Origin of the sequence: Tardiphaga sp. vice304 (assembly GCF_007018905.1) — a bacterium.
Taxonomy (GTDB): Bacteria; Pseudomonadota; Alphaproteobacteria; order Rhizobiales; family Xanthobacteraceae; genus Tardiphaga.
In genome coordinates this window covers 1897606-2357480 of record NZ_CP041402.1, presented here as the reverse complement: position 1 = coordinate 2357480, position 459875 = coordinate 1897606, and the positions used below count along the sequence as shown (strand labels likewise).

427 protein-coding genes, 2 tRNA genes, 1 other RNA gene, 10 pseudogenes and 1 riboswitch (2 of these 441 only partly in view) are annotated in these 459875 nt (G+C 62.9%); of the genes and pseudogenes, 207 read left to right on the top strand and 233 right to left on the bottom strand.

Annotated features, from left to right (window positions below; translation table 11 throughout):
• The 3 genes from hpaD to FNL56_RS11175 all read left to right on the top strand — a co-directional run.
• On the top strand, positions 1–875 hold the 3' portion of the coding sequence (gene hpaD / locus FNL56_RS11185) for a 3,4-dihydroxyphenylacetate 2,3-dioxygenase (protein ID WP_143581993.1). Its footprint begins 109 nt before the window's first position; 875 of the gene's 984 nt are visible here — the last part of the coding sequence; its start codon lies off the left edge, out of view; the stop codon is at positions 873–875.
• Between the two features lie 7 nt (positions 876–882).
• Positions 883–1749 carry a fumarylacetoacetate hydrolase family protein gene (locus FNL56_RS11180; RefSeq protein ID WP_143572780.1) on the top strand — a complete coding sequence of 289 codons (867 nt, stop codon included), beginning with the start codon at positions 883–885 and terminating at the stop codon, positions 1747–1749.
• Between the two features lie 191 nt (positions 1750–1940).
• Positions 1941–3569 (top strand): thiamine pyrophosphate-dependent enzyme, encoded by a 1629-nt coding sequence (locus FNL56_RS11175; RefSeq protein ID WP_143581992.1) that lies wholly within the window; start codon positions 1941–1943, stop codon positions 3567–3569.
• A gap of 121 nt (positions 3570–3690) precedes the next feature.
• Here FNL56_RS11175 and FNL56_RS11170 read toward each other — a convergent pair whose 3' ends face one another.
• The 6 genes from FNL56_RS11170 to FNL56_RS11145 all read right to left on the bottom strand — a co-directional run bounded on the left by FNL56_RS11170 (position 3691) and on the right by FNL56_RS11145 (position 10011).
• Entirely contained in the window at positions 3691–4917 is a 1227-nt protein-coding gene (locus FNL56_RS11170; protein WP_143581991.1) for an MFS transporter, read from the bottom strand.
• Positions 4918–5188: 271 nt separating this feature from the next.
• Positions 5189–5836, bottom strand: coding sequence for a DNA oxidative demethylase AlkB (gene alkB, locus FNL56_RS11165; RefSeq protein WP_143572777.1), 648 nt, complete (start codon positions 5834–5836; stop codon positions 5189–5191).
• A gap of 156 nt (positions 5837–5992) precedes the next feature.
• The gene (locus FNL56_RS11160) at positions 5993–6682 is read right to left on the bottom strand and encodes a DUF2848 domain-containing protein (protein ID WP_143572776.1); all 690 of its coding nucleotides are present in this window, start codon (positions 6680–6682) and stop codon (positions 5993–5995) included.
• Between the two features lie 270 nt (positions 6683–6952).
• Positions 6953–8299, bottom strand: a complete 1347-nt coding sequence (locus tag FNL56_RS11155; RefSeq protein ID WP_143572775.1) for an amidase — start codon at positions 8297–8299, stop codon at positions 6953–6955.
• 39 nt (positions 8300–8338) lie between these two features.
• Positions 8339–8671 carry an AtuA-related protein gene (locus FNL56_RS11150; RefSeq protein WP_143572774.1) on the bottom strand — a complete coding sequence of 111 codons (333 nt, stop codon included), beginning with the start codon at positions 8669–8671 and terminating at the stop codon, positions 8339–8341.
• Positions 8668–10011, bottom strand: coding sequence for an acyclic terpene utilization AtuA family protein (locus tag FNL56_RS11145; RefSeq protein ID WP_143572773.1), 1344 nt, complete (start codon positions 10009–10011; stop codon positions 8668–8670). The genes FNL56_RS11150 and FNL56_RS11145 overlap by 4 nt, the downstream gene beginning before the upstream one ends.
• Positions 10012–10216: 205 nt before the next feature.
• Here FNL56_RS11145 and FNL56_RS11140 point away from each other — a divergent pair, with 205 nt between their 5' ends.
• The 4 genes from FNL56_RS11140 (at position 10217) to FNL56_RS28610 (ending at position 13467) form a co-directional block, all read left to right on the top strand.
• Positions 10217–10630 (top strand): Zn-ribbon domain-containing OB-fold protein, encoded by a 414-nt coding sequence (locus FNL56_RS11140; RefSeq protein ID WP_143572772.1) that lies wholly within the window; start codon positions 10217–10219, stop codon positions 10628–10630.
• Positions 10631–10634: 4 nt separating this feature from the next.
• On the top strand, positions 10635–11774 hold the full coding sequence (locus tag FNL56_RS11135) for a thiolase C-terminal domain-containing protein (protein WP_143581990.1): 1140 nt from the start codon (positions 10635–10637) through the stop codon (positions 11772–11774).
• Between the two features lie 178 nt (positions 11775–11952).
• Complete coding sequence (locus FNL56_RS11130; RefSeq protein WP_143572770.1) at positions 11953–12879, top strand: SDR family oxidoreductase; 927 nt, start codon at positions 11953–11955, stop codon at positions 12877–12879.
• A 12-nt stretch (positions 12880–12891) separates the two neighbouring features.
• Positions 12892–13467: an MFS transporter gene (locus FNL56_RS28610; protein ID WP_368039354.1), complete on the top strand. Its 576-nt coding sequence runs from the start codon at positions 12892–12894 to the stop codon at positions 13465–13467.
• Between the two features lie 32 nt (positions 13468–13499).
• On the opposite strand, the gene ppc is transcribed toward FNL56_RS28610, so the two are convergent.
• Positions 13500–16295, bottom strand: coding sequence for a phosphoenolpyruvate carboxylase (gene ppc / locus FNL56_RS11120; RefSeq protein WP_143572769.1), 2796 nt, complete (start codon positions 16293–16295; stop codon positions 13500–13502).
• A 193-nt stretch (positions 16296–16488) separates the two neighbouring features.
• Positions 16489–18057 (bottom strand): annotated as a pseudogene (locus FNL56_RS28370) (phytoene desaturase family protein); the annotation flags it as partial.
• A 630-nt stretch (positions 18058–18687) separates the two neighbouring features.
• Here FNL56_RS28370 and FNL56_RS11110 point away from each other — a divergent pair.
• On the top strand, positions 18688–19308 hold the full coding sequence (locus FNL56_RS11110; RefSeq protein ID WP_143572767.1) for a TetR/AcrR family transcriptional regulator: 621 nt from the start codon (positions 18688–18690) through the stop codon (positions 19306–19308).
• A gap of 19 nt (positions 19309–19327) precedes the next feature.
• Here the strand turns inward: FNL56_RS11110 and FNL56_RS11105 are convergent, their stop codons facing one another.
• Complete coding sequence (locus FNL56_RS11105; protein WP_143572766.1) at positions 19328–20869, bottom strand: acyl-CoA synthetase; 1542 nt, start codon at positions 20867–20869, stop codon at positions 19328–19330.
• A 175-nt stretch (positions 20870–21044) separates the two neighbouring features.
• Complete coding sequence (locus FNL56_RS11100; RefSeq protein WP_143572765.1) at positions 21045–21854, bottom strand: crotonase/enoyl-CoA hydratase family protein; 810 nt, start codon at positions 21852–21854, stop codon at positions 21045–21047.
• A gap of 111 nt (positions 21855–21965) precedes the next feature.
• On the opposite strand from FNL56_RS11100, the gene FNL56_RS11095 reads away from it, so the two are divergent.
• The 3 genes from FNL56_RS11095 to FNL56_RS11085 all read left to right on the top strand — a co-directional run bounded on the left by FNL56_RS11095 (position 21966) and on the right by FNL56_RS11085 (position 26070).
• On the top strand, positions 21966–22838 hold the full coding sequence (locus FNL56_RS11095; RefSeq protein ID WP_143572764.1) for an SDR family oxidoreductase: 873 nt from the start codon (positions 21966–21968) through the stop codon (positions 22836–22838).
• A 304-nt stretch (positions 22839–23142) separates the two neighbouring features.
• On the top strand, positions 23143–24717 hold the full coding sequence (locus FNL56_RS11090; RefSeq protein WP_143572763.1) for a fatty acid--CoA ligase: 1575 nt from the start codon (positions 23143–23145) through the stop codon (positions 24715–24717).
• Positions 24718–25089: 372 nt separating this feature from the next.
• Positions 25090–26070 (top strand): alpha/beta hydrolase, encoded by a 981-nt coding sequence (locus FNL56_RS11085; protein WP_143576125.1) that lies wholly within the window; start codon positions 25090–25092, stop codon positions 26068–26070.
• Here FNL56_RS11085 and FNL56_RS11080 read toward each other — a convergent pair.
• The 3 genes from FNL56_RS11080 to FNL56_RS11070 all read right to left on the bottom strand — a co-directional run bounded on the left by FNL56_RS11080 (position 26027) and on the right by FNL56_RS11070 (position 28801).
• Complete coding sequence (locus FNL56_RS11080; protein WP_143572762.1) at positions 26027–26989, bottom strand: alpha/beta fold hydrolase; 963 nt, start codon at positions 26987–26989, stop codon at positions 26027–26029. The two genes, FNL56_RS11085 and FNL56_RS11080, sit on opposite strands and share 44 nt — an antisense overlap.
• Before the next feature lie 209 nt (positions 26990–27198).
• Entirely contained in the window at positions 27199–27450 is a 252-nt protein-coding gene (locus FNL56_RS11075) for a DUF6489 family protein (protein WP_143572761.1), read from the bottom strand.
• 97 nt (positions 27451–27547) lie between these two features.
• Positions 27548–28801 (bottom strand): FAD-dependent oxidoreductase, encoded by a 1254-nt coding sequence (locus tag FNL56_RS11070; protein ID WP_143572760.1) that lies wholly within the window; start codon positions 28799–28801, stop codon positions 27548–27550.
• A 233-nt stretch (positions 28802–29034) separates the two neighbouring features.
• Here FNL56_RS11070 and FNL56_RS11065 point away from each other — a divergent pair, with 233 nt between their 5' ends.
• The 5 genes from FNL56_RS11065 (at position 29035) to FNL56_RS11045 (ending at position 34857) form a co-directional block, all read left to right on the top strand.
• A complete protein-coding gene (locus tag FNL56_RS11065) occupies positions 29035–30636 on the top strand; it encodes an ABC transporter substrate-binding protein (RefSeq protein WP_143572759.1) in 1602 nt (533 codons plus the stop codon).
• A 142-nt stretch (positions 30637–30778) separates the two neighbouring features.
• Positions 30779–31759: an ABC transporter permease gene (locus tag FNL56_RS11060; RefSeq protein WP_143572758.1), complete on the top strand. Its 981-nt coding sequence runs from the start codon at positions 30779–30781 to the stop codon at positions 31757–31759.
• A 187-nt stretch (positions 31760–31946) separates the two neighbouring features.
• On the top strand, positions 31947–32894 hold the full coding sequence (locus FNL56_RS11055) for an ABC transporter permease (RefSeq protein WP_143572757.1): 948 nt from the start codon (positions 31947–31949) through the stop codon (positions 32892–32894).
• On the top strand, positions 32891–33880 hold the full coding sequence (locus tag FNL56_RS11050) for an ABC transporter ATP-binding protein (protein WP_143572756.1): 990 nt from the start codon (positions 32891–32893) through the stop codon (positions 33878–33880). Before FNL56_RS11055 ends, FNL56_RS11050 begins: the two co-directional genes overlap by 4 nt.
• Complete coding sequence (locus tag FNL56_RS11045; protein WP_143577823.1) at positions 33877–34857, top strand: ABC transporter ATP-binding protein; 981 nt, start codon at positions 33877–33879, stop codon at positions 34855–34857. Before FNL56_RS11050 ends, FNL56_RS11045 begins: the two co-directional genes overlap by 4 nt.
• 157 nt (positions 34858–35014) lie before the next feature.
• Here FNL56_RS11045 and recA read toward each other — a convergent pair whose 3' ends face one another.
• Entirely contained in the window at positions 35015–36112 is a 1098-nt protein-coding gene (recA, locus tag FNL56_RS11040; RefSeq protein WP_143572754.1) for a recombinase RecA, read from the bottom strand.
• A 287-nt stretch (positions 36113–36399) separates the two neighbouring features.
• Between recA and FNL56_RS11035 the strand changes: the two genes are divergently transcribed.
• A complete protein-coding gene (locus tag FNL56_RS11035; protein ID WP_143577822.1) occupies positions 36400–36615 on the top strand; it encodes a DUF6894 family protein in 216 nt (71 codons plus the stop codon).
• 193 nt (positions 36616–36808) lie between these two features.
• Positions 36809–37123, top strand: a complete 315-nt coding sequence (locus FNL56_RS11030) for a hypothetical protein (protein ID WP_143572752.1) — start codon at positions 36809–36811, stop codon at positions 37121–37123.
• A 33-nt stretch (positions 37124–37156) separates the two neighbouring features.
• Here FNL56_RS11030 and FNL56_RS11025 read toward each other — a convergent pair whose 3' ends face one another.
• The 3 genes from FNL56_RS11025 to FNL56_RS11015 all read right to left on the bottom strand — a co-directional run bounded on the left by FNL56_RS11025 (position 37157) and on the right by FNL56_RS11015 (position 39558).
• Positions 37157–37447 carry a hypothetical protein gene (locus FNL56_RS11025; protein ID WP_368039341.1) on the bottom strand — a complete coding sequence of 97 codons (291 nt, stop codon included), beginning with the start codon at positions 37445–37447 and terminating at the stop codon, positions 37157–37159.
• 136 nt (positions 37448–37583) lie between these two features.
• Entirely contained in the window at positions 37584–39146 is a 1563-nt protein-coding gene (locus FNL56_RS11020) for a caspase family protein (RefSeq protein ID WP_143577821.1), read from the bottom strand.
• A gap of 157 nt (positions 39147–39303) precedes the next feature.
• Positions 39304–39558 carry a hypothetical protein gene (locus FNL56_RS11015; RefSeq protein ID WP_441351282.1) on the bottom strand — a complete coding sequence of 85 codons (255 nt, stop codon included), beginning with the start codon at positions 39556–39558 and terminating at the stop codon, positions 39304–39306.
• Positions 39559–39775: 217 nt separating this feature from the next.
• Here FNL56_RS11015 and FNL56_RS11010 point away from each other — a divergent pair, with 217 nt between their 5' ends.
• Positions 39776–40924: a GNAT family N-acetyltransferase gene (locus FNL56_RS11010; RefSeq protein ID WP_246660991.1), complete on the top strand. Its 1149-nt coding sequence runs from the start codon at positions 39776–39778 to the stop codon at positions 40922–40924.
• Between the two features lie 115 nt (positions 40925–41039).
• Here the strand turns inward: FNL56_RS11010 and FNL56_RS11005 are convergent, their stop codons facing one another.
• Positions 41040–41705 (bottom strand): DsbA family oxidoreductase, encoded by a 666-nt coding sequence (locus tag FNL56_RS11005; protein WP_143572749.1) that lies wholly within the window; start codon positions 41703–41705, stop codon positions 41040–41042.
• Positions 41706–41928: 223 nt separating this feature from the next.
• Between FNL56_RS11005 and FNL56_RS11000 the strand changes: the two genes are divergently transcribed.
• A complete protein-coding gene (locus tag FNL56_RS11000; RefSeq protein ID WP_143572748.1) occupies positions 41929–42930 on the top strand; it encodes a Bug family tripartite tricarboxylate transporter substrate binding protein in 1002 nt (333 codons plus the stop codon).
• A 198-nt stretch (positions 42931–43128) separates the two neighbouring features.
• Positions 43129–43599 carry a DoxX family protein gene (locus tag FNL56_RS10995; RefSeq protein WP_143572747.1) on the top strand — a complete coding sequence of 157 codons (471 nt, stop codon included), beginning with the start codon at positions 43129–43131 and terminating at the stop codon, positions 43597–43599.
• A 73-nt stretch (positions 43600–43672) separates the two neighbouring features.
• Here FNL56_RS10995 and FNL56_RS10990 read toward each other — a convergent pair whose 3' ends face one another.
• The 4 genes from FNL56_RS10990 to FNL56_RS10980 all read right to left on the bottom strand — a co-directional run bounded on the left by FNL56_RS10990 (position 43673) and on the right by FNL56_RS10980 (position 45970).
• Positions 43673–44314 (bottom strand): SET domain-containing protein, encoded by a 642-nt coding sequence (locus tag FNL56_RS10990; protein ID WP_143572746.1) that lies wholly within the window; start codon positions 44312–44314, stop codon positions 43673–43675.
• 119 nt (positions 44315–44433) lie between these two features.
• The gene (locus FNL56_RS28365) at positions 44434–44784 is read right to left on the bottom strand and encodes a DUF6321 domain-containing protein (RefSeq protein WP_246660990.1); all 351 of its coding nucleotides are present in this window, start codon (positions 44782–44784) and stop codon (positions 44434–44436) included.
• Positions 44785–44803: 19 nt separating this feature from the next.
• On the bottom strand, positions 44804–45136 hold the full coding sequence (locus FNL56_RS28360; RefSeq protein WP_246661643.1) for a hypothetical protein: 333 nt from the start codon (positions 45134–45136) through the stop codon (positions 44804–44806).
• 75 nt (positions 45137–45211) lie between these two features.
• The gene (locus FNL56_RS10980; protein ID WP_143572744.1) at positions 45212–45970 is read right to left on the bottom strand and encodes a TetR/AcrR family transcriptional regulator; all 759 of its coding nucleotides are present in this window, start codon (positions 45968–45970) and stop codon (positions 45212–45214) included.
• Positions 45971–46079: 109 nt separating this feature from the next.
• Between FNL56_RS10980 and FNL56_RS10975 the strand changes: the two genes are divergently transcribed.
• A complete protein-coding gene (locus FNL56_RS10975) occupies positions 46080–46643 on the top strand; it encodes a hypothetical protein (protein ID WP_143572743.1) in 564 nt (187 codons plus the stop codon).
• A 20-nt stretch (positions 46644–46663) separates the two neighbouring features.
• Entirely contained in the window at positions 46664–47227 is a 564-nt protein-coding gene (locus tag FNL56_RS10970; protein ID WP_143577817.1) for a septation protein IspZ, read from the top strand.
• On the opposite strand, the gene FNL56_RS10965 is transcribed toward FNL56_RS10970, so the two are convergent.
• The 3 genes from FNL56_RS10965 to FNL56_RS10955 form a co-directional block, all read right to left on the bottom strand.
• On the bottom strand, positions 47228–47758 hold the full coding sequence (locus tag FNL56_RS10965; protein WP_143572741.1) for a DUF6886 family protein: 531 nt from the start codon (positions 47756–47758) through the stop codon (positions 47228–47230).
• 471 nt (positions 47759–48229) lie between these two features.
• Positions 48230–49882, bottom strand: coding sequence for a fumarate hydratase (locus FNL56_RS10960; RefSeq protein WP_143572740.1), 1653 nt, complete (start codon positions 49880–49882; stop codon positions 48230–48232).
• A 114-nt stretch (positions 49883–49996) separates the two neighbouring features.
• Positions 49997–50209: a hypothetical protein gene (locus FNL56_RS10955; RefSeq protein ID WP_246660931.1), complete on the bottom strand. Its 213-nt coding sequence runs from the start codon at positions 50207–50209 to the stop codon at positions 49997–49999.
• A 122-nt stretch (positions 50210–50331) separates the two neighbouring features.
• On the opposite strand from FNL56_RS10955, the gene FNL56_RS10950 reads away from it, so the two are divergent.
• On the top strand, positions 50332–50790 hold the full coding sequence (locus FNL56_RS10950; protein WP_143572738.1) for a hypothetical protein: 459 nt from the start codon (positions 50332–50334) through the stop codon (positions 50788–50790).
• A gap of 264 nt (positions 50791–51054) precedes the next feature.
• The gene (locus FNL56_RS27665) at positions 51055–51225 is read left to right on the top strand and encodes a hypothetical protein (RefSeq protein WP_168202903.1); all 171 of its coding nucleotides are present in this window, start codon (positions 51055–51057) and stop codon (positions 51223–51225) included.
• Positions 51226–51245: 20 nt separating this feature from the next.
• Here the strand turns inward: FNL56_RS27665 and FNL56_RS10945 are convergent, their stop codons facing one another.
• From FNL56_RS10945 to flgB, 10 genes are all read right to left on the bottom strand, one after another.
• A complete protein-coding gene (locus FNL56_RS10945; protein WP_143572737.1) occupies positions 51246–51950 on the bottom strand; it encodes a glutathione S-transferase in 705 nt (234 codons plus the stop codon).
• A gap of 106 nt (positions 51951–52056) precedes the next feature.
• The gene (locus FNL56_RS10940) at positions 52057–52740 is read right to left on the bottom strand and encodes a lectin (RefSeq protein WP_143572736.1); all 684 of its coding nucleotides are present in this window, start codon (positions 52738–52740) and stop codon (positions 52057–52059) included.
• A gap of 163 nt (positions 52741–52903) precedes the next feature.
• Positions 52904–53893 (bottom strand): Tim44 domain-containing protein, encoded by a 990-nt coding sequence (locus tag FNL56_RS10935; RefSeq protein WP_143572735.1) that lies wholly within the window; start codon positions 53891–53893, stop codon positions 52904–52906.
• 328 nt (positions 53894–54221) lie between these two features.
• Positions 54222–56774, bottom strand: a complete 2553-nt coding sequence (gene cckA / locus FNL56_RS10930; RefSeq protein ID WP_143572734.1) for a cell cycle histidine kinase CckA — start codon at positions 56772–56774, stop codon at positions 54222–54224.
• Positions 56775–57087: 313 nt separating this feature from the next.
• Positions 57088–58164, bottom strand: coding sequence for a flagellar biosynthesis protein FlhB (flhB, locus tag FNL56_RS10925; protein WP_143572733.1), 1077 nt, complete (start codon positions 58162–58164; stop codon positions 57088–57090).
• A gap of 14 nt (positions 58165–58178) precedes the next feature.
• Positions 58179–58949, bottom strand: coding sequence for a flagellar biosynthetic protein FliR (gene fliR / locus FNL56_RS10920; protein WP_143576122.1), 771 nt, complete (start codon positions 58947–58949; stop codon positions 58179–58181).
• A gap of 16 nt (positions 58950–58965) precedes the next feature.
• On the bottom strand, positions 58966–59229 hold the full coding sequence (fliQ, locus tag FNL56_RS10915; RefSeq protein ID WP_143572732.1) for a flagellar biosynthesis protein FliQ: 264 nt from the start codon (positions 59227–59229) through the stop codon (positions 58966–58968).
• 150 nt (positions 59230–59379) lie between these two features.
• On the bottom strand, positions 59380–59700 hold the full coding sequence (gene fliE / locus FNL56_RS10910; protein ID WP_143572731.1) for a flagellar hook-basal body complex protein FliE: 321 nt from the start codon (positions 59698–59700) through the stop codon (positions 59380–59382).
• Positions 59701–59716: 16 nt separating this feature from the next.
• Positions 59717–60145, bottom strand: coding sequence for a flagellar basal body rod protein FlgC (gene flgC / locus FNL56_RS10905; RefSeq protein ID WP_143572730.1), 429 nt, complete (start codon positions 60143–60145; stop codon positions 59717–59719).
• Positions 60146–60168: 23 nt separating this feature from the next.
• Positions 60169–60573, bottom strand: coding sequence for a flagellar basal body rod protein FlgB (gene flgB / locus FNL56_RS10900; protein WP_143577816.1), 405 nt, complete (start codon positions 60571–60573; stop codon positions 60169–60171).
• Between the two features lie 382 nt (positions 60574–60955).
• Here flgB and FNL56_RS10895 point away from each other — a divergent pair, with 382 nt between their 5' ends.
• Both FNL56_RS10895 and fliP read left to right on the top strand, forming a co-directional pair.
• The gene (locus FNL56_RS10895) at positions 60956–62104 is read left to right on the top strand and encodes a flagellar biosynthetic protein FliO (protein WP_143572728.1); all 1149 of its coding nucleotides are present in this window, start codon (positions 60956–60958) and stop codon (positions 62102–62104) included.
• The gene (fliP, locus tag FNL56_RS10890) at positions 62101–62853 is read left to right on the top strand and encodes a flagellar type III secretion system pore protein FliP (RefSeq protein ID WP_143572727.1); all 753 of its coding nucleotides are present in this window, start codon (positions 62101–62103) and stop codon (positions 62851–62853) included. The genes FNL56_RS10895 and fliP overlap by 4 nt, the downstream gene beginning before the upstream one ends.
• Before the next feature lie 165 nt (positions 62854–63018).
• Here fliP and FNL56_RS10885 read toward each other — a convergent pair whose 3' ends face one another.
• The 5 genes from FNL56_RS10885 to fliL form a co-directional block, all read right to left on the bottom strand.
• A complete protein-coding gene (locus FNL56_RS10885; protein WP_143581987.1) occupies positions 63019–66723 on the bottom strand; it encodes a tetratricopeptide repeat protein in 3705 nt (1234 codons plus the stop codon).
• 97 nt (positions 66724–66820) lie between these two features.
• Positions 66821–67591, bottom strand: coding sequence for a MotE family protein (locus FNL56_RS10880; protein ID WP_143572725.1), 771 nt, complete (start codon positions 67589–67591; stop codon positions 66821–66823).
• Positions 67588–68076 carry a DUF6468 domain-containing protein gene (locus tag FNL56_RS10875; protein ID WP_143572724.1) on the bottom strand — a complete coding sequence of 163 codons (489 nt, stop codon included), beginning with the start codon at positions 68074–68076 and terminating at the stop codon, positions 67588–67590. The genes FNL56_RS10880 and FNL56_RS10875 overlap by 4 nt, the downstream gene beginning before the upstream one ends.
• The gene (gene fliM, locus FNL56_RS10870) at positions 68073–69278 is read right to left on the bottom strand and encodes a flagellar motor switch protein FliM (RefSeq protein ID WP_143572723.1); all 1206 of its coding nucleotides are present in this window, start codon (positions 69276–69278) and stop codon (positions 68073–68075) included. The genes FNL56_RS10875 and fliM overlap by 4 nt, the downstream gene beginning before the upstream one ends.
• A gap of 18 nt (positions 69279–69296) precedes the next feature.
• Positions 69297–69773, bottom strand: a complete 477-nt coding sequence (fliL, locus tag FNL56_RS10865) for a flagellar basal body-associated protein FliL (RefSeq protein ID WP_143572722.1) — start codon at positions 69771–69773, stop codon at positions 69297–69299.
• Positions 69774–70130: 357 nt separating this feature from the next.
• On the opposite strand from fliL, the gene flgF reads away from it, so the two are divergent.
• From flgF to flgH, 4 genes are read left to right on the top strand one after another with little or no spacing between them, the layout of a single operon-like run.
• Entirely contained in the window at positions 70131–70898 is a 768-nt protein-coding gene (gene flgF, locus FNL56_RS10860; RefSeq protein ID WP_143572721.1) for a flagellar basal-body rod protein FlgF, read from the top strand.
• A gap of 12 nt (positions 70899–70910) precedes the next feature.
• Positions 70911–71699 (top strand): flagellar basal-body rod protein FlgG, encoded by a 789-nt coding sequence (flgG, locus tag FNL56_RS10855; protein WP_143572720.1) that lies wholly within the window; start codon positions 70911–70913, stop codon positions 71697–71699.
• Between the two features lie 11 nt (positions 71700–71710).
• A complete protein-coding gene (flgA, locus tag FNL56_RS10850; protein WP_143577814.1) occupies positions 71711–72778 on the top strand; it encodes a flagellar basal body P-ring formation chaperone FlgA in 1068 nt (355 codons plus the stop codon).
• A 5-nt stretch (positions 72779–72783) separates the two neighbouring features.
• The gene (gene flgH / locus FNL56_RS10845) at positions 72784–73533 is read left to right on the top strand and encodes a flagellar basal body L-ring protein FlgH (protein WP_143572718.1); all 750 of its coding nucleotides are present in this window, start codon (positions 72784–72786) and stop codon (positions 73531–73533) included.
• 302 nt (positions 73534–73835) lie between these two features.
• Here the strand turns inward: flgH and FNL56_RS10840 are convergent, their stop codons facing one another.
• The 10 genes from FNL56_RS10840 to FNL56_RS10795 form a co-directional block, all read right to left on the bottom strand.
• The gene (locus tag FNL56_RS10840; protein ID WP_143572717.1) at positions 73836–75359 is read right to left on the bottom strand and encodes a Do family serine endopeptidase; all 1524 of its coding nucleotides are present in this window, start codon (positions 75357–75359) and stop codon (positions 73836–73838) included.
• 194 nt (positions 75360–75553) lie between these two features.
• Positions 75554–75754, bottom strand: a complete 201-nt coding sequence (locus FNL56_RS10835) for a DUF2065 domain-containing protein (protein ID WP_143572716.1) — start codon at positions 75752–75754, stop codon at positions 75554–75556.
• A 139-nt stretch (positions 75755–75893) separates the two neighbouring features.
• Positions 75894–76784, bottom strand: coding sequence for a protease modulator HflC (gene hflC / locus FNL56_RS10830; protein WP_143572715.1), 891 nt, complete (start codon positions 76782–76784; stop codon positions 75894–75896).
• Positions 76781–77929, bottom strand: a complete 1149-nt coding sequence (gene hflK / locus FNL56_RS10825; RefSeq protein WP_143572714.1) for an FtsH protease activity modulator HflK — start codon at positions 77927–77929, stop codon at positions 76781–76783. Before hflK ends, hflC begins: the two co-directional genes overlap by 4 nt.
• A 149-nt stretch (positions 77930–78078) precedes the next feature.
• Complete coding sequence (locus FNL56_RS10820) at positions 78079–78594, bottom strand: dihydrofolate reductase (protein ID WP_143572713.1); 516 nt, start codon at positions 78592–78594, stop codon at positions 78079–78081.
• Positions 78591–79082 (bottom strand): GNAT family N-acetyltransferase, encoded by a 492-nt coding sequence (locus FNL56_RS10815; RefSeq protein WP_143572712.1) that lies wholly within the window; start codon positions 79080–79082, stop codon positions 78591–78593. The genes FNL56_RS10820 and FNL56_RS10815 overlap by 4 nt, the downstream gene beginning before the upstream one ends.
• Positions 79079–79873, bottom strand: a complete 795-nt coding sequence (locus tag FNL56_RS10810) for a thymidylate synthase (RefSeq protein ID WP_143572711.1) — start codon at positions 79871–79873, stop codon at positions 79079–79081. The genes FNL56_RS10815 and FNL56_RS10810 overlap by 4 nt, the downstream gene beginning before the upstream one ends.
• Positions 79874–80034: 161 nt before the next feature.
• Entirely contained in the window at positions 80035–81015 is a 981-nt protein-coding gene (locus FNL56_RS10805) for a tripartite tricarboxylate transporter substrate-binding protein (RefSeq protein ID WP_143572710.1), read from the bottom strand.
• A 111-nt stretch (positions 81016–81126) separates the two neighbouring features.
• The gene (locus tag FNL56_RS10800; RefSeq protein ID WP_143572709.1) at positions 81127–82692 is read right to left on the bottom strand and encodes a tripartite tricarboxylate transporter permease; all 1566 of its coding nucleotides are present in this window, start codon (positions 82690–82692) and stop codon (positions 81127–81129) included.
• Between the two features lie 7 nt (positions 82693–82699).
• Positions 82700–83200, bottom strand: coding sequence for a tripartite tricarboxylate transporter TctB family protein (locus tag FNL56_RS10795; protein ID WP_143572708.1), 501 nt, complete (start codon positions 83198–83200; stop codon positions 82700–82702).
• Positions 83201–83648: 448 nt separating this feature from the next.
• On the opposite strand from FNL56_RS10795, the gene FNL56_RS10790 reads away from it, so the two are divergent.
• The 4 genes from FNL56_RS10790 (at position 83649) to FNL56_RS10775 (ending at position 86408) form a co-directional block, all read left to right on the top strand.
• Positions 83649–84167 (top strand): SspB family protein, encoded by a 519-nt coding sequence (locus tag FNL56_RS10790; protein ID WP_143572707.1) that lies wholly within the window; start codon positions 83649–83651, stop codon positions 84165–84167.
• A 98-nt stretch (positions 84168–84265) separates the two neighbouring features.
• Positions 84266–85684, top strand: coding sequence for a class II fumarate hydratase (gene fumC / locus FNL56_RS10785; protein ID WP_168202902.1), 1419 nt, complete (start codon positions 84266–84268; stop codon positions 85682–85684).
• A gap of 281 nt (positions 85685–85965) precedes the next feature.
• The gene (locus FNL56_RS10780; protein ID WP_143572706.1) at positions 85966–86154 is read left to right on the top strand and encodes a DUF4169 family protein; all 189 of its coding nucleotides are present in this window, start codon (positions 85966–85968) and stop codon (positions 86152–86154) included.
• Complete coding sequence (locus tag FNL56_RS10775) at positions 86151–86408, top strand: ribbon-helix-helix domain-containing protein (protein WP_143572705.1); 258 nt, start codon at positions 86151–86153, stop codon at positions 86406–86408. Before FNL56_RS10780 ends, FNL56_RS10775 begins: the two co-directional genes overlap by 4 nt.
• A gap of 58 nt (positions 86409–86466) precedes the next feature.
• Here the strand turns inward: FNL56_RS10775 and FNL56_RS10770 are convergent, their stop codons facing one another.
• From FNL56_RS10770 to FNL56_RS10760, 3 genes are all read right to left on the bottom strand, one after another.
• The gene (locus FNL56_RS10770) at positions 86467–90111 is read right to left on the bottom strand and encodes an AsmA family protein (protein ID WP_143581986.1); all 3645 of its coding nucleotides are present in this window, start codon (positions 90109–90111) and stop codon (positions 86467–86469) included.
• Between the two features lie 116 nt (positions 90112–90227).
• A complete protein-coding gene (locus tag FNL56_RS10765; protein WP_143572703.1) occupies positions 90228–91541 on the bottom strand; it encodes an MFS transporter in 1314 nt (437 codons plus the stop codon).
• A gap of 138 nt (positions 91542–91679) precedes the next feature.
• Positions 91680–93095, bottom strand: a complete 1416-nt coding sequence (locus FNL56_RS10760) for an FAD-binding oxidoreductase (protein WP_210245493.1) — start codon at positions 93093–93095, stop codon at positions 91680–91682.
• 83 nt (positions 93096–93178) lie between these two features.
• Here FNL56_RS10760 and FNL56_RS10755 point away from each other — a divergent pair, with 83 nt between their 5' ends.
• A complete protein-coding gene (locus FNL56_RS10755) occupies positions 93179–93697 on the top strand; it encodes a thioesterase family protein (protein WP_246660930.1) in 519 nt (172 codons plus the stop codon).
• Between the two features lie 2 nt (positions 93698–93699).
• On the opposite strand, the gene FNL56_RS10750 is transcribed toward FNL56_RS10755, so the two are convergent.
• Positions 93700–93873 (bottom strand): DUF1328 domain-containing protein, encoded by a 174-nt coding sequence (locus tag FNL56_RS10750; RefSeq protein WP_143572701.1) that lies wholly within the window; start codon positions 93871–93873, stop codon positions 93700–93702.
• 259 nt (positions 93874–94132) lie between these two features.
• Here FNL56_RS10750 and FNL56_RS10745 point away from each other — a divergent pair, with 259 nt between their 5' ends.
• The 6 genes from FNL56_RS10745 (at position 94133) to FNL56_RS10720 (ending at position 99338) form a co-directional block, all read left to right on the top strand.
• Positions 94133–96658, top strand: coding sequence for an ATP-dependent helicase (locus tag FNL56_RS10745; RefSeq protein ID WP_143572700.1), 2526 nt, complete (start codon positions 94133–94135; stop codon positions 96656–96658).
• Positions 96659–96662: 4 nt separating this feature from the next.
• The gene (locus FNL56_RS10740) at positions 96663–96944 is read left to right on the top strand and encodes a type II toxin-antitoxin system HicB family antitoxin (protein ID WP_143572699.1); all 282 of its coding nucleotides are present in this window, start codon (positions 96663–96665) and stop codon (positions 96942–96944) included.
• Between the two features lie 72 nt (positions 96945–97016).
• Positions 97017–97211 (top strand): type II toxin-antitoxin system HicA family toxin, encoded by a 195-nt coding sequence (locus FNL56_RS10735; RefSeq protein ID WP_143572698.1) that lies wholly within the window; start codon positions 97017–97019, stop codon positions 97209–97211.
• Between the two features lie 9 nt (positions 97212–97220).
• The gene (locus FNL56_RS10730; RefSeq protein ID WP_143572697.1) at positions 97221–97514 is read left to right on the top strand and encodes a type II toxin-antitoxin system HicB family antitoxin; all 294 of its coding nucleotides are present in this window, start codon (positions 97221–97223) and stop codon (positions 97512–97514) included.
• Between the two features lie 139 nt (positions 97515–97653).
• Positions 97654–98574: an ABC transporter ATP-binding protein gene (locus FNL56_RS10725; protein WP_143572696.1), complete on the top strand. Its 921-nt coding sequence runs from the start codon at positions 97654–97656 to the stop codon at positions 98572–98574.
• Positions 98575–98576: 2 nt separating this feature from the next.
• Positions 98577–99338: an ABC transporter permease gene (locus FNL56_RS10720; RefSeq protein WP_143577811.1), complete on the top strand. Its 762-nt coding sequence runs from the start codon at positions 98577–98579 to the stop codon at positions 99336–99338.
• A gap of 60 nt (positions 99339–99398) precedes the next feature.
• Here FNL56_RS10720 and FNL56_RS10715 read toward each other — a convergent pair whose 3' ends face one another.
• Positions 99399–99737 (bottom strand): hypothetical protein, encoded by a 339-nt coding sequence (locus FNL56_RS10715; RefSeq protein WP_143572694.1) that lies wholly within the window; start codon positions 99735–99737, stop codon positions 99399–99401.
• A gap of 278 nt (positions 99738–100015) precedes the next feature.
• On the opposite strand from FNL56_RS10715, the gene FNL56_RS10710 reads away from it, so the two are divergent.
• Complete coding sequence (locus FNL56_RS10710) at positions 100016–100816, top strand: L,D-transpeptidase (protein ID WP_143572693.1); 801 nt, start codon at positions 100016–100018, stop codon at positions 100814–100816.
• Between the two features lie 228 nt (positions 100817–101044).
• Here the strand turns inward: FNL56_RS10710 and FNL56_RS10705 are convergent, their stop codons facing one another.
• The gene (locus tag FNL56_RS10705) at positions 101045–103297 is read right to left on the bottom strand and encodes a fused MFS/spermidine synthase (protein ID WP_143572692.1); all 2253 of its coding nucleotides are present in this window, start codon (positions 103295–103297) and stop codon (positions 101045–101047) included.
• A 195-nt stretch (positions 103298–103492) separates the two neighbouring features.
• Here FNL56_RS10705 and FNL56_RS10700 point away from each other — a divergent pair, with 195 nt between their 5' ends.
• The gene (locus FNL56_RS10700) at positions 103493–105124 is read left to right on the top strand and encodes a phytoene desaturase family protein (protein WP_143581985.1); all 1632 of its coding nucleotides are present in this window, start codon (positions 103493–103495) and stop codon (positions 105122–105124) included.
• A gap of 308 nt (positions 105125–105432) precedes the next feature.
• Positions 105433–106329 (top strand): 50S ribosomal protein L11 methyltransferase, encoded by an 897-nt coding sequence (locus FNL56_RS10695; protein WP_143572690.1) that lies wholly within the window; start codon positions 105433–105435, stop codon positions 106327–106329.
• Between the two features lie 5 nt (positions 106330–106334).
• On the opposite strand, the gene FNL56_RS10690 is transcribed toward FNL56_RS10695, so the two are convergent.
• Positions 106335–106514 (bottom strand): hypothetical protein, encoded by a 180-nt coding sequence (locus FNL56_RS10690; RefSeq protein ID WP_143572689.1) that lies wholly within the window; start codon positions 106512–106514, stop codon positions 106335–106337.
• A 188-nt stretch (positions 106515–106702) separates the two neighbouring features.
• On the opposite strand from FNL56_RS10690, the gene FNL56_RS10685 reads away from it, so the two are divergent.
• On the top strand, positions 106703–108544 hold the full coding sequence (locus FNL56_RS10685; RefSeq protein ID WP_143572688.1) for an aminopeptidase P family protein: 1842 nt from the start codon (positions 106703–106705) through the stop codon (positions 108542–108544).
• A 71-nt stretch (positions 108545–108615) separates the two neighbouring features.
• Entirely contained in the window at positions 108616–109836 is a 1221-nt protein-coding gene (locus tag FNL56_RS10680; protein WP_143576119.1) for a multidrug effflux MFS transporter, read from the top strand.
• 169 nt (positions 109837–110005) lie between these two features.
• On the opposite strand, the gene ligA is transcribed toward FNL56_RS10680, so the two are convergent.
• From ligA to FNL56_RS10635, 9 genes are all read right to left on the bottom strand, one after another.
• Complete coding sequence (ligA, locus tag FNL56_RS10675) at positions 110006–112159, bottom strand: NAD-dependent DNA ligase LigA (protein ID WP_143572687.1); 2154 nt, start codon at positions 112157–112159, stop codon at positions 110006–110008.
• Positions 112160–112230: 71 nt separating this feature from the next.
• Positions 112231–112515 carry a GIY-YIG nuclease family protein gene (locus tag FNL56_RS10670; RefSeq protein ID WP_143576118.1) on the bottom strand — a complete coding sequence of 95 codons (285 nt, stop codon included), beginning with the start codon at positions 112513–112515 and terminating at the stop codon, positions 112231–112233.
• Between the two features lie 95 nt (positions 112516–112610).
• Complete coding sequence (recN, locus tag FNL56_RS10665; RefSeq protein WP_143572686.1) at positions 112611–114281, bottom strand: DNA repair protein RecN; 1671 nt, start codon at positions 114279–114281, stop codon at positions 112611–112613.
• Between the two features lie 13 nt (positions 114282–114294).
• On the bottom strand, positions 114295–115176 hold the full coding sequence (locus FNL56_RS10660; RefSeq protein WP_143572685.1) for an outer membrane protein assembly factor BamD: 882 nt from the start codon (positions 115174–115176) through the stop codon (positions 114295–114297).
• Between the two features lie 228 nt (positions 115177–115404).
• The gene (gene lpxC / locus FNL56_RS10655; RefSeq protein WP_143572684.1) at positions 115405–116364 is read right to left on the bottom strand and encodes a UDP-3-O-acyl-N-acetylglucosamine deacetylase; all 960 of its coding nucleotides are present in this window, start codon (positions 116362–116364) and stop codon (positions 115405–115407) included.
• A 322-nt stretch (positions 116365–116686) separates the two neighbouring features.
• On the bottom strand, positions 116687–118453 hold the full coding sequence (gene ftsZ, locus FNL56_RS10650; protein ID WP_143572683.1) for a cell division protein FtsZ: 1767 nt from the start codon (positions 118451–118453) through the stop codon (positions 116687–116689).
• A 98-nt stretch (positions 118454–118551) separates the two neighbouring features.
• Positions 118552–119877 carry a cell division protein FtsA gene (ftsA, locus tag FNL56_RS10645; protein ID WP_143572682.1) on the bottom strand — a complete coding sequence of 442 codons (1326 nt, stop codon included), beginning with the start codon at positions 119875–119877 and terminating at the stop codon, positions 118552–118554.
• Entirely contained in the window at positions 119874–120878 is a 1005-nt protein-coding gene (locus FNL56_RS10640; protein ID WP_143572681.1) for a cell division protein FtsQ/DivIB, read from the bottom strand. The genes ftsA and FNL56_RS10640 overlap by 4 nt, the downstream gene beginning before the upstream one ends.
• A gap of 401 nt (positions 120879–121279) precedes the next feature.
• The gene (locus FNL56_RS10635; protein ID WP_143572680.1) at positions 121280–122296 is read right to left on the bottom strand and encodes a D-alanine--D-alanine ligase family protein; all 1017 of its coding nucleotides are present in this window, start codon (positions 122294–122296) and stop codon (positions 121280–121282) included.
• A 102-nt stretch (positions 122297–122398) separates the two neighbouring features.
• Here FNL56_RS10635 and FNL56_RS10630 point away from each other — a divergent pair, with 102 nt between their 5' ends.
• On the top strand, positions 122399–123214 hold the full coding sequence (locus FNL56_RS10630) for a bestrophin-like domain (RefSeq protein ID WP_143572679.1): 816 nt from the start codon (positions 122399–122401) through the stop codon (positions 123212–123214).
• Positions 123215–123359: 145 nt separating this feature from the next.
• Here the strand turns inward: FNL56_RS10630 and murB are convergent, their stop codons facing one another.
• The 12 genes from murB to rsmH form a co-directional block, all read right to left on the bottom strand.
• Positions 123360–124277 carry a UDP-N-acetylmuramate dehydrogenase gene (murB, locus tag FNL56_RS10625; RefSeq protein WP_143572678.1) on the bottom strand — a complete coding sequence of 306 codons (918 nt, stop codon included), beginning with the start codon at positions 124275–124277 and terminating at the stop codon, positions 123360–123362.
• 223 nt (positions 124278–124500) lie between these two features.
• Complete coding sequence (murC, locus tag FNL56_RS10615) at positions 124501–125904, bottom strand: UDP-N-acetylmuramate--L-alanine ligase (RefSeq protein ID WP_143572676.1); 1404 nt, start codon at positions 125902–125904, stop codon at positions 124501–124503.
• A 180-nt stretch (positions 125905–126084) separates the two neighbouring features.
• Positions 126085–127116 carry a phosphotransferase gene (locus tag FNL56_RS10610; protein ID WP_143581984.1) on the bottom strand — a complete coding sequence of 344 codons (1032 nt, stop codon included), beginning with the start codon at positions 127114–127116 and terminating at the stop codon, positions 126085–126087.
• Between the two features lie 122 nt (positions 127117–127238).
• Positions 127239–128339, bottom strand: coding sequence for an undecaprenyldiphospho-muramoylpentapeptide beta-N-acetylglucosaminyltransferase (gene murG, locus FNL56_RS10605; RefSeq protein WP_143572674.1), 1101 nt, complete (start codon positions 128337–128339; stop codon positions 127239–127241).
• A gap of 4 nt (positions 128340–128343) precedes the next feature.
• A complete protein-coding gene (gene ftsW / locus FNL56_RS10600; protein ID WP_143572673.1) occupies positions 128344–129495 on the bottom strand; it encodes a putative lipid II flippase FtsW in 1152 nt (383 codons plus the stop codon).
• Between the two features lie 165 nt (positions 129496–129660).
• A complete protein-coding gene (gene murD, locus FNL56_RS10595; RefSeq protein WP_143572672.1) occupies positions 129661–131058 on the bottom strand; it encodes a UDP-N-acetylmuramoyl-L-alanine--D-glutamate ligase in 1398 nt (465 codons plus the stop codon).
• Positions 131059–131249: 191 nt separating this feature from the next.
• Positions 131250–132332, bottom strand: coding sequence for a phospho-N-acetylmuramoyl-pentapeptide-transferase (mraY, locus tag FNL56_RS10590; RefSeq protein WP_143572671.1), 1083 nt, complete (start codon positions 132330–132332; stop codon positions 131250–131252).
• Positions 132333–132341: 9 nt separating this feature from the next.
• Positions 132342–133778: a UDP-N-acetylmuramoylalanyl-D-glutamyl-2,6-diaminopimelate--D-alanyl-D-alanine ligase gene (locus tag FNL56_RS10585; protein ID WP_143572670.1), complete on the bottom strand. Its 1437-nt coding sequence runs from the start codon at positions 133776–133778 to the stop codon at positions 132342–132344.
• A complete protein-coding gene (locus FNL56_RS10580; RefSeq protein WP_143572669.1) occupies positions 133775–135229 on the bottom strand; it encodes a UDP-N-acetylmuramoyl-L-alanyl-D-glutamate--2,6-diaminopimelate ligase in 1455 nt (484 codons plus the stop codon). The genes FNL56_RS10585 and FNL56_RS10580 overlap by 4 nt, the downstream gene beginning before the upstream one ends.
• Positions 135230–135318: 89 nt before the next feature.
• Positions 135319–137064 carry a peptidoglycan D,D-transpeptidase FtsI family protein gene (locus FNL56_RS10575; protein ID WP_143572668.1) on the bottom strand — a complete coding sequence of 582 codons (1746 nt, stop codon included), beginning with the start codon at positions 137062–137064 and terminating at the stop codon, positions 135319–135321.
• Entirely contained in the window at positions 137061–137441 is a 381-nt protein-coding gene (gene ftsL, locus FNL56_RS10570) for a cell division protein FtsL (RefSeq protein WP_143572667.1), read from the bottom strand. The genes FNL56_RS10575 and ftsL overlap by 4 nt, the downstream gene beginning before the upstream one ends.
• Before the next feature lie 2 nt (positions 137442–137443).
• The gene (gene rsmH, locus FNL56_RS10565) at positions 137444–138439 is read right to left on the bottom strand and encodes a 16S rRNA (cytosine(1402)-N(4))-methyltransferase RsmH (RefSeq protein ID WP_143572666.1); all 996 of its coding nucleotides are present in this window, start codon (positions 138437–138439) and stop codon (positions 137444–137446) included.
• Between the two features lie 486 nt (positions 138440–138925).
• Between rsmH and FNL56_RS10560 the strand changes: the two genes are divergently transcribed.
• Together FNL56_RS10560 and rnpB are read left to right on the top strand one after the other, a co-directional pair.
• Positions 138926–139756, top strand: coding sequence for an N-acetylmuramoyl-L-alanine amidase (locus tag FNL56_RS10560; RefSeq protein WP_143572665.1), 831 nt, complete (start codon positions 138926–138928; stop codon positions 139754–139756).
• A 32-nt stretch (positions 139757–139788) separates the two neighbouring features.
• Positions 139789–140228: RNase P RNA component class A (gene rnpB / locus FNL56_RS10555), an RNA gene on the top strand.
• A gap of 121 nt (positions 140229–140349) precedes the next feature.
• On the opposite strand, the gene FNL56_RS10550 is transcribed toward rnpB, so the two are convergent.
• A complete protein-coding gene (locus FNL56_RS10550) occupies positions 140350–141933 on the bottom strand; it encodes a DHA2 family efflux MFS transporter permease subunit (RefSeq protein ID WP_143577808.1) in 1584 nt (527 codons plus the stop codon).
• Between the two features lie 236 nt (positions 141934–142169).
• Positions 142170–143417 (bottom strand): HlyD family secretion protein, encoded by a 1248-nt coding sequence (locus tag FNL56_RS10545; RefSeq protein ID WP_143572663.1) that lies wholly within the window; start codon positions 143415–143417, stop codon positions 142170–142172.
• A gap of 177 nt (positions 143418–143594) precedes the next feature.
• Between FNL56_RS10545 and FNL56_RS10540 the strand changes: the two genes are divergently transcribed.
• Positions 143595–144233 (top strand): TetR/AcrR family transcriptional regulator, encoded by a 639-nt coding sequence (locus FNL56_RS10540; protein ID WP_143572662.1) that lies wholly within the window; start codon positions 143595–143597, stop codon positions 144231–144233.
• On the opposite strand, the gene FNL56_RS10535 is transcribed toward FNL56_RS10540, so the two are convergent.
• Positions 144234–145451 carry an extensin-like domain-containing protein gene (locus FNL56_RS10535; protein WP_143572661.1) on the bottom strand — a complete coding sequence of 406 codons (1218 nt, stop codon included), beginning with the start codon at positions 145449–145451 and terminating at the stop codon, positions 144234–144236.
• A 202-nt stretch (positions 145452–145653) separates the two neighbouring features.
• Between FNL56_RS10535 and FNL56_RS10530 the strand changes: the two genes are divergently transcribed.
• The 5 genes from FNL56_RS10530 to FNL56_RS10510 all read left to right on the top strand — a co-directional run bounded on the left by FNL56_RS10530 (position 145654) and on the right by FNL56_RS10510 (position 151139).
• Positions 145654–146667 carry an ABC transporter substrate-binding protein gene (locus FNL56_RS10530; protein ID WP_143572660.1) on the top strand — a complete coding sequence of 338 codons (1014 nt, stop codon included), beginning with the start codon at positions 145654–145656 and terminating at the stop codon, positions 146665–146667.
• A gap of 93 nt (positions 146668–146760) precedes the next feature.
• Positions 146761–147558, top strand: coding sequence for an ABC transporter ATP-binding protein (locus tag FNL56_RS10525; RefSeq protein ID WP_143572659.1), 798 nt, complete (start codon positions 146761–146763; stop codon positions 147556–147558).
• Positions 147559–147643: 85 nt separating this feature from the next.
• Complete coding sequence (locus FNL56_RS10520; protein ID WP_246660989.1) at positions 147644–148432, top strand: ABC transporter permease; 789 nt, start codon at positions 147644–147646, stop codon at positions 148430–148432.
• A 314-nt stretch (positions 148433–148746) separates the two neighbouring features.
• Positions 148747–149448, top strand: coding sequence for a L,D-transpeptidase (locus FNL56_RS10515; protein WP_143572657.1), 702 nt, complete (start codon positions 148747–148749; stop codon positions 149446–149448).
• 143 nt (positions 149449–149591) lie between these two features.
• Complete coding sequence (locus FNL56_RS10510; protein ID WP_143572656.1) at positions 149592–151139, top strand: DUF4403 family protein; 1548 nt, start codon at positions 149592–149594, stop codon at positions 151137–151139.
• Positions 151140–151289: 150 nt separating this feature from the next.
• Here the strand turns inward: FNL56_RS10510 and FNL56_RS10505 are convergent, their stop codons facing one another.
• Positions 151290–151829 (bottom strand): PRC-barrel domain-containing protein, encoded by a 540-nt coding sequence (locus FNL56_RS10505; RefSeq protein WP_143572655.1) that lies wholly within the window; start codon positions 151827–151829, stop codon positions 151290–151292.
• Between the two features lie 208 nt (positions 151830–152037).
• Positions 152038–152715 carry a hypothetical protein gene (locus FNL56_RS10500; protein WP_368039340.1) on the bottom strand — a complete coding sequence of 226 codons (678 nt, stop codon included), beginning with the start codon at positions 152713–152715 and terminating at the stop codon, positions 152038–152040.
• A 43-nt stretch (positions 152716–152758) separates the two neighbouring features.
• Between FNL56_RS10500 and FNL56_RS10495 the strand changes: the two genes are divergently transcribed.
• Positions 152759–153496 (top strand): response regulator, encoded by a 738-nt coding sequence (locus tag FNL56_RS10495; RefSeq protein WP_143572654.1) that lies wholly within the window; start codon positions 152759–152761, stop codon positions 153494–153496.
• A gap of 1 nt (position 153497) precedes the next feature.
• A complete protein-coding gene (locus FNL56_RS10490; protein WP_143572653.1) occupies positions 153498–154823 on the top strand; it encodes an ATP-binding protein in 1326 nt (441 codons plus the stop codon).
• Between the two features lie 3 nt (positions 154824–154826).
• Here the strand turns inward: FNL56_RS10490 and FNL56_RS10485 are convergent, their stop codons facing one another.
• Positions 154827–156377 (bottom strand): hypothetical protein, encoded by a 1551-nt coding sequence (locus FNL56_RS10485; protein ID WP_368039339.1) that lies wholly within the window; start codon positions 156375–156377, stop codon positions 154827–154829.
• 104 nt (positions 156378–156481) lie between these two features.
• On the opposite strand from FNL56_RS10485, the gene FNL56_RS10480 reads away from it, so the two are divergent.
• From FNL56_RS10480 to thiC, 6 genes are all read left to right on the top strand, one after another.
• Positions 156482–156964 carry a lytic transglycosylase domain-containing protein gene (locus FNL56_RS10480; RefSeq protein WP_143577806.1) on the top strand — a complete coding sequence of 161 codons (483 nt, stop codon included), beginning with the start codon at positions 156482–156484 and terminating at the stop codon, positions 156962–156964.
• A gap of 55 nt (positions 156965–157019) precedes the next feature.
• Positions 157020–157160: riboswitch (TPP riboswitch) on the top strand.
• On the top strand, positions 157148–158164 hold the full coding sequence (locus FNL56_RS10475; protein ID WP_143572651.1) for an FAD-dependent oxidoreductase: 1017 nt from the start codon (positions 157148–157150) through the stop codon (positions 158162–158164). (Overlaps the previous riboswitch by 13 nt.)
• The gene (thiS, locus tag FNL56_RS10470) at positions 158155–158352 is read left to right on the top strand and encodes a sulfur carrier protein ThiS (protein ID WP_143572650.1); all 198 of its coding nucleotides are present in this window, start codon (positions 158155–158157) and stop codon (positions 158350–158352) included. The genes FNL56_RS10475 and thiS overlap by 10 nt, the downstream gene beginning before the upstream one ends.
• A gap of 70 nt (positions 158353–158422) precedes the next feature.
• Positions 158423–159205, top strand: a complete 783-nt coding sequence (locus FNL56_RS10465) for a thiazole synthase (protein ID WP_143572649.1) — start codon at positions 158423–158425, stop codon at positions 159203–159205.
• Complete coding sequence (locus tag FNL56_RS10460; protein ID WP_143572648.1) at positions 159192–159803, top strand: thiamine phosphate synthase; 612 nt, start codon at positions 159192–159194, stop codon at positions 159801–159803. Before FNL56_RS10465 ends, FNL56_RS10460 begins: the two co-directional genes overlap by 14 nt.
• Positions 159804–159830: 27 nt before the next feature.
• Positions 159831–161759, top strand: a complete 1929-nt coding sequence (gene thiC, locus FNL56_RS10455) for a phosphomethylpyrimidine synthase ThiC (protein WP_143577805.1) — start codon at positions 159831–159833, stop codon at positions 161757–161759.
• A gap of 121 nt (positions 161760–161880) precedes the next feature.
• Here thiC and FNL56_RS10450 read toward each other — a convergent pair whose 3' ends face one another.
• The 4 genes from FNL56_RS10450 to FNL56_RS10435 form a co-directional block, all read right to left on the bottom strand.
• On the bottom strand, positions 161881–162342 hold the full coding sequence (locus FNL56_RS10450; protein ID WP_143581983.1) for a hypothetical protein: 462 nt from the start codon (positions 162340–162342) through the stop codon (positions 161881–161883).
• 459 nt (positions 162343–162801) lie between these two features.
• Positions 162802–163755, bottom strand: coding sequence for an IS110 family transposase (locus FNL56_RS10445; protein WP_143571863.1), 954 nt, complete (start codon positions 163753–163755; stop codon positions 162802–162804).
• 285 nt (positions 163756–164040) lie between these two features.
• Positions 164041–164526, bottom strand: coding sequence for a hypothetical protein (locus tag FNL56_RS10440; RefSeq protein ID WP_143572645.1), 486 nt, complete (start codon positions 164524–164526; stop codon positions 164041–164043).
• Positions 164527–165204 carry a hypothetical protein gene (locus FNL56_RS10435; RefSeq protein WP_143572644.1) on the bottom strand — a complete coding sequence of 226 codons (678 nt, stop codon included), beginning with the start codon at positions 165202–165204 and terminating at the stop codon, positions 164527–164529. It lies immediately after the preceding gene.
• Positions 165205–165408: 204 nt separating this feature from the next.
• On the opposite strand from FNL56_RS10435, the gene FNL56_RS10430 reads away from it, so the two are divergent.
• Positions 165409–166335 (top strand): YiiG family protein, encoded by a 927-nt coding sequence (locus FNL56_RS10430; RefSeq protein ID WP_143572643.1) that lies wholly within the window; start codon positions 165409–165411, stop codon positions 166333–166335.
• 81 nt (positions 166336–166416) lie between these two features.
• Here the strand turns inward: FNL56_RS10430 and FNL56_RS10425 are convergent, their stop codons facing one another.
• Together FNL56_RS10425 and FNL56_RS10420 are read right to left on the bottom strand one after the other, a co-directional pair.
• The gene (locus tag FNL56_RS10425) at positions 166417–166893 is read right to left on the bottom strand and encodes a hypothetical protein (protein WP_143572642.1); all 477 of its coding nucleotides are present in this window, start codon (positions 166891–166893) and stop codon (positions 166417–166419) included.
• A gap of 39 nt (positions 166894–166932) precedes the next feature.
• Complete coding sequence (locus FNL56_RS10420) at positions 166933–167514, bottom strand: TY-Chap domain-containing protein (protein ID WP_143572641.1); 582 nt, start codon at positions 167512–167514, stop codon at positions 166933–166935.
• Between the two features lie 54 nt (positions 167515–167568).
• Between FNL56_RS10420 and FNL56_RS10415 the strand changes: the two genes are divergently transcribed.
• Positions 167569–168069, top strand: a complete 501-nt coding sequence (locus FNL56_RS10415; RefSeq protein WP_246661659.1) for a YegJ family protein — start codon at positions 167569–167571, stop codon at positions 168067–168069.
• Positions 168070–168150: 81 nt separating this feature from the next.
• Here FNL56_RS10415 and FNL56_RS10410 read toward each other — a convergent pair whose 3' ends face one another.
• A complete protein-coding gene (locus tag FNL56_RS10410; protein WP_143577804.1) occupies positions 168151–169443 on the bottom strand; it encodes a flavin-dependent oxidoreductase in 1293 nt (430 codons plus the stop codon).
• A 229-nt stretch (positions 169444–169672) separates the two neighbouring features.
• On the opposite strand from FNL56_RS10410, the gene FNL56_RS10405 reads away from it, so the two are divergent.
• Together FNL56_RS10405 and FNL56_RS10400 are read left to right on the top strand one after the other, a co-directional pair.
• Positions 169673–169867, top strand: coding sequence for a hypothetical protein (locus FNL56_RS10405; protein ID WP_143572638.1), 195 nt, complete (start codon positions 169673–169675; stop codon positions 169865–169867).
• A 53-nt stretch (positions 169868–169920) separates the two neighbouring features.
• A complete protein-coding gene (locus tag FNL56_RS10400) occupies positions 169921–170430 on the top strand; it encodes a collagen-like protein (protein WP_246661528.1) in 510 nt (169 codons plus the stop codon).
• A gap of 3 nt (positions 170431–170433) precedes the next feature.
• On the opposite strand, the gene FNL56_RS10395 is transcribed toward FNL56_RS10400, so the two are convergent.
• The gene (locus tag FNL56_RS10395) at positions 170434–172308 is read right to left on the bottom strand and encodes a putative bifunctional diguanylate cyclase/phosphodiesterase (RefSeq protein ID WP_143577802.1); all 1875 of its coding nucleotides are present in this window, start codon (positions 172306–172308) and stop codon (positions 170434–170436) included.
• Positions 172309–172557: 249 nt separating this feature from the next.
• Between FNL56_RS10395 and FNL56_RS10390 the strand changes: the two genes are divergently transcribed.
• The 4 genes from FNL56_RS10390 (at position 172558) to FNL56_RS10375 (ending at position 174577) form a co-directional block, all read left to right on the top strand.
• Positions 172558–172803 (top strand): hypothetical protein, encoded by a 246-nt coding sequence (locus tag FNL56_RS10390; RefSeq protein ID WP_143572635.1) that lies wholly within the window; start codon positions 172558–172560, stop codon positions 172801–172803.
• A 12-nt stretch (positions 172804–172815) separates the two neighbouring features.
• The gene (locus FNL56_RS10385) at positions 172816–173259 is read left to right on the top strand and encodes a DoxX family protein (protein ID WP_143572634.1); all 444 of its coding nucleotides are present in this window, start codon (positions 172816–172818) and stop codon (positions 173257–173259) included.
• Between the two features lie 84 nt (positions 173260–173343).
• Positions 173344–173949, top strand: a complete 606-nt coding sequence (locus tag FNL56_RS10380; RefSeq protein WP_143577801.1) for an MSMEG_1061 family FMN-dependent PPOX-type flavoprotein — start codon at positions 173344–173346, stop codon at positions 173947–173949.
• Between the two features lie 85 nt (positions 173950–174034).
• Positions 174035–174577: a hypothetical protein gene (locus FNL56_RS10375; protein WP_246660928.1), complete on the top strand. Its 543-nt coding sequence runs from the start codon at positions 174035–174037 to the stop codon at positions 174575–174577.
• Positions 174578–174718: 141 nt separating this feature from the next.
• On the opposite strand, the gene bfr is transcribed toward FNL56_RS10375, so the two are convergent.
• Positions 174719–175204, bottom strand: coding sequence for a bacterioferritin (bfr, locus tag FNL56_RS10370; RefSeq protein ID WP_143572631.1), 486 nt, complete (start codon positions 175202–175204; stop codon positions 174719–174721).
• Positions 175205–175340: 136 nt separating this feature from the next.
• Entirely contained in the window at positions 175341–175661 is a 321-nt protein-coding gene (locus tag FNL56_RS10365) for a (2Fe-2S)-binding protein (protein ID WP_143572630.1), read from the bottom strand.
• A gap of 339 nt (positions 175662–176000) precedes the next feature.
• Between FNL56_RS10365 and FNL56_RS10360 the strand changes: the two genes are divergently transcribed.
• Positions 176001–176330 carry a hypothetical protein gene (locus FNL56_RS10360; protein WP_143572629.1) on the top strand — a complete coding sequence of 110 codons (330 nt, stop codon included), beginning with the start codon at positions 176001–176003 and terminating at the stop codon, positions 176328–176330.
• 208 nt (positions 176331–176538) lie between these two features.
• Positions 176539–176832: a hypothetical protein gene (locus FNL56_RS10355; protein WP_143572628.1), complete on the top strand. Its 294-nt coding sequence runs from the start codon at positions 176539–176541 to the stop codon at positions 176830–176832.
• A gap of 76 nt (positions 176833–176908) precedes the next feature.
• Here the strand turns inward: FNL56_RS10355 and FNL56_RS10350 are convergent, their stop codons facing one another.
• Entirely contained in the window at positions 176909–178102 is a 1194-nt protein-coding gene (locus tag FNL56_RS10350; RefSeq protein WP_246660927.1) for a lytic murein transglycosylase, read from the bottom strand.
• Positions 178103–178196: 94 nt separating this feature from the next.
• Between FNL56_RS10350 and FNL56_RS10345 the strand changes: the two genes are divergently transcribed.
• A complete protein-coding gene (locus FNL56_RS10345) occupies positions 178197–178496 on the top strand; it encodes a BrnT family toxin (RefSeq protein WP_143572626.1) in 300 nt (99 codons plus the stop codon).
• Entirely contained in the window at positions 178483–178740 is a 258-nt protein-coding gene (gene brnA / locus FNL56_RS10340; protein WP_143572625.1) for a type II toxin-antitoxin system BrnA family antitoxin, read from the top strand. The genes FNL56_RS10345 and brnA overlap by 14 nt, the downstream gene beginning before the upstream one ends.
• Positions 178741–178765: 25 nt before the next feature.
• Here brnA and FNL56_RS10335 read toward each other — a convergent pair whose 3' ends face one another.
• From FNL56_RS10335 to ettA, 3 genes are all read right to left on the bottom strand, one after another.
• Positions 178766–179383, bottom strand: a complete 618-nt coding sequence (locus FNL56_RS10335; RefSeq protein WP_143572624.1) for a TIGR00645 family protein — start codon at positions 179381–179383, stop codon at positions 178766–178768.
• 109 nt (positions 179384–179492) lie between these two features.
• Positions 179493–180263: a trans-aconitate 2-methyltransferase gene (tam, locus tag FNL56_RS10330; RefSeq protein WP_143572623.1), complete on the bottom strand. Its 771-nt coding sequence runs from the start codon at positions 180261–180263 to the stop codon at positions 179493–179495.
• Positions 180264–180524: 261 nt separating this feature from the next.
• The gene (ettA, locus tag FNL56_RS10325) at positions 180525–182174 is read right to left on the bottom strand and encodes an energy-dependent translational throttle protein EttA (protein WP_143572622.1); all 1650 of its coding nucleotides are present in this window, start codon (positions 182172–182174) and stop codon (positions 180525–180527) included.
• 220 nt (positions 182175–182394) lie between these two features.
• Here ettA and FNL56_RS10320 point away from each other — a divergent pair, with 220 nt between their 5' ends.
• On the top strand, positions 182395–182592 hold the full coding sequence (locus FNL56_RS10320) for a hypothetical protein (protein ID WP_143572621.1): 198 nt from the start codon (positions 182395–182397) through the stop codon (positions 182590–182592).
• A gap of 104 nt (positions 182593–182696) precedes the next feature.
• A complete protein-coding gene (locus FNL56_RS10315) occupies positions 182697–183656 on the top strand; it encodes a D-2-hydroxyacid dehydrogenase family protein (protein WP_143572620.1) in 960 nt (319 codons plus the stop codon).
• 67 nt (positions 183657–183723) lie between these two features.
• Here the strand turns inward: FNL56_RS10315 and FNL56_RS10310 are convergent, their stop codons facing one another.
• Positions 183724–184881, bottom strand: a complete 1158-nt coding sequence (locus FNL56_RS10310) for a L,D-transpeptidase (protein WP_168202899.1) — start codon at positions 184879–184881, stop codon at positions 183724–183726.
• A gap of 352 nt (positions 184882–185233) precedes the next feature.
• Here FNL56_RS10310 and FNL56_RS10305 point away from each other — a divergent pair, with 352 nt between their 5' ends.
• Positions 185234–185989 carry a hypothetical protein gene (locus tag FNL56_RS10305; protein ID WP_143572618.1) on the top strand — a complete coding sequence of 252 codons (756 nt, stop codon included), beginning with the start codon at positions 185234–185236 and terminating at the stop codon, positions 185987–185989.
• A 4-nt stretch (positions 185990–185993) separates the two neighbouring features.
• Here the strand turns inward: FNL56_RS10305 and sseA are convergent, their stop codons facing one another.
• The 3 genes from sseA to FNL56_RS10290 form a co-directional block, all read right to left on the bottom strand.
• Entirely contained in the window at positions 185994–186851 is an 858-nt protein-coding gene (gene sseA / locus FNL56_RS10300) for a 3-mercaptopyruvate sulfurtransferase (protein WP_143572617.1), read from the bottom strand.
• Positions 186852–186989: 138 nt separating this feature from the next.
• Entirely contained in the window at positions 186990–187403 is a 414-nt protein-coding gene (locus tag FNL56_RS10295; RefSeq protein WP_143572616.1) for a rhodanese-like domain-containing protein, read from the bottom strand.
• A complete protein-coding gene (locus FNL56_RS10290; protein WP_143572615.1) occupies positions 187400–188581 on the bottom strand; it encodes a vWA domain-containing protein in 1182 nt (393 codons plus the stop codon). Before FNL56_RS10290 ends, FNL56_RS10295 begins: the two co-directional genes overlap by 4 nt.
• A gap of 216 nt (positions 188582–188797) precedes the next feature.
• Here FNL56_RS10290 and FNL56_RS10285 point away from each other — a divergent pair, with 216 nt between their 5' ends.
• Both FNL56_RS10285 and FNL56_RS10280 read left to right on the top strand, forming a co-directional pair.
• On the top strand, positions 188798–189049 hold the full coding sequence (locus FNL56_RS10285; protein ID WP_143572614.1) for a GlsB/YeaQ/YmgE family stress response membrane protein: 252 nt from the start codon (positions 188798–188800) through the stop codon (positions 189047–189049).
• Positions 189050–189142: 93 nt separating this feature from the next.
• Complete coding sequence (locus tag FNL56_RS10280) at positions 189143–189985, top strand: AAA family ATPase (RefSeq protein WP_143572613.1); 843 nt, start codon at positions 189143–189145, stop codon at positions 189983–189985.
• Between the two features lie 631 nt (positions 189986–190616).
• On the opposite strand, the gene FNL56_RS10275 is transcribed toward FNL56_RS10280, so the two are convergent.
• The gene (locus FNL56_RS10275) at positions 190617–191315 is read right to left on the bottom strand and encodes a DUF1963 domain-containing protein (RefSeq protein ID WP_256365967.1); all 699 of its coding nucleotides are present in this window, start codon (positions 191313–191315) and stop codon (positions 190617–190619) included.
• Positions 191316–191467: 152 nt separating this feature from the next.
• Here FNL56_RS10275 and istA (FNL56_RS10270) point away from each other — a divergent pair, with 152 nt between their 5' ends.
• Positions 191468–192976, top strand: coding sequence for an IS21 family transposase (istA, locus tag FNL56_RS10270; RefSeq protein ID WP_143581760.1), 1509 nt, complete (start codon positions 191468–191470; stop codon positions 192974–192976).
• Positions 192973–193782 (top strand): IS21-like element helper ATPase IstB, encoded by an 810-nt coding sequence (gene istB / locus FNL56_RS10265; protein ID WP_143581761.1) that lies wholly within the window; start codon positions 192973–192975, stop codon positions 193780–193782. The genes istA (FNL56_RS10270) and istB (FNL56_RS10265) overlap by 4 nt, the downstream gene beginning before the upstream one ends.
• Positions 193783–193870: 88 nt before the next feature.
• Here the strand turns inward: istB (FNL56_RS10265) and FNL56_RS10260 are convergent, their stop codons facing one another.
• A complete protein-coding gene (locus FNL56_RS10260; protein WP_143581981.1) occupies positions 193871–194470 on the bottom strand; it encodes a DUF2019 domain-containing protein in 600 nt (199 codons plus the stop codon).
• A gap of 201 nt (positions 194471–194671) precedes the next feature.
• On the opposite strand from FNL56_RS10260, the gene FNL56_RS10255 reads away from it, so the two are divergent.
• Genes FNL56_RS10255 through FNL56_RS10245 form a run of 3 tightly spaced genes read left to right on the top strand, consistent with a single transcriptional unit; the run spans position 194672 to position 197475 of the window.
• Complete coding sequence (locus FNL56_RS10255) at positions 194672–195721, top strand: aromatic ring-hydroxylating dioxygenase subunit alpha (protein WP_143572611.1); 1050 nt, start codon at positions 194672–194674, stop codon at positions 195719–195721.
• Between the two features lie 4 nt (positions 195722–195725).
• Positions 195726–196481: a GntR family transcriptional regulator gene (locus tag FNL56_RS10250; RefSeq protein ID WP_143572610.1), complete on the top strand. Its 756-nt coding sequence runs from the start codon at positions 195726–195728 to the stop codon at positions 196479–196481.
• A 13-nt stretch (positions 196482–196494) separates the two neighbouring features.
• On the top strand, positions 196495–197475 hold the full coding sequence (locus tag FNL56_RS10245) for a PDR/VanB family oxidoreductase (protein ID WP_143581980.1): 981 nt from the start codon (positions 196495–196497) through the stop codon (positions 197473–197475).
• Positions 197476–197577: 102 nt separating this feature from the next.
• Here FNL56_RS10245 and FNL56_RS10240 read toward each other — a convergent pair whose 3' ends face one another.
• The 3 genes from FNL56_RS10240 to FNL56_RS10230 form a co-directional block, all read right to left on the bottom strand.
• Positions 197578–198162, bottom strand: a complete 585-nt coding sequence (locus FNL56_RS10240) for a GNAT family N-acetyltransferase (protein WP_143572608.1) — start codon at positions 198160–198162, stop codon at positions 197578–197580.
• A gap of 103 nt (positions 198163–198265) precedes the next feature.
• Positions 198266–199201 carry an SMP-30/gluconolactonase/LRE family protein gene (locus FNL56_RS10235; RefSeq protein ID WP_143577797.1) on the bottom strand — a complete coding sequence of 312 codons (936 nt, stop codon included), beginning with the start codon at positions 199199–199201 and terminating at the stop codon, positions 198266–198268.
• 252 nt (positions 199202–199453) lie between these two features.
• Complete coding sequence (locus FNL56_RS10230; RefSeq protein ID WP_143572606.1) at positions 199454–199792, bottom strand: hypothetical protein; 339 nt, start codon at positions 199790–199792, stop codon at positions 199454–199456.
• A 144-nt stretch (positions 199793–199936) separates the two neighbouring features.
• Between FNL56_RS10230 and FNL56_RS10225 the strand changes: the two genes are divergently transcribed.
• Positions 199937–200146 (top strand): hypothetical protein, encoded by a 210-nt coding sequence (locus tag FNL56_RS10225; protein ID WP_143572605.1) that lies wholly within the window; start codon positions 199937–199939, stop codon positions 200144–200146.
• Positions 200147–200375: 229 nt separating this feature from the next.
• Here the strand turns inward: FNL56_RS10225 and FNL56_RS10220 are convergent, their stop codons facing one another.
• Both FNL56_RS10220 and FNL56_RS10215 read right to left on the bottom strand, forming a co-directional pair.
• The gene (locus tag FNL56_RS10220) at positions 200376–201515 is read right to left on the bottom strand and encodes a hypothetical protein (protein ID WP_143577796.1); all 1140 of its coding nucleotides are present in this window, start codon (positions 201513–201515) and stop codon (positions 200376–200378) included.
• 289 nt (positions 201516–201804) lie between these two features.
• Positions 201805–202458, bottom strand: a complete 654-nt coding sequence (locus FNL56_RS10215) for a glutathione S-transferase family protein (RefSeq protein WP_143572603.1) — start codon at positions 202456–202458, stop codon at positions 201805–201807.
• Between the two features lie 149 nt (positions 202459–202607).
• Here FNL56_RS10215 and FNL56_RS10210 point away from each other — a divergent pair, with 149 nt between their 5' ends.
• The gene (locus tag FNL56_RS10210) at positions 202608–203831 is read left to right on the top strand and encodes a polyhydroxyalkanoate depolymerase (RefSeq protein WP_143572602.1); all 1224 of its coding nucleotides are present in this window, start codon (positions 202608–202610) and stop codon (positions 203829–203831) included.
• A gap of 273 nt (positions 203832–204104) precedes the next feature.
• Here the strand turns inward: FNL56_RS10210 and FNL56_RS10205 are convergent, their stop codons facing one another.
• Both FNL56_RS10205 and FNL56_RS10200 read right to left on the bottom strand, forming a co-directional pair.
• Positions 204105–205196: a helix-turn-helix transcriptional regulator gene (locus FNL56_RS10205; protein ID WP_143572601.1), complete on the bottom strand. Its 1092-nt coding sequence runs from the start codon at positions 205194–205196 to the stop codon at positions 204105–204107.
• A gap of 124 nt (positions 205197–205320) precedes the next feature.
• Positions 205321–206565: an MFS transporter gene (locus FNL56_RS10200; RefSeq protein ID WP_143581979.1), complete on the bottom strand. Its 1245-nt coding sequence runs from the start codon at positions 206563–206565 to the stop codon at positions 205321–205323.
• A gap of 62 nt (positions 206566–206627) precedes the next feature.
• On the opposite strand from FNL56_RS10200, the gene FNL56_RS10195 reads away from it, so the two are divergent.
• The 3 genes from FNL56_RS10195 (at position 206628) to FNL56_RS10185 (ending at position 208957) form a co-directional block, all read left to right on the top strand.
• Positions 206628–207431, top strand: coding sequence for an AraC family transcriptional regulator (locus FNL56_RS10195; RefSeq protein WP_246660926.1), 804 nt, complete (start codon positions 206628–206630; stop codon positions 207429–207431).
• A gap of 160 nt (positions 207432–207591) precedes the next feature.
• Positions 207592–207831 (top strand): pentapeptide MXKDX repeat protein, encoded by a 240-nt coding sequence (locus FNL56_RS10190; RefSeq protein ID WP_143572598.1) that lies wholly within the window; start codon positions 207592–207594, stop codon positions 207829–207831.
• Positions 207832–208063: 232 nt separating this feature from the next.
• Positions 208064–208957, top strand: coding sequence for an FG-GAP repeat domain-containing protein (locus tag FNL56_RS10185; protein ID WP_168202898.1), 894 nt, complete (start codon positions 208064–208066; stop codon positions 208955–208957).
• Positions 208958–208967: 10 nt separating this feature from the next.
• Here FNL56_RS10185 and FNL56_RS10180 read toward each other — a convergent pair whose 3' ends face one another.
• From FNL56_RS10180 to FNL56_RS10165, 4 genes are all read right to left on the bottom strand, one after another.
• Positions 208968–209438, bottom strand: a complete 471-nt coding sequence (locus FNL56_RS10180) for a RidA family protein (RefSeq protein ID WP_143572596.1) — start codon at positions 209436–209438, stop codon at positions 208968–208970.
• A gap of 34 nt (positions 209439–209472) precedes the next feature.
• Positions 209473–211137, bottom strand: coding sequence for an AMP-binding protein (locus FNL56_RS10175; RefSeq protein ID WP_143572595.1), 1665 nt, complete (start codon positions 211135–211137; stop codon positions 209473–209475).
• 162 nt (positions 211138–211299) lie between these two features.
• Positions 211300–212118 carry an alpha/beta hydrolase gene (locus FNL56_RS10170; RefSeq protein ID WP_143572594.1) on the bottom strand — a complete coding sequence of 273 codons (819 nt, stop codon included), beginning with the start codon at positions 212116–212118 and terminating at the stop codon, positions 211300–211302.
• A complete protein-coding gene (locus tag FNL56_RS10165; RefSeq protein ID WP_168202896.1) occupies positions 212115–212633 on the bottom strand; it encodes a MarR family winged helix-turn-helix transcriptional regulator in 519 nt (172 codons plus the stop codon). Before FNL56_RS10165 ends, FNL56_RS10170 begins: the two co-directional genes overlap by 4 nt.
• Positions 212634–212963: 330 nt before the next feature.
• Between FNL56_RS10165 and FNL56_RS10160 the strand changes: the two genes are divergently transcribed.
• The 6 genes from FNL56_RS10160 (at position 212964) to FNL56_RS10135 (ending at position 218220) form a co-directional block, all read left to right on the top strand.
• On the top strand, positions 212964–214136 hold the full coding sequence (locus FNL56_RS10160) for an ABC transporter substrate-binding protein (RefSeq protein WP_143572593.1): 1173 nt from the start codon (positions 212964–212966) through the stop codon (positions 214134–214136).
• A gap of 229 nt (positions 214137–214365) precedes the next feature.
• A complete protein-coding gene (locus tag FNL56_RS10155) occupies positions 214366–215286 on the top strand; it encodes a branched-chain amino acid ABC transporter permease (protein ID WP_143572592.1) in 921 nt (306 codons plus the stop codon).
• A gap of 5 nt (positions 215287–215291) precedes the next feature.
• Positions 215292–216278, top strand: coding sequence for a branched-chain amino acid ABC transporter permease (locus tag FNL56_RS10150; RefSeq protein ID WP_143572591.1), 987 nt, complete (start codon positions 215292–215294; stop codon positions 216276–216278).
• Entirely contained in the window at positions 216275–217027 is a 753-nt protein-coding gene (locus FNL56_RS10145; protein ID WP_143572590.1) for an ABC transporter ATP-binding protein, read from the top strand. The genes FNL56_RS10150 and FNL56_RS10145 overlap by 4 nt, the downstream gene beginning before the upstream one ends.
• A complete protein-coding gene (locus tag FNL56_RS10140; RefSeq protein WP_143572589.1) occupies positions 217027–217725 on the top strand; it encodes an ABC transporter ATP-binding protein in 699 nt (232 codons plus the stop codon). Before FNL56_RS10145 ends, FNL56_RS10140 begins: the two co-directional genes overlap by 1 nt.
• A gap of 39 nt (positions 217726–217764) precedes the next feature.
• Complete coding sequence (locus tag FNL56_RS10135; protein WP_143572588.1) at positions 217765–218220, top strand: cupin domain-containing protein; 456 nt, start codon at positions 217765–217767, stop codon at positions 218218–218220.
• A gap of 178 nt (positions 218221–218398) precedes the next feature.
• Here the strand turns inward: FNL56_RS10135 and FNL56_RS10130 are convergent, their stop codons facing one another.
• The 5 genes from FNL56_RS10130 to FNL56_RS10110 all read right to left on the bottom strand — a co-directional run bounded on the left by FNL56_RS10130 (position 218399) and on the right by FNL56_RS10110 (position 225058).
• Positions 218399–219649, bottom strand: a complete 1251-nt coding sequence (locus FNL56_RS10130; RefSeq protein ID WP_143572587.1) for a flavin-dependent oxidoreductase — start codon at positions 219647–219649, stop codon at positions 218399–218401.
• A 108-nt stretch (positions 219650–219757) separates the two neighbouring features.
• Positions 219758–222109, bottom strand: coding sequence for a bifunctional salicylyl-CoA 5-hydroxylase/oxidoreductase (locus tag FNL56_RS10125; RefSeq protein ID WP_143572586.1), 2352 nt, complete (start codon positions 222107–222109; stop codon positions 219758–219760).
• A gap of 193 nt (positions 222110–222302) precedes the next feature.
• Entirely contained in the window at positions 222303–223139 is an 837-nt protein-coding gene (locus FNL56_RS10120; RefSeq protein WP_143572585.1) for an enoyl-CoA hydratase family protein, read from the bottom strand.
• A gap of 29 nt (positions 223140–223168) precedes the next feature.
• Positions 223169–223930, bottom strand: coding sequence for an SDR family NAD(P)-dependent oxidoreductase (locus tag FNL56_RS10115; RefSeq protein ID WP_143572584.1), 762 nt, complete (start codon positions 223928–223930; stop codon positions 223169–223171).
• 99 nt (positions 223931–224029) lie between these two features.
• Positions 224030–225058, bottom strand: a complete 1029-nt coding sequence (locus tag FNL56_RS10110; protein ID WP_441351281.1) for an AraC family transcriptional regulator — start codon at positions 225056–225058, stop codon at positions 224030–224032.
• 260 nt (positions 225059–225318) lie between these two features.
• On the opposite strand from FNL56_RS10110, the gene FNL56_RS10105 reads away from it, so the two are divergent.
• Entirely contained in the window at positions 225319–225768 is a 450-nt protein-coding gene (locus FNL56_RS10105; RefSeq protein WP_143572583.1) for a cupin domain-containing protein, read from the top strand.
• A 109-nt stretch (positions 225769–225877) separates the two neighbouring features.
• Positions 225878–227380: a flavin-containing monooxygenase gene (locus FNL56_RS10100; protein ID WP_143581978.1), complete on the top strand. Its 1503-nt coding sequence runs from the start codon at positions 225878–225880 to the stop codon at positions 227378–227380.
• Positions 227381–227419: 39 nt separating this feature from the next.
• Here FNL56_RS10100 and FNL56_RS10095 read toward each other — a convergent pair whose 3' ends face one another.
• Entirely contained in the window at positions 227420–228592 is a 1173-nt protein-coding gene (locus tag FNL56_RS10095; RefSeq protein WP_143572581.1) for an acyl-CoA dehydrogenase family protein, read from the bottom strand.
• Positions 228593–228929: 337 nt separating this feature from the next.
• Between FNL56_RS10095 and FNL56_RS10090 the strand changes: the two genes are divergently transcribed.
• The 5 genes from FNL56_RS10090 (at position 228930) to FNL56_RS10070 (ending at position 234828) form a co-directional block, all read left to right on the top strand.
• Entirely contained in the window at positions 228930–229763 is an 834-nt protein-coding gene (locus FNL56_RS10090; RefSeq protein WP_246660924.1) for an alpha/beta fold hydrolase, read from the top strand.
• Positions 229760–231040, top strand: a complete 1281-nt coding sequence (locus FNL56_RS10085; protein ID WP_143572580.1) for an acyl-CoA dehydrogenase family protein — start codon at positions 229760–229762, stop codon at positions 231038–231040. The genes FNL56_RS10090 and FNL56_RS10085 overlap by 4 nt, the downstream gene beginning before the upstream one ends.
• 178 nt (positions 231041–231218) lie before the next feature.
• On the top strand, positions 231219–232757 hold the full coding sequence (locus FNL56_RS10080) for a class I adenylate-forming enzyme family protein (RefSeq protein WP_143572579.1): 1539 nt from the start codon (positions 231219–231221) through the stop codon (positions 232755–232757).
• On the top strand, positions 232754–233848 hold the full coding sequence (locus FNL56_RS10075; RefSeq protein ID WP_143572578.1) for an NAD/NADP-dependent octopine/nopaline dehydrogenase family protein: 1095 nt from the start codon (positions 232754–232756) through the stop codon (positions 233846–233848). The genes FNL56_RS10080 and FNL56_RS10075 overlap by 4 nt, the downstream gene beginning before the upstream one ends.
• On the top strand, positions 233845–234828 hold the full coding sequence (locus tag FNL56_RS10070) for a 3-hydroxybutyryl-CoA dehydrogenase (protein WP_143572577.1): 984 nt from the start codon (positions 233845–233847) through the stop codon (positions 234826–234828). The genes FNL56_RS10075 and FNL56_RS10070 overlap by 4 nt, the downstream gene beginning before the upstream one ends.
• 103 nt (positions 234829–234931) lie before the next feature.
• Here FNL56_RS10070 and FNL56_RS10065 read toward each other — a convergent pair whose 3' ends face one another.
• Positions 234932–235978 carry a peptidase M29 gene (locus FNL56_RS10065; RefSeq protein WP_143572576.1) on the bottom strand — a complete coding sequence of 349 codons (1047 nt, stop codon included), beginning with the start codon at positions 235976–235978 and terminating at the stop codon, positions 234932–234934.
• A 131-nt stretch (positions 235979–236109) separates the two neighbouring features.
• Between FNL56_RS10065 and FNL56_RS10060 the strand changes: the two genes are divergently transcribed.
• Positions 236110–237081, top strand: coding sequence for a flavin reductase (locus FNL56_RS10060; RefSeq protein ID WP_143572575.1), 972 nt, complete (start codon positions 236110–236112; stop codon positions 237079–237081).
• Positions 237082–237293: 212 nt separating this feature from the next.
• Here the strand turns inward: FNL56_RS10060 and FNL56_RS10055 are convergent, their stop codons facing one another.
• Positions 237294–238283, bottom strand: coding sequence for an ABC transporter substrate-binding protein (locus tag FNL56_RS10055; protein ID WP_143572574.1), 990 nt, complete (start codon positions 238281–238283; stop codon positions 237294–237296).
• Positions 238284–238449: 166 nt separating this feature from the next.
• Here FNL56_RS10055 and FNL56_RS10050 point away from each other — a divergent pair, with 166 nt between their 5' ends.
• The gene (locus FNL56_RS10050) at positions 238450–239805 is read left to right on the top strand and encodes a malonyl-CoA decarboxylase (RefSeq protein ID WP_143572573.1); all 1356 of its coding nucleotides are present in this window, start codon (positions 238450–238452) and stop codon (positions 239803–239805) included.
• A gap of 107 nt (positions 239806–239912) precedes the next feature.
• Positions 239913–240881: an amidohydrolase family protein gene (locus FNL56_RS10045; RefSeq protein ID WP_143572572.1), complete on the top strand. Its 969-nt coding sequence runs from the start codon at positions 239913–239915 to the stop codon at positions 240879–240881.
• Positions 240882–241054: 173 nt separating this feature from the next.
• On the opposite strand, the gene FNL56_RS10040 is transcribed toward FNL56_RS10045, so the two are convergent.
• The 9 genes from FNL56_RS10040 to FNL56_RS10000 all read right to left on the bottom strand — a co-directional run bounded on the left by FNL56_RS10040 (position 241055) and on the right by FNL56_RS10000 (position 248646).
• A complete protein-coding gene (locus FNL56_RS10040; protein ID WP_143572571.1) occupies positions 241055–241816 on the bottom strand; it encodes an ABC transporter permease in 762 nt (253 codons plus the stop codon).
• On the bottom strand, positions 241813–242598 hold the full coding sequence (locus FNL56_RS10035) for an ABC transporter permease (RefSeq protein WP_143577790.1): 786 nt from the start codon (positions 242596–242598) through the stop codon (positions 241813–241815). The genes FNL56_RS10040 and FNL56_RS10035 overlap by 4 nt, the downstream gene beginning before the upstream one ends.
• Entirely contained in the window at positions 242595–243446 is an 852-nt protein-coding gene (locus FNL56_RS10030; RefSeq protein WP_143572569.1) for an ABC transporter ATP-binding protein, read from the bottom strand. The genes FNL56_RS10035 and FNL56_RS10030 overlap by 4 nt, the downstream gene beginning before the upstream one ends.
• 278 nt (positions 243447–243724) lie before the next feature.
• On the bottom strand, positions 243725–243985 hold the full coding sequence (locus tag FNL56_RS10025) for a DUF3297 family protein (RefSeq protein WP_143572568.1): 261 nt from the start codon (positions 243983–243985) through the stop codon (positions 243725–243727).
• Positions 243982–244458, bottom strand: a complete 477-nt coding sequence (locus FNL56_RS10020; RefSeq protein ID WP_143572567.1) for a glutathione peroxidase — start codon at positions 244456–244458, stop codon at positions 243982–243984. The genes FNL56_RS10025 and FNL56_RS10020 overlap by 4 nt, the downstream gene beginning before the upstream one ends.
• An 11-nt stretch (positions 244459–244469) precedes the next feature.
• A complete protein-coding gene (locus FNL56_RS10015) occupies positions 244470–245873 on the bottom strand; it encodes an amidase family protein (RefSeq protein ID WP_143572566.1) in 1404 nt (467 codons plus the stop codon).
• A 295-nt stretch (positions 245874–246168) separates the two neighbouring features.
• Entirely contained in the window at positions 246169–246813 is a 645-nt protein-coding gene (locus FNL56_RS10010; protein ID WP_246660923.1) for a c-type cytochrome, read from the bottom strand.
• Positions 246814–246945: 132 nt separating this feature from the next.
• Positions 246946–248271, bottom strand: coding sequence for a PQQ-dependent sugar dehydrogenase (locus FNL56_RS10005; protein WP_143572565.1), 1326 nt, complete (start codon positions 248269–248271; stop codon positions 246946–246948).
• Between the two features lie 117 nt (positions 248272–248388).
• Positions 248389–248646, bottom strand: coding sequence for a DUF6894 family protein (locus tag FNL56_RS10000; RefSeq protein ID WP_143576111.1), 258 nt, complete (start codon positions 248644–248646; stop codon positions 248389–248391).
• Positions 248647–248849: 203 nt separating this feature from the next.
• Here FNL56_RS10000 and pqqA point away from each other — a divergent pair, with 203 nt between their 5' ends.
• From pqqA to FNL56_RS09935, 13 genes are all read left to right on the top strand, one after another.
• Positions 248850–248930, top strand: coding sequence for a pyrroloquinoline quinone precursor peptide PqqA (pqqA, locus tag FNL56_RS09995; protein ID WP_012029362.1), 81 nt, complete (start codon positions 248850–248852; stop codon positions 248928–248930).
• A 68-nt stretch (positions 248931–248998) separates the two neighbouring features.
• Positions 248999–249925: a pyrroloquinoline quinone biosynthesis protein PqqB gene (pqqB, locus tag FNL56_RS09990; protein WP_143572564.1), complete on the top strand. Its 927-nt coding sequence runs from the start codon at positions 248999–249001 to the stop codon at positions 249923–249925.
• Complete coding sequence (gene pqqC, locus FNL56_RS09985) at positions 249922–250686, top strand: pyrroloquinoline-quinone synthase PqqC (protein ID WP_143572563.1); 765 nt, start codon at positions 249922–249924, stop codon at positions 250684–250686. The genes pqqB and pqqC overlap by 4 nt, the downstream gene beginning before the upstream one ends.
• A gap of 7 nt (positions 250687–250693) precedes the next feature.
• Entirely contained in the window at positions 250694–251011 is a 318-nt protein-coding gene (pqqD, locus tag FNL56_RS09980) for a pyrroloquinoline quinone biosynthesis peptide chaperone PqqD (protein WP_143572562.1), read from the top strand.
• The gene (pqqE, locus tag FNL56_RS09975) at positions 251008–252213 is read left to right on the top strand and encodes a pyrroloquinoline quinone biosynthesis protein PqqE (RefSeq protein ID WP_143572561.1); all 1206 of its coding nucleotides are present in this window, start codon (positions 251008–251010) and stop codon (positions 252211–252213) included. Before pqqD ends, pqqE begins: the two co-directional genes overlap by 4 nt.
• A complete protein-coding gene (gene pip, locus FNL56_RS09970) occupies positions 252206–253192 on the top strand; it encodes a prolyl aminopeptidase (RefSeq protein WP_143577789.1) in 987 nt (328 codons plus the stop codon). The genes pqqE and pip overlap by 8 nt, the downstream gene beginning before the upstream one ends.
• A 3-nt stretch (positions 253193–253195) precedes the next feature.
• A complete protein-coding gene (locus FNL56_RS09965; protein WP_143572559.1) occupies positions 253196–253864 on the top strand; it encodes a DUF4286 family protein in 669 nt (222 codons plus the stop codon).
• A gap of 260 nt (positions 253865–254124) precedes the next feature.
• The gene (locus FNL56_RS09960; RefSeq protein WP_143581977.1) at positions 254125–257007 is read left to right on the top strand and encodes a bifunctional transaldolase/phosoglucose isomerase; all 2883 of its coding nucleotides are present in this window, start codon (positions 254125–254127) and stop codon (positions 257005–257007) included.
• A complete protein-coding gene (gene gnd, locus FNL56_RS09955; protein ID WP_143577788.1) occupies positions 256992–258023 on the top strand; it encodes a phosphogluconate dehydrogenase (NAD(+)-dependent, decarboxylating) in 1032 nt (343 codons plus the stop codon). Before FNL56_RS09960 ends, gnd begins: the two co-directional genes overlap by 16 nt.
• Positions 258023–259531, top strand: a complete 1509-nt coding sequence (gene zwf / locus FNL56_RS09950; RefSeq protein ID WP_143572556.1) for a glucose-6-phosphate dehydrogenase — start codon at positions 258023–258025, stop codon at positions 259529–259531. Before gnd ends, zwf begins: the two co-directional genes overlap by 1 nt.
• On the top strand, positions 259531–260274 hold the full coding sequence (gene pgl, locus FNL56_RS09945; protein ID WP_246660922.1) for a 6-phosphogluconolactonase: 744 nt from the start codon (positions 259531–259533) through the stop codon (positions 260272–260274). Before zwf ends, pgl begins: the two co-directional genes overlap by 1 nt.
• Positions 260267–260791: a gluconokinase gene (locus FNL56_RS09940; protein ID WP_246660921.1), complete on the top strand. Its 525-nt coding sequence runs from the start codon at positions 260267–260269 to the stop codon at positions 260789–260791. The genes pgl and FNL56_RS09940 overlap by 8 nt, the downstream gene beginning before the upstream one ends.
• Complete coding sequence (locus tag FNL56_RS09935; RefSeq protein ID WP_143572555.1) at positions 260788–261600, top strand: Cof-type HAD-IIB family hydrolase; 813 nt, start codon at positions 260788–260790, stop codon at positions 261598–261600. Before FNL56_RS09940 ends, FNL56_RS09935 begins: the two co-directional genes overlap by 4 nt.
• A 178-nt stretch (positions 261601–261778) precedes the next feature.
• Here FNL56_RS09935 and FNL56_RS09930 read toward each other — a convergent pair whose 3' ends face one another.
• Positions 261779–263581: a glycoside hydrolase family 15 protein gene (locus tag FNL56_RS09930; protein WP_143577787.1), complete on the bottom strand. Its 1803-nt coding sequence runs from the start codon at positions 263579–263581 to the stop codon at positions 261779–261781.
• Positions 263582–263583: 2 nt separating this feature from the next.
• The gene (malQ, locus tag FNL56_RS09925) at positions 263584–265533 is read right to left on the bottom strand and encodes a 4-alpha-glucanotransferase (RefSeq protein WP_143572553.1); all 1950 of its coding nucleotides are present in this window, start codon (positions 265531–265533) and stop codon (positions 263584–263586) included.
• 202 nt (positions 265534–265735) lie between these two features.
• Here malQ and FNL56_RS09920 point away from each other — a divergent pair, with 202 nt between their 5' ends.
• Genes FNL56_RS09920 through treY form a run of 6 tightly spaced genes read left to right on the top strand, consistent with a single transcriptional unit; the run spans position 265736 to position 279770 of the window.
• Entirely contained in the window at positions 265736–267685 is a 1950-nt protein-coding gene (locus FNL56_RS09920; RefSeq protein WP_143572552.1) for an alpha-1,4-glucan--maltose-1-phosphate maltosyltransferase, read from the top strand.
• An 11-nt stretch (positions 267686–267696) separates the two neighbouring features.
• Positions 267697–270993: a maltose alpha-D-glucosyltransferase gene (treS, locus tag FNL56_RS09915; RefSeq protein WP_143572551.1), complete on the top strand. Its 3297-nt coding sequence runs from the start codon at positions 267697–267699 to the stop codon at positions 270991–270993.
• Positions 270990–273137, top strand: coding sequence for a 1,4-alpha-glucan branching protein GlgB (gene glgB, locus FNL56_RS09910; protein WP_143572550.1), 2148 nt, complete (start codon positions 270990–270992; stop codon positions 273135–273137). The genes treS and glgB overlap by 4 nt, the downstream gene beginning before the upstream one ends.
• 2 nt (positions 273138–273139) lie before the next feature.
• Positions 273140–275218, top strand: coding sequence for a glycogen debranching protein GlgX (gene glgX, locus FNL56_RS09905; RefSeq protein ID WP_143572549.1), 2079 nt, complete (start codon positions 273140–273142; stop codon positions 275216–275218).
• The gene (gene treZ / locus FNL56_RS09900; protein WP_143572548.1) at positions 275215–276975 is read left to right on the top strand and encodes a malto-oligosyltrehalose trehalohydrolase; all 1761 of its coding nucleotides are present in this window, start codon (positions 275215–275217) and stop codon (positions 276973–276975) included. The genes glgX and treZ overlap by 4 nt, the downstream gene beginning before the upstream one ends.
• A gap of 2 nt (positions 276976–276977) precedes the next feature.
• Entirely contained in the window at positions 276978–279770 is a 2793-nt protein-coding gene (gene treY / locus FNL56_RS09895; RefSeq protein ID WP_143572547.1) for a malto-oligosyltrehalose synthase, read from the top strand.
• Positions 279771–279950: 180 nt separating this feature from the next.
• On the opposite strand, the gene FNL56_RS09890 is transcribed toward treY, so the two are convergent.
• On the bottom strand, positions 279951–280262 hold the full coding sequence (locus FNL56_RS09890; protein WP_143572546.1) for a polyhydroxyalkanoic acid system family protein: 312 nt from the start codon (positions 280260–280262) through the stop codon (positions 279951–279953).
• Between the two features lie 170 nt (positions 280263–280432).
• On the opposite strand from FNL56_RS09890, the gene FNL56_RS09885 reads away from it, so the two are divergent.
• Positions 280433–280597: a DUF3309 family protein gene (locus FNL56_RS09885; RefSeq protein WP_143572545.1), complete on the top strand. Its 165-nt coding sequence runs from the start codon at positions 280433–280435 to the stop codon at positions 280595–280597.
• A gap of 127 nt (positions 280598–280724) precedes the next feature.
• On the opposite strand, the gene ligD is transcribed toward FNL56_RS09885, so the two are convergent.
• A complete protein-coding gene (gene ligD, locus FNL56_RS09880) occupies positions 280725–283415 on the bottom strand; it encodes a DNA ligase D (protein WP_246661642.1) in 2691 nt (896 codons plus the stop codon).
• A gap of 140 nt (positions 283416–283555) precedes the next feature.
• Here ligD and ku point away from each other — a divergent pair, with 140 nt between their 5' ends.
• The 5 genes from ku (at position 283556) to dapA (ending at position 286720) form a co-directional block, all read left to right on the top strand.
• Positions 283556–284485 (top strand): non-homologous end joining protein Ku, encoded by a 930-nt coding sequence (ku, locus tag FNL56_RS09875; RefSeq protein WP_143572543.1) that lies wholly within the window; start codon positions 283556–283558, stop codon positions 284483–284485.
• Positions 284485–284736 carry a hypothetical protein gene (locus FNL56_RS09870; RefSeq protein WP_143572542.1) on the top strand — a complete coding sequence of 84 codons (252 nt, stop codon included), beginning with the start codon at positions 284485–284487 and terminating at the stop codon, positions 284734–284736. The genes ku and FNL56_RS09870 overlap by 1 nt, the downstream gene beginning before the upstream one ends.
• A gap of 295 nt (positions 284737–285031) precedes the next feature.
• Entirely contained in the window at positions 285032–285493 is a 462-nt protein-coding gene (locus FNL56_RS09865) for a hypothetical protein (protein WP_143572541.1), read from the top strand.
• A gap of 47 nt (positions 285494–285540) precedes the next feature.
• Entirely contained in the window at positions 285541–285816 is a 276-nt protein-coding gene (locus FNL56_RS09860) for a hypothetical protein (protein ID WP_143572540.1), read from the top strand.
• Positions 285817–285826: 10 nt separating this feature from the next.
• Entirely contained in the window at positions 285827–286720 is an 894-nt protein-coding gene (dapA, locus tag FNL56_RS09855) for a 4-hydroxy-tetrahydrodipicolinate synthase (RefSeq protein WP_143572539.1), read from the top strand.
• Positions 286721–286814: 94 nt separating this feature from the next.
• Here the strand turns inward: dapA and FNL56_RS09850 are convergent, their stop codons facing one another.
• The 4 genes and pseudogenes from FNL56_RS09850 to FNL56_RS09835 all read right to left on the bottom strand — a co-directional run bounded on the left by FNL56_RS09850 (position 286815) and on the right by FNL56_RS09835 (position 289555).
• The gene (locus FNL56_RS09850; protein WP_143572538.1) at positions 286815–287003 is read right to left on the bottom strand and encodes a hypothetical protein; all 189 of its coding nucleotides are present in this window, start codon (positions 287001–287003) and stop codon (positions 286815–286817) included.
• Complete coding sequence (locus FNL56_RS09845; protein WP_143572537.1) at positions 287000–287284, bottom strand: hypothetical protein; 285 nt, start codon at positions 287282–287284, stop codon at positions 287000–287002. The genes FNL56_RS09850 and FNL56_RS09845 overlap by 4 nt, the downstream gene beginning before the upstream one ends.
• A gap of 169 nt (positions 287285–287453) precedes the next feature.
• Positions 287454–289099 (bottom strand): annotated as a pseudogene (locus FNL56_RS09840) (OFA family MFS transporter).
• Between the two features lie 207 nt (positions 289100–289306).
• Positions 289307–289555: a sulfurtransferase TusA family protein gene (locus tag FNL56_RS09835; RefSeq protein ID WP_143572535.1), complete on the bottom strand. Its 249-nt coding sequence runs from the start codon at positions 289553–289555 to the stop codon at positions 289307–289309.
• Between the two features lie 70 nt (positions 289556–289625).
• Between FNL56_RS09835 and mobA the strand changes: the two genes are divergently transcribed.
• The gene (mobA, locus tag FNL56_RS09830) at positions 289626–290255 is read left to right on the top strand and encodes a molybdenum cofactor guanylyltransferase MobA (protein ID WP_143581975.1); all 630 of its coding nucleotides are present in this window, start codon (positions 289626–289628) and stop codon (positions 290253–290255) included.
• A gap of 26 nt (positions 290256–290281) precedes the next feature.
• Here mobA and FNL56_RS09825 read toward each other — a convergent pair whose 3' ends face one another.
• Positions 290282–290608, bottom strand: coding sequence for a hypothetical protein (locus FNL56_RS09825; protein WP_143572533.1), 327 nt, complete (start codon positions 290606–290608; stop codon positions 290282–290284).
• A gap of 730 nt (positions 290609–291338) precedes the next feature.
• Between FNL56_RS09825 and FNL56_RS09820 the strand changes: the two genes are divergently transcribed.
• The gene (locus FNL56_RS09820; RefSeq protein ID WP_143581974.1) at positions 291339–292547 is read left to right on the top strand and encodes an ABC transporter substrate-binding protein; all 1209 of its coding nucleotides are present in this window, start codon (positions 291339–291341) and stop codon (positions 292545–292547) included.
• A gap of 193 nt (positions 292548–292740) precedes the next feature.
• Here the strand turns inward: FNL56_RS09820 and FNL56_RS09815 are convergent, their stop codons facing one another.
• Entirely contained in the window at positions 292741–293700 is a 960-nt protein-coding gene (locus tag FNL56_RS09815; RefSeq protein ID WP_143572531.1) for a TAXI family TRAP transporter solute-binding subunit, read from the bottom strand.
• A 133-nt stretch (positions 293701–293833) separates the two neighbouring features.
• Between FNL56_RS09815 and FNL56_RS09810 the strand changes: the two genes are divergently transcribed.
• A complete protein-coding gene (locus FNL56_RS09810; RefSeq protein WP_168202895.1) occupies positions 293834–294796 on the top strand; it encodes a Bug family tripartite tricarboxylate transporter substrate binding protein in 963 nt (320 codons plus the stop codon).
• A gap of 45 nt (positions 294797–294841) precedes the next feature.
• Here the strand turns inward: FNL56_RS09810 and FNL56_RS28355 are convergent, their stop codons facing one another.
• Positions 294842–295051 carry a DUF1328 domain-containing protein gene (locus FNL56_RS28355; protein WP_143572529.1) on the bottom strand — a complete coding sequence of 70 codons (210 nt, stop codon included), beginning with the start codon at positions 295049–295051 and terminating at the stop codon, positions 294842–294844.
• A 126-nt stretch (positions 295052–295177) separates the two neighbouring features.
• On the opposite strand from FNL56_RS28355, the gene FNL56_RS09800 reads away from it, so the two are divergent.
• The 5 genes from FNL56_RS09800 (at position 295178) to FNL56_RS09780 (ending at position 300034) form a co-directional block, all read left to right on the top strand.
• A tRNA-Ile gene (locus FNL56_RS09800) sits at positions 295178–295253 on the top strand.
• Positions 295254–295405: 152 nt separating this feature from the next.
• Positions 295406–296521 carry a hypothetical protein gene (locus tag FNL56_RS09795; RefSeq protein ID WP_143581973.1) on the top strand — a complete coding sequence of 372 codons (1116 nt, stop codon included), beginning with the start codon at positions 295406–295408 and terminating at the stop codon, positions 296519–296521.
• A 54-nt stretch (positions 296522–296575) separates the two neighbouring features.
• Positions 296576–297079, top strand: a complete 504-nt coding sequence (locus FNL56_RS09790; protein WP_143581972.1) for a hypothetical protein — start codon at positions 296576–296578, stop codon at positions 297077–297079.
• 239 nt (positions 297080–297318) lie between these two features.
• Positions 297319–299637 carry an MHYT domain-containing protein gene (locus tag FNL56_RS09785; protein ID WP_143578859.1) on the top strand — a complete coding sequence of 773 codons (2319 nt, stop codon included), beginning with the start codon at positions 297319–297321 and terminating at the stop codon, positions 299635–299637.
• A gap of 49 nt (positions 299638–299686) precedes the next feature.
• Positions 299687–300034 carry a hypothetical protein gene (locus FNL56_RS09780; protein ID WP_143577782.1) on the top strand — a complete coding sequence of 116 codons (348 nt, stop codon included), beginning with the start codon at positions 299687–299689 and terminating at the stop codon, positions 300032–300034.
• 3660 nt (positions 300035–303694) lie between these two features.
• Here the strand turns inward: FNL56_RS09780 and FNL56_RS09775 are convergent.
• Positions 303695–304519 (bottom strand): IS5 family transposase, encoded by an 825-nt coding sequence (locus tag FNL56_RS09775; RefSeq protein ID WP_143577461.1) that lies wholly within the window; start codon positions 304517–304519, stop codon positions 303695–303697.
• A 120-nt stretch (positions 304520–304639) separates the two neighbouring features.
• The gene (locus tag FNL56_RS09770; protein ID WP_143578857.1) at positions 304640–305275 is read right to left on the bottom strand and encodes a recombinase family protein; all 636 of its coding nucleotides are present in this window, start codon (positions 305273–305275) and stop codon (positions 304640–304642) included.
• 423 nt (positions 305276–305698) lie between these two features.
• On the opposite strand from FNL56_RS09770, the gene FNL56_RS28810 reads away from it, so the two are divergent.
• The 6 genes from FNL56_RS28810 (at position 305699) to FNL56_RS09740 (ending at position 313885) form a co-directional block, all read left to right on the top strand.
• Positions 305699–305971 (top strand): CHAT domain-containing protein, encoded by a 273-nt coding sequence (locus FNL56_RS28810; RefSeq protein WP_143577780.1) that lies wholly within the window; start codon positions 305699–305701, stop codon positions 305969–305971.
• A 458-nt stretch (positions 305972–306429) separates the two neighbouring features.
• On the top strand, positions 306430–307938 hold the full coding sequence (gene istA / locus FNL56_RS09760) for an IS21 family transposase (RefSeq protein WP_143581971.1): 1509 nt from the start codon (positions 306430–306432) through the stop codon (positions 307936–307938).
• A complete protein-coding gene (gene istB, locus FNL56_RS09755; RefSeq protein WP_143577608.1) occupies positions 307935–308744 on the top strand; it encodes an IS21-like element helper ATPase IstB in 810 nt (269 codons plus the stop codon). The genes istA (FNL56_RS09760) and istB (FNL56_RS09755) overlap by 4 nt, the downstream gene beginning before the upstream one ends.
• Positions 308745–308937: 193 nt before the next feature.
• On the top strand, positions 308938–310584 hold the full coding sequence (locus tag FNL56_RS09750) for a sensor histidine kinase (RefSeq protein ID WP_143581970.1): 1647 nt from the start codon (positions 308938–308940) through the stop codon (positions 310582–310584).
• Positions 310585–311537: 953 nt separating this feature from the next.
• On the top strand, positions 311538–312617 hold the full coding sequence (locus tag FNL56_RS09745) for a hypothetical protein (RefSeq protein ID WP_143577778.1): 1080 nt from the start codon (positions 311538–311540) through the stop codon (positions 312615–312617).
• 72 nt (positions 312618–312689) lie between these two features.
• Positions 312690–313885, top strand: a protein-coding gene (locus tag FNL56_RS09740; RefSeq protein WP_441351235.1) for an IS3 family transposase whose coding sequence is annotated in 2 segments (ribosomal slippage) — positions 312690–312951 and positions 312951–313885 — 1197 coding nt in all. Because the reading frame shifts where the segments join, the coding sequence is not laid out codon by codon here.
• Positions 313886–314095: 210 nt separating this feature from the next.
• Here FNL56_RS09740 and FNL56_RS09735 read toward each other — a convergent pair.
• The gene (locus FNL56_RS09735; RefSeq protein WP_256365965.1) at positions 314096–315775 is read right to left on the bottom strand and encodes a DNA adenine methylase; all 1680 of its coding nucleotides are present in this window, start codon (positions 315773–315775) and stop codon (positions 314096–314098) included.
• Between the two features lie 99 nt (positions 315776–315874).
• On the opposite strand from FNL56_RS09735, the gene FNL56_RS09730 reads away from it, so the two are divergent.
• The 7 genes and pseudogenes from FNL56_RS09730 to FNL56_RS09700 all read left to right on the top strand — a co-directional run.
• Positions 315875–316366 carry a hypothetical protein gene (locus tag FNL56_RS09730; RefSeq protein WP_143581969.1) on the top strand — a complete coding sequence of 164 codons (492 nt, stop codon included), beginning with the start codon at positions 315875–315877 and terminating at the stop codon, positions 316364–316366.
• A 207-nt stretch (positions 316367–316573) separates the two neighbouring features.
• Complete coding sequence (locus tag FNL56_RS09725; protein WP_143577775.1) at positions 316574–317776, top strand: site-specific integrase; 1203 nt, start codon at positions 316574–316576, stop codon at positions 317774–317776.
• Positions 317777–318045: 269 nt separating this feature from the next.
• Positions 318046–318216: an Arm DNA-binding domain-containing protein gene (locus FNL56_RS28805; protein ID WP_368039338.1), complete on the top strand. Its 171-nt coding sequence runs from the start codon at positions 318046–318048 to the stop codon at positions 318214–318216.
• Positions 318217–318284: 68 nt separating this feature from the next.
• Positions 318285–319109, top strand: a complete 825-nt coding sequence (locus FNL56_RS09710) for an IS5 family transposase (RefSeq protein WP_143577461.1) — start codon at positions 318285–318287, stop codon at positions 319107–319109.
• Between the two features lie 42 nt (positions 319110–319151).
• Positions 319152–319556 (top strand): annotated as a pseudogene (locus FNL56_RS28990) (tyrosine-type recombinase/integrase); the annotation flags it as partial.
• A 48-nt stretch (positions 319557–319604) separates the two neighbouring features.
• On the top strand, positions 319605–320180 hold the full coding sequence (locus tag FNL56_RS28600; protein WP_256365971.1) for a site-specific integrase: 576 nt from the start codon (positions 319605–319607) through the stop codon (positions 320178–320180).
• 324 nt (positions 320181–320504) lie between these two features.
• Positions 320505–320798 (top strand): annotated as a pseudogene (locus FNL56_RS09700) (transposase); the annotation flags it as partial.
• A gap of 47 nt (positions 320799–320845) precedes the next feature.
• Here FNL56_RS09700 and FNL56_RS09695 read toward each other — a convergent pair.
• The 12 genes and pseudogenes from FNL56_RS09695 to FNL56_RS09640 all read right to left on the bottom strand — a co-directional run bounded on the left by FNL56_RS09695 (position 320846) and on the right by FNL56_RS09640 (position 329152).
• The gene (locus tag FNL56_RS09695) at positions 320846–321151 is read right to left on the bottom strand and encodes a hypothetical protein (RefSeq protein WP_143577773.1); all 306 of its coding nucleotides are present in this window, start codon (positions 321149–321151) and stop codon (positions 320846–320848) included.
• Positions 321148–322322, bottom strand: a pseudogene (locus FNL56_RS09690) (OpgC domain-containing protein). The gene FNL56_RS09695 and the pseudogene FNL56_RS09690 overlap by 4 nt, the downstream one beginning before the upstream one ends.
• A gap of 39 nt (positions 322323–322361) precedes the next feature.
• Positions 322362–322853 (bottom strand): DUF305 domain-containing protein, encoded by a 492-nt coding sequence (locus FNL56_RS09685; RefSeq protein WP_143578580.1) that lies wholly within the window; start codon positions 322851–322853, stop codon positions 322362–322364.
• A 66-nt stretch (positions 322854–322919) separates the two neighbouring features.
• Positions 322920–323257, bottom strand: a pseudogene (locus tag FNL56_RS09680) (four-helix bundle copper-binding protein).
• Between the two features lie 50 nt (positions 323258–323307).
• Complete coding sequence (copD, locus tag FNL56_RS09675; protein WP_143577771.1) at positions 323308–324237, bottom strand: copper homeostasis membrane protein CopD; 930 nt, start codon at positions 324235–324237, stop codon at positions 323308–323310.
• On the bottom strand, positions 324237–324605 hold the full coding sequence (gene copC / locus FNL56_RS09670) for a copper homeostasis periplasmic binding protein CopC (protein ID WP_143577770.1): 369 nt from the start codon (positions 324603–324605) through the stop codon (positions 324237–324239). Before copC ends, copD begins: the two co-directional genes overlap by 1 nt.
• A gap of 94 nt (positions 324606–324699) precedes the next feature.
• On the bottom strand, positions 324700–325002 hold the full coding sequence (locus FNL56_RS09665) for a copper-binding protein (protein ID WP_143577769.1): 303 nt from the start codon (positions 325000–325002) through the stop codon (positions 324700–324702).
• Between the two features lie 60 nt (positions 325003–325062).
• Complete coding sequence (locus FNL56_RS09660) at positions 325063–326445, bottom strand: multicopper oxidase family protein (RefSeq protein ID WP_143577768.1); 1383 nt, start codon at positions 326443–326445, stop codon at positions 325063–325065.
• Between the two features lie 14 nt (positions 326446–326459).
• Positions 326460–327926 carry a TolC family protein gene (locus FNL56_RS09655; RefSeq protein ID WP_143581967.1) on the bottom strand — a complete coding sequence of 489 codons (1467 nt, stop codon included), beginning with the start codon at positions 327924–327926 and terminating at the stop codon, positions 326460–326462.
• 8 nt (positions 327927–327934) lie between these two features.
• Positions 327935–328228, bottom strand: coding sequence for a hypothetical protein (locus FNL56_RS28350; RefSeq protein WP_143581829.1), 294 nt, complete (start codon positions 328226–328228; stop codon positions 327935–327937).
• Positions 328229–328304: 76 nt separating this feature from the next.
• A complete protein-coding gene (locus tag FNL56_RS09645) occupies positions 328305–328784 on the bottom strand; it encodes a hypothetical protein (protein ID WP_143581828.1) in 480 nt (159 codons plus the stop codon).
• Positions 328785–328876: 92 nt separating this feature from the next.
• Complete coding sequence (locus FNL56_RS09640; protein WP_143571943.1) at positions 328877–329152, bottom strand: metal-sensitive transcriptional regulator; 276 nt, start codon at positions 329150–329152, stop codon at positions 328877–328879.
• A 53-nt stretch (positions 329153–329205) separates the two neighbouring features.
• On the opposite strand from FNL56_RS09640, the gene FNL56_RS09635 reads away from it, so the two are divergent.
• Complete coding sequence (locus FNL56_RS09635) at positions 329206–329541, top strand: YHS domain-containing protein (RefSeq protein ID WP_143581966.1); 336 nt, start codon at positions 329206–329208, stop codon at positions 329539–329541.
• Positions 329542–329543: 2 nt separating this feature from the next.
• Here FNL56_RS09635 and FNL56_RS09630 read toward each other — a convergent pair whose 3' ends face one another.
• Positions 329544–330368, bottom strand: coding sequence for an IS5 family transposase (locus tag FNL56_RS09630; protein ID WP_143577461.1), 825 nt, complete (start codon positions 330366–330368; stop codon positions 329544–329546).
• A 68-nt stretch (positions 330369–330436) separates the two neighbouring features.
• Positions 330437–330910: a CHAD domain-containing protein gene (locus FNL56_RS09625; RefSeq protein ID WP_143581965.1), complete on the bottom strand. Its 474-nt coding sequence runs from the start codon at positions 330908–330910 to the stop codon at positions 330437–330439.
• A gap of 211 nt (positions 330911–331121) precedes the next feature.
• Between FNL56_RS09625 and FNL56_RS09620 the strand changes: the two genes are divergently transcribed.
• The 3 genes from FNL56_RS09620 (at position 331122) to FNL56_RS09610 (ending at position 333031) form a co-directional block, all read left to right on the top strand.
• Entirely contained in the window at positions 331122–331847 is a 726-nt protein-coding gene (locus FNL56_RS09620) for a Bax inhibitor-1/YccA family protein (protein ID WP_143577761.1), read from the top strand.
• A gap of 26 nt (positions 331848–331873) precedes the next feature.
• Positions 331874–332659, top strand: a complete 786-nt coding sequence (ppk2, locus tag FNL56_RS09615) for a polyphosphate kinase 2 (RefSeq protein ID WP_143577760.1) — start codon at positions 331874–331876, stop codon at positions 332657–332659.
• Positions 332660–332755: 96 nt separating this feature from the next.
• The gene (locus FNL56_RS09610; RefSeq protein ID WP_143577759.1) at positions 332756–333031 is read left to right on the top strand and encodes a hypothetical protein; all 276 of its coding nucleotides are present in this window, start codon (positions 332756–332758) and stop codon (positions 333029–333031) included.
• Between the two features lie 213 nt (positions 333032–333244).
• On the opposite strand, the pseudogene FNL56_RS09605 reads toward FNL56_RS09610, so the two are convergent.
• A pseudogene (locus tag FNL56_RS09605) lies at positions 333245–333876 on the bottom strand (IS5 family transposase); the annotation flags it as partial.
• A 344-nt stretch (positions 333877–334220) separates the two neighbouring features.
• Between FNL56_RS09605 and FNL56_RS09595 the strand changes: the two are divergent.
• The 4 genes from FNL56_RS09595 (at position 334221) to FNL56_RS09580 (ending at position 337426) form a co-directional block, all read left to right on the top strand.
• Positions 334221–334475, top strand: a complete 255-nt coding sequence (locus FNL56_RS09595; RefSeq protein ID WP_143581964.1) for a hypothetical protein — start codon at positions 334221–334223, stop codon at positions 334473–334475.
• 143 nt (positions 334476–334618) lie between these two features.
• Positions 334619–336127 (top strand): IS21 family transposase, encoded by a 1509-nt coding sequence (gene istA, locus FNL56_RS09590; RefSeq protein WP_143581963.1) that lies wholly within the window; start codon positions 334619–334621, stop codon positions 336125–336127.
• Positions 336124–336933 carry an IS21-like element helper ATPase IstB gene (istB, locus tag FNL56_RS09585; protein WP_143581761.1) on the top strand — a complete coding sequence of 270 codons (810 nt, stop codon included), beginning with the start codon at positions 336124–336126 and terminating at the stop codon, positions 336931–336933. The genes istA (FNL56_RS09590) and istB (FNL56_RS09585) overlap by 4 nt, the downstream gene beginning before the upstream one ends.
• A gap of 232 nt (positions 336934–337165) precedes the next feature.
• The gene (locus FNL56_RS09580; RefSeq protein WP_143581962.1) at positions 337166–337426 is read left to right on the top strand and encodes a hypothetical protein; all 261 of its coding nucleotides are present in this window, start codon (positions 337166–337168) and stop codon (positions 337424–337426) included.
• Between the two features lie 140 nt (positions 337427–337566).
• Here FNL56_RS09580 and FNL56_RS09575 read toward each other — a convergent pair whose 3' ends face one another.
• Both FNL56_RS09575 and FNL56_RS09570 read right to left on the bottom strand, forming a co-directional pair.
• Entirely contained in the window at positions 337567–337992 is a 426-nt protein-coding gene (locus FNL56_RS09575; protein ID WP_143577756.1) for a GFA family protein, read from the bottom strand.
• A 216-nt stretch (positions 337993–338208) separates the two neighbouring features.
• Positions 338209–339024 (bottom strand): class I SAM-dependent methyltransferase, encoded by an 816-nt coding sequence (locus tag FNL56_RS09570; RefSeq protein ID WP_143577755.1) that lies wholly within the window; start codon positions 339022–339024, stop codon positions 338209–338211.
• 226 nt (positions 339025–339250) lie between these two features.
• Between FNL56_RS09570 and FNL56_RS09565 the strand changes: the two genes are divergently transcribed.
• Both FNL56_RS09565 and FNL56_RS09560 read left to right on the top strand, forming a co-directional pair.
• Positions 339251–339874 (top strand): class I SAM-dependent methyltransferase, encoded by a 624-nt coding sequence (locus FNL56_RS09565; protein WP_143578578.1) that lies wholly within the window; start codon positions 339251–339253, stop codon positions 339872–339874.
• Between the two features lie 211 nt (positions 339875–340085).
• Positions 340086–340451 (top strand): rhodanese-like domain-containing protein, encoded by a 366-nt coding sequence (locus tag FNL56_RS09560; RefSeq protein ID WP_441351280.1) that lies wholly within the window; start codon positions 340086–340088, stop codon positions 340449–340451.
• A gap of 74 nt (positions 340452–340525) precedes the next feature.
• Here the strand turns inward: FNL56_RS09560 and FNL56_RS09555 are convergent, their stop codons facing one another.
• From FNL56_RS09555 to soxC, 11 genes are all read right to left on the bottom strand, one after another.
• Entirely contained in the window at positions 340526–341026 is a 501-nt protein-coding gene (locus FNL56_RS09555) for a GlcG/HbpS family heme-binding protein (RefSeq protein WP_168204708.1), read from the bottom strand.
• 8 nt (positions 341027–341034) lie between these two features.
• Positions 341035–341487: a DsrE family protein gene (locus FNL56_RS09550; RefSeq protein WP_143577753.1), complete on the bottom strand. Its 453-nt coding sequence runs from the start codon at positions 341485–341487 to the stop codon at positions 341035–341037.
• Between the two features lie 13 nt (positions 341488–341500).
• Positions 341501–341980, bottom strand: a complete 480-nt coding sequence (locus FNL56_RS09545) for a DsrE family protein (protein WP_441351279.1) — start codon at positions 341978–341980, stop codon at positions 341501–341503.
• Positions 341977–343725: a thiosulfohydrolase SoxB gene (soxB, locus tag FNL56_RS09540; protein ID WP_143581961.1), complete on the bottom strand. Its 1749-nt coding sequence runs from the start codon at positions 343723–343725 to the stop codon at positions 341977–341979. Before soxB ends, FNL56_RS09545 begins: the two co-directional genes overlap by 4 nt.
• A gap of 23 nt (positions 343726–343748) precedes the next feature.
• Positions 343749–344063 (bottom strand): hypothetical protein, encoded by a 315-nt coding sequence (locus FNL56_RS09535; protein ID WP_143577751.1) that lies wholly within the window; start codon positions 344061–344063, stop codon positions 343749–343751.
• A gap of 10 nt (positions 344064–344073) precedes the next feature.
• Positions 344074–344886: a sulfur oxidation c-type cytochrome SoxA gene (gene soxA / locus FNL56_RS09530; RefSeq protein ID WP_246661657.1), complete on the bottom strand. Its 813-nt coding sequence runs from the start codon at positions 344884–344886 to the stop codon at positions 344074–344076.
• A 62-nt stretch (positions 344887–344948) separates the two neighbouring features.
• Positions 344949–345260: a thiosulfate oxidation carrier complex protein SoxZ gene (gene soxZ, locus FNL56_RS09525; RefSeq protein WP_143577749.1), complete on the bottom strand. Its 312-nt coding sequence runs from the start codon at positions 345258–345260 to the stop codon at positions 344949–344951.
• An 11-nt stretch (positions 345261–345271) separates the two neighbouring features.
• A complete protein-coding gene (gene soxY / locus FNL56_RS09520) occupies positions 345272–345769 on the bottom strand; it encodes a thiosulfate oxidation carrier protein SoxY (RefSeq protein ID WP_143577748.1) in 498 nt (165 codons plus the stop codon).
• Positions 345770–345792: 23 nt separating this feature from the next.
• Positions 345793–346164, bottom strand: a complete 372-nt coding sequence (soxX, locus tag FNL56_RS09515; protein WP_143577747.1) for a sulfur oxidation c-type cytochrome SoxX — start codon at positions 346162–346164, stop codon at positions 345793–345795.
• Positions 346165–346184: 20 nt separating this feature from the next.
• Positions 346185–346856: a c-type cytochrome gene (locus FNL56_RS09510; RefSeq protein WP_143577746.1), complete on the bottom strand. Its 672-nt coding sequence runs from the start codon at positions 346854–346856 to the stop codon at positions 346185–346187.
• Positions 346840–348129 (bottom strand): sulfite dehydrogenase, encoded by a 1290-nt coding sequence (gene soxC / locus FNL56_RS09505; RefSeq protein WP_143577745.1) that lies wholly within the window; start codon positions 348127–348129, stop codon positions 346840–346842. Before soxC ends, FNL56_RS09510 begins: the two co-directional genes overlap by 17 nt.
• A 122-nt stretch (positions 348130–348251) precedes the next feature.
• Here soxC and FNL56_RS09500 point away from each other — a divergent pair, with 122 nt between their 5' ends.
• From FNL56_RS09500 to FNL56_RS09490, 3 genes are all read left to right on the top strand, one after another.
• Entirely contained in the window at positions 348252–348596 is a 345-nt protein-coding gene (locus FNL56_RS09500; protein ID WP_143577744.1) for an ArsR/SmtB family transcription factor, read from the top strand.
• Positions 348597–348619: 23 nt separating this feature from the next.
• On the top strand, positions 348620–349591 hold the full coding sequence (locus FNL56_RS09495) for an MBL fold metallo-hydrolase (RefSeq protein ID WP_143577743.1): 972 nt from the start codon (positions 348620–348622) through the stop codon (positions 349589–349591).
• A 143-nt stretch (positions 349592–349734) separates the two neighbouring features.
• Complete coding sequence (locus FNL56_RS09490) at positions 349735–350247, top strand: DsrE family protein (RefSeq protein ID WP_143577742.1); 513 nt, start codon at positions 349735–349737, stop codon at positions 350245–350247.
• A gap of 98 nt (positions 350248–350345) precedes the next feature.
• Here FNL56_RS09490 and FNL56_RS09485 read toward each other — a convergent pair whose 3' ends face one another.
• From FNL56_RS09485 to FNL56_RS09450, 8 genes and pseudogenes are all read right to left on the bottom strand, one after another.
• Positions 350346–351710: an ATP-binding protein gene (locus FNL56_RS09485; protein ID WP_143577741.1), complete on the bottom strand. Its 1365-nt coding sequence runs from the start codon at positions 351708–351710 to the stop codon at positions 350346–350348.
• Positions 351707–352369 carry a response regulator gene (locus tag FNL56_RS09480; protein WP_143577740.1) on the bottom strand — a complete coding sequence of 221 codons (663 nt, stop codon included), beginning with the start codon at positions 352367–352369 and terminating at the stop codon, positions 351707–351709. The genes FNL56_RS09485 and FNL56_RS09480 overlap by 4 nt, the downstream gene beginning before the upstream one ends.
• A gap of 105 nt (positions 352370–352474) precedes the next feature.
• A complete protein-coding gene (locus FNL56_RS09475; RefSeq protein WP_143581960.1) occupies positions 352475–353257 on the bottom strand; it encodes a sulfite exporter TauE/SafE family protein in 783 nt (260 codons plus the stop codon).
• Positions 353254–353688, bottom strand: a complete 435-nt coding sequence (locus FNL56_RS09470) for a DUF6691 family protein (protein WP_441351278.1) — start codon at positions 353686–353688, stop codon at positions 353254–353256. Before FNL56_RS09470 ends, FNL56_RS09475 begins: the two co-directional genes overlap by 4 nt.
• A gap of 2 nt (positions 353689–353690) precedes the next feature.
• Positions 353691–354113 (bottom strand): YeeE/YedE family protein, encoded by a 423-nt coding sequence (locus FNL56_RS09465; protein ID WP_143577737.1) that lies wholly within the window; start codon positions 354111–354113, stop codon positions 353691–353693.
• Positions 354114–354118: 5 nt separating this feature from the next.
• Entirely contained in the window at positions 354119–354544 is a 426-nt protein-coding gene (locus tag FNL56_RS09460; RefSeq protein WP_143577736.1) for an ArsR/SmtB family transcription factor, read from the bottom strand.
• Positions 354541–355392, bottom strand: a pseudogene (locus tag FNL56_RS09455) (MBL fold metallo-hydrolase); the annotation flags it as partial. The pseudogene FNL56_RS09455 and the gene FNL56_RS09460, both read right to left, overlap by 4 nt.
• A 35-nt stretch (positions 355393–355427) precedes the next feature.
• Complete coding sequence (locus FNL56_RS09450; protein ID WP_143581959.1) at positions 355428–356093, bottom strand: peroxiredoxin; 666 nt, start codon at positions 356091–356093, stop codon at positions 355428–355430.
• A gap of 218 nt (positions 356094–356311) precedes the next feature.
• Here FNL56_RS09450 and FNL56_RS09445 point away from each other — a divergent pair, with 218 nt between their 5' ends.
• Positions 356312–357571, top strand: a complete 1260-nt coding sequence (locus FNL56_RS09445; protein ID WP_210245492.1) for an NAD(P)/FAD-dependent oxidoreductase — start codon at positions 356312–356314, stop codon at positions 357569–357571.
• Positions 357572–358020: 449 nt separating this feature from the next.
• On the opposite strand, the gene istB (FNL56_RS09440) is transcribed toward FNL56_RS09445, so the two are convergent.
• Complete coding sequence (gene istB, locus FNL56_RS09440; RefSeq protein WP_143581712.1) at positions 358021–358830, bottom strand: IS21-like element helper ATPase IstB; 810 nt, start codon at positions 358828–358830, stop codon at positions 358021–358023.
• Complete coding sequence (gene istA / locus FNL56_RS09435; RefSeq protein WP_143581927.1) at positions 358827–360335, bottom strand: IS21 family transposase; 1509 nt, start codon at positions 360333–360335, stop codon at positions 358827–358829. The genes istB (FNL56_RS09440) and istA (FNL56_RS09435) overlap by 4 nt, the downstream gene beginning before the upstream one ends.
• A 316-nt stretch (positions 360336–360651) precedes the next feature.
• Here istA (FNL56_RS09435) and FNL56_RS28345 point away from each other — a divergent pair.
• Together FNL56_RS28345 and FNL56_RS27660 are read left to right on the top strand one after the other, a co-directional pair.
• A pseudogene (locus FNL56_RS28345) lies at positions 360652–360963 on the top strand (c-type cytochrome); the annotation flags it as partial.
• A gap of 37 nt (positions 360964–361000) precedes the next feature.
• Positions 361001–361159, top strand: a pseudogene (locus FNL56_RS27660) (transposase domain-containing protein); the annotation flags it as partial.
• Positions 361160–361391: 232 nt separating this feature from the next.
• Here FNL56_RS27660 and FNL56_RS28340 read toward each other — a convergent pair.
• Entirely contained in the window at positions 361392–361601 is a 210-nt protein-coding gene (locus FNL56_RS28340) for a GDCCVxC domain-containing (seleno)protein (RefSeq protein WP_143578574.1), read from the bottom strand.
• Positions 361602–361765: 164 nt separating this feature from the next.
• Between FNL56_RS28340 and dsbD the strand changes: the two genes are divergently transcribed.
• The 7 genes from dsbD (at position 361766) to FNL56_RS09390 (ending at position 367409) form a co-directional block, all read left to right on the top strand.
• Positions 361766–363574, top strand: a complete 1809-nt coding sequence (gene dsbD, locus FNL56_RS09420) for a protein-disulfide reductase DsbD (protein WP_143581957.1) — start codon at positions 361766–361768, stop codon at positions 363572–363574.
• Positions 363575–363597: 23 nt separating this feature from the next.
• On the top strand, positions 363598–364236 hold the full coding sequence (locus FNL56_RS09415) for a DsbA family protein (protein WP_143577730.1): 639 nt from the start codon (positions 363598–363600) through the stop codon (positions 364234–364236).
• A complete protein-coding gene (locus tag FNL56_RS09410; protein ID WP_143577729.1) occupies positions 364236–364919 on the top strand; it encodes a L,D-transpeptidase in 684 nt (227 codons plus the stop codon). The genes FNL56_RS09415 and FNL56_RS09410 overlap by 1 nt, the downstream gene beginning before the upstream one ends.
• Positions 364920–365016: 97 nt before the next feature.
• The gene (locus FNL56_RS09405; RefSeq protein ID WP_246661641.1) at positions 365017–365487 is read left to right on the top strand and encodes a methyltransferase family protein; all 471 of its coding nucleotides are present in this window, start codon (positions 365017–365019) and stop codon (positions 365485–365487) included.
• A 19-nt stretch (positions 365488–365506) separates the two neighbouring features.
• Entirely contained in the window at positions 365507–366010 is a 504-nt protein-coding gene (locus FNL56_RS09400) for a hypothetical protein (protein WP_143577727.1), read from the top strand.
• A 255-nt stretch (positions 366011–366265) separates the two neighbouring features.
• Positions 366266–366640, top strand: coding sequence for a hypothetical protein (locus FNL56_RS09395; RefSeq protein ID WP_143577726.1), 375 nt, complete (start codon positions 366266–366268; stop codon positions 366638–366640).
• Positions 366641–366824: 184 nt separating this feature from the next.
• Positions 366825–367409 (top strand): tyrosine-type recombinase/integrase, encoded by a 585-nt coding sequence (locus FNL56_RS09390; RefSeq protein ID WP_143577725.1) that lies wholly within the window; start codon positions 366825–366827, stop codon positions 367407–367409.
• 91 nt (positions 367410–367500) lie between these two features.
• Here the strand turns inward: FNL56_RS09390 and FNL56_RS28335 are convergent, their stop codons facing one another.
• The 3 genes from FNL56_RS28335 to FNL56_RS28985 form a co-directional block, all read right to left on the bottom strand.
• Positions 367501–368061 (bottom strand): hypothetical protein, encoded by a 561-nt coding sequence (locus FNL56_RS28335; RefSeq protein ID WP_246661640.1) that lies wholly within the window; start codon positions 368059–368061, stop codon positions 367501–367503.
• A gap of 44 nt (positions 368062–368105) precedes the next feature.
• On the bottom strand, positions 368106–368702 hold the full coding sequence (locus FNL56_RS09380) for a hypothetical protein (RefSeq protein ID WP_143577724.1): 597 nt from the start codon (positions 368700–368702) through the stop codon (positions 368106–368108).
• A 211-nt stretch (positions 368703–368913) separates the two neighbouring features.
• Positions 368914–369318 (bottom strand): 4-fold beta flower protein, encoded by a 405-nt coding sequence (locus tag FNL56_RS28985; protein ID WP_441351277.1) that lies wholly within the window; start codon positions 369316–369318, stop codon positions 368914–368916.
• 80 nt (positions 369319–369398) lie between these two features.
• Here FNL56_RS28985 and FNL56_RS09375 point away from each other — a divergent pair, with 80 nt between their 5' ends.
• A complete protein-coding gene (locus tag FNL56_RS09375; RefSeq protein WP_143577723.1) occupies positions 369399–369629 on the top strand; it encodes a hypothetical protein in 231 nt (76 codons plus the stop codon).
• A 104-nt stretch (positions 369630–369733) separates the two neighbouring features.
• Here FNL56_RS09375 and FNL56_RS09370 read toward each other — a convergent pair whose 3' ends face one another.
• Both FNL56_RS09370 and FNL56_RS09365 read right to left on the bottom strand, forming a co-directional pair.
• Positions 369734–370129 carry a hypothetical protein gene (locus tag FNL56_RS09370; protein WP_143577722.1) on the bottom strand — a complete coding sequence of 132 codons (396 nt, stop codon included), beginning with the start codon at positions 370127–370129 and terminating at the stop codon, positions 369734–369736.
• A gap of 229 nt (positions 370130–370358) precedes the next feature.
• The gene (locus FNL56_RS09365) at positions 370359–370781 is read right to left on the bottom strand and encodes a hypothetical protein (RefSeq protein WP_143577721.1); all 423 of its coding nucleotides are present in this window, start codon (positions 370779–370781) and stop codon (positions 370359–370361) included.
• A 451-nt stretch (positions 370782–371232) separates the two neighbouring features.
• On the opposite strand from FNL56_RS09365, the gene FNL56_RS09360 reads away from it, so the two are divergent.
• Positions 371233–372315 (top strand): IS5 family transposase, encoded by a 1083-nt coding sequence (locus FNL56_RS09360; protein ID WP_143577452.1) that lies wholly within the window; start codon positions 371233–371235, stop codon positions 372313–372315.
• Between the two features lie 418 nt (positions 372316–372733).
• Here the strand turns inward: FNL56_RS09360 and FNL56_RS09355 are convergent, their stop codons facing one another.
• The 4 genes from FNL56_RS09355 to FNL56_RS09340 all read right to left on the bottom strand — a co-directional run bounded on the left by FNL56_RS09355 (position 372734) and on the right by FNL56_RS09340 (position 375808).
• A complete protein-coding gene (locus FNL56_RS09355) occupies positions 372734–373804 on the bottom strand; it encodes a DNA primase family protein (protein ID WP_168204656.1) in 1071 nt (356 codons plus the stop codon).
• The gene (locus tag FNL56_RS09350) at positions 373798–374910 is read right to left on the bottom strand and encodes a bifunctional DNA primase/polymerase (protein ID WP_143581955.1); all 1113 of its coding nucleotides are present in this window, start codon (positions 374908–374910) and stop codon (positions 373798–373800) included. The genes FNL56_RS09355 and FNL56_RS09350 overlap by 7 nt, the downstream gene beginning before the upstream one ends.
• Positions 374907–375104 carry a helix-turn-helix transcriptional regulator gene (locus tag FNL56_RS09345; RefSeq protein WP_143577719.1) on the bottom strand — a complete coding sequence of 66 codons (198 nt, stop codon included), beginning with the start codon at positions 375102–375104 and terminating at the stop codon, positions 374907–374909. Before FNL56_RS09345 ends, FNL56_RS09350 begins: the two co-directional genes overlap by 4 nt.
• Before the next feature lie 86 nt (positions 375105–375190).
• Positions 375191–375808, bottom strand: coding sequence for a hypothetical protein (locus FNL56_RS09340; RefSeq protein WP_143577718.1), 618 nt, complete (start codon positions 375806–375808; stop codon positions 375191–375193).
• Between the two features lie 803 nt (positions 375809–376611).
• Between FNL56_RS09340 and FNL56_RS09335 the strand changes: the two genes are divergently transcribed.
• On the top strand, positions 376612–377811 hold the full coding sequence (locus FNL56_RS09335) for an IS256 family transposase (protein WP_143577346.1): 1200 nt from the start codon (positions 376612–376614) through the stop codon (positions 377809–377811).
• Positions 377812–378185: 374 nt separating this feature from the next.
• Here the strand turns inward: FNL56_RS09335 and FNL56_RS09330 are convergent, their stop codons facing one another.
• The 13 genes from FNL56_RS09330 to FNL56_RS09270 form a co-directional block, all read right to left on the bottom strand.
• Complete coding sequence (locus FNL56_RS09330) at positions 378186–380531, bottom strand: amidase family protein (protein ID WP_143581954.1); 2346 nt, start codon at positions 380529–380531, stop codon at positions 378186–378188.
• 186 nt (positions 380532–380717) lie between these two features.
• On the bottom strand, positions 380718–381419 hold the full coding sequence (locus tag FNL56_RS09325; RefSeq protein ID WP_143572522.1) for an ABC transporter ATP-binding protein: 702 nt from the start codon (positions 381417–381419) through the stop codon (positions 380718–380720).
• 3 nt (positions 381420–381422) lie between these two features.
• Positions 381423–382184: an ABC transporter ATP-binding protein gene (locus FNL56_RS09320; protein ID WP_143572521.1), complete on the bottom strand. Its 762-nt coding sequence runs from the start codon at positions 382182–382184 to the stop codon at positions 381423–381425.
• A complete protein-coding gene (locus tag FNL56_RS09315) occupies positions 382181–383167 on the bottom strand; it encodes a branched-chain amino acid ABC transporter permease (protein WP_143572520.1) in 987 nt (328 codons plus the stop codon). Before FNL56_RS09315 ends, FNL56_RS09320 begins: the two co-directional genes overlap by 4 nt.
• A gap of 13 nt (positions 383168–383180) precedes the next feature.
• Positions 383181–384065, bottom strand: a complete 885-nt coding sequence (locus FNL56_RS09310; RefSeq protein WP_143572519.1) for a branched-chain amino acid ABC transporter permease — start codon at positions 384063–384065, stop codon at positions 383181–383183.
• Positions 384066–384123: 58 nt separating this feature from the next.
• Positions 384124–385371 (bottom strand): ABC transporter substrate-binding protein, encoded by a 1248-nt coding sequence (locus FNL56_RS09305; RefSeq protein WP_143572518.1) that lies wholly within the window; start codon positions 385369–385371, stop codon positions 384124–384126.
• A 71-nt stretch (positions 385372–385442) separates the two neighbouring features.
• The gene (locus FNL56_RS09300; RefSeq protein WP_143577716.1) at positions 385443–387836 is read right to left on the bottom strand and encodes a xanthine dehydrogenase family protein molybdopterin-binding subunit; all 2394 of its coding nucleotides are present in this window, start codon (positions 387834–387836) and stop codon (positions 385443–385445) included.
• Positions 387833–388318, bottom strand: coding sequence for a (2Fe-2S)-binding protein (locus FNL56_RS09295; protein ID WP_143572516.1), 486 nt, complete (start codon positions 388316–388318; stop codon positions 387833–387835). Before FNL56_RS09295 ends, FNL56_RS09300 begins: the two co-directional genes overlap by 4 nt.
• Positions 388315–389196, bottom strand: coding sequence for an FAD binding domain-containing protein (locus FNL56_RS09290; RefSeq protein WP_143572515.1), 882 nt, complete (start codon positions 389194–389196; stop codon positions 388315–388317). Before FNL56_RS09290 ends, FNL56_RS09295 begins: the two co-directional genes overlap by 4 nt.
• A gap of 177 nt (positions 389197–389373) precedes the next feature.
• A complete protein-coding gene (locus FNL56_RS09285) occupies positions 389374–390045 on the bottom strand; it encodes a TetR/AcrR family transcriptional regulator (protein ID WP_143572514.1) in 672 nt (223 codons plus the stop codon).
• A 14-nt stretch (positions 390046–390059) separates the two neighbouring features.
• Complete coding sequence (locus FNL56_RS09280) at positions 390060–390596, bottom strand: flavin reductase family protein (protein WP_143572513.1); 537 nt, start codon at positions 390594–390596, stop codon at positions 390060–390062.
• 10 nt (positions 390597–390606) lie between these two features.
• A complete protein-coding gene (locus FNL56_RS09275) occupies positions 390607–391833 on the bottom strand; it encodes an acyl-CoA dehydrogenase family protein (protein WP_143572512.1) in 1227 nt (408 codons plus the stop codon).
• A gap of 18 nt (positions 391834–391851) precedes the next feature.
• Complete coding sequence (locus FNL56_RS09270) at positions 391852–392358, bottom strand: VOC family protein (protein WP_143572511.1); 507 nt, start codon at positions 392356–392358, stop codon at positions 391852–391854.
• Between the two features lie 247 nt (positions 392359–392605).
• On the opposite strand from FNL56_RS09270, the gene FNL56_RS09265 reads away from it, so the two are divergent.
• On the top strand, positions 392606–393436 hold the full coding sequence (locus FNL56_RS09265) for an alpha/beta hydrolase (RefSeq protein WP_168202893.1): 831 nt from the start codon (positions 392606–392608) through the stop codon (positions 393434–393436).
• A 6-nt stretch (positions 393437–393442) separates the two neighbouring features.
• On the opposite strand, the gene FNL56_RS09260 is transcribed toward FNL56_RS09265, so the two are convergent.
• From FNL56_RS09260 to FNL56_RS09250, 3 genes are all read right to left on the bottom strand, one after another.
• Positions 393443–394216 carry an SDR family NAD(P)-dependent oxidoreductase gene (locus FNL56_RS09260; RefSeq protein WP_143572509.1) on the bottom strand — a complete coding sequence of 258 codons (774 nt, stop codon included), beginning with the start codon at positions 394214–394216 and terminating at the stop codon, positions 393443–393445.
• Positions 394213–395520, bottom strand: a complete 1308-nt coding sequence (gene hisD, locus FNL56_RS09255) for a histidinol dehydrogenase (protein WP_143572508.1) — start codon at positions 395518–395520, stop codon at positions 394213–394215. The genes FNL56_RS09260 and hisD overlap by 4 nt, the downstream gene beginning before the upstream one ends.
• A gap of 109 nt (positions 395521–395629) precedes the next feature.
• Positions 395630–396049 (bottom strand): GlcG/HbpS family heme-binding protein, encoded by a 420-nt coding sequence (locus FNL56_RS09250; protein WP_143572507.1) that lies wholly within the window; start codon positions 396047–396049, stop codon positions 395630–395632.
• Between the two features lie 153 nt (positions 396050–396202).
• On the opposite strand from FNL56_RS09250, the gene FNL56_RS09245 reads away from it, so the two are divergent.
• On the top strand, positions 396203–397078 hold the full coding sequence (locus tag FNL56_RS09245; protein ID WP_143572506.1) for an NAD(P)-dependent oxidoreductase: 876 nt from the start codon (positions 396203–396205) through the stop codon (positions 397076–397078).
• A gap of 3 nt (positions 397079–397081) precedes the next feature.
• On the opposite strand, the gene FNL56_RS09240 is transcribed toward FNL56_RS09245, so the two are convergent.
• Positions 397082–398011 carry a LysR family transcriptional regulator gene (locus FNL56_RS09240; protein ID WP_143572505.1) on the bottom strand — a complete coding sequence of 310 codons (930 nt, stop codon included), beginning with the start codon at positions 398009–398011 and terminating at the stop codon, positions 397082–397084.
• 96 nt (positions 398012–398107) lie between these two features.
• Between FNL56_RS09240 and FNL56_RS09235 the strand changes: the two genes are divergently transcribed.
• The 11 genes from FNL56_RS09235 (at position 398108) to FNL56_RS09185 (ending at position 409318) form a co-directional block, all read left to right on the top strand.
• A complete protein-coding gene (locus tag FNL56_RS09235) occupies positions 398108–399214 on the top strand; it encodes an LLM class flavin-dependent oxidoreductase (protein ID WP_143572504.1) in 1107 nt (368 codons plus the stop codon).
• A 3-nt stretch (positions 399215–399217) separates the two neighbouring features.
• On the top strand, positions 399218–400093 hold the full coding sequence (locus FNL56_RS09230; protein WP_143577715.1) for a polysaccharide deacetylase family protein: 876 nt from the start codon (positions 399218–399220) through the stop codon (positions 400091–400093).
• 344 nt (positions 400094–400437) lie between these two features.
• Positions 400438–401304 (top strand): branched-chain amino acid ABC transporter permease, encoded by an 867-nt coding sequence (locus FNL56_RS09225; RefSeq protein WP_143572502.1) that lies wholly within the window; start codon positions 400438–400440, stop codon positions 401302–401304.
• On the top strand, positions 401301–402236 hold the full coding sequence (locus FNL56_RS09220; protein WP_143572501.1) for a branched-chain amino acid ABC transporter permease: 936 nt from the start codon (positions 401301–401303) through the stop codon (positions 402234–402236). The genes FNL56_RS09225 and FNL56_RS09220 overlap by 4 nt, the downstream gene beginning before the upstream one ends.
• Positions 402233–402979, top strand: coding sequence for an ABC transporter ATP-binding protein (locus tag FNL56_RS09215; RefSeq protein ID WP_143572500.1), 747 nt, complete (start codon positions 402233–402235; stop codon positions 402977–402979). Before FNL56_RS09220 ends, FNL56_RS09215 begins: the two co-directional genes overlap by 4 nt.
• A complete protein-coding gene (locus tag FNL56_RS09210) occupies positions 402969–403694 on the top strand; it encodes an ABC transporter ATP-binding protein (RefSeq protein WP_143572499.1) in 726 nt (241 codons plus the stop codon). Before FNL56_RS09215 ends, FNL56_RS09210 begins: the two co-directional genes overlap by 11 nt.
• A 20-nt stretch (positions 403695–403714) precedes the next feature.
• Positions 403715–404209, top strand: a complete 495-nt coding sequence (locus FNL56_RS09205) for a (2Fe-2S)-binding protein (RefSeq protein WP_246661639.1) — start codon at positions 403715–403717, stop codon at positions 404207–404209.
• Entirely contained in the window at positions 404206–406305 is a 2100-nt protein-coding gene (locus FNL56_RS09200) for a xanthine dehydrogenase family protein molybdopterin-binding subunit (RefSeq protein ID WP_143572497.1), read from the top strand. Before FNL56_RS09205 ends, FNL56_RS09200 begins: the two co-directional genes overlap by 4 nt.
• Before the next feature lie 13 nt (positions 406306–406318).
• On the top strand, positions 406319–407203 hold the full coding sequence (locus tag FNL56_RS09195; protein WP_143572496.1) for an NAD(P)-dependent oxidoreductase: 885 nt from the start codon (positions 406319–406321) through the stop codon (positions 407201–407203).
• Positions 407204–407227: 24 nt separating this feature from the next.
• A complete protein-coding gene (locus FNL56_RS09190) occupies positions 407228–408220 on the top strand; it encodes a Gfo/Idh/MocA family protein (RefSeq protein ID WP_143572495.1) in 993 nt (330 codons plus the stop codon).
• A gap of 30 nt (positions 408221–408250) precedes the next feature.
• A complete protein-coding gene (locus FNL56_RS09185) occupies positions 408251–409318 on the top strand; it encodes an amidohydrolase family protein (protein WP_143572494.1) in 1068 nt (355 codons plus the stop codon).
• A gap of 28 nt (positions 409319–409346) precedes the next feature.
• Here the strand turns inward: FNL56_RS09185 and FNL56_RS09180 are convergent, their stop codons facing one another.
• On the bottom strand, positions 409347–410075 hold the full coding sequence (locus tag FNL56_RS09180) for a TetR/AcrR family transcriptional regulator (RefSeq protein ID WP_143572493.1): 729 nt from the start codon (positions 410073–410075) through the stop codon (positions 409347–409349).
• A gap of 366 nt (positions 410076–410441) precedes the next feature.
• Positions 410442–411398: a cyclase family protein gene (locus tag FNL56_RS09175; RefSeq protein ID WP_246661638.1), complete on the bottom strand. Its 957-nt coding sequence runs from the start codon at positions 411396–411398 to the stop codon at positions 410442–410444.
• A gap of 198 nt (positions 411399–411596) precedes the next feature.
• On the opposite strand from FNL56_RS09175, the gene FNL56_RS27655 reads away from it, so the two are divergent.
• Positions 411597–411755 (top strand): hypothetical protein, encoded by a 159-nt coding sequence (locus FNL56_RS27655; RefSeq protein WP_168202892.1) that lies wholly within the window; start codon positions 411597–411599, stop codon positions 411753–411755.
• Between the two features lie 54 nt (positions 411756–411809).
• Here the strand turns inward: FNL56_RS27655 and FNL56_RS09170 are convergent, their stop codons facing one another.
• Complete coding sequence (locus tag FNL56_RS09170; RefSeq protein ID WP_143572492.1) at positions 411810–413054, bottom strand: ABC transporter substrate-binding protein; 1245 nt, start codon at positions 413052–413054, stop codon at positions 411810–411812.
• Positions 413055–413098: 44 nt separating this feature from the next.
• The gene (locus FNL56_RS09165; RefSeq protein WP_210245491.1) at positions 413099–414838 is read right to left on the bottom strand and encodes a CocE/NonD family hydrolase; all 1740 of its coding nucleotides are present in this window, start codon (positions 414836–414838) and stop codon (positions 413099–413101) included.
• A 135-nt stretch (positions 414839–414973) separates the two neighbouring features.
• On the opposite strand from FNL56_RS09165, the gene FNL56_RS09160 reads away from it, so the two are divergent.
• The 5 genes from FNL56_RS09160 to FNL56_RS09140 all read left to right on the top strand — a co-directional run bounded on the left by FNL56_RS09160 (position 414974) and on the right by FNL56_RS09140 (position 420650).
• Positions 414974–415049: transfer RNA gene (locus FNL56_RS09160), tRNA-Ile, on the top strand.
• 159 nt (positions 415050–415208) lie between these two features.
• Positions 415209–416324: a hypothetical protein gene (locus FNL56_RS09155; RefSeq protein ID WP_143581952.1), complete on the top strand. Its 1116-nt coding sequence runs from the start codon at positions 415209–415211 to the stop codon at positions 416322–416324.
• Complete coding sequence (locus tag FNL56_RS09150; RefSeq protein WP_143581951.1) at positions 416321–416881, top strand: hypothetical protein; 561 nt, start codon at positions 416321–416323, stop codon at positions 416879–416881. Before FNL56_RS09155 ends, FNL56_RS09150 begins: the two co-directional genes overlap by 4 nt.
• A gap of 430 nt (positions 416882–417311) precedes the next feature.
• Entirely contained in the window at positions 417312–417686 is a 375-nt protein-coding gene (locus FNL56_RS09145) for a hypothetical protein (RefSeq protein WP_143581950.1), read from the top strand.
• A gap of 633 nt (positions 417687–418319) precedes the next feature.
• Complete coding sequence (locus FNL56_RS09140) at positions 418320–420650, top strand: hypothetical protein (RefSeq protein ID WP_143581949.1); 2331 nt, start codon at positions 418320–418322, stop codon at positions 420648–420650.
• Between the two features lie 159 nt (positions 420651–420809).
• Here the strand turns inward: FNL56_RS09140 and FNL56_RS09135 are convergent, their stop codons facing one another.
• The 5 genes from FNL56_RS09135 to hsdR all read right to left on the bottom strand — a co-directional run bounded on the left by FNL56_RS09135 (position 420810) and on the right by hsdR (position 428592).
• Positions 420810–421352: a recombinase family protein gene (locus FNL56_RS09135; RefSeq protein ID WP_143581948.1), complete on the bottom strand. Its 543-nt coding sequence runs from the start codon at positions 421350–421352 to the stop codon at positions 420810–420812.
• A 130-nt stretch (positions 421353–421482) separates the two neighbouring features.
• A complete protein-coding gene (locus FNL56_RS09130; RefSeq protein ID WP_143581947.1) occupies positions 421483–422244 on the bottom strand; it encodes a S1 family peptidase in 762 nt (253 codons plus the stop codon).
• Positions 422245–422270: 26 nt separating this feature from the next.
• On the bottom strand, positions 422271–423506 hold the full coding sequence (locus tag FNL56_RS09125) for a restriction endonuclease subunit S (protein WP_168204655.1): 1236 nt from the start codon (positions 423504–423506) through the stop codon (positions 422271–422273).
• A gap of 104 nt (positions 423507–423610) precedes the next feature.
• Positions 423611–425077: a class I SAM-dependent DNA methyltransferase gene (locus FNL56_RS09120; RefSeq protein WP_143581945.1), complete on the bottom strand. Its 1467-nt coding sequence runs from the start codon at positions 425075–425077 to the stop codon at positions 423611–423613.
• Positions 425077–428592, bottom strand: coding sequence for a type I restriction-modification system endonuclease (gene hsdR / locus FNL56_RS09115; protein WP_143581944.1), 3516 nt, complete (start codon positions 428590–428592; stop codon positions 425077–425079). The genes FNL56_RS09120 and hsdR overlap by 1 nt, the downstream gene beginning before the upstream one ends.
• A 708-nt stretch (positions 428593–429300) precedes the next feature.
• Here hsdR and FNL56_RS09110 point away from each other — a divergent pair.
• The gene (locus FNL56_RS09110; protein ID WP_143581943.1) at positions 429301–430785 is read left to right on the top strand and encodes a hypothetical protein; all 1485 of its coding nucleotides are present in this window, start codon (positions 429301–429303) and stop codon (positions 430783–430785) included.
• Positions 430786–430869: 84 nt separating this feature from the next.
• On the opposite strand, the gene FNL56_RS09105 is transcribed toward FNL56_RS09110, so the two are convergent.
• Positions 430870–432615, bottom strand: a complete 1746-nt coding sequence (locus FNL56_RS09105) for a DNA adenine methylase (RefSeq protein ID WP_256365964.1) — start codon at positions 432613–432615, stop codon at positions 430870–430872.
• A 102-nt stretch (positions 432616–432717) separates the two neighbouring features.
• Here FNL56_RS09105 and FNL56_RS09100 point away from each other — a divergent pair, with 102 nt between their 5' ends.
• A complete protein-coding gene (locus FNL56_RS09100; protein ID WP_143581941.1) occupies positions 432718–433209 on the top strand; it encodes a hypothetical protein in 492 nt (163 codons plus the stop codon).
• A 207-nt stretch (positions 433210–433416) separates the two neighbouring features.
• Positions 433417–434619 (top strand): site-specific integrase, encoded by a 1203-nt coding sequence (locus FNL56_RS09095; protein WP_143581940.1) that lies wholly within the window; start codon positions 433417–433419, stop codon positions 434617–434619.
• A gap of 543 nt (positions 434620–435162) precedes the next feature.
• Here FNL56_RS09095 and FNL56_RS09085 read toward each other — a convergent pair.
• Positions 435163–437313 (bottom strand): methyl-accepting chemotaxis protein, encoded by a 2151-nt coding sequence (locus FNL56_RS09085; protein WP_143572491.1) that lies wholly within the window; start codon positions 437311–437313, stop codon positions 435163–435165.
• 387 nt (positions 437314–437700) lie between these two features.
• Between FNL56_RS09085 and FNL56_RS09080 the strand changes: the two genes are divergently transcribed.
• Entirely contained in the window at positions 437701–438648 is a 948-nt protein-coding gene (locus FNL56_RS09080) for an AraC family transcriptional regulator (RefSeq protein ID WP_143572490.1), read from the top strand.
• A gap of 698 nt (positions 438649–439346) precedes the next feature.
• Here the strand turns inward: FNL56_RS09080 and FNL56_RS27650 are convergent.
• From FNL56_RS27650 to FNL56_RS28980, 5 genes are all read right to left on the bottom strand, one after another.
• The gene (locus tag FNL56_RS27650; protein WP_168202891.1) at positions 439347–439484 is read right to left on the bottom strand and encodes a hypothetical protein; all 138 of its coding nucleotides are present in this window, start codon (positions 439482–439484) and stop codon (positions 439347–439349) included.
• A 347-nt stretch (positions 439485–439831) separates the two neighbouring features.
• The gene (locus FNL56_RS09075) at positions 439832–442057 is read right to left on the bottom strand and encodes a CHASE2 domain-containing protein (protein ID WP_143577712.1); all 2226 of its coding nucleotides are present in this window, start codon (positions 442055–442057) and stop codon (positions 439832–439834) included.
• Positions 442058–442074: 17 nt separating this feature from the next.
• Positions 442075–443379, bottom strand: coding sequence for an HlyD family type I secretion periplasmic adaptor subunit (locus FNL56_RS09070; protein ID WP_143572488.1), 1305 nt, complete (start codon positions 443377–443379; stop codon positions 442075–442077).
• Positions 443376–445133 carry a type I secretion system permease/ATPase gene (locus FNL56_RS09065; RefSeq protein ID WP_246660917.1) on the bottom strand — a complete coding sequence of 586 codons (1758 nt, stop codon included), beginning with the start codon at positions 445131–445133 and terminating at the stop codon, positions 443376–443378. Before FNL56_RS09065 ends, FNL56_RS09070 begins: the two co-directional genes overlap by 4 nt.
• Before the next feature lie 131 nt (positions 445134–445264).
• Positions 445265–448171, bottom strand: a complete 2907-nt coding sequence (locus FNL56_RS28980) for a cadherin-like domain-containing protein (protein ID WP_143572487.1) — start codon at positions 448169–448171, stop codon at positions 445265–445267.
• Between the two features lie 276 nt (positions 448172–448447).
• On the opposite strand from FNL56_RS28980, the gene FNL56_RS09055 reads away from it, so the two are divergent.
• Together FNL56_RS09055 and FNL56_RS09050 are read left to right on the top strand one after the other, a co-directional pair.
• Positions 448448–449386 (top strand): IS110 family transposase, encoded by a 939-nt coding sequence (locus FNL56_RS09055; RefSeq protein ID WP_143572486.1) that lies wholly within the window; start codon positions 448448–448450, stop codon positions 449384–449386.
• 196 nt (positions 449387–449582) lie between these two features.
• A complete protein-coding gene (locus FNL56_RS09050) occupies positions 449583–450317 on the top strand; it encodes a RibD family protein (protein WP_143572485.1) in 735 nt (244 codons plus the stop codon).
• Between the two features lie 21 nt (positions 450318–450338).
• On the opposite strand, the gene FNL56_RS09045 is transcribed toward FNL56_RS09050, so the two are convergent.
• Positions 450339–450581 carry a hypothetical protein gene (locus tag FNL56_RS09045; RefSeq protein ID WP_143572484.1) on the bottom strand — a complete coding sequence of 81 codons (243 nt, stop codon included), beginning with the start codon at positions 450579–450581 and terminating at the stop codon, positions 450339–450341.
• A 196-nt stretch (positions 450582–450777) separates the two neighbouring features.
• Here FNL56_RS09045 and FNL56_RS09040 point away from each other — a divergent pair, with 196 nt between their 5' ends.
• Positions 450778–451941, top strand: coding sequence for an FAD-dependent oxidoreductase (locus tag FNL56_RS09040; protein WP_143572483.1), 1164 nt, complete (start codon positions 450778–450780; stop codon positions 451939–451941).
• A 1-nt stretch (position 451942) separates the two neighbouring features.
• Here FNL56_RS09040 and FNL56_RS09035 read toward each other — a convergent pair whose 3' ends face one another.
• The gene (locus tag FNL56_RS09035; RefSeq protein WP_143578853.1) at positions 451943–453289 is read right to left on the bottom strand and encodes an MFS transporter; all 1347 of its coding nucleotides are present in this window, start codon (positions 453287–453289) and stop codon (positions 451943–451945) included.
• 102 nt (positions 453290–453391) lie between these two features.
• Between FNL56_RS09035 and flhA the strand changes: the two genes are divergently transcribed.
• Together flhA and FNL56_RS09025 are read left to right on the top strand one after the other, a co-directional pair.
• The gene (gene flhA, locus FNL56_RS09030) at positions 453392–455626 is read left to right on the top strand and encodes a flagellar biosynthesis protein FlhA (protein WP_143576105.1); all 2235 of its coding nucleotides are present in this window, start codon (positions 453392–453394) and stop codon (positions 455624–455626) included.
• 311 nt (positions 455627–455937) lie between these two features.
• Positions 455938–456138 (top strand): hypothetical protein, encoded by a 201-nt coding sequence (locus tag FNL56_RS09025; RefSeq protein WP_143572481.1) that lies wholly within the window; start codon positions 455938–455940, stop codon positions 456136–456138.
• A gap of 328 nt (positions 456139–456466) precedes the next feature.
• Here the strand turns inward: FNL56_RS09025 and FNL56_RS09020 are convergent, their stop codons facing one another.
• From FNL56_RS09020 to fliI, 4 genes are all read right to left on the bottom strand, one after another.
• A complete protein-coding gene (locus FNL56_RS09020; RefSeq protein ID WP_143581939.1) occupies positions 456467–457363 on the bottom strand; it encodes an anti-sigma factor in 897 nt (298 codons plus the stop codon).
• Positions 457363–457911, bottom strand: a complete 549-nt coding sequence (locus tag FNL56_RS09015) for a sigma-70 family RNA polymerase sigma factor (protein ID WP_143572479.1) — start codon at positions 457909–457911, stop codon at positions 457363–457365. The genes FNL56_RS09020 and FNL56_RS09015 overlap by 1 nt, the downstream gene beginning before the upstream one ends.
• A gap of 179 nt (positions 457912–458090) precedes the next feature.
• The gene (fliJ, locus tag FNL56_RS09010) at positions 458091–458510 is read right to left on the bottom strand and encodes a flagellar export protein FliJ (protein ID WP_143572478.1); all 420 of its coding nucleotides are present in this window, start codon (positions 458508–458510) and stop codon (positions 458091–458093) included.
• 109 nt (positions 458511–458619) lie between these two features.
• Positions 458620–459875, bottom strand: the 3' portion of a protein-coding gene (gene fliI, locus FNL56_RS09005) for a flagellar protein export ATPase FliI (protein ID WP_143572477.1). The gene runs 70 nt beyond the window's last position; 1256 of the gene's 1326 nt are visible here — the last part of the coding sequence; the start codon falls outside the window, past its right edge; it ends in the stop codon at positions 458620–458622.

Here is a 459875-nt window from a genome sequence, read left to right as displayed (position 1 = left end):
CCATCGGGCTGCACGTCGAGGACGCCGATGACGATACGGTGTACCTCCGCGGCTTCGAGGAGCATCAGCATCACTCGCTGGTGCTGCGCCAGGCGGCGACGCCGGCCTGCGCGCGGATCGGCTTTCGCGTCGGCAATGACGCCGATCTCGACAAGGCCGCTGCGTTCTTTGCCGCCAACGGCATGGTCTATGCCTTCGTCGAGCGCCCGCATCAGGGCCGCACGCTGCAGGCGACCGATCCGTTCGGCTACCGGATCGAACTGGTCGCGCAGATGGAGCGCCGCCCGTATCTGCTGCGGCGCTACGACCTCTACAAGGGCTGCCACCCGCAGCGGCTCGACCATTTCAACGTCTTCGCGGCCGAGCTGCAGGCCACCGTCGATTTCTACGCGCGGCTCGGCTTCCGGCTCACCGAATATGCCGAGGAAGACGGCGAGAACGGCCGCATCGCCGCGGCCTGGATGCACCGCAAGGGCAATGTGCATGATTTCGCGATCACCAACGGCATTGGCCCGCGGCTGCACCATTTCGCCTATTGGGTGCCGAACCCGATGAACATTCTGCACCTCTGCGACGTGATGGCGTCATCGGGCTATCTGAAAAACATGGAGCGCGGCCCCGGCCGCCACGGCATTTCAAACGCCTTCTTCCTCTATGTCCGAGACCCCGACGGCCACCGCCTCGAACTCTATTCCAGCGACTACCAGACGATGGATTTCGATCACGAGCCGTTGCGCTGGTCGCTGAAGGACCCGCGCCGCCAGACGCTGTGGGGGGCGCCCGCGCCGCGCTCGTGGTTCGAGCAGGGCTCGGTGTTCGCCGGCCAGGACGTGCGCCCGCCGCTGTTCACGGCGGATGTGACGATTGCGGATTGAACCTGACATGGCCCCTCGCCTCGCTACCTTCGCCGTCAACGGCGCGACAAAATACGGCGCCGTCACCGACAGCGGCATCGTCGATCTCTCGACGCGCTATGCCCAGGACTATCCGACGCTGCGCGAGGCGATCGAACATGGCGCGCTGCAGCGCCTCGCCGATGCCGCGGAAAACCAGCCAGCGGATTTTGCACTCGACGACGTCACCTTCCGGCCGCCGATCCCTCAGCCTGAAAAGATCATCTGCGTCGGCGTCAACTATCCCGACCGCAACGCCGAATACAAAGACGGCCAGGACGCGCCGAAATATCCCAGCCTGTTCCTGCGTACGGCGCGCTCCTTCGTCGGCCACAGGCAAAATTTGGTGCGGCCGCGCGCGTCACCGCAACTCGATTATGAGGGCGAGGTGGTGCTGGTGATCGGCAAACCCGGCCGCCACATCGCCGAGCGCGACGCGCTGGATCATATCGCCGCGCTGACCTTGTGCAACGAAGGCACCATCCGCGACTGGGTGCGGCACGCCAAATTCAACGTCACGCAGGGCAAGAATTTCGATTCCACCGGCAGCCTCGGGCCGTGGATCGTGCCCTATACGAACGAAGCGCAACTCGCCGACATCCGCCTGACCACGCATGTCAACGGCGAATTGCGCCAGGATGATCGCACGTCGCGGCTGATGTTCGACTTCCGCTATCTGCTGCACTACATCTCGACCTTCACCACGCTGGTGCCCGGCGACGTCATCGTCACAGGGACGCCGACCGGCGCCGGCGCCCGGTTCGATCCACCGCGTTACCTCGTGCCCGGCGATGTCATCGAGGTCGCCGCAGACGGCATCGGCACGCTGACGAACGGCGTGGTAGATGAAACCTGAGCTCGGTCCTTCACCTCTCTCCGTTGGGGAGAGGTCGATCGGCGAAGCCGGGCGGGTAAGGGCTCGGGACTATCGATGGCGCGCAGCCCCCTCACCCGGCCAGGCTTCGCTGCGCTTCGCCCGGCCGACCTCTCCCCAACGGGGAGAGGTGATCGAGCGTTGTTGAGAATTATATAAAGCAAGGATAGACCATGGGCATGAAGACCGGCGGCGAAGCCATTGTGGACGGGCTGCTCGCCCACGGCACGGATACCGTATTCGGCCTGCCGGGCGCGCAGATCTACGGGATGTTCGATGCCTTCGCGCAGGCAAAGCTGCGCGTCATCGGTGCGCGGCACGAACAGGCCTGCGGCTACATGGCGTTCGGCTATGCGCGCTCGACGGGTAAGCCCGGCGTGTTCGCCGTGGTGCCCGGCCCCGGTATCCTGAACGCGGGTGCGGCGATGCTCACTGCGTTCGGCTGCAACGAGCCGGTGCTGTGCCTGACCGGCCAGGTGCCATCAGCGTATCTGGGGAAAGGCCGTGGCCATCTGCACGAAATGCCGGACCAGCTCGCGACGTTGCGCAGCTTCGTGAAATGGGCCGACCGCATCGACACGCCCGCGGAAGCGCCGCTGAAAGTCTCGGCGGCATTCCACGAGATGATGTCGGGCCGGCGCGGGCCCGCCGCGCTGGAAATGCCGTGGGACGTCTTCACCCAACGCGCTGAGGTCGATGCGCCGATCCGGCTGGCGCCGGCGGAGCCGCCGGAGCCGGATCGCGAGTCGATCAAGCTTGCCGCCTCGCTGATTGCCGGCAGCAAGCGCCCGATGATCTTCGTCGGCCCCGGCGCGATCGAGGCGGCCGCCGAGATCCTCGAACTGGCCGAGCTGATCGACGCGCCCGTGGTCGCGTTCCGCTCCGGCCGCGGCATCGTCAGCAACGCGCATGAGCTCGGCCTGACCATGGCCGCGGCGTATAATCTGTGGCCGACCACCGACCTGATGATCGGCATCGGCACGCGGATGGAATTGCCGACCACGTTTCGCTGGCCGTTCCGCCCGAACGATCTGAAATCGGTCCGCATCGACATCGACCCCGTGGAGATGCAGCGCCTCACCGTGGACGCGCCGATCCTCGCCGACGCCCGCGCCGGCACGCGTGAGCTGCTGGCCGCGGTGCGCAAGGCCGGCTACGCGAAGTCCGCCGGCCGCCGCCAGGCGATCCGCGACGCCTCGGCGAAGGCGGCGCACGACATCCAGGTCGTGCAGCCGCAGATGTCCTATCTCACGATCCTGCGCGAGGTGCTCCCGGAGGATGCCATCGTCACCGACGAGCTGTCGCAGGTCGGCTTCGCCTCGTGGTTCGGCTTTCCGGTGTACCAGCCGCGCACCTTTATCACCTCCGGCTATCAGGGCACGCTGGGTTCCGGCTTCCCGACCGCGCTCGGCGCCAAGGTGGCGCATCCCGATCGCGCGGTGGTAGCGATCACCGGCGACGGCGGCTTCATGTTCGCGGTGCAGGAGCTCGCCACCGCCGTGCAGTACAAGATCGGCGTGGTGGTTCTGGTGTTCGACAACAATGCCTATGGCAATGTGCGACGCGACCAGTTGCAGGGTTTCGACGGCCGCATCGTCGGCTCCGATCTGGTCAATCCGGATTTCGTCAAACTTGCGGATTCCTTCGGCGTCGGTGCGACGCGCGTCAACTCACCCGAGGCGTTCCGCCCGGCGCTGGAAAAGGCGCTGGCGCATGGCGGGCCCTATCTGATCGCGATCGATGTGCCCCGCGATTCCGAGGTCAGCCCGTGGGCCTTCATCCATCCGCCGATGCCAAGCTAGGCTGTCATTCCGGGGCGCGAGCGCATCTTGCGCGAGCGAGCCCGGAACCTCGATTTGCTTTGAACATGTCGGGGTTCCGGGTTCGCGATCGCCTCGCGGCGTTCGCGCCCCGGAACGACAATTATAGGCGCTTCGACTGCAACCTCGACGCGGCCAATACCAGCAGCCCGGCGCCGGCGACCGACCAGCACGCCACCGGCGCCCAGTGCAGCAGCGGCGCGTAGTCCGGCAGCTTCTGCAGGCCACCGGCCACCGCCGCCATCCGCGCAAAGGTCGCCAGCGCCAGCGCGGAGAAGACCAGGCCGACCACCTTGCCCTCGGCGCCGGTCTCGCCGATGGCAAGGGCCGCGGCCACCGCCGACATCAGCATGCAGCCCCAGGCGGCGCCGGCGATAAATTGCGTGACGATCAGCACGTTGAGGCTGCCGGCGACTTCCGCACCGATCATGGCGGCGGCGCCGAGCAGGCCGGCCGCGCCCATCACCACCAGCCCGCCGCGCCGCTTCGTCACCACGCTGGCCGGAAACAGCGCGATGTTGAAGCCGATCCAGAACACCGGCAGCAGCCATTGCAGATCGCCGGGCCTAGCGAAGCGCAGGAAGAACGGCGCGCTGTTGATGCTGAAATGCAATTGGTAGCCGAGCGCCAGCAGCAGCATCGCGGCAATGAACAGCATCGGCACGCGGCGCAGCGCCTTGGCCGGCGGCAGCACGCAAGGCGCGGCGGCCTGCGCCGACACCAGCCCGCGCTCGACCCGCGTCAGCATCAGGGTCACCGCCAGCAGCACCGCGCTGGAGAGAATGAACGGCAGCCGCGCATCGCTGTCGCGCAGCACGACGCCGAGATAGGGCGACACCGCGCCGGCGATGCCGTAGCCGAGCATGGCGAGGGCGGCCAGAAACGGCCGCGACGGTTTTGCGGCATATTTGCCGAGCAGCGTCAGCGGCGGCGCGCGCAGCGTCGACGAGGTGATCGCCCACACCACGATCAGGCCGATCAGCGCGGCCTGCGCCGAGGGCCCCTGCCCCGCCACGAAGGGCAGTGCGACGAAGGCCGCGCAGGAGATCGCGGTGAGCAATCCCACGATCAGGCCGAGCCGGCCGACGACGCGCGAAATGCGATCGGCGAAAATGCCCATCGCGGTGTCGGTGACAGTGAAGATCAGCTGGTCGAGCATCAGGATGAAGATAACGGCGGACGGTACGATGCCCACGTCTGCCGCCAGCTTCGGCAGATAGATGACGTAGACCGTCCACAGCAGCGTGAAGACGAGCTGCAGCACCGCGAGATAGACGCCCGCGTGAGTGCGTGTCTGGATAGTTACATCGGCTTCGGCGAGGTCGGTCATGAGGCTGCTCCGGGGCGGAGCATAAAGTAGCAACGGCCAGGAAGGGAAGCCGTGCTTTCTTCTTCCTTCTCCCCCGCGCGAAGCAAAGCTTCGCTAGGTGGGAGAAGGTGGCCGCGCGCCAGCGCGGACGGATGAGGGGTAATGGCGCACTCGGCGACTGCCACACCCCCTCACCCGTCTCGAACCGCCCGTGCGAAGCGAAGCTTCGCTAGAGCGGTTCGATCCACCCTCTCCCACAAGGGGAGAGGGAAGTAAGAAGCCCTGCCGCCTGTTACTGCACTTTGCGAAATGTCAGGTTGATGCGCTGGGGGCCCATCACCGGATGGTCGCCGTCGGCGAGCGGCGCGATGCCGTGAAACGCCAGCCGCGCCGGGCCGCCCCACACGGCGATGTCGCCGTGCTCGAGGCGGAATTTCTGCGGTCTGTCGGCGCGCTGCAGGCCGCCAAACAGGAACGTCGCCGGCAGGCCGAGCGACACCGAGACGATCGGCGCTCCGAGATCGAGCTCGTCTCTGTCCTGGTGCAGCGACATTTTTGCGCCGGGTCTGTAGCGATTGATCAGGCAGGCCTGCGGCGCGAAGTTCTGAAAGCCGCCCTGCTCTGCCGCGCGCATCGCGAGATCGGCGAACGATGCCGGCATCGCCGGCCATGGCTTGCCGCTGTCCGGATCATGGGCGTCATAGCGATAGCCGCTTCGGTCGGTGACCCAGCCTTTGGCGCCGCAATTGGTCATCGCCACCGACATCGTGTGGCCGCCCGGCGTCACCATATGGCGGAACGGCGCCTGCTGCACGATCGCGCGCAGATCCGCGATCAGCGCGGCCTCGGTGTTGCGGAAGAAACCGTGCAGCAGCACGGCGCCGTCGGCGATGTCTTCGCGGGGGCGCGGGTTGGAGAGGGCAGCGAACAGATCGGACATGACAGCATTGTATTAGAAAACGACAATGCTGTCATTCCGGGGCGCGGGCGGCGTCAGCCGAGCGCGAGCCCGGAATCCCGAAATGTTCAAAACAGTTCGAGATTCCGGGTTCGCTCGCGCTGATGCGCTCGCGCCCCGGAACGACAGTGTTTTGCTTCAGCCCACCACCGGCAGCGTCACGATGTCGTAGCCCGAAGCGATCCTGCGCTTCAGCACGGGGTCCTCGATCTCGTAGTCGAACCGCGTCGCCGGCCGGATGCCGCCCTTGGCGGCAAAGGTGCCGCCGAACATCGCGGTGCCGTCGGGCAAGATCGTGCCGCCAAACCCCTTCTTGATCAGTTCGGCGACCGGCAGCATGCCACTCAGCGTGCCTTCCTGGTACAAGACGCGGGTGCCGTTGATTGTGGCGTAAGAGCGCAGGATGATCTGATCCCAGTGGTCTTCGAGTTCGGCGAGATCCCACACCGTGGCCGCGACCGGCTTGTCGCACATCTGCTTCGAGACGGTGATGTTATAGGTCTCGACCTTGCGGTCGGTATGGTCGGAGCCGACGCCGACATAGGTCTTCCCGCCGGCGGCGAAGAGGCAGAATTCGACTTCGCCGGAAGACTCCTCGCCGGTGCATTCGATCGCACCCGCGGTGGTGAAGCGGTTGGCCGAACAGCGATAATAGATCGGCGTCGAGGCCGGCGGCGCAATGCCGATGGCGGCGAGTTCGGCGATGTGGTGGTCGCGCGCGACCGGATCGCGACCAGTCCAGCCGGCGATCACGCCTTGCGAAATGGTGAGGCTCAACGGCGTCTGCGTGCCGCTTGCGTCCAGCGTGAACGCGATGGTCGTGGTCATGGAGATGGTCCTTTGCGTGCGAGATGAACGATCATCTCCGTTTGAATCAAATTGGCACCGCGGGATGCGGATCTCCACCCTCCCCTGGAGGGGGAGGGTCGGTGCCCAGCATGCGAAGCATGATGGGCACCGGGGTGGGGTGACAGCGTCAGCGGCTGACGCACGGCCGTTCCCCCATCGCACCGCCTTCACCCCACCCCGAGCGCGCCTGACGGCACGCTCGACCCTCCCCCTCCAGGGGAGGGTGAAGGAAGTGCCGTCGCGTAAGCATTACCCCTTGATGGCGTCTTCCATGCCGGCGGCGAGTTCGAAGATGCGGCGGTCGGTGCCGCCCAGGCCTGCCAGCATCAGGCCGACAGGGGCTTCGCCATCGCGGTGGATCGGCAGCGAGATGGCGCAGCCGTCGATCATGTTGATCAGCGTGCAATTGCGCAAGCTCATGATGTTGGCTTTCGCAAACACCTTGTCGTCCATCATGTCGTCGATGACGGGCGGCGTAATCGCGCAGGTCGGCAGCACCATGGCGTCATAGGGCGCCAGCCGCGTCGTGATGCGGGCGATCATCGAGCGCCGCGCCGGCAGCAGGTCGATGTAATCGGCGGCGGTGATGGCTTCGCCGCGCAGGATGCGGACCGAAACGCGGGGATCATAGACATCGCCCTTGGCAGCGATCAGATAGCGGTGCCAGGCATAGCTCTCCGCCGCGGTGAAGCCGCCCTTGACGCTCATCGGGCCGATGTCGAGGAATTCCGGCACCTCGATGCGCTCGATCGATGCGCCCTGCTCCTCCAGCTTCTTCAACGCCTTCGCAAAGGTCTCGGCGACGATCGGCTCCAGATCGTCCATCGCGATGGTGGTCGGCACCGCCAGCCGCATGCCCTTGATCGAACGCTTCGACAGCGGCCGGATCGGCTCGCCGGCCAGCACCGCATCCATCACGGCGCAGCAGGCGACGCTGCGCGCCAGCGGCCCGATGCTGTCGAGCGTGAACGACAGCGGCACCGCGCCGTCCAGCGGCACGCGGGCCTGCGTCGGCTTGAAGCCTACGATGCCGTTGAACGCCGCGGGAATCCGGCATGAGCCGCCGGTGTCGGTGCCGAGCGCGCCGTGCGCCATGCCGTCGACGACGGAGACCGCCGCGCCCGACGACGAACCGCCCGGGACGTGGCCGATCTCGCGCTGCCAGGCGCTCTTCGGCGTGCCGTAATGCGGATTGGTGCCGATGCCGGAATAGGCGAATTCGACCATGTTGGTGCGGCCGATCACCACGAAGCCGGCGGCGCGCAGCCGGGCCACCGCGGGCGCGTCGATCTCGGCCGGCGCCGAATCCTCCAGCGCGCGCGAGCCGGCGCGCGTCACTTGGCCCTTGATGTCGAACAGGTCCTTGATCGAGATCGGAATGCCAGCGAAGTCCGACGGCGCAGCACCTGCCTTGCGCAGACCGTCCATCGCGTCGGCCGCGGCGAGCGCCGCGTCGCGGTCGACATGGAGGAAGGTGCGCTCGCCTTCGCCCTTGGGATCGGCGATGGCGGTGAGGCAGGCCTCGACCAGTTGGCGGGAGGTGGTGCGGCCGGCGTCGAGGTCGGCGGCCAGGCTGGCGAGGGTCGGCTTCGTCATGTCGCAAAATCCTGTTTCAGGCCGGACCGACCCGGTCGGTCACGGCGCTGCATCGGTATCGCCGAAACCGCCCTCGATTTCCAGATCGAGCAGCGCGGAGCTCAGCGATTTGCCATGCGCATCAAGCGCCAGCGACCGCGTTACGCCGCCGCCAAGCGCCTGATCCATCACGAAATTCAGTGCCGCAAGGTTCGGCAGTTCGTAGCGAACCACCTCGCCTGCGACAATTCCACCGAACAGCGCTTTCACGCGTTCGGCCGTTACCTGCGAACATATCAGCGGATAAAACTTTGGATCAAAGGCAATTACGGAAATATTGGAGATGTTGCCCTTGTCGCCGGTGCGGGAGTGGGCGATGTCGCGCAGCTTCATGATGTCGCCTCCACGAACTGCACGCGCGACGTGGCCCGTTCGCGCGGCAGCAGCACCGAGGCCACCGCGACCACTTCGCGCGCCGATTTGGTGGCGCCGCCGCCGCCCGCCGGGCCGTTGGTATACAGCGTCTCGACCTCGTTGCCGATGCGAACCGCCTCGCGCAACGTTTCGGTGCGGCCGGTGACGCGGAGGCGGACCTCGTAGGGCTCGGCGCCGCCGGCCGACAGGCCGGGGCCATGCAGCGAATCGATGCCGATCAGGTCGAAGCGAGTCTCGCTGGTATCGACGCCGGTGAGCAGCAGGCGCTCGCGCACGATCTGCAGCGCCAGCCTTCCGCGCGCGACCGCATTCGGGCCGGCATAGGAAATCTGGCCCTCGCCGATAAAGCCGTCGAGATAGCCGACCGAGACTTTCAGCGTCTCCGGCCGCGCGGTGCCGCGGCCACCGCTGACGCGCACGCGGTCCGGACCGATCTCCTCGATCGCGACCTGCGAGAAATCCGCGATGACGTCAGGCTGGATATAGCGGCGGGGATCATGCACCTCGTAGAGCAATTGCTCCTTGCAGGTCGCCGCCGTCACCCGGCCACCGGAGCCTTCGACCTTGGTGATGACCAGCGAGCCATCCTCGCCGACCTCGCCGATCGGAAAGCCCAGCCGCGCCAGGCCGGGGACGTCCTTCACGCCAGGATCGGCGAAATAGCCGCCGGTGATCTGGCCGGCGCATTCCAGGAGATGGCCGGCGACGGTGCCCTGCCCGAGCAGATTCCAGTCGTCCATCGCCCAGTCGAAGGCGTGGATCATCGGCGCCAGAAACAGCGCCGGATCCGACGCGCGGCCGGTGATGACGACGTCGGCCCCCTCGCGCAGCGCCTGCGCCATCGGCGCCGCCCCGAGATAGGCATTGGCCGACAGCACGCGGTTGCCGAGTTGCTGCAGGGTGCCGTCGATTTCCATGAACGGCAGCTCGCTGTGCTGGCAGGCCTCGAACACGTCGTCGCCGATCACGGCTGCGACCTTCAGCGCCAGCCCGAGCGAGCGCGCGATCTGCGCGGTTTTCTGCGCGGCGGCGAGCGGGTTCGCCGCGCCCATATTGGTGACGAGCTTGATGCCCCTGGCCGCACAGATCGGCAGCACCGCGCGAAAACGGTCCTCCAGCAGCGGATCGTATCCGCCGTCGGGATCCTTCATCCGCGCCTGCTGCGCCAGTGCCACGGTACGCTCGCCCAGGCATTCGAACACCAGATAATCGATGTCGCCCTTGTCGGCGAGTTCGACCGCAGGCTCGATGCGATCGCCGGAATAGCCGGCGCCGGAGCCGATCCTTATGTGGCGCAAATCAGTCCCGCCATGTTCACTCCGTTGAATTTGCCGGCACGCTACCCCGTCAGGTTGCGGCAGCACAAGCCGCGCGCCGGCCGTTGCCCATTGCGCGGATACGGCCATGCAGCGGCGGCGCTGGACCGCTCGTGCCGGAACGTGGCATGTCGGGAGATCACGAGGCGGGCGCACGACCCGCGTGAGGGACACAGGAAACACCGAGATGACCGAGGCTGCACGCGCGCGCCCGAAACCGACCCCGGAGACCCAGCATTTCTGGGATGGCACGAAAGCCGGCGAACTCCGCCTGCAGCGCTGCGATGCCTGCGACAACGTCTATTTTCCACCGCGCCCGTTCTGCCCTGCCTGCGCCTCGCGCAAGGTCAGCACGTTCAAGGCATCCGGCCGCGGCAAGCTGTATTCCTACGTCATCAATCACCGGCCGGCCGCACCGGGCTTCACGCCGCCTTACGCGATCGCCGTCGTCGAGCTGGAAGAAGGCCCGCGGCTGATGAGCAACATCCTCGATTGCCCGCAGACGCCCGAGGCGCTGGTGCTCGACATGAAGCTCGAAGTCGCGTTCGAGAAGCTCGACGACGCCATCACGCTCGCGCAATTCCGCCCGGGCAAGGACTAGCATCATGCGCAGGAACGCAGTCGCCGTCGTCGGCGCCGCCGAAACCACCGAGCTCGGCGTCATCCCCAACATGTCGCAGCTGCAGTTGCACGCTGACGCCGCACTGAACGCCATCAGGGACGCCGGCCTGAAGCTGTCGGACATCGACGGCATCGCTACCGCGGTCGAGACGCCGCAGCAGATCGCACATTATCTCGGCATCACGCCCACCTGGGTCGACGGCACGTCGGTCGGCGGCTGCTCGTTCATGCTGCATGTCCGCCACGCGGCCGCAGCCATCGAAGCCGGTCTCTGCAACACCGTGCTGATAACGCACGCGGAAAGCGGCAAGTCGATGATTGGAAAGGCGCCGCGCTCGATTCCCGCCGACTCGTTGCAGGGCCAGTTCGAGGCGCCCTTTGGCGTGTACGGGCCGCCCAGCATGTTTCCGATTCCGGTGCTGCGCTACATGAAGACCCACGGCATCACGCATGAGCAGATCGCCTCGGTCGCCGTGTTCCAGCGCGAATGGGCGGCGAAAAATCCGCGCGCCATGATGAAGGCGCCGATCACGGTCGAGGACGTGCTGAACTCCAAGATGATCGCCTACCCGTTCCGCATCCTGCAATGCTGCCTGGTCACCGACGGCGGCGGCGCGCTGATCATGACGTCGGCGGAGCGCGCCAAAGACTTTCCGCATAAGCCCGTCTACATCCTCGGTACCGGCGAGAGCGTGGAGACTCCGATGGTCAGCCAGATGAAGACGTTCGATTCGTCGCGCGCTTTCACGGTGGCCGGGCCGACCGCGTTTCGCGAGGCCGGCATCAAGCACGGCGACGTCGATCATTTGATGATCTACGACGCCTTCGCGCATCTGCCTTTGTACGGCCTCGGCGACCTCGGCTTCATGCCGCATGAGGAGACCGGGGCATTCATCGCCGCAGGCAACACAAGGCCGGGTGGCAAGTTGCCGATGAACACCAATGGCGGCGGGCTCAGCTACATGCATTCCGGCATGTACGGCATGTATGCGCTGCAGGAAAGCGTGCGGCAGATGCGCGGCATCGCGCCGGCCCAGGTGCCGGGTGCGAAAATCTCGGTGTGCCACGGCGTCGGCGGCATGTTCGCGGCGTCGGGCACGGTGATCTTCACGAACGAGAAGTGACACTGTCGTCCCGGGGCGCAAACGCCGCGAGGCGATCGCGAACCTCAGCCACTCCAATTGGAGTGGCGGGGGACCTCGAAATGTTCATCGTCCCATGTCGGGGTCCCGGGTTCGCTCGAGCTGCGCTCTCGCGCCCCGGGACGACGATCAAGAACAACCCACCACCAAGGAAAACCAGATGGCCGACACCACCAAATCACTGCAGGATAAAGTCATCGTCGTCACCGGCGCCGGGCGCGGCATCGGGCGGGGCATCGCGCTGCTGTGCGCCGCCGAGGGCGCGAAAGTCGTCGTCAACGATCCCGGCGTCGGCACCGACGGGTCGGGCGGCGAAGGCGGCGCGCCGGCCGAGCAGGTCGTCGAGGAAATCCGCAAGGCCGGCGGCACTGCGGTCGCCAATTTCGAATCCGTCGCCGAGGCGATCCCGGCCAGCAAGATAATCCAGCAGGCGGTCGATACCTGGGGCCGCATCGACGGCGTGGTGAACAATGCCGGCATCCTGCGCGACGCGATCTTCCACAAGATGTCGATCGACGCCTTCGAGATGGTCATCAAAGTCCATCTGATGGGCTCGTTCTATACCTCGCACGCCGCCGCGCGTTATTTCCGCGAGCAGAACTCCGGCTCGTTCGTGCACTTCACCTCGACCTCCGGCCTGATCGGCAATTTCGGCCAGGCCAACTATTCCGCCGCCAAGCTCGGTATCGTCGGCCTGTCAAAGTCGATCGCGCTCGACATGCAGCGTTTCGGCGTCAACTCGAACTGCGTCTCGCCATTCGCCTGGAGCCGCATGATCGGCTCGATCCCGACCGAGACCGAGGAAGAGAAGGCGCGCGTCGAGCGCATGCAGCGCATGGGCCCGGAGAAGATCGCGCCCTTGGTGGCGTTCCTGCTGTCGGATGCGGCGAAGGAAGTGTCCGGCCAGATTTTTGCCGCGCGCATGAACGAGATCTTCCTGATGGGCCAGTCGCGTCCCTTGCGCTCGATCCACCGCGACGGCGGCTGGACCCCGCAGACCCTCGCCGAACACGGCATGCCGGCGCTGAAGTCGTCGTTCTACAAGCTGGACCGCTCGGCCGATATTTTCAGCTGGGATCCGGTGTAACAACACCCCACACTGTCGTTCCGGGGCGCGAGAGCGAAAGCTCGAGCGAACCCGGAACCTCGACATGTTCAAAACATCTCGGGATTCCGGGCCTGCCTCGGCCGCAAGACGACGCTGGTTGCGGCGCTGCTGACGATGGGCATCTCCACCGTGATCATCGGCCTGCTGCCGACCTATCACCAGATCGGCGTGGTGGCCCCCTTGCTGCTGGCGCTGTGCCGGTTCGGCCAGGGCTTTGGCCTCGGCGGCGAATGGGGCGGCGCGGTGCTATTGGCGACCGAGAATGCGCCTCCTGGCAAGCACAACTGGTACGCGATGTTTCCGCAACTCGGCGCGCCGGTCGGGCTGTTCCTGTCGTCCGGTGTGTTCTGGATCCTACTGCATTGCATCTCGCCGGAGGCGCTGCTGAGCTGGGGCTGGCGCATGCCAAAAGCCTTCCGCGGCGAGCGCTTGGCGATCCGCCCCAAGGACCGCGACGGCCACTACGGCGTGTTCTTCGGAAGCCGGCAAGTCGGCGAAATCGACTTGACCGACAGCAAAAGTGTCAGTGATGTATCCGAACAGGCGTCAGCTATGTCTCCGGGCTGAACAGCGGGGAGGGAGGCCACTGGCTGCGTCGCCTACCCGCTGTTCCTTAACCCCGCCGAGATCCCGTTGATCGTCAATTGGATCCCGCGCAGCACCTGCGGATCTTCCGCTTCGTTGCGATGCGCCTTGAGCAGTTCGACCTGGACGTGGTTGAGCGGGTCGAGATAGGGGAAGCGGTTGCGGATCGAGCGTTCCAGCAGCGGGTTGCTCTGCAGCAGGCGGTCCTGCTCCATGATGTCGAGCAGCGTCTCGATCGACAGATGCCACTCGCGGCGGATGCGACCGAAGATCGTTTCACGCAAGCTCACATCCGCGACCAGTTCGGCGTAGCGCGAGGCGATCGCGATCGAGCTCTTCGCCAGCACCATGTCCATGTTCGACAACAGCGTGCGGAAGAATGGCCATTCGCGGTGCATCTCCTGCAGGAACGCCATGCCCTTGTCAGGATGCTGCTTGAGCCAGGCCTCCACCGCGCTGCCGAAGCCGTACCAGCCCGGCAGCATCAGCCGGCATTGCGCCCAGCTAAACACCCAGGGAATCGCGCGCAGATCCTCGATCGCGCGGGTCTTCTTGCGCGACGCCGGACGGCTGCCGATGTTCAGCGTCGCGATCTCGGTGATGACGGTGGATTCCCAGAAGTAGTCGACGAAGCCGTCGGTCTCGTAGACGAGGTTGCGATAGGCGGAGAACGCCAGCGCCGAGATCTGCTCCATCGCCTCGAGATAGGCGTCCGATGGCGCGCTGTGCTTCGGCGCCAGCAGGCTCGCTTCCAGCGTCGCTGCCGCCAGCACTTCGAGATTGTTGCGGCCAACCTCGACGTTGGAATATTTGCTGAAGATGATCTCGCCCTGCTCGGTGATGCGGATCTGGCCGTCGACCGCGCCGCCCGGCTGCGCCAGGATCGCGTCATAGCTCGGCCCGCCGCCGCGGCCGACCGAGCCGCCGCGGCCGTGGAACAGCCGCAGCCGCACGTGGTGGCGCTCGAACACCTGCACGAGGCCGATCTCGGCCTTGTATAATTCCCAGCCCGAGGTGACGAAGCCGCCGTCCTTGTTGCTGTCAGAGTAGCCCAGCATTACTTCCTGTGTGCTGCCGCGGCTGTCGACCAGCCTGCGGTATTCATGCAGCGAGAACAACCGGTCCATGATCGCGGCGGAGGCCTGCAGATCCTCGATGGTCTCGAACAGCGGCACGATGTTGATGGCGCTGCGGCCCGAGGAATCGACCAGGCCGACCTCCTTCAGCAGCACCGCGACTTCCAGCATGTCGGAGACGCCCTTGCACATCGAGATGATGCACTGGGGGATCGCCGCGGCGCCGTACCGGTGGTGCACCTCCGCGGCTTCACGGAACAGCGCCAACTCGCCCACCGTCTCGTCGCTGTACTTCACGAACAGCGAGGTCAGCGGCCGCATGCTGCGCAGCTCGCCAAGCAGCAGCGCGATGCGGGCGTCCTCGCCGAGCGCCAGATAGGAGGTGCCGGGGATCGCGGTATCCAGCAGCTCGGCGATGGTGCGCTCGTGCACCGCAGAATTCTGCCGGATGTCGAGGCTGGCGAGATGGAAGCCGAAGCAGTCGACGGCGCGGCGCAGCTGGCGCAGCCGGCCGTGCGCGATGACACCGGATTTGTTGGCGAGCAGCGACTGCGCAAGGATGTCGAGATCGGCCTTGAATTCCTGTGCGCTGACGTAAGGCGCGGCGTCGCCGACCGGCGGTCGGTTGCTCTCAACGCCAAGCTCCAGCGCAGTTGCCGCCAGCCGCGCATAGATGCCGGACACCGCCAGCCGGTACGGTTCGCCGGCGCGGTGCGGCGACGTATCCGGCGAACGCTCCGCCAGCGCGCGGACGTCCGGCGAGACCTGGGCGAGGTGGGCGGCGATCGACAGTTCGGAACCGAGCTCATGCAGCTCGGCGAGATAGAACTGTACCGCCCGCGACGACTGCAGCGCCAGCGTGCCGCGCATCACTTCGGCGGTGACGAAGGGGTTGCCGTCGCGGTCGCCGCCGATCCACGAGCCCATCTTCAGGAACGAGCCGATCTCGGCAGCGTCGCCGTCCTCGGCCTGCAGCCGGTCTTCCAGCACGCCATGCAGCCGCGGCACCTCGCGCAGGAAGGTGTAGTCGTAGAACGACAGACCGTTGGTGACTTCGTCGAGCACGGTGAGCTTGGTCCGGCGCAGCAGGTTGGTCTGCCACAGCGTCAGCACCTCGCGGCGCAATTGCTCTTCGAGCGCCTCGATCTCCTCAGTGGTGAGCTGCATCCGCTCGCGGCGGTCGAGCAGAGCGGCGACCTGCATTTCACGGTCGATGGTGCTCTTGCGGCGGACCTCGGTGGGATGCGCCGTCAGGACCGGGCTGACCAGCGCGCGTCCGAAGAACTCGCGGAGCTGCTTCGCATCGATCCCGGCGTCGCGCGCACGTGCCAGGGCGCCGGCCAGCGACGCTGCGGCCAGCGGCGCATCGCCGGAGCGCTGCGCGCGCATGCGGCGGATGTTGTTCTGGTCCTCGGCGATATTGGCAAGGTGCGAGAAATAGCTGTAGGCACGGACGATACGAACCGTTTCCGGCGTCGACATGCCGTCGAGGATGGTTTCCAGTTCGCGCCGCGCCAGCCGGTCCTCGTCGCGGTGGAAGCGGATCGAGGTCTGGCGGATGCGTTCGACGAGGTCGAACACCGCCTCGCCCTCCTGGTCGCGCACCGTGTCGCCGAGAATGCGGCCGAGCAGCCGGATGTCGTCGCGCAGCCGCGCATCGGCCTCCTGCGAGACGATATCCTCGCCGCGGTTCGGCAGCGTCTCGGGATCGAGTGGCAGGATCATGGATGACATCGCAAACTCCCACGAAGTTGCCGGCCGCTGTTGGTCGCAAGTTTTCTGCGGCGGTGCAAGATCCGATGCAATCCGCGGGCCGCCCGGCTTCCGGCGACCCGTTGCCGGCTGATCTAGGCGGCGGCCACGCTTGTGCCTCGATCGCCGGCTTGGCCGGCTGCGCCGCGAGCAGGCCTTTGCACAAGGCCTCGGCGGCGCAGGCTCCCGAAATCACCACGGCCTCGATGCCCGGTCCATGCGTCGCCGCACCTGCCACCACGAGATTTCGCAGCGGCATCTTCACCGGCAGCCGCCCCGTCTTCCCGGTCACGCCGTAGATCGCACCAGCATTGGTCCAGGCATAGCGGTGATAGGTGGCAGGGCTGGATTCCGAACGATAGACGATGCGCGCATCGATATCGGGGATCACCGCGCGCACGCGGGCGATCAGGCGATCGCCCATCAACGTCTTGCGGGCGAGATAGTCCGGCGACTGGCGGAACGAGTCGAGCTGGTCCGCGGCGGTGCCATCGGGCGGAAACCACGAGCGCGCCTCGTCATGGCTGATCAGTTCGATGATTTCTACGACCGAATGTCCGGGCGGCGCGCAGTAGGGATCGACGGCGGACGGCACGACCATGCCCGCCATGCCGTCCGGCGTCACCACATGCACCACCGCCGGCAGGTGCAGCGACCCGCGCAGGCCGAGGGAGATGCCGATGGCGGAGCATGCCGGCAGCAAGGGACCGACCTGCGATTCGAGTGTCCGCGCGATTGACTGGTCGTCCAGCAGCCGGGTGACGGCCTCGCGGGCATCGGCGTTGCACACCACCGCTTTCGCGGCGATGCGCCGCGACCTGCCGCGGAAATCCTGCACCAGCAGGCCGGTCGCCGCCCCATCGGCTGTGGTGATCCTGACGACGGGCGTGCGCAGATGAACCCGGCCGCCGCGTTGCTCGATCGCGCGCGCGAGGCTTTCGGCCATCGCTCCGGAGCCGCCTTCCGGATAGTAGCCGCCGTTGAAGTAATAGCCGAAAATCGGGACCATGTCGGCGACCGTCGCCGTGGCGGTGTCGTCGGTGATGTAGCCGCCGAGCGCCGAGATCCATTCCCTGGCTCCGGCGTCCGTGACATGGCGCGCGACGAAGTCGTGCCACGGGCGTCTCATCCACGCCACTGCCAGCGGATGGGCCCTGGCAAAGCCGAGCAATGCGTCGGGATCGGCTGGCATGCCGGGAATGCCGCCGCGCGCGGCGCCCGTCGAATACATCGACGTGAACACGGTGAAAATATCCTCGAACAGCGCGGCAATGCCGGACGCCTCTGCCGGATATTGCTCGCCGATCATCTTCGCATAGAGGCGCCAGTCGCGCGGCACGTCGATGGTCTTGCCGTCCAGCACGTAGCGATGATCGAGACGCTTCCAGGCAACATCATTGGCGATGCCGAGACGCTCGAACACGGAGCGCACCGGGCCGCCCGGCTGCCAGCCGGAGACGTCGTGCACACCGGAGTCGAACCGGAACACCAGTTTGTCGTGGCTGGCCGCATCGCGTTCCCTAGCAACGCGCAGCCAGTTATGCGCGAAGCCGCCGGGCACGACATGCTGCTCGCAGACGATAACCTTCAGCCCGGAATCAGCCAACAGCGCGGCGGCGGTCAGGCCGCCGATGCCGGCGCCGATGATGGCCACGTCGCAAGTCTCGTCGTCCTCCGCCGCAGCAAGCGTCGCGCCGGCAAAATCCGGCGCCGGCCAGTTGTTGCGTTGGTCGCCTTTGGCCATCGCCGTCAAGGCGCGCCGCACCAGTATCTTTGGCAACAGGACCGACGCCACGCCGCCCGCCGCCACCGGCAGCCAGTGCGCCAGCGCCGGCATGCCGACAAAATTGGCCAGCGCCATCCAGCCGAACAGCACGGCCCACATCGCCGAGATCGTCATGTTGACGGACTTGAACAGCGGCGTGGCCGCCGCGCCCTCATATTCACCAGCGGAAAATTCGGCGGTCCAGGGCCGCCCGATCACCACGCTGGCGGTCGCGCCGATGCCGAGCGCCAACAGCAGCAGAGAGGTCGAATTCCCCATCAGTGTGGACAGACCGAGCGCCTGCCCCAGCGCCACCACCGCGAGCCCGATAATCGCCGCGATTTCGAACACCGGCGGTAGCTTGCCCCGGTGCCAAAGCGCGCTCCACGCCATCGCATAGGCGAGGCCCGCAACGGCACCGGCCAACGGCCATCCGAGCCAGATGCCGACGGCATAGATGGGAAGGGCCAGCAAAGCCGCATGCGCCAACAGAAAGGTCTTCATGGTCGATCTCCGGGTTGCCGATCGGCCTCAATATACATTGTAAATTTACATTGTAAATAACAGGAATCAGCGTATCAGGAGACCAGATGGTTTTCTGGAGGTGGGATGCCGCGGGCGCTTTCCCGATCGGAAGTCGACGACTTCAAGCAACGGCTATGCGCGGCGGCGGAGAATCTGATCCTGCGCCGTGGCGGGCCGGACTTCACCATGCGCGACCTCGCCGCCGAAGCCGGCTGCAGCCCGATGCTCCCCTACCGCTACTTCAAGGACAAGGTCGACATCATCGCCGCCGTTCGCGCCGCGGCGTTCCGGCGCTTTGCCGCCGAGCTCGAGGCGCCGCGTTCGGCGCCGGGCGACACCGTTGCGCATTCGCGCGCCGTCGGTGACGCCTATGTCGCCTTCGCCTTCGCCCATCCGCATCTCTATCGCCTGATGTTCGACATGGCGCCGGTGGAGCGCGGCCGATATCCGGAGCTCGATTCCGCCATCGAGCAGGCGCGCGGAACCATGACCCGCCATGTCGAAGATTTGGTCAGGGGCGGCTTCCTAACCGGCGAGCCGGAGATCATCGGGCATGTATTCTGGGCCAGCCTGCACGGGCTGATCGTCTTGCAGCTCGCGGGTCAACTCGCCGCCGAACCGGGTTTCGAGAAACTGCGGGCCGCCACCCTCGGCGCGCTGGTCAACGGGCTGCGGAGCGGCCTGCCCAAAGCCCCCGGCGTTTGAACGTCGCTACGGCAGCGCCTCAGATCGCCCGTCCCGCCTTCGCCCAATACGGATCGCGCAGACGGCGCTTGAATATCTTGCCGGAATCTTCGCGCGGCAAATTTGCCTGGATCACGATCAGCCGCGGCACCTTGTAGTCCGCCAGCGCCTTTTTCAGCTCGGCGCGGACCAAAGCCAGATCCAGCACCACGCCGGGCTGCGGCTCGATCACCGCCATCAGCGCCTCGCCGAATTCCTCGTCGGGCACGCCGAACACCGCGCAATCATGCACGCCGGCGACGGCGTGCAGCGCGGATTCGATTTCGGCGGGGTAGATGTTGACGCCGCCGGAGATCACCATGTCGCGCTTGCGGTCGCAGATGAAGACGTAGCCGTCTTCGTCGATATAGCCGACGTCGCCCGAGGTGATGAAGCCGTCGCGCTCGATCTCGCCGCGCTTGTCGGGCTTGTTGTGATAGGTGAAATCCGGATTGCCGGATATCCGCGAATAGATCTCGCCGATCTCGCCCTGCGGCAGTATATGGCCGTCATCGTCGAGGAAGCGCAGTTCGGCGCCATCAGCGATGCGGCCGACCGTGCCGGGCTTTTTCAGCGAATCCTCGGAGGTGGCGAAGGTCACCGCGCCGGATTCCGTCGAGCCGTAGAATTCGTGGATCACCGGGCCCCACCAGTCGATCATCGCGCGCTTGACGTCGGCCGGGCACGGGGCTGCGGCATGGATGACATGGCGCAGCGACGACATGTCGTATTTGCCGCGGGTGTGATGCGGCAGCTTCATCAGCCGGATGAACATGGTCGGCACCATGAACACCGTGTCGATCTGCTGCTCGTCGATGATGCGCAGAAATTCCTCCGGCTCGAAGCGCGGCATCAAGACCTGCGCGCCGCCGAGCCGGCCGGCGCGCAGCCCGAACGCATTTGGCGCGGAGTGATACAGCGGCCCCGGCAGCAGCGCGCGCGAACCAGGCTTGAGGCCATAGACGCGGGCGCGCATCGCGTCGGTCGATGCCGCCTGCTCCGGCGTCGGCGCGAAACGTCGGACACCCTTGGGGTGGCCGGTGGTGCCCGACGTGTAGATCATGTTGTGCGGCTGCGGCTGCTTCGGCCCGTCATACGGCGCCTGCTCTTGCAGCCACGTTTCCAGATCGATCGCGCCGTCGGGCGTGCCGGTGTGCGCCGGATCGATCTTGTAGTTCGCGAGAATTTCAGCCGGCAGCGCGACGCTGAGTGTGATGATGCCCTCGGGGATCGCCTCGCGCAGCTGGTGCAGCATGTCGGCATGGCCGATCAGGATGTTCGTGCCGGAGTCCTTGATGACGTAACTGATCTCCTCCGGCTTGAAGTGCCAGTTCACCGGCACCGCATAGGCGCCGAGCTGCATCACCGCATAGGCGGCTTCGAGAAACGCGATGTCGTTGCGCATCAATATGCAGACGCTGTCGCCGGGCTTGACGCCCTGCCGGTGCAGACCGCCGGCGATGCGCGCAGCGCGCTCGTTGATCGCATCGAACCCGCGCCGCCGCTCGCCTGACATGACGCCTTTGAAGAGATTGGAGGTCATGGACGTCTCCAGTTTGTTATTTTTGATACAGCCTCTCCCCGTCATTGCGAGGAGCCCTTGCGACGAAGCAATCCAGTCCTTGCCGAGTTTGTGGCTCTGGATTGCCGCGTCGCTTCGCAAGGGGAAAGCCAACTGGCTTTCCCTGACCTCGCAATGACGGCGGAGGGCGCAGCGTTCAGTCCACAAAGTTCGGCGCGCGCTTTTCGATATTGGCGCGGACGGCCTCGAGTTGGTTGGGCTGGCCCATCAGGGCGGCCTGCTCGACGGATTCGGCGAGCAATGCCGGGCCGGGATCGACGCAGAGATTGTTGAGCATGCGCTTGGCGGCGCGGATCGCGTCCGGGCTCTTGCCGGCGATGTCGCGCGCGGTCGCCATCGCTTCGGCATGCGGATCGTCGCAGATCCTTGTGGCGAGGCCGTAGCTGAGCGCTTCCTGCGCCGAGAACACGCGGCCGGTGTAGGTCAGCTCACGCAGGATATCGTCGCGCACGAGGGAGGCCAGGATCGGCGTGCCCGCCATGTCCGGCACCAGGCCCCATTTGATCTCCATGATCGACATCCGCGCATCCGGCGCCAGAAAACGCAGGTCGGCGCCGAGGGCGAGCTGGAAGCCGCCGCCGAGCGCCACGCCATGCACCGCCGCGATCACCGGCACCGGCAGTTGGCGAAAGCCCCACACCGCCTGCTGGGAATGATTGGCGAGGCCATGAGTGCGCGCCGCGAGGTCGCGCTTCGGCGCGCCTGGAATGCCCTCGCCGCCGTGCGCCTTCATGGCCGCGAAGCGCCCCATGTCGAGCCCGGCGCAGAACGCCCGGCCCTCGCCCGACAGCACCACCGCCCGCAGCCCCTTTTCCACGGCAAGCCGCGCCGAGGTCGCCACCAGCGCCTCGAACATCGCGACATCGAGCGCATTCATCTTGTCGGCGCGGTTCAGTCGGACGTCGGCGACGCCGTCCACCATCGATACGGTGACGCGATCTTGCATTGGGCGTTTCCTCCCCAGACTTGTTTTTATTCGCTTCACAGAAAAGCGTTGTCGGGATTTAGTCAATCGCCTAACTAACCCGGCAGCAACCTCTTAGAGCAGGACACTTCCATGTTCAATGCACAGCTTCTCGCAGGGCGAAACATTCTGGTGACGGGCGGCGGCACCGGCCTCGGCAAATCGATGGCGGCGCGCTTCCTCGAACTCGGCGCCGACGTGCATATCTGCGGCCGCCGCAAGAGCGTGTGCGACGAGACCGCCACCGAGTTGATGGCGGAGTATGGCGGCAAGGTCACCAGCCACGGCGTCAACATCGCGGATGCCGCCGCGGTCGATGCGATGATCGAGAGCATCTTTGCCGAGAAGCCGCTGACCGACCTGATCAACAATGCCGCCGGCAATTTCATCGCCCGCACCCAGGACCTCACGCCGCGCGGCTTCGACGCGGTGGCCAATATCGTGATGCACGGCACGTTCTACGTGACGCATGCGGTGGGCAAGCGCTGGATTGCCGGCAAGACGCCCGGCAACGTGGTGTCGATCACCGTGACGTGGGTGCGCAACGGCAGCCCCTATGTGGTGCCCTCGACCATGAGCAAGTCGGCGATCCACGCCATGACGATGTCGCTGGCGACCGAATGGGGCCGCTACGGCATCCGCCTCAACACGATTGCTCCCGGCGAGATCCCGACCGAGGGCATGAGCAAGCGCATCAAGCCCGGCGACGAGGCCGGCGCCCGTACCCGCGCGCAAAATCCGATGGGCCGGGTCGGCAAGATGGAGGAATTGCAGAACCTCGCGGTGTTCCTGATCTCCGGCGGCTGCGACTGGATCTCGGGCGAGACCATCGCGATGGACGGCGCGCAGGCGCTCGCGATGGGCGGCAATTTCTATCAGCTCCGCGAATGGTCCGACGCCGACTGGACCGCCGCGCGCGACAGCATCAAGGCGCAGAACGACAAGGACAAGGCGGCACGGGGGTAGCAGGCGGCCTTCGGTTTATAAAACCGCTGCGCTTCAGCCCCCTCACCCGCCCCGGCGTCGCTTCGCTCTGCCGGGTCGACCTCTCCCCGGCGGGGAGAGGTGAACGGCGCGTCATTGCACGAACAATCCTGATTGGTGCAACGACGCTCAACCACCTCTCCCCGGCGGGGAGAGGTCGGCGCGCGCAGCGCCGGGTGAGGGGGCAACGCGACGTCCTTGCCGCATCGCAGCACCTTTCTCACCTTGTCAGGTTGAACGGACCACCTCACACTCTCCCCAACTAATAAAACCAAGGGGGGAGACCATGTGCGTTTCACAAGCGGCGACGCTCGCCGATGTCATCCGGCTTCAGGCGAAGTTGCGGGGCCCGTCCACCGCGCTGGTGTTCGAGGGGCACCCGACTTCCTTCGCCACGCTGGATGAACATGCCAGCCGTGTGGCCAACGGGCTGATCGCGCAAGGCATCAAACCGCGCGAGCGCATCGCCTATCTCGGCAAGAACAGCGACGTCTTCCTCGAGCTGCTGCTCGGCGCGATCAAGGCGGGTGTGGTGATGGCGCCGGTGAACTGGCGGCTGGCCGCGCCCGAGATCGCCTTCATCATCCGTGACTGCCAGGCCCGGATGCTGTTCGTCGGCCCGGAATTCGTCGAGCAGGTGCGCGACCTCGTGCCGGAAATTCCCGATGTGCGCGTGGTCATGACCACCGAAGGCGGCGCCTCGGAATGGCCGGACTTCCGTAGCTGGCGCGACGCACAAAGCGACACCGACCCGATGACGCCGCTTGCGACCGATGACATCGCGATCCAGCTCTACACCTCGGGCACCACCGGCAAGCCGAAAGGCGCGATGCTGACGCACGATAATTTCCTGTCGCTGCTGCGCATCGCCGAAAACGACCCGCCGGACTGGAACCGGTGGACGGCGGACGACGTCTCGCTGGTGGCCATGCCGATGTTCCACATCGGCGGCATCGGCTGGGCGGTGTTCGGCCTGTACCACGGCGCCAAGGGCGTGATCGCGCGGGAGTTCGATCCCGGCAAGGTGCTCGACGATTTCGCGCAGCATGGCATTTCGAAACTGTTTTTGGTGCCGGCGGCGATGCAGTTCATCGTGCGGCAGCCGCGCGCCCGCGAGATGGATTTCTCGAAACTGCGCTACATCCTGTACGGCGCCTCGCCGATCCCCGCCGCGCTTCTGAGGGAATGCATCGAGGTGTTCGGCTGCGGCTTCGTGCAGATGTACGGCATGACCGAGACCACCGGCACCATCGTGGTGCTGGCGCCGGAGGACCATGTCGAGGGCCGCGCCTGCATGCGCGCCGCCGGCCGCGCGCTGCCCGGCGTCGAGATTGCGATCCTCGATGCCGACGGCCGACCCTTGCCGACAGGCGAGGTCGGTGAGATCGCGACGCGCTCGGGCTCCAACATGGCGGGCTACTGGAACCAGCCGGACGCCACCGCGCGCACGCTGGATGCCGACAACTGGCTGCGCACCGGCGACGCCGGCTATCTCGACGCTGACGGCTTTCTCTACATTCACGACCGCATCAAGGACATGATCATCTCCGGCGGCGAGAACATCTACCCCGCCGAAGTCGAGAGCGCGATCTGCGACCATCCCGATGTCGCCGAAGTCGCCGTCGTCGGCGTCCCGGACGAGACCTGGGGCGAGGCCGTCAAGGCGGTGGTGGTATTGAAGCCCGGCAAGAGCCTCAGCGCGCCCGAACTGATTGGCTTCACCAAAGAGCGCATCGCCGGTTTCAAGTCGCCGAAGTCGATCGACTTCATCGCCGCATTGCCGCGCAACGCATCCGGCAAGATCCTGCGGCGCCATCTGCGCGATCCCTATTGGGAAGGAAGGGAGCGGCAGGTGAACTAAACCAGCGGGCCTAAGGTTAGGTATGTTGAACGCTACAGATTATCCAATCTCCACGTCGTCCCCGCGAACGCGGGGACCCATACACGCCGAATTAAGACGGCGCGCGATCGAAGTAACTCGGCGAGAAGCCGCGCTTCGATTGTGAGGACAGAGGCTATGGGTCCCCGCGCCGCGCGCGCCGAAGGCGCGCTAGGCGGGGACGACCGGAGAGGACGGGGCGTCACCTCTTCGGTTCCAATGTCATAAAGCGCTGTCATAAACGCTGTCACAATTCGAAGTTAACAACACTCCGTTCACCGCTGCGGCGATAAGCGCGGGCGATGACGCGCTTGTCACTTTCGTTTTTCAGAAATCTCATGTCATATGTTTGACATGGCCCGCCCCTCCGCACATTCCCTCGCATCCACCGTCGCCTACCAGCCGCCCCGGCTGGTATCAGCCAATGGTATCGAGCTGTGCTACGACAGCTTCGGCGATAGCAGGGCCGAGCCGATGGTGATGATCATGGGGCTCGGCGCCCAGATGATCCACTGGGACGACGAGTTCTGCCGCGACATCGCAGCAAACGGCTTTCGCGTGATCCGCTTCGACAACCGCGACATCGGCCTGTCCAGCAAGATGGCGGGCGGCAAGCCGCTGACGATTTTCGAACTGGCAAAGCTGCGCTATTTCGGCCGGCCGGTCGCCGCGCCCTACAAGCTCTCGGACATGGCGGCCGACGTCGTCGGCCTGCTCGACGCGCTCGGCATCGAGGCCGCGCATGTCGTCGGCGCCTCGATGGGCGGCATGATCGCGCAGGAACTGGCGATCGAACATCCGCAGCGGGTGCGCTCGCTGGTCTCGATCATGTCGACCACCGGCCATCCGCGGCTGCCGCAGCCCGGCCGCGCCGTCGCTGTGCAATTGCTGCAGAAGCAGCCGACGAGCTATGAAGAATTCGTCGCGCGCTTCAAGCAGACCTGGCTGTTCCTGCGCGTCGGCAGCTTCCCGGAAGACGAGGCGCGCGATCTCGACCGCGCGCACCGCACCTATGCCCGCGGCCTCGAGCCCGACGGCGTCAGCCGGCAGTTGCGCGCCATCCTCGCCTCCGGCAGCCGCAAGGAACGGCTGGCGTCGGTGACCGCGCCGACTTTGGTGATCCACGGCAAGGTAGATCCCCTGGTCCACCCGGCCGGCGGTCGCGACACCGCCGCCTCGATCCCCGGCGCGAAGCTGCTGATGATCGACGGCATGGGCCACGCGCTGCCGATCTCGATGTGGAGAGAGGTGATCGACGCCATCGTCGACCACGCATACGGCGTGACGGGGTTCAGCCAAATCGCCGACGGCGCCAGGCGATCAGCAGCGCGCTGACCTCGTCGGGCTTTTCCTGCTGGGTCCAGTGGCCGCTGTCGCGGACCAGATGCTTCTCCAGATCCGGTACCAGCCTCTCCATGCCGTCGGCCATCGACGGCGGCAGCACGGCGTCGTGCTCGGCCATGATCATCAGAGCCGGCACACGCACGGTGTGGTCGAGATCGGCGGAATGCTCCCAGTTGCGCGTGATGTTGCGATACCAGTTGATGCCGCCGGTGAAGCCCGTTGCGGTATAGGTCTCGACGAACACCTGCTTCTCTTCGTCCGTGAGGATCGGCAGCCTTCGGTCCTTGGCCGCGTCATAGGCCTCGACCAGTTGCGGGAACGCCAGATTGGGCCTGGCCGCCGCGACGCCGGGCGCCAGCGGCATCGGCTTGCGCATGAACACCTCGAAGGTGGTTGCGACATTCTCCGCGAAGATCCGGTCCGGCTCCTGCGAGTCCTGGAACTGGACGACGTACATCGTGTCGCCAAATCGCTTGCGATAGATCGCGATTGGATCGACCGGTGCCCTTGCTAGATGCGGCGTGTTGATGCCGACCACGCCGGCGACGCGATCAGGGTAGCGCAACGGCATCTGCCAGACCACGAAGCCGCCCCAGTCATGGCCGACAAAGATCGCGCGGTCGATCTGCAGATGATCGAGCAGCCCGACGAGGTCGGCGATGAGATGTGCGATGTCGTAATCCTCGACATGCTCGGGCCGGTCGGTCGCGCCGAAGCCGCGCTGGTCCGGCGCGATGACACGAATGCCGGCCGCGGCCAGCGCCTTGATCTGGTGCCGCCAGGAGAACGCCAGCTCCGGCCAGCCGTGGCACAGCAACATCGGCGGCGTGTCACTGATCGGGCCGGAATCGTAATAGCCCATCCGGATGCCGTTGACCTCGGCGAAATGCAGCGGCGGCATGTCGATCATCGCGGGCTCCTCTTCACCCTCCCCTGGAGGGGGAGGGTGAAGTGCGCCGTCAGGCGCGCTCGGGGTGGGGTGACGGCGGTGCGATGGGGTGAAGAGCTTACGTCATCCTCTAACGCTGTCACCCCAGCCCGGTGCACAGCATGCTTCGCATGCGATGCACCGACCCTCCCCCTCCAGGGGAGGGTGAACGGCTCCGCCGTAAGCGCGAGCTACTTCTTCTCCGCGGGCCGCGTCCCCAGGGTCGCCATGTTGAGGAACAGCTCCTGGAACTTCTCACCCATCTTGGGATCGAAGGTGAACCAGCTCTGCATCAGCGATTCCGGGGAGAACTTGTCGACGTTGGCCATCATCTTCCCCTGCAACTGCTCCATCATCGCGGTCTGCATCGGCTGCACGTCGGGAAGGCCCAGGAACGCCCGCGCCTCTTCAGGCGTGCAGTCCATGACAACGGTTACTTTCATCGAACGCTCCTCAATCGACGCACACGCGCGGCGGCGCAGTATCGCCACGGTCGCAGCTCCGATGCAAGCCGAGCGGGTCGCGTGCGGTTGCGAAGGATCAGCCGAAGCGTTCGACGGCGAACGAACTGGGATCGGTGAACGGCGTGACGCCCGTCACCATGTCGGCCAGCAGACGCCCGCTGACCGGGCCCAGCGTCAGGCCGTGGTGCTGGTGGCCGAAATCGAACCACAGACCCTTGTGACGAGGCGCCCGCCCAATCACCGGCAGCATGTCCGGCAGGCACGGCCGCGATCCCATCCACGGCTTCGGCTCGATCTGTTCGCCGAGCGGAAACATTTTTCGCGCAATGGGGAGCGTGCGTTCGACCTGCACAGGCGTCGGCGGCGCGTCGCGGCGGGCGAATTCGGCGCCGGTGGTCAGCCGGATGCCGCGGTTCATCGGCGCCAGCAGGTAACCGTTGTCGGTGTCGAGCACCGGGTGATGCAGCACCGCATTGCCGGACGGCGAAAGATGGATGTGATAACCGCGCTTGGTCATCATCGGGATGGCATAGCCGAGCGGCCGGTAGACCTCGTCCGACCACGGACCCAGCGCCACCACCGCGTCGCGCGCGACCAGCGCGCCGCCGGGGCCCGCGACGCGCCAGCCGCCGTCGCCCTGCGTCAGGGTTCGCGCGTCGGCGGCGAGAAAACGGCCGCCCTTGCGGATGAACAGTTTGGCATAGGCCTTTGCCAGCGCGCCGGGATCGGGAATGAAGCCCGGCGTCGGCCAATGAATCGCGCCGGCAAAATCGCCGGACAGGTTGGGTTCCTTGTCGGCGATGGCAGCAGCGTTCAGTACGTGGCCCTCGATGCCGTAGTCGCGGTCGCGCGCCAGTTCGCCGAGGCTCTTCTCCATCGTCTTTTCGGAACGGAACAGCTTGATCCAGCCGGTGCGGCGCAGCAGTTCCGGCACGCCGGCTTCCTCGATCAGCGCCTGATGTTCCTGCAAACTGCGCTGGATCAGCGGCAGTGCAGCGAGCGCGCTGCGCAGCGATCCTTGCGGCGACGAATTGAGGAAATAGCGGACCATCCACGGCAGGAAGCCCGGCAGCGCGTCGAGGTGATAATGCACGTCGGGCGACCGGTTCATCGCGTATTTCAGGATCTGGCCGGCATCGCGCGGAAACATATAGGGGAATACCGAGGCGCATTCGATCAGCCCGGCATTGCCATAGCTGGTCTCTTCGCCGGCCCGCTCATTGCGATCGACCAGCACGACGTTGCGGCCGCGCGCCTGCAGATGCAGCGCCGCCGACACGCCCACCATGCCGGCGCCGAGCACCAGCACATCCGCCTTCAATTCCGTCATCCCTGCCCCGAACTGGTTGCTTCACGAACGTCCTAGCGCGACGTCGTGGCAGCACCGTGAAGCCACGTTGCATATCGCCCATGCGCTCCGTCGGCGAAGCAAGGATTGCGCCACGCTGCCCTGATTTGCGGCGGTGCACGCCGGTAAATGACGCTTGCGCGACGTACGAACTCTGCTGACAATGCAACCGAAGTGCGGCACACCACGCAAGCCGCCGCAGGAGAGCGTTTTCGATGTCCATTCGTCAGACGTGCGTCAAACTTGGTCTCGCCGCCTTCGCCCTGATTGTCGCAGCCGGCGCACCGGCGTCGGCGCAGACCTTGCGCTACGCCAACCAGGGCGACCTCAAATCGCTCGATCCCTATACGCTGCGCGAGACCACCACCATCGCGCATCACGGCCAGGTCTATGAAGGCCTGGTCAAGCGCGGCAAGAACCTCGAGATCATTCCCGGCCTCGCCGAGAGCTGGGAAACGCCGGAGCCGACGCGCTGGCGTTTCCACCTGCGCAAGAACGTGACCTTCGCCAATGGCGATCCTTTCACCGCCGACGACGTGATCTTCTCCGCCGACCGCGTCCGCGCCAAGGGATCGGATTTCCAGACCGTGGTGCCGGTCGACGCCAAGGCGGTCAAGATCGACGACCATACCGTCGATTTCGTGCTGACCTCGCCCAATCCCATTCTGACCTCGCAATGGGACGTGTGGTACATCATGGACAAGAAGTGGGCGGAGGCGAACAACGCCGTGATGCCCACGCCGGCAGCCGCGACCTCGCCGAGCTTCGCTGCGCTGAACGCCAACGGCACCGGGCCGTTCGTCATCGAAAGCCACCAGCCCGGCGTCAAGACCGTGTTCAAGGTCAACCCGAACTGGTGGGGCAAGCCGGAGCACAATCTGAAGGAAATCGTGTTCACGCCGATCTCCTCGGACGCAACCCGCGTCGCAGCGCTGCTGTCCGGCGAGGTCGACCTGATCGAGCCGGTGCCGGTGCAGGACATCGCCCGCGTCAACGGCTCAGCCAATGCCAGCGTTCTCGCCGGGCCGGAGCTGCGCACCATTTTCCTCGGCATGGACCAGATCCGCGACGAACTGCTGGTCTCCAACGTCAAGGGCAAGAACCCCTTCAAGGACATCAAAGTCCGCGAAGCCTTCTACAAGGCGATCGACATCGAACTGATCAAGACCCGCGTGATGCGCGGCCTGTCGACGCCGTCAGCGCTGATGATCGCGCCGCCTTTGTTCAAGCTGTCCGGCGATTTCACGCGGCCGAAGTACGACGCCGAGGGCGCCAAGAAACTGCTCGCCGAGGCCGGCTATCCCGACGGCTTCGAGCTCGGCATGGATTGCCCGAACGACCGGTACGTCAACGACGCCGCGATCTGCCAGGCGGTGGTCGGCATGCTGTCCCGGATCGGCGTCAAGGTGACGCTGAACGCCCAGCCCAAGGCGCTGTTCTTCGGCAAGATCTTCAAGTCGGGCGGCTACCAGACCTCGTTCTATTTGCTCGGCTGGACGCCCGGCACGCAGGATTCCCACAACGTGATGTTCGACATCATGGGCTGCCGCGACAATCCGGCGAGTTCGCGCGGCGCCACCAATGTCGCCGGCTACTGCAACAAGGAGTTCGACAAGCTCACCGACCAGGTGCTGCAGGAAACCGACACCGCCAAGCGCGACCTCCTGATCAAGGCCGGCTTCGAAATCGCCAGCAAGGACTTTGCCTACATCCCGTTGCACCAGCAGGCGCTGGCCTGGGGCGTGTCGAAGAAAATCAAGCTGGTGCAGCGCCCGGACAACCAGGTGCTGCCCTACTGGGCCGTGAAAACGGAATAGGCGTCGCTCCGATAATAGCAGCCGTCATTGCGAGGAGCGAAGCGACGCGGCAATCCAGAAGGCCACAAGCGAAGGAAGACTGGATTGCTTCGTCGCAAGGGCTCCTCGCAATGACGAAGAAAAGCGAAAGCGAAAGGAACCCATGCTCGCTTTCATCCTGCGCCGCGCGCTGCAGTCGATCGGGGTGATGATCGCCGTCGGAATCATCTCGTTTTCGATGTTCCGCTTTGCCGGCGACCCCGTGAACCAGATGGTCGCGCTCGACACCTCGCCGGCGCAGCGTGCCGAAATCCGCGCCTCGCTCGGGCTCGACGATCCCGTCGTCGTGCAGTTCGCGCGCTATTTCGGCAACGCCCTGCAGTTCAAGTTCGGCGTCTCCTACCAGTTTCGCCAGCCGGTGTCGTCGCTGCTGCAGGAGCGCATGCCAGCGACGCTGGAGCTGGCGACCTGCGCCACCGTCCTGGCAATGACGTTCGGCATTCTGATGGGCATCTACTCGGCGCTGCGCCGCGATTCGTTTCTCGCCAAGCTGATGCAGGCGGTGTCGCTGATCGGCATCTCGCTGCCGACCTTCCTGATCGGCATCCTGCTGATCTACCTGTTCGCCGTCACGCTCGGCTGGCTGCCGTCGTTCGGCCGCGGCGACGTCGTGAAGTTCCGCTGGTGGTCGACCGGTCTGTTAACCTTATCCGGGCTGAAGGCGCTGATCCTGCCGTCGATCACGCTCGGCCTGTTCCAGATGACCTTGATCATGCGGCTGGTGCGCGCCGAGATGCTCGAAGTGCTGCGCACCGACTACATCCGCTTCGCGCGCGCGCGCGGCCTCACCACGCGCGCGATCCATTTCGGCCACGCACTGAAAAACACGCTGGTGCCGGTGATCACCGTGGCCGGCCTGCAGTTCGGCTCGGTGATCGCGTTTGCGATCATCACCGAGACGGTATTCCAGTGGCCGGGCATGGGGCTCCTCTTCGTGCAGGCGGTACAGAATGTCGATATCCCGATCATGGCGGCGTATCTCCTGGTGGTGTCGCTGATCTTCGTCACCATCAATCTGATCGTCGATATTCTCTACACTATCGTCGATCCTCGGCTGCGGGCGAGCGTGGGGAGGACGGCATGAGGCGGATTCGGTCAACGACAAACTCCGTGTCGTCCCTGCGAAAGCAGGGACCCATACCCTCCGTCCCCTCAATTAAAACTCCGCCGCATACGCCGTGTAGCCACACGCCGACAGCGGCTATGGGTCCCCGCGCCGCGCGCGCCAAAGGCGCGCTAGGCGGGGACGACACGGGGGTAACGAGCGTCACATGACTGATCTCCCGGCAACTGCCCCCGCCCCCTCACCTTCCATGTTCGCCCGCGCGATCGACAGCGACATCTGGCATTCGTTCAAACAATCGCGCCTGACGATGGCCGCCGCCGTGATCGCGGGACTGCTGATCATGATGGCGCTGTTTGCGCCTCTCTTGTCCTCGCAGGACCCGTTCGATCCGCGCCAGCTCGAGCTGATCAATTCGCGGATCTCGCCGCTGTGGACGGCGGACGGCCAGCGGCCGTTCCTGTTCGGCACCGACGAGCAGGGCCGCGATATTTTCTCCGCGATCCTCTACGGCATGCGGATTTCGCTCGCCGTCGGCATTCTCGGCGTGGTGTTCGCCGCAGTGCTGGGCATCTCGCTCGGGCTGATCGCGGGGTATGTCGGCGGCTGGGTCGACAGCCTGATCATGCGCATCGCCGACGTGCAGCTCACCTTTCCGGCGATCCTGATCGCGCTCCTGATCGACGGCGTCGCCAAGTCGGTGTTCAATAATCGGCTGGACTCGATGGGCACGCTTATGGTGCTGGTGGTCGCGATCGGGCTGAGCTTCTGGGTACAATATGCCCGCACCGTGCGCGGCTCGGTGATGGTCGAGAAGAACCGCGACTATGTCGCCGCGGCGCAACTGATCGGGCTGCCGGCGCGAATCATCATGCTGCGCCATGTGCTGCCCAACACGATGGGGCCGATCCTGGTGATCGCGACCATCAACCTCGCGCTCGCCATCATCACCGAGGCGACGCTGTCGTTCCTGGGATCCGGCATGCCCGATACCATGCCGTCGCTGGGCACGCTGATCCGGATCGGCAACAACTATCTGTTCTCCGGCGAATGGTGGGTGATCGCCTTCCCCGGCCTCGCATTGGCGTCGCTGATCCTGTCGATCAACCTGTTGGGCGACTGGCTGCGCGACGCGCTGAATCCGAAGCTGCGATGACCGAACCCGTGCTCTCCGTCCGTCATCTGCGCGTCGAATTCGCCAGCCGCCGCGGCGTGTTGCGCGCCATCGACGGCGTGTCGTTCGATATCGCACGGGGCGAAGTGCTGGGCGTGGTCGGCGAATCCGGCGCCGGCAAGTCGGTGACCGGGCTCGCCGCCATCGGGCTGATCGATCCGCCCGGTCGCATCGCCGGTGGCGAGATTTATCTCGCCGGCCTGCGCATCGATAACCTCGCCCCGGAGGAAATGCGAAAGATTCGCGGCAAGCGGATCGGAATGATCTTCCAGGATCCGCTGACCAGCCTCAACCCGCTGTACCGGATCGGCGACCAGCTGGTCGAGACCATCCGCACGCATCTCAACCTGAACGAGACCGCCGCGCGAAAGCGCGCGATCGAGCTGCTCGCCGAGGTCGGCATTCCCGCGCCGGACAAGCGCATCGACGCTTTTCCTCACGAATTTTCCGGCGGCATGCGGCAGCGCGTGGTGATCGCGCTGGCGATCGCCGCCGAGCCCGAGCTGATCATCGCCGACGAACCGACCACCGCGCTCGACGTCTCCGTGCAGGCGCAGATCATCGCGCTGCTGCGACGGCTCGGCCGCGACCACGGCACGGCGGTGATGCTGGTGACCCATGACATGGGCGTGATCGCCGAAACCTCGGACCGCGTCGCGGTGATGTATTCCGGACGCATCGCCGAGATCGGACCGGTGCGCGACGTCGTGCAGAATCCGCTGCATCCCTATGCCAAGGGCCTTATGGGCGCGATCCCCACCCTGTCGGGCGATGCCTCGAAACGCCTGGTGCAGATCGATGGCGCGATGCCGCGGCTTTCCGCAATTCCCGATGGCTGCGCCTTCCACCCGCGCTGCACATTCGCTTTCGGCCGCTGCCGCATCGAGCGGCCGGAGCCGATCGCGGTGGGCAGCCAGCGCGTCGCCTGCCATCTCTACGACACGGCGAATGCGGGGGCGGTATCATGAGCGCGCTGGTGCAGGTCCGCGACCTCAAGCGCGCCTTCGACGTCTCCAAGCCGTGGCTCAACCGCGTGATCGAGGGCGCGCCAATGGAATTCTTGCGCGCGGTCGACGGCGTCTCGTTCGAGATCGCGCGCGGCGAGACCTTTGCGCTGGTCGGCGAATCCGGCTCCGGCAAGACCACGGTGGCGCGGATGGTCGTCGGCCTGCTGCCGCCATCCTCCGGCGACGTGCTGATCGACGGCGTCTCGATGAGCGATCCCGGACAGGCGGGCGCACGGCGCGCGCTGCGCCGACGCATCCAGATGATTTTTCAGGATCCCTATGCCAGCCTCAATCCGCGGATGCGGGTCGACGCCATCATCGCCGAGCCGATCCGTGCGTTCGAGCTGTTACGCGGCGAGCGCGAGATCCGCGGCCGGGTCGGCGAGTTGCTGACGCTGGTCGGGCTGCATCCCGATGACGGGGCGAAGTTTCCGCACCAGTTCTCCGGCGGCCAGCGCCAGCGCGTCGCGATCGCGAGGGCACTCGCATCCGAGGCGGACTTCATCGTCTGCGACGAGCCGACCTCGGCGCTCGACGTCTCGGTGCAGGCGCAGATACTGAACCTGATGCGCGACCTGCAGGACCGGTTCGGCCTGACCTATCTGTTCATCAGCCACAACCTTGCGGTGGTCCGCCACATGGCGAGCCGGATCGGCGTGATGTATCTCGGCCGTATCGTCGAGATCGCGGAGGGCCGCGAATTGTTCAGCCATCCGCGCATGCCGTACACGAAAATGCTGCTCGGCGCGGTGCCGGATCTGGCGATGTCCGGACGCCCCCGGATTGCGGTGACCGGCGAGATCCCCAATCCGATCGACCCGCCATCCGGCTGCGCGTTTCATCCGCGCTGCCCGGAAGTGTTCGCGCCGTGCCGCAATGTGGCGCCGGCGCTGATCGAAGGCGTGGCTTGCCATGCGGTGAACGGCGCCCCGAAGTAATGATGGCGCGGCTATCGATGCCAAAGCGCCAAGTCAAAGCTCCAAGTCGAAGCTCCAAAACGTCAACGCCCGGCACAAGGCCGGGCATGACGAACTCACAAACTAGTCGATGTGCTGACTGCACGAACGGAGCCGCTCGAAAGACGCTCCGCCAATATTACTCGTCTTCAGTGGGCTCTTCGCCCTCGGCGTCGCGCTCCGGCGAACCGGCCAGAATCTGTTCGGCAATCAGGCCGGAGTTCTGGCGGATCGAGGCTTCGATCTTGGCGGTCATATCCGGATTAGCCTTCAGGAAGGCTTTCGAATTCTCGCGGCCCTGGCCGAGACGCTGGCTGTCGTAAGAGAACCAGGCGCCGGACTTTTCGATGATGCCGGCCTTGACGCCGAGATCGAGGATCTCGCCCATCTTGGAGACACCTTCGCCATACATGATGTCGAATTCGACCTGCTTGAAGGGCGGCGCCAGCTTGTTCTTGACGACCTTGACGCGGGTCTGGTTACCGACCACCTCGTCGCGCTCTTTGATCGCGCCGATGCGGCGGATGTCGAGGCGGACCGAGGCGTAGAATTTCAGCGCATTACCGCCGGTGGTGGTTTCGGGCGAGCCATACATCACGCCGATCTTCATGCGGATCTGGTTGATGAAGATCACCATCGTATTCGACTTGTTGATCGAGGCGGTCAGCTTGCGCAGCGCCTGGCTCATCAAGCGGGCCTGCAGGCCGGGCAGCGCATCGCCCATCTCGCCTTCGAGCTCGGCGCGCGGCACCAGAGCGGCGACCGAATCGATCACCAGCACGTCGACCGCGCCGGAACGCACCAGCGTGTCGCAGATTTCCAGCGCCTGCTCGCCGGTATCGGGCTGCGAGATCAGCAACTCGTCAATGTTGACGCCGAGCTTGCGGGCATAGACCGGATCGAGCGCGTGTTCGGCGTCGATGAAGGCGCAGATGCCGCCCTTCTTCTGGCCTTCGGCGACCGTGTGCAGCGCCAAAGTGGTCTTGCCCGAGGATTCCGGCCCATAGATCTCGACCACCCGGCCGCGCGGCAGGCCGCCGACGCCGAGCGCGATGTCCAGACCGAGCGAGCCCGACGAGATCGTCTCGATATCCATCGAGCGATCATTCTTGCCGAGCTTCATCACCGAACCCTTGCCGAACTGGCGCTCGATCTGCGACAGCGCGGCCGACAGGGCCTTGGTCTTGTCCATGGAGGATCCTTCAACGATACGCAGGGCAGTCGGGGTCGAGGCCATCTCTAGCTCCTTATGAACGGGATTCGCGCGGCGGACAAACAATGGGGTCAGGCGATCTGTTGGAATAAACGTACACCATTCGTTCCATGTTCGCAATATGTTCTTGCGAAGAACGGCCTGATTTGATCTGTCGCAACCTGCCGCAGGCGACAGGCTTAATAAAAGCCATCCACCTGCCCCAATTCGACACATTTCTATCGACGGCTGAAATAAGTTCATCTAGCGGTATTGAAGTCCTTTCGGCAACCAAGAGTGCCAGAGGCGCTCCCTTGCACTTCGGGTTGCCCGTGCCCCTGTTTTATTTTCACCTCGTCGCCGCCCGAGCCACGGTCCTGGATGAGGACGGCATCCGCCTTGCCGACCGCGAGAAGGCGCTGGCCTATGCGCGGGACCTGATGGACGAACTGGCGCGTAGCGTAAAGACCACAGGCAGCGTCATCGTCGTCGAGAACGATGATGACGGCGAAATGTTCGAGGTGCCGCCGCTTGGCCCGTCCCATTGAGCCGGACCGCCAAAACTGTCCGGTGTTACGCGAGATGGCCGCGGCCGGGCTTAATCCGGTCGATGGCGCCCCGCCCGCCTCGGAGGCCGGGTAGCCGGCCGACGACCGCTCCACTTTCGCTCATGGTTGTGCCGGGCGGCATTTGTTGACGGCCTGTCCGCTTCTGTCACTCCCGCCAATTGTGAGAGCCTCGATGCATCCCGCCGCCAGATTGCAGTCCGACCGCCTGATCGCGGAATATCAGCGCTGGATGGCGGTGGCGGAAGACGAACGCTCGCCGGCGCCGGGCTGGTGGTGGGGACCGGCGATGGCGTGGTGGGAAATGCCGGCCGAGTTGCCCGGCGATCTCGCCAAGCGGCTCGGGCTGCCGGAGGGCGCCGCCCATGCGCAAGCCGCGCAACTGTTTCTCGATGCGCTGGCCGGCCAGAGCGCGCTGTCGTGGCCGGAGCAATTCCCGCGCCGCTATCGCCCGGCCTATCCGAACGACGCACCGGCCGAAGCCGGCTAGACTTCCGCGCCACGCGGCACGTTGAAAAACAGATCAGTTGGTGGCGGTGCCGGTCTTGCTGCGCTTGGCAGGTGGCGCGGTCTTCGGCGCGTCGTTGCGGACGGTGCCCCACGGGTCGGCATCGACCTTGGCGTTCGGAATCTTGCGCAGCGACTCGCGATAGGCCTTGTCGGCGATGGCGTCCTGTTCGCGCTCTTCCGGCGACTTGCTCTTCAGTTCCGGGATCAGATTGATGTTCGGCGCCTGCGCGAAGACAGGCACCGCGAACGGACCGGACAAGACGGCGAGCATCACCGCGGCGCGAAAGATGGTCATGGGGGTCATGCGAAGGCTCCAGCAGGTTTTGCCAGCTTATACCATTGCGCCCCCGCGCGCGCCAACCGCGCCACGGGGCTGGCAATGCCCGGACACAACTCGATCAGGGAGCGCCGGGGGGCGCGTCGCGCCGCTTCGGCCCTGATCAATAGCGCCCGCGGCCGCCGCTATTGCCGCTATAGCCGCCGCCGCCGCGGTTGAATCCGCCGCGGTACCCGTAACCGCCGATCGAAATGCCCGGCGACGGCGCATAGACCGGCGTGCGCCGGACCACCACCACCTCGTCGATCTCGCGCAGCCGCGGCGGGCTGCGATCGGCGCGCCGGTCGGGTTCGGCCTGCTTCTTTTTCTTCGGCTCAGGCTTCGGCAGAGCGGGCTTGCCCAGATTCGCCTTGATCGGCGCCACGCCCGGCGCGCCGCACGGGCAAGCCGGCGCCGCCAGCGCCACCGGGATCGGCTGCAAGCCGGTTGCTGCGACCGGTGTGGTGCGATTGCGGGTGCGATCCTCGAGCTTCTTCGCCGTCGGCGTCAGGTCGCTGTCGGGATATTTCGCGAGAAACGCCGCGTAGGATGACGCGGTGTTGGTAATCACCGCATTATTCCAGGCTACCATCTTGTAGTGCCGGTCCAGCCACTCGCGCGCCTGCGGGCCGAGCGGCGGCTGCGCATACAGCGCGACGAAGGCCTCATAGGCCTCGACCGACCCGTCGGCGACGATCAGCTCGTTGGCCTGCTCCACCTTCTTGCCCTGCAATTGGCGGCGCCATTCGTCGGCCGTGCGCTTCGCCGGCTTCGGCGCCGCCGCCATAGATTCGGAAGCTTTGGCTTCGGAAGCTTTCGCATCAGAAGCTTTGGCTTCGGTAATTTTCGGCTCCGCCGTTCTGCTGTCGGACGCCGTGCTGCTATCAGACGGCTTCGCATCCGCGACTGCTGCGGTCGCAACGCTGGAGCCGAAGAAACGAAAATCGCTGACCAGCGACGAACTTTCCCACGGCGTCTGCCGGCCTTCGGTGGCGAGGTTGACCGAGAGCCGCACCCGCTTGAAGGCGTCCTCGATCGCCAGGTTCGGCTCACGACCGGCTTTCAGCAGCGCGGCGGTATAGGGGCTGTTGCCGCCGCTGCCGTCCTCGGCTTCCGCGCCCGGCGAGGTCGAGAACGACAGCAGCGTGCCGGCAGTGCCGAGCTTGACGTCGACATGGGCGAGGCCGCGGCCGGTAGTCTTGTTGATGCCGGGGAACGGGTTGTTGCGGCAGGCATCGAGCAGGATGATGCGGGTCCTGGATGGCACCGATGTGAGGGTGTTGAGGATGTCGTTCAGCCGCACTGCCTGCAGCGGAATGTCGGCCTCGCGTTTCGGATCGACATCGACCGGCACCAGATAGTTCTCACCGTCGATCTGCAGCCCGTGGCCGGCGTAGAACACCAGCGACACCGTGTCCGGCCCCTTCTCGGCGACGGATGCGGCAAACGCGCCGATCCGCGCGCGCAATTCGTTCTGGCCGAGGTCGGAGGCCGATTGCACCTCGAAGCCGGCGTCGCCCAGCATCTGCGCCATCGCGCGGGCATCATTGACCGGATTGGGCAGCGGCGTCACCGCGCGGTAGGCGGATTGCCCGATCACCAGCGCGATCCGGTTTTCAGCCCCTGCCGGCGCGTTGATCAGGAGGGCCGCGGCAAGAAGCGCGGGGCGAAGCACAGAACGAACCATCGAGCGATCCTTCCAGGGCCATTGGCGGCCGGTGCAGTCACAGTCGCCGCAGCATCAGACCAGCATGTCCGGTCGCCAGCCATGCGACGGCCTGCCGCTGCCTGTATCGGTCGCGCCCGGCCCGCACCGGGTTCATACCGGCACGCAGTCTGCGTCGTTATTTTTTCTTCGCGACCGGCGCGGCCGGGGCCGGCGCCACTACGCCCCACGGATCGTATTTTTCCTTGGGCTCGGGAATCCGTTCGATCGCCGCCTTGTAGGCCTTTTCATCGACCTTCGGTTTGTCGTCGCCTTTCGGCGCCTCGCCACCGCCGCCGCCGCGCTTGCCCCCCATCTGCGCCGAGGCCGGCATCGCCAGGATAGTAGCGGCAACCGCGGCCACCGCCACCAGTCTGATCGTCACATGCTTCATCGCGTCGTCCTCCCACGCTGTTGATAGCGCGCCGTCCCGCCTTCTTTCCAGCCCCATGTGTTCGCCTTGCGACAAGCCGGCCGGCTGGCACGGTAAGCCCCGATTACCTATTTTGATCGAATTTCCCGCGACCGCCACCGAATGTCGGCCGATATCGGTTACCTTGCAAGGAGACACGGCGGGGACGGACGTGGTGCAGGACACGGAAACAGGTTCAATCGAGCAAGATACGAACGAAGCCGTTGGCCGGCGCCGCACGGCGCTGCCGGCGCTGACGGCGGTCGCGCCGGAGGCGTGGCGCGCGCTGGCGGCCCGCGCCATCGAGCCGAACGGCTATTATCTGCCGGACTGGGAGCTGGCGGTGAATGCCAGTGCCACCGGCCGCACCGGCGCCGCGGCGCTGGCGGCGTGGTCGGCTGCGGCGGCGCCTCGCCTGCTTGGCCTGCTGCCGGTAGTGTCGTTCTGGCGCGCCTTGCGGCTGCCGCTGCCCGCCCTGGTCAGCGCCTCGCCCTATGGCACCCTGACCACGCCGCTGCTCGACCGCACCGAGACCCGCGCGGCCGCGGGCGCCCTGCTCGACCGAGCACGCAACAGTGGCGCGCGCGCGCTGCTGCTGCGCGACGTCCCGCTGCACGGCGCGGCGATGGCTGCGCTGACCGCGGTGCTCGACGCGCAGGGCCTCGCGGCCCGCGTGCTGCAATCGGGCCAGCGCGCCTGCCTCGACGCGACGCAGGACGCCGACGACGTGCTGCGCGACGGGCTCGGCGCCAAGAAGCTGAAGGAATTGCGCCGCCAGCGCGCAAGGCTGGCCGACCAGGGCGAGGTCCGCTTCACGGTCGCGCGCGAACCGGCCGACATCGCCGTGGCGCTGGAGACCATTCTCGCGCTGGAGGCCGGCGGCTGGAAGGGCAAGCGCGGCACGGCGCTGGCGCAGGATGCCGGCGACAACGCCTTCATCCGCCGCGCCGTCCCGGCGCTGGCCGCCACCGGCCAGTGCGAGATCATCGCGCTGCACGCAGGCAACGTGCCGGTCGCGGCCGCGATCGTGCTGCGGCATCTCGACCGCGCGTTCTATTTCAAGATCGGCATCGACGAGCGTTTTGCGAAATTCTCGCCAGGCGTGCAGCTCACCCTCGACCTGACCCGCCATCTCTGCGCCGACCCCGCCATCGCCAGCGCCGATTCCACCGCAGCCCCCGGCCATCCGATGATCGACCCGATCTGGCGCGGCCGGCTGATGATCGGCGACGTGCTGATCCCGCTGCGCAAAGATGATCAAATGGCGGCGATGATGTTCACGGCGCTGAAGCTGCGGCAGTCGGCAACGGTCGGGTTGCGAAGTGTAGTACGCAAACTGCGCGGTTGATCCGTAGGGTGGGCAAAGGCGCGTTTGCGCCGTGCCCACCATTCCCCGCCGTGGCAGGCACACCCCGCCGCGCTTCGCGCGGCCGGGATTTTGCCCACCCTACTCCATCTCCGGATTACTCCGCAGCCTCGGCATTCACCTCAGCCGAGACCTGGCGGATGGCGCGCGCCAGTTGCTCCGCCGGCTGCGCGCCGGACACCGCATATTTGCCGGCGAACACATAGGTCGGCACGCCGGAAATGCCCTTGTCGGCGGCTTCCTTGGCATCGGCCGAAATGCGCGCGACGTCCTCATCGGTGGCGAGCCGGCGGCGGATGTCGTCGGCATCGAGGCCGACATCGGCCGCGGCCTGCACCAGCGTTTCGGTCCGGGTGAGATCGCCGCCATCGCGGAAATACAATTCCATCAGCCGCTGCTTGACCGCGGCGGACTTGCCGGACGGCTCCGCCCACAGGATCAGGCGATGGCAATCGACTGTGTTGGGCTGGCGCTTCACCTTCGCCGGTTGGTAGCTCAACCCCTCCTCGGAGGCCGCGGCGACGACGCGCTCCGCTATCCCCTTATAGGCGTCCACTGATCCAAACTTGGTCTCGAGATAGCTGTCGCGATCGATGCCCTCGGGCGGTATCCACGGATTGAGAAAGAACGGCCGCCAATGCACCTCGACCGGAATCTCCGCGGCCAGCGCCAGCGCATCCTCGATGCGCTTCTTGCCGATATAGCACCACGGGCACACCACGTCGGAGACGATGTCGATCTGCAGCGGCTTGATGGCACTCATGGCGGGCTCCTGTTCAAGCCCCACAGATAGGCCGCGAGCAAAGCACAGGCAAGGTCGCGCGGGAGGATCGCCATTCCGCAAAGCGGAACGTGCAATGCGGTGTATCCGCGCAGTGGCGGCGACGGCGGTATCAAATCCCGTCGCCGCTGGTAGGCTCCGCGCGCGAGATCAACTCGCAGGCGCAGGGTTAATCCTGCGACCTCCAACACGGCAGGAAGCGACAATGAGACACCTGGCATCGGTCACCGGACTGCGCGCGGCCATCGCGGCGGCGGTGATCACGTTCACCACCTCGATCGGCGGGACGGCCGTGGCGCAGTCCGCGGCGACCTATCCCGAGCGGCGCGTCACCTTCGTGGTGCCCTATGCCGCCGGCGGCGCCACCGACGTCGTCGCGCGGCTGCTGGCGAGCCGGCTGCAGGAGGCCTGGAAACAGACCATCGTGGTGGAGAACAAATCGGGCGCCGGCGGCGTGATCGGAAACGACTTCGTCGCCAAGGCGCCGGCCGATGGCTACACCGTGCTGGTCGCCATCACCCAGATCATCCAGGCGCCGAGCCTGATGTCGAGCCTGCCCTATGACGTGTTCAAGGATCTGGCGCCGGTCAGCCAGGTCGCGTTGTCGCCGATCGTGCTGACGATCCCGGACGCGCAGCCGATGAAATCCTTGAAGGACCTGATCGACCTCGCCAAGGCCAGCCCCGGCAAATATGCCTATGGCTCGTTCGGCAATGCGACCACCTCGCATCTTTATGGCGAATTGCTGAAGCAGACCGCCGCCATCGATATGAACCACGTGCCGTATCGCGGTTCGGCGCCGCTGCTGAACGATCTGCTCGGCAACCAGATCACCGCGGCCTTCGTCGATCTCACCACCGCCGGCCCGCAGCTCGCCGCCGGCAAGGTGCGGGCGCTCGCCGTGGGCGGCGAGACGCGCAAGAAAGTGCTGCCCGACGTGCCGACGCTGGCCGAACTCGGCTATCCCGGCTTCGAGGCGGAGGGCTGGATCGGCCTGTTCGTGCCGAAGGCGACGCCGAAGGATATCGTCACCAGATTGTCGGCTGAACTGGCCCGCATCATCGCGTCACCGGAAGGCATGGCCGGCTTGCAGGCGGTCAATCTGATCCCGGTCGGCGGCACCGCGGACAGCTTCGAGGCGACGTTGAAGCGCGATTTCGATCGTTGGGCGACGGTCGCCAGAACCGCCGGCGTCCGCGGCGAATGAACCCGGACGCTTGCGTATAGGCAGGCGCTCCGCGCCCGCCGCCCTGGTATCAAACTCGTCCGACACGCGCATCCCCGCGTTCACACGGTTTCGTGAAGGCGGGGGCTGATCGACCTTGTGGTGCATCAAAGCCGCTGTCCGACGCCGCCGTAGATGTGACGTACCGGGTACAGCTGAGCATCAACGGGGGACCAAACCATGTTCATCACCACCGACGACTTTCGCATCAAGGCGGAAAACTTCGACCTGACGAATGGCACCAACATCCTGCGGATCGCCTGCGGCGCGTTCCTGATCCCGCACGTCATGGGCAAGTTCGCTGCGGGCGGGCTCAGCGCCGGTGTCGTCGGCTTCTTCGCCAAGGCCGGATTTCATCCGCCGGAGGCCTGGGTGGCGCTCGCAGCCGCAGCGGAAATCGTGGCGGCCATCACGATGATCCTGGGCATCTGCACCCGCTTCGCCGCCCTTGGCAGCTTCGCACTGCTGCTGGTGACGGTCTATGCCCTGCACATGGTCAAGGGCTTCGGCTGGACCTGGAACACTGGCGGCTATGAATATCCGGTGTTCTGGGCGATCGCTTCGGGTGTGGTGGCACTGGAGGCGTGGAAGGTGACGTTGAAGCGGTCGTCGGCGACGCGGGCCCCGGTCGGCATGAAGCTCGCCGCCTGAGCTTCGTAAACTTGTCCCGGCTCTGCGGAGCGGCATCAACATGCCGCAACGCATCCGGGACAGTTTAGTGCGATCAGGCCTTGGACTTGCTGGCCTTCGCAGCCCCTGGCCTTGCCTTGGCGGTCTTCGCCGAAGCCTTCTTCGTTACAGTCTTCGTCTTTCCGGCGGCTTTGTTCTTCACAGCCTTGCTCTTCACAACCTTGGCCTTGCGCGCGAGCTTGGCTTTTTCCGCGAGCTTGTCCGCCTTGCGCAGCGCCTTGGCTTTCAACGCGGCCTTCTCGGCACGGGCCTCGGCCTTCTTCTTCGCACGCTTCTTCTCGCAGGCATCGCACTTGCAGCCGATCGGCTTTAGATAGGCCTTGAAGTACTCGGTACCGTAATCATAGTTGATCTCGTCGCCCGCCTCGATCTTCTTGATCGAGCGGATGATGACGCGCTTCTTGCGCGGATTGACGTCGGATTCGGCGTTCGGCTTGCAGGAATGATTGATGTAGCGCGCGACGTTCTTGCGCACCGAGCCGTCGATGGTCCAGCGGTCGTTCAACTGGAATAGATATTTGTTCTCGACCGCATCGTCCTTCTTCTTCTTCGAATCCAGCAATGGCCCGAAGTAGCGGATGATCTTGGCGCCCTTCTTGATCGGCTGCGTGGCGAACAGGCCGAGACCGGTTTTCGAGCGGCCGACGCGAAAAGGCTTGCTGGACAGATCTGGCATGTTGGGACACTGACGCTGAGGGACAAACGATATGGAAAGAGCTTTGTAGGGCGATTCCGGGGCGCCTGTCAGCCGCCCGTCTGCCTCTGGCGCAATCCTTCCCCAGCTTGCTGCGACGCTCAGGCCGACGCCTTGGCCTTGCGATAGCGTTTCAGCAGCTTCTCGCCCTTGCGGGCGATCTTGCGGGCCGCCTTCTCGGTCTTCGGCACCTTCTCGCCCCAGGCATGCGCCGAAAGCGCAAGCCGCGTCGGCTCTCCATTGGCATCGATCAAGGGCGGCAGCTTGGCGCGGCCGTAGAAGCGCACGGCCCACGATCCCTTGCGGCGCATCTCGGTCAGCGTCATCTCCGAGGCTTTCTTCGTCACGCCGGGCTTGAGATGCGAGCCGTCCTTCTTGGCGAAGGCCTTGCGGCCCGCCGCCGTCAAGCCGCCTTTCGGGTCTTTCCCGGCGGCGTCTTTTTTCTTCGCCATTTTGGCCTTGGCAATCTTTTTAGTGGTCGCTTTCTGGGCTGTTTTCCTGGCTACTTTCTTGGCTATTTTCTTGGCTGTTTTCTTGGCTGTTTTCTTGGCTGTTTTCTTGGCTGCTTTCTTGGCTGTTTTCTTGGCCGCCTTTTTGGCCGTCTTCTTCACGGTCTTCTTCACGGTCTTCTTCACGGTCTTCTTGGCCGACTTCTTTGATGCCTTCGCCATTTTCATATTGTCCACGAGATTGGGATAGGGCCTGCCGGCGCGCTTGGCGCTGGCCTTGGCAGCGGCTTTCTTCGCAGGGGAAAGATGCTTCGACGCCTTGCCGGCGCGCTTGCGCGGGTTCGAACGTTTCCACGGGGCTTTCTTGGCGGTTGCTTTCTTGGCCATGTCCGACAACGCCGAACTGCCGCGCGGGTTTCACACCTCAAGCTCAGGCCGGCTTGGCAACGGTGATCTTGAGCATCTCCACAAACAGCCTCTCAGCGTCGGTACCTTCCGGCAGCCGCCGCAGGATATCGTTGAGTCGGCCGTCCAGCATCAGCATGGTGAAGCCGTGCACCAGCGACCAGTTGCGCGCGATCTGGGCCGCTTGGTCCATTGTCAGGGCATCGGTGGCGACGTTGCCGGCGTGCTGGGCGCCGGACACCGTGGCCAGTGCGGTGAACGAGGCGTTGGCCGCCTCGCGCAGCGCCGGCCGCGTCATGTCGAGCCAGTCGGTGCGAAACATCAGCCGGTACATCCCCGGCCGCGTCCGGGCATAAGAGAGATAGGCCCGCGCCCGGGCCAGCGCGCTGTCCACCGGCGTGGCGCCGGTGGCCCCGGCCGCGGCCATGGTCGCGTTGAAATTGCGAAAGCCGATCGCGGCGAGTTCGCTGACCAAGCCGGACAGGTCGCCGAAATGATGCATCGGCGCGGCGTGCGAGACGCCGGCCTCCCGTGCCACGGCGCGCAGCGTCAGGCCGGGCAATCCATCGCGCTCCAACAGTTTCTCCGCCGCCATGAGCAGCGCGCCGCGCAAATCCCCGTGATGATAGGGCGACGCTGCGGCCTTCGCTTTGGCCTTTTCGAGCGCTGCGCGGACCAGTGCCTTGGGGTCAACGCCCTGTTTAAACGAAACTTTTTTCGCTCTTGGCGGGGCTGTGGATCTTGCGGTGCGGGTTTTGCGGGGTGGAACAGGCTTGTTGGTCATGCCGCATCATAGGCAGCCATGTTGACACTGTAAAGATTTGACTTGACGGCGAACCATGCCAAATCTAGAGCTATCTTTACAACGTAAAGATAGCCACAAGGAGGCGTCCATGGCCATGTTTCTGATCCTCGCCCCGTTTGGCGCCTTCAGCTTGCTGATGCTGGTGGCATCTACCACGATCAGCCTGTTCGTAGCCGCGGGCGTATCGCTCGGCATCGTCGGCTATGACATCATCCGCGGCGGCTCGATCAAGATCTTCGCGGTATGCTCGATGCTGGTGTTCGCGGCGATCGGCGGCTACGTCACCCTGCACAATGAACTCAGCCCGACTGCGGTACGCCTTGCAGTGGACGTCGGCGTGCTGGCGATCACGCTGCTATCTCTGGCGATCCGGCTGCCGTTCACGCTGCAATATGCCCGCGAAGCCGTCGATCCCGAGGTCACCCTGCTGCCCGGCTTCCTGCGCGCCAACTACATCATCACCTGGGCCTGGACCGCCGCCTGCGTGCTGATGCTGGTCGCCAACCTCTTGATGATCTACCTTCCGAGCCTGCCGATCTGGCTCGGCCTCGCCATCGCCTTTGCCGCACGAAACAGCGCGGTATATTTTACCCGCTGGTATCCGCACTATTGTCGCACCAGGCACGGCATCAAGGCGCCGCAGAAAAACTGATCCTCGCACGGAGCTCGATGATGAAAGACGTGTTCGCCAAACTCGGCCAGGACTTTCTCTCCACCATCGTTTTCCTGCTGCTATATTTGGCCTTCGGGGACGTGCTGATCGCCACCAGCGTGGCAATCGCCGCGGCCATCGCACTGGTGATCTACGCGCGCCTGAAGGGCGCGACGCTCGACGTCATGACCTATGCCAGCCTGGCGCTGGTCATCGTGCTCGGCGGCGCCACGATGCTGACGCATGATCCGCGCTTCGTGCTGGCGAAGCCTTCGATCGGGCATTTCGCAATTGGCTTCATCATGCTGCGCCGCGGCTGGATGCTGCGCTACATGCAGGCCATCGTTGCCCAGAACGCGCCCGACCTGATCGTGATCGCCGGCTATGTCTGGGCGGCGCTGATGTTCGCGATCGGGCTCGGCAATCTCGCGGTAGCGGCGACCGGAGATATGAAGCTGTGGGCATTTTATATCACAGTGGTGGCAATCGGCGCCAAGGTTCTCGCCTTCGTGGTGCAGTTTGTCATGCTCCGCGTTCTGATCAAGCGACGCATTCGGGCATCGGGCGTGGCTGCCGCGCAATAGCTAGTGCCCGGAGTTGTGCATCCGGATCGCGCTGACGTGCAACGACGTCGACCACAGCGGCTGCAAGGTCTGCAGCGACGGCAATATGCGCAACTCCACGCCGGCCTTTTCAAGTGCGCGTGGAATGTCGGTGATGCGATCGACATCCGTCGGCGTCACCGCCTCGCGCGAGACCCATAGGCCATCGGTGTCGCCGACCTGTTCGAAGCCGTCGGCCGGCAGGGTGTAGCGAAACAGCTTGGCGCGCGACAGCCGGTCGAACCAGCGCTTCTCGATATGCGCCACCATGCGGCACGAGGTGATGGCGTTGAAGGCCTGCCGGTCCGGCGGCGTGGTCGCCTCGGTCGGCCAGGCAAAGACCCGCGGGCACGCGCGCGGGAACAGATACATCGGCGCATGCCAGTCGTCGATCGCCCAGACCAGCGGACCGCTGAGCCACTCGCGGCCCTCGGGCTGCGGCGTCGCTACCTTCACCGGCCGCGGCGTGAAAACCGCGATGTTGCCGAGATCGCTGAAATGAAACAGTTGCATGCCCAGAGTTAAGAAGACCGGACGCCGAGCGTCAATGCGGCTGCAGCCGATCGCCAGCCAGGCTGACTGCAGGCCGGGCCCGGTGACTACAGATATTGATAGAACATGATGCCGTTGATGGCGCTGGCCGCGGCCAGAATGGTCACCAACAGAGCGTTCACCCTCAAAGCATCGAACATCGCGCAGTCCTGTTCGCGTGGCGTTGTGCCATTGAAACGAGCCGCGCTGAGTCTGCACCGGATTTCTTTTTGTCGCGGTGGCTTGTCGGATGGGAGAGAATCGAGTCCGGGCATCTCCTTCCCTCTCCCCTTGTGGGAGAGGGTGGATCGACCGCTCTAGCGAAGCTTCGCTTCGCACGGGCGGGCGAGACGGGTGAGGGGTGCCGCAAGCTCCGAGCCCAAGACCCCCTCATCCGTCACGGCCTTCGGCCGTGCCACCTTCTCCCACAAGGGGAGAAGGAAGAAGAAAGCCTCAGCCCAAATTCAATTCCTTGAAGAAGTCGTTGCCCTTGTCATCAATGATGATGAAGGCCGGGAAGTCCTCCACCTCGATGCGCCAGATCGCTTCCATGCCGAGCTCGGGATATTCCACCACCTCGACCTTCTTGATGCAGTGCTCGGCGAGATTCGCCGCCGCACCGCCGATCGAGCCGAGATAGAAGCCGCCATACTTCTTGCAGGCCTCGCGCACCGCAGGCGCGCGGTTGCCCTTGGCGACCATCACCATCGAGCCGCCAGCCGCCTGGAACTGGTCGACGAACGAATCCATGCGGCCTGCGGTGGTCGGGCCGAACGCGCCGGAGGCATAGCCTTCCGGCGTCTTGGCGGGGCCGGCGTAGTACACCGGATGGTTCTTGAAGTAGTCCGGCAGCGGTTCGCCCTTCTCCAGCCGCTCGCGCAATTTGGCATGCGCCGAATCGCGCGCCACGATCATGGTGCCGGTCAGCGACAGCCGCGTCTTGGTCGGATAGTTCGACAACGTGGCGAGAATGTCCTTCATCGGCTGGTTGAGGTCGATCTTGACGACATCGCCGCCCAGCGCCTCTTCCACCGCGGGCAGGTATTGCGCGGGGTTGTGCTCGAGTTCTTCGAGATAGACGCCGTCGCGGGTGATCTTGCCGAGCACCTGGCGATCGGCCGAACACGACACGCCGAGCCCGATCGGCAAGGACGCGCCATGGCGCGGCAGCCGGATCACGCGCACGTCGTGGCAGAAATACTTGCCGCCGAACTGCGCGCCGACGCCGGAGGCCTGCGTCATCTTGAGGATTTCCTGCTCCATCGCCAGGTCGCGGAAGGCATGGCCATCGGCCGAACCGGTGGTCGGCAGCGCGTCGAGATATCTAGCCGAGGCGAGCTTCACGGTCTTCATGCACAATTCGGCCGAGGTGCCGCCGATCACGATGGCGAGGTGATAGGGCGGGCACGCCGCGGTGCCGAGCGTCATCACCTTCTCTTTCAGAAACGCCAGCATGCGGTCGTGGGTCAGCACCGAGGGCGTCGCCTGGAACAGGAAGCTCTTGTTGGCGGAGCCGCCGCCCTTGGCCATGAACATGAACTTGTAAGCGTCATCGCCCTCGGCATAGATCTCGCACTGCGCCGGCATGTTGTTGGCGGTGTTCTTTTCCTCGAACATCGTCAAGGGTGCTACCTGCGAGTAGCGCAGGTTCCGGCGCAGATAGGCGTCGCGGGCGCCTTCGGCCAAGGCGGCCTCGTCGTCGCCATCGGTGAGGACGCGAAAACCCTTCTTGCCCATGATGATCGCCGTGCCGGTGTCCTGGCACATCGGCAGCACGCCGCCGGCGGCAATGTTCGCGTTCTTCAGGAAGTCGAAAGCGACGAACTTGTCGTTCGGCGAGGCCTCGGCGTCGTCGAGGATCTTGCGCAACTGGGCGAGATGGCCGGGCCGCAAATAGTGATTGATGTCGCCGAACGCGGCTTCCGACAGCATCTGCAGCGCCGCGCGCGACACCACCAGCATCTCGCGGCCGAGCACGGTCTCGACGCTGACGCCCTCGCTGGAAATCTTGCGATAGGGCGTGGTGTCGGGGCCGAGCGGAAACAGCGGCGTGTGCCGGTAGGGCGGCACGGGCATCGGGGTCGGGATGGCTATGGGAGCGTTCATGGCGAGGCCTCGGATGGACGGGAATTGCCGCCCTTGTAGGCGCTTTCAAGGGGGTTTTGAAGCGTTCAAAAGGAGGGGCTGGGGGCACAAAAGGCGCCTCATAGCGGACAATCGTTAATTCAGACGCCGCCTGACATGTTCGTTGAATTCGTCGAGGCTCACCGTCTCGGCATCGGTATCGGCGAGCCGTCGCCGGACCTCTTCCGCCTGCTCGGCCGAAAGCTGGTAGGCGCTGTCATCCTGCGCCTCCATCAGGCGCAGCATCGACGCGGCGTCTTCCTGGCGCTCGTCGGGCCAGGTCAGTACGCGGTCGAGAATGGCCTTCACCTGCTCTCTACTCATGGCTGAAACATAGCCCGGTCGGGGCGACTTGCAAAGACGCTCGCTGTTGGCCAGAGATAGCTGGCGCGGCATCCCCACCGGGGCTTTGCTATTGCCGGGGGGATTTCATGACTAGACTTTACGCACTCTTTCCACTCGTCGCCGCCGCCATCGTGATGGCCTCGCCGGCCCGCGCCGACCGCTGCGACGATCTCGCCCGCCAGCTCAAGGACCAGGTCGACGGGCTCAGCATCGGCCGCTCGGCGGCCAATGTGATCTATCTGGCACATCCCGCGGCGAAGCAGGTGCGGCTCGGCTGCGCCGGGCGAAACGTCAGCAACGAGTTTTATGCCGCCGCCGACAGCCGCAAGCCGTCGCCAGCCTTCATCAACATGATCGCCTCCGGCGCGGCTATCGTGTTCACGATCCCGAAGCCCGACACGCTGAAAGGCGCACAGCGCTGCTTCGGTCGGCTCGGCCTGCTGCGCGGCGAGGACGTCAAGCTGCGCTTCCGCCGCCTCGACATTCGCTGCACCCGCAGCAAGACCTCGACGAGCATCGCGATCTCCCGCGGCACTGACGGGTGAGATGGTGAAGGCAGGGTGGGCAAAGCCGCGGGCGCGCGAAGCGCGGAGCGGCGTGCCCACCACCGCAAGGCGTGATGGCGGTGGGCACGGCGCAAGAGCGCCTTTGCCCACCCTACGATCGCTACACTTTTAACTGAAACGCATCGCTGTCATTCACCACGCTGCGCGATCGCGCCGCAACCGCTCCAATTGTAGCGATCTGTTCATCACTTCCTTGCCGACGCCGCGGGCATGCTCAGGCAATTATCGACAAGGAGATTTCAGATGGACGTATCAAGTGTCGGCGCCGCATCGACCGTGGTGACCGCCAAGCCGGTCGAAGCGCCGCCCCCGCCGCCCAAGAACGACGATCAAAACGACAGCCGCGTCGCTCCGGCGCCACCGCGCGCCGCGCTGCCGCCCGGCCAGGGCACGCGGATCGATCTGCTGGTCTGATCCGCGCGCCGGATGCCGGATCACAGATCCAGCATCCGGTAGTGTCGGAAGATACCGTCCTCGTTGAACGGGATGCGGCGCTCGCTTGCGAGATAGGCCGCGATATTGCGCCGGGCCGCGACGTTGTCGCGCAAGGCGATCAGTTCAGGAATCTCGTTTTCGAATGCCGCCATCCGGTTCGGGAAAGCGTAGCGCAGACCTTCAACGATCTGGAACAGCGACAGATCGACATAGGTCAGTTTGCGCCCGGTGATCCAGGCGCCTTTGCTCGCTGCCAGCAGCTTCTCGAAATAGCCGAGATATTTCGCGACCCGTTCTTTCCAGAATTCTTCGGTGCGCTTGCGCGCCGGGACGCGCTGCTGTTCGAAATACAACGAGACACCGATCGGGTGATGGGTGTCGTGCACTTCAACGACGAAATCGGTGATGGTGAGCTGCAACTGGTGCAGCCACAATTGCCCCGCCTCGGACTTCGGCGCGAGGTCGAGGCGCGGTCCGAGATAATGCAGGATGTTGGCGGTCTGGGCGATGACGAGCCGGCCGGCCTTCAGGAACGGCGGCGCGAAGGGCGGCGTGGCGGCCGCTTGCATCATCTTGAACATCGCGTCGGTGCCGCCATCGCCGCGTGCGACGTCGACGTAATCCGCCCCGGCGTCCTCCAGCGCGAGCCGGACGAATTCGCCGCGGCCCTGGATGGTCGGCCAATAGTACAGATCATAGCGCATCGGCGGTCTCTCCTCGCGTGAGCCCGGAGCCTAGCCGAGTCGCTTCATGGCTGTCCCGGATGCGATGCGGCGCAACGCATCCGGGACAGGCGAACGCGTGCCGTCGTCAGTTGGCCGCGAAGCAATACAACAGGCCGTCGCCGCCGGTACTCTTGAGGTCGGCCTGCGAGCAGCCGCCATCGGGGCCGCGCGAGGGGTGCGACATGTTCCAGGACTTGGCCGGCGGCTCCTCGTTAAGGCCGATGCGGTCGGCATGGCCAACCATCGCGGCGCCCTGCACGCTGGATGTCCAGTTCTTGCAGGTGCGGTCTTCTCCGGGCGCGAAGGCGGTGCCGTCGGCCTGTGAGCCGGTCAGGATGTCATGGCGGTTCGGCGTGTCGCCGCGGCCGTTGATGATTTCGCCCTTTTCGCTGAGCGCGGTCTGCTTGGTGAGGTTGTTGGCGCCGTGCAGTTCGGCGACATCCTTGGCGATCACCACGCCCTTGGCGTTCTTCCATGGTCCCGTGCCGATGCGATCCTTGGCATTGATGGCCGGCATGCCGTCGGCCGCCTGGGTCGACAAATAAGCGCGCCAGGTCTTGGCACCGGCGCCCGCGGCCTGCGCCAGCGTCTGGCACTGGTTGTCGGCGCCGGCGAGTCCGCCGAGATTGCCGCCGTTACCGATGCTGGTGCTGGTGACGAAGAAGCTGGTGTCGGCGCCCTGTGCGAACGCGGGCTGCACAGCGAACGATAAAGTGAGGGCGCCGGCACACAGGCCGAGCCGGGAAAGCGTGCTGAACGAAGCGGGCATCATTTCCTCCAATGTTTCTGCGACGTTCTTGGCGAGCGTCGTCTCAACCTATCAACCCAATGCGACGCGAATTATTCCGGCTGGTCGCAACGACTTCCTAGTCCATACGAAAAAGGCGCCGCGGATAACCGCGACGCCTTTCTCAATTTTATATCGCAGAGGCTTACGCCTGCTGGATCGCCGACAGTTCCCAGTTCGAGCCCTTCGGCCGGACGAAGGTCCAGATTTCGGTGGCTTCGATCGGGGTTTCGCTGCCGGCCACGAGGCGCTGGGTGCCGCGCTCCAGCGTCTTGTCGACCAGCGCGAAGCGCATCGCGACGGAGGCGTAATCGGTCTCGCCTTCGCGCCAGGATTCGGACAGGTCGCCCTGCAGAAGCTTGACGTTCGACACCTTGTTGATGTCGTTCTTCGCCTTGTTCTCTTCGAGATCCTTGGTGAAGTACGAGACCATTTCCGGCGTCGCCAGCGTGTGCAGCTTGGCCACGTCCTCGTCCGACCAGGCCGCCTGAACGTCGCTCAGGAGCTTCTCGAAAGCTTCATAGTCGGCCGGCACGATTTCCAGCGGGGCGGCATTGGCGCCGATGCCGAAACCGGTCCCGGTGCGGGCGTAGGTCTGGGCATTCTGGCCCGGGCCGACGTCAGGACCATTGGCCGGACCGGCATAGGCCGACGCGGTCTGGTTGGCATTGCGACGCTGCCACCAGGACATCGCCAGGCGGACCACGATGATCACGAGGCCGACCTGCAGCAACAGGCCGATGATCGACGAAATACCGCCGAGGCCGGAGAACATCCCGCCTCCGAACAGCATGCCGAGCAGGCCGGCGCCAAGGAAGCCGGCGGCAAGGCCACCGAGCATGCCCATGCCCGGACGGTTGAAGAAGCCGCCCTTGGCGGCAGCACCTGCCGCAGCGGGGCCTGCCATCCCGGGCGAGCCCGGCTGGGTCATGGTGCGGTTGAACGGCTGCGCGGTATTCGGCGCGGTCGAGGTGCTGGGCGGCTGCGAAAAGGTGCGCGTGCCGCGCGAACCCGACGAGCCGCCGCCGCCGACGCGGGCGTCGGCAGCCGAGACTGCGAGCATCAACGGCATCGCCACCGACAGGACGACGGCCATCGTCTTGACGAGGCCGCGTGCACGGATGGTGAAATTCATATCTATTCCCTCAATCCCCGGCAGGGGGAAGCCTCGCTAACATGGTGAGTTCCGCCCAAAAAGGAAGCACTCATCGCGATGAATCAGTGCGGCCCTCGGTCGCGGGGATGTGACGTTTCGCGCGGGGGGAATACTGCGACGCAACGTCGATCAGCAGAGGGCGCTGTAACTCCCTCCCCCATGCGGGGAGGGGTTGGGGGTGGGGGTTGCCACAAGCGACGTCGCCCGCGGCCCCCCCCCTCCCCGACCCTCCCCGCAAGGGGGGAGGGGGCACATCTGCCGGCGCTCAGGCGGCTAAATTCGCAACTGCCTTTTGCGACCTCGCCAATCACCCCGGCCCCATCGTTTCCTTCACCTTGGCGATCAGCGCGCTCAGCGCGAAGGGCTTGGCCAGGAACGCGAACTGTTCGTTCTCCGGCAGGCTCTTTTCGAAGGCTTCCTCGGCGTAGCCGGAGACGAAGATGATCTTGAGATCCGGATTGCGTGCACGCATTTCCTTTAACAGCGTCGGGCCGTCCATCTCGGGCATGACCACGTCGGAGACCACGAGGTCCACCGCGCCGTTCTGCTCCTCCAGCACTTCCATCGCCTCGATGCCGTTGGAGGCCTCGACCACGGTATAGCCGCGCGAGCGCAGGCCGCGGGCGTTGAGCGAGCGCAGGCCCTCCTCGTCCTCGACCAGCAGGATGGTGCCCTGCCCGGTCAGGTCGGCGCGCGGCTTGGCCTCGGCTTCCTTGGCGGCGGCGATCGCGATCGCCGGATCGGGCGCGACTTCGAGTTCCTGGTGGTGGCGCGGCAGGAAGATCCGGAACGTCGTGCCCTTGCCGAGTTCGGAATCGACGTAAATGAAGCCGCCGGTCTGCTTGACGATGCCGTAGACCGTCGACAGGCCCAGGCCAGTGCCCTTGCCGACTTCCTTGGTCGAGAAGAACGGCTCGAAGATCTTTTCGACAATATCCGCGGGGATGCCGGTGCCGGTGTCGCTGACGTCGATGCGGACGTAATCGCCGGCCGGCATGCCCTTGTAGGACGAGCGCTCGACCTCCTCGGTCGGCACGTTGGCGGTGCGGATGGTGAGCGTGCCGCCGTCCAGCATGGCGTCGCGGGCGTTGACCGCGAGATTGACGATGACCTGCTCGAATTGCGAGACGTCGGCCTTCACCGGCCACAGGTCGCGGCCATGGACGACGCCGGGGAAGTTAACCTTCTCGCCGATCAGCCGGCGCAGCAGCATGGTGAGATCGGAGAGCGCGTCGCCGAGGTGCAAAACCTGTGGGCGCAGCGTCTGGCGTCGCGAGAACGCCAGCAGCTGGCGCACCAAAGTCGCCGCGCGCGTCGCGTTCTGCTTGATCTGCATGATGTCCTGGAACGACGGGTCGGTCGGCTTGTGCGCGTTCAGCAGGAAGTCGTTGGCCATCATGATGGCCGAGAGCACGTTGTTGAAGTCGTGGGCGATGCCGCCGGCGAGCTGGCCGACCATGTCCATCTTCTGCGACTGGTTGATCTGGTTTTCCAGCGTGCGGCGCTCGGTGGTCTCCAGCATGTAGACGATCGCGGCTTCGGTCTCGCGCTCGTCCTCCTCCACCGCAGTGACGAAGAACTGGCCCCAGCGCTCGCGCGCACCTTCCAGCAGCGCCTCGACCGGGGCGATGTCGCCCTGCCCTTCGGCGGCATGCGCAATCGCGGCGATCAGCAGCCCGCGGTCGCGGTCCGAGACGGCGGCGAGGATCGACTTGTTGACGGCGCCGGAGGCCGACAGGCTCTGCGCCAGCTTGGCGAAGCGCGCATTGCCGCGCACCACGGTGCCGGCGCGGTCGACGGTGGCGATGGCCATCGGCGTATGGTCGAAAAACCGCATGAAGCGCACTTCGGCGGCACGCTGCGGGTCGGAACGCTCGTCACGGGCGCGGCTGATGACAAGGGTACGCGACGCGCCGGGCACGCCGTCGGCGCCGAACGCCAGCTTGTGATAGAGCCGCACCGGCATGGTCTTGCCGCTGCGCATCCGCAGGTCGATGTCGAACACTTCGGTTTTGACTTCGCCGGGCACTGCGACGATCGAGGTCAGGAGCGAGGCGCCGTCGCCGGACACGATGTCCGTGAGCTTCAGCCCGCCGGAGCCGATTTCGGCGAGGTCATGGTCGAGCCAGTTCGCCAAAGTGGCGTTGACATAGACCAGTTCGCCCTTCGGATTGACCGAGAAGAAGCCGCACGGGGCGTGGTCGAGATATTCGATGGCGTGCTGCAATTCCTGGAAGACGTCTTCCTGGCGCTCACGGTCGCGGGTGATATCGGCGACCGACCATACGGTCGATTTCGCCTCGCGCTTGTTCAGGCCGAGCGGGCGGACCCGCATCCGCAGCCAGCGTCCGGGCGCACCGGCGGCGGTGGCGACGCGGACCTCTTCCTGCTGGCGCTTGCCCTCGCGCGCCGCCTTGAGCAGCCGGAACACCGCCTCGGAGACGTCGGGATTGCCGATGAACACCCGCTCGACCGGGCGGGCGTCCTGCACATTGGCCGCCCCCGTCAGCGCCAGATAGGCGGCATTGGCATAGACGACCTGACCGCGGATATCGGTCACTGCGATGCCATCGAAGGCGTGGTCGGTCACCGAGCGCATCACCGGATCGTCTGCCGAGCGGTCGGCGAAGCGCACGATGCCGGCGGCAAAGGCGAACAGCGTGAACAGCCCGATCATCGCCAGCAGCGCCAGAAGACCAAGAATATAGGGCTGCGCCTGGGTGCGGCCGAGCGTCATGAAGGTCACGGCGGAAGCGATGATCGCCGCGGCGATCACCAGCACCAGCACGATGCTGCCGCTGCGTCGCTGCGGCTCAGGGGTCGTCGAGATCTGGCGGTCGTGGTCGGTTTCGACGGTCATCGGACGGTTTGTCGCCTGTTTTCAACGGTGGCCGCGCGGGTTCGCGCGTCTCCTGAGTGCCCCAAACCGGCCGTCTTAGGCAAGCGGTTACGCGCCATGGCGCCTGGCGCTCCAACTTCCACGGCGGCACTCCGCTCACCTCTCCCGGCGGGAGAGGTCGGATTTGCGAGCAAAGCGAGCACATCCGGGTGAGGGGTTGGGGACCCATCGATGGCGCAAGGCCCCCTCACCCGGTCCGGCTTCGCCTCGCTCTGCCGGACCGACCTCTCCCCGCTGGGGAGAGGTGAAGGAAGCCGCCGCTCGCTCCTGCAGTTCACGTCCGGCGTCCGTCCAGGCCCCGTTTCAGCCCCATCACGTAGCCGATGATCTCGGCGACGGCGTGATAATGTTCCGTCGGAATTGCCTCGTCGATCTTCGTCGTGGCGTACAGCGCGCGCGCCAGCGGAACGTTCTCGACGATCGGGATGTCGTGCTTGCCCGCCACTTCGCGGATCTTCAGCGCCAGCGCATCGACACCCTTGGCGACGCAGATCGGCGCGGTCATGCCGCGCTCGTAGGACAAGGCCACCGCGTAATGCGTCGGGTTGGTGATGATCACGGAGGCCTTCGGCACCGCGGCCATCATCCGCTTCTTCATCATCTGATGCCGCAACTGGCGGATCTTGCCCTTGATGTGGGGGTCGCCTTCGGACTGCTTGTGCTCGTCCTTGACCTCCTGCAGCGACATCTTCTGCTTCTCGTACCAGCTGCGATACTGGAAGAAGAAGTCGCCGATCGCCACCGCGGTCAGCATCGCCACCACGGCGCCCATCACCTGCAGCGTCAGCGTCATGGAGGTTCCAAGCAGCACCGACGGATCGAAGTGGATCATCGCGTCGAGCCGGAAGCGCTCCGGCCACAGCACCGCGCACATCACCGCGCCGAGCGCGATCAGCTTGAAAAGGCCTTTCAGGAAGTTGGCGAGCGCCTGCTTGCCGAAGATCCGCGCAAAGCCGGCCGCCGGCGAGATCTTGCTGAATTTTGGTGTCAGCCCCTCGGCCGACCAGACGAAGCGATGCTGGATCAGATTGCCACCGACCGCCGCGATGACGAGAAACAGCATCGGCATGGCCATCGCCGAGAACACCGCGGAGCCCAGCGACTTGGCGAGCAGGATCAGGCCCGGCCCGTCGGTGCGGATCATCCAGGAATTGGCGATCAGGTTGCGCATCGGCAGTTGCAGCCCGCTGCCGATCGAGCTGCCGAACGACGACAGCACAAGGGTGGCACCGCCGATCAGGAACCAGGTGTTGACCTCCTGGCTCTTGGCGACGTCGCCGCGTTTATGGGCGTCGTCGAGCCGTTTTTGCGTAGGGTCCTGTGTTTTTTCTGCGTCGCTGTCATCGGACATGGTTCAGGTCCCGGTCAGGTTCTGGGCATCATCTGGTGCATCACACCGACGAAGTATTCCAGATAGGTCCCCATCATCGTCACCAGCACGGCTGCAAAAATCACGAAGCCGATCATGATGGAGAGCGGCACGCCGACGAAATACACCTGCATCTGCGGCATCAGCCGCGCCAGGATGCCGAGGCCGACGTTGAAGACGAGGCCGAACACCAGAAACGGCGCCGACAGCTGCGCGCCGATCTTGAACGCCGTCGCAAAGGCCGAGGTCGCCAACGAGGCGACATCGCCCGATGACATCAGCTCGCCCGGCGTGAAGATCTTGTAGCTCTCGTCGAGGGCGGCGATCACCAGATAGTGCGTATCGGTGGCGAACAGCAGCGTGATGCCGAGGATGGTGAGGAAATTGCCGATCAGCGCGCCCTGCTGACCCTGGGTCGGATCGACCGAGGTGACGAAGCCGAGCCCGAGCTGCTGGGCGATGATCGAGCCTGCGACCTGCAGCGCCGACAGCGTCACCCGCGCGGTGGCGCCAAGCACGATCCCGATCACGATCTCATGCACCATCAGCACCAGGAGCGGCGCGATCGAGCCCATGTCGACGTTGAAGGAATTGCGGTGCAGCGGCAGGATGATCAGGGTCAGCGCCAGCGCGATCGACAGCTTGATGCGTGTCGGGATATTGACCTCGCCGAGCCCGGGCAACAGCATCACCATCGCGCCGACGCGGGCAAACACCAGCATGAAGGCGGCGGCAAGGGCCGGCAATAGTGAGACATCGAGGCGCATGGGCCGGGACTGTGCATCAGCCACCCATGATTCGCGACGATATCCGCAACATATAGCTGTTCAGCGCGTCCGACATGAACGGTAAAGCCAGGATCAATGTGACGAAGATCGCCAGGATTTTCGGCACGAACACCAGGGTCTGTTCCTGGATCTGGGTCAGGGCCTGCACCAGCGACACCACGACACCGACCACCAGGCCGACCACCATCAGCGGCGCCGACACCACCACAATGGTCCAGATCGCATCGCGCGCGATATCGAGAGTTTCAGCGCCAGTCATTGGGGGTATCCGTTAGTTGCAGTAACTGTCGTTCCGGGGCGCGAGAGCGCAGCTCGAGCGAACCCGGAACCTCGGCATGGGACGATGAACATTTCGGGATTCCGGGTTCGCAACCGCCTGGCGGCGTTTGCGCCCCGGAATGACGAGTTATCAGATCGGCATCTTCATGATGTCTTCGTAGGACTGGATGACGCGGTCGCGCACCGAGACCAGGGTCGAGACGGCGACGTCGGTCTCCGCCACCGCGGTAACGACGTCCATCACATTGGCTTTGCCATTGGCCATCGCGATGGTCTGGCTGTCCGACTTGCGGCCGGCATCCATCACCGAGCCGATCGCGCCCTTCAGCATGTCGCCGAACGACTGGCCGCCCTCGGCGGCCTTGCCGATGCCGCCCCCGACGCCACCGCCGGATTCCATGATGCGCGAGAGACTTGCATAGGCGTTAGCCGCGACGGAGGGAGTTGCCATGATTCAGTTTTCCTGTTCAGGCCTTGAGAATATCGAGCGTGCGCTGGATCATCCGGCGCGTCGCGGTGATGATGTTGAGGTTGGCTTCATAGGACCGCTGCGCCTCGCGCATGTCGGTCATTTCGATCAGCGGATTGACGTTGGGATATTTGACGTTGCCCGCGGTATCGGCGGCGGGATTGCCGGGCTCGTATTTCATGCGGAACGCGGTGGTATCGGTCTTGACGCGGCCGAGCGTCACGACCCGGCTGTCGATCGCGCGGTCGAGCTCGGACGTAAAGGTCGGGATCTTGCGGCGATACGGATCGCCGGCGGCGCTCTGCGCGGTGGATTCGGCGTTGGCGATGTTTTCCGAGATCACGCGCATGCGGCCGGCCTGGGCGCGCAGGCCGGAGGCCGCAATGCCCATCGATCTCGTGAAGTCGCTGACGTTGTCGTCGGCCATGATGCGGTCTCCCTGCGGTTACGTCAGCGCTTGCCGATCGCGGTCTTCAAGAGGCCGAGGCTGCGGCTGTAGAGCGAGGTCACCGCCGCATAGTCTCCCGAATTGGACGAGCTCTTCATCATCTCGTCCTCGAGGTTGACGGCGTTGCCCGAGGGCCTTGTCTCGTAGGCGCCGCGGTTATTGGCGCCGTAGGCCGAGGTACCGGTCGGAATGATATTGGTACCGCTGGCCCGCATCATCGGCAGCGAGCCCATCGGACCGCCCGCCGCCATGCCGATCTTGTCGAATTTCGGTTGCACGAGGTCGCGCGGCCGGAAGCCCGGCGTGTCGGAATTGGAGACGTTGTCGGCCAGAACCTTCTGGCGCTCCTGGTGCCACTGCATCTTGCTGCGCAGCGCCGACAACATCGGCATGTCACTGATGGCCATCGGATGATCTCCGCTCCGGTCCGGACGTCGTGTCCTGAGCTAGGCAGAATTTGCCGCCAGCGTGGTTAACAGCGGGTTAATTTTCGCCGGCAGGTGTTACTGAAATGTAAATACCCCCTGCAAAACGAGGGCTTTCGGGGCGTGCTATAGCTTTTTCGCCCGAATTGGCCCGTTAACCATGAAAAGGTGCTGCACAGGCGCGCGACAGAAGTCGTTTTGGCTGCGGCGATTCATAGTTTATTATTGATCAACGGCAGGATTTGCCGTGGGGCGTTAACAGATAGAGCGCGCGGGAGCGCTGCATCCGGCATCGGCGGGTCGTTTTCGACCGGCTGAAGCAGGATTCATCCGCCGCGGCGGTGCTATTTGCTGGGGACTGAGCATGCAGACATCACCGTACACCTTCTTCTTTGCCTTCATCGCCGTTCTGGCGCTGATCGGGCTGGCGGCATGGCTGGTGCGGCGATTCGCAGGCAACCGTCTCGGTTCCAATGCCGCCCGCGGACGGATGCCCCGCCTCGCCGTGATCGATGCCGCCGCGGTGGATGGCCGTCGTCGCCTCGTGCTGGTGCGTCGCGACAATGTCGAGCATCTCCTGATGATCGGCGGCCCCACCGACATCGTCGTCGAGCCCAATATCATCCGCGCCATGCCCGGCCGCGAGCAGGCGCCGCCGCGCAGCAATGTCGGCAGTGAATTGTCGATGCGCAGCGCGCCGCTGGACGCCCCGAGCTGGGGCGACAACGAGACCGGCGCCGATCCCGAGCAGCCGATCGCCGAGCCCACGCCGCGTCCGAACCGGCCCTCTTTCATCGACGAACCGCGCCGTCCGCTGCCGGAGCGCCGCCCCGAGCCGGTCGCCAGCTTCACGCCGCCGGAACTGCCGAGCCGTCCCGAGCCTCGCCCCGAACCGCGGGTTGAGCCGCGCAGCGAACGCGAAGCTCGCCCGGAGCCGGCCCCCGCGCCAGCCCCGGCGCGCCCCGACAATATCCTGCCGCGCCGCGAATCCCTGATGCCGCGCAGCGAACCGATGATGCCGCGGCCGATGCGCGCCGAGCCGCCGATCCGCGTGGCCCCGCCCTTGCGCGCCGATCGCGCCGCGGCCCCCGTGCCGGCGCCTGCCCCGACGCCCGCCCCCGTCCCGGCGCCAGCCGCGGCTCCGACGCCGGAACCGGCGGTGGCAAGCGCGCCGGGATCGTCCGCGGACCAGAACCTCGCCGAGATGGCGCAGCGGCTGGAAGCCGCGCTGCGCCGTCCGGTCGCCGATTCCCGTTCCGAGCCGTTAGAGCCAAGAACCTTAGAGCCAAGAACCGGCGAGCCGCGCACCGCTGCACCGCCGGTGGCGCCGGAACAGCCCGCGGCCCGGCCGGCCCCGCGGTTCTCGAGCGAGCTGTCGATCGCCGCTTTGTCACGCAGCGACGCCCCGGCGGCCTCCGCAGCGCCCGCGGTGGCGCCGCCGGTCAAGACCGGCTTCGAGAATCTCGAAGACGAGATGGCCTCCCTGCTGGGACGGCCGAAGTCCAGTTCGTGAGATCGGCGTTCTCCCCGCGTAGAGTAACCTTCCTCCTGACAGTCCTGACCGCCGGATCGCTGATCGATCCGGCGCAGGCGCAGGACATCAGCATCAATCTCGGCGGCGGCGGCGGCGGCGTCACCGAGCGCGCGATCCAGATGATAGCGCTGCTCACGGTGCTGTCGATCGCGCCGTCGATCCTGATCATGATGACGTCGTTCACGCGCATCGTGGTGGTGCTGTCGCTGCTGCGCACAGCTTTGGGCACCGCGACCGCGCCGCCGAACTCGGTGATCATCGCACTCGCCATGTTCCTCACCGCCTTCGTGATGGGGCCGGTGCTGCAGAAATCCTACGACGACGGCATCAAGCCTTTGGTCGCCAACGAGATATCCGTCGAGCAGGCGATGCTCCGCGCTGCGGTGCCGCTGCGCGGCTTCATGATGAAGAACGTCCGCGAGAAGGACCTCAAGCTGTTCCAGGACCTGTCCGGCGAGCCGCTGCCGGCGACGCCCGACGACATGTCGCTGCGCATCATCGTGCCGGCCTTCATGATCTCCGAGCTGAAGCGCGCCTTCGAGATCGGCTTCCTGCTGTTCCTGCCGTTCCTGATCATCGACCTCGTGGTTGCTTCGGTCCTGATGTCGATGGGCATGATGATGCTGCCGCCGGCGGTGGTGTCGCTGCCGTTCAAGCTGATCTTCTTCGTGCTGGTCGACGGCTGGTCGCTGGTGGCAGGCAGTCTGGTGCAGAGTTACGCGCCGTAGCGAAGCTCACAACACCACCATCGCCATCTCCATCGCCGTCATCCTGAGGTGCTCGCCGACTTCGGCGAGCCTCGAAGGATGCGGAGGCGGGCGCCGGCGATTGTGGCGCATCCTTCGAGGCCATCGCTAGCGCGATGGCACCTCAGGATGACGTCGGAGTTGCTATCAGCGCTTCATCTCGATCTTGCGCACTTTGACGATCGCCGGCAGCGAACCGGTGGGTTCGGTGTCGGCCTGGGCGGGGATCACGCCCTTGGCGCCGGCTTCGGGGAAGCGCAGTTTCATCTCGCGCAGGAACCCGTCGAGCGTGTCGATGCTCGCCGCCATCTTGGCGATCGCCGCGAATTCCGAATTGCTGCCGGACGCCGGACTGCTCGCAGTATCGAACGCGACCTTGTCGGCGCCCGACGCCATCAAGGGTGCGAACTTGTCGCGGAAACGGGCGAGGCCGAGCGCGTCTTCGGCCAGCGCGTAGCCAACCACGGCGCGGATCACGTCGCTCTTTTCACCGGCGTTCAGCGGCGTGAAATCGCGCCAGCGGTCGCCATAGTACAGTTCGATCTGCTCGGAGGCTTCGCGCCAGCGCCGCGCCGACCAGTAGATGTCGGAGCGCAGCCGGATCGCTTCGCGGCCGGGAATGTTGCTGATGATATCGAGCGCCAGATCGCGGCGACCGACGTCGCCCTGCGCGCGCGCCTCCAGCAGCAGCCGCTGCTGGCGCAGTTCGCCGGCGAGGTCCGCGATCCGGGTCGTGCGAAGTGCTGCAATCGCGCGGTCCGGCTTGCGCGCCATCAGATAGACCATCGCCAGACGGGACGCGACCTGCGCGCGGGCCGCGCCCTCGAGGCGGTTGTCGACCTGGTATTGCAGCAGCTCGGCGGCCTGGTCGAGCAGGTCGACAGCCACCAGGCGATCGGCGAGCCGGCGGATCATCTCGTCGCCGCGCCGCCCGATCGGTGTCAGTTCGCGGTAATCATAAAACATCGCCAGCGCATCAACCGGCCGCAGGCTGTCGCCCTTGCCGCCGAGATAGATTTCCGAGAACAGCGCCTGCGCATCGTCCTGCACTTGGCGCGCCGCCTCGGAATTGGCCTGCCGCTCGGTGGCGCTGCGCGCCGCCGCCAGCGACTCATTAAAGCGGCCGAGCCCCGAATACATCCGCGACAGGATCTGCAGAACCTGAACTTCGAGTCCGTCGCCGCGCCACAACATCGCCAGCAGTTCGAATTCCTTCAGCGCATCCTCGTCGCTGACCTCGCGGCGCTTCTGCCGCAAAAGGATGTCGCGCAGCTTGGCCTCCGACGCCGCGTGGCGGTCCTTCGAGGCGATCGCCTGCTGGTATTTCGACAGCGCGTCCTTATCGCGGCCAAGCGCCTCGTCGAGCCAGCCTGCCAGGAACAACGCATGCGGCTTCAATTCCGGCGTCACCCCGACCGTCTCGAGCTCGGAGCCGCGCGCGGACGCGCCGGCATAGTCCTTGACCTCGAGCGAGGCGCGCAACGCCTGCGTCAGCGCGATGCGCTGCAAATCGGCCGGCAGCGACGACATCGCCAGCTCGGCGTTCTTGAACTTCTCCCGCGCCAGCACCCACTTTTCCTGCCGGGCGTAAGCCAGCGCCTTCCACAGCTCGGCATCGTAGCCCGGGCCGAGTACCGGATTGGCGACGTCCTTCAGGGTCTGTTCGGGCCGGCCCATCATCGTGCTGGCGACCGCGTGCACGATCAGCGCCACCGGGCTTTCCTGCCCGACTTTCATATCCGAGATCGCCAGATCGGCGACGCCCTTGGCTTCGTGATACATGCCGCGCGCCATGTAGAAGCGCGCCAGGTCCATCCGCGCGTCGGCGCGGCTGTTGGCGTCGGCGGCGGAGGCCGCCCGGATCAGCACGTCGAAGCGTTCCTTGAACGGCCCCTCCTGATCCTTCTGCCACTGCCCGACATCGAAGATCGGCCGCGCCACCGAGGACGCCCGCTGCGGCGCCGCGTCGGCGGCCGACAGCGTCAGACCGCCCGGCCGGCTCAGCGTCACCTTGTCGACCGCGGCTTCCACCGCGACCTCGTCGGAATTGAGCTGGATCGCGACACCGTGGATGGTTTCCAGCAGCGAGAATTCGACGAAGTCCTGCCGGCGAATGAAGCCGCGCGGCGGCGGCAGCGCGGTCACGACGGTCAGCGCGTCGCCGGCCTCGGGATCGACCAGAAGGTGCTTGAGGCCGGGCCGGCTGAGCGGCACCTGGACATTGCCATGGGCGGGATCGGCGATGTTGCGGATCGCCGACAGCGGCTGCGACGCCGTCTGCCTGGTATCGGCGAGCATCACCGACCAGCTCAAGCCCAGTCCCGCCGCATCGTCCGGCGTCAGCGACGCCAGTTGCGGACGGTTGAGACGGATCCGGATCGCCTGCCCTTTGTCGAGCTTGATGCTGCTGACATCGCCGACCACCGAACCGCCCTGGCGACGGATCGGCGACAGGTCGATCGGCTTTTGGGAATCGACTACCAGCCACAGCATGTCGCCACGCCGGAACAGCGCCGCCGGCGTCGGCGAGTTGAAACCGAAATCCATCCGCAGTCCGTCGCTGCTGCGCTTGACATCCACCGGCGTGCCGGGCTCGGCCGCGGCAGGGGGGGCCTCGGCAGTCACCACCGGCGTCATCGCCGGCGCCGCGGCAGCTGCAGGAGCCGCTTCCGCGACCGGTGCGGCAACCACAGCGCTCGGAGCAGGCGTTGTGACGCCTTCCTTCGCGGGCTCGGCCTTGGCCGGCTCGACCTTGGCAGCCTCGACCTTGGCCGGCTCCACTTTCGCCAGTTCGACTTTCGGCGGCGTCGCTTTAGCCGGTTCGACCTTGGGTAATTCGACCTTGGCGGCCTCTGCCGGCTTCGTTTCCCGCGTGACGGATTCGGAGGCTGGCGGCATGGTCTCGCCCGCGCGCGGCGGCGAAGCTTCTGTCACCGGCCGGGCTACGACCGGCGGCTTGGCCGCTTCCGGCTTGGCGACCGGCAGGCTGGCCAGCGGCGACGGCTTGTCGGGCTGCTGGAAGCCGATATCGACGATGTAGTTCTTGTCTTCGCGGAACGAGCGCACGTCGACATCGCCGATCAGGCCGATCTCAACCGCGGTGCGGTTGCCGTCCATCGCCTGCCCGATCGAGGCAATGTTCGGCGGCGCCGACAGTTTGGCGTCGGCCAGATCGAAGGTCAGGCCGGCATTGAAGTTCAGCGTCATCGTCTTGTCGCTGAGCGATGACGACATCCCGACGCCGGCCGGCAGTTCGAAAACGAAGCGCACGAAGGTCGGCTGCACCGAGGCGCGCACCCGGATCGCCGGCGTCTTCTTGCCTTCAGAGGCGGTGCGCTGCTGGCGCAAGGCGCGCTCGGCGATGCGCGCGCGCTCCGACAATTCCTTCACGACCTCCTGCGGCAGGCCGGGCGGCAGGCCCTTCCAGCTATCGGGCAACAGATCGATGAAGATGCGTTCGCCGGCGGCCATCGAATTGACGGTGACCTTGCGCGACAGCGCCAGCCGGATCGCCATGCCGTCGGGGTCGCGCCGCGCCGAGCCGATGTATTCGGGTGCGGCATCCGAAAGCGCCTCGACGGGGACATCGACCGGCCGCTTGAAACGAACGATGAGAACGGTGCCGGCCTGCGTGACTTCGGATTCGACGTCCTCGGCCAGCTTCAGCACGATGCGGGCATAGCCGCCCGCCACCGCCATCGAGGCCTCGCCGCGCACCGCTTGCGCCCGCGCCGGCGCGGCCACCCCGGCCAGGACCGCCGCCACCGCCAGCAGCAGACCCGCGCAACGCCGAACGGCCCGCGTCCAGGCGCCGGCGATCGTCCCATTTGCTGCGGCGGCGATGCCAGCCATATCCGGAAAGTCTTTCAGCCCGATGGTCGCAGAACGGGCCCCTGCCCGCTCTGCGGAATCTAGATTCTGCGGTTGAAGGAGTTGTTAACGATTTCCCTTAATTACGCTGCGGCATTGGCCGGCCCTCGATCTTCGGCAGTTCGGCGGTCGAGGCCGGTTTGTCGCCGCCATTGGCGCGCCGCGCCAGTTCGACGGTGAGACGCTCGGCGGCTTCCGGCTGCATCAGGCCGAGGATATCGGACATTTTGCGCGGCGCGATTTGCGAGGCGATCTCGAACAGCACCGGCATCTCCAGCCGGTCAAAAATCTTGGCGGCGTCCTTCGGCTTCATGCTCTCATACATCGTGATGATGCCCTTGAAGCGCGCGGAATCGGCCTCGCCCTTCTGGCCGGTCGCGGTCTTGATGCCGGCCTCGACGCCTTTCAACTCGTCGACACGGGACTCGATGCGCTTCTCGGCCGCCTTCAGCAGGCTCTCGCGGATATCGATCTCGCGCGCGCGCGTCTCCAGCTCCTGGCGGCGGGCCTGCAGCCGCTCCAGGATGGCGCGCTCCGAGGCCGACACCGGCGGCGGCGGCTCGGGCGGCGGCGACGCCGGCGCGATGGACGGCGCTGAAACGACCGGCTTGGGTTCTTCCTTCTTGGCGCTCACCGAGCCGGTGATGTCGCCATCGCCCGACTTGGCGGCCGGCGGCTTTCCGCCCGGAAAATTGAAGGTCTGCTGCGCCCAGGATTGTTTCTCGACCTTGGGCTGATACTCGAACACGTAGCCGCCATCGATCACCAGCCCGGCGATCTTCAGCACGGCAAGGCCGAAGATCGCAACGAGCAGGACCGGAAGCACGCGGATGTCGCGGAAAACTTTCATGCAGCGATGCCGTCAGGCCTCCGGCGCTCGGCGAAGGCCTGCGCGGCGGCGGCGTTGGCACGGGCGGCGGACATCTTCGGCACGACGGGCTGGTGCGGCGCGACCGGGGCCGGCGCGGCGACCTGTGCCGGCGCTTCAGCGGGCGCGTCGACGAACGGCCGCGCCGCGGACGCGATCCGCGACAGCCGGCGCACCACATTGTCGCTCTCGGCCAATTGCCCCTTGAGCTGCTCGGCCAGCGCCGTCGCCAAAGCGATCTGGCTGCCGAGATGTTCATTGACGTCGCGCACGGTATGTTTGAGGCCGCCGATCGCCCGTTCGGCGATTTCGGTGACGGTGATCAGCTCGCCGATGGTGGCTTTCAGCGACTGCTCGTCGGCCTTCAGCCGCTTCAGCCGGCTGTTCAGCAGCATGCAATAGCAGATGGTGAGAATGAGCAGAACGGCGACCAGGCTCTCGATCGCAATGCCTAACATGTGGTTCATTGGGCCTCCATCATCTTGGTCTGTTCATCAGCCTTCTCGAACATCGCGAAGGTCGTACTGGGCTTGCGTAGCTGCTTGGTGACGCGGATCGCGACGCGGTCGCCGACGCGGCCCATGCGGCCCTCGCTGAGGATGACGTCACCGCAGCGCACCGACACCAGCGCGTCGGCGCGCATGTCGAGCGGCAGCGTGTCGCCGACTTTCAGACTCATCAGTTGCTTCAGCGGAATTTCGGCCTCGTAGAGCACAGCATCGACCGAGATCTTGGCCTGCGCAATTTCCGTCGCCAGGTGACTTTCCCAGATCGGGTCACGGCCGAATTTCTCGCCCATGAACATCTGCATGAGCGTGGCGCGGATCGGCTCGATGGTCGCGTAGGGCAGCAGCAATTCAACATTGCCGCCGCGGTCTTCCATGTCGATGTGCAGCCGCACCAGAATGGCGGCATTGGCCGGGCGGCTGATGGCGGCAAAGCGCGGATTGGTCTCGAGCCGGTCGATCGAGAACGTCACCGGCGACAGCGGCCGGAACGCCTGCTCGGCGTCGGCCAGGATCACTTCGGTGAGGCGCTTGACCAGATTGGTCTCGATCGTGGTGTAGGGACGGCCCTCGATGCGCAAGGACGCCTCGCCGCGGCGGCCGCCGAGCAGCACGTCGATCATCGAATAGATCAGGCTGGAATCGACGGTGGCGAGACCGAAGTTTTCCCACTCTTCCGCCTTGAACACACACAGCACGGCCGGCAGCGGAATCGAATTCATGTAGTCGCCGAACCGCACCGAGGTAATGCGGTCGAGCGAGACCTCGACGTTGTCGGAGGTGAAATTGCGCAGGCTCGTCGTCATCAGCCGCACCAGGCGGTCGAACACGATTTCGAGCATCGGCAGACGCTCATACGACACCATCGCGGAATCGATGATGGCGCGGATGCCGGAATTCTCGTCGAGATGCACTTCACCGACGGAGAAACCGAGCAGATTGTCGATCTCCTCCTGCGACAGCACGCGCTCGCCGCCGGTATTCTTGCCGCCGCCGCCGACATCGCGACCGCCGTCCTCGACCATCGCGGCCCACTGCTCGGCCATGGTGCCGGTCAGTTCGTTTTCGGCAGCCGCCCTCGCCGCTTCTACCGGATCCTCGGAATCCAGCGAAGCTTCCCATTCGGCGGCAATCGCGTCCTGATCGACCTGTTCTTTAGACATCTGACCGATTCCAAACCCTCACTGAACGAGGATTTCCTTGAACAGCACGGCGCTGACCTCGCCCGGCGCGATCGCCGCGTTGACGCGCTTGGTCAGTTCTTCCTTGAGGCGAAACATGCCGACCGAGCCGTTGAGATCGGAGGCGCGCAGCTCGCGCAGATAGGTCTGGAACATGTCGCTGACGCGCGGCAGCGTCGGCTTGACCTGCTCGAGCTGCTTGGCGTCCTTCAGTTCAAGAACGATCTTGGCCTTGAGATATTGCACGCGCTCGCCGGGCTGGCCGGCGAGGTTCACGAGGATGTCCGGCACGTCGACGAAGGTCGGCAGCACCGGCTTCGGCGCCTCGACATGCTGTTCCTTCGGCGAACGCAGGAACATGAACCAGGCGCCGCCGCCAAGCACGGCGACCGCCACCACGGCGATGATGATCAGCTTGAGCTTGCTTTTCGGTTTCGGTTCGCCCGCGGCGCCGTCTTCCGATTCTTTGTCTGCCATCGCCTGCCCGTCCGGAAATAGGGGAAGAGCTCGATGCCGCCAGGCAGGCCCCAACGCGATACTGACTGCCAGCGCCCCAAGGCCCTGTTGGTTAAGAATTAGGTCGCAATGGTTAACGGTTCCTTTCGTTTATCGGCCGACTAGGAAAAATCTGCCGGGCCAACATGGTCAACAGAACCTTTCTGCCGCCCCCAAAGCCTCGTCCAAAACTACCAAGCCCCTGTAGTTTCGAAGAAATCCGACTTGGCACGGTCTTCGCAACTGTTTCTGCGAACCGCGGCTTGGGAGAGCTGTGCGGCTCATAGGATCCGCGGCCCGCCTGGGAGGGCGAACCGGGGATCGCAGGGGAGAACGACGATGGAGAATGTTAGTCTCATCGGACTTTCGCGGCAGATGACGCTGGAGCGCCAGCTCGATGTCGTCGCGAACAATGTCGCCAACGTGAACACCACCGGTTTCAAGGCCGACCGTTCGCTGTTCGAGGAATTTCTGCGCAGCAATGCGCGGGAGACGAATTTCATCGGCCGCGACCGCAACGTGTCGTTCGTGCAGGACCGAGCCACGCTGAAGGACCTGTCGCAGGGACCGATCGAGCAGACCAAGAACCCGCTCGACGTCGCGATCGACGGCGACGGCTTTCTGGTGGTGCAGACCCCGAACGGCCCGCGCTACACCCGCGACGGCAGCATGCAGATCAGCCAGACCGGCCAGTTGGTCACCAAGTCCGGCATCCCGGTGCTCGGCACCGGCGGCCCGATCACGTTCCAGCCGACCGATCACGACATCAACATCTCCGCCGACGGCACCGTCACCGTGCAGGAAGGCACCAACCGCACCGATTCAGTGCGCGGCAAGCTGCGCATGGTGTCGTTCGCGCAGGCGCAGAGCGCGCTGAAGAAGGAAGGCTCCAACCTGTTTTCCGCCGAAGGCGCGCCCCCGCTGCCCGCCACGACCTCGAAGCTCACCCAGGGCTTCGTCGAAAAATCCAACGTCAACTCCGTGATGGAAATGACCAGGATGATCGACGTCACCCGTGCTTACACGCAAATCTCGGCGATGCTGCAGCAGCAGACCGACATGCGCCGATCGGCGATCGAAAAACTCGCCGGCGATTCCGCGGCCTAAGGAAACACACCCATGCGCGCTCTTTACACTGCAGCGACCGGGATGGCGGCCCAGGAACTCAACGTCCAGGTCATCTCCAACAACATCGCGAACATGCGGACCACCGGCTACAAGAAGCAGGTCGCCTCGTTCCAGGATCTGGTCTACGACCACGTCCGTCGCGTCGGCGCGCAGGCCTCCGACCAGGGCACCATCATCCCGGTCGGCGTCGATATCGGCGGCGGCGTCAAGACCGTCGGCACGCCGCGGCTGATGACGCAGGGCACGCTGGCGGCGACCGGCGGCGATCTCGACATCGCGGTGCGCGGCGAAGGCTTCTTCAAGATCCAGATGACCGACGGCACCTTCACCTATACCCGCGACGGCTCGTTCACCACCGACCAGACCGGCCGCATCGTTACCGCGGCAGGCAATCCGGTGCAGCCGACTATCACGGTACCGGCCGCCTCCTCCGGCATGACGATCAGCGCTTCCGGCCAGGTGTCGGTGACCGTCGCGGGTTCGGCGACGCCGCAGGTGCTCGGCACCATCAGCCTGACGCGCTTCATCAACAAGGCCGGCCTGCAGCCGATCGGCGACAACCTGTTCACCGAAACCCCGGCCTCCGGCGCGCCGCAGGACGGCGTCGCCAATATCGACGGCTTCGGCGACCTGCAGCAGCGCAACCTCGAACAGGCCAACGTCGAAGTCGTCTCGGAAATCTCCGATCTGATCGCCGCGCAGCGCGCCTACGAGATGAACGCCAAGGTGATCAGCGCCGCCGACCAGATGCTGCAATCCACTTCCGCCATGTTCCGCTGAGGCAGATGATCATGACCTTCCGTTCACTCCTGCTCGCGACCACCCTGTTCGCGCTCGGCGCCCATGCGGCGCACAGCCAGAGCCGCGAAGACGTGCTGGCCCAGCCGGTGCTGCGCGCCAACGTCACCGTCGCCGGCGACCTGGTGCGGATCGGCGACGTCATCGACAACGCAGGTCCGGCCGCGGGAATCGCGATCTATCGCGCGCCGGATCTCGGCACGGTCGGCTCGCTGCCGGTGGCCAAGGTGATCGCGGCGCTGCGTGCCCATCAGGTGATCGGCGTCGATACCCGCGACCTCATGGACATCACCGTGACGCGGCTGTCGCGCAGCATCGAGGCCCGCGACATCGAGAACCAGGTGGCGCAGGCGCTGCAGCATCGCAACGGCCTCGGCGACGCCGCCAATCTGACGCTGACCTTCGACCGCGACGTGCAGACGCTGCAGCTCGATGCTGCCTCGTCCGGCGCGCTGGAGGCGGTCTCGACGCGGTTCGATGCACGCTCCGGCCGTTTCGATATCACCTTCTCGATCGGCAGCGACAGCGGTGCCGCCTCCAAGCTGCGCTTCACCGGCACCGCGGTCGAGACCGTCGAGGCCGCCGTGCTGGCGCGCGGCGTCGACAGCAAGGAAGTGCTGAAGGCGTCCGACGTCATCGTCGAGCGCCGTCCGAAATCCGAAGTCGGTATCGATGTCGCCAGCCGCGAGCGCGCGGTCGGCATGCAGGTCCGCCGCCAGTTGCGCGCCGGCCAGGCGCTGCGCATCGCCGATCTCGCCAAACCCGATCTGGTGACGCGCGACCAGGCGGTGACGCTGGTCTACGAATCCGCCGGGCTGTATCTCACCATCCGCGGCAAGGCGATCGAGAACGGCACCGAAGGCGACGTCGTCAGCGTCATCAATCTGCAGTCCAAGCGCACGGTGTCCGGCGTGGTGGTCGGCCGCGGCCAGGTCGCCGTCGCGGTCCCCGGCCCGCGGCTTCCCGCGCCCAGCGAGAAGCTCAACGACAAGATCTCCCAGGCCGCCGCCTCCGTCGCACTCGCTGCCAATGTTTCTGCTGCCACCCGTAACGCCGAGTAAAGTTGATGTTCCAGTATAATCGCGCCGTTCTGCTCGCCACCCTGCTGACCACGACCGTGCTGTTCAGCGGCTGCTCCTCGATCGAGCGGCTGTCGATGATCGGCGAACAGCCGAAACTGACCGCGATCGAGAATCCGGTGGCGCAGCCCGGCTACAAGCCGGTGCAGATGCCGATGCCGCAGCCGGAAGTGGCCTCGTACAATGCCAATTCGCTATGGCGATCGGGCTCGCGCGCCTTCTTCAAGGACCAGCGCGCGCGCCAGATCGGCGACATTCTGACCGTGACGGTGAACTTCACCGACAAGGCCAACATCGCCAACCAGACCCAGCACAGCCGCTCCAGCAAGGAGGATTCCGGGATCACCGATTTCGCCGGCTCCAAGCTGCTGTCGGGCTCGGCCGCCTCGGTGCTGCCGGGCCGGCTGCTCTCGGCCGACGGCACCTCGTCGAGCGACGGCAAGGGCTCGGTAGCACGCCAGGAGAACTTGCAGACCAGCGTCGCGGCCGTGGTCACCCAGCTTTTGCCGAACGGCAATCTGGTGGTCGAGGGCAAGCAGGAGATCCGCGTCAACTACGAGATCCGCGAATTGATCGTTGCCGGCATCGTGCGCCCCGAGGACATCCAGAGCGACAACACCATCGACAGCGCCAAGATCGCGCAGGCCCGCATCGCCTATGGCGGTCGCGGCCAGATCTCCGATGTCCAGCAGCCGCGCTACGGCCAGCAGGTCATGGACGTGCTGCTGCCGTTCTGATCCAGGCTTTCAGAGCTCCCCACTTCATCCAGCGCTCCCACGCCATGAAGTGTCCAACGCGGCCTTCCGTCAGCTCCCCTGACGGAAGGCCGTCGTCGTTTGGGGATGGATACTTCTATCGCTAGGCCGACGTGGCTTCCCCTGCCCCTTGCGGGGAGGGTCGGCCGAACGAGCGATGATGCGAGAGCATCATCGGGAGTGGAGGCCGGGGTGGGGGTGCCGCGGGCGACGGCGCTTGTGGCACCCCCACCCGACCGCGCTTCGCGCGGCCACCCTCCCCGCAAGGGGGAGGGTAAGAACCGCTACTGCACGCTCAGTGCTACAAAGCGCAATTCGCCTTCGCCGTTCGATACCAGCAGCAGCACCGACTTCTTGCCGTCCTTCTTCAAGGCATCGACGCGCTTCTTGACGTCGGCGGGGTTGCTCACCGCTTCCTGCGCGACCTCGACGATGACGTCGCCGGCGTTCAGGCGCTTCTCGGCGGCGTCCGAGCCAGAGTCGACCGAGGTCACGACCACGCCCTTGACGCTGTCCTTGATCTTGAACCTGGCGCGCATCTCCTTGCTGAGTCCGGTGAGATCGAGGCCCAGCGCCTTCTGCGTCGCCGGCTTTTCGGCTTCCGGCATCGACTTCACCGAGGCCGGCTGCGGCTTTTCGCCATCGTCGAGACGGCCGAGCGTGACCTGCTTGATAACTTCTTTACCCTTGCGGATGATCAGCACGTCGACCGCCTTGCCGACCGCGGTGTCGGCGACGATGCGCGAGAGGTCCTTCGGCTCCTTGACGTCCTTGCCGTCGAACTTGACGACGACGTCGCCGGGCTCGATGCCCGCCGGCTTCGCCGGGCCCTTGTCGTCGATGCCGGCAATCAGCGCGCCGCGTGCAGGCTTGATGCTAAGGCTCTCGGCGATCTCGTCGGTGACCTGCTGGATGCGGACGCCAAGCCAGCCGCGGCGCAGCTCGCCGAATTCGCGCAATTGCGCCACCACCTGCGACGCCGTCTTCGACGGCACCGCAAAGCCGATGCCGATCGAGCCGCCGGACGGCGAGATGATCAGCGTGTTGACGCCGATCACGTCGCCGTCGAGGTTGAACAGCGGGCCGCCGGAATTGCCGCGGTTGATCGAGGCGTCGGTCTGGATGTAGCTGTCATAGGGGCCGGAATTGATGTCGCGGTTGCGCGCCGAGACGATGCCGGCGGTGACCGTGCCGCCGAGCGAGAACGGGTTGCCGATCGCGATCACCCATTCGCCGAGACGAACCTTTTCGGAATCGCCGAACTTCACCGCGGTGACCGGCTTCACCGGGGTGAATTTGAGCACCGCCAGATCGGTCTTCTTGTCGACGCCGACCAGCGTCGCCTTGATCTTGGTGCCGTCATTCATGATGACGTTGATCTCGTCGGCGTCCGCAATGACGTGATTGTTGGTGACCACGACGCCGGAGGTGTCGACGATGAAGCCGGAGCCCAGCGAATTGGTCTTGCGCGGCTGCAGGCCGCCATTCTTGTCGCCGCCCGGCCCGCCGCGGCGGTTCTTGAAGAAGTCGTCGAAGAATTCCTCGAACGGCGATCCCGGCGGCAGTTGGGGCATCGCCCCGCGCGGGGTGTCACTGTTCTTGCTGTCGCCGCTCTTGTTGTTGGCTTCGACGGTCTGCGTGGTCGAGATGTTGACGACCGCGTCGATCACCTTTTCGGCGACGTCGGCGATGCCGTCCGGCCCCCGGGCGACGGCCGGTGCCGAGAAGGCGGCGACGGCGGTGCCGAGGCAGAGCGCCGTGAGCCACGGGCGCAGGCGGAGGCTCAAGGCGGGGGGCGCGATGGACATGGGACGAACGTCTCCTGAAGGATTCCGCGATTTGGCAGCCAGACTGCGCCCGAACATGGCTTTCGCGCAAGCGCAGGGACACGACGGCCCACCATCAACACCGCGGATTGCGGCGGAAAGCCGGCGCCTCAACGCACGGACCGCTATTCGGATTCACTATTTGCAGGATGACGGTATTGGAGGGGCGCCCGGGTCTAGCTGCGTACCAGCCAGATCAGGGCCAGCCCGCCGATCGCCGAGCCGATGCCGGCGATCCGCAGGATATTGTCGGGCGTCGCCAGCGCACTCTTCATCGCGCGACGCATCCAGCCGGGAAAAGCCAGGAACAGGATGCCTTCCAGCACGAACAGGATACCGATGCCGATGAGGAAGTCGGCGAACGCTATGGACCTCATCCGACTTCAACTCCCGAAACGTTCGCACCCTGAGCGCTTTTATGAAAATGGGGCGCGCCTTCGAAGAAGGCGCGCCCCATCCATAGATCAGAGCGGCAGCGAACGCAAAGTTGCCGCTGCCGCTTGACAGCCTAGTCTCTTACGGCCGCGCCGCCGCCGGCTTGCCGGCCGGATTGGCGAAGAAGCGGAAGAACTCCGAATCCGGCCGCAGCAGGAAGCGGGTGTCGTTGCTCTTCAACCCGTTCTCGTAGGCCGTCATGGAGCGGTAGAAGGCGAAGAACTCCGCATCCTTGCCGTAGGCCTCCGCGAACAGCCGGTTGCGCTCGCCGTCACCGGTACCGCGAACCTGCTCAGCCGTGGAGTTGGCATCGGCGATGATCACGGTGGCTTCGCGATCGGCCTTGGAACGGATTTCCTGCGCCTTCTGGCCGCCCTGCGCGCGGAACTCGGCCGCCTCGCGCTGACGCTCGGTCTGCATCCGCTGATAGACCGCCTGACTGTTCGACTCCGGCAGGTCGGCGCGGCGAATGCGGACATCGACCACCGAGATGCCGTAGCCGTCGGCCTCCTTGTCGAGCTGGTCGCGGATCCGGTTCATCAAGCCTTCGCGTTCGTCACGCACCACCTGAATGAACGTCACCTCGCCGAGCACACGACGCAGCGACGCGTTGAGCAGCGTGGTGAGCTGGATATTGGCAGCCTGGATCGAACCGATGCTCTGGTAGAAGCGCAGCGCGTTCTTGATGCGGTAGCGCGCGAACGCATCCACCACGAGACGCTTCTGGTCCGACGCGATCACTTCCTGCGCCGGATTTTCCAGATCGAGGATGCGCTTGTCGATCGAGATCACGGTGTCGATGAACGGCACCTTGAAGTTCAGACCGGGTTCGGTGACCACGCGGACCGGCTCACCGAGCCGGACCACCAGCACCTGTTCGGTCTGGCGCACCGTGAAGATCGAGCTGTAGCCGATGACAATCACGGCGAATAGCACGATCAGTGCGACGATACCTGAAATTCCGGTCTTCATCGGGTGCTCCCGCTCTGCTGTTGCGGCTGGCCAGATGTCGCCGGGGCCTGTCGCCGCGGCGACAGTTCGTTCAGGGGAAGAAAGGGCACGACGCCCTGCGCATTGGCGCCGCCGTCATAGACCAGCTTCTCGGCGCCGCCGAGAATCCGCTCCATGGTTTCCAGATAGATGCGCTGGCGGGTGACGTCCGGCGCCTTCTTGTATTCGTCGTAGACGCTCAGGAAGCGCGCGCTCTGGCCTTTGGCCTCGGCAATCGCCTGTTCCTTGTAACCTTCGGCAACCTGCAGGATCTGCGCCGCCCGGCCACGCGAATCGGGAACGACGCGGTTGGCATAGGTCTGGGCTTCGTTCTGCAGACGCTCGAGATCGGCGCGCGCCGCCTGGACGTCACGAAACGCATCGATGACCTGCGACGGCGGATCGACCTTCTGCATCTGCACCTGCTGCACCAGGATGCCGGCGCCGTAGCCGTCCAGCGTCTTCTGCATCAGTTCCTGCACGCCGGCTTCGGTGGTGGTGCGGGCGCCGGTCAGGATCGGCTGGATGTTGGCGCGGCCGACCACTTCGCGCATCGCGCTTTCGGCCACGGCCTTCACGGTGCCTTCCGGGTTCTGGATGTTGAACAAGAAGTTGCCGACGCCGTCCGGCTTGATGCGCCACAACACGGTAAAATCGACATCGACGATGTTTTCGTCGCCGGTCAGCATCAGGCTCTCTTCCGGCACGTCGCGCATGGTGCGGCCGCGACGCGTAGGATCGTCGATCAGCGACATGCCGATGCTCAGGGTCGAGACGCGCAGCGCCTTGGGCAACAGCACGGTCTCGATCGGATAGGGCAGATGGTAGTTCAGGCCGGGTTGCACGGTGCGGACATGCTTGCCGAAGCGCAGCACCACGCCGAGTTCTTCGGACTGCACGCGGAAGAAGCCGGACAGGCCCCAGATCGCCAAAGCGGCAGCGAGCACCAGGGCGATGCCCATACCGCTGACGAAGCCGCCGGGCAGCATCGACTGCAGCCGGTCCTGGCCGCGGCGCAGCAGGTCCTCGAGGTCAGGCGGTCTCGGACCCGCCGATTGCGGACCGGATCCCCATGGCCCCTTGGGACCAGAGCTCCACGGGCCTCCGCCTTGATTCTTCCACGGCATCAACAATCTCCTCTGCGCGAACCGGAAACCGGCCTCGCCACATCTGGATGGCTTTATAGGGGACAGGCCGGGTCGTTACAACGCGGCTGCTGGCCCACAGGAACTAAGCGCGAAGTCCTCAAAGTCAATGTTAATAGGGGTTATCGCGGTTAACGCGGGTCACGCCGACGATATGTCACATAGGAGAAATCGACGCTGTCCTCGCCTGCGGCAGGATGGCGGACACGGGCGGCCTCCTCCCAGATCGAGACATCGATCGGCGCGAAATAGGCATCTCCCGCGGGTTTGGCGTGCACCTCGGTGATTTCGAGCCGGTCGGCGGCGTCCATCCATTGCGCATAGATCTCGGCGCCGCCGATCACGGCGATCTCCGTGGCCGAACGCCGCAGCGCGTCGCCGGTGGCGAGCTCGCGCGCCGCGGTGAACGACGTGGTGACCACCGCGCCCGGCGCCTGGTAGTCTGGATTGCGGGTAACGACGATATTGGTCCGCCCCGGCAGCGGCCGGCGCGGCAATGATTCAAAGGTCTTGCGGCCCATCACGATCGGCTTGCCCATGGTCATCGCCTTCAGGCGCTGCATGTCGGACTTCAACCGCCACGGGATCGCATTGCCCTGCCCGATCACGCCGTTGTCGGCGACGGCGACGATGAGGGTGACGTTCATGACGCCTGCCCCCGCAGAGCCAGCTCCCGGAGCGCGTCACCGCTCAGTTTGCACGCCGTCCACTCATCCATCATTTTGGCCCCCATCGACATGTAGAATGCGATCGACGGCGCATTCCAGTTCAGCACCGACCATTCGAACTGCGTCCAGCCGTTGTCGATGCAGCGCTGCGCGAGCTTGACCATCATCGCTTTGCCGATGCCATGGCCACGATGCGCCGGTCGCACGAACAGATCCTCGAGGTGGATGCCGTGCCGTCCCCGAAACGAAGAGAAATTCAGGAACCAGAGCGTGAACCCGATCGGTTCGCCATCCCATTCGGCGATGTCGCAATAGACCTGCGGCTGCGGGCCGAACAGCGCCGCGACGACGGTAGCCTCGGTGGCATCGACCAGGTGCGACAGTTTTTGATACTCCGCCAGTTCGCACATGAAGCTGAAAACAAGCGCGCTGTCATGGTTCGTGGCCGCACGGATGTTCAGGCTCACACCGCCACCTCGGCCTTGATATGCGGATGCGGATCGTAGCCCTGCAGCGTGAAATCCTCATAGCGGAAGGCGAAGATGTCCTTCACCTCCGGATTGATCGTCATCACCGGCAGCGGTCGCGTCTGCCGGGTCAGTTGCAGTCGCGCCTGCTCCAGATGGTTGGAATACAGATGCGCGTCACCGAGCGTGTGGATGAAGTCGCCGGGCTTGAGACCCGTCACCTGCGCCACCATCATCGTCAGCAGCGCATAGGACGCGATGTTGAACGGCACGCCGAGAAACACATCCGCCGAGCGCTGGTACAGCTGGCACGACAGTTTGCCGTTCGCGACATAGAACTGGAACAGGCAGTGACACGGCGGCAGCGCCATCTTGTCGACGTCGGCGGGATTCCACGCCGTCACGATCAGCCGGCGGGAGTCCGGATTGCGCTTGATCATCTCGACCACATTGGCGATCTGGTCGATCGCGCGGCCGTCGGCGGCCGGCCAGGAGCGCCACTGCGAGCCATAGACCGGGCCAAGATCGCCATTGGCGTCCGCCCATTCGTCCCAGATCGAGACGCCATTGTCCTTGAGATATTTGATGTTGGTGTCGCCGGCGAGAAACCACAACAGCTCGTGGATGATTGCCTTCAGCGGCAGCCGCTTGGTGGTCAGCATCGGGAAGCCGGCCGCCAGGTTGAAGCGGGTCTGGTGGCCGAACACCGACAGCGTGCCGGTGCCGGTGCGGTCGTGTTTCTCGGCGCCGTCACTGAGGATGCGTTCGAGCAGGTCGTGATACTGGTTCATGGTCGCTTCTGCAGGCTGCGGGGTATCGAACCTAGCCCCCGGACCGGCCCGACGACATGTCGATTCCCGCTTATACCCGAAAAAACAGCGCGCCTGCGAACCCATGAAAAAAGGGCCGGACGTGTGTCCGGCCCCCTGAAAACGCTCGATATTCGAGCGGGTTACATCGCCGGCTTGAGCACGGCCGACCAGCGGGCCACTTCGGCCTTGACCAGTTCGGCTAGCGCCGCCTGGGTACGGCCTTCCTTCTTGGGAATGTCGGACCCGAGATCGAGCAGGCGCTTGCGGACGTTCTCGTCATCCAGCGCCTTGGCGGCCGCGGCATTGAGCTTGGCAACGATCTCGGGCGGCGTGCCCTTCGGCGCGAAGATCGCGTTCCAGGCCGAGACCTGGTACTTCGGCAGGCCGGCTTCGGTGGTGGTCGGCAGGTTCGGCAGCGATGCATTGCGATCGGGTGTGGCGATCGCATAGGCCTTGATGGTGCCACCATTGATCTGCGGCACGGCGTTGACGATCTGGTCGCACATGTAATCGACCTGGCCGCCGACCAGCGCGTTCATCGCCGGTCCGGTGCCGTTGAACGGCACGCCGGTCGGCTTGATCTCGAGCACCGAGCTCAGCAATTCGCAGGACGAATACGACACCGAGCCGACACCGGCATGCGCCATGTTCATCTTGTCGGTATTGGCCTTCACGTAGGCGACGAATTCCTTGAGGTCCTTGGCCGGGAAGTCCTTCTTGGCCAGGATCAGGATCGGCGTGCCGGCAAGCAATGCGACCGGCTCGAAATCCTTCTCGGGGTGATAGGCCAGCTTCGGATACAGCGGCACCGCGGCGGCATGGGTGCCCATGTGGCCGGTGATCAGCGTATAGCCATCCGGCGCGGCGCGCGCGGCGCGCGTGGTGGCCGTGGTGCCGCCGGCGCCGACGACGTTTTCAATGACGATGGTCTGGCCGAGCGTCTTGGCCATGTCGGCGGTGACGATACGGGCAATGATGTCGGTCGGGCCACCGGCGGCGAACGGCACGATCATCGTGATCGTACGGTTCGGGTAGTCCTGCGCGTGAGCAGCAGCGACGAGCGAGCCGAGGCCGGCAAGTGCGAGACCGGCGGTCGCCAGCGTGCGACGGAACATATTCATTGGTTTCTCCCAGAGTTTCTTAGCATCGCCAGGGCGACGCATTCGAAGCAACTGAATACCTCGCGCGGCCCGAAGTCCATTCGACTTCGGGCCGCGGCGCAACGCCGCAGGTTAGTTCTCGGACTCGACGAACACCTCATCGCGCTTCTTTCGTAGTGCGGGAAGCAAGGCCAGGATCAGCAGGAAGGCCGAGATCGCCATCAGGGTGGCCGACAGCGGACGGGTGAAGAACACCGTCGCATCGCCGCGGGAGATCAGCAGCGCACGACGCAGGTTTTCTTCCATCAGCGGCCCCAGCACCATGCCGAGCAGCAACGGCGCCGGCTCGAAATCATGCTTGATGAGCCAGTAGCCGACGAGGCCGAACACGCCTGCCAGCACGACGTCCATCGGCGCGTTGTTCACCGAATAGATGCCGATGCAGCAGAACACCACGATCGAAGGGAACATCAGCCGGTACGGCACCCGCAGCAGGCGGACCCAGATGCCCACCAGCGGCAGGTTGATGATCAGCAGCATCAGATTGCCGACCCACATCGAGGCGATCATGCCCCAGACCAGTTCCGGCTGCTTCTGCATCACCTGCGGACCCGGCACGATGCCGTGGATGGTCATCGCGCCGACCATCAGCGCCATCACGGCGTTGGGCGGGATGCCGAGCGTCAACAGCGGGATGAACGAGGTCTGCGCCGCAGCGTTGTTGGCGCTTTCCGGGGCCGCCACGCCTTCGATCGCGCCGCGACCGAACCGCGACGGGTCCTTCGCCAGCTTCTTTTCCAGCGTATAGGCAGCAAACGACGCGATCACCGCGCCGCCGCCCGGCAGGATGCCGAGGATCGAACCGAGCACCGTGCCGCGCAGAATTGCCGGATAAGAGTCCTTCATATCCTTCTTGGTGGGCATCAGGCCGGTGACCTTCTGCTGCACCAGTTCGCGGTCGCTCTCCCCGCCGGCATCCAGGTTGCGGATGATTTCCGCAAAGCCGAACAAGCCCATCGCCACGGTGGCGAAGCCGAGGCCATCTGCGAGTTCGGGGATGTTGAACGACATGCGCGACGCGCCGGTCTCGATGTCGGAACCGACCATCGACAGCAACAGGCCGAACACGATCATCGCGATCGCCTTCAGCACCGAGCCCTTGGCGAGCACGACGGCGAAGATCAGGCCGAGCACCATCAGCGAGAAGTATTCGGCAGGACCAAAGGCCAGCGCGAGCTTGGTCAGCGGCGCGCCAAGCACGGCGATCAGAACGGTGGCGACGCAACCGGCGAAGAACGAGCCGATCGCGGCAATCGCCAGCGCCGGGCCGGCGCGGCCCTGCTTGGCCATCTGGAAGCCGTCGAGCGCGGTCACCACGGAGCCCGCTTCACCCGGGATGTTGACCAGGATCGAGGTGGTGGAACCGCCATACTGCGCGCCGTAATAGATGCCGGCGAGCATGATCAGCGCACCGACCGGCGGCAGGCCGAAGGTGATCGGCAGCAGCATTGCCACCGTGGCGATGGTGCCGATGCCCGGCAATACGCCAACCAGCGTGCCGACCAGCGCGCCGATCAAGCAGAGCAGGATGTTCATGGGAATCGGAATCGACATGCCGCCGAGGAAGGGCGGCGCCCATTGCACGAACTGGAAGACGACGCCGAAGCCGAGGCCTAGATTGGAAAACAGATCACCCATGACGACCTCAGCGAATCATAAAGGACGGCAGCATCTGCAACGGCAGACCCAGCGCGTAGGGAAACAGGAGTGCGCAGAACGCGGTGAGGCAGACGCCGACGATGAAGGTTTCCTTCCACTGCGTTTCATGGGTGCCGAGCGCGGCAATCATGAAGGCGGCCATGGCGGAGAAGATCATGCCCATCGGCCGGATGCTGAAAGCGAAGGTCACAATCGCCAGCGAAACGAACAGCGGTCCGCGCCAAGCATAGACCGCCAACGAAGGACCTTCGGTGAAGATTCCGACCAGCACAATGCCGGCGCCCAAAGCCAGCAACAAGTAGCCGAACATCCGGGGCGCGGTGCCGGCGCCGAACGAGAAGCCATGCATGCCCTGCAGGTCACTTGAAGCCCAGAGGGCAAAGGCCGCGATCGCCATCAAGGCAAGGCCGCCAAAAAAATCCTGCGGTCCCCTGATCCAGTTTGGCAGGACGGACTGGTCCGGCCTGTGGCTCGGTACATCGCTCATTGGTACGTTCCTCTTACAGCGAGCTTGTTGCCCATGTCTTTTGGATAGCAGTTGCCCGCTCCCGACGGAGCCTGCCTACCTATTTTCGAAACAGAATGCCAGCTAAACCAATGGAAGGGTTGCGCTGCACACCAACAACGCGGCGGAAGCCGCCAATCTGCCGAGCCGCAGCCTCTTAAACGAGCACGGCAGCGTGGAATGCGGGCAGGCAATTCCCGGCTGTTGGGAACGGTAGCTGCGGCCAGCCCGTGCCCGGACGCCGGTGCCAGACGCCGCCACGGCCAAACCCGCTTTATCCGGCGTCGTTTCCCGCCTATATTGCGACAGCGGGCCGACTGGCCTGCTGACCTCGGACTCGTGACGGGGTAGTATCGAATAAACGGCGCGAGTCGGGCCCGGCATCGCCGCCACCCCGCGCTTGGCCTTACGAACGCGACGGGACAGACTGATGGCAACCGACCATATCCGATACGATGTGCTGGCGCGCGACGCGTTACGCGGCGTGCTGCGCCGCGTCCTGATCGACGCCGCCGAGCACGGCCTGCCCGGCGAACATCATTTCTTCATCACCTTCGTTTCCACCGCCGACGGCGTGAAACTGTCGCCGCGGCTGCTGGCGCAGTATCCGGAAGAGATGACCGTGATCCTGCAGCATCAATTCTGGGACCTGGTGGTCACCGAGGATCGTTTCGAGGTCGGCCTGTCCTTCAACGGCATTCCCGAGCGCCTGGTGGTGCCATTCAACTCTATCAAGAGCTTCTTCGACCCGTCGGTGCAATTCGGCCTGTCGTTCGAGCCGGCGGAGGCCGCAACCGACGCGAATAACGACGCCGAAACGCCGGCCGCCAGCGCGGCGTCGGCCCTTGCCGCGCCGGCCGCCGTGCCCGCGACTGCGTCGGAAGACGAACCGGCCAAGCCCAGCGAGGGCGCCGAAGTCGTCCGTCTGGATCGCTTCCGGAAAAAATAGCCGATCGCGTGATTCTTGAGATGGAACCGCTGACAAGCGGTTTCGTTCGTATGGGTGGTTCCGTGCGGCCACGCGCGCAACACCTGGATGTTCCATCTATGGCAAAAACGTCTAAGACCCCCGGTCGGTCCGCCACGCGCACCGAAACAGACAGCTTCGGTCCGATCGAGGTGGCTGCTGATTGCTACTGGGGCGCACAGACCGAGCGGTCACGGCAGAATTTCAAGATCGGCCATGATCGGATGCCGATGGGCATCATCCGTGCGCTTGGCATCGTCAAGCTTGCGGCGGCACAGACGAATCTCGAACTCGGCCTGCTCGACCCGAAACTAGCGAAAGCCATTGTCGCCGCCGCCCGCGAAGTCATCGACGGAAAGTTCGACGAACATTTTCCGCTAGTGGTGTGGCAGACCGGCTCCGGCACGCAGACCAACATGAATCTCAACGAGGTGATCGCAAACCGGGCCAGCGAGATGCTCGGCGGCACGCTTGGCAGCAAGAAGCCGGTTCATCCCAACGATCACGTCAACATGAGCCAGTCGTCGAACGACTCGTTCCCCACCGCGATGCATATCGCCGCCACCCAGCGCATCGTCGCCGACCTGATCCCTGCGCTTGGCGAACTACTCAGGGCTCTGCGAAAGAAAGAGAAGGCGTTCGCCAAGATCGTCAAGATCGGGCGCACCCACACCCAGGATGCGACCCCGCTGACGCTCGGCCAGGAATTCTCCGGCTATGCCGCGCAGGTCGAAAGCGGCATCGCGCGCCTGCGCACCGCGGTGAAAGAGCTGTATCCTCTGGCGCAGGGCGGCACGGCGGTCGGCACCGGTCTTAATTCAAAACCGCGCTTCGCCAAGATGTTCGCCAGGCACGCGGCGGCGGCGACCAAGCTGCCATTCACCAGCGCCCCCAACAAGTTCGAGGCGCTCGCCTCGAACGATGCCTACGTCTACGTGCACGGTGCGATCAACTCGGTTGCGACCGGCCTATTCAAGATTGCAAACGACATTCGTTTGCTGGGCTCCGGTCCGAGGTCGGGCCTTGGCGAGTTGATTTTGCCGGAGAACGAGCCGGGCTCCTCGATCATGCCGGGCAAGGTCAACCCGACCCAGTGCGAAGCCATGACGATGGTGTGCTGCCAGGTGTTCGGCAACCAGACGGCCATCGCCATGGCTGGCAGCCAGGGGCATTTCGAGCTCAACGTATACAAGCCCGTCATGGCGCATTGCATGATGCAGTCCATCCAGTTGATCGCAGACGTTGCGCGATCATTCACCGAACATTGTGTCGAGGGCATTCGCGCCGACGAGAAACGAATCCAGGATCTGATGGAGCGCTCATTGATGCTGGTCACAGCATTGGCCCCGAGGATTGGATACGACAACGCCGCCAAGGTCGCCAAGGTCGCACATGCGGGCGGAACCACGTTGAAAGAAGAAGCCGTGCGGCTGGGGTTCGTGACACCGGCCGAATTCGATCGACTGGTGCAACCGATCAAAATGATACACCCCGGATGAATACCGGTAACGGCTTATTGAGAGTGACCGTACGGAGAAGTAGCTATAAGTTGCAGGCCGTACTTGGCCGACTTCGTCGAGGTAGTTTTTTTTGGAGTTAGAGCAGAAGATAACATCGGCAAGCTTTGCACCTGATTACGATGTGCCAGGTAGGACCGATATGAAGGAGAATTTTTATAATGACTTTCGAAACTAAGTTTGTTTTTGAATCGTACCTCGAGCGGAAACAGCACCATCAAATTTCCGTTCCATCATTTCTTTTCTGAATGATGGGAGTGATCATGGGTGACCTGATCAATCTGAACAGATTTAAAAAACGTGCTGAACGTGATGATGCGGCACGGCAGGCCGAGATCAATCGTGCCCGATTTGGGCGTAGTAGAGCCGAACGAGTTTTAGAAGAGAAGCGCACAATCCGTGCAGAAAACATGCTGGATCAGCATCAGATAAATGGCGAGGACGCATCATGAAATCGCCGGTAGTTAAACGATCTATCGTCGTCGCAGGTCACAAGACCAGCGTCAGCCTCGAAGAAGCGTTCTGGAACGGCATGAAGGAGATATCGAATCTCCGTGACATGACGCTTTCGGAATTGGTCGGGGAGATCGACACCAACCGCCAGCAAGGCAACCTGTCGTCTGCGATCCGTCTGTTCGTGCTGGATTACTTCCGCACGCGCGCCGTCCCGCAGCAGCGCACGCACGATCTCAGCGCGTCGCTCTGACACGACGACCTTCTGCCTGCCCCTGTGGTGCAGGCATTCGTCTGGCGGCTTTAACTGGCTACAATGCCGGCCGCGCTGAACCCGATGCCGGCGGCGTGATCACCAGCGGGGGCGCAGGTCGCGGCTTCGGCACGGGGCGAGCAGCCCCCGGTGCCGGGCGGATCTCGATCGGCGCCGGCAATGGTGCGACTTGCGGACTCACCGAAGGCGCAACCGCCGCGCGCGGCGGCGAGGGCTTAGGGGGCCGGCGCAGATCGCGATCCGGCAGCAGTGCTTCCGGAATCGGCTGCGGGGTCGCAAGTTCTGGAACAGCTTGTGGAATTAGCTTTTGCTGCGGTGCAATCGCAGCCGGCAAGGCGGGTGCTTCGCCGCGCTCCAATTGATCGAGCCGCCGCGTTTCACGGTCGATCGCCCGCACCGCCAGCCACGACGACAGCGCAGCGACATCGACGGTGCGATCGAGCCGGTCGGGCGATCCGGTGGCGAAGACCTGAATCTCCGGACGAATGCTCGACGATCCCGTCGCCGTTGCGGTCAGGCTGACCCGCAGGTCGGCCTGGTCAGCCGCCATGTCAAAGCCCCCGGAGACGATGGCACGGGCGCCGTCGGCCTCGAGCGTAGTGGCGCTGACGCGCAGCCGGCCATCCTTGATGATGAACGGGATCTGCGCCGAGGTGACCGACAACGCACCGGCCGACAAGGCCGGGATGACCACGCGCCGCAGGCTTTCATCATTGGCGACCTCGCCGGCGTCGCTGCCGCGAATGGCGGCGTCGAACGCGCGGGGATCCAGGCCTGCAATTCGCGCACCATCGATGGTCAGCAATCCGTTGCCGGACAGCGCGCCCTCCAGCGCGGAGGCGCTGCGGCCTTGGCTCGCCAGCGTCATGCGCAGCGAAATGCGGCCGGCGGGCATTGCCAGCGACCGATAGCGCAACGCCGCACCATCGACATTGCTCAGCTCGATATGCGAGCTGACCGCGTAGCCGGCCGGCGTCGGCCGCGCGTCGAAATCCGCGACCAGATCGCCGCCACCGATCTTGCCCTTGATCGCGTCGAGCCCGGTCGCGGTGCCGTCGCTCTTCAGCACACCGCTGACCGGCCTGATCTCGCTGCCGCCGGGCAAGACGCCGCGCAGCGACTGGAAGGCGAGCTGGCCGCGCCAGCCCTGCAGCAGGCCCTGGCCGAGCGGCTCGGTGCTGTCGCGCCCGCGGGTGCCGATCGCCATTGCGAAAGCGGGCGCGAGGTCGATCGTGTCCATGCCGAGCTGGCCGTCGATGGCCTTCTCGCCCAACATCAGCACCACGCGACCGCGGATCCGCGAGCCCGCCACGCTGCTATCGATATCCTCCAGGCTGAGCTTGTCGGCAGCCAGTGTAGCGCGCGACGACAGCCTGACATTCTGTGCCAGGGCTGCGTCGGACGGCTTCACACCGAACAGCGGCGCCAGATTGCCGCGACGGATACTGAGCGTCACCGCACCCTTGGGCTGCTCGCCCCACGGCTCCGCCTCGCCGGCCACGTCGCCGTCGAACTCCGCACCCGCCAGTTTCGCCTTGATGCGCCAGGCTGCGCGCCAGATTCCCGTGGCCGATCCTTCGAAGCCGAGCGGCGCGTCGCCGGCAGCGATCGCGCGATCGAGGCCCAGCAAGCCCAGCAGCGACCTGCCCTGTCCCGACATTTGGGTATCGACGCTGACCTCGCTGCGCGACAGCGCCTCGAGATCGCCGCGGCGCAGCGCCGCCGCGTCCGGCGCAGCCGAGATCGTCGTGCTGCCCTTGATGTCGGGGGCATCGATGGTGAAGGTGGCGCGCGCGCGGCTGGCGCTGGCGCGCTGCGGATCCTTGCCGAGATCGAGCGCCAGACCGACGCCGACGGCGCCTGGTGCCGCCGCCATCGCATCGAGTCGCGCTGAAACCGCGGGAGCCAGCGGCGCGATCATGCCGCTGAGTTGGCCGAGCGACGCCGAGGTCGCCTTCAGCGCCAGTTGGCCGGTCGCCTGCTGACGATCGAATGCGCCGCTGCCGTCAAGCATCAGGCCGCTGGCCTCGCCGATACGCAAGCGCTCGAGCGCGATCGACGTCGCGCTATAGCCAAGCCTGGCCACGAAGGGCCGCATCGTCTGCCCGGCGGATATCGCACTGCCGATATCGAGCGACAGTTTTCCCGCGTCGGGCCATTCGGCCTGCGGGCCGCCCAGCGAACGGACCAGCGCCGCCGCCACATCGAGGTCGAGCCGGTCGGCCTTGAGGTCGGCATCGATCCGGGATTGGCCCGCTCTGCCGGAGTAAGCCACGCGGCCTTCGATCGTGCCGCCGTCGATCTCGGCCTTCAGCGCATCGATGGCAAAGCCATCCGCCACCGCGGTGACCTGACCGCGCAGCCGCAGCGGCTTCTGGTTGCGGTAGTTGACCTCGCTGCGGCCCTGCAGCCAGGCGGCCAGCGTGTCGGGATCGCTGGAATCGATGTTCACCGTGCTCTTGAAACCGACGGCGCCGGGCTGCGCCACCGCACCGCTCAGCACGACGCGGGTATTGCCGGGCGCGCGCAGGTCCAGCCTGTCGATGGACCACGACGCCGTGTCGCCGCGCAGATCGGCGCCGATGTTCTGGATGGGACGACCGCCAAGCATGAGCTGCTCGGCGCTGATCTCGATCTGCGTGGCCAGCGGCGCCGGCGGAACCAGAGCTAGCCATTTGCGCAAGCTCGGCACAAGCAGGATTTTCTCGTCGCTGCCGGATTCCCTGGCGAGCCAGCGATCGGCGTCGAACTGTTTCGTGGATAGCACGGCATGCAGCAAGGGCGAGGCGCCAAGGCGCCACTCGGCAATGCCCGCAAGCTTCAGTGCCGTCTCATCCGCACCAAAGCTCGCCTCGACCGTGTCGAAGCGCGCGAGCGCCGGATCGGCCTTGACCTTGGCCGCGACGCGCCACGGCGACGGGATCTTGTCGTCGGCATTCTTGATTTTGGGCCCGATCTGGCTCGCGAGAATCAGCGCGCCGTCGAAACGCGGCGCACGGCCGTCAAAGTTCAAAATGCCGTCGAGATCGATCGAGAACCGTCGTTCGCCGGGATCGACGTTGAGATGCACGCGGGTGCCAAAGCCATCGGCGGTGTCGCCCGACGACAGCCGGAACGGATAGCGCGCGCCCGACAGCGAAAAATTGCCCTCGCCGCGCAGCGCGCCGGCCGCCAGCGAGCGCACGTCGCCGCTGAAGGCGATGTCGTTGAGTTCGAGCGCGCTGCGGCTGGCGGCATCATGCAGCGCGACGCGTCCGGTCAGGCTGAGGCGATCGATCGCCAGCGCGCCGAGGTTGAACGGTCCGGTCGATTTCGGCAGCTCGAGCCGGCCCTGCGCGTCGAGGCCGAGATCGACCGCCGCGCCATTGATGGTGAGCTCGGTGGCGCGCCATTCGCCGCGCATCAGCGAGCTCAAATTGAATTCGACGTCGAGCCGCTCGGCGCGGATCTTTCCGGGATCATTGGCCCCGCCGACGGTGACGCCGCGCAGCCGCAACGACGGCGCCGGCAACAGCCGCGCGTCCAGCGTGCCGCCGACGCGGACGGGCGCGCCGACGACGCGCGACGCCTCCGCCTCGAACTGCGGACGAAACTGATTCCAGTCGATGAAATACGGCCCGATCAGAGCGGCAATCAGCGCCAGGATGACGGCCATCGCCAGGCCCAGCAGCGTGGTCTGCACGGCATCTCCCTCGAACATGTTCCGGCGCGATGCCGCCCGCCGGCCAGCCGGGCGCAATCCGAGCGAATGCACCGGAGTGGGCCAACTATAGAGCCAAGTGTGGCGAAGTCACAGCGTCAGGAGGCGTCGTGCGCCAGCGTCCTGGCGTCGCGCGCCCGGTGCAGCCGTCCGGCGACGGCGCGAACCTTGCCGGGCGCCGCCATCCAGATCGCCGCGGCAGCCAGGAGACTGACCGCCGCCCCGATTGCAAAGGCCAGCGTGTAGGTGCCGAAATGATCATGCAACGCACCGGTGACGTAAGGCCCCGCGGCGCCGCCGGCGAGGGCTGCCAGCGTCAGCGTGCCATAGATGCTGCCGAAATGCTCACCCTGGAAGATCTCCACGACGACCGCGCCCATGATCGACGTCACGCCGTAGCCGAGCAGGCCCTGCGAGATCACCATCACATAGACCAGCAGCAGGCTGGGCTGATATTGCAGGGCGATCAGAACCGCAAAGCAGATCGCAAAGCCGACGCCGCTGATGGTCCATATCCATTCGCGGCCGATGCGGTCCGACAGATGGCCGAGAAAGATCTGGCCGGGCACGCCGAACAGGCTGACCATGCCCAGCGCCCAGGCGGCGACGCCCGGCGTGAAGCCGATGTCGAGCAGGTACTTGGTCTGGTGCACCTGGACCGCGTACCAAGCATACAGCCCGCCGAAGAATCCGAGCGCCAGCCACCAGAACCGCGCGGTGCGCAGCGCGCGCCGCAGCGTCCAGTCGGTGCCGGCCCAGACCGGATCGACCACGCTGGAGAGCGGCTTCGCCGACGACGCGGTGGGCGCCGCGTCGCCATCCGGCAGCAGGCCGAGGTCCTGCGGGCGCTTGCGCAGCAACAGGTTGATCGGCACGAGCACGATCAGGACGGTGAGGCCGAGCGCCGTGCAGGCGCTGCGCCAGCCGGTCTGCTCGATCATCGACTGCACCCACGGCAGCAGCGTCACCGAACCTATGCCGACGCCGGCGAACGCCAGCCCGATCGCCAGGCCGCGCTTGCGGTTGAACCAGTTCGGCAAATACAGCGATTGGCCGGAATAGCCGAGGCAGATGCTGCCGGCGCCGACCAGCACGCCGATGGTGAGATACAGATGCCAGGGCTGCGTCGTCAGGGGCGCCAGCAGCAGGCCGGACGCCATCAGGCCGATGCCTAGTTCCATCACCACGCGCGGCCCGGCGCGATCCATCAGCTTGCCCATCAACGGGCTCATGATCGCCGAGACGAGGAAGCCGAACGAGAAGGCGCCGGCGGTCACGCCGCGGTCCCAGCCGAACTCGTTCAGGATCGGCGGAAACAACAGCGAGAAGGAGGTGCGGGCGTTCACGCCGATGGCCATGGTGACAAAGGTCACGGCGACGATGATCCAGCCGTAGAAGAACGGAAGCCGCATCTGGCGGGCCTTTTTGTTGGACGCGATGACGCGCCGGATTTTGGCGGATCACGCTAACGCGCAATCGGCCACACAATCAATTAGAGCGAAGAAAATTTATACAACTTGAAAATGTTTAACGGGAGTTAGCGTTGCGGCTCAAAATTGCGGCAAAATCTTCCCGGGGTTGAAAATGTTGTGCGGATCGAGCGCCTGCTTGATCGCGCGCATCGTCTCGAGCGCCTCAATGCCCAGCTCGGCCTTGAGATATTTCTGCTTACCCTGCCCGATGCCATGCTCGCCGGTGCAGGTGCCGCCCATCGCCTGGGCGCGCTCGACGAGGCGGTGCATGAAGGCTTCAGCGCGCGCGACCTCGTCGGCATCGTTGCGGTCGCAGACCATCGAGCAATGGAAGTTGCCGTCGCCGACGTGGCCGACGATCGGCGCGACGAGGTTCATCCGTGCCAGATCGGCCTCGGTCTCGGCGACGCATTCCGCCAGCCGCGAGATCGGCACGCAGACGTCGGTCGCGGCAACGTCGGAGCCCGGCCGCAGCGCCTTGACCGACCAGTAGGCGTCATGGCGGGCCTGCCAGAGCTTGGTGCGATCCTCGGGACGCGTCGTCCAGGTGAAAGCGCCGCTGCCGCATTCCAGCGCGATTTCGCGGAAATTCTTCGACTGCTCGGCGACCTCGGCCTCGCTGCCGTGGAATTCCAGCAGCAGCAGCGGCGTTTCCGGCAGGGTCAGCTTCGAATAGGCGTTGCAGCACTGCACCTGCGCGACGTTCAGCAACTCGATGCGCGCCACGGGAATGCCGGTCTGGATCGCCAGGATGGTGGCCTGGCAGGCGCCTTCCACGGTGGCGAACGAACAGGCCGCCGCGGCGATGGTCTCTGGAATGCCGCGCAGCTTGATGGTCAGCTCGGAGATGATGCCGAGCGTACCTTCGGCGCCGACGAACAGATGGGTCAGGTCGTAGCCGGTCGAGGATTTTTTCGCCCGCGTGCCGGTCTTGATGATCTCGCCGTCGGCGCGCACCACTTTCAGCGCCAGCACGTTGTCGCGCATGGTGCCGTAGCGCACCGCATTGGTTCCCGACGCCCGGGTCGAGGCCATGCCGCCCAGCGAGGCATCGGCGCCGGGATCGATCGGGAAGAACACGCCCTGGTCGCGCAAATGTTCGTTCAGCGCCTTGCGGGTCACGCCGGGCTGGATCACGCAATCGAGGTCCTCAGTGTGGACCTCGAGTATCTGGTTCATGTCGCGCAGGTCGATGCATATGCCGCCGGCGGGGGCGTTGACCTGGCCTTCCAGCGAAGTGCCGGTGCCGAACGGAATGATCGGGACGCGGTTGGCCGCGCAGATTCGCACGGCATCCTGGATATCGGCCGTGTTCTGCGGCAGCAGCACGGCGTCCGGCGGCTGGTTGGTGAGCCAGGTGGTGGTGTGGCCATGCTGCTCACGCACCGCCTGCGAGGTGATCAGCCGGTTGCCGAACCGGGCCGCCAGTGATTCAAGCACGTTCGCCAGCGCGGTCGGCTCTGGTCGTTTCAGGTTGGTGTTGGATGCAGCCACGTGAAATCCCTCCGGCACGCGGACCGTGGCAAAGGATGTATAACGGGTCAAGGGACGCCAATAGAATTGGGACGGAAATGCCGATGACGCTGACTGCCGATACCACCGACGACTTGCTGCAACAGCCGGTGCCGTTTTTGTCCTCGGTGATGGCCATCGAGCCGCAATGGATCGACTATAATGGCCATCTGAACATGGCCTATTACAACGTGCTGTTCGACCGGGCTATCGATCAGCTCTGGCTCAAGCTCGGGATCGGGCCGGACTATATGAAAGCCCGAAACAACTCGACCTTCACCGCCGAGTGTCACGTCCGCTACGTCCGGGAGCTTCATCTCGGCGATCCCGCGCAGGTCGCGATCTGGCTGGTCGCGGCCGATGACAAGCGCCTGCACACCTTCGAGGAGCTGCGCCACGCCGGCGATGGCTGGCTGTCGGCGACCTCGGAGAACATGACGCTGCATATGGATATGGACGCCCGCAAGGTAGCGCGGTTTCCCGCCGACATCCGCGCCCGCATCCAGTCGCTGGCGGACAGTCATCGCGCGGCAGCCCGACCGGACGGCCTCGGCCGCGCGATCGGGATGCCCGCACGAAACTAGCGTCAGGCGCGGTTGCGGCCGCGGACCAGGCCGACGACGGCCGAGATCAGGAACAGAATGAGGGCGATGAAGAAGATCGCCTTGGCGATTTCGATCGACGCGCCGGCAATACCTCCGAAGCCGAGAACGCCCGCAATCAGGGCAACGATGAGAAACGTAACGACCCAGCCGAACATGGCAAACCCCGGTTTGATGGCGCGGCGGGCGTGCCGCGCTTGATGCCGGGACAAGCCGATCGGGGAACCAAAGTTCCCGGATCTCGGTACCGGCCCGATCAAGGAAGCGAGAGCGAACACCGGCGCCGCACAGCTTCGCGCGACGCCACCCGGGGGATAAGTCTGTCGCCAGAGCCTTGCAGCTCCTATATGCGTCGTATCCTGCTATGACGCCCCCTTTTGAAGCTCCACGGTCGGCCGTGGAGGGAATCCGATTCGCATGACCGAGCCCCGCAAAGCGCCGAGCAACGACCTTCCCGCCTACCAGCCGGCGGCGGGCGGGATCGGTGCGCGAGCGCGCGCCCAGGCCGCGCCGGCGCAATATCTGGTCGGGCTCAATGCGGAGCAGCGCGACGCTGTGGAAACGCTGGAGGGCCCGGTGCTGGTGCTGGCCGGCGCGGGCACCGGCAAGACCAAGGTGCTGACCTCGCGCATCGCGCACATCCTCAGCATGGGCCGCGCCCGCCCATCCGAAATCCTGTCGGTGACCTTCACCAACAAGGCGGCGCGCGAGATGAAGCACCGGCTCAGCGCCATGCTCGGCCAGGCGGTCGAGGGCATGCCCTGGCTCGGCACCTTCCACTCGATCGGCGGCCGCATCCTGCGCACCCACGCCGAACTGGTGCAGCTCACCTCCAATTTCACCGTGCTCGACGTCGACGACCAGATCCGGCTGCTCAAGCAGCTCCTGGCCGCCGACAATATCGACGACAAGCGCTGGCCGGCGCGGATGCTGGCCGGATTGATCGACGGCTGGAAGAACCGCGGCCTGACGCCGTCGCAGGTGCCGTCCGGCGAGGCCGCGGTGTTCGGCAATGGCAAGGGTGGCAAGCTTTATGCCGCCTATCAGGACCGGCTCAAGACGCTGAACGCCGCCGACTTCGGCGACCTCTTGCTGGAATGCATCCGGCTGTTCCGCGAACATCCCGACGTGCTGCGCAGCTACCAGGCGCGGTTCAAGTACATTCTGGTCGACGAATATCAGGACACCAACGTTGCGCAATATCTGTGGCTGCGGCTGCTGTCGCAGACCGCCACGGCCGCGCAGAGCTCAGGCCTCTCCGCCATCTCTCCCCCGCGGGGAGAGGTGGCGAGCGCTGCCTTGGGAGAGGCGACGGAAGTGGCGGCACGCGTCCCGCGCAACATTTGTTGCGTCGGCGACGACGACCAGTCGATCTATGGCTGGCGCGGCGCGGAGGTCGACAATATCCTGCGCTTCGACCACGATTTCCCGGGCGCCAAGATCATCCGGCTGGAGCGCAACTATCGCTCGACCGGCCACATCCTCGCCGCCGCCTCGCATCTGATCGCGCATAATGAAGGCCGGCTCGGCAAGACGCTGCGCACCGAGGATGTCGATGGCGAGAAGGTCACCGTCACCGGCTCGTGGGATTCGGAAGAAGAAGCCCGCGCGATCGGCGAGGAGATCGAGCAGCTGCAGCGCGACGGCAACAAGCTCAACGACATCGCCATACTGGTGCGCGCCTCGTTCCAGATGCGCGAGTTCGAAGACCGCTTCGTCACCCTCGGCCTGCCCTACCGCGTGATCGGCGGCCCGCGCTTCTACGAGCGCGCCGAAATCCGTGATGCGCTCGCCTATCTGCGCGTGATCAACTCGCCGGCCGACGATCTCGCTTTCGAGCGGATCGTCAACACGCCGAAGCGCGGGCTCGGCGACGCCACCGTGCAGATGCTGCACGACGTCGCGCGCCGGCGGAAGATCCCGCTGTCCGAGGCGGCGCGCGCCGTGGTGGATACCGACGAGATGAAGCCGAAGGCGCGCGGGTCCTTGCGCGAGTTGATGCTCGGCTTCGAACGCTGGCGCAGCCGCCGCGACACCGTCAGCCATACCGAGCTTGCCGAGATCGTGCTCGACGAGAGCGGCTATACCGAGATGTGGCAGAAGGACAAATCCGCCGACGCCGCCGGCCGCCTCGAAAATCTCAAGGAGCTGGTGCGCTCGATGGAAGAGTTCGAGAACCTGCAGGGATTTCTCGAACACATCTCGCTGGTGATGGACCGCGACAACGGCGCCGACGACGACGCGGTGTCGATCATGACGCTGCATTCCGCCAAGGGGCTGGAATTCGACAACGTGTTTTTGCCGGGCTGGGAAGAAGGCCTGTTTCCGCACCAGCGCGCGCTCGACGACCAGGGCCGCGCCGGGCTCGAGGAAGAGCGGCGTCTCGCCCATGTCGGCATCACCCGCGCCCGCAAGCGCGCCAAACTGTACTTCGCCACCAACCGCCGCATTCACGGCACCTGGAACACGACGCTGCCGTCACGCTTCCTCGACGAACTGCCGGCCGATCATGTCGAGATCACCGAATCCAAAGGCGGCAACGGCTGGGGCGGCAACAGCGGCTACGGCCCGTCGCGGTTCGACAATGTCGAATCGTTCGGTTCAACCTATTCGACGCCGGGCTGGCAGCGCGCCCAGGCCAACCGCCGCGGCGGCAATAATGCCGGCCAGGCGGGCTCCGGCTATAATGACAGCCAGTCGCCCTTCTCGTCGCCGCGCCAGGACTCGCCGGGCGGTTATTCGAGCCGCAAGCCGATGACCATCGAAGGCGAGCTGATCGCAAAATCCACCGGCACCGAATCGGCGTTCACGCTCAAGGATCGCGTCTTCCACCAGAAGTTCGGCTACGGCGCGGTGATCAAGATCGATGGCAACAAGCTGACGATCGCTTTCGAAAAGGCCGGCGAGAAAAAGGTCGTCGACAGTTTCGTCGAGCGGGTGTGAGTGTATGCCGGTCTATATCGCATTGATCCAAAAAGACGCCGGCGGAATTTTTCGCGTTTCGTTTCCCGACCTTCCCGGCATCGTGACCGCAGGCGATAGCCTCGATGAAGCCATCGAGGAAGCCGAGGAGTCGCTCGAATACGCCGCCGGAGAGTGGACCAATCCGGACGGCTCACACACGCTGCCGACGCCACGTAGCATGGAGCAGTTGCAGGACGACCCGGTCTTCGTCGACGCGGCGGACGGCGGGACGGTCGTTGAGATCGATTACGAGGCGATCGACTAAGCCGGAGTTCGTTTGTCCGTGGGACTGGCAATTACAAGTTTCCGCCCTATAATTTTGGCGGAGACAGACGCTATGTTGAGAGACAGTCGGGATATCATCCCGCGTCTGCAGCGTGACGGTTTCGCACTGGTTAGCGTTAAGGGATCGCACCACAAGTTTAGGCATGCGGCCTCGAGCAGGACAGTGATCGTTCCGCACCCGAAACGGGATATACCGATCGGGACGGCGAGGGCGATTTACACACAGGCCGGATGGCAGCGGGATTAGGAGATAGCGATGACATACTACATCGCCCTTATTCATAAAGATAAGGACAGCTGTTATGGCGTATCCTTTCCCGATATTCCGGGTGTTACCACTGCGGCCGATACCTTCGAAGAAGCCATGGTGGAAGCGGCTGACGTTTTGAGCTTCGCCGCAGAAGACTGGACTAATCCTGACGGCACCACTGAGTTCAGAAAGCCGCGCAGCATCGAAGAACTGCGCCAGGATCCGGACTTCATCGACCTCTCGCAGGACGCGTTTATCGTGATGGTCGATTACTCTCCTCGCGCGCACGCCGCAGAATAGCTGCAAAATCGCCGCTCCTGCGATTGCGCTGCAGCATGGTCGTCCCCATGTACTCAATCCGCGTCCGGCGCGGCCCTCCGCGCCTCGTGGTGCTGGCTTGGCCCGACCGGCTTTCGCTTCAACGCAAGCATAATCCCCCATGCCCCCCATCATATCGATATCCAAACTCACCAAGAGCTATCCCGGCGGCTTCACCGCGCTGAAGGGCATCGACCTCGATATCAACCGCGGCGAGATCTTTGCGTTGCTGGGGCCGAACGGCGCCGGCAAGACGACGCTGATCAGCATCATCTGCGGCATCGCCAATGCCACCTCCGGCAAGGTGGTGATCGATGGTCACGACAATGTCACCGACTTCCGCGCCGCGCGCGAACTGATCGGGCTGGTGCCGCAGGAGCTGCACACCGACGCCTTCGAGACCGTCTGGGCGACAGTGAGCTTCAGCCGCGGCCTGTTCGGCAAGCCGAAGAACCCGGACCACATCGAGAAGGTGCTGAAAGACCTGTCGCTGTGGGACAAGAAGGACAACAAGATCGTCACGCTGTCGGGCGGCATGAAACGCCGGGTGATGATTGCGAAAGCGCTCAGCCACGAGCCGCAGATCCTGTTTCTCGATGAGCCCACCGCCGGCGTCGACGTCGAATTGCGCAAGGGCATGTGGGAAGTGGTGCGGACGCTGCGCGCCGCGGGCGTCACCGTGATCCTCACCACGCACTATATCGAGGAAGCCGAGGAGATGGCCGACCGCATCGGCGTCATCAACCATGGCGAGATCATTCTGGTCGAGCAGAAGGCGGCCTTGATGCAGCAGCTCGGCAAGAAGCGGCTGAAGCTGCATCTGCAGGGCAAGGTTGCGGCGATCCCCGCGGGCCTGGAAGCTTACCATCTCGAGCTCGCCGCCGACGGACATCAATTGATCTATACGTATGACACCAAGAGCGAGCGCACCGGAATCACCAGCCTCCTGGGCGACCTCCGCGAAGCCGGCATCCGTTTTTCCGATCTCGACACCACGCAGAGTTCGCTGGAAGATATTTTCGTCAGCCTGGTGAGGAAATGAGCATGAATTTCCGGGCCGTCAAAGCCATCTACATGTTCGAGATGGCGCGCACCTGGCGCACGGTGCTGCAGAGCATCGTCTCGCCGGTGATCTCGACCTCGCTGTATTTCGTGGTGTTCGGCGCCGCGATCGGCTCGCGCATCACCTCGGTGGAAGGCGTCAGCTACGGCACCTTCATCGTGCCGGGCCTGGTGATGCTGTCGGTTCTGACGCAGAGCATTTCCAACGCCTCGTTCGGAATCTATTTTCCGAAATTCACCGGCACGATCTATGAACTGCTGTCGGCGCCGGTGTCTTATGTCGAGGTCGTGCTGGGCTACGTCGGCGCCGCCGCCACTAAGTCGATCCTGCTCGGCCTGATCATTCTGGCCACCGCCGGGCTGTTCGTGCCGCTGCACATCCTGCATCCATGGTGGATGATCACCTTCCTGGTGCTGACGGCGGTGACGTTCAGCCTGTTCGGCTTCATCATCGGCATCTGGGCCGACGGCTTCGAGAAGCTGCAGGCGATCCCGCTCCTGGTGGTGACGCCGCTGACATTTCTGGGCGGCAGCTTCTATTCGGTGAGCATGTTGCCGTCGGGCTGGCGCACCATCACGCTGCTCAACCCCGTCGTCTACCTGATCAGCGGTTTCCGCTGGAGCTTCTACGAGATCTCCGACGTCAGCGTGGTCTGGAGCGTGACGATCACCCTGCTGTTCCTGGCGATCTGCATGGTCACCGTGTGGTCGATCTTCAAGACCGGCTACAAGCTGAAAAACTGAGCGCATATGCAAAACGGCCCGGACAATGTCCGGGCCGTTTCGTTTCAGGCTTTGGTCAGTTTAGCGATAGCAACGGAAGTGGCCCTTGCGATCCCGATATCCACGGCACTCGCGGCCACGACCGTAGCCGCGGTCGGGAATGCCGAGCACGCCCTTGACGCCGCCGACAGCTGCGCCGACACCGAGGCCGACCGCGCCGCCCACGGCGCCGCCGATCGGGCCAGCCGCGCGGTTACCGTCACGGACGCCCTGATTGGCGCCCTGCTCGGCGCCGCGGAAAACACCCTGCGCCTGCGCGAAATGCGGCATGGCGAGCAGCGCCAGCGCGCCGACCATCACGGCGAGACGCGACTTGGCGGAGAACGAACGCATCGGCAGAACGGCTGTCTTGGTCATCATGTGAGAATGTCCCTGTGGGAGGCGGCGATCCGCCCGTTTGGTCTTGCAGGATGGAAACGTCCGTCAGGGGAACCGGTTCCAATTCCATTCTTGAAAGTGCGTGAATTAAGGCAACCGCGCTTGTCGCCACGGCATATCGCCCGCTTGTCGCCCCGTCGGTGCCCAACCCGGGGATTAACGATGCACGAAAGTGTCACTGGAAACCCGGGATGCCGATAGGCATATTGGGATCGGGACGGCAGGCAATTCAACAGGTTATGGCCCGGAGGCCAAGGTAAATGCGTTCGTTATATGTGGGCTTGATCGGCCTCGCTCTCGTCACCGCCAGCAGCATGGCGCAGGCCAAGATCGCCATCACCGTCGACAAGGACGCCCAGCAATTGACCGTCGTTCAGGACGGCGTCGAGAAATATCGCTGGCCGGTGTCGTCCGGCCTGCCCGCTTACGAGACCCCCAACGGCAGTTTCCAGACCTTCCGCCTGGAGGAAGACCATTACTCCAAGGAATTCGACGAAGCGCCGATGCCGAATTCGGTCTTCTTCACCAAGCGCGGCCATGCCATTCACGGCACCGACTCGGTCAGCCGCCTGGGCACCCCCGCCTCGCACGGCTGCGTGCGGCTGTCGCGTGAGAACGCCGCAACCTTGTTTGCCATGGTCAAGGCCGACGGCGTGCTCAACACCACGGTGACGCTGACCGGTTCATCGACGGTCGCGCTGGCGCGCAACCCGCGTCCGGCCAAACCCGCCGCCGTCGCCCGCCGCCAGGTCGTCCCGGCCGAGCCGACCTATGATGCCGCCGGCAACCCGGTCGAGCTGGTGCCGCAGCCGGCGCCGGGCCGCCGCGTCGTCCGCCAAGCGGCACCGCAGGTCGCCGACGATGGCTACATCTATCCGGCCGACGGCAGCAATTCTGACCAGCGCTACCCCGCGCCGCGCGGCTATCGTCGCATGACCGAGGCCGAGACCCAGCAATATTACGCCAGCCGCGGCTACGCGCAGCCGCAGTACCAGCAGCAACAGTACTACGCGCCGCGCCCCTACCAGCCGCGCGGCCTGTTCGGCGGCTATCAGGACTGAGGCGGATTCGATGCCTCTCTTCCGCGGACGAAGAGAGGCGCGCGGGCAGTTGCCAAACACGTCATGTCGTCCCCGCGAAAGCGGGGACCCATAACCTCCGATTTGATAGTTAACTCTGGGCAGAGCTGCGTTTTCATTTTACCTACAGCGGCTATAGGTACCCGCTTTCGCGGGGACGACAGGTGGTTAGCGAGCGCGCTACTGGCGATAACCGCGAGGGCGTCACGCCTACTCCCCCTCCCGCAACCTCCGCCATACCGCGCCGAGCACGTTGGAATAATCGTCGGTCCATACCCGCTCATGGTCGTCCGGCTCGGTGAGCACCCATTTCGACGACGACGCGAGGCGGCCGATGTCGTCGGCCGCGCGCGCCGAGATCACCACATTGGTCGAGAAGATATAGTCGGCGTCGCGGCCGGAATCCTCGTTGAACACCCAGCTCTTCAGGTCGTTGGCATCCGCGATTCCGACCACCACGCTGGCCAGTTCGAGATGCCGGTTGGAGACGTGCATCACCACCGCGCCACCGGGCGCCAGCTTGGTCTTGTAGATCTCCATCGCCTCTTCGGTCGCCAGATGGATCGGTATGGCGTCCGACGAATAGGCATCGACGATGATCACGTCGTAAATGCCGTCGGGCTCGCGCGCGAAGGTCAGGCGGGCATCGCCGATCACCGGCTTCATGTCGGGATCGCATTTCGAAATATAGGTGAAGTACTTCGGGTCCCGGGCCGTATCGACCATGGTCTGGTCGATCTCGAAATACTTCCAGTCTTCGCCGGGCTGTGCGGCGCAGGCCAGCGAGCCTGATCCCAGCCCGATCACGCCGACGCGGAGCGGGCCGCCCTTGCGCTCGCGCATCGCAGCGATGGCGGTGCCGATGCCGCCGTCCTTGTAATAATACGAGATCGGCTCGGGACGGCCGGTAACCGGCGTGCCGTCGTCGTTGAGGAATTTCTCGGCGCCGTGGATGGTCGTGCCGTGCATCAGCACGTGATATTGCTTGTTGGTGGTCACCACGATCTTGTGCACGCCGAAGAAGCTGCGCACGGTCTCGACGCGGCCGTCGTCGGAGGGATAGGCGCGGATCAGTACCAGCGCCAGCACCACGATCGCCAGCAGCCGGATGCGGTTGATCTTCAGCAGCACCGCCAGCAACATGATGACGATGGCGAGGCCCTTGATGATATTGACGCGGTTGTCGTCCATCCAGGTAAACATCGGACCGCTGGTCCATGCCGGACCGAGCAGGGCAACGGCCACGATCGCCAGCAACGGCCAGTACCAGCCGCCATACCTGGCAAAGCGCTCCCCGCCGGGCGGGCGGCACAGCACCGCAAGCGCGATCAGGATCGGATATTCGGCGATCCAGGAGAAACTGAACGGCGCGATCAGCCCGGCAAACAGCCCGCCGACCATGCCGCCGAACGACAGCGCGACGTAGTAGCCGGTGAGATATTTGGCGTCAGGCCGGGCTTGCGCGAGCTCGCCGTGGCAGGCCATCGCGATGACGAAGAAGCACAGCAGACTGCCGCCGAGCGTCAGCAGCAGGTTCTGCTCGCCGCCGATCGCCAGCAGCACGATCACCACCGCAATCGCCACCGGCTGCGCCACCAGCATCAGCCAGTGCGGCAGCAGCGGCCGCGACTGGAACACCAGCACCCAGGTGAGCAGATAAAGCGACAGCGGCATCACCCACAGCAAGGGCGCCGACGCGATGTCGGTCGAGATGTGCGCGGTGACGGCGATCAACAGGCCCGACGGCACCGCGGCGAGGAAGATCCAGCGCGCCCGCAGCGCCCACGACGGCGCTGGCGCCTCGCTCTCGCCTTCGGCCGGCACCGGCATCACATAGACGGGCGATTTCAACAGCAGCATGCCGCAGCCGGCGATCAGCAGGATCAGCAGGCCGTAGCCGGCGGTCCAGATCAGGTTCTGCGTGCGCAGCGAGAACATCGGCTCCAGCAGCACCGGATAGGTCAGCAGCGCCAGGAAACTGCCGATATTGGAGGAGGCATAGAGGAAATACGGATCATGGCCCTGCGGATGGCCGGTACGCACGAACCACGCCTGCAGCAGCGGGTTGTTGGCGGCGAGCGCGAAGAACGGCAGGCCGATCGATACCGTGAACAGGCCGAGCAGCCAGAACGCATAGCCCGAGGCCGGCGGATCGCCCCAGCTCGACGCGATTGACAGCGGCAGCGTCAGCAAAGCTATGACCAGCAGCACGAGATGGATCACCACCGGGATCACCCGGCTGCGCAGCTGCATCAGATAGTGCGCATAGGCGTAGCCACCGAGCAGCAGCGACTGGAAGAACACCATCGCCACCGACCACACCGCCGGCGAGCCGCCGAGCCGCGGCAGCACCATCTTGGTGAACAGCGGCTGCACCGAGAACAGCAGCAGCGCGCTGGTGAAGATGGCGGCGGTATAGACGATCAGCAGCAGGCGATGGCGGGCAGCGGGCAGCGACGTCATGAAAGCTCCGGCTTGGAGTCGGCGGGCGCCGAGGCTTCGGTATCCGGCAGATCGCGCGCCGGCGCCGGAATGGAGCATAGCTGACCGCGGCGGGCAATGCGGGGCGGTGAGGAACCGAACTCGTGATAGCCTAGTGCGGGACGCTGGCCTCTCTGATAAGACCGCCCGATGAACCTTGGATGAAATGCCAGCGACATGTCTGACGCCTCCGACATCGACGTCCTGATCATCGGCGCCGGCCATAACGGCCTGACCTGTGCGGCCTATCTCGGCATGGCCGGGCTGCGCGTGAAGGTGGTCGAGCGCCGCCATGTCGTCGGCGGCGCTGCGGTGACGCAGGAGTTTCATCCCGGGTTCCGCAATTCGGTCGCGGCCTACACAGTCAGCCTGCTCAATCCCAAAATCATCGCCGATCTCGAATTGCGCAAGCACGGGCTAAGAATCGTCGAACGCAAGGCGCAGAATCTCCTGCCGGCGCCGGACGGCAGCTTCCTGCTGACCGGCGAGGGCCGCACGCGGGCCTCGCTGGAAAAGCTCAGCCCGCGCGACGCCGGAAGGCTCGATGCCTTCACGCTCGAACTGGAGCGGATCGCCGACGTGCTGCGGCAATTCGTGCTGCGCGCGCCACCGAACCTGGTGCAGGGTTTCGGGCTGAACGGTATCTCGGAGGCCATCAACGCGCTCGGCACGGCCAAATTGCTGCGCGCGCTTTCGATGGATCAGCAGCGCCTGCTGCTCGACCTGTTCACGGCGTCGGCCGGCGAGATGCTCGACGACATTTTCGAGAGCGATCTGATCAAGGCGCTGTTCGGTTTCGACGCCATCGTTGGCAACTACGCCAGCCCATATGCCGCCGGCTCCGCTTACGTGATGCTGCACCACGCCTTTGGCGAGGTGAACGGCAAGAAGGGCGTCTGGGGCCACGCCATCGGCGGCATGGGTGCGATCACGCAGGCGATGGCGGCCGCGGCGCGGTCGCATGGCGTTGAGATTGAACTCGACAACGGCGTGCGCGAGGTGCTGGTCGAGGGCGACCGCGTGGTCGGCGTCATCCTCGACAATGGCGAGAGCCTGCGCGCGAAATATGTCGCCTCCAACGTCAATCCGAAGCTGCTGTACACGCAGTTGATGCCGGAAGGCGCGCTGGCAAAACCGTTCCGCGATCGCATCGGCAAGTGGCGCAACGGCTCCGGCACCTTTCGCATGAACGTGGCACTCGCCGCCCTGCCCTCCTTCACCGCTTTGCCCGGCACCGGCGACCATCTCACCGCTGGCATCATCCTGGCGCCGAGCCTCGGCTACATGGACCGCGCCTGGCTGGACGCGAAGCAGCACGGCTGGAGCCGCCAGCCGGTGGTCGAGATGCTGATCCCGTCCACGCTCGACCGCACGCTATGCCCGCCCGGCCAGCATGTCGCCAGCCTGTTCTGCCAGCACGTCGCGCCGGTACTGCCGGACGGCGCGTCGTGGGATACGCATCGCGACGAGGTCGCCGACCTGATGATCGCCACCGTGGACAATTACGCGCCGGGCTTTGCGCAGAGCGTGCTCGGCCGCCAGATCCTGACGCCGCTGGATCTGGAACGCGATTTCGGCCTGCTCGGCGGCGACATCTTCCACGGCGCGCTCAGCCTCAACCAGCTGTTCTCGGCACGCCCGATGCTCGGCTTCGCCGATTACCGCGGGCCGCTGCGCGGCCTGTACCATTGCGGCTCCGGCGCCCACCCCGGCGGCGGCGTCACCGGCGCCCCCGGCCACAACGCCGCGAAAGCCATCCTGCGCGATCACCGCGCGCTGTTCGACCGGGGATTGCCGGGCTGCTGCTGAAATTTTGCTGTCATTCCGGGATGCAGCGGACGGCGTAGCCGGCCGATGCATCCCGGAATCCCGACATGTTCATCGTCCCATCTCGAGGTTCCGGGCTCGCTCGCGCTGGTGCGCTCGCGCCCCGGAATGACAGCTGTGGGCCACCTTGTGGAAAAGCCGGTGGACAACCGGTGCGCAACGCTGTGCAGGACCGGTGCAAAATCCCTGCACAAGCCGGTGCATAAGCATGGCATAAGCCGGGTAGAGATCTGTGCCCACGCCCTGGATGGCGTGTGGATGAACACCCTTCAACGACCGCCCGGACTGACATGACCGCCATCATCACCCCCGCCACCACCCGCGCCACCTTTGCGATCGGCACCGAGGCCGCCGCAAAGCGGGTCGTCGATCTGCTCAATGAGAGCTTTGACGACGGCCAGGCGGCCATCGCCGCGTTCGAGCGGCCGGACGGGCGCTGGGATATCAGCGTGCATTTCGCCGAGCCGCCGCACGAGGACGCGATCCGCGATCTCGTGGCACTGGCCGCCGACGCCGACGTCGCGCGCTCCATTCTGTTCGACACGGTCGATGCCAAGGACTGGGTGGCCGAGAGCCTGCAGGGGCTGGCGCCGGTCTATGCCGGGCGCTTCATCGTTCACGGCCAGCACGACCGCGACCGCGTGCCGCCGAACAAGCTCGGCATCGAGATAGAGGCGGCGCTGGCGTTCGGCACCGGGCATCACGGGACCACCCGCGGCTGCCTGCTGTTTCTAGATCACGTGCTGCGCTCGGCGACGCCGAAACGGGTGCTGGATCTCGGCTCCGGCACCGGCGTGCTGGCGATTGCCGCCGCCAAGGCGCTGAAGCGCCGGGTGCTGGCGACCGACATCGATCCGGTGTCGGCGCTGGTGGCGCGCGAGAACGCGCGGTTGAACGGCGTCGGTAATCTCGTGGAATCGGTCTGCGCCACCGGCTTCGCCTCGCCCGCTTTCGGCGAACGCGCACCGTTCGATCTGGTGCTGGCGAACATTCTGGCCAACCCGCTGCGGCAGATGGCGACGCAGATGGCCGCGCATCTGGCGCCGCGGGCGCATATCATCCTATCCGGCCTGCTGCCGCACCAGGCGATGAGCGTGATCGCCGCCTACCGCGCGCGCGACATCGTGCTGCTGCGGCACCAGCAGATCGAGGGCTGGAGCAGCCTCTTGATGCGGCGCGCGGGATAGCTGCGTTACTTCGGAAGCGGCTTGTCGGTATGGTCTGCGCTGTCGATGCGCTCGGCGCGCTGGATGCGCGCTTCGACGAATCGCCCGAGCACCTGAACGATGACGCCGCGCTGTTTGGTTTCGATCGGTGGCAGAGGACCGCGCCGGACCGGCGGGGCAATTTTCTCGAACGTAAAAGCAGGCATGTGTATCCCCTCTTCGTTGAGTTGAAACACTCTCGTTGGAGCATTGTCACACCGACAACGGACGCTGCGGTGCAAATGTTCCATGCGACGACTTGTGCTTGAAATAATGCAAGCACGATCTATGCCAGACTGGCGCAACCCTGCCCTTCGATTGCCGCCACGATTGTGCCCACTTAAGGTAACGCATCATGTTCGAGGCCGTTTTCCAGACCTTTGAAGAGCCCGAAAGCGGCGTCGCGCTGACCGCGCGGCTGGCGGCGTTTCGCGAGGAACTGCTGCGCGCCGGGCTGACCGGATTCGTGATTCCCCGCGCGGACCAGCAGCAGAACGAATATGTACCGCCGTCCGAGGAGCGCTTGGCCTGGCTCACCGGCTTCACCGGCTCGGCCGGTCTGGCGATCGCGCTGGCGCACGAGGCCGCGGTGTTCGTCGACGGCCGCTACACGCTGCAGGCCGCCAAACAGATCGACCTGCGGGCCTGGCGTGTCGAGCCGCTGATCGAACCGCCCCCGGAACAATGGCTCGGCGAGCATCTGAAGGCCGGCGACCGCCTTGGTTTTGATCCGTGGCTGCACACTTCTGCGGCAGCCGAACGGCTGGCCGCGGCCTGCGCCAAAGCCGGCGCCGAACTGGTCGCCGTCGACCACAACCCGCTCGATGCGGTGTGGGGCGAACGCCCGTCGCCGCCGCTCGGCGCCGTATCGGTGCATGCGCTGGAATTTGCCGGCGAGTCGGAGGCCGACAAGCTGGTCCGGATCCGCGCCGAGATCGCCAGACTCAAGGTCGATGCGCTGGTGCTGTCGGATTCACATGCGGTGGCCTGGACCTTCAACATTCGCGGCGCCGATGTCTCCCACACGCCGCTGCCGCTGTCCTACGCGCTGGTGCCGAAGGACGGCCGGCCGACGATCTTCATCGATCACCGCAAGCTCTCCAATAGCGCACGCGCGCATCTCGAGGCCTGCGCCGAGGTGCAGGAGCCCGACGCGCTTGCCGCCGCCTTGACGGAACTCGCGGCGGCCGGCGCATCGATCGCGCTCGACAATGCCACCGCGGCGGACGCGCTGAGCCGGCTGATCACCGCGAGCGGCGGCAGGCCGGTGCGCGGCAATGATCCGGTGGCGCTGCTCAAGGCCGTCAAGAACGCGGTGGAGATCAAGGGCACGCAGACCGCGCACCGCCGCGACGCCGTGGCGCTGGCGCGCTTCCTCGCCTGGATCGACCGCGAGGCGCCGAAGGGCGGATTGTTCGAGATCGATACCGTCGAGGCGCTGGAGACCTTCCGCCGCGACACCGGCGCTCTGAAGGACGTCTCGTTCCCGACCATCGCCGGCACCGGGCCGAACGGCGCCATCGTGCATTACCGCGTCACCCGCAAGACCAACCGCCGCATCGCGCCTGGCGACCTGCTGCTGATCGATTCCGGCGCGCAATACGAAGACGGCACCACCGACGTCACCCGCACCATCGCGATCGGCGAGCCGACCGAGGAGATGCGCGATCGTTTCACCCGCGTGCTGCGCGGTCATATCGCGATTGCCCGCGCGGCGTTTCCCGATGGCACCTCCGGCGCGCAACTCGATACGCTGGCGCGCCAGTTCCTGTGGCATGCCGGGCTCGACTTCGCGCACGGCACCGGCCACGGCGTCGGCAGCTATTTGTCGGTCCATGAAGGCCCGGCGCGGATTTCGAAAGTCGGCACCACGCCCTTGAAGCGCGGCATGATCCTCTCGAACGAGCCCGGCTACTACAAGGCAGACGGCTTCGGCATCCGCATCGAAAATCTGGAGCTCGTGGTGGCGGCCGATATCGACGGCGCCGAGCAGCCGATGAACCAGTTCGAAACGCTGACACTGGCGCCGATCGATCGCCGGCTGATCAATGCCGGCCGCATCAGCCTGCGTGAGCTGAAGTGGATCAACGACTATCACGCCCGCGTTCGCCGCGAGGTGATGCCGTTGCTCGACGACGAGCCGACGCGGGTCTGGCTGCACGCCGCCACCGAACCGCTGGATCAGCCACAAAAATAAGAAAGCTCGATGTGAACGGCACGACGCCCGCGACGACGACCGACCCCATCGACCCTTCGACATCCCGCGTGATGCTGCTGTTGCTGGTGGCGATGACCGGCATCGCGCCGATCTCGCTCTACATGCTGGTGCCGGCGCTACCGGTGCTGGCGCGCACCTTCGGCAGCGACATCTCCATCGCGCAGATGACGGTGTCGCTGTTCATGGTCGGGCTGGCGTTCTCGCAGCTGATCATGGGGCCGCTGTCGGACCGTTTCGGGAGGCGGCCGGTGCTGCTTGCCGGGCTCTGCCTGATGGTGATCGCCGGCATCGGCGGCGTATTCGCCGAGACGCTGCCGCAGCTGATCGCCGCACGCTTTTTCCAGGCGCTCGGCGGCGCCACCGGCATGGTGATGAGCCGCGCCATCATCCGCGACCTCTATCCGCGCCACCGCGTCGGCGCGATGATCAGCCTGGTCATCGCGGTGATGATGATCGCCCAGATGCTGAGCCCGCTGGCCGGCGGCCTGCTGGAGATCGGCTTCGGCTGGCGCTCGATCTTCTATGTGATCACCGCGGTGTCGATCGTCATCACGCTTGCCATCGCCGTGGCGCTGCCGGAGACCCGTCGCTTCAGCGAGCGCGTCGCCGGCGGCGGCTTCGTCGCCGACCTCAAGGTGCTGGGCAACAGCCGCAGCTTCGTCGGCTATCTCCTGTGCTACGTCATCGCCTCCTGGATCATCTTCACCTTCGCCGGCGGCGGCCCCTATGTGGTGGTCAACCAGATGGGCCGCAGCGGCGCCGAATACGGCGCGTGGTTCGTCACCTCGGGCTTCGCCTATCTGGTCGGCAATTTGTTCTGCGTGCGACTGGCGCCGCGCCGCTCGATCGAGCAGCTGATCTGGTTCGGCCTCGCTTTGCAGCTCGTCGGCGCGCTGCTCAACGTCGTCTGGGGTCTCACCGGTCTGAACCAGCAGCCGGCCTGGCTGTTTCTCACGCATATGATCGTGATGTTCGGCAATGCCTTCGTGATGTCGAACGCCGCCGCCGGCGCGCTCAGCATCCGGCCGCAGGCCGCCGGCTCGGCGTCAGGCATGATGGGCTTCCTGCAGATGGGGCTGGGCGCGCTGTGCTCGCAGTTCGGCGCCTGGCTCGGCGGCCATTTCCAGACCGCGATCCCGCTCAACATCTCGCTCGTCGTGCTGTCGCTCGGCTGCGCCGCGTCGATGTTCTTCCTGATCCCGCGCAACGGAAAGGTCGCGACGGCAGCGATGATAGAGAAGGCGGAGGGCGAAGAGACGGGGCTGTTGTAGCAACGCGGTGTCTTCCTTCTCCCCTTGTGGGAGAAGGTGGCACGGCCGCAGGCCGTGACGGATGAGGGGTTACCAGGCTCGGAGCTTGCGGCGACCCCTCACCCGTCTCGAACCGCTTCGCGGTTCGATCCTTCCCTCTCCCACAAGGGGAGAGGGAAGGAAGCAAACATTATCCCTCGATCAGCTTCAGCCACTCGTCTTCGGTCAGCACCGTAACACCCAGCTCCGTCGCCTTCTTCAGCTTCGAGCCGGCATCTTCGCCGGCGACTACATAATCCGTCTTCTTCGACACCGAGCCGGCGACCTTGGCGCCGAGCCGTTCGGCGCGGGCCTTGGCCTCGTCGCGGGTGAATTTGGTCAGCGATCCCGTGAACACGACGATCTTGCCGGCGATCGCTGTGTCGCTCTTCGCCTGCTCGACATCTAGCACCTCGATTTCGTCGAGCAGTTCGCCGAGCGCCTTGACATTGCGCGTCTCGGCGAAGAACTCGACCACCGCGTCCGCGACGATCTCGCCGACGCCGCCGATATTGTTGAGGTCCTGCCAGGCCTCCGAATTGTTGCCCTCGGCGGTCTGCCCGGCCGCGGCGGCCAGCATCGCGTCGCGGAACGCGGCAAAACTGCCGTAATGCTTCGCCAGCAGCTTCGCGTTGCCCTCGCCGATGTGGCGGATGCCGAGCGCGAAGATCAACCGATTGAGCTCGATCTTGCGCCTGTTGTCGATAGCGGAAAACAGATTGCGTACCGAGACTTCACCAAAGCCTTCGCGGTCGATGATCTTCTTCGAGGAACGCTCATCGCGCTTCTGCAGCGTGAAGATGTCGACCGGATGCATGATCAGGCCGTCGTCATAGAATTCCTGGATCTGCTTGTCGCCGAGCCCGTCGATGTCGAAAGCCAGCCGCGAGACGAAATGCTTCAGCCGTTCGACCGCCTGCGCCGGACAGATCAGCGCGCCGGTGCAGCGCGTGACGACCTCGCCGTTCTCTCGGATGGCGTGGCTGCCGCAGGCCGGACAGGTCTTGGGAAATTCATAAGGCTTCGACTCTGTCGGCCGCATCGTTAGCACCACGCTGACCACCTGCGGGATCACGTCGCCGGCGCGCTGGATCACGACCGTGTCGCCCTCGCGGATGTCGATGCCGTCGTGCACCGGCTGGCCGTCATTGCCGACGCCCTTGATGTAGTCCTCATTGTGCAGCGTGGCGTTCTGCACCACGACGCCGCCGACCGTCACCGCCTGCAGCCGCGCCACCGGCGTCAGCGCGCCGGTGCGGCCGACCTGGATGTCGATCTTGTCGAGGATGGTGGTCGCCTGCTCCGCCGCGAATTTATGCGCGATGGCCCAGCGCGGCGCGCGGCCGGCAAAGCCCAGTCGCGCCTGCCAGTCGATACGGTCCACCTTGTAGACCACGCCGTCGATGTCATAGGGCAGCGACGCGCGCTGCTCGCCGATCCGGCGATAGAACGCCAGTGCGTCCTCGACGCTGGCGCATTGCGTGATCTCCGGATTGACGGTGAAGCCGGCCTGCTTCAGCCAGTCAAGCATGCCCCACTGCGTCGGCTCGTCGATGGGATAGTCCGACATCTCGCCCCAGGCATAGGCGAAGAATTTCAGCGGCCGGGAGGCGGTGACCGAGACGTCTTTCTGCCGCAGCGAGCCGGCGGCGGAATTTCTGGGATTAGCGAACGGGTCTTCACCCGCCTCGACCTGGCGCGCGTTCAGCGCGAGAAAATCGCTCTTCAGCATGTAGACCTCGCCGCGCAATTCGCAGGCGGCGGGATGATTCTTGCCATGCAACTTGTTCGGAACGTCGTCGATGGTGCGGACGTTGGCGGTGACGTCTTCGCCCGTGAACCCGTCGCCACGGGTGGCGGCGCGCACCAGTTCGCCGTGCTCATAGCGCAGCGACAGCGACAGCCCGTCGATCTTCGGCTCGGCGACGATGGCAGGCACCTCGTCGAGCTTGAGGAAGCGCTGGATGCGCGCGACGAATTCGGCGACCTCCTCGTCGCTGAACGCATTGCCGAGCGACAGCATCGGCACCGCATGCTGCAACTTGGCAAAGGCGCGCGAGGGAGCGGCTCCCACCGTCTGCGTCGGCGAGGCGCCGCTGACCAGATCGGGAAATTTCTGCTCGATCGCCTCGACGCGGCGGCGCAGCGTATCGTAGTCGGCATCCGATATTTTCGGCGCGTCGTTCTGATAGTAGGCGACGTTATGTCCCTCCATCTCGAGCGACAGCCGCATCAACTCGACCTTGGCTTTGGCCTTGGTGAGGGTGGCGAGGTCGGGGGAATTCTTCGCTGCTGTCTTGGCCATTCTCACACTCGTCATTCCGGGGCGCGTGCGCATTTTGCGCGCGCGAACCCGGAATCCCATCATGATTGCTCTTACACGATCGAGGCATACAAATCATGCCACTCGGGATTGCCGGCCTCGATCAGCGCGACCTTCCACGCGCGTCGCCACTTCTTGAGTTCCTTCTCACGGGTGATCGCAGTCAGCGGATCGTCGTAGATCTCGAACCAGACCAGCGAGTCGACATTGTATCGCGAAGTGAAGCTTTTGACCGCATGCGTCCGGTGCTCATAGACGCGGCGAACGAGATCGTTGGTGACGCCGATGTACAGCACACCGTTCTTCTTAGATGCCAGCATGTAGACGTAATACGGCATGACGGCAGAGTGTTCGGCGGAACGGCGCAAAACACAACGGGATTCCGGGTTCGCTCGCGCTGGCGCGCTCGCGCCCCGGAATGACGGTTTTTGGCTTAAGCCGCGCCCTTGAGCAGCCGGTCGGCGGCGGCTCTGGCTTCCGCCGTGATCTCTGCCCCCGCCAGCATGCGGGCGATTTCCTCGCGGCGGGGGTCGGCGGCCAGCGTGTTGACGCTGGTGGCGACGCGCTTGCCCTTGTCCAGCGCGTCCTTGGAAATCAGCAGATGCTGGTCGGCACGCGCCGCGACCTGCGGCGCATGCGTCACCGCCATCACCTGGACCTTGCCGGCCAAGCGCGCCAGCCGCGCGCCGATGGCGTCGGCCACCGCACCGCCGACGCCGGTGTCGATCTCGTCGAACACGAGCGTGGGTGCGGAGCCCTTGTCGGACAGCACCACTTTCAGCGCCAGCAGGAAGCGCGACAGCTCGCCGCCGGAGGCGACCTTCATCATTGGGCCGGCACGTGTGCCGGGGTTGGTCTGCACCCAGAACTCGACGCGGTCGATACCCTGCGGCCCCGGGTTCTTCGCGTCCGTCTCGACCTGGGTCATGAATTTGGCGCGCTCCAGCTTGAGCGGCGCCAATTCGGCGCTGACCGCCTTGTTGAGCTTCTCGGCCGCCTTGGTGCGAGATGCCGACAGCTTGGCGGCCGCGGCGCTGTACTTGCCATCGGCAGTGGCAGCGGCGGTCTCCAGCCCCTGCAACTGCCCGGCGCCGGCATCGATGGTCGCGACGTCCGCTATGAACTTTGCGGCCAGCGCGGCCAGGCCATCCACCGGCGTCGAATATTTGCGCGCCGCGGCGCGCAGCGCGAACAGCCGCTCCTCGATGCGCTCCAGCTCGGAGGGATCGAAGTCGGCGGCGATCAGGGCTGCGGTGAGGTGCTGGTCGGCCTCCTCCAGCGCGTTGATGGCGACGTCGATCGCCTTCACGGCGGGCTCGACCAGAGCGGGCGACGATCCGGCGCGGCGCTCCAGCCGGCGTACCGCGGCGGCCAGCGTCGATATCGGCGAATGGTGGCCGGAGACGGCGTCCTGCGCCTCGCGCAGGTCGGCGGCGATCTTCTCGCCCTGCATCATGCCGGTGCGACGATCCGCAAGCTGGGTCTCCTCGCCGTCCTTGGGCTTCAGCTTCTTCAGCTCGTCCGCGGCATGGCGCAGATAGTCGGCGTCGCGGGCAGCGCGCTCCATGTTGGCGCGGTGCGCCTCCAGCGTTGCGTAGGCGGCCTTGCGGGCCTCCCAGAGCGATTCGAGAGAAAGCACGTCCTTGTCCAGGCCGGCGAAGGCATCGAGCAGCCGGCGGTGCGTGGCGGCGTCGACCAAAGCGCGCTCGTCGTGCTGGCCGTGGATCTCGACCAAGGCTGCGCCGACCGATTTCAGCGTCTGCACCGAGGCGGACTGGTCGTTGATGAAGGCGCGGGTACGGCCGTCGGCAAGCTGCACGCGGCGCAGGATCATCTCGCCGGTGTCTTCAAAGCCGTTGGCGGCGAGAATCGCCAGCGCGGGGTGGCCCTTCGCGAGGTCGAACACCGCCGTGACCTGGCCCTGTTCGACGCCGTGGCGGACGAGCCCGGCATCGCCGCGGCCACCCAGCGCCAGCGCGAAAGCATCGAGAAGAATGGATTTACCTGCGCCGGTCTCGCCGGTCAGCACCGCCAAACCGCGGGCAAACTCGATATCGAGCCGTTCGATCAGGACGATGTCACGGATCGAAAGACGGGCCAGCATGGGGGTCTAGTTCCTAACCGAGGCCAAATCGCTTGAAGGCCTTGCTCAGGTAAGACCCCTTGTTCTCGCTCGGCTCGAGACCGCCGGACTTTACAAGATTATAGGCGTCTTTGTACCACTTGCTGTCAGGAAAGTTGTGGCCAAGCACGGCGGCGGCGGTCTGCGCCTCGCCGACGATGCCGATCGCCATATAGGCCTCGGTAAGGCGCATGAGGGCTTCCTCGACGTGGCGGGTGGTCTGGTACTGCGTCACGACGGTCTTGAAGCGGTTGATGGCGGCGGTGTAGTCGCGCTTGTCCGCGTAATAGCGGCCGACCGACATTTCCTTGCCGGCCAGCTGGTCACGGGCGCCTTCCAGCTTCTTCTTGGCGGAGGTGGCGTATTCCGAGGTCGGATATTTGCGCACCACTTCCTCGAGCGCGGCCATCGCCTTTTCGGTGCGGCCCTGATCGCGGGAAATGTCGGGGATCTGGTCGTAATGCGAGGCGGCGATCAGATATTGCGCGTAAGCGGCGTCCTGGCTGCCGGGATGCAGCGTGACGTAGCGCGTCGCCGACCCGATCGCGGTGTCGTAGTCGCCCGCTTCATAGGCTGCGTAGGACGACATCAACAGCGATTTGCGGGCCCAGTCGGAATAGGGATGCTGGCGATCGACTTCCTCGAACTTCTTCGCCGCGGCCTTCGGATCCTTGCTCTGGTTCATGAGGTAAAGGCCCTCATTATAGAGCTTGTCGGCGGGCTCCTCGACGAAGGTCTCGTCCTTGGACGCAAACTTGTCCCACAGCGCGCCGGTGCCGCAGCCGCTGAGCGGAACGGCGAAGCCGATGAGGCCCAAGGCCAACACCAGCCGGCGGAAGGAGCTGCGCGATTCGAGCGGGATACGCTGTGTCGACATAGATGAGACCTGACGCCTGTATGCGGTGCCTGCGCGTTCAACGCTGAAATGCGGACTAGCCGGCTACGTGCCCGTAGCTGCCAAGACCGCGCGCCTGTTTAGCCTGATAAATTCCGTTAACCAACCGGATACGCAGCCTTTTCGCCGGGATTAAGGCGAAGATGGCGGCAATACAGCGGGTTATAGTTACCGGAGGTGTCGGGACGCCAAGACGTCCGGGCAAGCGTGTCAGGAAACGTCGGGGCCGAAGGCCGGGGCGATCATGCCGCCGAGCATGCCGCCGGCAACCTCGGCGCGCGGACGGCGGGCTGCGACCTGGTCGGCTTCGACGATCTTCCAGGCCGAGCGATCGGCCATCAACGCCATCAGAACCGCGTTGTTGAGCTTGTGGCCGCCGCGGACCGAACGGTAGGCGCCCAGCAGCGGCAGGCCGGCCAGTGCGAGATCGCCGACCACGTCCAGCACCTTGTGGCGGACGCATTCGTCGGTGAAGCGCAGGCCTTCGGTGTTGAGCAGGCGGTCGTCGTCGAAGACCACCGAATTGTCGAACGAGGCGCCGAGCGCGAAACCGGCGCTCCACAGGCGGGTGACATCGTTCATGCAGCCGAAGGTGCGGGCACGCGCGATGTCGCGGCGGAAGCTCTGCGGGTTGAGGTCGAGGATGTAGTTCTGGCGGCCGATGATGGGATTGGCGAAATCGATTTCGACTTCGGCGCGGAAGCCCGCTGCATGAGGGCGAATTTCGCCGAACGAATCGCCGATCGCGACCTGCACCGGCTTGAGCACCTGGATGAAGCGGCGGCGGGCGGCCTGCTCGACGATGCCGGCCTGGTCGATGGCGGCGACGAAGGGGGCGGCGGAGCCGTCCATGATCGGCACTTCCGGGCCATCGACTTCGATGGTGGCGTTATCGACGCCCATGCCGCGCAAGGCGGCGAGAACGTGTTCGGCGGTGGAAACCAGCGGACCTTCGCGATCGCCGAGCACGGTGGCGAAGGCAGTGGCGGTGACGGATTTGGCGTTCGCGGTGATTTCGCGGTCCGGACCATCGAGGCCGGTACGGACAAAAATAAAGCCTGCATCGACAGGCGCGGGGGACAGGGTCAGACTGACGGGCAAACCGGAATGGACGCCGACACCCGTGACGGTGGCTTGCGACCAAAGCGTTGTTTGACGACTGAATTTCATTCTAACCCCACCTGCGACTCACTCAGATCTGCCGACCGGCGTTTCTGAATTCCCCGAGTCGCGGCAACCATACCGGCTGCCACAAAGTGCGCCAACTCACGCTTTTTTACTGATTGTTACCCAACGTCCGCCGCATTCGAGCCAAGCGTTGACCGACTTTGCCATCGTTTCCGCATGTTTCAAATCCACGCGAAATCGCAAATACCTGATTAATGTTTTAAATTCAGATACTTAACAAAGAGTTTGATGCGGCAGCGCAGCAAAGACAAAGGCCCCGGCATCGCTGCCGGGGCCTTTGTCGTCGTCATGATTGTAACAAAGCTCAGTTGGTCTGGCGGCGCAGGAAGGCCGGGATATCAAGATGGTCGTCGCCCTGTGGCGCGGGGGCCACAGGTGCGGGGCGGCCATGCTGATCCAGACCCTGCGGCGCCGGACGGCGGGCGTATTCCGACACCGGCTCCCCCATCTGCTGCGAGACGCTGCGCTGCGGCTTGCGTTCCGGCAGCGGCGGCATCGGGGCCATCGCCGGCGCTTGGCGGGCCGGCTCGGAGTCCTCTTCGCGGCGGCCGAGGCCGACATTGGCGAGACGCTGCAGCAGCGACATCCGCACCTTCTGCGGCTCGTCTTCCGAGGTCTCGCCGCGGGCCTGGCGGATCTCGTTCTGCGCCGTCATCGGCAGTTCGTCGAATTTCGGCATCCGGGGCGCGCGCAGCGGGGCGCGTTCGGCGGCCTGCGGGATGAACTGCTCGGGCGGCGCCGGCTCATGGGCTTCCATGCGCGGGGCGGTCTCCGGGAACAGCGACGGCTTCTGGGCGATCGGACGCACGGTCACGTCACCATAGGAGGCCGGCTGGCTGGAAACCTGGGCGACCGGCAGGTGGGCGTCCGGGGAAACCGCGGCGGCGATGGCGGCCAGAGCGGCACGTTCATGGTTGCTGGCTGGCGCACGCGGCGCGGGTGCGGCGGCCGGGCGCGGCGCGTCGGCCTGCTGTGCCGAAGAGGCGACGGCGCGCTGATTGTCGGCGCGCAGCTTGGCGGTCAGGTCGGCGAGACGGTTGTCCGGGTTGGCGGCGACGGCATTGGTCACGGCGGCGGCAGGCGCCGCGGCATTGCGGGCCAGCAGCGACTGGTCGATGCCGGTGGCCACCACGGAGACGCGGATCACGCCGTCGAGGGTCTCGTCGAAGGTCGCGCCGACGATGATGTTGGCGTCGGCATCGACTTCTTCACGAATGCGGGTCGCGGCTTCGTCGACTTCGAACAGCGTCAAGTCCTTGCCGCCGGTGATCGAGATCAAGAGGCCGCGGGCGCCCTTCATCGAGGAATCATCGATCAGCGGGTTGGCGATCGCGGCTTCGGCCGCGGTCAGCGCGCGCTTCTCGCCGGTGGCCTCGCCGGTGCCCATCATCGCCTTGCCCATTTCGCGCATCACGGCGCGGACGTCGGCGAAGTCGAGGTTGATGAGGCCTTCCTTGACCATCAGATCGGTGATGCAGGCGACGCCCGAATACAGCACCTGGTCGGCCATCGCGAAGGCGTCGGCGAAGGTGGTCTTCTCGTTGGCAACCCGGAACAGGTTCTGGTTCGGGATGATCAAGAGCGTGTCGACCACCTTGTGCAGTTCGGCAATGCCGGACTCGGCGGTGCGCATGCGGCGCTGGCCTTCGAAGTGGAACGGCTTGGTCACCACACCGACGGTGAGGATGCCCATGTCGCGCGCGGTCTTGGCGATGACGGGGGCTGCACCGGTGCCGGTGCCGCCGCCCATGCCGCAGGTCACGAACACCATGTTGGCGCCCGACAGGTGATCGCGGATCTCGTCGATCACTTCCTGCGCGGCGGCCGCACCGACGTCCGGCTGCGAACCGGCGCCGAGGCCCTGGGTCACGACGGTGCCCATCTGCACGATGCGCTGCGCTTTCGACATCGTCAGCGCCTGCGCGTCGGTGTTGGCGACGACGAAGTCGACGCCCATCAGGCCGGCGGTGATCATGTTGTTGACGGCATTGCCGCCGGCGCCGCCGACACCGAACACGGTGATGCGGGGCTTGAGTTCGGCGATATCCGGGGGGGTGAGATTGAGTGTCATGTGATTGCCTCTCGATTACGCGCGCGTTGTCTGGTCATGCCCGCGGCGGGAAGCCGAAAGCGTCGAAGTGGAAAAAAATTGCGGCTGAAAATTCGCCATCAGAAGCCTTCGCGAAGCCATCGCCCGACCTTTCCGAAATAACCGTCGCCGGTGCCGGTCTTGAGCTGGCGGGTGTAGCGGGGCTCGACGTGCTCAAGATGGGCGAATTGCGGATAGACCAGGAGGCCCGTCGGCACCGCGAACGAGGCGCTCTTGGCCTCATTGGGCAGCCGGCCGAACCCGAGCGGACGTCCGATGCGAACCGGACGGCCGAGAACCTGGCTGCCGAGTTCGGCGAGACCGGTGAGCTGCGAGGCGCCGCCCGACAGCACGACGCGCGCCCGCGGCTCTGCTGCAAACGGCGAATCCGCCAGCCGGTCCCTGACCATTTCAAAAATCTCCTCGGCGCGGGGCCGCACGATGTTCGCGATGGTGGCGCGGGTCACGACCTGCGGAAAGTCCCGGTCATTATCGCCAGCCGTCGGCACGTTCATCACTTCGCGCGCGTCCGATCCACCCGTCAGTACCGTGCCATATAACGTCTTGATTCGCTCGGCATCCGCGATGCAGCAACCCAGGCCACGGGCGATATCCATGGTGATGTGTTGCCCGCCGACCGCAAAGCCGGAGGCATGCACGAAACGGCCGCCGGAATAGATCGCGATCGTGGTGGTCCCTGCCCCCATCTCGACGACGGCAGCGCCGAGATCGCTTTCGTCGTCGGTCAGAACCGACAGGCCGGCGACGTAAGGCGACGCGGCCATCGCCTCGACATTGAGATGGCAACGCTCGACGACCAGCATCAGGTTGCGCGCGACTGTGGCGTCGGCGGTCACGACGTTCATGTCGACGCCGAATTGCGAAGCGACCATGCCCTTGGGATCGCGGATGCCCTTGACGCCATCCAGCGAATAGCTGACCGGCAGCGCGTGCAGCACGGTGCGGCCGGGCGGCGTGGCGTGTTTCATCCCGGTGGAGGTCACGCGGGTGACATCGGCAGCCGTGACGGCGCTGCCCTTGATGTCGGCGGACGCCTCGATCAACTGGCCCTGCAGGCGGCCGGCGGAGACGGACAGCAGAACGGATTCGACGCGGGCCTTCGCCATGCGTTCGGCCAGCGACACCGCCTGGCGCACCGCCTGCTCGCATTCGCCCATGTCGACGACGGCGCCGGACTTGACGCCGCGCGACTGGATCTGGCTGTAGCCGACCAGTTCGACGGCGTGGGTGCGACCGCGCAACGCCTCGTTCGGCGCGCACGGCTTGAGACGCGCGATCATGCAGGCGATCTTGCTGGTGCCGACGTCGAGCGACGCCACCAGCGCGGTGCGGTTCGGCGCCATCTGGCGCGTCTTCGGTGCCTGGGTGCGATCAAGCCCGGTCATGCCGCGCCTGCTTTCTTCTTCGTCTTGTTCTCCTTGGCGAACAGCTCGTCGCGGGCCTTTGCGGCGTCTTCCGACAGCCGCACGGTCAGCCGGTCGGACAGACGCATGTCGATCGCGACAATATCTTTCGAGAACAAATGATCTTCCTTGTCGAGCTGGCTCAGCATCGCCAGCGCATTGCCGACGTCGTTCTCCGGCAGGCGCACGTCGAGCCCGTCCGTCAGACGCAAATTCCAACGCCGCTCGCCGACCAGGATCGCGGCACGGGTGACGGCGCGGACCTGCGGGTAGCGATCCAGCAGCGCGAGAAAATCGCGGGCGCGCGTGTCGGCGCCCTTGCCGACCACCAAAGGCAGCGTGGTGAAGCGTTTCGAAACGTAGTTTTCCAGCACCGCGCCGTCGGCGGCGACGACGGCCAGGCGGCCATCCTGCTGCCACAACGCGAACGCGGTGCGCTCGGTGACGTCGATCTGCAGCCGGTCGGGATACAGTTTCAGCACGTTGGCGTCGGCAATCCACGGATTGGCCTTCAGCCGGTCGCGCACGGTGGCGGCGTCGAGAAACAGCAGCGAGGAGCGGCCGTTGACGCCCCCGATCGCGAGGATTTCGTCCTGCGTCAGTTGCTTGCGGCCGTTCAGCGTCACCGACGCGATGCGGAAGCCGGCGGCATTGGCCGCGGCGTTGCGGGTATCCGAGAGGAATTCGGTGAGTTCTTCGACGTGACCGCCATTGACGACGCCGAGCGCGACGCTGCCGAGCAGCATCAGGACGGTGGCGGCAATGCCGACACGGCGCGGCACGTAACGCTCGAACGCAGCGATGAAGCGGTTCGAGTTCTGCTCGCGGATCGCCGCCTTGCGGGCGCGCGGCTGGCTGAGAAAACGCGCAAGCGGAGCCAGCTGCTCGCGCAGCAGGATCGCTGCGCCGCGGGCCGCCAGCCTCAGGTCAGTTTGGGGGCCCTGCGGTCGATCCGACCGGGAAAGGCGTCCTGCACCAAGCATTGCACGAGCTCGTCATCTGTTAGGCCCGCGTCATCGCGGACCATGGCACCGTGAACCGGACGCCGACGCCATGCTCGCTACGGAACTCCGCACGCTCACGCCTCGGCAGCCAGACGCACCAGCGCCGCCAGCGTTAACCTTCGGACTTCCTGGTAAACAAAGTGTAAAGAGGGTCCGCGCAGGGCACGATTAGATGCGGTTATGCAAGAGTTTAGCGGAACCGAGTCTTTGGAGACACGCGATGCCGGGCAAGCGCGCGCGGAGCCGTAGCCCGGATGGAGGCAGCGCGGCGCCCTTGCGTCGCGAGGCCGCAATAAGGGAAAACCGCTTCCGCGGTTAGGCCGGCCCCGGCTTGCGTTTCCGACTTTGCTCTGCGAGCGCCGGCGCAAACTCCATCCGGGCTACGAAGCACCAGCCGCCCGCTTCACGGCCAGCGCCAGCTGCCCCTGCAAAAACTCCACGAAGCCGATGCCCTGGGCGGCCAGCGCCTTGGGGTAGAGCGAGGCTGCCGTCAGCCCGGGCAGCGTGTTGGTTTCGAGATAGACGGGGCCCTTCCCTGACACGATGAAATCCGAGCGCGAATAGCCCGAGCACGACAACGCCCGGTGCGCCTTCACCGCGTCTGCCATGATCGCTTCGCTGATCTCCGGCGCAAACCGGCCGGGGCAGATTTCCTGCGTCGATTTCGCCAGATATTTGGCCTCGTAGTCGAAGCCGCCCTCGGCCGGGATGATCTCGATCGGTGGCAGCGCCAGCAATGAGCCGTCGGCCTGCTCCAGCACGCCGCAGGTGGATTCGATTCCGGCGACGAACGGTTCGATCACATAATCCTCGGTCCGCGCGGCGGCACGCACGGCCGCGATGTCCTGCGTGGCGTTGACGAAGATCAGGCCGTAGCTCGATCCGTCGCGCGCCGGCTTGGCGATGAGTTTGCCGTGTTCGGCGAGCGCTGCTTCCAGATCGTCCAGCGCGATGCCTTCGGCGATGGTCACGCCGGCAATCGCCGCGAAACGTTTGGACGCCACCTTGTCGAAGGCGAGATTGGACGATGCCGAGCCGGAGCCGGTGTAAGGGATGCCGCGCATCTCGCACATCGCCTGCAATTCGCCGTTCTCCGCGGTGCCGCCGTGCAGGCCGAGCAGCAGCACGCGGTTCTCCGCCTTGGCCTGATCGAGCGCCTGCGTCAGCCGGCCGAGGCTGGCCGAGCCCGGCTGAAAGGCTTCTTCGAAGGGGCGGCCGTGACCCAGCAGCGCGGACGGCTGTGTCGGATAGACCTGATCGTCGGCGTCCCAGAACCACAGTTCGGCATCGGGCAGCGCGCGGTGCAGCGCCTGCGCGGAGGCCACCGAGACCAGTCGCTCCTTGTTCAAGCCACCGAACAGGATGGTGATGCGCTTTGCTCTGTCCCACTCAACCATCGATTCACCCTCATTCGCCTCGTCGATGCCCATAGCATGGCGAGTCAGATATTGCTGATTTGCGCCGCCAGCGCGAGCCTTCCGCGACATCAGGAGACGTTCATGATCCGAGCCTGGCTCGACCTGCCGGCCATTGGCATTTTTGCCACGCTATTCGTGCTGTATTTCGGCGCTGCCTGGGCGCTGGCCGGGCTGATCTTCCGCTCGCCGGTGCGGCGCGGGGTATTGTCGCTGAACGGCGTGGTGGCGCCGTTCTTCTCGGCGGTGGCGATCCTGTTCGCGCTGTTGACCGGCTTTCTCGCCAACGACATCGGCGAACGCAACCGCCAGGCGCTGCGCGCGGTGCAGACCGAGGCCGGCGAATTGCGCAACATCTATACGCTGTCGGTGGCGTCCGTGACCGACATGCGCGAGATCCGCATGGCGCTGAAGGACTATGCCCGCAGCGCGGCGCAGGAAGAATGGCCGCAGATGATGGGCAACGGCAATGCCGCGGCCACCTCGACCGCCTATGACACGCTGCTGCGCGAGGTCAGCGATCCCACCATCACCCGCGATGCCAGCGCGGCGGTGCACAGCGCACTGCTCAACGCGGCGGTCCGTGTCGGCACCGCGCGTACCGACCGGCTCAGCCTGTCGTCCGACCAGACCAATGATTTGAAATGGATCTCGGTGCTGATCCTCGGCCTCATGACGCAGGTGGCGCTGGGCCTGGTGCATCTGGAAAAGCCTCGCGCGCTATTGGCCGCGCTGACCGTGTTCTCGACCGCCGCGGTGGTGGCGCTCGGCCTGATCGCGCTGCAGGAGCACCCCTTCCAGGGCAGCTTCCGCGTCTCGCCGCTGCCGCTGGAAAAGTTGTTGTCGCTGAGCGATGTGGTGGCGCCGGTGGAGCCGACGGCTACGCCGGCCGCGAAGTAGCGCGCTATATCCACAAGCTGTCATTCCGGGATGCAGCAGACGGCGTAGCCGGCTGATGCAGACCCGGAATCCCGAGATGTGCATCTTCCCATCTCGGGATTCCGGGTTCGCTCAAGCTGCGCTCTCGCGCCCCGGAATGACAGTTCTATTTCACGCCGATCCGCTTGATTTCCCAGTGCAGGTCGATTCCTGACTGCGCCAGCACCCTCGCCCGCACGGTATCGCCGAGCGTTTCGATATCCGCGGCGGTGGCGTCGCCGGTGTTGATCAGGAAGTTGCAGTGCATCTCCGAGACCTGCGCGCCACCCACCCGCAGGCCGCGGCAGCCGGCGGCATCGACCAGCTTCCAGGCGGAATGGCCGGGCGGATTCTTGAACGTCGAGCCGCCGGTCTTTTCGCGGATCGGCTGCGCGGTCTCGCGATGCGCCTGCACCTCGTCCATGCGCGCCCGGATCGCGGACGGCTCGGCGATACGTCCGCGAAAGGTCGCGGACGTGAAGATGACCTGCGGATCAACGCCGGAATTGCGATAGACGAACGCCATCGCGGCATTGTCGAAGACATGCTTCGCGCCATCGCGGCCGATGCCGGTGGCTTTGATCAGCACGTCTTTGGTCTCGCCGCCATTGGCGCCGGCATTCATCCGCAACGCGCCGCCGATCGTGCCGGGAATGCCGAAGTAGAATTCCAGCCCGCTGATATTAGCCGCCGCCGCGGCTTCCGCGACGCGCTTGTCGAGCGCGGCGGTGCCGGCGGTGATGCAATCGCCATTCGCGACCGTCGCACCGAAGCCGCGCGGGCTGAGCCGGATCACGACGCCCGGCACGCCGCCGTCGCGCACGATCAGGTTGGAGCCGACACCGATCATGGCAACGGGAATGTCGCGCGGCAAGTTCGAGAGGAAGTATGCGAGGTCATCTTCGTCCGCCGGCGTGAACAGGATTTGCGCGGGACCACCGACGCGAAACCACGTCAGCGGCGCGAGCGATTCATTCGCCAGCAAACGCCCGCGGAGTTCGGGCATGGCGGCTTTGAGGTCCGGAGTGAGGTCGGGGAAGGTCATTTTTGTGTCTGTATGCGAGCAAATGCCGCTTCTTCGCCTCGGGGCACGCGAGCAGTGCTCCCCTCCCCCCGCGCGAAGCGAAGCTTCGCTAGGCGGAGAGGGGCCGGGGGTGGGGGTGCCATGGGCGACGTCGCTTGTGGCCCCCCCTCTCCGACCCTCCCCCGCAAGGGGGGAGGGAGCGCAGCGGCGTGTGTGGCGATGTCAGCGATGAACATCGACGTTGCTACCCCAGCGCCTTCAATTCGCCCGGCAGCGCATAGGCCCATTGCGTGATATTGCCCGCACCCAGGCACACCACGGTGTCGCCGCTCTTCGCAACGCCCGCGACCAGCGCCGCCAGCCCCGCGCTGTCCTGCAGCGGGAACACTTCGCGGTGACCGTGCGCGCGCAGGCCGAGCACGAAGTGATCACGGTCGATGCCCGCGATCGGCGCTTCGCCGGCCGGATAGACTTCGGCGACGATCACGGTGTCGGCGTCGTTGAAGCAGGTGCAGAATTCCTCGAACAGCGACTGCAGGCGGGTGAAGCGATGCGGCTGCACCACGGCGATCACCTTGCCGGTAGTGGATTCCCGCGCGGCGCGCAGCACGGCGGTGATCTCCACCGGATGGTGGCCGTAATCGTCGATGATGGTGACGCCGTTCCATTCGCCGGTCTTGGTGAAGCGGCGCTTGACGCCGCCGAACCCGGCCAGCGCCTTGCGGATCGCGTCGCCCGACATGCCGAGCTCATGCGCCACGGCGATCGCCGCAGTGGCGTTGAGCGCGTTGTGGCGGCCGGGCATCGGCAGCACGAGATCGGTGATGGTCTCTGTGGTGCCGGCCTTGCGATCGCGGAACGCGACGGTGAAGGCGGAGCCGCCATTGGCGGGCTTGAGATCCACCAGCCGCGCATCGGCCTGCGGGTTCTCGCCATAGGTGATGATGCGGCGGTCCTCGATACGGCCGACGATGCTCTGCACCACCGGATGATCGATGCACATCACGGCAAAGCCGTAGAACGGCACGTTCTCGACAAAGTGTCGGAACGCGTCCTGCACGGCTTCGAAAGTACCAAAATGGTCGAGATGTTCGGGATCGACGTTGGTGACGATGGCGACGTCGGCCGGCAGCTTCAGGAAGGTGCCGTCGCTCTCGTCGGCCTCCACCACCATCCACTCGCCGGCGCCGAGCCGCGCATTGGTGCCGTAGGCGTTGATGATGCCGCCATTGATCACGGTGGGATCGAGATCGCCGGCGTCGAGCAGCGCCGCAACCATCGAGGTCGTCGTCGTCTTGCCGTGGGTGCCGGCGATGGCGACGCAGCTCTTCAGCCGCATCAGCTCGGCCAGCATTTCGGCGCGGCGCACCACCGGGATGCGCTGCGCACGCGCGGCCATCAATTCGGGATTATCGCGTTTGATCGCGGTGGAGACCACCAGCACGTCGGCGCCGGCAACGTTTTCGGCGGCGTGGCCGACATGGATCACGATGCCCTTCTCTCTGAGCCGGTTGACGTTGGCGCTCTCGGAGGCGTCGGAGCCCTGCACGGTATAGCCGAGATTGCACAGCACCTCGGCGATGCCGCTCATGCCGATGCCGCCGATGCCGACGAAGTGGATGGGGCCGATCTCGCGGGGCAGTCTCATGGGCTGGGTCTCGTCTGTCTGGGCGGGCCGGGCAAAAGCGCGAAGCGCGTCTTCCGTCAGGTCCGGACGCCGCGAATCGCCCCCCTTCATGCAAGACGGAGTCGGCCGGGACAAGCCCCGGCCATGACGCTTGGATATCGAAAAACGGGCCCATTCGGGCCGCCTTCCCCTAAGATACGGCTATTCCAGGTCGTGTTTGATCCTAAATGCGCTAATGGGCGGCGGCAGGCCGGGTGGCTTCCCGCCTGTGAAAAACGCAGCCAGATACATCTTGCCGAGAACCTGCCGGGTCTCCGCAGCATCGGGCGAAAGTCGGCCGTCGCGCAGAGCCCGCCTGAATTCGGCCAGCGTTGGCGCTGCCACATCCGTATCCGGAGCCGGCCGCGGCCCGGCCGCCACGGCGCTGAACTGCACGCCGGCATAGTACAGCCGGGTCAACGCGCGGGTCAGCGCTAGCCGGTCGCGCATCGCCCGGTCCGGCGCGCGGCCGAGCCAGGCCTGCAGCAGCACATCCTCCAGTTCCGGAGACGGCGCGAAATTGTCCAGCGCGATGCCAACGTCGATCAGCGGATCGCTGCAATAGGCCGACTCCCAGTCAACCAACCAAAGCTGTTCGCCATCGAAGAGCAGGTTGCGCGGCAGCACGTCGTTATGGGCGGAGACCGCATCGGCCGGATTCCAAACATAAGCGGCACGGATATCGGTCAGGCGCTGGGTATGAGCATCGAGCACCCCCGGAGCAAATAGGCCGGTCCGGCACACATGCGCCCACAGCCGCGTGACGATGTCGGGATACTCGACAAAGTGTTCGAAGGTCGGAGTCGCCTGCAGGCGCCGCAGCATTTCACCCAGCGCATGGGCCAGCGCGCGCTGCCCACCGGGAAAGGTCAGAAGCGGTTGTTCGGCGATAAAATCCATTACGACGACGCGCGAAACATCGTCAACGAAGTGCAACCGCGGCGCAATGCCAGCTTCCGCTGCGATCTGCATCGAGGCGTACTGGTGCGGATTGCGCAACGGACTGGCGGCGCCCTCCATCCGCAGCACGTACTGCCTACCGGCCGACGTAACGCGAAACACCAGAGCGCCGGACACGCCGCCCATCAAAGGCGCGATCGCCCCAATGGGCGCCGAGCCGAAGGCAGCCGCCAACGCCGACCGTGCGGTGTCACGATGGGTGGCCGGAACGATGTTGAAAGGATCGCTTGTCATGGACTAACAAAACGACATAGACCGGGGCCGTTGTGTAGTACGACGTTAGTACGATACGACTTCGTTGCCCGGATTTGCGCCGCAGCGGTACGCGCTGCAGCGCATCGAGAAAACGACAGCGATCAGATCCCCGCCACCTTCGCGACCAGATCCGCCAGCCGCTCGGCCGCGTCGAGCTTGCCGACCGTGCGGGCGCCCTGAGCCATCACGGCCAGCCGCGCCGGCTCGGCGGCCAGCGCGGAGATTTCCGCAGCTAGCCGGTCCGGCGTGAATTCATCCTGCGACAGCCGGATCGCGCCCCCCGCCTCGACCAGCACGCCGGCATTGGCGAACTGGTCCTGGTCGAGCGCGCCGGGCAGCGGCACCAGGATCGAGGGCCGGCCGATCGCGGCAAGCTCGGCGACCGTGCCGGCGCCGGAGCGCGACACCACCAATTGGCTCGACGCCAGCCGCGCCGGCAGGTCGCTGAAGAACGGCGCCAGTTCGACCTTGATCTTGAGCTTGTCGTAGACCGCGCGGACCCGCGCCAGATCCTCGTCGCGGACCTGCTGGGTCAAGACCAGCCGGTTCCAGAGCGCCGGCTCGAGGCGTTCGATCGCGCCCGGCACGATGTCCGCCATGATCCGCGCGCCCTGGCTGCCGCCGACGACCAGCAGCCGCAGCGGCCCGTCGAGCGCAGGTGCCGCATAGGGCACCGCGGCGGCGGCGAGAATTGCCGGGCGCATCGGGGTGCCCGTGGTGGTGGTCTTCTTCGCGAGATCAGGATCGCGGTCGAGCACGCCGGGCAGCGAGGTCGCAATCGCGCTGACATGGCCGGACAACAGCCGGTTGGCGCGGCCCATCACCGCGTTGGAATCATGGATGAGGGTGGGCACGCCGAACAGCCTGGCGGCGACCAGCGGCGGCAGCGTCGGATAACCGCCGAAGCCGACCACGGCGGCGGGCTTCAAGGTCCGCATCAGATTGAGCGCAACGCCGGTGCCGGCGGCGAGCATGAGACCGGTGCGCGCCAGCGCGACCAGGTTGCGGCTGCGCAGCGTTTCGCTTGGCACCACGTCGATCATTTCGCGCGAAAACAGCCCGCTATATTTCAGCGCGCGCGCGTCGGTAACCAGTCGCACCCGCCAGCCGCGCTTCATCAGGGCGACGCCAAGCGCCTCCGCCGGAAACAAATGGCCGCCGGTGCCGCCGGCCGCGAGCAGGATCAGAGGGGCTTGGCTCATGACGTCACGCGTAAGCGCTGGTGGCGTTGGCGGTCGAAATGGTTTCCATCTCGGTGCGCGGTCGCATCCGCGTCAGTGCCAAGAGCATGCCGACGCTGTAGGCCAGCGAGATCATCGACGAGCCGCCATAGGACAGGAACGGCAGCGTCATGCCTTTCGCGGGAATGAGATGCAGGTTGACCGCCATGTTGATCGCCGCCTGCACGCCGAACAGGATCGCCAGACCCGACGCCGCAAAGCGCGTGAACAGGTCCTCGGTCTGATAGGCGCGCGACAGCGCGCGGATCACGATGAAGGCGAACAGCGCCAGCAGCGCCAGGCACAAGAAAATGCCGAACTCCTCGGCGCCGACGGCGAAGACGAAGTCGGTGTGACTGTCCGGCAGGCTGCGCTTGGCGATGCCTTCGCCGGGTCCAAGCCCAAACCAGCCGCCATTGCCGAAGGCTTCCATCGCGGTGTCGACCTGAAAGGTGTCGCCGGAAGCCGGATCCATGAAGCGCTTGATGCGGCCGGCGACGTGCGGCACGAACAGGTAGGCGGTGAACAGCCCGCCCGCGGCGGTGGCGGCGAGGCCGAACACCCAGACCATCCGCATGCCGGCGATGAAGAACAGCGAGCCCCACACCATCAGGATCAGCATGGTCTGGCCGAAGTCGGGCTCCAGCACCAGCAGCGAGACCAGCATCAGGAGCAGCACCACCGCCATCGAGGTCGCCGGCATGTCCGGTTTTCGCGCGGACTCGGAGAACAGCCAGGCGGCGACCACGACGAACGACGGCTTGGCGGATTCGGACGCCTGGATGTTGACGCCGAGAATGGTGATCCAGCGCTTGGCCCCTTTGACCTCGGGGCCGATCAACAGGGTCGCGACGATCAGCACCACCGAGATCGCGAACACGATCAGCGCGCCGCGCCGGATCTGCCGTGGCGTCAGGAACGACACCCCGATCAGCACGATGGCCGACGGGATCATGAATAGCACGTGGCGATTGAAGAAGTGGAAGGGATCGAGCCCGATTCTTGTTGCCACCGGCGGCGAGGCGGCCAGCGACAGGATCACCCCGGCCAGCATCAGCGCGATGATCGCGGCCAGCAGCAGCCGGTCCACGGTCCACCACCATTCGCTGAGCGGCGTGCGTTGTTCACGGGAGATCATGGGCATACCTGCAGGCCAAGGAGCTCCATTGGTGCGCCATCGTGGTTGCCAGCCGGTTAACGGGATATGAAAATTTGAGCAGCAGCCAGATTGTCATCACCGCCAAGCACGCCGGCTTCTTTCCCCTCCCCCTTGCGGGGGAGGGAGTTCATTCAAGCCGTCGCACTAAACTGGTTCTACATCCGGCAGCGCCAGAACCAGTTCGCGAAACCTGTTGCCGCGGATTTCGAAATTGCGGAACTGGTCGAACGACGCGCAGGCCGGCGACAGCAGCACGACGGGCTCGGTGACATCCGACACCGCCGCGTCGCGCGCGGCGGCCGGCACCGCGACATCGAGCGTCTCGCTGATCTCGTAAGGGACCTTGCCATCGAGCGTGTGGGCGAATTCGCTAGCTGCTTCGCCGATCAGATAGGCCTTGCGGATTCGCGGGAAGAATTCGGCCAGGCTCTCGATACCGCCCTCCTTCGCCTTGCCGCCAGCGATCCAGAAGATGCCGGGAAACGACGACAGCGCTTTCGCGGTGGCGTCGGCATTGGTGCCCTTGGAGTCGTTGACGAACAGCGCCCTGCCCTGGCGGCCGACCTGCTCCATGCGGTGCGCCAGGCCGGGAAAGCTGCGCAGGCCCTGCTGCAGCACATCTATGTCGATGCCGAGCGCCAGCGCCGCCGCAGCGGCGCAGGCGGCGTTCTGCGCATTGTGAAGGCCACGCAGCGAGCCGATGCCGGCGAGATCGACCAGCGGATGGGGCACCCCGGCAACGTTGGAGACGATGGTCGCGCCATCTGCGGTCAGGCCGTCCCTGAGCGGGCCCTCCACCGAGACGCGCACGACGTTCTTGCCGCCCTGTTCGGCGCGATCGGCCACCGCTCGGCACCAGTCGTCATCGACGCCGACGATCGCGGTGCCGTGCCCCTGCACGCCGGCGATCAGGCGCTCCTTCACCGCAGCATAATGTTCGAGCGTGCCGTGGCGGTCGATGTGGTCCGGCGTGACGTTGAGCAGAATGCCGACGCTGGGATCCAGCGAGGGCGTCAGGTCGATCTGGTAGGAAGACATCTCGATCACATGGACGCGGCCCTTGGCCGGCGGCTCCAGCGACAGGATCGCGGTCCCGATATTGCCGCCCATCTGGGTGTCGAAGCCGGCCTCGCGCATCAGATGCGCGATCAGCGCCGTGGTGGTCGACTTGCCGTTGGTGCCGGTGATCGCAATGAACGGCGCGTCGGGCGCATGTAACGCGCGCTCGCGGCAAAACAATTCGATATCGCCGATCACCTCGACGCCGGCCTCGCGCGCTTTCAGCACGGTCCAGTGCGGCACGGGATGCGTCAGCGGCACGCCCGGCGTCAGCACCAGCGCGGCGAAATTTTCCCACGCCACGCTGCGCAGATCGGCGGTGATGAAATTGGCGCGCGCGGCCTCGACCATGCGGTCGATGCTGTCGTCGCAGGCGACCACCTCGGCGCCGCCGGCGCGCAGCGCATGGCACGAGGCGAGGCCCGAACCGCCGAGGCCGAACACCGCGACGGTCTTGCCGGCAAAAGAGGTGACGGGGATCATAATACTGTTCCTCTTCCTTCCTTCTCCCCTTGTGGGAGAAGGTGACGCGGACGAAGTCCGCGTCGGATGAGGGGGCGCCGCAGAGCACTACCCCTCACCCGTCTCGACCGCCCGTGCGAAGCGAAGCTTCGCTAGAGCGGTCGATCCACCCTCTCCCACAAGGGGAGAGGGGAAGGCAAGCGCGGCGCGCGCTATCGCAGCTTCAGCGTCGAGAGGCCGACCAGCGCCAGCATCACCGAGATGATCCAGAACCGGATCACGATCTGCGGCTCGGTCCAGCCCTTCTGCTCGAAGTGATGATGGATCGGCGCCATCCGGAACACGCGCTTGCCGGTCAGCTTGAAGGAGGTCACCTGCACGATCACCGATACAGCTTCCAGCACGAACAGCCCGCCGATCACCGCCAGCACGATCTCGTGTTTCACGGCGACCGCGATCGAGCCGAGCATGCCGCCCAGCGCCAATGATCCGGTATCGCCCATGAAGATCGAGGCCGGCGGCGCGTTGAACCACAGGAAGCCGAGCCCGGCGCCGAGCACCGCGCCGCACAGCACCGCCAGTTCGCCGGTGCCGGCGACGTAGTTGATCTGCAGATAGTCGGAGAACACTAGATTGCCGGCCAGATAGGCGATCAGGCCAAAGCTGGCGGAGGCGATCATCACCGGCACGATGGCCAGGCCATCGAGGCCGTCGGTGAGGTTCACCGCATTGCCGGCGCCGACCACGATGAAGGCGCCGAAGATCACGAAGAACCAGCCGAAATTCAGCGCCAGATCCTTGAAGAACGGCAGCACCAGCGAACTCGACAGCGGGTCGCGGCCGAGCCGGACGAAGGCATAGCAGGCGGCGGCGGCGATCAGCGTCTCGATCGCCAGTCGGGTGCGGCCGGCGAAGCCCGCCTCGGTCTGCTTGGTGACCTTGAGATAGTCGTCATAAAATCCGACGAAGCCGAAGCCGAGCGTCACCGCCATCACGATCCAGACATAGGGATTGCGCGGGTTGGCCCACAGCAGCGTGGACACGACGAGGCCGGACAGGATCATCAGCCCGCCCATGGTCGGCGTGCCGACCTTGACCAGATGGGTCTGCGGGCCATCGGCGCGGATCGGCTGGCCCTTGCCCTGTCGCAGCCGCAGATTGTCGATGATCCAGGGCCCGAACAGGAACACGAACAACGCCCCGGTCACCATCGCGCCGCCGGTGCGGAAGGTGATGTAGCGGAACACGTTGAACACCGGGACCGTCCCGGCAAAGTCGATCAGCCAGTAGAACATTCAGTTCGCCTATACCGCGGTGTCGTCGTGCGCGGCGTTGCCGGGAAAGCGCTTTTGCAGCGCGGAGACAATCGGATGCATGCGCGAGCCCTTGGAGCCCTTGACCATGATGACGTCGCCGGCGCGGATCGCGGCCAGAACCTGCGATTCGAGCGCGGCGGCATCTTCGGCATAGCCGCCCCGCCGGCCGGTGGAAAGGGCGTCCCACAGATTGCGCATCAAGGGACCACAGCAAAATACCAGGTCGATCTGCTCGTTGTTTACGGCATCGACCACGCCGCGGTGCAATTCCGCGCCCTCGGGCCCGAGTTCCAGCATGTCGCCCAGCACCGCAATGCGGCGGCCTTTCGACCCCACCTCGGCCGCGCCGAGCACGCTGAGTGCTGCCTGCATCGAGGCCGGATTGGCGTTGAAGGTCTCGTCTATCAACACCGCCTCGCCGCCGACGAGCGCAAGCTGATAGCGCAGGCCGCGGCCGACCGCGGGCTCCACCTTTGACAGCGTCAGCGCCGCCAGCGCCAGATCGGCGCCCATCAGCAGGGCCGCGGCGAGCACCGCCAGCGAATTTATCGCCATGTGGCGGCCGGGCATGCCGAGCTTGTAGGTGACGTCGTGGCCGAGGATGTCGGCATGCACCGCCGAGCAGGTCGGATGCAGCGCGATATCGATCAGCCGCACGTCAGCGGACAAATCACTGCCGAACGACACAATGCGCGAAACGCCATATTCGTCCGCGCGTTTCTGCAGATGCGCGAAATGCACGTTGTCACGGTTGAGGATCGCAACCCCGCCGGGCTCAAGACCTGCGAATATCTCGGCCTTGGCATCGGCAATGGCTGTCACGCCGCTGAAGAATTCGAGATGCACCGGCTCCACGGTGGTGATGATGGCGAAATGCGGCCGCACCATTTTCACCAGCGACTCGATCTCGCCGGCATGGTTCATGCCGATCTCGAACACCGCAAAGCGCGCCGTGGCCGGGCAGCGCGCCAGCGTCAGGGGCACGCCCCAGTGGTTGTTGAACGAAGCCACCGAAGCATGGGTCTCGCCCTGCGCCTCGAACACCCGGCGCAGCGCCTCCTTGGTCGAGGTCTTGCCGACCGAGCCGGTCACCGCGATCACCTGCCCGCCCAGCCGCGCGCGAGCAGCGATGCCGAGATCGACAAGGCCCTTGAGCACGTCATCGACAATCAGTAGCGGAGCGTCTTGCGGAAATCTGTCGCGCTGCGCCGCCTCGACCACGGCGACGCCTGCGCCGTTCTTCAATGCAGCCTCGACGAAAGCGTGGCCGTCATGAACCTCGCCCTTGATGGCAAAATAGGCCTCGCCCGGCGCGATGCTGCGGCTGTCGATCGAGATGCCGGTGATTCCTTCCGGAAGCGCGCCCCGCACGGTCGCGCGCATCGCCTGGGTCATATCCGCGCAGGTCCATAAAAAGTCGCTCATGACACCCCCGAATTCAGCGCGGCCCCTGCCGCCTCGTGATCACTGAACGGCAACACGCGGTCGCCAACGATCTGTCCAGTCTCGTGTCCCTTGCCGGCGATCAGCAGTGCGTCGCCCTCTTGCAGGCCTGCGATCGCCGCGCGGATCGCCTCGGCGCGGTCGCCGATTTCGATCGCGCCGCTGGCGGTGGCCATGATGGCCGCCCGGATCCTGGCGGGGTCCTCAGAGCGCGGATTGTCGTCGGTGACGATGACATGGTCGGCATTGGCCGCCGCGATCTCGCCCATCAGCGGCCGCTTGCCGGTGTCGCGGTCGCCGCCGGCGCCGAACACCACGACCAGCCTGCGCTTGGCATAGGGCCGCAGCGCCTGCAGCGCCTTGGCGAGCGCGTCCGGCTTATGCGCGTAATCGACGAACACCGGCGCGCCATGATGGTCGCCGACGCGCTCCAGCCGGCCCCGGGCGCCCTCGAGATGTTCGAGCGCGGCGAAGACCGCGTCCGTATCGCTCCCGGTGCCGATCACCAGACCGGCCGCGACCAGCGCGTTCTCGATCTGGAATTCGCCGACCAGCGGCAGTTTGATATCGAAGGTCTTGCCGCGATGCTCCAGCGTTAGTTTTTGCGCAAAGCCATCGATCGCCGCGTCAACCAGCCGGATGCCTTCGCCCGCCCCACCCCGGCGCCCGACCGTGATGAGGTTGAGATGGCGCGATTGCGCGGCATGGATCACCTGCGCGGAATGTTCGTGATCGGCCGCGACCACGGCGACGCCATCATCGACGACGAGATTCAGAAACAGCCGCAGCTTGGCGCCGAGATAGTGCGCGATGTCCGGATGGTAGTCCATGTGGTCGCGCGACAGATTGGTGAAGCCGCCGGCCTGGATGCGGACGCCGTCGAGGCGAAACTGGTCAAGCCCGTGCGACGAGGCCTCCAGCGCGAGATGGGTGACACCCTCGCCGGTGATCTCGTCGAGTTCGCGGTGCAGGGAAATGGGATCCGGCGTGGTCAGCGAGCCGTAGACGGTGCGCTTCGGCGACACCAGACCGATGGTGCCGATGCTGGCGGCCTGATGACCGAGCCGGCCCCAGATCTCGCGCACGAAGGACGCCACCGAGGTTTTGCCGGAGGTGCCGGTGACGGCGGCGATCACCGCCGGCTGGCGCGGATGGAATTTGGCGGCTGCCCGCGCCAGCGCGAGGCGCGGATTGGGAGTGACGACATAGGGCACCGGCAGGCCGATCGGCATGTGGTCACCGGCCACTGCAACGGCGCCGGCGGCAATCGCCTGGGTGACGAAACGCGCACCATCGGTCTTGCTGCCGGCCAGCGCAAAGAACAGGTCGCCGGGTTTGACGGCACGGCTATCGACGGCGAGCCCGCTGACGTCGATGTCGCCTGCAGGCCCATCGATCGCGCCATCATCGCTGAAAAGATCGCGCAGTTTCATGCTGTTCCCGTCCACATCGGCTTCCGCGACGCACGCAAACCGCATTTCATGACGGCTGTAAAGCGCCGATGCGGCGGTATTGTGTAGCCTTACTGGGTCACCTTGCTGGCGGCCAGGATGACCCGGTCGGCGGTCTGCAAGTCGAAGCGCGGCTCCAGGCCGAGCAACGGCGCGACGCGCGCGATCACCTTGCCGCCGGCCGGCACCGCGTTCCAGCCCGAGGTGATGAAGCCGTGGGTTTCCGGCAGCGCCTTCGGTTCGTCCAGCATCACCAGCACCTGGTATTGCGGATTATCCATCGGCAGCACCGCGGTAAACGAGTTCAGCACCTGCTTCTTGGAATAGCGGCCGTTGACGACCTTCTCCGACGTGCCGGTCTTGCCGCCGATGTAGAAACCCTTCGACAGCAGGTCGGCCTGGCGCGCGGTGCCAACCTCGGCGTTGAGGCGCATCAGATAGCGGATCTTGTCGCTGGTGTCCTTCTTGACCACGCGCTTGCCGATGGCGAGGGCTTCTTCCTCGGTGCGCTTCAGGAAGGTGGGCGGAATGAGATAGCCGCCATTGACCATCGCGTTGATGCCCATCACCGCCTGCAGCGGCGCCACCGCGATGCCGTGGCCGAACGAGATCGTGACGGTGTTGAGTTCGCCCCAGCGTTTGGGAACGATCGGCATCGCGCTTTCCGGCAGTTCGGTACGCAGCCGGTCCATCTGACCGACCTTCTTGAGGAACGCCTTGTGCGCCTCGACGCCCTGCGCCAGCGCCACGCGGGCGGCGCCGATGTTGGACGAGTAGGTGAACACTTCCGCCAATGAAATGAACTTGCCGAGCGAATGGCTGTCGTGAATCTTGAACTTGCCGTAGGCGAGCGGCGCGCGCGCGTCATACATGGTGTTGAGATTGGCCTTGCCGGAATCCAGCGCCATCGCCAGCGTCAGCGTCTTGAAGGTCGAGCCCATCTCGTAGACGCCGGTGGTAAGCCGGTTGATGCGATCGGGATCGTGCGCTTCCTTCGGGTTGTTCGGGTCGAAATCCGGCAGCGACACCATCGCCACTATCTCGCCGGTCCTGACGTTGGAGATCAGGCCGGACGCCGCCTTGGCCTTGTATTTCTCTTTCGCCTTCATCAGCTCGTCGCGCAGCGCGTGTTCGACGCGCAGGTCGATCGAGAGTTCGACCGGCTTCTGCAGCCGGTCGGAGGCGAAGCCCGCCTGGTGCAGATCGGCGAGACCGTTAGTGTCGAGCCACTTCTCGATACCGGCAATCCCCTGATTGTCGATGTTGACGAGGCCGATGACGTGAGAGACCGCAGCACCGCTCGGATAGACGCGCTTGTTCTCGCGCAGGAAGCCGATGCCGGGAATGCCCAGCCGATGGATGTCGCGCTGCTGCTGCGGCGTGATCTCGCGCTTCAACCAGGCAAAACCCTTGCGGCTGGAGACGCGCTCACGCACTTCGGCGGTGTCGAGGTCGGGCAGCGCCGCCGTCAACAGCTCGACCGCCTCGTCCTTGTCGATGATGCGGCGCGGCTCGGAGAACAGCGACGGCGATTTGACGTCGGTGGCCAGCACCGCGCCATTGCGATCGACAATATCGGGCCGCGCGGTGGCGATGGCATCTTTCGTCGCGCGACGCTCGGCATGGGCGTCGCCGCCAAGCGGGAACATCACGAGGCGCACGGCGATGATGCCGTAGATGCCGCCGAACGCGACCATCGCCAGGCCGACGCGGGCGCGCGCCTTGGCGGCGCGATCGACATTGCGCCCGTACAACAGGCTGCGGATCAGCCGCTGCCGCCATGGTTCGGTCGGCTTCACACTATTGCGCGCGGTCATGGCGTATCCTCGGGCGCAGGCAGCGAACCGGTGACGATATCCGGATCGATCGTATTGATCATCGCGCCGATCGGATCGGGATCGCCCGGCCTGGCAAAGCTCGGCGGACGATCCGGCAGGTTCTTCAGCGCGTCGAACTGCTGCGCGGTGATCGGCTTCAAGGTGAGGTGGCGCTCGGCGAGGCCCTGCAGCCGCATCGGCGCATCGAGCTTGGCCCATTCCGCACGCAAGGAGGCGATGGCGTCGCGCTGCTCGCGGATGTCGGCATGCAGCCGCATCACGCGCTCGGTCCGCACGGTGGATTCCATCTTGATCCGGTAGACATAGGCCGCGGCGAAGACGAGGACGGCGATGACCAGCAAATGCAGGATACGCATGATCAGCCTCCCCGCATCACGGAAGCGAGCGACGGCCAGTTCGGCAGCGGACCGGCCTCGAGCGCCGGAGCCTCGGTGCGCTCGGCCACGCGCAGCTTGGCGGAACGGGCGCGCGGATTGTTGCTGACTTCCTCGCCGCCGGCGATGATCGGGCGCTTGTTGACCAGCGTGAAACGCGGACGATCCTGGGAAACCTCCGGAACATGCCGCGAGCCGCCGCCGGTCTTGCTCCGCTCGACCATGAAATTCTTGACGATGCGGTCTTCCAGCGAATGGAACGACACGACCGCCAGGCGTCCGCCCGGCTTCAGCACGCGCTCGGCCGCGGCTAGCGCGATGTGCAGTTCGTCGAGCTCCTCGTTGACGAAGATTCGCAGTGCCTGGAAGGTGCGCGTCGCCGGATGGATCTCGCCGGGCTTGGCCCAGACAACTTTCGAGATGATCGCCACTAGTTCATGCGTGGTCGTGATCGGCGCTTCCGCACGCGCAGCGACGATGGCCTTGGCGACGGCGCGGGAATAGCGCTCCTCGCCGAAAATGTAGATGATGTTCGCAAGATCGGCTTCCGACGCGGTGGCCACGACATCGGCCGCGGTCGGTCCGTCATGGCCCATCCGCATGTCCAGCGGGCCATCAAAACGGAACGAGAAGCCGCGTTCGGACTGGTCGATCTGCATCGACGACACGCCGACATCCATCACCACGCCGTCGACCAGCGCGTCGCCCTGCGCGGCACAGACGTCGGCGAGATGCGAGAAGCGGTCCTCGACCAGCGTCAGCCGGCCGTCGGAACGCTCGACGAGGTCGAAGCCGCCGGCGACCGCGGTGCGGTCGCGGTCGATGCCGATCACCCTTGTGCCGGGAGTTTCGAGAAACATGCGGGAATAGCCGCCTGCGCCGAAGGTGGCATCGACATAGACGCCGCCGGCATGCGGGTTCAACGCCGCGACGGCCTCGCGGCCGAGCACCGGAATATGGCGGACCTCAGGCGTGCTCATGCGCCCGCTCCGAAGCGGAGCGGCGTCGCCCGGAGGCGCAATGTCAAACCGGACACCGAGTGGCCCATGTCGCCTCAACTGTCGGCACGCCGCCCGGCCCTTCCGTTCGAAAGACCGCAGCATTGCGCAATACCCGGTCCCTTTCGACGCGCCCGCGAGAGCCGCACGCAGTTCCGCTGTTCCGCATGGATGCTGAAAATGGGCCACGCCGGGGACGTCAAAGAGGACTTCGACCGACCCCAGGGGCCGGCTTTTCACCCCTCAGTAACGGCGTTTAGCGTTAAGAAAGGGTTGATGGGCGGGTACACAATTGAGGCATTTGGTACCGGCTTAGGTTCCATTGCCATCTGATGCGCAGGCGTTCACACGGCTCGAAAACGCTGGACAGGTGTCACCCAACCGTTGCACGGCGGCGCGCGGGCCGGGATAGTGCGCGGAGCAGCGTCGACCACCGTGCTGCGTCTCTCTCAAAGTTCGAGTGCCGCCATGTCTTCCGGTTCGTTTACCCCTCCCGACGTGCGGCGCCGCGTCCTGCCGCTGCCGAAGGGGGCGGCGGATGTCCCGCTGTTCAATCCGGACTCCTCGGTCGTCTCCGACATCATCCCGTCGGCGAATTTCGGCGAGCGTAACGACGGCCTGGTGCCGGACATGATCGTGCTGCATTACACCGGGATGCCCGACGCCGAAGGGGCCATCAACCGGCTGTGCACGCCGGGCACCGACGTATCGGCGCATTACATCGTGCTGGAAGACGGCCGCGTCGTGCAGACGGTGCCGGAGTCCAAACGCGCCTGGCATGCTGGGCTCGGCTTCTGGGCAGGCCAGACCGACATCAATTCGCTGTCGATCGGGATCGAGATCATCAACCGCGGCCATGACTGGGGCTACCCGGACTATCCGCCCCGCCAGATCGCCGCCGTGACGGCGCTGTGCCGCGGCATCCTGCTGCGTCAAGAGATCCCGGCGCACCGCGTGCTCGGCCATTCCGACGTCTCGCCGGCCCGCAAGAAGGATCCCGGCGAGAAATTCCCGTGGCATTCGCTGGCCAATTCCGGCGTCGGCCACTGGGTCCGCCCCGCCCCGATCACACCGGGCGAAACCATCAGGCTCGGCGCCGAGGGCGAGCGCGTGCTGGCGCTGCAGCAGGCGCTGGCGCGCTACGGCTACGGCATCGAACTGAGCAGCCAGTACGACACCGCGACGATGGAAGTGGTCACCGCGTTCCAGCGCCACTTCCGCCCCGAGCGGGTCGACGGCATCACCGACCATTCGACGCTGACCACGCTGCAGGCGCTGCTCGGCAGCCTGCCGGCTTGACGGCGGCCCCCGCAGCCCCCATGGCTTGCGCATCAGTCGGCTGGACGGCCGCTCCCGCTACGGTCGAAAGGCTGCGGGAGAGGAAAGTCCGGGCTCCATCGACATACGGTGCCGGCTAACGGCCGGCGGGGGCGACCCCAGGGAAAGTGCCACAGAGAACGAACCGCTTTCCGTAACCCGCAAGGGCGAGGCGAGTAAGGGTGAAAAGGTGCGGTAAGAGCGCACCGCGTCTCCGGCAACGGAGACGGCATGGCAAACCACACCGGGAGCAAAACCGAATAGGGACGGCAACGCAGTCAGTTCGCCCGGGCGAAAGCCCCGGCGATAACACTTCAGGGCGATGTCTTGCTCGCTGTCCGGGTAGGTTGCTTGAGGCCCCGTGCAAACGGGGTCCCAGAGGAATGGCCGTCACGTATCGTTCGGGCAACCGGACGGTGCCCTACAAAACCCGGCTTACAGGCCGGCTGATACTTTTTCGCGACAACGAGGGGTCCGGTGTACAACGCCGGGCCCCTCGCCAGTTTAAATGCTGTCATTCCGGGATTCCGGGTTCGCTCGGGCTTCGCCCTCGCGTCCCGGAATGACGCGCGCAATCAATGCGCGTCGCCGGTCGCCGCGTTCTTCGGCTTGTTGAGCAACAGCACCATGAAACTGAGGCCGATATAGAAGCACGACAGCAGGAAGAACGAATCGCCAAAGCCCATCACCGTGGCCTGGCGGTGAACGATCTGGTTGAGCTGCTTCAGTGCCATGAGGGGCGCGTCGCCCAGCCCCTGGAATTTCTGCGTGAAATTATTCAGCGTCTCGACCGCCATGGCGTTGCCCCAGGTCACCTTGTCGTGCAGCCGCGAGATGTGGAAATCGGTGCGGTGGTCGAGCGCGGTGTTGATGAGCGCCAGACCCAGCGCGCCGCCGAGATTGCGCGTCAGGTTGAACAGGCCCGAGGCATTCTTCAGCCGGTCCGGCGCCAGCGTGCCGAGCGCAATGTTGTTGACCGGCACCATCGCCAGCATCATGCCCATGCCGCGCAGGATCTGCGGCACCAGCAATTCGTAGAAATCATAGTCGCGGGTGACCCATGTCATCTGCCAGGTACCGGCCGCAAATAGCACGAGGCCGAGCGCGATCAGGTAGCGCAGATCGACCTTGGTCATCAGCCGGCCGACGATCGGCGCCATCACGAACATCGAAATGCCTGACACGAACATCGTCTCGCCGATCATCAACGCGCTGTAACCGCGCACTTCGGCAAGGTAGCGCGGATAAATATAGGTCAGGCCGTACAGGCCGATGCCGATGCAGAACGAGAACAGCGAGCCGAGCGCGAAATTGCGATCGCTGAAAGCGCGGATATCGACGATCGGTTCGTGCGCCGTCAGAACCCGCCAGAAGAACAGCACGCAGGTCACGACGCAGATCACCGCGCAGATCAGGATCGAGGTGTCGCCGAACCAGTCATTGCGCGGGCCCTCTTCCAGCACATATTCCAGCGTGCCGAGAAAGCCCGCCATGAAGCCCAGACCCCACCAGTCGAAATGGTCGAGCAGCGCCAGATCGGGCTTGTCGAAATCGACCAGTGCCAGAACGCCCACGGTGATCCCGATGCCGGGCACGACGTTGACGAAGAACAGCCAGTGCCACGACATCAAGTCGGTAATGTAGCCGCCCACCGTGGGGCCGACGGTCGGCGCCAATGTCGCCACCAGCCCGATGATCGGCGCCACGATATGAAACTTCGAGCGCGGGAACACGGCATAGGCGGAGGCGAACACCGTCGGGATCATGCCGGCGCCGAGAAAGCCCTGGATCGCGCGCCATATGATCATCTGCTCGATCGACGAGGCGAAGCCGCACATCAGGGATGCAAAGGTGAAGCCGGCGGCCGAAATCGCAAACAGCATCCGCGTGCCCAAGGCGCGCGAAAGAAAGCCGGACAGCGGGATCGCGATCACTTCGGCGATCAGATAGGCGGTCTGCACCCACGACACTTCGCTGGACGACGCCGACAGGCCGGCCTGGATTTCCGACAGCGAGGCCGAGACGATCTGGATGTCCAGGATCGACATGAACATGCCGAACACCATGATCAAAAACGCGATCAGCCGCTTCGGCGGGATCCTGTCGGATGCGGCCGCGCCGGGAATGGCGCCAGGCGTCGCGGTGGTGGAGGCGGCCATGGTGGTCCTGACTACAATAACTCGTCACTTTCAGCGATGCTCTGACACCTCTCCCCGTTGGGGAGAGGTCGATGCCTGAGCGCAGCGAAGGCGTCGGGTGAGGGGACGCCGGCTGATCGATGGCGCTCGGCCCCCTCACCCGCCCGGCTACGCTGCGCTTCGCCGGACGACCTCTCCCCAACGGGGAGAGGTGAAAACCACTGCCATCCCGACGTAATCTACAAAAAGTCGAGTTGCTACTTCACCGCTTCGGCGCCGGGCTTGGTATTGATGCGGACGTAGACCGACATGCCGGCACGCAGCAGGTTTTCGCGGGCGACGTCAGCCGGCACCTTGAGGCGGACCGGGACGCGCTGCACGATCTTGGTGAAATTGCCGGTGGCGTTGTCCGGCGGCAGCAGCGTGAACACCGAGCCCGCGGCCGGCGCGAGGCTCTCGACGGTGCCTTCGATGGCGCGGCTGGAATCGGCGTCGAGCTCGATCGAGACCGGCTGGCCGGGCTTCAGGCGGCGCAGCTGCGTCTCCTTGAAATTGGCGTCGATGAAGACGTTGTCGAGCGGCACCACATTGGCGAGCCGCTGACCCACGGCAACGAAATCGCCGGTGTTAACGAGGCGGTTGGCGAAGATGCCCTCGACCGGCGCCTTGACCTCGGTGAAGGCGAGGTCGCGCTCGGCCTTGTCGAGCGAGCTCTGCAATTCGGCAAGCTGTGCGCGCGCCTCGGCCTGCTGCGCCTTGGTGACTTCGACATTGTCACGCGCAGCATCGACGGCGGCCTTCGCCGCCTGCACCGAGGCGGCGCTCTGGTCGCGCGAGGCCTGCGAGGTCTCGAAGATTGCTTTCGATGCAAAGCCGCGGGTGCTCAGCGCATCCTGACGCTCGAAATCGAGTTGCGAACGCTTCGACATCGCTTCCGCCGAAACAAGCTGCGCATTGGCCTGCTCGACCGAACTCTGCATCGCGATCACCTGACGCCCGATCCGCTCGACGGTGGCCTGCTGGGTGGCGATCTTGCGGCGCGCGGCCTCGACCGCGATGCGATAGTCGCCGTCGTCGATCTTGAACAGCACGTCGCCGGCTTTCACGCGGGTATTGTCACCCGGCACGATGCTGGCGATGTGGCCGGCGACGCGGGCCCCCATTGTGGAATTGTTGGCGCGGACATAGGCGTCATCGGTCGATACGATAAAGCGGCCGACCAGATAATAATTGATGCCCCAGACCACCGCGGCGACCGCCAGCAGGCCACCGACGCCGAGCAGGATGAATTTCTTCTTGCCGGACTTCGGCGCTGCCGCCGGATGGACTTGCGCGGCAGGCGCTTCCGGGGCGCGCTCGGCAGCGGGAAAATCTGCGGGACCGCGCGCGGCGTCATCCGGCGACGCATACGCCTCGGCGGAAGCCGACACGACGTGCACGGGCGCGTTGGAGGCAGCATCCGGCTCGGGACGAAGTCGTGCAGCCTGGTCGCGCGGTCCGGCCATCGAGGCCTCCTGAAAAGGGTCATCGGAAAGCCGCCCGCCAAGGCCGTTTCCCGCTTGCTGACCTCCAAATTATATTGACCGAACGGTTCGGTCAAGCTAGATTGCTCACGGAAGCAGGTGACTTTCGACAAGGTTTCGAAAACGTGATCGCTGCATCAATCTGGTAGCAGGCTCAGTATGTCCGATTTGCAGCACGCCACCCTCTCGATCGTCGGCGAAGAAGACAGCGCCAAGCGCCGCCAGATTCTGGACGGCGCGCGGGCCGTGTTCATGAATCTCGGCTTCGACGGCGCCAGCATGGGCGAGATCGCCCGCGCCGCAGGCGTCTCGAAAGGCACGCTCTATGTCTATTTTACCGACAAGTCCGCGCTGTTCGAGGCGATCGTCGCGCAGGAAGTGCTCGAACAGGGCAAGATCGCGTTCAACTTCGATCCCGCGCGCGACACCGAAACCACGCTGCTGGAATTCGGCACCGCCTATATCCAGTTGCTGTGTCGCCCCGGCGGCGGCTCCTCGACGCGCACCGTGATGGCCATCGCCGAGCGGATGCCGGAAGTCGGCCAGCGCTTCTACAACAACGTGGTCGCGCTGACGATCGGCCGCCTGGCCAGCTATCTCGAGGCGCGGGTGGCCGCGGGTGACCTCGCGATCGAGGACTGCTCGCTCGCGGCGTCGCAGTTCATGATGTGCTGCCAATCTTCGCTGTTCATGCCGTTCATCTTCCAGGCGGCGCCGGCGCCGTCGCCCGAGCAGATTGCAACAGTGGTGAGCAGCGCCGTGCGGATGTTCCTGGCGGCCTATCGCCGGGCGAACTGACTACTCGTTCTTGTAATCTTCCGCGTCGTCATAGGCCGCCTTGCGGCCGGACGGTTTTGCGCCGCGGCCTCCGATCGATCCCGTGACCGACGTGTCGCGCCCGGAATAGGTGCTGCGCGGCATGGCGCGCGAGGCGATCTCCTCGCCGGACACGGCGGCCGGCTGACAGACGATACGGCGCGATTTGCGGCGCATCAGGTCGACATGGATGTGGTCGTAGTGAAACACGTTGGAGCCCGGCGCCAGCACGGTGTTGAACACCTGGCACGCCGCACCCTGCACGTCGCGCAGGAAGCCCTGCTCTTCCGGCAGGCCCTTCCAGCCGCCCTTGACGGTGATCTTGCGACCATCGGCGAGCGTGAAGGACGCGATATCCAGCGCGTTGCCGAAGGCGTGCTCGGAAATATGCGCTTTGGAACTGCCGTTCATGCCGCGGCACGAATAGGCCGATATCTGTTTGATCTCGACGACGCGTGCGCCGAACCAGCGTTGCGCCGCGGGCTGCACCGCCTCCGCCAGCCACTTGTCGAGCGCCGACACGATCGGACAGGCCAGTGTCGCCACCGGCTTCAGCGCCACCGGGCCGACGGCGCCGGTGACATTGCCGGGACCTGGGCCGAGCCGCGGCTGTTCATAGGCTTGCAGCGGCGGCGACTGCACACCGGAGCCGTAGCGGCCATAGAGCGGGCGACGCTGGGTCGATGCCGGCTCGGGCGCCGGCTCCGAGGGCAGTTCGACCTCGTCCGGCTCGGCCACGCCCGGCGCATTCAGCGAGATCGGGCCGTTCGACGCCGCGCCATAGCCGGACGGCGGCTGCGCAGCGGCGGCCGGATAGGAGTTCGGATAGTTGCTGGCCGGGTAGGAATTCCCGGCCCGCTCCACCGGCTGTGGCTGCACCGGCCAGCGCGGCTGGTTGCCGGCATTGCCGACGCTGCCGGGCGGGCGCAGACTTTCATTGGCAAAGCCGAAGCTGCTGTTGCTGTCGCCGAGGGCTGCTACTTTCAGCGGAAATTCGGCGCCGCAAACCCCCGGTCCGGAAATCGGGTCGATCCGAACGAGATCGGCCCCCTCTCTCACGGCTCCGGATTTCAGACATGCGACTTCTGCCTCGGCACGCCAGGGTTCGCGCTCTTCGGTCTGGAACAGACCGCGACCACAACCCGCAAGCGATACAAGGACGACGGAGCCGACGAGATACAAACGAATTCCGCGCGTCATCCCGTCAATATTGAGGAAATGCCTTAAGGACTCTTCAACGTCCGGAATTCGCGCCTAATTCGCCAAGCCGGCTTGGGCAGGTTCTCGCCCCACGGAGGTTGCCCGCCGATAGACCGATTGACAGCACCGACCGCCCATGGGCCTCATGCGGCAACTCGACCGTGGCCGGCACGACTCGGCGCAGCATTCTGGGAAAACGTCCATGCGAAAGATGATCGCCGCAACCCTTGGCGCCGCTCTGTCGGCTGCCCTCCTGCTGGCCCAGCCGGTCGCAGCCCAGACCCCGATCAAGATCATGGTCGGCGGCATTGACAAGCAGATCTATCTGCCTGCCAAGCTCGCCGCCCAGCTCGGCTTCTTCAAGGAACAGGGCCTCGACGTCGAACTGTTCAACTCCACCTCCGGCTCGCAAGCCGCGACCGCGCTGCTGGCGCGCGAGGTGCAGGGCGTGGTCGGATTTTACGACCACACCATCGACCTGCAGTCGAAGGGCAAGTTCATAACCTCGGTGGTACAGTTCGCGGTGGCGCCGGGCGAAGTTGTGCTGGTCAAGTCTGCCGATGCCGAGAAGCTCAAGGACCCCGCCAACTGGAAGGGCCAGGCACTCGGTGTGACCGGACTCGGCTCGGCCACCGACTTCCTGACCCGCGCGCTGGCCGCCAAGGCCGGACTGAAGGTGCAGGACTATTCGCTGGTGCCGGTCGGCGCCGGCGACACGTTCCTGGCCTCGATGCAGCAGGGCAAGATTGTTTCCGGCATGACCACCGAACCGACGGTGGCGCGCGCGGTGAAGAACGGCACGGCCAAGGTCGGCATCGACCTGCGCACCCCGGAAGCCACCCGCGCGGCGCTCGGCGGCGACTATCCGGCCGCCTGCCTGTATATGGACCGCGCCTGGATGGAGGCCAACAAGGAGACCGCGCAGAAGGTGGTCAACGTCATGGTCAAGACACTCAAGTGGATGCACAGCCACTCGCCGGAAGAAATCGCAGCCCAGATGCCGAAGGACTACTATGCCGGCGAACTCGACCTCTACATTCAGGGCCTGCGCGAAGGCCGCGCACAGTATTCTCCGGACGGCATGATGCCCGCCGGTGCCCCGGAATCGGTTTTGAAGGTGCTGACCAGCTTCTCGCCCAACCTGCAGGGCAAGACCATCGACCTCGCCAAGACCTACACCACGGATTTCGTCACCAAGGCCAACGCGACGCAGTGAGGGACTCGTCGTTCAGGGGCGCGAGCGGCGAGAGCCGACCGCGAACCCGGAATGACACCCTTGGTTTCCCCGTTCGCAATCGAGAAATTTCGCATGACCCCCTCTCCGTCCGCCATCGAGCTCAAACACGTCGCCCGGCGCTTCGTCACACCGTCGGGCGAATTGCTGTCGGCGCTGGAAGACTTCGACCTCACGATCGCGCCCGGCGAATTCATGGCCATCGTCGGCCCCACCGGTTGCGGCAAGTCGACCACGCTGGGGCTGATCGCAGGCCTGGCCAGGCCGCAGGCCGGCGAAGTGACCCTGTTCGACAAGAAAGTCTCCGGCGTCGATCGCCGCGTCGGTTTCGTGTTCCAGCAGGACGCAGTGTTTCCGTGGCGCGACGTGCTGCATAATGTGATGGCGGGGCCGCTGTTCCGCGGCATTGCCAAAGACAAGGCGGAAGCCGAGGCGCGCGACTGGATCATCCGCGTCGGCCTCAAGGGCTTCGAGGGGCACCACCCGCACCAGCTATCCGGCGGCATGCGCAAGCGTGTGGCGCTGGCGCAGACCTTCATCAATAATCCGCAGGTGCTGCTGATGGACGAGCCGTTCTCTGCGCTCGACGTGCAGACCCGCGAATTGATGCAGGAGGAATTGCTGCAGCTGTGGGCGCAGGCGAAATCCGCGGTGCTGTTTGTCACCCACGACCTCGACGAAGCCATCCTGCTCGCCGACCGCGTCGCGGTGCTGACCACGCGCCCTGCACGCGTCAAGTCGGTGCACACCATCGACCTGCCGCGCCCGCGCGACGTCGCGACCCTGCGCTACGACGAGCGCTTCATCGCTATCGCGCGAAAGATCAACGACGACCTGCGCGAAGAAGTGTTGCGAGCGAGGGCGGGACACTAACGTGTCCGGGGAAACTGACATGACCGAGTCCAGCATCATCACATCCCTGCCCGCCGACCCCAAGCTCGAAACCGCGCTGCAGCGGATGCGCCGGCACGACCGGCTGGTGCTGGCGCTGCGGCTCGCCGTCCTCGTCTTCCTGATCGGCGGCTGGGAACTCGGCGTGCGCACCGGGCTGATCGACCCGTTCTTCTTCGGCCAGCCCACCGGCATCGTCGTCAAGCTGATCGACTGGTTCCAGAACGGCACCTCGATCGGGCCTTTGTGGAAGCAGATCTGGGTGACCATCTACGAGGCCGGCGCCGGCTTTCTGATCGGCGCGGCAATGGGCATTTTCTTCGGCATCGCGCTCGGCCGCAACCAACTCCTGTCCGACGTGTTCTCGATCTACATCAAGGTCGCCAATTCGATCCCGCGCGTGGTGCTGGGCTCGATCTTCATCGTCGCCCTCGGCCTCGGCGCGGCGTCTAAAATCGCGCTGGCCGTGGTGATGGTGTTCTTCGTGGTATTCGCCAATGCTTTTCAGGGCGTGCGCGAGGCCGACAAGAACCTGATCGCCAATGCGCGAATTCTCGGGGCGTCCGACTGGCAAATGACCCGATCGGTGGTGATTCCTTCGGCGCTCTCCTGGATCCTCGCCAGCCTGCATGTAAGCTTCGGCTTCGCGCTGGTCGGCGCCATCGTCGGCGAGTTTCTCGGTGCGCGCGAGGGCATGGGCCTGCTGATCGCCACCGCGCAGGGATCGTTCGATTCAAACGGCGTGTTTGCCGCCATGATCGTCATCGCCGTGGTGGCGCTTGTTGCCGAGTGGATACTGACCATGCTTGAGAACCGGCTGCTGACCTGGCGGCCGGATGCAACGATCCACGAGTGATCGCCTGCTCGTCCTCTGTTGTTCCAAGCAAGGCCTCAAAGTCACTCTCCGCACGGAATATGCGGTCACGCGCTTGCTGGTTTTCCTGACTGCCATTTAGCGTAAGCGAGGTCCTGTCACACGAAACCCAGGGCGCCTCGTTTCCGAACTCGACCTCCCGTCGGGCGCGACGACATCGCCACGAAACAGTTCTCCCGGGCAACGAAACCATTTAGCGCCCTTCGCGCCAACTTCCTGAAACCTCCGCTTTGTACTGATCACGCCAACGAGACGCCGAACCGGCGCTCACAGAGGCGCTCAAACGGAGACACACCATGACCACCTTCGCTGAATTTTCGCTGACCAGCCGCCGCACCGCCGCAGTTCTTGGCGCGCTCGCCATCGGCACGCTGGCCTTCACCCCCGCGCAGGCCGCGCCGCTGCCGCTGTTTCCGTTCTTCATGACGCCGCCCGCGCAGTGGCAGCCCGCGCCGCAGGCACCGACCTATCAGACACCGCAGGCCGAGGACGACAGCGTGGCGGTCGCACAGCCGGCGCGATTCCGCCGCCAGATCGTCACTTACGCCACCCGCGAGGCGCCCGGCACCATCATCATCGATACGCCGAACACCTATCTGTATTACGTGCTCGGCAACGGTCAGGCGATGCGCTACGGCATCGGGGTGGGCCGCGACGGCTTCACCTGGTCCGGCGTGCAGACCGTCACGAAGAAGGCCGAGTGGCCGGCCTGGACGCCGCCGCCGGAAATGATCGCGCGCCAGCCCTATCTGCCGCGACACATGGCCGGTGGTCCCGGCAATCCGCTCGGCGCCCGCGCGATGTATCTCGGCGGCACCATCTATCGCATTCACGGCACCAACATGCCGGAGACGATCGGCACCCAGGTGTCGTCCGGCTGCATCCGGCTCACCAACCAGGACGTCTCGGACCTGTATTCCCGGGTGAACGTCGGCACCAAGGTAATCGTGCTGCCGATGGATCGCCGCGCCGACAATGCGGCAGGCAAGCGGGGCTGATGGACGAAGTTGCTCACGACGCACTTCGTGCAGTAACAATTGCACACATTCCAGCAGCCAAACAGGCGCCCCGCGCCATGCGTGGGGCGCTTTGCCGCCGCACTGCATTGCTGTAGTCTCCCGCGATATTCAGCGGGGAATTGATGCGCCTTAGAACTATTGTCATTGCGGTCGTGCTGGTGGGCGTTTCTTTCGTCGCCGCCCTCAAGGTCATGGACTATCTCTCGCCGCGCGGCGCCGGGCCGGCGCCGGTACTGGTGCAGATGCCGCCGCTGCCGGCGGCGCCGCGCATCTCGAGCATCATCGCGCCCGTCGCCATCACCCTGAATGCCATCCGTGACGCCGCCGAAAAGGGCGCACCGCGCAATTTTGCGGGCGATGCGCCTAATCCGGTGCCGCAGATCCTGCAGAATGCCGAGATCAAATGGAGCGCGGCGCGCGGACCGATAGGTGCTACCGGGGCCGCCGATACGCTGACGCTGGCGACGCCGCTGAACGGCACGCTCAACGTCACGGGCGCCCTGTCGTCCAATGTACGCGATCAGCTCGGCGGCGCGCTCGGCAATCTGCTCGGCGGCAATGTCGCCAAGCAGCTCGGCAGCATCAATATCAAGAACCTCAACGCCAATGCCGAGATCCGCGGCAATGTGGTGCTGACCGCCCGTCCGCAGCTCACCGCCAACTGGCGCGTCGAGCCCGGCCTCGCCGCTCAGGTCAATCTCGGCGACACCAGCGTGACGATGGCCGGCGCACGCCTGAGCGTGCCGGCGCAGGTCAAACCTATGATCGACAAGACCGTCAACGAGCAGATCGCCGCCGTGCAGGCCCGGCTGCGCAACGATCCCGCGCTCGAACAGAACGCGCGGCGCGAATGGGCCAAACTGTGCCGGTCGATCCCGCTGCAGGGTGCCAGCGCCTTGCAGGGCCTGTTTCTGGAAATGAAGCCGGTTCGCGCCGTCGCCGCACAGCCGCGCGTCGATGCGAGCAACGTCACGCTGACGCTGGGCGTCGAAGCCGAGACCCGGGTGACGGCGAGCCAGACGACACCGGAGTGCCCGTTCCCCGCGACGCTGGCTATCGTGCCGCCCGGCCCCGGTAAACTCAGCATCGCCGTGCCGGTCGACATGCCGTTCACCGAGATCAACAAGATCATCGAGACGCAACTCGTCGGCCGCAGCTTCCCGGAAGACGGCTCCGGCGCGGTCGGGATAACCGTGAAAAAGGCGAATGTGCAGGCGTCGGGCGACCGGCTGCTGATCTCACTGCTGGTCAGTGCAAAAGAGAAGAAGAGCTGGTTCGGTCTCGGCGCCGAAGCCACCGTGCACATCTGGGGCAAACCGGCGCTCGATCAGGCGACGCAGGTGCTGAAGCTGACCAATACCGAACTGGCGGTGGAGTCGGAAGCAGCGTTTGGCCTGCTCGGCTCGGCCGCCCGCGCGGCCATGCCGCTACTGCAGGACGCGCTGGCGGAACGCGCGACGATCGACCTGAAGCCGTTCGCCAGCAATGCGCAAAAGAGAATCGCATCCGTGATTGCCGACTTCCAGCAGAACGCCAACGGCATCCGCGTCGGCGCCGAGATTACCAGCCTGCGGCTGGCCGGCATCTCATTCGATTCCAGGACGCTGCGGGTGATTGCGGAAGCGGACGGCGCCATCAACGTCGCGGTAACGGCGCTGCCGGCATTGTAGCCCGGATGACAATCCGGGACCGGCCTGTCGTAAATCGGGTCCCCGGATTTCGTCGCCGCGCCGCAGGCGCGACAACTTCATCCGGGCTACTCAATCGCAAAGACCGCGCCCGTTGCCGGACGCGCTCTCGCTTGACGATATCGGCGAGCGTTAGTTCGTCGCATATTTGAACGCGGACATCGCCTTGAGCTGGTCCTTGGTGGCGCTCAGCACGGCATGGTCGGGATACCACGGATTGGGCTTTGCCGCCGTCGCAGTCGTCGCCGAGCCCGTTGTGGTCGCGGTGGCTGCGCCAGTTGTCGTGGTCGTAGCGGACTTGTTCATGCCACCGGTGGCCGTCGCAGCGGTGGTATTGACGACCGGCTCATTGACAAACTTGATCTTGTCGAACGGCACGGCGACCAGTTGCTCGCCAACGCCGAGGAAGCCGCCGACGCCGATGACAACGGCCTTGATGTTACCGCTCTTGTCGGTGAGCAGATCGTTGATCGAGCCGAGGCTCTCATTGCCGTCATTGTAGACGTTGAGGCCGACGACCTTCGAGGTACGCCAATTGCCGTTGTAGCTGGAGTCAGAAGCCGTAACGGCGGCGACAGGTGCCGTCGTGGTCGGTGCTGCGCTCTGCGCGAAAGCGGCCGACGCCAGCAGGGCCGATCCCAGCAGTCCAGCCGTCATATATTTCGTGAACATATGTTCCTCCTGTTTGAGTTTGCCCATGTGAAACGCCGGGCCGGCACGGCCGTTCCAGTTCCATCGCCAGATTTACCAAGCAGGATGCTTTAAACGGTGCAGTCGCCGCGCCAAGCGAGGTGTGGTGCTGCAACTGCACTGCGCTACCGGGAGAAACGCCGCCAGTTCCGGACGCGGAAGTGGCGGCGACCACGCGGCGTCAATTAATTCAGCTCGTATAATTGATCAGCAGCGCAGAGAAGGATGACTTGCTGGTCGCCGAGGCGCTATTGCCGGTCGCGCTATACGAACCGGCTGATGTTGCGGCCAACGACTCCTGCAATGTCTCGAGCAGTTTTTGCAGCGCCGTTTCGGGATCGGTCGTCGTAGCGGTGGCGTCGGTCGCGTCGGTGCTGGAATTGTCCGCCGGCGGCGGACCCGGCGGCGGGCCGCCTGCTCCGCCGGGACCTCCGGCGAACGCAGCCTTGAACACGCCCTGCAATTCGGTCGCCTGATCCGACGTCAGCTTGCCGCTGGCGACCTGAGCGTCGATCAGGTCGTCGATCGCCGTCTTGAGATCGGCCGGCTTCGATGCCGCGCCGCCCGATTGGCTCGAAGCGTCGCTCTTCAAAGATTTGTCGATCTCGGCGAGCGCCGACGACAGCGCGTCGGAATCCGTTGCGTTGACTTTTCCGGAGGTGAGTTCGGCCTGCAGCTCCTGCTGCAGTTTCTGTAGTGGCGTCAGATAGGCGCTGCTGCTTGAGGCGGAGATCGGGGTCATGCTAGGCTCCAGTGGCTTGGACAACACCGGCACCCTGTCGCCCGCATGGTTAATCAAGCCTTGTTGTGGCCCCACCGACATGTTGCCTGCTGTTGCAGAAGCCGCTTCAGCAACATGACGAAACAAAAATCTTCAGCACGCGCCTGAAAACACGGCCAAAAGAGTCCGCATGGCATCCTCCCCGAATATTCTGGTCGTCGAAGACGACCGCGAAACCCGTACGCTGATCGCAAAGTATCTGCGCACCAACTCATGCAATGTCACGACCGCGGCCGATGGCCGCGAGATGGACAAGGCCATGGCGGACCACCGGGTCGATCTGTTGATCCTGGACGTCATGCTGCCGGGCGAAGACGGCCTGACGCTGTGCCGCCGCGTCCGCGCCCAGTCCCAGGTGCCGATCATCATGCTGACGGCGCGCGGCGAAGACGTCGATAGAATTCTGGGCCTCGAAATGGGCGCCGACGATTACCTGCCCAAGCCGTTCAACCCGCGCGAATTGCTGGCGCGCATCAATGCCGTGCTGCGGCGGCAGGCGTCGGCGCTCAACGCCAGCGCGATGCCGCATGCGACCGCGCTGGCATTCGCGGGCTGGCAGATCGACTTCCGGCTGCGCGAGCTGCGCAACCCCGGCGGCGCCCGCGTGGCCATGACCTCGGCCGAATTCGACCTTCTGCGCACGTTCTGCGAGCGCCCGGGCCGCGTGCTGTCGCGCGACAGCCTGCTGGACCTGACGCAGGGCCGCAACGCCGGCTCGTTCGAACGCAGCATCGACGTGCTGGTCAGCCGCATCCGCCGCAAGATCGAGGTCGATCCGCAGGAGGCGACCCTGATCAAGACCGTGCGCTCCGGCGGTTACATGTTCACCCCGGAAGTCGAGGCAATCGCCACAGCCGCCGCGCATTGAGATGAAGCGGTTCGACATCCTCAACCTGAAGCGGATCAGCGGCCAGATCGCCGCGCTGGTCGTGGTGTCGATCGTCGCCATCCATGTCATCGCCACGGCGACCTTTCTGCTGCTGCGTCCCGACCTGAACGATCCGGGTTTTGATCGCGGCACAAGTGAATTGACGGCGCTGATCCGGCTGGTGGCGGCAACACCGCTGCCGGAGCGCACAGCCATGCTGTCTCGCATGCAGCCTACCTTTCCGCAGTTTGATATCAAGGCGATCGCCGCCGGGACCACGATGACGCCCGACCATGATGTCTCCTACCCGCGGCGCACGCTGCGCGGAATGTTTGGCAGCGACACCCGGCTATTCACGCTGGCCGGCGAACCGCGCGACCGGATCACAATCGCGCTGCCCGATGGCGCTTTGCTGTCCGTCAAGATAGAGCCGGAGCGGCGACAGCGCCCGTTCTGGAGCGGCCCGTTGCTTGCCACGCTGTTGTTCATCATCATCAGCCTGACCCTGCTCGGCCTGTGGGCCGCGCGCGCCCTGGCCGCGCCTCTGTCATCCTTTGCGCAGGCGGCAGAAGATTTCAGCCTGGACGGGGCCGCCGAGCCGCTGCCGGAGCGCGGACCGGAAGAAATCCGCTCGGTGGCGCGTGCGCTAAACCGGATGCGCGCGCGCATCTCGACGCTGATCGACGACCGCACCAAGATGCTCGCCGCGATCAGCCACGATTTGCGCACGCCGATCACCCGGCTGCGGCTGCGCTCCGAATTCATCGAGGATGATGGCCACCGCCAGCACATGCTGCGCGACCTCGACCAGATGCGGGCGATGCTGGAGGCGGTATTGTCGTTCCTGCGCAATGACCGCAAGCTGGAAGCGCTGACGCTGACCGATATCGCGACCACGCTGCAACTGATCGCCGACCAGTTCGCCGACGTCGGTCATGCGGTCAGCTATGACGGCCCGCCGCATGCGATGGCGATGGCGCGGCCGGACGATCTGCACCGTGCGGTGACCAACCTCGTCGAGAACGCGATCAAGTTCGGAGCCGAGGCCCGCATCAGCCTGGCGATCTCGCCAACCTGCGCGACGATCGAGGTCGCGGACGACGGCCCCGGCATCACCGACGCGCAGAAGAATGCGATGCTGCAGCCCTTCGTGCGCGGCGATAACGCCCGCAACATGGACCATGAAGCCTCGGGCTTCGGCCTCGGCCTTTCGATCGCCCGTGCGATCGTGGTCGCCCATGGCGGTGAGATCACGCTGCACGACCGCCAGCCGAACGGCCTGATCGTGCGCATCACGCTGCCGGTAAAGGAAGCGAAGGCGGCGTAGCTCTCACTTCTTGTCGACGTTCACCACCGGCTCGACGCTATGCACCGCACCTGCCTTGCGCAAATGAATCGTCGCGATATCGTCGGAATACACTTTCTGCCAGCCATCCAGATGATCCAGCAGTTTGGTCGCCGCACTCTGCGTGCGCAGCAGGGTCGCCTCGATGTCGTGGTCGCGCAATAGCCGGAACAGGTTATCCGGCTCCGAAAGGCCGCTGGCGTTGTTGTGGTCGACCATCCGTTTCTCGCCGAACAGTTCGGTGCGGCCGTCGATGAAGGTCGGCACGCCGCGCCAGATCAGGTAGCCGCCGAAATCATAATCGTTGAACACGCGCGCAAGGTTGTGCTTCTTGAGCTCGGTGACGGCGGCGGCCGGCGAGCTGCGGTCATACGGCGCATAATTTTGTATCGATGCGATGATGAACGTCAGCAGGCCGATCGCGACCCCGGCAAACAGCAGGCGGCGCGGCGCTGCAGGCTCCGCAGCCGACCCGCGCCCTACCCGCTCGCCGAGCGGTTTGGCCAGCACGAGCGGCGCCAGCAGGGCCAGCACTTCGGCATTTCGGACATGGCTGAGCGCCATGAAGACGAAGCCGAGCACCAGCACGATCCGCATCGGCGGCAGCGTGACGCCGCGCCACAGCACCAGCGCAAAGCCTGCCAGCACGGTCAGCTCGAGCGGGCCCGGATGGCCGAAATCGGCCGCGCGCCATTCACCGATCATCGCCAGCGCGGCGCCGAGATTGAGGATGCGCCGCGCCGCCAGCAGCGAGTCCCAGCCATAGGGCGTGAGACAACAGGCAGCGCAGGCGGCGACGCCGAACAGCACCCAGCGCAGCAGCAGCGCCTTCTGCAGGCGGGCCTCCGCGTGAACGATCGCATCGATGCCCAATGGGGCAATCAACGCCAGGCCGAGCACGAAGCCGCCATGCAGATTGGCCCACAGCGCGATCAGCGGCAGCAAGGCGAGGGACGGCGCGCCGCGGCGGTCCATTGCCGCCACCAGCCCGCCGACGAAGGCCACCATCACCGGCATCGCCAGCACATGCGGCCGCGCCAGGAGATGGTCCAGCATCAAGGCCAGCGCCACCATGACGAAGATCAGCGTCGTGCTCTCGACAAGGCGTTGGTGGAGAAAATGGGTGAGCAGCGCGAAGGTGGCCGCAACCGCCGTCGCCGTAAGCACGACCGGACCGGTCCAGCCGAACGCGCCATAGGCTCCGGCGAACAGCACCTGCGACAGCCATTGCGTCGAGACCCACGGCTGGCCGCGCATCGTGAAGGAATACAGATCGATGGTGGGCACCGCGCGGTGGTCGAGAATCGATTGCCCGACACTGATCTGCCAATAGGTGTCGGGATCGTTGAGCAACTGGCTGCCGGCCAACAGCGCCAGCGCATAGACCCCGAGGCCGACCCATAGCGGCAACCGCCCGGGACGGGCTTCTGCAACGGCATGAGGGACGGCGATCGTCATGGCGGCCTTGGGCGGTGCAAGCGGGATCGGACCGGCAGCGAACCACGGCAGGCATAATTTCAGGTAAATGGAACCCAATTCATTGCCACATTATGGAGTCATTCGCGCCATAAACGGCCAGTCCAGGACATCGACACCAGGCCGCTGGCCGGTTGCCGATTGCTAGATCTCGAGGCCGATTGATGCGCAGTATCGTTGCCCTGGCGGGGCTCATCGCCGTAACGCTGGTTCCGCAGTCCGCGAAAGCGCAGCAGCGCAGTGCCTATGAGGCGATGGTCGCCACTCACGCCAAAGCCAATGGCGTGCCGGAAGACCTGGTGCACCGGGTCATCGTGCGCGAGAGCAAATATCATCCCTCGCTGATCGGCCGCGGTGGCACCATCGGCCTGATGCAGATCAAGCTCGGCACCGCGCGCGGGCTCGGCTACACCGGCACCGCCGAAGGGCTGCGCGATCCCGAGACCAATCTCACTTACGCCGTGAAATATCTGGCCGGCGCCTTTCGCGCGGCCAATGGCGATCATAACCGCGCCGTGTCGTATTATGCCGGCGGCTATTATTATGCCGCCAAGCGCCAGCGCGGCAAGACCGGGCCGTTCCTGGCGATCCCGCGGCTCGACGAGTTGACCAGCGCCAGTGCCAGCGCGCAGGTTCCGACGCCCTAATCGGTGCAGGAGCCGCCGGCCCGCGTTGACACCCGCGCCCATCGGCTTACATTAGAGGCGTTCCGAGGGGAGCTCCGACGAGGAGCTGAGATACCGCAAGCTCGCAACTGCATTCGGCAGGGACGTGCGAGACCGCGGTGACCCTTTGAACCTGATCCGGGTCATGCCGGCGAAGGGACAGGGATGTTGCAGAACTCGCAAGTGGCGCGTGGGGAATCCCCCATCGCAGTGATTGGCGCCGGCATTGCCGGCGCATGGCAGGCGTTGACCTTCGCCAAAGCCGGCCACCAGGTGACGCTGCACGAACGCAGCGGCCCCGAAATGCTCGACGCCACCAGCCATTGGGCCGGCGGCATGCTGGCGCCATGGTGCGAGGCCGAGGTCTCCGAACCCGTGGTCTCCCGACTCGGCATTCGCGCGCTGGATCTGTGGCGGCAGGCTTTGCCCGACGCGCAGTTCAACGGCTCCTTGGTGGTCGCGCATGCCCGCGACCGCGCCGACTATGATCGCTTCGCGAAGATGACCTCCGGCCACACCAGGCTCGATGCCGCAGCACTGGCCGAGCTCGAGCCGTCGCTGGACGGCCGCTACCGCGACGCGCTGTTCTATCCCGACGAAGGCCATGTCGAGCCGCGCCGCGCGCTGCCGCAATTGCATGCGCAGATTGAAGCCTTGGGCGGCACGATCAAATTCAATAGCGAACAGCATCCGGAAGACCTGCCGGGCACCGTGATCGACTGCCGCGGCATTTTTGCGCGCGACCGCCAGCCGGCGCTGCGCGGCGTCAAGGGCGAGATCATCCTGATCGAGACCGACGAAGTGCAGCTGTCGCGCCCGGTCCGGCTGATGCATCCGCGCTGGCCGCTTTATGTGATTCCGCGCGCCAATCATTGCTTCATGCTCGGCGCCACCTCGATTGAAGCCGAGGACAACGGCGTCAGCGTGCGCTCGGCGCTGGAGCTGCTGGGCGCCGCCTATGCCGTGCACCCGGCCTTTGCCGAAGCCCGCATTCTCGAAATCGGCTCCGGGCTGCGGCCGGCCTTCCCCGACAATTTACCGCGCATCGTCATCGACGGCGATCGCATCGAAGTGAATGGACTCTATCGCCACGGCTTCCTGCTGGCGCCGGCGTTGGCCGAGCTGACGCTGGCCTATGTCGCGCGTGGCGAAATCGACAATGAGGTGATGCAATGCGCGTAACGGTCAACGGCGAAGTGCGCGACATCACCGCCTCGCATGTCGATGCGCTTCTGTCGGAGCTGGACTATGAGGGCACGCATTTTGCGATCGCGCTGAATTACGACGTGCTGCCGCGCAGCGCCTGGGCGACGACGCCGCTGAACAGCGGCGACCAGATCGAGATCATTTCTCCGCGGCAGGGAGGTTGAGGATGCTGGACCCCCTCCCCCTGTTATTTCAAATCCAGCCCGAACGATCCGACGACCTAAGGTCACGACCATGTTGAATCTCTACGGCAAGGAATTCACCTCCCGCCTGATGATCGGCTCGGCGCTGTATCCGTCGCCGGCGATCATGCAGCAGACCATCCAGGCCTCCGGCGCACAGATCGTCACGGTGTCGCTGCGCCGCGAGACCGCGGGCGGCAAGACAGGCGATGCGTTCTGGTCCCTGATCCGCGAACTCAACGTCTCCATCCTGCCCAACACCGCCGGCTGCCGCACCGTGCGCGATGCGGTGACCACCGCAAAACTGTCCCGCGAATTGTTCGACACACCCTGGATCAAGCTCGAAGTGATCGCCGACAACGACACGCTGCAGCCCGACGTGGTCGGCACCGTCGAGGCCGCAGCGATCCTGATGAAGGACGGCTTCGAAGTGTTCGCCTATTGCACCGAGGATCTGAGCGCCGCGATGCGGCTGGTCGATGCCGGCGTGAAGGTGATCATGCCGTGGGCGGCACCGATCGGTTCGGCGCGCGGCATCACCAACCGCAACGCGCTGCAATTGCTGCGCGACCGCCTGCCGGATGCCACGCTGGTGGTCGATGCGGGTCTCGGCGCGCCGTCCCACGCCGCCGAAGCGATGGAGCTCGGCTATGACGCCGTGCTGCTCAACACCGCGATCGCCAAGGCCGCCGATCCCGTCGCGATGGGCCGCGCGTTCCGGCTCGGCGTCGAGGCCGGGCGCACCGGCTATGAGGCCGGCCTGATGGGCCCGCGCGATTTCGCCTCTCCCTCCACTCCAGTCATCGGGACCCCGTTCTGGCATGCCGTATCCTGACCGCTTCTATCCCGTCGTCGACACCGTGGCCTGGGTCAAGCGCCTGACGGCGCTCGGCGTCGGCACCGTGCAGCTCCGCGCCAAGGACCTCGACGACGCCGCCGCCACGGCGCTGTTTCGCGAGGCGCTGGCGGTGACCGCGGGCACCGCGACGAAGCTTGTGGTCAACGACTACTGGCGCGTCGCGATCGACCTCGGCGCCAAGCATCTGCATCTCGGCCAGGAAGACCTCGCCGAAGCCGACGTCGGAGCGATCCGCAAGGCCGGGCTGACGCTTGGTCTCTCGACGCATGACGACGAGGAGTTGGAAACCGCGCTGCGTGCGCAGCCCGACTACATCGCGCTCGGCCCGATCTTTCCGACCACGCTGAAATCGATGCGCTTCGCGCCGCAGGGCATACCGAAACTCACGGTGTGGAAGAAGCGCATCGGCGCCCTCCCGCTGGTCGCGATCGGCGGCATCAAGCTCGAACAGGCCGCGGAAATCTTTGCCGCCGGCGCGGATAGCATCGCCGTCGTCAGCGACGTCACGCAGAACGCCGATCCCGATACGCGCGTCAAGAACTGGCTCGGCGCGTCCGCCGAAGCCGCCGCTTAAATCAAGAACGATAACGGAGGATACCCCATGAACATACGCTCCAATCCCGACACCACCCGCCCCGCCGTCACCACCGGCCCGCTGCCGTCGTCGAGAAAGGTCTATGCGATCCCGGAAAGCGCGCCCGATTTGCGCGTGCCGATCCGCGAGATCATTCTGTCCCCGGGCGCCGGCGAGCCGGACCTGCCGGTCTATGACACCTCCGGCCCCTATACCGATCCGAACGTCGTCATCGACGTCAATGCCGGCCTGCCCCGCCCGCGCGCCAAATGGGTGATGGAGCGCGGCGGCGTCGAGGAATATCAGGGCCGCGACGTCAAGCCGGAAGACAACGGCAATGTCGGCGCAGCACATGCCGCAAAGTCCTTCACCGCCTATCACAAGCCGATGCGCGGCGTGGGCGATGCGATGATCACGCAGTATGAGTTCGCGCGCGCGGGCATCATCACCAAGGAGATGATCTACGTCGCCGAGCGCGAGAATCTCGGCCGCAAGGTGCAGCTCGAACGCGCCGAAGCCGCATTGGCCGACGGCGAGAGCTTCGGCGCGGCGCTGCCGGCTTTCGTCACGCCGGAATTCGTGCGTTCCGAAATCGCCCGCGGCCGCGCCATCATCCCCTGCAACATCAACCACGCCGAACTCGAGCCGATGATCATCGGCCGCAACTTCCTGACCAAGATCAACGCCAATATCGGCAACTCTGCCGTGACGTCGTCGGTCGAGGAGGAAGTCGACAAGATGGTGTGGTCGATCCGCTGGGGCGCGGACACCGTGATGGACCTCTCCACCGGCCGCAACATCCACACCACGCGTGAATGGATCCTGCGCAACGCGCCGATCCCGATCGGCACCGTGCCGATCTACCAGGCGCTGGAGAAGTGCGACGGCGATCCGGTGAAGCTGACCTGGGAGCTGTACCGCGACACGCTGGTCGAGCAGTGCGAACAAGGCGTCGACTACTTCACCATCCACGCCGGCGTGCGCCTGCCCTACATCCACCTCACCGCCAACCGCGTCACCGGCATCGTGTCGCGCGGCGGCTCGATCATGGCGAAGTGGTGCCTCGCGCATCACAAGGAGAGCTTCCTCTACACGCATTTCGAAGAGATCTGCGACCTGATGCGCAAATACGACGTGTCGTTCTCGCTCGGCGACGGCCTTCGCCCCGGCTCGATCGCGGACGCCAATGACCGCGCGCAGTTCGCCGAGCTGGAGACGCTGGGCGAGCTCACCAAGATCGCATGGGCCAAGGGCTGCCAGGTGATGATCGAGGGCCCCGGCCACGTGCCGCTGCACAAGATCAAGATCAACATGGACAAGCAGCTCAAGGAATGCGGCGAGGCGCCGTTCTACACGCTCGGGCCTTTGACCACCGACATCGCGCCGGGCTACGACCACATCACCTCCGGCATCGGGGCCGCGATGATCGGCTGGTTCGGCTGCGCCATGCTGTGCTACGTGACGCCGAAGGAGCATCTGGGTCTCCCCAACCGCGACGACGTGAAAGTCGGCGTCATCACCTACAAGATCGCGGCGCACGCCTCCGATCTCGGCAAGGGCCATCCCGCCGCTCAACTGCGCGACGACGCGCTGTCCCGCGCGCGCTTCGACTTCCGCTGGCAGGACCAGTTCAACCTCGGCTTGGACCCCGAAACCGCGGTCGCCTATCACGACGAGACGCTGCCGAAGGATGCCCACAAGGTCGCGCATTTCTGCTCGATGTGCGGGCCGAAATTCTGCTCGATGAAGATCACCCAGGACGTCCGCGACTACGCGGCGACTTTGGGCGACAACGAGAAGGCGGCGCTGAATTTGGGCGGCGCAGGCTCGATGGGAATGTCGATCTCCGGCGTGATCGAGGACGGCATGGCCACCATGAGCCAGAAGTTCAAGGACATGGGCGAGCAGGTCTACGTGCAGGCCGAAGCCGTGAAGGCGAGCAACAAGGTGCTGTGAGCAACGAGCGTAGGGCGGGTTAGCCGAAGGCGTAACCCGCCGCCTTCGCGACGAGGCGGCGGATTACGCTGCGCTAATCCGCCCTACGGGCTACGGGCTAAATCCCCCTCCCAGCCAAAAACTATCTTTCAATGTAGAAGATAACAAAGGCACGAGCTACGTCACACCAGACATACAGGCCAACGAGCACTGCACAATTCGCTAAGGACGCGAGATTCATTAAGACAAAACGAGACGCCCTCAAGCTACAAATCTGCTTGGCAAGAATGATTGGAAATATCCAAAACACCGGAAAAAGAAACATCAATATTGGAAGCCCCTTTAACCAGATCACGATCAATTCGTACCAGTTGGGCCAATTGCCAATGATGGAATAAGCAAAATAAGCAGGTAATATAAACGCGCCCGGCGCACTGATCGAAAAGTACCAAGACGCTCGATACTTCAGCATTTTAAGCAGGCTAAAAACTAGAAAGATAATGGCCGATACCACGAGCAGATACATGAACCGAAAATCTTGCTCGAAACGTAAGGCCATAGGACTTGCCACATCGGTCACGCCCAACATACCTTCGGCATGCAAGTTGCTAATTTCAAACTTTTGATTCCAGCTGCTCTTGACTGCGCCGGCCTGCGTGGCGGAGTTTGGATTATAGACATTGGTAAAATATTACATATTTTCCTTCGTCGCGAAACCTGAAATTGAGATGCTCCATGATGTTTTTCTGACTGCAAAAATGACTGCCCGCTTCATCAAACGGTTTCTACAGCCCGCACAACCAAGAATGAACTTCTGTTTTAGATCGAACTGATTTCAACGTAATGGCACCGCGCAGTTTGCACAGCAGCGAAGAATATCCTTCGTGCCGCGATCGAACTACGAACTGTGCGACATCCGATAGACCTGACAATACCAGAAGCTCCCACGCTACTCCGCGTCAGACTTTGCCGCGCAGCTGTTCACCTGACCATGCCTAGCGCTGGACACCAGCCGGTTTCGTTGCTCTGCCGCGCCAGACACCGATACAGTCCGTAGCAACCATTAAAGCGCGGCCTGCTTTTCAACCCATGGCGTGCCGCGCTCGACGACGGTGTTGGCGTAGATGAGGAGCTTGCGAGCGCAGGCGATGAGCGCCTCGTTGTGGGCCTTGCCGCGGGCTTTCAGGCGCTCGTAGAGCGCGCACAGGGCCTTGTTCCAGCGGAACGAGGCCGGCAGCGCCGCAGCAAACAGCGAGCGACGCAGGCGGCTTCGACCACCTGCAATGTGGCGCTGCCCCCTATGCTTGCCGCTGTCATCGTCGAACGGCGCAAGGCCGGCAAGAGCTGCCGCCTTCTCCCGGCTGATTTGGCCGAGCTCAGGCATGCGGATGATCAGCGCCAGCGCAGTCCGCTCGCCGATGCCGGGGACGCTGAGCACCAGATCGAGGCGCCGCGCCAGATCCGGATGGTCGCGCAGTTGGCCCGCGATTCGTAGGAGTTCGGTGGCTCGGCGCGCCTTCAGCCGATCGATGTCGTTGAGGACCAGACGCCGCCGTCGTGGCTCGTCGATATGTTCGAGCCGAGTCTTGAGGCGGACCATGTCTTCCTCGATCTGTTCGACGAAGGTCAGGTGATCTGCCAGCTCCGTGAGCCTTGGATCCGCGTCGACAGATGGAGGATCGAGCACCGCCGCGCAGGCGGCGACCAGCACGGCATCCAGGGCGTCGTTCTTGGCGCGCCGCAGATGCAGCCTGGCAAAGTTCTTGACCTGGATCGGCTGCAGCACCAGCACGACGAAGCCTTTGGTGCGCAAATGCGTAACCACGCCACGTTCATAACCACCGGTGGCCTCGATACCGACTTTGGTGACGCCTGCCTTACCGAGATCGGCCGCCAACTGCCGCCATCCCGCCGCTACGTTGGGCACCTGCCATCGCTGCTCCCGGCCATGCACCGCAATGTCGAGCTTGTCTTTGGCCGTATCGATGCCGGCCGTTTCCGTGTTATTGTTCGTCATCTTCGTCGACCCCTGCCTTGTGAAGCGAACCAACTTGTTCCGGCAACCATCCGGGTCCGATGAAGGAGCTGGCGCGATCCCGCTACGGGGCAGTCTCAGACGACTCAGGGCGGATACGATCCGATCGCCAGCCGCTCTGCCGCGGATGGCCGTCCGCGGCAGAGCATTCCTCTCGGAACGAGCTGACAATATCCCGATTTGCTATTACAAGGGCGGGTTAGCCGAAGCTAACCCGCCGCCTTCGCGACGAGGCGGCGGATGACGCTCTGCTCATCCGCCGCGGGCTTATGGCTTGTTTCTACGCGGGTTCTCTTTTTTAAACTGCTCAATTACGTGCCGTATCGCTTCGTCCACTACGGACTGGCTCTGCGGCAGCTCGCGTGAAGTGTCGACAGCCTGCTGCAAAGAGATGAGCTTTCCTTCCTGGCAATCGAAAATAATCCCGCCTGTTGCCTCTGCGTAGGCCGCCGCCGCCGCATAGGCGGACGCGCCGGCATAAACGTCGCCGCCCCATCGAAACGCCAGCGCGTAAGTCCACGCACGGCCGAAATCGACACTTGGCGTTTCTGTCATCAACTCCCTCGCCTTGCAGTGATCGCATTCAAATGCCGTCTGGCGTCGGTTCAGCACAACCGGCAGTGCGCCGTGCAGTTTAGCAAACGGCGTGGCGCCGGACAGCCGCAGCGGAAGGCCGGCCTCGTCGATAGCCTTTTGCCAGGCATCCACCGACGCTAACCGCCGGTCTGACAGAACATATATTTCCATCGACATTCACCGTCTCCCTCGTGTCAATGGCGCGATCGCCGGCGCCAGATAAAGTGAACAGGAAGAAATCCATCTCTTGCCCTTCCGCGTAATGCCGCGCACCACATTCAGCTCGAAAACCGGCGTACCCGGCGCAGCGCGGGTCCACTCGCGCAGTTGGTTCGCCCTTGCTGGCGATATTCTTGCGTCGCCGGTTTTTACGTCATAGATCGCGATGACATCACCCTGCACGTTGCGCAGCGTGGCGTCCGTCCGGATCGTCCCAGCCATCCCGTAATATGGATCAAGCGTATCGAGACTGAAACTCCTCTCGATATCTCCAACGCCGGGAAGGTCCTGCCACCACAATGCGAGCGCAAACGCACCATGAACCGCGGTGCCGTATTGCGAGGGGCTCATTGTGGGCAAATAATCCAGCAACTCCATGACACGGACCAAGGTTTCGCTAAGCGCCTGCGAGGTTTGGTCGATTGCAGGAATCCCGGTCAGGAAACCCGACGAGGTGGTAACCTCCACCCCACCTTCACTCGTCCATCTACCGCGCTCGTCGCGGGGTTCGTTCGGATTGTATCCAGCTTTTGTTGCTGCGCACATGATGCGACGAGAGATCAATTCCGTCTTGATCGCGCTGAGTTCGCCTTTCCAGAGCGCTATGTTTCGTCTCATTTCAAGCAACTCATCCATGATGCTTTCCATATGTTGAAATCAGCACTATATTAGATTATAGTCCTACTGTTAATTTTTACTCACCGGTGCGACAACGAGAAAACGCGAGGTCAGAAATGACTGAGCGCTCCCCGCGGCATCGCGTTCCAGTTGCTTTGCAGATCACCTCAGGATTGATATCCCCTCTCTAATGCAAGGCTGAAAACTGCTGGAGAACAATTCATGACGACCATTCGCGCATCGATCGCCACCGCGCTCGTCCTTGCCTCGGCGATATCAGGCGGTTCCGCATCGGCCCAGACCCCTCCCGCCACCGAAAAGCTCAATGCCTATGTCGGCTGCATCAACCGGCTGTCGGCGCGCGCGCTCGATTCCCGGGCGCGCTATTTCAGCTGGGTCGGCAAGAACGGGCCGACCGGCAAAGAGCGCATCGTCTACGGGCTCTACACGATCTACGACACCGCGGATTGCCAGAAGAAGGCCGAGGCGGCCAACGCGCTGGAACCGCGCGATGCCGCGCTGGAAGCGGCCGCGACCGCCTATGTGACAGCCGTGACCACGCTGGCGCCGCTGCTCAAGGAAGCGGACGACTACTACACGCAGGAGAACTACAAGGACGACAAGATGGCCAAGGGCCGTGCCCTGCATCCGCGCCTGGTCGCGGCGTGGGACGCCTTTGCGAGCGCCGACAAGAATCTTCGCGACGGCGTCGAGGCGATCAACGACAAGCGCAAGGCCGAGGAACTGGTGGCGATCGAAGCCAAGGAAGGCCGCAGCGCGCGCTATCACGTGGCAGCATTGATGATCGACGCCAAGCGCGTGCTGCGCGCGGAGGACACGACGAGCCCCGACATCGCGGCAATCACCAAGGCGTTGGAGGCCTATGAGGCCACTGTCCAGGCCATCGAGGCGTCGAGTGCTTCGGGCGACGCCAAGGTCGGTTCGATGTTCATCAGCCAAGCCAAATCGTTCCTGACCACGGCCAAGCAGTTGATGCGCCGGATCCGCGACAAGGTGCCCTACTCGTCCGGCGACAAGATGATGCTGAGCGGGACCGGCTCTGGCTGGATGGTCCAGGGCTCGCCGCCGCGGCTGTTGCGCGACTACAACCAGCTGGTCGACGCCTACAACAGCGGCGCCAGGATGTAGCAGGCGTAGCGCGTAGGAGCGGGGTGACAGGCGAGACTGGCGGATATGAGCGCCAGTCGCTCGGGGCGGGCGTGCTGCGCTCTATTGCGGGGCTTGCTTTTTAAACAATTCCAGAACTCGCCGTACGGCTTCGTCAATCATCGGCTGGCTCTGCGCCAGTTCGCGGGAAATCTCGACGGCCCGCTGTGCCGAGATGAACTGTCCCTCCTCGCAATCGAGAATGACGCCGTCCGTTGCAGCGGCGTAAGCCGCCGCTGCCGCATAGGCGGAGGCGCCAGCATAGATATCCGCACCCCATCGAAACGCCAGCGCGTAAGCCCATGCGCGGTCGAACCCGACCTCCGCGGGCGGATCCTCCATCAATTCCCTGGCGTTGCAGTGATCGCATTCGAACGCCGTCGGGCGTTGGTCGAGCACGACCGGCAACGCTCCGTGCAAGTCCGCGAAAGGCGTCGCGGGAGACAGCCGCAGCGACACACCGGATTGCTCCACCGCCGTTTGCCAAGCCTCCATCGAGGACAATTGGCGATCTGACAGAACATAGATTTCCATCGACATTCATCGTCTCCATCGTGGGCCCTTGGCGCGGGCAGGATCTCAGCTGACCGGTATGCAACTCTCCGGCGTGGCCGGCGCAAACGGTGCGTTGAACAGCAGCTTCATGTCGCTGCGCGCGCCGTAGCCGTCATGCAAAGCCCGCAGCATGAGATCTGCGAGCGGATGAAAATTCGCGGATTTGTCGACGTACTGATCGAGATTGAAGTTGCCCGCCCGGTCGTCGGTATCGAAGCCAAGTTTGGCCAGTGCTGCAACCGCGCGCGGCGGCAGGTAGAGGGTGCGCTTCTGGCCTTTCTTGGCGAACCAGAATCCTGACGATGCTTCGCAATGAATGCGCGTGCGATTGTCAAAAATCTGGCACTGCACATAAGCGTGCGTCCGCGCCGGCAGGTCGATGACCAGATAGCGGTTGAGATCGATGCGGGGATCGCCCGCCGCATAGATCTGTTCGAGCCGGCGCACCACGTCGCAATGATACGCGGCCTGCAGGTCGGCAAAGCTGTCGGCGGCGCTGGCCGGCGCCGTGAAGGCCAGAGCTGCAGCTATCCAACGGAGCCATCTTGCCATCGCCTCCCCCGCCAATTTGCGCGCCGGTTGCTCACCCCTTGACAATTCGAACATAACGCGAACAGAATATCAACTACTAGTTGTTGTTTTTTTATCGAGGCGAGTGTGATGTGGCGTCATCTTCTGGCCGTCGCTTTGCTGTCGGCCCTGTCTTCCGCGGCCAGCTCCCAGCAACCTGGCGCGGCAGAGCGCGACGACATCGCTTCGGTCAAGTCGGGCGATCCTGCGGTGACCGCCGCGATGCAGCGGGCACGAGCGGAGCTGGACGGGTTTCTGGCGATCGCCGGCGCGCCACCGCCGGGGGCCGGTCGATTTTCCCTGAAAATCCGGCTGCCGTTCGGCGATGACCAAGCCGAATATATCTGGGTCAACCCGTTCAAGCGGGACGGCGCCGGCTTCGTCGGCGTTGTCGCCAGCATGCCGCGCAATTTCAGCAACTTGGCGTCCGGAGACCGGCTGGCCTTCCAGAAGAAGGACATCGCCGATTGGACCTATGTGATCGGCGAGCGCCGGAAGGGCAACTACACCGGCTGCGCGCTGCTCGCGAAGGAGCCGCCAGATCAATACGAAGCTCTCAAGAAACGGTACGGGCTCGACTGTTCGGACTGACGAAGGTCGAGAGGTTTGCATGAGACGGCCGAGGGTGGGTGGGCACGCTTCGCTTTGCCCACCCTACGAACTACACCTCGACTATACTTCCACCGTCTCCTTCACCTGCGCCCCCGGCGCAATCGTCGGCGGCGCCGCGTTCAGCGTCTCGATGGCAAACCCGGCCGCGGACTTGTAGCCGGCCATGAAGGCTGCGCGCTCAGTTGGCGGGATCACGTCGTCGATATCATCGAAGGTGCCACCGCAGCGCTCGTCGACGAGGTTCAACAGGCCGAACGGGCCGGCGCCGCGGTTGCGCAGGATCAGTTGCGAGATCGGGCCGCACAGCTTGGCGTCATAGGCTTCCAGCGCGGCCTCAGTGGCGTCATGCACGACCATCGCGGCGCCGAGTTCGCGGGCGTCGATGATCGCCTGGCTGGCGCCGTTGGAGCCGGTCGGATACATCGCATGCGCGGCGTCGCCGAGCAGCGCCACCGGGCCGTCGCGCCAGGTCGATACCGGATCGCGGTCGATCATCGGATTCTCGAACGCGGCGTCGGACGCGCCAATCATCGCGGGCACGTCGAGCCAGTCCCACACCCAGCCGTCGAAATGATGCACGAAATCGGCGGTCGGCACCTGGCGAAACCAGCCCTGCTGCTTCCAGCCCTCAGCATTGTCGACCGTCACCTCGGCGATCCAGTTCATCATCGACAGCCCGGTCACCGGATCGGGCTGTGATATCGGATAGAGCACGACGCGCTGGCGATGCGTGCCGAGCCCGATGAAGGACGCGCCGGTGCGGGTCGGTTTTGCCCAGGTGGTGCCGCGCCACATCAGCGCGCCGCCCCAGTGGATCGGCGGCTGCGCGGGATGCATCTGGGCGCGCACCGCGGAATGGATACCGTCGGCGCCGATCAACAGCGCACCGTGCTCCTGCAAGGTGGAGCCGTCAGCGCGCTCGATCTGCGCCGTGACGCCGTCGGCGGTCCTGGCGTAGCCGGAGACACGGCTGCCGAGCCGGATCGCGTCGGGTCCCAGCCGCGCCACCACGGCGTCGTGCAGCAGCATGTGGAAGCGGCCGCGATGCGCGGCATATTGCGGCCAGCGATAGCCGGCGGCGCGGCCACGCGGCTCGGAATAGATATCGTTGCCATTGAGGCCGACCAGCGCCCATTCCCGGGCCGGCAGGCCGACGCGGTCGAGATCGGCCTCGGTGATCTGGAGATCGCCGAGCTCGCGCACCGCATTGGGCTGCAGATTGATGCCGACGCCGAGCGGGCGCATCTCGCGGCTGGATTCGTAGATCACGCAGGGGACGCCGATCTGGTGCAGCGTCAGCGCGGTCACCAGCCCGCCGATGCCGCCGCCGGCGATGATCACTCTGCTTCCCATGAGACGCTCCTCCGCCCGGTTTCCCCGGTTGCGCCCTCGTCTAGCCAGCCCCGACAAGCGAAGCAAGCCGAGGCCTGGCCCGCCGGCCGCCTTGAACCCGGTGTTCCCGTTGATGACGATGGCGCATCCCGTCGACGCGCGTTTACCTTTCATCAACCATAACAAGCGTTCACCACGAACCAAACAATTCGACGGACATTCTCCCGGTGCAACCAGACGGAGAATGACCATGAGCGAAGCCACCCTGATCCTGCCCAACATGCGCGGCGGCTGCGCCACCGTCGGCGGCACCGTGCATACGCTGTTTCGCGTCAGCAACCGCAGCCATCGCCCGATGGCCCAGCCCGGGACGACCACCGACGGTCCCGGCCATGTCGGCCGCGACCAGCCATCCGGCGCGGCGGCGGCCCCCGAGCCGATTTGAAGCCGTCATGCCCCTGCTGCTACGATGGATAAGGAATCAGCGGGAGCAGCAGCGTGGCAAAGCAAGTCGTTCTTCGTCCGGGCGCGCGAGGCCCCGACGGCAAGCCCGGAATTCCCGGACCGCAGGGCCATCCCGGTCGCCCGGGCAAGCCCGGCGTCACCGGCAAAGCCGGCCCGCCGGGCAAGCAGGGCCCCGTCGGCAAGCCCGGAGCGCCCGGTCCGCAAGGCAAACCGGGCCCGCAGGGCAAGCAGGGCGAAGCCGGCCCGCAGGGCAAAGCCGGCGTGCAAGGCCCGCCGGGCCCCCGCGGCGAGCCGGGGCCCGCCGGCGCGCTGCCGTCCATCGAGCAGGTGATGCCGTGGCTGCACCTGATCTTCGACGCCTGGGAAGAGCACCGCGCGCTGCGCGCGCGGGAGGCGCAAGAGCGCGAAGACAGCGAACGGCGCGAAGCGCAGGAGATTGCCGAACGCGTCGCCGCGATGATCGTCGAGGACGCCGGAGCCCATGACGTAAAACAGCCGGACGACGACAGCGGCAAGAAGCACCACAAGAAGAAGAAGCATTAAACCCTATACTGCGGCGCTGGCCGGGTCGGTCGCCCGATCCCCGAGATAGGCCACGAGGTCCTGCAGCGGAATCGGGCGGGCAATCAGATAGCCCTGGGCCAGGTCGCACCCCATCTCGCCGAGCAGGTCGAGCGCGGCCTGTTGCTCGACGCCCTCGGCGACCACCTGCAGGCCCAGGCTGTGGGCGAGGCTGACGGCGGCACGGACCAGCACGGCGTCGACCGGATCGGTCGCCATGTTGAGCACGAAGGCCTTGTCGATCTTCAGCTCATCGGCAGGAATGTTCTTGAGATAGGCCATCGACGACAGGCCGGAGCCGTAGTCGTCGATCGAGATCGTCAGGCCGGCCGCACGCAGCCGCTCCAGTGTCTGGCGGGCGAGTCCGGCGTTGCCGATGATCGCCGTCTCCGTGACTTCCAGGCATAGTTTTCCGGCGGCGCCTCTGGCGATCTCCAGCGCGGTATCGGTAAAGCCCACATCGTCGAGCAGATGGCCGGACCAGTTCACGGCAATGCTGAGGTTGAAGCCGGCCGCCCGCAGGCGATGCTGATCGCGGACCGCGCGGCGCAGCACCCATTCGGTCAGTTCGCCGATATGGCCGGTCTCCTCCGCCATCTCGACGAACAGATCCGGGCGCAGCGCGCCGCGCTCCGGATGGTCCCATCGCGCCAGCGCCTCGGCACCGACGATCGCTCCGGAACGCAGATCATATTTCGGCTGATAGGCGATGGTCATCTGACCGTTGTCGAACGCGCGCGACATCTCGCTCATCAGCGACAGCGTGGCGCCGGGGTTGCCATAGAGTTTCGCATCGAAGCTCGCGATATGGCGGCGCGCCTCGCGGGCCTGCTCCACGGCAATCAGCGCGCGGTCCAGGATCGCCAGATCGGCGGCGTGTTGCAGCGCGTCGGCGGCCTCCGACAGGCCGATGGTAACGCTGACATCGACATGGGTGTCGCGCAGTTGCAAGGGCCGCGTCACCGCGCCCTGCAGGGTGGCAGCCAGATGGAAGGCCTCCGCCATGTCGCGGGCGACGAAGGCCAGCCCCAGATGCCCGCTCGACAGCCGCATCACCGGGATGCCGTTGAAGGCGCTGCTCAGACGCTCGGCCAGTTGCGCGATCAGTTCGACCATCGGGGCGTGGCCGATGGCACCGCGCAGATGGCTGAAGCGGTCGATGCCGATCGCTGCAACGACGACGACGCCGGACGCAGTGGATGCCAGTTCGTCGGTGCGCTGGTTAAGCGCGGCCCGGTTCGGCAGCCCGGTCTCGCTATCGAACTGCGCCTGCCGGCCGAATTCGCGGGCGCGCGTCGCCGACTTCAGCAGCTTTTGATAGACGTTCCACATCGCAACAGTGCCGAAGCCGCTGAACAGCCCAGCAGCGACAGCCGTGATACAGTCGGTCAGATTGCCGCCGTCGCGCAGGATAAATCCCGGCAAGGCGAAGAAGGCCAGTACCGGCGGCAGCAGGGCGCATTGCAGCGTTTGACGGGATCCGCCGCTGTTGATGGTGACATGGGCGATCGTGCCCGACCACAGGATGCCGGCGCACATCACGCCCCAACTGCCGGAGGCGGCAAGCAGCAGGCCGAACGATGTGAACGCCGCACTGTTGGCCATCGTCAGCGCGAAAAAAACTCGTTCCGCGCTGCGCGCCATGGCCCGGGTTTCATCGACCTTGCGAAAAACGAAATATTCCACGAGTTGCACAGTGAAATATGTGACGTCCCAGGCAAGTGCCCAGCTCAAGCCGGTCTGCAGCTGGAAGATACAGATGATCAGCGCCGCGGATGAGAGCCGCACGCCCAATTGCGCGCGTCGGGCCGCAATGATGGCGGCAATGCTCGGCCGGAGGTCGCTGAGATAGGGTTCCATTGGCTGCGACCATCAAGGCGCGGGTCTCAAAATACCGTTAAAACCTGCCTTTGCATTGCGAGAAACGGCCTAACTTTGCCGAACCCGCCGCCGCCTGCCATATTGCAGCGTCGGGCCGCGTGTGACCCGTGTCTGGCGTGGCGCTCACCCGGATCTGAAGATCCCGGATCAATATCGTCGATTTCGACGTCTCGTGCGTTGCACACCACCCTCTGGCGCTTACGGGCGCACAACCACAGCGAGACTACCATGACGGAAGTTACCTATGTGATCGTCGAACATGATGGCGGCTGGGCCTACAAGGTCGGCGCCGTGTTCTCCGAGCCCTTCGCCAGCCACGCGCTGGCCGCCGCCGCCGCCAAGCGCGCCGCCACCGAGCAGACCGTGCCGGGCCGCACCGAAGTGATCCAGTTCGAGGACGAGAAGGGCCAGTGGCACGAGGAAACCGCCCCGGGCAATGATCGTCCCACCACCCAGATCGTCGACAAATCCTGAGCCGCCCCGCGCGTGAACACTGCAGATAAAACGTCGGCGTCGCGCGGTCCTTCCCGCGCGGCGCTGCGCTGGGTGCTGGCTGCGTTCTATGTCGCGGCGGGCGTCGCGCACCTCTGGGTGCCCGACAAGCTGCTGCTGATCATGCCGTCATGGGTGCCGATTCCGACCGCGGTCATCCTGCTCACCGGCGTGTTCGAACTCGCCGCCGCCGCCGCGCTGGTCACCCGACCGCTGCGCCGGTGGGCCGGCGTGGCGCTGGCGCTGTATGCGCTATGCGTCTGGCCGGCGAATTTCACGCATGCGCTCGAGGGCATCGAGATGCCCGTGATCGGCAACAGCTGGTGGTACCACGGACCGCGCCTGGCGTTTCAGCCGGTGCTGATCTGGTGGGCGCTGTACTGCGCCCACGTCATCGACTGGCCGTGCAGCCGGACGCGGCGCGCCGACGCGCGCTAGCGCACGCATCCCGGCCATTCAGTTGCCATGCTGTTCCGGATCTCTCCCGGCTGTTACGTTCGTCGCCGTAACTGGAGAATGCATGTGACCGAAGTGGCTGCCGATGACCTTCGCTCGATCTACCCCGCACCGCATGGCCGCGTGATTGCCAAGGCGCGGCCGACGCTCGACGTCCACTCCGCCAAATTCATCGGCCTGTCGCCATTCTGCGTGATGGCCTCCTCCGGCCCCGACGGCACCGTCGATGCCTCGCCGCGCGGCGGCGGTGTCGGCTTCGTCCGGGTGACATCGCCGAGCGAACTGCTGATGCCGGACCGCCCCGGCAACAACCGCGTCGATACGCTCCAGAACCTTTTGCACGGCAGCGGCTTCTTGCAACTGATCTTCTTCGTGCCGGGTATCGACGACAGCCTGCGTGTCAGCGGCATGGCGAAACTGGTCCGCGATCCCGAGTTGATGGCCTCGATGGAGGAATTCGGCAAGCTGCCGCGGGCGGTACTGCGCATCACCGTGACCGAGGCGTATTTCCACTGCGGCAAGGCGCTGATGCGTTCGAAGCTGTGGTTCTCCGAGGCACAGGTGAAGCGTTCGGTGATGCCGAGCATTTCCGAGATCGTGCACGACCAGACCCAGATCGGCGAGCCGGTCGGCCAGGCCGAGATAGATGCCGCCTACCGCCAGCAACTCTAGGCTCATGGTTCGCCCTTGCATTATTCGCCTTCAGGTTGCAATCTTGCGATGCTGAGGGGAGAGCGTGGTGCGTGGCGTTGCGTGGATGGGTATCATTGTCGCGGGACTGTCGGGCGGCTGCGCGCGCGACATCTATGTGAGCAATGCGGGCGAGACCCGCTCGGGAGAATGGTACATCTCCCAGCAGATCGACCCCGTCACCGGCGCACCGCTGCCGAGCGCGTCCGTGTTCGGCTATGGCTCGAACAGCTACGTGGATTTTCCAAAGCTCTCCGGCTTCCAGCTCACCTGTTTCGATGGCCGGCCGCTGGCGCGGTTCTCGTTCTCCTTCAAGATCGGCAATGACCGCGAATCGGTGTTCGGCTATCGGTTCGATGACAGGCCGGGTCACACCGATGTCGATGCGCGGGTCATCAAGGACCGGCAGATGTTCGTGATCGAGGAGCCGGCCGCGCTGGCCACGTTCCTTAGCGAATTGCCGGGGTCGCGCCGGCTTTACATCCGCATCCGATCGCTGATCGCGGGGCGAACCTCCGCGGAATATCCGCTGGAAGGGTCGGAGGCAGCACTCCGGGCCGCCTTCGCGAATTGTCCGATGCCGGCCATACCGGCAAAACGGACGTCGTAACGACGGTCATTCCGGGGCGATAGCAGCGCTAGCTGCGCGCGAACCCGGAATCCGGAGGTGTTGTCCAGAAAAGCTCCAGGTTCCGGGTCTGCGCTCCATTCGGCTTCGCCGAACGGAAAGTATCCCGGAATGACCTGGCGCCTAGTACTCGCTCTCGAGCCCGCCGACGTGCTTCTGGGTATAGAGATCAATGCCAATGCGCTCGATGACGTGCTGCTGGGTTTCGAGGAAGTCGATGTGGTGTTCCTCGTCCTTCATCAGCTGCTCGAACAGGTCGCGGGAGACGTAGTCGCCGACGCTGTGGCAGTAGGTCGCCGCTTCCTGATAGAGCGTGCGGGCGCCGATCTCTGCGGCCAGATCGGCATCGATCACTTCCTTGACGCTCTGGCCGATACGCAACGGATCCAGCACCTGCAGGTTCGGGAATCCGTCCAGAAACAGAATGCGATCGATGAACTTGTCGGCATGGACCATCTCCTCGATGGACTCCTTGCGCCAGACCTTGGCCATTTCGAGCAAGCCCCAATGGTTGAGCAAGCGGAAGTGCAGCCAATACTGGCTGATCGCCGTCAGCTCGCTACGCACGCCTTTGTTGAGGTATTCGATGACCTTCGGGTCGCCCTGCATGATGAACTCCTGCTGCGAGGCTCAAAGCCTCTCTGATTTAGAAAGATTCTAAATCAGGACAGGACGTAGGGCAACCCTCGCTACGAAGATTGCCGCGACGGCGAACAAGTACAGACGGGGTCTGGATCAACGCGGCTCAGGCGACCGCGCGTTTGGCGACGTCCGGAGACGCGGCATGGGAATGGCTGTGCACTTCGACCTGAAGCTCGACGGTTTCGAGCACCAGAAGCTGCCGTTCCGGCTGGGTCGCGGTATGCGGACAGCCAGGGCAGCACGTATTGCCGCAGGCACCGAGCGCTTCGTCCATGATCTTCTTGATGGTGCGGGCACAGCGGCCGCATTGCGGGCTGCAGCCCAGACAGCCATAGACTTGGCCCGGCGTGCGCGGCGCCTGCGCGCTGCTGCAGGCGTTGCGGACATCGTGGTCGGACAAAACGTTGCAGGAACAAACGATCATGGAGAAGTTACGCTCGCAGGTCTGGGCACCTTTTGAGTATTAAAGTGCCGGCCTGGATGCAAAAGGAAAACACGCTTTTTCAAGCAATTCCAAACTAGGACGGTCCCCATACGCTCGCGAGCGATCGCGCCCGAGCGGGTCCACGGACCTCTGCTGGCAGCCACGAATCCGGCGAGGCCGCTCGCCAGCGGTCAGACACTTTCAGCAACCTCACGGCCGCCGCATCGCCGCCGTTTGGGCCAAGTACGGCGCGTTTATTCATTGATCGTTCAAACGCCCTGTGAAACTTTCATAGCCGCGCAGCAGATACCTGCTGCAAATCCTCACGAAGGTGATGCCATGAAGAAAACCCTGATGGCCCTGGCAGCCGTTGCCACCCTGGCTCTCTCCTCCCTGGCTCCGGCCCCTGCCCACGCGCAGCACGGTCTCGGCGCCGGAATCGCGGCCGGCGTCATCGGCGGCGCCCTGATCGGCGGCGCGCTGGCTGCCCCCCACTACGGCTACGGTCCGAGCTATTATGCCGGTCCGGGTTACGGCCCGCGCTACGGCTATTACGGTGGCCCAGCCTACGTGGCAGGACCCTCCTATTATGACAACTGCTTCTGGCAGCGCCAGCGCTTCTGGGATGGCTATGGCTGGCGGATTCGCCGCGTGCGGGTGTGCGGCTAGTCGACAATCACGCGGCGGATCAGCAGAATGGCAAACATTTGTGTGTTCTGACGACAACGGCCCGAAAAAACCGTTATTTGGGGAACACTGGTCCGCAACGTTTACGTCGGGTTGACGAATAGTCGGTTTAAGCGAGATCGTCGTTCCGAATTTAGCGTGAGTACCTATAACCGCGCGTCGCCTGCGGCGCCTTCAGGAGAGATCTGACATGAAGAAGACCATTTCCGCCATGCTCGCCGTCGCGACGGTTGCCGGCTCGCTGGTTTCGGCAATGCCCGCTGCCCGTGCCGACGGCGGCCGTATCGCGGCCGGCGTTGCCGGTGGCCTGATCGGCGGCGCCCTGCTCGGCGGCGCGATCGCCGCCAGCCGCCCGGGCCCCGCTTACGGCTATGCCCCCGCCCCGGTCTATGTCGAAGAGCCGGCCTGCCGCATCGTCCGCCAGCGCGTCTGGGACGAATACCGTGGCGTCTGGCGTTCGCGTCCGGTCGAGGTTTGCGACTGATCTGATATCGCCGCGCCTGTCTCGCGCGGCTTGCGATTCAAAACCCGGCCGTTCGCGCGGCCGGGTTTTTTCGCGACTACCGGCCGGCCATCGCGCGCAGCAGCGTTTCGCTCGGCCAGCAATCCACCTTGAGCCCGACCGACTTCTGGTAGGCGCCGAGTGCTGCGCGGGTCTTCATGCCGGCCTTGCCATCGACCTTGTCCGAGTACAGCCCGATGCGCGTCAAATGCTGCTGCATCGCTTCGACGTCGCTGCTGCGCAATTGCTTCGACGCCGACCACGGCGTTGCGAACGGCTGCTGGGCCGTCATGCGATCGCTGAGATGGCCAACGAACAGCACGTAGAGGTCGGAGAAATTATATTCCTTGATGACGAAGTAGTTCTTCGTCGTGAGAAACGCCGGGCCATAGATGCCCTCCGGCTGCAATAGCGACGCCGGCTGCGCCAACTCCGCGGTGCTGAGCTGCTGCCCGCGCACCGGGACGAAGCCCATGCGCAACCATTCGCCGATCGGCCTGGTTACCTCGGGCACGCCCATGGTGCAGTCGGCATTGGCCGGCGCGCGAACCTCATAGGCCCAGCGCAGGCCGGCTTGCCAGCCCTTGTTCGTGAGCTGCTGCGCCGCCGACGCCAGCGCATCGGGCACCGACGTCCAGATATTGACGCGGCCATCGCCATCCATGTCGACGCCGTGCTTGCCGAGTTCGGACGGCAGAAACTGCGTCAGCCCGGTCGCTCCGCCCCACGACACCCGCAGATCCTTGCGGCTGACGTCGCCGTCCTCGATCAGCCGCATCGCGGCGATCAGCTCGCCGCGGTACTGGTCCTTTCGCCGCCCGACATAGGCCTGTGTCGCCAGCACGCGAATGCCGTCATAGGGCAGCGCATGGCGGCCATAATCGGTCTCGCGGCCCCAGATCGCCAGAATGATGGTGCCGGGCACGCCGAAACGCCGTTCGATCGCCGTCAGCGTGGCGCGATGCTTCTGCATCAGCCGCTGCCCCTCGGCCGCCAGCCGCGCGATCGAGGCCTCCTTCACATAATCGGCCGGCACCTGCACGAACTCCGCCTGCGACGGCGCCCCCGTGGCGGGGCGACCAGGCAGCGCCAGGTCGGGGAGTTTGTAGTCCGGCTCCAGTCCGCGCGTGACGTCGTCAAAGGTCTTGCGCGACACGCCGGCCTGCTGGGCTTCCGGCCACACGGCGGCGAGGAAGGCGGTGAAACCGGCATCGATGGCTTGGGCAGTTGGCGGGCATGCAAAGCTGATCATCAACGTGAGCGCGAAAAGAAGCCGTTTGCATCTGAAGGTTTCTGGCTGATATTGCATTCACGCCTCATTTTTGTATATTCTGGTTATATACAACATGATCGACTTCGACCGGATCACAGGTTTCAACTGGAACGCTGGCAACGAACGCAAGAGCGCGGACAGGCATGCCGTTTCCCAGGCAGAGTCCGAGAGCGTCTTCTTCAACGATCCGCTGATCGTTGTCGAGGATACGAAGCACAGCGGCGCCGAGCAGCGATTTAACGCGCTGGGAAAAACGGCTCAAAATCGATTGCTACACGTCACGTTCACACTCAGGAATGACCGAACGTTGATTCGGATCATCTCAGCGCGCGACATGAACAGAAAGGAGCGGAGCGATTATGAGCAGACTTAAGCCCATTCCCGTCTTCAAAAACGAATCCGATGAGCGAAAGTTCTGGGAGACACACGATTCCACCGATTACGTGGACTGGAGCAAAGCCCAGCGCGTCCGTTTCCCCAATCTCAAGCCTTCAACCACATCCATCTCGATCAGGTTACCGATCGGGCTGCTCGAGGAAATCAAGATCGCCGCCAACAAGCGCGATGTCCCCTATCAGTCGCTGATCAAAATGTGGCTCGCTGAGAAAGTCTCCTGAGCCGTTCTACGCGATCCCATTGCCCTCAATGGCGCTTGCCTTGGCCGGCCGCGTGCTCGACGCCACCCTGTCGCCGTGCTTCTTCGGTCGCGAGATTCGACAACCGGTCGACATAGGCGATGCCCACCGCCGAGAGGATGAACACCGTGTGGATGATGGTCTGCCACATCACGCCGGTCTCGGTGTAGTTGCTGGCGCGTGCGGAGCCGAGCGCGCCGGCTTCGATGAAGGTGCGCAGCAGATGGATCGAGGAAATGCCGATGATCGCCATCGCCAGCTTGATCTTCAGCACGCTGGCATTGACGTGGCTGAGCCATTCCGGCTCGTCCGGATGGCCCTGCAAATTGAGCCGCGACACGAAGGTCTCGTAGCCGCCGACGATCACCATCACCAGAAGATTGGAGATCATCACCACGTCGATCAGGCCGAGCACCGCCAGCATGATCTGCTGCTCGCTGAAATCGAAGGCGTGGTTGAACAGGTGCCAGAGTTCCTTGAGGAACAGGACGACATAGACGCCTTGGGCCACGATCAGGCCGATATAGAGCGGCAGCTGCAGCCAGCGTGAGCCGAAGATCAGCATCGGGATCGGACGCAAAGGGAAGCCTTTTGGCGGCAACGGCGTTTCGGGGGTCATGGACATCCAGGAGGCTCGGCTCAGGCAGGAATCGCGGCGCGAATTCAGAGCGATCTTATATCGTGGAGATCCCGCCGCGATGATGTCGCGCCGCGCGGCAACTCGCCGCAGCAGCCTACTTCACCGCAACGATGAAAATCCGCGGAAATCGCAGCAACACCTTGCCGTCGGCCTGCGGCGGATAGCTGGCGGCGATCCGCGCAGTGTACTCGGCGAGGTAGGCCTTGCGCTCGGGCGGCTCCAGCGGATCGACGAACGGGCGCAGGCCGGTGCCCTTGACCCATTCGACGACCTGCGTCGAATCGTCGAGCACGTGATTGTAGATCGTGTGCCAGATCTCGACGCGCGAGCACAGCGGCCGCAGCGCATCGTAATAGACACCGGGTTTCGGCAGTGAGTCACGAAGCTCCGCGGCCTTCGACAGCTGTTTTCGCCACGGCTCCTGATGGGCCACCTCGCGCATCAGGATGTGCGATGGCTCGTCGAGATTGTCGGGCATCTGCACCGCCAGCGCGCCGCCCGGCGGCAACGAGCCGACCAGCCGCTTCAACTGCTTGAGGTGATCCGGGACCCATTGGAAGACGGCATTGGCAAACATCACGTCGGTGCCGGCGGGCGGCGCCCAGTGTGCGATGTTAGCCTCGATGAAGCTGTGCGCCGGCAGCCGCTCGCGGGCCTGCCGCAGCATGTCGGCGGAGGTATCGACGCCGGTTACCGCGGCCTGCGGCCAGCGCTTGACCAAAAGCTCGGTCGAGTTGCCGGGTCCGCAGCCGATGTCGACCACCTTTCGCGCATCCTGCAGCGGGATCTGCGCGAGCAGGTCGCGTGCCGGGCGGGTACGTTCGTCCTCGAATTTGAGATATTGCTGCGCGTTCCAGTCGGCCATACCGTTATCCGTCCGTTATTCACGTTGCCCCTTGAAGCACGTATGCCAGCGCAATGGGCAGGGCAAGACGGATTGTCACTAAGGACACGCCTGCGACGCCGCGGGGTGGATCAGCTGCGTCGGGGCATCGCCGGGCTTCCCCGCCTGCGGCACCGAAGCCCCGTTGGTGGCCGCCGACGTGCCGCGCAAACGTGAATGCCCGGCAAGAGGCCGGGCATGACGATGGTGCTTGCTCTGGTTGAGTGCTTCTTCCCTCCAGATTTAGCGCGTCAGCTTCTTGTACTTCATGCGGTGCGGCACGATGGAATCATGGCCGAGGCGGCGCATCTTGTCCTTCTCGTAGTCCTGGAAGTTGCCCTCGAACCATTCGACATGGCTGTCGCCTTCGAAGGCCAGGATGTGGGTCGCGATGCGATCGAGGAACCAGCGGTCATGGCTGATGATCACGGCGCAGCCCGCGAAGTCTTCCAGCGCCTCTTCGAGTGCGCGCAGGGTATCGACGTCTAGGTCGTTGGTCGGCTCGTCGAGCAGCAGGACGTTGGCGCCGGACTTCAGCATCTTGGCCAGATGCACGCGGTTGCGCTCGCCGCCGGAGAGGGAGCCGACCTTCTTCTGCTGGTCGCCGCCCTTGAAGTTGAAGGTCGAGCAATAGCCGCGCGAATTGACCTCGCGCTTGCCGAGCAGGATCAGCTCGTTATTGCCGGAGATCTCCTCCCACACGGTCTTCTTGCCGTCGAGCGAGTCGCGGGACTGGTCGACATAGCCAAGATGCACGGTCTCGCCGACCGTGATGGTGCCGGCGTCGGGCTTCTCCTGGCCGGTGATCATGCGGAACAAGGTCGTCTTGCCGGCGCCGTTGGCGCCGATTACGCCGACGATGCCGCCCGGCGGCAGCTTGAAGGTCAGATCGTCGATCAGCAGGCGGTCACCGAAGCTTTTGCTCAAGCCCTCGAAATCGACCACGTTGTCGCCGAGACGCTCGGCCACGGGAATGGTGATCTGCGCGCCCTGCACCTGCTTCTCGCTGGCCTTCTTGAGCAGCTCGTCATAGCGCTGGTAGCGCGCCTTGGACTTGGCCTGGCGGGCTTTCGGCGACGACGAGATCCATTCCTGCTCGCGCTCCAGCGTCTTCTGGTGGGCGACGTCCTCGCGGCCTTCCTGCGCCAGCCGCTTCTGCTTTTGCTTCAGCCATGACGAGTAGTTGCCCTCGTAGGGAATCCCCTTGCCGCGGTCGAGTTCGAGGATCCACGACGTCACATTGTCGAGGAAGTAGCGGTCATGGGTCACGATCAGGATCGCGCCGGGATAGGCGCGCAGATGGCCTTCCAGCCATGACACGGATTCGGCGTCGAGATGGTTGGTCGGCTCGTCGAGCAGCAACAGCTCGGGCGCATCGAGCAGGAGCTTGCACAAAGCGACGCGGCGGCGCTCGCCGCCTGACAGCTTGGTGACATCGGCATCGTCGGGCGGGCAGCGCAGCGCGTCCATCGCCTGATCGACCTTGCTGTCGAGATCCCACAGGCCCTGCGCCTCGATCTCGTCCTGCAGCTTGGTCATCTCGTCGGCGGTCTCTTCCGAATAGTTCATCGCCAGCTCGTTGTAGCGATCCATGATCGCCTTCTGCTTGGCGACGCCGAGCATGACGTTCTCGCGCACCGTCAGCGCGGCATCGAGCTGCGGCTCCTGTTCGAGGTAGCCGACACGGGCGCCCTGGGCGACCCAGGCCTCGCCGGTATATTCCTTGTCGAGGCCGGCCATGATCTTGAGCAGGGTCGATTTGCCGGCGCCGTTGACGCCGAGCACGCCAATCTTGGCGTCCGGGTAGAACGACAAATGGACGTTATCCAGCACCTTGCGGGTCGGATAGGCCTTGGTGAGGCCCTCCATGAAGTAGACGAACTGGCGGGCCATCGGAATCCTTGAAGCTGTCGCAGGCGTGATCGGGGTTGATGCTGATGTAACGACGCGGGCCGCAAAGGGCAACCGGGGTAGTAATTTGGCAAGTATAAACTCGGGAAAATCGGGCGTTATGACACTTCAAACCGCATTTTAACGACTCAAGCCGAGGTTGGCTGCAGGGGCGACAAGACGCCCTTCCGCGACCGAAGTCGCGCGAACTGCGGAGCCCGACATGGCCAGCATCACTTCCGAACCCTCATCCCCTCTCCCCGCCAGCAGCGCCCCGCCGACCGGCCTGTTGCAGGAAATTCGCCAGTTCTGGCAGCAGTTCTTCGTCGCCGCGTTCAATCCATATCGCCCGGAACTGCATTACATGCGCGGCCCCGGCCCGGCCTGTGCCGCCAAGCGCCGGTCATCCTCTTCACGCTGATCTGAACGATACAAGGCAAGGCCGCGTTTGCAGGTACCGCTATAGCAGGTAAGCATGCGCCATCCCGACGGCCGATCGCCGTCCTTACCCCACCGGATGGACCCATGACGCGGCTGCGCTGTGCAATTCTCGACGACTACCAGAACATGGCGCTCAAGCTGGCCGACTGGGGCCCGCTCGCCGACCGTGTCGAAACCACCGTGTTCGACGCGCCGTTCGCCTCGCCCGATGCCGCCATCGCCGCATTGCAGGACTTCGAGATCGTCTGCGCGATGCGCGAGCGGACGCCGTTTCCACGCACGGTATTCGAGGCGCTGCCGAAACTGAAACTGCTGATCACGTCGGGCATGCGCAATGCCGCCATCGACCTCGAAGCGGCCAAGGCGCGCGGCGTCGTGGTCTGCGGCACGGCGATGGTCGGCAATCCCACTGCTGGCCTGACCATCGGGCTGATGCTGGAACTGACGCGGAAAATCGGCTTCGAGAATGCCCGCATGAAGGCCGGCGAGCCCTGGCAGGTCACGCTCGGCGAGGACGTCGGCGGCAAGACGCTGGGCATCGTCGGCCTCGGCAAGCTCGGCAGCCAGGTCGCGGCCATCGGCCGGGCGCTCGGCATGAAGACCATCGCCTGGAGCAGCAATCTCACGCCGGAAGCCTGCGAGAAGGAAGGCGTGACCTACGCCACCAAGGAAGAGCTGTTCGCCACCGCCGACATCATCACCATACATCTGGTACTGAGCGACCGCTCGCGCGGGCTGGTCGGACGCTCCGACCTCGCGCGCATGAAGCCCACGGCCTACCTTATCAACACCGCGCGTGGTCCGATCGTCGACGAAGCGGCGCTGCTCGAGGTGTTACAGGCCGGCAAAATCGCCGGCGCAGGGCTCGACACCTATTCGCAGGAGCCGCTGCCGATCGACAGCCCGTTGCGCCAACTCGACAACGTCGTGATCACGCCGCATCTCGGCTATGTCACCGCGGAGAACTATCGCCGCATCTATTGCGAAATGATCGAAGGCATCGAAGCCTGGCTGCGGGGCGAGCCGCTGCGGAAGCTCGGCTAACCGCCAGCCAATAAAAATGGCCGCCACGTCAAAACGTGGCGGCCATTTTCGTTGCGTAGATAAACTTTTAGCGGATCGTCACCGGCGCGGGCAGCGGCTGCACCGAGCTGGGCTGGCTGCCGGGGATCGGGGCCGGCGGCAGGTTGCCGGCGTTGGGACCCGGGATCGGCGCGGCCGAGGCCGTGGTGGTCGGGATCGGCGGCTTGCCACCGGGCAGCACGACGACGCGGGTGCCGACCTTGGCACGCTCGAACAGGTCCGCGACATCGTCATTGACCATGCCGATACAGCCCGACGACACGAACTTGCCGATCGTCGAGGGCTGGTTGGTGCCGTGGATACGGAACACGGTCGAGCCGAGATACATCGCGCGGGCGCCCATCGGATTGCCGGGGCCGCCGGCCATGAAGCGCGGCAGATAGGGCTGGCGCTCGATCATCTCGGTCGGCGGATGCCAATCCGGCCATTCCGCCTTGCGGGAGATCTTCTGCACGCCGGTCCAGGTGAAGCCGTCGCGGCCGACGCGCACGCCGTAGCGCATCGCACGGCCATTGCCGAGCACGTAATAGAGATAGGTGTTCGGCGTATCGACCACGATGGTGCCGGCCGGCTCCTTGGTGGCGAACGCCACTTCCTGGCGACGCAAATTCGGCGGCAGCTGGAAGTCGCCGCTCTCCGGCTGCTCCTCGACCGGCAGCGCCGACAGCGAAACCGGACGCGGTTCGCCGCCCTGCGGCGGGACTGAACCGGTGGCATAGCCACCCTGCTGCGCGCCGACGGCTTCCGGCGGACGCATGCCGCGGCCATCGTTGGGGTTGCGGTCGGAATAGATCACGGGCGGAGGGCCCATCGGGCGGCCATAGCGCGGATCGTCGGGCGACATCACCGGGCCCTGCGGCACCGGGGCGCGATCAGAATAGACGGGAGCGCCGGGGGCACGGCCATAGCGCGGATCGTCCGGCGACATCACCGGACCGGGGGTCGGCAGCCGCTCGACGGAGCGGCCGCGCGGCGCGGCGTCATCCTCGTCCAGCGCGTCGAAATCCGGCATCGCGTCCATGGCGCGGCCGCGCGAGTCAGCGGGATAGCCGCCGGGCGGATAGGCCGGGTCCGGCGGAATCGAATAGCCGCTGGATGGCGTCGAATAGGTCTGCGCCGCAGCCAAGGATGCGCCCGAGGCGCTCACCGCCACCGTCGCAAAAATCGTCAAAACATGCTTGATCATCATGGCCCTTGTATTAACCCAAGCCGACACCGGATCGCTCACCATGAGATCGCAGGCGATCACGGCGCATTCAAGACAAATCCGGCAAAAAACCCGCGCAATGCGGTCATATTTGCGCGATGAGGCCCGCAGCGTGGCCGTCGCGCCGCATACCGGCGCGGTCCCTTGCAATTTGTTGTGACGGTGAATTTTTAACAAACGGTTTCGAGGCCGTGCGGTATTCTAGTTATCGTTGATTCGCGACGCGCAGACCGGCTCTACCGCTGCGGAACGGCCGATCCCAGTATCACACCGCGTCCCCGATGGCTCGAGGGCCTTCAGGCATTAGCCGGCGAAGGCGGAACACTCATTCATGCTTCCCGGTTTCCGTTTATTGGTCGCAGCCGTCGTGCTATGCCTCTCCCTGCTGGTGTTCGGCTTCGGCGCCACGGCGCTATTGCGCTCGGCGCGTGAGAATGTCGCCAGCCTGCCGGTTCGGCGCGCGGCGCCGCAGACCGTGTTCGCCTCCCAGCCGCCGCCGGACGCTGCGGCAACGCTGTCCATGTTACGGGTCGAGACGCCGGAGGCCTCGACAGCCACCGCCGCCGATGCGCCTGCTGCGGCCGTACCGCACGACATCCCCGCCCCGGAGCCTGAACCGGCCCGACAGGCCTCGCTCATCCCTGACGCGCAACCCGCCGACGCCCGCGCCCGTGCCGCCGATCCCGCGCCGAATGCGCCCGCATTGGAGCAGGTCGCCCCGGTAGAAACCTTGCCGGCAGCGGTCCCTGCCGTCGCGGCTCCGGCCGCCCCCCGCGCCGACGAGCCAACCATGGTCGCCGCCATCGCGCCGCCCACGGCCACGGACCAGCCGGTCTCGACGCTGACCGCGGCTGACACCGAGATCGCAGTGATGAACATCGCCACGCTGGGCGGACCGGCCGTCGATATCGAGCCGGTGCCGCTGCCGAAAGCCAAACCGGTCGCCGAGCCGGCCAAGCGGACGACGAAACCGAAGAAGGCCGCCATCCGGGAAAAGCCGGCCAAGCGCCGCCGACTCGATGCCCGCGCCGAAGCGCCGGCGCCCGCCCCGGCCGAAACGTTCGGCTGGCAGCAACCGCAACGCTAAGCGGTTACGCAGGCCCGCTCGCCACCGGCGGACCGTCAGCCTGCCCCCAATCGGCCCACGAGCCGTCATAAAGCGCGGTGCCGCGCACGCCGAGCCGGTAGAGCGCCAGCGTCAGCACCAGCGCGGATACGCCGGAGCCGCAGGTGGTGACGATCGGCCTGTCGAGATCGACGCCGGCATCCTTGAAGGCGGCGCGTAGCTCGCCCAGCGGCTTCATCGTGCCGGTCGCGGCATCGAACAATTTCGCATAGGGCACGTTGCGGCTGCCTGGAATGTGGCCGGACCGCAGGCCCGCACGCGGCTCCGGCACGCTGCCCTCGAAGCGCGGCTGCGGCCGGGCATCGACGAGCTGCGCGGCGCGGCTGTCGAGATTGGCGACCACCTGCTGCCGGCTGCGCACGAAACCTTGGTCGAACGAGGCAGTGTAGCGCGCCGGCACCGGATCGACCTCGCCGCTTTCGATCGCGCGGCCTTCGGCACGCCATTTCTGCAGCCCGCCGTCCAGCACCCGCACATCGGCATGGCCGAAGGCGAGAAACATCCACCACGCCCGCGGGCCGGCTACCCAGCCGCCGGCATCGTAGATCACCACGGTATGGGCATTGGAGACGCCTAGCGCGCCGACGCCGTCGGCAAAGTGGCCCTCGCTGGGAAACATATGCGGCAGCGACAGGCCGTGGTCGCTGATCACATCGACGTCGAAGAACGCAGAACCCGGGATATGCGCGCCGAGGAAATCCTCGCGCGGCAGCGGCGTGACGCCGGGCAGCTTGAACGAGGCGTCGAGGATCCGGACCGTGGGATCGTCGAGATGCGCGGCGAGCCAGTCGGTGGAAACCAGCGGATCGGTGGTGGTTGTCATGAGATGCCCTTGGCTGTCATTCCGGGGCACGGGCGGCGCCAGCCGACCGTGAACCCGGAATCCTGAAATGCTTTGCCATGCCGAGATTCCGGGTTCGCTCGCGCTGGCGCGCTCGCGCCCCGGAATGACAACGGGGCGTTACTTCGCCTTCCGCGGCTCGACCTTTTCGACCGGACCGCCGGCATCGCGCCAGGCGGCAAAACCGCCGGCCATGTGCGCCACGGGCGCGAGGCCCATGTCGTGCGCGGTCTTTGCCGCCAGCGCAGAGCGCAATCCGCCGGCGCAATGGAAAATGAACTTCTTGCTCTCCTGAAACACCGGCTTGGCATAGGGGCTTTCCGGATCGATCCAGAATTCCAGCATGCCGCGGGTGCAGGAGAACGCACCGGGAATACGGCCGTCGCGCTCGATCTCGCGGGGATCGCGGATGTCGATCAGGATCACATCGGGCTGCTGCACGGCCTTGATGGCATCCTCCGCGCTCAGCACCTCGACCACCGCATTGGCCTCGTCGATCATCGCCTTGATGCCGCGGACAATGGCTTGCGTCATGATTTCCGAACCAGTTCCTTCATCGCGCCTTCGAGGCCCTCGATGGTCAAGGGATACATCCGCTCTGAGAACAGCCGGCGGATCAGCGTGGTGGATTCCGAATAGTCCCAGTGCTTCTTGGCCACCGGGTTGAGCCACACCGCATTGGGATAGGTCTGCGTCACGCGCTCGAGCCAGACCGAGCCGGCCTCTTCATTGACGTGCTCGACCGAACCGCCCGGCACCATCACTTCGTAAGGCGACATCGAGGCGTCGCCGACGAACACCACCTTGTAGTCATGCGGATATTTGTGCAGCACGTCCCAGGTCGGCGTGCGGTCGGTGAAGCGGCGCTTGTTCTGCTTCCACACGCCCTCATAGAGGCAGTTGTGGAAGTAGAAATATTCCATGTGCTTGAACTCGCTCTTCGCCGCCGAGAACAATTCCTCGACCTGCTCGACATGCGAGTCCATCGAGCCGCCGATGTCGAAGAACACCAGCACCTTGACGGCGTTGCGCCGCTCCGGCCGCATGTGGACGTCGAGATAGCCGTGATTGGCGGTTTCCTTGATCGTGGTGTCGAGATCGAGCTCGTCGGGCGCGCCGGTGCGGGCGAATTTGCGCAGGCGCCGCAGCGCCACCTTGATGTTGCGGATGCCGAGCTCGACATTGCCGTCGAGGTCCTTGAACTCGCGCTTGTCCCAGACCTTGACCGCGCGGCGGTGCCGGCTCTTGTCCTGGCCGATCCGGACGCCTTCGGGATTGTAACCCTCGGCGCCGAATGGCGAGGTGCCGGCGGTGCCGATCCACTTGCTGCCGCCCTGGTGGCGCTCCTTCTGCTCCTTCAGGCGTTCGCGCAGCGTCTCCATGAGCTTGTCCCAGCCCATCGCCTCGATCTGCTTCTTCTCTTCCTCGGAAAGATATTTCTCGGCCAGCTTCTTCAGCCACTCGGCGGGGATCTCGGCCTTGTCGATGCCGTCGAGCAGACTTTCCAGCCCCTTGAACACGGTGCCGAACACGCGGTCGAACTTGTCAAGGTTGCGCTCGTCCTTCACCAAGGCGGCGCGCGACAGATAATAGAAATTCTCGATCGACTGACCCGCAAGGTCGGCGTCGAGCGCCTCCATCAAGGTGAGGTATTCGCGCAGCGTCACGGGGACCTGGGCATCGCGCAGCGATGTGAAGAAGTTCAAGAACATGGCGCGCAGTTTGCCCGCGCAACGCGGCCCGTCAAGGGCCGCGCCGGAATTGCTGCCTGAACCGCATGGCTGATGCCGCGTCGCGGGAAATCGCTTGCAACGCCCGGTCTGGACCTCGGCGGTTTTTCATTTAAGTTGGCGCGCAGCAGACATTCGCTCTGCTGGCTGTCGGCTGCCCATTGGGTGCCGGCCACCTTCTTCAAGGGGTAACAAGACATGGGTATAGAATCCATCCTGGTCTGGCTGCTGGTGGGCGCCGTCGCCGGCTGGCTCGCGGGGCTGATCGTCACCGGCGGCGGCTTCGGCCTGATCGGCAACATCGTCATCGGCATCATCGGCGCGGTGGTCGCCGGCTGGCTGCTGCCGCAGCTCGGCGTCAATCTCGGCACCGGCATTGTTCGGGCCATCATCAATTCGGCGATCGGCGCCGTGGTCGTGCTCGTGATCCTGTCACTGATCCGGCGCTGACGTCTTTCGCACCCATCCTGCGACCGCCGTCCGGCGGTCGTTGCATGTCCGGATGCCCCCTATCGCGCCCCATAATAAGAAGGCAGAGCCTCGATGAAGTTTACCGGCACCACGAATTATGTCGCCACCGATGACCTCAAGGTCGCGGTCAATGCCGCGATCGTGCTGGAGCGGCCGCTTTTGGTGAAGGGCGAGCCTGGCACCGGCAAGACCGTGCTGGCCGAGGAAGTCGCCAAGGCGCTCGGCGCACCGCTTTTGACCTGGCACATCAAGTCGACCACCAAGGCGCAGCAGGGCCTGTATGAGTATGACGCGGTGTCGCGGCTGCGCGATAGCCAGCTCGGCGACGCCCGCGTCTCAGACATCGCCAACTACATCAAGCGCGGCAAATTGTGGGAAGCCTTCACCCATGCCGAGCGCCCGGTGCTGCTGATCGACGAGATCGACAAGGCCGACATCGAATTCCCCAACGATCTGCTGCTCGAACTCGACCGCATGGAATTCCATGTCTACGAGACCGGCGAGACCATCAAGGCCGCCAAGCGCCCGATCGTGATGATCACCTCCAACAACGAGAAGGAACTGCCCGACGCGTTCCTGCGCCGCTGTTTCTTCCACTATATCAAGTTTCCGGAAATGGAGACGATGCAGCAGATCGTCGAGGTGCATTTCCCCGGCATCAAGCAGCGGCTGGTGGCGGAAGCCATGCGGATCTTCTTCGAGGTGCGCGCCGTGCCCGGCCTGAAGAAGAAGCCCTCGACCTCCGAATTGCTGGACTGGCTGAAGCTGCTGCTGAACGAGGACATGAGCGCAGAACAGCTTCGCGAGCGCGACCCGCGCAAACTGATCCCGCCGCTGCACGGCGCGCTGCTGAAGAACGAGCAGGACGTGCACCTGTTCGAGCGGCTGGCGTTCCTGAACCGCCGGGAAGTCTGAGGCGAGGCCGTTTCGCATGTCCGGATACGGCCGCGCGCCGTATTCCGGACGGCCCTGCGGGACGATCTCGATCTTCCTGCAGTCACGGCTTCGCCTTCTCGCGGGCAAAAGCCCCGAGCTATCAAGGACATTCTCCCCTCGAAACCACGAGGGGTGGCGGCGCGCCGACAGGCGCGGAGGTGGTATGGGACGCGATCCATCTCGCGATGAACCGCGGCGCCTGTAGGCGCGCCACCGCGGGATTTAAGACCCCGGGACCGTGCTTCCGGGGACGTGGCACGGGCGACGATACCCGCCGGCGTTTCCGCCGTTTGCCTGTCCCGCGTCCAGCCGACAAAGTGCGGCAGACCCCCGTAGTAGGGCCGGACGGTGACCCGAGGCCTCCCGGGCGTGCTTGCGAGGCACGCATGCGGGACGCCGCATCCCGCTCCACTCCCAGAGCGCCCTCGAGAAGCGCCCCTCATGAGCGGGACAAGAGGATCATAAGCCTACATAGGACGATAGTCAATATACTTGGCGACATCGGGGGAGGCGCCCGACTGCCGCGGAATGTTTTCGAGGTCGGGGCATTGCCGGATCGCTGCGTACGTCAACTGCCCCTCGCGCGTCCCGCAGTCGCGCAGGCGGAGACTTACGTGAATTGTCCGGTAAGTTCGCAGCTTTCCCAGTCTCTCTCTGCCAGCGCGCTGTTCGAGGTGACAAAATATATCGATCCACCCGGCCCCCAATCGCCGAACTCACGGCCGTTGGTGTAGGAGCCGATCTGCAGCAGCACGCGGGCGTCCTCGGGATCGACATCGAACAACTCGAGTTCGGCGTGCTGCACCAGACGCGGCCACCCGAGCATGCTTCCGAAATCGACTGTGTATTCATATCCGTCGGGCATGCCATACGACTGCAATGCGGCATGAAATTCGCGGTAGACTTCCCGTTGACCATTGTCCTTCAACACGGAAGCGAGCGCCTCGCTCTTTGGATCCGGCATCTCCAGCGTGGGGCGAAACAGCAGTTCGGCGCGCGGAAACACCGTCAGGATTTCCAAGGGCGGGACGGCCGGCGTCCATTCGGACGTTTCGGGCCAGTGAAACACCGCGCCGCCCATCGCGAACGTGCAGCCTTGGACGGCGTCATGATCGCCGAAAAACGCGAGCACGCCGTCCGACGGCAACACATCTGCGCCTGGCAGGTGACGGACATCGGCGCAATTGATCTGGGTGATGAACAGCATCGGCTCACCTTCTTCGACCGGCCATGTCCAGCCCGGCGGCGCGTAGGGCATTCCGCCAAGTCGGGATGTAGCGCGACAATCAGGATGAGAATCCCGCGACAATCAGGATGAGAATGCGCCGCTGCTGGGGTGACGAAGGGAGGGCGTAGCCCGACCGGAGGCACCCCAGCAGCGGCGTGTCGGCCCGAAGGGGCCTCATTGGCGGTAACGGCGGCTGGTAAAGCATCGGCTTCTCCTTCGAGAGGACCAGTGCTTTGGCCGGCCGGCATGTCACCGATCAACAAATGAGGCTTTTCATGAGCTTGCGTCGCAACCATTCGCCAGCCGTCGCCGCTGCAAAGGCTGGTTTCAGCACCTCCGCCGCCTACCGATACGAGAAGGATCCCCGACTTCCGACCCAGAAGAAGGCGCGCCGCGCACGCCGTCGAGCCGATCCGTTCATCGACGTTTGGGAGAACGAAGTTCTGCCGATACTGAGGGCCGCCCCCGGATTGCGGCCGATCGCCGTGTTCGAGGAACTATGCCGGCGGCATCCGGAACTGGGTTCTGGAACGCGGCGGACGCTCGAGCGGCGCATTCGGGCATGGCGGGCGGTGAACGGGCCGGATCGGGAGGTGATCTTCCGTCAGGAACATCCGCCGGGTCGCATGGGGTTGTCGGACTTCACCGAGGTCGCCGATCTCGGCGTCACCATTGCGGGCCAGTTGCTGGACTGCCGGCTCTATCACTTCCGGCTGCCTTTCTCCGGCTTCGAACACGCCCACGTCGTGCTCGGTGGCGAAAGCTTTGTCGCGCTGGCGGAAGGCTTGCAGAACGCGCTGTGGTCGCTGGGCGGGGTTCCGGAGCAGCACCGCAGCGACAGCCTGTCGGCCGCGTTCCGCAATCTCGGAGCCGATGCCAAGGAGGATTTGACGACGCGCTATGAGGCGTTCTGCGGCCATTACGGCATGACGCCGACCCGCAACAATCCCGGCGTATCGCATGAGAACGGCTCGATCGAAAGTGCGCATGGCCATCTCAAGAGAGCGCTGGCCGATGCCCTGCTGCTGCGTGCCTCACGCGACTTCGACGATCTTGCGGCCTGGCGGGGTTTTGTCGACGAGATCGTTGGCCGCGGCAACGCGCGCAATGCCAAGCGTATCGATCAGGAGCGGACGGCGCTGAAGAAACTGCCGGTGCGCAAGACCGCCGATTATGAGGAGGTCAACGTCGACGTCACGACCTCCAGCGCCTTCACGTTGCGCAAGGTGTTTTACTCGGTCCCATCCCGCCTGATCGGTCACCGGCTGCGCGTACGTCTTTATGACGACCGGCTCGAATGCTTCCAGGGCGCCACGCACATCATCACCTTGCGACGCGGGCGAACCCAGCCCAACGGCAAACACGGCCACGTCATCGACTATCGCCATGTCATCCATTCGCTGCGCCGCAAACCGATGGCGCTGCTCAATCTGGTCTATCGCGACCAGTTGTTCCCCCGCCGCGTCTACGCCCGTGCGTTCGACGCCTTGCTCGCCGGCATTGGCGAAAGACCAGCCTGCCGTGCCATGGTCGGGCTTCTGGCGCTCGCACATGAACGGGCCTGCGAGGCGGAGCTCGGTGCCGTGCTGCAAGCCACGCTCGACGACGGCATCCTGCCGGATCTCAAGGCGCTGATCGAACGCTTCCGACCGAAGGGCATGGCACTACCGGTCGTCGTCGTCACGCTGCCCTCGCTCGCTATCTACGACCAGATTGCCGCGGCTGTGGGAGAAGCCGCATGAACGCGACCGTCAAGATCGACGCCGCCCGTGTCGAATTGCTGCTCAGCGAACTGCGTCTGCCCGGCATCAAGCTGATCTGGGCCGCCCTGGCGGAAACCGCCGATAAGGAAGGCTGGCCCGCCGCCCGCTTCCTGGCGGCCCTGGCTGAACAGGAGATGGTGGAGCGAAACCGTCGTCGCTTCGAGCGTCATCTGGATGAAGCCCGCCTGCCGCCGGGCAAGACCCTCGCTGCATTCGACTTCGATGCCGTGCCGATGATCTCAAAGGCGCAGGTGCAGGCTCTCGCCGCCGGTGACGCCTGGCTCGACAAGGGCGCCAATCTGTTGTGTTTTGGTCCCCCTGGCGGCGGCAAATCGCATCTGGCAGCGGCGCTCGGCATGGCCCTGATCGAAAACGGTTGGCGCGTGTTGTTCACCAGAACCACCGATCTCGTGCAAAAGCTCCAGATCGCGCGCCGCGATCTCACGCTTGAAGCGGCGATCGCCAAACTCGACAAATATCACCTGCTGATCCTCGACGATCTGGCCTATGTGACCAAGGATCAAGCGGAGACCAGCGTTCTGTTCGAGTTGATCAGCGCTCGCTACGAACGCCGCTCGATGCTGATCACCGCCAATCAGCCATTCGGTGAATGGGGAAAAATCTTCCCGGATCAAGCTATGACCCTCGCGGCGATCGACCGCCTCGTCCATCACGCCACGATCCTCGAAATGAATGTCGACAGCTATCGCCGGAAAGAGGCTCTCGACAAGGCTCGTGGAGCCGGACGACCGCCAACGCGCGCGACAATCAAAGCGTCATCCTGATTGTCGCTCCACGACAATCAACTCTACAGCACGCGATTATCGCTTGCGTTATCGTCAGGCCGCGACAATCATCCCCACGCCGCGACCGCTAAATTGCCATCCTGATTGTCGCGCTTCCCATCCAGATTGACGCGCTACATCGGGACCCCGCAATCGGTGCGCTGGCCTCCGCAGGCTGCGGCCACAGCCCTATGGCAGGCGTCAACAACGACAGTAACTTCTTGTGCTCCGCCGGAAACAGAGAGGATAGCCGCCGCTCCACCTCATCGCGGGGCATGCTAGGCGCAGGCGGATTTCGGGCAGCCCAGAACAGCGGATGGTCTTCAGGAATGGGCGGCTGCGGGACGGACTTGGCCAGCGGTGGGGCTGCCAGCATCCGGGCGGCATCGGCGGCCACTTTGCCACCCATCGTGCTCAGTCCCGCCAACGTCTTGCGGAACACGGTCGGATCGGCCTCCCGGAATAAAAACGCCGCAGTATATCGCACGTCGAGATCGGAATGCTCAAGGAGCGGCAGCATCAGGTTCAGCCGGCCGTCGCTGCGCGCCATCAACTCGTCGACGATCTTCATCCGCTCGCCAAAATGGCGGTTCCCCGCCCCGACGTGCTCGATGGCATCGTGCTCACGCACGTTGTCTATCCACGCCTGCACCAGTTCAGAGTCCGATCGTGTTTCCAATCCACTCATGAGAGCCCCCTAACTCCGGCAACCGGATTTTGGAACAAGTCAGGAACAAACTGCAACCTAAAATTGATAATAAAATGCGCGACGTAAGCTCATGGATTTTATGTATACTGAAATGTCTATGCATGCGGATATTTAATCGATAGAATACTTCGAATCAGGAATTCGGTATACAATCTGGATTCCTTGTAGGAGGACGCCGCGATGACCGCTCCCTTCCCGATGAACGCCTGGTACGCCGCCGCTTGGGACGTCGACATCAAGCACGCGCTGTTTCCGCGCACGATCTGCAACAAGCATGTGGTGATGTATCGCCGCGCGGACGGCGCCGTCGCGGCGCTGGAGGATGCCTGCTGGCATCGCCTCGTCCCGCTTTCCAAGGGCCGGCTCGACGGCGACACCGTCGTCTGCGGCTATCACGGCCTGAAATACAATGCGCAGGGCCGCTGCACCTTCATGCCGTCGCAGGAGACCATCAATCCCTCGGCCTGCGTGCGCGCCTATCCGGTGGTGGAAAAGCACCGCTTCGTCTGGCTGTGGATGGGCGACCCGGCGCTGGCCGACCCCGCTCTGGTGCCGGACATGCGCTGGAACGACGATCCCGAATGGGCCGGCGACGGCAAGACCATCCACGCCAGATGCGACTGGCGCCTCGTCGTCGACAATCTGATGGACCTGACCCACGAGACCTTCGTGCACGGCTCCAGCATCGGCCAGGACGACGTCGCGGAGGCGCCGTTCGATGTCACCCATGGCGACCGGACCGTCACCGTGACGCGCTGGATGAAAGGCATCGAGGCGCCGCCGTTCTGGGCAGCCCAGCTCGGCAAGTCCGGCCCGGTCGATCGCTGGCAGATCATTCATTTCCAGGCGCCGGGCACTGTGTGCATCGACGTCGGCGTGGCGCCAGCCGGCACCGGCGCGCCGGAGGGCGACCGCTCGCAGGGCGTCAACGGCTTCGTGCTCAACACCATGACGCCGGAGACCGCGACCACCTGCCACTACTTCTGGGCGTTCGTGCGCAATCACCGCATCACCGAGCAGAAGATCACCACCGAGATCCGCGAAGGCGTCTCGGCGATCTTCCGCGAGGACGAGATCATCCTGGAAGCGCAGCAACGCGCGATGGACGAAAATCCCGACCGCGTGTTCTACAACCTCAATATCGACGCCGGCGCGATGTGGACGCGAAAGGTGATCGAACGCATGGTGGCTAAAGAGACGACGCCGCAAAAGCTGCAGGCGGCGGAGTGACGCCATGAGCGAGCGCGAATCCGACCGCTCGGTGTCGCAGACCGTGCGCGCGCAGCTGGCGCTGCGCGACATGATCCTGTCCGGCCGGCTGCGCGCCACTGAGCGCATCAGCGAGTTGCAGGCGGTTGAGATCACCGGCGTGTCGCGCACGCCGGTGCGGCTGGCGCTGGTGCGGCTGGAGGACGAGGGCCTGCTGCAGGCGATCCCCTCCGGCGGCTTCATGGTGAAAGCATTTTCCGAACGCGACATTCTGGATTCGATCGAGCTGCGTGGCACGCTGGAAGGCCTCGCCGCGCGCTTTGCCGCCGAGCGCGGCGCGTCCGCCCGCAGCCTTGAGCCGCTGAAGGAATGCCTGGCCGACCTCGACCGGCTGGTGCGGCAGGATCCAATTTCGGTCGAAGCCTTTTCCGCCTACGTCACGCTGAACGCGCGCTTCCACGCGCTGCTCACCGAATTGTGCGGCAGCGCCCCGGTGATCCGGCAGATCGATCGTGCTTCGGCGATGCCGTTCGCCTCGCCCTCCGCCTTCGTGATGGCGCAGTCGGCGCTGCCCGAGGCGCACACCATCCTGCTGATCGGCCAGGAGCACCACCGCATCGTCGTCGACGCGATCGAGAACCGCGAGGGCGCGCGCGCCGAAGCGATCATGCGCGAGCACGCCCGCCTCGCGGTGCGCAATCTGCGGCTGGCGTTGCGCAACCGTAGCCATCTCGATCTGCTGCCGGCGCTGGCGCTGGTGACGTCGGCCACTACGGATTGAGGGGAGAGACCCGATGCGCTTTGCCGAACACTGGACCGGATGCCGTGTCGCTGCGACCCGCGACGTCACGCCCGGCATTCGCGAAATCACGCTGCGCCCGGATGCGCCGGTCGCTTCCTACCCGCCCGGCAGCCACATCAATGTGAGCCTGCTGATCGACGGCCAGCCGCAGACGCGGTCGTACTCGCTGGTCGGCGAGCGGCAGCCCGACAGCTTGCGCATCGCGGTGCGGCTGGCGCCGGACAGCCGCGGCGGCTCGCGGGCGATGTGGGCGTTGCAGCCGGGCGCGCGGCTGGAGATTTCCAGCCCGTCGTCGCTGTTCGACATCGACTGGACGCGCAACTATTATTGCCTGATCGCCGGCGGCATCGGCATTACGCCGATCACCGGCATTGCCGCGGTGCTGCGGCCGCGCGCCGGCATCGACATGCAATTGCATTACGCAATGACGTCGCGGAAGGACGCCGCCTATCTCGACGAATTGTCCGGCCTGCTCGGCGAGCGGCTGCACGTCCACGCCAGCGACGAGGGCCACCGTCTCGATCTCGCCGCCACCTTCGACGCCCTCCCCGCGGACGCCATCGCCATCCTGTGCGGGCCGATGCGGATGCTGGAAGCGGCGCGGCGCGCCTGGAACGACGCCGGCCGCGCGCCGGCCGACCTGCGCTACGAGACGTTCGGCTCCAGCGGGTTGTTGCCGACGGCGGAATTCCGCGTGCGGCTGAAGGGCTCCGGCGAGGAAATCGTGGTGCCGGCAAACCGCTCGATGCTGGCGGCGCTCAACGACGCAGGTTTTGAAGTGATGAGCGATTGCGAGCGCGGCGAATGCGGCGTCTGCTCCATCGACGTGCTGGCGGTCGACGGCGAGATCGACCACCGAGACGTGTTCTTCAGCGATCATCAGAAGCAGGGCAACACGAAAATCTGCCCGTGCGTGTCGCGCGCGGTGGGCACGGTGACGGTCGATACGCTGTACCGGCCGGACGCGATGTGAGCTCGCATATGTCTCACGCCAAATCCCGCCACTAATGTTTTGTCACCTCTCCCCAACGGGGAGAGGTGACAAAACATGACCGTTCCAAAATCGCAGAACCGCCTACCTCTCCCGCTCCATCTGATAGGTCAGATGCGCCTTCACGGTCGGCCATTCCGACGCGATGATGCTGTACACCACGGTGTCGCGCAGCGTGCCGTTGGGGGCGATCTGGTGGTTGCGGATGATGCCGTCATATTTCGCGCCGAGTCGCTCGATGCCGCGGCGGCTCTGGTGGTTGAAAAAATGCGTGCGGAATTCCACCGCGATGCAGTCGAGTTTCTCGAAGGCGTGCTGCAGCAGGAGCAGCTTGCACTGGGTGTTGAGCGCGGTCCGCTGCACGCGTTTGGCGTACCAGGTCGAGCCGATCTCGACGCGGCGGTTGGCGGCATCGACGTTCATGTAAGTCGTCATGCCGGCGACCTGGCCGTCGGCATCGACCACCGTGAACGGCAGCATCGCGCCCGATGCCTGCAAAGCCAGCCGCCGCTCGATCTCGGCGGGCATCTTCTCGGCGGTCGGGATCGCGGTGTACCAGATGCTGGAGAGATCGCCGATCGCCGCCATCAGGCCGTCGGTGTGGTCTTTCGAAAGCGGCTCGAGCCGGGCATGGGCCCCTTGCAGCGTTACAGGTTCAAGCCACGGCATATTTATCCCTATCGTCATTGCGAGGAGCTCTTGCGACGAAGCAATCCAGTCTTCGCCAGTGGCTCTGGATTGCCGCGTCGCTTCGCTCCTCGCAATGACAAAATTACTTGTTCAGAAAATTCAGCGGCAGGCCGCCGCGCGGCCAGTCCATCGCGATCAGTTCGCCACGGCCCGACAGCGTGATGTAGGCGGTTTTAAGCTCCGGCCCGCCGAACGCAATATTGGTGGTGACGCGGTCGCCGGTCGGCACCTGCTCGACCAGTTTTCCGTCCGGCGCGATCACCGAGATGCAGCCTGAGACCAGCGTCGCAACGCAGATGTTGCCGGAGGCTTCCACGGCGAGCGAATCGAACATCTGGTAACCGCCGAGGCCGGCGATCGGATGGCCGCGCTCGCCGCGGTAGATCACCTCCGCCGGCTTGACCTCGCCGGGCGCAGAAAGATCGTAAGCCCACAGCCGCGCGGTCGGCGTCTCCGCGATGTACATCGTCTTCTCGTCGGGCGACAGGCCGATGCCATTGGCCGGCAGCACGCCATACACCTGCTCGGAAATGCCGGTCATGCCCGGCTTGATGTAATAGGCGCCGCCGACATCCATGTCGCGGGCGCGGCGCTTTCCGAGGTCAGAGAACCACAGCCCGCCCTCGCGGTCGAACACCAGATCGTTCGGCCCGCGCAGGCCGTGCTCGCCGCATTTGTCGAACAAGGTTTCGACCGCGCCGGAATGCAGATCGACGCGCTGCAGCGAGCCGCCGATATATTCATGCGGCTCCGGCGCGCCGGGCATCAAGGTGCCGCGCGACGGATGCCAGCCGAAGCCGCCATTGTTGCAGAGATAGATCTTGCCGTCCGGCCCCATCGCCGCGCCGTTCGGCCCGCCGGGAATTTTGGCCACCACTTCCTTGCGTCCGTCCGGCCATACCCGCGTCAATTGCTGCGCGCGGATTTCCACCAGCACCACAGAGCCGTCCGGCAGCACCACGGGGCCTTCGGGGAACGCCAGATCGGTAGCGAACACGCGGATGGCGGGGTTGGACATGAAAACTCCCTTTGTTTTTTTTGTTGTCGCTTGCGACGAACTTACGCAAACATCCGCCGCGCTGCCAAGGCGTGGCCACGCATGGCACCTGCGCAATCGTCCCGGCAAGCGAGCCTGCGAGCGCAAGCCGGGACCCATACACGCTGTCGTCAAGTTGCGTGCTGTTGCCAATGCCTTTGAAAGCCACAGGCTCGGAGGTTATGGATCAGGCTCGGCGCTCGTTGGCGCTCGCCTCGCCCGGATGACATCAGTTTATTTTGCCGTCGCATCCTTAGGCGCGTCTTTCGCGGCCGGCGCCGCCGCCGGCTTCTTTTGCGCCGCCTGCAGTTCCTCGACCGTCTTCTGCAAGCCTGCCAGGGTCATTCGCAGCGCCTCGATCTGGCGCGTTGCGGCGTCGAGCTTCTGCTGCTGCTCGCGGCCCTGCTTGCCAAGACTGGTCTGCAGGAAATTCACATTGCTCTGCAGGCAGGAAGTGCGGCGCTCCATGGTCTTTTCGACGGTGCAGATCTCGATTCCCGGCACGTCCTGCGCCAGCGCCGGACCTGCCGTGAACGTCGTCAGTATCGTTGCTGCCATCATCCGGTTGAGCATCGTCGGGCCTCGCTTGTTATCGTGAATGCTCCGAAAGCCAAGCGGGCAGAACCTCCGCCTGTCAACCGTGATACAGGGAGGCGGAACGCCGCGGGCGCGGAACAACGACACGCCGCCTCCGTTGCCGTCATGGAGAATCTCGACATGGCAACGCGCGAACGACGACTGGCGGAATTCAACGGCGAGGGAAATCCGCCCCCCGATCAGGCGGTGCAGGTGCTGTGCGAAGACCACAACGGCACCTATCAGCTCCCGTTCCCCTGCACCTTCGCCGCGGGCGAGTGGCACAATGCCGAATCCGGCAGCGTGGTCGAGGCCGCGGTGGTCGGCTGGCGCTTGCCCCGCTTCGGCTGAAAACTGTCCTCAACTGCGACACCGGACGCCATCGCGTTAACCTCTGGTACGCGGCGGGAACGAAGCGGGCCCGAATCAGCGAATTCGATTCGCTCGTCAGTGCTTGTGAATGCATCTTGGGAAATGCCCGGGGGCGCGCACCAGATCCGGTGAGAAGAGGCCCAGCAAGCCAAGGCATTTCGTGTAGCAAAGGTTAACGCCGCGCGACCGGTCCCGGCTGCGCAGGCACTCAGGCGTAGAGATACCCCACCGGCTGGCCCTCGGTCCGCAGCGGACGCGTATCCCTGCGGGTGATGATCCGGCCTGCCAGCCCGTCGATCTCGTCGCGCTGGGTCGGCGTCCAGCTTCGAAGCTGCTCCAGGCCTTTCAGCAGGCCGAGCCGCAGCAACTGAGTGTTTTCGCCGAGGCCGACCAGCCGGATCGACTCCCTGCCCGCTGTCACCACGTCACCCGCCGCAAGTTCAAAATTCCTGCCCGACCGGTCGCTGAATTCCGCGGTGCCGCGGATCACGCGATAGATCACGACCTCGCCTTTCGTGAAGCTGTCAGCGTCCACGGCCGCCGCGCTGCTTTTTGGCAGCAGTGATTGGCCGCGCGGGTCGGTGGCGAGGATATGACCGGTCACCAGATGGCCGCTCGGCACATCGATGCCGATGTCGCGCACATAGGCCGGCATGGTCGATTTGATCGCGCCGTCCTTGAGCGGCCTGAACAGCGCCTCCAGCGCCAGCGGGTCCTGTAACCAGAAGCCGGCGTCCACCGGCCGATCATGCATGCCATGGGTCCAGGCCACGCGCGGCGTTTCGGCCTCGTCGATCTGGTCGGGGCCGACGATCGTCGGATTCGGGAACGTCGTGGGATCGGTGACGAAGGCTTCGAGAAACTTGCCGGAGTACCCCATCGACAGCGCGTCGGGCACCACGCTCTGCGGCGTCTTCAGGTTCTCCTCGGTCGGCAGGCCCGACCAGGTGTAGAACAGCTGGCGATGCACGATCGCGCTCTGCAGTATCACCGCGCCCGGGCCGACATAATAGATCCGGCCATCATAGTCGAAGGTGAACAGGCCGGACGTGACAAGCACCAGCTGGAAGCCACCCGGCGGCAGGTGCAGATGGAAATCGGTCGGGCCGGTATCCTCGCGGTAAATCGGCAGGTTGGTTGCCACCTCATGCAGCAGGAAGGTTTCGTTGTTGGCATGAAAGCCGGCATCGGCACGGCTATACAGCGCCTGCGGCCGGTACGTCGCCTGATAAATGGTATCCTTGTGGCGGTCGATGGCGATGAAATCCTGATGGTTGAGACGCAGCGGGTCGCCCTCCGGGTGGGTCAGTCCGGGCCGTGCGGGATCGATCGCAGCATGGATATTCATGGTGCCCTCCATCGCGGGCCGGCAATGCGGCCCGGTTGCTATCGCAATGCACCATGCGAATTCCGCGCCAGCGGGCTTCAGCAGGCTTTGATACCAGCTCGGCCTGAAAGGGCGGTGAGAGGGACGATTTTCGGCGGAATAGCCGCCAGATTAGCGCCGTTACTGGATATTAGTTGAGCATCCCTGCCCGGTCATTGAGCCGAATGGAGTTGTAGGGTGAGCAAATCGTAGCGTGCGCACCGCGCGGTCGTGGGCACGGCGCAAGCGAGCCTTTGCCCACCCTACGGCCTCAGTACTCCACTTCGAGTTCTTCAATATCCTCGTGCTCTTCCTTCGCCGCGGCAATCCACTCCTGCATTTCGGGCATCGCCAGGATCATGCTAGCATAGGCCGAAAGCTGCGGATCGAGCTTGACGTCGTAGGTCGCAAAGCGCGTGACCACCGGCGCGTACATCGCATCCGCCATGCTGCGCTCGCCGAACAGAAACGGGCCGCCGGACCGGTTCAGGCATTCGCGCCAGATCGTGCAGACGCGATCGATATCCGCCTGGGCGCGCGACCAGATCTTGAAATTTGCGAAGTAGCCCTTGATGTTGACCGGCAACGACGCGCGCAGCGTGGTGAAGCCGGAATGGATTTCGCCGGAGATCGACCGGCAATGCGCGCGCATGATGCGGTCGGCTGGCAACAGCCGCGCCTCCGGCATCACCTCGTTGAGATATTCCCCAATCGCCAGCGTGTCCCACACCACCGCACCCTCGTGGCGCAGGCACGGCACCAGGATCGACGACGACAGCAGCAGGATTTCTGCCCGCGCGGAGGCATCGTCGGGTCCGGTGATGATCTCGTCGAATTCCAGCCCGGATAATTTTGTCAACAGCCAGCCGCGCAGCGACCAGGACGAATAGTTCTTGCTGCTCAGCGTCAGTGTCGCCCGCGTCATGACCATCTCCCTGCGCCAGATGAGCGGACCGGTACTCGACGACCGGGTTGCCCGCATTTTGTTCAGCAAACCATGTGCCAGTTTGACAGATGATTTGACTCCCCGCTGGCTTCAATATTGCATATCATTATAGCAGGGAAGCGATCCGGATGATGTCAATGATGTATCAGGCCTACCAGAACCATATGGATCTGACGGCGCCATGGCGAACCGGAGCGGCGCAGGCGCTGAAATATATCAACCTGGTCCCGGCAGGCACATCGGACAAAGTGTTCGGCCGCCTCTCCGCCGCGCTGGAGCTGGTGTCGCGTACCGCCCTGACCTATGTCCGCCCGGAATTCGCGATCGGTCCGGTGCCGGTCGGCAACAGCCTCCTCGACGTCGTCGAGGAGGTGGTCTTTTCCACCGCGTTCGGCTCGCTGCTGCACTTCAAGAAAGAAGGCTCGCCACTGCAGCCGAAGCTGCTGCTGGTGGCGCCGATGTCCGGCCATTTTGCAACGCTGCTGCGCGGCACCGTGGCGACGCTGCTGCAGGACCATGACGTCTATATTACCGACTGGCACAATCCGCGCGACATCCCCCTCAGCGCCGGCAAGTTCGGGCTCGATGACTACACCGAGCACCTGATCCTCTTCATGAACGAACTCGGGCCGCGTTCGCACATGGTCGCGATCTGCCAGCCGTCGGTATCGGCGCTGGCCGCCGCAGCGATCATGTCGGAGGACGATCATCCCGCGCGGCCGGCCAGCCTGACGCTGATGGCCGGGCCAATCGACACAAGGATCGCCCCCACCAAGGTCAACGACTTCGCCAAGAGTAAGCCGCTGAAATGGTTCGAAGACAATCTGATCAACTACGTGCCCTTGCAGTGCAAGGGCGCGTTCCGAAAAGTGTATCCTGGCTTCATCCAGTTGACCGCCTTCGTCTCGATGAACCTGGAACGCCACATCAAGTCGCATGTCGACCTCGCCAACCATCTGGCCAAGGGCGAGACCGAAAAGGCCGAAATCATCAAGACGTTCTACGACGAATATTTTGCGGTGATGGACCTGACCGCGGAGTTCTACATCGAGACCATTCGCGACGTGTTCCAGGAGCATCTGCTGCCGCAGGGCAAGATGATGTACAAGGGACGTCCGGTGAATCCGGGGGCGATCCGGCGCATGGGCCTGATGACGGTCGAGGGCGAGAAGGACGACATCTGCTCGATCGGACAGACGCTGGCGGCCCAGGATCTCTGCACCGGCGTGCGCGCCTATCGCAAGGTCCACCACATGCAGGCTGGCGTCGGCCATTACGGCGTGTTCAGCGGACGCCGCTGGAACAACGAGATCTATCCGCTGCTGCGCGATTTCGTGCACGTCAACTCGTGATGCCCGGAAGTGTTAACAAGAAATTCGGAGCGCATCACCCAAACGGGTGACGCGCCGATCGCGCCTGTCGCCTACTTCCGTACCGGAGGATTGTTTTGCGGCTGCTAAGGCAGCGCGTCGATCGATCCAATTACCGCTTCGGCGGACCATGTATTGACGAAGCGCAAGACATTTGACGGGTATATTTACGTCCAGGCCGGCCTTCGGGCCGGCCATTTCCGTCGAGCCGGCCTTCGGGCCGGCCATTTGCGTCGAGCCGGACGGAACCCGCCTTCAGAGCGACGCCTGACGCTGACCCAGCAGACTGACCAGATCGACCTGACGGTCGACGCCGGTTTTCAGGAACACCGATTTGAGTTGGGTACGCACCGTATTCAGGCTGACGGAGTGCGCCTTCGAAATCGTATCGAGCGTATTGCCATCGATCAGCAGGCTGGCGATGCGGGCTTCGGCGGGGGTGAGATCGAACAAAGCCCGCAGCATTTCCGGCGCCGGGCTGCTCTGCGGCGTCAACGGCGTCAGGAACAGGATCGAGACCGCGCCGGCGAACACGTCGAGCCCACCCAGCCGCAGCGGCAGCACATGGGCGATCAGCGGCGGCGAGGCCGCCGTGCCGGCGACCGGGATCGAGCGGCCGGTGCGGGCCAGCGAACTCGGCTGTGCCAGCGCCTCCATAAACATCTGCTGGACTACCGCGGCGCTGAACTGAACCTGGTTCTGCGCACCGACGCCGACCGCAGGGGCGCTGGCCAGAAAGCCTGGATTGGCCGCGACCACCCGCCCGGCATCGGTTACTGCCGCCGCGGGCAGACCGATCATTTCCAGCGTCGCCACGGCGGTGCGCGCCCGCTCGAAGCCGAGACGGCCCGCGAGGACGGCGGCCCGCGCCAGATGTGGGCGTAGCATGTCGAGTTGATCCGCCACGGCGCGCGGCACCGGGCCGTTGGCCCATGCCTTCTCGATCGACAACACCAGCGTGTCGCCGGATGGCGCTCGTATCGAGGTACCGGCGCACCAGCCAAGTCCTCCAGGGCGGAGGATGTCGGTGTAGAAGCTCTCGTTCTCAAGCTCTTCCAGAGTAAACTTGTCGAGGTCCGTGAGGAAACGCGCTTCATTCGGCGGGATCAGGCGGTCGCTGCGCGGATTGCGGTGGGCGAACGGGCTTTTGGTCCAGCGATCGATGCGCTCGTGAATTTTGGCCGACGAAATGAAACGCGGCGCGCCCGGCGCGACCGCGAACAACATCGCGCCTTCCGCATCGGCCATCTCAGCCAGGCGATCGAACACCTGCGGCCAGTGCTCGGGCACCACACCCGCCTCGTAGATCTGATCGACAAGCGTCTCGTACTTGACGGATTCCAGCAAATTATGTCTCGATTGATGAAAGCTGCCGTTGGGTGAAACAACACGGTCTGCTTGGTTAAACCCCGTCGCTAGCAAAATATGCCGTACGCAGGTAATCACTTTGTGTGGATGAGAGCCTCCCGCCTTACGCTTGGCGCAGCCCAAATGGACTACGGCGCAGTCCTGCCCGTCGTGCACCGGCGAGCATGCGATAAGATTCGGTTGTCTGTGCAACCGGGATTTCCGGCGGCAGGATCAGCGCGGCGACGATCACCAGCACGCACAGCGCTGCGAAGCTGTGCAGCATCATCATGAAGCCGCCCTTCTCGTACAGAAACGACACCAGCCCGACCGAGGCGCCGGCTGCGGTGAAGCCGACGAAGTAGCGCACGGCATAAGCGCGCGAGCGCCATTCCTCGCTGGTGTATTTGCCGACCATCGCCTCGTTGACGGTGATCTGTCCGAACAGCCCGATGATGATGCCGATCGCCACCACGATCAGCGAGATGTTGGACAATGATGCTGCGAAGTACAAAAACGGCGCCAGCACGAAGGACAGCGGCACGCACACCGCCTTTAGCGAATAGCGGTCGATCAGCCCGCCGATATTGTATTGCGTCAACGCGCCGAACACGTAGACGCCCGCGGCGATGACTCCGAGCAGCGCCGGGCTCTGCGTCAGGTCGGACAGACGTTCGGCGAATAGTTTCGGCAGCGCGACGGTGACCGCATTGAACGTCGTGGAGATCGCGATCACGGTGATCAATAGCGCCAGAATCACCCGCCACATGTCGGACTTGGCGACGCGCGACTGCGCCGCCGCCTGCCTGAAGCCGGAGCGGTCCTCATGCGCCACGCCGCGCATGAACACCACGCCCAGCGCCAGCGTCGCCAGCCCCGGCAGGATGAACGCATAACGCCAGCCGAGGAACTGCCCGACCACGCCGGTGATCAGCGCCGACGACGCCACGCCGAAATTGCCCCACACGCCGTTGATGCCCATCTCGCGGCCGATCCTGTCGGCATAGGACACGATCATCGCGGTGCCGACCGGATGATAGATCGAGGCGAAGGCGCCGATCGAGAACAAGGCCGCCCCAAGTTGCAGCGGGGTCTGCACCAGGCCCACGGCGATCATCGAGGCGCCGATGCCGAAGAAATAGATCACCATCATGTGGCGCCGGCTCCAGCGGTCTCCCAGCCAGCCGGTCACCAGCGAGCCCGCGCCGAACGCGACAAAGCCCGGCGTCGCATAGGGCAGCAGTTCGGCGTAGGTCATGTTCATCGTCGGCCCCATCACGATGACGGCCGCGGCGAAAATCAGCATCGCGTAATGATCGATGAAATGCGCGACATTGACGAGGGTGATGACACGGGCGGGGACGTTCATGAAGCGATTCCTGCAGAGCTTGGAAATTCGTTATAAGAAGTTATGCTGTCGGGATGTCGCCAATGATTATCGGCAAAGCGCCAATCCGTCCGTTGTCCGACCGCCGCCAGACGACGGGGGGCGGCGTTCATTTCATGGCGACCCGCTACGAAAAGGGCACCCGGATCGAGCCGCACGCGCATCGCGAGTCGCAATTGATATTTGCCACCAAAGGCACCATGCAGGTCACGACCCCGAAGGGCCGCTGGCTGGTGCCGCCGGATCGCGCAGTCTGGATGCCCGCCGCACTGCCGCACGCGATCGATGTGCTCGCCGACATCGAGATGCGCTCGCTGTATTTCGACGTCGGCTGGATGAAGCGGGACGACGCCCACCGCGCCAATCTCAGCGTCGAATTCGTCGTCCGCGTCTCGCAACTGCTGCATCAGGCCATCCTCGCGCTGTTCGACGGACGCAACGACGCCGGCCGCAACGAGTTGCTGGTCCGGCTGGCGTTGCTGGAATTGCACGAGGCGGAAGATCCGACGACGTTCATCCCGCTGCCGCACGAGCCGCGCTGCCGCCGCGCCGCCGATATCGTGCTGGCCGATCCCACCGCATCGCATGAAATCGAGGCGCTGGCGCGCTCGGTCGGCACCTCGGCGCGGACGCTGTCACGACTGTTCCTGACAGAAACCCAATTGAGCTTCCGGAGCTGGTGCCAGCGCGCCCGGATGGCGGCGGCGATCGAACGGCTATCGATGGACCGCAAGGCGCCGGTGAAACAACTCGCGGCCGATCTCGGCTACGCCAGCTTTTCAGCTTTCTCGCACGCCTTCCGGCAAGTCACCGGGAAGACCCCGACGGAATTTGCAGAAAAGGCGTGAGGCAGCAGGGGCTGCGGTGCCCCAATCCTGAGATCACGTCACGGTGAACGAGCGGGATTTTTCGCGAGAACGATCGAACGCCGCGTAACGCGGCTGTTTTCCGCCCCGTATGCCTATGGACGACGTTGATCGTCTAACCTGTTTCAGAGGGATCGCACCAATGACCACAAATTCACGTATCGCCGCTTCGCTGTCGGCCGCCTTGCTCGCGTTCGGCGTCGCCGCAGGGGCTGCCCATGCGCAGGACAAGATGGGCAAGGACAGCATGTCCAAGGACTCCATGAGCAAAGATGCCATGAGCAAGGACACGATGAGCAAGGATGGCATGAAGAAAGACGGCATGATGGACAAGGACGGCATGAAGAAGGACGGCATGGCCAAGGACGGGATGAAGAAGTAACGCTCTCCGAAGTCCACGATCGCGACAGGGCCCGCAAGGCTTGTTCATCGTGATGAACAGGCCTTGCGGAGCTTTGATCGCACGACAACAGACGAGCGGCGGCGCACGATCAATCTACAACGCCTACGGCAGCACCACGCGGAGACTCGAATTGCACAGACCCTTGGCGGCTGCCTCGTTTGTCGCGGCCTCGTTACTGCTCGGTGCTCCTTCGGCAGCGGCCGAGTGGCGCGTGGAGGTGCTGGACGCACCCGGCCGGGTCGATTCGATCGAGGCCCACTCCGCCGCCGTGCGGATCGCCATCGGCAAGCTCTGCTATCAAACCATCGAGACGAAACTGGTCGCGGCAGCCTGCCCGAAACCTGCTGCGCCGCCAGCAGGCGCCCTGGCCGACGGACGGGTGGCCGAAAGCACGGGCGCCGTCGCTCGCGCCTGGCTGGCCGCGCCGACCAGTCGCTACGATCACGGCGTCCTCGGCGATGCCGTTGAAGCCGGCCGCCTGACGATCGTTCGGCGCGACGGCCAAAGCGGATCGGTGACGCTGGGAAACGACGCCGTGTTCGAGGATCTGTGGCCGCGGATCGTGACCATCGACGGGCAGCCGAGAATCGTCGTCGTGAAGTCCTATCTCGCGCGCGGTTCGGCGCTGGCCGTGATCGACCCCGCGACGATGGCGATCGTCGCCGAAACGCCCCCGATCGGGCGTCCTCATGCCTGGCTCAATCCGGCGGGCGTCGCCGATTTCGATGGTGATGGCAAGACCGATATCGCCGTGGTGCGGCAGCCCCACGTCGTCGGGCGGCTCGAACTGTGGTCCTTCAACGACGGCCGGCTGGTGAAGACCGCCGAGGTGCCCGACGTGGCCAATCATTTCATCGGATCGCGCGCGCTGGGCCTGCAATGGGTAGCGGATTTCGACGGCGACGGTCATCCGGATCTGGCGATCCCGAGCCTCGACCGTGCCTCGTTGCGCCTGATTTCGTTCACACCGGAAATTCACGATATCGCGCGGATCGCGCTGCCATCGCGCGTCGCAACCAACATCGGCGCCGTCACCGTCGCCGGACGGCTTGCTCTCATTGCTGGCGGCGCAGACGGCCGCCTCATGCTGTTTCAGTCACGCTGAGCGGTGCGGATCAGCGCGGCACCACGGCGGTGGCTTCGATCTCGACGCGGGCGGCACGCTCGACCAATCGCACCACCTGCACCAGTGCCATCGCCGGATAGTTCGGCCCGAAAATGTCGCGATAGATCCGGCCAAGCGTCTTCAGGTCGCCGAGATATTCCTCGATGTCCACGACGTACCAGGTCAGCCGCACCAGATGCTCCGGCTTGGCGCCGCCCTCGGCGAGAATCGCGGCGATATTTTCCAGCGCCTGCTTGACCTGGGTAGAGAAGTCCTTGGGCAGATGGCCCTCGGTATCCCAGCCGATCACCCCTCCGGTAACGACGAGGCGGCCATCGGCCGTCATGCCGTTGGAATAGCCCTTCGGCGCTGGCCAGCCGGACGGCTGCAGCACGCGGGGATAGGACGGATCGGCATTGGTCTTGCCGTCATTATTGGCATTCGGCACCACGGTCAGCGTGGGGCCCTTGGGGGCGGTCAACGGCAATACTCCTTCAAGCGCAAAACGGTCATGGTCATTCCGCCGCCATCGCGAACTGCCGCAGCGCAAAGCGCTTCAGCTTGCCGGTCTCGGTCTTCGGCAGTTGCGTGACGAATTCAATGGCGCGCGGATATTTATAGGGCGCGATCTCGCGCTTGACGTGGTTCTGCAACTCCAGAGTCAGCGCGGCGTCGCCGGTAAAGCCCGGCGCCAGCACGACATAGGCCTTCACCACCATGCCGCGGGCCTCGTCGGGCGAGCCGACCACGCCGCAATCAGTCACGGCCGGATGGGTCAGAAGCGCCGCTTCGACGTCGGGACCGGCGATGTTGTAGCCGGCAGAGACGATCATGTCGTCGGAGCGCGACTTGTACCAGAAGTAGCCGTCCTCATCCATGATAAAGGTGTCGCCGGTGATATTCCAGCCGTTCTGCACGAACCTCTTCTGGCGCTCGTCGGCGAGATATTTGCAGCCGGTCGGGCCCTTCACCGCGAGCCGTCCCATCGTGCCCGGCAGCGCGTCGTTGCCCTCGTCGTCGATGATCTTGGCGATGTAACCCGGCACCGGCCGGCCGGTCGAGCCCGGCCGGATCTCTTCCTCAACCGCACAGATGAAGATGTGCAGCAGCTCGGTGCCGCCGATGCCGTCCATCAGCTTGATGCCGGTCGCCTTCAGCCAAGCGTCGTAGGTGCCCTTCGGCAGCGTCTCGCCGGCCGAAACGCATTTACGCAACGAGGAGATGTCGTGCGAGCCCATCTTGGCGAGCATCGCGCGGTACGAGGTCGGCGCGGTGAAGCACACCGTGACCTTGAATTTCTCGATCGCCGGCGGCAGCTCTTCCGGCCCGGCCTTCTCCAGCACCACAAAGGAGGCGCCGATGTGCAGCGGAAACAGCACGCCGCCGAAGCCGAAGGTGAAGGCGAGCGGCGCCGAGCCGATGAAACGGTCTTCCTTCGAGGCGCGCAGCACGTTGTGGGCAAACCCGTCGCATACCGCGAGCATGTCGCGGTGGAAATGCATGGTGCCCTTGGGATCACCGGTGGTGCCAGAGGTGAAGGCGATCAGGCAGACGTCGTCGGCGGCGGTATCGACCGCGGTGAATTCCGGGCTGGCATCGGCGATCATCGCCTCCAGCGAATCCGGGGCATCGACGCCCCAATAGACGATGCGCCGCAGTTCGGGTGCCGCGAGCTTGGCCTTCTCCATTTCGTCGACGAGCTTGCTGTCGCACAAAGCCAGCGGGATCTTCGCTTTCTGGATCGGATAGGTCAGTTCCTTGGCGCGCAGCAGCGGCATGGTGGCGACGCAGACGCCGCCGGCCTTGATCACCGCCAGATAGGTCGCGACCATCATCGGATTGTTGGCGGAGCGCAGCATCACGCGGCCGCCCGGAACCAGGCCGAGCTTGTCGACCAGCACGTTGCAGATCCGGTTCACCAGCGCCTGCAGCTCGCGGTAGGTGTAGCTGTCGGTGAGGCCGAACATGCAGGGCGCGTCGCCATGGCCCTCCTCGACCCAGCGGTCGAGAAACGGCACCACGCAGTTGATGCGCGGCGGGTACTGAAACTCCGGCCGGGTGAACAGAAATTCCGGCAGCTGCTCCGGCGGCGGCATGTTGTCCCGCGCGAAGGTATCGACATGCGAGGTATAGGATGGATCGTCCATACCCTGTGTGAGGTGAGCCTCGGCGATGGCCATTGCTTGCTCCTGTCACGATGTCGCGGCCCGACGCCAGGCCCGCCGCGCGTCTGATATCATTTTAGACTTAAAACAATTAGGTGCAACTGCCCGGACCGGCCGATCGACGGATTTTTGCGGTTTCGGGCGCAAAGCCGCGCAGGAAGTTTAGGCAAACGCCGCCTAACGCTGCGCCAATTGCTTCAAACGGAGCGTCATCGGCGATTGCGGATCGGCCAGGCCGGCAATGACGGTAAAATGGTTGGTGCCGGGGATGGTTTCATAGCGCGCGGGAATCTGGGTGCCCCAGCAATCGACCAGGGTCTGGCTCTGCCGGAAATATTCCGAACTCTCCTCGCCGCCGACCACCGCATCGAGACTTCCGTGCGAGGGCATCGGCCAGAACAGCGGGCTGACCTCGCGCGCACTCAGGTCGTTGAGGTGCAGCGGGGTGTTGACCGAGGTCGGCACCAGGGGTCCGAGATCGAACAGGCCAGAGATCGAATAGACCGCCGTGATAAGATCTTGCGGCAGTGCGGCATCGAGCGCACGCCATTCGGTGGCGAGCATGCCGGCGGCAAGATGGCCGCCGGCGGAATGGCCGGACATCACCAGCGGCCGCTCGAACTTCGCCAGTTCGCGCGTCGCGGAACGCATTTGCTCAATGATGTCGCCGACCGAAACGTTCGGACACAAATCGTAGGACGGCATCGCAACGCTGATGCCGTGCGCGTTCAGGCCTGCAGCAAGATGGCTGAAGAACGACGGATCGAGCGCCTGCCAGTAGCCGCCGTGGATGAAGACCACGATCGGGCCGCGACCATCGGCCGGGAAGAAGTCGACCGTGTGCCGCGCACCTGTGCCGTAACGCAGCACCAGCATCGACGGACAGACCTCGCGGTAGGCCCTGGCGTCGCGCGCCCAGCCGGCAATAAGCGCCGGATTTTCCGGGACGCGGGCCCGGTTGTTGTATTCGGCCTCCAGATCGATCACGGCGCTCATGGCGTCTTGCCGTTGCCGGGCTTGGCGCCGGACTTCTGCGCCGCCTTCTGCGCCGAGGCCTTGGTCTTGGCGAGCAGGCGCATCAGCTCGCGCACGTCCTTCGGCGCCAGGTCGCCAAAGATCTCGGCGATCCAGGTCTCGTGCTCTTCGGCCATCTTGCGGAATTCGGCACGACCGAGTTTGGTCAGCCGGATCACCTGGACCCGACGGTCGGTATCCGAGGTACGGCGATCGACATGACCGGATTCCACCAGACGCTCGACCAGCCCGGTCACGTTCCCGTTCGACACCATCATGCGCTTGGAGACGTCCGACAGCGTCATGCCGTCCGGCACCTTGTCGAGCTGGGCCATCAGGTCGAAGCGCGGCAGCGTCACGTCGAAACGCTCGCGCAGACGCCCGCGCACCTCGCCCTCGATCAGCGTGGTGCAGGTCAGCAGCCGCAGCCACAGCCGCAGCTCGTCGCCGTGATCTTCGGAATGTTCGACCGCCTTGGTCTCGGAATCGAGAATCATGCTGCAATCTTACCTGGCTGGGGCCGCCACGATAGCAACGCCGCCGGAAATCCCCAACGGCGTACCAGTCTGCGCGCCCGATGCTTTGACCTTCAACAAATAGCCCGGCGACTGCAAGCCAAAACGCCGCAGCCGGGCCACTGGCCAAATCCGGATATTTGTTTAGGCTTCAAACAAATTGGCCTGCCGCTTGCATAGCCGTTTTAACCGTTTGGCGCGCGAGACGCACGCTTGCGGCGGCAGCCATCCTCAGAATAGTCTCTGGGGCAGGACATCATTTTGGGTTGGCGGGATTTCGGCAGCAACGCGCGGCCGAGCAGAGGAGAGACCATGAAGCAGCAGATCAAACTGGCCGGCCTGGCCGTCCTGATGGGCGTCGCAGCGGTACCCGCTGTCGCGCAGGAAAAGATCAAGGTCGGCGTGATCGTGTCGCTGTCCGGCGCTGGCGCCGTGCTCGGCCAGCAGGCCCGCGACGGCTTCGCCCTCGCGGTCAAGGACCTCGGCGGCAAGATGGGCGGCAAGGACGTCGAAGTCGTCGTCGTCGATGACGAACTGAAGCCCGACGTCGCCGTCACCAAGGTCAAAGGCCTGCTGGAGCGCGACAAGGTCGACTTCGTAGTCGGCCCGATCTTCTCCAACATCCTCGGCGCAATCCACAAGCCGGTGACCGAGAACAAGACCTTTCTGATCTCGCCGAATGCCGGCCCGTCCAGCTTCGCCGGCAAGGAGTGCAACCCGTACTTCTTCGTGACGTCGTACCAGAACGACCAGATCCACCAGATCCTCGGCAAGGTCGCGCAGGAGCGCGGCTACAAGAAGATCTACCTGATGACCCCGAACTACCAGGCCGGCAAGGACTTCGTCGCCGGCGTGAAGATGGACTTCAAGGGCGAGATCGTCGAGGAATCCTTCCTGCCGCTCGGCACGCTGGACTTCCAGGCCGAGCTCTCCAAGATCGCCGCCGCCAAGCCCGACGCCGTGCTGACCTTCATGCCGGGCGGCATGGGCGTCAATCTCGTCAAGCAGTACAAGCAGGCCGGCCTGCTCGACCGCGTCCCGTTCCTCTCCACCTTCACTGTCGATGAATCGACGCTGCCGGCGCAGCAGGACGCAGCGCTGGGCATGTTCGGCGGCTCGAACTGGGCGCCGAACCTCGACAATCCGCAGAACAAGAAGTTCGTCGCGGAATACGAGAAGGCCTATAACAGCGTGCCCGCAACCTACGCCTTCCAGTCGTACGATGCGGCCATGCTGATCAACAGCGCAGTCGTCGCGGTGAAGGGCGACCTTTCCGACAAGGCCAAGGTGGCGGCGGCGATGAAGAAGGCCGACTTCAAGTCGCTGCGCGGAGACTTCAAGTTCAGCGCCAACGGCTACCCGATCCAGGACTTCTATCTGACCAAGGTCGCCAAGCGCGCCGACGGCAAGTTCCAGACCGAGATCGCGCAGAAGGTGTTCACCAACTACGCCGACAAATACGCCGCCAGCTGCACACCGCAGTAAAGCGATCGCCGGCGCGCCTCGGTAAGACGCGCCGGCCTCTCATGTCGTCCCCGCGAAAGCGGGGACCCATAGCCACCGCCAGCATAGTTGAAACGGCGTCGTTGCTACTCTATCGCTTCGTTTAGTTCGCCAGCGTGTCTGGGTCCCCGCTCCGCGTGCGCCGGAGGCGCACTAGGCGGGGACGACGCGGTGGGTTTTTCACCAGCCGCGCAAAGATCGTATCTCTCGCATGACCGTCACCCTTGCCCTCGTCCAGATCCTGAACGGCCTGCAGTTCGGGCTGATCCTGTTTTTGATCGCCGCCGGCCTGACGCTGGTGTTCGGCGTGATGGACTTCATCAATCTCGCGCACGGCGTGCAGTACATGGTCGGCGCCTATTTCGTCGCCGCCTTCACCGCGATGACCGGCAGCTTCCTGTATGGCCTCGCGCTGGCGCTGCCGGCCGCCCTGGTGTTCGGCCTGCTGCTGGAGGTGCTGATCTTCCGGCATCTCTATGACCGCAGCCATCTCGACCAGGTGCTGGCGACCTTCGGCGTGATCATCTTCCTCAACCAGGCGGTCAAGTTCGTCTGGGGCGCCGCCCCCCTCAACGTGCCGATGCCCGACGCGCTGTCCGGCACCATCGAGATCGCCGACGGCATGCTGTATCCGGTGTATCGCCTCGTCATCATCGCCGTCGGCCTCGCGGTCGGCCTCGCGCTCTATCTCGTCGTCAACAAGACCAAGCTCGGCATGCTGGTGCGGGCCGGCGCAAGCAATGCCGCAATGGTCTCGGCGCTCGGCGTCAACATCCGGCTGCTGTTCACCATCGTGTTCGGCGTCGGCGCCATGCTGGCGGGCTTTGCCGGCGCGATGGTGGCGCCGATCCTGTCGGTCGAGCCCGGCATGGGCGACAATGTGTTGATCCTCGCCTTCGTCGTCATCGTGATCGGCGGCATCGGCTCGATCCGCGGCGCCTTCATCGCAGCCCTCCTGATCGGTCTCGTCGATACGCTCGGCCGGTTCTTTGCACCGTCCCTGCTCAAGCTGGTGCTGGATCCGTCCACCGCCAGCCAGACCGGCCGCGCCATCGCGCCGATGCTGATCTACATCCTGATGGCCGCGGTGCTGTTCTTCCGGCCGTCCGGCCTGTTCCCGTCGAAACAATAGCGGGAATGACCGTGAACGATTCAGTCGACCTGCAAGTCACCCCCGCTATCACCGCGCCCCGCGCGCGCCGCGCCTATCTGTTGCCGCTGCTGCTGTTTGCCCTATTCGCGCTGGTGCCGCTGGCCGGGCTGTGGGGCGCGCAGAGCTACGTGCTCTCGATCGTCACCCGGATCATGGTGCTGGCGCTGGCGGCGATGTCGCTCGATCTGTTGATCGGCTATGGCGCGATGGTCTCGTTCGGCCACGCCGCCTTTGTCGGGATCGGCGCCTATAGCGTCGCGATCCTGTCCAGCCACGGCATCACCGACGGTTTTGTCCATCTCGGCGTCGCACTGGCCGCCTCGTTCGTGTTTGCACTGATCACCGGCGCGATCTCGCTGCGTACCAAAGGCGTCTATTTCATCATGATTACGCTGGCGTTCGGCCAGATGCTGTACTTCCTCGGCACCTCGCTCGCCGCCTATGGCGGTGACGATGGCATGACGCTGGCCTCGCGCAGCACGCTGTTCGGCTCAAAAATCCTGAAGAACGACGTCGTGCTGTATTACGTGGTGTTCGGCTTCCTGCTCGGTGGCTACCTCTTGCTGCGCGGCGTCGTCGCCTCGCGCTTTGGCCGGGTGTTGCGCGGCATCCGCGAGAACCCGGTGCGGATGGAGGCGATCGGCTTTACGCCCTATCGCTACCAGCTCACGGCCTATGTGATCGCCGGCATGATCGCCGCCGTCGCCGGCTGCCTGTTCGCCAACCAGACCGAATTCGTCAGCCCGGCCTTTGCGAGCTGGCAGCGCTCCGGCGACCTGATCTTTGCGATCGTGCTGGGCGGCCTCGGCACGCTGCACGGCGCGATCATTGGCGCCGCGGTGTTCAGCCTGCTCGCGGATATCCTGTCGCATTACACCGAGCACTGGGCGCTGCTGTTCGGCCCGATCCTGATCCTGGTCGTGTTGTTCGCGCGTGGCGGCATCGGCGGCTGGCTGGGGAGCAGGTCATGAGCACCGCGCCCCTTCAACTGCAGAACCTGCGCAAGAGCTACGGCGCGCTGCGCGTCACCGACGACGTCACGCTGACCATCGAGCCCGGCGAGCTGCACGCCATCATCGGCCCGAACGGCGCCGGCAAGACCACGCTGATCCACCAGATCTCCGGCCTCGCCCGGCCGGACTCCGGCCGCGTCGTGTTCGACGGCCAGGATGTCACAAGGCTGTCGATGGCGGAGCGCGCCCGGCTCGGGCTGGTGCGCTCGTTCCAGATCACCTCGATCCTGCCGCGCTTCTCGGCGCTGGAGAACGTGGCGCTTGCCGTGCAGGCGCGCTCCGGCTCCAGCTTCAAATTCCTCGGCAATGCCGCCGGCGAGCGTGACCTCAACGAGATCGCGATGGCGCTGCTGGCCCGTTTCGGCCTCGCCCCTCGCGCCGATGTGCCCGCCGGGCAGATGTCGCACGGCGAAAAGCGCCAGCTCGAAATCGCCATCGCGCTGGCCGCAAAGCCGAAACTGCTGCTGCTCGACGAGCCCCTCGCCGGCACCAGCCACGACGAATCGCAGCGGCTCATCAACACGCTGCAGGCGCTGCGCCGCGAACTGCCGATCGTGCTGATCGAGCACGACATGGACGCGGTGTTCGCGCTGGCCGACCGCGTCTCGGTGCTGGTCTATGGCCGCATCATCGCCTCCGGCACGCCGCAGAGCATCCGCGACAATGCGGATGTGCGCGCCGCCTATCTCGGCGAGGAGGTGCTCTGATGCTCAACGTACAGAATCTGCAGGCCGCCTACGGCGCCGCCAAAGTACTGTTCGATATCTCGCTGAACATCGGCGCCGGCGAGGTCGTGACCCTGCTCGGCCGCAACGGCATGGGCAAGACCACCACCATCAACACCATCATGGGGCTGATGCCGCCGACCGGCGGCAGCGTCACCTTCGACGACGCGCCGCTCACGGGGCTGCCGTCCTACAAGATCGCGCAGGCCGGCATTGGCCTGGTGCCGGAAGGCCGACATATCTTTCCGACGCTGACGGTGGAGGAAAACCTGCTGGCCACCGCAGCGGTGCGCCGCCCGCCGGCGCGCTGGACGCTGGAGGACATCTACGAACTGTTTCCGCGGCTCAAGGAGCGCCGCGGCAATATGGGCACGCAACTGTCCGGCGGCGAGCAGCAGATGCTGGCGGTCGGCCGCGCGCTGATGACCAATCCGAAGCTGCTGATCCTCGACGAGGCCACCGAGGGCCTGGCGCCGTTGATCCGGCAGGAGATCTGGAGCTGCCTAAAGAAGCTCAAGGCCGAGCACCAGGCGATCCTGGTGATCGACAAGAACGTCGATGCGCTCGCCGCGTTTGCCGACCGCCACGTCATCATCGAAAAAGGCCGCGTGGTGTGGACCGGCACCTCGGCCGAGTTGAAAGACGATCCAACCATCAAGGATCGCTTTCTGCATGTATAATCCGGCTCACGAACTGCACGCCATCGAAGGAGGACGACCATGAAAACCGAAACCGCCGGCATCACGCGCGCCAATGAGGGCATGCAGGGCATCACCTGGAACATCCTGGGCCAGGTCTACGTGCCCAAAACCTGCACCGAGGATTCCTTCTCGTGGCACGCGACCTTCCCGGTCGGCACGTTCGTGCCGCCGCACATTCATCCCGACCAGGACGAATATCTCTACATCCTCGAAGGCAAGCTCGACTTCATGCTGGGCGACGGCGAGACCCAGGCGACGCCCGGCGATCTGGTGCGGCTGCCGCGCGGCGTGCCGCATGGCATCTTCAACAAGACCGACCAGTCCGCCAAGGTGCTGTTCTGGGTGTCGCCGACGCGGCGGCTCTACGACCTGTTCTGGGCAATCCACAACATGAAGGAGCAGAATCCGGCGGACGTCGTGGCGCTGGCCGCGGAATACAACATCCACTTCCTGCCGCCGCCCCCGGGAGCGTGAGGTCTTCCTTCCTTCTCCCCTTGTGGGAGAAGGTGCCTCCGCGAAGCGGAGGCGGATGAGGGGTAGTCGCAAGGCGCGGAGCTTGTGGCTACCCCTCACCCGTCTCGAACCGCTTCGCGGTTCGATCCACCCTCTCCCACCGGGGGAGAGGGAAGAAAGAGCGACCTAGTCGCGCTCTCTATCCGCCCACCACCGACAATCCCGGCAGCGCGGCGAAGCCGGCCTTGCTGGCATAGCCCTTGACGATCGCCTCGCGCTGGCTGTGGCTCAGCACGTTGTCGATATGATCGAAGCCGTCCGGCGCAATCTGCTCGACGGCGTCGATGACACCCTCCGGCCCGCCGCGGCGGTTGGCGCGCACGATCTCGGCGGTCATCGGCAGCCGCTTGCGCTCATAGGCCATCAGGGCCTGGCGCGGATGCTCGGCATGCGCCAGCGAATCCGCAAGCGCCCGCGCATCCAGGATCGCCTGCGAGGCGCCATTGGAGCCGACCGGATACATCGGATGCGCGGCGTCGCCGAGCAGCGTGACGCGGCCGCTCGACCAGTACGGCAAGGGATCGCGGTCGCAGCACGGATATTCCCAGAACTCCGGCGTCGCCGTGATCAACGCCGCCACGTCGATATGCGGCACGTTGAAGCGCGCGACATGCGGCATCAGTTCGTCGCGCTTGCCGGCACGCGACCAGTCCTCGCGGCGCGGCGGCAGCGATCCGCCCTCGCCGATTTTCACCAGGACCGCCCAGTTGGTCAGGCGATTGCCCGGCGTCACGCCTTCCGCGATCGGATACACCACCACCTTGGCATGAAGCCCGCCGGCGACGATCATCGAATTGCCGGTGAGGAAGGCCGGCCAGTCACGCGCGCCGCGCCACAGCATCAGCCCGTTCCAGACCGGTCCGCCTTCGTCGGGAAACAGCGTGCTGCGCACCTTGGAATGAATGCCGTCGGCGCCGATCAGGATATCGCCGCGCGCGGTTTCGACATGGGCGCCGGAGCGGTCGAAGAAATGCGCGGTGACGCCGCCTTCGTCCTGCGTAAACGCACCGAGCCTTCGGCCGGTATGAATCGCCTCAGGCCCAAGTCGCTGTTCGACGGCGCGATGGATCACGCTCTGCAGCCGGCCGCGGTGGATCGAGAATTGCGGCACGTCGAAGCCGGCAGCGATGCCGCGCGGCTCGCGCCAGACTTCCTGGCCATGGCGGCTGAGATAATGCAGCTCGTCGGTGCGGATGGCGACGGCGTCCAACGCGTCGAGCAGGCCGAGGCCGGCAAGTTCGCGGATCGCATGCGGCAGCGTGTTGATGCCGACGCCGAGCTCGCGGATACTGTCCGACTGCTCATAGAGTTCGCAGTGAATGCCGCGTGCCCGCAGCATCAGGGCCGTGGTGAGGCCCCCCACTCCACCGCCAACGATGATCGCTTTCATCGAACGTACTCCACTCAAACTAGTGCCAGACTGCGGATCTTCTTCACCTCTCCCCATTGGGGAGAGGCGTTTGAGCGCCGCCTTGCTGAATTCAGCGTGCCATCTGCCCTATTCCGCCGCAAGCGGCTTGGCGGCTTCGGCGCGCAGTTCGGCGCGGGTCTTCGGCTTAGCCTTAATTTTCAGATCCTCGAAATCGAGCTTGTCGCGAACGCTGTTGCGGAAGATCTGCTCCTTGCCGGGCATGTATTGTGGCGGGCAATACGCATCTTTCGCGCCGTACCAGGCCGCAGCCTTGAGCGTGAAGGACGGATCGACCAGATGCGGACGGCCCAGCGCCACCAGATCGGCGCGGCCGGCGGCGAGGATGGTGTTGACCTGATCGGCTGACGTGATGTTACCGACGCACATGGTGGCGACCTTGCTCTCGTTGCGGACCTGCTCGGAGAACGGCGTCTGGAACATGCGGCCGTAGATCGGCTGGGCATCGCGAACCGTCTGGCCGGTCGAGATGTCGACGAGGTCGACGCCGGCTTCCGCGAAGGCGCGCGCGATCAGCACGGCGTCGTCGCCGGTGATGCCGCCCTCGGCCCAGTCGGTGGCGGAGATGCGCACCGACATCGGCTTGTGCGACGGCCACGCCGCGCGCATCGCCGCAAATACTTCCAGCGGGAAGCGCAAACGATTGTCCAGCGAGCCGCCGTAGTCATCGGTTCGCTGGTTGGTCAGCGGCGAGATGAAACTGGCCAGCAGGTAGCCGTGGGCGCAGTGCAGCTCCAGCATGTCGAAGCCGCAGGCATCGCCGCGCTCGGCCGACGCCACGAACTCGGCCTTGACCGAATCCATCGCGGCACGGTCCATCTCGCGCGGCACCTGGCTGTCCGGATAATACGGCAGCGGCGACGCCGACAGCACGTCCCAGCCGCCCTCTTCGAGCGGACGGTCCATGCCGTCCCACATCAGCCTGGTCGCGCCCTTGCGCCCGGCGTGGCCGAGCTGCAGGCAGATCTTGGACGCCGAATTCGCGTGCACGAAATCGACGATGCGCGTCCACGCCCCCTGCTGCTCGTCATTCCACAGCCCGGCGCAGCCGGGCGTGATGCGGGCGTCGCGGCCGACGCAGACCATCTCGGTGAAGACGAGGCCGGCGCCGCCGATCGCGCGCGAACCGTAGTGCACCAGATGGAAATCACCAGGCACGCCTTCGCTGGCCGAATACATGCACATCGGCGACACCACGGCGCGGTTCGCCAGCACCATATCGCGCAAGCGCAGCGGCTGGAACATCGGCGCCGCAGGCTTCTTCAGGTCGACGTCGAAGCCCTTGGCCTGCACCTGCAGCGCAAACGCTTTGTCCACTTCCTTGACGAAGTCCGGTGCGCGGAGCGTCAGGTTGTCGTAGGTGATGGCCTTGGATCGCGTCATGACGCCGAAGGCGAACTGCACGGGGTCGAAATCCCAGAACCGGTCGACGTGCTCGAACCACACCAGCGAGACGTCGGCGGAGTGCTGGATCTTCTCGGTCTCCTCGCGGCGGCCATGCTCATAGTCGTTCAGCGCAGCTTCGGTCGTCGGCGCCTTGGCCATCGCCTCATACAGCGCGATGGCATCTTCCATCGCCAGCTTGGTGCCGGAGCCGATCGAGAAATGCGCGGTCGCCTTGGCGTCGCCGAGCAGCACCATGTTGTCGCGGACCCAGCGCTTGTTGCGGATCATCGGGAAATTGCGCCACATCGAGCGGTTGATCAGCAGCTTGTGGCCTTCGAGGAATTTGCTGAAGATCTGCTCCATGCGATCGGCTGACTGCTGCTCGCTCAGGCCCTCCAGGCCCGCGCGCTTGAAGGTCTCGGGATCGGTCTCGAAAATCCAGGTCGAGCGGCCCGCCTCGTATTGATAGGCATGGGCGATGAACGGGCCCCACTCGGTTTCCTCGAACAGGAAGGTGAAGGCATCCAGCGGGCGGGTCGAACCCATCCAGGTGAACTTGTTGGAGCGCACGTCCGTAGTCGGATCGAAGTGCTGGATATATTTGTTACGGAAGTGGCTGTTGATGCCGTCGGACAGCACGATGAGATCGGCGTCGGCGAATTGCGCCTCGTCGGTGACATCGACCTCAAACATCAGCCGGCAGCCGAGTTCGCGGGCGCGCTCCTGCAGGATCAGCAGCAGGGTGCGGCGCGAGCAGCCGCAGAAGCCGTTGCCGCCGACGCGGTGCACCGTGCCGCGGAAATGCACGGCGATATCGTCCCAGTAGGCGAATTCCTGGGTGATGCGCTGGTAGCTCGGCAGGTCGTATTTTTCGAAATTGTCGAGGGTGGCGTCGGAGAAAACCACGCCGAAGCCGAAGGTATCGTCCGGCCGGTTGCGCTCGTAGACGGTGATGTCGGCGGAGGGCCGCTGCTTCTTCAACAGGATCGCGGCATAGAGCCCAGCCGGTCCGCCACCGATGATCGCGATCTTCATGCAAGCCTCCTGTCGAGCTTCGACGTAGATATTTTAATCCTAAAGCATTTCCGCGCAAGCCTGTTTGGGCGGCAGCAGGTGCCCGGAATGACATCGCGTAGCCCGGATGGAGCGCAGCGCAATCCGGTGTCAGAGCGTCAACAGGGGAGCCCGCCCCGGATTTCGCTGCGCTCCATCCGGGCTACAGACGACGTCAATTGCCCTCGAACACCGGCTTCTGCTTGTTGGCGAAGGCGTGGAAGGCGCGGGCAAAATCGTCGGTGGTCATGCACAGCGCCTGCGCCACGGCTTCGGCCTCGATAGCCTCTTCCACAGACATCGCCCATTCCATCGCCAGCATGCGCTTGGTCATGGTGTTGGCATAGGTCGGGCCCTCGGAGATCTGCTTCGCCAGTGCCTGTGCCTGCGTCAGCACCTCGCCGGACGACACGATGCGGCTAAAGAAGCCCCAGCGCTCGCCCTCCTCGGCGGTCATGAAGCGGCCGGTATAAAGCAGCTCGGAAGCGCGCGACTGGCCGATGATGCGCGGCAGGATCGCGCAGGCGCCCATGTCGCAGCCGGCCAGGCCCACCTTGTTGAACAGGAAGCCGACCTTGGCGCCGGTGGCGGCGATCCGGAGGTCGGAGGCCATCGCCATGATAGCGCCGGCGCCGGCGCAGATGCCTTCGACGGCGGCGATCACCGGCTGCGGGCAGCCGCGCATCGCCTTGACGAGGTCGCCGGTCATCCGCGTGAAGGCGGTGAGGTCCTTGGTGTTCATCTCGACCAGCGGGCCGATGATCTCGAACACGTCTCCGCCCGACGAGAAGTTACCGCCGGCGCCGGTCACCACGATGGTCTTGACGCTGTCATCCATCGCGCAGGCGCGGAAGAAGTCGGTGAGTTCGCGGTAGCTCTGGAAGGTCAGCGGGTTCTTCCGCTCCGGCCGGTTCAGCGTCACGGTCGCGATGCCATCCGCGACCGTGAGCAGGAAGTGCTCCGGTCTGTAATCAACCAGCGGCAGCGTGACGGGATTGGCGAACTTTTGCATGAGAACTCCCTGCGATTATTTTTTAGGTATCAGATTTCGCCGCCGGCAACCGCGATGGCCTGGCCGGTGATCGCGCCGGCCTTTTCTCCGCACAGCCAGATCACGGCATCGGCGACCTGCTGCGGCGTTACCAGCCGGCCTTGCGGATTATGCTTCGACAGTTCGGCAACGGCTTGCTCGCGCGTGCGCCCGGTCTTGCTGATGATGTTGTCGATACTGTCTTCCAGCAGATCCGTCTCGGTAAAACCCGGGCAAACGGCATTCACCGTGACGCCCTTGCTCGCGACCTCCAGCGCCAGCGAGCGCACCAGCCCGATCACCGCATGTTTGGCGGCGGCGTAGGCGCTGACATAGGCATAGCCCTTCAGGCCGGCGGTGGAGGCCACCGCGACAATGCGGCCATTGCGGGCGGCGACCATGCCCGGCAGCACGGCCTGGGCGGCGTAGACAACGCCCATGAAGTTGACGTCCATCATGCGCTGAAACAGCGCCGCGTCAGAACGGCCGAACGGCGCGGATTCCGCCGCCCCGGCATTGGCGACGAGAATGTCGAACGGCTGCCGCGTGGCGGCATCCGCGATGGCGGCTGTAACAGAAGCCTGATTGGAGACGTCGGCGGTGATGGCGAAGTGCGCCTCGCCGGCGGCGATCACCTCGTCCAGCGAAGCGAGGTTGCGGCCCATGATCGTCACCGTGGCACCCGCCTGCGCCAGCGACGCGGCAATGGCGCGGCCGATGCCGCGGCCGCCGCCGGTGACCAGCGCGTGGGTGGAACGGGACAATCCGGACATGCGTCACCTTCGGCAGGCTCGCCATGAGCCTGCCCGGATATTATTTTATGCTTCAAGCTTTTGCAAGGAAGCGCCGGATCGACGAATACTAGCTAAATACTAGCGATGGCGGCGCAGCGTCTCCGACGGGCTCTCGCCGTAACGCTGGCGGTATACGTTAGCCATCCGGCTCAGATGGGTGAACCCGAGATCGAAGGCCAGATCGGTCACGCGCTGGCCAGGCGCAGCGCACATCAGGCGGGCCTGCAAGTGCGTCAGCCGGATATCCAGCAGCGCGTCCGAAATCGACATGCCGAAATGCCGTCGGAAGCCGAGCTGCAGCGACCGTATCCCGATCCCCGCCTCGCGCGCCAGCCGCTCGAGATCGAGCGGCTGGGTCGCATGGGCTTCGAGATAGTCCCGTGCCTTTCGCAGCACCGACGGCAACGGGCCAAGGCGCGCCGGAAGCCGTTCGATATTGTCGGTAAGGGTATGTCGCTGACCGGTGAGCAGCAATCCGATGATGGAATCCCGCAGGGTCGCCGCGATCATCGGCGAGATCTGCTGCCCGGGACCGCATCGCTCCGCGAGCTCGGCGAGGTATTCGATCTGGGAACGCAGCGCGACGCCAAACGGCGTGTTCAGATCGATCCTCGGATCGAATTCGATGGCAACACCCGATTTTTCCGCCAGCGCCGCCGCGCGCTGCTCGACGAGTTGTCGTTCGACCAGCAGGATCAACTTGGCGCAGTGGTCATGCCAGACCATCTGGGTCGACATGGTCGGCGACAGCAACGACGCCGAACGCCCCGCCGAAACCTCGATCGTCCGGCCTCCGGTGTCGATCCGCGCGCCGCCCTGCAGCGGGATCTGCAACAGGAAGAAGCGATCGAGGCAGCCGGGGTCAATCGCGACCGAACCGCCATAGGACACATAATTCACCGAACAGCCGTTCAAGGCGGCGCAATTGTGCTGCGCGTGAAAATCCGGCCAGGAACGCTGTACCGGATCCAGCACGTGCGGACAGAAGATGCGCCCGATTGCCTCGGCGGCCTCATCGAGGTCCGTGGTGGAAACGCGGGAGAATGCCGCAAGCCTCTCGGCGCGGATCGGTTCGGCATGGCTCGGTATCGCAGCATCCACCATCATGGTCCGATCGCTTGCACGCCCTGGCACCCAGACTAGCCAAGTCGCATCGTCACGCCTAGCAGGCGCTGCGCCGCAAATTTTGCCGTGCTGCACAATGAATGCGCAGGTCCGCGACTACAAAAAGGAGTGTGCAGGCGCAGCGCGCCGGGCCAGTCGCGGTAATTATTTCGTCGGCTGGATCATGAATTCGTTCAACGGCTAGCGACATTCCCGCAAGCCACGCAGCATTCCCAAAGGCATTAACGAGAGGAAACGCAGACATGGCGGCACTCGAAAAAGGAATAACCCAGAACGGGACGGGCTATGGCGGCACCACCTGGAACATCCTCGGACAGGTCTACTTCCCGAAGGCCATCTCCGAGTCCACCTTCGCTTTCGAGACCAATAGCGATCCCGGCCAGTTTGTGCCGGTGCATATCCATCCCACCCAGGAAGAGTTCATCCTGGTACAGGAGGGCGTGCTCGATCTCAAACTCGATGGCCAGTGGGTCCGCGCCTTTGCCGGCGATCTGGTGCGGCTGCCGCGCGGCATTCCGCATGGCTATTTCAACAAATCGGACAAACCCGCCCGGGCACTGTTCTGGGTATCGCCGACACAGAAGCTCGAAGCGCTGTTCAAGCAGCTTCATAACATGAGCGACATCGAAGCTATTGTCCGGGTGTCTGCCGACCACGAAGTGAACTTCCTTCCGCCGGAAGCCAACGATTAGGCTCGACGACCCGCACCTCTTTCACCGGCACAGGTCGCGCCCGGGCCGGAGCCCGCGCGCATGATCCCGCACGCTCCCCGATCAGTCGGGCATCAACAGGAGACAAGCCATGGTCCGACAGAAAAGCGTTTGCGTCATCGGCGCCGGCATCGCCGGCCTTGCCGCCGCCAAGGCTTTCACCGCGCGCGGGCACAAGGTCTCGGTGCTGGAACGCAGCGGCGACCTCGGCGGCGTCTGGGAGCCGGCGCGCTCTTATCCCGGGGTCCAGACGCAGAGCCCCAAGGAGCTCTACCGCTTCACCGACAAGCCGATGCCGGCAGACTATCCCGAATGGCCCAAAGGCCCGCAGGTCTACGCCTATCTCGCCGACTATGCCCGTGACTACCAACTGCTCCCGCTGATGCGGTTTGAGACGACCGTCGTCAGCATGAATCGCCGCGACGACGGCCAGCCAAGCTGGACGCTGGAGATCCGCAATGCGGCCGGCACCACCACGCGAGAAATATTCGATTTCGTCGCCGTCTGCACCGGGCAGTTCAACGAGCGCAAGGAATTGCACCATGCCGGCGAAGACGACTTCAAAGCGGCCGGCGGTATTATACGGCATTCGGCGGAGCACACCGATTCATCCATCGTCAAAGGCCGGAAGGTCGTCGTACTCGGCGGATCGAAATCGGCCACCGATATTGCCGTGCAGTCGGTGAATGCCGGCGCCAGCGAGGTGACCTTCGTCTATCGCGAGCCGGTATGGCGGATTCCCTATTTCATCGGCGGCGTGATCAACTTCAAGCGCATCCTTTACATCCGCGCCCAGGAGGAAATGTTTCGCGGCTGGGGACTGAGCGCACTGTCGCGGCTCAATCATGCGATTGCCAAGCCCTTCGTCTGGGCCAACTGGCGCGGTCTGGAAGCCTTGCTGAAGGCGCAGCTCAAACTCAAGAAATGCGACATGGTGCCGGCCGGACGGATCGAGGACGGCATCAATTGTTCGGTTCCGATCGCCACGCCGGGATTTTTCCCGATGGTCGCCGACGGCCGCATCAAGGCGATCCGCGGCACCTTCGACCACTATGACGGCAAGACGATCGTGATGTCGGGCGGCCAGCGCGTCGAGGCGGATATCGTGGTGCAGGCGATCGGGTTCAAGCTTGGCGTGCCGTTCCTGCCGCAGCCATATCGCGACAGGCTGATCCAGTCGGACGGTCAGTACCGTCTGTATCGCGTGATCGCCAACCCGGACCTGCCGGACATGGGATTCGTCGGATTCAATTCCAGCTTCTGCTCGGTGCTGACGGCGGAAATGGCGGCCAACTGGCTGGTCCGCTATGCGGACGGCATGCTGGCGAAACAGCCAACGGCGGCCGAGATGCACCGGAACATGGACGAGATGCTGCATTTCAAGCGCGTCGAGCGGCCCGCGGCCGGCATCTATGGCGGGCTCTGCGTGGCCCCCTATCACTTCAAGCATTTCGACGAGCTACTCGACGACATGGGCGCCCGCGACAGGCGGCGCCGCGCGCTGGTCGAGAAATTCACGCCGCCGGACGCCGATGCCTATGCAAGGTTTCTGGCTTCCACGCCGGACTACACGGCGGAAGCCACCGCCGCTTGACGGGCCGCGGGCGAGCCGTGACCGGCTCGCCCGACCGACTTAGCTGGATTGCGCCGTCTTGATCAACTCGCGACCAATAATGACCTTCTGCACTTCGGTGGCGCCCTCATAGATCCGCAGGGCGCGGATCTCGCGGTACAGCTCCTCGACCTTGACGCCGGACTGCACGCCCATGCCGCCGAAGATCTGCACGGCGCGGTCGATCACCTTTTGCGCGGCTTCGGTGGCGAACATCTTGGCCATCGCGGCTTCGCGGGTGATGCGCGGCGCGCCCTGGTCCTTGGTCCAGGCCGAGCGATAGATCAGCAGCGCGGAGGCGTCGATGTCGGTCGCCATGTCGGCGAGGCCGGCTTGCGTCAGTTGCAGGTCACCCAGCGTATGGCCGAACATTTTGCGCGTTACGGAACGATGCACCGCCTCGTCCAGCGCGCGCCGGCCGAGACCGAGCGCCGCGGCGCCCACGGTGGAGCGAAACACGTCGAGCGTCGCCATCGCGACCTTGAAGCCTTCGCCGTCCTTGCCGATCTGGTTGGCCCGCGGCACGCGGCAGTCCTCGAAGGTCAGCGTCGCCAGCGGATGCGGCGCGATCACGTCGATTCGCTCCGATATGGTCAGGCCGGGCGTGTCGGCATCGACGACAAAAGCGCTGATGCCGCGCGCGCCGTCCTCGCCGGTACGCACGAAGACCACATAATGATCGGCGATGCCACCATTGGAAATCCAGGTCTTGCTGCCGGTAATGCGGACATGGTCGTTGCCATCCGGAACGGCTGATGTCGTCATCGCCGCGACGTCGGAGCCCGCATCGGTCTCCGACAGCGCGAAGGCCGCGATCGACTCACCGGTTGCGACGCGTGGGAGGTAGCGCGCCTTCAACTCGTCGCTGCCGAACAGGCTGATCGGCCCGGTGCCAAGCCCCTGCATCGCGAAGGCAAAGTCGGCGAGGCCGCTGACATAGGCGAGCGTCTCGCGTACCAGGCACAATGCGCGCACGTCGAAATTCGGATAGAGACCGCCATGGCTGGCCGGCACCGCGACCCGCAGCCAGCCGGCCTCACCCAGCGCCCGCACCAGCCGCCGGCAGGAGCCATCGGTATCGTGATGGTCGATCAGATCAGGGACGGTGGCTGCTGCCCATTGCGACAGTTCGGCCGACAAATTGCGGTGATGATCCTCGAAAAACGGCCACGATAAAAACGATTGATCGGACATGCTTGGCTTTCCTGCTCCGCGATGAGATTGTTTTAAACTTAAAGAGATTTCCGGCAAGGGGCACGGCCGTTGATGCGAAGCCCTGTTTCCACAAACTCTCCCTGATCCTGTGGAGCGGTCGCCTGCGACCGCGTCTCGAAGGATGACCGATTGACGCCGCGGTTCGAGATGCGCGCCAAAGGCGCGCTCCTCACCATGACGACGGAGAGCAGGAGACAGGTGCAGCGCAGCAATTGCCCACCAGCTAGGCATCCGGAAGCGCTTTAAGTCTAAAACAATCGCTTTTCATATAATTTTTGCCTGCTAGGATCTACCCCCGTTCAACCCGCCCAGGGAGATGCACGTGACTGACACAACAGCCATGACCACCAAGGACGGTCGCTTCGGCTATGAGGCGGCAGGCGACCCGAAGGCGGTGCCACTGGTATTCCTGCATGGCATCGGCGGCGCGGCGCGCGGTTGGCGCAGCCAGCTAGACGCCTTCTCAGACCGTTACTACGCCATTGCCTGGGACATGCCCGGCTATGGCGGCTCGCAGCCGCTACCCGTCACCAGCATTGCCACGCTCGCCGACGCGCTGAAGGATTTCCTCGAACAACTCGGCGCGACAAAGCCGGTGCTGGTCGGCCATTCGATCGGCGGCATGATCGTGCAGCAGTTTCTCGTGATGCATCCCGATCTCGCCGGTGCCGCGGTGCTGGCGCAGACCAGCTCGGCGTTCGGCAGCTCCGACGGCGAATGGCAGAAGAATTTCATCGAGACCCGGCTTGGCCCGCTCGATCGCGGCGAGACGATGGTGTCGATGGCACCGAAGCTGGTGCAGGATCTGGTCGGCGAGCAGCCCAGCGCTGACGGCGTGGCGCTCGCGCTCGATTGCATGGCGTCGGTCAAGCCGGACAGCTATCGCAGCTCGATGAAGGCAATGATCGGCTTCGACCTGCGCAAGAACCTTGCCGACATTACAGTACCAACGCTGCTGCTGTCCGGCTCCAAGGACAACAACGCCCCGGCCAAGACAATGGCCAAGATGGCGACCTTCGTGAAGGGCTCGACCTATGTCGAACTCGAAGGCGTCGGCCATCTCGCCGGTTTTGAACGTCCCAACGAATTCAACGAAGTGCTGCGCGACTTTCTCACCACCAGCCACGAAGTTTCGGGAACATCCTCATGAACATGCCCGCTAAACTCGACCTCGACGCCATCGTGCTCGACAGACCGATCTTCGATCCCAAGGCCTACGGCCTCACCAATGAGCAGGCGGAGATAATGACCCGCGCGCGCATGCTCGGGCAAAGCGTGTTCGCCGGCCGCGCATCGATCTGGGACAAGGAAGCGCGCTTTCCGTCGGACAACTACAAGGACCTGCACGAAGCCGGCCTGCTCGGCATCGCGATCCCCAAACAGCATGGCGGGCTCGGCGCGAACTATCAGACCTACGCCATGACGGCCGCCGAGATCGGCCGCTATTGCGGCGCCACCGCGCTGACCTGGAACATGCATGTCTGCTCGACTTTGTGGTCCGGCCCGCTCGCCGATGACCTCGACATGGACGAGCCGACCCGCGCCGACCAGGAGCGCCGCCGCGCCATTCACTACAAGCGCATTGTCGAAGACGGCGCGATCTATTCGCAGCCGTTCTCCGAAGGCGGCGCGGCCGCCGCCGGCGGTGTCGCCTTCGGCACCGAGGCGAAGCCGGTCGAGGGCGGCTGGCTGGTTAACGGCAAGAAGATTTTTGCCTCGCTCGCCGGCCACGCAAATTACTATGGCGTGCTGTGCACAGAGATGCTTGAGGGCGAGAAGGCGTCGCGCCGCAATACGCTGTATCTCGCGTTACCGGCCGACGCGCCGGGCGTCGCGGTGGTCGGCGACTGGGATCCCCTGGGCATGCGCGGCACGGTCTCGCGCACGCTGCTGTTCAAGGACGTGTTCGTGCCGCATGACGCGGCGCTGATGCCGCGCGGGGTGTATTTCCAGGCCGCGATGCGCTGGCCGCATATGTTTCTCACGCTGTCGCCGACCTATGTCGGCCTCGCGCAGGCGGCCTATGATTTCACCGTCAAATATCTGCGCGGCGAAGTGCCGGGCACGCCGCCGGTGAAGCGCAGGATGTATCAGACCAAGCAGATCGCGGTGGCGCAGATGCAGATCAAGCTCGAGCAGATCAAGGGCATCTGGTTCCAGGCGGTGACCGAGGCCTGCGCCAACCCCAGCAAGGAGCAGGTGTTGCGCGCCTACGCGGCGCAATATTCCGTGATGGAAGGCGCCAATGAGATCGCGACCCTGGCGATCCGCACCTGCGGCGGACAGGCGATGCTGAAATCGCTTCCGCTGGAGCGCATCTACCGCGACAGCCGTTGCGGCGCGTTGATGCTGCCATGGACCGCCGAACTCTGCCTCGACCGCATCGGCCGCGACGCGCTGTACGAACAGGGCGAGAAGGACGAGTAGGACTCCGTCACCGTCATCCTGAGGTGCGAGCCACTTGGCGAGCCTCGAAGGATGCGGCGACAGACGCCGGCGCTTGCGGCGCATCCTTCGAGGCCGTCGCAAGGGCGACGGCACCTCAGGATGACCGCAGAGTGCGCCGAGAGTTGAACAGGTTCGCACGACAGACGGATAACCCATCGTGGATCTCTCCGACCTCATCGCCCGCAACGCGGCCTTCACGCCGGACAGGCCCGCGATTCGTTTCGAGGGCGCGACGCTCAGCTATGCCGTCTTCAACGCGCGCATCGAGGCGACCGCGAAGGCGCTGAAGGCCGAATGCCATGTCGGCCGCGGCGACCGGGTCGCCATTCTCAGCCTCAACCGGCCGGACTATCTGGTGCTGCTCTATGCCTGCGCGCGGCTCGGCGCGATGCTGGTGCCGCTGAACTGGCGGCTGGCGGTGGCCGAGCAAATGTTCATTCTCGCCGATGCGTCGGTGAAGGTGCTGGTGCTGGAACAGGCTTTCGCCGCGATCCTGCCGGCGCTGGCCAATGAGCTGCCCGACACCCGAATCATCGCGCTCGATTTTTCGCCGCCTGCTCCGGCGCGAACATTCGAAGCCCTGCTGGCGACGGCGTCAGGCGACGGCCGCAATCCGCATACCGACCTCACCTGCCCGCTTCTGATCGTCTACACCTCCGGCACCACCGGCCGCCCCAAGGGCGCCGTGCTGCGCCAGGAGGCGCTGCTGTGGAACGGCATCATGAGCCAGCACATGCATGGCCTGACCTCCGACGACCACGTGCTGACCGTGCTGCCGTTTTTCCATGTTGGCGGCCTCAACATCCAGACCACGCCGGCGCTGCACATCGGCGCCACAGTGACGATCCACGCCCGCTTCACGCCCGACTCGACGCTTTCCGCCATCACCCATCAGCGACCGACGCTGACGGTGTGGGTGCCGGCGATCATCCAGGCGATGACCGAGCATCCGGCATGGGCCGCCGCCGACGTGGTCTGCCTCAAGGCGGTTTCCACCGGCTCGCAGATCGTGCCGCCGCATCTGATTGCCCGGCTCAGCGCGCGCGGCATCCCGGTGCTGCAGGTCTATGGCTCCACCGAGACCTGCCCGATTTCGATCTACACGCGGCTCGGCGGCGACCTCTCGCGCACCGGTTCGACCGGCCTGCCCGGCCTGTGCTGCGAGGCCATGATCGTCGATGATTCCGGCACCGAACTGCCCACCGGCACCGCCGGCGAGATCGCGGTGCGCGGCCCCAACGTGTTCTTCGAATATTGGGGCAACGAGGCGGCGACATCGGAGGCGCTGCATGACGGCTGGTACCGCACCGGCGACATCGGCACCCGCGACGCCGACGGTTACTTCTGGGTCCACGACCGCAAGAAGAACATGATCATCTCCGGCGGCGAGAACATCTATCCGGCGGAAGTCGAGCGCGTGCTGCTGGAGCATCCCGACGTTGCCGAGGTCGGCGTCGTCGGCCTGCCCGATCCGAAATGGACGGAGGTGCCGGTCGCCTATGTGATTCGGCGGCCGGATGGCAGCGTTACCGCCGAAGCGCTGCGCGCACATGTTCTGACGCAGCTCGCCCGCTTCAAGGTGCCGCGCGATATCGTCTTCGTCACCGAGCTGCCGCGCACTGCGCTCGGCAAGGTGCAGCATTTCAAGTTGAAGCAAGACCAGGCGGCGACGCCGATCGACGGAGAATCCCATTGAAAATCGCAGTTCTGGGCGGCGGCAACGGATCGTTTGCGGCGGCCGGTGATTTTACCCTGCAGGGCCACGAGGTCCGCCTCTGGCGCCGCGACGCCGACGCCGTCGCCGCGCATCGCGCCGCCGGCTCGCGGATTGTCGTGAAGAACGCGCAGGGCACCCACGACACCCGGCTCGCACTGGTCACCACCGACATCGCCGAAGCGATTCGCGACGCCGAGCTGATCCTGTGCCCGACACCGGCCTTCGCGCAGCCCGACATCGCCGCGCAGCTCTCGCCGCATTTGGCGGATGGCCAGGTGGTGTATCTTCCGCCGGCGACCTTCGGCTCGATGATCTTCGCCAAAGCTGCCCATGACGCCGGCAACCACGCCCGCGTCGCCTTTGCCGAGACCGGCACGCTGCCCTGGCTGGCGCGCAAGCACGGGCCCTTCGAGGTCTCGATCACCATCCGCGCCAAGCGGCTGCCGACCGGCGTGTTTCCGCTGTCGCTGTCGGACTACGCCTGCAAGGTGATTGACAAGGCCTTCCAGGGCGTGATCGAGCCGTGCGGCGATGCTTTGTCCGGCGCGCTGATGAATGCCGGCCCTATCATCCATCCGCCGCTGATCGTGATGAATGCCGGGCCATTGGAGCATTTCGAAACCTGGGACATTCACAAGGAAGGCACGCAACCCGCGATCCGCCGCGTCACCGACGCGCTCGATGCCGAGCGCATCGCCATTCGCGAAGCCTTCGGCTATGGCGGTTCGCATTTCCCCCTCGTGCAGCACTACGCCAAGGATGGCGAGGAGTGGATGTACGGCCGCGGCTCGCATGACCGTCTCACCGACTCCGGCGACTGGCGCGAACATATCGTGCTGACCGAGCACCGCTACATGCGCGAGGATCTGCGCACCGGCCTGTCGTTCTTCCTGTCCTGCGCGACGCTTTCCGGCACCGATACGCCCTTGATGAAAGCATTCCTGGCGATCGGCGGCGCCATCTGCGGCGAGAACTTCTTGCAGGGCGGCCGCACGCTGGCCTCATTGGGTTTCGGCGATCTCGACCGCGATGGTCTTCTGAAACTGCTGCGTGAAGGGTTCGCGTCATGACCGCGCGCGACGCCATCGCCTGCCTCGGTGCCGGCCGCATGGGCCGCGGCATTGCGGTGGCCTTCGCCTATGCCGGCCACGACGTCGCGATCGTCGATTTCAAAGCGCGCGATGCCAACAAGTTCGCAGTGCTGGAAGCCGAGGCGCTCGGCGAGATCCGCAAGACCTTTGCGTCGCTGTCGCGCTTCGGTCTGTTGAGCGCGGCCGATGTCGAGACATTGATGTCCCGAGTCAGCGTGGTACCGGAGGCCGGCGCTGCGGCAGCGCTATCCTCGGCCGCGATCATTTTCGAAGGCGTGCCGGAAGTACTCGACCTCAAGCGCGACGCGCTGGCGAAGGCGTCACGGCTTGCCGGCCCCGACGCGATCATCGCTTCCACCACCTCGACAATCCTGGTCGACGACATTTCGAGCGCGGTCGAGCATCCCGCGCGCTTCCTCAACGCGCACTGGCTCAATCCGGCCTATCTGGTGCCGCTGGTCGAACTGTCGCCGGGCAACGCGACCGATCCCGCGATCACCGCGCGCGTCCTTACGCTGCTGGAGGGCATCGGCAAGAAGCCCGTCGTTTGCGCGGCGACGCCCGGCTACATCGTGCCGCGGATTCAGGCGCTCGCCATGAACGAGGCCGCGCGCATGGTCGAGGAAGGCGTTGCGTCCGCTGCCGATATCGACAAGGCGATCAAATACGGTTTCGGTTTCCGCTTCGCGGTGCTCGGCCTGCTGGAATTCATCGACTGGGGCGGCGGCGATATCCTACACTATGCCAGCCAGTATCTCACCGGCGCGCTCGGCAATCAGCGCTATGCAGCACCCGATATCATCGGCCGCAACATGACCGAAGGAAAAGTCGGCCTGCGAACCGGCGAGGGGTTCCTCGACTATGCCGGCATGGACGTCGATGCCTACCGCGAGCAGCGGCTGGCGGCCTTTGTCGATTTGCTCAGGCATTTCGAACTGGCCAAACCGCCAGTGCTGTAGATGTAGCCCGGATGAAGCGCAGCGAAATCCGGGGCCGGCGCATCAGTTAGGCGCGGTTTCCCCGGATTGCGCGGCGCTCCATCCGGGCTACGAGCGCCGCAAACTATCCGAACACATCCTGCAGCACGCCGGCCTTGATCACTTCTACGCCGTCCAACGTGATCGTCGTGTTGAACACCGGCAGATCGAAATGCCCGGCAGTGTAGCGCCCGGCGAATTCATTGGCGCCGGTGGAGAACAGGAAGTTGCCGGCGACGGCGCGGATCTCGGTGCCGTTGGTGTCGCGCTGGTCGTACATCGCAAGCGATTCGTAGCGCGCGTTCGGGTTCATGCCCCAGCCGACATGCGACACCGCATAGGCTTCCTTGTCGCCCCAGGCCGCGAGGTAGCGCTTCATCATCTCGGCATCGGCGCCCTCGCCGGTGAGCTCCACCACATAGTCGTCTTTCAGCACCATACGCACCGGCGAGGTGAGATAGCGTTTGAAGGTCAGGTTGATGTCGCCGGCGTCCATCACCAGCGTGCCGTTGATGGTCTTGCTTTTCGGGAAGCTCACCACGATGCCACCCGGCCAGTGCGCCAGCGTGCCGGGCTTGTCGGTCCAGCCCCAGACGCCGACCGTCGCCGCGCCCTGCATATCGACATCGAGATCGGTGCCCGCCGCCGACGTCACCTTCATGTTCTTGGTTCCGCGCAGCATCTTCGCCGCCGCGCGGACGCGCTTCTCCAGCGCGCTGTCCGGCACCATGCGCTCGAGCGCTTCGGGGTGTTCGTTGGAGATCACCAGAATGCGCGCGCCGGCCTTCAGGATCTCCGGCGTCTCCTTGGCGTGCATCAGGCCTTCGATGGTGCAATCCACCACGAAGCCGGCCTGCTGCAGGGCCGACACCACCGGGCCCAACTGCCCGATCGCTTCCGACGCGCCGGTCGAGCGGATCGGCACCACCTGCCGGTTGCGCGGCGTCGGCAGGATCACATGGAACGGCCTGGCTCCCATCCGCAGCAGCGCCAGTTCTGCGAGGTGCACGTTGAGCGCACGCGATTGCGTCTCGGAAAGAATCGCTGCGGTATCACCGGGCTTGACCGCGCAGCGCTCAAAAATCTCGCAAAACGCGTCGATCCATTTCGCCTCGATGCGATCTGCCAGCATGCGTGTTCTCCAGTGTTTACGGCGATTATCGTTGGATGATAGGGGCGAGCGTGTTATATGAAAAGGCATATTTTTAACGTTAAAGCACAGCGCGTAATCGCGCGTTGTCCCCGCACACCAGGCGCAGTTCGATGACCGATGACAGCAACGCAAAGGCCACACAGGCGGTAAGCCCGGTGCCGTTTCGCCAGGCGCTCGGTCAGTTTCCGACCGGTGTGACGGTGGTCACCGCGATGGCGGGCGACCATCCCGTCGGCATGACCGCGAATTCGTTTTCCTCCGTATCGCTCGATCCGCCCTTGGTGTTGTGGAGCGTCGCCAAATCGTCGCCTAGCCACGATCCGTTCGTCGCGGCCGAGGCGTTCGCGATTCATTTTCTCGGGGCCAATCATGGCGAGCTGGCGATGCGGTTCGGCCGCCGTGGCTCCGACAAGTTCGCCGACATCGTGCACGCGCCCGGCGTCACCGGCGCGCCGCTGATCGAGGGTCTCGCGCCGATCTTCGAATGCAAGACTTGGGCGCGCTATCCCGGCGGCGACCACACCATCCTGGTCGGCGAGGTCGTGCGCTTCGTCGAGCGAAATCACGATCCGCTGGTGTTTCATTCCGGCGAGTTGCGTCGCATCGACAACGCGCTGCGCCGCGCGCCGAAACTCGCCAGCGGCAGCTTTGCGCGCAACTATCTGTCATATTTGCTGGCGCGCGCGAGCTTCAACGTGTCCCGCGAATTCCATGCGCGGCTGAAGGAATGGGATCTCACCGTGCCTGAATGGCGCGTGCTGGCCTGCCTGATGGATGTCGAGGGCCTGTCGGTCGGTGAACTGGCCGCGATGGCGCTGATGAAGCAGCCCGGCCTGACCAAGGTGCTCGACCGCATGGAGCGCGACGGGTTCCTGAAACGGCAGAACGCGTCGGAAGACCGCCGCCGCGTCACGCTGCATTTGACGGCAAAGGGCCGCGCCCGTGTCAAGCCGGTGCAGGCAGCGGCGCTAGCGCATGAAGCTGAGTTGCTGAAGCAGTTCAGCGACAGCGAGCGCGCGACGATCAAGCACGCGCTGGACTTGCTGATCGACAGCGGCATGGCGGAAAAGGACGGCGAGTAGGGGGACTGCGGCATCTCCGAAGTCGTCATCCTGAGGCGCTCACGCGAAGGGGGAGCCTCGAAGGATGCGGCGACGGGAGACGGCGCTCGCGGCGCATCCTTCGAGGCCGCCGCTTTCGCGACGGCACCTCAGGATGACGACGAAGTTTGAGGCCGCAAAACAAAACGGCGCCGCATCGATTCGATGCAGCGCCGTTTTTCCCGAACGTTCGCTTACTTCAGCGGCGCGACGATGGTCGGATGCTTCCAGCCGGCGACGTCGATCTTCTTCGACAGCATGCCGGTCTCGACATAGACGTCGAGCATCTGCTGGATCGCCGTGAAGTTCGGCGCCGCACCCGGGTCACGCGCGAAGTCGTTGTCCTTAAGCAGATAGGTTTCCAGCACCGGGATCGGCGCCTTCATGACTTCGTTGACGACCTTCAAGGTTTCGTCGCGGTTGGCCAGCGCCTTCTGCATGCCGAGCGTGAGATCCTGCACATAGAGCTTGGCAAGGTCCGGGCTCTTCTCGATGAAGTCGACGCGGCAGGCTTCCAGGATGTGCACGATATTGGGCTGCTGCTGCGACAGCGAGAACAGTTTTCGCGTGCCGCCCTTGGCTTCCATGCGCGCGGCGAACGGCTGGTTCATCACCGCGGAATCGACCCGGCCTGAACGCAGCGCCTCTTCGGACAGCGCGAAGCCGACCTCGACCAGTTTGACGTCCTTGGCGGCGTCAAGACCAGCCTGTTTCAGCAGGATCGCCATCGGCCCATAAATGCCGGAGCCGAGCGTGTTGATCGACATCGTCTTGCCCTTGAGATCGGCAATCGTCTTGATCGGCGAATCATCCTTGACCGCCCAATACACCGAATAGCTGCCCGGCTTTTCCGAGACGTGCTGCGCGACGATATAGGCCTTCAGCCCGCCATTGACAGCGCCCTGCGCCAGCGCCAGCGGTGACTGCGTCGCGCAATCCAGCGCGCCGGCGGCAAGCGCCTGGGTCATCGGCGCAGTGCCCTGAAACTGCACCCATTCGATGTTGTAGGCCTTGCCGATATTCGGAAATTCCTGCGGCCGCTTCATCATCCAGTATTTGGATTCCTCGGCCGGAATGGTCCAGCCGACCTTGATGGTCTGCTGGGCAAAGGCCGAACCGGCGCTGAGCGTGGCGCCCGCCACCAGTGCCGCAACAACGTGACGTGTAAGTGCAGTCCGCTTCATCTTGAAGTCCCCTGTGTCCGGATCGTCAGACCATCGCCATGCAATTGTCTTGCCGACATGCCGCCCGCTCACAATTGTTTCATGCTTCAAATGACCGCGCAATATCGACCGCAATGCGATATACGGGGTCGTCTGATTGGGCTGAGCAGCCGGGAATTGATGGACCATGAGTAACGACTTCTTCTCCGACCTTCTGGCCTCGATCTCGGAGCGCGGCCGCACCCTGCTGCGGCTGGGGCCGGCGTCCGTTGATGCACGACAGAACGCTTCCGACCTGGTCGAGCTCTGTACCGAACTGCTGTCGGGTCGCGGCGAGGCTTCGGGGACCGCGATCGCCCGCGGCGTATTCGACCGCTACCATCAGCTCGACGAAGCCGGCCGGCTGACCTTCTTCGAGACGATGGCGAGCCAGTTCGGCCCGGACGCGGACCGGCTGGAGCGCGCCATCGCCGCCTGGCATAACGATCCGAGCGGAGACACGGCCGGTAAATTGCATTTCGCCTCGGAGCCGAGGCGGCAGGAGCTGTTGCGCCGGCTCAACCGCGCGCCGGGCGCCACCGGCGAACTGGTCAACATGCGCGCCGACCTGCTCGACCTCAAGGGCGCACACAAGGAACTCGCCGTCGTCGATCGCGACTGCGTGCATCTTCTGGCATCGTGGTTCAACAGGGGGTTTCTCGTGCTGCGCCGGATCGACTGGTCGACACCCGCCATCATTCTGGAAAAGGTCATCAAATACGAGGCCGTCCACGAGATCCACGACTGGAACGATCTGCGCCGCCGCATCGATCCGGTCGATCGGCGCTGCTACGCATTTTTCCATCCCGCCTTGGTTGACGAGCCGTTGATCTTCGTCGAAGTGGCGCTGACCGAGACCATTCCGGGCGCCATCGCGCCGCTGCTGGCAGAAGACCGCCAACCGGTGGCGATCGAGCGCGCGCGCACCGCGGTGTTCTATTCGATCTCGAACTGCCAGCGCGGGCTGGGCGGCATTTCGTTCGGCAATTTCCTGATCAAGCAGGTAGTAGAGGAATTGCGCCGCGAACTGCCGAAGCTCGAAAGTTTCGTCACGCTGTCGCCGGTGCCGGGCTTCATGAAGTGGCTGCAGCGCGCGCCCGACGTGCCGATCACCGACGAGGAGCGCACGCTGCTGGCGCATCTCGACGATGCCGGATGGATCAACGACGCGCCGCTGGCCGCCCAGATCCGCACCGTGCTCGAACCGCTCGCAGCGCATTATTTCCTCAAGGCGAAATCGGCGCGCGGCGGCCCGGTGGATTCCGTCGCCCGCTTCCACCTCGGCAACGGCGCGCGCCTTGAGCGCATCGACTGGCTCGGCGACGTCTCAATGAAAGGACTGCGCGAATCTGCCGGGCTGATGGTGAACTATCTCTATCGCCTCGACGATATCGAGAAGAACCACGAAGCCTACGCCGACCACTACGAGATCGCGGCCTCCAGCGCCGTGAAGAAGCAGTTGAAGACCGAAGGCAGAAGGCTGCTGGACATGCGGCTGGGATAGTCGTCTCCCTGCACTGCAGCACGTCGCGCGCTTGCGGGCCGCGACGGAACGGCGCACCCTGAGGCAAACAATCACCGGACAACCGGTGATGCCACAGGGAGGACCACATGCTGACACGCCGTCATGTCTTGCGGGGTTCGGCTGCCGCCGCGCTCATACTCAGTGCCCGATCCGCTTTCGCGAAACCGTCGCAACCCGGCACGGCTGTCAATTTCGAAATGCCGGCCGGCGCCGTGGATTGCCATACGCACATCCACGGCGATCCCGAAAAATTCCCGATGTTCGCCGGCCGCGTCTATACGCCGGAGCCGGCCTCGCCCGAGGAGATGGCAGCGCTGCACAAGGCGCTCGGCATCCAGCGCGTCGTCATCGTCACGCCGAGCGTGTACGGCACCGACAATTCGGCGACCCTGTTCGGCATCAAGGTGCGCGGCGCCGACGCCCGCGGCGTCGCGGTGATCGACGACAAGACGACCGAAGCGCAACTCGACGAGATGCACGCGGCCGGCATCCGCGGCATTCGCGTCAATCTGGCGACCACCGGCACCAACGATCCGGCCATCGCCCGGCAGCGTGTGCAGACCGGCATCGATCGCATCAAGGCGCGCGGCTGGCATTTGCAGATCTATACCAACCTGCCCGTCATTCCGGGCATCAAGGACATCGCGTTGGCGTCGCCAGTGCCGCTGGTATTCGATCACTTCGGCGGCGCGCAGGCAGCACTCGGGCCGGAGCAGCCGGGGTTCTCGGATCTGCTCGAGCTCGTCAAAGCGGGCCGCGCCTATGTCAAGATTTCCGGCGCCTATCGCGCTTCCATGCAAGGCCCGGATTTCAACGACGTCGTGCCACTGGCCAAGGCGCTGATCTCGGCCAATCCCGACCGCATCGTCTGGGGCACCGACTGGCCGCATCCGGATTCGGTGACGCCCGCCGGCAAGAAACCGACCGATGTCACGCCGCTGCTGCAGATCGATGACGGGAGGCTGTTGAATCAGCTCGCGGTCTGGGCACCGGATGCAGCGTCGCGGAAGAAGATTTTGGTCGATAATGCGGTGAAGCTTTACGGGTTCGGGTAACCGATGCGGTCCTTCTTCCTTCTCCCCTTGTGGGAGAAGGTGGCGCCGACGAAGTCGGCGACGGATGAGGGGTTACTTGGCGACGGCACATGCGGCACCCCTCACCCTTCTCGAACCGCTTCGCGGTTCGATCCACCCTCTCCCACAAGGGGAGAGGGAAAGAAGATAGAGCACTACACTTCCGGAAACCCTCTCAGCAAATATGTCCGCAGCCCATGCAGCAGGCTGTTCAGGATCAGCCCGAGCAGCGAGATCGTGATCAGCGGCACGAACATGTCTACGGTCTGGAAGGTGCGCGCGGCCTGTACCAGCATGTGGCCGAGGCCATCGGTCGAGGTGATCATCTCGGCCAGGAACACCACGATGCAGGAGATCACCAGGCCGATGCGGCAACCGGTGAGGATCGAGGGCATCGCCGCCGGCAGCACCACCTTGAACAGGATCTGCCAACGCGGCGTGCCCGCCGCCATCGCCGACCAGATCAGCTTCTGCTCGACCATTGTGGCGCCGTAATAGGTCGACAGGAGAATCGGAAACAGCGCATCGGCTGCGACCAGCGTGATCTTCGAGGCGTGGTCGAAGCCGAGAATGAGGAGCAGCGCCGGATAGAGCGCGACCTTCGGCACCGGCGCCAGCACGCGGACCAGCGGCTTGACCACCGAATTGATCACCGGGCTGACCGCGGCGGCGAGGCCGATGGTTACGCCGAGCACGACGGCGATGGCAAAGCCCGCGAACAGGCGAATGAGGGTCGCAGCGATTTCGTCCAGGAAATCGCTGGTCAGCAATTGCTGTGCGAGGCGCAGGAATACGGCGCCCGGCGGCGGCAGCAAGGTGACCGGCGCGTAGCCGAACGAAACCAGGACTTGCCAGCCGGCAATCAGCAGCGCGATCGGGGTGATGCCGAGCAGGACCTTGGTGATGACCGGGTTCATGAGAAGCTCAATGGCATGTCGTGCAGCGGCTTCGACCAGCGTACCAGCGAACCGCGCAGCTTCTCGAACGCCGCGTCGAGCGCAATGCCCATCGCGCCGATGATCATAATCATCGCGAAAGTGGTGTCGTACTGCGCCATGTCGAGCGCGTTGAACAGGATGTTGCCCGCCCCCGATTGCCGCGCTATCATCTCCGAGGTCACCATCGTGATCAGCGCCAGCACCAGCCCGGTGCGGCAGCCCGTGAGAATTTCCGGTAGCGCCGACGGCAGCACGATGCGCCACATCCTGGATGGCGCCGACATGCCCATCGCCGCGGCCGACCACAGCATCTTCTCTTCGACGGCACGGCCGCCCTGGAACGAATGATAGATCACCGGCAGGCTGACGCCGAGGAAGATCACCAGCGTCTTGGACAGATCACCGACGCCGAGCCACAGCATGATGATCGGCATCAACGCGGCTTTCGGCACCGGATAGATCACCATCAGCAGCGGATTGAAGAACGACGCCACCGGCTTGACGCGGCCCATCATCAGCCCGAGCGGAATGGCGAACAGCAATGCGAGCGCGAAGCCGATTGCCATGCGGCGCAGCGAGGCGCCGATATTGACCAGCGATTCCTTGTCGGTGAGAATTGCCGGCACCGCGCGCAGCGACTCCCAAGCGGTCGGAAAGCTCTCGGTGTTGAGCAGCAGCGAGGTCGCCTGCCACGCGCACAACAGCCCGATACAGGCCAACAGCGGCGCCGATTTCGAAAGCATCGCGGTCGGCGTGATCATACGTGGATCTCGTCTTCGCCGGTATCGTCGATCAGTTTTTCGATATCGACGACGTATTTCTGGTAGCGCGGATCGAGCAGTAGTTCGGCGCGCTTGCGCGGCCGCGGCAGGTCGATATCGACGACGACCTTGATGCTGCCCGGCGAGCGCGTCATCACCACGACTTTGTCGGACAAGAACACTGCCTCTTCCACCGAATGCGTGACGAACAGCACCGTCTTGCGGTCGCGTTCCCAGATGGTGAGCAGGTCGTTCTGCAGCCGCGTGCGGGTATGCGCATCGAGCGCGCCGAAAGGCTCGTCCATCAAGAGCACGGCGGGATTGTAGGCCAGCGTGCGGGCGATCGCGACGCGCTGCTTCATGCCGCCGGACAATTCTTTCGGATAGAAATGCCCGTAATCCTTGAGACCGACCATCTCCAGCAGCTTGCGGCTCTTTGCCTCCGCTTCGGCCTTGCCAACGCCCTGCTGGCGCAGACCGTACATCACGTTGCCGAGCACGTTCTTCCAGGGAAACAGCGCGAATTCCTGAAATACCGGGCCGCGGTCCGGGCCCGGCCGGGTGATCGTCTTGCCCTTGATACGCGCCACGCCCTCGGTTGGCGCGACGAAGCCGCCCACGATATAGAGCAGCGTGGATTTGCCGCAGCCGGAAGGTCCGAGGATCGAGACGAAGGCGCCGTCGTCGATCGTCAGGTTGATATCCGAGAGCGCCAGATGGCTTTGCCGCCCGGCGGTCTGGAAACGCTGCGAGACGTGATCGATATGGATCATCGCCGATGCAGGTGCCACGCCCGGCAACGGTTGGGAAACGGCTTGAACGTCCGAACGCAGTGTCGCCACTTTCATTCCCGGTCCTCGTTGGCCATGAACGCCTCGCGATCGCGACGGACCTGATGAGTCCATCGTGACGGCTGCAGAAGCATAGCGCAAAACCGCAAATGCTTTAAGCTTCAAATTTATGCGGCGCGCGCCTTTTTGCTAGCCAGCCTTCCAGCCGTCATTCCGGGGCGCGAGCGCATCAGCGCGAGCGAACCCGGAATCTCGACATGGGACGATGAACAGCTCGGGATTCCGGGTTCGCGTTCGGCTCGCGCCGCCCGCGCCCCGGAATGACAGTTTGTTGCTTACGCCTGGTCGCGGAAATACGGCTCGACCGGGCCGGTCAGCTTGATGGTCAGCGGATTGCCGTAGCGATCCTTGGCGGCGCCGGCCGGCACCTTCACCCAGTTCTCGCTGACGCAATATTCCTCGACATTGGTCTTTTCGACGCCCTTGAAGCGAATGCCGACATCGCGCTGCAACACCTCGGCATTGTAGAACGGGCTGCGCGGATCGGTGGACAGACGATCGGGCAATTCCAGCGGGGCATCGTTGGTGTCGGTCATAGCAGCGCCTCGATTTTTTCTTTGAGCGATTCAGGAGTGGTCGTGGGCGCGAAGCGGCCGACGACCTGGCCGGCACGATCGACCAGGAATTTGGTGAAATTCCATTTGATCGCCGCGCCGAGCAGCCCTGACTTTTCAGATTTCAGGAAATTATACAATGGATGGGCGCGGGTTCCGTTGACGTCGACCTTGTCGAACATCAGGAAGCTGACACCGTAATCCTTCTCGCAGAACGCCGCGATCTGGCTGGCATCGCCCGGCTCCTGACCGCCGAACTGGTTGCAGGGAAAGCCCAGCACTGCAAAGCCGCGCGGTGCGTATTGCTCGTGAATCTTCTGCAGGCCCTTGTATTGCGGCGTGAATCCGCAGGCGCTGGCGGTATTGACGATCAGCAACACCTCGCCCTCGAACTGTTTCATCGAGACATCGTGGCCGGCCAATGTCCTGGCCGAAAAATCATACAGGCTTGCCATCGTTTTATCCTTCAGGCCGTGACGGGATCGATCGGAGATACCGGCGTGCCCCCCGCCTCGATCGCCTCGCCGGCGGCCAGACAAAGATCCTCGCGGTAACGGGAGGCGACGATCTGCACGCCGGTCGGCACCCGGCCGACCAGGCCGGTCGCCACCGACAGCGCCGGCAGGCCCATGAAGGGAATCCCGATCTGCGGCATCTGCGCCGCCCAGACCCGCGCGAAGGAGGCCTCGTCCTTGAGGTCGAGCTGGTCCGGGAATGGCAGTTCGCCGGACACCGGCATCAGCACCACCGCGTAGTGCTGCAGGAACATCTGCCAGTCCCGCACGAAGCTCGAGCGGCGCACCATTGCCCGCGACAGCCCGCCCTGCTCGAACCCTTCGAGCTTCGGCCTGATGCCGCGCAGGCAGGCCAGCGCGCCGGGATCGCCCTCGCGCTCGGCGGCGTCGAGCATGCCCTGATAGCCGTCGCCGAACCAGATTGTGGTCTGCAACTCGGCAGCCTCGCGCAGCGCCGGGGTGTTGTCGACTTCCTCGACCACCCAGCCGGCCGCTTGCACCCGCCGGCCGGCATCGCGCACCGCGGCTTCGACGTCGGCGGTGATTTCGAGGCCGTCGGGACGCAGCACCATCGCGGCGCGCTTCGGCATCACGGGGCCGTCCAGCGGCGCCGGCACCCACCAGGGGTCGCGCATATCGGGCTGCGACATCACTTCGAGGCCGAGCCGGACGTCAGCAATCGTGCGGGCCAGCGGGCCGGACATCGCGGTGATCTGGCCGGAAATGATGCGCTCCGGTAGCGCCGCGTTATAGGCCGCGATGCGGCCGAGCGTCGGGCGCAGACCGTGCACGCCGCAGGCATAGGCGGGATAGCGGATCGAGCCGGCGATGTCGGTGCCATGCGCGATGTGGCCGATTCCGGCGGCGACCGATGCTGCCGCGCCGCCCGACGAGCCGCCCGGCGTAATCGAAGGATCGCGTGGGTTCTTGGTGTCGCCATAAAGAAGATTGCTGGTGAACCAGCGATATGAAAACGCCGGGCAGTTCGTGCGACCAAGGATTACGGCGCCCGCCTTGCGCAGATTGTCGATCACCGGGCTGTTGCTGACGGGCAGCACGTTGCTCTGGATGCCGACGCCGTTGGTGGTGGCATAGCCGGCATAATCGATATTGACCTTGACGGTGACCGGCACGCCGGCCAGCGGCCCGACCGCGTCGCCGCGCGCGATGGCCGCGTCGATGGCCTCGGCCTGCGCCAGCACGTCCTCGGGGCGATGCTCGACCACCGCATTGATCGCCGGATTGACCGCGTCGAGCCGCGCCAGCCCGGCGAGGGCGGCCTGCTTCGCCGAAACCTTGCGGTCGCGGATCAGGGCTGCAAGGTCGGTAGCCGACAGACGCCAGAGATCGTTCATGCATCGCTCCATGTTTGCAGCTTGTTATCGCAGCAGGAAGCAGAAGGCCAATGGGGGCCGTCCGACATGCAACTGTACGAGCGGAGCGCGGATCTTCCCCTCCCCCTTGCGGGGAGGGGGGCCGGGCGAAGCCCGGTCGGGTGGGGGTAGCCACAAACGCCATCGCCTGTGGCACCCCCACCCCGGCCTCCACTCTCGATGATGCAATCGCATCATCGCTCGTTCGGCCGACCCTCCCCGCAAGGGGAGGGAGACCATCAGCGCCTTCGCATCACATCCAATGCAAAGAAGACGTTCACTTCACCCTTGCGAGGAAATACGCGAGCTCAACGATCTGCGCGTCGCTGACCGATTGCATCACGTCGGCCATGGTGGCGTCGTAGCCGTGGCGGGTATTGGTCTTGTAGTCGTGCAGGGTCTGGGCGAGGTAATCCTCACGCTGGCCGGCGATGCGCGGGATGTTGTCGCGGCCGGAATAGTCGGCGTTGTGGCAGGAATCGCAGCGAAATTTGGACGTTAGCAACTTGGCCTGTGCCATCCGCGCGGGATCGCCGGGATCGATCGCGGGCGCGGGTTTCGGCAGCGCGGCGATATAGTCCGAGAAACTGCGCAGGTCGTCGTCGGTCAGGTTCTTCGCCATGTCGTTCATCGGCGCGAACAGCCGCAGCCTTTCGCGGAACATATAGAGCTGGATCAGCACATAGGCCGGCTGCTGCGCGCCGAGCGAGGGCGTGTGCTCGGTTTTCGAGGTGCCATTGTCGCCGTGGCAGACAAGGCACGGTGCGGTGCGATCGGCGATGGTTTCGGCGTGAGATATGGTCGGCCCCACTGCAACGAGCGAAAGTAAAACGACGAACGTCGCACGGGGTCGTCCCCGCAAAAGCGGGGATCCATAGCCGCCGACGCCTGCGAAGGCGCGGCGGAGAAGTCGGAAGATCATCTTAAAAGCCGGAGGTTATGGGTCCCCGCTTTCGCGGAGACGACCGTGGAGAGTGCGCGCCCTGCCCCTGCTCTTCCCGCTTGCGGATCGAGGTGAACAGGACGCTCTGCAATGGATGATGAACGGCCTGCCTTACTGCGCCGCGACTTTCGGCTTGCCGTAGGTGATGCGATAGATCGCGCCGTTCCAGTCATCGGAGACCAGCAGCGAGCCATCCTTCAACGGCAGCACATCGACCGGGCGGCCGATATAATTATTGTTGTCGATGAAGCCGGTGAGGAACGGTTCGGTGGACTTCACCGTGCCGTCCTTGTTGAGCTTCACGACCACCACATCGCCGCCGAGCTTCTGCGACTTGTTCCAGGAGCCGTGCCGCGCCACGAAGATCGCGTTCTTGTACGCCGCCGGGAACGCCTTGCCGGTGTAGAACCGCATGCCGAGTGCTGCGGTATGCGCACCAAGCAGGCCGACCGGCGCGGTGTAGTCGGCGCACGACTTGCCCCAGCCGAATTCGGGATCGAGGATGTTGCCCTGCAGGCAATACGGCGCGCCGAAATTCTCGCCGACCTTGCTGACGCGGTTGAGCTCGTCCTCCGGGACGCTTTCCGAGACCCAGTCGCGGCCATTGTCGGTGAAGTACATCTCCTTGGTTTCGGGGTTCCAGTCGAAGCCGACCGTATTGCGCATGCCGCGCACCACCACTTCAGCGCCGCTGCCATCGAGGTTGATGCGGCGGATCTGGCCGTGCGCGTCGTCATGCAGCACACTGTTGCCGGGCTGGCCGACGGGAACGTAGAGCTTGTTGTCGGGGCCGATTCCGATGAACTTCCAGCCGTGCGCCTCGTCCTTCGGCAGGTTGTCGTAGATCATCGTCGGCTTCGGCGGGTTGTCGAGGTTGTCCTCGACCTTGTCGATCTTGGAGATTTTCGACAGTTCGGCGATGTACAAGGTACCGTCCTTGAAGGCGAGGCCGTTCGGGCGGTACAGGCCGGAGGCGAGCACCTTGACCGAGCGTTTGCCGTCCTTGTTGATGACCGCATAGACCTTGTCGACGAGGCGGGAGCCGACGAACACCGTGCCCTTGTCGCCTTCGCGCAGCGTGCGCGCATTGGCCATGCCGGCGGCATAGACCTCGATATTGAAGCCGGGCGGCAGCTTCAACCGCGCCGTCGGCAGCTTGTCGACCGAGGAGGCGATCGGCGGCGGCGCGACCGGCGCGAGCCTGGCGGCGGCCGGACTATCGGCCGGCCGGCCAATCAGCGGCGAACCGGGCGGCAAGGCCGGCGCGGCAGCGGCCGGCGCCGGCGCCGGCGCAGCCGGCATAGGAGAGGGAGCGGGCGTGGCTGCCGGGGTACTTTCGGTCGGCGCCGCGGGTTGCTGAGCGACAGCTTGGGACAGGAAGGCACTGATGAAAACGCCGGCGAGCAACGCCGAGCGAGCGGAGGCATAAACGGCCATGAAATTCTCCCTTTGCGGAAGCCTTCTATCGACGGCCGTGAATGCCGCCCCGAGACTTACCGCTACGCAGTTTCAATATTTCTCGCGACCGTGCAATCCCCACTGCGACATTGCGCGTCAATGCCGGGTAGTGCCCGCCTCCGGCGTCTCGATCAGGGCTTCGCTGAACGGAAATTCCAGCACGATCTCTCCTTCTGCGTCGGTCACTTCCAGAACGGCCGACAGCAGCCCGGATCGGGTGTCTTCGGTCTGCAGCAATTGCCGAATCATCGCGCGGGCGACCTCCCAGGCATGGTCCGGGTCACGCAACTGCTCGCCATTGGGGTCGGCGACGAGATCCGGACCCAGGCGGGTGTGGAAAAAATAAAGCGGCATGGGCGAAATCCGTTGACGTGAGCGCATGATGCGATTGATGGCCATATGTGGAACATTTGCGCAGGTGCAATGTTGCACCTGCGCAAATTGGTGCACCGCACTCTGAACCCATTATTGTGTTGACGAGACTGTTGGCGAACCTTTCGGCAGGTACTACATTCAACGAGTGCAGCGCTGTTGCTGCGCCAAGCGGGAGACCGAAGATGGCATGGAAAGCACCGAAGATCGTCGAAGTGCCGGTTGGCATGGAAATCAACATGTACGCCTGCGCCGCGCGCAAGTAAGACCTGACCTCCGGGGCGCCTTCATCCTATGAAGGCGCCCCTTCCGGTTGCGGCCCAGGGGCGATGTCATGTTGCGTGTTATCGTTCTCGGCGCCGCAGCGGGCGGCGGTATTCCGCAATGGAATTGCGGCTGCGAAATCTGTCGCGCTGCGCGCGAAATGCCGGCGCTGCAGGGCAGTCAGGCCTCGATCGCCATAACCGTCGATAATGAACACTGGTTCCTGATCAACGCCTCGCCCGATCTGCGGCAGCAACTGATTGCCAATCCGCCGCTGCATCCGAAAGCAGGCCAGCTTCGCCACTCGCCGATCGCCGGCGTCATCCTGACCAATGGTGAAGTCGATGCGGTCGCCGGGCTCTTGTCGATGCGCGAGGGCTCGCCATTTACCCTCTACGCGCACCCAAGAGTGCTGGCGATCCTGCAAGCCAACAGCATCTTCAATGTGCTCGCCGAGAAGAACGTGCACCGCCAATCGCTCGCCATCGATCAGGGTTTTGAACCGACGCTACCGAATGGCGCGCCTTCGGGGCTGGCCGTGTTGCCGTTTGCGGTGCCCGGCAAGGGGGCTTGGTATCTGGAGGGCCATGCCCACCCCGGCGGCACGGATGATGACGGCGACACGCTCGGGCTGCGGATCGAGGATCGGGCGACCGGACAGTATTTTTTCTTCGTCGCCGCCTGCGCCCGCGTCACGCCGGAACTGCAACAGCGCCTGCATGGCGCGCCGCTGGTTCTGTTCGACGGCACGGTATGGCACGACAATGAATTGATCGACGCCGGCCTCGGCGTGAAAACCGGGCAGCGCATGGGGCATCTCGCCATGTCAGGCCCCGACGGCGCCATCGCGATGCTGGCCGATTCCGACATCGCGCAGAAAGTCTTTCTGCACATCAACAATTCGAACCCGGCCTTGCTGCCGCATTCCCCGCAGCGGGCGAAGGTTCAACAGGCCGGCTGGCAGATCGGCCATGACGGCATGGAGATCACGCCATGAACGATCTCACCGCTTTCTCTCTGATGGCCAATACGCCGCTCGACAGCGCCGAACAGCTCGAAGCGACGCTGCGACACATCGGCGCAACCCGCTATCACAGCCTGCATCCGTTCCATCATTTGCTGCACGGCGGCAAACTCACCAAGGGTCAGGTGCAGGCCTGGGCGCTCAACCGCTACTACTATCAGAGCACGATCCCGATCAAGGACGCCGTTGTGATCTCTCGCTTCCGAGACCGCGCCACCCGCATCGAATGGCGACATCGCATCGAGGACCATGACGGCGACGCCGGCGCCGAGGGCGGCATCGAGCGCTGGCTGAAGCTGACCGAAGGCCTTGGCCTCGACAGTGCCTACGTCGAATCCGGTGAAGGGATTCTGCCGGCGACGCGCTTCGCAGTAGATGCCTATGTGCATTTCGTGCGCGACAAGAGCCCGCTGGAGGCGATCGCCTCGTCGCTGACCGAATTGTTCGCGCCGAACCTGCACGAGGAGCGCATCTCCGGAATGCTGAAGCATTACGAATTCGTCAATCCGGACATCATGAGCTATTTCAGCCGCCGCCTGACGCAGGCGCCGCGCGACGCCAATTTTGCGCTCGACTATGTGCGCCGCCACGCGACCACGCCGGCCTTGCGCGAACTGGTCTGCAATGCGCTGATCTTCAAGACCAATGTTTTGTGGGTGCAGCTCGACGCGCTGTACCACGCCTATGTCAACGGCTTTGTCCCGCCGGGCGCCTTCGTGCCCGACGCGAGCTAGAGATACCATGACCGAACCGCGCAGCCGACGCCTGCAAGTCGACGAGGCCAGCCGGCCGGTGCTGCCGCGCCATGCCAGACTGAAATTCGACGAAAGCCGGCAGGTCTGGGTGATCCTGGCGCCGGAGCGCGTGCTGGCACCGGACGAGATCGCCGTGGAAGTGCTGCAGCTCTGCGACGGCGCGCGCAGCGTTGCCGACATGATCGACCTGCTGGCGGCGAAATATGCCGCGCCGCGCGAGGACATCGGTCGCGACGTGATCGCAATGCTACAGGATCTCGCCAACAAGGGCTTCCTGACCCAGGCAAAGGAGAAGGCGACATGAGCCCGACTCTGACCGATGCGGCCCCGGTGTTCGCCGCGGACCCCGCCGACGGTCTGGCGATCATGGAGAAGACCCGCTCGACGGCGGAGACGTTTGGCATTCCGCTCGCCGTGCTGGCGGAGCTGACGCACCGCTGCCCGCTGCAGTGTCCGTATTGCTCCAACCCGGTCGAGCTGGAGCGATCGAGCAACGAGCTAACCACCGCGGAGTGGAAGAAGATTCTAACCGAGCTCGCCGAGATCGGCGTGCTGCAAATTCATTTCTCGGGCGGTGAGCCCGCGGCACGCAAGGATATCGTCGAGCTGGTGCAGCACGCCACTGACGTCGGCCTCTACTCCAATCTCATCACATCCGCGGTGCTGCTGACACGCGACAAGCTCGCAGCGCTGGCCGATGCAGGCCTCTGCCACGTGCAGATCAGCTTCCAGGGCAACGAACCGGTGGTCGCCGACCGCGTCGGCGGCTACCGCAATGGCCACGCTAAAAAACTCGAAGTGGCGCGCTGGACGCGCGAGCTCGACATGCCGCTGACGGTGAACGCGGTGATGCACCGGCAGAATTTGCACCAGCTCGCCGACATCATCCAGATGGCCATCGATCTCGACGCCGACCGGCTCGAAGTCGCCAATGTGCAATATTACGGCTGGGCGCTGAAGAACCGCGCCGCCCTGATGCCGACGCTGGAGCAGATCGAGGATACGACGCGCATCGTCGAGGACGCGCGCACGCGCCTGAAGGGCATTCTCGACATCGATTACGTGGTGCCGGACTATTACGCGCTGCGGCCGAAGAAATGCATGGGCGGCTGGGGCCGGCAATTCTTCAACATCTCGCCGTCCGGCAAGATCCTGCCGTGCCATGCCGCCGAGACCATCACCGGGATGGAGTTCGAGTCGGTGCGCTCGAACCATTCGATCGCTTGGATCTGGCAGAATTCGGAAGCCTTCAACCGCTATCGCGGCACCGGCTGGATGCCCGAACCCTGCGCGAGCTGCGCCTTCAAGGAGATCGATTTCGGCGGCTGCCGCTGCCAGGCCTTTGCGCTGACCGGCGACGCGGGTAATACCGATCCCGCCTGCACGCTGTCGCCGCGGCACGAGGAAATCTTCAAGATGGCCGAAACCGAATCGACGGAAGGCGCCACGCGCTTTCTGTATCGCAACTTCGCCGGCGGCACGCTGGAAACCGATCCCCATGGCTGATGCCGATGCCGGCCGTGCCGCCGGCGCCGCCGATCCCTTCGCGCCGCTGACGTCCGAACATCTCGATGTCGGCGACGGCCATGCAATCTATGTCGAAAGCGTCGGCTGCGCCGCGGGCATTCCGGCGGTGTATCTGCACGGCGGCCCCGGCTCCGGTTGCCAGCCCGACCACCGCCGATTGTTCGATCCGCAGCGCTTTCACACCGTGCTGTTCGACCAGCGCGGCGCCGGCCGCAGCAAACCGAAGGGACTTCGCGAGGCCAACACCACCGCGCATCTGATCGCCGACATGGAGGCGATCCGCGAAAAATTCGGCTTTGCCCAATGGCTGGTGGTAGGCGGCTCGTGGGGCGCGACACTGGCGTTGGCCTATGCGCAGGCCCATCCCGACCGGGTCAGCGGCATCGTGCTGCGCGCGACCTTCCTCGGCACGCGGGAAGAACTCGACGGAGCCTTCCTCGACGTTCTGCCGCGGCATTATCCCGGGCTTTACGAAGACCTCCTCGCCGCCCTGCCCGCTGAAGAGCGCGCCGACCCACTGCCAAATTACTATCGCCGTATCCTCGATTCTGACGCCTCGATCCATACGCCCGCTGCGCGGGCCTGGGGCGGCACCGAGAGCATTCTGTCCGAGCACGCACCGAAGCGGACGCGGCTCGACATGGCGGAGCTTGGCAACTTGTCGAAGCCGCTCCCGGCGACGCCGTTCATGGAAGCGCATTATTTCCGGCACGACTGCTTCATGCGGCCCGGCCAGTTGATGGCGGAAGCCGGAACGCTGCGCGACATCCCCGGCATCATTGTGCAGGGTCGATTCGATTTCCTGTGCCCGCCATCGACCTCGCATGCGCTGGCGGCGACGTGGGGCAACGCCGAGATTCGCATCGTCGAAGGCGCCGGGCATTCGCTGTACGACCCCGGCGTGCGCGACGCGGTAATGAAGGCGATCGCTGACCTCGCCTCGAAACTGAAAGACTAGGGAATGCCGATCGCCGGGGCGGGCATGCTGATGACATCGATGGATATCGACGCCGAACATGAGCGCGACTTCAACCGTTGGTACGACGGCGAGCATCTGGCCGAGCGCGTGGCGATCCCCGGCTTCGTCGAGGCACGGCGCTATGTCGCGATTGACGCTGCACCGAAATATCTCGGACTGTATTCGACCGAGAACTTCGACGTGCTGGACAGCGACGCCTATCGCACGGCGCTGGCCAACCAGACGGAATGGTCCAAGACCAATATCGGCCGCTTCCGGAACATGCTGCGCTCGGTGGCGCGCATCACCGTGAGCCGTGGCCAGGGCCGCGGCGCCGCGCTCGGGCTGCTGCGGATCCGACCGCCGCAGGGCGGTGCCGAGCCATTGCGCGAGGCGATCCGGGCACTGCTGGATCCCGGCACGCTCGACGGCATCCTCTCGATGCATCTGATGGAAAGCGATCCCCGCCTGTCGAAGCCGCTGACCGACGATCCCGCCGCGCCCAATCCGGCCGCGCGCGACTGGTACGTTCTCATCGATGGCACCGATCCCGATGCGGTCGCTCGGCTGATGGACGGCCGATTTGACGCCGCCATCGCCGCTGCCGGCGCGACGCTGATTTCCATCGGCACTTACCGGCTGCTATGGGACCTTGCGAAAAGCGATTTGTGAGGCCAGCCGCTCCCGCCGCACCGGACAAGTGAGCGTCAGCGAACGCAGATCCGGGACACATACCCCGTCCGTTCCCGTCATCCGGAAAACACGAAAACGCGATACGTCGGGATGTCACCGCAATGGAACCCCTGGCCTTGCAAGGCGTAGGGCTTTGGGGCGATCATACTGCCGGGCCGCGGGCGTTTTCGCCCATGCGGACTGCGCGCCCTGCTTCCGATGGCATTGGCACGCCATCAAATCGAACAGAACAAGGCAACATGAACCCTGTCAAAGCACTTGAATCGCATGGTCAGGCCGTCTGGCTGGACTTTTTGGCCCGTGGCTTCATCGCCAGGGGCGACCTCAAGAAGCTGATCGAGAGCGACGCCGTGAAGGGGGTCACCTCGAACCCCTCGATCTTCGAAAAGGCGATCGGCAGCTCAGACGAATACGACGCCCCGATCACCAAGGCGCTGCAAAGCGGCGACCTGGCCGTGGCCGACCTGTTCGAGGCGCTGGCGATCGAGGACATCCAGCACGCCGCCGACGTGCTCATGCCGGTCTATGAAGCGCAGAACGGCACCGATGGTTTCGTGAGCCTCGAAGTCTCGCCCTATCTGGCGCTGAACACCGAGGGCACCATCAAGGAGGCGCAGCGGCTGTGGAACAGCGTCAAGCGACCGAACCTGATGGTGAAGGTGCCGGCGACCACCGAAGGCGTGCCGGCGATCGAGCGTCTGATCGGCGAAGGCATCAGCATCAACGTCACGCTGCTGTTTGCCCAGCAGTCCTATCTCGATGTCGCCGAAGCCTATCTGAAAGGCCTCGAAACCTACGTCGCCGGTGGCGGCGATCCGTCGCGTATTGCCAGTGTCGCCAGCTTCTTCATCAGCCGCATCGATGCGCAGGTCGACAAGCAGCTCGACGAGAAGATCGCAGCGGCCAATGACCCGGCCGAGAGGCAACGGCTTGCCGCGCTGAAGGGCAAGGTCGCGATCGCCAATGCCAGGCTGGCCTATCAGGAATACAAGAAACTGTTTTCCGGCGCGCGCTGGGAAAAGCTGAAGGCCAAGGGCGCGCAGCCGCAGCGGCTGCTGTGGGCTTCCACCGGCACCAAGAGCAAGGAATATCGCGACACGGTCTATATCGAGGAGCTGATCGGGCCGGATACGGTGAACACCGTGCCGCCGGCGACGCTCGACGCATTCCGCGATCACGGCCTGCTGCGCAACAGCCTCGAAGAAGATATCGAGGGCGCGAAGAAGGTACTCGCCGATCTCGATAAGACCGGCATCTCGCTCGACAAGATCACCGCCGACCTGGTGGCGAACGGCGTCAGGCTGTTCGCCGACGCCGCCGACAAGCTGTACGGCGCGGTGGCCCACAAGCGCGCGAAATCGCTCGAGGCCGGCAACGACAGCCAGCAGCTCGGCCTTGCCAAGGCGCTCGCGGAGACCGTCAAGACCAGCACCGAGGAATGGCGTGCGTCCGCCAAGATCCGCCGGCTGTGGCAGAAGGATGCTTCGGTCTGGACCGGCACTGACGAGGCCAAGTGGCTGGGCTGGCTGACCAGCGTGGCCGCCGAGAAGGCCAAGCTCTCTGACTACGCCGACTTCGCCAAATGGGTGAAGGCACAGGGCTTCACCGACGCCGTCGTGCTCGGCATGGGCGGCTCCAGCCTTGGGCCGGACGTGCTGGCGCAGACCTTTGCGCAGGCTGCGGGCTATCCGAAGCTGAGTGTACTGGACTCCACCGATCCGGCGCAGGTCCGCGCGACGGGTGCCGCGGTGAAGATGGCGACGACGCTGTTCATCGTCTCCAGCAAATCCGGCGGCACCACCGAACCCAACGTGATGAAGGACTACTTCTTTGCCGAAGTGACGAAGGCGGTCGGCGCCGACAAGGCCGGCGGCCATTTCGTTGCCGTCACCGATCCCGGCTCGTCGCTGGAAAAGGTCGCCACGGCGCAGAAATTCGCGCGCATCTTCCACGGCGATCCCACCATCGGCGGGCGCTACTCCGTGTTGTCACCATTCGGCATCGTGCCGGCGGTGGCTGCGGGCATCGATGTCGCGAAGTTGCTGGAGCTGACGCATTCGATGGTGCTGTCCTGCGGACCGGACGTGCCGCCGTCGGAAAACCCCGGCGTGCAGCTTGGTCTCGCCATGGGTGCCGCAGGTCTGGATGGCCGCGACAAGGTCACCATTCTTTCGTCGAGGAGGATCTCCGAATTCGGCGCCTGGGCCGAGCAGCTGATCGCGGAATCCACCGGCAAGGAAGGCCGCGGCCTCGTGCCGGTCGATGGCGAGACGTTGGGCGCGCCCGAGGTCTACGGCGCCGATCGGTTCTTCATCGACCTGCGCACGTCAGGCGAAGACGACGCGGCGCATGACGCCAAGCTCGACGCGCTGGAGAAGGCGGGGCATCCCGTCGTCCGCATCGTGCTGAAGTCGATTGACCATATCGGCCAGGAGTTCTTCCGCTTCGAGATCGCAACCGCAGTGGCGGGTGCCGTCCTCGGCATCAACCCTTACAACCAGCCCGACGTCGAGGACGCCAAGATCAAGACCCGCGACCTGACGGCAGCGTTCGAGAAGAGCGGATCGCTGCCGGCGGAAACGCCCGCTGCGACCATCGGCGATGTCGAGCTCTACACCGACGAGGCCAACGCGACTGCGCTGCGCCAAGCGGGTGCCGGTGACGACCTCGACTCGTGGATCAAGGCGCATCTTGGCCGTGCCGGCGCCGGCGACTATGTCGCGCTGCTGGCCTATATCGATCGCGATGCCGACCATATCGCCAGCCTGCAAAAAATGCGGATGGCGGTGCGCGACAGCAAGCATCTGGCGACCTGCGCCGAATTCGGCCCGCGCTTCCTGCACTCCACCGGACAGGCCTACAAGGGCGGGCCGGCGTCGGGCGTATTCCTGCAGATCACGGCAGACGATGCCGCCGACCTCGCGGTCCCCGGCCAGAAGGCGTCGTTTGGTATCATCAAGTCGGCGCAGGCGCGCGGCGATTTCGGTGTCCTGACCGAACGCGGCCGTCGTGCCTTGCGGGTTCATCTCAAGGGCGACCTGGCCGCGGGGCTGGCGGAGCTCGACAAGGCCATCCTCGCCGCAATCCAGCAAGCAGGGACAGTAAAATGCAGCTTGGCATGATCGGCCTTGGCCGAATGGGTGGCAATATTGTTCGTCGCCTGATGAAGAACGGCCACACCGCGGTGGTCTATGACAAGGACCCGAAGGCGGTGGCCGATCTGGTGGCCGAGACCGCCGTCGGCAGCACCTCGCTGCAGGAGTTCGTCAGCAAGCTCAGCAAGCCACGCGCGGTCTGGGTGATGCTGCCGGCCGGCCGGATCACCGAAACCACCATCGACGAACTGACGCATCTGCTGGAGCCCGACGACGTCATCATCGACGGCGGCAACTCGTTCTGGCAGGACGACGTCCGCCGCGGCCAGGCGCTGAAGGAAAAGGGCCTGCATTATATCGACGTCGGCACCTCCGGCGGCGTCTGGGGTTTCGAGCGCGGCTACTGCATGATGATCGGCGGCGACAAGAAGGTCGTCGACCGGCTCGACCCGATCTTCGCCACGCTGGCGCCGGGGACCGGCGACATTCCGCTCACGCCCGGCCGTGACGGCCGCGATCCGCGCATTGAGCAGGGCTATATCCATGCCGGCCCGGTCGGCGCCGGCCACTTCGTCAAGATGGTGCATAACGGCATCGAATACGGGCTGATGCAGGCCTATGCGGAGGGCTTCGACATTCTCAAGAATGCCGATCTCGAAGTGCTCCCCGAAGCGCATCGCTTTACGCTGAACCTGCCGGACATCGCCGAAGTCTGGCGCCGCGGCAGCGTGATCCCGTCATGGCTGCTCGACCTCACCTCTTCCGCGCTCGCCAATAACGAAACGCTCGATACTTATTCCGGCTATGTCGAGGATTCCGGCGAGGGCCGCTGGACGGTCAACGCCGCGATTGATGAGTCGGTGCCGGCCGAAGTGTTGACCGCGGCCCTGTTCGCGCGGTTTAGGTCGCGCAAGACGCACACCTTTGCCGAGAAGATTCTGTCGGCGATGCGCGCCGGCTTCGGCGGCCACAAGGAGCCGGAACAGCATCCTCACCCCGTCAAGCAGGCTGCGCCCGAAATCGTCAAGCCGAAAGCCGATTGATGACCGAAGCCCCCACCACCAAGACGCCGGATCCCTGCTCCTTCATCATCTTCGGCGTGACCGGCGATCTCGCCCACCGCCTGGTACTGCCGGCGCTCTATAATCTTGCGGTATCGAACCTGCTGCCCGAGAAATTCTGCGTGGTCGGCGTTGCGCGCAAAAGCATGCCGAGCGATGAATTGCGCGAGGACATGCTCAAGGGCCTGAAGAAGTTCGCCACCCGCCCGGTCGATGACGAGATCGCGCGCGGGCTGTTGTCCTGCCTGACATCGATTGCCGCCGACCCGGAAGATCCCTCCTCGTTCGACCGCATGCGCGAGGAGCTCGACAAACTCGAGCAACGCCGGGAGACGACCGGCAACCGGTTGTTCTATCTGGCGACCCCGCCCAACGCCTTCGCGCCGATCGCCAACGAGCTGTCGCGAACCGGGATGCTGGAGGAGAATGGCGCGTGGCGCCGCCTGGTCGTCGAAAAACCGTTCGGAACCGATCTGGAGTCGGCAAAACAGCTCAACAAGCAATTGCTCGACCTTGTCGAAGAGCGGCAGATCTACCGGATCGATCATTATCTCGGCAAGGAGACGGTGCAGAACATCCTGGTGCTGCGCTTCGCCAACGGCATGTTCGAGCCGATCTGGAATCGCAACCATATCGACCACGTCCAGATCACGGTCGACGAGAAGCTCGGCGTCGGCCACCGCGGCAGCTTCTACGACGCCACCGGCGCGTTGCGCGACATGGTGCCGAACCATCTGTTCCAGTTGCTGTCGCTGGTAGCGATGGAGCCGCCGGTCAAGTTCGACGCGCATTCGGTTCGCTCGGAGAAGGCAGATGTGCTGGGCGCCATCCAGATCCAGTCGGAGGCCGAGGCGCTGAATAATTCGGTCCGCGGCCAGTACACCGGCGGCACGATCGGCGATACCGAGATCGAGGACTATCTGACGTCGAAAGACGTCAAGTCCGACAGCACCACCGAAACCTACGCCGCGATGAAACTGACCATCGACAACTGGCGCTGGGCCGGCGTGCCGTTCTATCTGCGCACCGGCAAGGCGCTCGGCACCAAGCGCACCGAGGTCGCGATCAAATTCAAACAGGCGCCGTTCGCGATGTTCCGCGGCACGTCGGTGGATGAACTGGTGCAGAACTATCTGGTCATCAGCATTGAGCCGACCGAGGGCATCGCGCTGCATTTCAACACCAAGATCCCCGGTCCCTCGATCCGGATCGACGGCGTCGAGATGACGTTTCGCTACAAGGATTACTTCAAGGCCACGCCGGCCACCGGCTACGAGACGCTGATCTACGACTGCATGATCGGCGACAACATCCTGTTCCAGCGCGCCGACGGCGTCGAGGCCGGCTGGCGTGCGGTGCAGCCGTTCCTCGATGCCTGGCAAAAGGCCGGTGCCGATGGGCTGAGGCCCTACAAGGCGGGCAGCGAAGGCCCTGAGGAGGCCGATGAACTGATGACACGTGAGGGTCGCAGCTGGCGGAAGCTTTGCTGATGGCCGCCCCAAGCCCAGCAATCGTCGTTGTCGATGACGCCGCCGCGCTCGCCGAGGCCGCCGCCGCGCGCGTGATGGCGCGGATTGCAGACAATCCCGGCCGGATCGCGATTTGCCTGACCGGCGGATCCAGCCCGAAGCAGCTTTATGAGCTGCTCGGCCAGCAGCCCTTTGCCGGCCGGATTCCATGGCCCCGCGTGCACTGGTTCATCGGCGACGACCGCTTCGTGCCGCCCGGCGATTCCTTGCATAATATGAGCAAGGCCCGCGCGATCTTCCTCGATCGCTGCGCACCGGCCGCCAACATTCACCCGATAAATACCAGCGCCGGCAGCCCCGCCGAGGCCGCCACGTCGTATGAACGCGAGCTACAATTATTCAATGGCGCGCAGGACCTCGATCCGGCGCATCCGCTGTTCGACGTGGTACTGATGGGCGTCGGCCCCGATGGCCACGTCGCCTCGTTGTTTCCGACCTATCCGGCGATCGAGGTGACCGACCATTGGGTGGTCGGCGTTCCCGAAGCCCATGTGGCGCCGTTCGTGCCCAGGGTATCGCTGACCCTGCCGGCGCTGGGATCGTGCCGCGAGATGCTGTTCCTGCTCGGCGGTCCTGACAAGCGCGCCATCCTGTCGCGCCTGATGTCCGGCGAAGACCTGCCGGCCAACCGTGCGCGCGCCCGCGCTGGCGAAACCGTCTTCCTGTGCGACCGCTCGGCAATGCCGGACCGCGATAATGGATGATGCAAAGTTCTGCGCGCTGGTCGTGATGGGCGTGGCCGGCTCCGGCAAGAGCACGATCGCCGAAAAGCTCGCCGAACGGCTCGGCTGGACCTTTGAGGACGGCGACGATTTTCACCCCAAAGCTAATGTCGCCAAGATGAGCGCAGGCCATCCGCTCACCGACGACGACCGCTGGCCGTGGCTGCAGGCGATCGCCGACGAGATCGAAAGAGTATCCTGCAGCGGCGGCCATGTCGTCGTCGCCTGCTCGGCGCTGAAGCGTGCCTATCGCGACGTGCTGGTGCACGGCCGCCGCGATATCGGCATCGTCTATCTCGACGGCAACCCGGCGCTGATCGCGGACCGATTGAAGAGCCGAAAGGGCCACTTCATGCCGCCGGGCCTGCTCGACAGCCAGTTCAAGACGCTGGAGCCGCCGGCTCCGGATGAAAGGCCCATTTCGGTTGCGATCGATGCCCCGGTCGAAGCGATCGTCGATGCGATCATCGGCCAGCTATCTAACAGGACTTCTACATGACTCGTATTGCGCTCGTTGTTTCCGATGTCGACGGCACCATGGTGACCAAGGAGAAGGTCCTCACCGACGCCGCCCGCGCGGCCGTGCAGAAGCTGCGCGATGCCGGCATCGGCTTCACCATCACTTCGAGCCGGCCGCCGGTCGGCATGCGGTTTCTGGTCGAGCCGCTCGGCATCACGCTGCCGATCGGCCCGTTCAACGGCAGCTCGATCGTCGATGGCCAGTTGAAAGTCATCGCCCAGCATCTGATCCCGCAGGCTGCCGCCGCGCGCGCCATCGAGGTGCTGGAGCAATATGGCGTCGATCCCTGGATCTTCACCAATGACGAATGGCTGATCAAGCGCAACGACGGAATCTACGTGCCGCGTGAGCAGAGCACGATCCAGCACGATCCGGTGATCGTCGATCATTTCACGCCGTATCTCGGCCGGGTCTGCAAGGTCGTCGGCGCCAGCGACGACTTCCCGTTGCTGGAGCGCTGCGAGGCGGCGATGCAGCAGGCGCTCGGCGAAAGCGCCGTCGCGGTCCGCTCGCAGAACTATTATCTCGACATTACCCCGCCCGGCCAGAACAAGGGCACCTTCGTCGCCGCGATGGCCAAACGGCTGAATATTCCGCTCGATGCTATTGCCACCATCGGCGATATGCAGAACGATCTGCCTATGTTCAAGTTTTCGGGGCTGTCGGTAGCGATGGGCAATGCAACGGATGATGTGAAGGCAAAAGCGACGGATGTCACGACGTCGAACGAAGAGGACGGTTTCGCCGGCGCGGTGGAATTGATCTTGCGGAGGAATGCCGGGGGCTAGCTGTCGTCCCGGCCCAGTGAGCGCCAGCGAACGCCGAGCCGGGACCCATACCCTCCGGGCTCGTCGCAGCTATCAGACATTGCCACGGCGTCTCATCGGGAGGACGGAGGCTATAGGTCCCGGCTTGCGCTCGCAAGCTCGCTTGCCGGGATGACAATGTTCATTAAGGCGCATGCGCCTAGCAATCCGAGCGCGACCGCTTCTTTTCCGCCGCGCGCTTTGCGCCGGATAGATTATGCGCGGTGTTGACCAGCGCGATATGGGTCAGCGCCTGCGGGAAATTTCCGGTCTGGCGCCGCGCGATCGAGTCGTATTCCTCGGCCAGCAAGCCGACGTCATTGGCAATGCCTGTGACACGATCGAACAGTGCCTGCGCCTTGGCGATCTCGCCGGCGAGCAGATACGCATCCGCCAGCCACAGGCTGCAGGCCAGGAAGGCGCCCTCCACTGGCTGCGTCTCGCCGGTCTGTTCGCGCGGATCGTGGCGCAGCACGAAACCGTCGCGCATCAGATGGCGTTCGGTGGCCGCGATGGTGCCCTGGATGCGCGGATCGGACGCCGGCAAGAAGCCAACCGGCGACAGCAGCAGATTGCTGGCGTCCAGCACATCGGCGCCGTAGAATTCCATGAAGGCGTTCTGATCCTTGTCGAAACCTTTCTCGCAAACGTCGCGGTGAATGGTGTCGCGCAACGCGCGCCACTCGTCGAGCGGTCCGTCGAGACCGAATTTCTCGGCGCTGCGGATACCGCGATCAAACGCCACCCAGCACATCACTTTCGAGAAAACGTAATGATGGCCGACGCCGCGGCGCTCCCAGATGCCGTGATCGGGCTGGTCCCAGACGCCGGCGAGGTGTTCGAGCACCCGGAGCGCCACCGCCCAGCTTTCGCCGTCGAGCTCCAGCTCCGCCAATCGAAACTGATGCAAGGTATCGATCAGTTCGCCATAGACGTCGAGCTGCATTTGCGCATGCGCGGCGTTGCCGACCCGGACCGGCTGCGCGCCTTCATAGCCGGGCAGCCAGTCGGCCTCCCACTCCAGCAACCGACGCTGGCCCATGATGCCATACATGATCTGCATATCGGCGGGCGAACCTGCCGCGGCGCGCAGCAGCCAATGGTGCCAGGCCAGCGCTTCTTCAGTATAGCCGGAGTTCATCAAGACCATGAGCGTGAAGGTGGCATCGCGCAGCCAGCAATAGCGATAGTCCCAATTGCGGCTGCCGCCGAGCTTCTCCGGCAACGAAGTGGTGGGCGCCGCGACGATTCCTCCGGTCGGCGCATAGGTCAGCGCCTTCAGCGTGATCAGCGAGCGCATCACCAGATCGCGGCTCTCGCCTTTATAGGTGCAGCGCCCGCTCCATTCGGTCCAGAAATCCTCGGTGTCCGTCAGGGCGCCTTCGGCATCGATCGGCGCCGGCACCGGCAGATGCGACGGAGCGTAAGTCAGCACGAACGGCACGCTGTCGCCGGCGCGGATTTCGAATTCGGCAACCGTGGTCAGGTCTTCGCCATGCGTCGCTACCGGGGTGCGCAGCACCGCCATGTCGGGCCCGCAGATGCCGAGCAGCGTGCCGTCGTCCTGTCGCTGCACCCAGGGAATGTTGACGCCGAAGCCGAACCGCACCACCAGCTCCATCCGCAGCTTCACGAAGCCCCGCTCGCCGCGCACGATGCGGACCACGTCGGAGGCCGCGCCGCGCGGCGGCATGAAGTCGATCAGGGTGATCGCCCCCTCGGCCGTCTCAAAGGTCGTCTCCAGGATCAACGTGTCGCCGCGATATCGTCGCGTACACCTGGTCACCTCGGCTATGGGCGCGATGCCCCAATGGCCATGCTTTCTATCGCCGAGCAGCGCACTGAAGCAGGCATCGGAATCGAACGCCGGCCAGCACAGCCAGTCGATCGACCCGTCGCGGTTGACCAGAGCGGCGGTCTCGCAATCGCCGATCAGCGCATAGTCCTCGATAAGGCCCGACAACGTCAGGCGACCTCGCCCGAACGTTCGTGCAAGGCGCTTCGAAGCGCGCCCGCGTCGATCACCTCCGCGATTTCGTCCACGGCCACGGGCAGGCGCTGCCGCCAGTTCGGGTGCTCGTCGATGGTGCCGGGAATGTTGGGCTGATCGACCACGCCGAGCAGGTCCTCGAGTCCGATCGCCAGCATCCGCGTCGATGTCAGCGACAGGAAGCGGATCACGCCGTCCAGGTCGGCATGATCGATGCCGTGCTGGCGCAGGATGTCGCCGAGTTTCTCGATGGCATAGCGCCGGGCGTCGTCGCTCTCGCCAGGATCGATGCCGAGCGATCGTTTCAGCACCAGATCGGCATAGCTGCGCCAGCCCGCGAAGGTCGGAAGGTCGTGGGTGTTGAAGGTCACAAGCGCGTTGGTGGCGTAGTGGCCCAAATCACGGAACGCGGCGTGACTGTCGCGCTCGAACATCATGACAAGATATGACCAGACGCCCCAGTCGGCGAGTTCATCGCGGAAGCCGTCCGGCACGGTGCCGAGATCTTCGCCGATCACCACGCAGTGGTTGGCAACGCTCTCCTGTGCCGTCACGGCCAGCAACGCCTGCAGCGGCATCTTCACATAGGCGCCATTGGCGGCCGAATAGCCGTGCGGCACCACGTAAAGCCGGTTGAGGCCGAGCACATGATCGAGCCGGATCGCGCCGGCGTAGCGCATCGATGCCCGCAGCATGTCCTTGAACGGCACAAAGGAATTGGTCTCGAGCCCGGCGCCGTTGAAGCCGGCGAGACCCCAGTTCTGCCCGGCCGGCTGCAGCAGATCCGGCGGCGCGCCGATCGACAAATGGCGCGAAACGGCAACCTGTTCGTTCCAGGCATCGAACCCGCCGCTCTGGACGCCGACGGCGACGTCGAGATAGAGCCCGACCTTCATGCCGAGCCTGGCCGTGAGGTCATGGCAGGCCTTGAGCTGAAGGTCGGCGTTCCACTGCACGTATTCGATATAGGCCACTTCCTTGGCGTCATGGCCGGCGCGCAGACGGGCGCACTGGTCGTCGTCGGGGTGCTGGAATTCTTCCGGCCAGTCCCACCACGCGCTCTGATATTTGTGCCGCAGCATCTCGAAACAGGCAAAGCGCGTCAGCAGCGGCGCGCGTTCGGCGCGAAAGGCGGCGAAGGCGACCTGGCGGGGCGACGCCGGATCTGCGTTGAAGATCTCGAAGGCTGCACGCATCGCCTCGCTCTTCGCGGCGGCCACTGCGGCGTACTCGACTTGCGGGCTGGCGCGCAGACGAGCCAGCGTGTCGCCGCTGTCCGTGGCAGCGAATTCGTGTAATGCCTCGACGTCGATATAGAGCGGATTGAGAAACAGCCGGCTGTTCGGCGAATACGGGCTGCATTCGGCGGGGCGATCGTCGAACAGGGCATGGAGCGGATTGAGCCCGACGCCGCCGGCGCCGAGCGACGCCGCCATCTCGATCAGCCGCTGCAAGTCGGTAAAGTCGCCAATGCCCCAGTTGCGCTCCGAGCGCAGCCCGTAGAGTTGCACCGCGAGGATCCAGGACCGCTCGAACTCGCCGGGGAACGCCTTGGCCGGCGCCACGATGACCGGCGCCTCTTCGGAGAACAACGAGGCGTCGGTCAGCCGGACCCGCCACACCCCGACCGGCAGGTCGAGCGGCCACAGGATGCTGCGATCAGCGGTTTCGCCCTCGGCCAGGACTTTGACCCCGTCGATGATTTCCCACTTCAGCGGGAAACTGGCTGCGTCGGTCAGAAAGGTCCGCTCGGCCTGCTCGGCCCGCACCACCACCGGTCCGGTAAGAAAGCGGTGCTGGGTACGCACCGGCATGGCGTCGAGAATGATCTTGAGCGCGGCTTCGTCGGTGGTGTGCCAGTGCCCCTGCCCATCATGAAAACCGGTCTGGATTCCGAGTTCGGCGGCTTTGGTAAAAAGGTCCATGCGGGCACGTTCTTTGCAACGCAACAATGACAGATCGTTGCGAAATTTATGAATTCCACGAAGAGGATAGCAGCTTTCAACGCATATGCTTAAGCTCGGTTCCCGATGGAACTAACGCCCGTTGCCGCACTTTGTATATGATCGCAACGTCTCTTTTCCGCAACTCGAATTGGGACGACATCCTCTTGTCGATGGCCTCAACGTGAACAAAACCACTCAGACTGTCGAAAGCGCCACCAATGGTGCTTTCCATATCGAGAACATCTATCCGATCATCGACGGCGGGCGCTTCCCCATCAAGCGGATCGCCGGCGAGCCGATCGAGGTGTTTGCCGACCTGTACCGGGACGGTCACGAGATCGTCGCAGCTGCCATCGTGTGGCGCCGCGAGCAGGACAGCGTCTGGAACCGCACGCCGATGGCGCTTGAAGTCAATGACCGCTGGGGCGGCTCGTTCATGCCGGATGGCATCGGCCGTTATGTCTATGCCGTCGAGGCATGGACCGATGAATTTGCCACCTGGCGCCATGGCTTCGAGCTGAAGTTGAAGGCTGGCCAGGATGTCACGTTGGACGCGCTGGAAGGCGCGGGGCTGATGACCAAGGCACAGTCCGGCGGTCAGGAGGCTTCGGCGCTGATCGTGCGGCAGTGTGAAAACTATCTGCAGACCGGCGACACCGCGCCGCTGCTGGCGCCCGAATTGCGCGCCGCGATGTCGGAAGCCCAGGCGCGCCCCGACCTGACACGCTCGCCGTTGCTGCCGCTGATGATCGACCGCGAGCGCGCCCGCAACGGCGCCTGGTACGAGATGATGCCGCGCAGCCAGAGCAAGATCGAGGGCCAGCACGGCACCTTCCGCGATTGTATCGCGCGGCTGCCGGACGTCGCCGCGATGGGCTTCGACGTGGTCTATTTCACGCCGATCAATCCCATTGGCGTGACCAACCGCAAGGGCAAGAACAACGCGCTGAGAGGCGAGCCCGGCGACGTCGGCAGCCCCTACGCCATCGGCGGCAAGGAAGGCGGCCATGACGCCATCCATCCCGACCTCGGAACGATGGACGACTTCCAGGCGCTGCTCGCGGCGCTGAAGTCGCTCGACATGGAAGTGGCGCTCGACGTCGCCGTGCAGTGTTCGCCTGACCATCCCTGGATCACCGAGCACCCCGACTGGTTCAAGCGTCGGCCCGACGGCACGATGAAATATGCCGAGAATCCGCCGAAAAAATACGAAGACATCCACAACCCCGACTTCACTTGCGACGACGCCGGATCGCTGTGGAATGCGCTGCGCGACGTGATCCTGTTCTGGGCCGATCACGGCGTCAAAATCTTCCGGATCGACAATCCGCACACCAAGCCGCTGCGGTTCTGGGAGTGGATGATCCATGAAGTGCAGCTCAAGCACCCCGACGCGCTGTTTCTGGCCGAGGCCTTCACCAAGCCGAAGTTGATGAAGGGCCTGGCCAAGCTCGGCTTCTCGCAGTCATATACGTATTTCACATGGCGCACCGAGAAGTGGGAGATCGAGCAATATCTGAACGAATTGTGCGGTTATCCCGAGCGTGAATTCTACCGTCCGAACTTTTTCGTCAACACGCCGGACATCCTGCCTTTTCATCTGCAGTCAGGTGAAGCCTGGATGTTCAAGGCGCGCGTCGCGCTGGCGGCGACGCTGTCGTCGACCTACGGCATCTACAGCGGCTTCGAGCTGCTCGAAAACGAGGCCATTCCGGGCAAGGAAGAGTACCTGAATTCCGAGAAATACGAGATCCGGGTCCGCGACTGGGACAAGCCCGGCAATATCAAGCCCTATATCCGCGAACTCAACATGGCGCGCCGCGCGAACAAGGCACTCCAGCAGACCAGCAATCTGCGCTTCCTTGCTGTGGACGACGTCAATGTCATCGGTTTCGTGAAAGAATCCGTGGACCACAGCAACATGGTGGCCGGCGCGATTTCGCTTTCGCGCGACGTCCATGAGGTTTGGCTGCCGATCAACAGCCAGGTGATGATCGACGGCGAGCGCCGCGACGTGGCCGCGGTCGAGAATATCATTACCGGAGAGCGCCATCCGGTCGAATGGGGTGGTCTTCGCATCCGGATCGATCCGATGCGCGACCCCGCCATCTTCTTCCGTTGCCTCGCCTGAAAGCACTTCCCATGAACGTCATGTCTCCCATCGACTCGACTGTCGCGCCGGGCGCCAAGGATGATCATCTATGGTACAAGGATGCGATCATCTATCAGCTGCACGTCAAAGCCTTTTCGGACAGCAATAATGACGGCATCGGCGATTTTGCCGGCCTCACCGATAAGCTCGACTATCTGCAGGAACTCGGCGTCACCGCGCTGTGGCTGATGCCGTTCTACCCGTCGCCCGGCCGCGACGATGGCTATGACATCGCCGATTACGGATCGATCCATCCCGATTTCGGCACCATGAAGGACTTCCGCCGCTTCATCCACGAAGCCAAGCGGCGTGGCCTGCGGGTCATCACCGAGCTGGTCATCAATCACACCTCCGACCAGCACGACTGGTTCAAGCGCGCCCGGCGCAGCCCGGCGGGCTCGAGCGCGCGCGACTGGTATGTCTGGAGCGACAGCGACACGAAATATGACGGCACCAGGATCATCTTCACCGACACCGAGAAGTCGAACTGGACCTGGGACCCGGAAGCCAAGGCTTATTACTGGCACCGATTTTTTTCGCATCAGCCCGATCTGAATTTTGACAACCCACGCGTCGTCTCGGCGGTGGTACAGGTGATGAAACGCTGGCTCGATGCCGGCGTCGATGGCTTCCGACTGGATGCGATCCCCTATCTGGTCGAGCGCGACGGCACCAACAACGAAAACCTGCCCGAGACTCACAAGGTCATCAAGCACCTGCGCGCCGAGCTCGACGCCTATGCGCCGGGCAAGCTGCTGCTCGCCGAGGCCAACCAGTGGCCCGAGGACGTGCAGGAATATTTCGGCGACAGCGACGAATGCCACATGGCGTACCACTTCCCGCTGATGCCGCGCATTTACATGGCGATCGCCCAGGAAGACCGTTTTCCGATCACCGACATTCTGCGCCAGACCCCGGACATCCCGGCGGATTGCCAGTGGGCGATGTTCCTGCGCAACCATGACGAGTTGACGCTGGAAATGGTCACCGACGTCGAGCGCGATTATCTATGGTCCACTTACGCCAATGATCCGCGAGCCCGCATCAATGTCGGCATCCGGCGCCGTCTCGCGCCGCTGATGGACAATGACCGCCGCAAGATCGAGCTGATGAACTCGCTCTTGATGTCGTTCCCCGGCACGCCGGTGATTTACTACGGCGACGAGATCGGCATGGGCGACAACATCTACCTCGGCGACCGCAACGGCGTTCGTACCCCGATGCAGTGGAGCCCGGACCGCAATGGCGGTTTCTCGCGCGCCGATCCCGCACGGCTCTATGCGCCGACCATCATGGATCCGGTCTACGGTTATGAATCCGTCAATGTCGAGGCGCAGTCGCGCTCGTTGTCGTCGCAGCTCTCGGCCACCAAGCGGCTGATGGCGGTTCGCAAATCGACGCTGGCCTTCGGCCGCGGCACCATGACCTTCATCCGACCGACCAATCGCTCGGTTCTGGCCTATGTCCGCCAGTTCGGCGACGAGGTCATTCTTTGCGTCGCCAACCTGTCGCGTACCGCGCAGGCGACGGAGCTCGATTTGTCGCCGTGGAAAGAGCGGGTGCCCTGCGAAATGCTCGGCCGCAACAAATTTCCAGCGATCGGCGAGCTGCCCTACATGCTGACGATGGCGCCGTACGGCTTCTATTGGTTCCTGCTGGAAGAGCGCGACGAGTCCGAACATACCCAGCCCGCCGTGGTGCCGGAATTCGAGACGCTGGTGGTGCCGCTCGGTTCGTCGTGGATGACACTTGGCCGAACGCGCGGCGTATTCGAACGCGACGTGCTGCCGGCTCATCTGGCGCGCACGCGCTGGTATCCGGAACGAAACCCCAAGGCGATCCAAACCCGGCTGACTTCGGCGATCCCGTTCGCCAACGAAGGCGACAACCGGCCATGGCTGGCATTCTTCGAGAGCACGCAGCGCGGCGTCGCGACACGCTACCTGCTGCCGATGCAGATCGACTGGGTGCGCTTCGATCGCGAGCGCTACAACGCGCGGGCTTTCGCCGCCGTGCGCCAGGGCGCCCGCGAGGGCACGCTGCTCGATGTCGCCACGGATGCCGAGTTCATCTCGCTGCTGCTGGAAAACCTGCGCCATTCCGTCACCACGGAAGAAGGCGGCGCCCGGCTGGAATTCCGCCCGACGGCCAAGCTCGCCACGCTGCCGGTCAAGCCGCTGGAGCATATCCGCGCGGTCGAAACCGAGCAGTCGAACTCGACCGCGCTGGTCGACAGCGACTATGTCGTCAAGCTGTATCGCAAGCTGCAGACCGGCATCAATCCGGAGGCAGAGGTCGGCCGCTTTCTAACCGACGTCGCCGGCTATGCCAATACCCCGGCGCTGCTCGGCAGCATCGAGCTGATCGAGGGCGACCAGCATAGCGCGATCGCCATCATCCACGCCTTCGTGCAGAATCAGGGCGACGCCTGGACCGTTACTTCAGCCTATCTCGACCGCTTCGTCGATGAGCAGAAAATGCTCGTCAATGGTGCCGAGCTCGCCCAGAGCGACGAGCAGGTGCCGTATCTGCGCTACATGGTGCAGACCGGCCGCCGCGTCGCCGAGATGCACATGGCGCTGGGCAGCCACGACAACGTCGAGGGCTTTGCGCCCGAGCCGAATACGGCGGACGACGTCCGGCTGTGGATCGAAGAAATTGTATCCCGCGCTGAGGTCGCCTTCGACGGCATGCAGCAGCGCCGCGCCGGAGCCAAGGAAACCGATCGCGCGTTGATCGATCAGGTGCTAGCGCTGCGTGACGGTCTGCGCGAGCGACTGGCAGCCTTGTTGCCGCAAGACATCGACGGGCTGAAGATCCGCCACCATGGCGACTTCCACCTCGGCCAGATGCTGATCGTCAAGGATGACATCTTCATCATCGACTTCGAGGGCGAGCCGCGCCGTCCGATCGCCGAGCGCCGCCGCAAGGCGCCGGCGGCCCGCGACGTCGCCGGCCTGATCCGCTCGATCGACTATTCGGTCACAGCGGCGCTGGAACGTGCGATCAAGGTCACCCCCGACGAAAACGGCAAACTGGCCGCGGCGCTCGACGGCTGGCGGGAACGCGCAACGGCGGCATTCGTTGGTGCCTATCGCGCTACCGTGACCGATGCGAGACTGTGGCCCGCCGATCCGGCCAGGGCGGAGGCCATGTTGGACTTCTTCCTGCTTGAGAAGGCGTTCTACGAGATCGAATACGAACTTGCGCATCGCCCGGACTGGCTGCGTGTTCCGTTGGCCGGCACGCTGCGTATTTTGAATCAGCACTCTGAGGATGTTTCATGATCAAGTTACCCGAAGAGGCTTATGCAATCGTCGAAGGGCGACACGCCGATCCGTTTCACTATCTCGGACCCCACCAGGAGGACGACCGGACGATCGTGCGCGCCTTCCTGCCGGGCGCGAGCAATGTCGATGCGATCGATGCCCATGGCGCGACGACGGCGCTGGAGCGTCTCCATGAGGCCGGCCTGTTCGTGGGCCCGCTCGCCAATGGCTCGACCACCTATCAATTGCGCGCCCGTTATGGCGACAACACCGTCGATCTCGACGACCCCTATCGCTTTCCGCCGATCCTGACCGATTTCGACCTCTATCTGCTCGGCGAAGGCACCCACCAGCGCCTGTACGACAAGCTCGGCGCGCATCCGATGACGCTGGAAGGCGTCAAAGGCGTCGGCTTCGTCGTTTTCGCGCCGAACGCGCAGCGCGTCAGCCTGGTCGGAGACTTCAATTTCTGGGACCCGCGGCGTCACCCGATGCGGGTGCGCGGTGCCGGCTATTGGGAGCTGTTCGTCCCGGCGGCGACCGCCGGCGATCACTACAAATTCGCCATCACCGGACCGCAGGGCCAGAAGCTGGCGCTGAAGTCAGATCCGATGGCGTTCGCGGCGGAGCTGCGTCCCTCGACCGCTTCGATCGTGGTCGATGAAGAACACATCCCCCTGCCGCGTCCCGCGCCCGCCGATATCAACGCGCTGAACAAGCCGATGTCGGTCTATGAGGTGCATCTTGGCTCATGGCGCCGCAAGGGCGACGAAAACGCCTGGCTGACCTATCGCGAACTGGCCGAAACGCTGCCGCGCTACGCCCGCGATCTCGGCTTCACCCACATCGAATTTCTGCCGGTCAACGAGCATCCGTTCGACGGCTCGTGGGGCTACCAGCCGACCGGCATGTTCGCGCCGACCAGCCGCTTCGGCACCCCGGTAGACTTTGCCGCGCTGGTCGATGCCTGCCACGCCGAAGGCCTCGCCGTGGTGCTCGACTGGGTGCCGGGCCATTTCCCCGACGATCCGCACGGCCTCGGCGTGTTCGACGGCACCGCGCTCTATGAGCATGCCAACCCCCTGCAGGGCCGGCACATGGACTGGGGCACGCTGATCTACAATTACGGCCGCACCGAAGTGGTCAACTTCCTGGTGTCGAACGCGCTGTTCTGGCTGGAGCGCTACAATATCGACGGCCTGCGCGTCGATGCGGTCGCCTCGATGCTGTACCTCGATTACAGCCGCAACGCCGGCGCCTGGATACCCAACAAGTATGGCGGCCGGGAAAACCTCGAAGCCGTCGACTTCCTGCGCCGCTTCAACAGCGAGGTCTACGCCAAATTCCCCAACGCCATGACAGCGGCGGAAGAATCTACCGCGTGGCCGTCGGTGTCGCGCCCGGTCGAATATGGCGGGCTCGGGTTCGGCTACAAGTGGAACATGGGCTGGATGCACGACACGCTGAACTACATCAGCCAGGATCCGATCTACCGTAAATACCATCACGGCTCGATCCTGTTCGGTCTGCAATATGCGTTCTCGGAAAATTTCGTGCTGCCGCTGTCGCATGATGAAGTCGTGCACGGCAAGAAATCGCTGATCGGGCGGATGCCCGGCGACGACTGGCAGCGCTTTGCCAATCTGCGGGCATACTACGCCTTCATGTTCGGCCACCCCGGCAAGAAGCTGATGTTCATGGGCTGCGAATTCGCCCAGGAGCGGGAGTGGAATCACGACCGTTCGCTGGACTGGCACCTTCTGGAACAGCCCAAGCATGTCGGTATCCAGTCGCTGGTCCGCGACCTCAACGAGTTGTATCGCAACCAGCCTGCGCTGCACGAACTGGACTGCGATCCGGCCGGTTTCGAATGGGTGATCACCGAGGACGCCGCCTCCAACGTCTTTGCCTGGCTGCGCAAGGGCGCCAATCCACGCGCCCAGTGCCTCGTAGTGGTGAACTTCTCGCCGAACGTCTATCGCGACTACAAGGTCCGGGTGCCGTTCCCCGGCAAGTGGCGCGAGGTCCTGAATTCCGATGCCGGGATTTACGGCGGTAGCAATGTGGGCAATGCTGGTGAGGTGCAGACCACCGGGCTGGTGCCGGAGCTGAACCTCACTCTGCCGCCGCTGGCCGCCATTTTTCTCATACCGGAATTCTAAACATGCGCGTTACCACCGGAACTCACTCTCGCCTCGGTGCAAGCTGGGACGGCAGGGGGACCAACTTTGCGTTGTTTTCGGCGAACGCCCAGAAGGTCGAACTCTGCCTGTTCGACAGCCAGGGCCGTCGCGAGTTGGAGCGGGTGGAATTGCCGGAGCGCAACGAAGACGTCTGGCATGGCTATCTGGCCGACGTCTCGCCGGGCCAGCTCTATGGCTACCGCGTGCACGGGCCCTACGAGCCCGAGCATGGCCACCGCTTCAACGCGCACAAGCTGCTGCTCGACCCCTATGCCAAGAGGATGGCCGGCCGGCTGGTGTGGAGCGACGCGCATTTCGGCTACCGCACCGGCAGCGCGCGCGAGGACCTTTCCTTCGATCGCCGGGACAACGCCCGCGGCATGCCGAAGGCGGTGGTCGTCGATGAGACCTTCAACTGGGGCCGCAAGGAATCCCGGCCGAGCGTGGCGTGGGAAGACACCATCATCTACGAGGCCCACGTCAAGGGATTGACGATGGGCCGCAAGGACATACCACCCGGCATCCGCGGCACCTACCGCGGGCTGTCATCCCCGGCGATGATCGACCACCTGAAACGGCTCGGCGTCACCGCGATCGAACTGCTGCCGGTGCAGAGCTTCGTCGATGACCGCCGGCTGGTCGAGCTGAAGCTCGCCAATTACTGGGGCTACAATTCGCTGTCGTTCTTCGCGCCCGAAGCACGCTACGGCGCCGACAATCCGCTGGACTCGTTTCGCACCACCGTGGCGCGGCTGCACGATGCCGGCATCGAGGTCATCCTCGACGTCGTCTACAATCACACCGCCGAAGGCAATCACTTAGGCCCGACGCTGTGCTACCGCGGCATCGACAACGCCTCCTATTACTGGCTGATGCCGGACAACAAGCGCTATTACGACGACTTCACCGGCTGCGGCAGCTCCGTCAACCTGACGCATCCGCGCGTGCTGCAGATGGTGATGGACAGTTTGCGCTACTGGGTCGAGGTGTGCCACGTCGACGGCTTCCGCTTCGATCTCGCCACCGAATTGGCTCGTAATCCCAATGGGTACGATCGCAACAGCGCCTTCCTCACCGCGGTGCGCCAGGACCCGTTGCTGGCCACGGTCAAGCTGATTGCCGAGCCCTGGGATCTCGGCATGGGCGGCTATCAGGTCGGCGCGTTTCCCTCGCAATGGTCCGAATGGAACGACAAGTACCGAAGCGCGTTACGCCGATACTGGAGTGGCGAAGGAAGCCTGATCGGGGAAGTATCAAGCCGCATGACGGGGTCGTCCGACGTGTTCAACCATGACGGCCGCAAGCAGCGGGCCGGCATCAATCATGTCACAGTGCATGATGGCTTCACGCTGGCTGATTTGTTTTCCTATAACGAGAAGCACAATCTTGCCAATGGCGAGGACAACCGCGATGGCTCCAGCGACAATCTGAGCAACAATTTCGGCGTAGAAGGCCCGACCAGCGATCCGGCGCTGCAGGCGTTGCGCCGGCAGTTGCGCAAGAACCAGCTTGCCTGCCTGATGCTGGCGCAGGGCGTTCCCTTGATTCTGGCCGGCGACGAGGTCGGCAACACGCAGGACGGCAACAACAATGCCTACTGCCAGGACAACGAGATTGGCTGGGTCGGCTGGGAAAATCTCGGCCTCAAGGAAGACGACCTCACCGAATTCGTCGGCTACATGTCGCAACTCCGCGCGCGTTTCCCGCAGATCCGTGCGCAGAGGTGGCTAGACGGTCGCCGTGCCGACGGCACCTATGGTGTGCTGTGGCTGACGCCCGCGGCCGAGGAAATGACCGAGCAGGACTGGGCGTTTCCCGATGGCCGATTTCTGGCCTATGTGCTCAGCCCCTGCGAGGACAACCAGAACCCGATCTTCATCGTGCTGAATTCGGCGCCCGAGGGCATCCCCTTCAAGCTGCCGAAGCTGCCAGAATACAAGCATTGGCGCCAGGTGCTCAACACCGCCGACGACGCGCTGTCGATCGCCATCCTTCCTTCCGGCAGCGACATCGATGCGCCGCCGCGATCCGTTCTCGCATTTGCAGGTTCTTTTTCATGAGTAAGCGAAGTTTTGGACCGCGCCTGACATCGACAGGCGCGGAGTTCCGGCTATGGGCGCCCGCCGCCCAGCGTGTCGATGTGATGCTCGACAAGCTCTATCCGTTGGACCGCGACACCGACGGCTGGTTCACCGCCGAAGTGCCGGGCGTCAAGGCCGGCGCGACCTATCGCTTCCATATCGATGGCGCCGACAACGTGCCGGACCCCGGCTCCTCGTTCCAGCCCGGCAATATCGCCGGCCCCAGCGAAGTGATCGACCACGACGCCTACCCATGGAAAGCCGCCGACTGGCGCGGCCGGCCATGGGAAGAGACCGTGCTGATCGAGACCCATGTCGGCACATTCACGCCCGAGGGCACCTATCTCGCGATGATCGATAGGCTCGATCATCTGAGGGCAACCGGTATCACCGCGCTCGAACTGATGCCGCTGGCGGATTTCGTCGGCCGGCATAATTGGGGCTATGACGGCGTGCTGTGGTACGCGCCGGACTGCATGTTCGGTCGCCCCGAGGATCTCAAGACCTTGATCGACGAGGCGCATCTGCGCGGCATGATGGTGTTTCTCGACGTCGTCTATAATCACTTCGGCCCGGAGGGGAATTACCTCGGCTCCTACGCGCCCGATTTCTTCGGCGACGCGCATACGCCGTGGGGCTCGGCAATCAACTACAACCTGCCGCAGGTCCGCGCCTATGCGATCGAGAACGCGGTGGCCTGGGTGCGCGACTATCGCTTCGACGGGCTGCGGCTGGATGCCGTGCACGCCATCCCCGAGCAGGGCGAGATCCCGATGCTGCACGAACTCAGCCGCGAGGTTGGCAAACTCGCCGCCGAGACCGGCCGCTTCATCCACCTCGTGCTGGAGAACGATGACAACAAGGCCGCTTTGCTCGATCCCGTTACCGACCCGGCGCGCGGCAAGTACCGCGCGCAGTGGAATGACGACTATCATCACGCCTGGCACGTACTGCTGACCGGCGAAGACAAGGGCTATTACAGCGACTACTCGCCGCGCCCGATCGACCATGTGGTACGCACGCTGTCCTCCGGCTTCGCGTATCAGGGCGAACCTTCCGCGCATCGCGATGGCGAAGCGCGCGGCGAGCCGAGCGGCCAGCTCGAGCCCTCGGCCTTCGTCAACTTCCTGCAGAACCACGACCAGATCGGCAACCGTGCGCTCGGCGACCGGCTGGAAGCCATCGCGAAGCCGAAGGCGATCGAGGCCGCTCTGACCATCACGCTGCTGGCGCCGATGGTGCCGATGCTGTTCCAGGGCGACGAATGGGGCTCCAAGGCACCCTTCCCGTTCTTCTGCGACTTCAAGGGCGACCTCGCCGAAGCGGTCCGCCAGGGTCGCAAGAAGGAATTCGCCTCGGCTTACGAAAAATACGGCGACGAAATTCCCGATCCCCTCGACGAGTCGACGTTTCAGTCCGCCGTGCTCGACTGGAAGAATCTTGACGAAGCCGCCGGCCAGCAGCGGCTGAAGCTGGTACGCGACCTGCTCGCGCTCCGCCAGCAGCACATCATTCCGCGGCTCCGTGGCGCACGCTTCGGCGCTGCGGAGGCTGCCGATAACGGCCTTCTCACCGCCCACTGGACGATGGGTGACGGCGCCACGCTACGCCTGCTGGCCAATCTCTCCGGTAACACGATCGCCGAACGACCGACCCTGGCTGGCACGAACCTGTGGGGCCGCGATGCCCTCAACGAGGTGGCGCCGTGGTCGGTGTCCTGGCGAATGGAAAACTAAACATGACGTCTGCCATCCCCGTTGCCACCTACCGCCTCCAGCTCACCGGCGATTTCACCTTCGATCACGCCGCTGCCGTCGTGCCCTATCTCAAATCGCTGGGCATCACGCACCTGTATGCCTCGCCGTTCCTGAAGGCGCGTGCCGGCAGCACGCACGGCTACGACATCGTCGACCACACCCAGTTCAATCCCGTGCTGGGCGGTGAAGAAGGTTTCGAGCGCCTCTCGGCCGAACTGAAGAAGAACGATATCGGCCTGATCCTGGACTTCGTGCCGAACCATGTCGGCGTGCATTTCGCCGACAATCCGTGGTGGCTGAGCGTGCTGGAATGGGGCCAGGCGTCGCCGCACGCCGTTTCGTTCGACATCGATTGGGATACCCTGCCCTACCGCGCCCGCGGCGGCGTTCTACTGCCGATCATCGGCACTTCTTACGGCCAGGCACTGGAGTCCGGCGAGATCGAGCTGAAGTTCGATGCGGAAGAAGGCAGCTTTTCGGCATGGTATTTCGAGCACCGCCTGCCGATCGCCCCGGAGCGCTACAGCGAGATTTTGCGCACCGTGGTGAAGGAGGCCGATGCCGCCGAAACGCCCGCCGGCAAGGCGATCCTCGCATTCGCCTCGCGTTACAAGGGCCTGCGCCATCCCAACCTCTCGGAAGCCCCCGGCTTCAAGAAAGAGTTGGCAGCCGTTGCCGGTGGCGCCGCGCTGATCGAGAAAGGCCTTGATGCCTACCGCGCCGGGGCAGACCGCCCGACGCAAATCCAGACCCTGCACAATCTCCTCGAGCGTCAGCACTACAAGCTTGGCCAGTGGCGTCTGGCGTCCAGTGAGATCAACTATCGGCGGTTTTTCGACGTCAATACGCTGGCTGGCCTGCGCGTCGAAGACGCCGGCACGTTCGATGCCATCCATACGCTGGTCAAGCGCCTGATCGCCGAGGACAAGCTGCAGGGCCTGCGGCTCGACCACATCGACGGGCTGCGCGACCCCGCGCAGTATTTCCAGCGGCTGCGACGCCTGGTGCGCGACGCACAGGTCGACAAGTCGAAGCCGTTCTACGTGCTGATCGAGAAGATTCTCGGCGAGGACGAAAGACTGGTCGATCTCGCCGGCGTTCATGGCACCACGGGCTATGAATGGCTCAACGCCATCACCCAGGTGCTGGTCGAGCCCCGGGGCCTCGACCCGCTCGACGAGATCTGGCGCCAGGTCAGCAACTCCTCGCCGAAATTTGCACCGGTGCTGCGCGAGGCCAAGCAGCGCGTGTTGGAGACGCTGCTGCTCAGCGAGTTCACCGTACTGACGCGCCTGTTGGCGCGGATCGCCGGCGGCCATTACACGACGCGAGATTTCTCGGCCGATACGCTGCGGCAGGCCTTCGAGCTCTACGTGCTGCATTTCCCGGTCTACCGCACCTACATCACGGCGACCGGCCCCTCCACACTCGACCGCGAACTGATCTCCACCACGATCGAGAAGGCCCGCACCGACTGGTTCGGCGCCGACGAGGGCTTGTTCGACTTCCTCAAGGACGCGCTGACCCTCGACCTCTTGAAGCCCGGCCGCGTCGCCCATAGCAAGCCGCGGGTGCGCCGTTTCGCCATGAAGGTGCAGCAATTCACCGGCCCGACGATGGCAAAGTCGCTCGAGGACACGGCGTTCTACCGCTACCATCGCCTTTTGGCGCTCAACGAGGTCGGCGGCGATCCCTGCGCCAATGCGATGCCGCTCGGCACTTTCCACGACATGATGAAGGAACGCGCCCGCGACTGGCCGCACGGCATGACGGCGACCGCAACGCACGACACCAAGCGCGGCGAGGACGCCCGCGCGCGCCAACTGGCCCTGGCCGAACTGCCCGGCGAATGGGCCAATGCGGTCAGCCGCTGGAAGGTGCTGAACGCACCGCATCTGGTAATCGACGGCGACATGCGCGCGCCTTCGGCCGCCTTCGAATACATGCTGTACCAGGCGTTGCTCGGCGCCTTGCCGCTGGAAAAGCGCGACGGCACGTTCGTGGAGCGGATGCAGGCCTATGCGCTGAAGGCGGCGCGCGAGGGCAAGCAGGAAACCTCCTGGCTCAATCCCAACGATGCCTATGAGAAGGGATTGAATCTTTTTCTGGAGCGCATCCTCGATCCTGCCCTGTCGGGCGAATTCCTGGACGCGCTGGAGACGTTCTCGAAGCGGACCTCGTTGCTGGGGGCGCTGAACTCGCTGAGCCAGATCACGCTGAAGGCGACGATGCCCGGCGTGCCCGACTTCTATCAGGGCACCGAATTGTGGGACTTCTCGCTGGTCGACCCGGACAATCGCCGCCCGGTCAATTTCAAGCAGCGCGCCGCGATCCTCGCCAAGGTGCAGACCCCGGACTGGGACGCGCTAGCTCAGGACTGGGACAGCGGCCACATCAAACTAGCCTGGACGCGCGAGCTGATCCGCCTGCGCAGCGAGATGGCCGAGGTGTTCACGCAGGGCGACTACGAGCCGCTGGAAGTCACAGGGCCACATGCCGAGCACGTCATTGCCTTCGCAAGGCGTCACGGCCGCGACGCCGCAATCGTGGTAATCGGCCGTTCTTTCGGAGAGCTGACGCAGGGTGGGCGCGCCTGGCCCGCCGCGAACGCCATCGAAGCGCAGGTGTTGGCGCCGGGCTATGCGGTTGAAGGCGCAGCCGATGCGGAAGGCGGTCTTCATGTGGCCCGCCTGCTGAAAGGCATGCCGGTCGCGGTTATCAAGGCGCAGGTGCCTGTAGGCACCCCGCGGGTTCGTTCGACGCGCTTGCGATAGCAACGAAAAGGCCGCCCGGGATCGACGGCCGGGCGGCCAAGCGGATTTCGTGCCGACTCGCGAAGTTCGGTTCCCTTCCTCCGCACGTCCGATTTTTGCATCAATTTATTTGCAACTGGTTGACGTTGCCGGCGCCGGATTCTCATCCCGCAGTGCTGGTTCTGATGTTGCAAAGCAGCATCAGCCCTTCTTGGTCAGCAGCAGATTGCCGCGCGACTTGATCGCCGCCTGCGCCACTTCCGCAAATCGTTGCAGCAGCCAGGGCAACGTCACCTCGACCCGGACGCTATCCTCGGAAACATCCACATGGCCGGAGGCCGCCTGCCCCATCGCGCGAACGCGGAAGATCATACGGTCGCCCTCCCAGCGTTCTTCATCGACCTTGAGGACCGGCACCGACGTCGCAGCCTTGGTCAGCCCGGTCTTGAGACGGCGACAGGCTTCCTCGCGTCCAAGGCGATGCGGGATCGAGACGACGAGCGGTGCAGACATCGGTATTTCCTCCAAGGCGACGAACTCATCCAACGCATGTAAGCGCGGACCGTGCCAATAAAACCCTCGACGCATTCGGGTTTCGTCAGTGGAACCTTAGCGATGATCGGGCGTTTTTGTCGCATGAAGGCAGAGGAGTCCATGCCGCCTGCCAGGCTGAGGAGAGTTTCATGTCTATCGGTACAATCATTCTTATCATTCTCGTCATCGCTCTGCTCGGCGGCTTTTCCGGCATCGGCGGCGGCTCGTTCTACGGCACCGGCGTCTATGGCGGCGGCGGTCTCGGCTTGGTCATCGTGATCCTGCTGATCCTCCTGCTGCTCGGCAAGCTGTAAGCTCAGGATTTGAGAAAGCGCGCGGTCCGGAAACGGGCCGCGCGTTTTTTTGTTTGTAGCCCGGATGGCAATCCGGGGCCGACGATTCCAAAAAGACCGCCTTCCCCGGATTGTCATCCGGGCTACATCAGCCCAGCTTCCTGATCGCCGGCTTCAGCGGCTTGGCGGCATCATCGTAACCCTCCCAGGCCGTGGTCTTTTTCAGCAGCGCCGGCACGGTCCGGATGGTGAACTTCTTCGGATCGAGATCGCTGCGTAGCTGCGCCCAGGTCAGCGGCATCGAGACCGTGGCGCCGTCGCGCGCGCGCGGCGACAGCACGGCAACGGCGGTCGACATCCGGTCGTTGCGCAGATAGTCGAGGAAGATCTTTCCGCCGCGCAACTTCTTCGACATGTTGATCAAATAGCGATCGGGATGATCTCTGACCATCGCCTGGCAGACGCCCTGCGCGAACGCCTTGGCGACCTTCCAGTCGACCTTGTCCCTGGCGCCATGGGCCAATGGCGTCACGACGTGCAGGCCCTTGCCGCCGGTGCTCTTGCAGAAGCTTTCGAGCCCGAACGCCGTCAGCCGCTCGCGCATCTCGCGCGCGGCAACCATCACCGCGGAGAATTCTACGTCCGGTGCGGGATCGAGATCGAACACCAGCCGGCCCGGAATTTCCGGCGCGTCCGGCGCGCAATTCCACGGGTGCAATTCCAGCCCGCCGATCTGCGCCACCGCGGCCAGTCCCTCGACGCGGTCGATCTGCAGATAGGGTTTGCGGTCGCCGGAGACTTTTACCAGCTCCAGCAGGTTCGACGTGCCCGGCATCGCGTGGCGCTGGAAGAACATCTGGTCGCCCTTGATGCCATCTGGCGCACGGACGATCGAACACGGCCGACCCTTGAGGTAACCGATCATCCAGCCGCCCACCGCCTCGAAATACTCAGCGAGGTCACGCTTGGTCACCGGCTCGCCGTCGAAGGCGTCCGGCCACAACTCCTTGTCCGGCTTGGAGATCGCCACGCCCATCACGGTCGCGCTGCCGCTCGACGTCTTTTTGGCAGGCGCCGCCTTCTTCGCAGGGCGCCGCTTCGGCTCGGCGAGTTCGGTTTTCTTCGGCGTCTCGGCCTCGACCTCCTCGGCCGGCTTGTCCTGACGCAGGCCCTTGAACGAGGCCTGGCGCACCATGCCGGCGCCGGTGAAGCCGGCGAACTCAATCTCCGCGACCAGCTCGGGCTTCAGCCAGTGCACCTCGCGGCCGCCGGGCGGCGTCTCCTTGCCGCCGAACGGGCTCTGCCTGGCCGCGGCCTTTTTCAGGGCCGGCATGATGGCCTTCACCTTATCGGCGCCGAAGCCGGTGCCGACCACGCCGACATAGGCCAGATGATCGCCGCGGTGCACGCCGACCATCAGCGAGCGGAATTGGCCGTTGTTGCTCTTCCAGGCGCCGATCACCACTTCATGCCCGGCGCGGCACTTGGCCTTGGTCCAGTTCTCGGAGCGGCCGGATTGATACGGCGCCGCCAATTTCTTGGAGACGATGCCTTCCAGCGACAGCTTGCAGGCCGACTGCAGGATGGCGTCGCCGCCGGTCTCGAAGTGATCGACGTAACGGATCAGGCCTTCCTTGCGCTTGCCGCGCGCGGTCTCCAGCAGCACCTTGAGACGCTCTTTGCGTTCCTCCAGCCGCAGCTTTCGCAGGTCTTCGCCGTCGGCGAACAACAGGTCGAAGACGAAGAAGATCAGCGTGTCGGTCTTGCCGTCCGACAGGGCCGCCTGCAATGCCGCGAAGTCCGGTGCGCCGTTGGAATCCAGCCCGACGATCTCGCCATCGATGATGGCATCCGGCAGGCCGGCGGCCTCTTTCGCAATGGCCTGGAATTTGTCGGTCCAGTCGAGGCCCTTGCGGGTCTTCAGCGTGGCGCGGCCGCCCTCGACGCGGAGCTGCACGCGGTAGCCGTCGAACTTGATCTCGTGCGCCCAGCCCGAGGCCGAAGTCGGCCGATCCACGATCGCGCAGAGCTGCGGCGCGACGAAGCCGGGCATTTCGGCGACATTCTTCGTTGCGGATTTTGCGGCGGTCTTCTTTGCGACTTTCTTCGCCGGCGCCTTCTTCGCCGCGGCGACATCGGCCTTGGTATTCACCGTCTGGCTGGCGCGCTCGTCGGCGGCCATCCCGTGATTGGAATCCCAGACGGCATCAGCCTTGGGCTTGGCGGCCTTGCCGGTCATGAACGGTTTGGGCGCCTTGCCGCGGCCGGCGGCGATCTCGGCCATCGAGCGCCCCGAGGCCACCGAGGCGTCGCCGTCCAGGAGCTTATTGGCCTTGCCCTCTTTGACGAACTCGTCGCGGTGCTTGATCAGCAGCCAGTTGGTGCGCTTGCCGCCGCTACGATCGTGCTTCATGCGGACCAGCACGAAGCCGCCATGCAGCTTTTCGCCGTCCAGCGTGAATTTCAGGTCGCCGTTCTTGAAACCCTTCTCCGGGTCTTCCGATTCCCAATAGCCACGGTCCCACAGCTGCACCGTGCCGCCGCCATATTGGCCCTTCGGGATGGTGCCTTCGAAGTCGCCATAGTCCAGCGGGTGGTCCTCGACCTCGACCGCGAGGCGCTTGTCGGCGGGATCGAGCGACGGGCCGCGCGTCACCGCCCAGGACTTGAACACGCCGTCGAATTCCAGCCGCAAATCGTAGTGCAGCCTCGTTGCATCGTGCTTCTGGATCACGAAGCGGCGGCGCTTCGAGGGTGCCACCGCCGTCTCGCCGGAAGGCTCCCGGGTCTGCTCGAAGTCGCGCTTCTTGCGGTAAAGGGAGAGTTGCTTGTCGACCACGGAAGACCCCACTGCTACCACCCGGCGCGTTCCGCGCCAGGAACCAAAACCGGCAATTGCCGTTGAAGTTCCAAGTTTAACCCGCCTGCGCCGCATGGCGATGGGTGACCTGTTTCAGTACCCGAGTTGGAGGACGTTCGATGGCCCCGCCCCGCGCCTACTGGAAAGGCTCCCTGAAGCTCTCTCTCGTGACCTGCCCCGTGGTTCTGTACCCGGCCTCGACGACCGTTGAGAAAACCCGTTTCCACATGATTAACAAGGAAACCGGCAACCGGCTGAAGCAGCAGATGATCGACGCCGAGACCGGCGACATCGTCGAGAAGGAGCAGAAGGCGCGCGGCTACGAGGTATCCAAGGGCGAATACATCGAGATCGCCAAGGAAGAACTCGACGAGGTCCAGATCGAGAGCAACCACACGATCAATATCGACAGCTTCGTGCCGCGCGACGAGATCGACAAGCGCTATCTCAACAATCCGTACTACATCGCGCCCGACGGCAAGGCCGGCATGGATGCTTTCGCGGTGATCCGCGACGCCATGAAGGACAAGGACCGCGTGGCGCTGGCCCGGATCGTGCTGACCAACCGCGAGCATATCATCGCCATCGAACCGCTCGGCCAGGGCCTGATCGGCACGACGCTGCGCTACCCTTACGAGGTGCGCGACGAGGAAGACTATTTCGAGGACATCAAGAGCCCGAAGATTTCCAAGGACATGATCGACCTCGCGGCGCATATCCTCGACAGCAAGGCCTCGCATTTCGATCCCTCGAAATTCGAGGACCACTACGAGAATGCGCTGAAGAAGCTGGTCGAGAGCAAGGTCTCCGGCAAGCCGGCGAAGGCGGCCGACAAGGAACAGCGGCCCGACAATGTCATCAGCCTGATGGACGCGCTGCAGCAAAGTCTGAAGGGCGGCAAGGGATCGGCGAAGGCGTCTGCAAAAGAGGCGTCTGCAAAGGAGGCGCCAGCCAAGCCTGCACCGGCGAAAAAGGCCGCGGCTTCACGCGCCCGGCCCGCCAAGAAGGCCGCGCACCGCTCCTCCGCACGCCAGCGCAAGGCGAGCTGATGCTGAAGTCGGTAATCCTGGCGGCAGGCTTGCTGTCATTGTCCGCGCCGACCTGTTCACAAACGTTGGAGAAACCGGAGTGCAGCAAAACCAGTATCGAAAGTCTTGAGGAGAAGGTCGTCAAGATGAAGGACGGCCGCAACAAGCAGACCGCAGCGAGCGAGATCGCGACGGCGAAAGACATGCTGGCCAAGGGTCAGATCGACGATTGTCAGACGGCACTGCTGAAGGCGACGGTGCAGACGAAGTAGACCAGTCAGCCTGCAGTATTCTCCGCAGTTATCGGATACCTGCTGTCGTCCTGCGAAAGCGGGGACCCGTAGACCCGGCAGCGCGCGGAATGCAGCAACTGGCTATACGTCTTCGACCGGTGGCCAAAATTAAGCTTGGCAAAAGGCGATGGTCCCGTCGCATGACATGTCCCGCGGGCAGCGCACTTATGGCGCGCCTATATCTGAGCACTCTGGCCTGTCTCGTTTTCAAATGGCGAGGGGCTCATCTTGCAGGTGCGGTCGTGATCGAGACCGCACCAAGCGAGATCCAGCCATGCAAGCCCTTCGAACCCTTCACGACCTCACCGCCGACCAGGCGTTTGCCGACACACCGACGCCCACGGCGGCGCTGTTCAACGAGTTGATCGCGACCGCCTGCCAAGGCGGCGATCCGATGCGACAGGCCGTGCCGGTCGCCTGCCTCAAGCGCCTGATTGCGGCCCGCGCCTGGAACGACGCGGCGCTGGCCCTGCTGGCGCTGCAACTGCCGGACTGGCAGCTGCGCCGCCTCGCTTTCGACGACGGCGAATGGCACTGTGCGCTGTCGCGTGCCAGCGCGATGCCGGAATGGCTCGACACGGCGAGCGAGTCGCACCACCCGAACATGGCGCTGGCCATCCTCCGTGCCCTTGTCGCGGCTGCTGCCGACACCGCGCCGTCGCGGCTTGCCGCCGTCCCGGCCTCCAATCCCAGCGACGCCGCCTTCGAGCCGATGCTGTGCGAAAATTTCGCCTGACCGGCCACCGCGTCGCCTCTCCCTTCATCCCTTCCAGGAGACTTCTCGTGGACTTCGTTGAACCTCCCTCATGTTGCACCTCCCTCGTTCTGATCGGCCGCAACAGCCGCGGCCAATGGGTCGCTCAGGAGCAGAATGGCCTGTTTGGCGGCCTGTTCGCGCATCGCGCCGATGCCGTGCGTTACGCGCTGTTTGAAAACGGCCGTCACCCGGAAGCCATTATCGCCATCGGCTGCGTGCTCGAGCTCGATATGGCGGCGAAGCCGCACGTCGCCGTCATGGCCGAGGCCGCGGCGCCTGAAGCCAGGTCGCGCGCGGCCTGAGCCATTTTCAATGACCTCATCAATCGACCATTCGTGGCTGGGCGGCGCCATCGCCGACCTGCCGACGCCGTTCGACGCCAATGGCAGTCTCGACCTCCCCGCTCTGGCGCGGTTGTCCGAACGGCAGATTGCCGCCGGCGCCACCGCCCTGCTGGTCGGCGAGACCATGGGCGAGATGCCCACGCTGACCGCCGCCGAGCATGACACGCTGGTCCGCACGGCGGTGGCGACAGCACGCGGTCGCATCCGGGTGATCGCCGGCGCCGGATCCAACGCCACCGCACAGGCCATCGCGCTGGCGCAACAGGCCGAGCACGCCGGCGCCGACGCGATCCTCTGCGTCGTGCCGTACTACAACAAGCCGACCCAGGCCGGCATTGCCGCGCATTTCCGGGCCATCGCGGCGGCGACGTCGCTGCCGATCATCGTGCACGATGCGCCCGGCCGCACGATGCGACCGCTGGCCGACGACACGCTGGTGCAGTTGGCGGAGTCGGCGCAATTTATCGGCCTGTGCGACGGCAGCGGCGACATCAGTCGCCCGCTGCGGCTGCGCGGCAGACTGCCGCGCAGCTTTGTTTTGCTGTCCGGGCACGCGGACACCGCGATCCCGTTCCTGTTCTACGCCGGCGACGGTTGCATTTCCGCGATCACCGGAATTGCGCCAGCGTTGATGCGCGAGATGCACCTGGCGTGCCGGCAGTGCGAAGTGATCGGGGCCACCGAACTGATGGACCGGCTTGCGCCGCTGGGCGACGTGCTGGCGCAAGATCCAACTCCGGCATCGCTCAAATACGCGCTCAGCCTGCTGCAATTGTCGCGCTTGCGGCTGCCGATGGTGGAGCCGAGCAGCACGGAAAAAAAAGCCATCGCGGAGGCAATGGCGATCGCATTGGGGCCGTAGATCGTAGCCCGGATGAGCGAAGCGACATGCGGGGATGGCGTTCATAGCGAAAAGCCGGTCCCGGATATCGCTTCGCTCATCCGGGCTACGGCTATCACTTCTGTTCGTGCTTGCCGGCCTGCTTCTCGCGACACTTCGGACCGGGGCCGCGCATGTAATGCGCCTCGCGCCGGTAGCCAACCGGCGCATCCCACAGCGAGCGCAGAAGCTTCAGCAATGCCCCGGCGTACTTGCTGTAGGAACCGATCCGCGAAAAAATCGCGGCCGAACGATCCCGGCTCATGTCGCGCTCCGATCGTTGCGGCAGGGCGTTGGGATGCGAATGCCATGCTGCGCCAGGTCGCGGTGCGCGCGGCGCATCTTGTCGGCCACCAGCGCCACGCGCAGCGCAGCACAGAAACCCCTGACGTGATTGACCGCGTGGCGCGCCGCCACCAGCAGCCGCTTCCAGTGCATGTCGCCGGAATGGTGGACGATCGGCGCCTGGTTGCGGTTGATCAGCCAGGAACGGTAGGCGTCGTCGCCCGAAAAATCGTGAAGCTGGTGGTCGCGTGAATAGAACATCGTCGTGGTCCGTCTTCCATATCCGCCGCGCGCGAGAGGCGCGACGTTGCAGGGAAGATGCGGAGAACGGCATATGAAATCGAGACGGGCCGCAGCGCAGGCTCATAGCCGCGGCATAAAAACGCCGCGGCAGGCATTGGCCCGCCGCGGCGCGTTGCACGATTCACGATCAGAAAATCCGGACCGCGTTCTGCAGCGTGATCCAGATGCCCCAGGCCAGCGGGATGCCGACGAAGGCCCAGAACGCGGCGGCAGTGGCGTCGAGGCCGCCCTTGCCGATGCCGTAGGCGCCGCCGCTGACGGTCGCGGCTGCGGCCCCCTTGGCCTGCAGCTTGGCGACCTCCTCCGGCTTCATGAAGCGCTCCGCGGGCAGCGGGCGGATCAGGAAGTTGCAGATCAGGCCGAGCACCAGCATGCCGGCGAGGATGTACATCGTGAAATCGTAGACCCGCGCCTGCGGAACGCCGGCGCTGATCTGGAATTCACGGATGTAGTTCACGACCACCGGGCCGATGATGCCCGCGGTCGCCCACGCCGTCAGCAGCCGGCCGTGGATGGCGCCGACGAACTGGGTACCGAAGATGTCCGCCAGATACGCCGGGATGGTCGCGAAGCCGCCGCCATACATCGACAGGATGATGCACAGCGCCGCCACGAACAGCACCTTGCTGCCCATCGCCGCGAAGGTCGGCACCAGCGCGTAGAGCACGATGCCGATGATGAAGAACGCGTAGTAGGTGTTCTTGCGGCCGATCTTGTCCGACAGCGACGCCCAGAAGAAGCGGCCGCCGATGTTGAACAGCGAGATCAGGCCGGTGAAGCCGGCGGCGATCGCGGCGATCGCCGTCTTCTGCTCCGGCGTGAGCGATGCGAACGGCACGTTCGGCAGGCCGATCAAAGCGCCTGCAAAGATTTCCTGCAGCATCGGCGAGGCCATGCCGATGACGCCGATGCCGGCGGAGACGTTGAGGCAGAGCACGCCCCAGATCAGCCAGAACTGCCGGGTCTGGTGCGCGTGGCGCAGATGGACGTGGCCGTTGGTGATCATCGCATCGGCCTTGACCGGCGGCGTCCAGCCTGCGGGCCCCCAGTTCGGCGGCGTGATGCGATAGGAGAACGCGCCGATCGTCATGAACACGAAGTAGATCAAGCCCATGACCAAAAAGGTTTCCCAGACGCCGGGATTGGTCGGGGTCTTGAAATAGGTCAGCAGCAGATTGGCCAGCGGCGCGCCGATCATCGCGCCGCCGCCGAAGCCCATGATCGCCATGCCGGTCGCCATGCCCCGGCGATCCGGGAACCACTTGACCAGCGTCGATACCGGCGAGATGTAGCCGAGCCCGAGGCCGATGCCGCCGATCACGCCGCAGCCGATCCACAACAACCAGAGTTGATGCGTGTAGACGCCGAGCGCGCCGAGCACGAGGCCGCCGCACCAGCACAGCGCCGAGACGAATCCGGCCTTGCGCGGGCCGACGCGCTCGAGCCAGCCGCCCCAGATCGCGGCGGAGACGCCGAGCAGCACGAAGAACAAGGTGTACATCCAGCCGAGGCTCGCCACGCGCCAGTGGTGGTGAACAGCTCGGTGAAGATCGTCATATCGGCGCAGACTTTCGGCGCGTTGCCGCCGATCATGCGCGACAGCGGCAGCCAGAACACGCTGAAGCCATAGGCCATGCCGATGCACAGATGGATGCAGAGCGCCGCCGGCGGCACCAGCCAGCGGTTGAAACCGGCGGTCGCGATGATGCGCTCGCGTTCGAAAATACCGGGTCTGTTGCCGGACACAGTTCCGGCACTACCAATCGTCGTCATGCAGCCTCCCATGCGGCCATCTCCGTGAGATGGCCGGCGTTGTCGCCAGTGATGGATGTGGGTTGGCATTCCCCGCGGCTCGTCGACGTGAATCGCCGACGCCGCTCATCTGACCATCAAATGGCCAGAACACTGCGCGTGAGTCGATAGTAAGAAAGTCTGACTCGATGGATTTTCTTCAACGATTTCCGCCGCATCGCAGCAATTTTAATCGCGATCGCCTATCATGCGATTGGATTTTTCGATGATAAAGATCATGGTCTCGTCGCGACGTTCCGAACGATCGATGCGATCGCCGGCCTGCTGCACCATCGCGGGAATATCGATCACTGCCATCGGATCGGTGCAGTGCACTTCGAGCCGTTCGCCGGGCGAAAGCCGCAGCAAGGCCTTGCGCGTCCGCAGCGCCGGCAGCGGGCATTTCAGGCCGGTGAGATCGAGTAGGGTCGTCGTCATGATACAAGTGTCTTTTGGTCCGTCTGGCGGCGTTATAGCCGCGCCCTTGCAAATGTCCTATGCAGCGCGAATGAGTGCGCATGACATTCCCACGCCGGCCGTGATCCTCGCCGGCGGCCTCGCCCGCCGGATGGGCGGCGGCGACAAGCCGATGCGCGCCATCGCCGGGCGCCCGCTGCTGCAGCGCGTGATCGACCGGCTGGCGCCGCAATGCGACGGCGTGATCCTCAACGCCAATGGCGATGCCGGGCGCTTTGGAGCCTTCGGCCTGCCGGTGATCGCCGACAGCGTCGCCGACTTCCCCGGCCCGCTCGCCGGCGTTCTGGCGGCGCTGGACTGGGCCGCGCTGAACCGGCCGGAGGTGCGCTGGATGCTGAGCGCGCCGGGCGACTGCCCGTTCCTGCCGCGCGATCTCACAGCACGGCTGCACGCGGCGCGGATGGCGGAGAATGCGCAACTCGCCGTCGCGGCCTCCGCCGGGCACTCGCATCCGGTGATCGGGCTGTGGGGCGTGGCGTTGCGCGACGAGCTGCGGCACGCGCTGGTCGAAGAGGACGTCCGCAAGGTCGGTCGCTTCACGGCGCGCTACGCTCTGGCAACGGTGGAATGGCCGGCGGTGCCGCTCGATCCGTTCTTCAATGCCAACACGATCGACGACCTCGCGGAAGCCGAGCGGTTGGCCGCGCTCGACGGCGGCTGAGGCTGCGCGACGACGCCGGCCGGCCGTCATGACGCCCCTCCTCTGCCCGTGACCGCCGCGCGCCGCGTGAGCTGCATCTGCGTGTAGACCTGCTCGGTGAGTTCGCGGTCGCGCGCCGGCGACACCTGGAACAGCAGCAGCGGCGCGCAGATCGGCGCGCGCCACAGGCAGCGCCGGGCGCGGCGGCATTTGCGGCTCGGGCAATAGAGCGCGCCACGATTGGCATCGCAGATCTGGCGATCGACCTCGCACTGCGCCGCCGCCCAGTCGGCTTCGCGCTGCTGCTGCAGCATCCGTTCCTGGCGCTCGCGCGCGGCGTCTTGCAGATGTCCGACGTCCCATAATGTCGTCATGTCGCTGGCTCCCTGCTGAAAGCGTGCCGTCGTCCGGGCACGCCATCGCGTTGCCCGCAAAAATGTTTGCGTGAAGGTCTGATCCGCGAGCCTCCCGAACGAGGGGAGGCGGAGCGCCGAAAGGCGCGCCTTGGTCGAGTGGCCGCAACCGATCCCCGACGAATCGGAGATAGCTGCGGAAACGCCTTTCGACGCTCCACCGTGGCGATTTATGTCCCCGGGACCGTGCTTCCGGGACAGCTTCCGGCAGGATTTCCCTGCCTTTCCCTGTCCACGTCCAGCCGACAAAGTGCGGCAGACCCCCGTAGTGGGGCCGGACGGCGACCCGGAGCCTCCCGAGTGCGCGAGGTGACGTCCACCCCGCGCCCGCAGGCGCCACCGCCCCACCCCCACTTCCTGGCGTCCCGGGAAACGCCCCTCAACGGGATGAGGTAAATAGGCTTATAATCTTTGATAGGAATTCGGTCAATACGAAAAGTTCATCGTCTTTCTGTCGTCCCGGCGAACGCCGGGACCCATACACGCCGAGCTTCCGGTGAGGCGCCGTCGGCGACCGTCCTTCCGCAACATTTCTGCACGGCGTATGGGTCCCGGCTTGCGCTCGCAGGCTCGCTTGCCGGGACGACAGCGGTTATGTGGCGAGCGCGTCGTTGCATTGCTCGAACCACCGCCGCGTTCTACACTGCGCTATCAAGCGGCCGCAGTGCCGCGGTTCCGGGAGGCCACCTTCATGCACGTCACACGACTGTCCATTCTCAGCGCCGTCGCGCTCGCTTTGCTCAGTTCCGCCGCCTCCGCGCAACTGTCCGACGAAATCGTCAAGATCGGCGTGCTGACCGACATGAACGGCCCGGCCTCGACGCCGTCCGGCCAGGGCTCGGTGACCGCGGCGCAGATGGCGGTGGAGGATTTTGGCGGCAGCGTGCTGGGCAAACCCATCTCGGTCATCGTCGGCGACCACCAGTTGAAGCCGGACATCGGCGCCGCGCTCGCGCGGCGCTGGTACGATATCGATCAGGTCGATCTGATCGTCGACGTGCCGGTCTCGGCGGTCGGGCTTGCGGTGCAGAACGTCGCCAACGACAGAAAGCGGCTGTTCATCACCCACTCCACCGGCGCTGCGGATTTCCACGGCAAGTTCTGCTCGCCCTACACGATGCAATGGGTGTTCGACACCCGCGCACTCGCGGTCGGCACCGCGCAGGAAGTGGTGAAGCGCGGCGGCGACTCCTGGTACTTCATCACAGACGATATTGCGTTTGGCCACGCGCTGGAGCGCGACGCCTCCGCCGTGATCAACAAGGCCGGCGCGAAAATTCTCGGCGCGGCACGGCCGCCGTTCGGCACCTCGGACATGTCGTCCTTCGTGCTGCAGGCGCAGGCCTCGAAAGCGAAGATCACCGGCATCGCCGGCGGGCCGCCGAACAACATCAACGAGATCAAGACCGCCGGCGAATTCGGCATCTTCAAGGGCGGCCAGCAGATGGCCGCCCTGCTGGCGCTGATCACCGACATCGACTCGCTGGGGCTGCAAACCGCGCAGGGCCTGCTGCTGACCACCGCGTTCTACTGGGACATGGACGACCAGACGCGCGCCTGGTCGAAGCGCTTTTTCGACAAGATGAAGCGGATGCCGACGATGTGGCAGGCCGGGGTATATTCCTCGGTGATGGTGTATCTCAACGCCATCAAGGAAGCCGGCACCGACGAGCCGCTGAAAGTGGCCGCCAAAATGCGCGAGAAGCCGATCGAGGACTTTTTCGCCCGCAACGGAAGACTGCGCGAGGACGGGCTGATGGTGCACGATTTGATGCTGGTGCAGGTGAAGTCGCCGGAGGAATCGAAATATCCGTGGGACTACTACAAGATCCTGGCAAAAATCTCCGGAGACGAGGCGTTCGGCCCGCCCGATCCGGCGTGCGGGCTGGGGAAGAAGTAGCGCGCATAGCATCAGCGACGCGCTTCTTCCTTCTCCCCCGCGCGAAGCGAAGCTTCGCTAGGTGGGAGAAGGTGGCGCGGACGAAGTCCGCGACGGATGAGGGGTTTCTTGGCGACAGAGCTTGTGGCTACCCCTCACCCGTCCGCGCTATCGCGCGGCCACCCTCTCCCACAAGGGGAGAGGGAAGGAAGAGCTACTTCACCAGTCCGATCTCGCGAAAATAACGTAGCACGCCGGGATGAATCAACTCCTCGCGCGGCGCCGCGGCCACGGTGTTCGACGCGGTCGTCTCGGCGGCCTGCGGCAGTTTCGCGGCAAAGGTCGCTTCCGCGCCGTGCAGCGTCTTCGCCAGCCGGTAGGCTGTGTCGTCGGGCAGGTCTTCCCGCGTCAGGATGTAGCTCCACGAGCCGAGTGAGGCGATCGGCACCGGCTGGTGCGGATAGGAATGGGCACCGACCAGCAGCGGCTTGAGGAAGACATGTTTGGCGCGGATCTGCGCGATCTCGGCGGCGTCCGGCGCGATGAAGCGCGCGCCGCCCGCGCTCTCCGCCATCGTGCGAAAACCCGGCCAGCCGATCCCCGCGCCCCACAGCGCCGCCACGCGGCCATCCTGCACCATGGCCGGGCCGTCGCCGGCGCGGTCGAGATAGACCGCCGCAAAATCCTCGTCCTGCTTCAACCCGAGACCGTCCAGCACATAGCGCGACAGGATCACGAGGCCGGACCCCTTGGCGCCGAACGCGACCTTCCGGCCGACCAGATCGCGGATGGTCCGGTACGGGCTGTCGGCGCGGACCACGAACATGCCGGGGTTGGAATAGATCGCGGTGAGGATCTTCAGCCGGGTTGGCGCGCGGCCGATGCCGGCGAACGCCTCATAAGCGGGCTCGCCGGCGACCAATGCGATATCGAGCGCGCCCTGCTCGAGCAGCGGGATGTTCTCGGCGCTGCCCTCCGTGTTGCGCGTGGCGATGGCGAGGGTCGGGTCGGCCCCGTTCATCGCCTCGGCGAAGGCGTCGCCATAGAGCGGAAAGCCGCCGCCCGGCGTCGCCGTGCCCATCCGGATCGGGGTCGTCATCGGCTTTGCTCCATCCTGTGCCGCCGCGGTGCCCGCGATCAGCGCAACCAGGCAAGCCAGTGCAACAATTTTCATATCGGTTTCCAGACCATCGGCGACAGCCTACGCTTGTAGGCAAATCCGTCGATCTATGAAAGCATGGCGGTATCAGGCAAGCCCTGAGCCTTGCCACCCGGCCACGCTGATGGCGGAATATCCTGGAGGATCAATGACTGTTTTCTGGCGCGCAGCAATGCTGTGCCTGCTCTGCCTCGCCACCGCGCCCGCTTCCGCGGCGGACTACCCCACCAAGCCGGTACGCCTGCTTGTCGGCTTCGCCGCCGGCGGCCCCTCCGACATTGTCGCGCGAATCATGACGCAATGGCTGTCGGAGCATTTCGGCCAGCAGTTCATCGTGGAAAATCGCGGCGGCTCCGGCGGCAACCTCGCCGCCGCAGCAACGGTGACCGCACCGGCGGATGGCTACACCCTGCTTTACGTGGCGCCGAACAACGCCATTTCCGCCTCGCTGTACAAAAAACTGTCCTATGACTTCCTCCGCGACACCGTGCCGGTGGCCAGCCTGATGCAGTTTCCCAACATGCTGGTGGTCGCCAACGCGATGCCGGTGAAGACCGTTCAGGAGTTCATCGACTACTGCAAGGCCAATCCCGGCAAGATCTCCTATGCCTCGTCGGGCAACGGCACGTCGGTGCACATGTCGGCGGAATTGTTCAAGGCGATGACCAAATGCGACATGGTGCACGTGCCCTATCGCGGTTCGGCGATCGCCTTTCCCGACATCATTTCCAACAAGGTGCAGTTGATCTTTGAGAACCTGCCCACCGCGCTGGAGCAGGCGCGCGGCGGCAACGTGCGCGCCATCGGCGTGACCACGCCGCAGCGCTGGCCGGGCCTGCCGGACATCCCGGCGATCGCCGAGACCGTGCCCGGCTTCGAATCGGTGGGCTTCTACGGCGTCGCCGCGCCCAAAGGCACGCCGCCCGAGATCGTCGAGACGCTCAACAAGGCGATCAATCTGGCGCTGAAGGATCCGAAGCTGGCGGCCCGGCTCGCCGAGGTCGGTGGACTGCCGAAACCGATGTCGCCGGCCGAGTTCGGCCAGCTGGTCGCCAGCGAGACGGAGAAATGGCGCAAGGTGGTCGAGTTCGCCAAAGTATCGGTGGACTGAGGCACCCCGGGCGGCGCGGCAGGGCTGCCGCGCCGCCCAAAGGCGTCAGACGCTGATCGCGACCAGCGCCGGCACCAGCGACGACGTCGCGGCGCCCACGACCAGATAGGTCGCCGCCAGAAACAGCAGGAAGCCCAGGAAAAACAGGCCGAAGAAGATCATCGACAGCCGCTTGGCGAAGCCGGAAATGCCGGTCAGGCCAAGGCCGCCGGCCAGCAACGAGATCACGAGACAGATGATGGCCCAGCGCAGCATGGTGCATTCCCCAGTTGGTTCGGCAGTGCAACGTGAGGCCCGGCGCAAAGTTCCCGCCGGGGAACGATTGCCGGATCGCAGCCGGACCTGTATGGGGATCAGGCACCGCAGCGCACGCGCCCGGCGGGGCCTGTAGCTCAATGGTTAGAGCCGACCGCTCATAACGGTCTGGTTGCAGGTTCGAGTCCTGCCGGGCCCACCAATGATTTCAGGCGTTTCTGTCTCATAAGTGTAGCGGTCAGACCGAGCCGCCTCAGTTACCGCCACACTTTCGATGCTGATCTGTTCGCCTCTTGATCTCAGCCCGCCTGCCAAACGCTTGCCAAATCCGGGTTTCGTGAGAGAATCGGCGCAATGGATGACACTGCACCCAACCATTTCACCGCCCTTCAGCCTCGGCCCGTCTCCGGATGGCCTCTCCGGGCGCTCTGTGACTTCGATACGGCCTCACCTCACTTTTTTGGTCATGTGCTGACGGCATCCGATTTGAAGCGGCAGTGCGTCTTTTCAGCCTTAGCAGAGATTGAGCAAAACGCTCGGACCCTCGCAGGGGCTCTCGGAGCGGCCTCTGGCGTCCAGGGCCGCGATCCGCTCGCCCAATCGGCCCGCTCGTTGGTTCTGCTGAAGCCTGCTCAAGTCCTCAGGGCAATCTACAACAGCGTTCCTGATGCCTTGCTCGGGACGCTGAAGCGGGTTGGACCCGACCCTTTCAGTCGGCTCGGGCTTTATCGGGACCTCTTCCGCCTTTTCGCTGAGCCTGAGGAACGCGAGCGAGCCGACCTCATCCGGCAGTTTCCAGGCAAGCTAACAGAGGAGCGGCTGGAGATCGCTCTCGCTCTCGATTCGGCGCTCCTCCATCAGCGGGTATTTGAGCGTGTGACTGACCTGGACGGCGCTGAGCAGGCGAACGCGGCGGTCCGCCTGATCCGAGCGACCGTCTCGACCGCCACGACTGCGGAACTGCGGCGGTCGGTTGCCGTGTTGCCCCAGGTTATTGGACTGTCAACCTGGGCGGCATCCTGGCTCCGGAGGCTTGACCGGCCGCTCGCGGCACCACCGGCTCTGAGCGATCCCGACCTCACCGTACTCGGCGTGGCCGACCTTCGAGCGGCGTCGATGCAGCTACGAAACTGTCTTCGCGAACGGGTACTTCACGTGGCGACCGGCCGAGACTGTTACGTTGTCTCGACTGCCTCGCCGGGTGCTGTCGCTGAACTGCGCCGTACCTCTGACGGCCGATGGGTGCTGTTTGACATGTGGGGACCGGGCAATGATCGCCCGGATCAGAACGTTGCGGATGAGATGCGCGGCAAGCTGGAAGCCGCTGGCGTCGTCTCGCTTGCGGCAGCGGTCCCAGAAGCCCACCTGGAGCCGCTGGCTGAGTTCTTTGGCACTTTCGATCTTGTAAGCGGTTGGCCGCCCCCAAGACGAGCCCGGAACCGGCTCCAAGCCATTCAGGAGGCCGCGTGAGCGTTTTCCCGACGCCCCGGCTTCCCTAGTCCGGCTCAGCTATCCGCCCTCTCCATGCCTCAGCAGAGCCTTGTAGAACGGCTCAGGGAGGCCGAGCGCCGATGCATTGTAGCCGAGCAGGAGCTTGAGCGAGTCAGTCGCGAAAGCGAAGCTGAAGCGAAAATCGCTGCCTCGGCTATCGCTCGGCTGAGCGCTGCTTTGAACAAGCAAAGGGAACGGGCAGACGAGTTCGAGCAGATCATGGGCGCGATGGGCCGCGAATTTGCCATCTTGAACGCTACCGCGACCACGTTGGCTGAGCGCGCAGGGGTCCGGCCAGCAGATTTGGTGGACCTTAAAAGCATGTGGGCGAAAGCCGCCGCCGATCCTGATCACGCGGCTGTTGGGCTGCATCAATCAGCACCCGACTTCCTCGTCAGGGCAGCCCGTACTGCCTTCCGGAAAGCTCACCACCCCGACACCAAGCCGGAGAACGAGAAGCCTGCGGCTGAAACGATGTTTAAGCGGAAGGAAGCAGCGTTTGATCACCTGTTCCGAATGCGACGTCTGTGGGGGTGATCTCGTACCGATGCAAGAGCGGGAGCACGCCTGCGGTCATCCTCTCGGTCGCTCGGCTTGTGTTTGGGGCAAGGGTCGCCGCGACTCGAATGTTATCGAAATTCTTGATGCAGATCGGGGTGTTCTGTATTGGGTTCTACATCGGTTACGTGGCGATCACCCGGAAGGCGAGAATTTAAGATGCGGGTACCCGCCTTTCTAGCCTACGTTCGGACTTCGAATACAGATTGACTTAGTAAATGGGCATCCCCGGTACCCACGACAGCACGCTCGTTGCACTCTCCGTCCTGATCGCGGCTGCTGCTTCCTACACAGCCCTCGATCTCGCCGGGCGTATTCGCGCCTGCTCCGGCTGGTCCTGCCATGCGTGGCTCGCCACCGCTGCTGTGGCCATGGGAGGTGGCATCTGGTCGATGCATTTCGTCGCCATGCTCGCTTTCAGCATGCCGGGAATGGAAGTGAACTACGACCTCGGTCTGACCGCCGTCTCCCTTGTGGCACCGATTCTCGTCACCGGTGCCGCTTTCTATGTGGTCAACCGGCAAGACACCGGAACCGTCGCGCTTGCTCTTAGCGGTCTCTTTATGGGCCTTGGCATCGTAGCGATGCACTACATCGGCATGTCGGCAATGCGGATGCCAGCCGATCTTCGCTACGACAAACTGTGGGTGGTTATCTCAGCCCTAATCGCCATTGGCGCGTCCACGGTCGCGCTGTTCCTAGCCTTCCGACGTGCCAACGTCGGTACAAAGGCGGCAGCGTCCGTCGCTATGGGTCTTGCCGTCTCGGGAATGCACTACGCCGCAATGCAGGGGGCCGTCTTTACCGTTCACGGGCACACGGACGGCGGACACGAGATGGCGAGCATAGGCCAGACCCGTCTGGCCGTGGCTGTGGCCGCAACAACATTCTTGATCCTGTTTTTTGCGCTCGTCGCTGCCATGTTCGACCGTCGTTTTGCCGGGCTGGCAGAGCGGGAGGCCGGGGCGCTTCGACAGAGTGAGGAGCGCTTCAGGCTGCTGCTAAAGAGCGTCACCGACTACGCGATCTTCATGCTCGACACGGAAGGGCGCGTTGCTAACTGGAACGCGGGAGCAGAGCGGATCAAAGGCTACAGCGCGGATGAAATTGTCGGCGCGCACTTCTCACAGTTCTACACCCCCGAGGAAATAGCCAATAAGGTCCCTGCCCGTGCGCTGGAGACGGCTGCTCGCGAGGGCAAATTTGAGGCCGAGGGCTGGCGCGTTCGCAAGGACGGCACCCAGTTCTGGGCCAGCGTCGTAATCGATCCCGTCAAGGACGATCAAGGTAACCTGATCGGGTATGCCAAAGTGACGCGTGACATCACTGAGCGCAAAGCGTCTCAGGATGCATTGCAGCAGGCACAGATGGCGCTTCTTCAAGCCCAGAAGATGGAGGCTGTGGGCCAATTGACGGGTGGGGTCGCGCATGACTTCAACAACCTACTCATGGCGGCGCTCGGTAGTTTAGAACTACTGCGAAAACGCATGCCCGATGATCCAAAGCTTCTTCGCCTCCTAGACAACGCGGTGCAGGCTGCTCAGCGAGGTGCGAGCCTGACCCAGCGAATGCTGGCCTTTGCGCGTCGCCAAGACCTCAAGCCTACGCCAGTCGATGTGCCTGATCTTGTTCACGGGATGACAGACATGTTACAACGAACAATTGGACCTACGATTCAAATCGAGACGCACTTCCCCTTGGGTCTGGCACGAGCGCTGATTGACGCAAACCAGCTTGAACTCGCGCTGTTGAATCTCGCCGTGAATGCGCGAGATGCGATGCCGGAAGGTGGCACGATCACTATTTCCGGACGCGAGGCCGCTGATGAGTCCGACGTGAGTGGGCTTGAAGCAGCGCGGCGGTACGTTTGTCTTTCGGTCACCGATACAGGCGAGGGGATGGACGCCAGAACCGTCGCCAAGGCCATGGAGCCATTCTTCACCACCAAAGGCGTTGGAAAGGGAACTGGGCTCGGTCTCTCGATGATCCACGGTCTAGCGGAGCAATCAGGTGGGCGGCTAATCCTCCATAGCAAAGAGGGCGTCGGCACCACGGCTGAGATTTGGTTGCCCGTTGCAGAGGCAAGCCAAGACGCGTTTCGACCTTTATTGGAAATACGTCCCCCAGCCATTCGGGGTCGTGCCCTTTCGGTCCTCGTCGTAGACGATGACCCGCTTGTGCTGCAAAACGTTGGGGCGATGCTGGAGGACTTAGGGCATCGCGTCTCCGAAGTACCATCGGGCGCGGACGCTCTTCGCATGCTGCAAAGTGAGAGCGGGATCGATCTCGTCCTGACGGATCACGTCATGCCGGGAATGACGGGCCTTGAACTCGTGAACGCGATTCGGGAGAGGTGGCCAAGCATTCGGGTCGTGCTGGCAACTGGCTATTCTCAGCTAGACGACATTTCAGGGGCGAGAGGGGGGACGCTTGTGAAGCCGTTCACGCAGCAGGCGCTTCAGGAAGCGATCAGCCTTACCATGTCTGAGAAAGACCACGCGAGCACAGTGTTGCCGTTCCGCTCTCCAAAAGCGTGATCTCACGTCCGAGTCTGATCTCAAAAATATGTTGCATCCTAAATACTGGATGCAAACTTCCTTCTGTCTTTACCCGATAACTACCGCCGAAGCCCTTGAGGTAGCCGAGCAGATCAGTCTGAACCCTATCCTAACCTACATTGAGCCCAGCCGCTTTCAGGGCTACCTCTTGGAGGATTTGAGCAGCGCGGTATTTTTGATGTGCAGGTTTGACGCTAAGCGTTGGCCCACAAAAATCAACGATCTCTTCTTTATGTACGTTGAGCGCTCACCCGATGTAGCGGCGTGGATCGGATCATGTGGTTGTGAATTCAAAGTTGTTGAGATCGCTGCCGTCCTGTTTGGCTCGGATCAGGATCGGGAGAGCTTCGAGAAGGTGCTTTGGCCTCATCGCTAGGCCAGTGGGGTCGAAATCTGCTGAGATTCGCCTGTTAAAAGATGCAAGGCAAAGGGGCGACCTCTACTGGCACGTTTCTGGGCTCGCGATCCGTGGCCGGACTTGCAGCGTTTAATCTCCGAGGTCCAACGCTGAAACTGATCGATTGGTACCGGCGTCCGTTTGGAACGATGGCGATCCTGGCCGGATGCAAAGAGCGGTACACCTCCGCACGAACATTCTCAGGAGCGACCGGCCCCAACGTCGTCGGCCAGCGTTCAAAGGATTTGAGAAATTCTGTTTCTTGGATCGAGCCGAGCGCAACAATGCCCCGCGCCCGCTGATCCTGTTGTAGCCAGATGGTCAAGCTCACATCAGCCCACCACCGGGACTGCGAGCGGCGGTACTCAATGACATTCCGGGCGCTGGACGCCCATGATCGGAAGCCAATTTGTCCGAGTGCGATTTCAACCGTAAAGAAGCGGCGACCATGAGGGATAGTGCTACGGGCGATCCGGCCCGAGTAGCGCCAGCGGCAGGTGTCGCAGGATGTTGAGCAGCAGCGGTTTGAGGACGAGCAGGTCACATCATGATTTATCCGGCATAAGGTCGTGCATGCAGTCTTAATCGAGGCTATGTCTGAGGAAGCGCTGTCAGCAGGGGTGGAAGCTCGTGTTTAGGTGCTGCTCCATCAGAGTGATAATCCCTTGGGGAGGGCTTCCAGAGACGGCTTGCGCCTCGAAGCCGAGTGGCTAAGGTTCTTATCTCAAACAGGAACCGCCCCATGAGACTGCCGCGATCTGTATTCCTTGCCGCATTCTCGGCGTTCTGCATCGGACAACTCGCAACCGAGGGATCGGCCCAGGCGCAAGTTAGTAACCTTCCGTTTTGCCGAGCTAGCACCTGTGCTGGCGCGGTGCAAAACTGCACTAACGCCCGAGCTACGTTGAACTTGTCGGTCGGAAAACTTCCGTGCGAGCGCTTCGGGGCAAGCTGTCGGCGCACTCTTGTGTTTCCCGGAAACCCGTACTCCTCATTTCCGCAAGGTTGCCGAGTGACGGGGCCATAGACGCGAGCGCCCACGGTGATCAGAGCGGAACAGAACCGCAGTGTCTCAGCCTAGCGTGCGCGCTCATGGACGTGCGCTGCGACGATCATCAGGGAACTTGACTTAGAGATGTCCCCACGGGAGAGTAGCGGCACGGCATTCGCAGCACCGGGGGGCGCTATGCAAATTCGTCTGTGGGCACTCGCGCTTGCCTCGTTTTTCATATGTTCGCCTGCTGTCGCAGGCTCGCATAGCAACTTTGACGTATGGTTCAACGGGGAATCCACCAATATTCGCGCTAGCGTAGGTGTGGGCACCGAATGCAGCTTCCCATTCCAGATGTATGGTCCTGTAGCCCACACGACGAGCGCAACCGTTGTTTCTCAGTCAAAGCGAGGAAAGGTTTATGCCAGTGGCTCTGGCATAAGCTACTCTCCCAGCACGCGCGGTAATGACAGATTTTCTGTGAAAGTCTGCGGTGTGAGTTCGCGAGGCCCTGGCTGCACAACTGTCGTTGTTGCGGCCGAAGTGAATTGAATTGAGAAAGTGAGTACGCACGTGAAGAGAGCAGTATTGCTCGCCCTTATGATCGCGGGACACTAGTCTACTAATCGGCTTGATCGGTAAGCGGGGATCGGAATGAGCTTTAAGAACTGGAAGACACAATACTTACTTCGGTTTTGCCCGAGAATGAACGGAATGCGCGTCGTTGTTGCGTTTGCTGCTTCGTTGGCTGCAAGTAGCGCAGTCGCACAGCAAGATTATTATTGCGCGCCGGGGGCAAATTCTTGTGCACAATTCGAGAGTCGTGGTCGGTCTTGCTCACAGATCGCACTGGAATGCCAGGGAAACTGCACCTTGGGCAGGTACACATCGAATTCATCTCCTCAATATTGCGGAAAACTATGTGGCGGCTACAGGGATCAGTGCATCCGCACCGGAACGTGGCGCGGAAAAGACATAATCGTGAACATGCGTCGAGAATAACAAACTAAAAGGTCATTCCCGGTAATGACGGATTCTCTGTGAAAGTCTGCGGTGTGAGTTCGCACACCCCTTGGCTGCACAACTGTCGTTGTTGCGGCCGAGGTGAATTGAATTGAGAAAGTGAGTACGCACGTGAAGAGAGCAGTATTGCTCGCCCTTATGATCGCGGGACAAGCTTTGGTTCTGCCAGTCTGCGCCCACGCTCAGGCGCAGATTTGGGGGACGCGGAAGGCGCTTTCATCTGAAACATGCTCTGGACGAGTAAGCGTCTGCTTGACATCGAACTGCCCGATCCCGAACGGTCGCGAAACTTGTGAAGCTGAGTGTGCAAGATATCGCGCAGTGTGCGTATCGACCGGCGTGTGGAAGGGTAGAGATATTACTGTTACTGGAGTAAGGCGAGAGTAGACGATGAGACTGTCACGATCCGTCTTCTTAGCCGCATTCTCGGCGTTGTGCGTAGGACAACTCACAACCCAAGCATTGGCCCAGGCACAAGGTAATAACCTTCCGTTCTGCCAAGCGGGCACCTGTGCTGGCGCGGTGCAGAACTGCACAAACGAGCTAGTTAGGCTGGATTTGTCGGTCGCTAAACTCCCGTGCGAGCAGTTCGGGGCAAGCTGTTGGCGCACTCTTGTGTTTCCTGGAAATCCGTACCCGCCATTTCCGCAAGGCTGCCGGGTAAGCCGACCTTGAGCAAGTGCCACTTACTCGTCACCTAAGCTCCACCGAGACGTTTAACGTCGAACAGCCGCCGCCTGCTCGATTGTTGCCGCAAACTCGCACTGAAAAGCTGTCCTGGCTATCAAAGTTGCGCCCCGGACTATAAACGACACCGGATGTCGAAGTCTGAGCCGAGCCTTTCTGCGGCCGAGCGACGAGTGAGACTTTCTCAACCGTCCCTGAGCCAAACGTGGTCCATTGGAGCCTGCACGTCCCGGCGCGAGTACCTGAAAGAATGACCTGCTCGGTCTCGTTCTGATACCTCCAGTTCATTGGAGACTGCTGACATTCCGCCCAAGCCGACGAAGACGCCAATAGGCTCGCGCCTATGATCAATGTGTGTAGTCTCATCTTTTGTCACTCCGGTTTGCGTAGTCGTTTATCCCGGCCAGGGTACCCGTTCTCATACAATTCCTCAAACTCAACTCCGACGCGTCGGTCGATCAGCATCGGTCAAGAAATTCCGAAGCGAGCGGTTCGGGGCCATCTGCCGACGCACACTTGTTCGCCGGGAAATCCTCAGTTACGTTTCCCACTGGGAAGTCGCATACCGAAACAATAAGCGCAAGCGATCAGAGATTGGATAGACTGATCCTATAGATCATATCAGGAGATAATTTTGCGTGCTGTGATCGTTTTCGTCCTATCCTTAGCGTGCACGCCAGCATTGGCGCAGACTGACTTCGCTTGTCAGCCCGGTCCTTCTTGCCCTCAGTATGAAGGAGGCGATAGATCGTGTTCCGACATAGCCTTGGCCTGCCAGGGAAACTGTACCAATGGAAAATACACCTACAATTCATCTCCGCAATACTGCTCGAAGATGTGCGGTGCAGCTAAAGCAAACTGCGTAAAAACTGGAACGTGGAGAGGTGTAAGTATCATCACCAATCTAAGAGTCTGACTCATAATGAATTCGTTTGATTTCAGGCTTTTGCAAGCCGTCTTATAAGGACGCGAATGTGAGCGACGAACGCCCAGGCAACGGCGCTGGCGATTGTGGTCTCGAAGTCCTTTGCCAATCTGCGGCAGCGACCGAGCCATCCGAACGTTCGTTCGACGACCCATCGGCGCGGTAGGATTTCGAAGCCCTGCTCCCTGTCGGATCGTTTTATGATTTCTATCGTCCAATTGCCGATGCGCTTCAAAGCTTGACGCAGCTTATCTCCGGCATAGCCACCATCGGCAAAAATATGGCGCAGCCACGGATAGCGATAACGTATCGAAGCAAGAACGCACGGGGCACCATCACGGTCCTGAATGCTGGCTTCGTGCACGACCAGCCCGACCAAGTTTCCTTGCGTGTCGGTGACGATGTGGCGCTTGCGGCCCTTGATTTTCTTACCTGCATCATAGCCCCGGGGGCCGCCGCTTTCCGTGGTTTTCACCGACTGGCTGTCAATCACTCCGGCCGTTGGGCTCGCCTCTCGGCCAGCCGCCTCGCGCGAGGCCATCACGAGCGTGTAGTTCAGCGACGCAAACAGTCCGCCGCGCGACCACGCGTAGAAATAGCCCTGCACCGTCGAGTAGGGCGGGAAATCCTTGGGCAACTGCCGCCATTGGCAGCCGGTCGACGCAATATACAGGATCGCATCCATCACCGTTCGCATATCTGTCGCACGCGGGCGACCGAGCGCCGAAGCAGGCGGCAGAAGCGGCTCCATCACAAACCACTCGGCATCCGTCGTATCGCTTTCATATCGCAAGCTCGCCCGCCTATAGTGTCGGCGGGTGATTTCAGTCCAGACCATCGTGCTCTCCCTCGAATCTTCGCAAATCCGAAGGAATCACAACTGGCTGAAATCACTCAGCTTCTTTTTCAGTCAGCCTCTAAGACGCAAATGATCACTACTGGGCGGATATGCGCGCCTTTAAGTGTTGGCAGTCGTCTCTACCAGGGCGATTCGCTTGGCGATCTTGGCCACAGTGGCTCGGCTGCATTCGAACGCGCCCTGGACCTTCGACCACGATGCGCCAGAGCGCAGCATGGAGGCGATCCCCTCGTTCCGCGCTACATTCTCGACCCGCCCTAGGTAACGACCGGCTTTTTTCGCCGCCTCCTGGCCCTGCGCCACGCGACGCCTCCGGTCCTCATAATCCTTGCGGGCAATTGCCGCCAGCATGTCCAGCATCATGCTGTTAATGGCGTCGAACATGCGTCCGGTGAACTCGTCCGTCTTTGCGGAAGCCATCATCCAAGAAGTTGGAAGATCGAGCGCGACAACGCGAATGCGTTTTCGCGAAAGTTGGACCTTTAGGCTCTCCCAATCGGCTGCGGTAAGACGTGAAATTCGGTCCACATTTTCGACCAACGCCAGATCGTTTTGTTCGGCGTCTTCAATAAGTCGAAACAACTCTGGCCGAGCGAGCTTGGCTCCACTTTCGTTTTCCACGTACCACGCCGCGATCTTTAGACCGTGCTCCGCCGCGAAGCTCTTAAGCTGCTCGCGCGCACGCGTCGCATCTTGAAGTTTGGAAGACGCTCTCAAATACGCTCGTACAAACATTCTTGCGGTCCAGTTAGGATGGTTCACATCATACCGGTATATTTTGAATGGTTCAATAGATAATTTTTGATGGGCTGGTGCTGGTTCAATGGAATTGTGCTGAAACTAGACCAGTTTGAGCGGGCTGCTTTGACCGGAGAGGGTGCCGAGACCACAGGCAAATGAATCCGTATCCGCGAAGGCGCGATCAAAGCCTGCGTTGCCTACAGATTAGGTCGTCTGGCGACATCATGCATGATCTCACCGAGATACTGGACGCGGTACGGGTCTTGTACGTGCTGTGTAGCCCTCGGGACGAGAAACAACTGCGGGTCAATGGCGAATCGCCAGCTATCAAGGACGCTATACGGAATGACCCCCGAGGCAGCAGCATAATGTATGAAACATTGCCCGCTGCTACGCCTCAAGAATCAGCGATGACAGTTGCTGCGCGAGCAATACGAGATTGTCCATTTTTCTGGCCACGCAAATGCAGACGTGCTGGTCTTCGAGGACGAGAACGAGGCAGCCATCGATGTACCGTTAGAAGCAGTCGCTGAGCTTCTGAATAAGCAAAAAACGATAAAGTGCGTTGTGTTGAATGCTTGCAATTCTGCAACTTGGTCGCAGCGATCTTGCCCCTCACTATCGGTATGGATCAATCCATCAATGATGGCGCTGCCGTACATTTCTCCACCGGCTTCTACGTTGCGCTAGCGGCGGGCAGATCGATAGAGCAGTCATACGAAGAAGGTCTAACAGCCGTAAGGATGGCAGGCGACGATCCAACACTCATTTAGCTTCTAACGCGGTGATCCGACATTGCGAAGCAATGGCCGCATTCTCGCCCGAGGCTTTGCCTGTGTACGGCTGTTTCTTCTCGACCGACACGGACTCATGACACAAGCAAGCTATGGGTATGACACGTTCGGTCGGCGTCCCGTAATTGTTGAATTATGGACGAAGTAATTATAAAAGATGGTGTCGTGTAGCGCGACAATCAGGATGAGAATCCCGCGACAATCAGGATGAGAATGCGCCGCTGCTGGGGTGACGAAGGGAGGGCGTAGCCCGACCGGAGGCACCCCAGCAGCGGCGTGTCGGCCCGAAGGGGCCTCATTGGCGGTAACGGCGGCTGGTAAAGCATCGGCTTCTCCTTCGAGAGGACCAGTGCTTTGGCCGGCCGGCATGTCACCGATCAACAAATGAGGCTTTTCATGAGCTTGCGTCGCAACCATTCGCCAGCCGTCGCCGCTGCAAAGGCTGGTTTCAGCACCTCCGCCGCCTACCGATACGAGAAGGATCCCCGACTTCCGACCCAGAAGAAGGCGCGCCGCGCACGCCGTCGAGCCGATCCGTTCATCGACGTTTGGGAGAACGAAGTTCTGCCGATACTGAGGGCCGCCCCCGGATTGCGGCCGATCGCCGTGTTCGAGGAACTATGCCGGCGGCATCCGGAACTGGGTTCTGGAACGCGGCGGACGCTCGAGCGGCGCATTCGGGCATGGCGGGCGGTGAACGGGCCGGATCGGGAGGTGATCTTCCGTCAGGAACATCCGCCGGGTCGCATGGGGTTGTCGGACTTCACCGAGGTCGCCGATCTCGGCGTCACCATTGCGGGCCAGTTGCTGGACTGCCGGCTCTATCACTTCCGGCTGCCTTTCTCCGGCTTCGAACACGCCCATGTCGTACTCGGTGGCGAAAGTTTTGTCGCGCTGGCGGAAGGCTTGCAGAACGCGCTGTGGTCGCTGGGCGGCGTCCCCGAGCAGCACCGCAGCGACAGCCTGTCAGCCGCGTTCCGCAATCTCGGCGCTGAAGCCAAGGAGGATTTGACGACGCGCTACGAGGCGTTCTGCAGTCATTACGGCATGACGCCGACCCGCAACAATCCCGGCGTGTCGCACGAGAACGGCTCGATCGAAAGTGCGCATGGCCATCTCAAGAGAGCGTTGGCAGACGCCCTGCTGCTGCGTGCCTCACGCGACTTCGACGATCTTGCGGCCTGGCGGGGTTTTGTCGACGAGATCGTTGGCCGCGGCAACGCGCGCAATGCCAAGCGCATCGATCAGGAGCGGACGGCGCTAAAGAAACTGCCGGTCCGCAAGACCGCCGACTATGAGGAGGTCAACGTCGACGTCACAACATCAAGCGCCTTCACGTTGCGTAAGGTGTTTTACTCAGTCCCCTCCCGCCTGATCGGTCACCGGCTGCGGGTGCGTCTCTATGACGACCGGCTCGAATGCTTCCAGGGCGCCACCCACATCGTCACCCTGCGGCGCGGGCGAACCCAGCCCAACGGCAAACACGGCCACGTCATCGACTATCGCCATGTCATCCATTCGCTGCGCCGCAAACCGATGGCGCTGCTCAATCTGGTCTATCGCGACCAGTTGTTCCCCCGCCGCGTCTACGCCCGTGCGTTCGACGCCTTGCTCGCCGGCATTGGCGAAAGACCAGCCTGCCGTGCCATGGTCGGGCTTCTGGCGCTCGCACATGAACGGGCCTGCGAAGCGGAACTCGGTGCCGTGCTGCAAGCCACGCTCGACGACGGCATCCTGCCGGATCTCAAGGCGCTGATCGAACGCTTCCGACCGAAGGGCATGGCACTACCGGTCGTCGTCGTCACGCTGCCCTCGCTCGCTATCTACGACCAGATTGCCGCGGCTGTGGGAGAAGCCGCATGAACGCGACCGTCAAGATCGACGCCGCCCGTGTCGAATTGCTGCTCAGCGAACTGCGTCTGCCCGGCATCAAGCTGATCTGGGCCGCCCTGGCGGAAACCGCCGATAAGGAAGGCTGGCCCGCCGCCCGCTTCCTGGCGGCCCTGGCTGAACAGGAGATGGTGGAGCGAAACCGTCGTCGCTTCGAACGTCATCTGGATGAAGCCCGCCTGCCGCCGGGCAAGACCCTCGCTGCATTCGACTTCGATGCCGTGCCGATGATCTCAAAGGCGCAGGTGCAGGCTCTCGCCGCCGGTGACGCCTGGCTCGACAAGGGCGCCAATCTGTTGTGTTTTGGTCCCCCTGGCGGCGGCAAATCGCATCTGGCAGCGGCGCTCGGCATGTCCCTGATCGAAAACGGTTGGCGCGTGTTGTTCACCAGAACTACCGATCTCGTGCAAAAACTCCAGATCGCGCGCCGCGACCTCACGCTCGAAGCGGCGATCGCCAAGCTCGACAAATATCACCTGCTGATCCTCGACGATCTTGCCTATGTGACCAAAGATCAAGCCGAGACCAGCGTTCTGTTCGAACTGATCAGCGCCCGCTACGAACGCCGCTCAATGCTCATCACCGCCAATCAGCCATTCGGTGAATGGGGCAAAATCTTCCCGGACCAAGCCATGACGCTGGCGGCGATCGACCGCCTCGTCCACCACGCCACGATCCTCGAAATGAATGTCGACAGTTACCGCCGAAAAGAGGCTGTCGACAAAGCCCGCGGAGCCGGAAGGCCGCCAACGCGCGCGACAATCAAAGCGTCATCCTGATTGTCGCTCCACGACAATCAACTCCACGACACGCAATTATCACTTGCGTTATCGTCAGGCCGCGACAATCATCCCCACGCCGCGACCGCTAAATTGCCATCCTGATTGTCGCGCTTCCCATCCAGATTGACGCGCTACAGTGTCGCCAAACTATTTCAAGAGCGTTGCGATATATGTGGTCGGGGAACTTTTGATGCTGTCTTCAATTCGGACCCGGCTTCTGCTCACCATCTTGATTATTGCAGTCCCTCTGATCGGGACAAGTGTCGCGATATTTTACCGATTGGCCGCAGTTCAAATCGAAGACCAAAAACAAACATTAGTGGCTACAACTCGCGCGCTGGCCGCCGCCGTGGACGCTGAGATAAAAAAGTACGCAGCAATCGGTTTCAGTCTGGGCGCATCAGAGCTTTTGGATTCTAAGGATTTTTATCGGTTTCGTACTGTAGCCCTTCAGGCATTGTCGAAACTTCCGGATGCATGGGCCGTCGTAGCTGATGAGGACGGCCAACAGCTATTGAATACCCTGCGAGGCTATGAGGACATCCTGCCGAAAGTAGAACCGCTCGACGCTCACAAGCGAGCGATGAAAACAGGTCTGGAACAAGTGGGGGATGCCATCATTGGGCCGGTCGCTAAGCGGCCTGCTATTGGCATCTTTGTCCCGATTGTCTCCGCAAAAGGCACTTCTTTTGATGTCGTCATCGGTCTCGATGCCAATGTCTTTGCGAAAATTCTCCGCGCCCAGAATCTTCCGGATGGATGGGTAGCGGGCATCGGTGATCGTCATCGCAATTTCGTCGCGCGAAGCATTGCAAACGATCAATTTGTAGGCAAACCGATCAGTGCGGGTTGGCGGGCAGCATCCAATAACAGCGCGGAGGGATATGTCCAAAACATCTCACAAGAGGGGCAACCCCTTCATTCTGCATTTACAAACTTATCCGATAGCGGATGGACAATCAGTATCGGAGCAAGTGTCGCGACACTGGAAGCGCCATTTCAACAATCAATGTGGCTTTTAGGTTTAACTTCGTGCGCGATGCTTTTGCTCAGCGTGATACTTGCGTCGCTTGCAAGTCGCACAATCGTCAGACCCATGAAAGCACTTGAGAATGGCTCGGAGGCCCTGTTGCGCAAGGACCGATTGATCTTCAAACGAACTGGCCTTCGCGAAGTTGACATCACGCTTGCTGCATTCGAGCGCGCCAGCAATGCGATCATCAATCGTGAAGAACATCATATCATTCTCGTCAACGAATTGAACCACCGCGTAAAAAATACGCTGGCCATCGTTCAGGCCGTTGCACTGATGGCAAAAAAAACCGCCAAAAATGTCTCTGACTACAGCGCGAGTTTTTCTAGCCGTATCGTTTCACTCGCCCGAACCCACGACCTCTTGACGGAAAAAAGCTGGGATACAATCGAGTTGCGAGAAATTCTATTGAATGAAGTGAACATTTTTCAGAACACGGACTCAAGTCGTATCGTTATGATTGGCGGTGTTGTTGAACTAGCATCGAAGGAAGCCGTATCGCTCGGTATGATCATCCATGAACTCGCCACCAACGCCGCAAAATATGGTGCATTGTCTGTGGACAAAGGCCGCTTGACAATTTCTTGGATGTCGGATGGACCAAATACAACCAAGCTCGACTGGATCGAAGAACAAGGTCCAACCGTTCGAATTCCGGAAAAAGGCAATTTCGGCACGAAACTTATCATGCAGTTAGCCGCTGGTTTATCCGCCGAAGTGAAGATCAACTTTCTTGAAACCGGCCTCAATTTTTCTATGACTATCCCTACCGAACCTAAATCAATCGATTATCTATGCCGATAGTGTTGGCGCTTAGCGCGTTTAATCTGACTGTTGAACAATGGCACGCTAATCTTTCTAGGAACACATGGTGTCTCTCGCGCGTCTAGGAGCGCCTTCGGCGCTCGTGTTTTCAGGTTCCCAGTCCTGAGGAAGAAAAGAACTCCGGCTTGAGTGGCAGCGACAGATCGTGCCGACATCGATCTGGGCTCAAAAAGCAGCACTTGAAGTCGCTCGCACGAAGAGAGGCGGAGGCGCACGCCGACAGCCGTCCTGAAGGGCGGAGCGCAGATCGACGCCGAGCAGCGCGAAGGCGGTTGATCTCACTTAGCCCAACGCAATGGCATGCCGGGTGGCCAAAAAGGGGCCACCCAAGCATCACGTGATCGGGAGCCGTTCGGCTCGACGGCTTCGCGTTCGCTCAGCACGTCGGATCGCCTCCGTTCCCTTCCCGTGCTGCATTTCAATTTCGCTATCTGACACAGAACCGGGTAGAAATAATTACGTCCGCAATAATCCTAAATACATAGACACGCAGCGGACGCATTTGGCGTGATCAAACACGGAGAAAAATGAAACCTACATGCATTACCATAATCGAGGGTTTGCCCGGATCGGGAAAAACGTTTCGGATGCTAAACGAGATGATTACCTGCCTAGGTCGATACATTCTTGCGGTTCCTCGAACGGCACTGATTGAAGAACACGTCCTGTCGCTCAGATCACTTGCGGGGCAGCCGGGAGCGCAACCAACAATAATCTCAATCCACTCTGACCAACGCGTAGCCGGTCCGATTCAGCGGCGTGTCGTTGACGCTTGTCGCCAGCATCAAAACGCACACCATGTCATTCTGGCTATAACGCACGAAGGACTTCAATCAATCGATCCGGCCGAAATAAAAGGTTGGCACGTTCGTATCGATGAAACTCCCGACGCCGTAGCATCCGGTAAGTTTCAAGTGCCCGTAGGGTCTAGATTGCTTGAGACGCTGTACGATCTAACCAACGTCGAGGGCACGAAGTGGTGCAAGGTGCAGTCGAAAGCTGATTCGCCATCTATTAGGCACTTCATACAAGACGATCTGGTCGATCAGCTTGCTGCCTTTCACAAACGCGTACTCAGCGTTTCAGGGGTGTATGTTGATGTAAAAACCTGGGACGAAGCGTTCGACCGATCCAAGCCAATCCGTTGGTGGTCTCTCTGGACACCTCGTGACCTTGCTATGTGCGCGAGCGTAAAGATCGCGGCGTCCGGTTATAATACCAGTCTGTGCGCTATAGCGACCAACAGCATATTCCCCGACGAGATCGAGTGTTGCCGCGAATTGATCGAATCTCCCCGGTTGGATCAACCAGACGTGCACATCCACTATTTCGCAAGGCACCATGGCTCGACCGAGTTCTGGAAGGATGGCGACGGGGGCGATTGCCTCGATATTGTCGGTCGTTATCTCGGCAAGCTACCTGACCTGGGGTTTTGGTCGGGCAACAAACTTGTCCTTGACCGTTTTAGGGCGCTGCTTAAAGGCAAGATGGTACGTCCGCGCCAAGCAGGAACGAACGCTTATAGGCAACTCACTTCCTGTGCGATCATCTATTCCAACAAAGCGCAAGACGCCGACTCCGCGATCTTGGAAATGTTCGGTCTCACCAAGGATCAGATCGTACGAGCCCGTGAGATTGAAGATATCCAGCAGTTCGTGATGCGAGGTGCGATTCGGAATCCGGACTTCTACGGGCGCTATGACATCTACGTCTACGATGTCTGGCAAGCGGAGGCAGTTCGAGACTTCCTTGTCGATGGTCGGATTGCTGATGTAACGCTGCATGGTGTTGAGGAGGCCAAGCTCATCGACTTCAAACGGCCGAACGCAGGTCGGAGACCGATCCAGGTGGACGAGCGTAGCAAAGCCGAGCGACAGGCTGAGCGCCGGAAACGCGACGCCGACCGGAAGCGGCGGGCGCGATCAGTTGAGCGTGGACGGAGAGAGGCAGCAGGAATTCACCGGGGGCCAGGGCGACCCACGAAGTACGCTACGCCGCTCAGTGCTGGATGAAGGCGACTCTGACCTGAGCCCCTGAACTTCCGCCAAAAATGGGTAGAATCCGTCACCTGAAGGGAGACGGAGATGAAGCAGTCGAGGTTCACGGAAGAGCGGATCATCGCGATCCTGCGGGAGCACGAGGCAGGCTCAAAGACCGGGGACGTTTGTCGCAAGCACGGGATCAGCAGCGCGACGTTCTACAAATGGAAGGCGAAGTATGGTGGGCTCGATGTGTCGGAGGCCCGCCGCCTGAAGGTTCTGACCGACGAGAATGCCAAGCTAAAAAAGCTGCTGGCCGAAGCGATGCTCGACAACGCCATGTTGAAGGATCTCAATTCAAAAAAATGATGACGCCCGTCGCGAAGCGACAAGCTGTGGCTCACCTTTGTTCAAGTTTTGAGGTCAGCCAGCGGCGGGCGTGTGCGGTCATCGGAGCGGATCGAACCTCGGTACGCTATCGCAGCGTGCGGCCCGACGATGTTGTCATTCGCGCGAGGTTGCGCGAACTGGCCAATATCAGACGGCGGTTTGGCTACCGTCGCCTGCTCCTACTGTTGCGCATCGATGGCGTTTCGATCAATCACAAGAAGCTGCGGCGTCTGTACGCCGAGGAGCGGCTTCAGGTTCGACGGCGTGGTGGTCGCAAGAAAGCGCTGGGAACAAGGGCTCCGATGACGTTGCCCCAAGGTCCCAACCATCGCTGGTCGCTCGACTTTGTCAGCGACACGCTGACCGACAGCCGGCGCTTCCGCATGCTGGCCGTGGTGGACGACTTCACCCGCGAGTGCATCGCATTGGTTGCCGATACGTCGCTCTCGGGCACAAGGGTCGGCCGAGAGCTCGATGCGGTGATCGCCCGGCGTGGTCCCCCGCTAACGATCGTCAGCGATAACGGTACCGAATTTACCAGCATGGCCATCTTGCGATGGTCACAGCAGACCAGGATCGAATGGCACTACATCGCACCAGGCAAGCCGCAGCAGAACGCATTCGTAGAAAGCTTCAATGGGCGCCTGCGCGACGAACTCCTGAACGAGACGTTGTTCTCGTCCCTCAACCATGCCCGCGAAGTCCTTGCTGAATGGCAGGACGACTACAACACCGTCCGCCCTCACAGCGCGATCGGCAATCTTCCACCGGCTACCTATGCCAAGCTCCACGCGTCCGACATGCAACGGGACGGACCGCATGAGCTGATTTGGGGCTCCGCGCCCCGTCCCGTTGCATCACCGAGCCACACAGGCTCAAATGATCAAAGGATTCTTCCCATCGCTGGATGAAGCTTGGGGCTCAGGTCAACTCGTTTCATTGTTGACCAGCACAGGTCGCAGGCCGGACAGGTCTGCGTCTCATACATTTAGGTTAAGCAAACGATGGCTCATGCCCCGGTCAGCAGTCGCTTAGTGGGCTGGACCACGACCGTGCTGGAGCAAACGGTTCGTTTTTCCGTCATTCGCGAGTGATTCAGGCCGGGAGCTTGGTGGGACGGCTCAGATTGTCGAAGCTGTTGCGAGCCCTTTCGACCGGCGAGCCTTGGGACGAGACCGCCATGGCTCCGGTCGTCCGGTGAGGGCGGCCGGGGCAATGGTTACCCGGCCTGGGATTACCGATAGGTGAAATTCAATCTGGTCCGGCGAGACGCCCGCCCTCTCCGCTGCGTCCGCTGCCGCATCCATCGCAGTGAGCCGCTCACCATGTGGAATGGCCTTATTCAGCATCGTGGCGAGGTAGCCCGACAAGTCGATGAAGCTTGCACCGCGATCAGGAAGGGCCATGCCCGGCAGTCCGGCCGCTTCGGAAGTGAAATCCACCCTCTTTAGCGGCTTTGAGAGTCGAGCCAGCTTGATCAGCTTGTTAACGCCGCTGATCCTTCTTCCGGCCACGACTTCCTTGCGCTCGATCCGGCGCACAAAATCCCCCGGCGTGTAGCCAAGCGCCTCGGCTTGGATGAAAGCCCGCTTCAAGCGCGACGCTTCCGACTTCATGTCGGGGTCAGCGCGCTGTTCCTCGGGCTGAAATGCTTGGATCAGGTGATAATAAAGGTGATCGAGCTTCGGCTTCTTTATACCCCGAGCCTGCATGATACGGTTGAATTCGGATTCGTCATCGCTGAGTTTGCTTGCGAGGCTGTATGTACGTCCCATGAAGGCGTGGAGCGCCTTATGCTGGCGACCTTTTGCCTTCCAGGCATCGATTGCTGCGAGCGCTACTTGGGAGACGAGCACGTTCACCTGAGTGTTGGCGGGGGTTGGATTTTCCAACACCGCCCCGGCGACCATTGTGTGCCGAAGCCGCTTCCCATCGTCCCCGTAGTTGCACCAGAGAACTTCCTGCCGGTAGCGTTTGGACGCGTGGCTTCTCTGAGGGGGAGCAATTATCTTCCGCCACTTGGCCGCTGGGTAAAGATCGCTGTAGAGGACGGAATCATAGCCCGAGATCGCCACCTTGGCACGACACTCATTGAGAGCACTCGCAAGGTCTCGATGATCATCGTCGGTCAAGATGTTGGTGTAGGTTTTATCTTTGCGTTTCCACGTCTCAGCCACATATGGCGGATCGCAATAGAATAGCCTGTCCGGCGCGTCTAGTGCCGCTATGACTGACATGGCAGGGCGGCTATCCATTAAAACCCCGCTTAGTCGTGACGCAAGATCGTTGAACCGAGTCGCGCCAGACCTGAAGCGTGCCGAAGCGAGGGACATTCCATTCCTGCTCTCGTTCGGTGTCGTCCCCCAGTTATACGGAAGCGCGTTCACGGAAAATCCTTGGTAGCTTTGCCTCACGCGAACATAGAAACGTCTTGCTCTCTCCAGGTCGGATAGGTGCTCGCTCGGGCCGAGCGAAGCCGCGAACTCGGCGCGGCTGTAGGGTGTGAGGTCGATGAGACGCTTAAGTTCATCGGGTTGGTCCCGCACGATCCCGAAGAAGTTTACGACCTCCCCATCAAGGTCGTTGTACGTCTCGATTGGCGAGTTGGGCCGGTTCAGCAGGGCGACGGCTGAGCCGCCGAACGGCTCAACGTAATGATTGCACTCTGGCAGAAGCGGGAGAAGCCACTTCAGGTGCATGGCTTTGTCCCCCGGCCAGGGGAAGGACCGAAGAGCTTGAGCATTGTCACGGTTGTCTGTGGGACAATGAGAGGCGAGGCCGAGTGTGTTGTGATCTGGCAAGACATATCCACTTCATGGTCGCGAAGTGATATACGCAATTAGCATTGTTGACAAGTGAGAGAAACTAGTTCTATTGTCAATCCGTCTTGGAGGATGTCTATGACCAAAGCCAAAGCCGCACTTCTATCGATTGCCCAGCAAACGGAACCGCTCCGCCGTTTTCTCGATGCGCAACAAATTATCCGCAAATATGCGCCAAGGATCACAGGAGCAGGTTGCCAAGTCCTGTTATTCATTGCTCTCGAAACCTCGGATCGAAAAAGCCTGCGAATACCTCGCTTGCGAGATGTGGCGAGGGGGCTCGATCTCTCACTCTCTGGCGCTAGCCGCTTGCTGGAAACACTTACGGCCGGAGGCCGCAAGGGCAGTGCCGAAGGAGGCTACGGGTTGATCGAAACCGACGACTTCATCGAAGGCCGCCGAACTGATGGATACGTCCTCACGGAGAAAGGCCGAAAATGCGTTGAACAGGTCCTGAGTGCGCTTGCTGGAAAGCCCTGTGGCGGCTTCGAGCCTCACGATTTAGGCAGCCTCTTTAAGCTGATGATGGCCGAATGGGAGCGACGGCCGGACAACAAAGGCCAAGCGTAGGATGCGCACGAAGGGTGCTTTATCCCCCGCCCAAATCGGACCTGATACCCCGTTGAGGCTTGCAGAAGCCGTCACCCTCGCGTTTCCTGCTGGAGGTATGACCGTTTCAGGTCTCCGTCGTGAAATTGCGCGCGGGCGTCTAACGGTTGAGATACTGGCAAATAAACAATTCACCACCCTCGCAGCTATTGAGGAGATGCGTAAGCTATGCCGCGTAAATGCAAAGGTGCCCGGCTCCATCTTCGACCAGCACGACGCGACAGCGCCGGAAAGATTACCCACCACCCTACGTGGGTCATCCGAGACGGAACGAGCTATCGCGCCACCGGATGCGCTGAGCGCGAAGTTGCGAAGGCTGAGCAAGCCCTCAAAGAATACATCGCTCTAAAATATAGACCAGAGCGAAGAGAACAGGACATTGACAAAATCCCGGTTGCCGATGTGCTCTCGATTTTCATCGATGACCGGCCCGACCTCTACGTCGAGAATCCCAACGCTCCGAAATTTCTTAAACGCATTGAGCGGTTGAACAATTTCTGGAAAGCGATGATGCTTTCTGCGGTCAACGGAGAAACGTGTAGAGCCTATGCGCACGACCGGGGCAACAGGGGTGGCGCTCGCCGTGACCTGGAGGACTTGCGGGCCGCTATCGGGCACCACACCTTTGAGGGCTTGCATCGCGGTACTATCAGGGTCGTCTTGCCCAAAAAAGGCCAGCCCCGCGACCGCTGGCTCACTCGTTCGGAGGCTGCCCGGCTAATATGGGCATGCTGGCGCGCTCGTGAGACTCAAACAATTCATCGCGGACCGAATAAGGGCCATAAGGTCGTCACGGACAAAAGACCTCTAAGGCATGTAGCACGGTTCATCGTGATCGGCATCTACAGCGGCACCCGCGCCGGTGCAATAGCTTCAGCTTCACCAATCCCAGCCGTAGGCCGGTCATTTGTAGACCTTGATCGAGGAATGTATTACCGGCGCGCACTAGGCGCTGCTGAGACGAACAAGCGCCAGACGCCGATGCCTATCCCGCCGCGCCTGCTAGCTCACCTGCGCCGATGGCACCGCAAGGGCATCATCCGGTCGCATTTCGTGGAGTGGCACGGAGAGGCCGTCAAATCGGTCAAGACGGGATTTGCCAAAGCCGTGTTGTTATCTCATATCGAGCATGCTTCCCCGCACACCTTACGCCACACGGCAGCTACATGGCTGATGCAGAACGGGACCATTCCTTGGGAGGCTGCTGGCTATCTCGGGATGTCGGTCGAAACTCTGCTTCGCGTCTACGGTCATCACCATCCAGATTATTTGAAGGATGCTGTAGCGAAGATGACGGCAAAACCTACCGCCTCAGCTTCGCCACAGAAACGGCAGGATAAAACGAACACGAGCGCCATCAAGGTTCAATAAAAATGGGGCATCGTGATGAACGATCTGGTGTCGTCTGCCGCTCATAACGGTCTGGTTGCAGGTTCGAGTCCTGCCGGGCCCACCACGACACTCATCCAAGGACGTACGCGTTCGTCTAGGAAAATCCAACAAATTCCAAAAGGTCCCTGCGCTGCAGTAATTTTTGCGATTAATAGCGTCCGATTACGTCCACAATCTGCGACTGACATCCACGATATTTGTTGGTATATCTGTTGGCATGCGAATGGCGTTAACGGCGAGATACCAACATGCCTCTCAGCGACCTAAAGTGCAGAAATGTGAAAGAGCAATCAACGTCGCAGAAGCTTTCGGACGTCGGTGGACTGCATCTTCTCGTCAACACCAACGGGTCGAAGTACTGGCGCTTGGCTTACCGATGGCAGAGTAAACAGCGGACGCTTGCCTTAGAGGCTGACTGAAAAAGAAGCTGAGTGATTTCAGCCAGTTGTGATTCCTTCGGATTTGCGAAGATTCGAGGGAGAGCACGATGGTCTGGACTGAAATCACCCGCCGACACTATAGGCGGGCGAGCTTGCGATATGAAAGCGATACGACGGATGCCGAGTGGTTTGTGATGGAGCCGCTTCTGCCGCCTGCTTCGGCGCTCGGTCGCCCGCGTGCGACAGATATGCGAACGGTGATGGATGCGATCCTGTATATTGCGTCGACCGGCTGCCAATGGCGGCAGTTGCCCAAGGATTTCCCGCCCTACTCGACGGTGCAGGGCTATTTCTACGCGTGGTCGCGCGGCGGACTGTTTGCGTCGCTGAACTACACGCTCGTGATGGCCTCGCGCGAGGCGGCTGGCCGAGAGGCGAGCCCAACGGCCGGAGTGATTGACAGCCAGTCGGTGAAAACCACGGAAAGCGGCGGCCCCCGGGGCTATGATGCAGGTAAGAAAATCAAGGGCCGCAAGCGCCACATCGTCACCGACACGCAAGGAAACTTGGTCGGGCTGGTCGTGCACGAAGCCAGCATTCAGGACCGTGATGGTGCCCCGTGCGTTCTTGCTTCGATACGTTATCGCTATCCGTGGCTGCGCCATATTTTTGCCGATGGTGGCTATGCCGGAGATAAGCTGCGTCAAGCTTTGAAGCGCATCGGCAATTGGACGATAGAAATCATAAAACGATCCGACAGGGAGCAGGGCTTCGAAATCCTACCGCGCCGATGGGTCGTCGAACGAACGTTCGGATGGCTCGGTCGCTGCCGCAGATTGGCAAAGGACTTCGAGACCACAATCGCCAGCGCCGTTGCCTGGGCGTTCGTCGCTCACATTCGCGTCCTTATAAGACGGCTTGCAAAAGCCTGAAATCAAACGAATTCATTATGAGTCAGACTCTTAGGCGTTTATCCCGCCGTCAGCTTGACGGACGCTCGCGCGGCGCGCGACGAAGCCAAGCGCAATTTGGCTTCCGGTGTTGATCCATCGCAGGTGAAGAGGGAGCGGAAACGAGCCGCAAGGATTGCCAGTGAAAATACCTTTGAAGCGGTTGCACGTGAGTGGCATGAAAACTGGAAAAGTGCGCGAACTCCCTATTATGCTTGGCAGATCTTGCGCCGACTGGAGGCGGACGTATTTCCAGAAATTGGCCGGCGTCCAATCGCCGAACTTGAGCCTCCCGAGCTACTAGATATGCTCCGCAAAGTCGAAAAACGCGGTGTAAATGAAACGGCCAGGCGATTGAAGCAGCTAGTGGGGCAGATTTTTCGGTTTGCCATCGTAACAGGCCGAGCCAAACGCGATCCCTCCGCTGATCTCAAAGACGCATTACGGGCGACCGGCGAACCGCAGCACCACAGGGCTATGCCAGCTGCCGACCTTCCGAAATTCTTGCGAGAATTGCAGACATATGGGGGCAAATTACAGACCAAGCTGGCGCTAAAGTTGGTGACCCTAACGTTTCTCAGAACAACGGAGCTGCGTGCGGGAAAATGGGATGAACTCGAAGACCTCAATGGAATATCACCTCAATGGCGAATCCCTGCTGACAGAATGAAGATGCGCTTAGAGCACATAGTTCCGTTGTCCACCCAAGCGGTACAACTACTAAAAGAACTTCGCGTCTTGGCGGGAAAGAGCGACCATATCTTTCCATCAGCAGGCAAGGAGCGATGCATGTCTAGCAACACCATGCTTTATGCTCTCTATAGGATGGGCTATCATGGTCGCGCGACAACACACGGGTTTCGCGGTGTGGCTTCCACAATTTTGAACGAAAGCAATTTGTTTAATCGTGACTGGATTGAACGTCAGCTCGCGCACGTCGAACGAAACGAAGTAAGGCGCGCCTACAATGCGGCTGAATGGCTGCCAGACCGGCGGAAAATGATGCAGTGGTGGTCCGACTATTTATCGCAGCTTCAGCCTACCACTTGCTAGGCCCCCGGCCACCACTACAAGTGAAAACTCCCGCGATACTGCATAAACGTAGTGCGCGAGCAAAAAATAGCGAACGGCGAACCTGCGACCCCTGCGTCCCGAACGTTGATCCCCGACCATAAAAGCCGAATAAACCTGCGTTATTCGATCAAGCCTGTGACGACTGTCGATCGTGTCCCGCGTGGTGGTGTAGGTTTCTGATCTTATGCCGCTCGCGAAGCGCGCTTTCAAATGGCGCTGTAGCGAGCGAGCGGCATGTGTTGGTCACCGGCGGTTCGCCGGTAGGATCGGGTTGCAACACGCAATGCAACCGAGGAACCACCGATGACCAGCGAGATGATGAACCTTCGTGCGCTCGTGGAGAAGACCCCCGACGCGGATATTTTGCGCCAGATGATCGGCTTCGCCGCCGAGCGGCTGATGGAACTGGAGGTGGCCGCGTTGACCGGTGCCGGCCACGGCGAGAAGAGCGCGGAGCGGCTGGTGCAGCGCAACGGCTACCGCGAACGCGACTGGGAGACCCGGGCCGGCACGGTCGAGCTGCGGATCCCGAAGCTGCGCAAGGGCTCATATTTTCCGGGCTTTCTGGAGCCGCGCCGGATGGCCGAGAAGGCGCTTGTGAATGCTGATCGAACTTTGACCCCCTAATTGTTGCCCGCGCGGATCTAAAGTCTTGATTTTGTTGATGTGGGAACGGTGACCCCGGCGCCGATCGGCGTCCAGACCCCACGTCGAAACACATACTGCCCTGCCCCCTTCGACACGAGCTGCTTGTCCTCAAGCCCGGGCAGTTCAATGTCCTTCGTGTGCGCGGCGATCGAGCGGTCGCGGACTATCTCGATGGCCCTCCGGGTGACGTCCCAGTGCGGCGCGTCGGCTCCCATGTCGTACGCACCGGCGCCGAAATAAAGCACCACTCCGCCCAGACCGACCAACATGGCGACGACGCCCGTGACCCAACGTCTCGTCATTTGATCGCTCCCTGCTGCGCCGGCCGCCGACCCGCAGCGAAATGTTTTTCAACGGCCGAAGGCGCATCCAGCGTCCGCGACCAGGTCCGATAAAAAGCTACTGCGATCATCAACGCAATGCCGATCGCGCTTACGGCGATCTGCGTGATAAAGGCATTCGAGTACATCTCGAGGATGAAGTGCCCGACGAACGACAGAAAGATGCCCACGCAGAAAACTTCCAGCGAACGTTGTCCACAGACGATCAGCGGGCGTAGCACAAGGGATCGCAGTCCCCGCCAGTCCCGGGGCAAAAGTCGGATGACGACGAACGCGAGGGCCATCAAGTGCAGGATCCGGTACGGAGCCAGGTTGGTCTTGTCATTGGGATCGAAGAAATCGATCAAGGCGGCGGGTAGGATATCCCTGGAATGGAAGCGGATCGCCGAGGTGACGACAAGCGCGAAGATGACGAACGCCACGCTGGCGGCCAATACGATGTTGGAGCGCGCGAGCGCCTGAACGCGACCGCGTCCACCGAGCGCAGCCCAGGCACCCATGGTGAACAGAAGCTGCCATGCGAACGGGTTGAAGTACCAGCCGCCCGACGGGTAAGCCGTGAAGTTCCAGTCGAAAAGATGAGCTAGGACGTACACGGCGGCCGACGCTCCCAACGCCAGATCCGGCGACCGCCGCATCAGAACGAGAAGCGGCGGGAAGCCGGCCATGATCACGATGTACAGCGGCAGCACATCGAGGTTCAGCGGCTTGAACTTCAACAGGAGTCCTTGTGATAGGGTCGCAATCGGGTGTTCGATCAGTCCGGCGACGTGAACTCGTCCAGGAGATGGGAATGTCCCCGCTGCGCGACGTAGCCGATCGCCACCGCGTAGAACACGAAAAGAAGGATGTGCGCAACGTACAATTGCCAAACGCGACGGAGCAGCAGCGCCGTTCCGGCAAGAATGCCTTGCGTTGCCATCCGTCGCGCATACACGAACGCAGCCGTGTATCCGGAAATGAACACGAAGATGTCAGCGGCATCGCTGAAGCCGTAATTCCTCGTCGTCACCCACGCCACGGCGTTGTTCGGGATGTGATCGAGGAAGATCGCCCAGTTCGCCAGTCCGCGGAACAGGTCGAGACGCAGATCGCGTCTCGACCCCGAGATAGGCGGATTCTCATGCGTCATCGATCCCGCCAGTTCGCCGGAGTACGTTTTCGATGTCCCTCATTTCGGAGAGCGCGCTGGCAGGTCGGGCGCTCCGGCGGGCGGCGCGTTGCGGCCAAGGTCTGCGATCAGCTGCTTCATTTCAGCGATTTCCCTCACCTGCGCCTCAATGATTCCGTCGGCGAGCTTGCGCACGCGCGGATCGCGGATATGAGCGCGCTCGCTCGTCATGATGGCGATCGAATGGTGCGGAATCATTGCCTTCATGTAGGAGACATCGTCGACGGTCTGCTGGCCGCGGACCAGCCACAACGCGACCACGAAAATCAGCGCGCTGCCGAGGAAGATCCCGGTATTGGTCCGCTTGTCCGGATACATCTTCATCATGAAGGTAAGCATGATCGCCGCCATCACTGCGCCCATCACGAAGGCCATCCACATCCGGGTCTGGCTGAAGAACACGTGGTCGATCGCATATGTGTTGAGATACATGAGGCCGAACATCACCACCGTGGAGACGACGATCATTGCGCCGAAGCGCGCATAGCTCATATTCATCGCATTGCTTCCTTAATTTCTGTTGATACGGATGCAGTGGAACTGCTCGTTTCGCTTTCTCTATGCCGCCATTGCGCGGCAACTCTCGGCGCTGGCCCTGCAGGCCTTCACGCAGTCCTCCATGCCGCCGATGCGTTGGTAGTCCGCGGCGCATTCGTTGCAGATCTCTGCCCATTCGCGGCAGAGGTGCTTGTGATGGAGCGAATTCATCAGCATCGAATGCGCCTATGTCCTGCCTATCTGCCTATCTGTGCGCAAGCGGTGACGAGCCTGAAATGTCTCGGCTCGACGTGCTTTCCGCCGCGCTCCAGGCAATGGTTCATCGCCATTCTGAAGCAGGTCTGATAGCAGCGCAGACAGCGATCGATGCATTCCTGCATGTGCGCGCTCATCCTCATGGCAATCCTCCTGTCTTGCCGACCGCCGGGACGGCAGCCGCTCTCGCCGGTCATTGTCCGATTGCCGGCCGGATTGTTCCGAGGACGCTCACGCTCAACAGGACGAGCAGGCCCAGACCCTGTTCGCTCAACACGTGATTCCGCAATTTGTTTCGCCAGACGTCGGAGCCGACGGCGGCGCCGTGTCCGGACGCTTCCAGTGCCGGCACCAGCCAGAACCGGTTGGCCGCGGCGAGCGCCAGCATCCCCGCGAAGAACGCCAGTTTCGCCATCAGTATCTGCCCATAGACGCTGTGCACCAGACTGGACACGGACCCGACAAGCAGCCAGCTATTCACCAGGCCGGTTCCGACGAGCGTCGCAACGGCGGCATATCCCATGCCGGAGAAACGCATCAGCACGCCGTCGATGGCACCAGGGCCCGCCCTCGACCCGGCGCGGCCGAGCAGGATGAAGCCGAGAGGCGCCAGCCCTCCGAGCCACGCGCCAGCGGCGAGGAGGTGCGCGACGTCGGCGCCTATGTGCAGCAGGCCTTGCCACCCTTCTTCGACCTGGGAGTGCCCGGTGCCGGCAAGCGACGCGAGAAGTCCGGCGGCGAGGAAGGACGCCACCAGATTGCCGCCCATTGAAGTGCGCGCCGACGACTGCAGGATCGTGACCGCGACGAGCACCGCCGCGACCAACATGCGCGCCGTCCACACCACGCCGAAGCCTGTATCGCGGACGACCGAACCGACGATCTCGGGATCGGCGACGTCCGCGAGCGCGCCGCTCATGTTGGCGACTACGAAGGCGAACCAGGCAAGGCCGCTCGCGAGAGCGAGTACCGAGGACCAAAGCATGACCTTGCTCCTCCAACGGGCGAGCGTCTCGGGCTCAGCGCCGTCGTAGGCGTAGAGAGGGAAGAACGCCGCTCCAGCCAACGTGGTGCATGCCACGTAGTGCAGGAAGCGTGCGAGGACGAGCCCGAGATCGATCATCAGCGCGCCACGCCGAAGGAGTAGCTGCCCTTCACTTTGTGGGTGTCGTCTGACACGGCGTGCCACTCGACCTTATAGTCGCCCGGTGCCAAATGGTCCTTGAGCGGCACGATCATCAGCTTCCTGTTGGTCGGATCGGTAGTCGCCTTTCCGACTGCGATCGCCATTCCGGACTGGTCCTTCAATTCGATGCCGGAGAACTGCGGAATTACGCTCTCGTTGAACAGGATGCGGATCTGCTTCGGCGGTGCCGACGACTTCCCGGCGGCAGGTTCCGCCGATTGAAATTCGGGGTGAGCCTGAGCGACGCCGGGCGTGAGTGCCATCGCGGCAATAGCGGCGACGGCGATGCGGGCGAGATTAGACATTGGTCGTCCTTCAAGGTAGTTCGTGTACTTTGTTCAATCAAATGCCACCCCACCGTGGGCACATCTCGTCCATGGTGGGGCAATGGGTCGGCGACTATTTGGACTTCTGGATCTTGGTGATGGCAATGCCGTCGCTGCCACGCTCGGCCGTGAACTGAACCTTGTCGCCGGCCTTCACCTGCTTGAGCATCGCGGGATCCTGGACCTTGAAGACCATCGTCATGCCGTCCTCGTCCATGCCCAGGTTCTTGATCGCGCCGTGCTTGAGCGTGATTTTCTTCGCGGTCTCGTCGACCTTCTTCACTTCGCCGTTGACCATCGCGTCCTCTGCGAAGACGGCGGTCGAAGCAAGGAGGGAAAGGATCATGGTCGCTGCTGCGAATTTGTTGCTATTCATTTTCTTTCCGATTTGATGAGTTGATCTTGTGTTTCGATTTGGTCGGCGTTGCTGAAGACCTCACATCCCTTTCATCCCCTTCATGTTCATGCCCTTCATCTCCTGCGGGGCCGCAGGCGTGGCTTTAACCTTGTCATTGATCTGACGCGGCGCGGTGCTCTGCGGCGCGTCGACTTGATAGGCGACGGTGCCTTTCGGGAAGTCGTAGGGACCTGGATCCTTGTAGTCGTCGCGCGCGAGGCCCTCGCGGATCTTCATGACGGTGAACATCCCACCCATCTCGATCGGGCCGAACTGCCCGGAGCCCGTCATCATCGGCAACGTGTTGTCGGGCATCGGCATCTCCATCTCGCCCATGGCACCGCCGGTCGTTCCCATCACCATCGCGTCGGGAGCGAGCTTGCCCAGGACCTTCGCCAGATCCTTCTTGTTGACCCCGATCAGATTGCGGACGTCGTGGCCCATGGAATTCATGGTGTGATGCGACTTGTGACAGTGGAACGCCCAGTCGCCGGGATTGTCGGCGGTGAAGTCGAACGCGCGGATCGCGCCCACGGGAATGTCGGACGTGACTTCAGGCCACTGCGCGCTCTCGGGCACCCAGCCGCCGTCCGTACAACTGACGGCAAAATTGTGTCCATGGAGATGGATCGGATGGTTGGTCATCGTCAGGTTGCCCATGCGGACCCGGACGCGGTCGCCCAAGCGCACAGCCAACGGATCAATGCCGGGAAACACACGGCTATTCCAGGCCCACATGTTGAAGTTGGTCATCTCGGTGACCTTCGGCAGATAGGTGCCGGGATCGATGTCATAGCTGCTCATGATGAAGACGAAGTCGCGGTCGACGGGCCGGAACGATTTGTCGCGCGGATGCACGACGATCATCCCCATCATTCCCATCGCCATCTGAACCATCTCGTCCGAATGCGGGTGGTACATGAACGTGCCGCTGTGCTTCATCTCGAATTCGTAGACGAACGTCTTGCCCGGCGGGATGTGCGGCTGGCTCAGGCCGCCCACGCCGTCCATCCCGGCCGGCAGGATGACCCCGTGCCAGTGCACCGTCGTGTGCTCGGGCAGCTTGTTGGTGACGAAAATCCGGACCTTGTCGCCTTCCACGGTCTCGATGGTGGGACCCGGCGACTGACCGTTGTAGCCCCATAGATGCGCCTTCATGCCTTCGGCGAATTCGCGTTCGACCGGCTCGGCGACGAGATGGAATTCTTTCCAGTCGCCATTCATCCGCCACGGCAGGGTCCAACCGTTCAGCGTGACCACGGGATTGTAGTCGGGACCGCTGGTCGGATGCAGTGGCGGCTGCATTGTGACCTTCTCCATCGTCGGGGCTTCGGGAATGCTTGCCGCCTGCGCGCGGCCGGTGATGGCGGCCGCGCCAGCGAGAGCTGTGGCGGTGCCGAGGAAGTTTCTGCGGGACAACATGGGATTCTCCATCGTCAATGCCCCCCGCCGCCGGACGCCTGCGCGGTCGTCGACGACTTGGTTCCGGGTTGGTATTCACTGCGACCGCCGCCGTTGACCGCGGTCTGTAGCTCGGATTGCGAAAGCCAGAAGTCGCGTTTGGCCTCGATGGCAGCGCGCAGCGCCGCGATACGTTGCCGTGCCTCCGTCAACAGGGCGAACACGTCGACCTGCATGCTCCCGAAGCGCAATTGCATCTCGTCCGAGATGATCTTGCGTAGCGGAATGACCTCGCGCTGGTAGTGGCCGGCGATGTCGTAGGTGGAGCGGTAAACCCGGAAAGCGTCGCGCGCCTCCGAGCGGACGTTCACCGCCTTCTCGGTCAGCAGGTTGAACGACTGATTGTAGGTTTCGGTAGCCTGGCGCACGCGAACTTCGCCGCCGTCGTAGATCGGGATCTGGAACTGGATGTCGAAGCCCCGCTCCCGAAACGGCGCCCCCTCAGCATCGCGGGTCTTGCGGTCGATGCCGGCGACGTCGAGCATCGTCACGAACCGGCTGGCCTGGGTGAGGTTCAGCGACTTTGCAAGCGCGGCGAGTTCGATGCGCGCGATCTGCAGATCGATGCGGTGGGTGACGGCGTCGACCTCGATGCCCGGAAGAAACAACGGACGGCGCGGGAGGGGCGGAAGCCGCTGCGGAAGCTTAATACCGATGTCGCCATCCCAGAGACCTAGCAGACGGATCAGCCGCTCGCGGGAGGTCGTCGCCTCCTGTCGCATGGTCGCCAGATCGGCCGTCGTTTTCGCATAGAATACTTGCTCGCGGGCCTGGTCGAGCTTGTTGAGCGACCCGGTCTGGCCGAGCTTGCCCGCAAGCTGGGCCGTGGATTCGGCCGTCGACTTGGCGTCGGTCAAAAGGCCGACGAGTTCGTTGGCGGCCACCGTCCTATAATAAGCGCGGCGGACGTCCGCGGCGAGCCGCAGCGTGTCTTCGGCAGCGCGCAGTTGCGCCTTCTGGAAGCGCTGGCGGGCGATCTCCGAACGAAACGGCAGCGTTGCGAGAGCGAGGATGTCTCCCACGATCTGGCGCTCGATCTCGACCGCTCCGCTTCCGGAGATGCGGGATATGGAGAACGTCGGGTTGGGCGGCAGAGTGTCCGCGACGAGGTCGGTCTCGGCGAGCGCCAATTCGTTGTATGCGGCCTGGAGCCCGCGGTTGCTGAGCAGCGCGACCTGCACCGCGCTGTCCACCGTCAGCGAGCGCCGAAGCAGGCTCTTGACCGCACCGTCGGCGCGCAGCGCGTCGTCCTGCGTCTTGATCGAGATGACGTCCTTCTTGATCGTCTCGCCGGCGACGCCTGCGACGACGCCCATGCCGGCATCAGGTGAGAAGGTAGCGCATCCGGAGAGGAAGAGCGACGAAAGCAGGACTGCGGCCGCTGCGGGCCTGGAGCCGCGACGGGCGGGCGTACGGCGGCGGATATGATGCGTGTCGGACATGTCCGCTCCTACTGGCCTGATTTCGGCGCGGGAGCGGCACGGTCGTTCTGCTCCCTCCACGACGACGGAGCGACAGGACGAAGGCGGGTGTAGGGAGCGACGGTCGAACGATAGCCGACGCCCGCGACTCTCGCCGATGGATCTGCCGGATCGGCTCCGGCCAAGGGCACTGTCGTCGGCAGGCAGCCCCCCAGAGCGAGGGCCGCAGCGGCCAAACCAGCGATAGTCCTAAACCTGATGGAATATAGATTCTCAACCACCGAATGAACGGCGGCGAGTCTCGCCCCAAACTGCGCAGACATTGTGCTTCCCTGAAATGACGATGGACCATAGGCGTCCACGCCCTCTCAGGCGCAGCACCCCGTCGACTAGGTCAGGTCAGGAAATGGGGGGACGATAAAGCCTATGGGGAGCGTTATCGGTAACCTTGCGGTACCCCTCGAACTGGCAAATGGCCGTCGGGACCGAAGGTGTCGCGATATCGATCAGCGTCGCCGGAAGCGCGGAGACGCACATGAGCCCGCAGCACTGTCCGTCGGGCGAGTGGGGAGCGTTTTCGGGGACCTGCTTGCCGTTCGACCCTATTTTCGTCGGAATGTGGTCGCCATCTACATCGACTACATGATGGGCTGCGGCGTGTTCGTGAACGTGGCCGTCGGAATGAACGTGCCGTGCCGGCGCATCGCTGTGCACTCGCATCATGCCGGACATATGGCCATCGTGGGTCAGGCATGGAGCGACGGAATGCTCGCCGGGCAGGGCGTATGAGATCGTCGGCGCCAGCACGCACAGAAGATAGACCAGGGCGACGAACCACCCTGCCTTCGTCCGTTTGATCCTGTTGAGCCTAACGAGCATTTAGAATCGGTTGCTTTCGATTTCTCGGCGAGTCCATACCCGTACCATAGCCGTCGATAAGAATTCCGCAAAGCTGAAACTCGAACTCAGCGTCATCGTTCCGCTCGTCCGACCACGGCCATCAGTTCGGCGATCTTCTGGCGCTGATCGGCCTTGTCGCCGCTCGCGATGGCATGTTCCACGCAATGCGAGACATGGTCTTTAAGTACCTCTTCTTCAACGCGTCGCAACGCGGCTCGGACAGCCGAGATCTGCGTCACGACGTCGATGCAATAGCGATCCTCTTCGACCATCTTCGACAGCCCACGGACCTGTCCCTCGATCCGGCCGAGGCGTTTTTTCACGGAAACCTTAATGTCATCCTGCATGAGGCCCATATACCCCTACAAGGTATGGGTTTCAAGTCGTGAGGGAGATTTAGATGACCGAGACGCAGAAAGCAAATTCGCACGGGGGTTGTGGGTGTTCATCGAAGGCTCCGGCGACGCCTGAAGAGTCGGTTTCGGCAGCGTCTTGCTGCGGAGGTTCCGCCAATGGCAAATCCCACGGCCATGAGGATCACGACCAAGTCCCCGAAGCCGGGCGCAAGACGATAGACCCCGTCTGCGGCATGACCGTCGATCCGACGTCGAGCGAACACCGGTTCGAGCACAGCGGCGAAACTTATCACTTCTGTTCCGCTGGCTGCCGAACGAAGTTCGCGGCTGCTCCGGAGAGCTTCTTATCTAAGAGTCTGACTCATAATGAATTCGTTTGATTTCAGGCTTTTGCAAGCCGTCTTATAAGGACGCGAATGTGAGCGACGAACGCCCAGGCAACGGCGCTGGCGATTGTGGTCTCGAAGTCCTTTGCCAATCTGCGGCAGCGACCGAGCCATCCGAACGTTCGTTCGACGACCCATCGGCGCGGTAGGATTTCGAAGCCCTGCTCCCTGTCGGATCGTTTTATGATTTCTATCGTCCAATTGCCGATGCGCTTCAAAGCTTGACGCAGCTTATCTCCGGCATAGCCACCATCGGCAAAAATATGGCGCAGCCACGGATAGCGATAACGTATCGAAGCAAGAACGCACGGGGCACCATCACGGTCCTGAATGCTGGCTTCGTGCACGACCAGCCCGACCAAGTTTCCTTGCGTGTCGGTGACGATGTGGCGCTTGCGGCCCTTGATTTTCTTACCTGCATCATAGCCCCGGGGGCCGCCGCTTTCCGTGGTTTTCACCGACTGGCTGTCAATCACTCCGGCCGTTGGGCTCGCCTCTCGGCCAGCCGCCTCGCGCGAGGCCATCACGAGCGTGTAGTTCAGCGACGCAAACAGTCCGCCGCGCGACCACGCGTAGAAATAGCCCTGCACCGTCGAGTAGGGCGGGAAATCCTTGGGCAACTGCCGCCATTGGCAGCCGGTCGACGCAATATACAGGATCGCATCCATCACCGTTCGCATATCTGTCGCACGCGGGCGACCGAGCGCCGAAGCAGGCGGCAGAAGCGGCTCCATCACAAACCACTCGGCATCCGTCGTATCGCTTTCATATCGCAAGCTCGCCCGCCTATAGTGTCGGCGGGTGATTTCAGTCCAGACCATCGTGCTCTCCCTCGAATCTTCGCAAATCCGAAGGAATCACAACTGGCTGAAATCACTCAGCTTCTTTTTCAGTCAGCCTCTGAGAGATCGCGCAAGCCGCGTTTGAAACGTTCGTATTCTTGATCCGCCACAACGGGTTTGAATAGCGATAGCGCTGACCGCAGTCGCCGCATTGCCACACGCGCCTGATGCAGCGGCTCCACTGACCGGCGCGCTATAAGCATGGGCTCATTGAGACGAAATTGCCGGATACAGGCACGAGCAACAGTCTGGAAAGCCTCAGCGGCCGGCATTTCGGGCTTTAATTCGATTTGCTCGGCCTTGAATGAACTCGGCTCCTCGCCGCCCACCAACGCGTCGCTACGCCCAGATTTGGTGGGCGCGCCACGGACCTCTACGCGGTCGAGGCCGTCGGCCGGCAACAACAAGTTGGCCGATGAACCGCGGTTCATTTCTATTTCTAACTTTATTGTCGGGTAATCCGAGTTTGTTTGCTGCAGCCCCTGGCCTTGCAACAAGCCGGCTGAACCTGCCCAGAGCATACCGCCTCCGCGAGCGATAAGTTCCAGCCCTCACTTGCAGACGCCGCACGGTTGCAGAGAATCTTCTTTAGGCGAAATGGCTCAGGCAAACATTGATATAGATTAAGCCTGAGCGTTCTGCGCCACAGTATGTTTGCAAACGGGTCGGATGACGCGGGGTTGATCTGTTTCAGCATCTGGGCCCGCGCCTTTGAGAGCAGGAGAAACATCAATGACCGACGATCACGCGACCCATGTAACGGAGCTTTCGAGTCCAAAGCCTTTGCGAGCGCAGATAGACGCCGGTTTGCGGCAATTTCTGCTGAGCGTCTACAACTACATGGGATCGGGCTTGGTACTTACCGGGCTTGTTGCCTATGGCGCGGCCGAAACAGGCCTTTACACCTCGCTGGTGCAGATGCCGGTGCTCTTCTGGGGCGTCGTGCTGGCGCCGCTGGCGCTGGTATTCTTTTTGAGCTTCCGCATCGAGAAGATGAGCCTCGGCACCGCACAGGCTTCCTTTTGGGCCTATGCCGCTCTCGTGGGCCTGTCTCTTGCGGGGCTCGTCCTGGCCTATACCGGCGTCAGTATCGCTCGCACTTTCTTCATCACCGCGGCAACCTTCCTCGCCATGAGCCTTTATGGCTACACGACGCGAACAGATCTTTCCCGCGTTGGTTCGTTCCTGTTAATGGGGCTTTTCGGAATCATCATCGCCAGCCTGGTGAACATGTTTCTGGCGTCATCGGCTCTGCAATTCGCGATCTCAGTGATCGGAGTTGTCGTGTTCGTCGGGCTGACCGCCTACGACACGCAGCGCATCAAGAACATCTACCTGGAGAGTGATGATTCCGTCACCGCCGGGAAGAAGACCATCATGGGCGCGCTTACCCTTTACCTCGACTTCCTCAACTTGTTTATCCTCCTGCTGCAGCTCACTGGCAATCGACGTCAATAAATACTCTTGAGGCATCGTGAACTGAAATGGCGAAAACCATAAAGACGCGTCACAAGAAAAGTGGCCACGGACGATACGAGGCAGAGTTACGCGAGCTCCAGATTGAACTCGTCAAGATTCAAAAGCACGTCATCAAGCACGACCACAAGGTGCTGGTGATATTCGAAGGGCGTGACGCAAGTGGAAAGGACGGGACGATCAAGCGGATCGTCGAGCACCTCAGCCCACGGGAAACCCGCGTTGTGGCTCTTGGCAAGCCAACTGACCGGGACAGCACCTCCTGGTACTTTCAGCGCTATGTGTCGCATTTGCCCGCTGCCCAGGAATTGGTTCTCTTCAATCGAAGCTGGTACAATCGGGCGGGTGTAGAGCGGGTGATGAAATTCTGCACTAACCGGGAGTATGAGCGCTTCTTGGAAGATGTCCTTCCCTTCGAGCACATGCTAATCGGGGCCGGAATCCAGATTCTGAAATACTACCTCGACATCAGCAAGAAAGAACAGAAGCGGCGACTTAGGGACCGGCGGCATGACCCGCTCAAGCAGTGGAAGACAAGTCCAATCGATGACGTCGCGTTGAAACATTGGGATGACTACACTGAGGCGCGGGATCAAATCTTGGCGCGAACCTCAAGCCCGCTGTCACCCTGGATCGTGGTTCGGGCAGACAATAAGCACACTGCGCACTTGAACGTCATTCGAGACTTGCTTGCGCGTTTGGCCTGCCCGCAGACCGACAAGCATCTGGCGGTGCCGGATCTCGACGTCGTTTTTCCATACGATGAGGCGCTGGCCGGGCTGCTCGCGGCATGAAGCGCTGTGAAATTCTCATCTAGTTGGAACTATATCTAGGTGAGTTAATTGTATCGATGCGGGCAATTCCACCGATTTTCTCTAATGAGGTTCACAATGAAATACGCAATAGTTTCCTTGACCGTCTTGGCTACCGCCGTTCTTGCTTTCAGCCCTGCATCCGCAGGAATGATGTCATGCTCCGACGCTGATATGTCAAAAATGACTACGATGATCGGCGGAATGCCAGATGGCCCGAAGAAGTGGGAGATGAACAAGCATTTGGCGATGATTAACACCGGGATGGCCAAAGACGGCACGCGCGGATGCCGTATGACAATGAAAAAAATGATGATGGGTTCAAAAATGTCGATGATGAAGTCCGGCATGTAATCGGACGTGTTCGAAAAAGACCCGCCGGATCGAGCCGGCGGGCGTCTTAGTGTAGTAGGGACTCCTAGTTAAACCAATCGTCGTATCGGCAGGTGTGAGGCACCGGTTGCCGTTCTGCTTCAGCGATCGGAATCGGAGGGTTGCCGGATGTATCAGTTTTGACCACGCACTTAGATTGCGGCAACAACGCGCCTTAGGGTCAGGACTCATTGATCAGAGCCAAAAGATGACGGTGGCAGCGATGCAGATGGCGGACATGAATGTGTGAGCGCATCGGTCGTAACGGGTGTGGATACGTCGCCAGTCTTTGAGCCTGCCGAACATGTTCTCGATCTTGTGGCGCTGGCGATAGAGGACACGATCATGCTCGATCGGCGTTTTTCGATTTGATCTGGACGGAATGCAGGCTTTGATCCCGCGCTCGGCAAGAGCCTGTCGCAACCAGTCGGCATCGTACCCTTTGTCGCCGAGCAACTCCCTGGCCTGCGGCAGTGCATCGATTATCAAGGCCGCACCTTTGTAATCGCTCATCTGGCCTTCGCTGAGCAGCATGATGACCGGCCGTCCCTGACCATCGCAGACGGCATGCAGCTTCGAGTTCAATCCGCCTTTCGTGCGGCCGATACGTCGGGGAACAGGCCCTTTTTTAAAAGACTTGCGGCGGTGCGGTGTGCTTTTAGATGGGTCGCATCGATCATTAGGCGGGCTGGCTTGCCAGCCTTGCGAGCTAATTCAGCGAAGATCTTGTTGAAGACGCCGAGACGGCTCCAGCGCACAAACCGATTATAGATCGTCTTATGGGGGCCATACTCATGCGGCGCATCGCGCCAGCGAAGTCCGTTTCTGATGCCGAGGCTCTAATCGCAACTGGATGAAAGTTCAGAGGCAGGTCACTGTGACACTTGCCGCTTGAACTCGACGCTGTGGGTTCGATGCTTTGCCATGGACCTTCATCCTCTGAAAGCCCGGCTGCCCGGTCAATTTCTGAAAGCCAACCTGTCCACCCCGAGGGGCCCACTCCAGTCGGGGGTCAAATGGCTTGCCGATTCGCAATTGCGAGGCATGACGATGGATAGTGTCGTTTTTGTCGGCCGCGGTTAGCGGGTTGTCGCCCGACATACAGTGCAGGTCGTCCGAGAATCCGATTTCTTACTTGTCTTTCGAATGCTCCGTGGCTTAGTTTGTCGGCATGACCATGAATGATCGACGAAAAAGCTCGCTTGTTCCGATCCATCCGGATAACGCTCACACGCGGGATTGGATTATTCTACTGGAAGCATCCACCATTGTCGGTCAGACCCGCGATAAACTTCGTGTTGCGATGACCACGCAGGAACGGAAGCTGGTCAGAAAGCGGAAGCTGTTCGGGAAGACGACCTACTTCCTTGTGGTTGATGGATGCCGCGCGACAATCAAGATGGGAATCCCGCGACAATCAGGATGAGAATGCGCCGCTGCTGGGGTGACGAAGGGAGGGCGTAGCCCGACCGGAGGCACCCCAGCAGCGGCGTGTCGCCCGAACGGGCCTCATTGGCGGTAACGGCGGCTGGTCAAAGATCGTGTTTCTCCTTCGAGAGGACCAGTGCTTTGGCCGGCCGGCATGTCACCGATCAACAAATGAGGCTTTTCATGAGCTTGCGTCGCAACCATTCGCCAGCCGTCGCCGCTGCAAAGGCTGGTTTCAGCACCTCCGCCGCCTACCGGTTCGAAAAGGATCCCCGACTTCCCACCCAGAAGAAGTCGCCCCGCGAACGCCGCCGCGCTGATCCATTTGCCGATCTTTGGGAGAACGACATCCTCCCGATGCTGAACGCCGCCCCAGGCTTACGGCCGATCGCCGTGTTCGAGGAACTATGCCGGCGGCATCCGGAACTGGGTTCTGGAACGCGGCGGACGCTCGAGCGGCGCATTCGGGCATGGCGGGCGGTGAACGGGCCGGATCGGGAGGTGATCTTCCGTCAGGAACATCCGCCGGGCCGCATGGGGTTGTCGGACTTCACCGAGGTTGCCGATCTCGGCGTCACCATTGCAGGCCAGTTGCTGGACTGCCGGCTCTATCACTTCCGGCTGCCTTTCTCCGGCTTCGAACACGCCCATGTCGTACTCGGTGGCGAAAGTTTTGTCGCGCTGGCGGAAGGCTTGCAGAACGCGCTGTGGTCGCTGGGCGGGGTGCCGGAGCAGCACCGCAGCGACAGCCTGTCAGCCGCGTTCCGCAATCTCGGCGCTGAAGCCAAGGAGGATTTGACGACGCGCTACGAGGCGTTCTGCAGTCATTACGGCATGACGCCGACCCGCAACAATCCCGGCGTGTCGCATGAGAACGGCTCGATCGAAAGTGCGCATGGCCATCTCAAGAGAGCGCTGGCCGATGCCCTGCTGCTGCGTGCCTCTCGCGACTTCGACGATCTTCCGGCATGGCGTGGTTTTGTCGACGAGATCGTTGGCCGCGGCAACGCGCGCAATGCCAAGCGCATCGATCAGGAGCGGACGGCGCTGAAGAAACTGCCGGTGCGCAAGACCGCCGATTATGAGGAGGTCAACGTCGACGTCACGACCTCCAGCGCCTTCACGTTGCGCAAGGTGTTTTACTCGGTCCCATCCCGCCTGATCGGTCACCGGCTGCGCGTACGTCTTTATGACGACCGGCTCGAATGCTTCCAGGGCGCCACGCACATCATCACCTTGCGACGCGGGCGAACCCAGCCCAACGGCAAACACGGCCACGTCATCGACTATCGCCATGTCATCCATTCGCTGCGCCGCAAACCGATGGCGCTGCTCAATCTGGTCTATCGCGACCAGTTGTTCCCCCGCCGCGTCTACGCCCGTGCGTTCGACGCCTTGCTCGCCGGCATTGGCGAAAGACCAGCCTGCCGTGCGATGGTCGGGCTTCTGGCGCTCGCACATGAACGGGCCTGCGAGGCGGAGCTCGGTGCCGTGCTGCAAGCCACGCTCGACGACGGCATCCTGCCGGATCTCAAGGCGCTGATCGAACGCTTCCGACCGAAGGGCATGGCACTACCGGTCGTCGTCGTCACGCTGCCCTCGCTCGCTATCTACGACCAGATTGCCGCGGCTGTGGGAGAAGCCGCATGAACGCGACCGTCAAGATCGACGCCGCCCGTGTCGAATTGCTGCTCAGCGAACTGCGTCTGCCCGGCATCAAGCTGATCTGGGCCGCCCTGGCGGAAACCGCCGATAAGGAAGGCTGGCCCGCCGCCCGCTTCCTGGCGGCCCTGGCTGAACAGGAGATGGTGGAGCGAAACCGTCGTCGCTTCGAGCGTCATCTGGATGAAGCCCGCCTGCCGCCGGGCAAGACCCTCGCTGCATTCGACTTCGATGCCGTGCCGATGATCTCAAAGGCGCAGGTGCAGGCTCTCGCCGCCGGTGACGCCTGGCTCGACAAGGGCGCCAATCTGTTGTGTTTTGGTCCCCCTGGCGGCGGCAAATCGCATCTGGCAGCGGCGCTCGGCATGGCCCTGATCGAAAACGGTTGGCGCGTGTTGTTCACCAGAACCACCGATCTCGTGCAAAAGCTCCAGATCGCGCGCCGCGATCTCACGCTTGAAGCGGCGATCGCCAAACTCGACAAATATCACCTGCTGATCCTCGACGATCTGGCCTATGTGACCAAGGATCAAGCGGAGACCAGCGTTCTGTTCGAGTTGATCAGCGCTCGCTACGAACGCCGCTCGATGCTGATCACCGCCAATCAGCCATTCGGTGAATGGGGAAAAATCTTCCCGGATCAAGCTATGACCCTCGCGGCGATCGACCGCCTCGTCCATCACGCCACGATCCTCGAAATGAATGTCGACAGCTATCGCCGGAAAGAGGCTCTCGACAAGGCTCGTGGAGCCGGACGACCGCCAACGCGCGCGACAATCAAAGCGTCATCCTGATTGTCGCTCCATGACAATCAACTCTACAGCACGCGATTATCGCTTGCGTTATCGTCAGGCCGCGACAATCATCCCCACGCCGCGACCGCTAAATTGCCATCCTGATTGTCGCGCTTCCCATCCAGATTGACGCGCTACAGATGGATACGACCCGCGTATCCATGCCCTGTATTTCTGCCCTCAACTCTACAGGAACGAGTCCGGCACCCTCGTCCCGCTGACGGGTCCGGAGATGGGTCAATTGATGGCGCAAGCGCTTGAAGGTGGGGCAGTCGAGAAATCGCCTTGGTACGAACCATCCGAGGATCTGCCTAAAGAACCCGTCATCAAGCCGAGCCCGCAGATGGAACTGGACAGCTTGGTGGTGGATGCGCCCAGGATGACGACCACCCATGGGGGACAGCCAGCTTCGATGTCTTCCGACGTCGCGGCCAAGCCGTCGTCCGTCAAGACTGAAAAAAGCCGGCCTACCGAGGTCGTCCGTTCCAATTAACGTTCGCTCGCCTGTCTCTCAGGCCAACATTTCGGTCATGAGGTGCCGTTCGGTCATGTCCGGGTTGTGTCTGCTTCCGCATGTAAACGGAAGTCGCGGTTCGAGGCTTTGAAGGCTTTTGACCGATTATCGGCCCGCCACTACTCGGCTATCTGCTCGCCCGATCCACCGAACTCGCCCGGAAAATCCTTAAACTTTGGGAGACCGTCTTTCATGGGAAGCACAGTCTCGGCATAGTTCACGTGGACGCCCGGGGTGTATTTGAGCGTAGGCAGTGTGGCCGAGAATACGTCCACCAGTCCCAGCGGAGGGTGATTGGTCATTAGATGGCCCCCGCACTTCTTGCAGTATTGGCGCTGGCTCACCGGCATCTTCTGAAACATGCCAACATGCTCTGCCCCGGCAGTGATCTTCACGGCATCTGGTTTCCAGAGAGTGAAGGCATTGACCGGACCACCTGACCACGAACGGCATGATCGGCAATGACAATAACCCATGGCTTCCGGCTCCCCGGAGACCTCCACCTGAACCGCACCGCAAAAACATTCACCGGAATATGTTGCCATTACTGTTAGCCTCCATTGTTCCGACGAACGTAAGCTGAATTTTAGCAACTGCCAACAGTCGCGCTCCGAGCGTCAGGTCACCGATACCGGCTCCGAAGATGATCTCATAAAGCCCACCGATTTCGGCTGATGACGCCAAGCGGACATCGGGCCCTGTGCGGCAGACATTTATGAGGCTGCGTAAATCACCGGTCGAAGTCGCCTGCAATCGTCTAATTAAGGCGTGACGGTAACGCGCAGGAATGTCGCAGGGATCGAGGTAGCATCCTTGCTGGGGCTTTTATTTTGACTGTTGAATAGATCTTCCAGCTCTATCTGCAAATCATTGGCTTTGCCGTTTTTTTCTGCGGCTTCGAAGGCGTTCATGGTCGGGCCATAGTATTTTCTGAATGCCTCAAGCAACGCTGAAGGTGCGCCAGGAAAATTGAATGCATACGTATCTCTGGCAAAGGATATTCTTTCTTTCGGAACCCCTGCTTTGGCAAATCGCTCAATCACATTATCCTCGATCCCCCACGTTACAGGGCTAATGAAACCTTCCGGCGGAGGTGGCGAATAAGAGGCGCTTATCTTTAGGATTTGCGCCACCAAAGTAGGATCGCCGGGGATCCAGTTGCCCATAACTATGCGCCCTCCGGGGCGGGTCACGCGGACCATCTCCTGCGCTACGTCAAACGGCTTTGGCGCAAACATAGCTCCAAACATGCTTACAACGAGGTCAAAAGTCTTATCTTTCAACTCGTGCAGGTTGGACGCGTCGCCTTCTTGAAATTTACAGTTCGTGAGACCTGCCTCCTTGGCACGTTTGCTCCCAGCCTCAACGAGGTTCGTTGCGATATCGACGCCCAACACTTCTGCTCCGAGCTTTGCCTCGGGCAATGCTGTCGTTCCATCGCCGCATCCAAGATCAAGAACCTTGAGACCCTTTGCAATTTCAAGGCTCTGGACGAACGCATCTCCGCTCTCCCGCATGCTCGCCGCAATGCGAGTAAAGTCACCTTTTTCCCAAAGTGCTTTGTTCGGATTATTCATGAGAACGTTCTCCCTCTACTACGGAACAACCGCCTCGTCTGAGCGATTGGCCCAACGGTTTGTCAGCTGTTAGCTAGATTACTCGAGGGGCAGGACCTGATCCAGCGATAAGACGGTGATTTGTTGCGATGCAAAAGTCTGTCATCAATTTGCGGATGCCGGGCGCTGTGGCGCGCTTTGCAAACCCGTAATTATGACCGTGGGTGAACGGGCGGAGGAAGAAATAATGCTAAATGAGAGTCGTCAAGCCCATTGGGAGGGCGTCTACACACACAAGAGTGAAAGCGAAGTGAGTTGGTTTCAGGAAAACCCGGCTTTGTCGATTGAGATGATTAAGCAAGTCGGCGCGACCGCGGCTTCGGCTATTGTCGACATCGGTGGAGGTGCTTCTCGTCTGGTCGACAATCTCATTGATCGGGACTTTGAAGATGTCACTGTTCTTGACCTATCCGATGCGGCACTAGAGGCAGCTAAAGCCCGCCTTGGGATTGGGGCTGCACAGGTTCAATGGATCGTCGCGGACGCTACAGTTTGGGAGCCGATAAAAGCGTATGACATCTGGCATGATCGGGCAGCTTTTCACTTTCTCACCGAGGACCGTGATCGTGCTGCATATGTTGCGCGTCTTGAGCGCGCGTTGAAGGTTGGAGGATACGCTATCATTGCAACGTTCGCGCTTGACGGGCCGGAACGATGCAGTGGACTATCCGTAGTGCGCTACGATCCTGCAAGCCTTGGCGAGACCCTCGGGCAATCGTTCCAGCTGGTTGATGCTCGTCGGCATGCTCATGCGACGCCTTGGGGCACAGAGCAATCGTTCCAATTCAGTGTGTTTCGCCATTGCTCTTGAGCCGGAGTACGTCGGGTGCATGCAAGGTCTGGTGTTGGCACTTTTTGGACATGGGGCCATGTCCGACATGATTCCGTAATCGGCACCAAAGCGGACGTCCTCGACCGCTCCAAGTTTATGGGTTCACGCCCTAATTATTCCATGGACACGTACGTAGCTGCTCTGCAGATCGAATGGTCCAAATCACCGCTACCTTGAAAGGATTATTCTTATGAAGACCGCAAAAGACCTGGTACGCGAAGCAAACACGCAGGTGGCTACTTTAACAGCAGCCGACGCCGTCAAACTCGCTGCCGACCACAATGTTGTTTTCATCGATCTGCGCGAGCCGGCAGAGGTCGAAAGGGGAACATTCCCCGGCGCAGTCCACGTGCCTCGAGGGCTTCTCGAATTCCAAGTTGACCCGCAGAGTCCATCGCATAATCCGAAGCTTGCCGCCGATAAGCAATTCATTCTGTTTTGTGCATCGGGCGGCCGCTCGGCATTGGCGGCTAAGGCACTGAAAGACATGGGCGTAACCAACGTCGCCCACGTTGCAGGTGGGTTCCCAGCTCTTCTGCAAGCGAAAGAAGGTTGACCCGAACCGCTTCAGTTCGATTGCGAACAATGCATCGGCAAGCTGCCGCCGCTGAGCGGCACTTTTTGTCTGGTCTAGAAATCAAGCTTGTCCCGGATGGCGTCAAGGCCGGATCTCGCGCACTTTTCGTCCTTGTCGCCTCCAGGCGCTCCGGAGACCCCGATGGCACCAAGTAGCGTGCCGCCGGCTTCGATGATCAGCGCCCCACCGAGCATGGTCACCCGCGGCAAACTGGTCAATCGGGCGTCGAGGGAGCCGTTCTGAATCGCTTTCGACAGATCCGACGTGTTGGCGCGGAATCCGAGCGCGGTCCACGCCTTGTCGGTGGCGGTGCGCGAAGCCGGCAGGCCGGCGAAGCGGTCCCGCAACAGCACCTGCGGTTCGCCGAATCGGTCAACAACTGCAACCGATACTTGGAAGCCGTCCGTCCGGCATTGGTCCAGCGCAGCCTTGGCGGCCTCCAACGCCAGATCCGGCGCCAGCGACTTATATGTGACGGTCGTCTCATCGGCAGCGCTCGCTACGCCGCAGCTGACCACGAAACAGATCGCTATTGCCAGGCCCCGAATGTGCATCAATGTTGTCACGGCTTCAGGTAGCTCCAGCCGTCTTCCTGTAATTCCATCAGCCGCACGGCTCCCGACGGCACCAGGCTTGCCGGGGAGACGATCGTGATCGGGTGTCCCTCGGCCTTTTCCATGCCTTGCTTGGTATTGTTGCAGGCCGAAAACTTGATCTGCGAGGGAAAGCTCAGCGCGGAAATCTGTTTCAGGCGGTCTTTCACCGGCGACGTGTCGTCACGCAACATGTGCAACCCCGGCCCATAGGCCACGAGTTCGACCTGAACGTCTTCACCTTTCGCCTTGTACTCATCGACGATATTGGTGACGTTGTTCAAGGCGAGGTTCATCACCGCGGGATCGTTTTGATCGACCTGGATTGTCACGCGATGCGCCTTGCCGTCGGCCGCGAAACTTGATGACAGAGTCGCGGCGAGAATCGCGCCAGCGGCAAGCAACTTTGAAACGATATGCATATCGTGTCTCCTTTCAGGGACGGACAATCGTGTATTTGGTCTCGGCGAGTTCGAGTAATTTTGCCACGCCCGCGACCACCTCGACGGCGTTCGGATTGAGCTGAGGTCGCTGGCCGGTTTCCCGCTCGATGGTATCCAGCGTGTTGCCGCACACGTCGAAGCGAACGCCCTGATCAACCAGACTGTCGATCCGTTGCCGGTTCGCGTTGTCGGCTTTCAGCAAGTCGATGCCAGGCCCGAATGTGACGACCTCGATCGCGATCTGATCGGGTCCGTAAACCTTGAGCATATTGTAGGCGATGCTGATAATAATGGCCTGCTTCTTTGGATCGTTGTCGGACAGCTGTAGCGCCAGATGATGATCCGCAAATGCCTTTTCAGGCGGGGGCGCGGCAACGACCTGGGCGCTCGCCGTGTGGCCCGTGAGCATGGCGGCCGCAAAGCCAAGCACGGCCATGAAACGGCGAGCAACGACAGGGAAAGCCTCCATCATGGCCCCGCAATCCCGGGGTTGCCTTCAATACCGACGATCTCCGCGCCGCTTCCCTTTGTCGGCGCCGTGCGCTTCGAGCCGCGCAGGTAATCGGCGACGGTTTCCCAAACCGGGGATCCGGTTTGCCCGTTGACCGAGGCCCAACCGGCGACGCGATACGATTTGTCGGTCTCGATGGCGCGGCCGTCGGCAAGTGTGAGGCCGCTGATCCGCTTCCCGATCGTCTCGTTCGGCGCGCACGCATAGGACATGCCGCCAAGCCTCACCATGTCGCCGCCCTGTTGATAGTAGGGATCAAGATTGAACAGGTTGTCACAGACGTCTTCCATGATCGTCTTGAGCTGCTCGCCGGTCATCGACTGCACATAAGCTTCAGGATAGGTGATGGCGGTTTCCGAAAGAATGTCCTGCATGGTGATGGGCTGTCCGGGAAGCACGCTGGTTCCCCAACGGAAGCCGGGCGACAGCGCAATTTCGGCGTCGAGCTGCTGGCGCAGCGCATCGCAGATCAGCTGATCCATGGTGCCGTTGAAGTTGCCGCGGCGATACAGCAGCCGATCTGCCGTCGCCAATTTTTCATCGAGCATCCCGGCGTGCGGCGCTCGGACCCGCTCGATCAAGGCGTTCATCTCCGGGTCGGCCTTCAACCGGTCGCTGAACACGGGAAGCAGCCGGTAGCGCAGATCCTTGACGCCCCCCTTCTTGAGATCGAGGTCGATCACGGCAACGAACTTGCCATTCGAACCGGCGTTTGACACCAGGGTGCTCCCGACGGCATTGGCGACGCTGACCGGTTGCGGCACCGCGTCGTGGGTGTGACCGCCCAAAATAATATCGATGCCGCTCACGCGGCTCGCCAGCTTGAGGTCGACATCCATGCCATTGTGCGACAGCAGCACGACGGCATCCACTTTTTCGACGTCGCGGAGCTGGTTGACGACCTTCTGCAATTCGTCGTCCCGAATTCCGAACGTCCAGTCCGGCACGAAGCGCTTTGGATGGGCAATCGGGACATAGGGAAATGCCTGCCCGACAATCGCGACGCGATAGTCGCCCATTTCGTTGATGATGTAAGGCTTGAAAACCCGTCCGGATGCCGGATCAAATGCCTTGGCATCGTTGAAGGCAGCCTCCTCGGTCAAGAAGACATTTTGGGCCAGAAATTCGCCTTTGAAGTTACCAAGGTTTTTTCGAAGGATGTCTTCACCGTAAGTGAACTCGAAATGCCCGGTCATCGCCGAGATGCCGAGCAAATTCGCGGCTTCGACCATATCAGCGCCCTTCGAGAGATTGGTCAGACCGCTGCCCTGCCACAGGTCGCCGCCATCGACCAGCAACGAACGTCCGGAGGGCGCCGAGGCGCGCAGCATATCGATCAGAGTCTTGAGATGAGCGAAGCCGCCCAGTCTGCCGTACCGACCAGCCTGCTGCTCGAAGTCGAGAAAGGTGAAGGCGTAAGCCTCGGCGCTGCCTGCCGCAATGCCGAACTGTTTTAGAAACTGGTCGCCGACCAGGTGCGGCGGCCGTCCCCGCATCGCGCCGACGCCGATATTAACGCTCGGCTCACGAAACTGAACCGGGAGCAACTGCGCATGGGTATCGGTGATATGCAGCAGCCGCGCGTTTCCGAACGGTGCAAGGTCGTAAATCGACGTGCCTTCCGCTGCAGCACCGAAGCGAGGGAAGCCGGCAATGGCGGGGGCCGCCATGGCCAGTTTCATGAAATTCCGTCGATGCAGCAACATCTCAACCTTTCAGAAGCGACAGATCAGTGAAGCTCGGATTCTTTCCAGAGCGTGCGTTCGCGCTCGACCTGGGCGATCGAGGCCTTGGCCAGCGCTTCCGCTTCGATTGCGAGCTGAGTGCCATTTGCATAATCGCCACCGTCGGCCGCTTTCTTTGCCGCAGACAGCGCTGCGCCGGTCGTCGTCCATTGGTTCTTGAGTTCTCCAGCTTTTCCGTTGGCAGCCTCCGCCGAAGCGAGAGCTGCCTTGAAGTCGTCGGCAGGCGGCGCCGCGCGAACCGGAGACACCAGCGCACTCAGGATGAGAGGACAGACCGCAATCTTGGCAAGACGGTGCATTCTTGACCTCCTAGGGGCGAGCGCCCGGGCCGGATATCGGCAGGCCATTGCTCATGTAAGACAGGTAATATTCGAGATTACGGTAGGTGGGATCATTGGGCTCCAGCGGCGTCGCGCGCACCTGGCTGTTGCAGGAGGTTAGCCTTCGGCTGGTGGTGCCCATTCCGCCCCACTCTGACCGATAGATAGGCATTGCATTGAGAATGCCGAGCGCCGGTGCCAGCACTTCGGCGCGGATTCGCTCGCCGGGACTTTGCACATGGCAGCTTGCGCAGGAAAAATTGAGCTGACCACGGCGCTGGTAGAAATACTGCTTTCCGTCTTCATAAGCTGCGAGAGCGTGGGGGGTGCTCGGCATCTTGATGTCAAACGGTTTGCCGCGCGATGTGTATGCCATATAGGCCGTTACGGCAGCCATATCGTCTTTGACGTACGAATAGGGTTTCTCGCCATTTTGCGCGAGACAGCCATTCACGGCCGACTCTAGTGTGACGACTTCGTCGGCTTTTTCATCGAAATACGGATAGTTCTGGCGAATGCCGATTCCCTTGTCCGGGAAGCAGTCTGCAAAGGTCTTTCCATTCTTGAATGGCGCCTCAAACAGCTCTTTGCCCCGATCGAGCGCGAAATCGTAGGGCGGGAAGTCCTCTTTCTCGACCCACTGCTTCCGCATATCCTCGTTCATCGAATAGGGACCATTGACGAAGTCATCGAGGGCGACTTTTGGAAACTTTTTGGTGAAATATTCCCGAAACGCCTTGAAATCCTTATCCGGAGATGGCGCTTCAACGGCCCACGACGACGGGGCGCCGAGAAGGCTCATCACCGTCACAAGGCATGCGAACTTACGCGCCATCCTGTTTTCCTCCCTTATGTTCGACGCGGCTACTGGATCTTTGCAGTCGTCGTATCGGTCGCACCTTTGTTGTCGACCCAAGTGATCTTGAGATCATCACCCTTCTTCGCACCCTTGAAGCTAAATTTGACGAAAGGGTCCTTCGAGACCGCAGGTCCCCAGAGCACTGTGAACACGGTCTTGCCGCCCGCCTCGAACTGAACCGTTTCGATGTGATGCGGCGGAATCAGAACGCCCTGCGCGTCCTTCACGAAGCCCGAATCCATTGGATGCTGGATCAGCGCCTGAACTTCCGTGGTGTCTGCGCCGGCGATGGCGCGTACGCGAATTGAAGATGCCATGTTTTATCCCCCTAACCGCCGCAACCGCCAACGGTGACTTTTACTTCCTTGGACGCGCTGTAAAGCTTGCCGTCCGATTCGACGATGGCCACCACATTGCTGGTCTTGGCCATTTTCAGCCGGTTGGAAACCGCTGGAATCGTGCCTTCCGGAATTTTGTAGGACGCCGCCAGTGCGTAAGGGTTTTCATGCACCAGCACGGAGATCGAGGTCACGTTGGGAAGCGAGGTGCTGATGCTGATCGGCACAACTGCGCCATTTTCCGCAATCTCCGGAGCGTCGAGCTTGACCTTGTCGGAGGCTTCCGCGCTCTTGCCGAACAGCGACTTCAGAGCATCGGCCTCGGTCTTTTGCTTGAACGCCTCGACCGGCCATCCAGCGGCGTCGGCGGCAAATGCGCCGATCGAACGCAGTGTGTTGAGACCGACGCCGAGCAGGCCTGCGATTGCAAAGCCATTCAGAACCCGTCGCCGCGACGGGTGATGATATGAGTGATGTGGAATGTTCATTCCGATTGCTCCTGAGGTATTTGTCAAAGCGTATAAAGGAAATCGACGATCGCCGAAATTTCTTTGTCGTTGAGAATCAGGTTGCGCCCGAACGGCGGCATAACCGTCTGCGGATTACGTTTCGTTTCGTCGGTCACGATCCCGATCAGTTCGCTGCGATCCGGAAAGCGATCCTTCATGCCGTTGAGCTGGGGACCGATGGTGCCCGGCAGATCGCCGCCCTTGATGTCGTGGCAAGATAGGCAATTGCCCTTGCCGCGGTCAAAGGCGAGCGTTTTACCGTCCAATACGTTTCCATCGGGCTTGGGCGACTGCGCCTGCGCATTGAGGCACACTGCAAGAAGCAGCGATGCGCCACCGATGGCCGCGCAGACGATCGATCGGACGTTTTGCATGCGCCTCTCCGTGCGACAGTTCATTTCGGCTGCATATCGTCGAGCGTCCCTGTCGTCCGGGGCGTCAGGTTCTGCCCTTCGGCCGTCGAGACAATCCTGATGCTACCCGGATCGGCGCACTTCGTCATGCAGGGTTTGTTGGCGGTATCCGGCCGCGGATCTGTCCACGTGAAACTGTCGTGATTGGGCATTTTCACTTTTGGCAGGCTGGTCTTGTCGGCGACAAAATCGTCCGGCACGATATTGTTCAGATGGAGAATATAGGCCGTCAGCGCGTAGACGTCGTCAGACGATAGCGAATGTGGTGCCGGGAACGGCATTGCGCGATTGATATAATCCCACAGCGTCACCGCAAATGGCCAGTAGCTTCCAACTGTTGGCTCAGGCCGGTCGGCCTTCAATGAACCAGCGCCGCCGGCAAGTTTTGGATAACGGCCCTCGCCTTCACCAAAGGTGCCATGACATGCCGCGCACTGGTCGGCATAAACCTCAGTGCCGTGCGCGATGTCACCCTTCCCCGCAGGGAGTCCCTCGCCGTCGTCACCGCGCGCGTCGATGTTCCAGCCCGCTACCTGTGCCGCGGTTGCCGGCGTTCCATAACCGAACGGCTGCTTTTCAGCGGCCGAGGCCGCTGCCACGGTCAATCCCAGAACGATCGCGGCCGCGCCGCAGGCTCTAGCTAGTCTGAACATCGAAGACGCTCCCGTCCGACTTGACCTGCCATGTCTGGATTGAGTTGTTGTGATATACCGAATTGGTGCCTCTGACTTTTCTCAATTCAGCGATGGTCGGTTGAACGAAGCCCGCTTCATCCACGGCCCGCGATTCCAGAAGCGCCGGCTTGCCGTCCCATCGCCATGGCAACGTAAAACGCGTCAGGGCTTTCGACAGAACCGGTTCCTTCAGTTCGGCCTGCTGCCAGTTGGCGCCACCGTCCGCGGAAACGTGCACCTCCTTGATCTTTCCGGTACCCGTCCATGCAAGGCCCCGAATTTCGTAGAGACCGGGTCCGCTGAGAGGTTTCTCGGGGCAGGGGAACGTGATCACCGACTTGGCGTCGATCAGCCAGGTGAACCCGCGCGATTTACCGTCGGGCATGAGATCGGTGTATTTCGACGTCTCTTCGCGGGAATACCAGGGCTTGTCGCCGACCTTGATCCGGCGAAGCCATTTGATGCTGACATTGCCCTCCCAACCGGGGACCACCAGTCGAAGCGGATAGCCCTGTTCGGGCCGCAGCGCCTCGCCGTTTTGCGCGTAGACCACGATGCAATCGTCAAGGCACTTATCCAGGGGCAAGCTTCGGCTCATGTGGGCGCCATCGGCGCCCTCTACCATGATCCACTTTGCTTCCTTTTTGAGACCGACTTCCTCCAGCAGTGTCGATAGCTTAACGCCGGTCCATTCGGCGCAACTGATCATGCCATGCGTGAATTGAAGCGAATTCAGCTGTGCAGAGCGCCATTCCATCCCGCCGTTCGCAGGGCATTCGATGAAGTGCACGCGCGATGTTGAGGGGAATCGTTCGATATCTTTCATCGTCAAAACAATGGGGCGGTCAACCATCCCATGGATCATCAGCCGATGTTGCGTCGCATCCACGTCCGGCCGACCGGAATGGTAGCGTTCGAAAAAAAGGCCGTTGGGCGTAATGATGCCGTGGAGGTCCTGCAAGGGCGAAAAGCTGATCGAGGATTCGGTGCCGGCGGTAAGCCATGGAACGTTCCTCCTGATGACACCGTTTTGCGCATCTGCCGGTCTGCCGTAAGGGCGGTCTACTACGCCCGGCCCAATCGATTGTGTCCACGGATTATCTAACGGAGGAGCATCCTCGGCAACGGCGCGGCCTCCGCCGGCAATCAGCCCGCCCGCGAGTGCTCCAGATAATTTCAGCAGTGACCGCCTTCCCAAAAGAGAAGCGCCGTCCTGCGCTTGCTTTCCGCCGTTACCAGACTTCAACTTCACGCTTCCTCCACTGAATCGAAGCGACTAGATTTTTATTTAAAGAAACGCTATCGTCGGTCTCTAATTTAGTCAACGCTAATAAAGATTCCGCTGTATTGCGGTGCAGCGTGCGGACAGGAACGATGGATATAGCCACGATCGAACAGCAGAAGTCGCGACGTGCGGAACAAAAGCTTCTTGCAAAGCAAGCTCATGACGCCGCACGTCTTTTGAATTTGCTAGGCAACGAAAAGCGTTTGTTGATCCTGTGTCATCTGATGATGAACCGGGAAATGCGCGTCAGCGAAATCGTGGAAGCGATTGGGCTCAGCCAGTCGGCACTTTCCCAGCACCTGACCAAATTGCGTGAGGACGGGCTGATTACATTCCGGCGAGAATCGCAAACCCTGCACTATCGGATTGCCGATCAACGCGTCGCCAAGTTGATAAAAGTGGTGAAGAAGCTCTATTGCGAGGACGTCAATTGAATCATCGAGTGATTGGCGCAGTCATGTACGCTCTCGCGAGCTTCGGGGTTTCCGCACGCAGCGAGGCGGCGAGCGACTATGCGCCGTTGACACAGCCTCTTGTCATCGAACAGGTGCCGGGCAGCCAGATTTTCTACAGTATCGGCAATCCTGGCATTCCCGGGAAAGAGAATCAGGGAAATACTTCCAACGCCGGCTTCATCATCACGTCGAATGGCGTCGTGGTGTTCGATGCACTGGGGACGCCAAGTCTGGGGTGGGCACTGTTGCAGGAAATTCGCAAGCGCACGCCTCTTCCCCTGAGATTCGTCGTTGCCAGCCATTATCATGCCGACCACATTTATGGCCTGCAGGCGCTCAAAGACCACACGGATGCGCCGATTGTGGCGCAGGAGCGCGCGCTCGAATACAATGAGAATGAAGAGACATCGGACGAACGCGCTGGCGACCGGCTGGGACAGCGCCGCAGCGCGCTGGCGCCGTGGGTCAACCAGGATACGCGCGTCGTCCCTCCCGACATCACTTTCGATGACCGGATGACGATCGGACTGGGGAGCACCCGGCTGTCACTGATCTATGCCGGCCCGGCTCATTCGGGCAGCGATCTCATGATGCTGGTGCAGCCGGACGGCGTGCTGTTTGCTGGAGATATCGTGCAGAACAGCCGCATTCCCTTCATGAACAGCGACGATGTCAGCACAGTGCAATGGCTGAAGGCACTCGACGAAGTGCTCCGGCTCAATCCGAAATTCATCATTCCCGGCCACGGCAGACCGTCTGCTGCCGCCAAGGAAGCCATTTCGTTCACTCGCGACTATATCTCCTACGTCCGTGCCGAGATGGGAAAGGCCGTCGAAAACTGGACCGAATTCAACGCGGCGTACGATCAGACAGACTGGTCCAAATACAGTTCGATGCCAGCCTTCAGCAGTAACAACCGCGGCAACGCCTATCGCATCTATCTCGAACTCGAAGCGTCCCAATTCAAGAAATAGCGTCGATGCCAAACAACGCGCCTTCCACGGCTCATGGTCGGCGGCTGGATGACAACAAGACAGTCTCAGTCCCGCTTTCAGATCCGAGGATCGACCGATCTACGAATAAAACGACCCAAATATTCCTCGAAAGGATTTTTACGATGAAGAATTCCATTCTGTCGCTCGCCGCCGGAAGTCTACTGCTCCTATCCAGCGCCATATCGCTCCATGCCGAGGACGCCGCCGCCGCGCAGCCTTTGAAGATCGACATCCCGGTCGATCTGAAGGAAGCCAAGGTCGTGTTCAATATGGACCACCCTGCATTTGCGGGCGACGCCTCGATCGGGCTCACTTACATGAAGTTGATGACCCAGAACTTCGATCGCTCGAAGACCAAGTGGACCATCAAGTCCGTCTTTCATGGCGCGATGGGCTACATGTTGCTGAACGATGCGGCCTATAACAAGGTCAGGAAGTCCGACAAGGGCAATCCCTACAAGGAGGCAATTGCCGATCTTCAGAAGACCGGCATCGAACTTGAAGAGTGTGGCCAGACGGCCAGAAGCAACAACTGGACAAACGCCGATCTGCTGCCAAACATCAAGGTCAATGCCGGAGCCAATCTGCGGATCACCCAGCTCGTGCAGGAAGGCTACGTTCAATTGCAGCCGTAAAGCCGATAGGATGATGTTGTCCGGGCGCCACGCGGGTCAGCATCCGCGGACGCCTGGTATTTTGACGCAAGCAGCGCTCGCTGGTGGCTTTATCTCTGTTAGCCGGCGTCCGCCGGCAAGTTCGCCGGCAATCGAACAACCGCTCGCAGTCCCGTTTTACTCGCTCGATTGCTAAGTGTAAGTGATCCGTTGAGTCGCGTCACGGCGATCTCGGTGATCGCAAGCCCGAGGCCGCTACCGGACGAGCTTTTGTGTCGCCCTCGAAAAAACCGCGATTTGACCAGATGCATTTCACTCTCTGGGATGCCCGGTCCATCATCTTCGATAGTGATCTCCACGACGGCGCCACTAGTCACCGCTTTCCATGAAATTGCGCCCTGCCCATTATTATGGTGGAGCGCATTTTCATGCAGGTTGCGCAGAGCAATTGCCAGCAGATCCCGGCTCGTTACGATCGTGGCGTTTCGAAGCGAGTCATTGAGAATGACGCGCAGACCGGTACTTGCCGGCATCTCGGCCATAATCTCACTGAGCAGCTGCAGGACGTTGACCTCTTGCCGAACGTCCTCATGAAGTTGCGCATCAAGTCGAGCGACGGTGAGCAATTGCCTGGATAGTCGCGAGATTCGGTCAACGGACAGGATGATGTTGTGAAGGGCCGCATTTCGCTGCGATGAATCCTTCGTTCCCATGGCGACCTGGGCTTGGACCTTCAATCCTGCAATCGGCGTCCGCAGTTCATGTGCGGCGAAGGCCGTAAAATCCCTTTCATGCCGACGCACAGCATCGACGCGCTTGAACAGTCCGTTGAGTGAGCTTGCGAGAGGCGCAAGCTCGGGCGGGGCATGATCCACTTCGAGTGGACTGAGATCTTCGACACCGCGGCGCTTCAAGTCCGTTGCCATCGTTTGCAAAGGACGGAGTCCTCGTCCAAGAATGCCCCATATCAGAAAGCCGAGTAACGGCACGATGAACATGGCCGGCCACAGCAAGCCGAGGATGAGATCGCTTACCAGTCGCTCTCTCAGGCCAAGACGATCGCCAACCAGCACGCGGATACGTTTGCCGGGATCTGAGACGGCATAGACGCGCCAGGTTTCCCCGTCGACCAGCCGGTCGGAAAATCCATCGTCATCGCCGCCCAGGCTGTTACTCGGCGCACCGCTGGAACGTGCCATCAATCGTCCGTCCAGGGACCAGATCTGGCAAGAAAGCTGCCGCTCATAACTGGTGGTTTGTGGGAGCGAATTGTCGGGCATTGCCAAGGTGTCTGTCGCGCCAGATCCATTGAATGCCAGAGAGCTGACCATTCGAGCCGCCTCCTGCAGGCGGGTATCGAGGACGTGTTCGACCTCTCTGCGAGTTTGCAGAAAAATCCATGCGCTTGCGCATAGCCATACGAACACCGTCGCTGTTACCAGGACGACGAAAAGGCGGCCCCTGATTGATCGAGCCAGTCTCATTCTGCGGATCGCAGCCGATAGCCAATACCGCGCACGGTCTCGACATGGGCGCGACCGATCTTGTTGCGTAGATGATGAATATGAACCTCAATCGCGTTGCTTTCGACCTCTTCCTGCCAACCGTAGAGGCGTTCCTCCAGTTCAGCCTTAGATCTGATCGCCTCCGGGCGCTCAAGCAGCGTCGTCAGAATGGCGAACTCGCGTCGGGACAGTTGAACAGGTCTGGTGTCGACTTTTACCGTCAAGGTCGCGGGATCGAGTACAATCCCGTTATACCGCAAAGTGGGAGTTGCCCTTCCTTCCTTGCGACGAACGATCGCCCGAACCCGCGCGCCGAGTTCGTCAAGGTCGAAAGGTTTGCCCAGATAATCGTCGGCTCCCGAATCCAGTCCCTTGATCCGGTCCCTGACGTCGTCGAGTGCCGTCAGCAGGAGGATAGGCGTGTTATTTCCCGCAGAGCGGATCTGCTGCAGCAATTCCAGCCCGGAGCCGTCGGGCAACATCACGTCGAGCACGATGGCGTCGAAACTTGATGTGGAGAGTGCAGCGAGGGCGTCGCCGCAACATTCGACAGCATCGACAGTCGACCCCAGCATGGCCAGGCCGACCTTGAGTCCGTCGAGCAGCACAACGTCGTCTTCGACTATCAAGAGTCTCATCCCGCCCTCGTCAACGCCATTCCCCTGTGCACAGTCCAGCTTAAGGCAGCCTTAAGGCGTCGAATTGCGGGCGAAATCCAAAGGCGTTCGCACCCTGCTGGCGGGTCAGGCGTACAGGCTTCGGCCGCTGCGGTACAAGACATAAGCGGCAACGATAAAAATCAGGCACGCGAAGATCTTGTTGAGCACGCCCTTCTTGTCGGCCAGTCGGACAGCGCTTTTCATGCCGAAGTACCCGCCGATGGCTCCGCCGAGCATGAACTCGATTGCGACCGGCCAATCGATCAACCCCGACCACGCATAATTTATCGCCGTTCCCGTGTCAAAGGCGCCGACCGCGAAAAGCGATGTGCCCACCGCCTTGATCGTTGGCATGCCCGTCGCGAGGACCAGACAGGGCATGATGAGGAAACCGCCGCCGATGCCAAAGAAGCCGGAGGCGACACCGGCGAAAAACGCCGTGATCGCAACGATCAGGTCCGCCTTCAGGCCGGGACGCCGCTCAACCACGTGGGGGTTGTCGCTCTTGTTGATCATCAAGGCGCCGACCGCGATCATCAGCAGGCCGAAAAAGAACAACAGACGGTCGCCGTCGATCGATTTGCCGAGTGTCGAGCCGACAAACGCGCCGACCACGCCAACGCCCGCGAACAGCACTGCGGCGCGCCAGCGCACGTTTCCGGCGCGGGCATGCCCGATCAGGTTGACATACGCATTGACGGCAACGGCGATGGCGCTGGTGCCGATCGCCGTATGGGCCGGGGTCACGCCTACGAAATACAGCAGCAGCGGTGTGGCGAGAATGGATCCGCCGCCACCGATAAGTCCCAAAGAGAACCCGACAAGGCCGCCCGAAAGCGTGGCCAGGATAGCCGTAACATGCATCATGTACCGAGCCGTCCGGCTCCGGATCGTGTCAGCTGGTCATGCGCGATCATACCGACCGACATGGCTGCCACGAACCCGAGGACCGTGGGGACACCGAGCGCAAGCGACGCGACGGCCGGACCCGGGCAGAAGCCCGCAAGTCCCCATCCGACGCCGAAAATCGCCGCGCCCCCAAGCAGGCGGGCGTCGATCGTCGTCCGGGTCGGCAAGTTGAACTTGTCGGCGAGCACCGGCTGTTGCATCCGTTTGCCAATCCGGACGCCAATAAAGGCCACCAGCACCGCGCCGCCGAGCACGAAGGCGAGGTTCGCATTCCACGGGCCTGTGATGTCCAGGAACGCTTCGACGCGCCCCGGGTCCATCATCCCGGAGAACGCCAGGCCGAAACCGAAAACGACGCCTGCGACGAGCGCGACCATTATACGAAGCATGTTCATATCCAACCGCCCGCCCGTTTGAGATAGACCGTAAGCACAGCGACGAACATGAAGACGGCAACGGCAGCCATCGATCTCGGCGACAGTCGCGCGAGGCCCGAAACGCCGTGCCCGCTGGTACACCCTGAGCCCAGACGCGTGCCGAAGCCGACCAGGAGCCCCGCGACGATCAGCAGCGGCAAAGAGGTAGGAATGCGGACCAGCGGCCAATCGCCGAACGCGCCGCGAAACAGCAGCGGACCAAGGATGAGACCGACGACGAAGGCCAGGTTGCCCCAAAGCTGACGATCCGCCTGTCCGAAGAGCGATGCAAAGATACCGCTGATGCCGGCGATGCGTCCGTTGAGAAGCAGCAGGATCAGGGAGGACAAGCCGATTAGCATGCCGCCGATGAATGAATCTGCGTAGGTCGGAGCCATGTGAATCATTTAGGAGATCTTCCGCCGAGGTGGACCTTGGCAAACTGCGACGAGCCGATTGCCAGCAGGGCGGGCTCTTGATCTTCCTTCCGTGCAAGGAGGGATCGCGACCGGAGCAGTGAACGCGTTTCGTCATCGCAGAAGATCTCTTCCAGCGCAGCGATCATCTGGCCAGCCCGCGCGTCGGTGAGACTGTAGAATATTTGCTTGGCATCCCGTCGCGTCGTCACAAGCCCTGCTTCCCTGAGTTCGGCGAGCTGTTGCGATAACGTCGGTTGGCGAATTTCGAGCAAATTTTCGAGCTCGCTTACCGAAAACTCGCCGTTCACCAAACAGCAAACGATCGACAAGCGATTTGGATTGGCCAGGCTCTTCATCAGATCGGCGGCCGCCCGGACGTTCTTCATCATTGCTTCGGCTTGAGGAGTCATTTCCAGTGAGCTCCTTCCAGCGCATCGAGCGGAATTTTCAGGAAGCGCTTGCCATCGTCTTCTGGCTCCGGAAGTCGGCCGCCGCGGATGTTGACCTGCAAGGCGTGCAGGATGAGGCGCGGCATCTCCATCTTGCGATCTCGCTCCTTGCGCAGCCCAACGTAGGATGCCTCGTCCTTGCCGGCGATATGGATATTGCTGCGCTTCTGATCAGCGACGGTGCTCTCCCACGCCGGATCGCGCCCCCCTGGTTGGTAGTCATGCCCCGTAAAAAGGCGTGTCGCATCGGGCAGCGCAAGGATGCGCTGGATTGACTCCCACATCCTGTGAGCGCTTCCACCGGGGAAGTCGCATCGTGCGGTTCCGCTATCGGGCATGAACAACGTGTCATGGATGAAAGCGGCGTCGCCAGCGACATAGGATATGGAGGCAAGAGTGTGACCTGGCGAAAAGAGGACGGAAACGGGGATGTCACCGATTTGGAAGGTTTCGCCATCGGCGAAAAGCCGATCCCATTGGGATCCATCCGCTGGCAATCGTGGCCAGTTATAGATCTTCTTCCAAAGCTCTTGCACGTCCCCCACACGGTCGCCGATGCAGGTCGGGGCTCCGGTCTTATCCTTCAAATAACGAGCCGCGGAAAAATGGTCGGCATGCGGGTGGGTGTCCAATATCCACTCGACGGAAAGCCCCTTTTCTTCGACATACGCCAGGATCGCGTCGGCGCTCTTCGTGGCTGTCGCGCCGGACTTCTCATCAAAATCAAAAACCGGATCGATGATGGCGCAGCGACGGGTGCGCGGACAGGACGCGACGTACTGTATGCTAAACGTTCTCGGATCGTAGAATCCGCGGACGTCGGGTTTGGCGATTGATGCCGTTGTCATTTGGCGCCCTTGTCTCGAAATCGAAAATACCAATCCGGCGCGGCGGCACTTGGCTGGTGATTTATGGCGTCCTCCAGCGAGAGCGGGGCCGCGTCAATTGCAGGATCGCCTGACTGCCAACCCTCGGGGGTCGAAACCGCATCTGCATCCGAGGTTTGCAGGGCTGTGACGAGCCGTAGAATTTCGGCCACGGATCGCCCGACTGACATCGGATACCAGCTGATCGCCCGGATGACCCCATCCGGATCGATGACGAAGCTGGCGCGGACAGTTGAACTGTCCAGCGCGTCCGGCGGAAGCATGCCGTACGCCCGTGCAATGGACATTGAAGGGTCCTCGATCAGCGGAAAGGTAACAGATACGTCAAACCGCTCTTTGATCGAAAGCACCCAAGCGATATGCGAAGACAAGCTGTCGACGGAGAGCGCCAAGAGATCGCAATTCAGTTCCTGAAACGCCGGAAACAGCTTGCTGAAAGTAACAAACTCGCTCGTGCAAACCGGCGTAAAATCAGCTGGGTGTGAGAAAAAGACAAGCCAGCGCCCCCGATAATCGGAGAGAGATCTTTGACCCAATGTGGTCCGCGCCGTGAAATCAGGAGCCAGCGTCCCGATTGTGATCATCGGAGCTTCGGACGACTGAGAACCAGTGGTGAGCTCCATCAGATACCGCCTCGTCTGCAGTGTCCCAGCAGGGTCTCCCGAGATGCACCTTGGCGGTCTCTTATGACAGCGGGCGTCCGTCTTCTTTGGATCGAGCTAAAATCGCAAAGCGGGGTGGGAACCATTGCAGCCTTTCAACATTCCTTTACATCGAACAGATTATATCATTAAGTAAATTATGTATCAATCATATTCGATAATTATAAATTGAGGGCGACATGATGCGTGCAGCCAACGACTTGAAGTTGCAGAACAGCTTCGATGTCGTCGTCGTCGGGGGAGGCGCGGCCGGTATCACCGTCTCCGCTGCACTGTTGAAGCATCGGCCGAACCTGCGGGTCGCAATCGTCGAACCCTCTGAAACCCATGCCTATCAGCCGGGGTGGACCCTGGTTGGGGCGGGCGTTTTCACGAAAGAGCAGACGATCAGGCAGGAGGCGTCGCTTATTCCCAAGCGCGCCACCTGGATCAAGGCGTCGGCTGCCACGTTTGCTCCGGAGAATAACGAGGTCTCGCTGAGCGATGGATCGACGTTGAACTACCACTACCTGGTGATGTGCCCGGGTCTCAAACTGAATTGGGAGGCAATCGCGGGACTGAAAGAGACGCTCGGTCGTAACGGCGTATGCAGCAACTACAGCGCATCAGGTTCCGAGTACACGTGGCGCTGCCTTCAGGACTTTCGTGGCGGGACAGCGCTATTCTCGCAGCCGCCGATGCCGATCAAATGTGCCGGCGCACCACAGAAAATCATGTACCTGGCGGCCGACTATTGGCGGAAGCACGGGAAACTCGCAGAATCCAAGATCGAATTCTGTCTTGCCGGCGACGTGCTTTTTGGCGTGCCATTTTTTGTCACGCCTCTGCAGGCGGCCGTCGATGAGTACGGAATTACCTTGAATTTCAAGACGAACCTGAAGGCGATCAACGGTGCCGCCAAGGAGGCAATCTTCGCTGTCACAGTAGCCGACGGAGTTACATCGGAGATCGTCAGGAAGTTCGATATGATCCATGTCGCACCACCGCAGACGGCTCTTGATTTCGTGAAGCAAAGTTCGTTGGCCAATGAGGCGGGATGGGTTGACGTTGATCAGGCGACGCTCGAGCACAACCGTTTCAAGAACGTATTTGGCCTCGGTGATGGTGCTTCGACGCCAAACGCGAAGACTGCGGCCGCGGTTCGAATGCAGGCGCCCGTCGTCGTTTCAAATCTTCTCGCGGTGATGGACGGTAACACGGTAAGCAGTCGTTATGACGGATACGGTTCGTGTCCGTTGACTGTCGCCTACGGAAAGATTGTGCTTGCTGAATTTGGGTACGGCGGCAAGGTTACGCCGAGTTTTCCGTTTGATCCGCGCGTTCCTCGTTGGTCGGCATGGATACTCAAAACGAAATTCCTGCCGTGGCTGTACTGGTCTCACATGCTAAAGGGCGGCGAGTTCGACATACCGCATAAGGAGCGCAAGTTTGCTGCTTAGCGAGACCGACATCATGCGAGCTCTCGATGACAAGGCCTGGAAATCTCATACAGTTTCAGCGCAGGGACGCTTCACACGATGATTTCAGACATCGAATGATGATGAATGGGATTTCGCTGTTTTGGATTGTTTCGTTGATTGGCTTGGCGGCTTGGGTCGTTGAAACATGCTTGAGATATGAGGAAATGACGCCTCTGTCGTTCGCCGCCTCTGTCAATATCGCCCCTCGCAACGTTGAAGGATCTATCGATCTTGTCGAATGGTCGTATCAAACACAGACCGTGCGGGCGTGATGTGCATCAGCGGCACCTGTAGCGCGTCAATCTGGATGGGAAGCGCGACAATCAGGATGGCAATTTAGCGGTCGCGGCGTGGGGATGATTGTCGCGGCCTGACGATAACGCAAGTGATAATTGCGTGTCGTGGAGTTGATTGTCGTGGAGCGACAATCAGGATGACGCTTTGATTGTCGCGCGCGTTGGCGGCCTTCCGGCTCCGCGGGCTTTGTCGACAGCCTCTTTTCGGCGATAGCTGTCGACATTCATTTCGAGGATCGTGGCGTGGTGGACGAGGCGGTCGATCGCCGCCAGCGTCATGGCTTGGTCCGGGAAGATTTTTCCCCATTCACCGAATGGCTGATTGGCGGTGATGAGCATTGAGCGGCGTTCGTAGCGGGCGCTGATCAGTTCGAACAGAACGCTGGTCTCGGCTTGATCTTTGGTCACATAGGCGAGATCGTCGAGGATCAGCAGATGATATTTGTCGAGCTTGGCTATCGCGGCTTCGAGCGTGAGGTCGCGGCGCGCGATCTGGAGCTTTTGCACGAGATCGGTGGTTCTGGTGAACAACACGCGCCAACCCTTTTCGATCAGGGACATGCCGAGCGCCGCTGCCAGATGCGATTTGCCGCCGCCAGGCGGGCCAAAACACAACAGATTGGCGCCCCTGTCGAGCCACGCGTCACCGGCGGCGAGAGCCTGCACCTGCGCCTTTGAGATCATCGGCACTGCATCGAAGTCGAATGCAGCGAGGGTCTTGCCCGGCGGCAGGCGGGCTTCATCCAGATGACGTTCGAAGCGACGACGGTTTCGCTCCACCATCTCCTGTTCAGCCAGGGCCGCCAGGAAGCGGGCGGCGGGCCAGCCTTCCTTATCGGCGGTTTCCGCCAGGGCGGCCCAGATCAGCTTGATGCCGGGCAGACGCAGTTCGCTGAGCAGCAATTCGACACGGGCGGCGTCGATCTTGACGGTCGCGTTCATGCGGCTTCTCCCACAGCCGCGGCAATCTGGTCGTAGATAGCGAGCGAGGGCAGCGTGACGACGACGACCGGTAGTGCCATGCCCTTCGGTCGGAAGCGTTCGATCAGCGCCTTGAGATCCGGCAGGATGCCGTCGTCGAGCGTGGCTTGCAGCACGGCACCGAGTTCCGCTTCGCAGGCCCGTTCATGTGCGAGCGCCAGAAGCCCGACCATCGCACGGCAGGCTGGTCTTTCGCCAATGCCGGCGAGCAAGGCGTCGAACGCACGAGCGTAAACGCGGCGGGGGAACAACTGGTCTCGATAGACCAGATTGAGCAGCGCCATCGGTTTGCGGCGCAGCGAATGGATGACGTGACGATAGTCGATGACATGGCCGTGTTTGCCGTTGGGCTGGCTTCGCCCGCGCCGCAGGGTGACGATGTGGGTGGCGCCCTGGAAGCATTCGAGCCGGTCGTCATAGAGACGCACCCGCAGCCGGTGACCGATCAAGCGGGAGGGGACCGAGTAAAACACCTTGCGCAACGTGAAGGCGCTTGATGTCGTTACATCGACGTTGACCTCCTCATAATCGGCGGTCTTGCGGACCGGCAGTTTCTGTAGCGCCGTCCGCTCCTGATCGATGCGCTTGGCATTGCGCGCGTTGCCGCGGCCAACGATCTCGTCGACAAAACCACGCCATGCCGGAAGATCGTCGAAGTCGCGAGAGGCACGCAGCAGCAGGGCATCGGCCAGCGCTCTCTTGAGATGGCCATGCGCACTTTCGATCGAGCCGTTCTCATGCGACACGCCGGGATTGTTGCGGGTCGGCGTCATGCCGTAATGACTGCAGAACGCCTCGTAGCGCGTCGTCAAATCCTCCTTGGCTTCAGCGCCGAGATTGCGGAACGCGGCTGACAGGCTGTCGCTGCGGTGCTGCTCCGGCACCCCGCCCAGCGACCACAGCGCGTTCTGCAAGCCTTCCGCCAGCGCGACAAAACTTTCGCCACCGAGTACGACATGGGCGTGTTCGAAGCCGGAGAAAGGCAGCCGGAAGTGATAGAGCCGGCAGTCCAGCAACTGGCCCGCAATGGTGACGCCGAGATCGGCGACCTCGGTGAAGTCCGACAACCCCATGCGACCCGGCGGATGTTCCTGACGGAAGATCACCTCCCGATCCGGCCCGTTCACCGCCCGCCATGCCCGAATGCGCCGCTCGAGCGTCCGCCGCGTTCCAGAACCCAGCTCCGGATGTCGGCGGCATAGTTCCTCGAACACGGCGATCGGCCGTAAGCCTGGGGCGGCGTTCAGCATCGGGAGGATGTCGTTCTCCCAAAGATCGGCAAATGGATCAGCGCGGCGGCGTTCGCGGGGCGACTTCTTCTGGGTGGGAAGTCGGGGATCCTTTTCGAACCGGTAGGCGGCGGAGGTGCTGAAACCAGCCTTTGCAGCGGCGACGGCTGGCGAATGGTTGCGACGCAAGCTCATGAAAAGCCTCATTTGTTGATCGGTGACATGCCGGCCGGCCAAAGAATTGGTCCTCTCAAAGGAGAAACCCGATCTTTGACCAGCCGCCGTTACCGCCAAATGAGGCCCGTTCGGGCGACACGCCGCTGCTGGGCTGCCTCCGGTCGGGCTACGCCCTCCCTTCGTCAACCCAGCAGCGGCGCATTCTCATCCTGATTGTCGCGGGATTCTCATCCTGATTGTCGCGCTACAGGCACCTATTCACTCCTAATGAACTAAATGGCCTTTGCCCCCTTATCGGTAATGGCGTGAACCGCTGGCGGGTTCTGAGAACATTCTGACCGCATTTGTCGTCATTTTTTATTGAGAAATAAAGGCCATGCCATCCCCGGTGCAGTTTCTCTGCCATCTACTCTCAATCCTCTCGCTCGCCGGCCTGTTACTCCCCTCTGGAGTCTCAGCCGCCGACGGGCGAGACATCGCCCTTCACGGAAATGGCACGGGCGCACATGCTTGCGCCTCCTGCCACGGCGAAGCCGGTGAAGGTATTCCGGCGGACGGCTATCCTCGCCTGTCGGGCTTGAGCGCCGCTTATCTGGTTCATCAGTTGGAAAGCTTTGCTGACGGCAAGCGCAGCAAGGCGGTGATGACGCCAATCGCGAATGCGCTGACGCCGGAAGATCGCCAGGCCGTCGCAGACTATTACACCTCGCAATCCTCGGCCAACGGTCGCCTCCCTAATCGAAACCTGCAAACTCAACGACATCGATCCGCTTGGCTATCTGACCGACGTCCTCTCCAGGATCGCCAACGGTCATCCCAACCGCGACATCGACGCGCTATTGCCGTCGGCCTACCGAAAGCAAGACCTCAGAGCCGTGGCCTGAGGACGACGCTTACCATTCAGCAATCGCTCGATGGATTTCTCAATTCTACGGATGCGTCGAGTAAGCTTAAAAAGGTCGATACGGATAAACTGATCGTTTCCGATCCGCTTGCGATGGGACCGTAGCTGAATCTATCGAGATCTCATGGCTGATGAGGTGATTGCTTCCTCAATCGATCGTCTTGATTGATTGATTGGCGGCGTGGCAGAGACGAGCTGGTTCTGGCTGTAAGCTAACTGCAACAACTATCCTTGCCGCTCTCCTGGATAGGCGGACACGGCACCGAGCCATATGAGCAGAACACGCAACAGTCGCCAGCCAAAGGTTTGAGCCGCGCGCCACATCCCTTGCAGTCATAGAAGAATTGGCAAGCGTCAATCGGCATGGCTTCTTCTGCCTGATTACCGCAATGGGGACAGATCAATGTAGACCGCAGCTGCATAAGTGAATTCCCGAACCATTTGAAAAGCCGTTTCACCGTAGCTCCTGCCTACTGTCGCGACGCATCACGGCCTCGTTATCGCAATAGGCGATGCCGCGAGGCTCCGCTTAAGGCTGGCTTAAGGTAGGCAGTCGATTTGAGGAGGCGGCCAGAATGTCGAGGGAATGATGCGGTATTGGTTATTGAGAGCGGCTCTTGCCTTCGCGTTTGCGCTGATTTCAGCGGGGGACGGACAAGCGCAACAGCCGCCGGGTGTGGACACGGTGTTCCATATGACCGCCGCCCGCAGCACTGCCGGCGAGCTTGTCCTTGAATGGAAAATTGCCCCCGGGACTTACTTGTACCGGGACAAGATTACAGTTTCCAAGAGGGATGGTACTCCTGTGGGGACCGGGACCCCCCCGGGCGAGATGAAAGACGATCCATCCTTTGGACAAACCGAAGTTTATCACCGGCAAGTGAAGGCCTTCGTTCCCTTGGCTGGCCTTGGCTCGACCCAGCAACTGGAAGTGTCCTATCAGGGATGCGCGGAGCAGGGAATTTGCTACCCGCCCGCCACAAAAATCGTAGATGTGACCTCTCTTTCCATTACTGACTCGCGGCCTTCGTCATCGGGGTCGGCGAGTCCGCCCACGTGGAAACCCGACGCTCCGGTGCCGGCAACCTATAACAGCCCCCCTACTCCCTCCGCAGAGCAAGGCGGTCTTCGAGGCGGCATCGGCTCGATGGTTCTCGCGTTCATAGGATTCGGGCTGCTTTTGGCATTTACGCCCTGCGTCTTCCCGATGATTCCGATTCTTTCCGGAATGTTGGCCCAGTCCGGTGACCGGCTGACAGCCAAACGCGGCTTTGCGCTTTCGAGCGCTTACGTGCTTGCGATGGCGTTGGCTTATGCGGTGCTGGGAGTCGTCGTCGCCTGGTCGGGGCAAAATCTTCAGGCAGCCTTGCAGACCCCCCTGGCACTCGGATTGATGAGCGCCCTTTTTGTCGCTTTGGCTCTTTCAATGTTCGGGCTCTACGACCTGCAACTCCCGCAGTCCTGGCAGAACCGGCTAATGGGCTCCGGAAGGCGGCGCAGCGGCTCGCTCAGCGGCGCGGCGATCATGGGGTTCGGATCTGCGCTTATCGTTGGTCCATGCGTCACGCCGCCCTTGGCCGCAGCCCTCGTCTATGTTGCGCAGACGGGCGACCTGTTGCGCGGTGCGCTGGCTCTGTTTGCGCTGGGCCTCGGGATGGGACTTCCCCTGCTGGCCTTCGGTACTTTTGGTGCGGGAGTGCTTCCGCGGTCCGGACCCTGGCTGGCACGCGTGAAATACGTGTTTGGATTCGTGTTTATCGGGATGGCGATCTGGATGCTGTCGCGGGTGATTCCTCTGTGGATAACGGTGCTCCTTGTCGGGGTAGCAGCCAGCGCGGGCGGCCTCCTCCTGGTTGGTTCTCAGTTGTCGAGGGGAACGCCGCGCGGGGCCCGGACCATGGCCTTCGCGTCGCTCGGCTTGGTTGTTATCGGATCCGGCGTCTACGCGATGATCGCATCGGTAAATGGGTCGTCCGAACACCTGGTCTCGCTTGCAGGCTTCCCGACAGCCTCATCAAACCGCGCGATGTCTTTCGAAGACGTCACGACAAATGACGCTCTCGATATCGCGGTTGAACGAGCGGCGCAGCAAGGCAAGCTGGTGATGCTCGACTTTTCCGCAGAGTGGTGCGTCGAGTGCAAGTTGATGGATCGCACCGTATTTTCAGATCCCGATGTTATCAAACATCTCAAGGACTTTGCTGTCATTCGGGCGGATGCAACCGAATACAACGATGAAACCCGTTCCTTGATGAAACGATTCAGCGTCGTGGGCCCGCCGACCATTATTTTCCTCAGCCCGCACCAAGGCAAAGAAGTGCCGGATACGCGGTTTGTCGGACCGGTCGACGCCAAAGCCTTTACGTCGCGTCTCAAGCAACTTAGCCCAATTTAACCTGTTTTAACTCGGAGAAACCCATGCGCCCGAATACCATTCGAACTATCATCACCCGCTCGCTGCTGTCGCTTGCTCTTTTATTTCCACTGGGAGCGTCGATCGTTCACGCCGAGGATTCCGACACCTCCTCCGAGGCGATCCTGAATGACCCGACCGTACCGACGGGGGGAAATCCGAAAGGCAATATCACCATCGTGACGTTCTTTGATTACAATTGCCCATACTGCAAGAAGGCCGAGCCCGACCTTGAGCGGGTGGTGAAGGAAGACGGGCAAATTCGGCTTGTCTACAAGGACTGGCCGATTCTCACAAAAGCTTCGGTATACGGCGCGCAAATGGCTCTCGCGGCCAAATATCAAGGCAAATATGACGCTGTGCATGCCGCGTTGATGGCAATCCCGGGGCCAAAAATTCCTGAGGATCAGATGCTCGCTGCCATCCAGAAGTCCGGCGTTGATATGGCGAAGCTCAATGAAGATCTGAAGCTTCACACCGACGAAATCAACGCAACATTGAAGAAACATCTGGCGCAGGCCGATTCCCTCGACCTGCAGGGAACTCCCGCCTACATCGTCGGCCGCTTCCGGGTCACCTCCGCTCTGACCTACAGCCAATTCAAGCAGGCCGTCGGCGATGCGCGTGCCAAGGCAAAAAAATAATGTCTGCGACGCGTACAACGAAAAATGATCCGATCAGGCGGTTTGCAACATTCCTCGCGGTCGCATGCTCGGCCGCCGTCCTGGCCGGATGTACGACGACATCTTCCAAGTCCGTAGCAACGTTGTCCGCGCCCGTCGACGCACTCCAGGCGCAGGCCTATGCAGCTCCCATCAATGAGCCGTATCGTGTCGACGCCGTCGATGTTGGAAAGATGGATCCCAGGTATTTGCGGCAAGTTGTAGAATTTCCGACCAACGAGCCTGTGGGGACGGTCGTTGTCGATCCGCACCAAAAATTTCTCTACCTTGTCACGGAGCATGGCAAGGCGCTTCGATACGGCGTGGGGGTCGGCAAGGCTGGCCTTGAATTCACAGGAACTGCGACCATTGAGTACAAGAAAAAGTGGCCTCACTGGACGCCCACGAATGACATGATCGAGCGCGAGCCCGCACGATACAAACAATGGAAGGACGGGATGGATGGCGGTGCCAGGAACCCGCTCGGCGCCCGCGCGCTATACTTATTCAAAGGCGGCAAAGACACGCTGTTTCGCATCCACGGCACGACGGAGCCGGACAGCATTGGCAAGGCTGTTTCGTCAGGATGCATCCGCATGGTGAATCAGGACATCATCGATCTTTACAGCCGCATTCCGAACGGTTCGAAGGTCGTGGTAAGATAGACTGTCCGCGAGAAACAGCTCGCCCGAGTGGCCTCGCGCCCGGCACCTGTGACAGGGCGCGTTCGAAACGATCGGTGTTGCTTCGGAGATGTCCGCGATGGACGATATAAGTAAACGCCCCAACGCGGTGCCGTGGCCGCCGCTTGTATTGACTGTTGCTGCCACGCTGAGCATAGCGCTCGGCTATATTTCACCGATGTCTATCCCGCAAAACGTTGCCGTACGATCCGTCGGTTACCTATCCGTGGTGGCTGGCATCAGCCTCGACGTTTGGGCCATTATCACATTAAATAAAGCGCACACCAGTGTTCTGCCGCACCGCGGTGCAAGCCGTCTGGTAACCCACGGACCTTTTGGATTCACGCGTAATCCCATCTACCTCGGTAACACAATGTTGATGGGCGGCATCGGCCTCGCATTTGCCGCCGGTTGGTTTGCTATCATGGAGATCGTCTCGGCGTTCATTGTGGATAGACTGGCAATAAGACCTGAAGAGCGCCATCTGGCCGCACGCTTTGGCAAGCAGTGGATCGATTACGCATCGCGGGTGCCGCGATGGCTCTTCTGAACACCCCCTGGAGAATGCGATGACGATGATTGGAAGACGTACCGCCATCAAGACGCTCGGATGGGGCGCGATGGCGATCAGCCTGGCCCGCACGGATCATGCATCCGCCGCGCAAGAGACCGGCACGCTCGTTCCATCCGACGGGCGCCAGCTCCGGAAGCTGACGGACCAGCTCGCGCACTTGCCCCGGCGACGGGATTTCAAGACTGTGCCGATGATCCTTACTACAACCGACCAATGGGACGCGGCGGCGCTCGACGCGGTGATCGCCTACCCGTCACCGCACAAGCAGGTGTGTGTAAGCTTTGGAGAAAAACGCCGTCTCCAGGCTCAAATCTCCAAAATCGGCAGTTCTCTCGTACGGCACCACTTCAAGGGAAGGTTGTTTTTATTGGCTTTTTGGAGACTTTGCCCGCGGGTGGCATTGGAAGCGCAGCTGCGGTGGCGGAGGGAGAGGGATTCGAACACCACGTACGAACTGGCGGTAGCTTCTGCTCAAAAGCTATCCGGTCTGGACTGCTAGGCTTTCGCTGAACATCTATAAAGTCCGATTTTAGATGGCCACTTTTCCCTTCGGCGATGAGCGAGTAGCTGAAGTTCATGCATCTTTGCCAAATCGCTCGTAGTCCAACTACCATTAGGTTAAATGATACAGTATTCGAGGAAGACGGGAGACCTCCAGCCAGCGTTATTCGTAATTCAGAGCTAGACCTTGTCCAAAATAACTGGAAAGTTGTGCACGATAGAACGATGAACGCGATTTGGAGCCGTCCTAGCCATGAAGAAGTCCAAAAGAGCCTTAAGCAACACTAACAAAGAGCCGAGCTTAAAAACATCAACGGGAAAGATACACACGAAACCGCTTATCGATGCCAGATTTAGTAAGTACGATGAGGAACTCATCGCCCTCCGCAGTAAAATAGCGGAACTGGAGGAGGCTTTTGGGAACGTGATGGAGAACATCAGGCGAAATCGAGACAATAATACGCTAGATGCAGGACACGAGCGGTCGAGCGGGGATATGGCCTCGCGTACAGCTCATCTCGATGGCAAGCCTATAAATAGTGCAGCTGCAAAAGAGTTTGCTAAGTCTGGCACTACCCATGCGACCAGCAAAGTCTCGAAGCGAATAAAAGCTGTAAAAGAAGCATGATCGGAAGAGAAGGCCCGACTCTGCTTTCGCTTAAGACTCATGATTTTATGTTGGAAGTATCGAGTCGATGTGCAGATCGTTTCGGTCCGGCTTGCCAGTTAAAGCTCAATAGAATGGCTCTGGACGTCGCCTTTATCGATCATTTCGGCTAAGCTAAAATGATCACGAATGCAGAGAAACGCCTATGCCCGGCCGACAAGCGCGAATTCTGACGCCCGACCAGGCCGACGACTTGCTCTTTTGGGCTCTGCAATCTCGCCACCCCCTGCGCAACCGCATCGTCGTACTTCTGTCAGTCAAGGCAGGCCTGCGGGCGGCCGAAATTGCAAAGCTCACTTGGGATATGGTTGTGGACGCGGAAGGAAGCGTCGGCACATCGATTGCGCTGCACGACAGAATTGCGAAAAAGCGTGGCGGCCGCATCATCCCGATGAACGCTGACCTTAGACAGTCATTGATCGCACTTCGCCGGGTTTCAAGAGGAGAACGCAACTCGGCAGTTGTCCAGTCCGAACGCGGCGGTCCGATGACGCCTCTCAGTATCGTCATTTGGTTCGGCCGCGCTTATCAAGCGATTGGCCTAGTCGGCTGCTCGTCGCACTCGGGACGGCGCACCTTCATCACGAAGGCTGCAAAGATGGTTTATGCCGCCGGCGGATCGCTCCGGGATGTTCAGCTTCTCGCCGGACACAGGTCAATTCTGACGACGCAGCGATACATTGAAGGCGACAGCGAGGCGCAACGAAAACTGGTGCACTTGATTGGCTGAATTGTAAGAAATGGCCCGATCGTGTAGATCGGGCCATTTCTTGGCTGGAAAGCCCATTAAGTAGCTCTGAAGAAGCAAGCCGACCAGGACGTTAAAGTAGATCGGGATGAATTCGAGCCAGCGTGCTTACGTGTCGCACAAATGTTGGCTCCTTCGGATAATCCCTGTATCTGAGCGTGAGAACACTATTCTCTCGCTCGACAACTGTCGCTTCCCACCACCCTTCGTCAGGGCCGAAGGGGGCCAAGACCACATCGCCTGCGCGTACGTCATCCCAATGCTGCGATAGAATCTTTTTCGCGGTGGCGCTTGCAACCATATCGCTATCGGGGCGCAGCCGCTCATTCAACGTCGCGGTCAAGTCGTTAGAGTTCTCGTTTGCGCTTGCGGCCGAGATCTGTTCGTGAAGACCCCTTCCAATGTTTGGCAGCACGACCTTGCCGCTCGACAGCAGGCGACCTTCCGGAAGCTTCCTAGCTAGGTCCTGCAATGCATTCGGGACGCTGCTAAGCACTTGGCATCTCATGGCAGACAAAGCTGCAAGAAGCTTGTCGTTGGGTTGAGCGAACCAAGCGCCGCGCGGGCGCTTCTTTTCATCATGTCCGAGCGCGATAAGGGCAGAGTCGGGCAAAGCGTGGGTACTGTTTGTCATGTCAGTTTCTCCGATTGGATGATGTTCGGCTTTTTTGACGATGCCTACGCTGCTCCCGAGTTGATCAGCGCAACTGCATTTCGATGACGATAGAACACGCCCTGCCATGGGTCGTCGCGCAACATCAGCGTCAAGATGTCTTCGATGCGCTCTACGACAACGGCATCCCACCATCCGACCTCCGGGCCGCCGTGGATCAGAACGAGATTACCGTTACCGACGGCCTGCCAACTTGCAGGCATCGTAGTATAGGCCGGCAATTCGGGGCTGCCGGATCCCTGGACACCGACCACACTGAGTAGGCTGGACGACGCGATACCGTGTAGCTCGGCGTGCTTCATCTGCTCGATCTGCCGCTCGGCCCACGTCACTGTGCGGAATAGCTTAGTTTGAATGATGGGAATGGAGAGCCGCCCTGATGGGCTGATCTGTCCCAACGGTAAGTCCATCGCAACTTCTGCAAAACCACTTGGCGGATGACTGACGGCTTTGTAGCCGTCTTCGACAGCTGCCCTGACCGCCAGGTCGGTCGAGGATAGGAATCGTGCGCCTCGTTCTCGTCCCGTCTTATCGCGGCCGAAAACGAACAACTCGCTTATGGTCGGGTCGGGCATTTTCTTGACCGATGTACTTTGGGCCATGGTCACCTCCCCTAAACGAAACAGGAGCCAATTTGGCTCCTGTTTCCGAATTGGTGGCGAACGATGGAATCCGATGATCTTTGCCGTTTTAACATCTGTCTCTCCATTATATTACAGATGCGACATTATAAGATTTTACTCCTATTGTCAAAAAGACCATTTTCTTATCTAATTTGCGATTAAAGTCCTTTTTTGAACTCAACTGGTACCCTTACCCTGCCATCCTCCCGCGATGCTTCAAGGACTGTTCCAGAGCAACCTGTTCCATGAGCGTGTCAGGACGAGACCAACCTCTCCTGATGTGAAACCTAGCGGGGATGCGGCCGACAGCGGGTTTTACCGGGCCGAGTTTCGGAGCCGGGGATGCTCGACCGAGCTGGTAGGGTGCATCGCCTGCCCAGGGATTTCCCGCACGCGTGACCAGCATGACGGAGCCGTCGCCGCCCAGCACCGAGGCGCTATCCCACCAAGCGATATGAAGCCCGCGAACGCTGAAGATGCTATCCCCGAGTATGAACGCGGCGGGCTGGCCGTGTTGATCGTATAACCATTCATCCGGACCGAGCCATAACTGTGGAACGCCCTTATGATCGAAGAGCGGAACGAGCTTTCTCATATATGTCTCCCATTGAGGTCGCGCACAGTTCACCTAGACCTGCCGCATCCGAAATTAGCGTCACGGGGCACCGTCGCGGCATGGTGTCGCGACTGTCAGATTGTTGTACGGAGATCGAGGGCGGCGGCACGGCTCCGACGACTTTCGTGCAGGATTTTGTCGCCGACGACGGTCCAGCTCGGATCGTCTCTGAAGCGTTGAAGGAGTTCAGCTCCATCGACATCCAGATCAACAACTCCGGCGGCAGCCGTCCGCACGTACGCATCCGAACCATAGCGATGTACGTCGGGGACCGCATACACTCGCTGTGATAGCCCATCTCATCTCCGTAAACATAGCGTTCGTACGGCTGCGCCCCAACTGTTCTAGGATTGGAACGCAGCCGGAGCTTGTCCGAAAATGCCTCGCCCCCGTATCAATCGCTAACGGCTTCCTTCACGAAGTCACCGTCGTTGTCCCGGCCAACATACAGGCCCTCAGCCATCAGGCGCTTCAGCAGGGTCTTCAACGTCACAATGGCTTCGTTGGCGGACATGTCTGCGCCAAACACTACGAGCATTTCGTTGCGTAGTTTATCTCCACTTAAGTCCTTTACTTTCAGGCCACGTCGGCGGCGATCTTCCCGATGGCCGCGAAGTTCGTTTGGGCGAGTCTCATCTCGGAACGACAAATCGTATTCTCCGCTAAATCCGAACGTGGTTTCGCCGCTCGCGGCGTAGATAATCGCGGTACCTTCCCAGCGACTATCCATCCCCCATTCACTCGACTCTTCGCGCTTGACGCTACCTGTATTTCTGGTCGGTTTTTTCATACTCATATCCATTATTGAGTGTTTCGGGAGGCAATGAGCACGATGCTCATGTCTCATTTACAGGATTGGGATCTGCCATTTCGGATGATGCGACATGCTTGGCTTTTGTGCCATGCGGAACGATTGCGGTAGCACCGATTCGTCGGTAGCCCGCCAGCAAACTGTATAGAAAAGGCCACTTTCCTAGACAGTTAAGCGAGTCGGGAAGTCTGCCGCCATTGGCTCCGGTTCAATGGAGCCGACTTAATTTTTTGGGTAGGCGCGCCTCGAGCCAAATGATGTCGTTTCCACGCATCTCCGGAATGGCATATTTCCATGGGTCCAAATCCCAAGAAAACTTTGGCATCGGCATCCAGATCGGCAGCTTACCTCCTCGCCGAGCTAGCTCAGCGTCCCGGTCGTTTAGCCATTCCGGGATCTCGACAGCTGGATCAATCAACGTGATCAAGCCTAATCTTTGTAGTACTGGTATTGCTGACTTTGCGAACTCGGCCGGCGTCGTTTTGCAATAGGGATGATTTCGCCGAAAGTCTTGCCAGCCATCGTTAAGCTGATATCCAACAAAAGGGTGCAATCTCACCCCATCTGAGAAACGTCGCGCATCGTCCCGCGGAATATATTTACGTGTTGGCTTTGCTGTTTCCTTGCTCATTAGTATGCTCCATGCTGTGGATCTGCAGCGCACATGCGCATGGACACTTTACAAGACTTATTTTTCGACAACTAAGCTGCGACTTCGAGCAATATCCAGACGATGTAGCGATTGTGAATCCTGTAAAAACTAATCCATCCAGTAGATTGAAGCTGTCCCGGACATTTTTTACCCATGTTCATAAAATTAGAAACTGCTTGCGGAGTAACATTGCTCCTTTTTTCGCCAGAACAAGAAAAAACCGTTTTACGCCATGTATGCGTTTCGACCGCTCAGAGGCGGAGCTTGAATGTTCAAAGCAGGATCAGATTGTGCCTATCAGTGGCGAAACATGTCACAGCGATTGAACCGCGGTGATCGGGGCCTCAAACATTTAGCAGTTTGCTGAAAAATCCCTCGCGGCGGCGTTCATTTCCTGATTCAATTTGGTCGAGAATCGGTGGAGGTCGGCATGCGCGGGACATTCGAGGATCAAGGCGGGCTGTTTTCATATATCTCGCCGGATGCGCGGGTGCCCCAGAACCATCCGCTGAGGAAAGTCCGGGCGCTAGTCCGTGATGTGCTGGGCGAGATGAGCCGCAGCTTTTCCAGCCTCTATGCGAAGGAAGGTCGTCCGTCGATCCCGCCTGAGCAATTGCTCAGCGCGCTGCTGCTGCAGGTGTTCTATGGCATCCGCTCGGAACGCCAGCTGATGGAGCAACTGGACTACAATCTATTGTATCGCTGGTTCGTGGGGCTGTCGCCGGACGACCGGGTCTGGAACCCGACCACCTTCACGAAGAACCGCGAGCGACTGCAGAACGGCGACGTGTTCACGAAGTTCATGACCAGGCTTCTGAACCTCGCCGAGGTCAAGGCGCTGTTGTCGGACGAGCATTTCTCGGTGGACGGCACGCTGATCGAAGCCTGGGCTTCCCACAAGAGCTTCCGCCCCAAGGACGGCAGTGACGGCGACGACGGCACCAACTTCCATGGCCAGACCCGCAAAAACGACACCCATGCCTCCACCAGCGATCCCGACAGCCGGCTCTACCGCAAGGCCACCGGCCGCGAGGCCAGGCTCTGCTACATGGGCCATGCCACCATGGAGAACCGCAATGGTCTGGCGGTCGCCGGGATGGTGACGCATGCCAGCGGCACCGCCGAGCGTCGCGCCGCGGAGAAGATGCTCAAGGCCAAGGCCAAACAGGCCGGCCGGCGCATCACCGCCGGCGCGGACAAGGCCTATGACACCGCCGATCATGTCGCCAATCTGCGCGCCATCGAGGTGACGCCGCATGTGACGCAGAACAATACAATCGGCAAGACCGGCCGCAGCCGTCGCAGCGCGATCGACGAGCGAACCACCCGCCACGAGGGCTATGGTATGTCGCAGACACGGCGCGCGATGATCGAATGCATCTTCGGATGGGGCAAGCAACACGGCACGATGCGCAAGACCAAACATCGCGGCATCGGCGCTGTCGCCGCCGACTTCATGCTCAACCTAATCGCCTACAACCTGATCCGCATTCCAAAACTGCTCGCCGCATAGCTTCCACGCCGTCCAGGCGACGACGCGCGACGCCCGATCAGCTAACTACACCACCATCGCGCCTGTCCGCTGGAAAGAAAATAGTCGGATTTTGGGTTTTTCAGCGGACTGCTAGACGCATCGACGACCTCGGCATTTGTGCGATTGATCGCGATCTTGGATACCAACGGAACGCTCTACTCTCGCTTTTAAGATGTCCCGCTTGAGTAGAATAAGTTTCATCACCATAGTGACGAAGGTGACGCTCGTTAGAGGCAGCTGCTTTCTAGCCTCGGCATTAAGATTCCGACTTTATTCTATATAAAATAGTAATTAGTAGCTCAATGCATCTGCACTGCGTTAAAATGCGTCACTTCCGTCACTTTCGACGATGACGAGAGATTAGGTGGCCTGGGCGTCAACCCGGGCCACCTCTTTATTATTTCAGATGCAAGCCTAATATAGTCTGCCCTTTGTTGCGCTTCTTCACCGTGAATTCCAGGTTTTGAAGGTTTTGACGCAAAGTCGCGGCTTGCTGCACGCGGGTAAATCCCTTTGCGACCGCCCAATTCGTGTATTCCGTATAGAACTTGGCGAGTAGGCAATTGGCCTTTGGATCCCGCTCGCAGCACTCCTCGATAAAGGCGGGAAGCGGATTTGCTTGAATCAACCAGGCCGCTTTTGCGGCATTCACAGCTTCTGGGTATCTGAAACGCATACCTCTTTCTAGCAAACGCCGTAGACCTTCTAGCGCTCGATTGAGGACGCCGGACATCTCAGTCTGCCATATGCGTTCGAACAAGTCAGCGTCCTTTTTCCGCTCAGTAAAAGTTCGGTCAAATGGTATCACCATGAGCCTTCGCCTCATACCGACCGACACGTCGGCCAACGAGGGTACGTTATTGCAAAGTAGAACGGGAAGCGCGCGGATTGTGAAGTTGAACTGAGGACCGTGCTTGTATTCTCCAGTGACCATCTTCGCTTCGCTAATCTTCTTCAACTGTCCATCGGGCAACCGAATTCCCGATTTGACGTCATCGTCGAGCAAAAGCAGCTTGCCGAGTAAACTTCCCATCGCGAACTGGTTCTCAAGGCTTTCGATGCGTTGCGCGGAAACAAGACTATTGCCCATCAGTCGAGTAACGGTGCCCATCAGCACCGTTTTGCCGTTGCTCCCTCCCCCTTTCAGAATGGCAACAAGTGGGACTCGGCGTTCGGGCTGAATTATGTATCCGAACAGCTCGTTCCAGTGTCGAGCCATTCCCTTGCAATTAGGCTGCGCTGCTTCAAATATCTCTTGTACCGCCTTATCGTAGAGTGGGCATTCCGCATCGGGGTCGTATTCCACATCTAAGCAGTGACGGAGGTAAGATTTTGGATCATGCTGCCGGAGCTCGATTGTTCCGTCGCGCTTTAACCACAACTCACCGTTCGCACAATTGATCACCGGGAGCGGCGCAGCAATAAAGCGCAGAGGATCGCCGCCAACGGATCGGCTAGCCTTCAACAATGTTGCGACCTGGCCAATGATGGCTGAGGTGGCGGCCCCCCGCGTTCGGGAAGCCCTTGCACAGTCGACAATACTCGACCGCGCAGCCAACTCTCTTGGATCGCATCCCAATGCCTCCCATTAAACATCCAGAAGCGGCCGTCCGTGGAATAAATTAGATGATCCCCTCCTCCAAAGTCTTGGTCGAGAAGCAGCCTCATAACCCTTTCTGCGAGATCGCCTTTCGAAGCTGCTCCCCTGCCATTTACTGGCATCTTGGAGACGCTCTTTACAATCTTGGCAACCTCACTCTCATCAAGCGGCGGCTTGCATCGGCGCTTGTTTTCTACCAAAAGAGCAGCGAGCATTGCATCGGGAGGCATACCAGTATTTTGCCAGGCACCGGCCAATCTCGTTAGCGCATCATTCCTCGAACCAGTTACGATCTCGTCCGATGTTGAAGTCGATAACGGCTTAGCTACAGCTTGCATTGACCTGATGTGCACGCGCCATCTTTTTGGTAGTCGAGTTGGCGATTTTGCGAGCAATGAAGCTCCTGCTTTCCAAGTATACATTCTGCCGCAGGCGTGAACGCTTGGTGGAGCAATGATAATTGCACCGTCTGACATCAAGTCTAAGCCTGGACCAAAAACCTTTCCCCCACTGTCCTTCCGAACATCAAATTTTGGCATTCGAAAGATATAGTGGGAACCGGCGCCACCGGTGCGAGAAATCGTTGAACAATTGAGACGACCTAGACTTTGAATATTCGAGCGCAATGTCTCGTCACCTCCGTTTCGAGGATCAACATCAAGAGCGATGATTCCAGAGACAGATCCAGTCGCAATTCCGATATTCGCCAAAGGATTGGCGTCCCACCACTCGCATACTTGAGATACCCTCGCTGAAGCACCTTTGACGCCATTCATATTCGCAGGATGTTTCCCGGGATTTTTGCAAGCCTTTCCCTTGTGACATGTACAGACACCGTTCTTTACGGTGTGCATTGGTACAACAGCAAATCCCTTTTTCGCGTACGAAACTGCTGCATTTTTCAAAGAGGCGCGCTTATCATCCTGGAGACTCCGCGAAATCATCGTGCGGGTGGACCCACTTATCTTTTTCATTGATGAGCCCCCGAGATAACTTGCATCAGTTCTGACATACGCCAGACCGAAGTACGTTTTCCAAGCCGTACCGGCTTGGGGTAGATGCCATCTTTGATTCCCTGGTAAAATGCGCTGCGGCTGACCGGTATCAGACCAGTCTTTCCGACAATCGCTTCGATGCGGACAAGCGTCTCTATGAATTGTTCTGGCATATCCTTGGTCTCCGTTGGGATTAAGTGCAACGAGACCTTGATGCACCGCATCTCGCCCAACGGATCTGAAATCAGTTTTTTAATTCTTATTTCAGATCTGGATATTTATCCTCAAAAAGGCGATCCACTGCTTTCAGACAACTTCTAATGGTCCCGTTGTCCACCGAGATGCCCACGTCGCTTAGTGACCGCTGCAGCTTCGACACCGTTTGGGGACTGTTCCTGAAATGGTCGAATTTGGACCGAGCTAGCCCACCAATAATCGTTAAGAGCGTAAATTTAGCCTTCCCAGTGGGCTCGGCGACAAGTGCCTTCAGATCGTCGAGCTCGGCCCGGAGAACGTCTCGCTCTTTTCTCATGTCGCTATATCTTGTCCGCCAATTTCGGTGCGGTTTTCCGGCACGGACAGGCAACACAAGCTGCTCAGAAGGCTTCAGACCGTTACTGACGGCCCAAGCAATGAAATCCCTTGGGACCATAGGACTCTCAAGTTCGTCCATGTTTCGCGCTCTGGCCAGGAGACGACGGAGACGCCAGTACCGCCATCCTGGCGTCTCTGGCTTATCAGATTTTTCGGGGAGCTTGTCGGGATCGATGTCTAAAAACAGCGCGGCCGCCTCTGCCACGGTCCAGCCCGGCATCTTGCTCCAATATTCGTAATCGACTTCTTGAACCACGCTAAGTTCCAACGGATCGGTCTTCATGCGAGCGCCCTTCCTAAATCTGAAGGTCGGAATAGCATGATTGCGAGCTCGTCTGAGACTGACGAAAGACGGCCTGCCAGAGTCCGATTATGTCCGCCTAGAACGTTGGTCTTTTCGTTGGCACCTTTCCGGCGACACATCGTTAACACATTGTAATTACTTATGAATCTCATAATATGTGATGGCTGCCGGGCCCACCAATGATTTCAATGACTTAGAATCACTTTGATACTTCTCCTGAAATCCCGTGACTAGTTTACGGGCGACGTGCGGAGATACGCCCACCTGCGTCCGCTGGCAGGTGTTTAGCCATGTCGGGAGGCAAATCTGCTGCCGCGGGCCACTGCCCGATATTCTCGATCCGTAAGCCTCGCGCCACGGCGTCCAAGTCAGCGCTGGTAATTAAAAGATAGCGAAGATTGGAATCGATCAATCTATCGCGTGCAGGCTTGCGTCTCTTTCCATGGGCAAGGAGAGTGTTGCGTGCCTCTCATTTCCAAGGTCCCGTGCTTCGAAGTTTGCACTGGGCGACCAGACGATAGTTGTCGATGACCTGAGCCCCTGAACTTCCGCCAAAAATGGGTAGAATCCGTCACCTGAAGGGAGACGGAGATGAAGCAGTCGAGGTTCACGGAAGAGCGGATCATGATCGTGTCCCGCGTGTTGGTGTAGGTTTTTGATCTCATGCCGCTCGCGAAGCGCGCTTTCAAATGGCGCTGTAGCGAGCGAGCGGCATGTGTAAGTCACCGGCGGTTCGCCGGTAGGATCGGGTTGCAACACGCAATGCAACCGAGGAACCACCGATGACCAGCGAGATGATGAACCTTCGTGCGCTCGTGGAGAAGACCCCCGACGCGGATATTTTGCGCCAGATGATCGGCTTCGCCGCCGAGCGGCTGATGGAACTGGAGGTGGCCGCGTTGACCGGTGCCGGCCACGGCGAGAAGAGCGCGGAGCGGCTGGTGCAGCGCAACGGCTACCGCGAACGCGACTGGGAGACCCGGGCCGGCACGGTCGAGCTGCGGATCCCGAAGCTGCGCAAGGGCTCATATTTTCCGGGCTTTCTGGAGCCGCGCCGGATGGCCGAGAAGGCGCTTACTGCCGTGATTCAAGAGGCCTACATCCAGGGCATCTCGACCCGCTCCGTCGATGACCTGGTCAAGGCGATGGGAATGAGCGGCGTCTCCAAGAGCCAGGTGTCGCGGCTGTGCGAGGAGATTGACGAACGCGTCAATGCATTCCTGGAGCGGCCGATCGAGGGCGACTGGCCGTATCTGTGGATCGACGCCACCTATGTGAAGGTCCGGCAGAATGGCCGCATCGTCCCGGTAGCGGCGATCATCGCGGTCGGCGTCAACAATGACGGCCGGCGCGAGATTCTCGGCATGGACATTGGGCCCTCCGAGGCCGAAACATTCTGGACCGCGTTCGTGCGCAAGCTCGCCCGCCGCGGATTGCGCGGCGTCAAGCTGGTCATCTCCGACGCCCACGAGGGCATCAAGGCCACGGTGTCGAAGGTGCTGACCGCCAGCTGGCAGCGCTGCCGCGTCCACTTCATGCGCAATGCGCTGGCCCATGCCGGCAAGAGCGGGCGGCGCGTGGTCTCCGCCTTCATTGCCACCGCCTTCGCCCAGGACGACGCCGAAGCCGCAAGGGTGCAATGGCGCAAGGTCGCCGACCAGTTGCAGCCGACCATCCCGAAGCTGGCCAGACTGATGCACGAGGCCGAGCCCGACGTGCTGGCCTTCATGGGCTTTCCGGCGACGCATCGCGCCAAGCTGCACTCCACCAATCCGATCGAGCGCCTCAATGGCGAGATCAAGCGCCGCACCGAGGTCGTCGGCATCTTCCCCAACGAGGCTGCCATCCGACGTCTCGTCGGTGCCATCCTGCTTGAACAAAACGATGAATGGGCGGTTCAGCGTGCCCGCTACATGACGCTGGAAACCATCGCCCCGATCAGCGATAATCCGATCGTCGGGCTGCCCGCAGTGGCAACCTGACCAGCCCGGCCGTGGCCGGCAATCGGGGTGGCCATCAAGAAGCTACACCACGCCGCGGGGCATGATCAAGCGCGGCCGGACATCAGAGATTTCCTAACGATTTCAATGATGGTGCGATTAGTCCTGTCGGGCCCACCACTTAGATCAGTAGTTAGCGGCCTATCTGGCGCCCTGCAAACTCGACACCCCCGGCTCCCCCGGAAACTGTCGCTTTTTGTTCTAATTTTGAATGCTGCGCCGACTTCACGTTGACGCATCAATGGACGCCTTTCCTGCCCGCAACACTGCGCGAACAGGCCGAAAAAATTTCTCGCTGTTAATGCCGCCTGGTTCGACGAGATTCGGAAGGAATTATCTGCGGAGGTGGGTTGGGATTACTTTCCAAAGGACGCTGCTGCTTTGGAGCCCGGCAGCGGACCGAACGCCGGCGGCGGAACGCGACGCTTCGAGGCGGCCTCATAGGCGGAGGCGATCTTGAGGATGATGTCTTCCTTGCCGGGCTCGCAGCGAAACACCAGTGAGAACGGCAGGCCGGGCTCGGCCAGTTGCGTCGGCGTGTCGGACGGCGCCGAGACGTAGCGCATGCCATCGTCGCTGAGCTTGAACACCGGATCATAAGTTGTTGTCACAAAGCCCGCCGGAATCAGTACCTCGGTCAAGCCGGCGTTTGGCCCCATCAGCGATTCTGGCCGCAGGTTGCTCGGAATGTCGTACTGGTGCGGATGTCCGATCAGGCCGGGCGCCCACGGCGTATGCAGCCGCACCAAGGCGTCCAATTTGTTCTCCAGGATCACCATCATGTCGGCGCGGCGCAGCAATTCGCGCAACATCACGCGCTCGTTGACACCCTGCCGGCCGCTCAACTGGTTGCGGGGGTCTCGGACCTCCTCCCAGTTCCTGAAGGCCGCGCGCTGATCGTCCCCCCAGAATTTCGAGCGCGCATTCAGCGTCGCCCAGTCCTTCAGGGACTCCTCGTAACCCGCGGCCTTCCAGTCGTCGGCGCGGCGCATCAGATATTGCGAGATATGATAGCGGAAGGTCGGCGCCAGCTCCTGCTGCTGGATGGTCGCGATATCGAGATTGACCGGGCCCTCGATCTTGCCTTCGGCCAACGCCACGAAATAGTCGATCGGCTGCATTGAGCCGGAGCCGAACGTCCTGCCGGGCAGAAACTCGGTCGGCGCAATCGCCGCCTCGAACTCCTTGTAGAGCGGCGTGCCGTTCGCGCCGAGGCGGAACAGCAGGTCCGGCATGAACAGCGGAATCAGCTGGTGCAGCGCGCGGCGATAATCCAGCGTCATCACTTCGATATCGGGGTCCCGCGTCCACAGCGGATCGGTCGATTCCACAAGTGTAGCGCCGAGCTTGCCGCCCAGCATCTCCTTGATCTCGCGCGACGCCGCCGTGACGATCGGCTCTTCGGTCTTCGATCCCTTGGGGTACACCATCGACTCGCGGATCACGCCGATCCGCATGCCGGCCAGGGCGCCCGGCGTCCCCGGCATGGTGACGTGGCTGGCATAAAGCGTTCCCAGCACCGACGAACGCGGCACCGCGGTGAACGGATCGCGTCTGTCGTAATAGCCCTCGACCGGGTCCTTCAGCGCATCGAGTATTTTGGCGCAATCGACGACCGAGCGCGCGTGGATGCCGCTGCGGTCGCAATAGACGTCGGCGCCGATCGCGCCGCCGTCGAAGCCGAGCATTGCCTTGTGCGGCAGGATCAGCGCGACCGCATTATGGTTGGACGGGCCGCGGCACGAGGCGCGTGTCTCCTCGCCGAGGCTCGCCATCACCAGATTGGTACTGACCGACAGCGCCGAGCCGGAACTCGATCCCAGCGAGGCCGAACGCGAGGTATCATAGGGGTTCGACGGATTGCCGGCCCAGGTCGAGCGCTGGTGGCCGTTGGTCGACGCCAGCACCTTGTCCGGCTCGTGGCGACCGCCGGGATCGCCGGCGCGGCCGTTATATTCCGTGCAGACCGCCTTGGCGAAAATGATCGCGCCCTTGTTGCGGAGCTGATCCACCAGCACATGATCGCGCGCCGGGGCATCCATGTCATAGGCGGCGTCGCCGCCGCCGGTCGATCGCATGTCGCTGGTGTCGAACGAATCCTTGAACGAGAACACGACGCCGTACATCGGCATCTTCTCGAGATCGGGATTGCTGCCGAACTGCGCATCGAGCTCGGCGGCGCGCTCCAGCGCGTCCGGCTGCTGGCGAAAGAATTCGCAGGCAGCAGGCGCGCCCTTCGGCAGCGCGCCGAGCGAGGGGTGGCGATCGAAGTCGCCCTTGCAGGTAACGGAGCGCTCGCCACGGATATTGAAAGTGCCGATGGCATTGACCTGCCCGGCGTTCGGCTTGCCGACGATCATGCCGAACTGCTGCTGCGCGCCGGGGTCCGAGGCCGTGGACTCCATGGTGCCGAATTGCAACGGAACGCCCCTGTACCTGTCGAGATCGGGCAGGATTTTCGACGCCTTGACGGTCTCGGTCGGGAACTGCAGCGGCGCGGTGGCGCGGACCGTGCCGACCGCTTCCGGGACCGGCGCGCCGTCTTCCGTCAGCAGCAGGCTGGCGACACCGTTATAGGCGCGGGCGCGGTCGATATAGTGCTGCACGACCTTCACCAGCGTCGTCTTGCCGGCGCGGATCGCGTCATGCAATTCGGCGATCGTTGCTTCCTCGAGCTGGAATGCGGTGTCGGTACCGGTCATGTCGTCGTCCTCTACGTTTCAATCAAGGCCGCCTTAGCTGAGCGTTTTGGCGTCGGGATGGGCGGTCATGCAGGATGCCATTCTGAAGAGCGACGTGCCCGCCGCCGGCGGAACGCCGCGAGCAAGCGGACGGTCGCCGTTGCTAGCCCTGCCTCAGACAAACGGCCCGATCCGTAAACGCATAGGTCATACCGAGCAGTAGCGTTCCTTGACCTCGTCGTCAGCGAGCAGCGCGGTCGCGGTGGCGTGATGCACGACCTCGCCCTGGTCCAGCACGTAGGCGCGATCGGCGATCGCCAGTGCGAGTTCCACGTTCTGCTCGACCAGCAAGATGGTGGTGCCTTCGGACTTCATCTTGCGGAACAGTTCGAACATTTCGTCGACCAGCACCGGCATGATGCCTTCCGACGGCTCGTCGAGCATGATCAGGTCCGGCTTGGCGATCATCGCGCGCGCGATCGCCAGCATCTGCTGTTCGCCACCGGACATCGTCACGGCATCCTGATCGAGCCGCTCCGCCAGCCGCGGGAAGATCTCGGCGATCTCGGCAATCAGATTGACCTCGTTGGACTTCGACGCCGAGGCGACGAGACCTAACCGCAGGTTTTCGCGGACGGTCAGGCCTTGCACGATGCGGCGCTCCTCCGGCACGTAGGCGAGGCCCAAAGCAAAACGCATATGAGCGGGTTCGGCTAATATCTCCTTGCCCTTGAACATCGTCGAACCGCCGGTCTTGACCAGCCCCATGATCGATTTCAGCGTCGTCGTCTTGCCGGCGCCGTTGCGGCCGATCAGGCAGACGATCTCGCCCTTGTTCACCTCGAGCGCGATGTCCTGCAATACATGGCTGGCGCCGTACCAGGCGTTGAGCTTGGAAACCTGCAACATCGTTCAGTGCTCCCGCTGGCCAAGATAGACGCGCTTGACCTGCTCGTTCTGCCGGACCTCGGTCGGCGTGCCCTGCGCCAACAACTCGCCATGGTGCAGGACGAGGATGCGGTCGCTGATCCCCATCACCAGTTTCATCTTGTGCTCGACCAGGATCACCGTTCGCTCGCGCGCCAGCTTGACGATCAGGTCCATCATCACCCGGGTTTCTTCGGGGCTCATGCCGGCGGTCGGCTCGTCGAGCAGCAGCAGCCGCGGATTGCTGGCCAGCGCCATGCCGATCTCCAGCGCGCGCTGTTCGCCATGCGCCAGTTCGCGCGCGAGACGGTCGCGGCGATTGCCGAGCCCGACCAGCACGAGCAATTCATCGGCGCGCTCGACCAGCCCCGGCAGCTTCGCGCGCGGGCTCCACATGTTGTAGCGCGACACGAAGGCCTGCAGGCCGACGCGGACGTTCTCGCGCGTTGTCAGTTGCGGGAACACGTTGGTGATCTGGAACGACTTCGCAATGCCCATATGGGCGAACTTGTGCTGCGGCACTTTCGTGACGTCGCGCCCTTCGAACTCGACCTTGCCGCTGGAGGGCTGCAGCGCGCCGGACAGCAGGTTGAAATAGGTGCTCTTGCCGGCGCCGTTGGGGCCGATGATCGAGGTGATCGCCCCGCTGGAGAACTCCGCCGTGATGTTGTTCAGCGCCTTGAAGCCGCCGAACGTTTTGCTGGCGCCCTCGGTGCGCATGATGACCTGCGACGTTGCCGCGCTCATGGCTTGATCCACTTCAAAATGGTTCCCCAGATGCCGGCGGGAAAGAACAGCACGCAGACCACGAACACGGCGCCAACGATCAACTGCCAGTGCACGGTCCACAGCGACACCAGGTTTTCCAGCATCAGGAAAACCGCGGCGCCGACGAACGGGCCGAAGAAGGTGCCCATGCCGCCGAGCAGCGACATCATTACCACCATGCCGGAGGTCTCGATGTGCAGGATTTCGATCGGCACGATCGATAGATGCAGCGCCATCAGGGCCCCGGCAAGCCCGCAGAACGCGCCGGACAGGATGAAGGCGATCAGCCGCGTCAGCGTGACGTTGTAGCCGGAGGCCCGCGCGCGAGCCTCATTCTCGCGCACCGCCTCGATCGCCGCGCCGAACGGCGACGCCAGGATCCGCGACAGCACATAAAGGGCGGCGATCACGAAGGCGGCGACGACATAATAGCGCGTCAGCGGATGGATGAAGTCGAATTTCAGACCGAAGATATCTATGATGCGGACGTTGATGCCGCGCAACCCGTTCTCGCCGCCGGTCCAGCGCTCCGCCTGGTAAAACAGGTAGAACACGCATTGCGACAGCGCCATCGTCACCATGGCGAAATAGATCCCGCGGGTTCGGATCGCCAGCGCGCCGATGGTGGCGGCCATCACCACACCGCCCAGAATGCCCATCAGGATCGCGGCGTACCACGGCAGTCCCATATGCACGATGGCAATGCCGCACAGATAGGCGCCGGTGCCGAACAGGGCCGCGTGGCCAAACGACAGCAGGCCGAGATAGCCGAACAGCAGGTTGAAGCCGAGCGCGTAGAGGCCGTAGATCAGGATGTTCACCGCCAGCGCGGTGAACGGCATGATCAGCGGGAACACCAGCACGAACAGGCTGCCGAGCAGCGCGCGATGGCGCCGGGCGGTCTCGAACCAGTTGCGCGGCTCGGCGCTGGTCTGGACCAGCGTCTGGGATATTTCATTCATGGACATGTCGACCTTAGCTCATGAGACCGGCGCGGCCGAAAAAGCCCTGCGGACGGATCAGCAATACGACGGCCATCAGCGCAAAGATCGAGACCTTCGCCATTTCCGGCGCGAACAATGACGTCATGCTGACGACGACGCCGACCAGGAGGCCCGCGATCACCGCCCCGCCGATCGACCCCATGCCGCCGACCACCGTGACGACAAAAGCCTCGGCCAGAATGTTCGCGCCCATTTCGGGGATGACGCCCTGCAGCGGCGCCGCAAGCAAACCGGCAAGGCCGGCGATCGACGTGCCGATCCCGAACACGTAGAGCCAGACCCTGGAGACATCGACGCCGAGCACCCTCACGATCTGCGGGTCGCGCGCGCCGGCACGAATGATCAGACCGAAGCTGGTCTTTTCAAGGAACAGCCACAGCGCCAGCAGCACGGCGACGGCGGCGCCGATCACGAACAGCCGATACAGCGGAAAATAGCCGACGCCGATATTGACCGCGCCCTGCAGCAGTTCGGGCGTGTCGAACGGATAGCCACTCTTGCCGAAGGCGATGCGGATCAGTTCGACCATGATATAACTGAGGCCGAACGTCAGCAGCAGCGGATAGTCGATGCCGCGGCCATACAGCGGGCGGATCAGGAAGCGCTCGACGATCATGCCGCTGACCCCGACGATCAAGGGCACCGCGACCAGGCAGAGCCAGAAATTGCCGCCCAGCGACAGCAAGAACAGCCCGACATAAGCACCGATCATGTAGAACGCACCATGGGCGAAATTGACGACCGTCAGCATGCCGAAGATCAGCGACAGGCCAATCGCAAACAAGACGTAGATCGCGCCGAGCGCCAGCCCGGTGAACAGTTGCAGCGCGATCAGATCGAAACTCAGCCCGGCCATTGCATTCCTCCAAAAGCGATGCGCGCCCGGAGCGGGCGCGCATCCGTATCCGTCAGGGTCAGGCCTTGTGGCCGAGGGCCGCGCAGGTGCGCAGGTTGGCCTCGTTCGGCGCCTCGGTCTCGACCACGTTGAACACGTCGGCGTCGCCCTTCGCAGGATTAGCCTTGGATTCGATGATCAGCACCGACTGCACCGACTGGTGATCGCAGCCGCGGTAGTACTGCGGGCCCTTGTAGTAGTCATATTTAAGCGCCTCGATCGCGGCGATCACCTTGTCGGCATCGAGACTGCCGGCGGCCTTGGCGGCCATCAGCAGCGTCTTCACGCCGCCGTAGCCGAGCGCGCCGTAATCCGACGGCACCTTGCCGCCGTGCATCTTGCGGAAGCGGTCGTTGAACGCCTTGGCCGAGGCGATCTTGTCCTCGATGCCCCAGTAGTAGGACGTACCACCGATGACGCCGTCGAAGGCCTGCGGGCCGGCGGCGATGCGGCCGGTGTAGAGCATGATCGGAACGATGATCTTCATCGACTTTTTCATGCCGAAGTCGGTAGCCTGCTTCAGCGCGATCTGCTGATCGCGACCGAAATTGCTGATGCACAAGATGTCCGGCTTCAACGCCTGGATGCGCGGCAGCAGCGCCGAGAAATCGGTGGTGCCGAGCGGATGGCGGATGTCCACCAGCGTCTCCACGCCAAAGGCCTTGCCGGCCTCCTGGAATCCTCGCACCATTTCATGGCCATAGGCATAGTCGGCGGTGAGGAAGGCGACCTTCTTGCCGAATTTCGGGAACGCGTAACGACCGACCGCGCCGGCCGTCATGTGCGGGTTCAGGGCCTCGTGGAAGGTGTATTTGCTGAAGTCGGAGACTTCGTTGATGGTGTCGGACTGGCTGATCGAATTGAAGATGATCTGCCGTTCCTTGGTGACGTTGTTGACCGCGAGCTGCACCGCCGCCGACAGACTGCCTACGATGAAATTGACCTTTTCCTTTTCGATCAGTTCCAGCGTGCGCGTTGCTGCTTCGCCCGGATTGAGCTTGTCGTCGCGCACCAGCAGCTCGGCCTTGCGGCCGTTGAGGCCACCGGCCTCGTTGAACTCGGCGATCGCCACTTCGGCGGCGCGAACCTGGTCCTGCGCCTCGGTGCCGTAGGGACCGGTCAGCGGCACAGGGAAACCGACCTTGATGGTCGCTTCCTGCGCTTGCAGCAGGTTGATGCGGAACGGCGAGGCCGCCAGCACCGCGCCGGCGCCGACGGTGGTCAGCAGGCGGCGGCGGGTTATCAGTCCGGACGTCTTCTTGGTCATGTGTATCTCCCTTGGCGTTTTTTGGCGTTCTTAAATGCTGTCGTTGTCGATCAGCTTGGTCATCGTCTTGGTCAGGCCACTCCCAGCGCGGTGAGAATGAGCCGCGGCGTCAGTGGAATTTCGGTGATCGTCACGTCGAATGGCGACAGCGCGTCATTGACGGCATTGGCGACACAGGCGGCCGCACCAGCCGTGCCCGCCTCGCCTGCCCCCTTGGCGCCCAGCTCGCTTTCCATGGTCGGCGACACCACATGCCCGACGTCGATATCCGGCATCTCGCCGGCCATCGGCACCAGATAATCCGCCATGTTGGCGTTGGTGAGCTGGCCGCGCTCGTCATAGATGCAATGCTCGTACATGGCCGCACCCAGTCCCTGCACCACGCCACCGCGGATTTGCTCGTCGACGAGCTGCGGATTGATCAGCGTGCCGCAATCCTCGACCACCCAGTGCTTCAGTAGCTTGATGAAGCCGGTATTGGGATCGACCTCGAGCCACGAGGCCTGCACGCCGTTGGTGAAGGCGAAGGGATAATCGCGCGGCACGTAGTGGCGCGTCGCCATCAATTCGGCCTGGAAGCCCGGCGGTAGGGTGTCCGGACGGAAATACACGATCCGCGCCAGCTCGTGCAGCTCGATGCGCTGCGCGCCGCCGGCCGCGTCAACCACGGCGTTGTCGACGATGTCCAGATCGCCGGGCTGGGCCTGCAGGATCGCCGCGGCGACGTCGAGGATGTTGCTACGGAGCGCCTTGGCGGATTGCAGCGCCGCCTCGCCGCCGATGCCGGCGCCGCGCGACGCCCAGGTGCCGCCGCCATAGGGCGTATTGTCGGTGTCGCCGAGGATCACGCGGACATTGTTCATGGACACGCCGAGCACGCTGCCGACGATCTGCGCCGTCAGCGACTCCGAGCCCTGGCCCTGTTCGGTGAGGCTGGTCTGGCAGATCACCGCGCCGGTGGCGTCGAGCCGCACCGTGACGCCGTCCTGCGACGAGATCCGCGCCCCGCCGACGCCGTAGAACGCCGCGGCCGGATTGGTGACCTCGATGAAGCTGGCGATTCCGATGCCGCGATAGATGCCCTGCTTGCGCAGCTCGGCCTGCTCGGCGCGCAGCGCGTTGTAATCCATCATCGCGAACAGTCTGTCCAAGGAGGCCTGATGCGACAGCGCCTCGAACTTCATGCCGGATGGCGACGCGCAGGGGTAAGCGTCGTCGGCGATCAGGTTCTTGCGACGGATCTCGACCGGGTCCATGCCGATCTTTTTCGCGGCAAGATCGACCAGCCCCTCGGTGACCGAGCAGGCGATGGGATGGCCGACGGCGCGATACTGGCAGGTGACGTTCTTGTTCTGGAACACGACGCGGGCGCGCGCCCGATAGTTCGGCGCGGTGTAGGGGCCGCCGACCAGGTTGACGACCTGGTTGGCCTCGATGGCGCTGGTGCGCGGATACATCGAATACGGCCCGATGCCGGTGAGATCGTCGATCTCGAACCCGGTGATGGTACCGTCCTTGTTGACGCCGATGCGGCCCTTGCAGATGTGGTCGCGGGCGTGGATGTCGGTGTTGAAACTCTCGACCCGGTCGGCGACGAACTTGATCGGGCGACGCAGCAGCTTGGCCAGCGCATAGGTCGCCATCTCGTCGGCATAGATGTGCACCTTGATGCCGAACGATCCGCCGACGTCCTTGCACACCACCCGCACCTGCGCCTCTTCGAGGCCGAGATGCTTGGCAGAGATATTCTGCACCATATGCGGCGCCTGGGTGCCCTGATAGATCGTCAGGCGCTGATCGCCCGGGTTCCAGTCGGCCAGTACCGCGCGCGGCTCCAGCGTCACGCCAGTGTGGCGGCCGAACACGAACTCGGCCTCAACCACTTCGTCGGAACCGGCAAAGGCCTTGTCGATCTCGCCGGCATCGAGATTGCGCTCGAAGGCGAGATTGTCGCCGAGGTCGGGATGAATGACAGGCGTCTCGGTAGCCAGCGCCGTGCGCATGTCTGTGACCGGCGTCAGCTCCTCGTAGTCGACCATCACCTGCTCGGCAGCGTCTTCGGCGAGCGCGCGGCTGGTCGCGGCGATCGCGGCGACGGCCTCGCCCTGCCAGCAGACGCGGTCGATGGCGATGGCGTGCTGCGGCGCCGACTTCAGGCCCTTCAGATGAGTGAGCACGCCGACCCACGGCGTGATGACTTCGGCCAGTTCGCGCCCGGTGACGACGGCGATCACGCCGGGCATCGCCTTGGCGGCGGCGGCATCGATGCTGACGATCCTGGCATGGGCATAGGGCGAGCGCAGGAACACGACATGCGCCATCCGCGGCAGGCTCATGTCGCTGACATATTGCCCGCGGCCCTGCATCAGGCGGTCGAGATTGGGCCGCGGCACGGTCTTGCCGATGTAGGAGTTCGGCCGGTCGAGCACTGAAAGGCCGCGGTTTAAATCAACGCCGTCGTTCATGACGCCTCTCCCCGGCGCGCCAGCGCCGTCGCTTCGACGGCATCGATAATGGCGTGATAGCCGGTGCATCGGCAGTAATTGCCCGACAGATGCTCGCGGATCTGCTCGCGGTCCGGCGCGGGCTCATGGCGCAGCAGGTCCTGCGCGGTCATCAGCATGGCCGGCGTGCAGTAGCCGCATTGCAGCGCGTTGCGCATGCGGAACGCGGCCTGCAGGTCGGCAACCTCGCCGCTGTCGGAAATGCCTTCGATGGTCTCCACCGCCATGCCGTGCGTCTGCACCGCCAGCAGCAGGCAGGCGCGCACGATCTCGCCGTCCACGCGCACCGTGCAGGCGCCGCAGACGCCGTGCTCGCAACCAACATGGGTGCCGGTGAGGCCTAGCTGGTCGCGCAGGAAGTCGGCGAGGTTGAGCCGCGGCAATACCTGCGCCTCGACGCGCTCGCCATTGACCGTCAATTGAATCGGCACCGGAGCGGTCATGCCGACCTCCTGATTTCGAGGTCGGGCCGGCGCAGCAGCGTGGCGACGCATAGCGCCAACAGTTGCCGCGCCATGTGCCGGCGCATCAAAGCGGAGGCCTGCTGGTCCTCTTGCGGATCGAGTTCGGCCTCCAGCGCCGCCTGCGCTGCGGCGAGCGCTGCGGCGTCGACGGACCTGCCGATCAACTCGCGCGCCGCGTTGGCCAGCAGAGGCCGATCGCCGACCGCGAAGAAGCCTAGCCGCAGATCGGCGAAGCGATCGCCCTCGACGACGGCGGAAGCGGCCAGCCCGACGATGGCGTAATCGCCGCTGCGACGGCAGTATTCGTGAAAGTAATGCACCTGACCGACCTCGGCGACCGGCACTTCCACAGCCACCAGCATCTCGTCGGGCGCCAGCACCGTCTCGTAAACGCCGGTGAAGAATTCAGTGGCCGGGATGCGCCGCTCCCGCTTTGCATTGCGGGCCACGAGCACCGCGTCGAGCGCGACCATGCAGGCCGGCATTTCGGACGCGGGATCAGCGTGCGCGAGGTTGCCGCCGAGCGTGCCCTTGTTGCGAATGGCGGGATGCGCGACATGCGCCATTGCCTGCGCCAGCAGCGGTGCGTTGTCCGCGACTTCTGATGAACGCAGGAGTTCGACATGACGGGTGATGGCGCCGATGCGCAGCACGCCGTCGGAAACAGAAATTCCCCTGAGATCGTCGAGCCCGCCGATATCGATCAGCCATTCCGGCGCCGACAGCCGCAAGTTCAGGGCCGGCATCAGGCTCTGGCCGCCAGACAACAGCTTTGCCTCCTCACCATGTGCGGCGAGCAGCGCGAGCGTTTCCTGGACGGTCGATGGTTTGATATAGCTGAAAGCCGAAGCTTTCATTCGTCGTCCTCCCGTGGTCCACTTGTCGGGACCTTGCCGGATTAAAGAGCGGACAACCCTAAACGTCAAGTTTATTTATCGGTCGATTAATTCATCGGGCGCGGGAGCCTGCGTAAAACCAGCAACTTGTCGCGCTGCACCATGTCGTTGCAGCCACGCGGCATATTGGCACGCACATCAGGCATTGTCGGCCTGATGCTTCGCCGTCGCGAACACCTTGGCGACGCCGGCCAGATAGACGTCGAGGGCCGCGGCGATCATGTCCTCTTTACTCTCCAGCACCGGCGACTCGTAGATGTACTTTCGGACGCCGTAATAGAAAATGCCGCTGTGGAAAACCCAGGCCATCTCGATTTCGGACGGCGTCGGCTTGCCGCGGGTCGGCAACCCGGCCTCGAACCGGCATTCCTTGATGATGCGGGTCAGGATCTTTTCGCCGACCACGCTGACATAGGCCCGGTTGATGTCGAGCCCCTTGAGACCCGAAAACAGGTAGATGCGCAGCCAGGTCCGGGTGAAGATCACGTCGGTATAGGCATTGTAGAACTGCTGCAGCCGTTCGCGAATCGGCCGCGACCGATCAGTCAGTCGCTTCTCCCAGCCGCTTTCCAGCGGTTCGAGATAGACGGTGCGGTAGACTTCCTCGATCAGGTCGTCCTTGCTCGGGAAATAGCGGTACAGCAGCGGCTGGGTGACGCCGAGTCTGCGCGCCAGCTCGCGGGTGCCGCCGTTGAAGCCTTCATCGGCGAAGAACTCGGTCGCTTTGCGGATGAAGTCCTTGCGACGGTCGTCGGGCGACAGTCGCTTGCGCTTTTCCACCGCGGGTAGCGGGGCGGTTTTCCTGGCCATGCAGTACGCTCGATCTAGCTCTCGGCGACGAATTGTCCAAAACAACCCTGCGCAAACAGAAGCGGCTCGCCCCCGTTGTAATGATAGGCTTCCACCGCACCAAGAAAAATCACGTGGTCGCCGCCATAATAGCGGTCTGCGCTGCGGCACTGGAAGGTGGCGACGCTGTCCGCCAGAACCGGCGCGTTGCCGAGGCCCGGCGTCCATGACACGCCGGCAAACTTGTCCGTGGCCGGCGTCGCAAACTGCTTGGCTAGATTGCGTTGCGATGCGTGCAGCACGTTGACCGCGAAGTGGCTGGCGTTCTGGAAGTTGGCCATGTTCGGCGAATACGACACCAGGCTCCAAAGGATCAGCGGCGGATTGAGCGATACCGACGCAAACGAGTTGCACGTCAGCCCGACGTTTTCGCCGTTCTCGCCGGCCGCCGTGATTACCGTCACGCCGGTGGCATATTGACCGAGCGCCTTGCGGAAATCGCGCGGGTCGATCGCCGAATTGTCGTGAGCGTATTCGTTCTCGGGATCGTTCGGATGTGAGGCTGTTGTCATGCCGCGTGCCCTACAGGGTCAGATTTTCGGAAGGCAGGTCCAGTGCGACGCGGCCGTAATTGGTGCCGGCGGCGTCGAAGCTGAAGGCGATATGCGCGTTGACCGCATGCGCGTCCCGAAACTGGCGCTGCAAAGCGCCGGTCGTATAGAGACCGCGGGCGCCGCTGGCGGCGAACAGCAGCGAGACGGCCTCGGTGCACAGACCGACCGAATAAGCGCCGTCGCGACGGTACCGCGTCTTCTCCGCCATGTCGGGTATGTAACCGCGACGCGCATCCTCCATTGCGTCGATGCAGGTGCGCCGCATGACCAGCCGCGCGGCGTCGATCTTCGCCGAGGCCTCGGCGACCTTGATCTGCGTGGTCTGCAGATCGCTGAGCTTGGCGCGATTGTAGGTCGAGGCGCGGTGCCGGGCGATGCCGACGTAATCGTCGAGGCAGGCCTGCGCGTTGCCGAGTGCCACGCCCGACAGCACGAAGGCAAACAACGCAAACACTGGCAGCGCGAACAGCGCGCCCGGGTTGTCGACGCTCCCCGGCGACGGCCCGCCGGCGACATCGCGCACCGCCAGCGTCATATGCTCCGGCACGAACACGTCCGTGACCTCGACGTCGTTGGAGCCGGTGCCCTTGAGGCCGGACGACTTCCAGGTGTCGATGATGGTGTAGTCAGCCTGGGGCAGGAGGAACACGCGGTACTCGACGCCGTCCGCCTCGTCTTCCGACGACACGATGCCGGCCAGCATGTTCCACGTGCTGGAATCCACGCCGGACGAAAACGGCCAGCGGCCGGACAGTTGATAGCCGCCCGGCACTTTCTTGGCGCGGCCGGCTGGAAACACGAAGGAGGACGCAATCAGCGCGTCCGGCTCCTTGATCCAGATCGCATCCTGGGCTCGGCGATCGAACATGCCGAGCATCCAGTGATGGCTGGCCAGATTGACCAGGTTCCAGGCCACCGACGCGTCGGCCTGCGCCACGACGTCGGCGAAGTCGATCAGCGCCACGTAGTCCAGTTCAGCGCCGCCGACGCGCTTCGGCTGCAGGATACGGAACAGGCCGGCTTCGTGCAGGTCCTGCTCGGTTTCCGGCGGCAGGCGGCGCATCTCCTCGGTGGTCCCCACCCGTTCGCGCAGCTTCGCCTGCAGGTCGCGGGCGCGCTGCAACAGGGCGGCGTAGGCATCGTCGTGGCTGGCCGAACGGGTCTGAGGGTCCAGCCTGTGAACGCGGCTCGTCATGGTGACCTCCTGCGCGGGTTAAGACGCGATCTTGCTGGCGATATCCGGCTTCATGTGCGGACGGTCGAGATACAGCGACGCCTTCAGACCCTCGGCATCCTGCGTGGCAAATTCCGACAGCAGCTTCATTTCCGGAATTTTCGAGCGGTCGAGCGTGGTGACATCCGGCCAGTCGATCTCGATCAGATTGCCGGATGGATCGCGCAGATACATCTGCACGCAGCCGTCGGGCAGCTCGTTGACCGGATTGCGGAACGCCGTCGAATCAAGCGCGCCGATCTTCTTGGCGGCCTCGTAGGCGGCGTGGAAGTCGTCGACGTCGAGCGCGAAGTGCTGATAGGTCGGGATGCTGTCCTCGAGCTGGAACAGATGAAGCTGCAGATCGCCGCAGCGCAGGTAGCGCGTCTTGAAGCCGAAATTGTAGGTCGGGATGGTCTCCATGCCGAGCACCTCGGTGTAGAACCGCGTCGACTCGTCTAGATCGCGCGAGCCGATCGACAGGTGATTGAAACCAGTGACTTTCATTTTTGACGTCTCCCTGAATTTATCGTCCGATAAATAGATGAAGTCATGTCGTCGCGCAAGTTGTTTTCCAGGAATGTTCGCACCGGCCGCTAGTGCAGCGCACATCGGCGCGCCGTGCACTGCACTGTGGCAACGAAGACAAAGCGCAGCCTATCCGCTTGATCCCGCGCGATCCCAGCCTGCCGTGCGTTGCCACGCGGCATCTGCCGTGCCATCAGCCCATGCAGCAGACTTCAGGGAAACGGCCATGCATCTCGAACTCGTCTCCATCGTTACCGAAGCCGAACCGCTCGACGGGCTGTTTTACCGGCCGGCCGGTGAGATCAAAGCGACGGCGCTGCTGTTCCACGGCAACTGCCATAACTTCTACACCGGCCCATCGCGATTCCTGCCGGCACATCTGGCAGAGCACGGCATCGCGTCGCTCGCCTTCAATCGCCGGGGTCACGACATGGTGACCTCACTGCACGGCCGCACCGTCGGCGGCGGCTCGTTCCAGCTTGCGCGCGAGGCGATCGCCGACAACCGCGCGGCCTCCGACTGGCTGGCAGCGCGCGGCCATCGCAAGCCGATCGTCATCGGGCACAGCAATGGCGGCATGCTCGCCGCGCAGCATTGCGCCGACGACTACGGCCAACCGCGCGCGCTGGTGCTGATGTCGGCGCATGTCGGCGGCACCGAGAACGTGCCGCAGATGAGCCGCGCCGGCATGTTCGCGCAGGACCGCCTGGAAGAGCTGACCGCGCAGGCCGAAGCGATGGTGGCGCGCGGCGCCGGACGCGAATTAATGCTGCTGCCCGACTGGTGGTGGGTGATTTCGGCCGAGAGCTTTCTCGACCGCGCCCGCAACACACCGAGCACGGTTGGGAACGCACCAAAGGTGCGCTGCCCCTCGCTATATCTGCGCGGCGACAAGGAGCTGCCTGAATCCTATCCGGTCGAGGCCTTCGCCGCCGCCGCCGGCGCGCCGTGCGAGGCGCGCATCATCCCAGACTGCGATCACTTCTACACCGGTCGCGAGGACAACGTCGGCCGGCAGGTGGTCGACTGGGTCGTGAAGACCTGCAAGATTGGCTGACCGCGACTAGTCCGCGGTCCAGCCGCCATCGATGACCAGCGACGATCCCGTCATCAGCGACGATGCATCAGAGGCCAGGAACACCAGCGCGCCCATCAGGTCTTCGACCTGCCCGACCCGGCCGAGCTTGATCTTCGCGACGACGCTGTCGCGGAACGCGGCGTTCTCGAGGAACGGTTTGGTCATCGGCGTTTCGATGAAGGTGGGGCACAACGTATTGCTGCGAATGCCGGAGGCCGCGAGGTCGAGGGCCAACGACTTCGAAAAACCCTCCATCGCCCATTTCGACGCGCAATACAGCGAGCGGTTGACGCCGCCGACCTGCCCCATCTGCGACGACATATGGATGATCGAGCCCTTCACACCCGCATCCCGCATCCGCCGCGCCACCGCCTGCGCCGCGAAGAAGGCGGCGCGGACGTTGAGATTCATCACAACGTCAAAATCCACGACGGACACGTCGAGGAACGGGTTCGGCCGGTTGGTGCCGGCGTTGTTGACAAAAATGTCGAACGGCGGTGCGGCTGCAACTGCGGCAGCAAACGCCGCGAGATCGGTGACGTCGAGCGCGAGGCTGTCGGCGTGATGGCCGCGATCGCGCAAGGCGGCTGCGGCCTCATCGATCTCCGCCGGCGTGCGCGCGCACAGCGTGACGTGCGCGCCATGCTCGGCCAAAGCGGCAGCGGCGGCGAGCCCGATGCCGCGCCCTGCCCCGGTGACCAGCGCGCGGCGGCCGTCGAGCCGGAACGACGGCGTGGTCGGCAGCGTGACCGCGCTCATTCGGCCGGACCGCCGTAGGGAATATTGCGGCCGCCGTAACGGCGGACGCGCACATTGGCCTGCTCGGCGTGGCCGACAAAGCCTTCCAGCAGGCAAAGGCGCGAACAATAGGCTCCGATCATCGCCGAGGCCTCATCGGTCAGCACCCTCTGGTAGGTCACGGTCTTCATGAACTTGCCGACCCACAGGCCGCCGGTATAGCGCGCCGCCTTTGCGGTCGGTAGCGTGTGGTTGGTGCCAATGACCTTGTCGCCGTAAGCGACATTGGTGCGCGGCCCGAGGAACAGCGCACCGTAGTTGGTCATGTGCTTGAGGAAGTAATCGGGGTCGCGCGTCATCACCTGGACATGCTCGGAGGCGATGCCGTCGGCGACCTCGACCATCTCCTCTTCGGACGAGCAGACAATCACCTCGCCGTAATCCTCCCACGCCTTGCGGGCGACCGCGGCGGTCGGCAGGATCTGCAGGAGCCGCTCGATCTCGGCCATCGTGTCGCGCGCGAGCTTCTCCGAATTGGTCAGCAAAATGGCCGGCGAGTTCGGGCCGTGCTCGGCCTGCCCTAGCAGATCGGTTGCGCATATTTCGCCGTCGACGGTGTCGTCGGCGATCACCAGCGTCTCGGTCGGGCCGGCGAACAGGTCGATGCCGACGCGGCCGAACAGCTGTCTCTTGGCTTCGGCGACATAGGCATTGCCGGGGCCGACCAGCATGTCGACGGAAGCGATCGACTGGGTGCCGATCGCCATTGCGCCGACGGCCTGGATGCCACCGAGACAATAGATCTCGTCCGCACCGGCGAGATGCTGCGCGGCCACGATCGCCGGCGCCGGCTTGCCCTGATAGGGCGGCGCGCAGGTGACGATACGGTCGACGCCAGCGACCTTGGCAGTGATCACCGACATGTGCGCGGAGGCCAGCAGCGGGTATTTTCCGCCGGGGACGTAGCAGCCGACCGAATTGACAGGGATATGCTTGTGGCCGAGCACGATGCCGGGCAGCGTCTCGACCTCGACATCCTTCATCGAATTGCGCTGGTGTTCGGCAAAATTGCGAACCTGGGTCTGCGCGAACTTGATGTCGTCGAGATTACGCTGCGAGAGCTGCGCCAGGCAGTCCTTGATCTCGGCATCGGTGAGCCGGTAATCTGCGCGGTCCCATTTGTCGAACTTGACCGACAAGTCGCGAACCGCCTCGTCGCCGCGATTCTCGATGTCCGCCAGCATGGCCTCGACGGCAACGCGGACATCGTGATCGTCTTCGGCGCGCAACGTCGCATCGCGACCGCGCTTGAGGTACTTCGCCATGCTGGCTCTCCCTGGATATTTTTAATTATCGACTGATAATTATCACGACGATCATGCTTCGACAAGGGCTGGCGCGCCTTGGCGTCCGTAGTCCATCGCTGCAGGTGGATCAGCCGGCCTGCGCGGCCTCGATGCCGGCGATCGCACACACCTCGTCGTTGTCCGACGTATCGCCGGAAATGCCGACCGCGCCGATCACATGATTGTCGGCATTGCGGATCAGCACGCCGCCGGCGACCGGCACCATGCGGCCGCCGCTGGCTACGGCCAGCGCGCCGAAGAACACCGGCATCTTCTGCGAACGCTCGCCGAGTTCGCGCGAGTCGAAACCCATGCCGAGCGCGCCATAGGCCTTGCCACTGGCGATCTCGACGCGAAAAATTCCGGAATGGTCCTCGCGCTTCAGGGCGACGAGGTGGCCGCCGGCATCGAGCACGGCAACCGTCAGCGGCGCCAATTTCAGCTCGCGGCCCTTTTTCAACGCGGCGTCGATCAACGTGTCGGCAAAGTGAAGCGTCAGGGAGGTCATGAGATTATCCTTGCTCGACGGGTTTCAGACGAAGGCATACGCGTGCAGCGCAGCAGAAGAGATCATTGCGGCCACCGGCGAAATCTGTTTATCGAATGATTAATAGGTTTTCAAGCACAGACGATAGTGCACCAGACAGCCGGAGTGATCGAGATGAGCAAGACCGTTGGAATGATCGGCCTCGGCATTATGGGCGGCGCGATTGCGCCCAACCTGATCGAACGCGACTGGACCGTGATCGGCTACGACGTCGATTCGAAGCGCGGCAGCGAGCTGGCTGCCAAAGGCGTCACCCTTGCGGCCAACATCGCCGAAGTCGTCGAAAAGGCGGAGCTGGTGATGACCAGCCTCCCCTCCCCCGCCGCCGCGTTTTCAGTTGCTGAAGAGATCAGCCGCTCGGGCGCGAGCCCGCGGATCGTCGTGGAACTGAGCACACTGACGATCAGTGACAAGCTTCGCTTCCGCGACATCCTTGCCGCCGCCGGACACATCGCGCTCGACTGCCCGTTGAGCGGCACCGGCGCTCAAGCCGCGGTGCGCGACCTCATCGTCTATGCATCTGGCGACAGCGCAGCGATCGCGAAATGCACTGCGCTTTTCGCAGACTTCAGCAAGCAGAATGCCGACCTCGGCGTCTACGGCAACGGCAGCCGGATGAAGTTTGTCGCCAACCATCTAGTCGCCATTCACAATGTCGCAACCGCAGAGGCGATGGTGCTGGCGCAGCGCGCCGGCCTCGACCTGCAGCAGGTCGTCGAACTGGTCGGCCCCGGCGCTGGCGGCTCGCGCATGTTCCAGATGCGCGCGCCGATGATGGTGTCAGGCGTCTACGAGCCGGCAACCATGCGAATCTCGACCTGGAAAAAGGACATGGCGATCATCGGCGCCTTTGCCGAGGAACTGCACTGCCCGACGCCGATGTTCGACCTGACTCAGCCGGTCTACACCGAGGCGATGCAGCAAGGCCTCGGCGACAAGGACACCGCCGCGGTGTTCGAGGTGCTCGACAAGCGCGCGCCGGCTAAATAGCGCTCAGTCGTTGAGTTGCGGCGCCACGCGAGCACGGAACAGTTCCGTCGATCGCTCGGACTCCGCCTTCAGAACGCTGGCGAACAGGGCTGCCGCCGGCGTCATCAGCTTGCGCGACGGCTCGATCAGGATGAAGTCGGAATACATCGGCGGATCGGCCAGCGGCCGGATGTCGAAGCGGTCACGGTCGATGTCGGACGACATCATCACGAACGGCAGGACAACGACCCAGTCGGTCGCCGCGACGAATTCGAGCGTCCCCATCATCGCGTCCATCTCCAGCCGGCGCGCGACGTTGACGCCGTTGGCGGCGAAGTAGGTCTCGATGTTGCGGCGCCGCGTGTTCTGCTTGCCGGGCAACACGATCTTCAACGGCCCGAGGCTGGCGAGGCTGACCGGCGTGAGATGCTGGCCGTCGTGGCGCTTGGCCGTCACCAGCATTTCGCGGTCGTGCAGAAGCAGGTGGCTCGACAGCCCGACCGCGCCCTCGAACGCCGGCACCACCGCGAGGTCGAGTTCGCCTTTCAGCAACAGATCGGTGAGCACCCCGGAATAGGCCTCGATGATGCTGATCTCCGCGCCCGGCGACGTTTGCAGGAACTTGTCCAGCGTTGGCGCGAGAATGGAGCGCGAGATCGTCGGCATCACCCCGATCCGCGCCACGCCCCCGTTCTGACGGACGGCGACTTCATGGTGCGCTGCATCAAGACGCTTCAGAATATCGACGCAGTCGAGATAATACTGCTTCCCCGCCAGCGTCGCCTCGATCGCACGGCCGTTGCGGCCGAACAGCGGCGTGCCAAGTTCCTCCTCGAGCGTCTTGACGTGTTGCGAGATACCCGACTGCGTCGCGCCCTCCCGCTCGCCCGCGGCGGTGAAGGAACCCTCCTCGACCACTGCGACGAAAGACTTCAACTGTCGGAGAGAGACCATTCCATCAACTTCCTTGATGCGAGACAGTAGAAATAATCATTTTTTATACTGCATGACAATCTCTAGGTTTCTCCCAACAGAATTGGGAGGCACTTCATGCAGCTTGGCTTCTTCACGATGCCGATCCATCCGCTCGACAAGGACTGGCGCCAGACGCTGGCGGAGGACCGCGAGGCGTTCCTGCTCGCCGATGAACTCGGCTTCAGCGAAGCCTATGTCGGCGAACACGTCACCGACCGCGCCGAGAACATTACCTCATGCGTCGCCTTCATTGCCTGGATCGCCGCCGCGACCAAACAGATCAGGCTCGGCACCGGCACCGTCAACATGCCGAACAGCCATCCCGCCGCGGTCGCCTCGACGCTGGCGATGATCGACCACATGCTCGACGGCCGCTTCATCTTCGGTATCAGCCCCGGCGGCTTGCTGTCCGACGCCGAGGTGTTCGGCAATCTCGACGCCAACCGCCACGAGATGTTCCTCGAAGCCATCAACCAGATCCTCGAGATCTGGACCTCGGAGCCGCCGTACAACCTGAAGGGCAAGTACTGGACGGTCTCGACCGAGAAGACGCTCGTCAAGGAAATCGGCCAGGGCTACATCCCGAAACCCTTGCAGCGCCCGCATCCACCGATCGTCGTCACCGCGGTCGCGCCGTTTTCCAAGGGCGTCACCGAAGCCGCGATCCGCGGCTGGGATCCGATCTCGGCGAACTTCCTGATGCCGGCCTGGGTCAAGAGCCACTGGCCGAAATATGTCGAGGGCTGCGAGCGCAGCGGCCGCGCTGCCGATCCCGCCAACTGGCGCGTCGCCAAGAGCGTGTTCGTTGCCGATGATGCCGCGAAGGCAAGAGCCTACGCGACCGATCCTGACGGTCCCTACGCCTATTACTATCGCTCGTTGTTCACCAAGCTGAAAAAGAACGGTCGTATCGAATTGTTCAAGACCCACCGCGACCAGCCCGACCACGAAGTGACGCTGGAGATGGTTATCGACAAGCTGGTCATCTTCGGCACGCCGGACAGCGTTGCCGACCAAATCCTCGCCTTTCAAGAGGAGGTCGGTGAGTTCGGCACGCTGCTCTATGCCGGCAAGGACTGGAAGGATCGTGAGCTCGGCCGCCGCTCGATGATCCTGATGGCCGAGAAGGTGATGCCGCTCATCAATGCGTCCGCTCCGGCGCGCGCAAAGGCGGTCGGATAGACCATGGCCATTACCGATCGCATTCCCTACCAGGCGCTGTTCGACCGTCCCAAGCTCACCCTGCCCGGCGGCAAGAAGCTCGCCTTCTGGGTCATCCTCAATGTCGAGGACTGGCGCATCGAGAATTCGATGCCGCGCACCGTGCTGTCGCCGCCGATGGGACAGCCGATGCTGCCCGACGTGCCGAACTGGTCGTGGCATGAATACGGCATGCGCGCCGGCTTCTGGAGGCAGATGAAGGCGCTGACCGATCGCAACATCCCGACCACGCTCGCCATCAATGGCAACGTCTGCAACTCCTATCCGCGGGTGGCGGAAGCGGCGCGCGACGCCGGCTTCGAATTTATGGGTCACGGCTTCGTACAGGGGCCGATGCACAAGGTTGAGAACCAGAATGATGCGATCAAGCGCACCGTCGACACGATTGGCGCCTTCACCGGTAAGGCGCCGCGGTCGTGGGAGAGTCCCGGACTCACCGAGAATAACGAAACACTGGACCTGCTTCGCGCCAACGGCATCGAATACGTCGCGGACTGGGTCATCGACGACCTGCCGCAGGAGATCCAGACACCGCACGGCATCATCACCTCGGTGCCCTATACTGTCGAAACCAACGACATCGTGATCCACGCGCTGCAGCATCTTCCGTCCGACGTCTTCGTGCAGCGCTGCAAGGACCAGTTCGACCGGTTGTACCTGGAAGGTGCCGACAACGCCCGCGTGATGGCGGTGTCTATCCATCCCTACATCACCGGCGTGCCGCACCGCATCCGCTATCTTGAGGAAGTGCTTGACTACGTCATCGGCCACGATGGCGTGGCGCTGATGACCGCGAGCGAGATCGGCGACTGGTATCGAAACGAGATGCACGCGAAGTAGTCGGTTGCAATGCGGCATCAACCGGTCGCTCAACGCTAATTTTTCACTTGATAAATTAGCGAGAGTGGAGAACACTGTGGTCGTAATTGCAGACGACCAATTTACGCTCGGTGCAAACACAGGCCGCCACCAGAAGCGGTTAGGAACGTACAAACCATTCGTAAGTTGCTTGCAACTGCGCCTTACTCTTTGCGTGCCGCGCCAAACGGCCAATGGCAAAGGGATGGTGCCGCTGATCCCAGGGAGGGAGACTGGCCATGTCGGTTCGAAAAATCATCAGCGTTGTCGAACATAGGCGGTCACTGCTGCTTGCCGCCATGCTGCGTCGACGCGCGGACTGATCCATGCAGTTCTGGATCATTCAATCTCTGAACAGCCTGTCGCTTGGCGCCCTGCTGTTCCTGCTCGCCTCCGGCTTTTCGCTGATCTTCGGCCTGATGCGGCTCGCCAACCTGACGCATGGCGCGTTTTTCATGCTCGGCGCCTATTTCGGCGCAATAGCGCTGCGCACCTTCGAAGGCCTCAATTTCTGGGTTGTGGCGATCGGAAGCGGCCTCTTGGTCGCGGCGTTGGGCGGCCTGTTCGAGCGACTGGTGCTGCGCCGTCTCAGTACCAACCCGCTCGGCCAGGTGCTGGTCACGCTCGGGATGTCGCTGATCATTGCCGACGCCTGTTTGATCCTGTGGGGCGGCGATCCGATCCCGGTGCCGACGCCGGCTAATTTCCAGGCGCCGACTCGGCTGTTCGGCTTCGTGTTCCCGACCTACCGGCTGGTCATCGTCGCCTGCGCGCTGGCGGTCTCCTTTGCGCTCTATCTCTTGCTTGAGCGCACGCGGATCGGCGCGATGATCCGCGCCGGCGTCGATGACCGGCAGATGGCGCGTGCGGTTGGCATTCCCGTCTCGAAACTGTTTACCGCCGTATTCTGCCTCGGTGCCGGCATCGCGGGCGCCGGCGGCGTGCTCGGCGGCCCTGTGCTGTCGGCCTATCCCGGGCTCGATGCCGACATGCTGCCGCTCGCGCTGATCGTCGTCATCCTCGGCGGCGTCGGCAGCCTGCTCGGCGCCTTCGTCGGCAGCTTCATCATCGGCTTCATCTACACCTTTGGGGCCGCACTGGTCCCCGATCTCGCCTACATCATCCTGTTCCTGCCGATGATCGCTGTCATCGCGTTTCGCCCGCGTGGCCTGTTCGGGCGACTCCAGACATGAAGAAACTCGCTCTCGTCCTCCTCGCCATCGGGCTTATCGCGCTACCGCTATTTTCCGGCGATTTCTACGTCAACCTGAGCACGCAGGTGCTGATCGCCGTGATCTTCGCGATGAGCCTCAACATGCTCGTCGGCTATGGCGGCATGACCTCGCTCGGGCATGCCACCTATATGGGGCTGGCGTCCTACATCGTCGCGATCCTGACCACGCAGTACGGCATGGGCAATGGCGCCGCGGCGCTGATCTCCATCGTCGGCACCACGATCTGCGCCGCGCTGTTCGGCCTGCTCGCCCTGCGCGCAACCGGATTGGGCTTCCTTATGATCACGCTGGCAATGTCCCAGGTATTGTGGGGCCTCGCCTATCGCATGACAGGGTTCACCAATGGCGACAACGGCATTTCCGGCATCACCCGGCCGCTGCCGTTCGGCATCTCGCTGGAAGGCCCGGCGGAGTTCTACTGGTTCACGCTGATCGTCAGCGCCTTCGCCTTCGGTGCCATGGCGATCTTTGTGATGTCCGCGTTCGGCTCCTCGCTGAAGGGCGTCCGCGACCAGCCGCGCCGGATGGCGGCGCTCGGCTTCAATCCCTGGATGATCCGCTGGATCACCTTCATCTATGCGGGCTTCTGGGCCGGTATTGCGGGCCTGCTCTACGTCTACTATCACAAGTATATTCACCCGACCTCGCTCTCGATCACCAACTCCGCCGAGGGCCTGCTCGGGGTGATCGCCGGCGGCTCGGGCACGCTCGGCGGCCCGGTGGTCGGCGCAGCCCTGGTCAGCCTACTGAAGAATTACGCCTCGGCCTATATCGAGCGCTGGAACATGCTGCTCGGCATCATCTTCCTTCTGATCGTACTGTTCATGCCGACCGGCATCGTGCCCGGCGCACGCAAGCTGCTCGGCCGGTTCGGGAGGACGCAGCCATGACTCACGAATACGCACTGGAGATTACCGACCTCTGCAAGGCATTCGGCGGCCTCAAGGTCACCAAGAACGTCTCGCTGAGAGTGCGTCCCGGCGAGCGCCGCCTGATGATCGGTCCCAACGGCGCCGGCAAGACGACCCTGTTCAACCAGATCACCGGCGACATGCTGCCGAATTCCGGCCAGGTCAAACTGTTCGGCCAGGATATCACGCGGCTGCGGCCCGACCAGCGCGCGCATTGCGGGCTGTCGCGGACCTATCAGATCATCACGTTGTTCACTGACGACACGCTGGAGCACAATGTCACGCTGGGCCTGATGGGACTGCGGCGGGAGCGCTGGCAGCCGTTCCGCTCGTTGTCATCCTACGAGGACCTTGCCCGCGAGTCGCGCCGCATCCTGGCGATGGTCGGCCTCGAAGATCGCGCCTCGCATCCGGTCTCCGACATCGCCTATGGCGAGAAGCGTCGCGTCGAACTGGCGATGGCGCTGGCGCAGAAACCGCGCGTGCTTTTGCTCGACGAGCCGCTCGCCGGCCTGTCGGCCTCCGAGCGCACGACGGTGAAGGCGCTGATCGCGGAGATCCCGCGCGAGACCGCCGTAGTCATGATCGAACACGACATGGATACCGCGCTCGATCTCGCCGAGACCGTGACGCTGCTGAACTATGGCAGCGTGATCGTGGACGGCGAGCGCGACGCGGTCATCGCCGACGAGAAAACGCGTGAGGTGTACCTTGGCAACTGATGCGCTCAACCTCACCGGCATCGATACGTTCTACGGCGACAGCCATGTGCTGCATGGTGTCAGCTTTTCCCTGCAGGCCGGCCAGGTGCTGGCGCTGCTGGGACGCAACGGCGCCGGCAAAACGACTTGCATCTCCACCATCGTCGGATTTCTTACGCCGCCGCAGGGCGAAATCCGGCTGTTCGGAACCCCGATCACCGGACTGAGCCCGGAACGCATCTCGCGGCTCGGAATCGGCCTGGTGCCGCAGGGCCGCCGGATCTTTCCGTCGCTGTCCGTTCGCGAAAACCTCGTCGTCGCGCGACAGCGGCTCAACGAGACCGACCGGCCGTGGACGCTGGAACGCATCTTCGAAATGTTCCCTCGGCTGCAGGAACGCCACGCGCAATATGCCGGCACGCTGTCCGGCGGCGAGCAGCAGATGCTGGCGATCGGGCGCGCGTTGATGGGCAATCCCTCGGTGCTGCTGCTCGACGAGCCCTCGGAAGGGCTGGCGCCGCTGATCGTCGCCGAGGTCGGCCAGACCATCAAGAGACTGAAGTCCGAGGGACAGTCGATCATCCTGGTCGAGCAGAACCGCAAGCTGGCACTCGAGGTTGCCGACCAGGCGGTGATCCTCAACACCGGCCGCTGCGCTTTTGTAGGAACTGCCGAGCAGGTCCGCACGGACGAAGACCTTGTCGCCAAGCATCTCGGCGTCTACCACGCCCATTGATCAATTCGGAGACAATGGTTTTGGCAAATTCTGCTGAGAGAACGTGGGTATTCAACGTCAACGGCGCCGCCGTGACCGTGACGGCCGCCGAAGATCTGTCGCTACTGCTGGCATTGCGGCAGGATCTCGACCTCAAGGGAGCCCGCGTCGGCTGCGCGCAGGGCAATTGCGGCGCTTGCACGGTGCTGCTGGACGGCCAGCCGATCCAGTCCTGCACCACTCCGCTGTACACAGTTGCTAACCGCAACGTCGTGACCATCGAAGGCCTGACCCGAAACGGGGCGCCAGGCGCCCTGCAGCGAAACTTCCTCGACGAGCAGGCCGCGCAATGCGGCTACTGCATCAACGGCATCATCATGACCGTGACCGGGCTGCTCGGCCGCACCCCGCCGGCGAACCGCCGCGAGATCGTGGAGACGCTGGACGAGCGCCACCTGTGCCGCTGCGGCGCGCAGGGCCGCATCTTGCGCGCGATCGATCGTGCTATCGCCGGCACGCCGGGAACTGCTTCATGACGAAGCTCCCCGCCAATCTGGCACTCAATCCGCGGCTCGGCAGGTGGGTCTCGATCGACGGATCGGATTTTATCACCATTCGCACCGGCAAGGTGGAACTGGGACAGGGCGCCGTCACCGCGATCGCCGCGATCGCGGCCAAGGAACTCGGCGTCGACTTGGCGCGTATCCGCATGCAGCCGGCCGACACCGACACTTCGCCGGACGAAGGTTACACGGCTGGCAGCTTTTCGGTGGAACATGGCGGCGCGGCGATGCGCTGGGTCTGCGCGATGGTTCGCGAACTGTTCGCGCAGCGCGCGCAGACCGTGCTCGGCGAAGGCGACATCGTGGTGCAGGCCGGCGTCTTCACCCGCGCCCAAAGCAACGAAGGCGTCAGCTATTGGGCCCTCGCCGCCGACGTCGATCTCGATCAGTCGACCGCCGACCTGCCGGAGCCACGCATGCTCGGCGGCACCATCGATGCGGGCCACCTGCAACGGCTCGACCTGGACCGCAAATTGACCGGCGCGGCCTTCATCCAGGACATGGCGTTGCCCGGCATGCATTACGGCCGCGTGATGCGTGGCGCGCATCCCCGCGACCGCCTCGTCTCGTTCGATATTGACAAAGTGGCCACCCTGCCCGGCGTCGTCGCCGTCGTGGTCGACGGCTCGTTCATGGGCGTGGTCGCGCGCCGTGATGAGCAGGCGTTGCGCGCGATCGACGTCGCCGGCCGTACCGCGCAGTGGCAGCGCGACGCCGAACTGCCCGAAACTGCTGATACGCACGCCTGGATCGCGGCGCTGACGCCGCGCAGCACGACCTTTCTTGCGGACGAAGGTCCGGAGCCGGTGGCGCAGCATCGCCACCACGCCGCCTATTCCCGAGGGTTCATCGCGCATGCCTCGATCGGTCCCTCCTGCGCTATCGCTGCATGGGACGCCGATCAAGTGACGGTGTGGTCGCATTCGCAGGGCATCCACCCGCTGCGCGGCGCGCTGGCGCGCGCGCTGCATCTGAAGAACGACAGCGTGCGCGTGATCCACGCCCAGGGCGCCGGGTGCTATGGCCATAACGGCGCCGATGACGTGGCACTCGACGCTGCGCTGCTAGCGCGTACTGCAAAAGTGCCGGTAATGTGCCAGTGGACCCGCGCCGACGAGCTGAGCTGGTCGCCATTCGGCGCTGCGATGCGTGTCGAGCTCGATGGCGCGGTTGATGCTAACGGCCAGATCGTGGAGTGGCGCCACGCCGTCTGGAGCCCGCCGCATCTGGCGCGGCCCGGTTTCGGCGACGGCGTCAACCTGCTCGCCGCACAGCAGATCGATCCGCCGCATCCGCCGGGTCCGCCCAGCGAGGCGCCGCGTCCCTATGGCGGCGGTGACCGCAACGCCGTGCCGCTGTATAATCTCGGCAAGCGTAGCATCACGCATCATCTGCTGCCACAGGGACCCTTGCGATCCTCGGCACTGCGGTCGCTTGGCGCGCATTGCAACGTGTTCGCGATCGAAAGCTTCATGGACGAGCTCGCGGCGCTGGCCGGCATCGATCCCGTCGAATTCCGGCTGCGCCATCTCGACGAGCCGCGCGCCGAAGCGGTGATCCGCGCCGCCGCTGAGCTTGCGCAATGGGACCCGGCGGACAAGGGCGGCGAAGGCATCGGCCGCGGGATCGGCTTCAGCCGCTACAAGAACCACGGCGCCTATTACGCCGCGGTCGCGACCGTCGAGATCACCGACGTCATCACCATCAAGGACGTCTATGGCGCGCTCGATGCCGGCGAGATCATCCATCGCGACGGCACGCTCAACCAGATCGAGGGCGGCGTGATTCAGGCCGCAAGCTGGACGCTGAAGGAGCAGGTGTCGTGGACATCCGACGGCTTCGCGGTACGCGCGTGGGACGACTACCCGATCCTTAAATTCTCCGAGATCCCGCGGATCCAGACCACCATCATCGAGCGCCCCGGCGAATTCGCCCTCGGCGCCGGCGAATGCGCGGCGGGCCCCGTGGCTGCCGCGATCGGCAACGCGATCGCGCATGCGCTCGGCGTCCGCGGCCGCGACATGCCACTGACCTTCGACCGGCTCGAAGCCGCCATCAACGCGCAATGAATAAGGAACCAGCATGAAGATCGGGATCTGCGGAACGGGACGGATGGGCGCGGCGATCGGCCAGCGGGTCATGTCACAAGGCCATGACCTTACGGTGTGGAATCGCGACGCCGGAAAGACCAAGCCGCTGGTCGATGCCGGCGCCAGCCGCGCCGACACGCCGGCGGCGCTGGTCGCGGCCTGCGACATCACCATTGTCATGCTGCTGAACGATGCTGCGATGCAGGCGGTCTACAACGCCGACAATGGCCTGTTGAAAGCGGACCTCGCCGGCAAGCTCATCATCGACATGAGCACCGTGCTGCCGGAGACGATGATCGAACTCGGCACGGCCGTCACCAAGGCCGGCGGCGGCTTCGTCGAATGCCCGGTCGGCGGCACCGTTGGGCCGGCGCGTGACGGCAAATTGTTCGGCCTCGCGGGCGGCACGGAGGCCGATTTCGCGCGCGCGCTGCCGTTGCTTGAACAGCTCTGTCGCCGCGTCGAGCACGTCGGCGCGCTCGGCGCCGGTGCGGCAGTCAAGCTCGCGGTCAACCTGCCGCTAATGGTCTATCTGCAGGCACTCGCGGAATCGCTGACTCTGTGCAGGCCGCTCGGCCTGCCGCCGGAGCGCCTGATCGACATTCTCGCCGACACGCCCGGCGCGCCGCCCGCGCTTAAGATGCGCGCCGCCGACATCGTCAAACTGCTCGCCACCGGCGAACGCGCTGCGACGCAGTTCTCGGTGAGCGGCGGCAAGAAGGACCTGCTCACCGCGGTAAACTACGCGAAGAAGCTCGGCACCACGCTGCCGGTTGCCGAAAGCGCGGCTGCCGTGTTCGCGGAAGCCGAAGCCGAAGGCCTCGGCGACAACGACGTCATCAGCAGCATCCCGGCCTACTGGTCGTCGCGCAAGTAACCTCCATCGACATCGGAATATCGCATGATCAACGCGGCTATTATCGGACTGGGCTGGTGGGGGCAGACGATCGCCCGCGCTTTGGCTTCGAGCGACGTCGTCAAGCCGCTCCTTGGCGTCGACCCGCTGGAGGCCGTTCGCAACAAGGTTGCTACTGAGCTCGGCATGGCGACGTGCGGCAGCTTCGAGGAAGCCCTGTCGCGACCCGACATCCAGGCGGTGATCCTGTGCTCGCCGCAAACCGAACACGCCGCGCAGATCGAGGCGGCGGCGCGCGCCGGCAAGCACGTATTCTGCGAGAAGCCGCTATGCACCACCGGTGCTGAAGCCGAGCGCGCGATCGAAGCCGTGCAGAAAGCCGGGATGACGCTCGGCATCGGCCACGAGCGGCGCTTCGAGCCGGCCGTGATCGAAATGAAGCAGCGCTTCACCGACGGCGAGTTCGGCGAGGCGCTGGTGTTCGAGGCCAACTTCAGCCAGGACAAATTCCTCGGCCTGCCGGCCGACAACTGGCGGCTGTCACCGACGGAGAATCCCGTCGGACCACTGTCGGCGACCGGGATCCATCTGGTTGACCTGGCCATTTCATTTCTAGGCCAGCCGAAGCAGGTCTGGGCGCATCTCGCCACCCGCGGCAGCCACTTCGCCAATGGCGACATGCTATCGATCATGCTGACCTTCGAATCCGGCGCCAGCGCGACGCTGACGGCCGTGCTGGCGACGCCCTTCATGGGCCGGCTGGCGCTGCTCGGCTCGAAAGGCTGGATGGAAATCCGCGACCGCACCCATCCGGAACACCCGACCGGCTGGGACGTCACCCGCACGCTGCGCGATGCTGCGCCGATCGTCTCGGACTATCCGGCGCATCCGGCGGTGCGCGACAACATCGAGGCGTTCGGTCGTGCCGCGCTCGGCGGCACGCCCTATCCGGTGCCGCATCACGAAATGCTGGCGAACGTGCGCACGTTCGAAGCCATCAAACGTTCCGCCGCTAGCGGCCGTATCGTAACCATCTGAAGCCCCGTCTCCGCAACATGAGTGTACACCATGATTGACAAGAAAAACCGTTACGGCCGAACCGCCGCCCGTATCCATGACGCCGACGGCCGCGCGCGGCGACCGCAATCGCTCACCGTGGACATCCACGCCCACATCGTGGTGCCGCAGGCCTCCGCGCATGCGCAGCCGCATGTCGACATGAGCCGCATTCCTCTAGCGCACTTCTCGGACGAAGCGACCCGCGAGATCAACGCGCTGCAGGACAAGGACATCGCCAATGTCATGACGACGATCGACCAGCGCCTGTTCGATCTCGACCGGATGGGCATCGACATCCAGGTCGTCGCCCCCGCGCCCGGCCAGTGCTACTACTCGGTCGATGCCAAGATCGCGGAAGCCGCGCACCGCATGGCCAATGACGGCGTCGCCGAATATTGCGCGCGGCGCCCGGACCGTTTCGTCGGCCTCGGCGTGGTGACACTTCAGGAGCCCGAGATCGCGGTGCGCGAACTCGACTACATCATGAACCATCTCAAGCTCAAGGGTGTCGAGATCCTGACCAACGTCGACGGCCAGGAATTGTCGGATCCCAAGTTCCGTCCGTTCTTCGCCAAGGCGGAAGAGCTCGGCGCCTTCATCATGATGCATCCCAACGGCTTCACGCATGGCGACCGGCTGACGCACTTCTACTTCAACAACGTGCTCGGCAACCCCCTGGAAACCACGCTGGCGCTGCATAACCTGATCTTCTCCGGCACGCTGGCGCGCTTCCCGGAACTGAAGCTGATGGCCGTGCACGGCGGCGGCTATCTGCCGGGCTATTCCGGCCGCATCGATCACGCCTGGGGCGCGCGCCAGGATTCGCACGGCAACCTGCCGCTGCCGCCGACCACCTACCTGCGGCAGGTCTATCTCGACACCGTCGTGTTCAGCTATCACCAGCTCGCCTACATGCTCGACCTGTTCGGACCCGACCGCATCGTAATGGGCACCGACTATCCGTTCGACATGGCCGAGTACAACCCGATCGGCCACATCGCTGGCGTCAACGGGATGGACGAGACCACGCTGGCGCAGCTTGCCGGCGGCAATGCCAAGCGCATTCTGGGACTGTAGGACTGTTCGGGCCTGATGGCGGAAGCCGTCAGGCCCGTGCGGCGCTCTTGCGCTGTACTGACGCGGCGCGTAGCAACGGCTTGCGCGACGGCACCTCTCCGATGTCGGTGCCGAACAGCCGGCCGATCCCCAGCAGGAACACGTTCAAGGTGACTGAGATCACCTCGTTCTTGTCTTCGAGAACCGGCGCTTCGTAGATCAGCTTGCGCACGCCGTAATAGAAGATGCCGCTGTGCAGCGCCCAAGCCAGCTCGAGTTCGATCGGGGAAGGCTTTTTCTGCGGCGCAAGCCCAACCTCATGGCGATATTCCTGGATGATGCGGGTCAGGATCTTCTTCTGCACCACGTCGAGATACCAGCGGTTGATATCGAGGCCCTTCAAGCCGGAAAACAGATAGATCCGCATCCACTCGCGGGTGAAGATCACGTCCGTGTACGATCGATAAAATTCGGCAAAACGCTCCCGGATCGGCAATGTGCGGTTGGTCAGCAAACGGTCCCAGCGCGGATCCCAGCGCTCGAGATAGACGGTGCGATAGACTTCCTTGATCAGGTGGTCCTTGCTCGGAAAGTAGCGATACAGCAGCGGCTGCGTCACGCCGAGCTTCAGCGCCAGCTCCCGCGTGCCGCCGTTGAAACCTTCTTCGGAAAAAAACGTCGTCGCCGCCTGCAGGATTTCCCTGCGCCGGTCTTCCGGAGAAAGCCGCCGGCGCCTCGGCGCTGCCGCGGCTTTTGCGATCAGGGCTTTCTTGCTCATCATGATCCGTCGGTCGAAGGCCTCATCCCCGCCGCGGCGATCGGATATCGGCAGGAGATGTCACATGGGCGCGTGCCGCGCAACCACAGGCAGAGAATTCCCGACGGGCCCGCCAAATGCAACCGATATATCGCGTGTTGCAGAGCGCCCGCTCAAGCGGAGAGAAGTCGGGGATTTGTAGGGTGGGCAAAGGCGCCCTTGCGCCGTGCCCACGCTTGGTTCGCAAAGTATGGACGCGTGGGCACGCTTCGCCGCGCCGGGCGCGTCGAGGCTTTGCCCACCCTACCCATCATCGATGGTCAAAGAGAAACGGCTCCCGGGAAACCCGGGAGCCGTGCGCCAAGCGATTCGGTTGGACCTGCGCGACTACTTGATCGCCAGCGGGTTGATCGGCGATCCCGTGCCGCCGGTGATCACCAGCGGCGGGCCGGCGAACATGAACTCGTAGACGCCGTCGGCGGCGCAGTCGTCGGCGAGGTCTTTGAGATGGAAGATCTCGCCCATCGTCAGGCCCATCGCGGGAATCACCACCCAGTGCCAGGGCTGCGCGACTTCAGGCGTCTCGTTGGGACGTACCTCGACACCCCAGGTGTCCGAGCAGATCGCGGCAATCTTCTTCTCGAAGCTCCAATAGCAGTTCTCGAACTTCACGCCGGGCGCGTCGCCGCCGGCATAGTTGCCCCACGCCTTGTTCTTGATGCAGCGCTCCATGTGGCCGGTGCGGATGATGACGAAATCTGCTTCCCTGATCTCGACGCCCTGCTTTTTGGCGACGGCGTCGAGTTCGTCGTTGGAAATGCCGTAGCCGTCGTCGAGCGATTCGACGCCCTTGAAGCGCGCGACGTCGAGCAGCACGCCGCGGCCGACCATGCGGTCGCGGGTGTGCTCGATGCCGAGCTTGTGCACGCCGCGGCTGTCGACGTTACGCGCGTCGTGGCCGTTGTACATCTTGTCCTGGTAAAAGATGTGCCCCAGCGAATCCCAGTGCGTCGCCGACTGCACCGGCATGTTGATAGCGTCGTCCGAGTAACGCATCTTGTTGGTGATGTCCTGGTTGCCGGCAATCGCGTCGGTGCCGGTCGCCAGCATGGTGTGGATCGGATTCCAGCGGCCGCCGAACAGGCCGTTCTGCGGGCCCTGCTGGTTCAGCGGAATGCCCATGCCGAACACCTTGCCCTGCTTGACCAGCTTGGCGGCCTCGGTGACGTGCTTCGGCGTCACGTAGTTCAGCGTGCCGATCTCGTCTTCCTTGCCCCAGCGGCCCCAGTTTGAGAGCTTCTTGCTGGCCTCGGCGATGGCGTCCTTGCCGACCTTGATATCCATGTTGGTTTCCTCTTTGCTTTTATTGATCAACTGATCATTTGCAGTTGAGCTTGTCAATATCGAGGCCGGCGACCACGCGACCGCAACGCACAACAAGATGTGGAAGGGTTCACCGACTCTTGGCTTGCACCGCTGACGCGCGTCCCCACAGTCAGGCACCACGATCGGCGACACGACCGATGCTGCAAGGGAACGGAAATGCACAGGATCGAACGGATCTTTGCCGTGCTGATGAAGGGCATCCTGCAGCTCAGCCAGACGCATTGCGTCTACATGATTGAGCCAAAGGATTTCGACGCATTCACGCCGCAGCGTCGGACCGCTCGACAGGCGCCGGATCGCACGCGATCCAACTAGCTCCGCGGTGAAATAAGCCGCGCCCGTATCGGGCGCGGCATTCACGAGGTCAGTTCACTTCTCGAGATTCTTGGCCGGCGGATAATCACGCGAATAGACCGGGTTGGCGAGAAATGCCTGTTCGCCATAAGTCCAGAACTGGCTGACGTCGGGATAGGTCTTGAACACCGAGTTGACGAGGCGGCCGTCCTTGCGCGTCACCTTGCGCAGATAGACGTTGCCGACCACGTTGCCCTTGTCGTCGAATTTGACCGGACCGCGCGCGGTATCGACGTTGACGGCGCGCAGCGCCGCCATGAACGCCGCCTTGTTCTCCACCTTGCCGTTGACTGCCTTGACCGCCGCTTCCAGCACGGCGCCGTTGACATAGGTGCCGGCGGCGTAGAAGCCCGGATCGTACTTGAACTCCTTGCGGAACGCCGGCGCGAAGGTCAGGTTCGGTTTGGCGTCGAGCTCGGCGGAGTACCAGCAGGTGGTGACGATGTTCAGCGCCTCGTCGCCCATGTTGCGCAACACGGCCTCGTCGAGCGCGGTCATGCCGCCGATCACCGCCATCTTGTCTTTCATGCCGTAGTCGACGAACTGGCGCAGGAAGCGGAAGCCGTTCGAGCCGGCGAAGCCCAGAAAGATCGCGTCGGCTTCCTTGAGCTGGCCGACATAGGTACCGTAGTCGGGCACCGCGAGCGGCGAGAACAGCTTCTGGATCACCTTGCCGCCATTGTCCTCGAACACGCGCTGGAAGCCCGCGCACATTTCGTGGCCATAGGCGATGTCGTCGCCGATCGTGATCATCTTCTTGTATTTTAATTCCTTCGCCGCGTATTCGCCGAGCGGATGCGCGCATTGCGAGGACGTCGAGGTGGCGCGGACGAACCACGGATTGGCGTTGCGCTGGGTCATGTCCTCGGCGGCGGCGACCGACAGCGTCGGGATCTGCGCCTGGCGGATGTAGTCGTCGATCGCCAGCGCCTCGAAGGCCGCGAGCGGCCCGATGAGGCAGTGCACCTTGTTCTTCTCGACCAGTTCCTGGGTCTTGGTGCGCGCCGTCGCCGGCACGCCGGCAGTGTCGGCGGAGATCAGTTCGACCGGGCGGCCGGACATCTTGTTGTCGCGCTCCTTGAGATACATGATCATGGCGCGTTCCATGTCGATGCCGCCGGACGCCAGTGGCCCGGTCTTGATGGTCAGCAGGCCGATGCGGATCGGCTCGTCCGCCGCGCGGGCCGGACGCGACACCAGCGCCGTGCTCAGGCCGAGGCCGGCCGCGCCGGCAACGAAATTGCGACGTGAAATACCCATCGTTTCTCTCCCTTGGTTGATGTTTGGTTCGGCGTTTTCGCCGTTTATTTTTGGGTCGGCACGATCGGCACCAGCACGTGGCTGGAGCCGTCTTCGTCGATATGCAGCGTGGTGGTCCCGCCGAATACTTTAGCTGGCCTGTCGCGCGGATCGTTGTGCAGGAACGGTCCGCATCCGGTCAGCTCGTTCTTGAAATTCGACAGCTTGGCGCCGGTCTTCTCCTGCCAGATGTAATCCTTGCCGCGCACGCTGAGCGCGATGCGGTGGCCCTTCGGCACGACGATCGACGTCGGCCAGATCTCGACCGCGAGATCGACGGCGACGCCGGGCTGCAGCGGCTGCACCTCGTCATGGGTGTGATACGGCCGGTACGGAGTCGAGATCTTGTCGTCGAGCTTGCGGTGCGACGCGCGCAGCCAGCCCTGCGCCACCGGCGTATGCGGATCGATCGCGCCGACGAAGGTCTGCTCGCGCAGGTCCCCGCTGAAGACGCGGAACACCAGGAAGATGTCGGCGTCCTCGGTGCTCGACGACACCCGCAGGCCCGCGGCCAGCGGGCCGGTGATCTCGGTGTCGACGGTCATCGGCTTCGACATGAAGGTGAGACCATCGCCCAGCGCGTCGAACGAGATCCGTGCGGCGTCTGTCGGCTTCTCGAGAGACAGCGTATGGTCGCGGGGATCGAGATAGAACTTGGTCCACTGTGTCGACGGGAGCGGCCAGTCGGCCTCGTGACGTTCAACAAAACGATCGGTGTGACGCACCTGCAGCTGCACCTTGGGCTGCTTGTCCCATCCGTTGGCTTCGCCCTTCAGAAAGAAGTCGAAGAACCGCTTCTGCAACTCGCGGCCGTAATCGGTGTAGAAATGCGTCCAGTGCTCGAGACCATGGCATTCCAACCATTTATCCTTCGATGCCGCCCGAACATAGCCCTCATAATTGCCGCGCGGGTGCAGGCCCTGGCCGCCCCAGTTTGCCGCGGACAGGAACGGCACCGTGACGTTGTCCCAGATCGGCGAACGCGCCTTATGATAGTCGTCGTCGAGCGGATGCGCGAGAATGTCGTCGCCGAAGCTGCAGCGGTTGGCGGCGAGTTCATTGTCCGACAGCGTCTCGTCGCCGCACACCAGCGCGCCGTTGACCTTGCTGCGCGGCCCGCGCTCGCCGAGACCGTATTGTACGGTCTTGACCTGCATGTCGTACCAGTTCGCCCAGAACGTCGAGACGATTCCGCCGTGATGCGTCATGTCGCGATACCAGTCCGCGGAACCTTCCCAGATGCACATCGCAGCGAGATGCGGCGGCTGCAATGACGCCACCTGCCACTGGTTGATGCCGTAATACGAAATTCCGTTCAGCCCGACCTTGCCGTTCGACCAGGTCTGCACGCCGGCCCACTCGATGCATTCGTAGAAATCGCGGCTTTCGCGCGGCGAGAAATGATCGACGAAGCCCGGCGAGCGTCCGGTGCCGCGGGAATCCACGCGCACGCAGACGTAACCGTGGGGAACCCACTTCTCGGGATCGACGACTTCCCAGTTCTGATATTTGTTAGTCGAGCCATAGGCTACGTCAGGATGGCCGGCGACCATGGTCTGCCAGGCGCTGGGATAACCCTCCTGGAACGACAGGCCTTTCGCATAGGGACCGTAGGTCAACAGCACCGGATACTGACCACCATCGATCGGGCGGAAAACGTCGGCGCGCAGCATGACGCCGTCATCCATGCGGATCTCGACATCCCAGTCAATCAGCATGCCGTCTTGTTCGGTCGATTGAGCCATTTGTTTCCTCGCCTGCTTTTCTTGTTGGCGAGATTGTCGACGAGACGACCTTATTTATCAAGTGAAAAATACGGGACGTCGCGCTGCACCGCAGCGAGAATATGAATTGATCTGGCCGCACGCTCGCGCCTGGCGGGGCCTATAGCTCAATGTTTAGAGCCGACCGCTCATAACGGTCTGGTTGCAGGTTCGAGTCCTGCCGGGCCCACCAATAAAATCAAGCATTTCTGTCTCTTGGGTGTAGCGCTCAAATCGAGCCGCCTCAAATACCGCCACACTTTCGATGCTGATTTGTTCGCCGTCCGTGTCTCCACTGTTCATTTTGCTAAACGCTTGCGCAATTCGGGTTTCGTGAGAGAATCCTTGCGCAATGGAAATCACGCCGCCTAACCCGTTGACCGCTGTTCAGCCTCGGCCCGTCTCCGGATGGCCTCTCCAGGCGCTCTGTGACTTCGATACGGCCTCGCCTCACTTTTTTGGTCATGTGCTGACGGCATCCGATTTGAAGCGGCAATGCGTCTTCGCAGCCTTAGCTGAGATGGAGCAAAACGCTCGGACCCTTGCAGGGGCTCTGGGAGCGGCCTCTGGCGTCCAGTGCCGCGATCCACTTGCTCAATCGGCCCGCTCGTTGGTTCTGCTGAAGCCTGCTCAAGTCCTCAGGGTCATTTACGACAGCGTTCCTGATGCCTTGCTCGGGACGTTCAAGCGGGTCGGACCCGACCCTTTCAGTCGGCTCGGGCTTTATCGGGACCTCTTCCGCCTTTTCGCTGAGCCTGAGGAACGCGAGCGAGCCGACCTCATCCGGCAGTTTCCAGGCAAGCTAACAGAGGAGCGGCTGGAGATCGCTCTCGCTCTCGATTCGGCGCTCCTCCATCAGCGGGTATTTGAGCGTGTGACTGACCTGGACGGCGCTGAGCAGGCGAACGCGGCGGTCCGCCTGATCCGAGCGACCGTCTCGACCGCCACGACTGCGGAACTGCGGCGGTCGGTTGCCGTGTTGCCCCAGGTTATTGGACTGTCAACCTGGGCGGCATCCTGGCTCCGGAGGCTTGACCGGCCGCTCGCGGCACCACCGGCTCTGAGCGATCCCGACCTCACCGTACTCGGCGTGGCCGACCTTCGAGCGGCGTCGATGCAGCTACGAAACTGTCTTCGCGAACGGGTACTTCACGTGGCGACCGGCCGAGACTGTTACGTTGTCTCGACTGCCTCGCCGGGTACTGTCGCTGAACTGCGCCGTACCTCTGACGGCCGATGGGTGCTGTTTGACATGTGGGGTCCTGGCAACGAGCGTCCTGATGAGCGCATTGCGGATGAGATGCGCCGGAAGCTGGAGGCCGCTGGTGTGGTCTCGCTCGCGGCAGCGGTCCCAGAAGCCCACCTGGAGCCGCTGGCTGAGTTCTTTGGCGCTTTCGATCTTGTAAGTGGTTGGCCAACCCCAAGACGAACCCGGAACCGGCTCCAAACCATTCAGGAGGCCGCGTGAGCGTTTTCCCGACGCCCCGGCTTCCTAGTCCGGCTCAGCCATCCGCCCTCTCCCTGCCTCAGCAGAGCCTTGTAGAACGGCTTAGGGAGGCCGAGCGCCGATGCATTGTGGCCGAGCAAGAGCTTGAGCGCGTCAGTCGCGAGAGCGAAGCTGAAGCGAAAATCGCTGCCTCGGCTATCGCTCGGCTGAGCGCTGCCTTGAACAAGCAAAGGGAACGGGCAGACGAGTTCGAGCAGATCATGGGCGCGATGGGACGCGAGTTTGCCATCCTCAACGTGACCGCCACCACCTTGGCTGAACGCGCAGGCGTTGCGCCAGCAGAGTTGGTCGAGCTTAAGCGCTTGTGGGCGAAGGTCAGCGCCGATCCTGATCACGTTGAAGTGGGATTGCATCAATCAGCGCCCGACTTCCTCGTCAAGGCAGCCCGAACCGCCTTTCGGAAGGCTCACCATCCCGACACGAGGCCGCAGAGCGAGAAGGCTGTGGCAGAAGAAATGTTCAAGCGGAATGAGGCAGCATTCGAGCGCCTGTTCAGGATGCGAGGTCTGTCCCCTTGATATCCGACAGATTGAAGAGCGGAAGCACGACTGCGGTCAACGGTGCCCTTCGATGGCGGCGCGCCGGGAGCGAGCCTGACTAAGCCATAGCGCGTGCGCCGTTGTAGACGATGTCCGTATCCGTCACGGTGCCTTCGTGCATCTTCACGAACTCAGCCGCGATCACGTCTGGACCCGCAGCGGCTTCGCCGGTCCTCGGCCCGGCCGGACTGGGCCGGGAGCCGCATCTGATTCTCCCGAGGGTCAGCGCTTGTACGATTGATTATAGGGCGTCAGGCGACTACTGCCTCTGCCTCGCAGGATCGCGGCTGGAGTTTCAGAGAACGGGCTCATGCCCGACCGGCTATCACGTGAGCGGAGCCTACCATCTATCGAACCGATGATGTCGCCACTGGCGGCGTGACAGTCTTCGCTGACGCCTAAATACAGGATGAAAACCTCATTCTGTCTTTATCCAATGCCAATTGTAGATGCCATTGATGTCGCGAAGCAAATCAATCTCGGCTTTGAGCGCACACACATCGAGCCCAGCCGATACTGTGGCTTCCTTTTCGACCACCCAAGTCCCGCGACAATGCTCAGGATGTTATTCGATGGGAAATATTGGCCGACGAAGGTAAACGACCTCTACCTGATTTACGTCGAACGCTCGCCGGATGTCTCGGCTTGGATAGATTCATGCGGCTATGAATTCCAAGCTGTCGAGATCGTGGCGATTTTGTTCGGGTCGGATGAAGATCAGGAGAGCTTCGAAGAAGTGATTTGGCCTCATCGCGCAAAAAATGAAGGGGTCGAAATATGCTGAGGTTCGTCTCTCAGAAGATGCACGGCATAGCAGCGATCTCGATGGGTACACTCATTGGCTCACGATCCGTGGCCGGACTTGCAGCGCTTAATCTCCGGGGTCCAACGCTGAAACTGATCGATTGGTACCGCCGACCGTTTGGAATGATGGCGATCCTGGCCGGATGCAATGAGCGATACACCTCCGCACGAACATTCTCTGGAGCAAAGGGCTGGAGGGTAGTCGGCCAACGGTCAAATGCCTCGACAAGTTCTGCCTCCTGGACCGAACCGAGTGCAACGATGCCCCGCGCCCGCTGATCTCGGCACAGCCATATGCTCAGGCTTACCTCGTTCCACCATTTCGATTGCGCGCGTCGGTACTCGACCACGTTCCGGACATGGGACGCCCACGAGCGGAAGCTTGCATCGCAAAAGTCCATCTCTACGTTGGAAAACCGGCGCGCGTTTGGAAGAATGCGGCGCGCGATCTGGCCAGCGTAGCGCCATCGGCAGGTGTCGCACTGAACGGAACGACATCGGTTTTGAGAGTTGCAATACACTCACCTATTTACAAACAGACCGAACAAAACGAAGATCGCGCGTACCGCTGGACAATGGCTCTCAGCGCAAAACCCGCCCGAGAGATAGCGCGATGAGCCGGAAAATCTTTCCGAATAACAATCCGCGAAAGCGATTCATGAGACCGCCCAGAGCCGCAGTTGAAGTCTCCACCTCTGAAGCCTCTGCCGACACGAGTGAAATCATTGAGTCAAGATTGAGGGTTATCGCAAGATTACGTAACGAGATGATCCGTTTCCGCCGCCAAACCCACGTGGCTTATCTCAAGACGTTGATCTCATTTCATCTACGTACCAAATCTTGGATTACCCACGGGGCCCATTACGCTCTTCGATTTTCCGCTACCGCAATTTCTTTGATTGCAGCCACACCGTTGCTAGTTTTTTTTGATTTTGAGATCGACAAAGCAAGCGAAACACATCTGGCTGCGGCACAGATGATCGGCGCGTCCCTCGCTTTGGTGTTGTCTCTATCAATAATTCCAGCCCAACGGGCAGCCGAGTTGTTTTCAACGCCGATTCTACGCTTCTTTGCTTCGGATCGAACGCTTGTTGGCATGTTTGTTGTGCTTGTGACGACGACCGCTATTTCCCTTTTGCTTGGAACAAATTTTTTGAGAGGTCACATTGCAGCGCAATGGACACTAATCGCACAATTTGTACTTCTAGGACTCTCGTTCGACGCGCTTCGCCTGTTCTATGTGACTACGCTTAAGCTTCTTGTTCCTGAAACGGCAATTGAGCGGCTCGTAGCTGATTTTAAGCGTAGGCTTGTTTTTCACTCTCGGCTTGCTGACAAAGTTGTACGGGTGCATGTCGCGTCGGTCGGTGCGACTGGTGCAGGCGATCAGATTACGCATGCGATGATGATCTCCAAGAGTACCGTCCCAAGTGAGATAAAGTATTGGACATCTCAACTCCAAGAGTCCGCGCACCGTTTCATAGCGCGACGCGACTCGAACGCAACAATTGCAGCTATTTCCGCTCTAGGGCTTCTTGCGAGTGAATATACTAACTTGCGACGCAAGAGCGTACTTCTGCATGTTGAAGATCAGTTTCTGTTTGCAGGTCCCCAAAGTGACATTGCAGACGTGCTTAATCCAATCTACGAGGCTGTTCTACGTATCGCTGACGACGCGATTATCTCAAAGAATGAAAGAGTTGTGCAACAATGTCTCAACACCATGGGAACGACGCTTGAGCAGACAACTAGGATGGTCGCGCCAACAAGTTGGGGAGTTAACGAGGCACCACTGACTTTCGGCGCAGTATTCTATCTTCAACGCTTGGTCATGTCGGTGTTGAGAGGCCAGATGCTCGACGCAACGCTGACAGCAATCTCACTTTTACAGAAGTTCATTACGAGCACATCATCCGAAGCGGATATTCGCCCGTCTGTCACACAAGCAATCGAAACGTTGTTCGCGATTGTTGTCAATGGATATGCTACGTCACAACAAATTACAATTTATCAGGCTTCAAGCGCGATATTGCTCTCGGTGAAGGCTGAAATTGAGTCGGGCCAATTTGATCACATGCGTTTGGAAGCGATACTTCGCGAGTTCGCAAGTCTGCTTCCTTATGAGGTCACCGCCGATCAGGCCGGTTTGCGCAGGTTGAACATTTATCCTCCCTATAGTTCAAGCTTTGAAGCTAGCATCCCATTTTTGCTCCAAAACGTCGCATCACGCATTCAAGTAAACCCTGAGCGTCCGCGCCTAAACCCCTATGCCGATCTTGTTAAGATGATGGAGGTCGTGCGAGGCCATTATCGCGAAATCTGTAAGATCAACTTTGGCGAAGCGTTGCTGTTGAAATTGGTCATCGACTCACTTGAACGCATTTGGCACGTCTTAATTTGCGAAGTGGTCAATCCAGTCTCTGAAGCGCATATCTCCGCCGTCACGGATGCGCTCATATGGCAGATCAGTTGGGCCTCGGGTTTCTTTCACGATGGCGAACGTCCTTCAAAAGTTGCGCTGAACGCTGCATCGGATCATTTGGCCGCTTACGGAATAATGGCCGCCGATGCTGGTATCGTTCAGATTACTATCCAATGCGCAAAAACTCTGAGTAACATTGCCGAGGCAGTAGGACGTTCGGTCAGTGCGTACGATTTCGCTGATTTAAGCGTTGCACTAGAAATCGTCGCTCGATCCTGCGAGATAACCGGTAATTCCGATTGTGCCGCAACAGTGCGGCAGCTTATTACCTATCCAAAAATGATAGAAAAAGACAATGAGGCGCACTACACCGACGCGAGACAGGTCCGTATGAACCAATTCGAACGAGCGTTAGCCGACGCGAATGGAAGTCGTGGCTATCGCGAGAGTCCAGTCACGATGCTTCGCGAATTGATCGACCGGCACTCGCGAAAGGGGCAAAATAAAGATCGCGGCGGATGAATTTGTCATGGAGGGTGAGCGGAGAGGCGGTGCGGCCAACAACCAATTCTTTGCAATCTGCCGAAAGCGCCGTCGAGGTTTCAACAGACTTACGGTCATGTCGAGTCAGATGATCAGAAGCAATTAGATGTCAGGGCGCAGTTTCGAGAGGTCGAGGTCTCATTTAATCCGACTTATCGTATTTGCTGACACGTTATACGACCGCCCTAACTCCCTGACAGAATGGCCTTCGGCCTTTCGCTTTCGAACTTCCGCCTGCTGATGCGGCGTCAGCTTGTGTTTGCGGCCCATGCGGACGCCCCGTGACATTGCCCGTTCTCGGCCCTCGGCAGTCCGTGACTTAATCAATTCGCGTTCGAACTCTGCGAGCCCGCCGATGACAGTCAGGATCAGGCGGCCTGCTGCCGTCGTCGTGTCGGCCCAGCTTTCTTGGAGTGACAAGAACGATGCGCCGCGATCTGCGACAGTTTTCAACATGGTGAGGAGATCGATTGTTGATCTTGCCAATCGGTCTAGTCGAACGACGACCAGGGAATCTCCAGGACCTAACGACTGAAGAAGTTTGCGGAGGGCTGGGCGATCTGAGGCAGCGCCGCTGGCAGTCTCTTCCACGATCTGACCGCAGCCTGCCGCACGAAGTTGCTCGACCTGACCATCGGTCGATTGGCCGACAGTGCTCACGCGCGCATATCCGATTTTCATGCTCAATTATGACACGGATATATGACACAAGCAAGCCATTGATTTTGCGCTGAATGGTTGGCGTCCCATAATTGCTGAATTCTGACACACCGTCTAATGGACAGCTTTTGTGGACATGGCCGAGTAGGCTTCAGGTATCAAGCGTGTTCATCGCGATGATTTCTTCAACAAACGACGCATGCCATACCATTCCAATCTGGGCTTCTTCCTTTGCCGAATGCAGACGGCCTGAGTAAACGCCGATAAAGTTGGTGGCTGGCATATCATTGAACGCGCGCACTGACCCTTCGACGTAGTCGTTCGTCCAGTTTTGAAGAATTACCGGCGCGCCAGACATTCCCGGGCGGGAGGCTGTATCGACAAGATAATAGCCGGTTGTCATCCGAACGATATCGGGCTCCGAGGCAATGCTACCGCGTTTCCAAACCGGGAAAGCTGGGGGCGCATTTCCGAACGGATAGCCAAGTACAAAGACATCCATTCCAATTTTTACTCTGAGCGGCTTCGAAAGAAGAGTATTGATTGGGTACATGTTTATGACCGGATCGTTTCCTGTCATCGGAATGGGGATCGCCACAACATCGACGCCGGGCATACCGGGCCGAATGAGCCACGAAGGTTGATGATTTTCATCTCGAATTCGAATGTCCCATTTTTGCTTTCCGAAATCTCCGATGCGGATATTGAAAAGACATCGAAGCGTGTCGGGCGCAGCCGGGGTTTCAAGAACTCGGGTTCTTGTATTTCTACCTGTGACTACATGCCAATTCGTTATCAGGTAGTGCTGGGCACCCTGCTTCCAGACGAAAGCGGTCGCATTTCCCATCGAGGTATTGTTAGCAAGCTGCTCAACAGGAACCGTGGTTAAGGAAAATGCGTCTATCTCAGTCACAGAGCGACCTCAATTATTCTGGGAAGCTACTTCCTGGCCCGCTTTGAACGCTTTGTTGACACCTGACCTGCTCGTTCTGCCTTGTTCCGCTCCAACAGAACACTTGCGGGTTCATCGTTGGGGTCCTGCGGGACAAGTTCACCCCGAAATGCTTTGGCTAGGATGGCTTGGTCGAGATGAACAATTAGCTTGCGGGCGCTCGTGGTTTCGGTCACGAGACGGTCGATCCAAGAAACGGCTGCTTGAATGCGCCGACAGATTTCATTCTGCTCCGCAATTGGTGGAACTTGGATAGCGAGCGGCGCGATGTCTCCGTTGTTTATCTGCGGAACATTTGAGCCGTTGCTGATTGTTGATAAATCCAGTTTGTCCATCCACCACCAGAGAAATTCTGGGGTGACCTTCCGGGCGGTAAGCACCATAAGATTTAGATCAAGAGCACCCGCGACCAGAAGTCGTCGCTTCTTGTTTGTAGCGATCGCCCCACCTCTCTTTGGAAAAGTGATTGATCCCGGCTCATACATCCGCAGCCCAAGGGCCATTGCTTTGTTGCGTGAAAGGCGGAATTGAGAAGAACGAAGACCCTCCAAATTCGCGGCCTCGTTCATGCTTGAGACCTTGAACCAGGATATTTCACCATTTGCAGAAAGTGCGTCTTCAATACCTTTTGGCGTCTGGCCGCTGGCTATGGTGGCCACATCACCGATGGTTGATGCCTCCCAGCCGGATTCATTTTTATTTGTGCTCCGCCATCCCCGTGTCAGATCACCCCGAAACGCCGCCGCCAAGATGGCTTGCTTGTATTTCTCAACAAGCCGAGGAATGTGATTGAGGTGGTCGTTAGCGTATCGCGATTGTGCGGTTAGACCATCGATTTTCTTCACTATCCGCCGCTGCTCGTTGAGGGGTGGGAGTGGAAGCATCTGAGCTTTCAAATAATCGAGTGGAACGCGGCGTTGACCCACCGCTCCCGTCATGGCAGCTTCGGCATCTGCTCGAAACGATTTTTGTCTTAGAAATCGCCATATAAAGTCCGGAGAGATATCGCCGAGCGGACGCAGCACATGAAATTCAGTAGAGCCACATGCGAGGCCGCCTGTTAGCTTTCTGGCAACTGCAATCTTACCGTTTTCCATGCAGGGCGTGATCTTCGCAAAGATGACATCGCCGGTCTGAAAATGAGTATAGCCCTTTGAGACCTCTGAAAACGGTCGATCTTGTGCGCCTTCAATTTCACCAGTGATGTCGCGAACTGCTGGCATTGGGACAAACGACACTGTAGTGCGGGACGGAATACCTTGATGTCTAGGATTTAGGACTGCACAATCTGCAAGGGTAACTTGTTCCCATCCATTCGGCATCTTTATCATTCTGCTGCCTCTGACACCGTTTCATTCACTACGACCGGCTCCAATTCTTCAGATAGCGTCTCGATCCCCTCCAACGCAGCCTTGAGATGGTCGATGATTGCGGCGGCGATGTCTTCCGGCTCTGTTAAGTGTTCCTCCGTATCAAGCTCCGTATTCCGCAACCACGAAATATCGAGATTATCATTGCGGCCCTTGACTTCTTCTCGCGTGAAGCAACGCCAGCGACCTTCCTTACCTTTATCCTTGCGCTTGGTCGAACCATTCGGATCGTTGCCATATTCTTTTTCGAAGTCAGCGAAGTCCTTCGATGTCAAAGGCCGGGTTTTGCCATAGGCCGGAGCATCGGCTCGCATATCGTAAACCCAAACCGCCTTCGTGTTCGCTTTGTCTAACTTCCCACGCTGGAAGAAAAGCACATTAGTTTTCACCCCCTGCGCATAGAAGATGCCGGTAGGCAGCCGCAGGATCGTGTGTAAATTGCAAAGCTCCATAAGCCAGGACCGAAGTCGCTGCCCCGTGTTGTCTTCGAATAGAACGTTATCCGGTACAACCACCGCCGCACGTCCTCCGGGCTTAAGTGCACGAACGACATGTTCCAAGAATGCAAGCTGCTTGTTCGACGTATCGGCAGTGATCGAGAAGTCCGAACGCGTTGGACGACCGCCGCCCTTTTTGGTGCCGAAGGGAGGATTAGTTAAAACGATATCGGCCTTTGATAGACGTTCGCCGTCCGGTGACAGCGTGTCAGCCAATTCAACGCCACCCTCGATGCCATGCAACAATAGATTCATCATGCATAGGCGGTGGGTGTCAGGCACCAATTCGCCACCAACAAAGGCGTTGTTGCGCTGAAAGAACGCCTGCTGTTCCGACAGTTTGTAGAGATCGTCGGAACGATCCTTGACGTAGCGATCAGCGGCTACAAGGAAGCCCGCCGTGCCCGCTGCCGGGTCCTGCACTGTTTCACCGGGCTGTGGTTTCAGCAACCGAACAATGCAATCGATCAGAGGACGCGGAGTGAAATATTGGCCAGCACCGGACTTTTTGTCCGAAGCGTTCTTCTCCAACAATCCTTCATAAAGATTCCCCAGACCTTCTTCCCGAGCAGAAAACCAGTCCAACTGGTCTATGCTAGAAGCCAGGGCCTTCAGGTTGGTGGGCTTACGAAGGCGCGTCTGCGCGTCGGTAAATATCGCACGGACCAGAACATCCTTGACGGTAGGTTGGCCGAGATCGAGAAGCAGACGCTTATAATAGTCAAGCTGATCGAGACCCTCGCGCTTCTCCAATTCCTTCCAGCGATAAGCCTTCGGCAGACGGCTTTCTTTGCCAGTCTCTTCCAGCATTTTTAGAAAAAGCAAAAATGTGAGTTCTGTTACGTACTCATTGTACGTAACGCCATCGTCTCGCAGGACGTGACACAGCGACCATAGCTTAGCAACGATGTCGGTGGTGGTAGTCATCAGGCCGTCCTCTTCCAAATCTCTTCGTTGATAACGGCAATAACGTTTTCTAGCTCGCCGTCAAATACCTTGTTCAACCGCCTGAAACCGCCGTCAGATGCGAAAGGCTCGTTGGTGTCGATGGTTTCTCGGTCCACCACGATTGATTTTTCTATCTGTTCGCCAATTCGCTTCAACCACCCCTTCTGCGGGGCCGACCACGCCCTGCTGGCCATCACGGAACGCATGGCAGCGTTTAGCCGTTCGGCATACGGGACCAAGGGGTCGCCCAGTGCAGCCTGACGCACAAAGCCGATGATGGACGCGGCGATATCTTCGTTCTTCGCGTCGGCCCACGCGCGGCGGAGATTGGCCTCAGAGAAGCCCTTTAGGTCGAGGGCCATGCGCAATTCTTTCAAGTGCGTCCGCGTCAGGTCGCGCGGACGCTGCAAGACTAACTTCAGGGCGGCTATGTTGTTTACGTTGTCGCGCACATAGGCAGTGAAACTGTTGAGGAAGTCCTCAGGCTTTACCGCTTGGCCGTAACCGCGCGTAACTGCGACGACCTCATCGGCATGCGTTGAAATCGGAACGAACCGTGGCGTATCGCCATCGCTGCGCCAGTCCAAAATTGGTCCTACAGCCGCACGGTCAGAAAACCATTTGGAAAGCGTTGCCGACTGTTCGGTAAGCAAGCGCTTCAACGTTTGTTCTGGCGCTTCTCCGGCTACGGCCTCAAATTGGTCTCTAGCCTCGGCAGGCATCTTCTTGAGCCTACGGCGCAACTTCACGGCTAACTGTTGTCGAACACTTTCTCTATGATCGACTTCATCGGCGGCGATCAGTTCTCTAACCAGTTGCTCGAAGCTAATCGAGGGATTAACCACGACAGGCTTCATGTCAGTCAGGTCTTGCAAGTGCGGATACAGGTCTACGGCGTCGAAAATTCGAAAGACTTCCTTGCCAATCTCTGGGCACTGGCGCGTTGCCCGACCGATCATCTGTTCATACAGAATTCGACTGTTCACGCGGCGCAAGAAAACGAGATTTGTGATTGAAGGGACATCGATGCCGGTGGTCAGAAGGTCAACCGTGACGGCAACTCTCGGATTAGTGTCGTTGCGATAAGATCGGATGAGACCCTGAACCTTGTCAACGCTTCCTGTAATCTTTTTAACTGCCGCGTCTTCGATCTCGCCGTATTGTTTTGCGAACGCAGTTTTTATTGCACTCACGACAATATCGGCATGTGCATCGGTAGCCGCAAAAATCAGCGTTTTGCCGAATGATGGATCAATCTGCTTCGCCAATTCCTCGGCAACGACCCTGTTGAATTCTGGCGTAATAACTTGCTTGTTGAATTTGTCAACCTCGAACCGGATTTCATCCGGCGCGTGAGCCAGATTGACTTCGCCGGTCTTTGTGTTCAGCAATTCAAGCTGCTCGTCCTTTTCGAAGACGATACCAGCTTTAGCAAGCGCGGTTTCGATCCTGATCGGCGGTTCGTGATCGATAAGATGTCCTTCAACTACTGCATCTCGATAAGAATAAGTGAAGATCGGGTCCCCAAATATCTCTGTCGTATGAAGGGCTGGTGTTGCCGTAAGGCCAATCTTGACGGCATCAAAATATTCCAACACCCGTCGATATTTTGAGATGTAGTCGTCTTGCCCACGGAAGCTCAGTTCAGCATCGGACATTTCGCGGTCCAGGAGATAGCCACGATGGCACTCATCAACCACAATTAGATCATACTGATCTATCGGCGGGGCCTCAGAATCATCCGCTGTGTAGAGAACGCGTTTTACCAGTCCCTGAATGGTGCAAATGTGAACCTTGGTCTCACTATCAGGTGTTATGTCCTCAAGCTTCTTAAGCCCAAAAATATCAGCGAACGCCCTGCCGGAAACGATCTTAGTGGTTGAAAATTCGCCCGCAGCCTGATGACCAAGCGCAGATCGGTCAACCACAAAGCAAATTCGATGGAAACGTTTGGTGGCGAGCAGCCTATAGAGCATGGCTATCGCCAGCTTGGTCTTCCCTGTACCGGTCGCCATGGCCAACAGCATGGTTCGACGCTCGGTTTCCAGCGCTTCCTCTACCGCTTCAATTGCATGTTGCTGATAGTCACGAAGCGGAAAGCCGAAATCGAACGGTAAAGTCTTGAGGGCTTCAGTGGCAGCGTCCTGATCAATTGCCAGGAGTGCCGCAAGGCCGCCAGGAGTCGGCCAATCGACAAGAGCCCGACGATGATTGGCGGCCCTTCGCGTATCGCGGAACCAGATGCCACTCTCTGTCTCGATCTGTTTAAGGTAGGAGCGCCCATTCGCGGAGAATACGAAAGGCACCCTGTGATCTCTCCACGGTCCTCCGGCGAAAGCGAAGTCAGGTTGCTGCACCAGTCCTACAGAGTACCGTTCTGCTTGATCTATCGCGGCAGATACGTTCTTACGTTTTCGCTTTGCCTCCACGACGCCTACCAGCGTTAGGCCGCAGAACAGTGCGTAGTCGGCTGGGCCGCTTTTTGTAGGCCACTCCGCTATTACCAAATTCCGTCCCTTGATTGGACGCGAACCTTCTGCATACCGAAGGGACTTAGAATCAACTTCCCAACCGCGATCCCGTAGCTGTTGATCAATTAGCGCTCGGGTCGAGGACTCATCGAGATCATACTGGGCAGCAGCACGTTCGCCGCGTTCAACAAGCGCTTGCGTTTCGGTATTCGATGTCTTCTCGGCTTCAGCTTGCAGAACGGAAAGTCGCTTCTCAACCTCGGCATCCAGCAATGGCTCATCACCGAATGGATCGGTCGGTTCTTCCAATTTCAAGGCTGACGTTAGGGCTGACAATGCTCGATCTGTGGGGTCTACGCCTTTGTGTTCCAGTTCCGAAAGACGGCTTACAAGCTTGGTTTTGTCGTCCTCCAATTCTTGGGCAATGGCTTCCCAGATGCCCCGATCTTCAGTTTCCCGCTTTAGCCGATCTTCGGCGGTTTCAAGTGCGGTTGCCTTGTCTGTCGCCATCTTGCTTGCGTTGGCGGCGGCGGCTTCAACTTCCTTGATACGACCTTCCAACGCCTCAATCTTCGCCCTAAGTTCCGCTGTATTATCGGACGGCTCAGGTGGCGCGATAAAGGTGCCCGGATTGAAGTTGGACTGCTTTCCATAAGTGCGGTGAAACCAAACTCCAAGTTGCCGAGCGAACTTCAGTGCCGACATCGCCTCAGCATGGGTGCCCTTCGCCTCATGAACCGCAGCATTGCCGACTTTCCGCAAGAAATGGAAAACGTCAGCAGTCTCCTTGGGAATCACCCGCGCGAAAGAAAGCTTTCGGAGCGTCTCCTCAAAGGTCTCGCGTTCGTCACGATAGAGGGCATGTCGTGCGGCGACGATCTTCGACAACAACTCGGCGAACTGCCGAAGCTTGAAGAGAGCGATAGCTGGGTCTTCGCGAAAGTAACGCTCCGCCTGCGACCCAAGCTGGACAAGCATAGGATCGTGGGAAACCAGAAACCCAAAATTGACCGTAGGTGTCATTCAATATGCAGCCCCAGCCGTAGATTGCACGTTTTTTCTGCTCTTGGCGAGAGGCCGTTCACTCGTCTTTGTTCTCCAGCCAGCGGCCGGATCGTCAGCTATTCGGGGAGCGTGCTGCGCTTCGAACCCGTGCATGCCATCACCACCACCCTGAGTCCAGTTTTCATATGGGTGGGACAGATCATGGTCCCGCTCAAGAGGCAAATGACTTGTCAGCACCAACCCGTCTCTCGCGTGTCTCGGAGCGCCTTCGGCGCTGGTCTTTCAGGGTCTCGGTCTTGAGGAGAAAGCCGAATCCGGCGTCGAATGGCCAGCAGCGACAGACGCACCCAAGAACGATAAGGGCTCAACGAAGTCGCCTTTGAAGTCGCCCGACCGAAGAGAGGCGGAGGCGCACGCCGACAGCCGTCCTGAAGGGCGGAGCGCAGATCGAAGCCGAGCCGTGTGCGAGGCGGTCGATCTCACTTAGTTTGATGCGAGGAATGCCGGGTGGCCCAGGGCGGCCACCCAAGCATCACGTCTTCGGGAGCCGTTCGGCTCGACGGCTTCGCATCCGCTCAGCACGTCGGCTCGCCTCCGTTCCCTTCCCGTGATGCATTTCAATTTCGCAATCTGAGCACGAACCGGGTAGAAATAATTACGTCCGCACTAATCCTAAATACATAGACACGCAGCGGACGCATTTGGCGCGATCAAACACGGAGAAAAATGAAACCTACACGTATTACGATTTTCGAGGGTTTGCCCGGATCGGGCAAGACTTCTCGGATGCTCAGCGAGATGATTTGCGGTCCAGGTCGATACATCCTTGCGGCTCCTCGAACGGCACTAATTGAAGAACACGTCTCGTCGCTCAGATCACATGCGGCGCAGTCCAACGCGCAACCGACAATTACCTCAATCCACTCCGACCAGGATGAGGCCGGTCCGATCAAGAGACGCATCGCTGACGCATTCCGCTTTCTTAAAGATGCTCAGCACGTCATTCTAGCTATTACGCACGAAGGACTTCAATCAATCGATCCGGCTGAATTAGAGGGCTGGCATGTTCGCATCGATGAGACTCCCGACGCGGTAGCTTCTGGTCAGATTCGAGCGCCAGTAGCGGCCAGATGGTTTGAGACGCTATACCATCTGATTAAGGTCGAAGGCACGAAGTGGTGCAAAGTGCAGGCAAAGACAGATGCACCGTCCATCGGGCATTTTCTGCGAGACGATCTAGCCGAGCAGCTTGCTGCCTTCCACAAACGCGTCATTAGTGTTTCAGGATTGTACGTCGATGTCGGGGCCTGGGACGAGGCGTTCGACCGATCTAAGCCAATCCGTTGGTGGTCTCTTTGGACGCCTCGCGACCTTGCCGAATGCGCGAGCGTCAAGATCGCAGCATCCGGATATGCGTCGAGCTTGTGTGCTCTGGCTACCGACAGCTTATTCCCCGGCGAGGTCGAATATAGCTGCGAGTGGATTGAGTCTCCACGGTCAGGCCAACCGAAGGTTCACATCCACTACATCACAGGACACCGTGGCTCGACCGAGTTCTGGAAGAACGGTGATGGGCGCGATTGCCTCAACGCTGTTGGTTTGTATCTCAGCAAGCTACATGATTTGGGCTTCTGGTCGGGCAACGAGGTCGTCCGTGATCGCTTCGAGTTACTGCTGAAAGGCAAACAGGTCTCGCCTCGCCAAGCAGGGACGAACGCCTACAGGCACCTCCGCTCCTGCGCGATCATTTATTCGAACAAGGCACAAGACGCCGATTCCGCGATCCTGGAGGTGTTCGGGCTCACCAAAGACCAGATCGCTCGTGCGCGTGAGATTGAAGACATCCAGCAGTTTGTGATGCGAGGTGCAATTCGAAATCCGGATTTCGATGGTTTGTATGACATCTACGTGTACGACCTCTGGCAAGCAGAAGCAGTGCGAGACTTTTTAGAAGACGGCGGCATCACCGGTGTGACCCTGCTTGGAATTGATGAGGCCGGGCTTATGGAGTTTGAGCGGCCAAAGGGCGGTCGGAAGCCGGTGCAGTTAGACGACCGTAGCAAGGCCGAGAGACTGGCTGAGCGTCGGAACAAAGATGCCGCCCGAAAGCGGCAAGCACGGTCCATCGAACGTTTACGGAGAGAGGAAGCAGGAACTCTCCGGGAGCCAGGGCGACCTCCAAAGAAAGTGACGACGCTCAGGGCTGGATGAAGGCGACCTCCTTGCTATTGACCAACACAGGTTGCAGGCCGGACAGGTCTGCTTCTGATACATCTGGGCTGGGCAAACGACGGCTCACGCCCGGTCAGCAGTCGCTAAGTGGGCTGGACCACGGACCAGGATATTGGCGGGACGGCTTAGGATGTCGAAGCTGTTGCGAGCCTTTCCGGACGGGTGCGCCTGGGGATGAGACCTCCGTGGCTCCGGTCCTTCAGGATGGGCGGCCGGAGCCGGAGTGGTTACCCGGTCTTGGCTTGCCGATACGCGAACTTGAATTTCGCCCGGTGAGACGCTCGCCCTCTCTGCCGCATCCGCTGCCGCATTCATCGCAGCTAGCCGCTCGGGAAGCGGAAGGGCCTTATTCAGCATCGTGGCGAGGTACCACGACAAGTCGATGAAGCTTGCACCGATATCAGGGAGGGCCGTGCCCGGCCTTCCGGCCGCCTGAGACGTGGAATCCGCCCTCTTTAACGGCTTTGACAGTTGCGCCAGCTTGATCAGCTTGTTAACGCCGCTGATCCTTCTTCCGGCCACGACTTCCTTGCGCTCGATCCGGCGCACAAAATCCCCCGTCGTGTAGCCAAGCGCTTCGGCTTGAATGAAAGCCCGCTTCAAGCGCGACGCTTCCGACTTCATGTCGGGGTCAGCGCGCTGTTCCTCGGGCTGGAATGCTTGGATCAGGTGATAATAAAGGTGATCGAGCTTCGGCTTCTTTATACCCCGAGCCTGCATGATACGGTCGAACTCGGATTCGTCATCTCTGAGTTTGCCTGCAAGGCTATATGCACGTCCCATGAAGGCGTGAAGCGCCTTGTGTTGGCGACCTCTTGCCTTCCAGGCGTCAATTGCTGCGAGGGCGACTTGGGAGACGAGCGCGTCCACCTCGGTGTTGGCGGGGGTTGGATTTTCCAACACCGCCCCACTCACCAGTGTGCGCCGAAGCCTTTCCCCATCCTCCCCGTAGTTGCACCAGAGGACTTCTTGTCGGAGCCTCTTGGACGCGGGGCTTTGCTGCGGAGGAGCACGTAGTTTCCGCCAGTCCGTCGCAGGATAAAGATAGCTGTAGAGCGCGCAATCGTAGCCTGAGATCGCGACCTTTGCGCTGCACTCATTGAGAGCACGCGCGAGGTCTCGATGATCATCGTCGGTCAACACGTTGGTGTAGGTCTTATCTTTGCGTGTCCACGTCTCAGCCACGTACGGCGGATCGCAATAGAACAGTCTATCCGGTCCATCTAATGCGGCAATGATCGCCATCGCGGGGCGGCTCTCCATCGAAATCCCGCTTAACCGCGATGCAACTTCGTTGAACCGTGTCACCCCCGACCTGAATCGTGCTGAAGCGAGCGCCATTCCGTTCCTGCTTTGGTTCGGAGTTGTGCCCCAGTTGGACGGGAGCGCGTTCACGGAAAAAGCCATGTGGCTCTGCCTTACTCGAACGTAGAAACGTCTTGCTCTTTCGAGGTCGGATAGGTGCTCGCTGGGGCCGAGCGAAGCCGCAAACTCGGTGCGGCTGTATGGTGTGAGGTCTATGAGACGCTGAAGTTTGTCCGGCTGTTCGCGCACGTTTTTGAGGAAGTTTACCACCTCCCCATCAAGGTCGTTGTAGGTCTCGATAGGCGAGATCGGCCGGTTCAGCAGGACGGCGGCTGAGCCGCCGAACGGCTCAACGTAATGAGTGCACTCTGGGAGAAGCGGAAGAAGCCATCCGAGGTGCATGGCTTTGCTTCCAGGCCACGGGAAGGATCGAAGGACACTGGGACAGGTGCCTTCGCTTACGGGGCGCTCGGAATTGAGTTTGAACGTGTTGTGGTTCGACAAGGGCTATCTGCTTCATGGTTGTAAAGCCATGTACGCAACTGGCGCTCTATTGACAAGTGGCAAAACATTTTCTATTGTCAAATTTGTCTTATAGGATTGCCCATGACCCAGCCCGAAGCCGCACCTCTTACGTTAGCCAAGCAAATGCAACTGCTGCGCCGCTTTCTCGATGCGCATCAAGCGATCCGTCGATATGCGCCAAGGATCACAGGAGCGGGGTGCCAAGTCCTGATATTCATTGCCCTCGAAACTCTAGATCAGAAGATTCTGCGTATACCTCGCTTGCGAGATGTGACGAGGGAGCTTGATCTCTCTCCCTCTGGCGCTAGCCGCCTGCTGGAAACGCTCACAGTCGGAGGCCGTAAGGGCAGTGCTGAAGGCGGCTACGGGTTGATCGAAACCGACGATTTCGTTGAAGGACGCCGCACAGATGGATACGTCCTTACCGAAAAAGGTCGGAAGTGCGTTGAACAGGTCCTGAGTGCGCTTGCTGGAAAGCCCTGTGGCGGCTTCGAGCCTCACGATTTGGGCAGCCTATTTAAGCTGATGATGGCCGAATGGGAGCGACGGCCGGACAACAAAGGCCAAGCGTAGGATGCGCACGAAGGGAGATTTATCCCCCGTCCATATCGGACCTGATACACCGTTGAGGCTTGCAGAAGCCATCACCCTCGGGTTCCCTGCTGGAGGTATGACGGTTTCAGGTCTCCGTCGTGAAATTGCACGCGGGCATCTAACTGTTGAGATACTGGCAAACAAGCAATTCACCACCCTCGCAGCTATTGAGGAGATGCGTAAGCTATGCCGCGTAAATGCAAAGGTGCCCGGCTCCATCTTCGACCAGCGCGACGCGACAGTACCGGAAAGATTACCCACCACCCTACGTGGGTCATCCGAGACGGAACGAGCTATCGCGCCACCGGATGCGCTGAGCGCGAAGTTGCGCAGGCTGAGCAAGCCCTCAAAGAATACATCGCTCTAAAATATAAACCTGAGCGAAGAGAACAGGACATTGATAAAATCCCGGTTGCCGATGTACTTTCGATTTACATCGATGACCGGCCCGACCTCTACGTCGAGAATCCCAACGCTCCGAAATTTCTTAAACGCATCGAGCGGTTGAACAGTTTTTGGAAAGCGATGATGCTTTCTGCGGTCAACGGGGAAACGTGTAGAGCCTATACGTACGACCGGGGCAACACGGGCGGCGCTCGCCGTGACCTGGAGGACTTGCGGGCCGCTATCGGGCACCACGCCTTTGAGGGCCTGCATCGCGGTACAGTCAGGGTCGTCTTGCCCAAAAAAGGCCAGCCCCGCGACCGCTGGCTTACCCGTTCGGAGGCTGCCCGGCTTATATGGGCATGTTGGCGCGCTCGCGAGACTCAAACAATTCATCGCGGCCCGAATAAGGGCCATAAGGTCGTCACGGACAAAAGACCCTTAAGGCATGTAGCACGGTTTATCGTGATCGGCATCTACAGTGGCACCCGCGCCGGTGCCATAGCTTCAGCTTCACCAATCCCAGCCGTAGGCCGGTCATTTGTAGACCTTGAACGAGGAATGTATTACCGGCGCGCTCTGGGCGCTCCCGAAACGAACAAGCGCCAGACACCGATGCCTATTCCGCCGCGCCTGCTAGCTCACCTGGGCCGATGGCACCGCAAGGGCATCATCCGGTCGCATTTCGTGGAGTGGCACGGAGAAGCAGTGAAATCGGTCAAGACGGGATTTGCCAAAGCCGTGTTGTTATCCCATATCGAGCATGCTTCCCCGCACACCTTACGTCACACGGCAGCTACATGGCTGATGCAGAACGGGACCATTCCTTGGCAGGCTGCTGGCTATCTCGGGATGTCAGTCGAAACTCTGCTTCGCGTCTACGGTCATCACCATCCAGATCATTTGAAAGATGCTGTAGCGAAGATGACAGCCAAACCTACCGCCTCAGCTTCGCCACAGAAACGGCAGGAAAGAACGAAAACGAGCGTTATCAAAGTTCAGTAAAAATGGGGCACTGTAATGAACGATTTGGTGGCGTCTGCCGCTCATAACGGTCTGGTTGCAGGTTCGAGTCCTGCCGGGCCCACCAATGCTGTCAAAGCCTTGCAGACCTGTCATCCCCCCGGAGAACCTACCGCCCCAGAGACCACCGCTTTTTGTTCTTCAATCAACCTACGGAGAGCCGCAGTCGAATGTCACGTAGGTTGTCCAGCACAATCGTTAGCGCATGCCGGGCCAGAGCAAGGACTTCCTTGTTGGTCCGTGCCACTCTCTGATGAATCGCCGAAAGACCGCTTTCGCGCATCATGCCGACGGCATGATGGACAGTGGCCAGATGCTGGCTAAGCTTCTATGCCTTGGTTATCAGCCGGTCCGTCGATGCGACAACGTCCGCGACGACCGTCGGGTTCGGACAAGGTTCACCGATTGAACGACCGGTGGACTCTAGTACGGGCTGAGATCGAAACATTTGAACGGTGTTGCTCATGGTACGCACCGGTGCTCCAAGTTAGGTGAAAACCCGGCGTGAACCGGGCTCTCGTTAGGTCAAGAAGCGCGGACAGTGCCAAGGAACTTGCTGACTTCTGCTTTCAACCGGTTGCTGTCCGACGACAGCGACTGCGCCGCCGACAGAACCTGTGAAGAAGCCGACCCGGTCTCCGTCGCACCACGCTGAACATCGGCGATGTTCGAACTGACCAGTATCGTGCCTTGCGCCGCCTGCTGGACGTTGCGAGAAATTTCCTGCGTGGCTGCACCCTGTTCTTCAATCGCCGACGCGATGGTCGCGGCGATCTCCGCCATATGATCGATAGTGGCGCTGATCTCCTTGATGGCCAGGACCGACTCGCCGGTCGCCGACTGTATCCCGGCGATCTGCGCGCTGATCTCGCCAGTCGCTTTGGCGGTCTGTGCGGCAAGCGCCTTCACCTCGGAAGCCACGACGGCGAAACCGCGGCCGGCCTCTCCGGCGCGTGCTGCCTCGATCGTCGCGTTCAAGGCCAGCAGGTTGGTCTGCCCGGCGATATTGTTGATCAGATCAACCACCTCGCCGATACGACCTGCCGCGGTCGCCAGCAGCCCGACGCGCTCGTTGGTTTTTTCGGCCTGCGCCACGGCTTCACCGGCGATCCGCGCGGAGTCCTGCACCTGGCGGCTGATCTCATTGACCGAAGACGCCATTTCCTCGGTCGCCGACGCGACCGACTGGACGTTGGTCGAGGCTTCTTCTGAAGCGGCCGCCACCATTGTCGTCAATTCCTGCGAGCGTTCTGCCGTCGCAGTCAACGTGCTGGCCGATGCCTCAAGCTCGGTGGAGGCCGACGTCACGGTGTCGATGATCTCGCCGACGGCATCTTCGAAATCGTTGGCCAGCCTGTGCAGGTCTAATTTGCGCTGTACGGCAATCCGCTTCTCGGCGTCCATCGCCTCCTCGCGATCGAAGCCGAGTTTGGACTGCATGGCCTGCACATTGCGCATCGCGATGCCGATTTCGTCGTCGCGATCGATGACGATCCGGGTGGTGAACAGACCCTGGGCTATCTTGTCCATCGCGCCATTCAGCCGCGTCAGCGGCTGGCCGATGGCCCGGATGGTCTGCAGGCCGAGCCAGGCGCACAGCAGAATGCCGGCGGTCAGCATGGCGACGGCAAAACCGAGCACCAAAGTATATCGGCTCTCCGCGGTCTCGAATTCGTTCTTGGCTTCCTTGACCTGAATCGCGACCAGCTTATCGAGGTCCGACTTTGCCAAGGCGTACAGTTCATTAGCCCTGCCAGCCAGCAAGTTTGCAGCCTCCTCGAACTTGCGATCTGCGAGCAAGGTCAGCGCCGGCTTGACCGCGCCTTCAACGTAGCTCTTGCGCTTGACGATGAAAGCTTCGGCAACATCCTTCTCTTCCGGGGTCAGGTAGGTCGCCATGTATTCGGCCCAGACTTTGGAAATCGCCTCGGTATTGCCGGTTACGCGGCCCGCGATATCGCCGATCGGATTGCCGGCGCGGCCACGGGTGACGGCGTCGTATTGAGCGATTGTGTTGTCCTTCATGCGGTCGTTGATCTGGAACAGTTGCGCGAGCGGGATCGCACGATCTTCATAAATCGACTTCAGACGCGTGTTGCTGTCGCGCGTCGCCAGAACGCCGGTAAGGCCGATAATCAACATGACCAAAGCCTGCACTGCGATCAACGTCGTCAGCCGCGCCTTCAAGGTCCGGGTGAACACGGCGATATGGTCGAACGCCGAGCGGCGACGGATCACACCGGCATCGATACGATACTTCTGCGCCTTCTTATCGCGCATCAGCGCGTATACCTGCTCGGCTTCCACGCGCTGGTCAGCGGGCAGCTTCGAGCGAATTGACATGTAGCCGCTGACCTGACCGCTCTCCCAGATCGGGGTCGCACTCGCCAGTACCCAGTAAAATCCGCCGTCCTTGCGCCGGTTCTTCACGGCACCAACCCATGGCTGGCCCAGCTTCAGCGTCATCCACATATTCTCGAACGCCTCCGGCGGCATGTGCGGGTGCCGGATGAAGTTGTGCGGCTGCCCCATCAGCTCCGCCTCGGTGAAGCCGGATGCCGCAACGAACTGATCGTTAAAATAGGTCAGGTTTCCCCTGGTGTCGGTCTTCGAAACAATAAGGGTCTCGTCGGTAATTGGATACTCAGCAGCGGTGATGGGCAAGTTCGTGCGCATGATAATCCTCTGCTGGCAGTCCCCGGCACCGGGCCGTGACCGCACGCAAATTAAGTTTTCAGAAATGATCGCAGGGAGTGATGCCGACTTTCACCGAGTTTAAAAGCCGCCTTGGTTGTGGTGGCCGCCTTTGCGTCTAAGCGAGCAAGCTGTCGGTGAACTCGATGACATGCTTAGTTCATCAAGAAGAACGTTGCGTTAGTCCGAGCTCTGCTGTCGTCGCTCAGATCCGGACAATGTCGGGTTTCGTACGCTCATGTAGTAACTAAAGAAAAAAATGATTAGCGGTGCTGATGTGGAAGGTGCAAGGATTGTGGTCGTCATCTCATCTCAGCAGGGTCGTCCGTGATTATATCGCCCTCGGCGCCGTTACGCCGGCACTCGTTCGTGCATACGAGCGACCCGGAAGAAATGCGTCATGCGATGCTGACGCGCTTCGGTGCCAGTCATTTCACAGGGCCGCCGGCCGGCGCGTTCGAAGGCTACGGCGATTTTATCATCACGGACCGAGTATCGCTTGGCATCTGCGCTTATGGCGGCGAGGCGGTGGCGCATTTTGACGAGACCGACGCCGTGCGTTTTCAGATCGGGACCAAAGGCCATTCGACAACGACGGTCGGTTGCGAGGTGGTGCAAGTCGATCCGCAGCACGGCTGCGTGACATCGCCTGGCCGCGCGTCCAAGCTGAAATTTCACGCCGGCTACGAGCAGATGGTGCTGCGTCTCGGCCACGACGGGCTCAAGAGCAGGCTCACCGCAATGCTGGGCTTCGCGCCGAAGGGTGACCTTGTATTTGATAATTGCGTTCGCACGGATACGGCTGAAGTGCAGCGCTTGGTTCAACTCGCCCATTTCTGCCGGAGCCAGCTCAACCCGGCGCATGACGCATTACCCGTCCCGATCGTACACCAGTTTGAACAGGCGATCGAAGTCTCGTTTCTCTGCACGGTCCGTCACAGTTTCACGCACCTGCTTGAAAGCGATGTCAGCGCCGGAACGCCGGCCCATGTTCGTCGCGCCGAGCAGTATATTGAAGCTAATTGGCAGCGCGCAGTCGAGATTGAGGAACTGACTGAGATCACCGGCGTCAGCGCACGAACGCTGGCACGCGCCTTTGTCGCGCATCGCGGCTATTCACCACGACTGTTCGCCAAGCAGGTGCGGCTGCAGCGTGCTAAAGAAATGCTGCAAGCTGGCGACGCGGCAGCAACAGTCACTGGCATTGCACTGGCCTGCAACTTCGCCAATCTCGGCCATTTTGCCAGAGACTATTGCAAGGCCTTCGGCGAATTGCCTTCCATCACGCTGGCACGGGCCCGTCTTTTCAGCACATAGCCGCCGATCACCGCTGGTGCGTATGACGCCGATGTTTTCGCATGATGGCGACGGACTTAATTACCAGCCGTGCATCCGGGAGGCAGAGACACCCGGCGAGCCCGCTCACGACCGGCTTGCCACCGTGCGCCGGATTACCGCAAATTTGAGCGGCCTAGCGCCTGCGCCGCAACTACGATAGCCCGCCAAGTGAGCCAACTATTAACTATACGTCTCAGATCCGTAACTCACCGGAATTGATCATCACTGTCAGCACGAGCAATGTCGAACCCGATAGTGCAGTCAGGACGAGAAATGATCGGGGCCATCACCGAACTGAGAGCTAAGGCTGACGAGTTCGAGCAGCGGGCAAGGCTGTCTGGCCGCTCCAGGTCGGAAAAAGCAGAGATGATGGATTTGGCCTTCAAATGCCATTGACTGGCGCGGGAAGCCACGATCATGTGCCGGCAGAGCAAGGATCTGGACGGCGGGAAAGACGCCGATTGCGATCAGTGCCTGCATAGGTGCGTTGACTAGAACCACGAGGATATTGAACCCAGCCCGGCGTGGAGCCCGCCTGACACACCGGCCACCGGACGCGCAGGCGCCTCGCGCGATACACGTCCCGCCCGGCACTACGGGTGCCACCCGGATCAACCGCGGGCGACGTTCCGGCGAAGCGCATACCGCCCCTGCCGCCGCCCGCGTGCGCCTTGCCCCTACCTCTTCGGCAGAGCGGCTTTGGCCAATTCCTCGGCCTGCAGTTCCAGAACGATTTTGCGCTCGGCAGGGCTCAGAACTTCGGCCAGACGCTTCTTGAAAATCGCCAGATTACCGGCGTGGATGAAATGATCCATGGCATCCTCCTGCGGGCGGGTCGGGCTGGAGGCGAGGTGTCATGCGCTCGGTCGGCGACTGGCGCGAGATGAACACGAGGCGATGTCAGGTCGTGTACGCCGAACCCACCGGGCTGTTTGCCCGGCATCCGACATAGCGGACGCTATATTCTCCACCGATACGTCTTCGCGTCTGACGGGATCCGCACGTTGTCGTCATACGATATCGGGCGCCCGCCCGCAGCGTTTGGCGCAACATTGCTGGGGCCGGGCGCCGCACGCCGGGACGACGTTTACCGTGGTTTCGCCAAAACGACATCGAGGCGACCGCAAGACGCCAAGCCGCCCGCGCATGGCGCGGGCGCCCGTCACTTCGCCACCAGCACCACCGCGCCGTTCCAGTCCGGCTCCGGCGGCTGCTGCCGGAAGGCGACGATGCGAGCTTCGTAGAGATCGTATAATCGCGCCAGAGTGTCGGCGGCCTCGGAGTGACGGCCGCGCCGGATGACGTCCAGCGCGCCGTCCCAGTCGCGGCTGCGGTAGCAGGCCAGCATCTCGATGGTCAGGTTGCGCAGCCGCTGGAAGCATGCGGAATTCACCATCTCGGCGGGGCCGGCGATGGCGTAGATCACTTCCGGCTCGGACTTGCCTTTCACGGTGATGAAATCGAGTTCGAGGATCGCGAAATGCTCTTTCGCCGCCAGCGCGGTGGCGGAGCCGGCGATGATCGGAAAGCCGTAGTGCCGGGACTGGCCTTCCAGCCGTGAGGCGAGATTGACGCTGTCGCCGAGTACCGAATAGTCGAAGCGCAGGTCGGAGCCCATATTGCCGACCACGCAGGTGCCGGTGTTGAGCCCGATGCCGACCTGGATCGGCTGGTAGGCATGGCCGCCATTGGCCGCCTCGGCCTCGCGCACCAGGTTCAGCGCCTCGATCCGATCCAGCATGTCGAGCGCAGCGTGGCAGGCATTGATCTGGTGGGCGGCATCGTCCAGTGGCGCGTTCCAGAACGCCATGATCGCGTCGCCCATATATTTGTCGATGGTGCCGTTGCGCGCGAGGATCGCGTTGGTCAGCGGCGTCAGGAAGCGGTTCATCAGCGTGGTCAGGCCGTGCGGATCGTGCTTGTAGGACTCCGCGATCGCGGTGAAGCCGCGCACGTCGGAGAACATGATCGTCATCTCGCGCTCCTCGCCGCCCAGCACCAGTCGCTCCGGCGCCTCGGCGAGCTGCTCGACCAGCGCCGGCGACAAATAGCGGCTGAAGGCGGAGCGGATGCGGCGGCGCTGGCGCTGCTCGCGGACGAAATTGCTGAAGATCAGCGCGAGGTAGATCAGCGTGGTCGACAGCAACGGATAGGTGAAGTCGAGCAGCAGCCGGTGATGGCTGTAGAAAAACCACGACGCGCCGGCCAGAGCGGCGGCGAACGCCGCGCCCATCGCGGCCAGCGTCACCGGGCCGAACATCGGCGCCAGCCAGATCACGATGGCGCCGAGCAGCAGCGCGACGCATAATTCGGCGCCGATCGCGTAGTTCGGCTGCGACAGCACCGTCCTGGTCAGCGCGCTTTCCAGCACCTGGGCGTGGATCTCAACGCCTGGCATCACGGCATCGAGCGGCGTCGTCTTGGTATCGAGCAGGCCGATCGCGGAGGTGCCGATCAGCACCAGCCGGCCGGCGACGCGGTCGGCCGGCACGCGGCCGTCCAGCACGTCGGCAGCGGAGACGTAGATGCCGGGATCATGCCTGGCGAAATGCACCCAGAGCTGGCCGTTGCGGTCGGTCGGGATTTCAAAGCCCTGCACCGCGATGCTGCGGATACCGGCGCGGTCGGACTTGACGAAGATGGTATCGGTGCGGGTCGCGACCCGCAGCATCTCGAAGGTCAGCGCCGGCATCGTTGCGCCCTGCGCCTGCATCAGCATCGGCACCCGGCGCACGATGCCGTCGCGCTCGTTGCGGATGGTGAACAGGCCGCGGCCGGCGGCGGCGCCCTCCAGCTCCGGCAGGTTGCGCAACAGGCCGGGGAAGCTGACGAGATATGGCTGCGGGTCGCCGCCCAGCATCGCCAGCCCGGTCATCGGCAGCGACGGGTCGAGCGGCGCGGCCGCGCTCGACATGCCGGATTCGCCCAGCACCACGCGGGAGCGGCGCACCGCCTCGGCCAGCACCTGGTCGTTGCTCGGCAGCGCGCGAAGCCTGTCGCGAGTGGCATCGTCGAGCCCGGCAATGGCATCTGCGGCGGCGGCGGGATTGGTGCGGTCAGGCTCCGGGAAGGCGATGTCGAAGGCGATCACCACGGCCTTGAGCCCGCTGAGCCGATCGACGAGGTCAGCAATCCTGGTCCGCGGCCAGGGAAACTGGCCAAAGCGCGCCAGGCTGGCCTCGTCGATATCGACGATCACCACCGGCCGCGCCGTTTTCACGCGCGGCTGGATCACCTGGAACATGTCGAACGCGCGCAGCCTCACTTCTTCCAGCGCCGGCGGATCGCCGATCCGCAACGTCGCCAGCACCATGAGCAACACGACACAGGCCGCACGCGCGCGTCCGAACCTTCGCGCCAGCCTGCGCACCCTCCGCATCCGCCTCATCGCGACATCCGGCCTGCTCACTTCTCGCGAAACGCGCGCATCAACTGATCGTTGAACGGCTTGGCGAGATAGGCCAGCATGGTGCGGTCGCCGGTCTGCACGAAGGCCTCCACCGGCATGCCGGGGATCAGGCGGACGTCGCCGAGCCGGGCGATTTCGGACGCCGGCATCGAAATGCGGATGGTGTAATAGCTCTGCCCGGTGCGCTGGTCGGTGGTGGTGTCCGGCGAAACCCGGCTGACGACGCCGTTCAGTTCGGGCGTGGTGCGCTGGTTGAAGGCCGACAGCCGCAGCAGCGTCTTCTGGCCGATCACCAGCTTGTCGATGTCCTGCGGATTGACGCGCGCCTCGACCGAGAGACTGTCGGTCTGCGGCACGATCAGCATGATGGCGTCGCCGGCGGTGATGACGCCGCCGACGGTATGCACGGTGGATTGCAGCACCATGCCGTCCTGCGGCGCGCGGATATCGACGCGGCGCAACTGGTCTTCGGCGGTGACCTTGCGCTCGACGAATTCGCCGATCCGGTCATTGGTCTCGCGCAGATCCTTGCTGACTTCCGACACCAGATCCTTGTCGATCTGGATGATCTGCAGTTCGGTCTCGGTGATCTTGCCCTTGGTCTGGGCACGGGCGGCCATGAACTGCGCGCGTTCGCCGGCAAGCCGCGCCGCGTCGCGCTCCAGCACGGTCAGCCGCGAAAGTTGCACGAGTTGCTGGTTGTACAGTCCGCGCACGCCGATCAGTTCCTTTTCGATCAGTTCGATCTCGCGCGACTTGGCGGCCTGCTGCGCGGCCAGGCCATTGATCTCCTCGTTGAGCTGCAGCACGCGCTCGCGGAGCTGCGCCTTCTGACCGGTGCGGCTGGCGAGACGGACATTGAACAATTTGGTCTCGCTGGCGACGACGTTCTTGACCTCGTCGTCGGCGATCTGCTCGAGCAGCACGGCTGGGAAATGGATCCGCTCGGCGCCGCGCTGCTCGGCCTCCAGCCGTCCCGCGCGCGCCCACAGCCCGTTGAGGTTCTTGGTGACGATGGCAAGGCCGGCCTTGGTGACGGTGTCGTCGAGCCGCACCACGACGTCGCCGGCGCGAACCACGTCGCCATCGCGCGCGCGCAATTCGCCGACCACGCCGCCGGTCGGATGCTGTACTTTCTTGACGTTGGAATCCACCACCACAGAGCCCGGCGCGATCAGCGCGCCGGAAATCTGCGCGGTTGCGGCCCAGCCGCCGATGCCGCCGGCGAGCACCAGCACCACGACCAGGCCGATGACCAGATGAAAACGGATCGAGCGCCGAGCGGTGCCGGGAATGCTCATGGCTTGGCCACCCCGCCATCGGACACGATCTTGATCGGCGGCGGCACCGGGCGCTGCAGCACCTGCGCCAGCACGGTCTCCTTCGGCCCGAACGCCTGCATGCGTCCGTCCTTCAGCACCAGCAGCCTGTCGACGCCCTCGATGCCGATCGGCCGGTGCGCGACGACGATGACGATGGCGCCGCGGGCGCGCGCGGCGCGCACCGCGCGGGTCAGCGCCTCGTCGCCCTCGGTGTCGAGATTGGAGTTCGGCTCGTCGAGCACGACCAGGAACGGCTCGCCATACAGCGCCCGCGCCAGCGCGATGCGCTGCGCCTGCCCGGCCGACAGCACGCCCCCCTGCTCGCCGATCTCGGTGTCGTAGCCGTCGCGCATGGTGACGATCAGTTCATGCACGCCGGCCTGCATGGCCGCGGCGATGATGGCCTCCGCCGGGGCGTCGGGATCGAAGCGGCTGATGTTCTGCGCAATCGTGCCTGCGAACAGTTCGACGTCCTGCGGCAGATAGCCGATGTGGCGGCCGAGATCGTCGGACGACCATTGCTCGAGGCTCGCCGCATCGAGCCGGACATGGCCGCGCACCGGGCGCCATACGCCGACCAGCGCGCGCAGCAGCGAGGACTTGCCGGAGCCGGACGGCCCGATGATGCCGAGCCCCTGCCCGGCCTCCAGCACGAAGCTGATATCGCTAACGGTGACCCGGCCGTCGGCCGACGGCGCAATGCTGACGGCCTGGACCGCGAGCGTCCGCGACGGGTCCTGCAATTGCATCGGCGCGGCCTGTGCCGGCACCGCCTGCAACAGCCCGTTGAGGCGGTGCCAGCTCTGCCGCGCCGCGACGAAGCCCTTCCAGTGCGCGATCGCCAGATCGACCGGCGCCAGCGCCCGCGCGCTCAGGATCGAGCCGGCAATGATGATGCCCGCGGTGGCCTGCTGGTTGATCACCAGATACGCGCCGACGCCGAGCACCGCCGATTGCAGCATCATGCGCAGCACCTTGGCGATGGCGCCGAGCCCGCCGGCGACGTCGCTGGTGCGCCGGTTGCCGTCGAGATAGCGATCATTGGCGCCGGCCCAGCGCCGGGTCAGCCGCCCGGCCATGCCCATCGCGACGATGACCTCGGCGTTGCGCCGACTACTGGAGGCGATGTCGCTGCGCTGCGCTGCAAGCCCCTGCGCATCCTGCGCCGGCCGCCTCGTCAGCACCTCGGTGAGCACGGTGAGCCCCACCAGGATCAGCGCGCCGACCGTAGCGGTGACGCCGATCAGCGGATGGAAGGCAAAACAGATCGCCAGATAGAGCGGCAGCCACGGCAGGTCGAACAGCGCGCCCGGCCCCATGCCGGACAGGAAGGCACGGATATTGTCGAGGTCGCGCAGCGGCTGCAGCCCCTCGCCTTGGCCGCCCTTCAACAGAGGCAGCCGCACCACGGTCTCAAACACCCGCGGGCTGAGCGCCTCGTCGATGGAGGTGCCGACCCGCACCAGGATGCGACCGCGCAGCAGGTCGAGCACGCCCTGCGCGATGTAGAGGCCACCGGCCAGCACGATCAGCGCAATCAGCGTCGGCACGCTGCGGCTCGGCAGCACGCGATCATAGACTTCGAGCATGAAGAACGAGCCGGTCAGATACAGGATGTTGATCATGAAGCTCATCACGCCGACGCCAAAGAAGGCGCCGCGGCACGCCCGCAGGGCGTTGCCTAGCTCGGACTTCGCGGGTTGGCCGACTCGTGACAAGGAACGCTGCATCATCAGACCCTTGCGATCAGTGGGCGGCGGTTTGGGGGGCGCGTTACGCCGTCCCGGACTGCGACCTGCCGCTCATTATGGCATTGGCCGGGAAGTTTGGGCAAATGGCCCCTGCAGAAAGTTGACGCGCCATGTCAGACGGAGAAGTTGCTTACAATGAAATCGCTGGCGCTCAGGCTCGTATGGGCCACATTGTGCAGCAGGATGGAGTTGCCGCTATCGAGGGTGATCAGGGTATCCGCTGAATTGTCCGGGTTGGCCATGACATTCTGTGCCATCCAGGTGCCCAGACTGCTCTGCGTGACGATCGACGACAGTGCCTGTAGATCGATGTGATCGATACTCGTCTGGAAATCATAGATCGTGTCGCGACCGGAACCAGCCGTGAACACAAAGTTATCTGCGCCGCCGAGACCTATCAGCAAGTCGTCACCCGCGAGGCCGTTGATGCTGTCGGCGCCGTTGGTCCCGAACAACGCGTTACTGCCAGCGGTCGCGACATTGGCGGTGGTGATGTAGGTCGTCGTGGCATGTGCGCCCGCCGCGATGCTGCCGAAATCGTAAGTGATCGAGATCGCATGATCGCCCTGGGCGCCATTGGGATCGGTCGGACTGCCAAAGGCCTGCGTTGCATACGGATTCGTGTTGGTGAAACCATAGGACGACGCGCGCCAGTCTCCGTTCAGTCCGATCAGCGCGACCTCGGCCCCCGACGCCGCCCCCTTTGCGGAGACGATGGCGACATCGTTCGCATTGGCCGGATTGTGAATCACGTCGTTCCGCGTGGCGTAGATCCCGTTTGTCTGCACATCCTGGTCGGGATCGAAATTGCGCATGAAGCGAACGCCGGTCAGCTCCAAGCCGCTGCCGTTGAAGATTTCGATGGTAGTCGTGAAGTAATTGGCATCTGCGCCCAGCGTGACGGTCTGGGTCAGGGTCACATTATTGCCGGCGCCGAGCGTGGTGACCACCGAGTTCGAACCGTCCTGGTTGTGAACCTGGGTATGCGAAATGGTCGTGAAGTCGGTATCGTTCATCAGCGGCGATCCGTTGACGACGACCGGCGTTGAATTCTGACCAAGATGATAGCCGAGCACGATACGGTCTTCCGGCGTGCCGGGCGTGGTGACATTGCCCATCCCTGGCAGAACGAAGCCGTTGGTGGCGCCGCCCGGGCCGACATCGATCGAGGTGCCGTCGGACGAGGTCAGGTGGTAGACGGTGTCCGGCGGCACCGGCGTGAAATCGACATCCGCGACAACCGGCGCGCTGCTGATGCTGCCGTCGCTGACGATCACGGTGATTTCCGGCGCCGCGCTGCTGCCATCGTGATGAAAGCGCACATGGCCTGCGCCAATCTCCGCCGATGTGAACGGGCGGGTCGCGGATGCCACTAACCATGTACCAGTTGCGGTATCGTAGATCTCGAACGTGCCGTGGGTTGCCGTTCCATAGTAAGTGAAGCTGCTGCTGTCGGGATCGGAAATCCCGACATTCGCGAGCGTGAGCAGGACAATGCCGCCTTGCTTCACCGAGAGCCCGGCCGAGGTAATCACCGGCGCATCATTGACATTCGTGAAGATGACGCTGCCCGGCAGCAGGTTGCTGGCGCTGTTGAGGATGGCGCCGTCATCCGCCCGGATCGTGAAGGTCGGGGCGACCTCGCTGCCGTCATGGACGAAGCGGACGCGACCGGCAATGAGCTGCGCCGTAGTGAAGCTGGTTGCCGCGACCCAGACGATGCCGTCGGCCGAGGTCTGGAACGCGCCATGGCTGACGCCGGACACCGTGAAGGTGAACGCCGTGCTGGTGGTATCGACGACGCCGATGCTGCCGGCGCCCAGCACCACGGTGCCGCCCTCGGACACGGCAAGGCGGGCCGACTCGATCACGGGCGCCGTGTTCGGCCGCGTTACGGTCACCAGGACCGGCGGCGTGCCAGGTGGCGCATCCGGCAGGTTGATCGGAATGATCCGCGGCACTTCCGGCGTCAGGCCCTGAAACGGATTGAAATTCAGCGGCTGCGGATCCGAACTGCCGGGCACGGTGCCGGGCGGCGGCGAACTACCGCCAGGCAGGGTGCCGCTCGGATTGGGATTCGGGACATTCGGGAAGTATAACTGGAAGATCGGCGCGATGATCGCAAGCGCCTCCGGCGACAGCGGCGGCGCCTGCGAGGTCAGGGCATCGCCGGTGCCGGTGACGCTGGTCACCTGCCCGGCCGCGTTGACCGTGCCGATCACCATGGTCGGATCGGCCCGGCTGTACAGTACGTAGGACCCCACCCTTCCGCCGGGCTCGACCAGCACTTGGAATTTGACCGGTGGCGCGCCACCCTGGCCGGGCACCTCGAAGCCGATCTCGACCAGCACGGCGGTGCCGCGGATGCCCATCGTCGCCACGGGCGTATCGACCCGCATGTCGCCTTTTTTGGCCGTCTCGCCGGCGACGAAGGTGATGGTGCCCTGCACAAGGCTGAGCAGGGAGGAATTGCTCGATCCGTTGGGATCGTAGACCATCTCGTTGAGCACCATGCGGGCATTGGCCGAAAGCCCGAACACCGTGCCGTCGATAAAGGTGATGCCAAGCGTCGAATCGGCGCCGGCCTGGACGACGTCGCCCTTGTTGACGGTGTCGCCCATGTTGAGCTGAATCGAGACGCCGTTGCGGATCGCCGTGGCGCTGCCGGTAAGCCGGGTCACCGTGCCGATCACCGGCGCTGCGGCAGCCGCGCCGCCGAGCTGGGCCACCTGCACCTCACCGGTCAGCGCGGTCACCAGATCGCCCGACAGATGAGCGCCATCTGGCGACGCCAGCGTCGCGCGCGCCACGCCCTTGAAATAGTCGGGCACCACATGTTCGTGGCCGTCCTTCGACAGCACCAGATCGAGCCCGGCGCGCTTGTAGTCACCGGAAAACAGCAGATGGGCATCGGGGACGATGACGGTGTGCCCGCCGGACGACGACCCGTCGCTTGTCGCGCCGCCGAAATCCGGCGTCGTGGCCATGCCTGAGAGCTGGAATTTTCCGGAATAATTCAACGGCTCACCACAAGCGTTCAAAGAATTGGATACCGAAGCTGATGCTGCATAGCATCAAGGGGGTGCCCTGCGAAAGTGTCCGGCTGCGCACGGGCACCTTGTAATTTGCCGAATGCCGTTTCTGCTAAGCTTGGCGGAGCGGTGGCAGGCGAAAGACCGCATCACCTGAGGGACACCAAGCCCGTTGGGGAGCGTGGGTCTTCGCCTGCCGTTCCATCGAACCCGAACAGTCGCTTGGGCCGCTTTGCGAGCCCGCTTGCGCAAGGATGGGATCAGATGGACGCGATTTACGTTGGCATCGATGTTTCGAAGGACCGGCTGGACGTAGCGGTACGCCCAACGGGCCAGAGTTTTGCGGTCGCCCGAGATGGCGCGGGGATCGACGAACTGATCGGACGACTGAAGGCGATCTCGCCACGGCTGGTAGCCATCGAGGCGACCGGCGGCTTCGAGACGGTTGTCGCAGCGGGCCTCGGCGGAGCAAGCCTGCCGGTGGTGATCGTCAATCCGGCGCAGGTGCGCTTCTTTGCCAACGCGGTTGGCAAGCGCGCCAAGACCGATCCGATCGATGCCATGGTGATCGCGCATTTTGCCGAGGCGACCAAACCGCAGCTGCGTCAGCTGCCCGACGAGATGACGCGCCTGCTTGCCGATCTGGTCGCGCGCCGGCGCCAGATCGTCGAGATGATCGCGGCGGAAAGCCAGCGTGCCCGTCGCGTCAGTAATCCGCGGTTGAAGAAGAGCATCGCCCGGCTGCGCAAGGCGCTGGAGAAAGAGCTGGCTGAACTGGACGACGATATCCGCGATCACGTCCAGGGCACGCCGGCCTGGGCCGAGAAGGAAGATCTGCTGGCCTCGGTCCCGGGCATCGGGCCGACGATTGCCCGCAGCCTAATCGCCGAATTGCCGGAACTGGGCACGCTTGATCGCCGTCAGATCGCCGCGCTTGCGGGTCTGGCGCCATGGACCCGGCAATCCGGCCAATGGCGCGGCAAGAGCTTCATCGGCGGCGGCAGAGCCAGCGTGCGCGGCGTGCTGTTCATGGGCGCCATGGTCGCCGCTCGCTTCAATCCGACGCTCAAACTGTTTCGAGACAAACTCGTTGCCGCCGGCAAGCCCAAGCTGGTGGCGATCATTGCGGTCGCCCGCAAGCTACTCACCATCCTCAACGCCATCCTCCGGGACAAAACGCCATGGCAGCCCAAAAACGCTTGACCCGAAAGACAGTCGCTCCACACTCGGCCTTGCCAAATGCCTCGATCTTCCGTCTCGGGCGCGCCCGGGGCTTCATGTAAGCCGTGTTTTCGAAGAATGGGTCTTTTCGCCGTGGCCGGCGTTGTCAGTCATGCCGCCCTTTTGCCGTCAGGCTCGCTGCGTGGCGCCCTCCCCGCGGCTTCGTTCAGGAGACGAAATGACCAAGCCTTATGTTGTCTGCCTCATGGTGTCCTCGCTCGACGGCAGCCTGTCACTCAGCAAATGGACCACCAGCCCGGACGGATCGCGCGACGACTGGTCAGCGAGCTACGAAAAGATTCATGACAGCCTGAAGGCCGACGCGTGGATCGCCGGGCGCGTCACCATGGCCGAAATGGCCAAGGGCGCGCCGCATCCGCCTGCCGGAAAAGTCTCGGTCGAGCGCCCGCATCATTTCGCGGCGAGAGACGCCCGTCCGTTCGCCATAGCTCTCGATACGTCCGGAAAATTGCATTTTGGCCGGCCCGACATCAATGGCGATCATGTCGTGGTCCTGCTCGGCCGCGCCGTGACCGACGCGCATCTCGCCGAACTCGCCGCCGATGGTGTTTCCTACATCGTGTCAGACGCCGACGAGATCGACCTTGCAGCAACGCTGGACGTATTGCGCCATGAACTCGGCATCCAGCGGCTGGCGCTGGAAGGCGGCGGCGGCATCAATGGCGCGTTCTTCGCAGCCGGGCTGGTGGATGAATTCAACGTCATCATGACGCCGGCGCTCGATGCCCGAGCGGGCTGCACATCCATCGTCAACTTCGGCGACGCAGGGCTGGCCGGAAAGACCGAACTGTCCCTGGCCTCCTGCGAGAAGATCGACCATGGCGCCGTGCATCTGCGCTACACGGTGACGCCCGGTCGATCGCAGCAAAGAGACGGCACGGCTGCGATCTGACCGTTGAGCAGCTGACGACGCCTAGCGCATGCCGCCGGAATTGCCGCCCTTGACGTTACCGAGCGAGTTGCTGCCGCTGCCGGAATTGCCATTATTGCCGGACAGCGCCGCATTGCCGCCGGTCGGCGCCGACCGGCCGGTGGTCACGCCTTGGGACTTCGTGTTGGTGTAAATGCCCTGGCGCTTGTGCTTGGCGGAAGCCGAACCCGCGGAGATACCGGAAATCAGGAGAACCGCCGCGGCGGTCGCAAGAAACCTTTTCATCTGCTTTACTTTCGTTCGAGGAAGATGACGCGCCAACGCGACGCTTGGCATCCCGTTCCCCGTGTGTAGCCGCCATGACGCACCTTGCCCGACGATGTCGCGGGTCTCCGCCGACGGGTGAAGGCCGTTGTTCGCTTGTTCAGGCTTTATTTGCCAATCCCTGCCAGAATGTCGCAGGTCCACAAGGCTGGGAATTATGCGATATACGGATATTGCGGTGGTCGGCGGTGGCCTCGCCGGCTCGACGGCGGCAGCCATGCTGGGGCGCGCCGGCGTCTCCGCCGTGGTGATCGATCCGCACGCCAAATATCCACCCGATTTGCGTTCCGAAAAGATCAGCACCAATCAGCTCGCGCTGTTGCGCAAGACCGGCCTGGTCGATGCCGCGCTGCGCGCCGGCCGCCACGATGGCGAGATCTGGACCGCGCGGTTCGGCTATCTGATCGACCGCAAGCCGAGCCGCCAGTTCGGCATACTGTACCACGACATGGTCAATGCGATCCGCGGCGAAATCCCGGACAGCATCGACCAGATCGAGGCCAAGGTCACGGCGATTTCCACCAGTGCGGACCGGCAGACGCTGACGCTATCTACCGGCGAACAGATTTCGGTACGGCTGGTGGTGCTGTCGAGCGGGCTGAACATCGGGCTGCTGCACCAGCTCGGCATCGAGCGCCAGATCATCAGCAAGTGCCACAGCATCACCATCGGCTTCGACATCGTCCCGCGCGGACGACCGGCCTTCGACTTCCCGGCGCTGACCTATTTCTCGGAACGGCCGAGCGACCGCGCCGCCTATCTGACGCTGTTTCCGGTGACCGAAGGCATGCGCGCCAATCTGTTCGTGTACCGCGACATGGACGACCCCTGGCTGCGCGAGATGCGCGACGCGCCGGTGGACGCTTTGCACCGTCTGTTTCCGAGGCTGCGCCACTTCACCGGCGAATTCGCGATCACCGGCCAGTTGCGGATCCGCCCGGCCGATCTCTATGTCGCGACCGGCCATCGCCCGGCCGGTGTCGTACTGGTCGGCGACGCTTTCTCGACCTCCTGCCCGGCCGCCGGCACCGGCACCGACATGGTGTTCACCGACGTGGAAAGGCTGTGCAACGCCTACATCCCGGAGTGGCTCGCGACCGACGGCATGGGCGCCGACAAGATCGGCGCGTTCTATGACGATCCCGCCAAGGTCGCCTGCGACGCCTGGTCGGAAGCCACCGCCTATCACTTCCGCTCGGTCTCGATCGGCGAAGGCCTGCCCTGGCAGGCGCGGCGCTGGGCCCGTTTCCTCGGCCGCCGCGGACAGGGCATGCTGCGCCGGCTGCGCGAACGCGTCACCGGCAACGCCGAAGCGGCGTAGCTCAGGCCATCGCCAGCCGCTGTCGCGCACGCAACAGCAGCGCCACCATGATGGTGACGTTGACGGCGTTCCAGGCGAGGCCGTTCATGAAGGCGGCAGCGTAGGAGCCGGTGGCGTCGAAGATCACGCCGGAGATCCAGCCGCCCAGCGCCATGCCGACCACGGTGCCGAGGATCACGATGCCGACGCGGGTGGCGGCCTCCGACGCCGGCAGCGCTTCGCGGATGATGATCGCATAGCCCGGCACGATGCCGCCCTGGAACAGGCCGAACATCGCCGAGATGGCATAGAGCGATACCATGCTGTCAAAGAACAGGTAGAACAGCAAAGCCACGCCCTGCATCACCGAGCCGAGCAGCAGCGTGCGGATGCCGCCAATGCGGTCAGCGAGAAAGCCGGAGCCGACCCTTGAGATGATGCCGCAGGCCAGCATCAGGGACAGCATCTCGGAGCCGCGCGCCGCGCCATAGCCGAGGTCGCCGCAATACGCGACGATATGCACCTGCGGCATCGCCATCGCCACACAGCAGGCGACGCCGGCCGTGAACAGCAGCATGGTCAGCGCATGGCCGCCGAGCCGCAAATCGATCCGCGGCGGCGGCGCGTCGATGTGGCTGCGGCGCGGACCGGCTCCCATCTGCAGTCGCAGGATGAAGAGGAACGCCAGCATCAGGCCGCAACTGACCAGGCCGACCGCGACATGGGTGAAGCGCCAGCCGTGGTTCTGGATGCCCCAATTGACCAGCGGCGGCCAGAACGCGCCGCCGATATAGCTGCCGGTGGCGGCGATCGACACCGCAATGCCGCGGCGGCGCTCGAACCAGTGCGATGCTTCCGCCATCAGCGGGCCGAACGTCGCCGAGGCGCCGGCGCCGATCGCCAGATGGATCAGGTTGAACTGCCACAGCGCGGTGGACAACGAGGCCGCGAGATAGCCCGCGCCCATCAGCACGGCGGCCAGCACCACGGTGGCGACAATGCCGAAGCGGTCGGTCAGCCGGCCGGCGGCGACGCCGCCGAGGCCGAAGCCGGCCATCGTCAGCGTGAAGGCCAGCGAGGCGCCGCCGCGGCTGGCACCGAATTCACTTTGCACCGCCGGCAGCGCCACCACCACCGACCACATCCCGACCGAGCCGATCGAGCCAATGATCAAGGCGATGCCGAGCCGCGCCCACGCCTGGCGCGAGTCGGGGATGAAATGGGGCGTTAACTCCCGAATCCTGAATTCTTTTTCCACGGCGGCAACATCGTGGGGCGCCACCCGCCCGTCAAGCGAACCGCCCGGGAAGGGGCCATGCAGAAGCAGCGCAACAACGACCAGCGTGCCCGCCGCAGCACAGATCGCCATATGCCGCAGCCCCGACGACCGGAAATTAACCCTTTGCTAACCATACACCCGGCAAGAATTGCCGGGTGAAGTCGCGTCTCGTCAGCCGATCGGGGAATGCCCGTGGAAGCCAGTGCGGTGCCTCACTTTCGATCCGGCGGCCCCTCGGCCGTCGCCCAGACGTTCGGCGCCCGCGGAGGATTTTCGCGGCAGGAAGCGGCAGACATGACGGATTTGGTAGCGGGATCAGGCTTGGGCGGGGCGCCGAAGGCGGGCTTCACGTTCAGCGACCTCCGCTCGATGATTTTGCGCGGCGATCTGGCGCTCGCCTTCGGCGTGCTGATCATCCTGGTCGTGCTGATCATGCCGCTGCCGGCGATCGTGCTCGACCTGTTTCTGGCGATTTCGATCACGATGTCGATCCTGATCCTGATGACGGCGCTGTTCATCCAGACGCCGCTGGAATTCTCGTCGTTCCCGACCGTACTCTTGATTTCGACCATGCTGCGGCTGTCGCTCAACATGGCCTCGACCCGGCTGATCCTGTCGCACGGCCACGAGGGCACCGCCGCCGCCGGCCATGTCATCGAGGCGTTCGGCAATTTCGTGATGGGTGGCAATTTCGTCATCGGCATCATCGTTTTCGCGATCCTGGTGATCGTGAACTTCGTCGTCATCACCAAGGGTTCGGGCCGCATCGCCGAAGTCGCGGCGCGCTTCACGCTGGACGCGATGCCCGGCAAGCAGATGGCGATCGACGCCGATCTGTCCGCCGGCCTGATCGACGAGGCCACTGCCAAGAAGCGCCGCAAGGACCTCGAGGATGAAAGCGGCTTCTTCGGCGCGATGGACGGCGCCTCGAAGTTCGTCCGCGGCGACGCCATCGCCGGCCTGCTGGTGGTGTTCATCAACATCATCGGCGGCATCATCATCGGCGTCGCCCAGCAGGGCCTGTCATTCGCCGAAGCGGCGCGCACCTATACGCTGCTGACCGTCGGCGACGGCCTGGTCACGCAGGTGCCGGCGCTGATCGTCTCTACCGCCGCGGGCTTGCTGGTCTCGAAGGCCGGCATCACGGGCGCCGCCGACAAGGCGCTGATGAAGCAATTGTCCGGCTATCCGCAGGCGCTCGGCATGTCGGCTGGCGTGATGCTGGCGCTGGGCTTGCTGCCGGGGATTCCGATGCTGCCGTTCCTGGCACTCGGCGGCGGCGCCGGCTGGCTTGCCTGGAAGGCCAGCAAGAACAACAAGGCTGTCAAGGCGACCGAGGCCCGCGAAGCCGCGGCTCCCGCGGTAGCCGCGGCTGCTGCCGCCGCTGCCGACGAGCCGATCTCGGCGTCGCTGAAGATCGACGATCTCAAGATCGAGCTCGGCTATGCGCTGCTGCCGCTGGTCAACGGCCCCGATGGCACCGACCGGCTGACCGACCAGATCAAGGCGCTGCGCAAGTCGCTGGCGGTGGAGATGGGCTTCGTGATGCCGTCGGTGCGGATCCTCGACAACGTCCAGCTCGAGGCCAACACCTACGTCATCAAGATCAAGGAAGTGGACGCCGGCAGCGGCCGGATCTGGCCGGCGCAGTTCATGGTCATGGATCCCGGCGGCCAGCAGGTCAATGTACCCGGCATCCACACCACCGAGCCGACCTTCGGCCTGCCGGCGACCTGGGTCGATGCTGCGCTGAAGGAGGAGGCGACGATGAAGGGTTACACCGTCGTCGATGCCGCCACCGTGCTGTCGACGCATCTCACCGAGCTGCTGAAGGGCAATACCGCCGACCTCTTGTCTTATGGCGAAGTGCAGAAGCTGCTGAAAGACCTGCCGAAGGAACAGGGCGAACTGATCAAGGACATCGTGCCGAGCCTGATTACGGTGTCCGGCATCCAGCGCGTGCTGCAGCTGCTGCTCGCCGAACGGATCTCGATCCGCGACCTCTCCACCATTCTGGAAGGCATTGCCGACGCGCTGTCGTTCTCGCGCAATCCGGCCACCGTGGTCGAGCACGTCCGCGCCCGCCTCGCGCGCCAGATCTGCGCGCAGAACACCTCCTATAATGGCTACCTGCCGCTGATCGCGCTGTCGGCGAAATGGGAGCAGGCCTTTGCCGAGTCGATCATCGGCACCGGCGAAGAGCGCAGCCTGGCGATGCAGCCGTCCAAACTGTCGGAATTCATGACCACGGTGCGCGACCGCTTCGAACAGGCCGCCCGCGAAGGCGAAGCCCCCGTGCTGGTCACCTCGGCCTCAATCCGTCCGTTCGTGCGCTCGCTGGTCGAGCGCTTCCGGGCCCAGACCACGGTGCTGTCGCAGGCCGAAATTCATCCGCGCGCCCGCCTGAAGACCGTCGGCAGCGTCTGACAAGGACCTGCCGGCGCGCCCGAGATGATGTAAATTCGTCACAGACAAGCGGTTTGCCAGAATGTCGCGGGGCGCGGCCCGTTCATCGCTTCTCGCACTCAAAGTTTCAAGCATTTGATTAAATGGTATTTTTTCCGATTTCGACTGAACAGCCAGGCGGTCTGATCGCGCCTGATCACGTCTCTTCACTGCCTTGTGAACACATCTTTGGAACGTAAGGCGTCGTCCCTACGTTCTTTGCCATGAGATGTTGAACCAGCCAGACCGGTAATGACACCAACGGTCGAAGGCACAGACGGCAGGAGCGTTGGATGAACCATTCGATTTACAGCGCGGACCGCATGACCCACCTCAAGGTGGTCATCGTTGCCCTGATCGCCGGTATTTTCGTGGCCGGGCTCGGCATCAGCGCCCGTGTTAATTCGAACGAGGGCTACACGCAGACCGCCAAAGTGATCAAGGCCGGCAAGCCGGTCGCAATCGGCAGCTCCAGCGCCACCGCGGTGCGCTAACGATTTCACGAATTCGCGCGGCGATGTCCCCCAAGGTCGTCGTGTGAATCCAGCGAAGCTCCACTTCCCCCCGGGTGGACTTCCAAATGGAAAACGCCCGCTCCCCACGGGCGTTTTTCTTTGTCTGAAATTTGATTGTCTTGCGACGCGCGCAACATTTTCCCTCTCCCCCGCGCGAAGCAAAGCTTCGCTAGGTGGTAGAGGGTGGCCGCGCGTAGCGCGGACGGGTGAGGGGTAGTGCTTGGCGGCGCCCCCTCATCCGACGCGGACTTCGGCCGCGCCACCTTCTCCCACAAGGGGAGATGGAAGAAACAAGCGCAGCCCGTGATCACTTCGCCGGAGACGGCACCGTCTCGATCAGCTTGCCGGTGAACACGATCGGGCCGGTGGCGCTGCCGGTCGGCGAGCCGCCGGTGGGCTCCACCGTGACGGCATAGGTCGCCTCATTCACCATCGCCGGATCATACGCCGCCAGTGCGGCTGCCGTCGTGAAGTCATGACCGCCGATCACACCCAGCGAACGCGGCGCCTGCAATTTGTCGGACACGATCCACAGCTCATAGTCCTTGCCGGGCTGCTGCTCGGCACCGACCTTGCGGACAGTGAAGTTCTTTGTGGCGGAATCGACCGTGAGAATGAAGGCCGGCGACGCGGCATCGGTCTGCAGCAACGCCACATACTGGGCCTGCGCAACGGGGGCCGCCGGCGGCGAAACCTGCGCGACCTGCGGCGCCTTCGGGCGAAGGCCTTCCGGGAGCAGATCGGGGCGCGTCGCCTGCAGGCCGATCATCGCCACCAGGGCCGCGGCGATCGCCATCATGCCGGTCGCCACATTGCGCCAGCGGCGCGCCTGCTGCGAGAAGGCAACGACGTTCGAACCGTCCTGCGAGCTATCATACGGTAAATCGATGGCGGGACGGCCGGCCTCGACGGGCGCAGCTTGCTCGGCGGCAACAGCCGCGACCGGCGCCGCGGGAAGGATCAGAGCCTGCTGCGCGCCGGACAGGCCGGCAGCGCGCTTGATCCGCTCCCACACTTCGGGACCAGGCTCGACGAGGCCGACCATCTGGTTGAGGACGTCGAGCTTGCGCGACCACGCATCGACCAGCCCGGCAAATTCCTTGTCTACGGTCATCATGGTATCGACCTGCGCGCGCTCATCGGCGTCCAGGGTGCCGAGCACGTATTCCGCCGCCAGCACGATATGGTCTTCGCTATAGGCCATCATACCAATCCCAGACACTCCCGGATATCCAACATGCTGCGGCGCAGCCATGTCTTCACCGTGTTCACCGGCGCGGAGAACTTCACCGCGAGCTGATCGCGGCTCCATCCATTGTAGTAAGCAAGCAGCACCAGTTTCTGGCGGTCCGGCTCAAGCCGTCCCACACACTCCAACAGGCGTTTCAACTCCTCGGTCATTTCCCGACGCGCAAGCGGATCGGGCGTATCGGCGGCGACTTCCATCGCGGCCGGCTCTTCCTCGATCGATACTTCGCCCTTCTTGCGGACCACATCGATCGCCCGGTTTCGGGCAATCGATACCATCCACGTAATTGGCGAAGCCAGCCCGGGATTGAATTGCCCGGCACTGTTCCAGATCTTGACATAGGCCTCCTGGATAACTTCTTCCGCAAGATCCTGTCTGCGCAAGATACGGAGAACCACGCCAAAGAGTTTCGCGCGCGTGGCCGCGTAGAGGCGCTCGAACGCAACCTCGTCGCCCTTTGCAACCGCAGCGATCAGCCAGACGAGCTCAGCCGGCGTCAGCATTCAGTGTCCCCAACCTCAAGATATCCCACCGCTATTTGCCTGAGTCCGGACGCGGTCGGAGCTGTCGTATCATACTTTCACGGTACCGGGCCATGGCACGGCATGGACTGTGGACAGCGCGCAACAAAAAGCCCGGACCTCGCGGTCCGGGCTCGATATTGCATGAATGGCTTCGCCGCTCAGGCAACGGCGCCGATGCGGGCCCGCATCAGGCCGATGCTGTCGAGGTCGGCCTGCTCGCGGGCGCTTTCCTCGGCGCGTTCGCGGGCCTGGTCGCGCTCGTCGAGCAATTCGACCTTCTTCAATTCCTCGAACGCTTCGGTGAGCAGGCTTTTGGCATCCTCGAGCTGGATGCGCAGTTCGTCGGCGGAGCGCGTCAGGTTCTCGCGGCGCTGGATCGCGGCCTTGGCGTAGGTCGGATAGGCGAAGTGCGAGGGATCCTGGATGCCGGCGCGGTCCTGCTCGGTCTGGATCTCGCGCTCCAGATCGACCGACATGCGCTGGAAATCGGCGATCATGCTCTCGATCTGATTGACCCGGCGCCGCTTCTCGTCGACCTGAAACTTCTTCAGTCGGATCAGCGTGTCACGTGACTTCATCGACTCGTACTCCCCAGAAGTCCCAAATCATACGCGGGACGCCACCGGTCTCCCGTAAGGAAGGCGCCGGTACAAACTCTACTCTGGGTCAGATGATGACCGGACAAAGTTAGCGTTCCGTTTCCAAACTGCCAATGATTTGTTCGAGTTGCCTGTATCCATCGCCCAGCAGCGAGACCTCCTCCTTGCGCTGGCGCAGGAAGGTCTCGAGCGGCTCGTGCAGCCGGATCGCCTCGTCGACCTCCGGGCTGGAGCCGGCCCGGTAGGCGCCGAGCCGGATCAGTTCCTCCATGTCGGAATAGGTCGCCATGATCTGGCGGGCGCGCGTAATCGTCGGCAGGAACGCGGGATCGCAGGATTTCGGCATCGTCCGCGACACCGATTTGAGGATGTTGATCGCGGGGTAGCGACCGCGTTCGGCGATCGCGCGTTGCATCACGATGTGGCCGTCGAGAATGCCGCGCACGGCGTCGGCCACCGGCTCGTTGTGGTCATCGCCATCGACCAGCACGGTGAAGATACCTGTGATCGAGCCCTGATTGGTGCCGGGCCCTGCCCGCTCCAGCAGTTTCGGCAGTTCGGTGAACACCGTCGGCGTATAGCCTTTGGCGGTCGGCGGCTCGCCGACCGACAGGCCGATCTCGCGCTGCGCCATCGCAAAGCGGGTGACCGAGTCCATCATGCACATGACGTCCTTGCCCTCATCGCGAAAGTATTCAGACACCGACATGGTGAGATAGGCGGCCTGGCGGCGCATCAAGGCCGGTTCGTCGGACGTCGCCACCACCACCACGGCGCGCGCCAGCCCCTCCTCGCCGAGATCTTCCTGCAGAAATTCCTGCACCTCGCGACCGCGCTCGCCGATCAAACCGATCACCGAGACGTCGGCATCGGCATTGCGCGCCAGCATCGACAGCAGCACCGACTTGCCGACGCCGGAGCCGGCGAAGATGCCCATGCGCTGGCCGCGGCAGCAGGTCAGGAAGGTGTTGAGCGAGCGCACCCCAAGATCGAGCGGCGCGCCGACCCGGTTGCGCGAATGCGCCGGTGGCGGCGAATTGCGATACGGCATCGGCGACGGGCCCTGCAGCAGCGGCCCCTTGCCGTCGATTGGCTCCGCCATCGCATTGATGACGCGCCCGAGCCACGCCGACGACGGCCGCACCTGGCTGGCGGCATTGGCGATCACCGCGCGGCAGCCGCGGCGCACGCCTTCCAGCCCGGCAAACGGCATCACCACCGCATTGGTGCCGGAAAAGCCGATGACCTCGGCCGGAATGAAGCGGTTGGTGCCGGTCTCGATCACGATTCGCGCGCCAACCGACATCGCATGGATGGGACCTGCGATCTCCACCATCAGCCCGC

Coding starts and splice junctions, on each gene's coding strand:
- FNL56_RS11180 (WP_143572780.1), top strand. CDS start 883: ATGGCCCCTCGCCTCGCTACCTTCGCCGTCAACGGCGCGACAAAATAC.
- FNL56_RS11175 (WP_143581992.1), top strand. CDS start 1,941: ATGGGCATGAAGACCGGCGGCGAAGCCATTGTGGACGGGCTGCTCGCC.
- FNL56_RS11170 (WP_143581991.1), bottom strand. CDS start 4,917: ATGACCGACCTCGCCGAAGCCGATGTAACTATCCAGACACGCACTCAC.
- alkB (WP_143572777.1), bottom strand. CDS start 5,836: ATGTCCGATCTGTTCGCTGCCCTCTCCAACCCGCGCCCCCGCGAAGAC.
- FNL56_RS11160 (WP_143572776.1), bottom strand. CDS start 6,682: ATGACCACGACCATCGCGTTCACGCTGGACGCAAGCGGCACGCAGACG.
- FNL56_RS11155 (WP_143572775.1), bottom strand. CDS start 8,299: ATGACGAAGCCGACCCTCGCCAGCCTGGCCGCCGACCTCGACGCCGGC.
- FNL56_RS11150 (WP_143572774.1), bottom strand. CDS start 8,671: ATGAAGCTGCGCGACATCGCCCACTCCCGCACCGGCGACAAGGGCAAC.
- FNL56_RS11140 (WP_143572772.1), top strand. CDS start 10,217: ATGACCGAGGCTGCACGCGCGCGCCCGAAACCGACCCCGGAGACCCAG.
- FNL56_RS11135 (WP_143581990.1), top strand. CDS start 10,635: ATGCGCAGGAACGCAGTCGCCGTCGTCGGCGCCGCCGAAACCACCGAG.
- FNL56_RS11130 (WP_143572770.1), top strand. CDS start 11,953: ATGGCCGACACCACCAAATCACTGCAGGATAAAGTCATCGTCGTCACC.
- ppc (WP_143572769.1), bottom strand. CDS start 16,295: ATGTCATCCATGATCCTGCCACTCGATCCCGAGACGCTGCCGAACCGC.
- FNL56_RS11110 (WP_143572767.1), top strand. CDS start 18,688: ATGCCGCGGGCGCTTTCCCGATCGGAAGTCGACGACTTCAAGCAACGG.
- FNL56_RS11105 (WP_143572766.1), bottom strand. CDS start 20,869: ATGACCTCCAATCTCTTCAAAGGCGTCATGTCAGGCGAGCGGCGGCGC.
- FNL56_RS11100 (WP_143572765.1), bottom strand. CDS start 21,854: ATGCAAGATCGCGTCACCGTATCGATGGTGGACGGCGTCGCCGACGTC.
- FNL56_RS11095 (WP_143572764.1), top strand. CDS start 21,966: ATGTTCAATGCACAGCTTCTCGCAGGGCGAAACATTCTGGTGACGGGC.
- FNL56_RS11090 (WP_143572763.1), top strand. CDS start 23,143: ATGTGCGTTTCACAAGCGGCGACGCTCGCCGATGTCATCCGGCTTCAG.
- FNL56_RS11085 (WP_143576125.1), top strand. CDS start 25,090: ATGGCCCGCCCCTCCGCACATTCCCTCGCATCCACCGTCGCCTACCAG.
- FNL56_RS11080 (WP_143572762.1), bottom strand. CDS start 26,989: ATGATCGACATGCCGCCGCTGCATTTCGCCGAGGTCAACGGCATCCGG.
- FNL56_RS11075 (WP_143572761.1), bottom strand. CDS start 27,450: ATGAAAGTAACCGTTGTCATGGACTGCACGCCTGAAGAGGCGCGGGCG.
- FNL56_RS11070 (WP_143572760.1), bottom strand. CDS start 28,801: ATGACGGAATTGAAGGCGGATGTGCTGGTGCTCGGCGCCGGCATGGTG.
- FNL56_RS11065 (WP_143572759.1), top strand. CDS start 29,035: ATGTCCATTCGTCAGACGTGCGTCAAACTTGGTCTCGCCGCCTTCGCC.
- FNL56_RS11060 (WP_143572758.1), top strand. CDS start 30,779: ATGCTCGCTTTCATCCTGCGCCGCGCGCTGCAGTCGATCGGGGTGATG.
- FNL56_RS11055 (WP_143572757.1), top strand. CDS start 31,947: ATGACTGATCTCCCGGCAACTGCCCCCGCCCCCTCACCTTCCATGTTC.
- FNL56_RS11050 (WP_143572756.1), top strand. CDS start 32,891: ATGACCGAACCCGTGCTCTCCGTCCGTCATCTGCGCGTCGAATTCGCC.
- FNL56_RS11045 (WP_143577823.1), top strand. CDS start 33,877: ATGAGCGCGCTGGTGCAGGTCCGCGACCTCAAGCGCGCCTTCGACGTC.
- recA (WP_143572754.1), bottom strand. CDS start 36,112: ATGGCCTCGACCCCGACTGCCCTGCGTATCGTTGAAGGATCCTCCATG.
- FNL56_RS11030 (WP_143572752.1), top strand. CDS start 36,809: ATGCATCCCGCCGCCAGATTGCAGTCCGACCGCCTGATCGCGGAATAT.
- FNL56_RS11025 (WP_368039341.1), bottom strand. CDS start 37,447: ATGACCCCCATGACCATCTTTCGCGCCGCGGTGATGCTCGCCGTCTTG.
- FNL56_RS11020 (WP_143577821.1), bottom strand. CDS start 39,146: ATGGTTCGTTCTGTGCTTCGCCCCGCGCTTCTTGCCGCGGCCCTCCTG.
- FNL56_RS11015 (WP_441351282.1), bottom strand. CDS start 39,558: ATGAAGCATGTGACGATCAGACTGGTGGCGGTGGCCGCGGTTGCCGCT.
- FNL56_RS11005 (WP_143572749.1), bottom strand. CDS start 41,705: ATGAGTGCCATCAAGCCGCTGCAGATCGACATCGTCTCCGACGTGGTG.
- FNL56_RS11000 (WP_143572748.1), top strand. CDS start 41,929: ATGAGACACCTGGCATCGGTCACCGGACTGCGCGCGGCCATCGCGGCG.
- FNL56_RS10995 (WP_143572747.1), top strand. CDS start 43,129: ATGTTCATCACCACCGACGACTTTCGCATCAAGGCGGAAAACTTCGAC.
- FNL56_RS10990 (WP_143572746.1), bottom strand. CDS start 44,314: ATGCCAGATCTGTCCAGCAAGCCTTTTCGCGTCGGCCGCTCGAAAACC.
- FNL56_RS28365 (WP_246660990.1), bottom strand. CDS start 44,784: ATGGCGAAGAAAAAAGACGCCGCCGGGAAAGACCCGAAAGGCGGCTTG.
- FNL56_RS10980 (WP_143572744.1), bottom strand. CDS start 45,970: ATGACCAACAAGCCTGTTCCACCCCGCAAAACCCGCACCGCAAGATCC.
- FNL56_RS10975 (WP_143572743.1), top strand. CDS start 46,080: ATGGCCATGTTTCTGATCCTCGCCCCGTTTGGCGCCTTCAGCTTGCTG.
- FNL56_RS10970 (WP_143577817.1), top strand. CDS start 46,664: ATGAAAGACGTGTTCGCCAAACTCGGCCAGGACTTTCTCTCCACCATC.
- FNL56_RS10965 (WP_143572741.1), bottom strand. CDS start 47,758: ATGCAACTGTTTCATTTCAGCGATCTCGGCAACATCGCGGTTTTCACG.
- FNL56_RS10960 (WP_143572740.1), bottom strand. CDS start 49,882: ATGAACGCTCCCATAGCCATCCCGACCCCGATGCCCGTGCCGCCCTAC.
- FNL56_RS10950 (WP_143572738.1), top strand. CDS start 50,332: ATGACTAGACTTTACGCACTCTTTCCACTCGTCGCCGCCGCCATCGTG.
- FNL56_RS27665 (WP_168202903.1), top strand. CDS start 51,055: ATGGACGTATCAAGTGTCGGCGCCGCATCGACCGTGGTGACCGCCAAG.
- FNL56_RS10945 (WP_143572737.1), bottom strand. CDS start 51,950: ATGCGCTATGATCTGTACTATTGGCCGACCATCCAGGGCCGCGGCGAA.
- FNL56_RS10940 (WP_143572736.1), bottom strand. CDS start 52,740: ATGCCCGCTTCGTTCAGCACGCTTTCCCGGCTCGGCCTGTGTGCCGGC.
- FNL56_RS10935 (WP_143572735.1), bottom strand. CDS start 53,893: ATGAATTTCACCATCCGTGCACGCGGCCTCGTCAAGACGATGGCCGTC.
- cckA (WP_143572734.1), bottom strand. CDS start 56,774: ATGACCGTCGAAACCGACCACGACCGCCAGATCTCGACGACCCCTGAG.
- flhB (WP_143572733.1), bottom strand. CDS start 58,164: ATGTCCGATGACAGCGACGCAGAAAAAACACAGGACCCTACGCAAAAA.
- fliR (WP_143576122.1), bottom strand. CDS start 58,949: ATGCGCCTCGATGTCTCACTATTGCCGGCCCTTGCCGCCGCCTTCATG.
- fliQ (WP_143572732.1), bottom strand. CDS start 59,229: ATGACTGGCGCTGAAACTCTCGATATCGCGCGCGATGCGATCTGGACC.
- fliE (WP_143572731.1), bottom strand. CDS start 59,700: ATGGCAACTCCCTCCGTCGCGGCTAACGCCTATGCAAGTCTCTCGCGC.
- flgC (WP_143572730.1), bottom strand. CDS start 60,145: ATGGCCGACGACAACGTCAGCGACTTCACGAGATCGATGGGCATTGCG.
- flgB (WP_143577816.1), bottom strand. CDS start 60,573: ATGGCCATCAGTGACATGCCGATGTTGTCGGCGCTGCGCAGCAAGATG.
- FNL56_RS10895 (WP_143572728.1), top strand. CDS start 60,956: ATGCAGACATCACCGTACACCTTCTTCTTTGCCTTCATCGCCGTTCTG.
- FNL56_RS10885 (WP_143581987.1), bottom strand. CDS start 66,723: ATGGCTGGCATCGCCGCCGCAGCAAATGGGACGATCGCCGGCGCCTGG.
- FNL56_RS10880 (WP_143572725.1), bottom strand. CDS start 67,591: ATGAAAGTTTTCCGCGACATCCGCGTGCTTCCGGTCCTGCTCGTTGCG.
- FNL56_RS10875 (WP_143572724.1), bottom strand. CDS start 68,076: ATGAACCACATGTTAGGCATTGCGATCGAGAGCCTGGTCGCCGTTCTG.
- fliM (WP_143572723.1), bottom strand. CDS start 69,278: ATGTCTAAAGAACAGGTCGATCAGGACGCGATTGCCGCCGAATGGGAA.
- fliL (WP_143572722.1), bottom strand. CDS start 69,773: ATGGCAGACAAAGAATCGGAAGACGGCGCCGCGGGCGAACCGAAACCG.
- flgF (WP_143572721.1), top strand. CDS start 70,131: ATGGAGAATGTTAGTCTCATCGGACTTTCGCGGCAGATGACGCTGGAG.
- flgG (WP_143572720.1), top strand. CDS start 70,911: ATGCGCGCTCTTTACACTGCAGCGACCGGGATGGCGGCCCAGGAACTC.
- flgA (WP_143577814.1), top strand. CDS start 71,711: ATGACCTTCCGTTCACTCCTGCTCGCGACCACCCTGTTCGCGCTCGGC.
- flgH (WP_143572718.1), top strand. CDS start 72,784: ATGTTCCAGTATAATCGCGCCGTTCTGCTCGCCACCCTGCTGACCACG.
- FNL56_RS10840 (WP_143572717.1), bottom strand. CDS start 75,359: ATGTCCATCGCGCCCCCCGCCTTGAGCCTCCGCCTGCGCCCGTGGCTC.
- FNL56_RS10835 (WP_143572716.1), bottom strand. CDS start 75,754: ATGAGGTCCATAGCGTTCGCCGACTTCCTCATCGGCATCGGTATCCTG.
- hflC (WP_143572715.1), bottom strand. CDS start 76,784: ATGAAGACCGGAATTTCAGGTATCGTCGCACTGATCGTGCTATTCGCC.
- hflK (WP_143572714.1), bottom strand. CDS start 77,929: ATGCCGTGGAAGAATCAAGGCGGAGGCCCGTGGAGCTCTGGTCCCAAG.
- FNL56_RS10820 (WP_143572713.1), bottom strand. CDS start 78,594: ATGAACGTCACCCTCATCGTCGCCGTCGCCGACAACGGCGTGATCGGG.
- FNL56_RS10810 (WP_143572711.1), bottom strand. CDS start 79,873: ATGAACCAGTATCACGACCTGCTCGAACGCATCCTCAGTGACGGCGCC.
- FNL56_RS10805 (WP_143572710.1), bottom strand. CDS start 81,015: ATGAATATGTTCCGTCGCACGCTGGCGACCGCCGGTCTCGCACTTGCC.
- FNL56_RS10800 (WP_143572709.1), bottom strand. CDS start 82,692: ATGGGTGATCTGTTTTCCAATCTAGGCCTCGGCTTCGGCGTCGTCTTC.
- FNL56_RS10795 (WP_143572708.1), bottom strand. CDS start 83,200: ATGAGCGATGTACCGAGCCACAGGCCGGACCAGTCCGTCCTGCCAAAC.
- FNL56_RS10790 (WP_143572707.1), top strand. CDS start 83,649: ATGGCAACCGACCATATCCGATACGATGTGCTGGCGCGCGACGCGTTA.
- fumC (WP_168202902.1), top strand. CDS start 84,266: ATGGCAAAAACGTCTAAGACCCCCGGTCGGTCCGCCACGCGCACCGAA.
- FNL56_RS10780 (WP_143572706.1), top strand. CDS start 85,966: ATGGGTGACCTGATCAATCTGAACAGATTTAAAAAACGTGCTGAACGT.
- FNL56_RS10775 (WP_143572705.1), top strand. CDS start 86,151: ATGAAATCGCCGGTAGTTAAACGATCTATCGTCGTCGCAGGTCACAAG.
- FNL56_RS10765 (WP_143572703.1), bottom strand. CDS start 91,541: ATGCGGCTTCCGTTCTTCTACGGCTGGATCATCGTCGCCGTGACCTTT.
- FNL56_RS10755 (WP_246660930.1), top strand. CDS start 93,179: ATGACGCTGACTGCCGATACCACCGACGACTTGCTGCAACAGCCGGTG.
- FNL56_RS10750 (WP_143572701.1), bottom strand. CDS start 93,873: ATGTTCGGCTGGGTCGTTACGTTTCTCATCGTTGCCCTGATTGCGGGC.
- FNL56_RS10745 (WP_143572700.1), top strand. CDS start 94,133: ATGACCGAGCCCCGCAAAGCGCCGAGCAACGACCTTCCCGCCTACCAG.
- FNL56_RS10740 (WP_143572699.1), top strand. CDS start 96,663: ATGCCGGTCTATATCGCATTGATCCAAAAAGACGCCGGCGGAATTTTT.
- FNL56_RS10735 (WP_143572698.1), top strand. CDS start 97,017: ATGTTGAGAGACAGTCGGGATATCATCCCGCGTCTGCAGCGTGACGGT.
- FNL56_RS10730 (WP_143572697.1), top strand. CDS start 97,221: ATGACATACTACATCGCCCTTATTCATAAAGATAAGGACAGCTGTTAT.
- FNL56_RS10725 (WP_143572696.1), top strand. CDS start 97,654: ATGCCCCCCATCATATCGATATCCAAACTCACCAAGAGCTATCCCGGC.
- FNL56_RS10720 (WP_143577811.1), top strand. CDS start 98,577: ATGAATTTCCGGGCCGTCAAAGCCATCTACATGTTCGAGATGGCGCGC.
- FNL56_RS10715 (WP_143572694.1), bottom strand. CDS start 99,737: ATGATGACCAAGACAGCCGTTCTGCCGATGCGTTCGTTCTCCGCCAAG.
- FNL56_RS10710 (WP_143572693.1), top strand. CDS start 100,016: ATGCGTTCGTTATATGTGGGCTTGATCGGCCTCGCTCTCGTCACCGCC.
- FNL56_RS10705 (WP_143572692.1), bottom strand. CDS start 103,297: ATGACGTCGCTGCCCGCTGCCCGCCATCGCCTGCTGCTGATCGTCTAT.
- FNL56_RS10700 (WP_143581985.1), top strand. CDS start 103,493: ATGTCTGACGCCTCCGACATCGACGTCCTGATCATCGGCGCCGGCCAT.
- FNL56_RS10695 (WP_143572690.1), top strand. CDS start 105,433: ATGACCGCCATCATCACCCCCGCCACCACCCGCGCCACCTTTGCGATC.
- FNL56_RS10690 (WP_143572689.1), bottom strand. CDS start 106,514: ATGCCTGCTTTTACGTTCGAGAAAATTGCCCCGCCGGTCCGGCGCGGT.
- FNL56_RS10685 (WP_143572688.1), top strand. CDS start 106,703: ATGTTCGAGGCCGTTTTCCAGACCTTTGAAGAGCCCGAAAGCGGCGTC.
- FNL56_RS10680 (WP_143576119.1), top strand. CDS start 108,616: ATGCTGCTGTTGCTGGTGGCGATGACCGGCATCGCGCCGATCTCGCTC.
- ligA (WP_143572687.1), bottom strand. CDS start 112,159: ATGGCCAAGACAGCAGCGAAGAATTCCCCCGACCTCGCCACCCTCACC.
- FNL56_RS10670 (WP_143576118.1), bottom strand. CDS start 112,515: ATGCCGTATTACGTCTACATGCTGGCATCTAAGAAGAACGGTGTGCTG.
- recN (WP_143572686.1), bottom strand. CDS start 114,281: ATGCTGGCCCGTCTTTCGATCCGTGACATCGTCCTGATCGAACGGCTC.
- FNL56_RS10660 (WP_143572685.1), bottom strand. CDS start 115,176: ATGTCGACACAGCGTATCCCGCTCGAATCGCGCAGCTCCTTCCGCCGG.
- lpxC (WP_143572684.1), bottom strand. CDS start 116,364: ATGAAATTCAGTCGTCAAACAACGCTTTGGTCGCAAGCCACCGTCACG.
- ftsZ (WP_143572683.1), bottom strand. CDS start 118,453: ATGACACTCAATCTCACCCCCCCGGATATCGCCGAACTCAAGCCCCGC.
- ftsA (WP_143572682.1), bottom strand. CDS start 119,877: ATGACCGGGCTTGATCGCACCCAGGCACCGAAGACGCGCCAGATGGCG.
- FNL56_RS10640 (WP_143572681.1), bottom strand. CDS start 120,878: ATGCTTGGTGCAGGACGCCTTTCCCGGTCGGATCGACCGCAGGGCCCC.
- FNL56_RS10635 (WP_143572680.1), bottom strand. CDS start 122,296: ATGGTTGAGTGGGACAGAGCAAAGCGCATCACCATCCTGTTCGGTGGC.
- FNL56_RS10630 (WP_143572679.1), top strand. CDS start 122,399: ATGATCCGAGCCTGGCTCGACCTGCCGGCCATTGGCATTTTTGCCACG.
- murB (WP_143572678.1), bottom strand. CDS start 124,277: ATGACCTTCCCCGACCTCACTCCGGACCTCAAAGCCGCCATGCCCGAA.
- murC (WP_143572676.1), bottom strand. CDS start 125,904: ATGAGACTGCCCCGCGAGATCGGCCCCATCCACTTCGTCGGCATCGGC.
- FNL56_RS10610 (WP_143581984.1), bottom strand. CDS start 127,116: ATGACAAGCGATCCTTTCAACATCGTTCCGGCCACCCATCGTGACACC.
- murG (WP_143572674.1), bottom strand. CDS start 128,339: ATGAGCCAAGCCCCTCTGATCCTGCTCGCGGCCGGCGGCACCGGCGGC.
- ftsW (WP_143572673.1), bottom strand. CDS start 129,495: ATGATCTCCCGTGAACAACGCACGCCGCTCAGCGAATGGTGGTGGACC.
- murD (WP_143572672.1), bottom strand. CDS start 131,058: ATGATCCCCGTCACCTCTTTTGCCGGCAAGACCGTCGCGGTGTTCGGC.
- mraY (WP_143572671.1), bottom strand. CDS start 132,332: ATGTTCTACTGGCTGATCGACTTTGCCGGGACGGTCCCGGTGTTCAAC.
- FNL56_RS10585 (WP_143572670.1), bottom strand. CDS start 133,778: ATGAGCGACTTTTTATGGACCTGCGCGGATATGACCCAGGCGATGCGC.
- FNL56_RS10580 (WP_143572669.1), bottom strand. CDS start 135,229: ATGAAACTGCGCGATCTTTTCAGCGATGATGGCGCGATCGATGGGCCT.
- FNL56_RS10575 (WP_143572668.1), bottom strand. CDS start 137,064: ATGACCGCGCGCAATAGTGTGAAGCCGACCGAACCATGGCGGCAGCGG.
- ftsL (WP_143572667.1), bottom strand. CDS start 137,441: ATGCGTATCCTGCATTTGCTGGTCATCGCCGTCCTCGTCTTCGCCGCG.
- rsmH (WP_143572666.1), bottom strand. CDS start 138,439: ATGAGCACGCCTGAGGTCCGCCATATTCCGGTGCTCGGCCGCGAGGCC.
- FNL56_RS10560 (WP_143572665.1), top strand. CDS start 138,926: ATGTCTTCCGGTTCGTTTACCCCTCCCGACGTGCGGCGCCGCGTCCTG.
- FNL56_RS10550 (WP_143577808.1), bottom strand. CDS start 141,933: ATGGCCGCCTCCACCACCGCGACGCCTGGCGCCATTCCCGGCGCGGCC.
- FNL56_RS10545 (WP_143572663.1), bottom strand. CDS start 143,417: ATGGCCGGACCGCGCGACCAGGCTGCACGACTTCGTCCCGAGCCGGAT.
- FNL56_RS10540 (WP_143572662.1), top strand. CDS start 143,595: ATGTCCGATTTGCAGCACGCCACCCTCTCGATCGTCGGCGAAGAAGAC.
- FNL56_RS10535 (WP_143572661.1), bottom strand. CDS start 145,451: ATGACGCGCGGAATTCGTTTGTATCTCGTCGGCTCCGTCGTCCTTGTA.
- FNL56_RS10530 (WP_143572660.1), top strand. CDS start 145,654: ATGCGAAAGATGATCGCCGCAACCCTTGGCGCCGCTCTGTCGGCTGCC.
- FNL56_RS10525 (WP_143572659.1), top strand. CDS start 146,761: ATGACCCCCTCTCCGTCCGCCATCGAGCTCAAACACGTCGCCCGGCGC.
- FNL56_RS10520 (WP_246660989.1), top strand. CDS start 147,644: ATGCGCCGGCACGACCGGCTGGTGCTGGCGCTGCGGCTCGCCGTCCTC.
- FNL56_RS10515 (WP_143572657.1), top strand. CDS start 148,747: ATGACCACCTTCGCTGAATTTTCGCTGACCAGCCGCCGCACCGCCGCA.
- FNL56_RS10510 (WP_143572656.1), top strand. CDS start 149,592: ATGCGCCTTAGAACTATTGTCATTGCGGTCGTGCTGGTGGGCGTTTCT.
- FNL56_RS10505 (WP_143572655.1), bottom strand. CDS start 151,829: ATGTTCACGAAATATATGACGGCTGGACTGCTGGGATCGGCCCTGCTG.
- FNL56_RS10495 (WP_143572654.1), top strand. CDS start 152,759: ATGGCATCCTCCCCGAATATTCTGGTCGTCGAAGACGACCGCGAAACC.
- FNL56_RS10490 (WP_143572653.1), top strand. CDS start 153,498: ATGAAGCGGTTCGACATCCTCAACCTGAAGCGGATCAGCGGCCAGATC.
- FNL56_RS10480 (WP_143577806.1), top strand. CDS start 156,482: ATGCGCAGTATCGTTGCCCTGGCGGGGCTCATCGCCGTAACGCTGGTT.
- FNL56_RS10475 (WP_143572651.1), top strand. CDS start 157,148: ATGTTGCAGAACTCGCAAGTGGCGCGTGGGGAATCCCCCATCGCAGTG.
- thiS (WP_143572650.1), top strand. CDS start 158,155: ATGCGCGTAACGGTCAACGGCGAAGTGCGCGACATCACCGCCTCGCAT.
- FNL56_RS10465 (WP_143572649.1), top strand. CDS start 158,423: ATGTTGAATCTCTACGGCAAGGAATTCACCTCCCGCCTGATGATCGGC.
- FNL56_RS10460 (WP_143572648.1), top strand. CDS start 159,192: ATGCCGTATCCTGACCGCTTCTATCCCGTCGTCGACACCGTGGCCTGG.
- thiC (WP_143577805.1), top strand. CDS start 159,831: ATGAACATACGCTCCAATCCCGACACCACCCGCCCCGCCGTCACCACC.
- FNL56_RS10445 (WP_143571863.1), bottom strand. CDS start 163,755: ATGACGAACAATAACACGGAAACGGCCGGCATCGATACGGCCAAAGAC.
- FNL56_RS10440 (WP_143572645.1), bottom strand. CDS start 164,526: ATGTCGATGGAAATATATGTTCTGTCAGACCGGCGGTTAGCGTCGGTG.
- FNL56_RS10435 (WP_143572644.1), bottom strand. CDS start 165,204: ATGGATGAGTTGCTTGAAATGAGACGAAACATAGCGCTCTGGAAAGGC.
- FNL56_RS10430 (WP_143572643.1), top strand. CDS start 165,409: ATGACGACCATTCGCGCATCGATCGCCACCGCGCTCGTCCTTGCCTCG.
- FNL56_RS10425 (WP_143572642.1), bottom strand. CDS start 166,893: ATGTCGATGGAAATCTATGTTCTGTCAGATCGCCAATTGTCCTCGATG.
- FNL56_RS10420 (WP_143572641.1), bottom strand. CDS start 167,514: ATGTTCGAATTGTCAAGGGGTGAGCAACCGGCGCGCAAATTGGCGGGG.
- FNL56_RS10415 (WP_246661659.1), top strand. CDS start 167,569: ATGTGGCGTCATCTTCTGGCCGTCGCTTTGCTGTCGGCCCTGTCTTCC.
- FNL56_RS10410 (WP_143577804.1), bottom strand. CDS start 169,443: ATGGGAAGCAGAGTGATCATCGCCGGCGGCGGCATCGGCGGGCTGGTG.
- FNL56_RS10405 (WP_143572638.1), top strand. CDS start 169,673: ATGAGCGAAGCCACCCTGATCCTGCCCAACATGCGCGGCGGCTGCGCC.
- FNL56_RS10395 (WP_143577802.1), bottom strand. CDS start 172,308: ATGGAACCCTATCTCAGCGACCTCCGGCCGAGCATTGCCGCCATCATT.
- FNL56_RS10390 (WP_143572635.1), top strand. CDS start 172,558: ATGACGGAAGTTACCTATGTGATCGTCGAACATGATGGCGGCTGGGCC.
- FNL56_RS10375 (WP_246660928.1), top strand. CDS start 174,035: ATGGGTATCATTGTCGCGGGACTGTCGGGCGGCTGCGCGCGCGACATC.
- bfr (WP_143572631.1), bottom strand. CDS start 175,204: ATGCAGGGCGACCCGAAGGTCATCGAATACCTCAACAAAGGCGTGCGT.
- FNL56_RS10365 (WP_143572630.1), bottom strand. CDS start 175,661: ATGATCGTTTGTTCCTGCAACGTTTTGTCCGACCACGATGTCCGCAAC.
- FNL56_RS10360 (WP_143572629.1), top strand. CDS start 176,001: ATGAAGAAAACCCTGATGGCCCTGGCAGCCGTTGCCACCCTGGCTCTC.
- FNL56_RS10355 (WP_143572628.1), top strand. CDS start 176,539: ATGAAGAAGACCATTTCCGCCATGCTCGCCGTCGCGACGGTTGCCGGC.
- FNL56_RS10350 (WP_246660927.1), bottom strand. CDS start 178,102: ATGATCAGCTTTGCATGCCCGCCAACTGCCCAAGCCATCGATGCCGGT.
- FNL56_RS10345 (WP_143572626.1), top strand. CDS start 178,197: ATGATCGACTTCGACCGGATCACAGGTTTCAACTGGAACGCTGGCAAC.
- brnA (WP_143572625.1), top strand. CDS start 178,483: ATGAGCAGACTTAAGCCCATTCCCGTCTTCAAAAACGAATCCGATGAG.
- FNL56_RS10335 (WP_143572624.1), bottom strand. CDS start 179,383: ATGTCCATGACCCCCGAAACGCCGTTGCCGCCAAAAGGCTTCCCTTTG.
- tam (WP_143572623.1), bottom strand. CDS start 180,263: ATGGCCGACTGGAACGCGCAGCAATATCTCAAATTCGAGGACGAACGT.
- ettA (WP_143572622.1), bottom strand. CDS start 182,174: ATGGCCCGCCAGTTCGTCTACTTCATGGAGGGCCTCACCAAGGCCTAT.
- FNL56_RS10320 (WP_143572621.1), top strand. CDS start 182,395: ATGGCCAGCATCACTTCCGAACCCTCATCCCCTCTCCCCGCCAGCAGC.
- FNL56_RS10315 (WP_143572620.1), top strand. CDS start 182,697: ATGACGCGGCTGCGCTGTGCAATTCTCGACGACTACCAGAACATGGCG.
- FNL56_RS10310 (WP_168202899.1), bottom strand. CDS start 184,881: ATGATCAAGCATGTTTTGACGATTTTTGCGACGGTGGCGGTGAGCGCC.
- FNL56_RS10305 (WP_143572618.1), top strand. CDS start 185,234: ATGCTTCCCGGTTTCCGTTTATTGGTCGCAGCCGTCGTGCTATGCCTC.
- sseA (WP_143572617.1), bottom strand. CDS start 186,851: ATGACAACCACCACCGATCCGCTGGTTTCCACCGACTGGCTCGCCGCG.
- FNL56_RS10295 (WP_143572616.1), bottom strand. CDS start 187,403: ATGACGCAAGCCATTGTCCGCGGCATCAAGGCGATGATCGACGAGGCC.
- FNL56_RS10290 (WP_143572615.1), bottom strand. CDS start 188,581: ATGTTCTTGAACTTCTTCACATCGCTGCGCGATGCCCAGGTCCCCGTG.
- FNL56_RS10285 (WP_143572614.1), top strand. CDS start 188,798: ATGGGTATAGAATCCATCCTGGTCTGGCTGCTGGTGGGCGCCGTCGCC.
- FNL56_RS10280 (WP_143572613.1), top strand. CDS start 189,143: ATGAAGTTTACCGGCACCACGAATTATGTCGCCACCGATGACCTCAAG.
- istB (WP_143581761.1), top strand. CDS start 192,973: ATGAACGCGACCGTCAAGATCGACGCCGCCCGTGTCGAATTGCTGCTC.
- FNL56_RS10260 (WP_143581981.1), bottom strand. CDS start 194,470: ATGAGTGGATTGGAAACACGATCGGACTCTGAACTGGTGCAGGCGTGG.
- FNL56_RS10255 (WP_143572611.1), top strand. CDS start 194,672: ATGACCGCTCCCTTCCCGATGAACGCCTGGTACGCCGCCGCTTGGGAC.
- FNL56_RS10250 (WP_143572610.1), top strand. CDS start 195,726: ATGAGCGAGCGCGAATCCGACCGCTCGGTGTCGCAGACCGTGCGCGCG.
- FNL56_RS10245 (WP_143581980.1), top strand. CDS start 196,495: ATGCGCTTTGCCGAACACTGGACCGGATGCCGTGTCGCTGCGACCCGC.
- FNL56_RS10240 (WP_143572608.1), bottom strand. CDS start 198,162: ATGCCGTGGCTTGAACCTGTAACGCTGCAAGGGGCCCATGCCCGGCTC.
- FNL56_RS10235 (WP_143577797.1), bottom strand. CDS start 199,201: ATGTCCAACCCCGCCATCCGCGTGTTCGCTACCGATCTGGCGTTCCCC.
- FNL56_RS10230 (WP_143572606.1), bottom strand. CDS start 199,792: ATGCTCAACCGGATGATGGCAGCAACGATACTGACGACGTTCACGGCA.
- FNL56_RS10225 (WP_143572605.1), top strand. CDS start 199,937: ATGGCAACGCGCGAACGACGACTGGCGGAATTCAACGGCGAGGGAAAT.
- FNL56_RS10220 (WP_143577796.1), bottom strand. CDS start 201,515: ATGAATATCCATGCTGCGATCGATCCCGCACGGCCCGGACTGACCCAC.
- FNL56_RS10215 (WP_143572603.1), bottom strand. CDS start 202,458: ATGACGCGGGCGACACTGACGCTGAGCAGCAAGAACTATTCGTCCTGG.
- FNL56_RS10210 (WP_143572602.1), top strand. CDS start 202,608: ATGATGTCAATGATGTATCAGGCCTACCAGAACCATATGGATCTGACG.
- FNL56_RS10200 (WP_143581979.1), bottom strand. CDS start 206,565: ATGAACGTCCCCGCCCGTGTCATCACCCTCGTCAATGTCGCGCATTTC.
- FNL56_RS10195 (WP_246660926.1), top strand. CDS start 206,628: ATGATTATCGGCAAAGCGCCAATCCGTCCGTTGTCCGACCGCCGCCAG.
- FNL56_RS10190 (WP_143572598.1), top strand. CDS start 207,592: ATGACCACAAATTCACGTATCGCCGCTTCGCTGTCGGCCGCCTTGCTC.
- FNL56_RS10175 (WP_143572595.1), bottom strand. CDS start 211,137: ATGGCCATCGCCGAGGCTCACCTCACACAGGGTATGGACGATCCATCC.
- FNL56_RS10170 (WP_143572594.1), bottom strand. CDS start 212,118: ATGAGCGCCGTGATCGATCTGGAGGCCGAATACAACAACCGGGCCCGC.
- FNL56_RS10165 (WP_168202896.1), bottom strand. CDS start 212,633: ATGATTCTCGATTCCGAGACCAAGGCGGTCGAACATTCCGAAGATCAC.
- FNL56_RS10160 (WP_143572593.1), top strand. CDS start 212,964: ATGAAGCAGCAGATCAAACTGGCCGGCCTGGCCGTCCTGATGGGCGTC.
- FNL56_RS10155 (WP_143572592.1), top strand. CDS start 214,366: ATGACCGTCACCCTTGCCCTCGTCCAGATCCTGAACGGCCTGCAGTTC.
- FNL56_RS10150 (WP_143572591.1), top strand. CDS start 215,292: ATGACCGTGAACGATTCAGTCGACCTGCAAGTCACCCCCGCTATCACC.
- FNL56_RS10145 (WP_143572590.1), top strand. CDS start 216,275: ATGAGCACCGCGCCCCTTCAACTGCAGAACCTGCGCAAGAGCTACGGC.
- FNL56_RS10140 (WP_143572589.1), top strand. CDS start 217,027: ATGCTCAACGTACAGAATCTGCAGGCCGCCTACGGCGCCGCCAAAGTA.
- FNL56_RS10135 (WP_143572588.1), top strand. CDS start 217,765: ATGAAAACCGAAACCGCCGGCATCACGCGCGCCAATGAGGGCATGCAG.
- FNL56_RS10130 (WP_143572587.1), bottom strand. CDS start 219,649: ATGAAAGCGATCATCGTTGGCGGTGGAGTGGGGGGCCTCACCACGGCC.
- FNL56_RS10125 (WP_143572586.1), bottom strand. CDS start 222,109: ATGAAGATCGCGATCATCGGTGGCGGACCGGCTGGGCTCTATGCCGCG.
- FNL56_RS10120 (WP_143572585.1), bottom strand. CDS start 223,139: ATGCAAAAGTTCGCCAATCCCGTCACGCTGCCGCTGGTTGATTACAGA.
- FNL56_RS10115 (WP_143572584.1), bottom strand. CDS start 223,930: ATGTCCGGATTGTCCCGTTCCACCCACGCGCTGGTCACCGGCGGCGGC.
- FNL56_RS10110 (WP_441351281.1), bottom strand. CDS start 225,058: ATGATGGTGGATGCTGCGATACCGAGCCATGCCGAACCGATCCGCGCC.
- FNL56_RS10105 (WP_143572583.1), top strand. CDS start 225,319: ATGGCGGCACTCGAAAAAGGAATAACCCAGAACGGGACGGGCTATGGC.
- FNL56_RS10100 (WP_143581978.1), top strand. CDS start 225,878: ATGGTCCGACAGAAAAGCGTTTGCGTCATCGGCGCCGGCATCGCCGGC.
- FNL56_RS10095 (WP_143572581.1), bottom strand. CDS start 228,592: ATGTCCGATCAATCGTTTTTATCGTGGCCGTTTTTCGAGGATCATCAC.
- FNL56_RS10090 (WP_246660924.1), top strand. CDS start 228,930: ATGCACGTGACTGACACAACAGCCATGACCACCAAGGACGGTCGCTTC.
- FNL56_RS10085 (WP_143572580.1), top strand. CDS start 229,760: ATGAACATGCCCGCTAAACTCGACCTCGACGCCATCGTGCTCGACAGA.
- FNL56_RS10070 (WP_143572577.1), top strand. CDS start 233,845: ATGACCGCGCGCGACGCCATCGCCTGCCTCGGTGCCGGCCGCATGGGC.
- FNL56_RS10065 (WP_143572576.1), bottom strand. CDS start 235,978: ATGCTGGCAGATCGCATCGAGGCGAAATGGATCGACGCGTTTTGCGAG.
- FNL56_RS10060 (WP_143572575.1), top strand. CDS start 236,110: ATGACCGATGACAGCAACGCAAAGGCCACACAGGCGGTAAGCCCGGTG.
- FNL56_RS10055 (WP_143572574.1), bottom strand. CDS start 238,283: ATGAAGCGGACTGCACTTACACGTCACGTTGTTGCGGCACTGGTGGCG.
- FNL56_RS10050 (WP_143572573.1), top strand. CDS start 238,450: ATGAGTAACGACTTCTTCTCCGACCTTCTGGCCTCGATCTCGGAGCGC.
- FNL56_RS10045 (WP_143572572.1), top strand. CDS start 239,913: ATGCTGACACGCCGTCATGTCTTGCGGGGTTCGGCTGCCGCCGCGCTC.
- FNL56_RS10040 (WP_143572571.1), bottom strand. CDS start 241,816: ATGAACCCGGTCATCACCAAGGTCCTGCTCGGCATCACCCCGATCGCG.
- FNL56_RS10035 (WP_143577790.1), bottom strand. CDS start 242,598: ATGATCACGCCGACCGCGATGCTTTCGAAATCGGCGCCGCTGTTGGCC.
- FNL56_RS10030 (WP_143572569.1), bottom strand. CDS start 243,446: ATGAAAGTGGCGACACTGCGTTCGGACGTTCAAGCCGTTTCCCAACCG.
- FNL56_RS10025 (WP_143572568.1), bottom strand. CDS start 243,985: ATGACCGACACCAACGATGCCCCGCTGGAATTGCCCGATCGTCTGTCC.
- FNL56_RS10020 (WP_143572567.1), bottom strand. CDS start 244,458: ATGGCAAGCCTGTATGATTTTTCGGCCAGGACATTGGCCGGCCACGAT.
- FNL56_RS10015 (WP_143572566.1), bottom strand. CDS start 245,873: ATGAACGATCTCTGGCGTCTGTCGGCTACCGACCTTGCAGCCCTGATC.
- FNL56_RS10010 (WP_246660923.1), bottom strand. CDS start 246,813: ATGATCTTCCGACTTCTCCGCCGCGCCTTCGCAGGCGTCGGCGGCTAT.
- FNL56_RS10005 (WP_143572565.1), bottom strand. CDS start 248,271: ATGGCCGTTTATGCCTCCGCTCGCTCGGCGTTGCTCGCCGGCGTTTTC.
- FNL56_RS10000 (WP_143576111.1), bottom strand. CDS start 248,646: ATGCCGCTTTATTTTTTCCACACCCGCCTGGGTCCGGATCTCGTCGCC.
- pqqA (WP_012029362.1), top strand. CDS start 248,850: ATGGCATGGAAAGCACCGAAGATCGTCGAAGTGCCGGTTGGCATGGAA.
- pqqB (WP_143572564.1), top strand. CDS start 248,999: ATGTTGCGTGTTATCGTTCTCGGCGCCGCAGCGGGCGGCGGTATTCCG.
- pqqC (WP_143572563.1), top strand. CDS start 249,922: ATGAACGATCTCACCGCTTTCTCTCTGATGGCCAATACGCCGCTCGAC.
- pqqD (WP_143572562.1), top strand. CDS start 250,694: ATGACCGAACCGCGCAGCCGACGCCTGCAAGTCGACGAGGCCAGCCGG.
- pqqE (WP_143572561.1), top strand. CDS start 251,008: ATGAGCCCGACTCTGACCGATGCGGCCCCGGTGTTCGCCGCGGACCCC.
- pip (WP_143577789.1), top strand. CDS start 252,206: ATGGCTGATGCCGATGCCGGCCGTGCCGCCGGCGCCGCCGATCCCTTC.
- FNL56_RS09965 (WP_143572559.1), top strand. CDS start 253,196: ATGCCGATCGCCGGGGCGGGCATGCTGATGACATCGATGGATATCGAC.
- FNL56_RS09960 (WP_143581977.1), top strand. CDS start 254,125: ATGAACCCTGTCAAAGCACTTGAATCGCATGGTCAGGCCGTCTGGCTG.
- gnd (WP_143577788.1), top strand. CDS start 256,992: ATGCAGCTTGGCATGATCGGCCTTGGCCGAATGGGTGGCAATATTGTT.
- zwf (WP_143572556.1), top strand. CDS start 258,023: ATGACCGAAGCCCCCACCACCAAGACGCCGGATCCCTGCTCCTTCATC.
- pgl (WP_246660922.1), top strand. CDS start 259,531: ATGGCCGCCCCAAGCCCAGCAATCGTCGTTGTCGATGACGCCGCCGCG.
- FNL56_RS09940 (WP_246660921.1), top strand. CDS start 260,267: ATGGATGATGCAAAGTTCTGCGCGCTGGTCGTGATGGGCGTGGCCGGC.
- FNL56_RS09935 (WP_143572555.1), top strand. CDS start 260,788: ATGACTCGTATTGCGCTCGTTGTTTCCGATGTCGACGGCACCATGGTG.
- malQ (WP_143572553.1), bottom strand. CDS start 265,533: ATGGACCTTTTTACCAAAGCCGCCGAACTCGGAATCCAGACCGGTTTT.
- treS (WP_143572551.1), top strand. CDS start 267,697: ATGAACGTCATGTCTCCCATCGACTCGACTGTCGCGCCGGGCGCCAAG.
- glgB (WP_143572550.1), top strand. CDS start 270,990: ATGATCAAGTTACCCGAAGAGGCTTATGCAATCGTCGAAGGGCGACAC.
- glgX (WP_143572549.1), top strand. CDS start 273,140: ATGCGCGTTACCACCGGAACTCACTCTCGCCTCGGTGCAAGCTGGGAC.
- treZ (WP_143572548.1), top strand. CDS start 275,215: ATGAGTAAGCGAAGTTTTGGACCGCGCCTGACATCGACAGGCGCGGAG.
- treY (WP_143572547.1), top strand. CDS start 276,978: ATGACGTCTGCCATCCCCGTTGCCACCTACCGCCTCCAGCTCACCGGC.
- FNL56_RS09890 (WP_143572546.1), bottom strand. CDS start 280,262: ATGTCTGCACCGCTCGTCGTCTCGATCCCGCATCGCCTTGGACGCGAG.
- FNL56_RS09885 (WP_143572545.1), top strand. CDS start 280,433: ATGTCTATCGGTACAATCATTCTTATCATTCTCGTCATCGCTCTGCTC.
- ku (WP_143572543.1), top strand. CDS start 283,556: ATGGCCCCGCCCCGCGCCTACTGGAAAGGCTCCCTGAAGCTCTCTCTC.
- FNL56_RS09870 (WP_143572542.1), top strand. CDS start 284,485: ATGCTGAAGTCGGTAATCCTGGCGGCAGGCTTGCTGTCATTGTCCGCG.
- FNL56_RS09865 (WP_143572541.1), top strand. CDS start 285,032: ATGCAAGCCCTTCGAACCCTTCACGACCTCACCGCCGACCAGGCGTTT.
- dapA (WP_143572539.1), top strand. CDS start 285,827: ATGACCTCATCAATCGACCATTCGTGGCTGGGCGGCGCCATCGCCGAC.
- FNL56_RS09850 (WP_143572538.1), bottom strand. CDS start 287,003: ATGAGCCGGGATCGTTCGGCCGCGATTTTTTCGCGGATCGGTTCCTAC.
- FNL56_RS09845 (WP_143572537.1), bottom strand. CDS start 287,284: ATGTTCTATTCACGCGACCACCAGCTTCACGATTTTTCGGGCGACGAC.
- FNL56_RS09835 (WP_143572535.1), bottom strand. CDS start 289,555: ATGACGACGACCCTACTCGATCTCACCGGCCTGAAATGCCCGCTGCCG.
- mobA (WP_143581975.1), top strand. CDS start 289,626: ATGAGTGCGCATGACATTCCCACGCCGGCCGTGATCCTCGCCGGCGGC.
- FNL56_RS09825 (WP_143572533.1), bottom strand. CDS start 290,608: ATGACGACATTATGGGACGTCGGACATCTGCAAGACGCCGCGCGCGAG.
- FNL56_RS09820 (WP_143581974.1), top strand. CDS start 291,339: ATGCACGTCACACGACTGTCCATTCTCAGCGCCGTCGCGCTCGCTTTG.
- FNL56_RS09815 (WP_143572531.1), bottom strand. CDS start 293,700: ATGAAAATTGTTGCACTGGCTTGCCTGGTTGCGCTGATCGCGGGCACC.
- FNL56_RS09810 (WP_168202895.1), top strand. CDS start 293,834: ATGACTGTTTTCTGGCGCGCAGCAATGCTGTGCCTGCTCTGCCTCGCC.
- FNL56_RS28355 (WP_143572529.1), bottom strand. CDS start 295,051: ATGCTGCGCTGGGCCATCATCTGTCTCGTGATCTCGTTGCTGGCCGGC.
- FNL56_RS09795 (WP_143581973.1), top strand. CDS start 295,406: ATGGATGACACTGCACCCAACCATTTCACCGCCCTTCAGCCTCGGCCC.
- FNL56_RS09790 (WP_143581972.1), top strand. CDS start 296,576: ATGCCTCAGCAGAGCCTTGTAGAACGGCTCAGGGAGGCCGAGCGCCGA.
- FNL56_RS09785 (WP_143578859.1), top strand. CDS start 297,319: ATGGGCATCCCCGGTACCCACGACAGCACGCTCGTTGCACTCTCCGTC.
- FNL56_RS09780 (WP_143577782.1), top strand. CDS start 299,687: ATGCAAACTTCCTTCTGTCTTTACCCGATAACTACCGCCGAAGCCCTT.
- FNL56_RS09775 (WP_143577461.1), bottom strand. CDS start 304,519: ATGGTCTGGACTGAAATCACCCGCCGACACTATAGGCGGGCGAGCTTG.
- FNL56_RS09770 (WP_143578857.1), bottom strand. CDS start 305,275: ATGTTTGTACGAGCGTATTTGAGAGCGTCTTCCAAACTTCAAGATGCG.
- istB (WP_143577608.1), top strand. CDS start 307,935: ATGAACGCGACCGTCAAGATCGACGCCGCCCGTGTCGAATTGCTGCTC.
- FNL56_RS09750 (WP_143581970.1), top strand. CDS start 308,938: ATGCTGTCTTCAATTCGGACCCGGCTTCTGCTCACCATCTTGATTATT.
- FNL56_RS09730 (WP_143581969.1), top strand. CDS start 315,875: ATGACCAAAGCCAAAGCCGCACTTCTATCGATTGCCCAGCAAACGGAA.
- FNL56_RS09725 (WP_143577775.1), top strand. CDS start 316,574: ATGCCGCGTAAATGCAAAGGTGCCCGGCTCCATCTTCGACCAGCACGA.
- FNL56_RS28805 (WP_368039338.1), top strand. CDS start 318,046: ATGCCTCTCAGCGACCTAAAGTGCAGAAATGTGAAAGAGCAATCAACG.
- FNL56_RS09710 (WP_143577461.1), top strand. CDS start 318,285: ATGGTCTGGACTGAAATCACCCGCCGACACTATAGGCGGGCGAGCTTG.
- FNL56_RS28600 (WP_256365971.1), top strand. CDS start 319,605: ATGCCAGCTGCCGACCTTCCGAAATTCTTGCGAGAATTGCAGACATAT.
- FNL56_RS09695 (WP_143577773.1), bottom strand. CDS start 321,151: ATGACGAGACGTTGGGTCACGGGCGTCGTCGCCATGTTGGTCGGTCTG.
- FNL56_RS09685 (WP_143578580.1), bottom strand. CDS start 322,853: ATGAGCTATGCGCGCTTCGGCGCAATGATCGTCGTCTCCACGGTGGTG.
- copD (WP_143577771.1), bottom strand. CDS start 324,237: ATGATCGATCTCGGGCTCGTCCTCGCACGCTTCCTGCACTACGTGGCA.
- copC (WP_143577770.1), bottom strand. CDS start 324,605: ATGTCTAATCTCGCCCGCATCGCCGTCGCCGCTATTGCCGCGATGGCA.
- FNL56_RS09665 (WP_143577769.1), bottom strand. CDS start 325,002: ATGAATAGCAACAAATTCGCAGCAGCGACCATGATCCTTTCCCTCCTT.
- FNL56_RS09660 (WP_143577768.1), bottom strand. CDS start 326,445: ATGTTGTCCCGCAGAAACTTCCTCGGCACCGCCACAGCTCTCGCTGGC.
- FNL56_RS09655 (WP_143581967.1), bottom strand. CDS start 327,926: ATGTCCGACACGCATCATATCCGCCGCCGTACGCCCGCCCGTCGCGGC.
- FNL56_RS28350 (WP_143581829.1), bottom strand. CDS start 328,228: ATGTCTGCGCAGTTTGGGGCGAGACTCGCCGCCGTTCATTCGGTGGTT.
- FNL56_RS09645 (WP_143581828.1), bottom strand. CDS start 328,784: ATGCTCGTTAGGCTCAACAGGATCAAACGGACGAAGGCAGGGTGGTTC.
- FNL56_RS09640 (WP_143571943.1), bottom strand. CDS start 329,152: ATGCAGGATGACATTAAGGTTTCCGTGAAAAAACGCCTCGGCCGGATC.
- FNL56_RS09635 (WP_143581966.1), top strand. CDS start 329,206: ATGACCGAGACGCAGAAAGCAAATTCGCACGGGGGTTGTGGGTGTTCA.
- FNL56_RS09630 (WP_143577461.1), bottom strand. CDS start 330,368: ATGGTCTGGACTGAAATCACCCGCCGACACTATAGGCGGGCGAGCTTG.
- FNL56_RS09625 (WP_143581965.1), bottom strand. CDS start 330,910: ATGCTCTGGGCAGGTTCAGCCGGCTTGTTGCAAGGCCAGGGGCTGCAG.
- FNL56_RS09620 (WP_143577761.1), top strand. CDS start 331,122: ATGACCGACGATCACGCGACCCATGTAACGGAGCTTTCGAGTCCAAAG.
- ppk2 (WP_143577760.1), top strand. CDS start 331,874: ATGGCGAAAACCATAAAGACGCGTCACAAGAAAAGTGGCCACGGACGA.
- FNL56_RS09610 (WP_143577759.1), top strand. CDS start 332,756: ATGAAATACGCAATAGTTTCCTTGACCGTCTTGGCTACCGCCGTTCTT.
- FNL56_RS09595 (WP_143581964.1), top strand. CDS start 334,221: ATGACCATGAATGATCGACGAAAAAGCTCGCTTGTTCCGATCCATCCG.
- istB (WP_143581761.1), top strand. CDS start 336,124: ATGAACGCGACCGTCAAGATCGACGCCGCCCGTGTCGAATTGCTGCTC.
- FNL56_RS09580 (WP_143581962.1), top strand. CDS start 337,166: ATGGGTCAATTGATGGCGCAAGCGCTTGAAGGTGGGGCAGTCGAGAAA.
- FNL56_RS09575 (WP_143577756.1), bottom strand. CDS start 337,992: ATGGCAACATATTCCGGTGAATGTTTTTGCGGTGCGGTTCAGGTGGAG.
- FNL56_RS09570 (WP_143577755.1), bottom strand. CDS start 339,024: ATGAATAATCCGAACAAAGCACTTTGGGAAAAAGGTGACTTTACTCGC.
- FNL56_RS09565 (WP_143578578.1), top strand. CDS start 339,251: ATGCTAAATGAGAGTCGTCAAGCCCATTGGGAGGGCGTCTACACACAC.
- FNL56_RS09560 (WP_441351280.1), top strand. CDS start 340,086: ATGAAGACCGCAAAAGACCTGGTACGCGAAGCAAACACGCAGGTGGCT.
- FNL56_RS09555 (WP_168204708.1), bottom strand. CDS start 341,026: ATGCACATTCGGGGCCTGGCAATAGCGATCTGTTTCGTGGTCAGCTGC.
- FNL56_RS09550 (WP_143577753.1), bottom strand. CDS start 341,487: ATGCATATCGTTTCAAAGTTGCTTGCCGCTGGCGCGATTCTCGCCGCG.
- FNL56_RS09545 (WP_441351279.1), bottom strand. CDS start 341,980: ATGATGGAGGCTTTCCCTGTCGTTGCTCGCCGTTTCATGGCCGTGCTT.
- soxB (WP_143581961.1), bottom strand. CDS start 343,725: ATGTTGCTGCATCGACGGAATTTCATGAAACTGGCCATGGCGGCCCCC.
- FNL56_RS09535 (WP_143577751.1), bottom strand. CDS start 344,063: ATGCACCGTCTTGCCAAGATTGCGGTCTGTCCTCTCATCCTGAGTGCG.
- soxA (WP_246661657.1), bottom strand. CDS start 344,886: ATGAGCCTTCTCGGCGCCCCGTCGTCGTGGGCCGTTGAAGCGCCATCT.
- soxZ (WP_143577749.1), bottom strand. CDS start 345,260: ATGGCATCTTCAATTCGCGTACGCGCCATCGCCGGCGCAGACACCACG.
- soxY (WP_143577748.1), bottom strand. CDS start 345,769: ATGAACATTCCACATCACTCATATCATCACCCGTCGCGGCGACGGGTT.
- soxX (WP_143577747.1), bottom strand. CDS start 346,164: ATGCAAAACGTCCGATCGATCGTCTGCGCGGCCATCGGTGGCGCATCG.
- FNL56_RS09510 (WP_143577746.1), bottom strand. CDS start 346,856: ATGTTCAGACTAGCTAGAGCCTGCGGCGCGGCCGCGATCGTTCTGGGA.
- FNL56_RS09500 (WP_143577744.1), top strand. CDS start 348,252: ATGGATATAGCCACGATCGAACAGCAGAAGTCGCGACGTGCGGAACAA.
- FNL56_RS09495 (WP_143577743.1), top strand. CDS start 348,620: ATGTACGCTCTCGCGAGCTTCGGGGTTTCCGCACGCAGCGAGGCGGCG.
- FNL56_RS09490 (WP_143577742.1), top strand. CDS start 349,735: ATGAAGAATTCCATTCTGTCGCTCGCCGCCGGAAGTCTACTGCTCCTA.
- FNL56_RS09485 (WP_143577741.1), bottom strand. CDS start 351,710: ATGAGACTGGCTCGATCAATCAGGGGCCGCCTTTTCGTCGTCCTGGTA.
- FNL56_RS09480 (WP_143577740.1), bottom strand. CDS start 352,369: ATGAGACTCTTGATAGTCGAAGACGACGTTGTGCTGCTCGACGGACTC.
- FNL56_RS09475 (WP_143581960.1), bottom strand. CDS start 353,257: ATGATGCATGTTACGGCTATCCTGGCCACGCTTTCGGGCGGCCTTGTC.
- FNL56_RS09470 (WP_441351278.1), bottom strand. CDS start 353,688: ATGCTTCGTATAATGGTCGCGCTCGTCGCAGGCGTCGTTTTCGGTTTC.
- FNL56_RS09465 (WP_143577737.1), bottom strand. CDS start 354,113: ATGGCTCCGACCTACGCAGATTCATTCATCGGCGGCATGCTAATCGGC.
- FNL56_RS09460 (WP_143577736.1), bottom strand. CDS start 354,544: ATGACTCCTCAAGCCGAAGCAATGATGAAGAACGTCCGGGCGGCCGCC.
- FNL56_RS09450 (WP_143581959.1), bottom strand. CDS start 356,093: ATGGAGCTCACCACTGGTTCTCAGTCGTCCGAAGCTCCGATGATCACA.
- FNL56_RS09445 (WP_210245492.1), top strand. CDS start 356,312: ATGATGCGTGCAGCCAACGACTTGAAGTTGCAGAACAGCTTCGATGTC.
- istB (WP_143581712.1), bottom strand. CDS start 358,830: ATGAACGCGACCGTCAAGATCGACGCCGCCCGTGTCGAATTGCTGCTC.
- FNL56_RS28340 (WP_143578574.1), bottom strand. CDS start 361,601: ATGCAGCTGCGGTCTACATTGATCTGTCCCCATTGCGGTAATCAGGCA.
- dsbD (WP_143581957.1), top strand. CDS start 361,766: ATGATGCGGTATTGGTTATTGAGAGCGGCTCTTGCCTTCGCGTTTGCG.
- FNL56_RS09415 (WP_143577730.1), top strand. CDS start 363,598: ATGCGCCCGAATACCATTCGAACTATCATCACCCGCTCGCTGCTGTCG.
- FNL56_RS09410 (WP_143577729.1), top strand. CDS start 364,236: ATGTCTGCGACGCGTACAACGAAAAATGATCCGATCAGGCGGTTTGCA.
- FNL56_RS09405 (WP_246661641.1), top strand. CDS start 365,017: ATGGACGATATAAGTAAACGCCCCAACGCGGTGCCGTGGCCGCCGCTT.
- FNL56_RS09400 (WP_143577727.1), top strand. CDS start 365,507: ATGACGATGATTGGAAGACGTACCGCCATCAAGACGCTCGGATGGGGC.
- FNL56_RS09395 (WP_143577726.1), top strand. CDS start 366,266: ATGAAGAAGTCCAAAAGAGCCTTAAGCAACACTAACAAAGAGCCGAGC.
- FNL56_RS09390 (WP_143577725.1), top strand. CDS start 366,825: ATGCCCGGCCGACAAGCGCGAATTCTGACGCCCGACCAGGCCGACGAC.
- FNL56_RS28335 (WP_246661640.1), bottom strand. CDS start 368,061: ATGACAAACAGTACCCACGCTTTGCCCGACTCTGCCCTTATCGCGCTC.
- FNL56_RS09380 (WP_143577724.1), bottom strand. CDS start 368,702: ATGGCCCAAAGTACATCGGTCAAGAAAATGCCCGACCCGACCATAAGC.
- FNL56_RS28985 (WP_441351277.1), bottom strand. CDS start 369,318: ATGAGAAAGCTCGTTCCGCTCTTCGATCATAAGGGCGTTCCACAGTTA.
- FNL56_RS09375 (WP_143577723.1), top strand. CDS start 369,399: ATGGTGTCGCGACTGTCAGATTGTTGTACGGAGATCGAGGGCGGCGGC.
- FNL56_RS09370 (WP_143577722.1), bottom strand. CDS start 370,129: ATGAAAAAACCGACCAGAAATACAGGTAGCGTCAAGCGCGAAGAGTCG.
- FNL56_RS09365 (WP_143577721.1), bottom strand. CDS start 370,781: ATGAGCAAGGAAACAGCAAAGCCAACACGTAAATATATTCCGCGGGAC.
- FNL56_RS09360 (WP_143577452.1), top strand. CDS start 371,233: ATGCGCGGGACATTCGAGGATCAAGGCGGGCTGTTTTCATATATCTCG.
- FNL56_RS09350 (WP_143581955.1), bottom strand. CDS start 374,910: ATGAAAAAGATAAGTGGGTCCACCCGCACGATGATTTCGCGGAGTCTC.
- FNL56_RS09345 (WP_143577719.1), bottom strand. CDS start 375,104: ATGCCAGAACAATTCATAGAGACGCTTGTCCGCATCGAAGCGATTGTC.
- FNL56_RS09340 (WP_143577718.1), bottom strand. CDS start 375,808: ATGAAGACCGATCCGTTGGAACTTAGCGTGGTTCAAGAAGTCGATTAC.
- FNL56_RS09335 (WP_143577346.1), top strand. CDS start 376,612: ATGACCAGCGAGATGATGAACCTTCGTGCGCTCGTGGAGAAGACCCCC.
- FNL56_RS09330 (WP_143581954.1), bottom strand. CDS start 380,531: ATGACCGGTACCGACACCGCATTCCAGCTCGAGGAAGCAACGATCGCC.
- FNL56_RS09325 (WP_143572522.1), bottom strand. CDS start 381,419: ATGTTGCAGGTTTCCAAGCTCAACGCCTGGTACGGCGCCAGCCATGTA.
- FNL56_RS09320 (WP_143572521.1), bottom strand. CDS start 382,184: ATGAGCGCGGCAACGTCGCAGGTCATCATGCGCACCGAGGGCGCCAGC.
- FNL56_RS09315 (WP_143572520.1), bottom strand. CDS start 383,167: ATGAATGAAATATCCCAGACGCTGGTCCAGACCAGCGCCGAGCCGCGC.
- FNL56_RS09310 (WP_143572519.1), bottom strand. CDS start 384,065: ATGGCCGGGCTGAGTTTCGATCTGATCGCGCTGCAACTGTTCACCGGG.
- FNL56_RS09305 (WP_143572518.1), bottom strand. CDS start 385,371: ATGACCAAGAAGACGTCCGGACTGATAACCCGCCGCCGCCTGCTGACC.
- FNL56_RS09300 (WP_143577716.1), bottom strand. CDS start 387,836: ATGAACGACGGCGTTGATTTAAACCGCGGCCTTTCAGTGCTCGACCGG.
- FNL56_RS09295 (WP_143572516.1), bottom strand. CDS start 388,318: ATGACCGCTCCGGTGCCGATTCAATTGACGGTCAATGGCGAGCGCGTC.
- FNL56_RS09290 (WP_143572515.1), bottom strand. CDS start 389,196: ATGAAAGCTTCGGCTTTCAGCTATATCAAACCATCGACCGTCCAGGAA.
- FNL56_RS09285 (WP_143572514.1), bottom strand. CDS start 390,045: ATGGCCAGGAAAACCGCCCCGCTACCCGCGGTGGAAAAGCGCAAGCGA.
- FNL56_RS09280 (WP_143572513.1), bottom strand. CDS start 390,596: ATGACAACAGCCTCACATCCGAACGATCCCGAGAACGAATACGCTCAC.
- FNL56_RS09275 (WP_143572512.1), bottom strand. CDS start 391,833: ATGACGAGCCGCGTTCACAGGCTGGACCCTCAGACCCGTTCGGCCAGC.
- FNL56_RS09270 (WP_143572511.1), bottom strand. CDS start 392,358: ATGAAAGTCACTGGTTTCAATCACCTGTCGATCGGCTCGCGCGATCTA.
- FNL56_RS09265 (WP_168202893.1), top strand. CDS start 392,606: ATGCATCTCGAACTCGTCTCCATCGTTACCGAAGCCGAACCGCTCGAC.
- FNL56_RS09260 (WP_143572509.1), bottom strand. CDS start 394,216: ATGAGCGCGGTCACGCTGCCGACCACGCCGTCGTTCCGGCTCGACGGC.
- hisD (WP_143572508.1), bottom strand. CDS start 395,520: ATGGCGAAGTACCTCAAGCGCGGTCGCGATGCGACGTTGCGCGCCGAA.
- FNL56_RS09250 (WP_143572507.1), bottom strand. CDS start 396,049: ATGACCTCCCTGACGCTTCACTTTGCCGACACGTTGATCGACGCCGCG.
- FNL56_RS09245 (WP_143572506.1), top strand. CDS start 396,203: ATGAGCAAGACCGTTGGAATGATCGGCCTCGGCATTATGGGCGGCGCG.
- FNL56_RS09240 (WP_143572505.1), bottom strand. CDS start 398,011: ATGGTCTCTCTCCGACAGTTGAAGTCTTTCGTCGCAGTGGTCGAGGAG.
- FNL56_RS09235 (WP_143572504.1), top strand. CDS start 398,108: ATGCAGCTTGGCTTCTTCACGATGCCGATCCATCCGCTCGACAAGGAC.
- FNL56_RS09230 (WP_143577715.1), top strand. CDS start 399,218: ATGGCCATTACCGATCGCATTCCCTACCAGGCGCTGTTCGACCGTCCC.
- FNL56_RS09225 (WP_143572502.1), top strand. CDS start 400,438: ATGCAGTTCTGGATCATTCAATCTCTGAACAGCCTGTCGCTTGGCGCC.
- FNL56_RS09220 (WP_143572501.1), top strand. CDS start 401,301: ATGAAGAAACTCGCTCTCGTCCTCCTCGCCATCGGGCTTATCGCGCTA.
- FNL56_RS09215 (WP_143572500.1), top strand. CDS start 402,233: ATGACTCACGAATACGCACTGGAGATTACCGACCTCTGCAAGGCATTC.
- FNL56_RS09200 (WP_143572497.1), top strand. CDS start 404,206: ATGACGAAGCTCCCCGCCAATCTGGCACTCAATCCGCGGCTCGGCAGG.
- FNL56_RS09195 (WP_143572496.1), top strand. CDS start 406,319: ATGAAGATCGGGATCTGCGGAACGGGACGGATGGGCGCGGCGATCGGC.
- FNL56_RS09190 (WP_143572495.1), top strand. CDS start 407,228: ATGATCAACGCGGCTATTATCGGACTGGGCTGGTGGGGGCAGACGATC.
- FNL56_RS09185 (WP_143572494.1), top strand. CDS start 408,251: ATGATTGACAAGAAAAACCGTTACGGCCGAACCGCCGCCCGTATCCAT.
- FNL56_RS09180 (WP_143572493.1), bottom strand. CDS start 410,075: ATGAGCAAGAAAGCCCTGATCGCAAAAGCCGCGGCAGCGCCGAGGCGC.
- FNL56_RS09175 (WP_246661638.1), bottom strand. CDS start 411,398: ATGGATATCAAGGTCGGCAAGGACGCCATCGCCGAGGCCAGCAAGAAG.
- FNL56_RS27655 (WP_168202892.1), top strand. CDS start 411,597: ATGCACAGGATCGAACGGATCTTTGCCGTGCTGATGAAGGGCATCCTG.
- FNL56_RS09170 (WP_143572492.1), bottom strand. CDS start 413,054: ATGGGTATTTCACGTCGCAATTTCGTTGCCGGCGCGGCCGGCCTCGGC.
- FNL56_RS09165 (WP_210245491.1), bottom strand. CDS start 414,838: ATGGCTCAATCGACCGAACAAGACGGCATGCTGATTGACTGGGATGTC.
- FNL56_RS09155 (WP_143581952.1), top strand. CDS start 415,209: ATGGAAATCACGCCGCCTAACCCGTTGACCGCTGTTCAGCCTCGGCCC.
- FNL56_RS09145 (WP_143581950.1), top strand. CDS start 417,312: ATGAAAACCTCATTCTGTCTTTATCCAATGCCAATTGTAGATGCCATT.
- FNL56_RS09140 (WP_143581949.1), top strand. CDS start 418,320: ATGAGCCGGAAAATCTTTCCGAATAACAATCCGCGAAAGCGATTCATG.
- FNL56_RS09135 (WP_143581948.1), bottom strand. CDS start 421,352: ATGAAAATCGGATATGCGCGCGTGAGCACTGTCGGCCAATCGACCGAT.
- FNL56_RS09125 (WP_168204655.1), bottom strand. CDS start 423,506: ATGCCAGCAGTTCGCGACATCACTGGTGAAATTGAAGGCGCACAAGAT.
- FNL56_RS09120 (WP_143581945.1), bottom strand. CDS start 425,077: ATGACTACCACCACCGACATCGTTGCTAAGCTATGGTCGCTGTGTCAC.
- hsdR (WP_143581944.1), bottom strand. CDS start 428,592: ATGACACCTACGGTCAATTTTGGGTTTCTGGTTTCCCACGATCCTATG.
- FNL56_RS09110 (WP_143581943.1), top strand. CDS start 429,301: ATGAAACCTACACGTATTACGATTTTCGAGGGTTTGCCCGGATCGGGC.
- FNL56_RS09100 (WP_143581941.1), top strand. CDS start 432,718: ATGACCCAGCCCGAAGCCGCACCTCTTACGTTAGCCAAGCAAATGCAA.
- FNL56_RS09095 (WP_143581940.1), top strand. CDS start 433,417: ATGCCGCGTAAATGCAAAGGTGCCCGGCTCCATCTTCGACCAGCGCGA.
- FNL56_RS09085 (WP_143572491.1), bottom strand. CDS start 437,313: ATGCGCACGAACTTGCCCATCACCGCTGCTGAGTATCCAATTACCGAC.
- FNL56_RS27650 (WP_168202891.1), bottom strand. CDS start 439,484: ATGGATCATTTCATCCACGCCGGTAATCTGGCGATTTTCAAGAAGCGT.
- FNL56_RS09075 (WP_143577712.1), bottom strand. CDS start 442,057: ATGAGGCGGATGCGGAGGGTGCGCAGGCTGGCGCGAAGGTTCGGACGC.
- FNL56_RS09070 (WP_143572488.1), bottom strand. CDS start 443,379: ATGAGCATTCCCGGCACCGCTCGGCGCTCGATCCGTTTTCATCTGGTC.
- FNL56_RS09065 (WP_246660917.1), bottom strand. CDS start 445,133: ATGATGCAGCGTTCCTTGTCACGAGTCGGCCAACCCGCGAAGTCCGAG.
- FNL56_RS09055 (WP_143572486.1), top strand. CDS start 448,448: ATGGACGCGATTTACGTTGGCATCGATGTTTCGAAGGACCGGCTGGAC.
- FNL56_RS09050 (WP_143572485.1), top strand. CDS start 449,583: ATGACCAAGCCTTATGTTGTCTGCCTCATGGTGTCCTCGCTCGACGGC.
- FNL56_RS09045 (WP_143572484.1), bottom strand. CDS start 450,581: ATGAAAAGGTTTCTTGCGACCGCCGCGGCGGTTCTCCTGATTTCCGGT.
- FNL56_RS09040 (WP_143572483.1), top strand. CDS start 450,778: ATGCGATATACGGATATTGCGGTGGTCGGCGGTGGCCTCGCCGGCTCG.
- FNL56_RS09035 (WP_143578853.1), bottom strand. CDS start 453,289: ATGGCGATCTGTGCTGCGGCGGGCACGCTGGTCGTTGTTGCGCTGCTT.
- FNL56_RS09025 (WP_143572481.1), top strand. CDS start 455,938: ATGAACCATTCGATTTACAGCGCGGACCGCATGACCCACCTCAAGGTG.
- FNL56_RS09020 (WP_143581939.1), bottom strand. CDS start 457,363: ATGGCCTATAGCGAAGACCATATCGTGCTGGCGGCGGAATACGTGCTC.
- FNL56_RS09015 (WP_143572479.1), bottom strand. CDS start 457,911: ATGCTGACGCCGGCTGAGCTCGTCTGGCTGATCGCTGCGGTTGCAAAG.
- fliJ (WP_143572478.1), bottom strand. CDS start 458,510: ATGAAGTCACGTGACACGCTGATCCGACTGAAGAAGTTTCAGGTCGAC.